Here is a 461,373-nt window from a genome sequence, read left to right on the forward strand (position 1 = left end):
TATCTCAAAATAACAAATCAATTAGCAATCTTCACAGAACCTAATGTATTTATTAAACTTATCTTTCTCATCTTTAAATTTATCGGCATCAGGCAAAGCAGGTTTTTTTTTGGTAATATTTTTCCATCCTTTATTTTCTATAAAATCTTTTGCACGTTCTACCCATTCTATTAACCCTGGTGATTCGGGTTTAATAGCACCTATAGGACAATCAGGAACACAAACGCCGCAATCTATACATTCATCGGGGTTAATGACTAACATAAAATCATCTTCCCTTTCACCTTCATAAAAACAATCTACAGGACATACTTCAACACAATCGGTATATTTACATTTTACGCATTCATCGGTTACAACATAAGTCATTTTATTATCTGTTTTTGATTTTGTCGATTAATATAGAAGTTCTTAAAAGTAATACTAATAGAAAATATAATATAAAACTAATAAACATGATAATTAAAGGCTTTAGCATTGAAGAGTGAATAGTTGGACTCCCTAGCCTTAAAACACTAGCAGGCTGATGCAGGCTATACCAAATATTTACCGAGAATTTTACTATCGGTATGTTAATCAGTCCGATAAGAGCAATAATAGAAGAAGGATTTTGTGCCTTTCTTATATTATCCGCACTATTCACTATAATAATATAGCTTAAATATAATAAAAATAATATGAGCATGGAGGTAAGTCTTGCATCCCAAACCCACCATGTCCCCCATATAGGTTTTCCCCATAAAGAACCTGTTACTAAACTAATCAAAGTAAAAGTAGCTCCAACGTAACTAGAAGCTACGGCTAACAAATAGCTAATAGTAGTTTTCCATACTAAACAGCTAAAGCTGCATGCTGCCATGAAAACATAAACACCAAGAGCCATCCAAGAAGCAGGGACATGAACATACATAATGCGTACAAACTCACCTTGCTGATAATCTACCGGCGAAACTATGAGGGCTAAATAAAGACCTATAATCATCATTACGCAAGTAGATATAGCTAATATAGGTATTATAACCTTTGATAATTTATTAAAATAATAGGGGGTTAATAGTTTTAGCATGTTTTTCTTAGTTCTTTATGTCATTCTTGCAATCCTCTATGTCATCACTGTAGCTAGAAATAACAGTTCTTATCCTCTTAAAAAACTCTTTCATTAATAGCCCCGAATCTTCGGCAAGAATTCCGCTATATATTTCCGGTCTATGAAAACAAGCACTACTGTTAAAATATCGCAAATTACTTTCGACTGCTCCGTGCTTGAAATCAGAAGCCCCGTAAAATAAACGTTTTAACCTGCTATGAGCTATAGCTGCCGCACACATAGCACAAGGTTCTAAAGTAACGTAAACATCATAATCATTTAAATTTTTAGAAGATATAAGATTACATGCTTCATTAATAGCAATAATTTCAGCATGATAAAGAGCGTTATTTTTTGCTTCCGTATTATTATGGGTACTAGCAATAATTTTCTGATTTAACCTATCTACAATTACCGCTCCGACCGGGACTTCATTTTTATCAAAAGCAATCTTGGCTTGTTTTAAAGCTTGCTCCATGAAAAAATTATTAAAATTAGCTTCTTTATCTAACAATATATTCACGGTAATTTACGTATTCTTCGATTCCAAAAGGATCTTGGTGGATAATTATTTCAGCCTCCGGAAATTCCTGCAATATTTCAAAAGCAATCTCATCGCTAATTTTATGAGCATTATAAAGCGACATATTGCCGTCCATTTCCAGATGGCACTGGATAAAAGCTTTTTGACCAGCATATCTAGTTTTCATTTCGTGCATACCTTTTACCCCTAAATGGTTATTAACTATCGAGATAATTTTTTGTCTATCTTGTTCGGGTAATTCATGATCTACTAAATTTTTAAATGCCTTTTTAAATAAAGAATAAGAAGAGTGCAATATATATAACGAAATAACTACACCAAATAATGGGTCAACACACCAAAAATAATCACTTAAATTTATAGAGATAATTACTATAACATTAGTTAGTAAGTCCGTGAAATAATGAAGCTTATCGGCTTTTACTATTTCCGATCTTGTTTTTTTAATTACATAAGTTTGGTAAAGCACTAAAATAATTGTTAAGAATATACATACATACATTACAGTAGTACCGTCGCTAACATTCTCCGGTTTTGTTTTTGCAAATAAAGATTTAGCCGAAGAAAAGCATACAAAAAAAGCTGAAGCAAAGAAAAATATCGATTGAGAAAAAATTGTTAAATCCTGCATTTTTTCATGCCCGAATCGATGATGATGATCCGGCGGTTGCAGGGCAAATCTTAAAGCTATTAGATTAATAAAGGAGGAAGTTATATCAAGCATTGAATCAATTAAAGAAGCAAGGATTGATTGCGAATCGGTAACAACCCAAGCATATAATTTTATACTTAAAATAATTAATGCCGTAGTAACCGATAAATAAGATGCCGATTTTATTAACCGATTACGGCTATTAGTATCCATGACAAATCTTTCCAATTTATTTTTTGTAGTTTAACAAAGAAAATATAAAATTCAATTATAATGAGGTTCCGTGAACAAAATTAAAAATAATATTTTAAAATACAAATAATTTAAATTTTGTTTACAGAATCTAGTTTTAGCTTTACAAAATTCTAAAAACCATATACTTATTAAATTATATATTAATTTAGAGAGAATTATATGAAACTATTATCTAAAATTATGATTATAGCTCTTGCAGCTTCTATGTTACAAGCCTGTAACGGTCCGGGCGGTATGAATAAACAAGGTACAGGAACACTTCTTGGCGGTGCTGGAGGTGCATTACTTGGTTCTCAATTCGGTAAGGGCAAAGGACAGCTTGTTGGAGTAGGTGTAGGTGCATTACTTGGAGCAGTTCTTGGTGGACAAATCGGTGCAGGTATGGATGAGCAGGATAGAAGACTTGCAGAGCTTACCTCACAGAGAGCTTTAGAAACAGCTCCTAGCGGTAGTAACGTAGAATGGCGTAATCCGGATAACGGCAATTACGGTTACATAACACCTAATAAAACTTATAGAAATAGCACCGGTCAATATTGCCGTGAGTACACTCAAACAGTTGTAATAGGCGGAAAACAACAAAAAGCATACGGTAATGCATGCCGCCAACCTGACGGACAATGGCAAGTTGTGAATTGATAGACAAAACGTCATTGCGAGGAAAATTACAAAGTAATTGCCGAAGCAATCTCAGAAATTTTATTATTTCATGAGATCGCCACGTAGCTCTTATGGCTGCTCGTAATGATGTTATAACAAAAGAAGCAACCTATAACTTTCAAGTACAGCATTTAAACATAATGATCGCATTCCTGATAAATTTACTTGTAAAGGACAAAATGTTTCACCGCATCTAGAATGGAGTAATGCTCCTTCAGATACTAAATCTTTTGCACTTACAATGGATGATCCGGACGCACTGGTAGCAATAACACCGCCACACGGTATATGGCATCATTGGGTAATATATAATATTTCTGCTTCTATTACTAAGCTTTCGGAAGGACAAATAGATAGTAGTATTAAAATTTTAAATAATAGCTGGCAAGAAAAAAAATACGGCGGTCCTTATCCACCTGCCGGCAAACCTTATCGCTATTTTTTTTAACTATATGCTCTAAATAATTATCTTGAGCTTGATGAGAATGCTAGCAAACAAGATTTAGTATTAGACCTGCAAAAACATTTACTTGCCAAGGCAGAACTAATCGGCATTTATTCTATTTAATGAATGCTATTTATTGTCCACTGTGTCATCCCGTGGCTTAACCACGGGATGACACAGAAGTGAACTGACACATGCAAAAACCTATAATCGAGTTTCGTAACGTATCTAAAAAATTCGGTAATAAATTGCCGATAAATAACGTTAGTTTCACTGTCAAAAAAAATAATATCACTACTTTAATCGGACCTAACGGTGCAGGTAAAACTACCATAGTACGATTAATGCTTGGTCTTGAAAAACCTACAAGCGGCGAGATTATAATTGATCCCAAACTAAAAATTGGATATGTACCGCAGAAGTTCGGATTACCCCCTGATTTACCTATTACAGTAAAAAAATTTTTAGATTTGTTAGCACCAAGTAATTTTAATAACAATATTAAAGAGATTAACTCATTTATTGATTTGGAACATACAAAAGATCAAGAAATTTCTAAGCTCTCAGGAGGGCAGTTTCAAAAGGTAGTTCTTGCATGTTCAATAGTTAATAATCCCGACTTAATTATTTTAGATGAACCGTTACAGTCTTTAGACGTAACAAGCCAACAAGAATTTTATCAGCTTATTAATTTGATTCGTAAAAAGCTAAATATTACGGTTTTTATGATTTCTCATGATTTATTTACCGTAATAAAAAACTCCGATCAAGTGATATGCTTAAACGGTCACATATGTTGCAGCGGAATACCAAATGAAATAACTCCTAACTCTGAATTCTCAAATGCACTTTCTGCTCTAGGCTTCTATACCCACCACCATGACCATAAGCATTAGAATTCTTGCATCACTTATTTGTCTCCAAAAGGATCTCTCCTTATTAGCTATGTTATGCAAGAATTCTATTATACTTGAATTGTATTCCACGCTCACCTAAGCTTGTTCTGTAGCATCATCACCTATCACCTCTACTTTTAATCCGTATTATCGAACTGCGTTAAATCATTTTCATTTGTATTACCTGATTCTTGTTGGCCTGTTATCACATTAAACAATTCTTTCGTAGTGAGCCTGGCCTTAGATAAGCTTTTTACCTTATAACTATTTTCAATAAAGAGTTTCTGCTGACCTACCATAGCAAGTAATTTTTTTATACTAAGACCGTCGTCAATTAAGATTTTTACCCGTAAACTATTTTTAATAACTAAGTCTTGCTGACTTGGTTCCATTGCAAGTAATTCTTTCACACTAACACCGGCGTCAGTCAAACTTTTTATATTATAGTCATTTTCAACAAAGAATTCTTGTTTATCGTTTTTTCTATATTCGAAATTTGTGCAAAAGTAAAACCTATGTTAAGCAATGATATTTCCTCTTCTGTTAAATCTCGGTTAATTTGCTTACTTATTATAATTTGTTGTAGTAATTTACTATCAGTTTTTAGCTCTTCAATAGTAGAATATTGATTAACCTGGTTATTAGCATTTTTTCCTAAGTTTAATTCTATTGTTGGTACTTCTCTTGTAATAGGATAAACATTTGTTGCATCGCCCCATATATAAATCTTGCTCCATTGGTTTTGGATGAAGTATAGTGTTTATATCAAGTTTAGGAGTTTCCACATCCTACATATAAATTTAATGCTTGTTTTTGTAATGCTTCTCTCAATTTATTTATTATAGGTACAAATAATAATTTATCTTCTTTCCCTAAATGCTCAAATGAATCTAGTACCATAGAAGTGGCTTTTTCATTCTTTTTTCCCTCTCCAGCAAACCAAGCATATGACTGAGCTCTTATATTTCCTTTATAATCCGTAATTATATAAAAACCGGCATTTGCTTTACTCATACCGTCTAAAACACATCTTTCGGAATCATGTCCTATAGATTGGCAAGAATTACTAAATTTACCAAGCATAAAACCTCTCATATCATCAGCAGGTAATTTAGAAAAATTATACTTTTTGCCTTTTACCTCTATATCAAAATTAATATCAGGCATATAATCTTCTTTTTTTAACTTATCTTCTTTTATAAGGTTCAATGCTTTTTGAAAACTATTATTATCTAGTTTTCCTTTTAAAGAAAAATGAGCTAAATTTTTTGCATGTAATTTATTTTCTTCTGATAATTCTTCTTCGTTGTACTTATAAGATTCTTTAATTACTATTTCAGTTACTTGATTTACTAATTCTTTTAAATCATTTTTAGTTATCTGCTGAAAATCATTTAATTTATTTTCTTTAAGAATTTTTTGAAATTTTTCAGTTTTTTCCAATAAGTGTGCATTACTGAAAATATATAATGAGTCTCTTCCCAGATTTATTTAAAATTTGAAAAAATTCTAATGTTTTGGAAGACAATTTTTGTGGTAAATTAAATTGAAAACTCAATTCTATTGTTTCTTTTGTATCATAATTAACAGTTTTTAAGTAACTTTTTATATCTCCTAAATTTCCAAAGTCAGTAGATAATTTTTTAGCCATTTTTAAAGAATTTAACCGCCATTCCCCGTATATAAGTCAGCGATTATTTGACAATATGGCAATACTTCCTTACATAGTTCTTTACTAATAAGATTTTTTTAAGGCGTGTATTTGTAATTAAATATTGCTTATGTATTTTTTCAAAAACATCATTAATATTTAATTGATCAAAATTATTTTCTAATAATTCTTTTAATGTATCACTAGACTTTTTATTAAAGCCCTCTTTATATAATAAATGAATATTTGCCAATAATATTTCAGCATCGTCTTGGTTTATTCCAGCTTTTTTAAAGTCATGGGATTACTTTTAGCATTTTCTTCTAAGTTTGTTATGGCCTTTTCTAAATTAATTTTTTCTTTTGGATCACTAGCTTTCGCTAGTTTTTTGTTTAATTGTTCTAAGCGTTTCTTCGGATCTTTTTTATCTATCCATTCTTCGGTAGTTAATAAACTATAAATTTTTTCAATACTATTAAATGTAACTTTCATTAATTGCTTCTTTTATAATTATTCTACAGAAAACCATAAAACATGGTAATTTTAGAAAATAGCAAGGATTAGATTAATTTTTCTTAACGAAATCAAGGGATGAGTGTTAAGGATAATTTAGAAATACATCAAATAGCAAATTATATAGAGTAACTTGCTATTTATATTAGATCACACCAAATATTGCTTTAAATATCTACCAGTATGGCTTTCCTCACATGCAACGATGTCGGCAGGGGTGCCACATACAACTATCTTACCGCCTTTGTCGCCACCTTCAGGACCGACGTCAATAATATAATCTGCAGTTTTTATAACATCTAAATTATGCTCGATAACTAAAACGGTATTGCCCATATCAACAAGCTTATGTAACACTTTTAACAATTTATTAATATCGTCGATATGTAATCCCGTAGTCGGTTCATCAAGTATATAAAGCGTTTTACCGGTTGAACGTCTTGATAATTCTTTAGCAAGCTTAACGCGTTGTGCTTCACCACCTGAGAGAGTAGTAGCAGACTGACCGATTTTAATATAGCCTAGACCCACTTCATTTAAGGTAATTAATTTTTCATAGATTAACGGTATTTTTTCAAAAAACTGCATCGCATCTTCTACAGTCATCATCAAAATATCGGCAATAGATTTACCTTTATATTTTATTTCAAGCGTTTCTCTATTATATCTGTGACCGTTACAAATATCACACTTTACATATACGTCAGGTAGGAAATGCATCTCTATTTTTATTAGCCCGTCACCTTGGCATGCTTCACATCTACCGCCTTTAACGTTAAACGAAAATCTGCCTACTTTATACCCTCTAGCTTTTGATTCAGGTAATTCCACAAACCAATCCCTAATATGGGTAAAGGCACCTGTATAAGTCGCAGGGTTTGAACGAGGAGTTCTACCTATCGGAGATTGATTAATATCGATAATTTTATCAATATATTCAAGTCCTTTTAACTCTCTATATTTGCCGGGGAATACTTTGCTAGTTGGCTCTAAATGCTTTAGAGCCGCTTTATATAGAGTATGAATCATCAAGCTTGATTTACCGCTTCCCGATACTCCCGTTATAGCGGTAAAAGTACCAAGCGGAATTTTGATATCAACATTATCTAAATTGTTGGAAACCGCCCCAAGTAATTCAATTGCCCTATTATCATGCCCTACTCTTGTTTCAGACGGCACTTTGATTGTTTGACGACCGCTTAGATACCTACCTGTGATACTTTCTTCAAAATTCTTTATTTCTTCAGCATTTCCTTCCGCAATAACACGACCGCCGTGAATACCGGCTCCCGGTCCTATATCAATAATATGGTCTGCTTCATATATTGTTTCTTCGTCATGCTCGACTACCAAAACGGTATTACCCAGATCTCTAAGCCTTTTTAGTGTCTCAATTAATCTTGTATTATCTCGTTGATGAAGACCGATAGACGGCTCATCAAGTACATATAAAACACCGCTCAGTCCTGAACCTATTTGAGATGCAAGACGAATACGCTGACTTTCCCCCCCCGATAAATTACCCGCTTCTCGTGATAACGTTAGATAATCAAGCCCAACATTCATAAGAAATTTTAATCTCTCGGTAATTTCTTTGAGTATACGCTCAGCAATAAATAATTGCTTTTTATTTAATTTTTCCTCTAAGTGACTAAACCATTTTTGCAAGGCTGCAATACTCATACCTGCTACTTCGCCTATATGAAAATTTGCTATTTTAACGCATAATGCTTCATCTTTTAATCTAAACCCTGAACAAGCAGTACATTTATGCTCTGACTTAAATTTAGCTAGTGTTTCTTTAATTAAAACCGATTCTATAGTACGGTCCTTTTCTTGCAAACTTGGTATTATACCGGCAAAAGGTTGTTTTATTATTTGCGTTTTAGAACCATCGTGAAATTCAAACTTTATTGCCTCTTCTCCTGAACCTTCAAATAAAATATCCTTAACATTTTGTGATAAACTTACAAAAGGTACTTCAATAGAAAATTTATAATGATCGGCAAGAGCCTTTAATGTCTCTAGGATAAATTTAGAAGATGTACTACCCCAAGGCACTATTGCACCGTCTTTAATAGAAATTCTTTGATCCGGAACTATTAAATCTCTATCAAAGAAAAACTCCTTACCTATCCCTTCACATTTAGGACATGCTCCAAAAGGGCTATTAAAAGAAAAGATTCGAGGCTCTATTTCAGTAAGCTGAAAACCCGATACCGGACAAGAATATTGCTCAGAAAAAGTAATACGCTGATTTTTTTCAAACTCGCTCTTAACTGCCGGCGGTAATTCTACAATTTCCAAATAAGTAATACCCTCGGCAAGATTTAACGAACTCTCTAAGCTATCTGCAAGTCTATTACCTAAACTTTCGTCTAGAACTATTCTATCAACGATCACTTCTATATTATGCTTCTTATTTTTATCAAGTTTCGGTAAATCATCAATTTCGCAAACTTCCCCGTTAACTATTAATTTCTGAAAGCCTTGCTTTTTCAGATTCATAATTTCACGCTTGAACTCACCCTTATGTCCTCTAACAATAGGAGCGAGTAAATATATTTTCGTACCCTTAGGTAGTTCGTTAATTATATCTACCATCTCGGAAACTGTTTGGCTATGTATCGGAAGACCGGTTGCCGGAGAGTAAGGAATACCCACCCTTGCATATAATAACCTAAGATAATCGTAAATTTCCGTTATAGTTCCAACCGTAGAACGTGGATTTTTGGAAGTAGTTTTTTGGTCAATTGCAATAGCAGGCGATAATCCGGAAATAGATTCTACATTAGGTTTATTTTGTAAATGTAAGAATTGCCTTGCATATGAAGATAAACTTTCAACATATCGCCTTTGACCTTCTGCATAAATAGTATCAAACGCTAAAGAAGACTTGCCTGAACCGCTAAGACCGGTGATAACAACAAATTTATTCCTTGGAATATTAACATTTATATTTTTTAGATTATGCTCTTTAGCACCGCGTACCTTAATATATTCTTGGTTCATAATCACTTCACTACAAAATTTTTGAGATATTTTTTAAAAAACCTGTAGTATTATAGGCCCTTTTATTTTATTATTGCAATAATAATATTTTAAAGTAGGTAGTAATCTATGGCAGGTAGTTTAAATAAAGTAATATTAATAGGTAATGTAGGGCGTGATCCGGAAATGAGAACTACGGGCGAAGGGAAAAAAATCATTAATCTTTCCTTAGCAACAACCGAAACTTGGAAAGATCGCATTACCAGCGAACGAAAAGAACGAACTGAATGGCATAGAGTAGTGATATTTAGTGACGGGTTAGTATCTGTTGTAGAACGCTATGTCACAAAAGGTAGCAAATTATATATTGAAGGTTCATTGCAAACCCGTAAGTGGAATGATAATTCAGGTCAAGAAAAATATACCACGGAAGTTGTGTTACAAAACTTTAATTCACAATTAATATTATTAGATAGTAAAAACTCTAATAATCATACTCAAGATTCAGGACATAGCGAATATAAACATCCTGAAACTAAAAATCATTCCTTTGATCATAGCGACTTAGACGACGAAATACCGTTTTAATCAAAATTGTTATGAAAAATTTTATTTGGGCAATAATATTTCCAATATTTCTTTCAGGGTGTTCTACTACTCATGATGTAGCTAGCAGGGTAAAGCATTCACAAGATATAGCAACTCAAAATAACTTTCAGATGAGGCTAGTAAACGGTGGTGATTTTACTCTTACGACTTATCAGCGTATTACCAACCGTAACCTACCTTTTGTATTCTATATTGAGGGAGATGGACATCTTGCGGATGGATCTGCTAATTCTGACAACCCTACTCCCGTTAATCCGATGCTCTTAAAGCTTGCTACAATGGATAAAAGACCGAATATTGTTTATATAGCAAGACCTTGCCAATATACTCCTTTAGAAATGAACTCAAAATGCATTAGCGATTATTGGTTAGATAAAAGAATGGGACAGGAAGTCGTAGATTCAATTAACAATGTCATAAATATTATCAATAACGGACAAAAATTTAGCTTAGTCGGCTTCTCCGGTGGCGGCGGGCTTACAATATTAATTGCCGCTCAAAATAGTAATGTTAAAGATATTATAACGATTGCCGGTAATTTAGATACTAAAAAGTTTGATAAATATCATAATTATCGTGGTTACTTAGTTAAATCCTTAAACCCGATAAATTATGCAAAACAGGTTAATAATATCCCTCAATTACATCTCTCCGGCATGGATGACAAAAGAGTCCCGCCTTTCATAGCAGCACTTTACGTAAAAACAAGTAACTCACCGTGTGTAAAAAAGCAAACTTTTCCTAATATTGCTCATGCAAAAGGTTGGGATAAAGTTTGGTCTAATATATTAGATATGCCTCTGATTTGTAATTAGACATTAGGAAATATTATTAATCTATAATTCAAGCACTTATCATGGCTTTTGCCCTTAATGTTATGCCGACTGTACCAAATTGTTTTAGACATTTTCCAATCTTTAAACGCTTTACTTCCGTAACATTTACATATGCTGTATCAGCTGCTTGTATGTATGTTATTAGCTCTTTTGGTTTTCCTCATTGAATAAAAACCTTTGGAAACTGGGGAGTATTAATTATTATGATTCCAACAAGTATTGGATTTGGTATATTTCATTTTGAAAAATTGGAGAAAGAAAGTGGAAATTATCCGACAAAATCTTTTGCTCCTCCTCCGGTGATGTCTGCTTAATTGATAAATATTTATAGCAGGTTTCCTGTAATATCTCTTAGTTTAAGACACTCAGCAAAAATTATAAAATGCGTATTATTAGAGAATCAAAGGGAATAATCAGAAGTTTTAATAGTTAGTAATAATTATAATCTATAATATTGCCGACGTTTCACTAAACCTTGCAGCTTAAGACCGCCTTTAGCACGCATCCATCGCAGTAACTCGTTAGCAGCGTTTGCATATTCACCTTGGTTTAGCTTTTGCCGCAATGTTGATGCTTGAAATGCCCCAGCCCCGCAGTTGAAAATAAACGAGATTAAGGCGGCTTGTTGATTTTCGGTTAATGGCACACCCTAGTGGACGATTATCGACACATTTAACAGCTTCGAGTAATTATTATTTATCTTTCTACAGATCCTCGCTTGCTTTTTTGCGATATATTCTTGGGAGTAGTAATAGAATGAGGAAGGGAGATTTATGTTTGTTAATAGTAGCCCTTATGCGTTCTAGTGTTTGTTTAGTATTTTTATTAGCATGTTATAGCATCCATATAAATACCTACTTCTTTCTGTTCTTTTTTGAAAGCTTCTTTATTTCCTATGTTAGCCAAAGCTTTAAAACTATGTTTTATAACTTGTCCAATATTTTTAAAAACATGCGAATTATCTTTTTTAGCTGTTTCTTTGCACCATATATCTAGATTCTCTAATTCTTTTTTGATTTCAGGATTTTCCTTCCCTTTTTCATAAGTATGAATAATCTTTTCTAATTTTTCTTTAAACTCTTTTTCGTTATTACTAGGTTTTAAATTAAGCATTACACCAGAATGGTCTGATGATAGTTCTTTGAGGGTATTAATAATCATTTCTGCTTTTAATCCATTATTAGCTCCATTAAGCAAATTTTCATATTTATGTCTACATATGGAGCTATACTTGTGATATCATGATTATTAAATATTAGTTAACACAAAAGAAATTAAAGCTTTAATTAATAAACTTGAGAAATATTTTTAATTAAATTATTAATATTTCGTTTTATAAGGTGATAAATTTACTATTTAGAAGAAAGAGCAAAGCTGCTTAGTTTAGAGACTTGGTAAAAGACAATTAATATTCAGTTAAATGGTCAAAAGCTTGATTTTATGCTGCATCTGCGGTTTGTGATACGTTTGTAGAAATACCGAAAAATAAAGAATGGCGCACCCTAAAGGATTCGAACCTCTGACCCACAGATTAGAAGTCTGTTGCTCTATCCAGCTGAGCTAAGGGTGCTAAACATTTATGGTAAACGTTATATCAGTTTAAGCAAAGTTTTTCAAGGATTCTTTTTTTATTAAAAATAATAAGCAAATATGATAAAAAATATTCATGGATAAATTCTACAATTACAATTCTTCTTCACATCAGGCTTTACTTAGTTTTAAAGTAAAGCCTAATTCTAAACAAAATCTAATTAGCAATTTTGTAATTATTAATAATATCCCATATCTAAAATTATCTATAAAAGCAATACCGGCACAAGGTAAAGCGAATGAAGAAATCATAAATTATTTAGCAAAAGAATGGAAATTATCACGTAGTAATATCGAAATTATTAAAGGTCATACTCATAGCTTAAAAACGATATTGATAAAAAATATTAATGAAGACTATTTAAATTTGATTATTAATTCCTATATTAAATAAGGTACAGTTGTTGCTATACTTCCAATGTCATTCCCGCATAGGCGGGAATCTAGTTTATATTTATTATTTTCTAGATTCCTGCTTCCGCAGGAATGACATAAGCAGTCATATGACGAAAAAATAATTTATTAACTGGAATAATTATGACACAAGAAAAAAAGAAATTTGACGCCGAGGTTGGCAAGATTTTAAATTTAATGATTCACTCTCTTTATAGTAATAAAGAGATTTTTATGAGGGAGTTAATTTCCAACGCTTCGGATGCTTGTGATAAATTACGTTATTTATCTCAAAGTAATAGTGAATTAGTAGCTGGCGATAGCAATTTTAAAATTACAGTTAAAGTCGATAAAGATAACAGACAAATCATTATCCGTGATAACGGCATCGGCATGAATAAAGACGATTTAATTGAAAATCTCGGTACTATTGCAAGATCGGGTACGGCAAATTTTCTTAAAAGCCTATCCGGTGATTCTAAAAAAGACAATATGCTAATCGGTCAATTTGGTGTTGGATTTTATTCAAGCTTTATGGTAGCCGATAAAGTGACTGTAACCTCAAGAAAAGCTGGGGAAGATAAAGTCCATATTTGGGAATCAGACGGGCTTGGTGAATATACTGTCTCAGATTCAGATAAAGAGTTGACAAGAGGCACGGAAATCGTTTTACATATCAAAAAGGAAGAAGATACATTCCTTGATCATTTTAGATTAAAACACATCGTTAAAAGCTATTCCGATCACATAGCAGTACCGATATATTTCTTTGATGAAGCTGGTAATAATGAAATCCAGCTTAATTCAGCTTCTGCATTATGGACAAGACCGAAATCGGGAATTACGGAAGAACAATATAAAGAATTCTACAAAAGCCTATCTTACGCCGTTGATGACCCTTGGATAACTATGCATAATAAAAACGAGGGAGCTATAGAATTTACTAACCTACTTTTCATTCCATCAAGCAAAACATTTGATTTATTCCACCCTGATCGCAAAAGGCGAGTAAAATTATATATAAAAAGAGTATTTATATCTGATGAGAATATAGATTTAATCCCGTCATATTTAAGATTTTTACGAGGCGTGGTTGATTCAGAAGATTTACCACTAAATATTAGCCGTGAATCACTGCAGCATAATAGCGTGCTTGAGAAAATCAAAAATGCTATTACAAAAAGAGTGCTTGGCGAGCTTAGAAAAAAGAAAGAGGAATCACCTGAAGAATATAATAAGTTTTGGGCTAATTTCGGCGGTGCTTTAAAAGAGGGTTTATGCGAGGCTACTACCGATCATGAAAAATTATTAGAGGTATGCATATTCAGAAGTGCCTTGCATAATAAAATGATCAGCCTTGACGAATATATAGCGAATTTTAAAGAAGGGCAGAGTACTATATATTATTTAAGCGGTGATAACCCCGATAAATTACTTTCAAGCCCACAAATCGAAGGGTTGTTAAGTAAAAAAATCGATGTATTACTTTTTACCGATACAGTGGATGATTTTTGGGTAAATGTTAATAGCAAGTATAAAGAACATGCTATTAAATCAGCAACAAGAAGTGATATCGATGTAGAGCAAACTACTTCACAATCTGAGGAGAAAAATACAGATAGTAAAAAATCCGATGATGAATATAAATTGCTAACAGATTATTTTAAAGAGACACTAGGGGAGTTGGTAAAAGAAGTTAAGATCTCTAAAAAACTTACTTCAAGTCCTGCTTGTCTTGCCGTTAGCGACACTGCTATGGATATTCGTATGGAGAGATTTTTGATTGAGCAGAAACAAATAGCTAATGCCTCAGCTAAAAATCTAGAGTTAAACCCTAAAAATAAAATCATAGAGAAAATCTTTAACGACTTAAAAGCAAATAATAAAAATAATAAAGAATTGGTTAATCTAATATTTGATCAAGCCTGTATTTTAGAGGGTGAACCGGTTGCTGATACAGGTGCATTTTCAAAGAGATTAAACGATATTGTACAAAAAGCCATATTATAACTTTAAACTTTTTTAATTTTAATGTAGAATAGTTGCAAACGTGATTTTGGAAGTATTGTTCTGTTCGATCTCATTCCCGCGTAGGCGGGAATCCAGAAAGAATATTCAAAATATCTGATTATAGAATTTTATAATTAATAAAATGAATTCCCGCCTACGCGGGAATGACATCGAGAAAATGTCTTATTACGATACTATATTTAGCAAACATATAGATAAGATCAAAAGCGAAGGAAGATATCGAGAATTTAAGGCCTTAAAAAGACAAGCCGATAATTTTCCTTTTGCAGAACACGCTAATAAACAAATAGTTATGTGGTGCATTAATGACTATTTGGGTATGAGTAAACATGCAAAAGTAATGCAAGCTTCTATAGATGCCTTGCTAAAATACGGTGTTGGATCAGGCGGAACTCGCAATATCGGCGGTAATAATATCGCCATTCTTGAGCTTGAAAAAGAACTTGCAAATTTACACAAAAAGCAAGCAGCTTTAGTTTTTACATCCGGTTTTGTTGCAAATGATACAACGCTTGCAAGTCTTGCTAAAATCATGCCGGATATAGTATTTTTCTCCGATGAGCTAAATCATGCATCAATAATTGCAGGGATTACAAGTTCAAGAGCCGAGAAATATATATATAGACATTTAGACGTTAAGCATCTAGAAGAGCTTTTACAATCAGTCGATATTAATAGACCTAATAGACCGAAAATTATTGTTTTTGAATCAGCTTACTCTATGGACGGTTTTTTCTCACCTATCAAAGATATAATCAATTTAGCCAAAAAATATAATGCTTTAACCTTTATCGATGAAGTTCATACGGTCGGTTTATACGGTAAACAGGGTAGCGGTATTGCCGAGCTTCTTAATTGTAGTGATCAAATCGATATTATTCAAGGGACGCTTGCCAAAGCATATGGTACTATCGGCGGTTATATCACTAGCAACCATAATTTAGTCGACGCTATAAGACTAACCGCTCCAGGGTTTATTTTCACTACTTCATTGCCGCCGGTAATTTCTACCGCTGCAACGCATAGTATTAGACATCTTAAAGAATCAAATGAAGAACGAATAAAACATCAAGAAGTAGTTACAAAACTTAAAAATTCTTTTGAACGTTTTAATATACCTTATTTGAAAAATGAAAGTCATATAGTGCCGATAATTATTGGTGATCCGATTAAAGCGGCGAAAGCCTCAAATATGCTCCTTAATGAATACGGTATTTACGTTCAACATATCAATTTTCCAACTGTACCGAGAGGTACGGAACGCCTTCGAATCATCCCAACCCCTGCCCATACCGACAAAATGATCAATGATTTATCTGTAGCTTTAGTGCAGATATTTGCCGAACTTGATATAGAATTATCTTCTGCTAAAGAACTTAACGAAGAAGTACGCTTAAATCTTATTGCTTAACGCCATTGTGAGAAAAATTACACAGTAATTGACGAAGCAGTCTAATAAAAAATGCTCTTAATGTCATTCCTGCGTGGCATTGTTGCGTGGGATCGGTCTTCCGTCATTGCGAGAAGAATTACGTAGTAATTCGACGAAGCAATCCAGTAAAAAATTCTGTAAATCAGAATTTTTTTAATTATTTTGTTGGATTGCCACGTCGCTTCGCGCCTCGCAATGACGATTTGGCCTCCACACAACAATGCTTTTAGTTATTTAGCTCATGACGATATCTATCTTTGGTTAACAATGCCACAAATCTTATACCCAATTTATTTACTTGCTTTTGCTCCTAAATCATCTAGTTTATTGAAATATACTCTAAAAAAAGTAAGATATAACCCTTTAAATTCTTTTTAAAAAATAAAGGGTTACCCCATAAATCCCTTATCTTTATATAATTTAAAAAAAGTTGTATTTTTATACCACTATAATATTAATTTTTTATTTCTATAATAATTAATTTGTTTACTTTGAAGAATTTATAATTTATTTTTTCTATAAAATTTCAACACAAGGCTGTAATTATTGAGCTTTTAAAGTTAACTCAGATAAAGAACAAACGAGCAATAACAAAAAAGAAAAAAGTACTTCTACAAAATCGACTACGGCTAGTCGCTTAGCTTATGACAATATCCATCTTTAATTTAGCAATGTCTAAAAAATAAAGTAATATGAATTTTAACTTAATATAATTACCGAATATGTCTTTTTTTGACCGCAAAACTGCAATTATTAAGTTTCTTAAGATTAATGCCGGAAAAGAATTTACTGCTTCCCAAATAGCCGTATGGATAGTTGAAACGTACTCTCAAGAGGCTGCTCGAAAAGTGCAAACAAGTAACGATAAGCTATTAATGAGCGTTAACAAGATGAGTAACACAAAAGAAATAGCGATACTTTTGTATAAAAATGAAATGAAGACGCTATTACCTACAACCCATACCAAAAATAGAACCGAACATTAAGATAATAAAAAAAGGGAAATCGAGCTAAATATTGTTATATTAATAATACCGATAAGACATTTGATATATCCAAAATTATTAAAGCCCTTGAAAATTATAAGAAGCAGGAGCTTACTGCTATGGAAATGGCTCAATTGCTGTTAAGTGCTAACGCGAAATAGTTAGTGATTGCAAAAATAGACGACTATATGCCAGCAAAGGTGAGTTCTGCGAAACTCACAGTTAGCAATGCCTAATCCTAATGGGATTTTACAAAAACTATTGCATATTTCAGCTCTTTAGTTTATTTTGATTAGCAAACTATATACAGAATTAATGGATTATTAAAATGGGAATTACCGTATTAAAAAATGAAGGATTGGATTTTCATGCAAGAATTTCTACTCCTTTAAGTGAGATAGATGACGATATTCAAAAAGAATTACTTGATTTAACCAAAAAGGTTAAAATAGCAGGTTTTAGAGCCGGTAAAGTACCGGTTTCAATTGTTAAGAAAAAATATGGTACTTCCGTCAGGAATGATATAATAGAAAGAAAAATTAACCATTCAGTAAATCACGTTATTAAAGAGCATAATCTCAATATAATCGGTAGACCCAAAATTGAAGAATTACAAAACGAATCCGATAAAGCTTTAGAATTTACCGTAAAAATAGAGCTATTACCTAAAATTACTATTCCGGATTTAAAAAAAATCTCACTAGATCGTCCAAAATTAGAAGTAAACTCTAAAGATGTTGAAGAACAACTAGAAAAACTTGCCGCATTAACAAAAAACTATACTAAAGAAAGTAAAGCAAAAATAAAAGCCGGAGATCAGGTTACTATTGATGCAATCGGGTACATCAAGGAGAAAGCTTTTAAGGACGGTAAATTAAATGATTTTAAGGTAATAATAGGTAGTAATGCACTTATTCCCGGTTTTGAGAAACAATTAATAGGTTCTAAAACAGGTAGTGAAGTAGATGTTAATGTTACTTTTCCTGAAAATTACCATGCTAAAGATTTAGCAGGTAAGGATGCTCGTTTTGTAGTACAAATTAAAGCAGTACATACTGCAGAACCTACCGTTATCGATGACGAATTTGCTAAAAAATTCCAAAGTAATAGCCTTGAAGAATTGCGTACACATTTTACTAAACAAATAGAAAATGAGTCGGAAGAAGCTATTAATACTATAATGAAAATGAACTTATTTGATAAGTTAGAAAAATTGTTAGATTTTGATGTACCGGAATCTTTATTAGAGCAAGAAAAAAATATTCTAAAGTCCGGAACCGATAAAAATGAACAAGATGAATCATTATTGAAAGATAAATCCTCTAAAGAAATAACAGCATATTATAATAAATTAGCCCTACGCCGTGTACGAATAGGCTTATTACTTGCTGAATATGCAAAATCTAAAAATTTGCAATTAGAGCCTGATGATTTAAGAAAAGTTATTATGCAACAAGCACGTAATTTTCCTGGGCAGGAAAATATGATATTTGATTTTTATAAAAATAATCCTAGAGCAATTGAAGGACTTAAAGGTCCTGCCTTAGAAGATAAAGCTGTACAATATATATTTAATCACGAAATAAAGCTTAAAGAAAAAAAATATACTAAGGAAGAGCTAGAGAAATATCTAGAAGCAGAAGAGCAACGTATTACTTTAATTTAAAGTTTATTAATTGTCATTGCGAGGGGATATTATTGCGTGGATATCAAGTCGCCGTTGCGAGTGAACGTTAGTGAGCGTGGCAATCTCAGGAATCCTCGCAATGACAATCCTCAGTATCCACGCAGGCAATACCTAGAGTATTACTCCTGATTTTTTATAGTCTCTAAAGCAAGTTTAACTATTTTATTTACTCCAGCATTAGTGTAGGTAGAGATAGGAAAAACTTCTTTATTAGTAACTTTCTGCAACTTATTTATTTTTTCCTGTATTTCCTCATCTGTGAGAACATCGCATTTATTAAGACATATGATTTCGATTTTATTTTTTAGATAATCGGAATATGATTCAAGCTCAAGACGTACCGTATTATAATCTGCAACTACATCATTACTAGAGCCGTCTATTAAATGTATTAACAGATTACATCTTTCTATATGCTTTAAGAATTTATCGCCAAGTCCGTGACCTTGATGAGCCCCCTCAATTAAGCCAGGAATATCGGCTATGATAAACTCTTCGTCATCAACATATACCACTCCAAGATTCGGCACTAAAGTAGTAAAGGGATAATCGGCAATTTTAGGCTTGGCTGCCGTTACAAAGGATAAAAAAGTAGATTTACCGGCATTTGGAAACCCCACAAGCCCAACATCAGAGAGAAGTTTTAAACTTAAATGAATCCACATTTCTTCGGCAATTTCTCCTTCCGTACGCTTTCTTGGAGCTTGATTAACCGACGATTTGAAATGGCTGTTACCAAGACCGCCACTTCCTCCTTTAATTATTTCAAAGCTTTGATCATCCACAGTGAAATCATGCAATAATATATTGCCGTCCTCGGAAAAGATTTGAGTACCGATCGGAACATCAAGAACTAATGATTTTCCTGATTTACCGCTTCTATTTGAATCTTTACCGTTTTCGCCGTTTTCTGCGGTAAAATGCTGTTTATATCGATAATTTACTAGCGTATTAAGATGGTGATTACTCCTGAAAATAACACTACCGCCACGTCCACCATCACCACCGTCCGGTCCGCCTCTGTCAATAAATTTCTCACGATGGAAACTAACACAACCATTGCCGCCGTTCCCACCTTTTATATATATTTTAACTTCATCAATAAAATGCATATGATTTATATTTTCAACGTCATTGCGAGCGACTGCAAGGAGCGTAGCAATCTCAAGAGGTTTGATGAGATTGCTACGCTCCTTGCAGTCGCTCGCAATGACGACAATGTTTACCGCTCCCGAATACCCTTATACTCTCTATGTACATAACCGGTGTAAAGCTGTCTAGGTCTGCTGATTTTTTGTTCAGGGTCTTCGTGCATTTCTTTCCATTGTGCCATCCAGCCTACGGTTCTTGCTATTGCAAAAAGTACCGTGAACATTTGCGACGGTATACCCATAGCTTTATAGATAATACCCGAATAAAAATCAACATTTGGATATAATTTTCTCTCAATAAAATATTCATCTTTAAGAGCGATAGCTTCAAGTTCTATTGCTATTTGTAAGAGCGGATTGTTGTCTAGCTGCCCGAGTTCCTTTAATACTTCTTTGCACGTTTCTTTAAGTACTGCGGCACGCGGGTCATAGTTTTTATATATACGATGACCAAAACCCATTAACCTAAATGGATCATTTTTATCCTTAGCTTTAGCTATATATTTAGGAATATACTCTGAACTACCGATTTCTTTAAGCATATTTATTACCACTTCATTAGCCCCGCCGTGAGCAGGTCCCCAAAGTGAGGCAATACCTGTGCTAATACAAGCAAAAGGGTTAGCTCCGGATGAGCCGGCAATTCGGACTGTTGAAGTAGAAGCATTCTGCTCATGATCGGCATGTAGGATAAATATCTTATTAAGAGCATTTTTTATTATTGGATTTACTTTATATTTCGTACAAGGCGTTGCAAACATCATATGCAGAAAATTTTCGGTAAAATCTAACGAATTATCAGGATAAATAAACGGTTGTCCTATAGAATATTTATAAGACATTGCGGCGATGGTAGGTATCTTAGCAATCATTCTAATAGCGGTAAGTTCGTAATCTGCTTCCTTAAAATTCAATAAATCAGGATAAAATGCCGAAAGAGAACCGACAGCCGCAAGCATAATAGCCATAGGATGAGAAGAGCTGCAAAAGGTTTGAAATAAATAGTGTAATCTTTCATTCACTAATGAATGATGCGCAACCTGTTTAGTGAAATTATTATACTGCTCGCCACTTGGTAGTTCCCCATAAATCAGCAAATATGCCACTTCTAAAAAATCACTTTTCTCAGCTAAGTCTTTAATATCATATCCTCGATGCCGCAAGATTCCTTTATCACCGTCTATATAGGTGATAGTAGACTGACAAGAAGCAGTAGACATAAAACCCGGGTCGTAAGTAAAGCAATCGGCTTCCGCAGATACCCTACTTATATCGATTACATCCTCACCGATACTTGCTTTAAGTATAGGTAATTTAAATATTTTTCCTCTGATTTTTAATTCAGCAAATTCTGAATCATTATTATTTTCATTGGTCATATATATACCTTATTTTTATACATCAGTAAGTATAACCCTAATTTAATGCAATTAGAAACGAATTATGATTTATTAGGATTTAAAAATTTTCTTTGATATCTTGCTCAACTTGCAAGGTTAATGAAAATTAAAAACGCACATGCTTCTACTTTCAACTGTAAGCCTAAAGCGTTTAATAAAGATCCTATATTGTCGACACTTGGATTACCTTTGCTAGATAACATTCTATATATATGTTATCTATTTATATGAACTTCTTTAGAGATTTTTCTATACCTCCTCTTGCTATAATGGTTTCTTTTAAAGTAGCCATTATAGCTCATTATTATGAGCTACAAAATATTGCTCTAACGCTTCATTAATATACCCTACTAATATTTCCTCATTTTGTAATTTTTCTTTTAAATAATCTGTAAACTTTACATATAACACCCTCAATTTCGTTTATAAACTTCTTCTATCATTTCTAAGGCTTTTTCAATATCTTTGCCTTGAGTATCTTTATTACCTGCATTTAATAGCAGAATATCTGTTATAAAAATTGTAACTAGAGATGATTACACTGTCGCATATATACGACTAATTGTCCAGTAGAAAATTATTTTGAAAAGTACGTGAAGCTGTGAGTACTAGATTAATGTACAAGTTATGCAAGAAGTCTATTATTGACTAAATACTCCTTAATCTTGAGTAAATCATACCAAGAGGTGCGTTTTTGCATAGGTTGGCGGAGTAAATAGGCAGGGTGGAAGATTGCCGTAGTTTGAATAGGAGCGGATAGATATTTATTGGTATAAAAATAATATTCTTGTCTAATTTTAGTAATACCCGAATTTTTTCCAAGTAAGCTAGTTGCAGCCGTGCTACCGACTAGAATAATTAACTTCGGGTTAATAAGAGCAATATGCTTCTCGACAAAAGGTCTACAAATATCGACCTCTTCGAACGTCGGCTGTCTATTAGCAGGAGGACGCCAAAATACCGTATTAGTAATATAAGCGTTATTTTTTCGTGAAATTCCGATAGCGTGTAACATATTATCAAGTAAATTGCCACTTTCGCCGTAAAAAGGTATTCCTTTCAAATCTTCGGTACTTCCCGGGGCTTCGCCTATTAACATAATTTTAGCTTCCAAATTACCGTCACCGAAAACCGTGTTAGTAGAAAATTTCTTAAGTTCACAACCATTAAAATTTAGTAGAGATTCTTTTAGTTCTTCGATATTATTAGCTCTATCGGCAAGAGATCTTGATAGGGTTATATTATCATGAACTTTATCATTCATATTGAATGCAGTTTCTTTTGTAGACTTAAGTTTTACTTGTGGCTTTTCAGTTAGTTCAGTATTATTACGTACCTTTAATTGCGTTGGATGTTCATGGCAATAATATTCAACACCGATTGCACTTAACCATTTAAGCGTATCATTCATTATCTTAAAATTAAAATATGTTAAAATATTCCGTACCACACGAACTAAATGACATAAGGCTTGATAAAGCTCTATCATCACTTCTTGAAAATGTTTCAAGGAATCAAATCCAAAAAGCTATTAAAGATTCGCAAGTACTAGTTAATGATGTAATTATTTCTGATCCTGATGTTTTGGTCAAGGAGAATGATATTATATTATTTTCTTTTAAAGAACCTGAAGAGCTAAAAATTGCAGCAGCAAATGTAGCACTTGATATAATATATGAAGACGATAATTTGATAGTAATTAACAAAGCTGCAGGTATGACGGTACACCCGGGAGCAGGGCATCATGACGATACGCTTGTTAATGCTTTATTACATCATACAAAAAACTTATCGGATATCGGCTCATCAGAAAGACCCGGGATAGTACATCGTTTAGATAAAGACACTACGGGCTTGATGGTAGTGGCTAAAAATAATAAAGCACATATGCTACTTGCAAATCAGATAGAACAAAGGCAGGTAATACGGAAATATAAAGTGTTAGTGTGGGGAGTAATAAATCCGCTAGAAGGAGTCATTAAGAATAATATAGGTCGCAGCCGAAGCGATCGCCAAAAAATGACCATATTAAAATATGGCGGCAAAGAAGCCGTTACACATTATAAGACTCTAGAATTATTTTATAAAGGTAGTATTAGTATGGTGGAGTGCAAGCTTAGTACGGGTAGAACTCACCAAATTAGAGTACAGCTAAGCCATTTAAAACATTCGGTAGTCGGCGACCAAACTTACGGCAATAACGACCGAAAAATTGCTCATTCTCCCCCTGAACTAAAAGCAAAATTAATTGATTTTAAACGTCAAGCCCTGCATTCTTGGTATTTAAGTTTTACTCATCCGACTAGTAATGAGATTATGGAATTTTCTTGTAAGTTGCCAAGGGATATAGAAGAGATAATTAGTTTATAATTAACAAAATATTAATTTTTTTAAAATAATATTAAGGATTAAATATTTAAAAGATTTATAAAATGAAAAAATCTAATGCTAAATTAGAAGAAGCCTTATATTCTATGGAAGAGGGTATTTTAAACCTTAGAAAACAAAAAGCGAGCTTAGAAGAGATTTTTACTTTTCTGCAAGATTTAAGTACCGCCACAGACAAAATTATTTCCTTAGATATATCAAATTATAGAGATTGGTCAGAAGTAAAAGATTTTATTCTAAAATTAGGTAATAATTTATCTTTTAAACCGCAATCTATAAAAATTGCTAGCTCTTCCCAATATTAGTACAGAACATGAAATTAAAATTTCTGAATTCGTCAATGAAATTCTTTCTCTAAGATTAAAAACAGGCATAGATATTAATAATAGTACGTATATTGATGATGCAAATTATAGGAAAAAAATTTTTAGAAGAATTTAAAAAAATGATTTTAATGAGCAAGAAGAACAATTAAATAAATTAATAAAAGTTGCATGCAAAGAAGCAAAAGCACCTGATAATATAGACATGCAATATATGCAAACTCTGCGAATTTTCTCTGAATTTGATTTCAGTAAAATAGATGAAAAATATTCTAATTTACAACATCTTTTTACAAAGCTATATAAAGCACAAGAAGTAAAATCAGAAATTTATCATTATGTAAGTAGAAGATGATTTACATTTTTATATGGTAAAAGTTAATGGAGTAAATGTAACTACTTGGCAAAATTTCTTAAAGAAACAGGGGGAGTTTATAAACCAGTCCGGGAAAAAAGAATATAGAAAAGCTTTTATAGGACTTAGAGATGCTTTTGACTCTAGTATAGAATATCATGACCAAGATTTAACAGATGTATATGTACCTATAATAAAGTATGGGAACAGAAAAGTAGTATTGATATATCATCGGTAGAAATGATTACAACTATGACAACTTCTCAAAACGCAAATTTCACATATAGGAATAACAAAAGCTCCAATATATGACTATAATAATACTAAAAAACATTCAAGTCTTTCGCTTAAACTTCATATTTTTATTGCTAAATGTGCAGAGATTATTTATCCTAACAAAAAAGAATATATGATTACTGTTCCAACAAAAAATATAACTCATATTATTATTAAAGAATATGAGAAAAAACAAATTTTAGATAAAATATATATAGGACATCAAGACACAAAAATACCGCAAGAATCTTTAGAGGAATTAAAATCTAAATATCAAAATACTAAGTGTATACAATATGAGGGACAAGAGTATAATAAGCATTATTTTAAAGCTTATTTAGAATAATATTTTAAAAAATCAACAAGAAATTTTAGGTGAGAAGAAAGCTCCCATAAAATTTACCGAAGCAGGATATGGTGCTTTTTCTGACTTTATTTTGTATGGGAAAAATGGTGAAGTACTAAATAAACTAACTGCTGACCAGATAAAAAGAGAGTTCGCTTGGTTTTGTACACTAGTCCTTATTTATTAAAAAATCAACACGAACAAGAACCTTTAATCACTTGTGATTTAGAAACATTAGCAAATCTTAGCTTTAAAAATAGCTATATAGAACATGAATATTATTCAGAAATAATTGGTGATATAATAACATAAAATGGTTTATGAAAATAATTAAAATACCTAAAACCAAAAATTATCTTAAAATAGATATTATAACTCTAGAACCCTAATATTATAAGAATAAATTTGGTAATAATCTATTTCGTGCATTTACTGAACTTAAAAAACGAGCACCGCTAGGTAGTGTAGATGAGATTTTAGAAATGAAAAATTTTGGCAAAAAATAAAACATGCAATGTTCTATAAAGCAAATTCTTAGTGACGCTACAGATAAATTAAATAAAATAGGTATTAGTTCGCCGCAATTAGAAGCACGAATTTTACTACAGCATGTTATAAATAAACCTATTGAGTATTTACTTATTAATCTTGATGAGCAGTTAAATGAAGCCGAGATAGAAGCTTTTGAAAAACTGTTAGAGAGAAGATTAAAGCATGAACCGATAGCATATATTACAGGTGTTAAAGAATTTTACTCACGTGAATTTATTGTTAATAAACATGTATTAATTCCAAGAAGCGATACTGAAGTTTTAGTGGATGTTGTATTTCAATGTCATCCCCGCGAAAGCGGGGATGACATAAGCGAAAACTGCAATGACAAATTCTTAAATATCCTAGAACTTGGCACAGGTAGCGGCTGCATTGCTATCAGTCTATTATGTGAGTTACCGAATGCTAATGTAATTGCGACCGATATAAGTCTTGATGCTATAGAAATTATCAAAAGTAATGCGGCAAAATATGCGGTAACGGATCGCATTCAGATTATTCACAGTAATTGGTTTGAGAATATTGAAACTCAGAAATTTGATTTTATCGTTAGCAACCCGCCATATATAGCTCACAGCGAAAAATCAGAGATGGCAATTGAAACAATCAATTATGAACCGTCTATTGCTTTATTTGCTGAAAAAGACGGACTGCAAGCGTACTTTCTCATCGCCGAAAATGCCAAACAATTCTTAAAACCAAACGGTAAGATTATATTAGAAATAGGGTTTAAACAGGAAGAAGCGGTAACCCAAATTTTCTTAGATCATGGTTATAATATTGAAAGCGTTTATAAGGATCTACAAGGTCACAGTAGGGTAATATTATTTACTCCTATTAATCTCAATCGGTCATATGCAAGACGTATCGGTAAAAGCTTATCAGGAGTGCAACAGAATTTATTAGATAACGAACTACCAAAATATTTATTTTCTAAAGAAAAGCTTGTAAATGAAAAACGTAAAGTATTTCTTGAGATAGGCTTTGGTATGGGTGAGCATTTCATTAATCAAGCTAAAATGAATCCTAATGCACTTTTTATTGGGGTAGAGGTATATTTAAACGGAGTTGCAAATGTTTTAAAGCTTGCAGGTGAACAAAATATCACGAATTTTTTATTATTCCCTAATAATTTGGATTTAATATTAAATGAGATACCAAGTAATAGCTTTGATGGAATTTATATTTTATTTCCCGATCCATGGATAAAAAATAAGCAAAAGAAGAAACGTATTTTCAATAAAGAACGACTTAAGATTTTACAAGATAAGCTAAAAGACAATGGTAATTTAGTATTTGCTTCCGATATCGAAAATTATTTTTATGAAGCAATAGAGTTAATACAGCAGAACGGTAATTTTGAAATTATAAATAAAAATGATTATTTAAAACCGCACGATAACTATGTAATTACCAAATATCATCAAAAAGCTATTAAGGCGAATAGAACGCCGAAATTTATGATTTTGCGGCACGTTTTAGGCGATCATTAATTGCAGCTCCTATATTCACTTGAGGTATAGGGCTAACTGCTATACCTCTTACATCATGAGATGCAGCATAATCGTCAAGTATTCTTAAATAAGCATAAAGATTTGCAGCGGCTTCTATAAAGTTACCTTTTACACTTAAGTTTAATGAGAATCTTCCTGTAAGATTGCTATTGCCAAAATTTAATCCGATTTCTTTATCCTCTAAATTTATAGCATTTAGCCTAACCGGTACTTTTGGTGAATAGTGTTTTGCAAGCATTCCCGGAGCTTTTATAGTACTTGTCTCTGATGCTTTTAAAACTTCTATCCCTAGTATTTCTCCTAAAATTTCAGCAGTTATAAACCCTTCTCTAAGAATAGTAGGAGTAACAGTCGTTGTATCGATTATCGTTGACTCTAGCCCATATTTAGATTGATAGATTTCAGGTGCTAAAATAAAAATTTCCTGATTATCCTTAAAATGTTTTGTGACATGCTCAGCGTTAGTAGGACTAATATAGTTTGCAGGGTTAGCACTTGGGGCAGCTATAGGTATGCCTGATTGTCTGATAAGCTCTAACGCTACAGGATAAGACGGTATCCGAAGCGCTATGGTATTTAGTCCTGCTGTTACGCTAGGGGCAATATTTGCATTCTCTTTTAAAGGGACAACTATAGATAATGGTCCAGACCAAAATTTTTCTGCTATTTTTGTAGCTAAATCGTTAAACTCCCCTATTTCCTTTGCTTGCTCTATGGAGGAGACATGCACGATAAGCGGATTGATAGCAGGGCGCTCTTTGAACTGAAAAATCTTTAAACACGCCTCATTATTTGTGGCATCCGCACCAATCCCATAGACTGTTTCAGTTGGAAAAACAACCACTTTACCTGATTTTATAAATTGAACTGCTTTGTTTATCATAAGCGGTTAAACTTAGCTACTTTATCAAATAATTCGCAAATATTCTGTAATAACGACAAACGATTTTGAGCGATCTTTGGATCAGAGTCATTAACGAGTACATTATCAAAAAAGCTAGTAATGGGAGTTAATAGAGACGATAATAAATTTAAGGCTTTCTTATAATCTTTATCAGCTATACTATCTATAATTTGCGGAGAAATTTTTTGGATTACTTCAAATAATTCTTTTTCAGGTTGTGTACTAAAGAGACTCGCATCAACTAAGCCGGTAATTTTCTGATCACCAATTATATTGCTAGCTCGTTTGTAAGCATTTAATAATTGCTTGCCTGCGTCTTCTATTAAAAATTCTTTTAACGCATCAAGCTTAAAGTTTGTATCTACTAAATTTAAGTCAAGAACTGCATTAATTAACGCAATATCATAGTCATTTTTAAAGTAAAATTTTGCTCTTTCTTCAAAAAAAGATATTATTAAATTCTTATTTTCGTCAGATGAATCTTTATATAAGTTTATAGAAAAATTAATTAAATCATTAAAATTTAGCTCTAATTTATTTTCAAGTATTATTCTTATTATACCAAGAACTTGACGTCTTAAGGCATATGGATCACCTGAGCCTGTTGGTGCTTCCCCTGCTATCATCAAACCTACTAAACTATCTAGCTTATCGGCTAAAGCAAGTAAAGCCGCATTTCCGCTTGGTACATTGTCGCTCAAACCTTGCGGTTTATAATGGTCTCTAATTACAGCGGCTATTTCTGCATTTAGCCCTTCATGTTTTGCATAATAATAACCCATAATCCCCTGTAAATCAGGAAATTCCCCGACCATCTCAGAAACAAGATCACTTTTGCAAAGCCTAGCTGCTGTAATCAAATCCTTATTATTTGGAGCTATATAATTACAAATATCGGTTATGCGTTCAATTTTTTCTCTTAAATTACCAAGCTTTGCATGAAATGTTACAGCTTCTAATTGGCCTAATCTTGATTCTAAAGTTTTAGCTATATCCTGCTTACAAAAATATAAAGCATCCGAAAGACGTGCCGATAGAACTTTCTCGTTACCTTGAATAACTAGTTCAGCATTTGTAAATCTGCCATTACTGACAAAGAGAAAATACGGTGTGAAATTTCCTGTTTTATCAAATAAACAAAAATATTTCTGATGAGTACGCATCGAAGAAATAAGTACTTCTTTAGGTAACTCTAAAAATTTTTGCGGGATTTTTCCAAGCAATACAACAGGAAATTCGCTAAGCCCTGCTACTTCTTCTACTAAACAATTATCTTCTTTTATAATTAAATCATGAGAACTTGCTAGTTCCAGTAAACCGGTTTTAATTATTGTCTCTCTCTTTGTTCTTTCTAAAATAACATGATTTTCTAAAAGCTTATTTCTATAATCTTCAAAATCTGTTACTTCTAATTTTTTATTATCAGTAAGACGATGCCCATACGTAATATTATTAGCGGTTAAATGCCCAAATTGCACCGGTAATATTTCGCCGTCAAATATGCATAAAATATTTCGCAGAGGTCTAATCCATTTTATTTTGTAATCACCCCAAAACATCGATTTTGCCCAGCTATATTTATTAATAGCCTCTATAATAATCTCCGGCAAAATCTCTTTTATTTCTCTTTCTTCTGTTTTTTTGACAAAGAAATAATATAGCTGATTACTAATTAATTTAGTAGAAAGCTCTAATTTACTAACATTATGAGCTTTACAAAAACCATTAATAGCGGCTTCCGGAGCTTCTATGCTTGGTCCTTTAATTTCTTCCTCTTTTGGCAAAGTTATCTTTGGCAAATGGGTAGCATGTAGCGTTATCCTGCGAGGTCCCACGAATACTTGCACTTTTGCAAATATTTCGTTTTCTTCAAAAATTTTCGTGAATATATTTAAATAACCCTCTTCAGCATTTTTTTGCATAAAAGCCGGAATTTCTTCGCTAAATAGCTCTAATAATAACTCGCTCACTTGTTCATCTCCAACCATTTTGTACAACAAATTCTAGCTAAATGACGCACTCTTAAAACATAAGAAGCACGCTCAGTGACGCTAATTACTCCAAGTGCATTTAGTTGATTAAATGCATGACTTGCCTTAAGGCATTCATTATAAGCCGGCATAGGTAAATTAGCTTTGATTAATCTCTCACACTGGTCTTCGCTATCCTTGAAATGTCGCAGTAACATTTCACTATCGGCAAGCTCTAAATTATATTTTGAAAATTGCCGTTCAGCTTCGAAATCCACTTCACCGTATTTTAAAGCTTTTTCGTCTACTTGTCCGTTCCAATCAAGCTCTCTTACTTCATCAACACCTTGAATATATAAAGCAAGCCTATCGAGTCCATAAGTGATTTCACCGGCAACGGGACGGCATTCAATACCGCCGATTTGCTGCATATAAGTAAATTGCGATACTTCCATACCATTACACCATACTTCCCAGCCAAGCCCGGCAGCACCTAAGGTTGGCGACTCCCAATCATCTTCAACAAATCTGATATCATGAATTTTTAAATCTATGCCTAAACATTCTAAGCTTTTAAGATATAACTCTTGAATATTATCCGGCGACGGCTTTAAGATAACTTGAAACTGATAATAATGCTGCATTCTATTAGGATGCATGCCATACCTGCTATCCCCTGGTCTTCTTGATGGCTGAACATATGCAACAGACCAAGGTTTAGTACCAAGGCAGCGAAGCACAGTTGCAGGGTGAAACGTACCAGCCCCGACATGGGCATCGTAAGGCTGCAATATTGCACAGCCATAATCCTGCCAATAATTTTGTAATGTCAGAATAATTTGCTGAAATGATAGTTTTTTCATAGGATATTATTATTGGGAAAGAAAATTTTGATCAGTTAAAAGGATCGAATATTTTTATATTAAACATATTATATATTATAATGTTTGATATTTCTAGTAACTAGTATCATATTGCTTTGTTTTGCCTGTGCAGCTATTAAAGCATCGATTGCATTCGTACTATCAATACTCATTAATTCACCCCACTCCTCACATATTTCTTTGTCAATATTAAGAATTCTTTCATTATAATCTATTATTATTCTTTCTAACCATTTTTCTAATTTCAAACTTGCTATTTTATCTTTCTTTGCTAATTTTGATATTTCCTTTCTTATTTCGCCGATAGTAATACAACTTAAGTGTAACTGGCTAGAATGAACAATTGAAAACCATACTGCTATTTGAGAATTGGATTTTTTCTTTTGAATTTCAGATACAACATTAGTATCTAATAAATATTTCATAATTCAAAATCTCTAGCATACCCTTTTGCTCTCTGAATATCCAAATTATCTATCTTAGGTATGCTCAATAAATATTCTTTAAAATCAGGTTTTTGTTTAGTAAGTTGTTTATAGTCTTTTATACTAATAATTACAACTGCTTCTTCACCCCTTTTTGTAATACATTGAGGGGTACCATGCATTGCAATATCAATAATATTACTTAACTTATTCTTTGCTTCGTGTAACTGCCATTTATTCATATAAAATCCTCATATAGCTAGATTGTCTAGATTATTATAATATTAAAGATTCAAAAAAATAAAATATTTTTTAATTTGAGGTCTTAATAATACTCCTTGCCGATCTCGATTTTAGGGCGATTGTTTGCTACTCGCCAATCGTTAGTATCACGGAAAGAATAAACACAGCCGCAAAATTCTTGTTTATAAAAGTTCTCTTCTTTGGCAATTTCGTACATTCTGCTAGCACCGCCGTCTTTACGCCAATTATAAGTCCAATAGGTCACCCCTTCATAATGAGATGCCGCCCTAGTTCCTGATTCATTAATTTGGTTCATATCTTTCCATCTAGAAATACCAAGCGAGCTAGTTATAACTTTAAAGCCGTTCTCATAAGCATATAAAGCCGTACGCTCGAAACGCATATCAAAACACATTGTACAGCGTATACCTCTCTCAGGCTCAAACTCCATCCCTTTAGCACGCCTAAACCAATTTTGCGGATCATAATCTGCATCGATAAATTCTATATTATGTTTCTCGGCAAATTTAATATTTTCGTTTTTACGAAGCTCATATTCTTTTTTAGGATGAATATTAGGATTATAGAAAAAAAGCATAAACTTAATGCCGGTATTGATCATTTTTTCCATTAAAGGACCAACACAAGGAGCACAACAACAATGGAGTAAAACCTTGCTTTCACCGTTTGGTATTTCAAAAACTTCGCTCATTCGCTCATATTAATTTACTAGATTCTTTTTATAGGTTTCTTTATAGAATTTTAGAATTATAGAAGATAACAAGGCAAGTGCAATTAAATAATATGCAATAGCATAATTGTCTCCGGTAACTTTCGTTAACATCATTGCTAACATTGGAGCAGTACCGCCAAAATATAGCAGCTGCAAGGTTGTATGAAAGTGCAACACCGGTAAATCTTATGCTAGTCGGAAATATCTCTACTAAAACCGTTGGAATAGGCCTCATATAAATGCTAATAACTCCAGCAAATATTACTTGAGATATTATAGCTAATATAGCTAAAGTAAAATTCATCGACCCTAAGGCTACAAAAATAGGATAGACTGATAAAATTAACAAGATAATCCCCCCATATATTAGTACAGGACGTCGCCCCACCTTATCCAAAACATACGCAGATATAGGAAATACTATCATCATTACGATTAATATTATACTACTAACAATTGTGCTTTGCTGATTAGCATAACCGAGTTGTGTGCATAAAATTACCAATAAAAACCGTAGAAGTATAAAAAGGAGCAGTTACGGTAATATACAGACCAAGTGCGATAATTTTAGTTCTTTTGGGTATTTTGTTAATGTTTCTCGTAAAGGAAAACGTGCTAAACGCCCTGTTCCTTAGCTTTTTTATAAATAGGACTTTCTGCTAGGTTTTTTCTAATATATAAACCTACGGAGCTAATAAATAAACCGGCAATAAAAGGTATCCTCCAACCCCATTCAAATAGCATATCGGCAGGCATAAAATAAGAAAAACCAGCTGCTGTACCAAGTCCAAGCAGCATACCGCCGCACATACTAACAACTGAGCTACTTCCCCGCAAGTCCTCGCTGCTCGAACGAAGCATGTTCTACAATATACGAAATACAACCGCTAAATTCCCCTCCTAAAGAAAAACCTTGTATGAGTCTGATAATAATAGGAGCAACAATTCCAATAGTTTTATAACTTGGTAAGAGCCCTATCCCGGCAGTCGTTATTGCCATAGATTCAGTTGGGAAAATACGATTTAGCTTTAGAAGCTTATAATAAGGCAATCGAAGTAGATCCAAGTCATCCTTATGCCTTAATATAACAATAAAGCAGAAATATTAAGAAAGCTTGAAAAATACGAACTAGCATTTGAAGCATACAATAAAGCATTAGAATTAGAGCCAAATGACTTTGAGACACAAGCTCAAATACAAGCTATATTAGACATGCAAAAAGGCTAAATAATAGTCATAATTTATTATGACTATTATAACGTACACACTAATTTGGTCATAACTATTATAATATACACGTTATAATGGTCAAGCACTTATAACTTAGTTATCCTCTAGTGGGAACTACCGGAATTCCTACTTTTGTAAGTTTAGCTCCTTTTGGCTTTTTAATTCCTGCAAATTTCTGTTCTTCTTGTTGTTTTCGTAGTTTTTCTCCTATTTTTGCAGCTTCTCTGCTACCTTTAAGAGCACTTTTTACGGGCTTTGTGTTAAGATTCGTAACACCTTTTGAAGTCTTAATACTTTCAATCTTTATCAAAATATTTTACGTCTGTAGCAGTACTTAAATGGTAAACTCCGCTACCTTTTTGTATACACTGATTTTGATTTTGTAAAGCTTTACCTTCTAAATCTAAGAATTTACCATTTTTTTTGAAGAATAGTTTCATCAAGCTTAATATTCTCATCTAATACTACTTTTCTAAAATCACCTACTTCTCCAACTTTTGTACCACTAAGATCATATGCGTAAAGTTTTTCTTCATGGAAATCTAATTCGTATTTTTAATAATTCCAAGATAGATTAGAGCTTTGTATCCAAATTACGCTTTACCTCAACTTCTACGGGTCTAGAAAATTCTTTTTCTTTTACTTCTTCAACTTCTCCTATAACTAATTGCCCATCTATGGGGCTGCCCAGTTCATCTTTAAAATGAATTAATTTGGTATTTTTACCCTATTTAATTCAGTTTCTTCAGTTTGAAAATGTAGATGTTTTTTTTCTGGCATAAATTCCTCCTTGAATAAATTGTGGTTTATTTCAAGTGTAAAGGAGTAAATTAAATTTTTGCAAGAAGTTTTTATTGTTAGTTATTTCTCAATAACTAACCAATATTAAGAATTAAAAACTACTGTGCCGTCCAGCCGCCATCTATCAAGAGTCCACTACCTGTTATTGATGAAGCTTTTTCGTCACATAAGAATATTACTAAGTTTGCTATTCCATCAGCTTCTACAAATTTTTTCGTAGCTTGAGATTTAAGGATTACATCCCTTAACGCTGATTCTTCACTGATATGTCTAGCTTTAGCAGTATCTGCTATTTGATTCCTTACTAAGGGTGTGTTGACGTAACCGGGACAGATAGCATTAACTGTAATATTATTCTCAGCCACTTCTAAAGCAACGGTTTTGGTAAGTCCAAGGATACCGTGCTTTGCTGCTACATATGCCGACTTGAAGGGTGATGCGACATATGCATGAGCGGAAGCGATATTAATAATTCGCCCGAAGCCGTTTTTTTTCATAATCTGTATTGCGTATTTTGTAGTATAGAAAGATGCTATTAAATCTATACGCAAAATTTGCTCCCATTTATCTTCAGAAAATTCACCGATAGGAGCAACATGCTGAATACCTGCATTATTTACTAATATGTCTATTTTACCGAATTCTTTCATTTTTATCTCCTTATATAAATACCTTATAAAATATGCACTGTCATACCGTTAAATCGTCATTGCGAGCAGCCATAGGCTGCGTGACAATCTCAGAACTTTGGCACTAAATTGCTGCGTCAATTACTTACGTAATTTCCTCGCAATGACGAGAAAATTAGAACCATGCAACAAAGCTGATTAAGTCACGGGATGACATAGTTAATCAAGTAATATTTGTCTTTTATTTAAAAGTAACTTATATTAGATTTCACTTAAAGAAATAATGTATAAATCTATGGAAATTGTTAATAGCGTTGATGCATCTGTATCTTGCCAGGGCAAAGAACCTCCATATGACCATCCGAAAGTTTATTTAGAGATAGATAAAGAAAAAAAGGAAGTTATCTGCCCATATTGTAGTAAGAAATTTAAATTAGTAACAAAATGACTATAAAATTTCTGTCAGAAAGTACTATCAACCGAATTGCTGCTGGTGAGGTTATAGAAAGGCCCGCATCGGTAGTAAAGGAATTAGTTGAAAATGCTGTTGATGCAAGTAGTACTAAAATAGATATTATTTTAGAACGTGCCGGTAAAAATCTAATCATTATTTCCGATGACGGTATCGGTATGACTGATAAGGAATTAGAAATTGCCGTTGAACGTCATACAACTTCTAAGTTTGATGAAAGCGATTTTCTAAATATTCATACTTTCGGTTTTAGGGGTGAAGCACTGCCGTCTATTGCTGCTATTAGCAAAATGCTAATTACTTCTAAAAAACGAGATGCCGACAAAGCATTTCAGATTAAGTTAATTGGCGGCAATGAAAAACAAGTTACTATTTCTGTTCATAATGAAGGTACTAAAATAGAGATACGTGATTTATTTTTCGCAACACCTGCACGTTTAAAATTTCTTAGAGCCGATAAAACAGAGCTTGCAGCAACTGTAGATGTGGTTAAGAAAATCGCTCTAGCACATCCTGAAATTTCTTTTAGTTTAACACATGACGGCAAGAATTTATTAAAACTAAAGGGACAAAATAAAGATGCTAAAACTAACCTAAAACAGCGTATAATTGATGTAATAGGTGATGATTTTATAAAAAACGCCGTTTATATAGACTTCAAAACACCTGATTTCTCTATTTGCGGCTATACTAGTAGCCCGACATATAATAGAGCTTCAAGTGAAGATCAGTTTTTATTTATTAATAATAGACCGGTAAAAGATAAATTATTACAGGTAGCTTTAAGGGTAGCATATCAAGATTATTTAGCTCGTGATCGTTATCCGCTATGTGCTATATTCTTACAAATCGATCCGCAACTTGTTGACGTTAACGTACATCCGGCAAAAGCAGAGGTTAGGTTTCATGACCCGAATTATGTGCGAAACTTATTAATAGAAGCAATTAAAAATGCTTTAACAAATAAAAGCCATGTTATTTCTTCTACTACTATCGCCTCTGATGCTCTTGAGTTATTTAAAAATCCTTTAGTTAACAAACAATCGCCAGTAAGTAAAGTTATAAAGGTTAATAGTAAATCGGCAGATTATAGACCTACTACTCATTCTACACTTAATACAGTTCCTCAAAATCATGTTTGTCAAAAATTAATCGATACATTATCACATGCTAAAATAGAACAAGAAGTAGAAAACCGTATAGAATATGAACAGCAAACCCGTAAACAATATAAACTTGGGGCAGCTAAAGCACAACTTCATACGACTTATATTATTTCACAAACCGAAGATAGTATAGTGATTACCGACCAGCATGCAGCACACGAACGTTTAGGGTATGAAAAAATAAAAGATTACCTTAAAACGGAAGAGTTAATCAAACAGCGTTTGCTTATCCCTGAGATAGTAGAACTGCCAAATGAAAAAAAAGCAGATTGTTTATATGACCATAGAGAAAAACTATATAAACTCGGTTTAACTCTAGAAAAATTCGGCGAAAAATCTATTATAGTAACTGAAATTCCAAATATTCTTGGAGATGTAAACGTACAAAAGTTAATTCAAGATCTCGCCGATCATTTATCGGATTTTGGCAAGAATATAGCTTTGACAGAGTTAATCGAGCATGTAACGGAAACTTATGCCTGTCATTACTCTATTAGAGCAGGACGAAAATTATCGGCAGATGAAATGAATGCCTTACTGCGTCAAATGGAAAATACGCTGCTTTCAGGTCAATGTAATCACGGCAGACCTACTTATATTGAGTTGAAGATTAAGGATATCGAACGCTTATTTGGACGGTAACTCGTTTAATTTGAAAAATTGGCGTCATTGTGAACGACTAAAAGGAGCGTGGCAATCTAGTTTTAATTTCCCGAGATTGCCACACTCCTTTTAGTCGTTCGCAATGACGTATCTCTCTTTATTTTGCAATGCCTAGTTTTTACTTGACTATTTTTCAATTTCGTTTTATTCTGCTTTTTTTAGAGTAATAAAATAATATCTTGATTTAAGGTGTCAGCTAATGGCAAAGAAAAATAAAAATGTTTTGGTAAGGCTAGTAAGTACTGCCGGCACAGGTGTTTTTTGGGTAAAGAAACGCAATCCGAAGACCCAAACTGAGAAGCTTTCTTTTCGTAAGTATGATAAAGTAGTTAGAAAACATGTTCTTTTTAAAGAAGAAAAAATAAAATAATTGTAAGTAATATATGGCAGTAAAAATTCGTTTAGCTAGAGGCGGTGCTAAAAAGCGTCCTTTTTACCGTGTAGTAGTAGCTAACGCAACAGCACCTCGTGACGGTGACTTTTTAGAAAAAGTCGGAACTTATGATCCAATGCTTGCTTTAGATAATAGTGAGCGTGTTGTTTTAAAAAAAGATCGTATAGAATATTGGCTGGGCACCGGTGCTAAACCAACTGAGCGAGTCGCAAAATTTATTGAGCAAGCGGGTGTTACTCTTCCTGAGAAAGTTAAAAAGGAAATGGAAGTGAAAGCAAAAAACCGTAAAGCTAGACCAAGTAAAAAGGAAGCTAAAGAAGCTTAGTTTATAGTGTATTTTTCGTCATTGCGAGCAGGCATTGATTGTGTGGATCAATTCAGCCCCTGTCATCCCGCTATTTGATTGCGGGATTTAGTAAATTTGACTATTAAAAGTTGTTTGTCTAGATATCGTGGTCAAGCCACGGTATGACAGCACATATCTCTTCTCTATAATCATATTAATATGCCGGATTAGCTCAGTGGTAGAGCAACCGCCTTGTAAGCGGTAGGTCATCAGTTCAAATCCGATATCCGGCACCATCAAAATTTTTCTTGTCATACTGGGGCTATCTTTATATAGATACCAAATCGTCATTGCGAGCAGCAGTAGGCTGCGTGGCAATCTCATGAAATAATAACAAACTTCTGAGATTGCTTCGTCGAATTACTGCGTAATTTTTCTCGCAATGACGATTTACCGATCCATGCAAGCAAGCTTTCACAAGAATTATTATGATAGTAATCGATAAAACATCTTATAGAGCTGTGGGATTTGATAAACGTATTAAATTCCTAGTGCTACATTATACACAGTGTGATTTTAAGCAGTCTTTAGATTTTTTAACCGGTGAAAAGTTAAGTAGCCATTATTTAATAAACAATGAAAACCCTGAACATATATTTCAATTAGTAGAAGAGCATGATAGAGCATGGCATGCTGGAGTAAGTTACTGGCAAGGTCAAGAGCGTATTAATGATACATCAATCGGTATTGAAATCGTAAATCCTGCTTTTGAAGTAAATGCAAAAAATAATGATATAGTTTGGCTACCCTATTCGGAAAGGCAAATTAATAGTGTTATAAGTTTGTGTAAACAGATTATTGCTAGATATGATATTAAACCTACTAGAGTGGTTGGGCATTCTGATATTGCTCCAGGTAGAAAACAGGACCCTGGCCCGCTATTTCCTTGGAAACTATTATATGATAACGATATTGGAGCTTGGTATGATGAACAGGTGTTTAACGATCTATTGCCGCAAGTCGACATAACCGATATTGCAGCAATTCAGCAAAAATTTATTACATACGGTTATAAACTTGAAGTTACCGGAATTTTAGACTCTAAAATGAAAGATATTATAATTTCGTTTCAAATGCATTTTCGTCCTAGTAATTTTTCCGGCGATTTGGATGCTGAAACCATAGCAATTTTAGATGCATTAATATTGAAATATACACCTGAATTAATATGATAAGATTTATAACTATACCGGATTTTGCGAATTATCAAGTTACTTTGAAATTAATGGAAGATTACGTTAACAAAGTAATTAGTGATCATGAGCCGGAAATTATTTATTTAGTTGAACATTCGGAAGTATATACAGCCGGTACTAATTATAAACAAGAAGAATTATTAAATTACGGTGATATTCCGGTCATTTACACAGGACGTGGCGGTAAATTTACTTTTCATGGACCGGGTCAGCGTGTTATTTATCCAATTCTTAATTTAGCTTCACCAAATCGACACAAAGATTTAAAACTATATATAGAAATGCTTGAAGAATGGATTATCAATAGCTTAAATTATTTTGGAATTAAAGCATATATTATTAAAGATAAAGTAGGAATTTGGGTAAAAGTAAGGAAAGATGAATTTGCTAAAATTGCTGCAATAGGTGTTAGAGTAAGAAAATGGGTTACATATCACGGTGTAGCTATAAATATTTCAACAGATTTAAGTAAGTTTAGTGGGATTATTCCTTGTGGACTTGAAAATTCTTTAGTAACATCTTTAAATCAGTTAGGGATTCATGTTGAAATGTCTGAATTTGATAAAATTATTCAAACTGAATTTAATAAAATATTTAAATGATCAGAAAATTTTTACTCACAATTTTTGCTCTTTGGGTCGGTGGTTTTGGTTATTATTTATATTTAATAAATTCTTATAAGCTTAATAGTAATACCACTAATGCAATAATAGTATTTGCAGGAGGAGGACATAAAATTGAAACCGGTAGTGCTTTGCTTAAGGCAGGCTATGCACCTATATTATTTATTACTGGTATAGAATCTACAGAGCAATTAAAAAATTTGTTAAAGGAACGTAATGTTATAGAACAGCAGGTAATACTTGCTCCGAATAAAATAATGTCTGAAGAAGATAATATTAAGAAAGCGGTTGATTTTATTGTAACTTACAATCTTACTTCAATAATTTTAGTAGAGCATAATTATAATATGCCTTTTATGCTAAATAAGCTTGAAAAAGTGATTCATTCTTCTCATACTATCTATATAGTACCATATCCTGTTTTTTCCAAACAAAAATATGATGTGTTATTAAAATCCTATCATCGTTATTTAATGAGTATACTCGTTTAATTTGCTCCTTTACTCTTTTCCAGTACAATATTTTAGAACGGCTATGCCAAATAATGCAGAAATTAAAGAGCCTATTATTACTGAAGCTCTCATAGAGTTTGAAGGGCAGCTGCTCTCAAACGTAATACTACCTATAAATAAACTTAGGGTAAATCCAATCCCTCCAAGTATAGCTATAGAATAAAATTTTAACCATGAAGTATCACTTGGTAAATTACAGAGTTTAAATTTTACAAATGGATATGAAAATAGCATAATACCTAATTGCTTACCTACAAATAAACCAAATATTATCCCATAAATTAAAGCAAGTATTGAGTTGGAACAAGTGCCTTTAAATGCAAAATATTCTAAAAGGATACCGGAATTCATAAATACAAAAAGCGGTAAAATAAAGTAATTTACAAAAGGACGAGTTAAGTTTTCAAGTTTTTTAAAAGAAGTGTTAAATGCTCCTTTTATATTAACAGGTATAAAAAGTGCTATAATGGCTCCGCATAAAGTACCGTGAATACCTGACTCCACCATACTAATCCATAATAATAAACCTACAATTATATAATAAAATAATTGTTTAACTTGTCGATAATTCAATATAAACAAGATGAATATAATTACAGAGGAAATTAATAATGCCGGAGTATTGATTGTTTTAGTATAAAACAAGGCTAGTATAATTAACGCAAAAGCATCGTCAATTAATGAGAAACCTATAATAAAAGCTCGTAATTCTAAAGATATATGTCGGCTGAAAAAAGATAAAATACCAAGGACAAAAGCAGTATCAGTTGCGATAGGAATAGCCCATCCTTTTATTAATCTCGGTTTATCGTAATTAAAAAACATGTATATTAAGACAGGAACTACCACACCTCCAAGGGCTGCCGCAGCAGGTAATATTAGTTTTTTTTTATTTTTATGTTCACCTTCTACTAGGTGAAATTTCATCTCTAAACCTATTAATAAAAAGAAGAAAGTCATGAGGCCGTCATTAACTAAATCTATAAAAGTTGTTTGTAAACGTACATTTCCTATTGTTAAAGAAAATTTACTGTAAATAAAAGAAGAATAATATTTTGTTAGGAAAATGTTATTGCTGACAATTATTGCTAAGGTAAAAGCAATAATTAATAATATACCGGCAAAAGTACCTGATTTAATTAATTCTCTTAACTGGTTATTTATACTCATGATTTTAATATTAGTTATAACAAGCTCATAATAATACGTTATTTAAATTTATTAAGAAAGTCAAAAATCTATATAAATCCATAGCAATAATTTATTTTTTAGTGAGATAAAAAGTTGTTTTTTGTACTTTTATAAGCTTGTATAATAATAAGTGTAAGAAGATATAATTATTAATTACAAAAAAAATATCTAAGCAATTCTTATGTTAACAGAACAGCAAACCGAATGGATTATCAGCAATAACCTTGTAAATAAGGGATGGCATATAGGATAATGATACTAAAAAGAATGTTTATTTTCAAAAACCAAAATCAAAAACAGAACAGACAAGATTAAACGGAAAAAGACCGGATTATATCTTATATGAAAGTAATAATAATAAACCTATTGCAATAATAGAAGCAAAAAACAGGAGTGGATTTAAGGCAAGCTTTAGATCAAGCAACGGAATATGCAAAATTGTTTGATGTACCTATAGTGTTCGCAATGAATGGAGCTTACTGCGAAGCTCGTTTTGTTGCTAATAATAAAGAGCTTATTAAACGGTGATGAAGTAAGGGAATTACTACATGAAAAAGAATTATTAGCTTTTTTAGAAGCAAGCAGTAATGAAGCTTGGACTAATACCGAAAGAAATTAAAGTATCACGTGAAGAATTAATATCGATATTTAAAAACTTGAGTAATCTTTTAAGAAGTGAAGGGCTCCGAGCAGAAATAGAAAGATTTAGCGAATTTGCAAATATATTATTCTTAAAATTATTAAGCGAAAACAACGAAAAATCTTGGTGGAATAATATCAAAGCACAATCAAACGATGATATTATCGGTTACATTAATAGCTATGTTATAGAACAAATTAAGAACAAATACGGTGGTGATGTTTTTACGCCTATTTCTCTAGGCAATTCCATTACTCTCCGCCACATTATCGATGCAATTGATCCTCTTGCGATACCGGTGGGTTCTTAACTGAAGCTTTTAATTATATCAAAGAAAATAATATAATTAATACCGATGAAGATTTAATATGGGCGAGAGTTAACCAAAACCGCTAGAATCGCTAAGATGAATATGATTTTGCATGGTGACAGACATAGCGGAATTCAGCAAATAAATAGTCTTGAGAACCCTAATGATGTTAAACCCTTAACTGATCAGCAGTTAAAGTTTGATGTAATTGTTACTAATTGCCATTTTCTCAAACTATCACTAAAAAAACTAGCAAAAACGGCAAAACTATAACAGAAAATCATATAACTCCTCTTTATTATAACGGCATTGGTAGTACCTGAAGGGTTCTTATTCAGAAAAGACACCGCTGCTGTTCGTCAATTTTTACTGTCAAAAGCAAAGCTGCAACTCATTATCTCTCTACCGCAAAGTACTTTTTTACCTTATACAGGAGTAAAAACGTCAATACTTTATTTTATCGATGTACATAAACCGAATAATCAAAAAGAATATTGGGGTTAAGAATATCGGCGTTACTCTAGACAATAAAAAAAGAAAGATTGTCGGTATAAATGATTTAAACAGGCGAGGATGAAAAATTAAATTTATCTAAAATTCCTTTTATAGATCTCGATTTTTATCAAATAGCTAAAAAAGGATTGGTGAAAAACAATGATATTTTAATGTGTAAAGACGGAGCATTAACGGGTAAAGTGTGTTTTGTAGATGATAAAATTTTACCACAAATAGAAGTAATGATTAATGAACATGTTTATATTTTTAGAGGGAAAACGAATATTTATACATCAATCTTATTTATTTTATTGTTTAAATAGCGATATAATTCAAAATCAAATTAAGAACTTAGCTTATAATAAAAGTGCTCAGCCTGGTTTAAATAGAGAACATATAAACTCAATTTATATTCCTCTTCCGTCTCTAGAACAACAACAGGAAATTATTGAAGAATTGAATAGCTATCAAAAGATAATAGAGGGGGCAAAACAGATAATAGATAATTGAGGCATCCTTTTATTTGGAAATAAATAAACAATGAGAAATTGTTAAATTTGGCGATATCGTTATCAATAAATTAAAAAGTAATATTTTATCTCTTGAGCATAAGGAGTATACAACGTTAATAGTAGGTAAAAAAGGTAAAATGATTAACATTAATATTGCAATTAAGGGGGATATTCCAGTAATAGCAGCTGGTCGGGTTAGTCCTTATTCACATAATCAATATAATTTTAACGATAACATAATCACTATTTCTTCATCGGGAGCATATGCTGGATATATTTGGTATCATAATTCGCCAATGTGGGCTTCAGATTGTAACGTAATCTATTCAATTAATGAAAAACTATTGTTAACTAAATATCTATATTATATTTTAAAATCTCAGCAAAATATAATATACCAAAAGCAAGCTGGATCATCAGGTCAACCTCACGTTTATTTGAAAGATTTAGAGGATTTACAAATTCCTATCCCGCCTCTTGAAGAACAGCAAAAAATAGTAACAGAGTTTGATAATAATCAAAGTGAGATTGACAACCTTAAAAACTATATAAAACAATTTGAAAACAAACTAAAAACCACATTAAATTCTCTTTGGCAATAATTGATGTACATTAACTACTTAAAAGATTTGATTGGTTTTAAGTCTGTAACTCCTAAGAGCGATGGGGCTATTGAGTATATTGATGATTTGCTTAAACAGCACGGCTTTAAGACCGAAATAAAAATATTCGGTGATTCTAAAAGCGAGCAAGTCACTAATCTTTATGCTGTTTTCGGTAGCAATGAGCCTAATATTTGCTTTGTTGGTCATGTAGATGTAGTGCTGGCAGGCAATCATGAGCTTTGGCATAATGCGAGTCCATTTAAAGCTAGCCAGCAAGACGGTAAGATATATGGCAGAGGTGCGGTGGATATGAAAGGGGCTATAGCGTGCTTTCTAGCTGCCAGTTTAGATTTTATAAAAAATAATACCGATTTTAAAGGTTCCATTAGTTTCTTACTTACTAGTGATGAAGAGGGAAAAGCAAAGCATGGTACTAAAGAAATGCTGCAATATATTTATGATCAAGGATATAAGATAAATTTTGCTATTGTCGGTGAACCTACTTGTGAAAAAGAAATAGGCGATGCAATTAAGATTGGCAGAAGAGGAAGTGTTAACTTTAAATTAAATATAGAAGGCTTAAGCGGGCATGTAGCCTATCCTCATAAAGCAAATAACCCATTGCCTTGCTTAATAATAATATTGAATGAGTTAACAAATATAAAACTTGATGAAGGTATTGAATTTTTTCAACGTTCAAATCTTGAAGTAACGAATATCGAGGTCAGTAATAATACTTCAAACGTAATTCCGGCAAGTACGGAAGCATCTTTCAATATACGTTTTAATAATTTACATAGTGCAGAAACTTTAGCAAAACAGGTAGAAGAAATTATTAAACAGCATTGTAAAGAATATAAAGTAGATTATAAGTTAGAATATAGTAGTTCTGCTGAAAGTTTTATTCAGAACCCTAGCGATAAAATAAAAGAATTTGCTAAAGTAGTAGAGCATACGCTTAAAATAAAGCCTGAATTCTCTACAAGCGGCGGTACGTCGGATGCAAGATTCGTCAAAAATTATTGTCCGTTAGTAGAGTTTGGTTTATTATCCGAAACGGCACATAAAATAAACGAATACACAAAAATTAGCGATTTACAAAAATTATACGATGTGTATTATAACTTTTTGATGGAAATACTTTAATGTCATTCCCGCAGAGGCAGGAATGGCATTACCATACGCGGATGTGATGGAACTGGTAGACATGCAAGATTTAGGTTCTTGTGCCGCGAGGCGTGGGGGTTCAAGTCCCTTCATCCGTACCACTTAAATTTTCTCATAAAAAATAACATAAAATTTTTATGCAGCAATTTAGTATTTATCAAACAAGCGATGAATTGCTTCTAAAATCAATATTGCTTCTGATAGAAAAATGCTATTACTCTGATCTTAAAAGCGTGATATTAACTGCAGATGCAGATCAACAAGAAATGCTCAATAAAAATCTTTGGACTTATTCACGTAAGCAATTTATACCTCACGGTAGTAAACTTGATCCGCAGCCTGAAAAACAGCCGATTTATATTACCGATGAGTTACAAAATCCTAATAATGCTAGTGTGCTTGTTATTATTTCGCCTACAGATATAGGAAAAATTTTACAAGCAAAAGAGTATATAAGAGTTTTCAAAAGGATAATTATAATAACCGATTTACCGGAAGATTTAAAAGAATTAACAGTTAAAATAAATAAATTTACCGGACAGGAAAACAAAATAGATTGTTTTACTCAAAATCCTCGTGGAGCTTGGAGTAAAGTAGTCTAATAAATTTATATTCTTTTACGTACAAATAAATATAATCCGATCGTTAAAGCAATAACCAAATTGAAATAACAAGCAAAAATAAAATCTAGACTTTTTGAAGCAAAATTTTGTAATATAAAATGAATTGAAGTAACTAGCAATACTGTTAAGGCAGAAAATAATACCGGCATAAAAGTTGTTTTTTTGCTATAAGGATATCTCAAAAAAACTGCAAGTGTTACAAAAGGTAATACAAAACTGTATAAAGGCCAAATTATTCTTTGATGTGCTTCAGCAATTAATTTAATTTTTTTAGTAATAGCTAAATCATGAGGAGGGGCAAGTAATTCGCTTATATAATATTCGTTTGCTTCTTTATTATGTTTAGTTCTTTGCGATATTAAAGGATTATCATTTTGCAGTTTTATCATTAAAGAATCGAAAGTTAACTGAGTTAAATTACCATTTACGTCATATTCTTGTCTTATGCCTTTATTAAGTTCAAAAATCGGGCTATTATCATATATATTAAGAGTACCTGAACCCGCAAATACTACTGATGGGTTATCAGCGTTGCGATTATCAAATATTATTACGCCATTCATAATATTTCCTGCTGATTTTTTATCTATAAAAACAGTGATATCTTTCGTTACTTTATTAAAAGTTTTCTCTTCAATCATACTTGAGATATAATTATTCTTTATAAAGTTTAAACGTGATTTTAAGTTTATATGAGATAACGGCAGGATGGTAGAAGATATATAATAAGCAAGTAGCATAACTATTAATGCGACATATAAAGCAGGCAGTGCTAGCTGTACATTATTAACTCCTGAAGCTTGTAATATAATTAATTGTCGCTCGACTTTTAAATTATTATATATATAAATCACGGTAATAACCGTTATTACCGGTAACAGAATAAATAATAAAGTAGGAAGTACTAAAACTATTAAACTGAAGAAGTCCATAACTTTTATACCTTTATCAAATAAATATAAAAGTTTTAATATTTGCGTTATCCATACTATACTAGTCACTGAAAAAGTAACGACTATAAGCAGCGGTAAGATATTTTTTATAAAGTATTTTCGGTATAGTAGCATCATAATGTTTGTTTGGTTTTTTGATGTCATTCTCGTTTTTAGCTAGGAGCGACATCAAACGCTTTTCAAAAACTGTCCAGTACTATGGATGGTTAGATGGGTTTTGTAGGAACTCGTTCCCGGTTCATTTCAAAATAATTAAAAACCAAGTGCACTGTGTGAACCTAATCGTATTAACTCCAATGTGTCAGCATCGGGTTTTCTATAAATTAATACTAAATCCGGTTTAATATGACAATCTCTACAATCTTTCCAATTACCTATAAGGGCATGGTCTCTCATATGTATAGGTCATATTATATCAGCAACCAAGTACCTAACTGCTTTCAGTAAAATATCATCCAAATTTATTCCATGTTTTCTACGTTTTTCACGTTTAAACTGTGCAGTACGTTTAATCGTTCTCATTTAAATCAGATAACAAATTATTGATATTACCAACATGAACTAATTTGCCGCTTCTTGCAGCTTTCATAGCTTTAATTGTTTCATCATTTGGGATAAGTGGCTCAAACGGCAATGCTTTTTCACGAGCAACACGAAATAACAGCATACGAACAGCATCAGATAAAGTAAGTCCCATAGCAGCAAGCACTAAAGCTGCTTCTTCTTTCACGTCTTCATTAATACGGGCTCGCACAATAGAATCAGCAGACATAAAAATCTTCTTTCAATAATGTAGCCACATTGTAGCGCGCATATTAAAAACTTTCAAGATTAAAAAACAAGTTTTTTATATGTTTTTTCTTAATTACTGCCTCATTAATAGAAAATCCCCGATCTTTCTTATTATATGATTTGCAAAGATGCGATAAATTAACTTACCTATCAGTATTGTTATAAATGCAATAATAATGCCGTAGATTATATCACTTGGGTAATGCATAGCAAGGCTTATGCGAGATAAAGACACGAGCATAATAACACAAATCATTAAGATTTTTAATGGTAATTTTATATAATTCCAAGCAAAATACGTTACTAACACACTAAGAGCTGCGTGGCTGCTTGGAAAGCTTGAAAAGCATCTTTCGTTTGCAGTATTTATTATGGTCATGAAACTATCTACAGGAAGACTGCAATAAGGGCGAGGGAAATTAACTGAAAATTTAAGAGCGGTAAAAATTAAACCGAATACCCCGTATATTATACCGATTTCAACTAACTTATTATAATCGTGCCAGAATTTATTTTGCCGCTTCTTATCATTTTTGGTTTTCTTTAATTGAATATAAAAATATATACGGTATAAAATATATATTAAGGCGAAATTAGCGATATTAAAACAAAACGAAATTATTTTAAAAAAATAAGGTATAAAGCCGATATTAGTAATTTTATTCAAAAATAAGAATATTTCTTGATTTAAGCCGCAAAAATTATAAAAAACTTCAAACATTATTTTAAATATTTATGTTACAAGTAACAATACTTGGGTGTGGAGCATCTATAGGCGTACCGGTGATCAGGTGCGATTGTAGTACTTGCACATCTCCTTCAAAGTACAATAAAAGGACTAGATCAGCAATATATATTAACGATGAAAATAGTCAAATATTAGTTGATTTCGGTTTTGATATTAGAAATCAACTATTACGAGAAAAGATAAATAAGCTCGATTGTGCTATATTAACACATTATCATTCCGATCACGTTAACGGTATCGATGATTTACGAGTATTTACTTTTATGCAAGGCAAGCCATTTGAAATCTATACAGATCACGATAGTACGGCAAAGCTCCATACAAAATTTGATTATCTATTTAACAATAAGTTATTTAAGCTTGGGCGACTGTTCACAACTCAATCTGTTAGTTTTTTTGATAAAATTAAGATTAATACTATAGAAATACAATTTTTTAGACAGCATCACGGTCCTATAGATAGCTTGGGCTTACGTATAGGTGATTTCGTTTATTCGCCCGATGTAATCGATTTTCCTCCTGAATCAGATAAATTTTTAAAAGATATAAAAATATGGATATTAGATTGTATGGATTATAAATCAAATCCGAATCATGCAGGACTTGATAAAGTTCTAGAATGGCGTGAAAAATATAAACCTGAGCAGATATTATTAACCAATATGAGACACACGATAGATTATCATGAGATTACGAAAATGCTTCCAAATAACGTTAAGCCGCTTTATGACGGTTATAAATTTACGGTCTAGTTTATGATTATTTTAGAAAAAGTTTGTAAGCGTTATGGCAAGAATTACGCAATTAAGAATATTGATTTAAGTTTTACTACCAAGGAAACTACTGTAATAATCGGTCCTTCGGGAAGCGGTAAAACTACTCTGCTTAGAATTTTAAATAATTTAGAAGAACCAAGTAGCGGTACTTTTTTGGTAGACAGGAAGAAGCTACTGCTTAAAGATAGAAGAAAGCTTTGTTTAAAAGTTGGTATGGTTTTTCAAAATTTTAATCTATTCCCGCATTTAACGGTAGGAGAAAACCTAATCTATACGCCGGTAAATGTTTTAATTTTGCCAAAAGAACAAGCAATTTCTATGGCAAAGGAATTGCTTGCAAAATTTAAGCTAACACAAAAATTTGACTCATATCCGGCAAGCCTATCAGGAGGGCAAAAGCAACGTACCGCAATAGCAAGGGCTTTAATGATGAAGCCGGAAATTTTGTTATTCGACGAACCGACTTCGGCACTCGATCCTGAAAATATTAAAGATGTTATAGAGAATATAAATTTATTAAAAGATCAAATGAGCATGGTAGTGGTCACGCACCATTTGAAGTTTGCAAAATTAATAGCGGATCGTGTTATTTTTATGGATCAAGGACAGATTTTAGCAAATCAACCTGCCGAGGATTTTTTTAATAAACCGGCATCGCATCGAGCTAGGTTGTTTTTAGAGAATATCGGCGATTTAATGTGATTTTCTTGATAAAGATAAAATTATAGCCTATAATTAGTATTTAATTTAGTATTAATTATAGGTATACTCGATGAACTTGAAAAATTGGCTACGTCGTCTAAATAAGTTCGCAGGTAGCCACGTATTAAGTATACGCTCCGCTCCTAGTCTTGCAGACTCCTTGCTCTTTTCCAAGTTGATCTTCGTATAACTTTCTTCGTTTACTTGGAGTCAATAATGGAACATATTTATGCAAATCTAGCAGTTAGTATATCAGAATTAAAAAAAGCACTACTGCATTATTGGATAAGACAAGTGGTGAGCCTGTTGCCTTATTAAATCATAATAAACCGACTGCTTATCTAAATTCCGGCTGAATTATATGAGCAAATTATTGAAGCTTTAGGATGACAAATATTTATTAGAGCTTGCTACTTATTAGATTAAAAGATAAAGAAAAGGCAATAGCGGTTAAAAGTAGCTTTTGTCATTCCTGCGAGAGCGGGAATCCAGTAAAAAATGGTAAAAATAAAAAAAATCATATAAAAATTTAGTATATAATTTGTTTAGAAAGATGGATTCCTGCTTTCGTAGGAATGACATATAGAATCAATAAATAATATCGCCATATGAATAAAAAGCTTATCCTATTTTTTAGTATAATGTTACTATTATCACATCGTACAGTTTTGGTACAGACACGAGTAGAATTACCGTAAAAACTAAAAAGCTTGAATTGCAAAAAGACGAATTACAAGGAGGAGCAATTACAATTCTATACAAAGGTGAAGTTATTTATAAAACAACGTTTGGAAATCAGAAAGGTAATAGTGGAGTTATTACGGATAAAACTTTATTTCCTTTAGCATCGGTTTCAAAAGCTGTTTCAGCAACGGCAATTGCATTAATGGTAGATCAAGAAAGTTTAGATTTTGACGAAAAGTTCAAATTACCATACCTAAAAAATGCTATTAGTCTTAATAATATTTTAAGCCATACAACAGGTTATCAATTCTCAGGAAATATTGAAATTGAGCAAGTAATGAATCGCTCAAAGCTTTTAACGTTGCTAAAAAAACAACAAGCTAGTTGTAAACCCGGGCAATGCTATATAAGTATAGTAACATCGTTTTTAGTTTACTTGAAGAAGCTTTAAATTGTAAAAAATCAAGTTTAAATGCTGCAATAGATAATTTGCGTACAACGCTTAAAACGCAAGATATACAAATATTACCGCTGTATAAAATAGTAAAATCAAACAAAGATGTTTTTGGATTTAAATGGCAACCGATTTGGTCTATTGATCAAAAAATGATTGAGTCATATTATGCTCTTGGATGGCGTATTCTTAAAGTAAAAGGACGCTCAAGGATTTAATTTTTCACTCAGGCTATATTAACGGTATTAATTCTTTTATTGGCTTTATACCGTCAGAAGAACTTGGAATTATTATTCTAGTGAACCAAAAAGGTAGTTTTCCACTTAAAAATGGGCTGGGACTTTGGTTTGATTATATAGATTAAAATTATATACTCAGATAGAACTTCGTATACCTATTTTTTATTTACTTGTAGTATATTATATGAATAAAAAACTCATAAAACTTATTTTTATCATTTGCAGCACCGTAATTGTAACCGGTTTATTATACAAATATATCAATCAACATTATCCAAAATTTTTTAAAGCACCACAAAATATAGGGAGTTTTTGTGCGTCATTATTAATATTATTTAGTATAATTTACAGTACTATTAGCCAAAATGAAATACGCAGATTTTGTTTGCAATTAGCAATGTGGGCAGCAATTTTCTTAGTTATAATAACCGGTTATGCTTTTAGGTTTGAGCTGAACTACGCTTATCATAGAGTAATGTCTGCTTTAATTCCATCATATAAATGGTCTACTGAAGTCGGAGAAATTATTATAGCCCGTAGCAGAGACGGGCATTTTTATATCAATGCTTTTGTAAATAACGTTAAAATAAAATTTATGGTAGATACAGGGGCAAGTGATATAGCTTTAACTAAAGAAGATGCTCAAAAATTAGGCTTTGACTTAACTAAATTAAAATATACTAGAACTTATCTAACAGCTAACGGCGAAAATAAAGCCGCTCCTATAACCTTAAATAGTGTAGTAATCGGTACGGCATTTAAGAACATCAAAGGACATGTAGGTCTTGGTGACCTTGATATTTCGCTTCTTGGTATGTCGCTACTTGAGCGTTTCAAAGGTTTCAGGATTGATAAGGATTTATTGATCTTGAATTATTAGACTTCCTGCATAACTTGCTTCTAAAGGCAATTTGTACGTCGATCCTAATCCCTAATCTTCACGTATGTCTATATATGCTGCAGCGGCAAGTGCTTCCGTGTATCCTTTAAATTCCTCTCTATAAACTGCTTTGGAAAGATGTCTATTTTTTACAAATTTCCTTTTTATTAAGAAATAGTTAAATTATTAATTATTTCTTGACCTTTATATCAAAAAGTGCTAACATGCCTTTTTTAAATAAAAGGGGTTTTATGTATAAATCTAAATATGACGAAAACGATTTCAAAATCAATTTGTTTAATGCTATTTTGTGAATAAATATGGATACCAAATCGTCATGAGCTAAGCGACTAAAGATGTTGTTGCGTGGAGCAGTTTTTCCGTCATTGCGAGGAAATTTACAATAGTAAATTGACGAAGCAATCTTGGGAAGAATTCCTGAGATTGCCACTCTCACTAACGTTCGCGTGCAATGACGACTTGTATCCACTCAACACGACCTTTGCAAGAATGACATAAGAGCCGTGTTAAAAAGGCATTTTAAAGCCTGGTGGTAAGCTCATACCGTTTAAGGCTCCTGATAAAGAATTTTGAGAATCTTCATCACATTTTTGTTTAGCATCATTAAAGGCAACTTTAATTAAGTCCTCAAGCATTTCTTTTTCTTCTGCTTTTAATAAAGATTCATCAATTGAAATCTTTTCAACTTCGCCTTTACCGGTTGCAATAACCTCAACAAGTCTGCCGCCGGCTTTACCGGTATATCTTGCATTTGCCATTTGCTCTTGAGCTTCTTGCATTTTCTTTTGCATTGATTGGGCTTGCTTTAAAAACTGATTAAAATTTACCATAATTCTATCCTATATATTTTTAGCTTTTAAGTAAAATATCCGAAATTGTTATATTTGGGAAATGTTTTTTAATTAAACCAAAATCGTTACTTGCTTCAATCTTACCAATTAACTGATTCTTTAAGGTTTGCTTGTTCTGCTCTTTTATTATTACTATCTCAAACTTTTCATTAGTAAAAACAGCTAACAAATCTTCTATTTGTTTTTTTATTTTGCTTGTAACTTCAAGACTTACGAACTCTAATCTATTATTACTGAGATTTTTAAGTTCCGTATGATTGAGCAGGAAATAATATATATCTATCTCATTATTTTTATATAAATATTCAAGAAAATCTACAATTTCAAATTTTTTTTTTATTTCCGGATTAATTGATTGATTTAAATTTTGATTATTACCGTCAAAATCTGTAAGCAAGGGTAGCGACGTCGAATATATAGATTTTATAACTAACATTTCCGTTTCTGTTAGTTGGTTATAGGAAATTTTTATTTCCCCTACTCCCTTATTATATATTTGCCATAAAATTGATAAGTGCGGCAAGCTGGTTTTATCTAATATGCTTTTAGTTCTATCATTAAATGATTCATATATAGGCAAACTATAATTAGGTAACATTTTTACTTTATTAAGATAAGCAATAAAATCTGATGCCGATTCTATAAAAATCTCAAGATTAACCGAAGAACCGTAAAGTTTATTTATTAAATTTATAGCTTTTTCCGTCTCTCTGTGGATAATACATTCGACAAATTCTATTATAACCGAACTATCGACAAGCCCAAGCATTTGATTAATTACTTGAGGACTAATTATATTGTCAGATTTCGCCAACATACTAGCTGCTTGATCTAAAATAGAGACTGCATCACGTGCCGACCCTTCCGATTTGTAAGCTATAATTCTTAATGCTTCTATATCGGTTTTTAAATTTTCTTGCTTAGTTATATATTCAAGTAGCTTAAAAATCTCTTCAAAACTCAACCGCCTTAAATCATAACGTTGACATCTTGAGATAATAGTTGCAGGTATCTTTTGTACTTCCGTCGTTGCAAGGATAAATATTATATGAGGTGGTGGTTCTTCCAGTGTCTTAAGAAGTGCATTAAATGCCCCTTTAGAGAGCATATGCACCTCATCAATAATGAAGATTTTATGCTTACCTTGTAGGGGCTTATACTCGGCGGATTCTATAATTCTACGTATGTCATCTACGCTAGTTTTACTTGCCGCATCAATTTCGATTATATCAGGGTGATTATAATTATTAAAGCTGATGCAATTCGTACATTCCTCGCATGTTTTAATAGTCGTATTTTCGGTAATTAAAGCAGAACAGTTTACGGCTTTAGCAATAATTCGGGCGGAAGTAGTTTTACCGACTCCTCTAATACCTGTTAAAAGATAGCCTCCGGCTAGCCTATCGTTTAAAATAGTATAGCTTAAAACTTTGACTAATACCTCTTGCCCCTGAAGCTCGGCAAAGTTACTAGGACGATATTTCCTTGCAAAAGGAATATATTGATTTGATGAATTTATATCTAGCACGATAGTTATAAGACTTTTTATGTCATTTTAGCAAAAAACTGGCTTTATTGCATGGTTCTCTATGTCATTCCCGCTTTCGCGGGAATGACATAAAACGAGCCGCCTTGCTGTAGAAATGACATCAAAATTAGAATAATGCTAGTAATGACCCATCGAATCCCTCTCTGGCTGCTTCCTTTCAGACCTGACCGACTAAACAGGTACAATGCCCACTACTAGCATAATTAACATAACCTGTTTATTTTCAAGAAACAATATATTTTTTTTCTATTTCCGATTTTGTTAATCTTTCAGGAGGACCGAATATTTCAGGGGTTTTTAATTTAAACAAATCATCGGAAAATTTTTGTACTTTAGCTATTTTATCAAAAGTAATAGTGACTATATTATTATCTTCAAATATTTTTAATGCTTCAATTTGTTGAGTAGCTTTATTAAAAGTAATTTCGCTACGTTTTTCCGTTAGAGTATGATAGATAGTAATTTTAGAAATATTTCTTTCGTTAATTACCGATTCAAAAATAAAATCCTTGTCAAAATGCTCATTATCTTCTAATAAAAAATTAAATGTATTTTCGCTTCTATTAATACGGCTTACTTGCTCCATATCATAATCATACATCGATACGAAATTTTTAGTACCTATTATAACTAAAGGGAAAGGAGGATAATAATTATATCTAAAATTATAAGGTTTATGGATCAGTAATTTTCCTTTAACTATTTTACTGTACGAATCTTCTTGAGTAAAATCTATCGCAACCGATTTTATCGTACGTAGATAAGTTTTTAGCTCCGAAATAGCTGTTTTATCATCTGCCCCAAATGCCAAGCTTGAATTCACAAAAAGATAAATAATGATTAGAAAAAATATTTTTTTCATTTTTGTTGTTTTATATTTTAAATTATGTTTAAAATACCTTATGTATTCAGTTAATGCAAAATATAATTAGTATTTATGAAAATCGTTGCTTTAAAAGAAAAAGCCAAGCATGAAACACGAGCCGTTATAACGCCTGAAGTAGCAGGATTGCTAGTCAAAAAAGGCTATGCGGTTACGGTAGAAAAAGATATAGGGTTTCATGCCGGTTTTCTTGATGAAGAATATGTTGCTCTAGGTGCTAAAATATCTTCGGTACCACTCGAAATTATTTCTGATGCTGATATTATATTAAAGGTGCAACCTTCATCCGTTACGGATAAATATAGTGAGCTTGAATTTGCAAAAAAAGGAGCAATTATTGTAGGATTATTATCGCCTTATTTAAATCATGAATATATAAAAGCGGCAGCTAAAAAAAACCTTACGACTTTTGCTATGGAGTTTGTGCCGAGAATTACTAAAGCTCAAAATATGGACGCTTTATCTTCTCAAAGTAACTTAGTAGGCTATAGAGCGGTAATTGAAGCAAGCTATCATTACACAAGGGCTTTTCCTATGATGATGACGGCAGCAGGGACGATTTCACCGTGTAAAACTTTAGTGCTTGGTATCGGTGTTGCCGGTCTTCAAGCTATTGCAACGGCAAAAAGGCTTGGTAGCATTGTTGCAGGATATGATGTAAGAGCTGCTACCAAAGAGCAGGTAGAAAGCTTAGGAGCTAAGTTTGTTTCACCGGAATTACAGGAGGATTTACAAGATAAATCAGGCTATGCTCACGAGAGTTCGGAAGATTATAAAGCTAAACAAGAAGAGTTTTTAGCAAAAATTATTAAAGGATATGATATAGTTATTACTACTGCACAAATTCCGGGAAAAAAAGCACCTCTGCTTGTTACGGAAAAAATGCTAGAATCTATGAAGCGCGGCTCAGTGATTGTTGATATAGCGACTAGTACAGGCGGGAACGTGGAAGGTTCAGAACCGGATAAGATCGTTACTAAGCACGGAGTTACCATAATAGGTGTATCAAACCTTGCTACTAAAATTGCTACCGACAGCTCAAAATTATATGCTAAGAATTTGTATAATTTTCTAACCTATGCATTGCAAGACGGTAAGTTTAATATGAATGATGCGTTAGTACGTGAGATGTTGATTACTAAAGACGGAAAAATTGTGAGTGAGAAATTAAATATATGAATCAATTACCGACGATGGCTAAACAGGCTGCTGAAATTGCCCATAACACCCAAGAATTATCAGATAAATTAAAAGATTTGGTAATAGATACTAGTTGGCAAACAAACACAAGTACTATAGATCCGCTAGTATTTGCTATAACTATTTTTGTATTAGCTTCTTTTGTGGGCTATTATGTTGTGTGGAAAGTAACTCCTGCACTCCATACTCCGCTTATGTCTATTACTAACGCTATTTCAGGTATTATAGTTCTTAGTTCTATGATTGCTGCAAGTAGTTCTGCTTTTGGGTTTCCCAGTCTACTAGGGTATTTTGCAACGTTGCTTGCTTCTATAAATATCTTCGGCGGGTTTATAGTAACAAAAAGAATGCTCGAGATGTTTAAGAAGAAGTAATTAATAATGTCATACCTGCGTTGTTGATACCCAAATCGTCATTGCGAGGAGCAGGGGTTGTTGCATGGGTCGAAAAACCTACTCGATGTCGTTCCCGCGTAGGCGGGAATGACATAACAAGTCATACGGTTAACGTTTACAGTGACAAAAAAATCAAATTAAAGTTCTAGTTCTTTATATTCAACGGTAACTACTTCGTATGATTTAGATCCTTTCGGTGTTGTAACTTCTACAAAATCACCTACCGATTTTCCAATCAAAGCTTTTGCTATAGGAGAAGCGATTGAAACTCTTTTTCTAGTTATATCGGCTTCATATTCTCCTACAATAATATATGTTACTTTTTCTTCAGTATCGTCGTCGATCAAAGTAACCGTAGCCCCGAATTTTATGTTATCTCCCGATAATTTACCAATGTCAATAATTTCCGCTCTTGCCGTCATATCTTCAAGCTCTTTAATACGCCCTTCTATAAATGCTTGTTTCTCACGTGCCGCTTCATATTCCGCATTCTCGGATAAATCGCCGTGTTCTCGTGCTTCGGCTATATCTTCACTAATTTTTTTACGTTCTACATGTTTTAAATGTTTAAGCTCGTGTTCTAATTTTTCAAAACCTTTAGCGGTGATAGGAAATTTTATATTCATAATTATATTGTATAGATTTAGTAATTTTAGTATACTATTTTCAATAATATAGATTTCAGCAAGTATATTTGTAATAGTGAAATTTGTCAAATAAGCCTTTTTAATTATTTGGCATTCTCATATAACAATAGCAACAAATTAGTAATCTTATGGCAATTAAAGATTTTGACTTTGAGAAAAAGCGTAAAATTTTCCACCTATCGGCTATAATATTTCCGCTGCTTTATTTATTTATTCCAAGAACCGCTATTACGTTATTATTATTATTTATAATAACGGCTATTACATTATATTTAGATGTATCACGTCATAATAATGCAAAAATTAGCGAATTTGTAACTAGATTTTTTTCAAAAGTTATAAGGCTTGAAGAAAATAACGGTTCTTTTGCTTTAAGCGGCGTTAGCTTTATGATGCTCGGTTTTTTCTTAACTGCTCTTCTTTTTCCTAAAAATTTAGTGATTTGTTCGTGGTTGATTTTAATTATTTCAGATTGTTTAGCGGCTCTTGTCGGCGTTAAAATAGGAAATAGCTTAGGTAACGGTAAATCTATAGCCGGTTCTATTACCTTTTTAGCTTCTGCAATTTTTATAAGTATATTAGTGTATTTCTATTTAGGATATAATACAAGTTTTATTATTATAATTATAAGTTGCATAGGGGCTACAGTAGCTGAATTTTATTCAAAAGATTTAAGAATTAACGATAATTTGTCTATACCGCTTTCTTATTGTCTTTCTACAGCTATTCTTTCCTACATATTGTAATATAATGAGAGTTGCACCGGAATTTTATGAGTTCTTAAAAAACCGTATTAACATATCGGATGTAGTACGGCAAAAAGTAGCTTTAACTAGAAAATCCGGTAACTATGTAGGTTTATGTCCTTTCCATCAAGAAAAGACCCCATCTTTTACGGTTAGTGATAGTAAGAGATTTTTCTATTGTTTTGGTTGTAAAGCAGCTGGTGACGTTATAAAATTTACTTCTAATATTAGCGGTTTATCTTATAATGAGTCTGCTATAAAGCTTGCAACCGATTACGGTATAGAGATACCGAAATTAACTGCGAAACAGAAAGAATTTTATGAAGAATCCGATGAAATTCTAAATATTTTAGAACTCGCCAATAAGTTTTTCAGGACACAATTAACACCTGAAATATTACATTATCTACACGAAAGGGGTATTACCGAAGAAACAGTAAAAGAGTTTTCAATAGGCTTTGCCCCGAAGAATAATAAATTTGAAAAATTTTTTCACGATAAAAATATAGATATTATAAAGCTTGGTAAAGCAGGGCTAATCGGCAAGCGAGAAAACGGTGAAATATATAATTTATTTTCTAACCGTATTACTATTCCAATTAGAAATATTTACAATAAAATTGTAGGCTTTGGCGGTAGAGTACTAGGGGAGGGGCTGCCTAAATACTTAAATTCACCTGAAACTACAGTATTTCAAAAAAGTGAAACTCTATACGGTGAGCATAAAGCGATAAGCAGTAGCTATAAAAAAAATCATTCGATTTTAGTAGAAGGTTATTTTGATGTTATAGCACTACATCAAGCAGGTTTTAGTGAAACGGTTGCGAGTCTCGGTACTAGCGTTACCGAGAATCACTTACATAAATTATGGCGTGCTGGCGATGAAATTATATTATGTCTTGACGGAGATAATGCAGGCATAAAAGCTAGCATAAGAACTATTAACTTAGCATTACCGCTTATTAATAGTGAAAAGAAAATTTCTTTTATTAGGTTACCAAGCGGACTTGATCCCGACGATGCAGTAAATAAAAATGGTGCTGATTTTTTTGCAAAGCTTATAGATAAAAGAATAAGCTTATCAGAAATGATTTGGCATATTGAGTATAGCGGCAAGAGTTTTAAAACTGCGGAAAAAAAAGCTAATTTAGAAAAAAATTTAAAAAATTATTGCAGCAAAATATCGGATAGTGATTTAAAAGCAAGTTATTACAGGTTTTTTAAAGATCAAATATGGCAAAATTTAGTCACAACGCAGAAGAAAGCTACAACTAAAAACTCAAAGTTGGCTCCTATAATTTCAAGTCACGGCTATTCGGAGCTTGAAATGTTAGAACACGCTTTTTGTACTTTGTTGGTTAAATTTCCTATAATACTTGAAGCAAAAGATATTAGAGATTTCATCTTAAATTTAAATTTTAATAATAAATCGCTTGAAGAATTCCGTAATTGGTATTTAAACGAGATTATAGATAATAACGTAGAAGCAAGTGAAATTACTGCAATTGTGGAAAAAACTAGCTTTTTTGATATTTTTTTATTATTATCAAAAACGGATAATTTGTTTTTAGATATCTCATTTAATAAAAATAATATCAGACTGGATTTATTATGGCAGTGGCTACATAAGAAATATTATCTAATAAATTTACAACAAGAATACGCTATTACCATAAACAGTACTGACAATCACGACTTTGAAAAAGTTTTACTATATAAAAAAGAAATTCTGAAGATTGCAAATGAACTTCAAGTTTTAAACGAATCTTTTATTAATCACACGATAACTTAATTATTTCAAACTTCTTTTAAAAGAAAAAAGCATATAGGTATTTAATGAGCAATAGCAATATAGACAATGATCTAGATAAAATAGATAGTTTACTTAAAAAAGCTAAATCTAAAAAGATACCGGTCACTTATGATGATATAAACAACGCTCTTCCTCTTAATAAAAATCCTTCAATAAGACAATTAGAGGAAGCTATATTAAAATTTTCCGATGCGGGAGTAGATATTTTAGAATCTAATGAAGATGATGAAATTAAGCTTGATATCGGAATGGATGAAGAATTTAAGCTATCTACCAATGTTGATAATGAACCTGAGGATGAGGTAGAAGAAAATATAGGTACTACCGATGATCCTGTAAGATTATATCTTAAGGATATGGGGGGAGTCGATCTTTTAACTCGTGAAAATGAAGTAGAAATAGCAAAAAGGATTGAGGAAGGACATAAAACAATGACTGCTTCCTTATGCAGAAGCCCTATTGCTATGCGTTGTTTTATAGTATGGTATGAAGATTTAGTTAATGAAAAAATGTTACTACGTGATCTGATAGATTTAGAAGCTAACATATTACATGACGAAACACCCGAAAATGATGAAGAACATAGTAGTGAGACCGAAGGAGAAGAGCATGAGGATAACCACTTATCTATATCTAGAGTAGAAACGCAGATATTACCTAATATTATAGAGCGTATGAAAAAGATTTCGTTTATCTGCGAAGAGCTACTCATTGAAGCTAAAAAATGTTATGAGAAATCTTTTGAGCCGAAGGTTTTACAAAATAGCAAAAAATATAATAATTTGGAATTATTAATAAATGAAGTTTCGGAAATACATTTTAATTCTAAAAGAACGGAAGAAATTTTAGGTAAGATGTATGGAATAAATCGTGATTTAATTAATAAAGAAACAGCCTTTTTAAAACTTGCTGAAAAATATGGAGTAACTCGCCAAAATTTCCTTGATGAATATATAGGATCGGTTATCAATGCAGCATGGAAAGAAAAAATGCTGAAAAATAAAAAAGGCGCTTGGAAAGAGTTAATGACTAAAGAATCGGATTATATAGATCAAATGATTGCCGAATTATCGGTTATAGAATCTAAAACCGGTCTTTTAGTTAATGATTTTAAAAAACTAGTGAATACTATACAAAAAAGTGAGAGACAAACGCTACAAGCAAAAAAAGATATGATAGAAGCGAATTTACGTTTAGTTATATCTATCGCTAAAAAATACGCTAATAGAGGATTGCAGTTTTTAGATTTAATTCAAGAAGGTAATATAGGACTTATGAAAGCGGTGGATAAATTTGAATATCGCCGTGGTTATAAATTCTCTACCTATGCTACGTGGTGGATTAGACAAGCTATAACAAGAGCTATTGCCGATCAAGCAAGGACTATACGTATTCCTGTGCATATGATTGAAACAATTAATAAGATACTACGTACTTCAAGACAAATGCTTAATGAACTCGGATACGAACCAACAGCAATGGAAATCGCTAACCGTCTTTCAATGCCGCTTGATAAAGTGCGTAAAGTCATGAAAATAGCTAAAGAACCTATAAGTCTTGAGAATCCCGTAGGTGATGATAGTGACGGCGGTCAATTAGGCGATTTTATCGAAGATAAGAATGCAGTAGCACCGATTGATGCGGCAATTCAGTCAAATTTACGAGAAGTTACCACTAGAGTACTTGCAACCCTTACGCCTCGTGAAGAAAGAGTGCTTAGAATGCGTTTCGGTATAGGTATGAATACTGACCATACATTAGAAGAAGTAGGGCAGCAATTTAAAGTAACTAGAGAACGTATAAGACAAATCGAGTCAAAAGCTTTAAGAAAGTTACAACATCCTATTAGATCCAAAAAACTTAATAGCTTTAGAAGCGGAGGAAAGCGTGGTGACGGTAATCCATCGGATTTACTAGAAGCATGATAATACTTATACTGTCATCCCGTGATTCGGGATCTCAGGACACGGGCTGTGATACAAGATCCCGTAGTCAAGCCACGGGATGACAGTGGGCTATTATGTATCGATATAAAATTACCATTGAATATTTAGGCACAGATCTTGCAGGTTGGCAAAGACAAGCAGGAGTAATATCGGTACAGCAGATATTAGAAGAAGCGATTTATAAGTTTTCCGGTGAACAGGTGATATTGTTTGGGTCAGGAAGGACAGATGCCGGTGTTCATGCTATAGGTCAAGTAGCACATTTTGATCTTTCAAAATATTTAGAACCTCACAAAATTATTACGGCTATCAACTATTTTGCAAGACCGTATGCCGTAGGAGTATGGAATTGTGAATTAGCCCCCAATAATTTTCATGCTAGGTTTTCAGCTACCTCTCGTTATTATATATATAGAATTATTAATAGACCTTATCCATCGGTAATTGATTTAAATAGAGCATGGTGGATTAGTTCACCTTTAGATGTTCCTGCTATGCAACAAGCTACCGCTTATCTATTAGGCAAACATGATTTTACTTCATTTAGGGCTAGCTCATGTCAATCAAAATCACCGATTAAAACTTTAACTGAACTTAATATTATTAAAGAAGACGAAGAAATAAAATTATATCTTTCAGCCCCATCATTTTTGCATCATATGGTACGTAATATTGTCGGCAGTTTAGTACTTGTTGGTAAAAATATTTGGCAGGCAGAACAAATTAAAGATGTTCTAGAGGCCAAAGATAGAAAAGCCGCCGGTCCTACTGCTCCCGCCTCCGGTCTTTATTTTGTGAAAGCAGCGTATTAACAACCATAAATTTTGTCATTACAATGCCTCCCTGCATAGGCAAGGCCATTACTAAATTGTGGTTGACCGTATAGAGAAATAATATCGCTTTCTGCCGATAATTTGTCACCAGTGCTTGAACCTTTAAACTTAAAGTCAGAGTTCATACGGCTATATGCGATACCGCCAAGACTATTTTCCCCGATGTAAAGCTCACTGCCGATCGTGCCGCCGGATACCGCGTACCTTTATAGCTAGGATTACCTTTATATACATCTTGATTACTTGAACCGAAAGCACCGGCAAACCCATAATCCTTTTTTAGTAATTATAGGGTTTGCTTCATCACCTGCTGCAACGGCTATCATAGTACCGCCTGATAAGTGATTATTAATATTAGTAGTTACTGCTTCAGCTGTAACATTTGCTACACTAACCGATCTTGTTCCTTGCTCGGTTAAATGCTCTACTACTTTTTTTGTATTATCAGGTGCAACTTGAGCTAAGTTTGCTACGAATAATAAGGATTGTTCTTGTTTTGTTTTACTCACTACAACAGTATCATCATTAGCTACTTTAGCTACTTCTTTAAGCTCAGCTTTATTATTTACTAATTCCTTAGCAAGCTCTACAGCGTGTTTTTCAGGATTTTGCATAACAAGTGCAGATTTTTCTCTAATCACTTCTTTTTGTGCTTCCGCTACAAAAGTATTTTCCGTATGGACAACGATAGTATTATTGATTGCCTCAGCCAATTTTTGCGACTCAGTTTTTTAACATATTCCTCTGCTACTCTTATTTCGTTAGCTTGACGTTGCTAACTCCGCTTGCAGTATTTGCACTCCTATTCTGCTATTATTTTTTTTCAACCACTGCTCTTTCGTTAGCCTCTTGTTGTGCTAATCTTTCATTTTCATCTCTTCTTTCTTCTTGCTGTTGCTGAGCTTGCAGTCTTTGCTGTTCAGCTCTTTCGTTAACGCTGAGTTTGTGCTTGTTGCTGTGCTTGTGCATCTACCGGTACTACTAAACCGGCTAGGTTAGCTTGTGTCTCTGCATCACAACTTGATCTTGTCTAGCTTGAACCAATTCTAGATCTATATTATCAATTGGTTATTGTATCTCTCTTTGTCTAGCTTGTCCATCTCGCTGCAGTACTGCAATTTGTGCCGGTACTTCTCTTTGTGCATTTGTTAAGTCCAGCTGTGCTACAAACGGAGCGTTACGAATATCAAATAAAGCTTGCCGTACTCGGATTTTGTTCCCCCATACGGCTCCTGCACGTGCAGCATTTAATCGTTGCTGTGCATCTGCTAATTGTTGCGGATTCTTGATTCTTGGCTTGTATTCGTGCTAGTGCATTCTGTGCTTGCCTTAACCTTAAGTTTTCTCTGTCTACTTGTTGCTGAACCCTCACCGGAGCCGCTACCATATCTTGCTGTAGTCGTGCTTGTCTCTGTCCTAACGTATCTACTGTTTCTCTTGCTACTATTACGTTTCCTACTATCGCTGCTTCTGCTCTTGCTTGAGCATGTGCCGGTTGTGCCGCTGCTTGCACTCCTACTTGTTGTACTTGTAATCCTTGCAGTAAAGCAACGGTTCCGGTAGCTGCAGTATAAGTATATCCATATTACTCATCCTCAAAATTGATAGGGCGGCTACATCATTCGCCGTGTGAGCCCTATTAATATTAATCACAATATTTGTACCGAATGCCGTAGGGAGATTTTGAAAAACTATACCGCTTTCTCCTAAAGCATTTATAGTAATATTGCCTTCAAGTACTACATCGCCGGTAAGAATTACGTTACGTCTAAGATCGAATGTCGAACCGTTAATGTTAGCATTACCGTTAATTGTAATGTCCTGCGTGCGAATATTATAAGTCCCCGAATCAAAATTAGTTTGTCTGGAATGAATATCATTATGCAATTTGTGTTCATGATTACCTTCAAACGTCACTTTAGAAACTTGTTTGGTTTGTGAACCGATTTCATAAATATCAGGAGTCTTTACGAAAGTTACCTCTCCTCTCATAGTTTTAGTAGTAGTAATATTACCGGTAAAATCTTTATTAACCCTTACCTTCCCAAAACTTATAAACTCTAAATTCCCTGTATCTATTACACCGCCGTTGCGATGTTTCATATCAACTTTTTCTTTAAATACAAGCTCAATAGATTCAACGGCACTAATATCATTACCGGTAATGGTTAGCTCAGAACCTGTTCCATTACCGCTTGTAAGCTTTAACTTTGCTTTTGCATTATTATTGGCTCCATATGCAAGAGGTGCTCCTAAAGCATTTTGAACTACCCTTTGAGTTTGCGGATTGTCAACGTTAGTTATATTGTTAATACTAACTCTTGTAGTTGGATTGCCTTCAATAACAGTAAATACCCCATTAAAACCATAAATATTAATATCATTAATATTAATCTTTTGGGCAAAATTAATCCTATGGTTATTTTCTGTGATAATAATATTGTCATTATGTTGCGGAGGATAATGGTTGTGATTATATCTCCAATCATTCATCGTACCTATATTAGAAGATGGATTGCCCGCCGGAATAATATCCGCTGCGAAGCCTCCTATGCTTGCAAGTAGCCCGATACTACTTACTGGTTGCTAGTAAAAGTTTATTAAAAAAAGTTTTTTTCTTATTAGTCATAATTTCCCCTATAACTTATTGCTTTTAATGATTTTACCACTTAACTTATCGGTCATTATACACTATTTGTTTACGACGCACAATAATTAATTAATAAGTTTACTATTAGTTAGTATTTATTAATTATTTACGATGGCGTGATTTATGAAATTTAAGGGCAATAGGCTGGTTTAATGAAAGGTAGGGGTTATGGTGTTTGTTTGGTAGGTAATCGTCATTGCAAGCAGGCATCATTGCCCGCGTGGATCAGTTTTCCGTTGTCATCCCGTGGTCAAGCCACGGGATGACACCGAGTGCGTTTTTCGATCCGCACAACAATGTCGTAATTTCCTCGCAATGACGTCAAAATAACATCCTATTCATCATCTATATTAGAAAGCTCATCTTGTAACTCTTGAGAAAATACATCCTCATCATCGTTAGAATCATTCGATTTCTTAAGAGAGTGTTTGAAATTATTTAGGTCTTTATTTTCAAATATTTCAATAGATTTTAAAGTCTCATTTGGAATTATAACTATAATATTTTTACTTAATTCATCTAAATAATCAGTGGTAACGGAAACTTTCAGTACTCCTCCATATTTGCTCTGTTTGCTACTTACTACAAAATCTTTTAAAGATTTACTTTTAAAATAGTTTTCAGAAGTAAAGATCATTGTTATAAAAAATAGTACTAACGAGATAGTAGTACCTACGGCAAATCCTGCTAATAGCCCTAAGAATCTGTCAATAAAACCGTTTCTCATAAATGAAATTATAGCAAGAAATTTATAAACTATAAAAACACATAAAATTAAAGCAATAACATAAGATATAACACCGACAATAATTATTCTTATAACCTCATTATCCATATATTTCCCGATTAGGTCAGAAATATATGGATATAAAAAATATCCTAACATTATAGAAGTAATAAAACCGAGTATTCTAGTTGCAAACCCGATTATGCCTTGATATAAGCCGAAAAATGAGAAAAGAGTAATAATAGCAAAAATAGTAATATCAAAAAATGTGATCATTATTGTTAACTTCTATTGAATAATTGGATTTAAAGCTTATATATTATATAATTAAAAAGTTTTATTTATGGGCGATAAAATTTTTCATAACTTATCCGGTAAAACACTAGTTGCTACACCGCATGTAATTACAAAAGGCATTTACCATAAATCCTTAATTTATATGTTATCACACACGGAAGAAGGAGCAATAGGATTAATATTTAACCGCTTAGTAAATCATATAGATTTAAAATCGTTTTTTAAAATAAAAAATGACGAAATAACAACCCCGGTTATGGTTCCTATATATCTTGGCGGACCCGTAGAACATGAAAAAGGGTTTTTTCTTCATTCTAGCGATTATAATAAAAATTTATTATTGGATTTCCATAATGATTTAGCAGTAAGCTCTAATTTAGAAATTTCAGAAGATATAGCTTTCGGTAAAGGACCTAAAAATAGCTTATTCATTGTCGGTTATACAGCATGGAAACCAGGGCAGCTTGAAGAAGAATTAGAGAAAAACCTATGGCTGGTTATGGATTGTAATAAAGAATTTATTTTTGCCGATAATCCTGAAAGTAAATGGCATAATGCATTAAAACACTTAGGCATTGATGAAATACATTTCTCATCACACATAGGAAATGCTTAGAGATTATCTGTTAACCATTTTTCGGTAAGCCTAAGCAATAATGCTTTAAAAATTTTCCCTGACTGCTAATTAAATACACAAAATTAGAATGTTGTAATTCATATTTGTTTGTTTTTACATCAAATATTTTGGATGTATAGAAGAAGACCTTAAATTGATCTGCTAATTGTTCAATATCTTGGACTCTCCCCGTTAAACCTATAAAATTATCATCTATTTTTTCTAAATATTTTTTTAATACCTCACTTGTATCATGCTCAGAATCTAGAGTAATAAAAACTACTTGTACTAAAATATTCTCTTTCTTCAAAATCTTAATAATATCTTCTACTCTTTTTAGTACTTGATTGTCATATAAGGAATAGGTAGTACCAAAATAAATCAAACTTAAATGACCTTGCAAATGGGTAATATCAAATTTCTTTCCTTCTTGATCTATAAGAGTAAACTTAATTTTAGGCGAATCGTCCATATTACTAGTTTTCACACCAATCTTAAGCTTAGATGGAGTTAATGAAGAATACAATAAAAATATTATGCTCGTAATCATAGCTAGAGCTATAAAAATTTTTATAATATACATTTGGTTTTTATTATTTTTCATAACCTAAGTAATTATCAATATTTATTTATAATAAAACTTATTCTTATAATATATGCAATAAAATTCATCTTTCACTATATATAAATATCGTAATATCTAAATTGTGATATTTTTAGTTAAAATTAATTTATTTATTAACTAAATTGAAATTTTTTGAGTTAATCTTAAAGTTAAGATTATTAAATAAAACAACAACTAAGAAACACAACTAAGAAACGGATTAATTATGTACAATTATACCGCTTATGTAAAACGTTTAAATGATAAATTTAAAAAACAAGAACATACGAAAATTACGAAAATATAGATAGTACTATTTCTGAAGACCATTTATTTCAAATACTAAATGACAACAACAATGCAACTCAACCGATACAAACACTCCTAAATCAAAATTCGTTTGAAATAACAAATAATATTGAACACAATAAAGCAGAAAATATGAGGGATATAATGATGTTGAAAAAAGAAGAAATAAAGGAAGCAGAAATGGAAAATTTTATCGACTTAATTAATAAAGATAGTGAGAAATATGAATCTATTATTGATAGGAGTAATAAAGCTATAATTATATTAGGGCAAGAGAAAGAAGATTTAAATCTCATAGCTAATTTTCTTAAAGACGGTGAATTAATATTAGAAAGTAATAAGTATGGAGATTGGGACTTCTCAAAAAAAAGTCTAACAGCAAGTTCAAATATTTTAGATAGTTTTTATATAAAAAACGAAAAATATTTAACATATAACAATAACAGTTCTTATTTGGATGCTGCTAATTCATCCTCTGAATCTACTATTGACAAATTTTTCCTACAAAAAATTCTAAGTACGACTCCTACTAAATTTATATTAGCAATAAAAAATATTGAAACCAAAAACTCTAACTCTTCCCTTGTCAAAGCCAATCTAGAAAAACTTATCGGTATATTTGAACAATTTACTAAATTATTGAGATATATTGATATAAATGAAGGTAATTTTAGTAGTGACCGATAGCCCAAGCAAGCAATAATCATACTCGTATATCTAAAATTATTGATGACACTATAAAACTCGGTAATTTTAGCGATGAACACAAGAGTATCATTAATAAAATAAAAGATTCTATTTATTACCTCAAGCTAGCGAGCAAGCAAAAGACTATACAAATCTATTAAATATTAGAGATGATAATTATATCATTCTAGATGAATATAATAAAATAACAATCGACGGCGAAAATTTAACATATATTTTAAATTCTATAAATGTAATTAATAAAGAAGTACCAATTAGTATCAATGAGCTTAAAACATATATAGAAAAAAAATTGGAACAAAATATAGAAAATAATTTAAGTTTTGAAGATGTTTTGCCTAAAACAGACAAATTGAAACAATTAATAGATATAGTAAATTATTATAAACAGTTAGAAGACAATGCCAAAACTATAGGAAATTTCTTAGAAATCGTTAAAAAATTAAATCAGCTTTTAGAAACACCGAAATCAAAAAATAAATTAGAGAATCTTCTAAATTACCTTAAATATTTATCTAACATCAAATTTTCCGAAAAAGAAAAATTGGTTACACTTAATTCTGCAAAATGGTTTAACGATTTATTTAGTAACCTTGGGGCATATAATATAAAAGAAAAGTTATTAGAATTATTTAAGCATACAATATGCAAAGATAAAGATTCATTTTATAAAAAATTAAATGAAACTATTGAAAAATTTTATGAAGATATCAAAAATAACGATGTTTTAGACTTAAAAGCAATCAATAATATATATATACTTAAAAAACTTTTTACAGCATATTAACAATTCTAGCACTGATGTTGAAAATTTAGATAATATTAAATTATTCTTAACAAAGAGCTTTAAGAATTTTAATAATATATTAGGTATAACTATAAATAATAGCATTAGTAATTTAGAAAAACTAATAGACTCAGTCAGCAAGCAAGAAGCTAAATCTCTTTGGAGGTATATTACCGCCTCTAAATCTATTACAGAAATATCTCAAAATCTCGATAAAGTAATATATGATAAGCTTTTACATCAGCCTGTGTTACCTGATCAAGCGCTACCTATTTATAATTTATTAGAAAAATTACTAAAAGAAACTCATAAATCTATTAATGATTGTTATAAAAACGAAAACTTATATAAACATCAATTAGCAGAAATTTATTGTCAACAAGCACAAATCTGTACACCTAATGGCTCAACAAAACTATTCTAAAGACTCAATAGGATTGTATGAAAACGTTGCTAACCTTGGTTCTGAAGAGGCAAATATAAAACTTGGGAAGATTGAATTTAAGAGCGGAAATTATATAAAAGCTTTAGAATATTTTAAAAAAACTACTCATATATCTTATGCAAAAGAAGCTTTTAATAAATTATTACATCTCAAAGAATCAGAACTAAAAAAGAAAATACAGCAAAAGAATCCGCAAGATATAGCTAAATTAGCATCAGAAATAATTGAATTATATTCAAGCCAAGGTGATTTTTATAACCAATATAATCTAGATATATCAGAAAAAAGTCTGCAAGATTCACTAAAAGTATTTTGTCTTAATACGAAAGCTCTAATAGAAGCACAAGGAAGACCTCTAAACCTTATGGAATATTATATGATTTGTCTAAAGAGTTAACATCAATAATTTCTTCACCGTGTAGTCAACTTAAACTTATACAAAAAACTGAAAAATATAAAAATTTAGCAGAAAAATTTAAAGAAGAAAAACTAGAAACTGATTATACGAATATTACGACAAGCTGGTCACATGATTCATACTTTAAAGAACCTTTACTTAAGTTTGATGATGTAAAAACCTTAATTTGTAAAACTCTACACTTGATCTGACAGGTAGAGATTGATTAAGCAGCAAAAGTGCTGTCAGATAAGTAAGAATTAATAGACTTATCTTGAGCAATTTTAATGCTATCCTTGAAAGTTTGCATAGGAGTTTTTCCATAACAGAACTTTCCAGAATGCGGTCTAGTATTGTTATATTTGTTTAAATATTGATCTAAGTCAATCTGTAAATCCTCTAATGAGCTATAAATCTTTTTACGGAAAGCTGTATCATAAAATTCATCTTTTAAAGTTCTATGTAATCTTTCGCATATTCCATTAGTTTGAGGAGAACGTGCCTTAGTTTTAGTATGATCAATATTTTCTATAGCCAAATATAACTCAAGAGCATGATGTTCTACCTTACCACAATATTCCGTTCCTCTATCTGTAAGGATTCTCAGTAGTGGTACATCATGATTATTAAAGAAAGGTATTACCTTATCATTTAAAATATCAGCGGATGTTATTGCAGATTTATCAGTATAGAGTTTGCAAATAGCCACTCTAGAATAAGTGTCAATAAAGGTTTGTTGGTATATTCTACCTACTCCTTTCATATTACCAACATAATAGGTGTCTTGTGCACCAAGATAACCGGGATGCTGAGTATCAATTTCTCCATGAGCCTATTTCTCCATGAGCCTCTTTAATTTGTTTTGCTTTTTCTAAAGCAGATATCTGCTCTTCTGTCAGTAAGATACCATCCTGTGCAGATTTAGCTTCTAAAGCTTTGAGTCGTTTCTTTAGAGTTTCAAGATCGTTGCGTAGCCAGATAGAACGTACACCACTGGATGACACTATAATACCTTGCTTTATTAGTGCTTGGCTCGCACGAAGCTGACCAAGAGCAGGATTCTCTATAGCAAGATTTATTACTGCTTGTTCTATATGTTCTGATACACGATTCTTTACTATAGGTTTCTTACGACTCATATCCACAAGAGCCGCTTCTCCGCCCATCTCATATAGTTCCTTGAAACGGTAAAAGCTATCTCTTGAATAGCCCATTACTTTACACGCAGTACTAACACTACCTAGTTGTTTTGCAAGTTCTAATAATCCTAATTTAGGTTTGATTATTTTTTGATCATAATTTGACATATTGTTCCTATTAATTGAGTTTTATATTTAGTTCGTGGATATGATAGATAACTCCTTAGTTATCTACATACCCACAAACTCTTCTAATTTCAATCTTAATATGTCAGATCAAATCTGAAGGTTTACACTTAATTCTTCATTTGACCATATTATTATGATAATAATGAAGATTCTAGCAATATGTTAGGTGCTTGTTATAATTCCTCAGAGTATCCCTCAATGAGAAAAATTTAATATCTCTTAATACTATTTTTATAGACAAGCAGAAATGTGGTGCTAGTATAAAAATAGCTATATTTAACGATGAATTAGATTATGATAAATAATCAATTTTCCAAAGATACCAAAAAAATTGCTGATCAAATAAAAGATGCATTAATGGGTATTAGTGACAATCTTGTACTTGAAAGTAAAGAGGTAGAGGAAATTTTTGAAGAATTAAGCCAAAATGAAGAATTTGAGTATGAGATGGAACGAATGCTTGCTATCTTAAATGAACAAACTATGGATTTAACTCAACTGCAAAGTCGGATTATCTTATTAATCCATAAGTATTTAGGTAAAACTAAAAACTTAAAGCTTAAAATGCTTAAAATGGATGAGAAGCTCATTAACAAGAATGTTGCCGAAGTCAGTAATTATTTAATGCATCAGCATTCTAAAATAGTTAGAGATGCTAATAAAAACCTTGCAAACCCAAAAGACAAATTACAAGGTTTAACCAAACAAGCTAAAATAGACTTAAAACGTTTATTAAAAAGCTTTGCCGTTTACCAAATTTATATGTTCATGAACCCAAAAAGAATAGCAGGCGAAACGAAGCTAATGAACTTCGCCTATAATATGATCAGAGGGGGCATGAAACTCGCTCAAAAATATGAAGGCGGCAAGGAAAAAGACATTAAATCATATTCACCTAGACTTATTAAAAAACTTGAAAAAGCTCATGCCGGCTTTAAAAAAAGTGGCGGTATATCAATTTAACTACTGTATCTTTTTATAAAGAGCTTATACTAAACTAACATTAATATTATGAATAGGTATTCAAGCTTTCAACTTAAATTATGCATGTAAACTTAATATTTCGGAACTAATAACTTGGGTACATCTTGGCTGCATGCTGCAGTACTCAAGAAAAACACCACGCTCAATCCGTACAAATTAACATAAAACTCTTTCTCTCAATTCCTCCCCTTGCTACTGTAACGGATAATATAAACGATACTGTTTGTTATGCAGAAATCGTACGGCTAGTACAAAAACTTTCTCAAGAAAATCACTTTAATCTTATCGAGTATTTAGCCGTACAAATATATAATATTATTTATCAAAATTTTATCGAATCTAAATTAGAAAAGATTTTTCTAAACGTAACCGTTACTAAATTAAAATCACCGGTTTCAGGAGTGCATGGCGGAGTTTCTTTTTCTTATTCAGGAAAGGAGACACTATGATTTATATTTCTATAGGCAGTAATTTAGGTAATAGACTTGTAAATATTAAAAAAGCTCTAAATTTACTAAAAAGTTGTAATTTTACCACCTAATGCAGATAAAGCTTGGGATAAATCATATTTAAATATGGTGGTGCAGGGCAAAAGTACTTTAACGCCTAGTAAACTTCTAATTGAGTTTAAAAAGATTGAAAACAACTAGGTCGAGCAAGCTCTTACGATAAATGGTTTCCAAGAGTTATTGACTTAGATATCCTACTTTGGAATAATTGCCATATAGATTTACCTGATTTAAAGATACCGCATCCTAAATTATTAAACAGACCGTTTCTTATTCATCTAATTGCAGGTTTAAGCTTGGAATGTCGTTATTCATGTCCGATCAATAATTTTACAACAATAAAACCTTTGCAGAAATAGCACATTTAATTGAAAATCAAGGAGTTATACGCTCTCTTGTTTTAAATCCTCAATTTGTGATGATTATACATTACGATTAATTGCCGATTATAATTGTAAAATTATTACTATGCATTCATTAACCGTTCCACCGCAAAAACAAAAATGTCTTGATTTCGATAAATCTCCGCTTGCTAACTTAAATATATAGACAGAGCAAAAAATAACAAAATTAGAAAAATGTGAATTTGATAAAAAAATATCATTTCTGATTCTGGAATTGGTTTTGGAAAATCCGTTTATCAAAATTTATATATATTACAACATATTAAAGAATTTAAAAAAATATATTGTAATATATATAAATTCTAGGATGTGAGATATTGTTAGGACACTCACGAAAATCTTATATTTCTGCTTTTTATAATTCCAAAGCACCGGAAAGAGACTTAGAAACAATAGCAATATCAAAATATTTAATGGAAAACGTAGTTGATTATTTACGAGTGCATAATGTTTATAGAGCATCAAAGATTTTTTGTAGCAGACCATATGATTAAATATGTATAGTTAAATGCATTGATCTTATATACTAAGGAGTTTGAATATTTTTATCAGACGGTAAAAAATAATATTATATAGTCATGAGACGAAAAACCTTTTACTCTATACCTGCAAAGATTTTAAAAAATTATATTTGTATTGTTTTTTCAAGAAATACACCATTACAATCTTATAATAATATATTTTTTATTAAATCTTTAGATGATTTTAGGTAATAAAACCTTTTACTGATAAGAAAATTTTTATGGTTAGAGGGGCAGAAATAGCGACTCTTTTCCTAGAGTAAAATCTTATTGATGAATTTTTACTTACAAAAATAAATAAAAATTATGATGGAGATACTTTTTTGCCTCTTAATCTTTTAGCAGAATGGCATTCTGTAATAATAGATAAAACAAACAATTATCAGATTTATAAAATTACTAAGAGGTTATCAGTAAATAAATTTTAATTAGTAATTAAAATTTATTTACTGATAACCTCTAAAAGGAGGTAAGATGCAATTTTTAGAACAGCTTAATATAAAAATCTTGAGCAATATTAACCTTTTAAATCATCCATTTTATCAATTATGTGGAATATGGGAAAACTTACTCATTCTACTTTACAAATTTACGCAAAAGAATATTATCATCACGTTACAGCTTTCCCACGTTATATAAGTGCAATACATTCCAAATGTAGTAATATACAAGCTAGACAAATATTACTTGGTAATCTTATAGAAGAAGAACAAGGTGAAGAAAATCACCCGGAACTATGGAAACGTTTTGCTGAAGGACTTGGATGTTTAAGAAACCAACTCACTTCAGAACCTAAATTAGATTCAACTCAAAAACTTGTTCAAGGTTATTTTAAATTAACAGAGAAATCTTTTTCTATAGGTCTTGGAGCATTTTATGCTTATGAGCGTCAGACTCCTAAAGTATCTAACTCTAAAATTCAAGGGTTACAAAAATTTTATGGAATTTCAGATTACAGAACTTTACAATATTGTTCATAGTAAAGTTGATCAATGGTGTATACACAAGAATGTGCAAATTTGATTAATAATTTAAGCTCAAAAGAACAAAAATAGCATATCAAGGAGCAATAAAAGGAGCAAAACTACTATGGCAATTTCTAGACGGTATAAATGCAACGTATCAATAATTTAACTATTATTCTCTCATAAAATGAAAAATATCTTCCTACATTCCTTAAGTCTTGAGAATTATCGTAATTTTAAAAATCTTGAACTAAAAACAGATAATACACCAATAATTTTAATAGGTGAAAACGGTAGCGGTAAAACTAATATTTTAGAAGCTATATCGCTATTTTATCCAGGAAGAGGGCTGAGATCAGCAAAACTTGCCGATATATGCAAAACTTCAGAAGATCATTGTCTAGTTAAAGCTCTATTGCAAAGTAAGCTAGGACTTGCAGAATTTACCACCCAATTTAAACGTAGTTCTAATAGAAGGATAACTGAGTATAACGAAAGTAAAATAGCCAATAATGAGTTAAGTAAATTCACTAGCATGGTATGGCTGACTCCGCACATGGAAGGAATCTTTACAAGCAGTAGCAGTGATAGAAGAAAATTTCTTGATAGAATAGTTTATAATTTTAATCCAAAGCATACAGAGCTAGTTAGTAAATACGAATATTACATGCATGAGAGAAATAAAATTCTAGTAGAAGATATAAGAGATGATAATTGGCTTAAAATTATTGAAGAAAAGATGGCTGATATTTCTAACCATATTGCTAATAATCGCTTAAAAACCTTAGAATTTATGCAGCAAGCAATAGATGACCTTGAAAATGAATTTCCAAAAGCCGATTTATCGATTGACGGCATTGTTGAACAAAAAATATTAAACGGCGAAGAAAATATTGTTAGTTTTATTACTACAGAACTTTATCAAACAAGAAGCAACGATAAACTACTTGGTCGCACTAGTTTTGGAGTTCATAAAAGTGACTTTTTAGTAAAGCATCAAAAGAAAAATATCTTAGCCAAATTCTGTTCTACCGGTGAACAAAAAGCTATATTAATTGCAATAATCCTTGCTGAAATGAATTATGCTATAAAGCTAACTAAAATAGCACCGATTTTACTTTTAGATGAGGTCTTTGTGCATTTAGACGACAAAAGACGTCAATATTTAATCGAATTTTTTACCGACTTAAACATGCAACTATGGGTTACCACTACCAATCTCGAGGGAATAGAAAATTTTGCAACTAAAGCACAATTGATTAAGTTATAGTTTGTGTAATAATGTCATTCCTGCGAAAGCAGGAATCCAGCATAAAGCGAAATAAATCGAGCTTTTAATTCCAAAAATTTGCTGTATTTAATACTTTTTTTCTGGATTCCTGCTTTCGCAGGAATAACATTGAACACTTTTCTCGCACCATGTAACAACGCCCGCTAAAAGCGGGAATGACATCAAGAGTATTTTCTGATCCATACAATAAAGCACTATCCCAATCAGATTCACAAGAAAAATTTACAACATCCTTCTTGATTTTTATCGCACCTCTTAAAAAACCAAAATAACTATTATTATTTTTCATAAAATAACACTTCACTTACATATTATATGAGCATTAGTTAAATTTAAAGTTTTTTGTATATAAATATATTGCTTAATCTTTTGAAACTGCTTAAAATTAATTTTTAATTTATGTAAATACTATGAAAAAACAAGCTAATAAAATATCCTATGATGAAGTACCTTATTCTCCATTTACTTTCAGTTATACCTCCCCACCTTATTTAAGAACTATCGGCAAGCTATTCGGGCTAAATCCTCCACCTCTTGAAACTGCTAAAATACTTGAACTCGGTTGTGGAATTGGTGTTAATCTGCTTAACTTTGCTGAAACATATCCTAAATCACAATCTTTAGGTGTTGACTTATCCAAAACACAAATAGAATTAGGTAAAAAAATTATCAGTGATTTGAAAATAAAAAATGCCGAACTAAAGGCATTATCTATATTGGACCTTGATGAGTCATACGGTAAGTTTGATTACATAGTTTGTCACGGCGTATATTCATGGGTACCTGAAGAAGTACAAGATAAAATACTCGCAGTCTGTAATAAACTGCTAAATCCGAACGGCATAGCTTTTGTAAGCTATAATACGCTCCCGGGCTGGAATATGCAGGGAACAATACGTGAAATGATTATGTTCCATTCAGAGCTATTTAATACTAGCCATGATAAATTACAGCAAGCTAGATTACTTTTAAAGTTCATCAATGACTCATTAGAAAGTTCCACAACGCCTTATTCTAATTTCTTACGAGATGAAACAAAATTATTATCTGCATATACGGACTCATATGTATTACATGAATATTTAGGCGAAATTAATACAGGTACATATTTTCACCAATTCATAGAAAAAGCTCAAAAAAATCATCTAAATTACTTAGGTGATACATCGCTTACTGCAATGTTTATCGGTAATTTACCTACTCAGGCAGCAGAAAAGCTACAAGCCATTAATGATATTGTTCGTACTGAGCAATATATGGATTTTATCACTAATAGAAAGTTCCGCTCGACATTATTATGTCATCAAAACATACCTATAAACAGAAAAATTGAATTTAATAATTTAAAAGAGTTTTTTACTAGCCTTAATATTAGACCGGTAATTCTAGAAAAAGCTGTTGATTTAACTAACGAACAGGAAAATGTCAGCTTCTATTACGAAAATTTACCTGAGCCTTTTATTTCAACCACTTCGCCGATCATGAAAGCTATTTTATATGTATATGCTGAAAATATTAGCAATCCGATAAGCTTAGAACAAGTAGCAAAAGAAGCTTTTAAAAAGCTTGGTAAATATCAATTACAAGATTTCTTAGCAGCATTAGAACAGCATTTTATCATATTCATTTTTCAAGGTTATCTCAAAATATTTGAGACCAAACCTCATGCTATAGCAACTATCACCGAAAAACCTAAAACTAGCAAATTTGCAAGATACCAAGCAAAACAAGCACATTTTAATAATGTAACTAGCGTGTTTAGCGTCACTAATAGACTTAACGATATGGTAGGTATACCGATACATGAAAAATATATTTTAGAAATGTTAGACGGTACGCATAATATTGATGATATTAAGAAAGGCGTTCTTGAAAAAATTAATTCAAAACTTTTAACTGCTCGTGACGATAAAGGACAGGAAGTAACAGATCCAAAATTATTAAAAGAATTTGTTGACTATGTAGTTAATACATCCCTTGAGAAATTCCGGATGAATTATCTGTTAGTAGAGTAATTAAAATGTTCGTGGTCAAGTCTGCTTTGTTGCATGGATCAGCTTTTCGGTTATTGCGAGTAGTCCGTAGACTACAGCCAATCCATAAAAATATAATCCAAGTAAATGAAGAGTAGCTATACGAAGCTCAACTTGGAAAAGAGCAAGGAGCCTGTAAGCCGAGGAGCGGAGCGTATACTTAATACGTGAGCATCCGAGGACTTACAAAGACGACACAGCCAATTTTTCAAGTTGAACTAGTATAACTATGCTACTAATTTTTCACGCAATACTTCAACTAACTTATTAATTGCTTCGGTTGGGTGGATGTTTTCAAGGATAGCAAGCTCGCCTGCAAGTCTATTTAAAGCTGATTCGTAGAGTGTTCTTTCACTGTAAGAACGATCATTATCAACATTTTTATGTAAGTCCCGTAATACTTCGGCTATGGCTACAATATTACCTGAGTTAATTTTGCCTTCATATTCTTGGGCTCTTCTACTCCACATTCTATTTCCTTGTTTTGGTTTACCTTGAAGAGTTGAATATATGACATCTAAATCTTTTCTGCTTGCAACCGCTCTAAGACCAACAACCGCAGCTCTACTAACAGGCACTTTTAATGTCATTTTATCCTGCGAAAAGGAAATTACATATACTTTAATTTCAGTACCTGCAATAGTATGATATTCTATATTTGTTATTTCACCAACTCCATGTGCAGGATAGACAATTCTCTGCCCTATTTTAAACTCGGATTTTTGTTCGGTTTTATGTTCGGATTGTGTTGTATTTGCCATTATTAATTCCTCCGTAGTGGTTTTAATGCCTAAGAACTTAATGTTAGACTATTATTTTCTATAGTATAGCACACTTTGCTTTTATTATAAAGTAGAGATTTTTATTGAAATAAAATTGATACGATCTTATTGTAGATAATATTAATAAGTTAAAGGAATAAATATGCGAAGTATTTTTATTGTACTAATATTTTTATTATTTTTGAGTAGCTGTTCAGAAGAAAAAGCACAAGATAAGAAGCATGAGGAAAAACAAATAATAGAGCACGAAACTCTACAAAATAACGAAACTTCTAAAGAAACGAATCAGGAAGCCGTAAATTCTGAAAATACGGCTGAATCAATAGTTCCTGCTAATGATAATAATCAGACTGATGAAGTATCAACGCCGGCTTCACAAGAACCAAAAAATCCTGCAATAAAACCTGTTAAAGTCACTTTTAAAGTTGATGATAATGATATGGTTCTCGGTAACAAAAAATCAAATGTTATAGTAGTCGAGTATTTTTCTCCTACCTGTCCGCATTGTGCTTATTATCATCAAACAATTTTTCCGGAACTTAAGAAAAAATATATTGATACTAACAAAATTGCATATGTGGTTCGTGAATTTATTGCTACTAAACAAGATTTAGATGCTGCAATTTTAGCCCGCTGCAAGGGGGATACAAATAGTTTTACACAACTTCATAATATTATATTAATACAACAAGATAAGTGGGCATATAGCAATAAATACAGAGAATTATTAACTGATATAGGACAACTTGGCGGTATTTCTCCGGAAGAATATAAACAATGTTTAAATAATGATAAAATTACTGAAATACTAATTGCTAATACCAATTTTGTAGCAAAAGCACCCCAATTTATAGGTACTCCTTCTTTCTTCGTTAATGGAGTACAAACAGGAAGTTATAGCATAGATACTATTTCCACAGCAGTTGATAAAGCTTTAGAGGAGCAGAAAGAAAAAGCAAAAAATGAAATGAGCTTGTAATTTAGATCGTCATTGCGAGCAGTCGTAGACTGTGCGACAATCTCGTTAAATATCCTGAGATGGCGTCTTCTCGCAATGACGGAGATAAACTAATGAATACGGAAAAACTAAAAGATATCAAAGCAAGAATTAAAGACTTAAAAACTCCTAAGTTTTCTAATCCTAAAATTCGGCAAGAAATTAGCCCGTTCACTATCGCTGTAGATTTAGTTTCAGGTACAATGGTAGGTGTCGTAATTGGGATATTTACGGATAAATTTTTTAATTCTAAACCTTTATTTCTTATTATATTTACAATAATAGGAATGATTGCCGGCTTTAACATTATAAGGCAAAAAGTAAATAATAAAAAGTAAGGAAATGACGCATAGCCCTTTAGCACAATTTGATATCAAAAAATTAATAGACATCAAAATGTTCGGTTTTGACGTCAGCTTTACTAATTCGAGTATCTATATGTTACTTGCTAGCATCTTAGCTCTAACTTATTTTTACTTAGCTTTTTATAACCGGAAATTAGTACCTTCTAGATTACAAGTGAGTGCTGAAATAGTTTATAATCTTGTAGCTGATATGTTAAATCAGAACATAGGAGTAAAAGGACGTAAATTTATTCCGTTAGTTTTTAGTTTATTTATTTTCATTTTATTCTGTAATTTACTTGGTATGACACCTTATAGCTTTACTACTACTAGTCATATTATTGTTACTTTTACCTTGGCAATTCTAGTATTTTTAACGGTAACTATAGTCGGTTTTGTAAAACACGGCTTACGTTTTTTAACCCTTTTTTTACCGCACGGTACTCCTTTATGGTTAGCACCGTTGATGATAGTAATTGAACTATTTACATATTTAGCAAGACCGGTTAGTTTATCATTGCGACTTGCCGCTAATATGATGGCGGGACATGTTTTATTAAAAGTAATAGCCGGTTTTACCGTTTCATTAATGATTTACTTGAAATTTCTGCCAATCCCTCTTATGATGATACTAATTGGGTTTGAAATTTTTGTTGCAATACTTCAAGCTTATATTTTTACTATTTTATCTTGTATGTATCTTAATGATGCTATTAATTTACACTAGGCTTTTTGCACAACTTGCTTCTAAAGATAATTAGATAAAATTTTTTGATTAATTAAAAGTGAGGTTTTTTATGGATATGGTTTCTTTAAAATTTATTGGTACAGGATTTATGGCTATCGGCATGTACGGTGCAGCTTTAGGCGTTAGTAATATATTTAGCTCTCTACTTAGTTCAATAGCACGAAACCCTTCGGCTACAGAAAACTTACAAAGAATGGCTCTGATCGGTGCAGGTCTTGCTGAAGCAATGGGACTTTTTTCCTTTGTAATTGCTATGTTACTTATTTTTTCTTAAAATTCATTTTTAAATAAGATGCCTCAATTTGATATTGCTACCTATCATTCACAAATTTTTTGGCTTATCGTAACTTTCGGCTTATTGTATATATTTGTTTATAAATTTATAACTCCAAAAGCTGAAGAAATTTTTAATAATAGACAGACAAATATTCAAGATAATATTACGCAAGCCGATACATTGACCATAGAAGTAGAAAAGCTAAATAAATATTATAACGAGGAAATAGACAAAACAAATACTGAAATAGATAGGCTAAAAAAAGAAAAAATAGACTCTTTAGAATCAGAATTTTTAATTAAAAAAAAGAATCTAGAGCAAGATTTAAAAAACTCTATAAATCAAAACATTGAAGATATAAATTTAGCTGCTAAGCAATTTAGAACTAATAAAAGCGCAGCAATCATAAAGCTTGCCGTTAATATTATTGAAAAAATAACCGGCACTAAAGCAGATATGAATTTACTACAAAATATAAAAGTAAAATAATGAATTTCCTAGATGAGAGCTTCTGGCTTGCCGTTAGTTTTGTAATTTTTGTATATTTAGTTTATAGACCGGCAAAAAAAGCCATTTTAAATTCTTTAGATGCTAAGATTTTAGAAGTCCAAGAAAAAGTTCTAAAAGCTGAAAAGTTAAAAGAAGATGCTGCTTTGCTCTTTAAACATACCAACGCACAAATAAAGAAATTAGAAACTTTACGCTCTCAAATGATAGAAGAAAGTAATGAAGTTACCAAGAAAATCATTCAAGAAAAAACTAAAGAAATTGAAGAATTTTTAGAGCATAAAAAATCTGATGCTATACAGTTAATGCAAAACCAAAAATCAACCGCAAGTAAAGAGCTACAAGATGAATTTTGTGATGAAGTGATAAAACTTGTATCCGAATATTTTCAATCAGTTAAGCTTTCAGAAAGTAACATTGCTAAAAATTTAATGAATAAATCTGATTTTCCTCAGGATAAGGGTCTACATAGCCACACTAACCACTAGCTAGCAATTTATTTAAAATTGCTTCATCATTAACACATACCCGTAATATCGAGCCATCAATAAAATATTCAGGATGTTCGTTTGTTATCTTATTTGTTAATTCAGGATAGGCTCTAACAAATTCTTTTACACAAGTGAAGTTTTTACTAGAGCTGTTATTAATCGCTCCTAAGCAAATCGCTTCAAAACATAACATTTTAGCTATTTCTATATTTTTAAGGTCAGATAAAACTCCTAGTTGTTTTGCTAAATATCTATCGCCTAAATAGCCTTTCACCCCCCAATTTCCTAAGATTGAGAACTTACTATTCCACTTATCTTTAGCAGCATTAATATATATTTTATTTAAAACATTCTTTTGTATTTTTTGTTTAATTTCTAATGTAACTTCCTCAAAATCGCCTCTTTGTAATATAAACTCCCTAGTTTCATTATTTTTTATAAATTCTGGTCCAATTTTTTTGAGATAAGTTTTTAGCCTTGTAGTGACCTAAACCTAAAGTTTGTACGTACATTAAATAAGATTGTTTATAGAACTCTATATAGCTTCGTATGTATTATCTAATTTTCATAAATCACTCCGATATTATTAAGAGAGCTAGCAATAAAAGAAGGATGAACACTAATTCATGATCGATTTTTAAAGCTTTCTTATAATATTTTAACTATTCTTCAAATTTACATATAATAACCCATTTTTTGACATAAATTTGCCTTTCTACATTTATCAATTTCAATATCATCATTTAATATTTTTACTACATGGGGATAAAATATTTTAGAATTTCCCAGTCTTCACTTGGAACATCTGTTAATATTGGAAATAAATCATCTAAGATTTCTGCTAGTCTTGTATAAATCTCTTTTTCATCTATCGCATGTTCTTTATATTTATTTATATATTGCTTTGTTATAAATTGCATTAATCTATGTAATTGTAAGCCGGCTTGTCTATTTTGGTATTTTAGATTCATTATCGATAATGCTTCTAACCTTTTTATAGGTTCTTGTAGCTTTTCTTTATCTATTAAAAATAATTCTTTGAAAATCTCTATACTGATAAAATCAGGGTCTACATCTGCAGAATATTGTAATATCTGCCGAGCTAAAGGTGATTTTTCTAATAATTGTAGTAATAAAACGGTTTCTATATGATCATCTTTGCTATTGTTAAAGTAATTAATGTAATCATTTACTTTAAGTAATTTATTTGCTTTTTTAAATATGCTACTGCTTTATATAGCCTATAAGGTGATGCAGCATCGTGTTACTACCAAAGTCTTCTACTAATTTATCATCAATATCTTTCTTGTTTAATCTATTTTTTAGAGATTTCTTTAAATATAATATCGTTTCTTTTTTACTAAAAGACTCTAATATAATATTTTCTATATCATCACTTAAATTATTATTTTTAGTAGTAATTATCACTTGTGCCTTATCATTAAGTATATTAATTATACTGTTAAGATAAGGCTATATATCTTTATGATCTTCAACATTATCAAAAATAAATAATATAGCTGAATTTAAATTAGCAATCCTCTCATGGACTAATCTTATTATGTTTTCTTCCTTTTCATCTATTACATAAATAGTAAATTCTTTAGCAAGTTGTCTATATGCTTCAAGGACTTTGTCTGCAGAATCTGCGTTAATAAAACGTACTATTTTCTTTTGCGCTTGTGTTTGTCTATCTCCATATTTTATAGCTAGAGTGGTTTTACCGGCTCCAGCGAAAGCACTAGCTGTTACAAATCGTTTTTCGTTTAAAGTTTCTTCTATTTGTATTTCATTACGGACAATCAGATTATAAGTTAATAAAGGGGGTAAATTGCTAATTATATTTTCTGTAACTTTAATTGATTCATTAGGAGTATAAGCATTGCAGTCTTTTAATACTTTCTTTGCTTCCCTACTTACTTCAATTAACCTTAAAATTTGCTCTCTTAAGTCATCTACTTTAACTTTAGGTAAATTTGTAAATATATAATATATGCCATATTGAGGTTTTATTTCATATAGTTCTTTTATTACTTTTAACTGTTGTTTTATTAAATTTGGTATTTCTTTTTTATCTATACTCAATTTGCTCAACTGTGTGCTAGATACCAATCGCTACTGCCTTTATTATTTGTATTTGCTATATCTACAGACAAATTTACTTCTTTTATACGATAATGACCTTTGTAAGAAAGTTTAAATTTTCCCTCAGGGGTTATGATCTCTTTTGATGGGCAACCTTGTGCGGCATTATTTTCTAAATGCTTATAAACCTCTAAAAATTGTCCGGTTGCAATATTACCGCTTATAAGCTGATCGATTACCTCTAAGAAGCTTCCAAATGTCGTTGCAGTAGCATTTTTATATATTAGATTGCTTGCTAAAGGTATAAAAAGTGCCTTATTTATTAGCGTATTATCTTTAGGATTATATTCTATGCGAGGCCAATCTAGTACTTCCTCATACTTTATAGGTTTACCGGTTTTTGGATCAAAAGTATCTAGCATTGGATCAAGTAAATAACCGGATAATGATAATACGCCTTCTATAACAAGGGAGCACATAGTTTTTAATTAGCGGTGTTTTATTTAATATATTTATTATCTTACCTGTATGCTTTGGAGTAATTTTAGGAAATAATCTATATACTTTATTAATATGCGGATTACAGACATTTACAAAATTCGGAGCTGATAAATAAGTCGTTATATTTAAATTTTTTATGTCAAAGGTAGTTTCATGGCTATACTCTGCGGCTGAAGATTTTCTGTAGCTAAACCCTGGCTATCGAATGTGATTGCCTTTGCTTTTGGATAATGAAAATCTCTATGAGCACAATATAAACTAAGCTCTGCGAGCCATACACACCTAAAGAATGACCTGTGAAAGATAAATTATAATTATTCTCTTCAGCATATTTGGTAATCTCCTTTGTAGCTTCATATGCGGCCGCTTGCTGTGCCCACACTATCTGCCCATCTAAAATACTTTTAAAATGAGCTTTAAACGGTGAATTAGTTTTGAGCAAATCTAATTTTTCAAATGTAGTGTACCTCGATAGGTAAGTACCATTTGTTTTACTTTTTCATTTACATATGCTACTGCGTAATATCTACCTATTTCAGGCTTGTTAAATATTTTAAATACTTTCCAGTCTTTTAATTGTTCATTTCGGGTTTTGACCTTTTCATTATTTTCTTTTTCTACAGCAAACTCTACAATATCATTGTCCGTAGAATCCATATAAGCATGTAAACTAAATAAACCATGGACAAAGTCAGTAAGGTGGTGCTTATAGTTTTGATTATTTAAGATAATTTTACTTTCAATCTTTTGTACAAGCTCACTAGAAGCATTAGGCATCTTGCCCCAGCTTATACATTACCGATAAAATTATTATTTTGGATTTTAGCGGCTATTTTCTCTAGTTGCGGAAGCGTTAAATGTAGATTGCTAAAATCTAAATGAACAAATGAAGGGGCATGCTTTTCTAGACACACTATAATTGTTTGATAGTCACTTATAGTTTGAGAATAGTTAACTAGATTTTTTGAAGAAAACACATCTGCTTTCATAAATATACTTCATAAAAATTGAACTGAACTTTGCGTTTTCAACCGAATTTTTTGAAACATTATAAATTAAAAGTTATTATTTCAACTATTATTTTTATTCTGAACTTAAAATTAGATTATTTAAGATCTTATATTATAGGAAAATATAGAATGGTGACCCCTACGGGATTCGAACCCGTGTTCCCACCGTGAAAGGGTGGTGTCCTAACCGCTAGACGAAGGGGCCTTAATTTGGCAATATAGATATATTAGTCATACCGTGGCTATGACCACGGCATGACAGTAAGTTAGAAGTTTTATACAACACCTTTGCAAATATTGCAAGTATAAAAATTATAGGTTTACCTTAAGCTTAACACTACCTTGATGACTTCTATAATGTTTATTTAGATAATAATTATAATCCAACGAAATAGTAGTATTTTTGATACTGCCTATAATACCCGTTCCTAAATTATAGGATGTTTTCGGTTGCTTCGGTATTAGATAATCATGTTTGAATGTATCATCAAATATTTTAACAACTCTATTTATTCTTTGGGTTTTCTCTTTAAAATTATGTTCTACCGCTCCTTGGAATGTTAGACCTAAATTATTAAATTTTAGAGCATCTTTTAAAGGTAGTGTGACTTTAGTGCCGACAATTCCGGACAATATATTATTCTCTTTCATTGTAAGAGCTATTTCTTGTACGTTAATACCGGTTTCATGATATACCCCGTCTCGTGACTTCCCGTATCTTAAGCCGATATTCGGGGTAATAATGAGCTTGCTCTGCAAAAGATAATTATAATGCAGTAATGCTTCCGCATTATAACTATGATTACGATGTTTTACATTACTTCTAATTTTAGTATCACCATATGAATAAGTTGTTTTATCTTTAATAAAGTTTTTAGAAGCAGATACTAAAGCTTGTAGTGCAAAATTCTTCGGTAATTCTTTTTGTCCGTAAATAGAAACCACATGACTATTAATAAGTTCTTTATCATTATTTTTACTATTTTTAAATTTAAATACTGAATGAACATTACTATAAGCTATACCTACGATATTATTGTCGATTTCAGCATCGAACCCGATAGTAGCACCTTTGTTAGTACCTCTATAACCGGTCATATTGTCAACGCGTCCATGATTATTAGTGCCGTACATACCACGCATCCACAAACCTCTTTTTATATGAGACTCTTCTTCATCACCGGCTCCTACTGCTACCATATTATTAGACATATTCATAGATGCATCTAATCTGTTACGAATCATATTATTTACAATAGTATTAACAACTTTCACTTGATTTAAAGTAGGAGCGTTTTCTGAAATTTGCGTTTGCATTTCTTTTTTTGCTTCCTGTTCAAGAGGAATAGCCGTATCAACTTCCGTTATTTTAAGATTACCCCCATCGGAATCGGATAATTGCCCTATTGTTTCTTCTTCCTCTTCAACCCCTGAATCATAACTTTCTTCATCTTCGCTACCATCGCCTAATGCTAAACATTCCTTTTCTCTATCGTCACTTAATGCTAATGCACACTCATTACTTGATGCAAGTGCAGGTAATGAAGATAATTGTCTACTTACTTCTGTTACTTCTGTGTCTTCTTGTTCTTCATCTCCTGCAGGTAAGGTAGATTCTGATTTACCATCCGACACTAACATGTCTTGTAACAATAACTGAGCAAGAATATCTGCAGCTTCTTCGCCTGTATACTTCTCTAGAAGTAACGAAGAAATTTTTTCATCATGTTCTTGTAATCGTGCATTTATTGCTAAAAGCATTTTTTCATCTAATTCCTCTACATCCTGTATACGATTACTTATATAAGCCATTGCTTCTTTAATATGATTAAGTTCCTCACTTCTAGAACTTGAGCCAGGCAATTCTTCTATTTTTTGTATTTTATTGCTTAATACTCTTATATAGGTATCTACATAATCTTTATCAATTTCTATAGTTAGAGTATCTACCGGAGTTACAACATCACGACTACTCAAATCATCACCATTAGATAAGCTGTTTATGCTACCAACTGAAGATGAACATGAAAATACCGGCTTACTCTCAGTTACCTTAGCTTTACAATCATTGGCTATTTTTTCATCATGTTTAGATTCTAATTCCCCTAATTTCATAACATTAGAATTGTTTAAATCCTCTAAGCCACTAACCGAAGGTGAACGGGATAGATTTGATTCTGCATCACTAAGTAAACTGCTTATGTCACCAATTGAATAGGAACGTGATATTGATACATCTGTGCTTGAATACTCTTCATTTAAAGAAAATGCTGCTTCTATGGCTTTCCTTTTTTCTTTTAATTGTGATTCTTTTGAAGATAAGTCTCGTGTTTCTACAGCTAACCGCTTAAATTCTAGGTTTTCTGGATCTTGATATTGATTCAATTTGGCAATAGCTTGCTTTTCCTTAACTATTCTAGCTTCCTCTACTTTTAATAGTTTATCTTCTAAATCCAAATAATCTAATTTCTTGTCAAGCTCGGCACTTCTGAATAATGGTATAGGTAATTTTCGTTTACTAGTATTCTTGTAACTTACAGATGGCTTAGGTTGCTCTGTCTTAGGTTGCTCTGTCTTATATATTGTTTCTGATGCTAAATTCTCATAACTAACCGACTCATATATAGTAGATAATGGCTGTGTACCTTTTTTAATAGTACTATCAACTAAATTTGGTAAGCTATTCATATTAGCAGTCGGTATAGAATGGCTATTTCCCCAATTTGGATTAAATCCAACATCTGCATCTGTTTTTATATTATTAAAGTGTTTATCTGCTCTGCTTTTAATAGCATCCAATTTTTTTTCTGCTTTTGCATTATATGCTTTTATATCTTCCGGTTTGCGTATTAATACCTGCTGTAATTCTTGAGAGATTTTAATTGCTTCTTGGTAATCATTTTCTATTTCCTGTAAAACTAAATTAAGTGATTTTTTTTGTGAAGGACTGGTTGTTTGCAGTATTGCGGTTCTCTTTGCATCTAAAAGGCTTATAAGCTGAGTTGCCTTTTTTGTGAATCCACTAACTACACTTAAACTAGACTCCTTATGATTCTCATTTCCCCAAGCGTGGCCAAATCCTCCCTCTTGATCTACTGTTCTTTGCTTTGAGGTTTCTCCATCTCCTTTCTTTTTTCTGTTCTCTGCATCATTTGTTTGCAAAATTGACCCTACTTTTGATACAGCTCTCTTTATTATATTACCTTGTTTTTTCTTACTAGAACCTGAATAGGTACTTTCTTCAGTTAAAGTTTCTTGAGGTGCATTTGTATTCATTCTTTGGTTATACGCTGCATCCCAACTCGCTGATAGTTGATCGAAATCATAGGCTGACGACAAATTTTGACTTTCCAAACTCCTAAAGCCTGAATCAAAACGTTCTTCTTGTGAATGTAAATCTAACCCTAGATCATTCTGCACACCTAAAGTTTCGGTACGCATTTTTTCTGATTGCAATTGTTGTATCTCCGGAATACTTCCACTTACATTATTTTTCCTCGATGAGTCACTTTTAGCTGAAGACGAGCGTGATAATATTGGAGTAGCGCTTTTTCTTGACTTCTCTTCATACTCTGCATAAGACTGAAATATTTCCGCTTGCTCATATACTTTTTGAGTTTCCGGAACTCTAGCTTGCTGAACGTCATATAATTTCAAGAACAAACCTTCATATGCCTTTATACTGGCAAGATGTGCAATCTCACCTAATTTTTGATTAAATTGATCCGCACTTAACTTTCTCATTTCTGTCACTAAACTATCTATTACACCATCTATTTGAGCTTGATTTGACTGATTTGGCTGTATGCTATTCAAATAATTAATGTATTGTGAAGCCTTAGCCTCGTAAATATCTTTTGAATGACTTGAAAGCTGTAATGAACTATTCACATTAGCAGCTTGCGTATACGGCATATTTCCCCAACCTGAATAAAATCCAACATCTTCACCTGTTTCTTTACCTAAAGTGCCGCTTGATAAGCTCCCCAATCCTGAATCCATACTTCTAGGGTCCTCTATTTCTTGACTTGGCAATGTTACTATATAAGGTTGCTGCTGAACTTTTATTGGTACTAAGTACCCCTCTTCATCCTCTAGTTGTTCACCTAAAATTCTCTGAACCCCATGACTTAATGGTATGGTTGGCTTTGCTTTTGGCGGCTGCTTATAAGTAGAACCGGTAGAACTATTATAAACAGCAGGAGTTAATAACTTTAGATTTGCCTCTATCTCATTTAATTGTTCAGAATAACCATTCGTTTTATCTTGCATGGTTCGTAATGCCGTTCTACTTGTTTCTTTTTTCACACTAGCAGCTACTTCTTTAGCTTTATCTGCTGCCGTTTTTATAGCTTTTTCTTGTTTCTTTATTTCTGATAACTGCTTTTGTTTCTTTTCTCTTTCTGTTCTTTCCTTATCCTCTGCTTGTTGCTGTTTTTTTGTTTTTTTTGCAGCAATATGTTGTTGATTTTTTTGTACTAATATACCTTGCTGAGCCTCATTAATTCTTGCTTGCTGTGCTTGAAACGCACTAACTTGGGTTGACACCGTTGTAACCGGAACTGTTTCCTGCGATTCTATCGAAATTTTATTTGCTGGAATATCTATTTTTTCTATTTTCTGAAATAATCTATCTGCTTTATTGTTTTTACTTGTTAACTCTTTTTCAAGTTTCTTTATTTTATTTTTATTTTCACCTACTTTGATTTGTGTTTCTATCTTTTCAGCTTTTGACTTGAGTGCTTCTATTGTTTTTTGTGCTGAAGTTAGCTGCGTATACAACTTCTGCAATGGTTTTGTATTTTTTGTATCTGTGGTATTTTTTTGAATAGCCTGTGTTACTTCAGCTAACTTGATTCCTATCATCTCATTAACTCGTGATATATTACTTACCATTCCTGCTGCAATTTCAGTACTGCTTTTTTTTATAGGCAACGGTACAAATGTCGACTTCGGAGGAACTTCTGGTTTAACCTGTGAGCTAGATTGCACTGTCTGTTGTTGCGGGTCGCTATTGCTAAACGATAATCTGCGTACTGCCTTTGAGTTTGTGTTTATGTTTGGTAGTGTATTAGCTCCTAAACTATCATTTGGTTTAGAATCTGAAGTAGGCTGATACGGAGTCGCCGGTGTTGATGATGGAGTACCAGGTGCCGTAGTATAATGTTCAGGTGATATCAGGGTAGTATTTGGTGTATTAGGTGCAGTGACAAAACTATTTGAAGCTGGACTAACAGTAGGCGAAGACGTTGTTATTATAATCTCTGGTTTTTGAGGCATTTGTTCTGTCGGTTCAGGAGTATAAGTATTTTGACTTTGTTCTGTTTTTTCAGTGCCTACAAATGTTTTGCGTCTAGTAATTGGTCGTACTTTTCTTGCTTTCCCGACATCAGACTTACTACGTGCTACCACTTTATAATGATCCTCTACAGGAACATCTTTTAATGGATTAGATGCCTTAGGTTTGTTAGATATTTTCATTTCTCTTATTTCAGATGGAGTATATGTGTTTATTTCCGGTTCCGGTACAATTACTGTTCCTATCTGCTGCGGGGTATTTGTCGTATCTTTGTTTCCATTTAATTGTGACAAATTATTCAACAATTTATTACTGAGGTCTATACGAAATGCTTCTTTACTCATCGCCATACCCTCAAAAGGTATTGCAATTATTGCTCCTACTGAAATAGAGGCAAGCAAAGAATATTTTAAAAATCTTGATTTTTTTAGTAAATGTTGTTCTGTTAACTTATTCATTACAAATACTCAATTTAAATTAAAATTTTATATACATAAACGGTTGGGTATTCTAATAAATAAGTTAATAAAAAGCAATATTAAAATTAATTTATCTTAACTTATAATTACAAGAGAATTTTGTTCTAATTATTGAAAATATAACAGATATGACGTATAATGTATTTTTAACTTTTGATAGAAAATACTACAATATTTTAAAATAACTTTGGAAACGGAGTATAATAATTTAAATATTTGGTATTTTGTTAGTTTTATTTTTACGGTATTATTGTTTGTTTTCGCTTGATTTTGAACTTTCATTTACAACAATTTTTTTCATTTTTTGTGTTTGTTTAATATTAACTTTTACTAGAAATTCTAATATATTTTTACAGTTTATTTACTGAGTGATTATTGCTTTTATTTTTGGCATATTCATCTCTAAATATCGTGTGACAAATTTACACATAGCGAAATGCTTTATAAAGCTATCATCACTAAAATTAGCGGTAAAATAGAATCGATAAAACCGACTATTATATAGGAGGATAAGTAGTATTAAGTCGTATAAAGATAGAAAAAATTAATCGTAACTTACAAAAAGTTAAAATTAGTATACCGAAAAAATATATACAAGAAATTAGGGTAAATAACCGAATTACTTTGCTTGCTAAGCTCTATAAGCCGCAAAATAGTATACTTACCCGGGGATTATGATTTTGGTTTTTACGCTTATCTATCGGATATTGGAGCAAACGGCTATGCGATGCCTGAGCCGCAAATTATAGAACGTAATGAAACAAATTTTGATAGTTTTATTTATAGAGTGCGTTCCTATATTTATAATAATTTAATAGAAAAGCTAGGAAAAGATAAAGGGAATTTTGCAGCTGCAATATTACTTGGCGAGACGAAACAGGCAAATAATGCAGGATATGAGGCAAAGCGGTATTATTACACGTGCTTTGTGTTTCAGGATTGCATCTATCTTTAGTCGTGATGATTATTTTCCTTACTACAAGGTTTTTATTAAATCTTTCAAATTATTTGGCATATAATTTCAATATAAAATTAATCTCTGCTTATTGTTCGCTAATAGGCAGCTTTAGTTATTTAGAACTAAGCGGTATGCAAATAGCAGCGACTAGAGCTTTTATTACTGCTGCAATTTTTATTTACGGTATTATTATCAGACACTCTTGCTTTCCCCTTCGTTCACTTGCAATTGCGGCTTTTATAATATTATCGTTAAATCCCGAATATATTTTTCATCCAAGTTTCCAATTATCTTTTATCGCCGTATTATCGCTTGTTGCCGGTTATAAATTTTACTTAAAGAATTCATGGTTACTTGGAGAAAAGAAAGGCATTTTTGGAGCAGTAAAACTTTATATAGCCTCAAATATTTATTCAAACTTCTTAGCAAGCATCATAACGGCACCTGTAGTAATTAATCAATTCTTTATATTTGCTACTTACTCAGTACCAGCTAACCTCATTGTCGTTCCGATAACGTCATTTTTTCTTATGCCAATTGCTTTGTTATCTCTGCCTTTTACCATGATCGGGTTTGATAACGATATTCTAAAGCTTATGGGATTCTTTATTGATATAATAATAAAATCAGCCGCCTATTTTAATAGTTCACCAGCTGCTGTATGGTATTTCGGTTATATTACCAATTTCAGCATATTACTCTTTTTATTCGGCTTTTTTGGATTTGTATATGGAAAACCGCTTGGCGTTTGCTTGGTCTTGCAATCATGGCAATATCACTCCCCAAAGCCGGAATTAATATTTGATGCAAATGCATATGGCCATATGGCGGTAGGCGTTAAAGATAGAGAAAATAAACTAGTAATACATGCTGATAAAATACCTGCTTTCAATAGAACTTACTGGGCTAATTGGTTTGGACAAAAAGATAGTATGGTGTTACCTTTAGAGAATAATATTTTTTAACCAACTACAGACAAAAAATTGTCATTAATAAAGATAATCATTGTGAGAAAGCCGAAATTCATATTAATCTCAATTATAAATCTAAATGCCACGGGAGCTTAATATCGAATAATGCAAGTTACACACAAAATACTAAAAATCCCCTCAAAAGGATATAGAAAAATCTTGAGTCTCTTAAATGAAAAAGGACAAGCAAGACTTATAGGCGGCTGCGTACGTGATGCGTTACTAGATCTCTTGCATAACAAAGCTAATAAAGAGGAATTTGCCGAATCGACGTACAAATTACCTTTAGAAGCAAGTTATCCAAGAGATCGACTTGAGAAAGGTAGCTACGATATAGATATAGCTACTAATTTGACACCTAGTGAAGTAACAAATATTTTATCTGGAGCTAAAATAAAAACTATTCCGACCGGTTTAAAATTCGGCACGATTACGGCTACTTTAAATAATGAAAAATTTGAGATCACGACTCTTAGGAAAGATATTGAATGTAACGGCAGACATGCCAAAGTAATATTCACCAACGATTTTGCCGAAGATGCCGCAAGACGAGATTTTACTATTAATGCTTTAAGCTATTGTCCCTTTAAGAACGAGATATATGATTATTTTGAAGGGTTTAAGGATTTGCAGCAGGAAAAGGTTGTATTTATAGGGGAAGCTCTAGATAGAATTAAAGAAGATTATTTGCGAATTCTACGCTTTTTTCGGTTTTCTAGCTATTATGCGAATCAGCTTGATGATGGCAACTTTAAAGCATGTAAAGCTTTAAAAGACGGCTTAAAAACTTTATCACGAGAGCGAATTAAAAGCGAAATGGATAAAATTATTGTTTCAAAAAGAGCAGCACAAATTTTAAAAGCTATGTTTGAAATAGGAATATTAGAACTAATATTCTCTATCCAAAATTATGAAATAAAATTTTTTGAGCAGGCAAATGATTTTAAATTAGAATTAGTGACTCGATATGCACTCTTATTATATTGTCAAAAAGATTTTAATTTAAAGGTCTTTCTAGATTGGAAATTCTTAAAACATGAAGCAATGCAAATATTATCAATAACGAACTTTCTGAATGACGCTAAATTTAACATGAAAAAAATTTGGTTTGAAAAAAAGAATTATAAGGAATATTTATTAGCAGCTAGCATAATCGGTAAATTAAATCATTCACAAGTAAAAGAATTTATCCTTAAATATGATGCGTTATTACGTCCTAAATTCCAAGTAAACGGTAATGATTTGTTAAATATGAATATAGAAAAAAAAGAGATAGGAACAAAACTAGAATATCTAAAAAATTTTTGGATAGAGCAGGATTTTAAACCTAGTAAATTAGAGTTATTGGAGAAATTATGAGAGCTAGTACATCAAACTGTCATTGCGAGGAAAAATTGAAAATTTTGACGAAGCAATCTCGTGCCAAAATCCTAAGATTGCCACGCTCCTTTCAGTCGCTAGCAATGACGATTTGGTATCAACGCAAGCAAGTCTTCGCAGGGATGATGATATACCTAGCATTACTATTCCTTACATTCCTCAGCCTTACTAGCTATGCTAAGCCTAAGATAGTTGTAAGTATTACGCCAATCGGTAGTATTGTTTCGATGATTGTTAAGGATAAAGCGGATATCGAGAGCTTAGCTATTAGTAGTGACTGCCCACATCATTATAATTTAAAACCTAGTGATTTAGTAAAAGTCAAAAATTCCGATATAGCAATTTATATTAATGAACAATTTGACGGTTTTGCCGAGAAATTAATTGATAATTATAGCAAAAACATTATAAAAATCAGTGATATTAAATCTTTAACCACTATAAAAGATAATTGGCATATTTGGCTTGATCTTAATAATGCTGTGATTTTACTACAGGAATTTGCACGAATATTTAGTAAAAATTTTCCTGAGCTACAAGAAGATATTAATAATAACCTTTCAACAGCACTTAAAGAATTAAATAAGCTACAAGAGATTAAAAATAATGAGCTTGCAACGATAAAAGACGTAATTTTATTAAGTGACAGTAGCGAGTATTTTTTTCTTAATACTAATATTAAAACTGCAAAATTATATAGCGAAAGTCAAAAAAGCCTCCGATATATAAGCAAGCTAGAAGATTTAATTAAAGAGTCTAATAACAAATGTCTTGTTTTCAGTAATGAACAAAATTCACGATTATACGACAAATTAAACGCTAAAATAATAATATTAAATAGCGAAAACTGGAATGTGCAGAATATAGATTCCAACACTTTTCAGAATCAATATTTACAAATGATTTATCAAGTTAAAAAATGCATACACTAAATAGCGAAGAAGAGACAAAGAAGCTTGCAAAGCTTTTAGCACAAAGCTTAAAACCAAATGATATAGTTTTACTTAACGGTGACCTTGGAGCAGGTAAAACATTTTTTTGTCGTGAAATTATTAAATATTTTTGCGGTGAAAATACAAGCATTATAAGCCCGACTTTTAATTTACTGCAAACGTATAAAGCATCTAACTTCACTATATATCACTATGACCTGTATCGTCTTAAATCACCTGAAGAAATTTATGAACTTGGATTTGAAGAGGCATTATTAAACGGCAATTTAATTTTAATAGAATGGTCTGAAATTATTAAGCATTTACTTACTCCACCTTTAATCGAAGTAAATCTAGAAGTATTAGATAATAATAAACGTTTATGTAGTATAATAACAAATCATAAAGAAAATTCACAAGAATCTTCCCTTATTGATTTTTTACAAGATTCTCCGCTATTCGATACAAAACTTGATATTCAAAGAGATAAAAGCCCTACTAGAAAAGTTAAGTTATAATTATGAACTATTTAATTTTTCTTTTAAATAATTTATAAACTTCTCCATCATTTCTTTTTCCTACAAGAAAGATATTTAATATCTTATTTAAAAAAAATCCTTACTCTCTTCCTCTGATAAAAAACCGCTTTTACTCGCATTTTTTGCTTGCATTGCCTACCAATACATATCTTCAAGCTAATTAAATTTCTCATATTCTTCATGTGATATAAGAACAACTATGGGCTTACCGTATTTATAATTACCGGTGATTTTACTGCTTGATTCATCAACTCCCCAAAATGATTTTGAGCTTCTTTACTACTAATACTTTTCATATTGTTACTTTATTTAGTTTGTATAATTATTATATTAGCTATGATAAGCTATTATCAATATGATAATTACTAATCATTAATATCTAACTAATCAATTGTCATGTAATAAAAACGCCTTTTCAATAGGAAGTAATTTTAATTCCAGTAACATCAGCATAATTAAATCTATTCCGGCTTTTTCGTTACTATTACCGTGTACCAATATAAAAGAACCATTTTGAACTTTTTCGCCTTTTAGCAAGCCATGCATTACTCCCAAGCGGAATAAATCCCAAATCTTTTAGTTTTTCTATTAATGTTTGATCGGAAACTAATCCAGGAAAACGAAAGAAAGGTGACGGAGCAATATTATAACTTACTAATATTTTCCCTGCTTCTAATACTTCATTTTCAAAATCATCTTTATTGGAAAGAAGGAAATTATCTTCAAGAGGTTTATCTTTAAAATAAGGATGACTAAATGAATGATTAACCCATGTTATTTGTAAATAACCGTTTTCTTGTTGTTTTAATAACCATAAGAATTCTTCTGTATGCTTTTATTAATCCATAATCCTGAAACACATATAGCAATCGGAATAGGTTTATTTAGTTTGATCGATAATTCTACGAACTTTTTAAAAAAATCTTCTTCAAAGCTTTTGGAAGAAGGACACATGTCAATTGTCAAGAACTGTCCTTTTACTTTATACATGCTACTCGTAGCACCGTAATTTTGTTGTATATAAGGTGCAGAGCTATATTTATTTAAAACTTAATATACGGAGTTTTACTTAATTTTTTTAGAAGATTTTCTTTTTCTATTTTATTCGTAGGTAAAATTACCAGCTCTTGTAGGGCTATTTCAGTTTTAAAAGAATTCGGATCTACTAAAACGAAATATGATTTTTCATTATTTAAATAAGAACGAATAGCAATTCTTATTTTTTTATTTTCAGCAATTACATGCAAAAATACCGGTTTATAATCAGTTATAATTACTGCTTTTTCACTTGCATAGCTTAACTAAAAAACAATATTACAAAAATAAAACTTAAAATTCTTTTAATTTATTTGTCTCCATAACGCTCGTATAAAATTCCGCAATTTTCTCTTTTACAGCTAGAGGATCGTTCATTAAATTAACAGCACCTCTAAACTCTGCTGAATTCGGTAAACCGCTACTATCATATACCAGCCAATATGCTTACGTGCAACAGGTACGCGCCCACAGATTCACCATAATAATCAAGTATTACCTCATAATGCTCGGTTACGATATCTAGCTGCTCTGCTATAGAGGGAGCAGATTTTTCTTCACCTGTTTTAAGATAATGATCAATTTGTGAAATAAGCCAAGGTTTGCCATATGCTCCTCTACCGACCATAATACCGTCTGCACCGGATTTTTGTAGGGCTTCTTTTGCCTTAGCAAAATTAGTAATATCATCGTTAGCAATAACCAGAATCTTTACCGATTCTTTAACTGATCGTATAAAATCCCAATCGGTATTACCGGAATAAAACTAGCATCTAGTTCTACCGTGAACGGTAACCATCTGAACACCTGAGCTTTCAGCAATTTTGGCTAAAGTCGGAGCGTTTTTCATATTATCATCCCAACCCATACGCATTTTAACGGTTACCGGCAACTTAACCGCTTCAACGGTAGCTTCAAAAATTTTACAGCTGCTCATCCCTCATTAGAGCCGAACCTGAATAACCACCTACTACTTTTTTCACCGGACAGCCAAAATTAAGATCGATAATTTTTGCCCCCATACCCTCTCATTTTAGCAGCTTCTGCTATCGCATTCGGCTCACAGCCTGCTAGCTGTTAGCTGTACGCAAGCACTTGTTGCATCATCACGCATAATGGCACTTTTTTTAGTGACTGCATAGATTCCACAATCATTGCTCTACTTGCTACCATTTCAGAAACTACAAGCCCTGCACCAAATCTTTTCACCAATCTTCTAAATTCTAAATCCGTAATACCCGACATTGGAGCTAGTATAATATTTGAAGAAAGCTCAATATTGCCGATTTTGATCATAAAAACCGTTATAAAAATAAACACTCATAATATCATAATTAAGTATTTTTGTCTAATATTACTAATTAAGAATAGACAAAAGCCGATTAATCTATTATAAGCTTAAGTTATATTTCTTTTTCTTACACCCTAATAAATGAAAGAATAGTATAGACGAAGATCAACTTGGAAAAGAGCAAGGAGTCTGCAAGCCGAGGACTTACAAAGACGACGAAGCCAATTTTTCAAGTTCATCGAGTATATACGGCCATGTAGCTCAGTCGGTAGAGCAAAGGACTGAAAATCCTTGTGTCGTTGGTTCAATTCCAACCGTGGCCACCACCATTCCTTAACTTTAAATCCCGTTATTTTATATCTTCAATTAAATTTCTATTGCATCTGTAAACTTATTTGATGAAATATTATATAATCAACTAATATCTTTACTAGAAAAATTAACGCGTGTAATAATACACGCAAAAGATGAAGATAAAAAATACTAATTTATTTAATCAATCCGATGAGGATGGTAATACAGCCTTAATTTTAGCTGCTGATGCAGGTTTAGAAGAAGCTTGTTTAAAACTTATTCCCAAGATATCTGACGAGGGGCTATTAATACGATCGAGAATATACGTGGTCAACCTGCATTAACAAAGGCTATATGGCGTGATTTAGATAATGTTTGTATAGAGCTTATTCCAAGAATGTTTGAGGAAAATATTAACGCTATTGATAAATTCAGAAGGATATTGTTAATGCTTGCAGCCAAAAAAGGCATGATAGCAGTTTCTCTAGAATTTATTAAGCTGCTGCCACCTTGAGATGATTATTCGTGCTGATAATAATGGGAATATGGCTGCAAGCTACGCAGATACGGACAAAGCATTTGCCAAGGTAAAAGGGAATTATTGCAAGAAAAACAACAAAACTTATTAAAAAATTTAGCTTCATTTCTAAATAAAACTTTTTTAAATAACAATGGTTTAGATAATTTTTTTATAAAATTGCATATGCTACAAAATTCTATAAAAAAGTGAAAGTAAATAAGGAACTATTAGCATCTTATTTACAAGAACAAAATAATAATCCTGAATCTATTATAATAACGATGAATAATTTTATGAAATTATTCCCATTTGCCATTGCAGGAGTATGTAAAAAATTCAATCGGATTCTAAAACCCCTTTTTTACATTTATCATGCTTACAAAATGAAGCAATATGTTGTATTATCTCCCACTTAGAAAACGAAAATGGGGGATAGATGTTGAGTTGTCTGGAAAAAGTAGCACTACATAGAATTAATAAAAAGGGACAATTTTGTCTTCATCTTTAATTTTTATGATGCTTATAAATTTTGTTATACAAAAAAGTATTACTTAATATACTGTCGCTTGGTGAAGCAAATCGTCTATACTCTTCTGATTTCAAAAATTGCTCTTTCATTTTATCAAGGATTCGCATCCTCACCTCTCAAAATAAAATTCAATTCTTGAAAGCATTTGAGTATACTTGCCTCCACCAAAATTCTGCTTATTTAATTACTCCCAGTTAATCAGTTTTTTAAAGTAATTAATTTTATATAACAAAAAGTAAATTTTGTTGCATAATAAAACTATCACTTATATACTGTCGCTAATGATTAATTTGCTTAAAGTTATATGGTAAGTAGTAATTTTTATAAAAATCTAGGGCCACGAAAACTAACGGCAATTATAGATTTTTTACACGATATTATAGAGCCTCCTAAGATTCATGAAGATATAGCTATTCATGATATTAAAATTCTGCAGGAAGCATCACCAAATGATATTAGCTTTTTAAGCAATCCTAAATACTCCGAATTTTTAAAAACTACTAAAGCTGCTGCTTGTATAGTGCCGAAAAATTTTACGGGAAAAGCAAATCCAAAGACTGTTTTATTACACGCCCAGAACTCATATTTTGCTTACGGCAAATTAATAGATTTTTTTTATGCTCCTATTAAATCATACCCTGCTAAAATAATGAAATCCTCTATTGTTGCAGATTCAGCGACTATCGGAAAAAATTGTTATATAGGTCACAATGTAGTTATTGAAGATGATGTTATTATAGGTGATAATAGTATTATAGAAGCCGGAAGTTTTATAGGTAGAGGCGTAAATATCGGCAGAAACGCTAGAATAGAACAACATGTTTCAATAAATTACGCAATTATAGGCGACGACGTCGTAATACTTGCAGGTGCAAAAATTGGACAGGACGGGTTTGGATTTTCTACCGAAAAAGGCATACATCACAAAATATTTCATATAGGAATAGTTAAAATCGGCAATAATGTTGAAATCGGTGCAAACACTACTATTGATAGAGGATCACTTCAAGATACAATTATAAAAGATTTATGCCGCATAGATAATTTAGTACAAATAGGGCATGGCGTCAAAATAGGTAAAGGCTCTATTATCGTAGCACAGACAGGTATAGCAGGAAGTAGCACGATCGGTAAATATTGTGCTCTTGGAGGGCAAGTAGGAATCGCCGGACATCTAAATATAGGCGACGGGGCACAGGTAGCGGCACAAGGCGGTGTAGCACAAAATATAGAAGCAGGTAAAATTGTCGGCGGCAGCCCTGCAGTTCCTATCATGGATTGGCATAGACAATCTATTATTATGAAACAATTACTAACCTCTAATAGCAAATTAAAAAAGTAGCTTGCTATTGAAAAGAGCTTTGTTGTTGCATGAATACTTGAGTCGTCATTGTGAGCAAGCCATAGGCATAGGCTACGTGGCAATCTCATAAAATAATAACAAACTCCTGAGATTGCTTCGTCAATTGCTATGCAAATTCCTCACAATGACAGAAAATTTACATTAAAGAAGAGACCTAAATAAATGATCATAGATATTACCGAAATCATGGATTGGATACCTCATCGCTATCCATTTTTATTAGTAGATAGAGTACTTAAAATCGATCCTAACAAATCAATAACAGGTATTAAAAACGTTACTGTTAATGAACCGCAATTTACAGGACATTTTCCGGCAAGGCCTGTTATGCCCGGTGTTCTAATGGTTGAGGCTATGGCACAATTAGCTGCTATATTAGTTGCTAAATCTTTAGGTTTTACTAAGAATAAAGAAGTGTTTTTAATGGCTATCGAAAATGCAAAATTTCGTAGAATTGTTCAGCCGGGGGATACTATGCATATCCACGTTGTTATTGATCAGCAAAGAGCTAACGTATGGAAATTTTCAAGTACGGTTACGGTCGAAGGTGAAATAGCTGTAGAAAGTAAGTTTACCGCAATGATTAAAGATAAAGCATAGGAACATAGTGTCAAATTCTAATATCCATACTACAGCTGTAATTGCAGAAGGTGCAAAGCTCGGTAAAAACGTAAAAATCGGACCGTATTGTGTTATAGGTCCTGAAGTTGTGCTTCATAACAATGTCGAGCTAAAATCCCATGTAGTAATTGAAGGGATTACCGAAATCGGCGAAAATACCGTAATCTATCCTTTTTCATCAATAGGTCAACCTCCACAAATCTTAAAATATGCTAATGAGCGATCAAGCACGATAATCGGCTCTAATAATACTATTAGAGAATATGTTACGGTACAAGCAGGAAGCCAAGGCGGCGGAATGGTGACAAGAGTAGGAAATAATAATTTATTTATGGTCGGCGTTCATATAGGTCATGATTGTAAAATCGGCAATAATGTAGTATTTGCTAATTATGTAAGCCTAGCAGGTCATATTGGGGTAGGTGATTATGCAATAATCGGCGGGCTGTCTGCCGTACATCAATATGCTAGAATCGGTGAATATTCGATGATCGGCGGGCTATCGCCGGTCGGAGCAGATGTAATACCGTTTGGGCTTATAAGTAGCAAACGTGCGGTGCTTGAGGGCTTAAATCTAATCGGTATGAATAGAAAAGGGTTTGATAAAGTAAAGTCTTTAAGTGCTTTAAAAGCTGTCCAAGAAATCTTCTCAGGTGAAGGTAATTTTGCTGAGCGTATAAAACAAGTTGCCGAGAAATATAACAATAATTCTATAGTAATACAAATTATCGATTTTCTTAATCAAGATAGTAGTAGAGCATTTTGTCGTTTTGAGAAGTAAATTTATTTAACTAGCGATATGTAACACTTTGTGTTACAATTAAATATTATAAGAAAGTGTTACGACTAGTATACGCTTAGAAATAAATTTAAGTAAAAAACTTGAAAAAGCAACTCATGATTTACACAGTGGAAAAAGCTAGATAATTAGTGAAGCAATACGTATATATCTTAAACAACTAGAGAACATTCAGACCTAGCCAAAGAAGCTAAACATCAATCCTTATTAGCTAGTAAAGAAAACAATCCTGATGCCGACTTATGGTTAAAACACAATGAAGAAAGTTGGTTAGATGAATGGAAATAATATTAAAAAAAGATATATTGTTGCTTGGTGTAATATCTGGAGATTATGAAACCTCGCCCCGCTGTTGTTGTTCAATCTAATTTATATAAAAATCATCCCAGTATAACAGGATTTTAATATATGCCCCAACTTTTCGCCTGTTATTGACTCCTACAGAGCTAAATGGTCTTAATTTAGGATCTCAATATTATGGTTGATAAAATTAGTGCTATAAGAAGTGATAAAATTCAAAAAAAATTGGTGAATTATCACCTGAACAACTAGAAGAGTTAATTGAAGCTATTAAATCATGGATGAATTAGCCGCTAATTTTCTCATTTTTTCTTGCAAAGAGTTTTGGCGTAAACGAGTTTTCAAGCTCTTAAAATCAACTATTTCTGCATTTTGATTTTGCTGGCTACATGCAAAAATATATTTCTGCTCTCCTTTAACTTTTTGAATACATTGTCCGCAAATTCCTTTCATCATACATTGCATCGATGAATTAACGCTAACTATTATTTTTGTATTTTCACTGAATATTTCATTTTTTAGACTTTGCAATTCTTCTATTATTTCAGGAGAAGCATTAATTATTACTATATCCACTGAAACTAATTTACGGATTTTTATATCAGGATAGGTAACAAATATAACTTCATTATTATTTTCTTTTAGAACTTTTAATAAGCCTATATTACCGGCTTCGAAATCAACAATAACTATTTTTTTATTTTGAGGTATTTCTAGCGGCGAACCTGTCGGTCCCATTAAAACTACTTTCTCATTTTCGGATAATGTTTTACATAAGCTAGTAGATTTACCGACTTCAAAAACTATAAAGCTAATTAAGCCTTTTTCTACATCAATATCGATAGGGCTTAAGGCTACAGGCTCTATTAACTTAGCAGCATCTTCAGAATAATTTTGTAAGCGAAAAAACTGTCCGAACTTAAAATTTTTAGCAGCAAGCGGCGAATGAATTATCAACTCAAAAGTTTTATCATCTAAAATATTTATTTTATTAACCCTAGAAGTCAGCAAATAATCAAGCTGCGTACAAAAATCTTTATAACTACCTTTAAATCTAGGATTATTATTTATAAGCCTTTTGTTAATAGCGTCGTACCCTTCTTTGGTACTAGCAAGAGCCTTCACCACACTACCCGAATATTTAGGATTACAATCACCGAAATAACTATATTTATCCTCATCGAATTGAGTGTTATTTTCTATACCGATTGCCATAATCACGGTTTTGGTTTTGATGTCATTGCGAGGAAATGCGTAGCATTGACGGTTTCGATTCTCAAATTCCACAGATTCCACATGACCGTATTTATCAACATTAATCCTTAAAGGTTGCATATTTTCCTTAAAATCAACACCGAGTGCTAATGCATATATTAGCTCCTCGTGATTTAATTTATATGCCGGCGAATCTTGCAATCTTCCACGATAGTAGACAGTAGCACCCCCAAGCTTATTAAAAACCTTTCTTAATTCTTCATTATTCTTAGCTTCTTTAAACAATTCTGCATGAGCAATAAATTCTTCAGCTATTTCTTTATCTTCCTCCGTTAAATCTTTTTCTATATAATCTTCGGCAAATTCCTCTACTTGTTTTTTATAGTAATATAAACTTTCCGTTGCTACGTCTAAGGAAGTAAGACCGCCGCCTATTACCGCAATCGGCATCCTAATTACCATATTAGTATTAGAATTTTTCAAAAATGCCCCTCCACTTTGTAAAGTCATTAAGAAATCAGAAGCCGTTTTTACGCCCTTAGCTTTAAAATTTTCTATATCTAAAACTTTCGGCTGACCTGCTCCAATGCAAAAAGCTATATAGTCAAAACCCAAATCGAAAGCTTGTTCTTTCGTTATATTAAAATCTAAAGCTACTCCGTCATAATATTTAAAATTATTATTTCTCTCTAATATTAGCCGCAATATATCGAGATTGTTTTTATCCCACCGAATGGTAATCCCATATTCCGCTACTCCTCCAAATCCTCTTGGCATTCTTTCCGATAACAAATTTTTATATTCATGCCAAAATTTTATAGGCTTATGAACGTCAAAAGGCAGTAGAGTAATTTTTAAACCGTCAATAGCCACAACATTATGACCTGACCGTAATAAATAATAGCTAAGACTAAAACCTGCAGGACCAAGACCGGTAACTAAAATATTATAATTAGTAGGTTCTTTCGGAAGCGGTGCATAAATATTAAGCGGATTCCAACGAGTAAGTAGTAAATATATCTCTAAGCCGTAAGGTAATTTAAGCGTTTCTTCTAAAATATTTGATTCTATTAATGGGATATTTACCGGATCTTGCTTTTGGTAAATACAAGCTTTTGAGCAATCATTACAAATCCTATGACCTGTTGCTGCAACCATCGGATTATCAATAACTATAATAGCAAGAGCACCTAGGTTAAAACCTTGTGCCTTAACATAGTTCATTTCAGAAATTTTTTGTTTTAACGGGCAGCCTTGTTTTAAATCCGTCATTGCGAGCGACTGCAAGGAGCGTGGCAATTTCATCAAATCTCCTGAGATTGCCACGTCGCTTCGCTCCTCACAATGACGATTCTGAGGTTGCAGTAATCCCTTAGAACAGCTATCCTTATCCTGCTTATGGCAATAAATACAATAATGAGAATGGTTTAAAGCTTCATCTAGATTTAAAAAAGAATCTGTATAGTCAAAATATACTCTCTCATTTTTTTGATATTTTAATATTTTTTTATCGTCTATTAGATTTTCTTTATCTAGTTTTTGTGGAAGGTTGAATAGGATGTCATCCTGTGGCTTGATACCCTCACACGAATAAACCCTATACGCAGCATACCTAGCTGCTATGTCTAATTCTTCTGCAAAATTTTCTTCTGCCTGTTGCCATATAATTATTTGTTTGGCAAATTTTCTAGAAGTAAAATTTGCACCTATTAAATCAGTTAGCTTTAAATACACATCTTCAAAATCAATATCTTTTATTTTTTCCGGTGGATATTTTTTTACGGCAACACGTTGAACAAATTTTCTTTTACATTCATAAATAATATCAAAATCTTTATGTTTTAACCTTGATATCGTTATTTCTTTTGAAATACAAAATAACTCTGCTAAAAAATCGTCTAAATGAGGGGAAATTTTTAGCAAAAATTCGGAATAATCTTTTGGAATAATGGAAAGAGGAGTCGATCTAAATAACATTAAATCTTTATGCAAAGATTTATCGGCTTTAAAGAGATAATCTAAAAATATTTGATCTAATTTTTTAAGTCCGGTTAAATCTAATTCATTAAAATCTAGATTAAAACCAAGTTTCATAAATAATAAATAACTCTTTTAGAAAATTGTCTATAAATTAAATAACTGATACAAACAGTAATAAATGCAACTATAATAGACTTAACTATCAGCATCATATCCGGTAATGTTCCGTCAATCACCAACGCTTGTACGGGTCTTATAACTAAAAAGAACGGATTAAATTCAAAATATATCTTTTTAGACTCCGGAATTAGCGAATATGGATAAACTATCGGTATACTCCAATAAATAACTCCAAGAATAACACTCAACATTTGCGGAATATCTCGAATATACGGCGTTAAAAATGCTACAGCGACAGAACCGCTAATCACACATATTATTAAGGGCAAAATTAATATCGGCATAAATATTATTTGCCAAGAAAATTTTTCTGGAAATAATAAAATAAAAGCAAAATACATTGCCGAAAATGAGCAAATTAAAGTATATAATTGCCCTAAACTATCCGCAACAGGAAAAAAAGTCTTAGAAATTCTAACTTTTTTTATTATTTGATCACGTGTAACTAAAGAACTTGAACAAATCGTTAAGCTGCTTACTATAAAACTCCACAAAGGAATACCGCCGACTAAGTTCATTACCATAAATTCTCTCGGTTGTCTTAATAAAAAACCGAAAAAATATGAAATTACCATTATGTGAATAAAAGGCTGAATTAAACTCCATAAAGAACCTAAAAAAGAATCTTTATTTTGCCTAATTATAGAAGTTTTAACTAGTAATGCTATTGCCCGCCAGTATTTTTTAGAAAAAAAATACTTTATCATTTATGAATTTCCTTGTTGTTGGTTATAGATTTTAAACATTTCCGATGGTGTACCATCACCTATAATATTGCCGTCTTTTAATAAAATACATCTATTGCAATTATCTTTTATAATTTCTTCTTGATGGCTTACTATTATTGAAATAGGAGTTTTTTTAAACTTATTCTTCATTAAACTAAGAGATTTTTCTATAAAATAGCTATCGCCTGCCGCAAAAACTTCATCAAGTAATAGAATCTGCGGATTTTGAAATATCGATACAGAAAAAGCAAGGCGCGATAACATACCAGAGCTATAAATTTTTATCGGTAAATCAATTTTACTACCAAGTTCCGAAAAATCTATAATTTCTTTTTCAATTTTTTTGCTATATTTATCCAGCATATTATTATATAGCATTAACATTTTTATATTTTCACGACCAGTTTGCTCAGGCTCAAAACCAACTCCCATATCTATAATTGCCGCAATATCTCCATGAACTTTGACTGTACCGGATTTTAACGGATATATTCCGGCGATTAGCTTTAGAAGCGAACTTTTTCCCGAACCGTTACTCCCTATAAAAGCTATTTTTTCTCCTTCATAACAAGAAAAATTAATATTGTTTAATATAGGTATATTTGGAGAAAGAGAGACTCCTTTTTTTAAGAAGAAATGCTTTAAACCTTGAGCTCTTTTATGAGTATCAATACCTTCAACATAACCATTAGTTATCTCTATAAATACTTTTGGATGGCTAAGTGACATAAAATAAATATTAAATAGATTTATTAATCCAATCTAAAAGAGACTTTTTTTGTTGCAAACCTATTTTAGTATCTTTTTGTTCACCGTTTTTAAATAACATTATCGTTGGAATACTACGAATACCGTATTCTGAAGGAGTGTTAGGATTTTCATCAATATTCATTTTAAGTACTTTTACTTTGCCTTGTAATTCTTTACTGATTTCATCTATTATCGGTGTTAACATTTTACACGGTCCGCACCATTCTGCCCAAAAATCAACCAGTACAGGTAAATCCGATTCTAATACTTCCTTTTTAAAAGAGCTATCCATTACGTTATTTGCCATAATTCCTCTATGTTTTTATAACATTGTCCATATGGCTTTTATGTCATTCCCACGTAGGCGGGAATCCAGTAAAACCTATAAAAAACTTGTTTTTTTAGGTTTATTTTATTAAATGTGTAACTTCTATATAAATATTTGAAGTTATTTTTCTGGATCCCCGCCTACGCGGGGATGACATCGAGTAGGTTTTTCAATCCATGCAACAAAGTCGCTTTTAGCTAGGAATGACATAGTGTTGTTTTCGGATTCATATGGACAACATCTATATTTATAAACAAAATTATAAAGTACAGGCTTCTACTTGTAAATAATGAAAATCTTTTTATTTATTATATTTATTTTTTCTATTATAATATATTCTCATTATTAAAGCTGCTGTTTCCTCTATTGATCTAGTCGACACGTCAATTACCGGCCAATTTCTTTGATCACAAATTTTTCTGACTTCTAGGCACTCTTTTTGTACTATATTAAAATCCGTATAGCTTTTATTTTCGTTAATTTGTAATAGATTTAATCTGGCTTCTCTTATCTCAATTAACCTATTTGGATTAATAACGAGTCCTACTACCAATTGATCTATATTTTTTTCTATAAAATCAGGAAAGGGGCAATTATAAACATAAGGAATATTGGCAGCTTTTAAACCGTTATATGCTAGAAATACGGAAGTCGGTGTCTTAGAAGTTCTAGAAGGACCTATTAATATTATATCAGCCTCTGATAACTCATTAAGCATTTGTCCGTCATCATGTCTTATAGCATAATCTATGGCATTAAGTGTATCAAAATAAGTTTTATCAAATTTATAATTGTAATTCTGTTCTTTTTCTATTTCAATACCTGAAAAAACAGACATTTCTTTAATAATTTTACCTATTACAGAAATACATGGAATTTTTAATTCATAGCAAAATTTCGTTAAAGCTTTTCGGAGTTCTTGATCGGCAATCGTGTATAATACTATCCCATTTTTATATTCTATTTTACTTAATACTTCATTTAGCAATTCCAAATTTCTAATCATTGGCCAATGATATAATTTTGGTTTTACGGAAGTAAATTGTGCAAGGGCAGAATTTGCTGCATATTTTGCAGTTTGCACGGAAGAGTCTGAAACCAAGTGAATAATTAGCTTTGTCATACTTTCACATGTAATTGTGGATAAATTTTTTAATAACTTATTATTTTTCCTATTAAAATCTATTAAAAATTTCCTCAAATCCTTATTAAATCAAGTAAATCTAGTGTATTTTTTTTAAAACAAATAGTTTGTGGATAAAATTGTGAATAAATATCATTTTTCTTTGAAAAAATAGTCTTTTCTAAGCTAGAAATGAATTTTACACTTAATTATCCACTTGTATAAATTCATTACAAACTTATGTGAATAATAATTAAAAATACCGATATTTTTAACAAAATTTTAATGAAAATTTTGTTGATAACTCTGTTTAAAACATTTAATCTACATAATTCTATTTATATAAACAATAAATATATTTATTATTTTAATATTTTTAGTAATTGCATGAAGCAAATTATAAATCCATTAAAAGGAAATGGTAATAAAATACCTATTTGGTTTATGCGTCAAGCAGGTAGATATTTGCCGGAATATAAAAAAGTAAGAGAAACAACAAAAAATTTTCTAGATTTTTGTTACGATGTTAACAAAGCAACGGAAGTAACCTTACAACCGATAAAACGTTATGGATTTGATGCAGCTATTATTTTTTCCGATATATTAGTTTTACCTCATGCTCTTGGATGGGAAGTGGATTTTAAAGAAAATATAGGGCCTATATTAAAGCAATTCAAATCACAAGAAGATTTTAAATATCTGCAAATCAATCCGAATGATAAATTAGAAAAGGTTTATGAAATAATAAAAAAAGTAAAAAAAGAATTACCATCCCCCACTTCTTTAATAGGATTTACAGGTAGTCCTTGGACAGTGATGAGTTACATGCTAGAAGGAAAAGGAAAACAGGATTTTAAAACGAGCAAAAAATTCATATATGAAAATAAAATACTTGCTGAAGAATTATTAAATTTTATTACGGAAAAAACAGCTGATCATCTTATAAATCAAGCAAAATCTGGAGCAGATGTTTTAAAGCTTTTTGATTCATGGTCAGGAGTACTTGCAGAAGAGGAATTTACTGAATTTGTAATAGAGCCGACAAAAAAGATTGTACTAAAAGTAAAAGAAGTTTTTCCAAAAATTCCTATAATTGCTTTTCCTAAAGGAGCGGGATTATTGTACGGAAAATTTATAAAAGAAGTACCGATAGATATTTTAGCTGTAGATCAAACGGTCCCTCTTGAAAAAATGAAAGAATGGAGTGATAAAGTAATAGTACAAGGTAATTTAGATCCGGTTGTATTATTAACTAATAAAGAAATTATTAAAGAAAAGACTTATAAAATTCTTCAGGCAATGAAAGGAAAGAATTTTATCTTTAATTTAGGACATGGTATTTTGCCTGAAACACCTACGGAAAATGTAGAATTTTTGACAGAATATGTTAGGTTATATGAAGAAAAGAATAGCAATAGTACTTTTTAATTTAGGCGGTCCAAAAGACCTTAAATCAGTGAAGCCTTTTCTATTTAATCTATTCTATGACAAAGCTATAATTAATCTACCAAATCCTTTGCGTTATATTATCGCTAAAATAATTTCTATTACTAGAGAGAAAAAATCTCAAAAAATTTATTCTTTAATCGGTGGTAAATCTTCTTTACTTCAGGAAACAGAGGAGCAGAAATTAGCACTAACCGAAAAGCTAAAGCAACTTATAAAAGAAGATTTCGCTATTTTTATAAATATGAGATATTCAGCACCGTTTGCTAAAGAAGTAATAGGTCAAATAAAAAAATATAATCCAAGCGAAATAATATTATTGCCTCTATATTCTCAATTTTCAAGTACTACGACAGGATCATCGGTTAAAAATTTTTTACAAAACCTTGATATTGATATTCCAATTAAAACAATTTGCTGTTATCCTCTAGAAAAAGATTTTATAAAAGCCCATGTTTCATTAATTAAAGAAAAACTATACGATAAAAATTTTCGTATATTATTTTCTGCTCACGGGTTACCCGAAAAAATAATAAAAGCAGGCGATCCTTATAGTTTTCAAATAAAAGAAACAGTACAAGCAATAGTTAAAGAATTAAATATAAAAGATCTAGATTATAAGATAACTTATCAAAGTAGAGTAGGACCTATAGAGTGGTTAAAACCGAATACGGAAGACGAAATAGAGCTAGCAGGAAAGTTAAAAAAAGACATAATTATCGTACCTATATCCTTTGTGTCCGAGCATGTTGAAACACTAGTAGAGCTTGATATTGAATATAAATTAATCGCAGATAAATATGAAATTCAATATACCCGAATTCCGACACTTGGAACAAATAAAATTTTTATTAATAGTTTGACAAATATATTGCTACGATTTATTAGTAAGGTTGATACTAATTTAGTTATAAGTAGCTCTAGTACAAGAATATGTCCAAACGAATTTACTAAATGTTTGTGTAAATTAACAAATTAATAAGGAAAAGAATGGCAAGTTACTATCTATGGTTTAAGTCAGCCCATCTGATATCTGCTATATGTTGGATGGCAGGACTTCTTTATTTACCTAGAATATATGTTTATCATACTAAAGCTAAAATAGGTAGTGAGATAGATAGTACTTTACAAGTAATGGAGCTAAAATTACTCAGATTCATTATGAATCCGGCAATGATTAGCACATTTATTTTTGGTTTAATAAATGCTCATATTTACGGGTTTGTTGCTCTTGATACTTGGTTTCACGTTAAAATGTTTGCAGTATTAATTTTAGTGATATTTCACGGTTTACTTGCAAGATGGCGAAAAAATTTTGCAAATGGTAAGAATGTCCATTCAGAAAAATTTTATCGCATAGTTAATGAGATTCCGGCTATTTGTATGATTGTTGCAGTGATTATGGTTATAGTGAAACCATTTGACTAGTACTCTCTTTATTTGAAAAGGGATTATTAAAGATATATCGTCATTGCGAGCAGCGGTAAGCTGCATGGCAATCTCATGAGATAATAACAAACTCCTAAGATTGCTTCGTCAATTACTCACGTAATTTCCTCGCAATGACGTTAAAACCGATCCATGCGGGCAATGTTTTTCCGTGAAAGGAAAGCAGGAATGACATAAATAAAGCAATGTTTGTTTATCTATACTTTAGCAATACCAAATATTGCTTCTAATTCTGCTAAGCGTTTTCTCTATTGCGTTGATATCTCTCTTTTTCAAAGGTCTTTCTAGCAACTCTACTATCTCAACTTTTAGGATTTCTAAATTTTCTTTTGAAGTAAACTCTGCTACGGGTTCAGGTAGGCTCTTGTTAGTTTGGTTGGGCATGTAGTTACTCCCGATTAATTAAACTTAAATTGCTTAAGTTTCAACCACCGAAGAGAAATAACCCCTTGGTGGTCAGGGGGAGTTAGCAAAACTGAAAAGTCAGCTATAATAGGTTTTGCTTAAAGCAATGCTTTAAGCTCTGGACATACCTATATCTCCCCGACCATAAGGTCGAGGATTACATCAGTTATGTGAGAGATTTTCTCACTTTTGGTTACACCCCGAAATAGTGTTTTACTATTTTCAGTTAAAGCTTATACCTAACTTCCTTTAAAAGTCAATCTATAACTTATTTTAAACTAATAGTTTATTTATCTAAAAGATTTTTTTATTTCTAATATAAGTTGTAAAATTTATTTAGAGTATCTATAATTCATAAAAAATAATATGGAACATTATGAATAATAGCGATGAACTTAATAAGTTAGTAATCTCTAAAGATAAAACCATTAGAAGAATTTTGCATAATAACAAATGATGGTTTTCAGTAGTTGACGTAGTAGGAACATTGACTGATAGATAGTAGTGACCCTGGAGCTTATTGAAGAAAACTAAAACAAAGGTTAAACGAAGAAAAAAGTGAGGTCGTGACAAATTGTCACGGACTGAAATTAACTGCCACAGATGGAAAAAATATATAACATACAGAGTCATTACTTCGTATTATACAATCTATTCCGTCTCCAAAGGCAGAACCGTTTAAACAATGGCTTGCTAAAGTCGGTTATGAGAGGATTCAAGAAATTTCTGATCCGGAAAAGTCAATTGATAGAGCAAGGGATAATTGGAAACGACACGGTCGTAGCAAGAAATGGATTCAACAATGTATGATGTGGATGGGGCAGGAAACACGAAATAAAGAAATAAATTAACTGATTACTGGAAAATCATGAAGTAACAAAAGAGAATGAATTTGCTATATTAACTAATATTCTTCATCAAGAATGGGCTGGTATAACTGTTAAAGAACACAAAAATATAAAGGGCTTAACAAATCAAAATTTACGTGATCACATGAATGAAGCAGAATTAATTTTTACTGCTCTTGCTGAATTATCTACTCGTCAGGTAGTAGAAACTAATAATGCAACAGGAATGGAAGAAAATAAGGTTGCAGGTAAAATAGGAGGAAGTATAGCTAAAAACGCTAAAAACGGCCTTGGAAAATAAAACTGGTAAAAAAGTAATCTCAACACACCGAAATAGCATTTTGTCATTCCGGTTATGATTTTAAAAAAGTCAATTAAACTTTACTTCAGGTGGCAATGACATTAATATTGCTTCGACATTTCCATCGGTCATTAAGCCGAATTTAGTACCGCGGTCATATAACAAATTAAATTCTACATATCTACCTCGCCTTATAAGTTGGTATTCTTTCTGCTCAGCTGTCCAAGGTAAAAATAACTTACTTCTAACGATTTCAGGATACACCGACAACAAAGCCTTACCTACGTCCTGTGTAAAGGCAAAATCCTGTTCAAAATTATCGTTATTTAAGTAATCATAGAATATTCCGCCTACTCCTCTCGGCTCTTTTCGATGCTTTAGATAAAAATATTCATCACATTGCTTTTTGAATTTAGGATAATAGCTAGAATCATACTTATCGCACGCTTCTTTAAAAACTGCATGAAACTTTACAGTTTCGTTTTCTTCCGGATAAAAAGGTGTTAAATCGCCACCGCCACCAAACCAACTTTTAGAAGTTTCTATATAACGAGTATTAAAATGCATAGCGGGAATTAGCGGCGATTTAAGATGTGCGACTAATGAAATGCCTGTTGCAAAGAATTTCCCGTCTAGCTCTGCTCCTGGAATTTCGCTGCGGAATTCGGGAGAAAATTCACCGAATACGGTAGATATATTAACCCCGACTTTTTCAAATACTTCTCCTTTCATGAGAGACATGACACCGCCACCGCCGCCGTTACGTTGCCAGCTTGAGCGTACGAACTTAGCCGGTTTTAAACCTTTGGTTTGTGCATATTCTTCTTCGATTTTTTCAAATTCTTTGCACAATAAATCACGTAAATTAGTAAACCAACTACTTGTTATTTCTTTATTTTCTATGTTCATAATTATTAAGCAACGATTTAATTATTTTCCTCATCATATACATAATCACTAAAAATACGGCAGCAATGATCATAATATAAAAAGCCGGAGCATAGAATAAGCCTGTGCGCTCTACAAGCCAACGAGAAATAATAGGTGAAGTTCCGCCGAATATCGCTATTGCAAAATTGTAGCTGAAAGCAACACCGGTAAATCTTTGTTCTGCCGTAAACAAGGATATAACGAATATATAAGCTGTACCTGCTATGCTTCCTGCGAGCATACCAAGCATTGTAAGAGCTATAATTTGTTGCCACATCTCTTCTGTCGACATAAGTAACATGGTCGGTAAAATCAATATCAAGATAGCAACACCAACAAGCATTGCCATTTTAAATTTTCCGATAATATCGGCAGTACCGCCAGCAAGCGGCATCGCTATCATCGCAATAAACGAACTATACGCTAAATATGATAAAGCAATAGTATTACTAAGATGCATTACATTATAATAGAAAACATTTATATATGTTTTTACTAAATACATAACGCTGCTAGCGATAGCACCTATACACATAGTTAAAAACATCGATCTCCAAGCAGTTCTAATTACATTGGAAAAAGGTGCTTTAAGAACTTGTTTCTTTTTCTCAAGCATTTTAAAAATCGGTGTTTCCGATACACGCAATCGCAAGTAAAATCCTGCAAGACCCATAAATCCGCCAAGCAGAAAAGCAAAACGCCAAGCAAAATCTATATGAGAGAAATAACGTTCTATTATAATACCGATAAATGTTGCAATTAAGGTACCGGCGATATTTGAACCATGTACTAAACCTGCTGTAAAACCCGGTCTTAAATTTTGACGATGTTCAAGGATAAAAATTGCCGCTCCCGTTCCTTCACCGCTAATACATAAACCTTGAATAAGCCGCATTATAACTAGAGTTATAGGGGCATAAATCCCAATACTTGCATATGAGGGTATGAGACCCATAATAAAGGTCGGAATAGTCATACCTAGCATCGAAATTATTAAAGCGATACGTCTACCGTATCTATCACCGATATAACCGAATAATATGCCTCCTATCGGTCTTGTCAGAAAGCCAACCGCAAATACTCCAAGGCTTAGAAGAATTCTAATGAATTCTGATTCGCCTGGAAAAAAAACTTGTCCAATAATCAGCGAAAAAACTGAATATACCGTAAAATCATAATATTCGAGTACATTACCTGAAATAGCAGATAAAAAAATGAACTTAGACCTATTCATTGAGCTTTAAATAACTTAATTACTAATTAGTTATTATAGACAAGTTACATCATTTATAAAGTGTAATTTATAATATTATTAATTACAATAAAATCATAAGCACATATGCAGTATAAATATTTAATTGTCGGCATTTTAATTCTTGTGGTGATAGTAATATGTTTTTATGGTTATAAGTTCTTGTTTAATAAACAACCTGAATCAGTTGCAAATGATTTTGAAAAAGAATTAGTAGAATGTGATAAAGCTATAAAACAAAATCCGAATGATGCAGATGCATATATTGGATATGGATTTAGACTAAGAATACTGGGACTTAGGTTTCCTGAAAAATATGAGTTGGCCCTTGAAGCTTATAACAAAGCAATTGCACTAAACCCTAATCATTTTCAGGCTTATCTTAATAAAGGAGCGGTATAGCTATAATACCCATCACCAAAGCAGTACGTCTACCGAATCTATCACCTATATTACCGAAAATAATACCGCCAAGAGGTCGTACTACCAAAGCCTGTAGCAAATACCACAAAAGTTAAAGTCTCTCGCATTTCTGGATCCAGAAAAAATGCTGCCCTATAATATAAGCAAATTGCGCATATAATGCATAATCATACCATTCTAAAGCGTTGCCGATCATGCCGGATATTACTACTTTTCTCATTAAGTTATTTTATTGATTTTAAAAAAGATAATAAGAGTAATATTTTATATTCTCAAGTAAAAATAGCTTTATTTTATGCGAATAGCTTTGCTTGCGTTGATACCGTAGTCGTCATTGCGAGAAGCGTAGCGGTGTGGCAATCTAGAACAATAATTAAAAAAATTCTGATTTACAGAATTTTTACTGGATTGCTTCATCGAATTACTGCGTAATTCTTCTCGCAATGACTATACCCTATCTATGTTTTTCATTAACCACTTTCTTAGTTAATTTAGCATTGATTTGAGAAGGAGAAACTTTAATATTTTGTTTGATGTTTTTTGTTTTTTCTTGAGATAGAAGACTTTCTTTATCATTTTGTAATGTTTTCATAAACTTATCTATATTGCTTTGTTCTAGTTTTATTGCATTATCATTATTCAAAATTAATCCTCCAATTTTTTCACCAAGTTCAGGTGCATATCTGATGGCAAAAATTGATGCCGGTACAACTATGATAGAAAAAGCCGCTCCCGCAGTCGCAACACTGATTGCTCCGACTAATAAAGCACAAACAGCACCGGCGATTTTTCCGGTTGCTTGTTTAAACATATTACTTTTTTGTGTAAATACTAAAGACCTCTCTAATATTTTATTAAATTCTTTCTTTATATAGATGGTTGCTTCATCAACATTATTATATTTCTTCATTGCATACATTACAGAAGCCTTAAATAATTTTTTGTGAGACTCCGCATAATTTATTATTTTGTCAAAATTCTTCTCTTTTAAAAGAGTTTTAAATATATTTTTAATTTTTTCTTTTTCGGTACTATTTATTTCATCTCCAAAATAAACTTCTACAAGATTTTCTGCTATTATATCTTGTGATTGTTCCAAAATATTATTCTTATTTTGCTCATTTTCGTCTTCAGAAGTAATCATTATTGCAAATAACTCTAATGCTACGGAAAAATTATCATCGTTAACAACCCGCATACCTAAATAATTTTTGAGTCTAGAAATACATTTATTAATATATTTTTCAGCTTCTGGTTTAGAATTAAGCCTTAGCGTATAATCTATAGCAAGCATATTTGCAATAGTAGAGCAAGTAGATTTCATAAGATTATTGGCAAAATTATTAACAATATCTTTTTTAAATAAACTAGTATTTACGTTATTAAGTACTATTGCATTATTCATTTTGGTAATTTATTTTGAGGCTAATTCTCTGATATATAATATCAATTTAGCATAAACAAGATTAGGAGCATGATTTACTGAAAGTTTATATATATTCTTAGGTGTTAACACTTCTTCATTACGTACTCGTACAAAAGATATAAGAGTATTAGCAGGCATATAAGAATAAATTTCAGAGAATATTTTTAGAAAAGTCAAAAAATCTGCACATGCATATTTTATATTTATGCTATAATTATTTACATAAATCGATTCACCTTCTCCTTCAATCGCCTGAACATTATTTTTAAAAAATACTGAATTTATAAATACATCTATAGGTTCTACTAAATCATATTTATTGCTTAAGCTTTTTATTTTAGGAATTAGTTCTTGATAATTTAAGCAACTCACACTACTTGGCACGCTTAAATCTACATATTTTTTGTACGATTCTAATATTTCTTCTTTAGAGTTAATGACAGAATAAAGCTTTAAAACTTCCTCTGTTAAATTTTCTTGTAAAACTTGTTTATCAAGAATAGATTTACTGTATTCTTGCTGGAAAATTTTTATTATCCAAATAGTTAAGGAAATAAAGAAGAAATATATAATAAATTGAAAAAATATAAGATTCTTTAAGTACATAATATATTTTTCAAACATTATTTTTACCTTGGGTTATTAGTGCCGTTGCATGGTTTATGTCATTCCCGCCTACGCGGGAATGACATGGAATATTACGTTTTATTATCAACTATATTAACCGATAAAGGAATTACTACCTGACCGAATATATCAAGTATTTTATCCTTATAAATAACATAATCTATCTGCAAATTAGATAATTTATTTTTTACGTTTGTCATATAATCATCTAGCATCTTTAGAGATTCATCTACCGATAGATTATTAGTATGATATTTAAGTATTAATTTGATTATTAATTGTCTCTTAGAAACTAACAAACTATTATCTATATTTGTTAATTCCCATTTAATTTCTTCTAATTTAAAAGCCGGATTTAAAGTAATTATTAGCCTTTTAAGTAAATCAAACGGCAGTGGTACCGGTGCTTCTAGTAATTTTTCTATTACATATAAATCAGCTAGGCTAGTAGTATTTTTAATATAAGGATATTTATATTTGAGACCATCATATTCTTGATTTGTTGCATAATATTTTTCATTAATAGAGTTTATGTCTTTGTAATTTTGTTTTGTATTATATTTGATAATACCGACCACTAATATTAATATTATAAGTAATGCACTATATAATTTAAATGTCAGATCCTTTATAGTAACTAGTTTTTTTATTGATTTTAAATTATTATTATAAGCGGGAAAACTCTTATATTCTAGAAACAGTCTACTAATATTCGTATCTATAAATCTTTCTTTTTCTAGAGTTTGCTTATTTAGTATATTATCAACCGGTATAAAGATTACAGGACGTTCTTCAAAATTTGTTGATTCTAATAAAGATTTTAACTCTTCATCTACTATAAGAATTATACAGGCTCTTTGGTCAAGAGTACTTATATAATTTTTAAATAATATCAAACAATCATTAATTTCTTGTTCTATAATACCTTGAACATAGCCGGTTGTTTTATCAAATGGATACTCAAGATTTCTAATTGTTATTATATTATTTTTATGTTTGATAATAAATTTTATACCGCTAGCTTGTGATACATATACACAAATTTGAAAATAATCATTATATTTATCATTTTCTATATTCTGCACTATTTTATTTATAATAACTTTTAGCTCTAACGTTAAAAAGTAAATTCCTTTTAAATCAAGAGATCTTTTATCTATAATGCATGAAATTATATCACTTAAAGGTGTTTCAAATGGATACGACATAATTAAAGTCGACCAAATTTCACTTGGGGTAGTAGTAATTTCGTAAACACAATGTGCTATAATGTCTTCTTTATTAAAATAACCTTCAATAAATTGTTCAATAGGATCAAGTTTAACTATTGACTGTAATATAGGTATTTGATCGTGCCGTGTTTTACATTCCCTGCCGTCAAGTAAAAAATAAATATCGCTTTTTGGAAATTTACTAAAAAAGTTTTTATAAGGATTTAAGTCTATCTGTTCCCGAGTAGGGATAAATAATTTATCTAATAATTTATTATCGAGAAAAGTACTAAGAAATACACCTTTATTACCTAGTAACACCACAATCTTTTTTCTTTTGAAAGAAAATATTTTTAATTTTGTAGCAAATTGAACAAAATGTAATTTGATCGAATCAAAAATATTTTTCATAAATAAATTTATTTTAATCATAATTCAGTGTATTTTACTATACTGGACGTCATTTCTGCGTGGATACCCGAACCGTCATTGCGAACGACTGATAAGGAGCGTGGCAACCTCAGGACTTTGGCACGAGATTGCGTACGTACAATTACTACGTAATTTTCCTCGCAATGACGAAAAATGATCCTCTCCGGAATGACATAACATTAAATAATATATCTTACCATGACTAAATTTACCACCGAAGAAGTTAGAAGTAAATTTATAACTTACTTTAAAGCAAATAATCATACACATGTACCGACCAGCTCGTTAATTCCACACAATGATCCTAGCTTAATGTTTGTTAATTCCGGAATGGTACAATTTAAAAATGTTTTTACCGGACAAGAAAAAAGACCTTATAACAAAGCGGTAACTAGTCAAAAGTCTCTTAGAGCCGGCGGCAAGCATAACGACCTTGAGAATGTCGGTTATACTGCAAGACATCATACCTTTTTTGAAATGCTAGGTAATTTTTCATTCGGTGACTATTTTAAAGAACAAGCCATATATTCCGCTTGGAATTTATTGACTAAAGAATTTGAACTCCCAAAAGACAAGCTTTATGCAACAATTTATCATACCGATGACGAAGCAGCTTCTTATTGGAAAAAAATAGCAGGTTTTGGGGATGATCGCATCATAAAGATCAGAACAAACGATAATTTTTGGTCAATGGGTGATACTGGCCCTTGCGGTCCTTGTTCCGAAATTTTTTACGATCACGGTGAACAAATATATGGCGGACTTCCCGGTACTAAAGATGAAGACGGTGATAGATTTATCGAGATTTGGAATATGGTATTTATGCAATATGAACAAATCGATAAAGATACTAGCATAGAATTATCGCAAAAATCTATCGATACCGGTATGGGTCTTGAGCGTATGACGGCAGTATTACAGCATGTTAACAACAATTATAATATAGATTTATTTCAGGAAATAATTAATTTTACTGAAAATATAGTAAAAGTGAAAGTAGAGGGAGAAGCTAAATTTTCTTACCGAGTTATTGCCGACCACTTACGAGCAAGTAGCTTTTTAATAGCTGACGGCGTTATTCCTTCAAATGAGGGGCGTGGTTACGTACTTCGCCGCATTATGCGAAGATCCATGAGGCATGCTCATATGCTTGGGGCAAAAGAGCCGTTAATGTATAAATTACTGCCAAAACTTGTTGATTTAATGGGGAATGTTTATCCTGAACTTAAAAGAGCAGAACGCTTTATAAGTAGTATCTTAGAACAAGAAGAAATTAGATTTAAAGCCACATTAGAACGTGGTCTCAAACTTCTTACCGAAGAAACAGAAACGCTAACAAAAGGTAATGAATTATCAGGAGAAGTAGCATTTAAACTATACGATACTTACGGATTTCCGCTTGATTTAACCGAAGATATTCTAAAAAACCGCGATATTTCCGTTGATCACAAAGGGTTTGAAGAGCAAATGCTTATGCAAAAAGAACGTGCTAGAAAATCTTGGCTTGGCTCCGGTGAATCAAAAACCGATCAGTTGTGGTTTGATATCAAAGAACAACATGGTAGCACGGAGTTTTTAGGATATACACTTAATGAAGCAAAATGTCAAATAATTGCATTAATCAAAAATAATAATTTAGTTAATGATATAAAAGAGATAGATACACAATTCCTGCTAATCAGCAACCAAACTCCTTTCTACGGTGAATCAGGCGGTCAAATAGGTGACATCGGAACGATATTTGCAAAAGATTCTGAAGTAGAAGTAATAGATACTTTAAAATATTTAGGCTCTATTATAGTCCACAAATGTATTTTGAAAAAGGGGCAAATTAACGTAGGCGAGAATGCTAATTTTAGTATAGACATAAGATATAGGCAAAATTTAAGAATTCATCACTCGGCAACGCATATATTACATGCAGTACTGCATGAGGTACTTGGTAAACATGTTACTCAAAAAGGTTCGTTAGTCGCTCCGACTTATTTACGCTTTGATATTAGCCATTCTAAAGCTGTGACTAATGAAGAAATCACTTTAATAGAAGATAAGGTAAATGAGATTATTAGAGATAATCATGAAGTAAATACTACATTCATGGCAACTGAAGATGCAGTTAAACAAGGAGCTATGGCACTATTTGGCGAGAAATACGACTCTGAAGTAAGAGTAGTTAAGATGGGTGAGACTTCTTTAGAATTATGCGGCGGTACGCATGTCAGACGTACCGGTGACATCGGTTGCTTTAAAATCACAAGCGAAAGTGCTATAGCAGCAGGTGTTCGTAGAATTGAAGCAGTTTGCGGTGAATTCGTAATTAAATTAATGAGAGAAAAGGATAGTTTACTTAAGTCGATAGAAAGCAGTTTAAAAACTAATAAAAATGAACTTATTACTAAGGTTAATAATATCTTAGAGCGTAACAAGGAAGTTGAGAAAGAGTTAGAAAAAACTCATTTAGCTAGTTTAGATTTAAGTATAGAGCAAATTGAAAAGCAAGCTGCACAAATAACAGGAATAAAACTATTATACAAAAAAGTAGGAAATATAGACAATAAAATATTACGTCAAGCTGCCGAGAATTTAACAAGAAAAGTAGAAGATTTGATAATGGTATATATTGCCGAGGGAATTGGTAAATTATCTATTACGGTTGCGGTGAGTAAAGCTATAACAGACAAATACAATGCAGATATAATTGCAAAAAAACTTTCTTTATTCTTAGGTGGCAGCGGCGGAGGTGGACAAGCAAGCCTTGCTCAAGCCGGTGGAAATGATATAGGTAAGCTAACTAACATCCATGAAAAATTATACAGTTTATTGACAGTGTCGTAGTGTACTAATTTTTTAGGACGTCATTACGAGTGTGCTTTGTGCAGATGGATACCCGGTTGTCATTGTGAGCAGCCGTAGTACTTGCGTGGCAATCTCGTCAAATGTCCTGAGATTGCTTCGTCAATTACTTCGTAATTTCCTCGCAATGACAAGATGGTATCCACGTAACAATATATTACAAGAAATATTTTCAGCAAGTAACAGTAAAATCAACAAAAAGGACTTAAGACCGGTCGGACTTAATAGCTATAAAACGGCTAGCGGTAAATATACAAGCAAAGCTTATGGTTTTGAGGGTAATGTCGGTTATCAATTCTCTGCCATGGACGGTATAAATTTAATGCCTAATATCGGTATCATATAAAGATAAGGCTTATACCGAAACCGGTACAGGTGTGAATAATATGTATGTCACTGGTAAGTCCGGTAACTTAACTACAGGGATTGCAGGCATAAAATTAACCGCTCCTAAGAGATTATCAAACGATACTCAAATAGTACCGGGACTACATTCTTCCGTAGAAAATAGCTTTAGCAATAAGCAACCTAAGGTGAAAGCTAGATTTATTTGGGCAGATAATTACTTTGAAAACACTACAAGTAGCAGCACACCGAAAGTTGGCTATAATGTAGGTGCAAGTTTACTTACCGCTCATAAGAATATTGAGCTACTTGCAACGTATAACTGTAATTTACGCAGCAAATATACTAGCCACCAAGGTTCATTAAAGTTAAAGATATTGTTCTAAAAATATCATTCCTATGTGGGATACCAAATCGTCATTGTGAGCAGCCGTATAGGCTGCGTGGCAATCTCATGAAATAATAACAAACTCCTGAGATTGCTTCGTCAAATTACTTTGTAATTTTCCTCGCAATGACGAAAAAACAATATCCGCGCAGCAAATGCCTCATCGCCTTGTGAATTCCTTGCTCTTTTTGAAGTTAATCTTCGTCTACCATTCTTCATTTCACATCAGTATACTCATAATTCCCTAACCGGTTTTAGTACTAACTTTTTGTTACTAAAGATATTGATTTTAGAAAAGAAATTACTTTTTGGCTTTTTAAAATCACGTTGATAATTTTCACCGGTGACAGCATTATAGCTAGTAATTAAAGAAGGTATAACCTCGTTATAATATATTTTATAAAGGTCATGCATAGTTTCTTTGGTAGTTAAATATCCCCATTTTACGGCTTGTTGCGGTACTCTCGCTAAGGCTTCAATGCAGGCTGTCGCTTCTTCAATTTCAGGGTTTTTATTTTTATACACGTCAGCTGCTGGTGATAAATTAGCTTGCATATCTTTAAACATAGCATAAATCATTAATGCCATATATTCATCGGTTTTAAATTTTCTTACAAATATTAGATTATTCCTACTGCTATAATTTAAAAGCCGAAATTTATATATAAAAATCATGAATTTTATAGCATAAACTTTTAAGCTGCTAACTTTATTTGCATTATAAAATTTAAGTTTCGTTTCATAATCTAATTGCTTTTGCATACCTGCTTTAAGGAGCTTACTCAGCAAATTATGACAATGTATTATGTCATTTTTTCTAGCAATTCGTACTTTATCGGTAGCTTTAGTACCGGAAAAATTAGCCGAATGGCGAGTTATTTGCCTGCCTTTATTATCTCTTTTTATATCGGCAAAATGCCCAAGCTCTTGGGCTGCGATAATCTGAAGTCTTGCTGCCGCAGCAAAGCCGTTGCCGTAAGTCGGATGATCTTTATTGTTTTCAGCAAAAGGATTACCGCCGCATGAAACAAAAATAGCTACGTCCTTGCCGTTAGTGCTTTGCATACCGCTATTACTGCCTACTCGTTGCCAGCTAACCATATCCATCATATCGCCGATATTATGTGAGTAGGTAAGAAATACTTCCGTCTTATTAAGAAGAAGCCACCTTATTACGATCGGATGAGCCGACTGAACAAAAATACGTGCTAGCATTTCGGTTACTTCTTTCTTAACCGGCTGTAGCTTTCGTATTTGCTTTTTTAAATTATCGAAAATTGATTTTATTTTTTGATCTGAAGCGGAATTTCTGTATAAATTTTGAAAAAGCTTGGTAGTTTCAGGGATTAAATGCGGGCTTGTTAGCTCTTCTTGACTAACCATTAAGCTTATATTAAGAGCAGGTTCGGTAAACCTTGCAAAATTGCAGCAATCATCGGTATCTATCCGTAATTTACCGGACTTAATTAATTGCATAGCCAAATGCTCATACTCTATTTCCATGTCCTGCTTATAAATAGCAGGAACACGGTCAAGAATGTGATATATGCTAGTCATTTTAAAAATTTAGTGGTTATTTTCTACATTACCTGTTGGTAGTACATCATCATTTTCGTCTATATTTAAAGGTATGAGCTCTAAGTTAAATACAAGCTCAGGCTCATTAGGTATGTGCTTCGGTTTAGGTTCTTCTTCAAATATGAGGTTTACAACAACATCTACCTTAGGGAATACTGTATCAAAGCAATCTTTAAAAAATTTATCTGACGATTTTAACTTTATTGCATCTAATGCTTTTTGTCTACCATCTTCATTTTTAATACATAATGTTAATTGCCTCTCTCCTAAAAAATAAATGAGGATAATCATCGAAAATTTTTGTAATTAGCTCCGGCTGTTGCTCGCTAAAATATTCGAGACATACCTTATTACCATATCTAAATATTTTATATGCTAAGAATAAGACAAAACAACCTTGTTTTTCTTCAGTAAATTTATCAGCAAAATATTTTTGATTAAGAAAATCTTCAACTCTTCTTCTGATGCCGGTTGAAGAAATCGCTATTTTTTTCAAAAATGGCTTTGAGCAATCAACCGAAAAGCAAGATATCTTTATACTTCGCAGCTGTCCGCTTTTTGCTTTCTCAGTGATTATTTCAGATTCAGGTACTTGCTTTTCCATTTGCCATAAATCGTATTCTACATTGCCGGGAGTAGTTTTCATTATATCATCCCATGATGATGTGCTTAATCCTTCTTTTGTAGTAGTTAAAATTTGATTTAACAACGATTTAGAACTCTTTAAATATATCCTTTGCATGATGGATACATATAACTAATCAAAGAAATAGCATATTGAAACGCTAATTTTTCCATAGGATTACTATTCATTTCTTTGGTATTATTGGTATCATAACGAAAAAATTTATTTTGCATTGGCAATTTAGTCGTAAAGAAATTACTGAAATCTGTCTCATTATTTTTTTTGATTTCTACACTCCTTAAATTAGCAAAAAGTAAAGCTAATCTCTGTAGATCTTGTCCTACAGGTACGGTTATATCAGATTGTTTATTAATCATTTTACAAAATTTAGTAAGTACATCTACTAGCTTTTTTTCTTCCTTAGAGTTAAACATATTATCACCGGCATCATGTGCGGAACTGCTATTAGAGCAGTGGCAATAGAATTTAAAAAACCGGACGCTGCTATGTCGCCAAGATAACAAACCCATTTTATAAGAGAAGAGGCACTCACACGTTCCAAATGCTATGCATCAGGAACTACTAGGCCGCTACTTACAGCACTAGCAGCAATACATACATTGTGTAAAGCCATACTAAAACATTTATAATATTCTTCTAATTTAGGGTTAATGACTTTCAATTCTTTAATTTGGTTGTTTATATCTGCAGTATACCCAACATTTGCAGATTGTAACATTTTTTTATGTCTGCAATTGCTTGCGCATGTCGAGCTATATCGTGGTCATGTTTAGCTATTATGCTTATTAATGCATTTAATGTTTGACTCACTTCTATTATATCATGCGAATCTTTATTATTAAAGTTAATTGACTACTATCTCTCGATAACATCGGTGAATTAGTAGTTTTATTAAGTTCTAGAGTTATTTGACTGAGAATTTCCTGAAATTCTTCTTCATTCTCTGGACAAGATATTATATATTTGTTAAGTACAGTACCAGCTTCGCTTAATTTGCCTGCTTTATAAAAAGCTTTTCCTAATAAAAAATCAGTATCTTTAGGTTTAGATGTATATAGAGCTGCTTGTCGTAATGAAGCTACTGCCTTAAGGTAAAGGTCTGTTTGTTCAACATTATTATAATACTCTCCCCAACACAAGTAAGTGATGCCTTCATAATAATAGATATGTAGAAAACCTTTATATTGTTTAATTAAGGTAAAAATATATTAAGTGCTTCTTTATATTCATTTTTACTTAAAAGTTCTCTTCCTTTAGAGATTAATTGGTTTACGATCTCTTTCATATTCTAATCTATTATTAGTTAATTGTTTAAATCATATTATGGCCGCCGTTGATAGAAATAGTCTCACCTGTTATTATAAATCCGGCATTTTTATCAACTAAAAATGCCACAGCTCTAGCTATTTCTTCCGGCTGTCCTAGTCTTTTTTTGGGGATACTATTAACGATTTTAACAAGCACGTCTTCGGGTACTGCTCCTACCATTTCGGTTGCAATATACCCTGGAGCTATACAGTTAATGGTGATATTTTTAGAAGCAGTTTCACGAGCAAGGGCCTTAGTAAAGCCGATAATTCCAGCTTTAGCAGCAGAGTAATTTAGTCTGCCCAACCTTGCCCTGCTTGAGCATTAATTGAACTGATATTTACTATACGACCGTAATCTTGGTTTCGCATCTGCTCCATTACGCTACTAGACATATTAAAGCAAGAATTGAGATTAACGTTAATCTCATTCCAATCTTGATGACTCATGCTATGTAGCATTTTATCTTTGGTAATACCGGCATTATTTACAAGAATACTTACCGGTTTTTTAAACTCCTCTTCAATTTCCTTTACTGCTTTTCTACATTCTTCAAAATCCGCAACATTCCAGCATTTGGTTTTTATACCGTATTTTTCTTCCATTCCTTTAGCAGCGTCGTAATTGCTGAAAAAATTAGCAACTACCGTAAGACCCTTATTTTTTAATTCTAAAGCGGTAGCTTTACCTATTCCTCTAGTACCGCCTGTTACAATTGCAAGTTCTGACATTATTTCTCCATACCTATATTTTGACTTTTATTAAATTTAACCGGTGGGGTTATACTTGGTTTAAGCTGTGACACCGATTTAGTTAACGGTTTAACAACTTTCCTATCACTGCGTATTGCGATAGATTCTCTAGGGTGATTTTTTCATATTCTGCATCTATCTTTTTATCCATCTTTTTTTGTCTTCAGTTTTATTAGTTTTAGCAGTTAATACCATTATAGCAGCAAGTGTTTCTTTTCTACTTTTTGGAATGACTCTTTTATTTTCTTTTTTAGTGCCGTAACAACCTATTGTTGCACCGCCTGCATAAATACTACCTGCTTGCTGAGCAATATGACAGTTTTTAAGTGATTGTTTATCGATGTCTGTTTCTTTTTATACCGGTATATTTTGATACTGCTTGAGATATTTTATTATGTTCATTAAGCCCTTCTCTATCTTTACCGCTAGCACACATTGTTAATATTTCTTCCTGAGGTAAATTTATTAAACTAGTGGTTTTAGTTTCTTGTTTATTTTGTCTTATTTTCGCTGTTAAATTACTTAAGACATCTGATAATATTTAGATTAATATTTTCTTTATCAAAAGATATAAAAGGAAGTTTTGTCTCGAAGGATACTCTAAAAGGAATATCTGCTTGCTCAATATTTTTTCTTAATGTTACAGTTTTTTTTAATATTTCTTTTTCTTGATCCGTTAAATTTGCATTGTTAATTATTTCTGCTGCATTTCCTTTAGGTTTATTTATCCTAAAAAAACGTTCAAATTTGCTTCTAGGTTTAATATGTGCTTTTAATTCATCAATTCCTTTTTCAGTCGGTAAATTTTCTGCTATTTTGTTTAAAGTATCACTCACTCCTGCAAAGTTATTTGTTACTCCTATAAGCCTAAATAAATTAAAAGGAGTATTAGTATTTTTCCCACCGACATTTTCTATAGATTTTTTTGTCTGATCAACAATTGTGGGATCATTGTCAGCTCCTATAGGACCTGAGTTTAATGTATTAGTATGAAGAGTAACGCCGTCTTCAAGTCATTCTTGGGCTTGGCGTGCATTTAAGTCGGTAATTTTTTGTCTAGAATCTATATCATTTGAAATCGAAGCTAATGTACCTGCATGTTTAGATGTAAGCAATGTTTCAAAAATTTTACCGTCTTTGTCGGTTATTGCATCAATTTTCTCAAAGGCGTTTTTCATGCCAACAATTTGTCGTAACTGGGTTGGGATAACATGCCTACCGTATTGAAATTTTAAACATCTTTAGCAACATTTAATTTTTTATGAGCATTTTTAATACCATTTTTTCCTAGCAATTCAGCAACACTGTCAATTTCAGGTTGCATATTTTTTGAGATATTTTCTTGTGATTTTTCCATATTCAAAGCATTAAAACTATTAATAAATTTTACTGCTTCTTTATTTAATTTCAGCACAAGCTCAGGTTTATTTTCGCCCTTTGCTATGTCTATCGCTCTTCTGATAGCATTTAAATATTACATTTCAAAAGCTTTAGTGCCTAAAACAATTTTTTCATTGGGATTGTTACGATCGTCACGTATTAATATTGGAGTTTCACCGTTTTCCCTTCAATTTTAGCTCTATGTGTTTCTAAAGGAACGCCTACTCCGGGTGTGGTTAAAAATTCTTTTGTATGATTTAATAAAAACCCCTTATCGTTATCAAATTGTTTTTTTAATGATGAAAGCATTATAAAATTCTATATGTAGTTGTGCATCTCTTGTTATTTTAATTAAAAATTATTATATAAAAATAGTCTAGTTAAAAATATTTAACTTTATTAATTAAAATATGTTATTTATATGAATATTGATAAATTTACTGCACATGCTAAATCAGTGATAGCTAGTAGCCAATCACTTGCTGCTAAAAGTGATCATCAGCAAATATTACCTTTGCATTTATTATCTAGTCTTTTAAGTGAAGAAACAGGTATAATTCAAACCCTTATTAATAATACCGGCGGTAATATAAACTTATTAAGAGATCAAGTTCAGCTAGAACTAAATAAAATCCCAAAAATTCAGGTTGAGGGAGGGGGGCAAGTTTATTCTTCTGCTGAAGCTCTTAAAGTTTTAGAAAAAGCTAGTAGCATTGCTAAAGACAGTGGGGATAACTTTGTAACCATAGAGCGTATATTTGAAGCATTAACTTATGATAATACTATAGCCGGTAAAATTTTAACGAATAATGGAATTAATAATAAAAAAATAGCAGCAGCTATTTTACAGCTTCGTAAAGGCAAAAAAGCAGATACCGAATCGGCAGAAAATAGTTACGATGCTCTAAAGAAATACGGCAGAGACGTAACAGAGTTTGCCGAAAACGGTAAGCTTGACCCGATAATCGGGCGTGATGAAGAAATAAGAAGAACGGTGCAGGTACTATCACGACGTATGAAAAATAATCCTGTATTGATCGGCGAACCTGGAGTCGGTAAAACTGCTATAATAGAGGGGCTTGCACAACGAATATTTAGTAAGGACGTACCTGAATCGCTTATTAATTGCCGTATTATTGAGCTGGATATGGGAGCTTTAATAGCGGGAGCTAAATATCGAGGCGAATTTGAAGAGCGTCTTAAAGCAGTGCTTAGCGAAATCAAAGAATCAAGCGGTGAAATTATTTTATTTATCGATGAATTGCATCTATTAGTCGGTACGGGAAAAACCGATGGTGCTATGGATGCCTCGAATTTACTAAAGCCGATGCTTGCTCGTGGTGAGCTGCATTGTATCGGTGCTACTACTCTAGAGGAATATCGTAAATATATCGAGAAAGATGCGGCACTTGCTCGTCGTTTTCAGCCTGTTTACGTGAGTGAGCCGACGGTTGAGGATACTATATCAATACTTAGAGGAATTAAAGAAAAATATGAGCTGCATCATGCAGTGCGAATTTCCGATAGTGCAATAGTTGCAGCAGCGATGTTATCAAACCGTTATATTACCGATCGTTATTTACCTGATAAAGCTATTGATTTGATTGATGAAGCTTGTAGCCGTATGAAAATAGAGCTATCAAGTAAACCAGAAGAGCTTGATGAGCTGGACCGTCGTATTATTCAGATAAAAATAGAGCTTGCAGCACTTAAAAAAGAAAATGACGAGCATTCTAAAAAGAAAATAGAGCATTTAACTACAGAATTAGAAAAATTAGAGTCTAAATCCTATGATATGGGAGCTAAATGGCAAGCTGAAAAGTCTAAACTACAGCAAACACAAAAGCTCAAAGAAGAACTAGACCGTAGCCGAAACGAGCTTGAACGTGCTGAACGTGATGCTAATCTCGCTAAAGCTAGTGAGCTAAAATACGGAATTATACCTGAGATTATGAAAAAGATTCAGGAAGCCGAAAGTATGGATAATAAAGGGCTGTTAAAAGAAATTGTATCGGAAAGCGATATAGCAAGTATTATCTCACGTATTACTGGTATTCCAATTGATACGATGCTATCAAGTGAACGTGAGCGTCTGCTTGTGATGGAGCAGAAATTACGAGAATCGGTAATAGGGCAGGATGAGGCAATTAAAGGTGTTAGTGATGCGGTAAGAAGATCACGTGCAGGGATTCAAGATATTAACCGCCCGCTTGGTTCGTTCTTATTCTTAGGACCGACCGGAGTCGGTAAAACCGAGCTTACCAAAGCCTTAGCTGGTTTTCTTTTTGATGACCGTAATGCAATACTTCGTATAGATATGTCGGAATATATGGAGAAGCACGCTATTTCTCGCCTGATAGGAGCTCCTCCCGGCTATATCGGATATGATCAAGGTGGGGTGTTGACGGAGGCAGTAAGACGCCGTCCTTATCAGGTAATATTATTTGATGAGGTTGAAAAAGCCCATCCCGACATATTTAATATTATGCTGCAAATACTTGATGAGGGAAGATTAACAGATAGTCAAGGTATAACGGTTGATTTTAAGAATACTATAATAGTTTTAACGTCTAATTTAGGTGCTGAGATACTCGTTAATCAGAAAGAGGACGAAGATACATATAAAGTAAAGGATGAGGTTATGGAATATGTAAAAGCAGTATTTAAACCTGAGTTTTTAAACAGACTAGACGAGATTATATTATTCCATCGCCTAAATCGTAATAATATTCATGATATAGTTAAGATACAGCTTGAAAGCTTAAGGAAAATTTTACTAGCACAAAATATTATTCTTGAATTTGATGAATCGGCCTTAAATTATTTAGCCGAAAAAGGTTATGATCCAAGCTTTGGAGCAAGACCCTTAAAACGCCTTATCCAGCGGGAAATACAAAATAATTTAGCCAAAATGATTTTAGCAGGCGAAATAAGTAGCGGTAAAACGGTTAAAATAAATGTAAAGGATAAAGAATTGAAGGTAACAATGAGTTGATTAATTTTTTCCGAATAACGCATTATCGCATAATCCACTATTCTTGTTAAAGGCACTGTCTAATAATTATTGATTTTGTCATTGCGGGCTATTAAAAGATTTGTTGCATGGCTCAAAAAACGCGTTTGATATCATTCCCGCGGAAGCGGGAATGACACAAAACGAGCAATGCAACAAGACCACAACTAAAAGGAGTATGGTCATCTAGAAAAAGCAATAAAAAATTCTATTAATTAGTATTAATAACATTCAATTTCAGCTAATGTTATACTTTCAGTACCTGATAATTTATAATAATCACTACTAGTAGAGTTAGGAATTTGTAAGTCAAATAATAGTGCTTTTTCTTCTTTATACGGATCAACTAAGTAAGAATTTGTAATATCTGTAACTATTGGCGATAAATAGGTTGTTGTTTCAATAAGCTTATCAATAGCATTCTGTCCGTCTTTTAATATTTTATCGACTAGTTGTTTATCTTTATAAAAAGTATTTACGGCCCCTATTAAGGTTGTTGATATCTCATATATAATAACACCGTTTTTAATTATATTGGTTATATTAGAGTCTAATTTTGCTGTTTTAGAAAAAATTAAAGAAATAACAGTAGGATATTTATTAAATACATTAGGTAGTTCTAAAAAAGTATTTGCGGCTGAATAGGCAGAATTGGCTGCTTCTGAAAAACAATTAAATGCTTTGTATATGTTTTCATAATTGCTATTACTCATAAACTTACCTCTTTTTTATATATGTAATTACCATGTTTCATGGTAATTACATATCATACTACTAAATTAAGAAGTGTCAATATTAAAAAATTATATTTCTTCTTAGAGGATATCAGTAAATAAATTTTAATTACTAATATCCTCTAAACTCCACCTAGCTTTTGGACAGAAATTCAAAGGAGTAAATAACTTATTATTGTAACGCTCAAGTCCTGCATATGCAATCATTGCAGCATTATCGGTGCACAAGTGGATAGGTGGATAAATAAGCCGATAACCATATATTTTAGCACAACTACTTAATATTTCTTGTAAATATTTATTAGCAGCGACACCGCCGGCAATAACTATATTCTTCTTATCAAAATTATTTGTTATTTGTTCATATGCTCTAATAGCATCTTGTACCTTACTACTTAGAATTTCTCCTATAGTAAATTGAAAACTTGCTGCTATATCATTGATTGCAGTGTCATTAATTTCCTTTAAATTCATTATTAAAGTACGCACGGCAGTTTTAAGCCCTGAAAAGGACATATTGCAATTACCGCTGTTAATTATAGGTTTTGGAAATTTATATTTATGAGGATCGCCAAGTGTTGCTCTTTTCTCAATTTCAGGTCCTCCGGGAAAAGCTAAGTTTAGCATTTTGGCTACCTTGTCAAAGGCTTCGCCTACGGCATCATCTATAGTAGATCCTAGTATTTTATATTTTCCGAGACCTAAAACTGCTACAAATTGGCAATGCCCGCCCGAAGCTAACAAGAGTAAATAAGGATAAGGAATATTATCGGTTAGTCTTGCGGTTAAGGCATGACCTTCTAAATGATTAATTGCAATAAAGGGTTTTTTTAAAGCACTGCTTAGCGATCTTGCAAACATTGAGCCAACTATAACACTGCCGATTAAACCTGGACCGGAAGTTGCGGCAATTGTACTAATGTCCGTTAATTTAGTGTTGCTTTCTTTTAAAACATTTTTTAATGCTTTATCTAGATGTGATAAGTGAGAACGTGCAGCAATTTCAGGTACTACCCCTCCAAAAACTGCATGTTCTGTATTTTGTGAAATGATTATATTAGATAAGATTTCTCGATTTTCGGTGATTATAGAAACAGCTGTATCATCACAGCTTGATTCTATACCTAAAATTTTTATCATTCAAATTGAAACTAATTAGAGGCGTTGTTAAGTAAAAAATGATAGTTTGCATCATTGTGAGAAGGTGTTGCCCACGTGGATACCGATGTCATTCCCGCGTAGGCGGGAATGACATAACAGGATCCATGCGACAACACCAACACCCGCTTGCAATCACAATATCTATCTTTATTTAATAATGCCTAATTAGATACCTTTAAGGTATTTAATTGATTATACAGCTTATAAATAGATTGTTCGGCATCAATAATTTTGTTATTAACTATTTTTAATAGTTTTTCCGAAGGTTTTTCTGTTATTTGCGTTGTAGAACTTACTTGCTCCGCTAAATTTTTAAGTGATTCTTGTATTTCTACAAAAGATTTTTTAAATTGTTCTTTAATAGTAATAGATGATTCTTCAAGCTCTTTAATTTTTAAGCATAGATTTTCTAATAAATGATCTATTTTAGTTTGCATTAAAGTCAATTTTTGCTTTTGTTTTTCACTAAGATAGCTTAAAGTTTCTTGCATTTTTGCCTGTATACGTACTTTTGCAGTACGTTCAAGTTCTGAAGCTAAACCGATTTTACTCATTAAAAATATTATCCATTTGTGAACGTCAAAATGATACCATTTTGCACCGTTACGATAATCTGAAGGAAAAGCATGATGGTAATTATGCCAATTTTCACCGAGTAAGAATAATGCCATCCACCAAATATCTCCGGCAGTGCCTTTGTAATATTTTTTACTACCGGCAAAGTGGCATAAAGAATTAACGCAGAAGGTTGCTTGCTGCTGTAGGAATCTACCGAGCCCCATAAATAAAAATCCTGCATATGCCGATTGTATAGTACCGCCGACTAAATAACCGATAAATAAAGGCACGACAATATTCATAAAAGCTGCTATTTGCCAATAATATTTTAGCTGCCATTTTAATAAATTGTTTTTCCCGTGCTTAGCCCAAGTAATGCGATCAATAGACTTATAGCTACCGCTTCCGACTAGCATCCATCCTATATGAGACCACATAAAGCCTAAAAATTTATTATCAAATTTTAAAGGAGTATGCGGATCTTGGTCTTGATCCGTATATCTATGATGTTTATAATGATTCGATGCCCAAGATAAAGCTGGTCCTTGTAATGTTCCTGCAGACAGCATAATTAAGACAAACTCGGCATATTTATTTATTTTATAGGCATTATGAGACCATAACCTATGCAAACCGATCCCAACGGTAATATTATTAATATAATAACTAGCAATTATAAAAATAACTTCAGTTAGCCCTATTCCATAATCAAACGAATATTTAACTACAAGAGATATAATAAAAATAGGATAAAATATTAAAGCAAATAAAGCGGGCTTATTTAGTTTACTTAACATAAAATTTACAGTTTTTAGTTATAAAATATATAAATCGGCAACGAATAAAATCTTAATTATATTTATTATACATAAATATTAATGGGTATTAATAACATACTTAATGCATAAATACAAAGAAAATTTTGACAATAAAATTCTAGTTATCCTTATTTAGACAATAACCGATAAAACGAACGGTTGTAATAATTAAATTGTCTTTCCCTAAGGCCTCTCTAATCCTATTTATATGAACATCTATGAGACGTTCATTAAAGGTCTCTTCACTTTCCCATAAATATTTTATTATTTCTTGACGCGAAAATACTTCATTTGGAACCTGAAAAAAAGTCGTAAAATTTTAAACTCAGTAGGACCTAGACGAATATTCAGTCCGTATTTGTATACTTTTTCAGTATTTAAATCAATATTTAGATTCTTAAATTTAATAATATTATCTTGTACAACTGACTTGGAACGTCTCAATAAGCTCTTTAAAGTACCTATATTATAGGCGTTTTAGAAAATTTATTAATTTTTCTAACGTTATTTATTGTTATTAAAGGATTTTCTTGTAATTCTGCACTAATAATCATGATAACAAGCGGCTGACTAAAAAAATAGGTTAATGCTTTTTCTAGAGTTGAAGCCCTCATTATATTAAATTTTTTATTTTTTTCTTCTATAATTAAAACTTCAGGTAATAGCTTATCAAACACTGAATTAATCTTCATCAATATTTAGTAAATAATTAAAAATTTTTGTAATAATTTTCTAATTTATTAGGGTTTATAGCAAACTTTTTATAAAAAGAAACAAAGAAATAATAATTTTGTAAAGATAATACTTGAATTTAATAGTTTTAGTTGCTATAAATAGCTTTATTTTAAAGTTTGTTTGTTGGAGATTCTTATATATCATGAGCTTTTATGAATCAGTTTTTATTATACGCCAAGACGTATCATTAAACGATATAGATAAAATCGTTGATGATTTTGCTAAAATTATTAAAGATAATAATGGCACTATCATCAAAAAAGAATATTGGGGGGTAAGAACTTTAGCTTACAAAATCGGTAATAACAAAAAAGGACATTATTATTTTTTAGGTCTAGATATTACTGGTAATGTAAAAGAAGAGCTAGAAAGAAAAATGAAGCTTAATGAAAATATCATTAGATTTCTTACAATTCAAACAGATTCAATTAGTAGTGAACCTTCACCGATATTAAAAAATCAGAGTACAGAGAATACTCCGGTAATTGACGTAACGGTTAATAATTAAATTTGTAAGAATTAAGGTTAAAGAATGTTAAAAAGTAATAATGCTAGTGAAACAGCTGCTCGCAAGGTAGGAGATAAAACTGCTAAAAAAGTATTTTTTAGAAGACGTAAAGGATGCCCTCTTTCTGTGCCTTATGCACCTGTTATTGATTATAAAAATCCTGAGCTTTTAATAAAATTTGTCTCTGAAGGCGGTAGAATGTTACCAAGCAGGATCACAAATGTTTGTGCAAAGAAACAAAGAAAGCTAAATAATGCTGTTAAAATTGCAAGAATTTTAGCGTTATTACCTTTTGTATTTCAAGCTAAATAAAGGCATAATACATGGAAATTATATTAATAAAACCCGTAAGAAAATTAGGTAAAATTGGCGACATACTCAAAGTAGCAGACGGGTTTGGTCGTAATTATCTTTTACCGCAAAAATTAGCTATTAGAGCTACTGAGCATAATAAAGAGCTAATAGTTAAACAAAAACACGAATTTGAAGCAAAAGATAAGCAAATAAGAGAAGAAGTAGAAAAAATTAATGCTCTTATTAAAGATCAAAAATTAGTTTTTATCCGTCAAACATCAGATGACGGTAAACTTTTCGGTTCGGTTACTAATAAAGAAATAGCCGATAAATTATCTGAAAATGTATCTTATAATATTTCTCATTCAAATATTGTTCTTGATAAACAAATTAAATCTACCGGAATTTATACAGTTGAAATAAGACTCCATGCAGAGCTTAATGCTATAGTTACGGTTATTGTTGCAAGATCAGAATCAGAAGCACAAGATTATTTACGAGAACAAAAGACTGAAACTTCAGAAGATTTAGCTGAGTCAGCATAAATTTTCTTTATCATCTAATTGTGTGGTTTTTTGTTACCATTGCAAAAGCAGAGTATTGTTGTATGGATTGAGAAACTTGCTCGATGTCATTCCCGCGTAGGCGGGCATCCAGCATAAAGCGAGATAAATCGAGCTTTTAATTTCAAAAGTTTGTTGTATTTATACTTTTTTTCTGGATTCCTGCTTTCGCAGGAATGACATAAGAGCCATGCAACAATGTCCCGCCTACACGGAAATGATATACTACTACGTTTGACCACAATATCTAAACACTTTACAATACTAACATTTTTCAACCATGCTATATGAAAAATTTGAGTATAATATCAATAATCTAATAGGTAATTTTGGCTTATCTAAAATATCGATTGCAGTATCTGGTGGGAGCGATTCGGTAGCACTTCTTTATCTTGCTAATATTTGGGCAGAAAAAAATAATATAGAATTATTTGTTATATCGGTTGATCATAACTTACGGGAACAGTCGAAGCAAGAGACCCATTATATCCAAAATATCAGTAATAGTCTAAATCGCAAGCATTATAGTTTATCTTTTGACCATCAAAATAATTTTTCCAATTTACAAGAAAGAGCAAGAGAAGGACGCTATGATTTGATGACAAATCTATGTCTAGAACTCGATATATTAGTACTTTTAACTGCTCACCATGAAGATGATTACGTAGAAAATTTTTGTTTAAGATTAGAGCGTAATAGCGGTATATTTGGACTTAGTAGCAGTAATATCAATTGGTATAATAATATACAAATAATTAGACCGCTATATAATATTCCAAAAAGTGAATTAGTAGAATATTTAGTCAGTCATAATATAAAATGGTTTGAAGATGAGTCAAATTCATCTGATAAATATAGACGAAATGTTATTAGGCAAAAATTAGCTAAAGGTGCAGATTATATTAGACATCTTTCCAAACCAGCTTATAGAGAGGAATTTAAAGGAGACACGGAACGCAGCACCGCAGCGTACACAAGCGTAGGTGAGGATGCATTGTTGCGTGGATCAATTTTATCTCTAGAAGCGAAGTTTGGAACGATGTCTAAAGCCGCAATAATCTCACAACAACTTAAAACCAACAAACTTATAGAAAACGAGTTGAAGCCTGAATTAATATCGGCGATAGCTGAAGCGGTCAAGATTTTTGAATATGGCTTTGCTTTTCTTGATTTAGTTAAATTTGATAAGTTTTCAAATGAGGTGAAAATACAAATAATTAATTTTTTACTGATAATAATTAGTGGACAATCTAGAGCAGCTCGTTTTTATTCGGTAGAACCTATTTTGAAATTAATTACTCAAGACGTAAACTTTAAGAATACACTTCATGGCTGTATAATTAAGCGTATACAAAATGAGTTACTTATATACAGGGAATTCGGCAAAAAATTACCTGAGAGTAAAATATTACTAGATAAATCCGTTATTTGGGATAATAGATTTTGTATCACAAAAAATCAAGAAACTCCAAATTGTTTTGTAACTCATCTATCGTTAGAAGATTATAAAATAATAAAGAAACAATTGGATTTAGAACCTTTGAAAAATCTATCCTGCAAAAATCACAATGCAGTTTTATTGACCTTACCTATCATTAAAATACTTGAAAAAGTTATAGCAATACCACATATATCATATTATGATAACGACATGTGGAACTTTGAAGTATCTTTTGCTCCAAATTTTGTATCTCGTTTCACCCATTTTTGCTAACACCGGTATTTAAGAGGTTATCTGTAAATAAATTTTAACTACTAATTAAAATTTATTTACAGACCTCTTATACCAATAAAAATTTTTATTAGGTTTTATATCGATGAATAATCAAGGTAGAAGTATTTTAGCTTGGGCAGTACTTTTTGTTTTTGTAATATTACTTTTTAATGTGTTCCAATCTGACGGTTTACTTGGTGGAAGAAATAATATAACTTTCTCGGATTTTTTAACACGAGTTGATGAAAAGACCGTTAATTCGGTAAAAATTCAGGGTAGAGTAATTGAAGGCACTTCAAATGACGGCTCTACTTTTAACACTTATGCTCCTGATTATCCTGATTTAGTAAATCGTCTTACTAGCAATGACGTTAATATTGAAGTAGTGCCTCTTGAAACAAGAATGAATACCTTTTTAGGCTTTTTAATTTCTTGGTTTCCTATGCTTTTATTGATAGGTGTTTGGTTTTTTTTCATGCGTCAAATGCATGGAGGCGGGAAAGCCATGGGGTTTGGAAAATCTAAAGCTAGGTTGCTATCAGATAAAGGACCAAAAATTACCTTTAAAGATGTAGCAGGTATCGATGAAGCAAAAGAAGAATTAACTGAAATAGTAGATTTTTTAAGAGATCCAAGCAAGTTCCAAAAGCTTGGTGGTAAAATACCGAAAGGCTGCTTACTTATAGGTCCTCCCGGAACCGGTAAGACACTTCTTGCTAAAGCAATTGCAGGTGAGGCTAATGTTCCGTTTTTTAGCATATCCGGCTCTGATTTTGTTGAAATGTTTGTAGGTGTCGGTGCAAGCCGTGTGCGTGACATGTTTGAACAGGGTAAACGTAATGCTCCTTGTATTATCTTTATCGATGAAATTGATGCGGTAGGTCGCCATAGAGGTATCGGTATGGGTGGCGGTAATGATGAACGTGAGCAAACCTTAAACCAAATGTTAGTCGAAATGGATGGATTTGAAGCAAACGAGGGAGTTGTGATCATTGCAGCTACAAACCGTCCTGATGTTCTTGATCGTGCATTACTGCGTCCCGGTAGGTTTGATCGTCAAATTGCCGTTGCAAACCCTGATATAAACGGTCGTGAGCAAATTCTAAAAGTACATTTAAAGAAAATTAAATATAATAGTACGGTACTAGCACGAATTATTGCTCGCGGTACCCCGGGTTTTTCCGGTGCTGAACTTGCTAACTTAGTTAATGAAGCTGCTCTTATTGCTGCAAGGCTTGGTAAGAAAGAAGTAGATATGCACGACATGGAAGAGGCAAAAGATAAGGTGCTGATGGGAGTGGCACGTCGCTCTATTGCAATTTCGGAGAAAGAAAAAAGGTTGACTGCATATCATGAAGGCGGACATGCATTAGTAGGACTTTATTGTCCTGCAGCATCACCTATTCATAAGGCCACGATTATACCGCGTGGTAATGCTCTTGGGATGGTGCAAAGACTTCCTGAAACTGATGAATATTCTCAGAATCGTGAACAGATGGAATCATCTATAGCAGTTTATATGGCAGGAAGAGTAGCGGAAGAAATTATTTTCGGTAGAAATAAGGTTACCTCAGGAGCTTCGTCGGATATAAAAGGTGCAACTAATATTGCAAGAGCGATGGTTACAAAAGCAGGTTTAAGTGATTTAATAGGACCGATATTTCACGGTTCAAGTGGTGACGATATGTATGGTAGACAACCTAATAATGAAACCTCGGAAGCTACTGCAGAGTTAATTGATGCTGAAGTTAAAAGAATTATTACGCAAGGATATGAATTTGCAAAAGATATTTTAACAAAACATATAGATCAACTTCATACCTTAGCAAATGCTTTAATTGAATATGAGACATTGTCCGGTCAGCAAATTAAAAATTTACTTAGTGGTAGAGCTTTAGATTCAGAAGAGGAGAATAAATTTCCTTTTAATGATTCATCTACTATAAAAATAGATAAAGAAAAAGTACCTGAGAAAACAAAAACAACTAAAGCTAAAAAAGAAAATTCCGCTTCCTAAGTTTAGTAGTATAATTTATAGATTTATTTTGTGGTATCGGTGGTTTTAGAAAAGCCTTGGAAATAAAGGGTCTTGAATGTGTGTTTTCTTCTGATATAGACAAAGACGTATAAGAAGCATATAAAAGAAATTTCGGTGATAAGCCATACGGTGATATTACGAAAATATCAGAAACCAAAATCCCTAAACATGATATTTTATGTGCCGGTTTTCCTTGCCAATCTTTTAGTATTTCAGGTAAGAGGCTTGGTATAGGAGATGTAGACTCTTGTATGAAATAATAAGAACAGCACAATATCACAAACCCTATATATTATTACTTGAGAATGTTAAAAATATTCTGAATATTATAATAATGGCAGCGTAATTGAAACTATAGACCAAAATTAGATGAGATTGGCTATAAAGTATATAGAAATGTGTTAAATGCTGCATTATTTGGAGTACTGCAAACAAAGAGAAAGAGTTTATTTTGTTTGTTTACGAAAAGATTTTAGCAGTGAATATACACTCAAATATGTAAAACCGGAAGAGTCTTATGAAAGGATTTACAACCCTTTCGGTCATTCACTTTATCAGCTTTTGGTGGTGGTGTCGGTGCTAGAACCGATCTTTATTATATAAATGATAAGATAAGAAGACTAACAATCAATGAATGTAAATATTTAATGGGTTTCCCTCAAGATCATTATGTTGCAGATGGATTAAAGGGTTATAGGCAATTCAGTAATTCCACAAATAATAGCAAATATATATATGACTCAATAAGAGCAGTTTAATGGATAATGGAATATACGAAGATCAACTTCAAAAAGAGCCAGGAGTTCACAAGACGAGGAACGCAGCGTATACTTAATACGTGAGTACCGCAGTACTTGTAAAACGACGTAGCCAATTTTGAAGTTGATCTTCGTATATGGATTGCTAACTATAAATATCGTCATTGTGAGTAGGCATTGTTGCGTGGACCAGTAAATGCTCTTGATGTCATTCCCGCAGAAGCGGGAATCCAGTAAAACCTACAAAAAACTTGTTTTTTTAGGTTTATTTTGTTAATACTAAGACTATTTTTTCTGGATTCCTACTTCTGCGGGAATGACATCGGTATCCACGCTGGCAATACCTTGTGAGTAACTGTAAGTAGCATGGCAACCTAGAGACATTAATGTCATCCACGTAACAGGTATGAAAGATTGTGAATTAGCTAATTATTTTGTATAGTTCTAAAAACAAATTTTAAGAGAGTACTTAAATGGCAGAGTTAAGGTTACCGCCAAATTCAGTAGTAAAAAAAGGTAGAGAGCATAAAGAACAAGAGGAAATGCTTAAACCTAGAAAGATAAAAATTTATAGGTATGATCCTGATCTTGATGAGAATCCTACTATCGATAGTTTTGAGATAGATTTAAGCAAAACCGGACCGATGGTTTTAGATGCTTTAATTAAAATCAAAAACGAAATCGATTCTACTTTAACTTTTAGGCGTTCTTGTCGGGAAGGAATTTGCGGTAGTTGTGCAATGAATATTGACGGTACAAATACTTTAGCATGCATAAAACCAATAGAAGATATATCAGGCGATATCAAAATCTATCCGCTTCCTCATATGAAAGTAGTGAAAGATTTAGTACCTGATATGTCGCATTTTTATGCACAATACGAATCTATAGAACCTTGGCTCAAAACCGACAGCCCTACCCCTTCAAACTCTGAAAGGTTACAGTCGATTAAAGACCGAGAAAAGCTTGACGGTTTATATGAGTGTATATTATGTGCTTGCTGTTCTACTTCTTGTCCTAGCTATTGGTGGAACGGTGATAAATATTTGGGTCCTGCGATTTTACTACAAGCATATAGATGGATTGCCGATTCAAGGGATGATAATACCGGTGAACGTCTTGAAGCTTTAGAAGACCCATTTAAGCTTTACCGTTGTCATACGATTATGAACTGTACTAAGACCTGCCCGAAAGGCTTAAATCCTGCTAAAGCTATCGGTAAAATAAAAAGTTTAATTGCAGAACGTCACGGTGTGTGATTCTTAATTAATTATTTTTAAAAATGATAAAATTTGTAATAATACCATGACACAAGGTGACATGAATTATTGTGTCGCTGCAGAATATAAGAAAGTTGATAAGAAACTAAATCAAATATACCAAGAAATATTAAAACATATTTCAGACAAACAAGAACAAGTTAATTTACTTAAAAAATCCCAAAATTTATAGATTAAGTACCGAGATACTGATTGTGAATTTCGAAGTTTTGGGGTTTATGGCGGTTCCGTATATCCAATGATACTGCTTATGTGTCTTACAGGAAAAACCGAAGAGCCTATAAAAGAATTTGAAGCCATGCTGAAATGTCCACAAAACCTAAATTAATTCATAATTTGTAATACTTTAAATAATTCTCCCATTTGTTTCGGTGATATTAGTCTTTCTACCTGTCTTTCTATTATTTGTGCCTGCTCAGACATCTTTCCAAACTCTACTTCTAGAGGTAATTTATACGTCGATCCGATGCTCGCATCCTCACGTACTAAAGTGTACGCTGCGGTGCTGCGTTTTGTGTCTCCTTTAAATTCCTCTCTATAAGCGAATTTGGAAAGATGTCTATCATTAAGCTTGTCTTGCAATGTTTGTTTGCGTAATAAGATTCCGTTTTCTATTAAAAAATCTCGTTGCGATATTGTATCTATTACGTTTATTTTGCTGTTTTTAGCTACCGTCTTTAATGCATAAAAATCCACATGTGCCGATAAATCAGCTTCTCCAAGATTTTCAAGGATGGGGCAATATTTATGGTTTTTAACCGCTTGTAATGTTTGATTATATTGATATCTAGTTCTACCATTCGGAGCTATATCATAGCCGTAATCTATTATTAAGCCACTGCCGCTTAGTCTTTTTAGATGCTGCGCTATAAATTTTATAATTTCTATCGATTTATAAGATTCTTCAAGTACTGCCCCGTCTTTTGCTTCAATATGAGTACGTAGCAGATATTCTTGTAATTGCTTATTAATGCTTATTTTATCGTATTTAATTCTTTCGTCTACCGGCTGCACTACAAATATTCTTTCATACCATAATTCCTTGACTTTAATATATTGCTTTATCGGTATAGCATCAAAGAATTCGTTAGCTATTATTATAGTAGGTTTTTTTGGTATATCTTCTACAAATGATTGATGACTAATCGGTAAATTAATATCTTGTAAATTAGCCTTTTGATGAGCAATAAAATTTTTATTAATTTCTATTAGTGCAATTGATAAAGCTTTATAAAATTCCGGTACTAATTTTGCAGTACGTAGTAAATCACGCATTAATAGACCTCGACCAGGACCAAGCTCTACTAAACTAAGACTTTTTGGGCAGCCAATTCTTTGCCACTCTCTGATACACCATAAGCCGATAATTTCACCGAATAGCTGTGAAATTTCAGGAGCCGTAACAAAGTCACCTTCGCTAGCCAATGATTTTACTTGCTTATAATAGGAAGTAGGATTTAAGTTTAATACCTCCTGCATGAGGACATCGCAAGTAATATAACCGTTTTGATCAATTAATTGTCTTATTTTGGATTCGATTGACATATTAAATAACTTCCTAAAAGTAACATAGGTACAGATAAAATTTGTCCCATAGTTAAGCTATCTAAAATAAACCCGATTTGTATGTCGGGTTCTCTAAATATTTCGATAGTGATTCGGAAAAGACCGTAAAATGTTAAAAATATTCCTGAGTTTAAACCGCACTTTTTAAGAGTTTTGTGCTTAAATGTTGCATATGCTAAGATACTAAATAATACTAAACCTTCAAAAAAAGCTTCATATAATTGACTAGGATGTCTTGGCATCAAATCGCTATTCGGAAAAATCATACCAAAAGAAGAATTTGTAATACGTCCGTATAGTTCGCCGTTAATAAAATTAGCGATTCTACCTAAAAATAATCCGATAGGTACTACAGGGGCTATTATATCCGTGAGACTTAAAAAATTAATTTTATATTTTCGGCAAAACAAATAAGCAGCAATAATCACCCCTAAAGCTCCGCCATGGAAAGACATCCCGCCTTCATAAGTTTTTAAGATATCTATTGGATTTGAAAAATATCTAGAAGGGTTATATAATAAAACGAACCCTAGTCTGCCTCCGACTATTATGCCTATAACGGCATAAGTAATGAAATCTTCTAGATTTTTTTTGGTAATTTGAGGCTTAAATTTTTCTATAATTTTATTTGCATAGAACCAGCCTAGCAAAATTCCTATTACATATGAAAGAGAATACCAAGAGATAGCAAGTGGACCTATAGAGAAAATAATTGGATTGATATTAGGAAATGTCATAGATAAATAAGTTATTTAATTCATTTAACATCTGAGTTACGGAAAATTACGTAAGTAATTGACGAGGTAATTCAGTTTTTTATTATTTTTATGGGTTGCCGTAGCTGCTTCGTGGCTTCGCAATGACAGTATCTATATTTGCTTAGCAATACCAAATTCTTTTGAGTTAAAATTATTGATAAAAATAAAATTCTTAGTAATAATAAAAAAGATTTATATTTATAATAGTAATGATAGGTAAAATATGCAATATTTAATGGATCTATATCATACCTCAAGTACTGAGTTAGTATTATTGTTTGTTATGTTAGTATCTCTTATACCGGTGATATTTCTAATTAAAAGATTAATTTTTATTCCTGTAAAAAATTATTTAACTAGACATCATTATGATGATTATGAAAGGATAAAAAAATATCCTATATTTCGTTATTTATTACATACTTTATTAGCGCTTTACTTTATATGTTGGGGAAATATTTTTCATCATACTTCTTTTAAAACACATGTATTACTGGGAATCGAAGATACTATAGTAATCTTATATACTGGTATATCTGTGACGATGTTATTATTAACGCTTATAGATGCTTTTGCAGATCTGTATCACAATAGAATCAAAGCCGTTACAAAAAATGCACCGCTTAGCTTATATTTTCAAATATTAAAAATTATTGTCATAGTTATTGCAGCAATGGTAACTATTTCATATATATTAAATATTTCGCTTAGTACATTCTTAACAAGCTTAGGTGCAGCCGCAGCTCTTTTAACATTTGTTTTCAAAGATACCGTTTTAGGATTACTTGCAAGCTTGCAACTAACTACTCAAGAAATTATTAATATTGGAGACTGGGTACGTATAGGCGAAATTGAAGGAACAGTTGAAAAAATTACTATTTCCGTAGTAACAATTAGGAATTTTGACCAATCTATTACCACAGTTCCTACTTACAGCATTTTAAATTCTAACATAACTAATTATAGAGGAATTAGTGAATCAGGAGCAAGAAGGGTAAAGAGAGTATTTAATATTAATATGGCAACTATTAACTTCTGTGATGCTACTATTTTAAAAGCACTAAAAAAATCTCCTTATATATCAAAGGATGTAATAGATAAAATCACTCTTGATAAAGAAGAGAAAGATTTAACCAATATTAAACTATTCAAATTATATATTCAGGAATATCTAAAAAATAATCCGGCAGTTTATACCGAAGGGTTTACTTTTCTAGTAAGACAGCTTGAACCTACGATTAATGGGTTGCCTATAGAAATATATATCTTTGTTAAAGAAGTAAATTTAGTAGGTTATGAAAATATACAGGACAATATTTCTGAACATTTCATTTCTATACTTCCTGAATTTAAATTAAAAATATTTCAGAATGTAGGAGTGGTATAATATATCCGAAGTAAAATGAAGAGTAGTAAAAAAATAAATTAAATTTGTATCCAAGATGGAAGTCGTCTTTCATCTTGGATATTCGCTACTTTTGAAAGCAAAGAAGTATATATACTACTTGATTATTTTCTTTAAATGCTTTAAAACTTAAAGCTTTAAAAATATTAAAATTTAAGACCTAGGAATGAATAATAATATAATTAATTTAGTAGCCGCTATTATACTGTCTTTAAGTATAATTTTCGGTTGGCAGTATTTTGTTGTAAAACCTGAACAAAAAAAACAGCAACAGCAAATAGCAGTGCAGAAAGCAGAAAATTTAAAGAAACAACAGTTAAAAGCTTTAGTCGAACCTGCAACTGGTATTGTTGTTCAAGAAGAAAGTCAAATACAGCGTATTAAAATAGAATCTGAATCACTCACCGGTTCTATTTCATTAAAAGGACTTAGATTTGATGATTTAATATTAAAGAAATATAAACAAGATTTATCTAAAAATAGTCCTGAAGTGAGATTATTTTCACCGGCTAATACAGAAAATGCATATTTTGCTGAAATTGGTTTAGTTAGTAATTTATCTAGTGTAAAACTCCCTAACAACGATACTATATGGAATAGTGATAGTGAAATATTAAGCCCTGAAAAACCTGTTCATTTATTTTGGGTTAATGAAGACGGAGTTAAATTTTTAGTTACTATTACTGTCGATGAAAACTATTTATTTACTATAGAGCAAACCATCGTTAATAATAGTGATAAAGAACTTCCTGTGCAATCTTACGGTTTAATAAATCGTAAATATATTGCCGTAGAGAAAGCGGTGAATATATTACATCAAGGACCTATCGGGTGTATAGACGAGAATCTTAAAGAATATTCTTATGATGATATTAAAGATAAGAAAAGTGAAAAATTTGCAGCAAGTAAGGTTGACTGGATAGGAATTACCGATAAATATTGGTTATCTTCCTTGATTCCGGATAAATCAAGTAATTACAGCTCGAATTTTAATTATGCTCTTAAGCAAGGGACTGAAAGATATCAGGTAGATTTTATTTCACCGGTACAAATAATAAAGCCCGGCGAAAATTTTTCAATTAAAAGCAGAATTTTTGCCGGAGCAAAAAAAGTAGACTTGCTTGATAAATATGAAAAGCAATATAATATTAAATTATTTGATAGAGCTATTGATTTCGGCTGGTTCTATATAATTACCAAACCGGTTTTCTACGCCATGAATTTTTTCTATGGCTATGTCGGTAATTTCGGTGTTAGTATATTAATTGTTACGGTTATAATTAAGCTATTAATGTTTACTTTAGCCAATAAGTCTTATCGTTCGATGAAAAAAATGAAAAATTTACAGCCGGAAATCGATAGGATAAAAAATTTATACAGTGATGATAAAGCACGTTTAAATCAAGAAATTATGGCTTTATATAAAAAAGAAAAAGTAAATCCGGTAGCTGGTTGTTTACCTATACTTGTTCAAATTCCGGTATTTTTCTCCATCTATAAAGTATTGTATGTAACTATTGAAATGCGGCAAGCACCGTTTTACGGCTGGATTAAAGACTTATCTGCACCTGACCCTACTACTATTTTTAATTTATTCGGCTTATTACCGTTCTCTCCACCATCATTTTTAATGATTGGAGCATGGCCTATTTTAATGGCTATTACTATGTTCTTACAGCAAAAAATGAGTCCTGAACCTGCGGATCCGATGCAAGCTCAAGTAATGAAATTTATGCCGCTAATTTTTTTATTTATGTTTAGTAGTTTTCCTGTGGGACTTTTAATATATTGGTCTTGGAATAATATTCTATCCATCATTCAACAATATTATATTAATAAATTTAATTAATGAGAAAAAATTTACCTAATTATCTAACTATTGCTCGAATAATGGTAATTCCGGTTATTATACTGGTATTTTATATAAATAATTCACTTGCACGTAAACTTGGGGCATTATTATTTGCTTTAGCTAGTATTACGGATTTTTTTGACGGTTATATTGCAAGAAAATATAATTTAGTTACAAGTTTCGGCAAGATGTTTGACCCTATAGCAGATAAGCTACTTGTAGGTTGCGTTATTATCATGCTACTAAAAAAAGATAATGTAGATGAGATACCTTGCTTATTAATTTTAGCACGAGAATTTTTAGTTAGCGGTCTTCGGGAATTTTTAGCTCTAGTAAAGGTTAGTATGCCTGTATCGAGACTCGCTAAGGTAAAAACGTTTTTACAAATGTTTGCTTTATCGATATTGATACTAGGCTCAAAAGGTTCAGGAATTATTTATTTAGATATAGTAGGGGAAATAATTTTATGGATTGCCGCTTTTTTAACAATCATTACAGGTTATTCTTATTTTAAAGCCTGTAAGAAATATTTTTAAATAGGAGAATTTTATGATACATGTAAAATATATAATTTTAGGGTTTATTATGGTGTCTAGTTTAAATCTTTACGCTGCTAACAATGATATAATTGCCAATAAGAAAGTTGTAAAGGTAGAAGTAAGTAATGAACATTTAAACACATTAAATGAAGCTTCTACTCTTTTAATTAGTTGTGTAGATTTTAGATTAATAGACGAAACAGATAAATTAATGAAGCAATTAGGATTAGAAGATAATTTTGATAAAGTATCACTGCCCGGTGCATCGCTTGCCCTCGTTAACGACAAATATACTTATTGGGGAAAAACAATAGAAGATACTATTGAGATTTTGCAAGAATTACATAACATAAAACAAATTGTTTTTCTTGATCATAGAGAATGTGGAGCTTATAAAATACTTATAGGTCAGGAACAGCTAAATACCAAGGAAAAAGAAACGGTAGCACATGCAGCAATTTTAAACAAGGCCCGTGATATAATAAAAGAAAAATTCCCCCAATTAAAAGTTTATACTTTTTTAATGGGTTTTGATGGTGTAGTAGAGCAGATTTATGAAATACCTAGCTAAAAGCGGAGTTGTTGTATGGATAGGTTTACCCGTCATTGCAAGGAAATTGCGTAGCAATCTCAGGAGTTTGTTATTATTTCATGAGATTGCCGCACAGCCTACGGCTGCTCGCAATGACGATTTTTGATCCGCACAATAACGGCTAAGAAAAGTAATTTATTTTGTATCTTTGCTCTTATTATCATTAGAATCAGCAGTATTATTCTTTTGGTCATTTTCTACCGATAGTTTAGAGATAGATAGTTTTTGTTTATATTTTTGTTGCTCTGCTAAAAAATTTTGAGCCTCTTTGGAAAGGCTGTTATATAGTTCACGTTTCTTCTTATTAATCTTGACTATTGCTACTCTATATTTTTGTATTTCCTCCCGTACTTCCGGTTTTATAGTACCGGCGTAAGCAGAAAAATCATCTATAATTTTTTGTGTTGTAACATCGTTAGTTTTTGCTGCATCTTTTTTTGAGCCGTCAGAAGTTGTACTATTGGCAAAGCAGCTTGTACTAAGGAAAATAGTTATTCCAAATATTATTTTTTTTATCATATAAACCTTAAGCCTTATTCTTGATAATTAGACCATTTTTAAGTCTAATAGTCAATAGACTTCTTTTGGAACTCTACTTCTAGGGGGAATTTGTACGTCAATCTGGTACTTGTATCCTCACGTACTTTTTTATACGCTGCGGTGCTGCGTTCCGTGTTTCCTCCAAATTCCTCCCTATAAGCGAGTTCGAAAAGAAGTCTAATATATAATAGAAATTATATGTATTTTCTATTTGTATTTTATTGTTTGGTGAGTATAAATATACTAATAGTTGGGAAAAATATAAAATTATGAAAAATATACAGTATTATAATAATAACGCTCAAGAGTTTTATATCAGAACAATCAATGCAGATTTGTCTGATAACTATAAAGCATTTACTAGCTATTTACCTGAACAAGCTCATATTTTAGATGCAGGTTGTGGAGTTGGTCGTGATACAAAATATTTTTTAAGTCAAAGATATCAAGTTACTGCTTTTGATGGTTCAACCGAAATGGTTAAATTAGCTACAAAAGAAACCGGAATAGATGTACTGCACTTCACTTTTCAAGATATCGATTTTAAGGAATCGTTTGATGGTGTTTGGGCTCAAGCAACTCTCCTTCATGTACCTTATAATGAAACAATCAATGTGTATAAAAAATTCATGCTGCATTAAAGCCGGAAGGCATTTTTTATGCTTCTTACGGATACGGTTCAGATATTATACAACGTGATGATCGTGATTTTTACAATATGTATGAAGATACAATAAAACCTTATTTTAACAGGCTTTTTGAAATAGTTAAAATATGGACGGAAAAGAGTAAGAGATTCTCTACAAGTAAAGAGGCATTATGGTTAAATTTTATTGTTAAAAAAAGTAAAACAATATGATTAGGTTAGTTTACTTATTTCTTGCTTTAATAATCAGTTTTAAAATATATGCAAAGGAATATAAAGGCTTAACATATAACGTTATGAAAAAGATAAGCATGTGATTCATGTGTTAACTATTGATCCTAAGAATTTTGGGTTAAAACTAGTTAAAGCTCATAATCAGGTTATAGGCAGAGAAACAGTAAACGTTATGGCACACCGCACTAATACAGCTGCTGCTATTAATGCCGGATTCTTTGAAATCGCCGGTAGTGATGACGGCAGACCAAGCCTTACTTTAATGATTGACGGCAAGCTATTTAGTCTTAGAAAACAACTACAAAGTTTGTTAATTATAGATCAGGGCAATATTCAAATTACCAAGGCTAGTGCAAAAATTTTAGTAGAAATAGACGATAAATCTGTTATTCCCAATAAAGACGGTAAGCTTATAAATTTAAGTAACACTGCTTCAATAGTAACCGGTATTCCCTTATTGGTTCAAAACGGTAAAAATGTTGTAGATAATCCAAAGCAAGATGATCCGGCTCATGCTCGTACTGCCTTAGGAGTGCGTAATGACGGTACTATAGTTATAGTTGAGCATATTTATAAGCAACATGTAAAAGACCTTAAGCTTGTGCAAGTAAGATCAATATTACGGAAAGAGAAATAAATAAATGTTGATAAATTAACAATCCCTGAAGCTTTAAAAATTTTAGAAAAACACCTTGTTAATGATACTGTGATAGGATTAACTAAAACAGAACTTGCAGATTATATGTTAAGCCTTGGATATGAATCGGCAATCAATTTAGACGGTGGCGGTTCTTCTACATTATTCATGGGCGGAAAAATTATAAATAATGTAACAGGTGATGAAGATGAAGCTTTAGGCGAACATCTCGTGCGTTCCGTATCCGATGCAATAGTATTATACCTATAAAGTAAATTTACGTTGCCCTAACATGGAACAATGTCATTCCTGCGAAGGCAGGAATTCAGTAACTAAAAGATATAAATATATTTAATTTTTTATATTAAAAGCTCGGATAATTTCGCTTTTTTCTAGATTCCCGCTTTCGCGGGAATGACATACTCAAATTTTAGCTAGAATGACATTTGAGATTTAGAGAACCCTAAGATTTTATATTTTCCTGCTCCATTGCTTTTTTACGCATTTCTAAATATTCTTCTTTATTCATTATTTTTTTGGGAGCTACATAATCTAAAAATACTTTTCCGTTTAGATGATCGATTTCATGCTGGATAACTCTTGCTAAAAATCCTTCTGCGATACCTTGAATTTGATTTCCATTTATATCATATGCGTGATAATGAATTTTCTTGAATCTTGCTACCGGTCCTATAGCATTTTCAACAGAAAAGCATCCCTCGTAATCTTCATGTTTATCAATACCTATCGGTTTATATGAGGGGTTAATCCAAATAGTTTTAGGCATTGTATCCTTAAGGTCAGGACGCCATTTTTTTAACTCTGCATCTTCATGTACTGCAAATATTATTATACATTTTGATATGCCTATTTGCGGTGCAGCAAGTCCTGCACAATTTTCTTCTTGATCATATTTCTTTTCTAAAATAGATATATCACGTAAATCTTCTGAAGATAACGGAAAGTTTAAAGTTTTTGCCTTTATTCTAATAGTTTTATCCTCTGAACTATTTAAGGTTTGAATGTTCAAAGTTACATATTGCGGTAATGAAATATTGTTTTCATTTTTCATATTACTTTTACAACCTGTTATAAAAATTATAGCAGTTAATAATAGAGCTGTTTTTAATTTGGACATATATTTTATTATAATAATTTATAAATAGAAAATTATAGATAGAAACTAAAATCAAGTAAATAAATTGTCATATTTCTTTTACGCATCCTATAGTTAATAATTTTATTTAATATCTTTTGAGAAAAAATCAATAGGTTTGACTTTTCTAACATATTCTAGTACAATGTTTATCTTCAAAATAAGAAAAATTTAATTTATGAGTACTTCCAAAAGTGACAATTATCTCTCGGAATTAAGAAAGGTAATTTGGCCTATAGAAAGATATGAAAATAAGAAGTTTCTTCCTATGGCGTTTATGATGTTCTGTATTTTATTAAACTACTCGACGCTTCGTTCAATTAAAGACGGGTTTGTAGTAACGGATATAGGGGCAGAAGCAATAAGTTTCTTAAAAACATATATAGTACTACCTTCTGCCGTAATCGCTATGGTAATTTATGTTAAGCTCTGCGATATTTTAAAGCAAGAAAACGTGTTTTATGTTATTACTTCATTTTTCTTAGGGTATTTTGTATTATTTGCGTTTGTTCTTTACCCCTACCCTGATTTAGTTCATCCTGATCCTGAAACCATAGAATCTTGGAGTTTAGCTTATCCTAATTTCAAATGGTTTATAAGAATAGTTGGGAAATGGAGTTTTGCATCTTTTTATACTATGGCAGAGCTTTGGGGAACATTGATGCTTAGTTTATTATTTTGGCAATTTGCTAACCAAATTACTAAAACCGATGAAGCTAAACGTTTTTACTCAATGTTTGGTTTACTTGCTAATTTAGCATTGCCTGTAACATCCGTAATTATTGGATATTGCTTGCATGAAAAAACTCAAATAGTTGCAGAACATCTAAAATTTGTGCCTTTATTTGTTATAATGATAACAAGTAGCTTTTTGGTAATATTAACATATAGATGGATGAATAAAAACGTTCTAACCGATCCTAGACTTTATGATCCGGCATTAGTAAAAGAAAAGAAAGCTAAATCTAAAATGTCATTAATAGACAGTTTTAAAATGATCTTTACTTCTAAGTATGTAGGTTATATTGCATTGTTACTTATTGCTTACGGTGTTTCAGTAAATTTAGTTGAAGGTGTTTGGAAATCCAAAGTAAAAGAATTATATACGACAAAAGAGGCTTATACTATATATATGGGTAAGTTCCAATTTTATCAGGGTTGGGTTGCAATTGCTTTCATGCTTATAGGTAGTAATCTTTTAAGAAAAGTATCATGGCTAACTGCAGCTATGATAACTCCATTAATGATGTTAATTACCGGTGCAGCGTTTTTTGCATTTATCTTTTTTGATAGTGTTATTGCTATGCATTTAACAGGTATTCTTGCTTCAGGTCCTTTAGCACTTGCTGTTATGATCGGTATGATTCAAAATGTTTTAAGTAAAGGTGTAAAATATTCTTTATTTGATGCCACTAAAAACATGGCGTATATTCCGCTTGATAAGGATTTACGAGTAAAAGGGCAAGCTGCTGTTGAAGTTATCGGAGGAAGATTTGGTAAATCAGGCGGTGCTATTATTCAATCTACATTCTTTATTTTATTTCCTGCATTTGGTTTTGTAGAGGCAACTCCTTATTTTGCTTCTATATTCTTTGTAATAGTAATATTATGGATATATGCCGTTAAAGGTTTAAATAAAGAGTATAAAGTTTTGGTAAATAAAACCGAAAAATAGAATTTGTTAAAATTTAATATTATAAAAAAAGCAAGTTTCTAAGACTCTGAAACTTGTTTTTTTATAGTCGGAGAGTTTACAATATGACAAATACAAGATCCAAAATTAGAACTCCAAGATCGCCATATGTAAAAAAATATAATAGTTGGCGAGTAAGGATTTTGTATTCTATTATTATAGGTTACGCAACTTTTTATTTTTGTCGTCAGAATTTTAATATAGCAACTCCTGCTATAAGAGCATATTTTGGGGTTACTAAAACACAAATTGGCTGGATATTAACTGCTTCATCTATTATGTATGGAGTTAGTAAAGCTTGTAACGGGTTTATTAGCGATAAAGTTAATGTTCGGATATTTATGGTTTTGGGGCTTTTATTTGTCGGGATCATTACTATGCTAATAGGTTTTTCAGATTCTTTATGGCTTATAGGAATTTTATGGATAGCCAGTAACTGGTTTCAATCTATGGGCTGGCCTCCTGCAACAAAGATGCTTACTCACTGGTTCGCTTCAAAAGAACTTGGAACTAAATGGGCTATGGGTGCAACTTCTAATCAAATAGGTGGTGCCCTTGCTATGATAAGCTGCGGTTATTTAATCGATAAATTTGATTGGAGAGCTGCTTTTTTTGTTCCAGGTGTAGTTGCTTGTGTAGTATCGCTTTTTTTATATAATAGGCTTCGTAATTCTCCAAAAGAAGTAGGTTTATCTACCGTAGAGGCATATAAAGAATATCCGCCTGAAGCTATAGGAGATTATGAGAAGCTATTAACTCCACAATTACTTAAAATGGTCTTTTGTAATAAGCTAATATGGTATGTTTGTTTAGCAAACATGTTTGTTTATATAATACGTTCCGGAGTAATTTATTGGGCTCCAACATTTTTAAAAGATTTACGTAATATAAGTCTTGCAAATGCAGGCTTACAAATCGGTTTATATGAAATGATAGGTATCCCAGGGGCATTAATAGCAGGTGTTTTATCTGATAAACTATTTCAAGGTCGTCGAGGTCCTGTTGCATCCATATGTATGGTATTGCTTAGCTTATTGTTAGTCTTGTTTTGGAAATTTCCTATTCATAGTGAATTATTAAGTATAGTAATTCTTTCTTTAATAGGCTTTTTTGTTTCAGGACCTCAGCTCCTTGTAGGTATAGCAGCTGCTGATTTTAGTACCCGTCAGGCTGTCGGTACGGCTAATGGATTATCAGGGTTATTTGGTTATTTAGGAGCGGCTATTGCGGGAGTCGGCGTAGGATGGATTAGCGATAATTATGGTTGGAATGGGGTATTTATATTTTTCAGTATTTCTGCTCTTTTAGGAGGAGGATTATTTGCTTTAATATGGAATCGTTCAGCTAAAAAATAAATTTAATAATTATGATAAATAGGTTACAAAATGACAATACAATATACTTTTTCAATGATTAAGCCTGATGCTATCAAAAGGAATAAAATAGGGCAAGTTAATACTTACTTAGAAAATGCCGGTTTAAAAATAGTAGCCCAGAAAATGAAATTTTTAACTAAATATGAAGCTGAATGTTTTTATGATGAGCATAGAGCAAGACCGTTTTTTAATAGCTTAGTTGAATATATTACTTCAGGAGCGGTAGTACTTCAAGTGCTTAAGGGGGAGGATGCTATAACTTTAAACCGCACAGTTATGGGTGCAACTAATCCTGCTGAAGCTGAAGCAGGCACTATTAGAAAAGATTTAGGCGAATCAATTGAGGCTAATAGTATTCATGGTTCAGATAGTGAAAATAGTGCGAAAAGAGAAATCGAATTTTTCTTTAATAAATCTGAAATTATAGAATAATTAATGCTAAAATATGACGTAATAGTTATAGGCGGTGGACATGCAGGCGTAGAAGCAGCCGCCGCTTCTGCACGTCTTGGAGTTCCTACTCTCTTGATTACGTTAAAACCGGAAAATTTAGGCGAAATGTCTTGCAATCCAGCAATCGGTGGGATTGCAAAAGGCACATTAGTTAAAGAAATCGATGCACTTGATGGGTTAATGGGTTATGTTATAGACCAAGCCGGTATACATTATAAAATGCTGAATGAGACTAGAGGACCAGCCGTTTGGGGACCTAGAGCTCAAGCTGATAGAAAGCTTTATAAAAAAGCGATGTATCAAGTATTAACAAATTATCCTAATCTAGATATATTATATGGAAAAGTGGAAGATATAGAAATTAAATCTTCTAAAATTGAAGCGGTTATTTTAAATAACGGTAGCAAAATTCTTTGTCAAAAAATTATATTAACTACAGGTACTTTCCTATCAGGGCTTATTCATATTGGACAAAAAAAAATTCCTGCTGGTAGAGTAGATGAAGAGCCTTCGTATGGATTATCAAATACATTAAAACAAATAGGTTTTAAACTGGCTCGTTTAAAAACAGGTACACCGCCTCGAATTGATGGACGTACTATTGATTATAGTAAAACAATTTTACAACCCGGCGATAAAATTCCTCGTCCTTTTTCTGAATTAACAAATATTGTTAATGTTTCTCAGATAAATTGTTTTATCACAAAAACAACCTCAGAAACTCATGATATTATACGTGAGAATCTTGATAAATCCGCAATGTATTCAGGGCAAATAGAAGGAATAGGACCGCGATATTGTCCTTCTATTGAAGATAAAATAGTCAGATTTAGTACAAAATCAGAACATCGTATATTTTTAGAACCTGAAGGGTTAGATGATTATACGATTTATCCAAACGGTATTTCTACTTCTTTGCCTGAAGATGTGCAACATAAATTAATCAAAACAATACCAGGATTAGAAAATGTAAAGGTTTTACGTCCAGGTTATGCTATAGAATATGATTATGTTGATCCACGTGAAATAAGTGTTACGCTAGAGACAAAAAAAATAGCTGGATTGTATTTTGCCGGGCAAATTAACGGTACTACAGGATATGAGGAAGCCGCAGGGCAAGGTATAATAGCCGGTATAAATGCTGCTTTAGCAGTAAAAGATCAAGCACCGTTTATGTTAACAAGAGCAAACAGTTATATTGGAGTAATGATTGACGATTTAACAACATTTGGTACTATAGAACCTTATCGTATGTTTACTTCTCGCTCAGAATATAGATTATCTTTAAGAGCAGATAACTCTGATTTACGTTTAACGGAATTAGGGATGAACATTGGAGTCGTATCAGAAAAACGTAAAAAAATATTCACAAAAAAATGTGAAGATATAGAAAAAATAAAATCATTATTAAATACCTTGTCTTTAACTACTAGTAAACTTGCTAAAATGGGTATACAGGTTGCACAGGATGGTACATATAAAACAGTATTAGACTTATTTAAAATACCTAATTTTAATGTTGAACAAGCTATTAAAATTTTTCCTATGCTTAAAGAAACACAAAATAATAACATTTTGCAATTACTCTATATTGAAGCAAAATATGCTTCATATTTAACTAGACAACACGCAGATATTAATTTATTTCAAAGTGAAGAGGCGCAGTTAATACCTAAAAATATTGACTATTTTAAAATACCAAGTATATCATTAGAGATACAGGAAAAACTTTCTTCCCATAAACCTACTACTATTGGTGTAGCACGTCGAATTCCAGGGATTACACCTGCAGCAATTACGGCTATTATAATTTATTTAAAAACTAAATATAGTGATGGAAGTTCCACGTGAAATAATTGAAAAGTTAGAAATTTTTCAAAAGTTAGTTAAAAAATGGAATAAATCAATCAATCTTGTATCGGATAATACTATACATAATTTTTGGCAACGTCATATATTAGACTCATTACAATTAATACAATATATTGATAATAAAGAAATACATTTGGTTGATATAGGAAGCGGTTCCGGTTTGCCTGGTTATAGTATTATCTATAGCGGGGGTAGCGCAAGTAAGTTTAATAGAAGCTGATTTACGTAAATGTATATTTTTAGAAAAAGCATCAAAGATATCAAATAATAACATACAAATAATCAATCAAAGAATAGAAAAAATAGAAATAGATTGTAGTATATTAACTTGTAGAGCTTTCTCTAACTTAAATACAATATTTAATTGCATAAAAAATATTTCAGTACGAGAAAAATTTTTGTTATTAAAAGGAAAAAATTATTTAACTGAAATAGTAGAAGCTAAAGAGAGATGGTTATTTGGTTATTTAATACATCAAAGTATTACTTGTGAAGAAGGGAAATTTCTAGAAGTTAGTAATTTAACAAAAATGATATGAAAGTAATTGCTATTGTTAATCAAAAAGGAGGGGTAGCAAAAACTACAACTACTGTAAATTTAGCTACAGCTTTTGCTGCTGTAAATAAAAAAATTTTAGTTATAGATCTTGATCCTCAAGGGAATAGTAGTACCGGTTTTGGAATTAGTCAGCAACAACGCAAAAATACTATATACCAAGTATTAACAAATTTAATAGAATTGAAAGATGCAATAATTTCTACAGATATACCAAATTTAGAAATAATTACTTCAAACACTAATCTATCTGCGGCTGAATTAGACTTAACAAAATTAAATGACCGAGAATATATTTTAATGAAGCTATTGGAAGAAATAAAAATATTATATAATTATATAATTATTGATTGCCCTCCTTCATTAAATTTATTAACGGTGAACGCTTTAGTTGCAAGCGATGAAGTACTGATTCCAATGCAATGTGATTTTTATTCTTTAGAAGGATTAAGTCATTTGTTAAAAACAATTGAAATTGTAGAGAAAAAATTAAATCCTAAGATAAAGATTGCAGGTATATTATTTACAATGTATGATAAACGTAATCGTTTAACTGAACAAGTAGAAGATGATGTTAGAAAATGCTTAGGAGAATTAGTATTTAAAACCGTTATTCCAAGAAATATTAAACTATCTGAAGCTCCTTCATATGGAAAACCGGCTATTATATATGATTATAAATGTTCGGGAGCAGTTGCATATATAGAACTTACAAAAGAAATCTTAGAAAGATATGGCGAAAAATAAAGGACTAGGAAGAGGATTATCTTCATTACTTGGAGAAGAAGTTATTTCTATAGAATCAGAAATAGTACAAATAATAAATATTGATAAAATAAGACCAAATGAGAATCAGCCTAGAAAAAACTTTGAATATGATAAAATAAAAGAATTAGCAGATTCTATATTGAATAATGGTTTATTACAGCCTATTATTGTTGATAATAATTTCCAAATTATAGCAGGAGAGCGACGCTGGCGTGCATGTAAATTAGCAAAAGTTTTAGAAATACCGGTAATTATAAAAAATTTAGATGCTAGAGAGAGTATGGAAATAGCATTAATTGAGAACATACAAAGAACTGATTTAACAGTGATGGAAGAAGCTCGTGGCTTTAAATATTTAATAGAAAATTTTAATTATACGGCAGAAAAATTAGCTGAAAGGCTTGGTAAAAGTCGTAGTCATATAGCTAATTTATTAAGGCTTAATAATTTGCCGCAGTCTATTCAAGATAAAGTAAATGAAAATATACTAAGTATGGGGCAAGCTCGGTGTTTAATAAATCATGAACATGCAGAAGTAATAGCCGATCATATTATAAATAATGATTTAAATGTACGTCAAACAGAAGAACTAGTAAGACAATGGTATAAAAAAAATGAGTATACAAAATCCCCTAACAATAATAACAAAATAGGAAAGCGTTTTTTAAAGGACAACGCTACGGATAATGATCTAGAATTATTAGTAAAAGCTTTATCAGAAAAGTTTGGTATAAAAATAACAATAGAAAATTATCCATTAGGCGGAAAATTAATGTTTCATTATAAAGATTTGGAAGAATTAGACTTGATATTATTAAAATTAAATTAAAATGCATATGGAAAAATTATCAATAAGCTTGAACGAAAAATTATAAATATAAAAGTATACACAATCCTCAAGCTGCTAAAATTAAAGTATATATACAGCATTTTATTTCTTAAGATAAATATCTAAACGAGAAAAACAATGATAGAAATTACAATGTCTGATTTTGAATTATATGATCATAGAGCAATAAATTCATACAATACAGTAGTAAATATATATATCGGTGTAAAATAATAATATAAGGAAATAATTTATGTCATATCAATATGTTTATGAAATGGTTGGTTTAAGCAAAATTATAAATGGTAAACGAATTTTAAAAGAAACAAATTTATCATTTTTACCAAAAGCTAAAATCGGTATAATAGGTCCAAATGGAGCAGGCAAATCGACTTTATTAAAAATAATGGCAGGTATTGATAAAGAGTTTGAAGGTAAAGCAACAGCTAAAATTGGTATAAAAGTAGGATATTTACCTCAAGAACCGTATCTTGATGCTAGTAAAAATGTTTTTAATAATATCATAGAAGGTCTTCATGAAAAGAAAAAACTTATTGATGAATTTAATTATATAAGTAACAAATTTGCTGCTGAAATCACTGATAAAGAAATGCAAAAGCTTTTTGATAAACAAGCAGAATTGCAAGAAAAAATAGACAATTGTGATGGATGGAATCTAGAACGTGAAATAGAGATCGCAATGCTTGCTTTACGTTGCCCACCAAAAGAAGCAGATATTACAAAAATTTCCGGTGGAGAAAAAAGAAGAGTGGCTTTATGTAAATTGCTTTTAGAGAAACCTGATATGTTGTTACTTGATGAACCTACAAATCATTTGGATGCAGAATCAGTTTCTTGGCTTGAGGATTATTTAAAGCATTATGAAGGTACTGTAATATTAATTACCCATGATCGTTATTTTTTAGATAATGTTACAGAATGGATATTAGAAATAGATCGTGGAAATTGTATACCGTGGGAATCAAATTATAGTTCTTGGCTTGAGCAGAAGCAAAAAAAAATAGCTTTAGAAAGTAAAGAAGACGATGATAGAAAAAAACAATTGAATCGTGAACTTGAATGGATTCGTCAAACTCCAAAAGCTAGGCAATCAAAAAATAAAGCACGTATTACAGCATATCAAGAGTTATTAAATAAACAACAAGAACAAAAAACCGATCCTACTCAAATAATTATACCTAACGGACCTCGTTTAGGTGATCTTGTTATTGAAGCAGAACATATAGCTAAAAAATTTAATAATAAAATATTATTATCAGATTTTAGTTTTAAAGTTCCACGTGGAGCTATTGTAGGAATTATTGGACCGAATGGAGCAGGTAAGTCTACTTTGTTTAATATTATTACAGGTAAAATAATGCCAGATAGTGGTTCTATTAAAATTGGTCAAACGGTAAAATTAGGTTATGTCGATCAATCACGGGATCATTTAGATGATAATAAGACTATATGGGAAGAAATTTCAGAAGGTCTAGATGAATTACAACTTGGTAATAGAATAATTAAAAGTAGAGCTTATTGTGCAGCTTTTAATTTTAAAGGCGGTGATCAACAAAAAAAAGTTGGACACCTTTCAGGTGGAGAACGTAACAGAGTACATTTGGCAAAATTATTAAAAGAAGGAGCAAATGTTATATTATTAGATGAGCCGTCTAATGATTTAGATATTGATACATTAAGAGCACTTGAGGATGCTATTTTAGATTTTGCAGGTTGTGTATTAGTGATTAGTCATGATAGGTGGTTTTTAGATAGAATAACCACTCATATTATATCATATGATAAAGAAAATAATGCTACATGGTTTGAAGGAAATTATCAAGATTATCATGAATATATGCTAAGTACTAACGGGGAAAGTATTTTAAATCCAAAATATAAACATAAGAAATTAATATAAATATGTCTTTAACGCAAATATTATTAATTTTGTTTGTAGGAATATTGGTAACAAAACCGCATGATATTTTTATAATTATTAAAGAATTAAAAAAAATAAAAGCGTATTTAATTAATATTAAGTCGTCTATTGTACAAAATATAGATGAACCGTTAGAAACAGAGCAGGTAAATTTTTATTTAAAAAAAATTATTAACCTAGAAGGTTATTATCATGGTAGTTATGATTTAACGACAATAAAAGAAAAATATTATACACTAATAATTAATAATGACTTAATAGAAAATGAATCAGTACCTGATATAACAGAGAAACACTAATCCGTGCCTCGCTCAATTAATTAAATCTAAGAATTATGCAGAAAGTAGTAAAACTTAACAATATCAAAATAGGAAATGATTTACCGTTTGTTCTAATTACAGGGCCTTGTCAGATTGAAGGAAAAGATCATGCGTTGTTTATGGCAGAAAAACTTGTTAAATTAACTAGCAAGCTTGAGATTCCATTTATTTATAAATCTTCTTTTGATAAAGCTAATAGAACTTCCGTACATGGGATTAGAGGACTTGGTATTGAGAAAGGTTTAGAAATTTTATCAAAAGTAAAATCTGAATTCGATTGCCCTATTGTTACTGATGTTCATTCAGAGAGTCAATGTACCGAAACAGCCGAAGTAGCAGATATTTTACAAATTCCGGCATTTTTATGTAGACAAACCGACTTGCTTCAAGCTGCAGCAAAAACAGGTAAAATAGTAAAAGTAAAAAAAGGACAGTTTCTAGCTCCGTGGGATATGAAAAATGTACAAACAAAACTAGAAGCTTTTGGAGTAAAGGATATATTATTTACAGAGCGAGGAGCATGTTTTGGCTATAATAACTTGGTATCTGATATGCGTAGTCTTGCAATAATGGCAGAGTTAAATGTACCTGTAGTTTTTGATGCCACACATTCCGTTCAGCAGCCGGGTGGGCTAGGAATTAGTACCGGCGGAGAAAGAAAATATGTAGAGTTACTTGCAAAGGCAGCAACTTCTGTAGGTATTGCCGGTATGTATATGGAAGTACATCAAGACCCCGATAACGCTCCAAGCGACGGTCCATGTATGATGAAGTTGGATAATCTAGAGTCCATTCTTATCAAACTAAAAAAATATGATAAAATTACAAAAGAAAAATAACTTCAAATTTTACCTTTCAAAATATATATAAAAATATCCCCTATTAATTCAATTTTAAAATAGAAGTAATAATTTTTTACAATGTAAAAAATAGAACTTTCTTATCATTAGAATTTCACCAATTTGCCTTTAAATCTTTGTTGTAAATTTACTTATTTAGAAATTTTTAAATAGTATTAATATTTATTTATTCAACTTATAGATCATAAATGTTTTTATTTGTATAAATGCAAATAATTTATAGGTATAATTATTATGTGGAATCAAATAAAAGCAGTTGGCAGTACACTGCTTGGTAGTCCTAAACAGGAATGAGGTTTAAAAAATATAAATGATTTTTTGACGGAGTATTTTAATAATATTTTGGAATAAAAAAACACTCCAAACTTAATTGTTCTTGAAGAATGTAATATATTAATGAAATTACGTAATATTAAGGATATATTAACTCCAAACACAAGCTTTATATCTAAGTATGAATATAAAGCTATTATAGCTTGGCTCTCTAATAACACTCGTTCTATATTTAATGAAACATTAGTAAAACCAAATAGCGGGTTTGCGGAGTTTATCAATGTAACCGCTTTGGATTTTAGTAACTACCCCCCTTTATAACAGAAGATATACCATATATAGCAAATTATTTAAGGAATAATAAGACTATTGAGCAAGTCTTTTTGGACAATTGCAGTATAAATGATAAGCAAATAAAAATTTTAGCTGAGGTGTTTAGACTTAATAAAACAATAACTAAACTTTCTTTAGTAAATAATAAAGCTATATTAGATATAAAATTAAAACCTTATCAAGTAACCGATAATGTAGAATCTAATAAAGAACAAAAAAAATCTTATAAAGAAGCATTAGAATGGCTTGATAAACTTACGGGATCGCAAGCTGAGCATATTGTTATATCTATAAATGAAATAAAAGCCAATGCTCATTATTATTTAGGTATGATCTATGAAAATAGTAAATCGGAATTAGATTGGTTTAGAGCAATAAGAGAATATATTAATGCTCTGGAAATTGATAGAGATTTTAACTTTCTCTATGGCCATGATATTTTTGTAAAAAAATAGGTGGATTATTTTTAAATTTAGGGAGGATTCTATAAGGACGAAAATAAAAGCGAAATAGTAATTAAATTGCTTCTTGAAGCAATAAAATATTTCAAGGTAAGTTAAAGTATAGACCCGATAGAAGAGTGTAGTTTTATTCTTAGAGAAATTTTTAACATACCTAAGAATAAAAAAGAAGTAGAAAATTATCTATCTTTAAAAAAAAGATCTTTATATCTTTAGGGGAATTTTTATTTAAATTTAATACCGCTAGCTGCTTTTGAATATTTAAAGGCTGCAAGTATAGCTAGCTCTCAGGAAGAACAAAAATTATTGTTAAAGTGATACACAGACTATAATAAATGATTTTGTTTCACTGCCGGAGCCGCAAGCCAAGGAGTAGCCAGAAGTACAACAAAATCAAAATGAGTAATTGACTAATGATCAACAAGAAGTAAACAAACAAAATGATACGCAGCCTCAAAAACAAGAAGAAGCTTTAATTCAGCCGCAGCAAAAGCGTCCACAACAACCGCCGCCAACGAAAAGTACCCCGCTTTACACTATAGAAAATATACAAGAATCGGATTACTGGTATAGTGAAGATGATATAAAAAATATATTAGAAGAAATATAGACAAAAATAAATTCTCTATAGTTACCCTATGTTGATTTAACAAGCCCTGAACAAGTAAGAGATGCACTTAGAGAGAGTGCATGAGGATTTGAAGAACAAAGGTAAAGTTGTACTTATGCCGATTAATACAGGACATGGGCATTGGGTAATTATGATGATTAGTAAAGATAATAACGTTAATAGTAATGAAGTAGAGCGTCCTCCTTATGATAATAATGACGAAGTTGAGGTAGGTGGAGCAACTATGCAACTTAATGATTAACATTAAAAGTTTGACGTTGCGATGTCATTGCTGCTGTTGCAGGAATGACATCGGCATTCTAATAACAATGCCCACTCGCAATACTTGCATTTACACCGAGAAAGAATTACCGCAGCCGCATTTTGCTTTAGCTTGCGGATTACTAACATTGAAATATGAACTGCCTAGCTCTTCTATAAAATCAAGAGTGCAATCTAGCATAAATTTTTGAGAGATAGGATCAATAATAATTGTAGCATTATGTTTAGTAATGACATAATCATCTTGCTCTATATTATCTTTTGAGACTAGTTCGTAATTATACATAAGTCCTGAGCAACCGCCGCTATCAACCGAAACTCGTAGTACTAAATTCTTATCTTTTTCTAGCTTTACTAACTCGCAAACCCGTTCAAAAGCTCTATCCGTAATTGTTATCGTCACTTAAAATTACCTTGTAAAAGTCTCATAAATTATATAGTATATCTTGATATTTTTCAAGTTGGCTTTGTTGTGTGGATACCAAATCGGCATTGCGAGCAGCCGTAAGCTGCGTGGCAATATCATGAAATAATAACAAACTCCTAAGATTGCTTCGTCAATTGCTATGCAATTTCCTCGCAATGACGAAAAGTTAGAACCACACAACAACGTCTTTCAAAATAAAGGATAACGATGCTTGCTTCATATGCTTCTGATCCTCTTAAAAGTAGGGGAAGATTATATAAGGAAATCCCGACCTCTTATAGAAACGAGTTTGAACGTGATCGTGATCGCATTATACATACTAATGCATTTAGGCGTTTGCAATATAAAACTCAAGTTTTTATTAATCACGAGGGAGATCATTACAGAAATAGGCTAACTCATTCTCTAGAGGTTTCGACTGTTGCACGTTCGGTCGCTAATACTTTAAATTTATCAAATGATTTAGCTGAGACAATAGCACTTGCTCATGATCTTGGGCATACGCCTTTCGGTCATGCGGGAGAGCGGGCTTTAAATGAATGTATGAGAGAATATAACGGCTTTTCTCATAATGCTCAATCTTTAAAGATACTAACATTACTTGAAAAAAGATATGCGGCTTATAATGGAGTAAATTTAACATGGGAAGTTTTAGAAGGAATAGTAAAACATAACGGTCCTATACTAGGAGAGATAAATGAATATATAGCAGAGTATAATAAGCAAAATGATTTAGAACTTAGTACCTATGCATCAGCAGAGGCTCAAATAGCAGCTCTTGCCGATGATATTAGCTATATTTCGCATGATTTGGAAGATAGTATCGGTGCTAAAATTATCGATTTTGATAGTCTTGCTGAACTTAAATATATTGATCAACATGTTTTTGAACTCAAGTCAAAATTTAAAAATATTAGTTCCTCATGTCTGATTTATGAGGTAGTACGTAAGCTAATACATGAGTTAATTACCGATTTATTATGGCAAACAAAAGAAAATTTAAATAAAGAAAAAATTACTAACATAGATGAGATACGTAACTTGAATTATCAGATAGTGGATTTTACGGAAAAAACTAATGAAAATATTAAGGAAACTAAGAAGTTTCTTCATGAGCGAGTTTATAAAAGTAATAAAATTACGGCCATCAGCCTTAAATGTACTAAAATCGTACAAGGTCTGTTTAAGGTTTATATGGATGATATTAATTTATTGCCGGTTAATTGGAAAATGCTAATAGACTCTAATGAAACATATAGTAAAGCTAGAGTTGTTGCTGATTATATAGCAGGGATGACTGACCGTTTTGCCATTCAGGAATATAATCAGCTCTGCTCGACTTCCTACATAACTTGCTTCTAAGGGTAATTTGTGTGTCGCTCCGGTACTCGCATCCTCACGTACTAAAGTGTACGCTGCGGTGCTGCATTCTGTGTCTCCTACAAATTCCTCCTTATTAACGAGCGTTTGTAAGAATTCTATTCGCTGAATTTTAATAACATTTAATAATTATGAATATATTTAATCAATTGAAACAAGATATAATTGTGGCAAGCAGGCAATTATATAATAATCAAGAAATAGCAAATACTGCTACTATTGAAACACCGAAAGATAGTTTTAACGGTGATTTATCAAGTAATATTGCAATGATTATTGCAGCTAAAGAAAGTATTTCTCCTCGGGAAGTGGCTTTAAAATTTAAAGAAGTCCTTATAACATTACCTTATATTGCAAGTATAGAAATAGCAGGACCGGGCTTTATTAATTTTACTATAAAAGCTGATAGTTGGCAGGCATCAATAAAGGATATTTTACAGCATGAAGAAAAGTTTTTTGAAATTGATATAGATAAAAACAGAAATATTAACATCGAGTATGTTTCTGCAAATCCCACCGGTCCAATGCATATAGGGCATGCTAGGGGTGCGGTATATGGTGATGTGCTAGCAAGGATTTTGCAAAAGGTAGGTTACTCCGTTACAAAAGAATATTATGTTAATGATGCAGGCTCACAAATAAATGATTTAGTTAGTACGGTATTATTACGTTATAAAGAGGCTTTAGGTGAGCAAATTACTATCCCTGCCGGGTTATATCCGGGAGAGTATTTAATTCCGCTTGGGCAAATTTTAGCGAAAGAATACGGCAATAAATTATTAACGATGAACGATGCTGAAAGGTTCAAAATAATCAAAAGTTTTGCCGTAGAAAAAATGCTTGATTTAAATAGAAAAGATTTAGCAGATTTAGGGATTAAACATGATATATTTTTCTCTGAGCAATCATTGCATGATAAAGGTGAGATAGAGGCAACAGTTAAACTACTGGAGCGTATGGGGCTCATTTATGAAGGTACGTTACCTGCCCCTAAAGGTAAAATTCACGAAGAGTGGGATAATAGAGTTCAAAAATTATTTAAATCTACTAAGTACGGTGATAGTCAAGATCGTCCTATAGAAAAAGCTGATGGAAGTTGGTCTTATTTTGCTTCTGATCTTGCATATGCTAAGGATAAAATAGAGCGGGGAGCGAATCACTTAATTTATGTACTTGGTGCCGATCATAGTGGATATCTTAAAAGAATTGAGGCAATAGGTAAAGCTTTAGGTAAGGAGCAGGTTAAAGTGGACGTTAAAATCTGTCAATTGGTCAATTTCGTTGAAAACGGTGTGCCGGTTAAAATGTCAAAACGTCTTGGGAGCTTTGTTAGTGTGCAAGACGTAAATCATGAGGTGGGAAAAGATATCATAAGATTTATGATGTTGACTAGACAAAATGATAAGCCACTTGATTTTGATTTGGTAAAAGTGAAAGAACAATCAAGAGAAAATCCTATCTTTTATGTACAATATGCACATGTGAGAACGATATCTATTTTATCAAAAGCTAGAGAATTAATGCCTGAATCTTATAATCACTTTGAAGCAGGTAAGTATGATTTATCTTTATTATCCTCTGAAGAAGAAATTGAGATTATAAAACTTTTGGCTAGCTGGACAAAAACATTAGAAGCAGCTGCAAAATATTTTGAACCGCATCGCATCGCATTTTATTTAATAAATTTAGCCTCAAAATTTCATTCTATGTGGAATTTCGGTAAAGAAAATAGCGATTATAGATTTGTAATTGAGAGCAATAAAGAATTAACTCTAGCACGCCTTGCTCTTGCAAGTGCCATACAGAAAGTTATAGCTAGCGGTCTCGAAGTGATAGGTGTAGAACCAATGAACAAAATGTAGTGAGGTTTTCATCATCATTGCAAGGAGGTGTTGCTCGTGTGGATACCGAGTTGTCATTGCAAGCAGCCTTAGGCTGCGGGCAATCTCATGAAATAATACTCCTGAGATTGCTTCGTCAAAATTTTCAATTTTTCCTCGCAATGACGTTTTTCTATTATCAAATTACTAAATATGATCAATAATATTTTTATTAAAATATTTCTAGTATTTTTAGTATGTATATCCGCTATTTATTTTGGTTATCAATATTATCAGAATAGCAAGCCGGTAATTACTATTTATCCTGATGAGCTACCTACAAAAATAAAACCGTCTATAATAGAAAATAACCAAATAGCAGCAGTACATAGTACGATATATGAAAATCTTATTGCTAAAGATACAAATATTAAAACCGTAAAATTGCTTCCTGACCCTGAGAAACCTATGCGTATAGATTCTCGTAACCAAAGTCAAAGCGATGAATCTTTTGATGAAATATCTAACCTTATTGCATTAATAGAGCCAAATAATAACTCCAAAAATGAAACGGATTTAAATATAATAAAGCTTGAAAAAGGAAGTAAAGATAAGGTTAGTAATGCTAAAAATTGTAAAAATAATGAAAGTTATAAAGTACAACTAGGTTCGGTAAAATCTGAAGCAGAAGCAATGAAAGAAGGGGAAAGAATAAAAAAGAAATTCCCGAAAATTCTTAAAAATGTTGTTATCACAACCAAAAAAGTTAAATATGATGACGGCAAATTTTTCTATTTAATCTTAGCTGGTGATTATGGTAGTCTTAGTCAAGCTAAAGCGGTTTGTAAGAAATTAGCTTATAATAAGCAGAGTTGTGTGTTGAAGTGATATTTGTATACTCTTATGTCATTCCTGCGAAAGCAGAAATCCATCATAAAGCGAGATAAATCGAGCTTTTAATTTTAAGAATTTGCTGTGTTTATACTTTTTTTCTGGATTTCTGCTTTCGCAGGAATGATATAGAGAACCACGCAACAACGACTGCTCGCAATGACGATAAATAAAAACTAAATAACTTATGAAAGAAGCTAAAATAGAAAATATTGACTTTGGTAATGCATTATCAGAGCGTTATCTTGCTTATGCGTTATCAACAATTATGTCACGTTCGCTTCCTGACGTACGTGACGGACTCAAGCCTGTACATCGTAGGTTATTATACGCAATGCTACAGTTAAGACTTGAGCCGAATTCCGGCTATAAGAAATGTGCAAGGGTGGTCGGTGATGTAATAGGTAAATACCACCCGCACGGTGATGTGGCAGTGTATGATACCTTGGTACGCCTTGCTCAGCATTTTTTGTTGCGTTATCCTTTAATTGATGGGCAGGGTAATTTCGGCTCTATCGACGGTGATAATGCGGCAGCTATGCGTTATACCGAATCACGTATAACGGACATATGTACGTTATTAATGGAGGACATCGATAAAGATACGGTAGATTTTCGCCCTACTTATGATGATTCCGATTTAGAACCGGTAATAATGCCGGCAGGTTTTCCGAATTTACTAGCTAATGGTTCTGAAGGGATAGCAGTCGGTATGGCAACCAATATACCGCCGCATAATTTACATGAGCTTTGTGATGCTCTAATACATTTAATCGACCATCCGAAAGCTGAAATTAACGATATAATGAACTTTATCAAAGGTCCTGATTTTCCGACCGGCGGCATAATTATTGATAAAGCTGAAGTTATTAATGCTGCATATACTACTGGACGCGGTAGTCTTAGAGTGAGAAGCAGATGGGAAAAAGAGGAGCTAAGTTACGGTACATATCAGATCGTCGTAACCGAGATACCTTATCAGGTTCAGAAATCAAAACTTATAGAACAAATAGCAATATTACTAAAGGATAAAAAAATTCCCCTTGTTAGCAATATTAGAGATGAATCAACAGACATTATAAGGTTGGTTATAGAGCCGAGAGATCGGGGATGTGATCCGCAAATAGTTATGGAATCTCTATTCAAGCTAACGAATTTAGAAAGCCGCATTCAGTTAAATATGAATGTGATCGGCAGTAATAACGTGCCGAGAGTAATGAATATTTTGGAGATTTTACAAGAGTTTCTAGATCATAGACAAAATATTGTTACTCGCAGATCAACTTATCTTTTAAACAAAATCAAGCATCGTTTAGAAATTCTAAAAGGGCTTAGGATAGCTTATCTAAATCTTGATGAGATAATTAAAATTATTCGTGAAGAAGATGAGCCAAAAGCGATAATGATGGAGCAGTTTAAACTAACCGAAATACAAGTAGAAGCGATATTCAATACCCGTCTTCGCTCGCTTCGCAAGCTTGAAGAGCAGGAAATTATTAATGAGCATAGTAATTTGCAGAAGCAACAAGCTATATTAGAAGAAATTCTAAATAACCCTAAAGAACTATGGAAAATAGTTAAAAAAGAAATCAAAACAGTACAAACGAAATTTGGATTAAATACGGTAATAGGAGCAAGGCGTACAAGCTTTGAGGAAGTAACGCTTACGAATCAAGTAGTTGATATAACGGCTTTCATTACTAAAGAGCCGATTACTATTATCTGCTCAAAAATGGGGTGGGTGCGTTCGTTAAAAGGTCATAACACCGATTTATCGACTATCAAATATAAAAAAGGTGATGCAGAAAAATTTATTTTAGAAGCTTACACGACTGATAAAATATTAATAGTTAGTTCAGAAGGCAGATTTTTTACTTTGCTTGCCGATAATATTTCCAAAGGTAAAGGAACAGGGGAATCTATAAAGCTACTTGTGGATATAGGCAATAACGATATTATGAATATTTTAGTCTATAAACCTGATCAGCTTTTATTACTTGCAAGTAGTGTAGGTAAGGGGTTTTTAGTTAATTCAAATGAAGTAATGGCTCAAACAAAAACAGGAAAGCAAATTATGAATGTACCGGATGGTCATGTATGTATAGCTTGTTTACCTGTAAACGGGGATAGTATTGCTTGTATCGGTGAAAGTCGTAAATTACTGGTATTTAATATAGATGAAATACCAGTAATGAAAAAAGGGCAAGGTGTAACGCTGCAAAAATTTAAGAATGCTAAGCTTCTAGATATTAAAATATTCAATAAAGAAGACGGCTTAGGTTGGAATAACAATGGAAAAGTAAAACTTGAGAAAAACATTGTTGCATTTTTAGGCAAAAGAGGTAGTACCGGTAAATTACCTCCTATGGGCTTCCCAAAAAATAATAGATTTTCATCATAATTATAATAAAGATTGAGTATATACAAAAAAATAGCATATTTTATATGGTTTGATACAAGCGAATTATTTATAAATTCACTTGTACCGTTCTATTATTAAAAGTTTTTATAGGCTTTTAAACTCATCTCACCTATTTAAATTAATAGATGTTACTTATCTCCTACTCCTATAACATCAACCTGATCATCCTGATAACCTTCCTCTAATTGATAATATGTAAAATCTTTATTATTATTACCGAAAAGGTTATAAACACCACGTTAATAGCGTTACTATCTTTGAAAAATTGAATTATAGTAGAACAATCCTCTCTAATTGTATCTATTAAAGGTTTTTCAATAGTGGCAGCCATAAGTGCTGGTACCTTTATTGCATCAAATTTGCTTATAACGTGGTTGGGCTTGAAATTTTTTTTTAAGGTAAAATCTATACTCATTAAATGAGGGATTGCAGTAATATATTTATCTATAATGTTACTTGTTTCCATCATGTTTTTAAATACATTTAATATAGGAGAGAAAAGATTTTCATTTTCCTCTGATGCTGGTTTTCGATGTTCTGAGTACATCTATCTTTATCTTTAGAGAATTATCCTGTTTCATATTAAAAAACTTCAATGCTGCCTCAAAATCCTCGTCTTTTGTATAGACTTTCTGAATATTTAAAGCATGTAATATTGTAAATATTTTTTTAAGTTGGAACTAGAAACAAAATTATATGCATCTTTAAATAATAATTTAGAAGCGGTTGGCATATCTTGTAACTGCTTTTAATCCATTTACGAAGAAATATCCTGAGCTTGTAAATTGAGCATGATTCATAGTGTTACTCCTGTTTTAAAATAATAAAAATCATATATCACTTGACCATATATTATGGTTGCATCACAATATATGGTAATCAGAGAAAATCAATATCTAAAAATAAAAAAAGTAAAATATATAATTTTATTTAATCAAAAGGCAGTATAGCATAAATTTTTCAAGGTTCGCCGGTACTTGAAGTACAAAAGCTAAGCATAATTTGACAAGAATTAGAGAGCTGTAAGCTAATAGAATGGTTTAAAGATTGAACAGAAGAGAAAACAAGATTATTACAACGACGGAACTATAAAGTTTATTGATAGTTCAATTTAAAAAATGGAATAATCAAGGCATAAGCTTGCTCTAAGCCTTGATTATAATAGTGATGGCAATTTATTTGTAAATAATTAAAACTTAAGTTTTGTACCTATAAGACCAACAGTACCTCGTATTGTTTTACTAGGTGCTTCAGGGTAATATACAGGTTTACCTTTAGCTTGGAAATGAGAAATTTCAGCATATGGTAATAAACCAGGCATGATCTTATATTCAGTAGCGAGGCTTACAGCATCAACGGTGTTTTTATATCTTGAAGTTTTAAGATATTCAAGACTTGTTTTTATAGGTCCTTGTCCATAAGCAACTGCTCCATTGTAATAATAGGTATCACGACCGACTTTATAATATTCCTTAGCGGTTAAGCTTTTACCTAAATTACCGTAAGAAGCACCACAAGAGAAATTACCGTAAGTAAATATAGCTCCAAGATTATATGCTTTTAAATTAGAAAGCTTATAGGTATTAAGTACTTGAATTGTAGTTCTGTCCATTTTAGCATGAATAAGACGACGAGCAGGTTTACCGTATTCTCCGGTGACAGATAATTTTAAGTCTGCATCTTCGCTAATTTCATGTTCATAAGTTAAGCCGGCAGAAAAAGCATCCTTAATATTCTGATTAATAGTCATGGTTTCGTTATTCTCTAATTTGACCGTCTTTATTCCGGTTTTAGAAACACTAACTCCGTTTCTGCCTGAGCTTTCAAGCGTTAAATTATTTATATCTCTATTACCTCCTGTATTAGCAGTATCGGGAGTATAAGAAACTCCGGCTTGGAAGCCTTTCATTTTAGGCGTGAAAAAATTCAATCTTCTAGCTTTCTCAGCTTTATCATTGATTTGATCAAAAGAATTAGAGTATGACTCAAGATAAAAGCTAGCACTAGTATCAAAATCCGATTTTAAACCTTTATATCGCATATATTGACCGTCAAGTAGAGCATATCTATACCATCCTCCGGTACCTGCAGTTACTTGACTACCGGTAATACGCAACTTAGTGCTTGCATCAGCAGGAGAGCCGAGTTCTACTTTACCGTAACTAGTTTCAATAAAGATATGTGATCCATTATAACTTGTAGAGGTTTTTGCTCTTGTAGTAGGCTGAAGCACTATTTTAGCACCTGCTATTACATCATTGATAGTTTTAGCAATAGTGGCCGCAAACGCTGCTTCCGTGTAAAACCCTAGCTTTTTCCTGTTATCAGTTACATTTTTATCAAATAAAATTAAATGATTCTGTTTAATATAACCGCTTTCAAATAAATAGAATCCTTCTAATTTTATTTCAGTATCAGAATTAGAAATAATAGGTGTTGGATTTTCTTCGGCAAGACCAGCCGATGCAAGGCAAATAATACTTGCAGTTAATAATAATTTTTTCACTTTAATAAAGCTCCTATATAAATAATAAAATTTACTATAAATTTTTAGTATTAATAAATATAAATCAACTACGCTAGAATATGATAATACTTTTCAGAATTAACAATAAAAAACTATTTTAATTTGTAATAATTTTAAGTATATAATGTTGTATTATTATCACTATCATTATTCAAGTAGTCTCAGACTTATAGTTTTAAAGAAAAATTTTGTATTGTAAATAATTATGAGTTATAATCATTAGTTTATTAATTAAATCAAGTTTTGATTATGGCTATAATGTCAGATAAGTGGATAAAAGAAGCTGTTATAAATCAAAGTATGATAAGGCCCTTTGCGGAAAAGCAGGTAAGAGTGCATAATAAAGAAAAGATTATTTCTTACGGCTTATCTTCTTACGGCTATGATGCTAGAGTATCTAATGAATTTAAAATATTCACCAATATAAATTTTACTACGGTTGATCCAAAAAATTTCAGTGAATATAATTTAGTTGATAGAGAAGTAGATGTGTGTATTATCCCACCTAATAGCTTTGCCCTTGGCAGAACTATAGAATATTTTAAAATACCGCGTGATGTATTAGTTATTTGTGTCGGCAAGTCCACTTATGCAAGATGCGGTATAATAGTAAATGTAACTCCGTTAGAACCGGAGTGGGAAGGACATGTAACTTTAGAGTTTTCTAATACTACTCCATTACCTGCTAAAATATATGCAAATGAAGGAGCTTGTCAGTTTTTATTTTTAAAGAGTGATCAAATTTGTGATACTTCATATGCCGATCGCCAAGGAAAATATATGAAACAAGTAGGCGTAACTTTACCGCTGACATAACTTTTTTATGTAGAAAATTATATTTAATTTTTAATAAGGATTTTTATGAGTACAATAAACACCGATACTAATGATACAATGCCGCATATTTCTGTTAATGCACAATATATAAAAGATTTATCTCTTGAGAACCCTTCTGCCCCGTCTTCTCTTGCGGCTTTGGATCAACGCCCTCAAATTGATTTATCTCTAGATATAAATGTTACTAATTTATCGGAAGAAAATTTCTATGAAGTGGAGTTAAATATCGAGGCAATTGCAAGAAATGAGAAATATAAATTATTTCAGATAGAATTAAAATATGCTGGAGTATTTAATTTAATTAATATTGATTCTGAACAACATCCGATTTTATTATCCGTTCATTGTCCGGCAATGATATTTCCATTTGCCAGAAAAATTATAGCTAGCTGTACTCAAGATGCAGGATTCCAGCCTTTAATGATTGATCCTATAGATTTTGGTGCCTTATATCATAAGAAAATGTCAGAGCATCAAAACTAAGAAAGTCATTTAATTATTTAATAAATTTTGTTTTAAACGCCATGGTTTTTAAATCACAGATAGAGCTTAATAGTAAAAATTTTATCAATTTGATTAAATATTCTTTACTTATGTTATTAATGAATGTATAAAGCACTAGATAAAAAATTATAATTTAGTTAACAATAATTAACTGTAATTAAATTATAGCACAATATAAAAATTGAATTTTATGGAGAAAAATAATGAAAGTTTTGTTAATTGAAGGCGAGCCGGAAATGGCTAACTTAATTGAGCTAACTTTAGCTTCAGAAGGGATAGTTTGCGATAAAGCTTCAGTTGGTGTGGAAGGGTTAAGACTTGGTAAAGTTGGTGGTTATGATCTAGTAATCTTAGACCTTATGTTACCGGATATTAATGGTTTTGAGATATTACTAAGATTGCGTGCTGCAAAAATAAAAACCCCAATCTTAATTTTATCTAGCTTAACGGATACGGATCAAAAGATTACTGGTTTCTCTTCCGGAGCCGATGATTATCTAACCAAGCCGTTTGTAAGAGAGGAATTAATTGCTAGAATTAAAGCTATAGTTAGACGTTCTAAAGGTCATGCAGCATCAGTATTTAGGTTTGATAAGGTTAGCATAAACCTAGATACTAGAAGTGTAGAAGTTGACGGCAAAAAAGTACATTTGACGAACAAAGAATATGCTATTTTAGAGCTATTAATACTCCGAAGAGGAACTATCTTAACTAAAGAAATGTTCTTAAATCACTTATATAGTAGTGTTGATGAACCGGAAATGAAAATTATTGACGTATTTATTTGTAAACTTCGTAAAAAGTTAAGTGATGCTGCTGGCGGTAGAGATTATATCGACACAGTGTGGGGACGTGGTTATATGCTAAAAGAATATGATGAGTTACAACAAAAAGAAACTTTAGCACAAGGAGCATAATTAATGCCTTTATCTACTTCTTTACTTGGTAAAAAAAGCACTTATAAAGATAGTTATGATGTGACTTTATTATTTAAAATTCCACGTATAAATAATCGAAACGAACTTGGAATAAATAGTAATAATCTTCCGTTTTACGGTGTAGATGTTTGGAATACATATGAACTATCTTGTCTTAATAAGAACGGTAAGCCATGGGTTGGAGTAGGCACTTTTTATATACCGACGGATTCTGAAAATATAGTAGAATCAAAATCATTTAAATTATATCTAAATTCTTTTAATAACTTTGTTGTTGAATCAGTAAAAGAACTAGAAAGAATTATCTTGCAGGATCTAAGTAATGTTACACACGCTAAAGTAACAGGACGTATATTTCCTATAAATACAAAAGTAGAATTTGGTGTTCCAAGCGGTAAAAATATCGATGATTTAGATATAGTATGCAATAATTACGGTGCACCCGATAATAGTTTAATTGAGTATGAAGATGTTTTGGTAGAAGAAGAGATTAATTCTAATTTACTCAAATCAAATTGCCTAGTAACCGGTCAACCGGATTGGGGTACAATCGTTATAAAATATAAAGGAAAAAAGTTAAAACATGATTCTTTTCTGAAATATTTAATATCTTTTAGAAATTATAATGAGTTTGCAGAGCAGTGTGCTGAGCGTATTTTTACAGATATTAAAAACGCTATAAGTCCTGATTTTCTTTCTATTTCTATAGTATATACTAGGCGTGGAGGAATTGACATTTGTCCCTATCGTTCTACCGATAAAAGTTATACTTTACCTAGCGATAAACGATTTATTAGGCAATAACCACTTTTCTAATCCATAAAAAATCCGTTTGTGAGAAAAGTATTGTCAGTGTGGATTGAAAAATGCATCCGTTGTCATTCCATGGCTTGACCACGGAATCTAGCTTAAAATACTAATATTATTAGTATTTTAGATTTTTTTTATGGACCCCGTGGGTCAAGCCACGGGGTGACACAGTGGATTTTACCGGTCCATCCAGCAATGTTCCGACTATACAGGAATGACATAAACGAGCCACGCAATAACGCTGATCAAGGGGCGGGGTAACAATCACAAAATAATTCACGTAAGCAAGCTTTTCGCAGGATAGCAGTTAGTATAATTTTATGATTCTTTTGTAGGATTTTGTGGAGGCTTTAGGCTTTCTACTATTTTATTCAGGTCTATTTGACTACAGATCCCCAGTAATACGGGATCACGAGGATGAATAGAATTCATATTCCAATGGCTACGGGTTCTAATAGCATCTATAGTAATTTTAGTAGTACCTATTAATTTAATTATTTGATGGTCTTGGATGTTCGGATAATTAGACAACAACCAATATATAGCATCCGGTTTATCTTGACGTCTTGCTATAGGAGTGTATTTAGCACGCTGTTTTTTCTGATTTTTCATCAATTCATCAGCAGGGCTATATGAAATTTGTAAATTAGCATTAGGATCTTTACTGCAACGCTCAATTTCCTCTAAAGTTAACTGACCGTTTGCAATTGGATTTAAACCTTTTATAGATTGTGCTACTTCACCGTCAGCCATACCTTTTATTTCAAATTCATGAATACCGCAAAAATCGGCAATTTGTTTAAAAGTTAAAGAAGTATTTTCAATTAACCACATAGCCGTAGCTTTTGGCAGAAGCGGTAATGTTTTTTGCGAATTCATGATAATTGTTTTTTGGCTTAATTTAAGAAGTTATAACAAATAGAGTTATTTAAGTCAATCTTCATTTAGAAACTTAACTATCTCCTCAACTACTTTCTTAGCATCGCCGAATAACATAAAAGTATTATCGCGATAAAATAGCGCATTTTTTATACCTGCATATCCTGATGCCATAGAGCGTTTAATAAACAAAATCGTACGTGCTTTTTCGACATCGAGTACCGGCATACCGTAAATTGGACTGTTCGGATCATTTTTAGCAGCAGGATTAGTTACGTCATTTGCCCCAATCACAAGCACTACGTCAGTGGTAGCGAAATCTCGATTAATTTCTTCAAGCTCAAGTACTTTCTCATAATCTATATTAGCTTCTGCAAGTAAAACATTCATATGCCCCGGCATTCTACCTGCTACCGGATGTACGGCAAAACGTACATTAATATCTGAACGTTCTAATATATCAACCATCTCTTTTATGATATGTTGAGACTGGGCTACTGCCATACCGTAACCGGGAACAATTATTACAGATGATGTATTAAGTAGTAAATGTGCCGCATCTTCAGGGCAGCTTGTTTTTGCTATTTTATCGTCGTCTATATCCTTGTTAATTCCAGTAGGTGCAGGCAAAAACGCCCCAAAAATAACCTTAATTAATGAGCGATTCATCGCTTTGCACATTATGTAGCTAAGTATAGCTCCGCTACTACCGACTAATGCTCCAGTAATAATAAGTAGGCTATTGCTAAGCGTAAAGCCTATACCTGCTGCCGCAAAACCTGAATAAGAATTTAGCATTGAGACTATAACAGGCATATCTGCACCGCCTACCGGTATTATTAGTAATACTCCGATTAACAGTGATAAAAAGACTATTAGATTAAATAAAAATATATTCTCTGAACGAATAAACGATATTACTAGAATAACCAATATTATTGCCGTTAATAAGCATATATATTGCTGACCGTAGAATTTTAACGGGCTACTTTTCATTAAGCCTTGTAGTTTTAGAAAAGCTATAATCGAACCGCTAAAAGTTAAAGCACCGATAGAGACGCCTACTGATATTTCTATTAATGCATTAATCGGTAAACTTCCTGCTATTCCTATAGAAAAATTTTCAGGAGCAAGTACTGTAGCATAAGCTACAAATACCGCAGCAAGACCGACAAAAGAGTGAAATCCCGCTACTAATTGAGGCATTGCCGTCATGGAGATTTTAAGTGCGATAATCCCGCCGATTACAGCACCTAATAATATGGTTGCTATAATGGGTAATTTATGAGTAAAATCTGGTAGGAAAAAAGTAACGACGATTGCTATCGCCATCCCCAAAATACCTATGGTACTGCCTAAACGTGCTTGTTTCTGTGAGGATAAGAATTTGAGTGATAGAATAAAGCAAACAGCCGCAACTAAGTATAATAACTGGATAATCTGTAGGGACATAGGTGAATGTATGTTTATATTATTAGCTATTTAGTGTCATCCCGCGGCTTGACCGCGGTATCCAAAAAAATAAAAAAAACTGGATCCCGCGATCAAGTCGCGGGATGACAAATACGCTTCAAGAACCATGCAACAAGGCTAAAAAGTAAATCCTATACCTATAGAAACTATTAAAGGATTAAGTTTAACTTTAGAGGTCACGGTTTTATTACCTACTAAATTCGGTTTATACTCAAGTTTAGGATTTAAGAAAAATTGTCTTACGTCAATATTGATTAAAGTATCATCTTTAGCATAAAAATCTACACCTATTTGTCCTACGGCACCGTGTCCGTTTCTAATTTTAAGACCGGTAGCTTGCGTAAGCATATAAGAACCATGATAACCTATACCTATATATGGTCTTATTCCACCGTAAGGAGCTATATGAAATTGTCCGGTAACTGTTGCAGGAATCATATAAATAGGTTTGTTTTTTCCTAGTTTGACATTATCAACGCCATAATTATGAGCAACGGCTGCAAGGGATGTATATTTAGTGCGTAAAACATTAAAGCCAAGTGATAATTCAGTAGCTAAATAATTATTAAAGAATATAGTAGTGGACGCATCACCTCCATAACCGTTTTTTGCAACTTCTCCTACTGAAACAGGTTGAGGAGAGGTAGAAGTAGGTAATCCTTTTTGCTTAGCACTTAAAACAACACCTCCTAGACGCATCTTGAAAACTAAACTGCCTTCGTTTTCGTAATACGGTGTACTATCATAGTCAGGAGCAGAGTCTACATCATCATACATGCTTTTAGCAAAACTATTAATACTTATGCTGGATATAAACAAAATTATCCCTAATTTTTTCACTATTCTTAACATATAATTATAACCTTTACTTGCTTAAAATTGATTACCGTATTATTATATAAAATTTTTGTTTATATATTTATACCATTGTCATAAAAGATAGAATTCTTTTATGCTAAAAGTCAAGACATTTAAGTAAAATTATAGAAATTATTGGAGCATATTAATGAATGATGCATTAAAAACATATTTAACCGGTATAGGTTGGTTTTTACTTAGTTTAGTAAGTAGTAGTGCCAATGATGTAATGTCTAAATATCTTGGGACTCGTTTACATAGCTTTGAAGTAGCTTTTTTCCGCTTCTTTTTCAGTAGCATAGTTTTACTACCTTTTGTTGTTTATTATGGTAAAAATACTTTAAAAACAAGTCGTCCTTTTGTACATATATTAAGAGGGTTATTATTATTTTTCGGTATGACTTCTTGGACTTACGGTCTTACCATAGCTCCTGTTACTACTGCAACAGTCGTAAGTTTTTCTATTCCTTTATTTACTTTAATACTTGCCGTATTTTTTCTGAACGAAAATATTATTTGGCCAAGATGGGTAGTTACCGTAGTAGGATTTATAGGACTTGTTGTTACGCTTAAACCGCATACCGAGGATTTTAACCCAGAAATTTTGTATTTTGTATTAGCGGCTATTTCATTTGCTATGCTTGATATTATTAATAAAAAATTCGTAATAAAAGAATCGATGATTAGCATGTTATTTTATTCGGCAATAGTAACTGCTATAGTGTCGTTACCTGTAGCATCGCAGTATTGGCTAACTCCTAGTAGTTTTGAATTAGCTTTATTGTTTGTACTCGGTAGTAGCGGAAGCTTAATATTATTCTTCCTGCTTAAAGCTTTTTCCATGGTAGATGCAACCGCTACCGCTCCTTATAGATATTTAGAGCTGGTGATTTCGGCAATAGCAGCATATTTCATATTTAACGAATTTCCCGATAAAAGCACACTTCATGGAGCAGTAATAATAATTCCTACCACCTTATTTATAATATATTCCGAAAAAAAAGCTATGAATAGAAAACATGAATCGCAGTAAACTAGTATTTTCAAGCGGTATCGCTAACACTTTTGAATGGTATGATTATGTATTATTCGGTTATTTTGCACCCATAATAGGAACAAAATTTTTTCCAAATGAGGATGCTAATACTTCTTTACTGCAAGCTTTTTTAGTATTTGCTATAGGTTATTTGGCAAGACCGTTGGGTGGCATATTTTTTGGTGTTATCGGTGATAGATTTGGACGCAAAGTAGCCTTAACTAGTGCGTTATTTTGCATGTCTGTCCCAACCGTGTTAATAGGAATATTACCAACTTACCATACTATCGGTATAACTGCGACTATATTAATGATTTGTGTACGAATTCTACAAGGATTATCAATGGGAGGAGCTTTGACCGGCTCTATTTCCTTTGTTATTGAGCATACTAGCCATAAACACCAAGGCTTCACCGGTAGTATTTCAATGTCTAGTATATGCTCCGGTTTATTGCTTGGTTCTTTTGTTTCTTATATCGTTAAGAATATCCTAACAGCTTCACAATTTGATAGTTTTGGCTGGAGAATACCTTTTTTACTTGGTTTTTTTATTCTTTTTGCAGCATTTTATATTAAAAAAAATACACACGAAACACCGAATTTTAAAAATCTAAGAGAACAGAAAAAGATTTTACAATCACCGTTAAAAAAAGTCATTACCAATTATTGGTTTGATATATTAATCTCGATTTTTATCAATGCTCCCGGTTCGATAATATTCTATCTAACTACAATTTACTTGGTATCGTTTTTAAAAATCAGCCGCAACTTTACTGAAAATGAGGTAAATAGCCTTGCTAGTGTGTGTTACGTGATTATGATAGTCGTAACTTTATTAAGCGGTTATCTATCCGATATTATAGGTCGCAGGAAAATTTTTGTAATTAATCTGATAATAATTATTGTAACAACATCGTTTTTACTTAATAATTTTGAGAATGGGGCTTTCACAAGTGTAATTATCTCACAATTGATACTTGCTATACTTGCTGCTAGCTATATCGGTCCTGAACCGGCATTACAAGCAGAATTGTATCCTACAAATATACGTAACACTGCTCTCTCTATTTCATATAACACTGCTACAAGTATTTTTGGTGGTACTACGCCTCTTGTCTTTGAATATTTAGTACACAAAACAGGGCATGTAACCTCAGCAGTTTATTATGTCATATTAAGCTGTATTTTTGCATTGATTGCCTTATCTTTCTACAAAAATAGAAGTTTAGATAAAATATGAAAAAAATTACAAAACCTGCAAACCTAGTTGAATTTAATAACAAAATTGTAGTCTTTAAACCTAAGAGTTATTACTATGGCGATGCTTGTGAACATAAAATAACTGAAAAGGGATTAGTCTTTGCCAGTATCTCTGAGGATAACATCAATCATTCCAGAACTTTTAAAGAAGTAACTAGTGACTAAGCAATTTCAAGGATAGATCTAGACTTATTCGGTACATGTCATAGAGTTACTACGAGTGTAACGGCTGACCTTCTACAACAAGAAGAAAACGGTTGTTTGGACATGAGGCTTGTTACTGCAGAAGAGATACCCAAATTACACAAGTTAGTACAAGATAATAAAATGATATTACCATGCCAAACCAAAGAAAAAACACTAAAGATTTTAAGTGATTATTTACAGAAAGAATTTGGGATGCATGCTAATGAAACTACAGTAGCATTTTATGATGGGGTACATATAAGTGGCGCGAATGAAGAGCTAGCATAAGAGCTTTTTTGTAAATAGTAAACGAATTTCCAAAATTTTTCTTGATTTAATAACAAATATGTGGCAAAAAGGGTTTGAAATAATCTTGCTACTATAGCTCAGGGGTAGAGCACTTCATTGGTAATGAAGAGGTCGGGGGTTCAATTCCCCCTAGTAGCACCACCACACATCCTAAGCTTTGTGAGTTTTTAACCTTTCTTGAAAAACTCATATGCTGATTTTAGTCTAGTGTCTGTCAGATACTATTATAGTATTATGTTTATTTTATAAAGCTAAGTTGCAAATAATATAAAACTAATGTATGATTTACATTTAAAATACGGGGTAACGATTATTTTATTATATGATAGACATTCTTCTCTTTGTACATATTACTATTGCAATATTGCTAATTATAGTTATTCTGATGCAGCGTAGCGGATCGGATGGAATTAGTAGTATAAGCGGCGGTAATAATATGGGAGTAGTCAGTGCTAAAACAGTCGGTAATTTTCTTACTAAAAGCACTATAATACTTACAACATTATTTTTAATAAATGCAATAGTACTTGCTAACCTTTCCTCAAAAAAGAAATCTGATTTAGTTTCTAAGATTAATGAAATTGAAGAAAATCAAACAGAAAATAGTTTACCTATAGCTAAGTAGTTACAGCTTTATCTTAGTAATATCTCTCATACTTGTCATTGTCTACCTTTGTTGGTATTGTCGCGTGGATCGGTAAAATCCACTGTGTCACCCCGTGGTCAAGCCACGGGGTGACAGATAAAAGTACTGGATTCCTGCTTTTGTGGGAGTGACATAACAGGATTCATGTAACAACACCTATAGATCAATGGTATGACATCAGAGAATTTAGTATAGTTTTCAGAACTCCCAATATATATTATTAGAGTACAGTAATATTTTTGCACCTAAAATAATTTTAGAAATGTCTATAGAATTTAATATAAAAGAAAAAATTTATATCATTTTATGTACGTTTTTTACAGTCCTTATTATAAGTAGGAAACTTAATATATCAAAAATTTGTTTACCTTAATATTTTTAATTTTTATATTCTTGAATTATCTATAGGAGCAATTTTTTACCCGTTAACTTTTTTATTAACGGATTTAATAGCTGAGTTTTACGGTAAAGAAAGAGCCAATTTTTGTGTAAAGCTTGCTATTATTTTTAATATAATAGTAATTTTAATAATAAGTCTCATGGATAAATTGGAAGCTAGTAATTGGTCTAATGTTGACAACATAACTTTTCATAAAGTCTTTGGTTCATACCATATATCTTTTTTAGCATCAACTTTTGCCTGTTATATAGCTCAACTTGTTGATATTAATATCTATTTATGGATAAGAAATAATTTTAGTACGGCAATTTCTTTATTTATCGATACTTTTATTGTAATTGGGATTATGAGTTTATTTAATATTTTTCCTTTTGACCAATTAGGTCATCTTGTACTTAATAGCTATTCATTTAAACTATTTTTTACTATATTTAGTACTCCAGTATTCTAATGCAGGAGTTTGGTTAATAAGCTTATTCATTAAGAAAGGATAAGCTCTTAGGAAACGCTTATCCTGATTTAAATTTTCTATTGGTGATTTACAAATTGACTTTTAGTTTAATAAGTCCTTGATGGCTTTGATACTTTTTATGCGTATAATAATTATACTCAAGTAGAACATTTATATTTTTTCTACTCATAAGTATATTACTACCGATATTATATCCAAGCTTAGGTTGTTTTGGTATAATAATTTTTTCTTGTAATGTTTGTCCTTTAAAAGTCGCTTTTGCATTAACTTTTGTATTTTTATTATTGAAGTGATGCTCAATATTACCATACAAACTTGGTGTTAATACTATATTGTTTGTGGTCACTATAGGCTTAAACACTATTTTACCGCCAAGGCTACTTTCAAATGATTGATTTGATTTCTTTTGAATCATGAGATTTTCTATATCTACATTATACTCTTTATAATTGCTAGCTCTTGAATAATCATATTTAAAACCGATATTAGGAATAAAATATAAATCGTATTTTGTACGATATTTATAATTTAATAAAGTTTGAAAACTTAAATTATTGTTTTGATATTTTCCAATTATATTATTAATGCTTTTAGATCTATTCTTAATATAATTATGACCGTAAGATGTTATAGCCTGCAATGAGAAACCTTTAATTAGTTCTTTTAGACCGTAAATGCTTAAAAGATGACCGTTAACTGTTGTTTTCCCTAGTTTTTTATTATATTTAATTAGGGATTCCAAACGGCTATAAGCTATTCCTATAACATCATGACTATTGATGAATTCAGCATCAGTCCCGATAGTTATGCCGGTTGTACAACTTTGATATTTTGGAATGTTCTTCCAAGTTTCTTGTGTGTTGATGCCGTATAAGCCGCTAATCCATACCCCTCTGTTTATACTAGCTTCTTCATCACCGGCCCCTATTGCAGCAACCTTTAATCTATCACTTAAAATATTATAGTGAACAGGTTTGTGAAGAGTTGAAGTCGCCTTAACTAATATTGCTACTTTCCTACTAGTGTCATCAGATACCTGTTGTCTCTGTGTCGCCTCATCTTGTTCTGTAATTGCTTCAGTTTTGAATGACACATCGATAGCTTCATCTTTGCTTTCTAAAACTATATCTTTTTTTAATTCTTCGTCAGTGATGCTATTGCTTTCTTCTAATTCTTCTTCATCAGTTTCATACCCTTTATCGTCTTCATCACTAGATCTTAATGCTAGAAGTGATTTTTTGTCATCTGATTCATCAGTTTCATACCCTTTATCGTCTTCATCACTAGATCTTAATACTAGAAGTGATTTTTTGTCATCTGATTCATCAGTTTCATACCCTTTATCGTTTTCATCACTAGATCTTAATGCTAGAAGTGATTTTTTGTCATCTGATGATTTATCATTTTTGCTATCGTTAGAACAGAATAATCTCGGTGATAAAACGGTTTTGGAATCAGATTGCTCTGACTTTTTATTACTATCTTCAGGTTGTGTATCATCCTTTGTTGAGGATTCGTCATTTGTGGTTTCGTTTTTTTGTTGGAATAATCGTAATGTTTTCAGATCTAAACGTCCTATTGTCTCTTCATTGTTACTATTTTCTGATTGAATATCACTACCATATTTTTGTTCTAATTCAGTAGACTCTACTAGTAATTGTGCAACAAATAGAAACAATTCTTTATCTTTTGCTAATTCCAAAAGTTGAGAAGTATAAATATTACGTACTTCTTGTCCTATTTCAGTTCTAGGACCTATAAAATCAGAGTTAGCAGTATTAAATGCCTCTTTTACCGCTTCTTCTGGATATTTTGTCAATTGCTGTGTATAAATATTATGTATTTTTTGTTCTAGTTTAGTTCTAGGATCTATAAAATCAGAGTCAACGGAAGTAAACGCCTCCGTTAATTTTTTGCTAAGTATAATATCATCTTTAACATATTTAATAAATTCTTTATCTTTTGCTAATTCCAAAAGTTTAGAAGTATAAATATTATGTACTTCTTGCCCTATTTCAGTTCTAGGACCTATAAAGCTAGAGTGCATAGTGTCGGCTGCTTCTTGGATTTTTGCAAAATACTTATTATTTTGATGAGCTTTAGGTAATTTTTTTGAATGCTCAAATGCTACTGATTCCACTATAGCTTTTTTTAATAAATTGGCATCAGAGTATTTTGCTTTATGTCCTGCTGCTTTTTGTCCTGATAAAGCAAATTCTTTATATCTTACAGCTATATCAGAGCTAAAGTTATAAATTTTTGGAGTTGTTTTAAAAGTAGATGTATTTGCATTGGATTTAGTAATCCCTAAACTTTTTAGATAAGCTAATTCCAAATCTTGTGAATCAGACGGCAGTGGCGGTGGCGGTGGTGGCATGTTTCCGGTATGGATGTGTTTTTTAGCTTTTTCTTGCGAGCACTCGTGAAGAGCTTTTAATATTATAGGCATATTTAATTTTCTAGTAAGAATTCTTATTTGTTCATTACTCATGCCTGTAAATGAAGGCAAAGCTAATCTTAATTGATCTAAATTATTATTACCTGTTAGTTTGATAGTAGTAGCGTTTAAAAACTCTTGTAATAATTCGGGTTTTTTTTCCTTTACTATAGCAATAAACGCATGTTGAGGTAAATTTGCTGTAATTAATTCTTCAAATTTTATTGTGCTTAAAATAGCTGTTCTTAAATCATCAAGTTTAGCCTGTGCTTGATCAGAATTAATTGTTTTTCTTAAGTGTGTATCTTCTGTTATTAAAAAAGTAGCTTGTTGTGCTGTAGTTAATATATGAGGGTTGTTAATTAACTCTTCGACTCTATTACCAAATATATCTTGATCGAAGTATTGTGCATTAGTATAGGCAAATTCTAATTGTTCAAACGGATTTTGTTTGCTCTGTAACTCTCTAATCAATTCTGATTTATTGAATTCAAGTTTAATAGGTCTCTTTAATTCTCCAGATATTTTACATGACGATAATAAAATACGTTTTACTGCATCATCAGTGTCTTCATTGAAAAGATTTTTAATTATCTCTTCGCTTGTTGTTGTTTTCTTACCATTTACGGTTATATCTTGTATATATGGGTCTTGAACAAGAGTGTTAAAAGCTTCTTTAGCTTTTTCTGCGATTTCAGGGGTTGAAATGCTAAATAAATTTACAAGAGTTTTCGCGTCAGCTCCTTGGTTGGCGTATGATTCTGTTAATATTTGACGTATAACATTTGTAAGATCAGCTTGTCTTTTTATAAGCTGATCTTGTAAATCATAAGCTTTTTTACCTCCTGTCTCAGTTCTATATGCTGCATATAATTTGGCATAAGCTGTCTCTGGCGTGCTTCTGTCTGTGCTGGTGGTTGCACTAGGAGTTGTAGGTTGAAGTGGTACTTTTGGTTGAACAGTAGTATTGCGAGTAAACTGAATATATAATGAATGTATGTGAGGATATTCTGCTTGTAACTTATTTAAATCAAAATTGTTAGAGTTGCTACTAAAGTCTTGAGAATTTAAGGGAGGTGGTGGGGGTGGCATGCTTCCATTTAGTGGTAGAGGAGGCGGATTTGGAATACCCCCGTTTAGTGGTAGAGGAGGCGGATTTGGAATACCCCCGTTTAGCGGTAGAGGTGGTGGATTCGGAATGCCGCTTTGTGTTTGTTCTAAATTATTTGCATTATTACCTACTGCTAACCCTAAAATTTTATTGGTTTCATTGCTGAGTATGTTACTATCAGATAATATTACTTTAATTGCTGAATTTAATGTTTGTTTATTTAATGCTTTGGCTAGTTTAATCATATCGTCTTTAGTTAAACTATCTATTATTAGCCCTTTATTTTTTAGTTCTATATTTATTTCTTTTACTATTTCTGGTGTTAAAATATAGGTGCTTTTTACAATATGCGGCTGCATTTTGTTTTTTAACTCTAATTGCAGAGCTAAAAAGTTTTCTACTGAACTCTTATCTTTACTTGCTGCTAGTTTGATAAGATCTAATCGTGCCTTTTCTTCAAATTGACTATTAGATATATTTCGTGTTGCATAGTCTTGAATTCTTTCAGTAAATTTAGTTTTTTCTTCAGAAGAACTATTTTCTAATAATTTTTTTAAAATAGGTCTATTTTTAACGTCAATATTGGTATTGAAATCTAATTGTCCCGTATTATTGCTAAATAATACCCTTTGAATAGTATCATCATTAAAATCACTTAAGATAGTCGTTACTGCTTCTTGTTTATAACTACTATCTACTTCAAGATTTAATGCTGCTATAGGATTTGTTTTAATAAGATTTTTAAATTCTTCAATATTTTCTTCTTGTTGTATTATTCTATTTATATTGTGTTGAGACTGCGTTAAATTACCCTTATTTTTTTTATGATTAAAGTGAGTTTTAAAAGTACTTATAGGATCAAAAAAATATGGTTGTTTCTCTTTTCTACCCGTGAAAATCCCTGAAGATGTTCTTGAAACCCCTGAAGATGTTTCTGTATTATGTGTACCTTGATTTGACATATACCAATTGTGTTTGCTTCCGCTCTTTTTTTGAGAGTGTCCGGCAGACTGTTTAGTAGTAGTATCATTGTTGTTTAGCAACTGCTTTGCGTCTATTCCGGCTCTTATTTGGTGTATATAAGAATTTGCTTTTATGTCCTCTATCTTAAATTCATTCATTAATTCGTCAGCGTTAGGGATAATATTATTATCTATATAGTACGATTTTTTACCAAGCATCATCTGAGTTGCTATTGATGCGATATAGTTTGTTGCCTCATCTTTATCAGCACCAAATTTCTTCTCTAGCTCTTTTTCTGTAGGAATACTATTATCAGCTATATATTGTGGCTTTTCTTTGTCCATAACTTTAAGTCTTATTGACTTAATATAGTCGTCTCTATTATCACCACGAGATATACCAAACCTATTTTTTAACTCTTTTTTTGTAGGAATATGGCTATCGGCTATATATTGTCCCTTTGCGTTTTCCATAATTTCAGTTCTTATTGAAGCAACAAAAGATTCTGCATCATCTTTATTCATGTTAAGAGCAGTCCTTACTTCTTTCATTTCAGGGATAATATCATTATCAACATAATGTTTGTATTTAATATCTCTGTTTATTAAGCTGATATATAGCTCGATTACCGCTTTTTTGTCTTTTTCTGTACGACGTACCTTTTGATCGTTTTCTACATTATTGTCTATTTTGCTAGGGTCATAACTTATTCCAAGATTTGTTGCTGCTTCTATATATGTAGGAACTACACCTTGATTAATATATTCTTGTTTTTTTGTATCAAAATCCTGTTGTTTTATTCTTTCGATGTATAATAAAATTTTAGCTCTTGCTTGTCTTGCTTTATGTCTAGTTTTATCTACAAAACTTGATAAATCTGTTTCCTTATAATTTATTCCTAGATCATCTTGTGCTTGAGTAAAACTAGGAACTAAATCTGCTTCTTGCCATTTTTTGATTTTTTCATTTGGAGTCAAATTGTCCCAAATGTTTTGTTGTTGTTTTAAATTGTACTTTTCCCATGTCGGGGTTTTACTAACTAAATCTTTAAAGTTTGCCGCTCTAGCACTTGTACTTAAAAAGCTACTAGTCAACAAACATATTGACATGAAAAAAGTTAAAACATATTTTTTTGAGTAGGAATTTTGTAAATTCATTCAAACCTCGATTAGTTATTATTTTTTTAATATAAACGAGGCGAGTTATATAATATTTGTTAACTTATGTAAACTATTAATTACTAATATTTATTAACCAATGAATTTTTTAGCCAAAATATGTTTAATATATCACATACTAATGTATACTCCGAATTTTAAACTTTTTTCAAAAGGAGTATGTTAATAATACTTTTGAAAGAAATGTACTTCAGTTTTTGGTAAATAAAATATGCAAATTCAATTTCACTTATATAACACTTTGAGCCGTACTAAAGAGGTTTTTAATCCTCAAGATCAAGCTAACGTAAAAATGTATGTATGTGGACCGACTGTTTATGATAATCCTCATATAGGTAATGGTAGGTCGGGAGTAGTATATGATTTACTTTATCGTATAGTTATAAAAATATTCGGTGAGAAGACAGTAAAATATGTACGTAACATTACGAATGTTGACGATAAAATTATCGATAGAGCTGAACTACTTGGTGTTACTATTGATGAGTTGACTGATAAAGTTACGAAAGAGTTTCATAAAAATATGGCATATTTAGGTTGTATGCTACCTAGTATTGAGCCGAAAGCTACAAAGCATACTGATGTAATGATCGCAATAATAGAACGCTTAATAGCAAAAGAGTACGCATATGTTGCTGATAATCATGTTTATTTTGATGTTTTATCAGCTCCAAATTATACGGAATTATCTAACCGAAATTTAGAAGAAATGTTTGAGGGAGTACATGTAGAAAATAGTAAAGCCAAAAAAAATCCACAAGATTTTGTATTATGGAAACCGGCAAAGCAAAATGAACCGGCAAATATGAATTTTGAAAGCCCCTGGGGACTTGGTCGCCCTGGATGGCATATTGAATGTTCAGCCATGAGCTACAAATATTTAGGTGAGAATTTTGATATTCACGGCGGCGGAGTAGATTTAATCTTTCCGCATCATACCAATGAGATTGCTCAAAGTAGATGTGCTTTTCCAAGTTCTACCTATGCTAAATATTGGGTACATAATGGGTTTCTAACGGTTAACGGTGAGAAAATGAGTAAATCTCTTGGTAATTTTATTACCATAAGGGATTTAATGGATAAACAAATTCAAGGAGAAGTAGTAAGGTTATTTTTATTAAGTAGTCACTATAGGCGTCCTCTTGATTATAATGATAAAGCTATAGAAGATGCTAAGAAAACTTTAGATTATTGGTATAGAGCTATAGAAAATATTAATGTGCAGAAAATAGATTTACCTCATGATTTCATGCAAAGCTTACTTGATGATATGAATACGCCGCTTGCCGTTAAAATAATTAATGACTACGCTAAAGGTGTTTTTATTTCTAAAACTGAAGAAGAAAGGCAGCTTAACGCCTCTGCTATTATTACTTGTGCTAATTTTATTGGTTTAATGAATAAGACCCCACACGAGTGGTTTAATAGCGGTGTGGATGAACTCTATATAAATGAGTTTGTAAATAAGCGTTTGGAAGCAAAAAAACAAAAAAATTGGTTATTAGCCGATCAAATTCGTAACCAGTTATTAGAGGAAAAAGTAATTCTAGAAGATCAACCTGACGGTACTACTATTTGGCGCAAAGAATAAAAGCTTGTAAATTACGCAATATGCGTATATAATTTATAGGCTTATAAGTCGTCATTGTGAGGAAATATATGTAATAATTGACGAAGCAATCTCAGGGTATTTGATGAGATTGCCACGCAGCCTACGGCTGCTCGCAATGACGATTATCCAAAACTTAAGCAAAAAATTCACACGTAAGATATATGTTAGTTCATTAGAATGGGCATCTTACGGAGGTATAAACTAACAATGGAGAATTTAAAAATGTCAAAAATACCATCTGTTAACATTAAAGAATTATTAGATGCGGGCGTGCATTTCGGTCACAAGACCTCACGCTGGAATCCTAAAATGGCATCTTATATATATGGTGAACGTGATGATGTTCATATAATCGATTTAAGACAGAGTGTCGCTTTAATGAGTGTTGCTTTGAATGCAATATATGAAACCGTAAAAAAAGACGGTAAAATATTATTTGTAAGTACTAAAATACAGGCAAGCGATATTATAGCGGAATATGCCGAAAAATGCGGACAGTATTACGTAAATCATAGATGGCTTGGTGGTATGCTAACTAACTGGAAAACTATTGCGGGTTCAATAGAAAAGCTAAATAAGTTAGACAAAACCTTAGAAAACGAAGAAGCACTTATGGGTTATACTAAGAAAGAGATACTCGATATGAGCCGTAAGAAAGATAAATTACTTCTATCTCTTGCCGGTATTAGAAATCTTAATTCTAAACCTGATCTTCTAGTAGTTATTGACACTAATAAAGAGCATATCGCAATTAATGAAGCGGTAAAGCTTAATGTTCCTATAGTTGCAGTAGTTGATACTAATTCTAATCCTGATAATGTAGATTATCCGATTCCGGGTAATGATGATTCTATAAGATCAATAAGACTTTATTGTAGTTTATTTGCAGATGCGGCATTACAAGGACTTGAAGAATCAATGAAAGTTTCAGGAGTTGATATGGGTGCTATGCAAGAGCATACAGATAAGGCGTTAACTTCTAAAAATGTTTCTAAATTAAAACAAGCTAAAAAATTCTCTAAAACGAAAAATATTGATGAAGAGACAAATACAGAATTTGAGCAAGCATTAAATGATGAAAAATTCTGATAATGCATAAGTGTTGTTGCATGGATCGGCTTTCCCATTGTCATCCCGCGACTTGATCGCGGGATCCAGCTTAAAATACTAATATTAGTATTTTAAATTGTTTTTATGGACCCCAGGAGCAAGCCACGGGGTGACACCGAGGTCGTTCTTCGAGCCACAACCCAAGCCAAATATAATAATTAAGGAGAAAGTAAGGTATGAGTGAAATAAATATAAGTGTTGTAGCGGTTAAAGAATTAAGAGAAAAAACCGGTGCAGGTATGATGGACTGCAAAAAAGCATTAATAGAAACCAGCGGTAATTTTGAAGAAGCTATTGATTTTCTTCGTAAGAAAGGTTTAGCTGTTGCTGCAAAGAAAGCCCGACGCATTGCTTCTGAAGGTTTAACGGCTGCAAAAGTTGATGGGCTTACCGGAGTGGTAATTGAAGTAAATTCCGAAACGGATTTTGTTGCTAGAAATGAGCAGTTTCAGGATCTAGTTAAGGATATTGCAAATCTTGCAGTAATTGCAAAAACTATAGACACGCTAAAAACATTTAAAATGCAAAGCGGTAAATCAGTTGAAGAAGAAATTATAGAAAATATCGCTACAATCGGTGAAAATTTAACATTACGTCGTATGGATATATTAGAGATATCTGAAGGAGCAATCGGTTCGTACGTGCATAATGAAGTTGTACCGAATTTAGGAAAAATTTCCGTATTAGTAGGTCTTGCGTCTAACGCAAAAGATAAAGCAAAACTAGAAGCGTTAGCTAAACAAATTGCTGTTCATGTAGCAGGAAATAACCCGCAAAGTATAGATGATTCAGGCTTGGATCAAGCACTTGTAGAGCGTGAGAGAAAAGTATTTTTTGAGAAATCTAAAGAAGAAGGAAAGCCTGATAATATTATAGAAAAAATGGTAGAAGGTAGAATACGTAAATTCTTCTCGGAAGTTGTATTGCTTCAGCAAAATTTCTTATTTGAGCCTAAACTTACCGTTGCGGAAGTAATTAAAAATGCCGAAAAAGAACTCGGTGCAGAAATTAAAATCGCCAAATTTATTAGATACGAACTTGGTGAAGGTATAGAACACGAAGAAAAAAACTTTGCCGATGAAGTAGCTGCCATTACGCAAGGTTAATGGGCTTGTTTCATAGCTTCAATGTCATTCCCGCGTAGATACCAAATCGTCATTGCGAGCATGCGTTGTTGTGCAGACACAATTCCATCCTGTCATCCCGCGACTTGATCGCGGGATCCAGTAAAAATATAAAAACAACTAATACTAGTTATTTTTATGAATACCGTGGTCAAACCACGGTATGACACCGAATGCGTTTTTCTATCTGCAACAATACCTACTCCTGTGGTCAATTGAACTAGGTGACAGTAAAACACTCGTGAATGCTCACTCACACCTTTTCAAAGCAAACAAAGGCGAATTTAGGATAAGTGCTTATTCTAAACTCGTATTTATAATATCTCTCTAACTACAATCAACTATCTATTAATAAATAATTTTCGGTTTTTTACTTTATAATATTATAATAAAAGATTTATATTGACTTAATAATAGAAAATCTTACAATAATAATTATTATTAGTTTAAATGAAGAGCATTTTATGTCAAGGACAAAAGAGGAATATGCTGCACAAATTTATGCTGCCGAAGAGCATCGTAGGAGACAAGCTAATTATAGTGATAATGATGCCGAACTGCTTAGGGTTATTATAGTATGTGCCGGTTATGCATGTTATAAAGCAGTAGAAGGGGCAGTAAAAGTTACCGTAACAGGAAGTAAAATTATAGAAAACGCCTATAAGATAGGAAGTGGACAAATAGCAGTACTCGGTACTGATGCCGAAAGTAAAATAACTTATATAACAAAGCATCCTTCGTCTCGAGGTAATACAAGTACTCCCACTCAGTCGATGCCAACTAATCCTGTAGATCCTTTAGAGCAAACTCCCCCTAATACTCCTCTACCTCTAAAAGAGAAAAGACTAAAATATACGGAAAAAACTGGTAGGTAGTGCAAAGATTGGAGCTAAAACCCTTTCAAACGCTTATAAAGTGATAACCGGTACAATAGAAGTCGTCGGTCCAGGAAGTGATTTTAACAGCAACGGTAAGGAAAAATTTATATTTTCTGAACCTACTAAGCATAAAGTTGTTCAAAAAGAATTTAAAACCGAAAACGGTTATAAGTGCAGTATTGCGTTGGAAGAGACAATTGAAGCTTCCTTAACATTAAGATTAAATAACAAGCGGATAGTTAAGATTAAAGAATTTAGAAGCATGATTGTCCCTGATACTACAGCAGATACGGGAGAAACTTTTGATATTTTGCTAATTTTAAAATATTCTGATGGGGCAAACATGCCTAAAGCAGATCCTGCTTTTTTAAAGATACATTATGGTAGAGACGGAAAATTAAATAAGTTATCGTTGCCAAACCCACCTATAATTTTTCATAACCAATGGTATCCGGCCTTAACCGTTTATAAAGGTGAATTATGTTCTTTGCCTATAAGTAGTGGGTATTTTATAGGTATTTGAATAAGAAAATACTAGAAAATAACGGAAGTATAGAAATCAGTCACGTAGATCCTGAATTTATTATAGAGCTTTTAGGAGAATAAGAGTTTTTAGTTAAATTCTATCAAAGAAACTTCGTAATTACTTTTAAATATTCATCTAGGACTGTTTGGTTGTCCTTAACAAATTTTAAAGCATTTCCGCGGTAAGCTTTAAGTTCTAGAGAATTATTAGACCTGAGTAGATATGTTAGTTTGGTTAGTAAATCTTCACCGTTTTTGATGTGGATAGCTGCTTCATTTTGCAATACGCCTTTAGCGATAGCGGTGTTTTTGCTCATATCGGGACCGAATATAATACAATTAGAGAAATATGCCGCTTCTAAAATATTATGCCCGCCTTGTTTAAAAGAACCGCCGATAAAAGAAATTGTAGCTACAGAAAAAAATAGTCCCATTTCGCCGAACCTATCAACTATATAAAGATCATCGCTTAAAACAGGTAAATCATTTTGCGACTTAGCGGTAGCGGATAAATTATGTGACTTACAATTATCGATAATTGATTTAACTCGCTCAGGATGTCTTGGAATTAAGATAATATAGCAGTCTAAAAACTGCTCTTTTAGGTTTTTGATTATAGGCAAAATCACCTCTTCATCTTCGGGGTGAGTGCTGGCAAATAGCACGACTCGCCTATTGTCTAAATGTAAGCTTAATTTTGATAACTCTTCTTGATTGACCGGAAGTTTTTCGTTGGCAAATTTAATATTGCCTAAATTCACTGCATCTGATACGCCAAGTTCATTGAATTTTTGTAAGTCACGCTCGCTTTGCACGATAATTTTACTGAAATTTTTGAGAATAAGCTGAAAAAAGCTTTTTCTTTTTAGCCAAGCTTTAAACGATTTATCGGAAATACGAGCATTAACTAGTAGTAATTTACACTGCTTTGCTCCCTCATTAATAGTACACGGCCATAATTCCGATTCTATAAAAATGCCTAAGTCAGGTTGCCAATTTCTTAAAAATTTTCGAGTAAAAATAATATTATCTATCGGTAAAAATTGGTGAACTGCTATTTTAGGTAATTTGGCAGTTAATATTTTAGCGGAGCTGTTAGTCCAAGAAGTTACTAGAAAACGAACGTCAGGGTAGCGTTTACTTATATTATATATTAATGTTAAAGCTGCCATAGACTCGCCAACGCTTGCTGCATGAATCCATATCAGCCTTCGTGCATAACTTGCTTCTAAAGGTAATTTATACGTCGATCCTAACCCTTCATCCTCACGTACTAGTGTGTACGCTGTGGTTCGCAGTGAAGTATCTCCTTTAAATTCCTCTTTATTAGCGGACGTTTGCACGAAGTCTAATGAATCGTCTTGTCTGTGTTTGCCAATAGCAAAACGCTCTTGGATGCGTCTTATATCTTCTTTACCTATTAATAAACGTATAAGAATTATGATAAAATAAACAGGTAATAATATAAAGCTTAAAGCATAATATAATAACATCATTTCTTTAAACTCTCTGTTAAGCTTGCTAATTGTTTTTCAAGGCTTATATGGTTTTGTATTTTATCATTTGTGAGTTCTAAAGGCGAGCCAACTATGATTTTAATGGTACCAAACGGTAGAGGTATTATTAATTTATCCCAACTTTTTAATCTGAAACATCTAGAAGTGGAGCTGACTATAGGAATAAGTTTTGTGTTATATCTATAGGCTATTTCGGTAATGCTGCTATTTACTTTATATACCGGTCCTTTAGGACCGTCCGGCGTGACTATTATATTTGCACCTTGAGATAACTTACCTATAATATTACGTAAAGCTCCAATTGAATTTTTATTAGTAGAACCTACTATCACTCTGCAACCGAATTTTCCTACTAGATCGTTTAAAATTTTTCCGTCTAAATGCGGTGATATTAAAGCATAGATATTTCTATGTCCTATAAACATAGCCGGACTTAAGGCAAGCATATTATGCCAAAATGCAAAGATTACCCCTTGTTCGTTTAGGAATTTTTCCTTATTGCCGTTATCGTAAAATATAAATTTCTGCTTTGAAGTAAAGTAAACAAAACGCAAATACCAATATAGTAAAATAGTAATTATACTAAGTACGTATTTATTATTTTTTAAAAATTTTTTAAAAACTTTCCGCATTATTTTTTTGTTGGTTTAGGTGGCTTTTTAACTTTTCCGTCATTGCGAGGAAATTACGAAGTAAGTGACGAAGCAATCTCAGGATATTTGACGAGATTGTCACGCAGCCTATGGCTGCTTCGCAATGACGATTTGGTATCCATGCAAAGCCTTAAGAAGGAAGGACATCGATTGTTCGCTCAATTCTAATACAAGCTTCTTCTAGCTCTTTCATAGAAGTAGCATAAGAGATTCTAAAATATCCCTCTAAGCCGAAAGCGATACCGGGTACTACGGCAACTTTTGCTTCTTCAAGTAAATATTCGGCAAAATCATTACTATTTGCAATAATTTTTCCTGACTTAGTTTTATGCCCAAATATTTTATCGCATTTAACAAATAAGTAAAACGCCCCTTCCGGCTTATAGCACTCAAAATATTTTACTCTTTTCAAAATTGATAAAGCAAGATCACGCTTTTTTTGACAATTTAAAGCATTAGGCTTTATATAATCTTGAGGACCGTTTAATGCTTCAATAACAGCCATTTGACTTATTGAACAAGGGTTTGAAGTACTTTGCGACTGAATAATAGTCATTGCTTTAATCAAAGCTTTAGAGCCTGCACCGTAGCCTATACGCCAACCCGTCATAGAATAAGCTTTAGATACTCCGTTTATGGTAAATATTCTCTTTTTTAAATCAGGTGCTATTTGGGCTAATGTATAAAATTTAAAATCATCAAAAGTAATATGCTCGTAAATATCATCAGACATTACGTTTACATGTGAATATTTTCTTAAAACTTTAGCAATATTTTCTAGTTCTTCAAAATTATAGCTTGCACCTGTTGGATTACTAGGTGAGTTAATAATAAGCCACTTAGTTTTATCCGTAATTGAACGTTCTAAAGCTTCTGCACTTAATTTAAAGTTATTTTCAATTCCGCAATTTACAAAAACAGGTGTTCCTGTGCTAAGTGCAACCATATCAGGATATGAAACCCAATAGGGTGCTGGAATAATTACCTCATCCCCTTGGTCTAAAGATGCCATAAACAAATTATATATAACTTGCTTACCGCCGGTGCTTACTATTATTTCATCAAGTTCGTAATCTATATTATTTTCACGTTTGAATTTGTCTTTTATTGCTTGCTTTAAAAGAGGCATACCCTCAACGTTAGTATATTTAGTAAAGCCGTCTTTAATCGCTTTAATCGCCGCTTCCTTAATATTGTCAGGCGTATCAAAATCAGGCTCACCGGCACCGAGTGTGATAATATCAACTCCCGCTTTTTTAAGTTCAAGAGTTTTTTTAACGATTGCAAGGGTCGGCGACGGTTTTATAGAACTTAGCCTCGTAGAAATAATTGACATAATTTGAGTCCGTATTAAATGAAAGCTACAGTAAAATCGGTAATTTCAAGAAATAAATATTAATTTTTATAATGAAATCTACAATTATATATTATAATTTGTTTAGTATTGACAGAATATATTAGTCTATGTTCGTGGTTAATTCTACGTGACCATAAACCTGATAATATATCTTTTAAAGATTCGGGCTTACCTATACCTGTAAACGGTGCTTCTTGGATATTTTTTATTAGGAGTTTAATACGTTCATATTTTTTAATATCGTATTTTTTCCAATACGCTAAATCCTCCGCTGCTTCTAGTGTCCACTCAATCTCAATCATCTAAATTAACTTTAGCAAACTCTCCTCTTTTTGCTTGTTCGATAGATTTTTTTATTCGATTCGCATTAGCCGGATTAGATAATAAATATAATGTTTCTTTTGTAGATTCATATTCTTCTTCGGTTAAAAGAATAATATTCTTATGATTCTTTCTTTTAATAAGATAGGGGACATGATCGTTTTCTACGGTATTTAGTACAGAGCTTAAGTTTTTTCTAAATGAAGTGCCGCTAATTGAGTGCATGAGCTACCTACTGATGTACATATAACATGTACATCCTAGCTTCAATTCCATTAATTTACAAGTAAAATTATTATTTTATTTAAAAATTTATCAAGATATGCTTTATTATATAGTAAGTAATATTAATTTAGTAATTAAACTATGCTCGGTAAAATAAAAGACAAAATCAAACATTATTGCTTAACTATAATAAATATACCAAATTTTATTAAGAATAAAATTTTAGAATTTAAAAATTATATAAGTGATTGTAAATATAAATTCTCTCATTTAGCCGAAACTAATTATCAACTTGGACTCGATCATTTATATAGAGGTAATTTAAATGATGCATTACTTAGGTTTAAACTAGTCGATAAATTTTTTAATCCTAATGATTCTAAAGTATATTATCAACTCGGATGGGTTTATTTTTTAAAAAATAATTACAGGCAAGCTATAGAATATTTAGAAAAATCTAATGAAAAATATAAACCTATATTTATAAATTTTTTGAAAAATTATAAGGATATTACTGAAATACCTCAAGAAATTTGTGGAAAATATCGTGATTTAACTGCACAATATTATCCTACTATTTTTAATAACGATAAAAATATCCATCTTCCGTATAGGTTTGTTAATGAAGCACTTAAGCAGATATCTGATTTACCGGATAATTACTCTATTTTGGAACTTGGAAGTAATATAGGACTTGTAGGTTATGAAATACAAAAACGTTTTCCGGAAAGTTTTACTTTAACCGGTGTAGAAGTTTCTGCTTTAATGAATGAGTTACAAGAAACATATTACCCGAACACTAAAATTTACGATCAAATATATAATATTGCTATCGATGAATTTTTAAAACAAAACTCTAATAAATTTGATATTATTTTTAGTTTTTGCGGATTATCGTTTACTAACAATTTAATAGAATATTTTAATTTAATATACTCATCTCTTAATAAACAAGGGTATTTTGCCCTTTATTTACCAAATGCGACGAAGACACAATTTTCATTAACACGCAAAGAATTTATTTTTAACTTGAATGAAATAAATAATTTTTTACAAAAAAATAATTTTACTATATTAACTTCGGAAGAAATAATACTAGCGGAAAACAATAAATATAGTATTATTGTTTGTAAGAAAACAGCATAAATCAATGAGAATATTAATTATATTATCCATTATTTTATGTTCATTATCGATAAGAGCTGATCTTGAATATGTTGATAATGACATATATAACTATAATGGTGGAAGAAATGAAAACGGTTGCTTGGAGGTTTATGATCCATACGAAAAGTTTAACCGTAAAGTGTTTGTATTTAATTCTGTGTTAGATTATATAATATTGCGTCCTTTAGCGATAGGTTATAAGAACATCACGAATGATTACGTAAAAGCGCGCGTTAATAGTTTCGTCAGTAATGTCGATACACCGCTTACGGCGGTAAATTACGGGCTTCAGTTAAATTACGATAAAACTATGAAAAGCGTTTGGCGGTTTCTCATTAACACGACGCTTGGCATAGGCGGTTTATTTGACGTGGCAGGTAAAGTAGGTTTGCCGTCTGATCGTCAAACTTTCGGTAGTACCCTCGCACATTATGGAGTTGCCCCAGGTCCTTATTTAGTATTGCCGATAATCGGTAGTACTAACGCAAGAGATATGACGGATTTGGTAATTACTAATTATGCTCTTAATCCATTAATGTACTACACTCATAATGATTTTGACTTAGGAGTACTAGCAGTTAGTACAATAAACGATCGATATGTTGTATTACCGTTTAGTGATTATGTGATGAAGAATTCTACCGATCCTTATGTGGCTATTAGATCAGCATTACATCGTGCACGTGAAGCATCGGTTCAATATCCTGAAAATTTTAAATGTCCTAAACCCAAGAATTAATGAAATTAAAGAGGATTATATGCAAAAAATTATTACAGGTTTATTTTTATTAGTTATGACGTTTTCCGCTTATTCTAATGAAAAAGTGCCTGCCGGTTTGAACAGTTATGTTACTAATTTAGTAAATGAAGCTTCTAGTATATTAAACGATAGTAAGTTATCTGAGCGAGTAAAAATTGTTCAAGTACGTGAGTTAATGTCTCAGAACCTAGATTTTGATTGGATGGCTAAATATACATTAGGCAGAAATGGGATAAAAACTTTATCAGGTGGGCAGGTTCAGGAATTCATCAAAGTTTACTCTAAATATGTTACTAAATCTTATACTGATTTAATAAAAGATTATAAAGGCGAACAGCCTAAAATAGTAGGAGTTCGTCCTTTAAGCCCGACCGATTTTATGGTTGCTATGAATATCATTAGTAATAAAGAGCAAGACCCTATTAAAGTAGAATATCTTGTACGTGAAATGAAAGGAAACGGAAAAGACGTTTTTAAAGTTTCTGATATAATTACGGAAGGTGTAAGTCTTATTGGAGCTCAACAAGACGAGTTTACCGATACTTTAAAAAATCAAGGCTTTGAGGCACTAATACAAAAATTAGACAGTCGTTCTTAAGCTTATTTCACTGTCATCTTAAATCGTCATTGCGAGGAAATTGCATAGCAATTGACGAAGCAATCTCAGGAGTTTGTTATTATTGCATGAGATTGCCACGCAGTCTACGACTGTTCGCAATGACGATTAGATATCCACGCAACAAAGCCCGCTCGCTAATAGCGTTAAACAACATAAATCACTCCACATGAAAATCTTAGCAGGCAGTAGTAATAAGTTACTCGCAACGCGTTTAGCTATAGCATTAAATATTAAATATATTGAGCCGAAAATTACCTATTTCAATGATTCCGAAATAAAAGTAGAAATTCAAAAATCGTTTCATAATGAAGATATAATCATAGTACACAATCCACATCAAAACCCGTTAATGAGCGCTTAATTGAGCTGTTTTTGCTAGTAGATGCAGCAAAAAAAGCGGGAGCAAATCGAATAATTTTAGTAATGCCTTATTTTGGTTATGCAAGGCAAGATAATATAAATGCTCAAAATATAATTCCTGCTAAGTTAATAGCAGATTTTTTAGAGAAGCTCGGAGTAAACCATGTAATTACTATTGATTTACACTCCGATAAGATAGAGAAATTTTTTAATATTCCTGTTTCTAATCTTGAACCTATAAATTTATATATCCCGTTTTTAAGAACTTATAGTAATTTCGTTATAGTTGCACCTGATAAAGGAAGTATCAATCGAGTTCAAAAAATTAGTAATTTACTAAATATAGATTCAGCTTATATAAACAAAGAAAGGGATATAAATAATAATTGTGAGATGATATCAATAACAGGTAGTGTAGAGGGCAAAAATTGCATATTAATTGATGATATTATAGATAGTGGAGAAACAATCGTAAAAGCAGCGAGATTTTTAAAAGAACATTCGGCTTTATCGGTAGTGCTTTTATAACTCATGCAGTGCTTTCTGCCGGTTCTAAAAATTCGATAATAGACCTCTTGGAGAACGAAGCTAATAAAGAGGAATTTGTAGGAAACACGGAACGCAGCACCGCAGCGTACACTTTAGTACGTGAGGATGCAAGTACTGGATTGACGTACAAATTACCTTTAGAAGCAAGTTATGCAAGAGGTCTATTAGACAAATATTTTTATCACGGATACTATAGAAACAAGTGACTTATCTACAAAATTTTATATAATACTACCCGTATTGCCTATCATCGTAAAAGAGTTAATAAATATACTATGAGCTTGTGTACTGTAGAAATAAATCTATCTACAATAAAAAATAATTACCTTTTATTACAAGATATTTGCAAAACCTCATTAGTCGGTGCTGCCGTTAAAGCTAACGGTTACGGTCTTGGAGCAGTACAAATTTCTAAAGCTTTAATAGAAGAAAATTGTAGGCATTTTTTTGTGGCCTCAAGTGAAGAAGGAGTGAATTTACGCAACGCTTTAGGATTAGATGTTAATATTTTAGTTCTTAACGGCGTTTTTGAACATGATGCTTTAGAGCTGATAGAATATAATTTAACACCTGTCCTAAATAACTTAAAACAAATAGAAATTTGGCAAAAATTTAGTAATTTGAAAAACCGATTATTGCCTTGTTATTTACATTTCAATACGGGGATTAATCGTCTTGGCTTAAGCTCTGATGAGATAGAGCAGCTAATTAATGATCGTGATTTGTTAAAAGGGCTAGATTTACAATATATTATAAGCCATCTAGCTATATCCGAGGAAATAGATAATCCTTATAATCTAGAACAATTAAACAGATTTAAAGCTTATTTACAATATTTCCCAAACGTCAAAGCAAGCCTTGCTAATTCCGGCGGCATATTTTTAGGACAGGATTACCATTTTGATTTAGCAAGATCGGGGGCAGCCTTATACGGTCTTAATCCTTTAACAAAGAATCCCGTAACCTTAAAAGCTCCTATAATTCACTTACAGAATTTGACACTAGATAGCCATATTGGTTATAATATGACTTTTACAACTAAGCGTGATAGTGTCATTGCAACGTTACCGCTTGGTTATGCCGATGGGTTTAGTCGTAATTTTAGCAATCAAGGCGAAGTATTTATTAACAGTCGCGGCGTTCCTATAGTAGGGCGAGTATCGATGGATTTAATAAATATCGATGTTACCGATCTACCACCGTCCGAGATTTTTCTAGGGCAGGAAGCGGAAATTATCGGAAATTATTGCACGCCCGATAAAATAGCGAGTATTATAGGTACTATCGGGTATGAGGTATTAACTAACCTTGGTAGTAGATATAAAAGAAAGTATATCGGGTAGATATCTGTGTCATACCGTGGCTTGACCACGGTATCCAGAAAAAAATTAAAAAAGACTGGATCCCGCGATCAAGTCGCGGGATGACATTAGAGGTTACTGGATTCCTGCTTTCGCAGAAATGACATAGCGTACTTAAATTAAATAGAAAAAATACAAATGTTATTAAATATAGCTAATTCGGTCGGTAAACGTACTATAAAGTTTGCACAAAGTGTAGGTAGTTTTTCTCTATTTAGCTTTGCTGCCGTTAGCAGTATCATAAGACCGCCTTTATATTTGAGTTTAATCATCAGACAATTATTATTGATCGGGTTTCACTCGCTTCCGGTTGTTGCGATGACGACTTTTTTCTCAGGGGCGGTACTTGCATTACAGAGCTATACCGGTTTTTCCCGTTTCTCAGCTGAAAGCTCTATTGCAACGGTAGTAGTATTGTCGCTGACTAGAGAGCTTGGACCTGTCTTAGCCGGACTAATGGTAGCGGGAAGAGTTGGGGCATCAATCGCCGCCGAAATAGCCACAATGAGAGTAACGGAGCAGGTAGATGCTTTATATACTTTATCTACCGATCCTATTAAATATTTAGTTTTTCCAAGAGTAATAACAGCTATTATTACAATGCCTTGTCTTGTTTTAATCGGGGATATAATTGGTGTTATGGGCGGTTATTTGGTAGGGGTATATAAACTTGATTTTAATAGTGCAGCTTATTTAACCAGTACTTTTCAGTATTTAGAACCGATTGACGTAATTTCCGGTCTTGTTAAAGCGGGAGTTTTTGGGTTTATTATTTCTATAATAAGTTGCTATAGCGGCTATTATTCAGGTAAAGGGGCTAAGGGAGTTGGCAGAGCAACTACCTCGGCAGTAGTGAATTCTTCTATCCTTATCTTAATCAGTAATTATTTAATAACCGAATTATTTTTTAAAGTATAGGTATACTCGTTTAATTTGGAAAAGAGCTAGGCGTTTTATATTTTTTAACCGCAGCGTACATAAACGTACGTGAGGATCAAAAAATATAAAACAACAAAACCAATTTTTCAAATTAAACGAGTATACAGTTTTTTTTGTTTATTTGGAGTATGCATGAGTGTAGAAGAATTTAAAATTAAAATTCGGTCATTATATAAATCATTTGCTAATCATAAGGTGTTAAACGGAATAGATTTGGATGTAAAAAAGGGCAGTTCATTAGTTATTTTAGGTGGTTCCGGTAGCGGCAAATCGGTTCTAATTAAAAATATAGTAGGATTGATTAAACCTGATAAAGGTAAAATTTTTATTGATAATGTAGAAATCCAAGATATCTCAAGTAAACAAAAATTTGAGATTATGGACGGTATAGGTTTTTTATTCCAAGGCGGAGCATTATTTGACTCCTTAAATATACGTGATAATATTACTTTCGAGACTAAAAAATTATCTAAGAAAGAAAAAAACGACCTTGCCGGTGCAAAGCTTAATTCCGTTGGTTTATCCCCTAGAATACTCGAGCTTTACCCTGCCGAATTATCGGGAGGAATGCAAAAAAGAGTAGCCCTTGCTAGGGCTATTTGTAGTACACCGTCGATTTTATTTCTTGATGAACCGACCACAGGGCTTGATCCTATCATGGCAAATGTTATCAACGAATTAATTATAAAAATCCAAGAAGAGTTAGGGGCAACTACGATTACTATAACTCATGATATGATTAGTGCCGCAAAAATAGCTAAAGAAGTAGCTATGATTTATCAAGGAAAAATTAAATGGTACGGTAGTAAAGATGAAATGCGTAATAGTGATAATCCTTATTTAAAACAATTTATAAATGGATTAACTACTGGGCCTATAGAGGTATAAAATGTTTAAGAACTTATTATGTATAATAATATTTCTAGGTATAAATCTAAATGTTTATGCTATAAATTCTAGCTCTTATACGACAGATGATATAATAAAAATAGTAATTATTCTTGGAATAGTTATTTTAATTTTTAGTCCTGCACAATTCCGTATAATCGTTATCGGTACTATGTTAGGCTTGGCTTGTGCCTATTTCACGTATAAATACATCGTACCTATCTTTATTTCTTCACTAAATGGACCATAAAGATAAATATTGCTATTAGTTACGCCCCACATCTCAGATATTTTCTCTTCTAATAGTATCAATTTAATATTCTACAATTAATCTAAAGCTCTCACTCTCCCGTGATAGCCATCTAATTCAAAAGAATTGGGATGTATATTTTTACATGCATCTAAACCTATTATATTAATCATATTAGTATTATTATTATCAATACCATTTTAAAGTAGTACGAATATCTTCCAAGTATTTAGATGATTCAGGCAAATCATTACCTCCAATTATTCGTACTTTTATTAAATCTTGTTCTATCAATTAATTCTGATTAAAGTCAGTAATTAATTGCTCTAACTGTTGTGAATTAATATTTCTAGCTAATGCTATTTTATTTAATTTTACGGAAAACGCGAGTTTCGAATTAACAGAGCATAGAATTTAGACTAGCAAGAGAGATGTAATAGAAGGTTTATTATCAGACATTTGATAATTTATCAGTGCTGCAACCATATGAACAAAGGCATTTGTAACTGATCTATGCTTTGAATGCTCAAACTTACTCAATAGTTTAATTTTGCTAAAAACAGATTCTATCAATGATCTTTTAAGCAATAATATTTTATCCAACATAGACATAAGCTTATTTTTCATATTTTTCTTTACTCTAGTTACTATAAAAACTCCTTGCTCTAAAAGTTGTTGAAATAATTTTTGTGAAATATAATCACGATCTCCAAATATTTTACCAAAAAGATTTTTTATCATCAATTCTAGCTGTTTTCTATCATCCTTATTACCAGGACTAAAAGATGCTTTAACTTATACCACCAGCTCTATTAATTATTAAATGTAGTTTGAGTCCATAGAACCAACCTTTTGTTGTTGCACCACGTGCTGCTATACTAGCAAACACTTTATGCATTGAAATACGATATTTCTTGCATACCTCTATACTACTTGAATCTACAAATAGATAGTCCGTCACACTGATCCAAAATAGAATTTAATATTAATACTAATAGTGGTAAATGTGGACCTATTATTTTTATAAATTGGCTATAAGCTTACTAACTGAAAATCTCTTTGATGATGAATCCATATCTGTTTCAGATAATAGTTTTTAAAACAATCATAAGATGACTGTCAGTAACCTATTATAATCGTTATTACCTCACTTCTATGCAGTCTACTTTTTGGACCAGATTTGTTGTTATTTTGAGTAATTGAATTTGTATGCTTATCTAATTCTTGCAAATCGACGTAGCAAAATATTTCTATAAAATCTATGCTCATATCATAGGTTATTGCTCTTTATATTATTTTTCAATAACCTATAAACTTTTTTCTAATACTGTAAAGACACTACCTTAATTCAAACCTTAATTCAAAACGTGTGTTTTCTCACTAATTTTATAACAAAAACAGTATTATTAATACACTCGTAACCTAGTGATTATCAGCTATACAACGCCTTTATTAATACGAAACTCGCGTTACGGAAAAGAAATTACAGGCAATCTCTTCATTTAAATCTTTAGTAGAAATTACTAAATCATCATTTATATCATAAATTTTATATTCTTGTGTGTTAATTTCAATTTGCATAGTTTATTTACTTTGTTGATTATTTTGGTGTAAAGCAATATTTTGATTGGGAAGCGTATAGCTAGGTGCAGCTATTTTTGTCTTAGTACTTATATTTTTTTAATATCTTATCACTTGTTAAGTTTAATTTTGGTTCATTTTTTGTTTTATTACTACTAAAAATACGGATTTAAATTGTTAGATAATAAATAATCAGTTTGAGCTATTAAATTATTTACAATTTTTGTTTGTTCTTGATCATTTAGATTCAATTCGTGAACTCGATTACTAATATTTTTAGTTACTACATTTTTTACTAATTTTGGATTAGTTTTTTGAATTTCCTCTGCTACTTTAGTAAGTGGTCTTGATATTTGATTAGATTGCCATGTGTCCATAGAATTAGGATTTTGATTAGATCCTAATAAATATTGCTGAATAATATATTTTTGTTGGATTTCATTTAAAGAGCGATTAGGTATATTTTTATTTTTAGTTAAATCAAAAGCTTTATAAAGTGCAGGAGTATTACTTCCTATACTTAAATGTACTTGTCTAGCAGCGGTTGTTTTATCCTCTCTACCCGGAACAGTTACCTGTTATTGGATCAAATATAATTCCTGATGGAGCTCTCTTGTCTTCTATATCTGCAGATTTTATATTTACGTTAGAGTGGTTATTTAATTCTTGTGTTACTTTACGAATATTACCCATCTGATACCGCAATTGATACTGCAGATCTGTCACGCCCTCCTACTAAATAAGCTTCTAATTTGGTATTAGGAGGAAAGTTGCTTATTACATTCATGTGTTAAAGAACTAGCATCAGTAAATCTGTCAACATGTGCTAATGCAGTTTTTTTAGTTAATGGATCATGTAAAATTACAGCAACGCATTGTTGAATGTTATCAGTGCCTATCTTTTCTTTATCAGAAAAACCAAAGTTGTTTAAGAGCAACAAGATGATTGCCTTTGTTATATAATTTTAATCCTTCATTATACAAACAAGCTGCTTGATTATGATCAATTTGCTCCTTTGTACTTAATGGTTTTGGAGTAAGATTACTAATATATTCAGGAAAACTTGAAGGCAACTCTCCTAATTTTTTAATTAGTCCGGTGATATTACCTTGAACTGGCTTCCCATTAATAAGCATAGATTTATAATAGTTTAATTAATTTATATTTTTATATAAAACTCTGTTATTTAATCAAAATCAAGCATTAGCTAATACTTAGCTACAAAATAATTATCCCTTGACACTAGGGGAGTATTGCTTTATATTTTGTATCTATTGTATATACTCGATGAACTTCAAAATTGGCTACGTCGTTCTACAAGATCTGCGGTGCTCACGTATTAAGTATACGCTCCGTTCCTCGGCTTGTGAACTCTTAGCTCTTTCTGAAGTTGATCTTTGTATATGACTCTTCATTTACTTGAAGTATATTTTATAAGTTTTAAGGTATTTAGCTTATGTCTCGTAAGTGCGAACTCACAGGTGTGGGTGTTTTATATGGTAACAATGTATCACATTCTCAGCGTAAAACTAGAAGACGTTTTGAACCTAATCTAAGATCGGTTAAGTTTACAAGTGATATAACAGCCGGGGAATATAGATTATCGGTTAATGCTAGATGTATTAGTTCAGTGGAAAAAGCCGGGGGTTTTGATGCATATATTCTAAAAGCCGATGATAATGTTTTATCAAGTAACGCTAGAGCTATTAAGAAAAAAATAATTCAGACTAAAACAGCAAAATCATTATGAAAAGCGGTATACATCCAGAATATAAAAAGTTTTTGATTAAAGTAGGAAGCGATGTTTTTGAAACAATGTCTACTCATCCTACAGGTGAAATTTTAATGGATGTTGATTTTAGAAAGCATCCGGCATGGAATAAAGAGTCCGGAAATGTAGTAAATCAATCGAACAAAAGTGTTAGTGATTTCAATAAAAGATTCTCAGGTCTTTTTTGCGGTAGTAAGAAAGAAGCTAGCTAGGCTTTGTTTGTGGATAACAAATCGTCATTGCGAGCAGGCATTGTTGCGTGGACTGGTTTTATCGTCATTGCGAGGAAATTGCATAGCAATTGACGAAGCACTCCAGTAAAAAATTCTGATTTATAGAATTTTTTTATTATTTTTTCTGGATTGCCGTGCAGTCTACGACTACTCGGTATCTACGCAAGAATGACACTAACAATATTCACGTAGTATTGGACTAAGTCAAAATATAACACAGATAAATCGTTAATTCTCAATTATTGCGGGGTGGAGCAGCTCGGTAGCTCGTCAGGCTCATAACCTGAAGGTCGTTGGTTCAAATCCAGCCCCCGCTACCATATTTTTTAATGTCATGCTAGCTCACTTATAGTGTTATTGAAGTCTGCTGATGCCATTCCTAACTCAGTGTTGTTGCATGGTTACGAAAGCAAATTATGACTACTCAGAAAATAGTGCCTACAAAATCAACTGATGGCAGTAAGCTTTTTCGTCATCAAGCTAAATTTGTAGCCGGTGCTATGAATATAAATCAAATCCCCAATTTTTCATTACCGGAAATTGCTTTTGTTGGTAAGTCAAATGTCGGCAAATCAAGCCTAATAAACACGATATGTAATAATAAAAATCTTGCTAAAGTTTCTAATACTCCAGGGTGTACTAGGCAAATCAATTTCTTTAACCTTGCAGATAAACTTATTATAGTTGACCTTCCCGGTTATGGTTTTGCTAATGTTCCTATATCAGTCAAAGAGCAGTGGGGAGTGTTAATTAGTTATTATTTACGAAATAGTTATAATTTAAGGTTAGTTAACTTATTGATTGATTCAAGAAGGGGTATAAAAGAAAATGATAAGAAAGTAGCTGATCTATTACTGGCAAATAAAAGAGAATTTCAAATTATTTTCACAAAATCCGATAAAGTTACGGATCATAAAAACCTTAACGATGAAGCACAGAATTTTCTTGCAACTTTAAACTACTCATGTAATGTTATGTATGTAAGTAGTAGGAGTAAAGAAGGTGCAAGAGAACTTAAAGCTAGTTTGGCAAAATGGATCAAACCTCAAAAATAAAGAGGTAGATAGTATTTCTTCATTAAATAACATTGCTATAATTAAGAATATAATAAAGTGTAGTAGTGAGTTGAAGAATCAAGCAATAGTTCTAAAATTATCTGCTACTATTATTATTGACGATAAATTATTTACGGCTTTTATTGAATCTGTTAGATTGCTTGAGATGTGCGGTGCTAAAATATATATAGTACATGATCATATTGATTTACGAAGTTCGTCTTTAATATCACAAATAGATAAAAATTTTAGTCAAAAAATTAGTAAAATAAGCGACTATAGTTCTCTAAATAATCCTATTATTATGGAAATTTTATCCAGTTACGTTAACAAGCTTATAGTAACAAAGTTAAGTAGTATAGGTTGTTATGCAGTTGGTATTTCAGGTAAGGATGCTAATTTACTGCAAGCAAAAAAATCAAAGCTATTTCACCGAAAAATTGTAAATCATGATGTTATAAATATTGGTTTTTTAAGCGAGCCTATTATGATTAATCCAGAAATTTTATTAAATTTTGCAGATAATAATATTATACCCGTGATAGCACCGTTTGCGAGCGACGATCAGGAGAAAACGCATTTATTAAATGTTAACTTAACGGTAGCAACAATTGCTTCTGCATTAAGTGCAGAACATTTAATATTGCCATATGAGATATTACAGGTATCCGAGACGTTTCCGTATAATATAAAAATACGAGATATTAACTTGTTGAAATCAATGTTAGATGATAGTAATAATTTCATTGAAGAAGCATTAATTAAGATAGCAGTTAATGCCCTTGAAAATAATAACGGTTACGTACATTTTGTGAATAGTGAAGCACCGAATTCAATATTGTCAACTATGTTTGATATTAATATAAATTAATAGAGGTTTTGTATGGTAGGAACATTAGCATCCGATCTTTTATTTGTAGGGTTAACTAGACCGCCTATGATATTTGGAGTAAGTATTAAGTTTGCTGCATTAAATATGATAATGACGATGATAGTATTTATTTGGAATAACGGCATTATGATTTTATTCATTGCAGCTGCTTTGCATTTGGTAGCTTATATTATATGTTTTAAAGAACCGAGATTCATAGAGCTATATTTAAATAAAATGTCAAGAACTAACCAATGTCCTAATAAATTTTACTACGGAGCAAATTCGTATAATATTTGAGTTTTATGTCATTCCCGTGTAGGCGGAAATCCAGATTTTTTGTTGTCATCCCGTGGCTACGACCACGGGATCTTGTATCACAGACTGTGTGTCCTAAGATACCGCGATCAAGTCGCGGTATGACATTAAATGTTACTACTGGATTCCCGCCTACGCGGGAATGACATAAAAAGAGGTATAACTGACAAAATAAATCAAAATAGTTAAATCAGGTGAGGTAATGAAGTTATTTAGAACTAGAGCAGCTAAAGAATTAAGGTCTCAACAAGAAAGACCCACTTCACATTTTATTCCTTATAAATGTCATTGGGATAGTAATACTATTTTAACAAAAGATAATTCTTTATTACAAGTTATTAAAATAAATGGATTTTCTTTTGAAACTGCTGATGATGAAGATCTAGACATTAAAAAGAATATCAGAAATGCCTTACTTAAAAATATGGCTTCGGGAAATATCATTATGTATTTCCATACTATTAGAAGACGTAAAGCAGTAATATTTGACGATACGGAATTTACTTATGATCCTACCGTAAAAGTCCCTAATGATTTTATTACTTATTTAGGTGTAGAATGGCGTAAGAAACATGCTGGGGCTAGGTCGTTTTTTAACGAATTATATGTTAGTATTTTATATAAGCCTGATACTGGCGGTATTGCCATAGTTGAGTATTTTCTAAAGAAGCTTAGACAGAAATCTAATAAAACCGCTTGGGAAAACGATATGAAAGAGATGAAAGAAAATCTTCAAGAAATGTCAACTAGAGTGGTTAATACATTCAGAAGTTACGGAGCAAGATTACTTGGAGTTCGTCAAACGCAGTCAGGTAGTTATTGTGAAATTTTAGAATTCCTTTCATCTTTAATCAATTGCGGCGATTCACCGGGTCCTATAGCATTACCGCGTGGTACTATTGACGAATATTTACCGACTCATCGCTTATTTTTTGATTCTCGTACTATTGAAGCAAGAAGTCCGCTTGGTAAGAAATATGCCGGAATGATCAGTATACTTGAATACGGTCCTAATACTTCGGCAGGAATTTTTGACGGATTTCTGCAAATGCCTTTTGAATTTGTTATGACGCAAAGCTTTGTCTTTGTTAATAGGACAGTAGCGATCGGTAGAATGCAATTACAGCAAAATAGAATGATACAATCCGGTGATAAAGCTACTTCACAAATTGCTGAAATTAATACGGCCCTTGATATGGCCACTAGCGGTGATATCGCTTTCGGTGAGCATCATTTATCGCTTTTATGTTCCGCAAATAATATTAAAGCTTTGGAAGATATATTGTCAATGGCAGCAGTTGAGCTTTCTAATTCAGGAATTCAGCCGGTTAGAGAAAAAGTTAACATGGAACCTAGCTATTGGGGACAGTTGCCGGGAAATATGGATTATATAGTGCGTAAATCCACTATAAATACTCTTAATATGGCTAGTTTTGCCTCACAACATAATTATCCGCTCGGTAAAATTAGAGATAACCATTGGGGAGAATATGTCACAGTACTTGATACTACTTCAGGTACACCGTTTTATTTTAATTTCCATGTAAGGGATGTTGGACATACTCTCATTATCGGTCCAACCGGTGCCGGTAAAACAGTTCTTATGAATTTCTTATGTGCTGAAGCACAAAAATTCAAACCTCGTATGTTCTTTTTTGATAAAGATCGAGGAGCAGAAATATTTATACGTGCTTTAAACGGAGTTTATACAGTAATTGATCCGGGTTTAAAATGCAACTTTAACCCTTTACAGCTTGAAGATACTAGTGAGAATAGAACGTTTATTTTAGAGTGGTTTCGCGTGCTTGTAACTTCTAACGGTGAAAGTTTAACTGCACAAGATAATAAAATCTTATCTCAAGCGGTAAGCGGTAATTTTAGATTAGAAAAAAAAGACAGAAGGCTTAGTAATGTTATAGCGTTTCTTGGTATTGATACACCAAATAGTTTGGCAAGTAGGATTGCAATGTGGGTCGGTAAAGGTTCACACGCTAAGATATTTGACAATGAAATAGATGATATTGATTTACAAAAAGCAAGAGTATTCGGTTTTGATATGACTGAATTACTTAAAGATCCTGTAAGCCTTGCACCGGTATTACTATATATTTTCCATCGTATTAATATCTCTTTAGATGGGCAGAAAACTATGATAGTACTTGATGAAGCATGGGCTTTAATCGATAATCCGGTATTTGCACCTAAGATCAAAGATTGGTTAAAAGTGTTGAGAAAATTAAATACTTTTGTTATATTTGCTACGCAGAGTGTTGAAGATGCCGCAAAAAGTAGAATTAGTGATACGTTGATTCAACAAACAGCCACGCAGATTTTTTTACCTAATTTGAAAGCTACGGATATTTATCGTAGTGCATTTATGTTAAGTCAGCGAGAATATATTTTAATTAAAACTACCGACCCTACTACACGTTATTTTTTAATAAAACAAGGAATAGATGCCGTAGTTGCAAAAGTTAGTTTAGATGGTATGGATAACATAATCAGTGTTTTATCCGGTAGAGTTGAGACTGTAGTATTGCTCGATCAAATTAGAGAGAAACACGGCAATGATCCGGATAAATGGTTACCTATATTTTATGAAGCAGTTAAAACATTATAGATTCCTGTCTGTCATCCCACGGCTTGACCGTGGGATCTTGTCTCATAGACTGTATTCTGAGATCCCGTGGACAAGTCACGGGATGACATTTTTACAATGCGAGGCAAGTAACTAGTTATGAAATTATTTCCTCGTAGTATACTTATAATATTAGTATTAAGCTTTGCCCTAAATTTAGGGCTAGTTACTAAAACGCATGCTAAAGATACTCTTGATAGCATTGTAGATATTTTGAGTGGCTTAACTTGCGAAACCCAAGGCGTAGGCGATTTGCTGCGTACTGAATTTTCTCATACATGTATTGTTGCTCCGTTCTTTACTTTTGCGGTAATGAATCTTGTCTCTCCCATTTTATACATGAATACGTTTTTAAAGCTTAAAATAAACGACAGTGATTTATTTAACGATAGTAATTTTGGGAATTTCCCCGGAGGTCAATGTACTCGTGAAAACAGAATTGATCCTAAAAATCCAGAATTACGCTTTGCTTTATGTAATAATGCTAAATTAATTGTATCTCGGGCAAAATCTGTTGCAGAATCGGCACTTGCTATTGCTAAAGCCGTCTTAACAGGGAGCGACCCTTGGGATGATATAAGGAAAGCGTGGGTAAATAAAAAAAAGGAATATCATGTTCCATATAGTGGTAAGCCCGGTGATGACGGTTTTGCATTTGATGTAGGCTTTCCTGTAATATATTGGAAAGTTATTCAAGATAAAGATAGAATATGCGTATCGACAAAAGGATTTACAGGAGACGTTCCCGTCGGCTGTAAATATATGAAAGAGCCGTTTCCAAAATCCATGTATAATAGCTTTATGGATGTAGCAGATAAGGATTTTATTGAGGATCCAAATGAAACTCCTACCGATCCTTTAGCTTTAGTTTCCTGTAGTGCAGCGGGTGATGGATGTTATCAAAAAGCTTATAATGCTTCAAAAACTGCAGTAGTCATGACTTCTCCTCTTATAGAATGTATGAGGCAAATGATTGCTAGATTAATAATTAGTAAAGATGTTTGTAGTTTTGATAATGTAAGCCAAGTGGTTAATTTAGCTTCAAGGCAAGATAGTACATTCTTTCAGTTTCAAGTAGGAATGTATAAAATAGTTACGGCTTTTCTAACTTTATATGTTATGTTTTTTGGCTTTAAACTATTACTTGCAGGTGAAGTACCGCCAAAAAGTGAGTATATAAATTTTATATTGAAAATGATATTCGTAACTTATTTTTCAATAGGAATTAATATAACCCCTGGTAATGGTTCTCCGTATGACCGGTTAGACGGCATGATTCAGTGGGCGTTTCCTTTCTTACTTGACGGTATAAACGGTTTAGCAAGTTGGGTTATGAATGCTGCTCCGTCCGGTTTATGTAAATTTAACAATCTTTCTTATGACGGTACCGTTTCTTATATTGCATTATGGGATGCATTAGATTGTAGGGTAGCTCATTATTTAGGGCTTGATATATTATCTACGTTACTTGTCGAAAATGCTTATCGCAGTCATGATTTTTTAAATTTTGATTTCTTTAGTTTTAGTGCTCCACCATATATTTATTTGCTAATTCCGGCGATAATCTCCGGTAATATGATGTTGGTGTCACTCGCTCTTTCTTATCCGTTACTTGTGATTTCGGTTGCTGCCTTTATGGTTAATGCAACGATTATGTGTATGATATCTATAGTAATACTCGGTATTTTGGCTCCTCTTTTTGTACCTATGTTTTTATTCGCATATACAAGAAATTATTTTGATAGCTGGGTTAAACTAATGATCTCGTTCTTGCTACAACCTATGGTGGTAGTTACTTTTATGATCACGATGTTTTCGGTATATGATTATGGTTTCTACGGTAAATGTCAATATAAGAGCAAGTTAATTCACAATAGTATAGAAGACAAAATTCAAGGTGGCATTACTTCTAATAGGGATGTTTTAATATTTTACATTAATAATGATTGGGATGATACGTCACAATATCCTGATAAAGATGCCGTAGAAAGCTGTCAAAATAGTTTAGGTTATATGTTAAATAACCCTATTACCACGGCATTTAACTTTGCAAAAGATAGTGTAAGTGAAATTGTCGATAGTAAACCGGGTAATACCACTACCGATAAATTTCTTGCTAAATTCCAGTTTTTATCGGGAGTAGTTTTGGGTCCCGGAATGTTTTTTATGTCTCCAAAAGTGCTTTTTGAGAAAATTAAAAATATATTGCTTGCGTTAGTTACGGCATGTTTTACATTGTATTTGATGTATAATTTTAGTAGTCAGCTAGCTGAATTTGCTGCAGATATGACGGAAGGAGTAGCTCTTAATAATGTTGCTATAAAGCCGCAAGCAATATTTAAGGCAGCTATGGCAGTACTTGCTACTGCGGGTGCTGCAACTAAGGGGGGCGATCAGATAGCAAGTAGAGGAGGAGTTGGTGATTTAAACGCTGGTCAAGGTGGAGGAGCAAGTGATTTAGAGGTAGGGAAAGGCGGACTACCAAATGATAATATTGCTGCAAGCGGAGGTACGTCGGCACCTGCGGTAACAACGCCGATAGCTTCGTCTTCTGTAGCAACTTCTAGCCCAAAAACTGTAAGTAGTGAAGCAAGATCAGATGTTGTTACTTCTCCTGCTCCTACAGAAGCTGTTTCACCACCGCCTGCTAGTATTAGAACTTCTATTTCTACACCTGCACCACAAAGTAATATTGAAGCTGAAAGTGTTGGAAAAATCATAAGAGTTAATAATCAAGAAAGTAAAAAAGAGATTGATAATACTCCGCCTTCACAGGAAAAAGTTGATAATGCAGCTCCACAAGAAAAAGTTGACAGCACAAGTAAAGGTACAGGAGTAATTGATTATAGTTTTAACTTACAGAAACATGATAATCCGACAGGAGTAAAGCAAATACGGGAAAATGCAGAGATTCGTGATAAACGTGCAGAAGTAGAGAAAGCGTGGAACGAATTAGTAGCAAGCGGGGGAGGAAGAATAAGAGACCAGCAAGGCGAAGAAACATCGGAGCGACGTGCGAATGCAGAAAAGAAATGGAATGAATTAGTCGATAGCGGTGTAGTAACTGAGATAAGAGAAAGGGATAATAGTGTCACTCATAAATTTGATAAATTAGCTGATGAACTTAATAAGTCAGAAAAAGCAAAGGTAGAAGAAAATAAAAATATAGAAAACGACAGAAAAGAAGATAATACTACTACGTCACCGCAAGAAAAAGTTGACAGTACAAGTAAGGGGTCAGGAATAATTGATTATAGTTTTAACTTAAAGGAACATGATAATCCGACAGGCGTAAAACAGATACGGGAAAATGCAGAGATTCGAGATAAACGTGTAAAAGTAGAAAAAGCATGGAATGAACTAGTAGCAAGCGGAGGAGGAAGAGTAAGAGAACAAGAAGGAGGAGAAATATCAGAACGACGTGCAAATGCTGAAAAGGCATGGGATGAGTTAGTAAAAAGCGGCGTAGTAACAGAAAAAAAAGATAATAGTTTTAATGAAAACTCTTAAAACCTTAAAGATATTTATTATAGTTTTTATAGCGTCTGTAAGCTTAGCTAGCTTTGCTGGCTTTGGAGAATCATGTTCTAGTTTACCGACTACTTCAGATGGGTATTTAGAAACGGACACGGCATATGGCTATATAATTCGTAATATTGATATGAAAGATCCGAGAGGTAATTGTAACTCAGTTGCGTCTAGTATAACGTTTTGTTTTAAAAATGTAGAAGGTAGTAGTAGCCCTTGCACCATGTATACTTTAAATGAAGGTGACTCTAAAAAGATTAGTGATTTAAGTATCGATAATAATCCTGATCTTGGAGCAAATCCTGTATTAAAGAATATCGTTTTAACGGTTAAAAAATGGGATAATGATCTATGTTTAGTTATGCCTACGTCAAGGGGACCGATGCCGGTAGCATGTAAATCTTTGAGTGCTACACCGACTCCACCTCCTCCTGAGGATGAGAATTGTAATATAGGAAAAAGTTGCTATACGGGAGCAAATTATAGTCAATCGTTAATTAATTTTTCCGGTCTTGCAGTTCAGTGTTTGAGCGAAACGCTTAATAAAATATTTTTTGCTGGAAAGAGTTGTAGTGTTCAAGATCACAATTCTAGAATAACTAATCTTGCTGCTTTTTCTACGTTTCAAGGTTATTTAAAGAGAATTATAGGTGCGGCATTAATTCTTTATACTATGTTTTTTGCCTTTAATATGGCTCTAAATACAGAATATGCAAGTACTGAAAAAATAGCTCTTTTTGTAATAAAATTCTTATTTGTTACTTATTTTTCTATCGGTCTTGGACCTTTAGATTTTAGCGGCGGTCAGCCGACAAAAGAAAACGGTATGTTAAAATATGGATTACCTCTTTTGACAGGAGCAGCACCGGACTTTGCGCAGATGATCTTTAATGCAGCAGGTTCTAGAGGATTATGTCAATTTGATAATTCAAAATATAAGGACGGTTATAAATTTTACGGTTTATGGGACGCGATTGATTGCCGTATAGGTTATTATCTTGGTTTGGATTTACTTTATAATATAGATAAAAATGGAGTGTTAGGGAATGTGGTCGGCAATGGTCCCCGTGGTAATAATACACCTATACCTAATTTTGAGCCTGACGGCAAAAATGACAGACCGAAGGATTTAAGTAAAGCAGGAGCACTTAGATTTTTTACCGTTATGTTTGGATTCTTTATGGCCGGAAACGTTATTATACTTGCAGCAGGTTTAGTATTTTCTGTAATATTTTTATCTATACTTTTATATTTTATTACGCATTATTTAGTCTGCATGATTACTATTTACGTTATGACATATATTTCTCCTATATTCATTCCTATGGCTCTATTTACTCGTACAAAAGCTTATTTTGACGGGTGGCTAAAAGTATGTATTTCATGTGCATTGCAGCCGGCAGTAATAGCAGGTTTTATAGCTTTATTAATAACTATGTATGATTCCGCAATATTTAAAAATTGTGAATTCCTTAGATATGATTATGAAAAAGGGGATATTAGATTTAGTACTTTTGAGTTAAGGCTTCCTGTCGGCGGGGCAGATAAATGTCAGGAAAGTTTTGGATATAAAATGTTAGAATATTATGCAGGTGAAGGTTGGGAAGAGCATTTATTGATACTTTTTCCAATAAAATCAATTGTTAGAGATGTTGTATCTATTTTAGCGGAACTTTTATGCGTATTAGTATTTTCGGTTATTTTTTATTACTTCTCTAAATCTATAGGGCGATTTGCTTCTGATTTAACTAATGGTCCTAATATGGATGCAGTAACGGCAAGTCCAACTAAAATCGTTGATTTAGTAAAGAAAGGAGCAGCTTTCCTTAAGGATGTTGCTATGGTTTCGCAAGGTAAGCCGCCGGTAAGAGATAAGCCGGATGTTAGAGGTAAGCGTAAAGCGGGAGAGCAGCAAGGCGGGGATTTAGCAAGCGGTTCGGGTGGAGGTAAATGATAGAATATGCAGAGTAACTTATTAAAAGTTTTAGGAGTACTTGCTATAGTAGCAACGTTAGTTTGCTTTATTTTTGCAGCACTTGGTATGATAGGAGCAGTAAAAGTCGGTGATGGCTGCTACATGAGATATGCGTCGGACGGTAAAGTAGGGGCGGATTCAATAACCGGTACTATAACCCTTAATGCTAATGCTAATTATGTAAACACTTCTAAGATGTTGCCCGACGGCACGACTCGGCTTATTCCTGATCCTACTCGTTACGGTGAATGGCTAAATACTCAGGTGCTAGTAGAAAACGGCCAACCGGTGAATTTACAAGTGGTCGGTCAGATTAGTTTGTGTTTAGCTTATATACCGAAAGATAATTTACAACGTACAGGGGCTGGATCTAATTTAGACGATAACGGTCAAATGATCTCGATTCCTCGTATTAACGATGCAAATAATCCACCTGTCTCTCTAATAATGGATGCAAAAAATAATGAATGGCGTAATATTGCCGAATTATACGCCAATGATAGAGTTTTAGTTTCCGTATCTCCTAATTTTGCCAATACGGATGCAACAGTTAAGGATACTTTTAAAGGTGCTGAAGTTACGCAAGATTGTTCAGAGAATAAAACTACTTATAATCCAATTTGTGGAAAATATTCTGTTTATTCAGGTGAGTATGTCAATGCTTGCGAGTTAAAAGAGAAGTATTGGAATTGTAAAGTCACATGGAGGTGCCTTAACTGGTTTGAGCAAGTAGGTTGCGACTGGGGAGCATTCGGCTGTAATTCTAATTGTGATAAGAAACCAGAATGTAAAGAGAAATGTATGGCTTGGGTTAATATAACTAGACCAGCACCAGAAAACTACCTAGATGATGGGAGTTTTACATTTTCGTGGTCTGACGACACAGGTAAATTATTTACCGACTATTCAGCCCTTCAATGTTCTAATAATGCTAATATTCCTCCAAATGATCAATGTCCTGATAGTGTTAGCGATCGTAATCCAAAAGATAAAGATTATATTGGAGGTGTAAATTGTACTTCGGGAATATGTAGCGATGGAGATTTTCAAAAGAATCGGAGATTTTGGTATACGGCAGACGGTAAAGGAGGCAAAGGACCAACTGGATTAATATATCAAATGAATGATGCGGGTTCTGTAAGTCAAGCTCTGCCTTCTAAGCTAGAATTTGCTAAATTTGTTGTAGATACAGATCAACCGTCTGACTATAAAGATAAAGACGGTAAATATTTATATAAAGTTATATATAATATACCTTTTAACAGTAATATTGAAAAAAGTTATTTACAATATAGGCTGTGGTCTCCTACCTCACAAGATAGTAGTAAGAATACGGGAGGATACGTTTTAAATATTAAACAGACTAAATGCTATAGAGAAAACGGTAATAGTTTTAACGATACTTTTGCTGATCGAGGACGAGTGCAATACATAATAGTAAAGCCTTCGGAAAACCCGAATACTAGCGGTAAAACCTATTCACCTCAAGGAATTAGCGTTGATAGTGAAGGTAAATATAGCTTTAACGCAAATGAGGCGGGTTATATATGGATGAAAATTCTAAATGATCCTGGTAATAATTTAAGGGACTATAAAGATAGTGAAGGTAGCTATAAAGTACATTTCTCAACATCCTTAAAAGTAGGAAGTTTTACTATTAAAGTAATGAATCCGTTACTTCAGTTATTCAAAACTAAAGTGCAAGGGGCTGCTACTTCTATTTTTAAAAATATGGTATGTTATAAAGCTAATGATAGCTCGTCCTGTACTAACTTTTTTACCTATATTAAAGCAATTTTAATTCTGTATGTGATGACTTACGGAGCAATGTTTTTGCTTGGTTTTGCTAAGATAAACCAAAAAGAGCTAGTAATTAGAATAGCAAAAATCGGGGTAGTTAGCGGACTTATGAACGGTAATACCTTTGAATTTTTTAATAACTATCTTTTTGATGCAATTACCAATTTTTCAGACTCAATTATTGCTAATATGAGTGGATATAGTTTGTTTACTTCTACTAATACTATTTCTAATCCTTTCATGTTTTTAGATGCAGTAATGAGTAAAATATTTTTTAGTCAAACCTTTATCGCTCAATTACTTGCACTTCTTGCTCTTGGGCTTAGCGGTATTATATATTTTATAATTACTTTTATTGCGGTTGGTATAGTAATTATTACTGCACTTAGAGCTGTTGCCGTTTATATTATGGCATTTATGGCAACTTGTATATTAATCGGTATAGCCCCTTTATTTATTAGTTTCTTATTATTTGATTTTACTAGGTATTTATTTGATAATTGGGTGAGGTTTACGATCCGCTATATGATAGAACCGGTAGTTATGATGGCAGGTATTATAGTGCTAACACAGCTATTTACCATTTATCTAGATTTTGTTTTAGGTTATAGCGTGTGTTGGAAATGTGCTTTACCGATAAAAATTCCGTTTATCGGTACTATTTTACCTGTTGCATTGCTGAATGTACCTATCTTCTGTATTAATTGGTTTGCCCCTTGGGGAATGGATTATATGTCGGGTATGATGGGAGTAAATATGCAAAATATCGTAGCTCTAGTTATTATTGCTTACGGTATGTACGGTTATGTCGAATTTTCAGGACGTATGGTAGTAAAATTAACTAGTGCTGTTGGGCCTTCGGCTACTGAAATTGGTGGTAAAATGTCTCATGATGCAGGACAAAAAGCATTAAGTCCAATAGGAATGGATGATAAAACAAGACAAGGTATTGCCGACAGGGCAGAAGCACGATTAAAACAACGCAATAAGACATTAGATCAGGCCGAGAAAAATAGGAAAAATACGCCAAAAGAAGGGGGCGAGAAGACAAATGAAGAACCACCTAAACCTGAAACACCGAAATAGAGGGTGAATCGAAAATCGTCATTGCGAGGAAATTATGAAATAATTGACGAAGCAATCTCAGGAGTTATTTCATGAGATTGCCGCGCAGCCCCATACGGCTGCTCGCAATGACGGGTTTACTATTTAATACTATGTGGACAAGCCACGGTATGACGTGTTGGATAACAATTTAAAATTATGAAAATTCTTAAGAGTTTAGTTTTATTAGTTTTGTTTATAGCGATGCCAGCTAAAGCCGATGATGCTTTTTCATGGATGTCAACCAGTTTTAGTGTGTTAAAAAGCTTATTCGGTTGCTTAGAAGTGCCTGAATTTACAAGTTTTCAAGAGGGTAATATAGGAATTAGTTTATCTACAGCCGGAATTTGGCAATCAACAGGTAATACTGTTGCGAAAGGTAAATTGTTAAAAATAAATTGGTCTACTTCAGGTATTACTCCTGAACCTAGAAAATATCTAGTATTATATAGAATTGATCCAAGGTTTAGTACGCCGCAAGTTTTCATTAAAACTTATAATTATTCTAAATTACAATTTGAAGCTTTAGGATTTCCTCGTTTTGTTACGGACAATAACAGTGAAACACCGGGGGCTATACCGCCTGATAAAGACCTTGATGCACTTTCATTTACTAAAATGTCTGATTCTGTTAAATATTTTAACTATTCTAACGGTAATTCGAGAATTGAAGTTAAGGCCGGCGATGTAGTAAATATTAGTTTAGTTGGTAAAGATAATTTTTTTAGCCCTAATACTCCAAAACTTCCTAATACCGTAGATAATATTTTAACACAGGAACTTGATAACTCGATATTCGCTGCTTCTGCACTTTATACTCAAAGTAACCTTGGAAATTTTGATAATAGAATAATTTACTCTTCTGCAGAGCAGGTGTGTAATATGATAGATAAGGAAAGAAAAATTGTATGTAGCGGCACGGGTACTGCTACAAAGTATAAAAATACCGATAATGGAGTAATAGTCGGTAAGCCTATGATAACGGGAGCGGTAAAGTATTTCATGGGTTTAATTAATGCTTGTCCTGCTAATGCCAGTATAAATACTAGCCCTGCTTGCTATTACGATCAAGGTAGAGGGATGATAATTAAAGTAGGCGGGCAGGTTATTAAGGGACGAGATCAGAGTTTTGTAAATTCAGGCAACACTCAAAGTAGCTTTATATATTATCAAGCCACTAGCGGCGGTACTATGGATTTTACTAGCGATTGGCAAGTTAGTAACATGTTCAGTAATTCAGTTTTAATGAGTGATTGGAGCCGAAATTTTTCAAATTATGCTAGTTTTGTAGATTATATAAATAAGAATGATTGGTCAGCTAATTTTTTATATTTTGGTCGTTATTCGATGATTGTTGAAATAGGTAATGGGGCAAATTCAATTAATCCTGGTGATCAACAAAATATAAAGTTAGAATATTTAATAACATCTGATGGTACGTTACCTGATCCATCTGTTCGTGGTACGCCGGTAGATTATAACTTTGCGGCTGATGCACCGCAAGATGGATATTTATGGTTAAGGGTGGTAAATCCTAATAGTAATATACAAGGGGTAGTTAGTGTAAATTATGCTAATTATACCGGTACAACTTGGTTTTCTGATATAATATATAACGGTGCTATTAAGCCTATTACCGATCAGTTTAGAACTTTTAGTCAAAACTTTTATATTAAGTTAGTTAAAAATTCTGCAGTGCAGAATTTAGCTAAAGCTGCATTAACCCTTTATATTACTATATTTGGGCTAATGTTTGTTGCAGGAGCATTAAAATTAACTGCCGTAGAAGTAATAACACGTATATGCAAAATAGCTATAGTAGCTTTTTTAATTAGAGAAGAAAGTTGGAGCTTCTTTAATACATACTTCTTTAGTGCATTTACTGACGGTATTGATTTCTTTGTAACTAATGTAGTAGGTGCTACAAGTTCTAGATCTAATATTTTTGGTTTTATTGATCCTATATTTGATAAATATACTAATGGTAGGATTTGGGGATTACTATTTATTGAATTATTACAAATACATAATGGTTTAGCATTTATCGCTATTATAACCATTTATTCACTTATTACTTATTTTAGAGCTATTTTAGAAGTTATAATAGGTTATGTTATTGCATTCATAGGGGTAACTGTTATGATTTCATTGGCACCGTTTTTTATAATATTAATGTTATTTGAAAAAACTAAAAGTTTATTTGATAATTGGATATCGACATTGCTTAGCTATGTAGTGCAACCGACAATATTATTGATTTTCTTTTTATTGATAGATCAGGTTTTATCTGAGCAGCTTTTAAAAGTGGTAGTTAGAGCCTGTTGGGATACTCTTATACCAATAAAAATAGGGCTTGATTTAACAAATCTTGGTATTCCGATTCATTTCTCTTTTACATTACCGTTCTTACCCGGAATACCTTTCTATGTACCGGATGTTCCGGAAATTAGTAGCTCGAATATTCTAACGAACAATGCTAATACTTTCTTAGTATTATTTACTACGGCTTTATTATTTTATTCATATTGCTTGATGTCATATGGTTTAGTAACTTTTGTAAATATAGTAGTTGGAATGCTTACAAATGTTACACCGGCACGAATATCAGGAAATTATCAAGAACGTTCTGATCCTGTGGGAGCCGTTATGCAGGATATAGATTCGGTAACAAAACCGGTGAAAAAGGCTGCAATGGCTCCGGCTAGAGTTTTCAAAGACAAGATAATTGATCAAAATTATAAAGCTAGAAAACCGGAAGGAGGTGGTGAATTTACAAATAAATTTCTTGCTGAGCGTAATGATATGAAGAAAGAGGAAGGAGAGAAGAAAGAATAATTGTAAATATTTTCACCGTCATTGCGAGGAAATTGCATAGCAAGTGACGAAGCAATCTCAGGAATTTAGTACTGCTTCATGAGATTGCCATGCTCCCTATTATGGTCGCTCGCAATGACGTTGAAATTGAGACATATGGAAATAACACATAATAAATGAACAAAAATATTTTTATTACATTATTAATATCGCTATTGCTGCTTTCCGGTTGTACCGGCGATACTTGTATTGACCCTGATGATTTCGGTTTTATCAAATTCAATGTCTCTTCTAGATATGATCCAGAAGAAATTACTTCAAGACAGGAAGGTGATCAGGTAGCACCATGGCGTGATAGTGCTTATAAAGTAAACGGCTATCCTTTAACCGTTATGGTAAAACCGTGGAGTTATATACTTGGCGATAAAAATACTTCAGGTCAGTTATCTGCATGGTGTCCATGGTATGGTCAAAAAAATAACACAACTACTTTGGCTGCTTTTTGCGTTAAGCTACAACCTTGTACTTTTTGGGATAATGCTAGACTTGATATGTGTACTCCTAATCCCGCAAATCAAAATGATGCAATGATTAGTAATGCTCCATGTATAATGACAGACGGTGTCGGGCTTTATTTTCTTATTGCCGCTAAAAATACCGATCCCAATATTTCACCGGACTCACAGCGTAAACCGCAAGGTATAACTCAGCATTTAGGAGAGCTTACTTCGAGTGTAGGTTATGAATTTTATAGTATTAGTAGTACAGGACAATTCTTGAAAGCCGGTGGTATAAATTATCAATATAAAGGTGAAGATAAGTCAAAATATGCTCAATCTCCTCTTTATTTTAAGATTATAGATAAATTTTATGATGATAATAGCGGGCAATATAGATTAGTAATAAAGTCCGGAGTTACTGATACTAGACCCGATCCGCTACAATTTTTAACGGATTTAATAAAAGGAGTATTATTTGGTAAGGATGGGATTATAAAGAAAACTTATCAACAAATAATTGATACGTCAGGTTATAGGATGAGTGTCTCGGCTATTTTAACTCTATATATAATGTTTACGGGCTTTTCCTTTTTAATAGGTAATATAAACCTTACTCATGTCGAACTTATAGTTAGAATATTAAAAGTTAGTATAGTCTCAATATTATTAAGTACGGATAAAGCTTGGACATTTTTTCATGATTATTTATTCGTATTTTTTATTGATGGGGTTCAGCAAATACTGCAAATAATTAATGAAGCTTCGGCTACCGGTCCCGGTTCTCAAAGTTTGCTTGGGTTACTTATTTCTCCTCAAACTTTATCTAAATTATTTTCTTTACTATTTGTTGATTGGCTTGGTTTTATATATATCATTCTATATTTAATAGCCTTATATTTTATTTTCTTTCTTATATTTAAAGCCACTATTATCTATCTAACCGCTCTTATAACTATCGGTATGATTATAATTATGGGACCGATATTTATTTGTTTCATGTTGTTTAATATAACTCGTTCGTTATTTGAGAATTGGTTAAGACAATTAATATCATATGCATTACAGCCTATAATTTTATTTGCCGGTATCGCTTTTATTTCAATGATCATCAGAACCGAAATATATTCAACGCTTGGTTTTGCGGTATGTAAACATGATTTTCCTAATTTAGGTCCGATAAATGAAATATTCGGTAGTTTCCTTGAGGATATAGATCCAAGCCTGGGTCATTCAATATTTTATTGGTGGTTCCCAGTACCGATGAAAGGCGGTATAAATAATTTCCACAAAGCAAATATATTAGTTCCTGAAGATCATATAATAGTAGATGATTCTTGTAAGAATGACCCTGATAAATGTAAGCATTGTGCTGCGTATGAGTGTATAGATGAACGCTATATTGAATTACCGTTTTTAGATTTAGTTAAAGATGCAAAAAGAATTAGTAATTTTATAAATGGGAAATTTGTCCAACTTGACGGGATATTACTAATTTTTGTGTCTATTTATTTGCTAAGTAAATTTAACGATACTGCTATATCGACGGCACAATTTATTGCCGGTACTTCAGGTAATTTAACAGACATACAAAAAGTTAATCAGCAATCTTATGAATCTGCAGCAAAACAAATGAATAGACCGCTAAATTATGTGGCTAAGACGGTAAGTGCACCTGTAACTAGCCATGTAAGTGCAGGGAAAGAGCAAGCTCGTATGTTCTTTGCCGAGAAATTTGAAAATATGATGATGAGAAGGCTTGAAAAGCAAGCTCTCGGTTCTTCAGCAAATAAAACCGTACAAAATGAGGTTAAGAGAAAATACGGTATAGATTCTAAAGATGTAAAAATGAATGCTATTACGGATTATGAAAACGGTATTGCAGGATTATTAAAGAATTTACCTAAGGGGAATGAATTAAAAGCAAAAGAACTATCGCAAATGAAGTTTACTCAGCTTCGAGATAAAATTGCTGCAAATAAATATGGAGTGAAAGATTACGCCGCTTTAAGTAAAGAACAAAAAGCTGAGCTTGATAAGTCATTAAAAGATGCTAACTTACGTGAACTCGCTAGCGATGCAAACTTTACTAGAGATTATCAAAATGCTTATAAAAATGCTCACCAAGAAATGTCAGGGCGAGGTGTTGGTCTGTTTGGTAAGAATATAGGAGTGCTTAGAAATTGGCAAGAGATAGAGCATCGTGTTGATACAAAACGTAAATTAAAAGAAGAAAAGCGTGTAGGTATAGGCGAAAAAATATATGCAGGTTATACAGGAATAAAAAGAGGAGCTTTAACTGCAATAGTCGGTAAAGATTTACGTGATGCTTATGAGGGTAATCTAACCAGTGCCGAATGGCATGATTTTGAATATAACGATCCAAGGCTTAGAACTTATAGCGAAAAATTAAAAGATGATGAAAAAGCACGAGAACACGAAGAGCTCCAAATGCATATTAATAAGGAAGCGCTAGCTGCTCAAGCAGATATCTTATCACCGGAATATCTAGCAAGACTAGAACAAGCAGGTAGACATAGTGATGTGGAATATTATCAAGAATTAGCTCACAGAAAGCTTATTCATGAGGTGCATGGTAGGTTATGTGAGGAAGATGAACCGGTAATGATGGGCGACAGATTTATGCGTGAGAAAGCTACTGATTCTCAGATGCGAGATATGATAGATAACGCTCATAGAAAACATGCAGAATTTATAGATGGAGATCGATATACTCGTCGCCAAGAGCATTATGATATTATGCACGAGAAAGCCCAGGAAAATTTAGAGCAAACTTATAAAGAGCTTAAAGATCATTTTAAAAGAGATGATATCAAGATCGAAGAAATGCCGGCATTAATAGCACAAAAAGTTAAAGATACCGCCGAGGGAGCTGAAATAGACCAAAAGATTATGGAAGAGCTTAATAACTTTAATGCTAATGTTAAAAATTATGAATATAGTACTGAAGTATTAAATAAAATAGAGGATAGAAAGCAAGTCATTACCGATGAAATCAATGCTCAGATCGATCAGATTAATAAATATAGAGAAAATGCCAAAATGCAAACCTATGTAAAGCCTATAGTAAACGAGGGTAGAAAGCTAAGAAAATTAGAAGATCATTTAAGAAATATGAAGTAGAATAACTAATAGTTGTTTTTTTAAACAATTATAGTATATAGAATATGTAAAAACAAAAATATTTATGAACGATCAAACTAAAAATGGTCCTGAAGAACTCAAGTATTTATCATCAGATAAAAGCTTAAAACCGCAAAAAAAGTTGGGAAGAAATATTTACAGAACTAAGCTCAAATCCTACTAATGATTTTTTTTCTGAAGGAAGAGAAGATTCTCCACCGCAAGAATGTTAATATATAGCTCTTATGTCATTCCTGCGAAAGCAGGAATCCAGAAAAATAACTTCAATATTGATACAGAAGTTACATATTTGATAAAATAAGCATATAAAAAACAAGTTTTTTTTATGCTTTACTGGATTCTCGTTTCCGCGGGAATGACATTAAGGGTATTTTCCGAACTACGCAACAATGCCTACACGGAATTCGAATATACACTGTTGCGTTAATAGCACTTAAGCAATGCCCGCTAAAAACAATAATTAGTTTTCCCTTTATTAATTAACTTATATACTATCTAATTAAGTTAGTGATTAATTTATTAAGGGGTTTATGAAAAAGCAACATATAATAAATGAGACTTTTTTAGATGCCATTCTAGCTAAGAAATTAGGTACTACTTATACTCCTCCAAAAGAAATCAACGATCCTGACTTTGATGAAGCAGCAAAGCATTTCATCGATCTATTACTTAGAGCCGATGGCTTTAAGCATGTTAAAACTGCAGTAGTTCATCCGATCGATAAAGAATCATTACTCGGTGCAGTTAGAGCGGCACAATTTAATGTAATAAAACCGGTCTTGATTGGTCCGCAACATAAAATTGAATCAGTAGCAAAAGTTAATAATGTCGATCTTGAGGATTATCAAGTAATTAATGTTGAGTATAGCCACGAAGCAGCAAAAAAAGCTGTAGAGCTTGCTAAGAAAAGAGAAGTTGCAGCTATTATGAAAGGGTCGCTTCATACTGATGAGCTTATGTCTGCGGTAGTTCATAAGGAGAATAGACTACGTACCGAACGTCGTATAAGCCATGCTTTCTTAATGGCAGTTGCTACCTTTCCAAAACCGTTCATTATTACCGATGCTGCTATTACTATTCGTCCTACTCTAGAAGATAAGCGTGATATAGTGCAGAATGCTATTGATTTAATGCATATGATCAAAGAAGACAAGCATGTTAGAGTTGCGGTATTATCGGCAGTTGAGACGGTAACTTCTGCAATCCCTACAACCCTTGATACTGCTGCTTTATCGAAAATGGCAGATAGAGGGCAAATTACGAATGCTATAGTTGATGGACCGCTTGCGTTTGATAATGCTATCTCTTTATTTGCTGCAGAAGCAAAAGGCATTAGCTCTTCAGTTTCATGAAATGCTGATATATTAGTAGTACCTGATCTTGAATCAGGCAATATGCTTACAAAGCAGCTAAAATATTTGGGTCAAGCGGTTATGGCGGGTATCGTTCTTGGAGCCCGTGTGCCTATTATTTTAACAAGTAGAGCCGATCCTATGGATATGCGTGTTATTTCCTGTGTACTTGCTTCATTTTACCAATCCTCCTATTACAAAAGCTTTCGGTTTACCGAAAAAATATTATAATAAAGGGATAATTCGTTACGGTTTTCATGGGTTATCATATAAATATGTTAGCAGCCATTTTAAAGAAATGACAAAGGAAGATTTACCTACAAAGACTATTATAGCTCATTTAGGAAGTGGTAGTAGTCTATGTGCTATTAAAAACAGTCTTAGTCTAACAAGTTCCATGGGTTTTAGCGTACTTGACGGTGTTATGATGGGTACAAGGACAGGTAACCTTGATCCTGGAGTAGTGTTATATCTTATCGATCATGAGCAAATGACTACGAAAGAAGTAACCGAGTTATTATATAAGAAAAATCAGGATTACTCGGTATGTCCGGTGAAAGCTCCGATATGCGTACTTTGCTTGCCAGTAACTCACCTGATGCTAAATTTGCTATAGATTTATTTGTGTATTGCATTGTACTTGAAATAGGTAAGCTCACTGCTGCACTTGAGGGAGTGGATTGTCTAATTTTTACTGCTGGTGTTGGACAAAATTCCGCTGTAATACAAGAAATGATTACTGAAAAACTTTTTTATGGCTAGGCAATTAAAATAGATGATGCAAAAAACCAAAAAAATGAGCATCTAATAAGCGCTGAAAGCAGTAAGGTTAAAGTTTTCGCTGTGCCGACAAACGAAGAGCTAATCATCACTGAGGAAGTGATGAAGTTTTTATAACACAAATTGGTTAATTTTTAATTACTTATACCTCTATTTTTCTTTATTAACTTTTTTTGAAATAAAATATATACAACTATAGATATATTTTTAACTTAAATTTTGGGGGAAGTTATGCCGGAAGATTTTGATAAAAAGAAAGCAGAAAAACAAATAAAGGATATTAAAAATAATAAGATAAATCCATATAATGATGCAATGAAGAAAGATTCTAGAGTGGGTTTATGCAGAGGCAAGTTATAGCTAAAAACGCAGCAGCAGGTTATAAGACAGCATTAAAAATAGAGGAGCAAGCAAAAGAAGCAGGTATTAGTTTAGATAAAGATGCTATGAGACGCTTAGAGAAAATAACAAGTCGTTATATAGAAGCTGCTAAGAAAGCAGAATTTCAAAAATTTCAAAGTGATCAAGCTCATAAAACGCGTCAACAAAAAGCTGAAGCATTTAGGAGTGGTACAACAGCTGTTGCTAAAAAACAAAGAAAAGAAGATTATAGGACAGGTGGGTGGGGTAAATAATTAAATTATAATTTTATTGCGTTAATTGGTACTGTCTACTATTTTAAACGTATGTCGTCTATACTTCATGCCACAATCTTAACCGTTTTTCCTGAAATGTTTCCTGGGACTCTAGGACATTCTTTAGCAGGACAAGCACTAAATAAAAATATTTGGTCATATGACGTTATTAATATTCGAGATTTCGGTTTAACTAAGCATAAAAATATTGATGATGAGGCTTATGGCGGTGGTAACGGGCTTATAATGCGTCCTGATGTTCTAGGCAGTAGCATAGATCATGCTCTTGCTTTAAATCCTAATGCTGAAATGTACTATCCTTCACCTCGCGGTAGAGTCTTTACCCAAAGCTTTGCTAAAGAGATGTTGAAAAATAAAAACCTCATATTCTTATGTGGACGTTACGAAGGGATTGACGAACGTGTAATTGAAGAGTATAATGTTAAAGAAATTAGTGTAGGCGACTACATTTTATCCGGCGGAGAAATACCTACCCTCACCATTCTCGATTGCTTAATTAGACTACTGCCAGGTGTTTTAATGAACCAAAATACCTTATCTTCCGAGTCTTTTGAAGAAGACGGAGAATTTAAGGGCGGGCTTGAATGCGGACTATATACAAGACCTGAAATTTGGCGTGATCGAGCTGTACCGAGTGTTTTGTTATCCGGTAACCACAGGCTAATTAATGAATGGAAAAAAGAGCAATCACATATGATTACTAAATTACGCCGTCCGGAGTTACTTAAAGATTTATAGAGTTAAGGAGTTAAAAAAATGAATATTATTGACCGCTTTGAACAGGAAAATATTTCAAAGCGTACTGCAAATACAAAAATTCCTGAGTTTGAAGCCGGCGATACAGTTAAGGTGATTGTTAAAATTATTGATAGATCGATTGAGAAAGACGGTAAGGAAAAATTAACGGAAAGATTTCAAGCTTATGAAGGTGTAGTTATCGCAAAAAGAAATCGTGGTATTACTTCATCTTTCTTAGTACGTAAAATTAGCCACGGTGAAGGAGTCGAAAGACGCTTTATGACTTACTCGCCGATAGTACACTCTATTGATGTAGTAAAATACGGAGTAGTTCGTCGTGCTAAACTTTATTATTTAAGAAATAGAAGTGGTAAGTCGGCTAGAATTAAAGAGAGACATATTCCTATTGCTAAAACTAAGGCAGCAAAAGCTTAAATATATTTGTATCTCTTATGTCATCCCTGTGAAAGAGTGCGTTGCTACGTGAATACTAAATACGTCATTGCGAGCAGCCGTAGGCTGCGTGGCAATCTCATGAAATAATAACAAACTCCTGAGATTGCTTCGTCAATTACTTCGTAATTTCCTCACAATGACGTATGCCTCAAATCCCTAAAGTATCTCTATAAAGCTCAAGCATAGCGTCCTGCTCGGCAAGCTTATCTTTATCCAATTTCTTTAGTTTCAATATAGATTTCATAGCTTTAACATCAAATCCATGTGAAGAAGCATCTTGGAAGATATCTTTTACTTCTTGAGATAAATCAGCTTTTTCTTGTTCTAATCTTTCTATTTTGCTTATATATTGCTCTAATTGTTCTTTTACTACTACTTCTGACATAAAAAATCATTTAACCTTTTTGAATTTACTATATAATACAAATATAATCCTTATTCAACAAAATATATAATAATGCAAATTTATCCTTTAAGACTTTTACCTAATAAAATCGATTTTGATTTTATGAATTTTAAAAAAGTTAGCTACACTTTCTCAATTATTTTATCACTCATTAGCTTTATTTGGATCGGTATATATAAATTTAATTTCGGTATTGATTTTGCCGGCGGTATAGTTATTGAAGTAAGGCTTGATCAAGCTCCTGATTTGCCAAAAATGCGTGGGGTTCTAGGCAAGCTTGGAATAGGTGAGGTGGTCTTACAGAATTTCGGTAGTGAGCGTGATTTATCGATTAGATTCGGTAGTAGTAGCGAAGAAAATTTCATGAAAAATATTGAGTTAATTAAAGCATCTTTGCAAAGTAATTTTCCGTATAAGTTTGAATATCGTAAGGTAGATTTTGTCGGTCCGCAAGTCGGTAAGCAGCTAATAGAAGCGGGAGCTATGGCGATGCTATTCTCTTTCTTAGCGATTATGGTTTATATTTGGGTGCGTTTTGAGTGGTATTTCGGTCTTGGTATACTTATTGCCTTAGTGCATGACGTAATACTCGCTCTTGGGTTTATGAGTATGACAAAGCTTGATTTTAACTTAAGTACTATTGCTGCAGTGTTAACTATTATAGGTTATTCCGTTAATGATTCGGTAGTAATATATGATAGGATTAGAGAAAATTTACGTAAATATCATAAAAAAAATATCACGGAAATTATAAATTTAAGTATTAATGAGACTTTATCAAGAACTATTTTAACTGTCATTACCACGCTACTTGCCAATTTAGCCCTTATTCTTTTTGGCGGTGAGGCAATCCGTAGTTTTAGCGTACTTGTATTTTTTGGGATAATAGCCGGTACTTATTCCTCAATTTTTATCTCTGCTCCGATACTTACAATGTTTGTTAATAGGAAGTTTAATAAAAAAGTAATAGAAAGGTAAAGAATCGTCATTGCGAACAGGCATTGTTGCATGGACCGGCTTCATCGTCATTGCGAGTGGCCGTATGCTGCGTGACAATCTCAGGATTTTGGCATGAGATTGCTTCGTCAAAATTTTCAATTTTTCCTCGCAATGACGTTTTTAAGCCATAACGAGAATAGTTTATGCTAAAAGAAGAAGACAAAATTTTTACTAACCTGCATGGGCAGCAAAGCCATGATTTGAAATCTAGCAAAAAGCGAGGTGATTGGGAGAATACCAAAGCTTTGCTTGATAAAGGTAGAGATTTCATCGTTGAAGAGGTTAAGAAATCAGGGCTTAGAGGGCGAGGAGGTGCCGGATTTTCTACCGGTATGAAATGGTCATTTATGCCTAAAAATTCAGAGAAGCCTTGCTATTTAGTAGTAAATGCCGACGAGTCTGAGCCTGGCACTTGTAAGGATCGTGATATATTAAGGTTTGAGCCGCACAAATTAATAGAAGGTTGCTTGCTTGCAAGCTTTGCTATAGGAGCGAATAATTGTTATATCTATATTAGAGGTGAGTTTTATAATGAAGCCTCTAATATTCAGCGTGCCTTAGATGAAGCCTATAAAGAAGGGTTAATAGGAAAGAATGCTTGCGGTTCGGGCTTTGATTGTAATATTTATTTACATCGTGGGGCGGGTGCTTATATTTGTGGCGAAGAAACGGCATTGCTTGAAAGCTTAGAGGGCAAAAAAGGTATGCCTCGTTTAAAGCCGCCTTTTCCTGCCGGCTTTGGGTTATATGGCTGCCCGACTACTATAAATAATGTTGAGTCTATCGCAGTAGTGCCAACCATTTTAAGACGAGGAGCTAGCTGGTTTGCCGGTATAGGTAAACCTAACAATACGGGAACTAAGATTTTCTGCATATCAGGGCATGTTAACAAGCCTTGTAATGTTGAAGAAGCAATGGGAATTTCGTTAAAAGAATTGATTGAGAAATATGCGGGCGGTGTTCGTGGTGGATGGGATAATCTTAAAGCCATAATCCCAGGCGGTTCTTCCGTGCCTTTACTTCCTAAGTTATTATGTGAAGTGGAGATGGATTTTGATAGTTTAAGAACCGCAGGTTCCGGACTTGGTACAGGCGGTATTATAGTTATGGATAAATCTACCGATATTATTTATGCAATAGCAAGGCTTAGTAAATTTTACATGCATGAATCTTGCGGGCAATGTACTCCTTGCCGTGAGGGTACGGGCTGGATGTGGCGAGTTATGATGCGGCTAGTTAAAGGTAATGCCAAAAAATCTGAGATAGACGAACTCCTTAACGTTACGAAAGAAATAGAGGGGCATACTATCTGTGCTTTAGGTGATGCGGCAGCTTGGCCGATTCAAGGGCTGATACGCCATTTTAGAAGCGAGATCGAGGCGAGGATAAAGAGTTATAGCGTGGTTTGACTTTATCGTCATTGCGAGGAGATATTGCCCGCGTGGATACTAAGCCGTCATTGCGAGCGACTGAAAGGAGCAAGGAGCGTGGCAATCTCATGCAATAATAACAAACTCCTGAGATTGCTTCGTCAATTACTTTGTAATTTCCTCGCAATGACGATTCCAATTTATAAATAATTAAGAGATTATGCAAACAGATAATACAAAATCAAACACTAATAAAACAGCTAAGCAAGAGTGGGAGTCTTTTGCTTTTGTAATATGTATCGCTTTACTTATTAGAATACTTATTATGGAGCCGTTTACCGTTCCGACCGGGTCTATGAAAGCAACCATACTTGAGAATGACTATATATTTTCTACGAAATATAGTTATGGTTATAGTAATTATTCTTTATCTTTTTTTGATTTTATTTCTCTTTTTAAAGGGCGAATATTTGCTCGTGAACCGGAGCGTGGCGATATTGTAGTTTTTCGTCCGCCTCACGATATGAGTGTTAGATATATAAAGCGTTTAATAGGGTTACCCGGCGATAAAATTCAATTGATTGATGACGTAATATATATTAACGACAAAAAAATAGAACGCACAGAAGTTGGAACTTATATAAGCGAAGAGGGAATAAAATATTTAAAGTTTAAAGAAACACTGCCAAACGGTAGAACATATTTTTCTTATAAGCTTGCTCCTATTTATGGCGTTATATATAATGATAGATACGGTAATACGGATGTTTTTTATGTACCTGAAGGGAAATATTTCTTTTTAGGGGATAATAGAGATCAGTCAAATGATAGTAGAGTAAATCTTGGATTTGTACCGTTTGAAAATTTTATTGCTAAAGCACAATTTATTTGGTTCTCAACAAAAATAACTTGGTGGGATAATGATATAGGAGTTATTAATCTAGTACTAAAGTTAAAGCCATGGATTGAATCTGTTAGGTTAAATCGAATTTTCAGAAATCTTTATAACACGGATGCGTAATGGAATCATTTGAGCAGTTAGAAAAGCTACTTAGCTATAGTTTCAAAAATAAAGAGCTTTTAATAGAGGCGTTGAGTCACCCGTCTTTAAGGCAACATCACGAGTACAAGGATGATAAAGATTATGAACGATTAGAATTTCTAGGTGATGCCGTATTAAATTTAGTAATCACAGAAATTTTATTTAGAAATTTTGCAAATTATAATGAGGGGCATTTAGCTAAAATTAGATCATATTTGGTTTGCAAAGAAACAATATGCATGGTTGGAGCTAAACTTACTTTAAAAAATTATATAATTATGACTCATGGCGAAGAAGTAGCAGGTGGGCGTGATAATCTTAATAATATAGAAAATGCCACGGAAGCTTTAATTGCAGCTATATATCTTGATAGTAATATTGAAACAACCTATAATATTATCGAGAAGTTATGGGCAGAATTTATAAAAGTTCAGAATTTAACGGATTATGACCCAAAAACTGCTTTACAAGAATGGGCTCAAGCTAGTGATCATCACCTACCTATATATCGTCTGATAAAAAGAGAAGGAGCCTCCCATTCATCGACTTTTACGGTTCTTGTAAAAGTAAAAGATTATGAACAAACAGGCACTGGTCACGCAATAAAAGAAGCAGAGAAAAACGCAGCACGAAGCTTATTGCATAGACTTAAAAATGACTAATAGACATCTTGCCAAACCAGCTTATAGAGAGGAATTTAAAGGAGACACGGAAGCACTTGCCGCCGCAGCGTACACACTAGTACGCGAGGATGCGAGTACTGGATCGACGTCTAAATTACCTCTAGAAGTGAAGTTTGGGAAGATGTCTAATCAGAAAACGGTATCGGTTTGTATAATCGGGCGACCTAATAGCGGAAAATCAACTTTATTAAACAGAATAATCGGTGAGAAGCTTTCAATCGTTACCCCAAAAGTTCAAACTACTAGGTCAATTATTACCGGTATTATTACCTTAAAAGATACGCAGGTAATTTTATACGATACGCCTGGTATATTTGAGCCGAAAGGGAGCTTAGAGAAAGCAATGGTAAGATGTGCGTGGTCTAGTTTGCATAGTGCGGATTTAGTTCTGTTAATTATTGATAGTCTAAAGTCGTTTGATGATATAACGCATAATATTTTAGATAAGCTTCGCTCACTTAATATTGTTCCGATATTTTTATTGAACAAAATAGACATCGAATCAAAATATCTAAATGACATTAAAGCTTTTTTAACAGAAAATCATCCTGATAGCTTGCTTTTTCCTATATCTGCTTTATCAGGCAAAAATATTGATGGATTACTTGAATATATAACAAGTAAGGCCAAAATTTCTCCTTGGCTTTATGCGGAAGACGACATAACGGATTTACCTATGCGTTTTATTGCAGCAGAAATTACACGAGAGCAGTTATTTTTAAATTTGCAGAAAGAACTCCCTTATAAATTAACCGTACAAACCGAAAAATGGGAAGAGCTTAAAGACAAATCCGTAAAGATTAATCAAGTTATAGTAGTTTCAAGAGAGAGCTATAAAACTATAATACTCGGTAAAAACGGCTCTAAAATCAAAGAAATAGGAGCAAAATCCCGAATGCAAATGGAGAGGTTTTTTGGATTTCCTGTTCATTTATTTTTATTCGTTAAGGTGCGTGAGCTGTGGGAGAATAATCAAGAATTTTATCAGTATATGAAGATATAAAGCTGTTACCCTGTGGCTTGACAGGCTTTGTTGGATGGTTTTTGATGTCATTCCCGCGAAAGCAGGAATGACACAAAAGCCATATAATAATGCCAATAAAAATAACATTAAATAATCATGATAATACTTGGGATTGATCCGGCACTTGGGAGTCTTGGATGGGCAGTAGTGGCAAAGGAGACCGCACAGTTGAAATATTTAGCTAGTGGTATTATTAAAACAAATAGTAAGGATGCAATTCATCATAGACTTGCTTTTATTAATAGTACATTAGAAAAAGTAATATTAGAATATCAACCAAATATGGCAGCGATTGAAGAAACATTTGTTAATACTAATAGCGTGACTTCTTTAAAGCTTGGATATGCTAGAGGGGCGATAATGTCGCTGATCGGTAGATATAATTTGGACATGCGAGAGTTTAAGCCAAATACGGTAAAAAAAACCGTAACAGGATATGGGCATGCAGAGAAAGACCAAATTTTGCATATGATAAAGCTTTTGCTGCCTGGCACTTCCTTAATTACCAATTCCGATGAAGCTGATGCCGTAGCGATTGCCTATACATGCTTAGTTACAAAAAATTATTAAAATGAATCCAATAATAATATTAGTTGCCCCGCAAATGGGTGCGAATATCGGTGCTACTGCAAGAGCAATGAAGAATTTTGGCTTAAATGAGCTTAGAATCGTAGCTCCAAGAGACGGTTGGCCTAATGAGCAAGCACGTAGTAATGCAGTCGGAGCGGTTAATATTATAGATCATGCAAAAATTTTTGATAGCCTAGAGGATAGCATTAAAGACCTCGAATATTTATATGCTACTACTTGCATTAAAAGGGCTATGAATAAAGATTATGTATTTTCACAAAATTTACCTTTAGATTATCCAAATTCTGAAAAAATCGGGATAATGTTCGGGCGGGAAAATAATGGGCTTAGCAACGAAGAAATCGCATTTGCTAATAAGATTATCACTATTAATACAACCAAATTTAGCTCATTAAACATTGCTCAAGCGGTTATTATTATATGCTATGAGTTGTTTCGTAATTCTACGCCCAGAGAGGATATACATAACATTCAAAAATTAGCTACTAAAGAAGAAATAGAGCATTTTTTAGTAAATTTATTCGGCAAACTCGATAAAGCTGGATTCTTCAAGGCTCCCGACAAAAAGCCTGCTATGCAACAAAATATCACTAATATATTTACACGTATAAATAGTCTCTCTTCCCCTGAAGTCCAAGCTCTGCAAGGTATTATTAAATCTTTAAATCAATGATATTTAGTAATTTCTTAAGTTCAGGAACATAATTTCTTATTCAGTTATATATTTCATCGGCAAGCTTTTTATTGTAAGTATGAGATGTCATATTACGATCAGTAAGCATATAAATCCATAAACTCTCATCATTTATAATACCGGCAACAAAAACTTCCTTTATCACTTCTTTAGGATAGTGAAGAACTGTGCCTTTTTGAGAAAAATATTCTTTTAAAAACTTCCAAGCGAGTTCAAAGGTAAATTCAAATCTTTGTATAGTGGCATCAATATAAGCCCTATCTGCTGTTGTCGGTTTTAAATAAATATCTTCAAGCGTCATAACAGCTTTACGAAATTTTTCAAGTTTAAGGTTTATTTTTGACATATATAATTTTTTTCTCTTTTAATATATTTTTATAAAGTTCAGAGCTTATTTTAGTACTTTCAAACCTTACACAATCTATTTTTAAAAGCGTGTCGGCATTCTCTATAATAGACATAACTTCTAGCCATTCTTGATCTGTAATATTAGGGCAGATAATTGCAATATCAATATCGGAACGCTCATCGTTATCCCCTCTAGCACGAGAACCAAAAAGCCATATTTCGTTGACAAACGGTAAAGATTTTAGCTTATTAATGAATATATATGATTGTATATCTTTATCCATATAATTACTAGCTTTTGATTAAAGATTTAATAATTTCGGCTACTCTTTCTGCTTCATTTAAGGGTTTGTAGCTATATTCCTCTAGAGCAATAGCCGACTTATCAAAAATTCTTGCTATCTTCTGTTCTACTAACTGCTTTATAAAAATCTTATGCTTTGAAGAATTAAAGTTTGGTGGGCAGAATATATAAAGAGGCTTGCCGCTTGAAGCTGCTTCACTGCACATTGAGATTGAGTCTGCCGTAGAGATTATATATTTTGCCTTGGAGAGCATAGCTATATAAGGATTATAGCCTGCGTCTTCGTTCGGGTCATAAATAATTTTGGAAGATAGCGTATTATTTTTAATAATTGATTTTACAGTGTGTGGTGTACGTCTACTAAAACTAATGAAAAAAGGTATTTTTTGATTAGTATATATTTTATTTAATAATGAAGCAAATAAAACTGCTTCATCTTCATGGAAATTAAATTTTTTATTATTCCCACCGATTATCACTGCAATAAACTGTTTAAGATTAGGATAATGTTTTTGGAGTTCCAAGTTCGCCGCGGCGAACTTTTCGGTTACGTTGTTGATAGCTCCGTTGATGGGGATAATGTTTTTAAAGTCGTCATTGCGAGGAAATACGAAGTATTGACGAAGCAATCTAGTAAAAAAGCCCTGAGATTGCTTCAGCCACTTTGTGGCTTCGCAATGACGTTGGTCATGATAAGACAGAATAACAGCATCAAATGCATTGTAAGGAAGATTAGGCTGCATTATTTGTATTAACTTGATATCTTTAAATTTCTTTTTTAAATAAAATGCTAGTACTGCCGTTCTTCTTCCAGCGGTAATTATCATATCAGGCGGGGACTTATCCAAAAGATACTGCAATAGCTCACTTTTTATATGAATAGGATAATATTTTAGTAAAAAGTTTGGTAGCTTAGCTAAGCAATTATATTCAAGCTTAATTGTTGTATATTCTTCCGTTAATTTTTCAGCAAGTGCAATAGCCTGATGGGTGTTGCCTGTTCTATCATCTGCCAATACGTGTATTTTCATTGTAAATACTTTTCTAAAGGTAATGTTAATGAGTTTGTTAGAGGTAGTGATTTATCGCAAGCCTCGGCTATTTGCGGTGTGATCGGAATTTGAGCGATTAGTGGTATATTATATTTTTGCGATAAGTGTCCGCCGCTATTATTTTTAAGCATATAGCTCATATTCTCAATTATTCCCAAAATAGGTAAATTTAGTTTTTGATATAAATCTATAGAACGTATTACGTCTATTTCTGATATTTTTTGTGGTATAGTTACGATTATTACGCCGTCTAAATGATAATTTTCTAGTATACTTAAATGAATATCACCTGTCCCCGGCGGCATATCGATAATTAAATAATCTAAATTATCCCATTTTGTTACCGATAATAAATGATAAATAGTCTTACTCGCCATAGGACCACGCCAAATAATTGCCGAGTGGTCTTTAACGAAGAAGCCTATAGACATAATTTCGATGCTTTGAGCAAGTACCGGTATTATTCGCCCATCTTTCGTTTTCGGTACTTCGTTAATGCCGAATATATGCGGAATTGACGGACCATAAATATCCGCATCTACTATCCCGACTCGGTAATTTTCTAGACTTAACTGCTGAGCAATAAGAGCCGATATGGTAGATTTTCCGACTCCGCCTTTACCTGACGCTACTAAGATAATTTTTTTTACATTTTCTACAAAATATTTTGGTTTTTGAACTTTTTTCTCCATCGGTTTACTTTCGGTAAAAACAATTGTTATTTTATTTACTTCCGAAATCTCGTTAAGTTTATTAATTGCCTTAAGTCTAATTTCTTCGGCTTCTAACTTGTTTTTACCTGATATATCTATTGAGAAACCGATATTATTACCTTTAATTATAATATCCGATATAACTTCATTTAAAAAAGTACCGTCTTTAAAGGTAATATGCTGAATTTTATCTATAATTTGTCGTTGGTGTAAATTCGTCATAATTAAATTTCCTTTTTAAAGCTGTTGAAGCTCGTAACTTGACGTTATATACTATAATATATATAATTATCTCATCTTTAAAATAATATAAAACAACAAAGCAAATGCTTAATAAAAAATATATCTCAATTTTAAAAAAATCTCCATGGAAAGATTTTGATTCTGATAAAGAAGATAACATATTCACAAGACCGCGTAAAAATCAATTTAATTTTGATCAATTTCAATGCCCGTTTAATTTCAATGCTAAAACGATAATTTTAGCTGTTGTCGCAGTGGTTGCTTTATGGCTCGCTTCGGGTATTTATGAAATAAAAGAAGGCGAAGAAGCAGCGGTAATAAGATTTGGGCGTCTTGTGCGTAAGGGCTCCCCCGGGCTTAATTATCATTTACCGGCGCCTTTTGAAAAGATAATAGTTGAGAAAGTTAAACAATCACGCCGGATTGAGATTGGTTATCGTACAAATAACTTTCTGCGTAGCGGTGGCGATAATACTAAAAATATTGCCGGTGAAAGTATAATGCTCACCGGTGATGAAAATATCGTTGCTTTAAATTGTGACGTAATGTGGCATATTAATAATCTTGAAGATTTTATTTTTAACGTACAAAGGCCTGAAGAAACAGTAAAAGCAACAGTCGAGAGTGCCGTTAGGGAAGTCATAGGTAATACTCCTATTTCTTGGGTATTATCCGATCAAAAGCAGGAGATTACTTATAAAATAGAGAAATTAGCACAGAAGATATTGGATAGTTATAATGCCGGCGTTATGATTGAGAAAGTACAATTATTAAAAGCCGAGCCGCCTGCCGAAGTAATAGACGCTTATAGAGACGTGCAAACTTCAAAAGCAGATAAAGAAAAAGAAATAAATCAAGCTCAAGCCTATAATAATAAGATTTTGCCGGAAGCTAGAGGAGCGGCTGCAAAGATTATACAAGAAGCAGAAGGTTATAGAGAAGAAGTTATATCGAAAGCAGAAGGTGATAGTCAAAGATTTAATGCTATTTATAAACAATATGCTACAGGTAGGCAAGTAACTAGAGATAGATTATATTTAGAAGTAGTCGAAGAGATATTAGGCGGTTCAAATAAAACGATTATTAATAATGCACTACTGCCGCATATGGCTATTAAACCATAGGGATGCGATGTCATTCCCGCTTTCGCGGGAATGACATCGAGCGTGTTTTTCACGCTATACACGAATGACATCTAAATAACAAGGAATATTAAATGCAACAAAAGATTTATTATATAATTTTTACAATTGTTTTTGGGCTGATGCTGATTTCTAGCTCCTTATTCTCAGTTGACCAACGCCAATCTGCAGTAGTATTCCAGTTTGGTGAGGCAGTTAGAACTATAGAAAATCCAGGACTGAATATTAAAATCCCGTTTATTCAAAATGTTGAATTTTTTGATAAGCGTCTTTTAGATGTTGAGGTTGAGGCAAAAGAATTAACGGCTGCTGACGGTAAACGAGTTATTGTTGATGCCTACGCCAAATTCCAAATTAATAATCCCGTAATGTTTTATAAAACGGTACATGATTATCAAGGTGTGAAAATTAGGCTGACTCGTAATCTTGAATCGTCAATGCGTAAGGTGATAGGTAAAATCTCGCTAAGTAGCCTTTTAAGTCAGGAACGTAGTAACGTAATGTTAAATATCTTAAATCAAGTGGACGGTGAAGCTAAAAGCTTCGGTATTGATGTTGTAGATGTTAGAATTTTAAGAGCAGACTTACCAAAAGAAAATAGTGCGGCTATTTATCGTCGTATGCAAACGGCACGTGAAAAAGAAGCAACCCAAATTAGAGCGGAAGGACAAGAAGAAAGCGTGCGTATTCGTTCAAAAGCAGATAAAGAAAGTAAAATAATACTTGCTAAAGCTTATCGAGATGCACAAATTATTAAAGGTGACGGCGATGAGAAAGCGGCAACAATATATAATTCTGCTTATTCAGTCGACCCAGAATTTTATAAATTTTATAGGTCACTTTTAGTATATAAAAATTCTTTAAAGAAAGAGAATACTAATTTTGTAATTTCACCGGATGCTGAAGTTTTAAAATATCTAAATCTAACTAAGTAGTATACTAGTCTATCTACTTTTTATTTACTTGGAATATATGGTTAATCTGAAAATAGTTATTGTTATAATAGTTTTAATATCAAGTAACGTTGTTCTAGCACAAGAAAATAGTAAGTCTTTAAAAGTAGCAGATCAAGAAGAGAATGAATTTACGGAAATAAATTCTGCTCCTTTAAAAGTAAGTGAAGCCGCCCATTATAGCTTTGCCGATATAGTTGAACCGTTAATTCCTGCAGTCGTTAATATTTCAACAATAGAATATGTTAATAGTAAATCGGAAAATGCCGAGAAAGATCCTCTGCAAGAAAAAGTTAATGATTTTTTAGAAAAGCTTAATATACCGTTGAATTTGGAAGAGGTCAATCAAACTCCGAAAAGTGTTCCGCTTGGTTCAGGATTTATTATTGAACCTAACGGCTTAATAGTGACAAACTATCATGTAATTGCAAATGTTGATAAAATTAATATAAAACTTGCAGATAATACCGAATTATCGGCTAAATTAATAGGTAACGATACTAAAACCGATTTAGCTCTCTTAAAAATAGATAGCGAGGAACCTCTACCTTTTGTTGAGTTTGGAGATTCAAATGATGCAAGAGTAGGAGATTGGGTTATTGCGATCGGTAATCCGTTCGGTAATCTAGGTGGTACGGTGACAAGCGGTATTATTTCTTCTAAAGGGCGGGATATCGATATAGATACGGACAATATAGTCGATAATTTTATTCAAACGGATGCTGCAATTAATAACGGGAACTCCGGTGGCCCTATGTTTAATTTGGATCAGAAAGTAATCGGCGTAAATACGGCAATTTTTTCACCGCTCGGTACTAATATAGGTATCGGTTTTGCAATACCGTCAAATACTGCAAAGCCTATAATCGAACGTCTTAAGAAAGATGGAAAAGTAAGTAGAGGACGCCTTGGAGTAACAATACAAGATTTAACCGAGGAAATGTCTGAAGGGCTAGGACTTAAAGATACTAGGGGGGTGTTAGTAGCTAAAGTACAAGAAGACGGTCCAGGTGATAAAGCGGGAATTAAAACAGGTGATATAATAATAGAGTTTGCAGATATACCGGTTAAAAATACTAAAAAATTACGTGTAATTATTGCAGATGCTCCTATTGATCAGGCAGTAAAAGTAAAAATACTTCGCGATAAAAAGGAGCTTGAATTACCTATTAAAATTACTTCGGATAATGAAGAGGTTACCAAAGATTCTACAGAAGAGACCAATAAGAAAGACATAACAAATAAAGAAGAAAATAATTTATCTATTACTAAAAATAATATTACTTTTGGTAATTTGACTGAAGAACTAAGACAAAAATATATTATTCCTCAAGACAAAATGGGAATAGTTATAACCAATATTGATGAAGAAGAAAGTAGCTTCAAAATTGGCGATCTGATAACCAATATTAATCAGGAAAGCATAGACGATATAAGTAAGCTAGAAGAATTATATGAAAATGCTAAAAAATCAGATAAGCAAAATATTTTGCTCCTGATTGAAAGGGGTAGTAGTAATATGTTTGTACCATTGCAGGTTATGTAAGATATAGTTTTCTATATCATTCCCGCGAAGGCGGGAATGACATAGAATGTAAAAATAATACCTAAATAATTTATGAATGAAAAAATAGCAATTTTAAGTGCATATAGTTTTGTTAATATAGAAGAACCGGCGAATTTGATACCGAAACTTTTGCTTATCGGTAAAAGAAAATATGTTAGAGGTACTATTTTATTAGCTAATGAAGGCTTTAACGGTTCTTTTTCAGGTTCATATGAAAATGTAAATCTTGTACTTGAAGAATTGATAAAGCTGACCGGTCCCAAAGATGTTAACGTTAAAATAAATTATAGTGATGTTCATCCTTTTCAGAAATTGAAAGTCAGACTTAAGAAAGAGATCGTAGCAATGAACGTTGATGATTTAAATGTTGATTTGTTTAAAGGCGAATATATAGAGCCGAAAGATTGGGATGAATTTATCACAAAACAAGATGTTATAGTAATAGATACTCGAAATGATTATGAAGTAGAGGTCGGTACATTTAAATCAGCAATTAATCCTAATACCAAAACATTTAAACAATTTCCTGCTTGGGTTCAGCAGAATCAAGAATTGCTCAAAGGTAAGAAAATTGCTATGGTTTGTACAGGTGGTATCAGGTGTGAAAAATCCACCAGCTTACTTAAAAGCATAGGTTATGATGAGGTATATCATTTAAAGGGTGGAATACTGCAATATCTAGAAGATACACAAAACAAGAACAATTTATGGCAAGGTGAATGTTTTGTCTTCGATGATAGGAGAGCAGTGACAGATGATTTATCGCCCGTAGAAAGACATTGGTTGCAGAGATAGATGTCGTTGACCGATTGAAACGTGTAGTATGTCATTCCCGCGAAAGCGGGAATCCAGCAAAAAGAGAGCTTTTAATTTTAAAAATTCAGTATATGTGTATTTTTTAATTACTGGATTCCCGCTTCCGCGGGAATGACATAACCCTTTTTTATTTATTAGAAATATATGACTAAAACCAAACAAGAAATTTATAATAAGCGTCCAACTTCGCCGCATTTAACTATATATAAGCCGCAAATAAGTTCTACATTATCAATTTTGCATCGTATGACCGGCGTAGCTTTGTTTTTTGCGGTGTCAATCTTTGTGTGGTGGTTGATTCTTAGTAAATATGACAATAATTATTTACAGCTTGCTGAATGCTGTATTATAAAAATATGCTTAGTAGCTGTTAGCTATGCTTGGTTTTATCATTTATGTAACGGCATTCGGCATTTATTTTGGGATATCGGTTACGGTTTTTCTATAAAATTGGTTAATATCACCGGTTGGTGTGTAGTGGTAGGATCTGTATTATTAACGGTATTGTTATGGGTGTAGTAATGAAAAACGTCATTGCGAGGAGATGCGTAGCATCGACGTGGCAATCTCAGAAATAATAACAAATACCTGAGATTGCGGACGTACAAATTACTTTGTAATTTTCCTCGCAATGACGAAAAGCTAAAACAAATAATAGAGAAAATTAATGGTATATGATTTTAAAGCAGCAATTGTAAAAGCAAAAAATAGCGGTTCTGCTAAAAGTGGTTCTCATCATTGGTTATTGCAAAGAGTAACGGGGATTATATTAGCTTTATGTTCTGTGTGGCTAATATATTTTACGTTAACCAACAAAAATAATGATATAAATATTATTATGTGGGAGCTTAAAAAGCCTTTTAATGTAGTAGTTTTGTTAATTACGGTGGTTATTTCGTTGTATCATGCGATGCTTGGTATGCGTGTAGTAATTGAGGATTATATAAGTTGTCACAAATTACGTAATACATTGATTATAATAGTGCAATTATTTTGCATTGTGACTATTGTAGCTTTTGTAACGATGTTTTATAAAGGATAAAAATTGTCATACCGCGGCTTGACCGCGGTATCCAGAAAACAATTTATAGCATTATTGTGTATTGAATTACTGGACCCCATGGCTTGACCATGGGGTGTGACAGAGGTAGACAATTCACGTATCAAAATAGTAAAAAATTAATTTAATGACCAAAGCGTATAATATCATTCATCATCAATTTGACGTAGTAGTTGTAGGTGCAGGTGGAGCAGGTCTTCGTTCTGCATTCGGTATGGCTAAAGAAGGGCTAAATACCGCTTGTATAACTAAGCTGTTCCCAACCCGTAGTCATACTGTGGCTGCTCAGGGCGGAATTAGTGCGGCTCTTGGGAATATGGGCGAAGATGATTGGCGTTGGCATATGTATGATACGGTAAAAGGTTCTGATTGGTTAGGCGATCAGGATGCCATTGAGTATATGTGCAAAAAAGCTCCAGATGCGATTTTAGAGCTAGAGCATTACGGCGTACCTTTCTCAAGAACTGAAGAGGGAAAAATTTATCAGCGTCCTTTTGGAGGAATGACAACAGAGTACGGCAAAGGAAAAGCAGCTCAGCGTACATGTGCTGCGGCAGATCGTACGGGGCATGCCATACTTCATACTTTATATCAACAATCACTAAAACATAAAGTACAGTTTTTCGTTGAGTATTTTGCTATTGATTTATTGATGGAAGATGGTGAATGTAAAGGCGTAGTTGCGTGGAATTTAGATGACGGTAGTCTGCATTGTTTTAGAGCTCATAATGTAGTGCTTGCAACGGGCGGATACGGGCGTGCTTATTTTTCGGCAACGTCTGCTCATACTTGTACGGGTGATGGGGGTGGCATGGCGATTAGAGCCGGTCTTCCAATGCAAGATATGGAATTTGTACAGTTCCATCCGACAGGTATATATTTGGCGGGCTGTCTTATTACCGAGGGGGCAAGAGGCGAGGGGGGATATCTCGTTAATGCAAACGGTGAGCGTTTTATGGAGCGTTATGCTCCTGCTGCAAAGGATTTAGCTTCAAGAGATGTAGTTTCAAGAGCAATGACTATAGAAATCAGAGAGGGGCGAGGAGTCGGCGAGCATAAAGATCATGTATTTTTACATTTAAATCATTTATCGCCTGAGATTTTACATAGTCGTTTGCCCGGTATCTCTGAGACGGCTAAAATTTTTGCCGGTGTTGACGTGACTAAAGAGCCGATACCGGTACTTCCTACGGTACATTATAATATGGGCGGGATACCGACGAATTATCACGGTCAAGTCATAATCAAAGACGGTAAAAATCATAATAGCGTAGTAAAAGGGCTTATGGCAATCGGTGAAGCGGCTTGCGTATCGGTACACGGTGCTAACCGATTAGGATCAAATTCTTTGCTTGATTTAGTAGTATTTGGTAGAAGTTCTGCATTAAAAGCAGCCGAGCTTATTAAGCCTGCGAGTCCCCACAAGTCTATAAACGAAGAAAGCCTTGAAAAAATTATAAATAGATTTGATAAAGTCCGTCACGCTAACGGTAATATTTTAGTTGCAGAGTTAAGGCTTAAAATGCAAAGAACTATGCAAAGCCATGCTGCGGTATTTAGAACTCAAGAGGTACTAGATGAAGGAGCAGGAATGATTAGCGAAATAAGAAGCGGCTATAAAGATATAAAAATTAACGATAAATCTTTAATTTGGAATAGCGATTTAGTGGAAGCCTTAGAGCTAGATAATCTACTTGATCAAGCTTTAGTAACGGTATATTCGGCAGCTGCAAGAAAAGAAAGCAGAGGAGCTCATGCACGTGAAGATTATCCTGATCGTAATGATGGGGATTGGATGAAGCATACTCTTAGCTCTATCGATGAAGCAGGTAAAGTAGTTCTTGATTATAAACCTGTGACTTTAACTACTTTAACCGATGAAGTAACAGCAGTCCCGCCGGCGAAGAGAGTGTACTGATTAATGTTCTGATGTCATTCCTGCGAAAGCAGGAATCTAGAAACCTTTAGTGTCATCCCGCGATTTAATCGCGGGATGACAAGAAAAAAATATATATAAAAAAATATGTTTGAGTATTTAATAAAATTCTATCCAAAAATCTTTTTTATTGTAGAGGGAACTTTGGTAACTTTAAAATATAGTGTTATTGCCGTTATATTCGGTTTAGTAATAGGGATGCTGCTCGCTATTTGTAAGGTAAATAAAAATCGTGCTTTAAGGCTTTTTGCAAATTTCTATACTTCTATTTTCAGAGGAACACCTTTATTAATTCAATTAAGTATTATTTATTTTGCTTCACCTTATATCATAGGCGTTAAATTTAGTGTGTTTATGGCGGGAGCTATTTCTTTTTCTCTTAATTCGGGAGCATATGTTTCCGAAGTAATCAGGGCAGGGATTAATACAGTTGATAAAGGGCAGTTTGAAGCGGCTGAAGCTCTTGCTATTCCAAAGTTTTTAATAACGAAAGATATAATTCTGCCGCAAGCAGTTAAAAATATTTTTCCGTCATTAGTAAATGAGCTTGTAAATTTGATTAAAGAATCAGCCATTATTTCTATGCTTGGAGAAATGGATTTAATGCGTAGAGCACAAATTGTATCAATTGAAACATATAATTATTTTTTTCCAATGCTTATTGCTGCGTGCTGTTACTATATTTTAGTGATGTTAATCAGCTTTATAGCAAAAATAATTGAGAAAAAAATGATTGTTAATTAAAACATACTTGCTTTTATGGAAAAAGTAATTATAATTTAAATTTAGTGTAATTTACAAATTCTTATAATTTGTATTTAGAAATGATTGAAAATAAAGGGTGGAAGTACTTTCCACCCTTTAAATTATCGTATATATAAGTTTTTTTGGAGTATTTTTTTTAATGCCGACATATAATCAATTAGTACGTTTTGGGAGAAAGTCAAAAACTCGTAAGACCAAATCTCCTGCCTTAGAATCTAATCCTTTTAAAAGTGGTGTTTGCATAGTTGTAAAAACCGTTACCCCTAAAAAGCCTAACTCTGCACTTCGTAAGATTGCAACGGTGCGTTTAAGTAATAAAAGAACCGTAAATGCATATATTCCTGGTGAAAAGCATAGTGTAAAGGAACATGATAGGGTGTTAGTAAGAGGCGGTCAAGTTCCTGATCTGCCGGGGGTGAAATATCATATCGTACTCGGTGCTTATGATATTGCCGGAGTTAAAGGACGTAAGCAAGGTCGGTCACGTTACGGTGCGCCTCGTAAACAAGTTGCAGTTACAAAAAAATAAATTATTAGTTAGAGAGAAAAAATAAAATGTCACGTCGTCATGCCGCGGAAAAGCGAGTAATTTTACCTGATATGAAATATAACAGTATTTTATTGTCAAGATTTATCAATAATATTATGAAAGAAGGGAAGAAAGCCCTTGCAGAGAAAATTGTTTATTCAGCCTTTAATAAAATTGAAAAGAAGCATAGAGTTGATCCGTATCAAACCTTTAATAATGCTATGCATAACGTGAAGCCGCATTTAGAAGTAACTTCGGTTAGGGTTGGAGGAGCTAATTATCAAGTTCCGACGCATGTTGATGAAAGAAGAGGATATGCCCTTGCTAGCCGTTGGATTATTAATGCTGCGTCAAAACGTTCTGAAAAAATGATGATTGATAAACTTGCCGAAGAGCTGTTTGAAGCTTCTAATAATAGAGGCGTTGCCATTAAGAAGAAAGAAGATACTCATAAAATGGCCGAAGCTAATAAAGCTTTCTCTCATTTTAGCCCTAAAAAAATGAAATAAGGTAGGGTAATAATGAGTAAAATAAATAAACTTGAGCATATTCGTAATATCGGTATATGTGCTCACATTGATGCCGGTAAAACCACAACTACCGAACGTATTTTATATTATACCGGTAAATCGCATAAAATAGGTGAAGTGCATGAGGGTGGTGCTACCATGGATTGGATGGAACAAGAACAAGAACGCGGTATAACCATTACCTCAGCTGCTACTACTTGTAGATGGCAAGATAAAATAATTAATATTATCGATACTCCTGGACACGTTGACTTTACTATCGAAGTAGAGCGTTCGCTTCGTGTTCTTGACGGTGCGGTTGCAGTATTTGACGGTGTAGCAGGTGTTGAACCGCAGTCAGAAACGGTTTGGAGGCAAGCAGATAAATATAATGTTCCTAGAATGTGTTTTGTCAATAAAATGGACAGAATGGGAGCAGATTTTTATAGATGCGTTGAAATGCTCAAAGATCGTTTAGGAGCAAAACCGCTTGTTATTCAGTTGCCTGTAGGGATTGAAGAAAATTTTAAAGGTATAATTGATCTTGTTAAAATGAAAGTAGTGATTTGGAAAGATGAAGCACTTGGAGCTGAGTATTTTGAAGAAGATATACCTGCTGATATGAAAGATAAAGCTGAAGAATATCATGCTAAATTACTTGATATGGTTGTTGAGTTAGATGATCATGTGATGGAAAAATATTTATCAGGTGAAGAAGTAACAGCAGAAGAGATTAAAAGATTAATCAGAAAAGGTACTATTTCAGCAGCATTTTATCCGGTTTTATGCGGTAGTGCTTTTAAAAATAAAGGGGTACAGCCTTTACTTGATGCTGTAGTAGATTTCCTACCTTCGCCTACTGATATAGGTATAGTAAAAGGTATGGAAGTAAGTACCGGTGAAGAAAAAGATTTCCCTATTTCGGTAACTGAGCCTTTTGCAGCTTTAGCATTTAAAATTATGAATGACCCGTTTGTCGGTTCATTAACTTTTATTAGAATATATTCAGGTAAAATTACTTCAGGAACAACTGTTATTAATACCGTAAAGAATAAAAGAGAAAAAATCGGTAGAATGCTATTAATGCATTCTAATAATCGTGAAGACGTAAAAGAAGCATCAGCAGGTGATATAGTAGCTTTAGCAGGTCTTAAAGATACTACCACAGGTGATACGTTATCCGATATTGATCAGCAAGTAATCTTAGAAAAAATGGAATTTCCAGAGCCGGTAATTGAGCTGGCGGTAGAACCTAAATCAACAGCCGATCAAGAAAAAATGGGCCTCGCACTTTCTCGTTTAGCAGCTGAAGATCCATCATTTAGAGTGTCCACTGATCATGAAACAGGACAAACAGTGATAAAAGGAATGGGAGAACTCCATTTAGAAATTATCATTGATCGTATGAGAAGAGAGTTTAAGGTCGAAGCAAATATTGGAGCTCCTCAAGTAGCATATCGTGAAACTATAACAAAAGCTTGTGAAATTGATTATACCCATAAGAAACAATCCGGCGGTGCAGGACAATTTGCTCGTGTAAAAATTATTTTTGAGCCTCTAAAAGATGTAAAAGATCTAAAAGATGAAGATAAAATTTTTGTCTTTGAAAGTAAAATCATCGGCGGTGCCGTGCCTAAAGAATATATACCAGGTGTTGAAAAAGGATTAAATAATATTAGAGAAACCGGTGTTATTGCCGGTTATCCTATGATTGATTTTAAAGCAACTTTAGTTGACGGTGCGTTTCATGATGTAGATTCTAGTGTACTTGCATTTGAAATTGCTGCAAAGGCAGCATTTAGAGAAGGGATGCCGAAAGGTAATCCTAAATTACTTGAGCCGATTATGCAAGTTGAAGTTATCACTCCTGATGAATATATGGGTGATATTATAGGCGATTTAAATAGTCGTAGAGGGCAAATTCAAAGCATGGATCCAAGAGGGAATGCTCAAGTAGTTACTGCGAATGTTCCTTTAGCGGAAATGTTTGGTTATGTTAATACGCTTAGGTCTTTATCTCAAGGTAGAGCTCAGTTTAGTATGATATTCTCTCATTATGATCAAGTGCCGAGTCAAGTAGCTGATATTATTAAAGCTAAAAAATAATTTAGGGGTGAGATGTCACATCTTACAGAAATAAATGTTGTTTTGCCGTGGCAGCTTATAAATTAGAAGTACTGTTTATTATAGTAATTTTTTAATAATAACAAATATTTTTAATAAATTTTTATTGATTTTTTATTAAAAATATGATAGGAGTGTAGCTCAATTGGTAGAGCGCCGGTCTCCAAAACCGGAGGTTGCGGGTTCGATGCCTGTCGCTCCTGCCATTATAGGCTTAGAGCTTTTTTGCTATAAAATATAGAATTTTTACAAAATTTGCTTATAGAGAGAAATTTGAAAGAGGTACTTCACCTTGAATCGCAGCGTACATACTAGTATATGAAAATTCCAGTGCTGGATCATCATCTCAATTGCCTCTAGAAGTAGAATTTTGTAAGAAGTCTAATAAATTACTTAACAAAAATATGTTTAAAGAATATAAAATTTATAAGTTTTTTGAACAAGTTAAACAAGAAACTTATAAGGTAGTTTGGCCAACTAGAAAAGAGCTTGTTGCTTCAACATTAGTAGTGGTAGTAGCAGTTTTTATTTTTAGCCTAATTTGTTTGGTACTTGATTATAGTATACATAACATAATGCAGCTTTTGCTTAATATCGGCAAATAGTATAAGGAATAAATTGTGACAGAACAGAGTATAGATAATATATTGCCTTCTTCTGAAAAAAATGTAAAGCAGTGGTATGTAGTACATACGGCATCAGGAGCAGAGAAACGCATTAAAGAAGATATGCTTAGCAAAATCGCTAAACAGAAAATGACGGATTTTTTTGAAGATATATTAATACCTGTTTTTGGAGTTTCTGAAGTTAAACGCGGTAAAAATGTCAAGGTAGAAAAAAAACTAATGCCGAGTTATATCTTGATAAAGATGAATATGACTGATAAATCTTGGCATTTAGTAAAAAATATATCTGGAGTAACCGGCTTTTTAGGAAGCAAAACCACGCCAAAAGCTCTTACAGAAAGTGAAATACAAAATATTTTTAATAATTTGGAAGCAGAAGCTAAAGAAGCAAAGAATTCTAAATTGTATGAAGTTGGTGAAATAGTGACTGTTACAGACGGTCCTTTTGAAACTTTCATGGGTACAGTAGAAGAAATAGATCAAGAAAAAAATAGGTTAAAAGTTTCAGTTGCAATATTTGGTAAAGCAACTCCAATAGAACTAAATTTTAATCAAGTAAAGAAAAATGATTAAAGGTTGGACTAAATACGGTTTATAAATTAACTTAAGCTGTATTGTACGAATGTTCAGGATGTCATTGTTGCGGGATAATGCGTCGTCATTGCAAGCAGACGTAGGCTGTGTGGCAATCTAGAAGAAATAATAAAAAACTTCTGATTTACAGAATTTTTTTCTTCCTTGTTTTGTCAAAACTTACAGCTTTTCCTCGCAATGATGGGAAACAAGATCCATGCAATTGTTACAAAGTAATATTAATTTAAGAGAAAAATAAGGATATTTATAAATGTCTCAGAAAGCAATAAAAGGTTATATTAACTTGATAATTCCGGCTGCCGGAGCCACTCCTGCACCTCCTATAGGACCGGCCCTAGGACAAAGAAAAGTTAATATTGCAGCATTTTGTAAAGATTTTAATGATGCTACGCAAGGTATGGAAAAAGGAATACCTCTACCAACCGTAATTACCGTTTATGAAGATAGTAGTTTTTCTTTTAAATTAAAAACTCCTCCTGCTTCTTACTTTTTAAAGAAGTATGCTAAAATTACTAAAGGTTCTAGTGCTACTAAAAAAGAAGCCGTAGTAGGTAAAGTTACTATGGATGATTGTTGTGAAATTGCAAAGTTAAAAATGCCTGATTTAAATACAAAAAATATTGAAGCAGCAACAAAAATTATTTGTGGTAGTGCTGCATCTATGGGACTTGAAGTAGTAGGGAATTAATTATTATGTCAAATAAGGAAGATGTTGCTGTAAAAATTAGCGGCGGTAAAAAAATAAGAGAAGCTAGAGAAAAAGTAAAATCAGATACTTTATATAATTTAACAAATGCAGTTGCACGATTAAAATCAGCATCATATGTTAAATTTGATCCAACCTTAGAAATAGTTATGAAGCTTGGAATTGATCCTAGGCATTCCGATCAAATGGTACGTGGTGTAGTTAATTTACCTGCCGGTACAGGCAAAAACGTAAGAGTTGCCGTTATTTGTAAAGAAGAAAGAGAAGAAGAAGCTAAAAGTGTCGGAGCAGATTTAGTAGGTTCAACAAATATTATTGATGAAATTAAAGCAGGGAAAATTAATTTCGATGTATGTATAGCTACTCCCGATATGATGGCAGCTATAGGTTCAGTTGCAAGAATTTTAGGACCAAAAGGTTTAATGCCTAACCCTAAACTTGGTACCGTAACTTTAGATATTAAAAATGCTATTAAAAATGCTAAAAGCGGTCAGGTAGAATATAGAGCAGAGAAAGCAGGTATAATTCATGCAGGGCTTGGAAAATTATCTTTTTCAGACCAAGATTTATTAAAAAATTTAAATGCGTTTATTGAGGCAGTAATTAAAGCAAAACCTGCCGGATTAAAAGGAAGTTATTTAAAAGCAATGTATTTATCTTCTACTATGGGAGCATCGATACAAATAGATTTAACTAGTATAGCATAATTTTTATAGCCGTTTAACGGTAGTATAGTAATAATAAAAAAATTTTGTTATTTTAAGCATTTGTATCAGTTTAAATATATTAAACTGTATTATAAAAGGAGAATTAAAAGGTGTTAAGATCAGAAAAACCGGTAGCAGTAGAGGATATTGTAAATATTTATAAAGAATCGCCCTCTATAATTATTACTCATTATCACGGGTTAACCGTTAGTCAAGTGAGTTCGCTTAGAGAATCACTTAAATCTAAAGAAGCAGGTTTTAAAGTAGTTAAAAATACTTTAGCAAAAATAGCTGTAAATCAAACAGGGCTTGATAGTATTGCTAATTTATTTGCGGGTCCTACTGCTATTGTTTATTCTAAAGAACCGGTTGAGATGGCAAAATTAGTAGTTAATTTTGCTAAGGCTAATGATAATCTTAAGATTATCGGTGGAATAGTCGATAATCACGTATTAGATGAAAATTCAATAAAAGAACTTTCTAAGCTACCTGCACTTAATGAGCTTAGGGGTAAAATTGTTGGGTTATTACAAGCACCGGCTACTAAGATTGTAGGTGTTTTACAAGCCCCGTCTTCGAGTATGGCGAGAGTAATACAAGCACATGCTAGTAAAAATTAACTTAAAGGTTACTGCATCAGGTATTTTAATTGATAATTAAAGAGCTTTTATAGTGAAAATTAATAAGGTTTGTTATAGAATATTATTCTTATTTTAAAAAAGTCTTATAATTTGAAGCAAAAAAGAATTTAATTAACTTAAAATACCTGATGCAGTAATCTCTCAATATAAAAAAAAGTAAAAAGGAAAAAATTATGGCAGATTTAGCTAAAATTGAAGAACAATTATCATCATTAACATTAATGCAAGCAGCTGAGCTTGTGAAAATGCTAGAAGAAAAATGGGGTGTATCTGCAGTAGCTCCTGTAGCTGTAGCAGCTGCCGGTGCTGCAGCTCCTGCGGCTGAAACAGTAGCTGAAAAAACTGAGTTTGAAGTAGTTTTAACAGCTGCCGGTGACAAGAAAGTTGAAGTAATTAAAGTTGTGAAAGATATCACAGGTCTTGGTTTAATTGAAGCTAAGAAATTAGTTGATGAAGCTCCAAAGCCGATTAAAAGCAATATGAAAAAAGCAGAAGCAGACGAAATCAAAGGTAAGTTAGAAGCCGCCGGAGCAAAAGTTGAATTAAAATAATTTGTTTTTATTCCAAGAAAAATCTTATAATTTTCAATCAAAAACAACTAAGTATAGATTAATTTTTTTACAGGGCCTAATGTTTTGCAGAAATATTTTATAGCTTTAAATTAACTTCTTAAAATCAAAAAAGCCTTATTTTAGTAATTAAATTTGAATAAGGCTTTTTTGTTTAAAAATTATTTTAAAGCTAATTTAAATTATTGAAATTTTCTAGGTTCTGTGAACATTTATAATTGATTTTTAGTGAAAATTAATGAGATTTTTGAAGGAATAGCTACCTATTTTAAAAAAAATAATATTATTATAATTTGTTGCAACAAACAAATAACCAAAATCAAATCTTTTTGGAAATGTTCGTAGAGCCTACACAAGATCTAAATAAGAAACTTACTAGGTTTCTTTAATTTAAGTTCTATGTAAAAAAATTTAAAACAGTATATTTTATTTTACTGCAAATTATAAGCATTTTATTGAAATAGGTATCTATTTCAATAAAAACTTTACTGTTTAAAATATAAATAATTTAAATTTTATATACAGAACCTAGGTTCTGAACACTTTTGATTAATGATTATAATTAGGAGATATTTTTAAGCAAAAATTAATAAGATTTTTGAGAGGAGAGTTTATTACTATTTCAAAAAAAATCTTATGATTTACAGCTAAAAAGAGCCATAATTATAATCATTCTATTAAAAGTGCATAGGACTTAATCACTGCAATACGGGCAGTAATTTTATCAGTCAGGAGATTATATGGTTTCATTAAGGGATAATATAGAAGCACAACCCTTGTCACACAATAGAAGAATAAGAAAAAATTTCGGTCACATAAATTTAGTAGCAGATATACCGAATTTGATTGAAATTCAAAAAAATTCATATGAGAAAAACTTTCTACAGTTAAATATTAAAGATTCTGAAAGAAAAAACAAAGGTTTACAATCTATATTAAACTCAATTTTTCCTATTTCAGATTCCTCCAATATTGCTAATTTAGAATTTGTAAAATATGAATTCGATACTCCAAAATATGATGTAGAAGAGTGCAGTCAAAGAAGTTTAAGTTATGCTGCTCCTCTTAAAGTGACTTTAAGATTAAGTATTTGGGATATAGATGAGGATACCGGTACTAGAGAAATTAAAGGGATTAAAGAGCAAGAAGTATATATGGGTGATATCCCATTAATGACTAAAAACGGTACTTTTATTATCAACGGTACGGAAAGAGTAGTTGTATCACAAATGCATCGCTCACCTGGTGTATTCTTTTATCATGATGAAGGAAAAGTCCACTCTTCCGGCAAGCTTTTATATTCTGCTCGTGTTATTCCATATAGAGGGTCTTGGCTTGATTTAGAATTCGACGCTAAGGATGTTATTTATTTCAGGATTGATAGAAAAAGAAAGCTTTATATTACTACTTTGCTTAGAGCTATAGGTATGAGTACTGAAGAAATTATAAAATTTTATTATAATTCAGTAACTTATAAGCTTGTTAAAAATAAAGGTTGGGCGGTTAAATTTATACCTCAGCATATTACTGCTCATCGTTTAACAAGTGATTTAGTAGATGCAGATACCGGAAATATTCTACTGAAAGCAGGACAAAAAATTACTCCGCGTTTGGCTAAAAAATATTTTGGGGAAGGGCTTAATAATATTTTAGTAGCTCATGAAACTTTAATCGGCAAATATCTATCTGAAGATTTAAGAGATCCTGCAAGCGATGAAGTATTAGCAAAAATCGGTGAAATGATTACTGCTGATATGCTAAATGTTATTAATGATCTTAAAATTAAAAATGTTAACGTATTAGTAATCAATCCTCAATCTGGTCCATATATAAGGAACACCTTATTTGCTGATAAAAATCAGGATCGTGAGGCAGCATTATGTGATATTTTTAGAGTGCTAAGACCAGGCGAACCTGCTAATATCGAAGCGGCTGAAAGCCTGTTTTATAATTTATTCTTTGATGCGGAAAGATATGATCTTTCAGAAGTCGGGCGAATAAAAATGAATTCTAGGTTAGAGCTGAATATTTCTGAAGAAGTTACGGTTTTAACAATTGATGATATTAAAAATATCGTAAGAATTTTAGTAGAGCTTAAAGACGGTAAAGGTATCATAGACGATATTGATCATTTAGGTAATAGAAGGGTTAGATCGGTAGGTGAATTGATAGAAAATCAATTTAGAATAGGTTTAGTCCGAATGGAAAAATCTGTAATTGAAAGGATGTCGGCAGGTGATGTTGATACCGTAATGCCTCATGATTTAGTAAATTCTAAAATTTTAGTTTCAGTAGTAAAAGAATTTTTTAATACCTCCCAATTATCCCAATTTATGGATCAAACAAATCCATTATCGGAAATAACTCATAAAAGAAGGCTGTCGGCACTCGGTCCCGGAGGTCTTAGTCGAGATCGAGCAGGTTTTGAGGTGCGTGACGTACATCCGACTCATTACGGTCGCATTTGTCCTATTGAAACACCTGAAGGTCAGAATATCGGGTTAATTAACTCTATGGCTACTTATGCTAGAATAAATAAACACGGTTTTATAGAGAGTCCGTATAGAAGAGTTAAAGATGGATATGTAACCGATGAAGTGGTATATCTTTCTGCTATTGAAGAAGGTAAATACAAAATCGGACAAGCAAATTCTAAAGTTAATAAAGACGGAAAGCTGCAAGGAGAGTTTATTAATTGCCGTGTTGAAGGCGGTAATTTTGTAATGGTAGAACCGTATGAGGTAGACTTCATTGATGTAACTCCTATGCAGGTAGTATCGGTTGCGGCTTCTCTTATACCGTTCTTAGAAAACGATGATGCTAACCGTGCTTTGATGGGTTCAAACATGCAAAGACAAGCCGTTCCTTTAATTAAAACGGATGCACCTTTTGTAGGTACCGGAGTTGAAGGGGTAGTAGCTAAAGATTCCGGAGCGTCAGTGCTTGCATTACATGACGGTATTGTTGAGCAGGTAGATTCAAATAGAATCGTGATTAGAACTCTAGAACAAAAAGTTGACGGTTCTCCTTCGGTTGATATTTATAACTTACTAAAATTCCAAAAATCCAATCATAATACTTGTATAAATCAAAAGCCTTTAGTTAAGGTCGGTCATTACGTTAAGAAAAACGATATTATAGCTGACGGTCCTAGTACGGATAACGGTGAAATTGCTTTAGGTAGGAACGTGCTTGTGGCTTTCTTACCTTGGAACGGTTATAATTTTGAAGATTCAATTTTAATATCCGAACGTATAGTAAAAGAGGATGTATTTACATCTATTCATATTGAAGAGTTTGAAGTAATAGCTAGAGATACACGCCTTGGTCCTGAAGAAATTACCCGTGATATACCGAATGTAAGTGAAGAAGCGTTGCGTCATCTTGATGAGGTCGGAATAATTTATATAGGTGCAGAAGTAAAAGCCGGTGATATTTTAGTCGGAAAAGTAACACCGAAAAGTGAATCGCCTATTACTCCTGAAGAGAAGCTACTACGTGCTATTTTCGGGGAAAAAGCTTTTGACGTAAAAGATTCATCGCTGCATGTACCTTCCGGAGTTAGCGGAACTGTAGTAGAAGTAAGGGTATTTTCTCGTAGAGGTGTAGAAAAAGACCAGCGAGCTATTGCTATTGAAAAACAACAAATTGAAAAATTAGCAAAAGACAGAGACGATGAATTAGAAATTATTGAGCATTTTGTGTTTAGTTGGCTTGAAAAGCTTTTAGTAGGGCAGGTGATTATTAACGGTCCTAAGCAAGTAAAAGTAGGACAAACTATTACTACTGAAATGCTAAAAGGCTTATCTAAAGGACAATTTTGGCAGATTACCGTGGAAGATGCAAATGTAATGAATGAAATAGAGCAGATAAAGACTCATTATGATGAGAAAAAAGAGGCTCTTGATAAAAGGTTTGCTACTAAGGTAGAGAAATTGCAAAGTGGTGATGATTTACCTCAGGGAGCTTTAAAAGTAGTAAAAGTATTTATTGCAACTAAGCATAAATTACAACCCGGGGATAAGATGGCAGGAAGACACGGAAATAAAGGTGTTATTTCACGTATCGTACCTGAAGAGGATATGCCGTTTTTAGAAGATGGAACTGTGGTAGATATCGTTCTTAATCCTCTAGGTCTTCCGTCCCGTATGAATATAGGACAGATTTTAGAAACGCATCTTGGGTGGGCATCAATAAATTTAGCAAAAAAAATATCTACCTTAGTAAAGGAATATAAAAATAAACATATAGGTATTGAGCAGATTAAGAAATTCTTAATTGAACTGTATGGAGAAAATATTAATTCTATACTTGAAAGACCGGAAGAAGAGATTATCTCTTTTTGTAAGAAAGTAAGTAAAGGCGTACATTTTGCAACTCCTGTATTTGACGGAGCAAAAGTTCAGGACGTTAAAGATATGCTAAAGCTTGCCGGTCAAGACCCTTCAGGACAAGTGAAATTAATTGACGGTAGAACCGGTGAATATTTTGACCGTCTAGTAACTGTTGGACAGAAATATTTGCTGAAATTGCATCATTTAGTCGATAATAAAATTCATTCCCGTTCTATAGGACCTTATAGCTTAGTAACGCAGCAACCGCTTGGAGGTAAGTCTCATTTCGGCGGACAGCGTTTCGGGGAAATGGAATGTTGGGCATTACAAGCTTACGGTGCAGCGTATACGTTACAGGAAATGTTAACGGTTAAGTCGGATGACGTAAACGGTAGGATCAAAACTTATGATTCTATAGTACGCGGTGAAAATAATTTTGAATCAGGCATTCCTGAATCATTTAATGTTATGATAAAAGAATTTAGATCTTTATGTCTTAACGTAAAGCTTGAAGTAACTTCAAGTTAAGAAAGATAGGTCATTTAAACAGATAAAAAACAAGTTTTTTATCTGTTTTACTGGATTCCCGCTTTTGCGGGAATGACATATAGGGTGCAATAAGAACTCTTGGTAGACGAAGGTCAATTTCAAAAAGAGCTAGGAGTTCACAAGGCGAGGAGCGGAGCGTATACTTAATACGTGAGCACCGCAGAACTTGTAGAACGACAACGCCAATTTTTGAAATTCACCGAGTATATACGAGTAATTTTTAAGGAAAAGTATTTTTATGAGCGTAGTAAATTTTTGCGGACAATTAAGTAATACTCAACAATTTGATCAGATAAGGATTAATATAGCAAGTCCCGATCAGGTACGTTCGTGGTCTTTCGGTGAAGTAACAAAACCTGAAACAATTAACTATCGAACTTTTAAACCTGAGAAAGATGGGTTATTTTGTGCAAGAATTTTTGGTCCGGTCAAAGATTATGAATGTCTCTGCGGTAAATATAAGCGGATGAAAAACCGTGGAATTACGTGTGAGAAATGCGGCGTTGAAGTTACGGTTTCTAGAGTAAGACGTGAAAGAATGGGGCATATTGAACTTGCAGCTCCCGTTGCTCATATTTGGTTTTTAAAATCGCTACCTTCAAGAATTAGTACACTTCTTGATATGACAATGCGAGATATAGAAAAGATTCTTTATTTTGAAAATTATGTAGTAGTTGACCCAGGGCTATCGATTTTACAAAAAGGCGAACTCTTAACAGAGGAAGAATTACAGAAAGCAAAAGATAAGTACGGTGAAGATGCATTTACTGCCTCTATAGGTGCAGAAGTAATACAACAAATGCTTAAAGATCTTGATTTTTCAAAGTTAAAGCAAGAATTATACGAGGAATTACAAACCACTTCTTCAGAAGTCAAAAAGAAAAAATTAGTAAAGCGTTTAAAATTAGTAGAGGATTTTTTAGAGTCGGAAAACAAGCCGGAATGGATGATTATGGATGTTTTACCGGTTATTCCTCCTGAAATTAGACCGCTTGTTATGCTTGACGGCGGAAGATTTGCTACTTCAGACTTAAATGAACTTTATAGAAGAGTAATTAATAGAAATAATCGTTTAAAGAAATTAATAGAGTCAAAAGCTCCTGATATAATAGTCAGAAACGAAAAAAGAATGTTACAAGAAGCGGTGGATGCGTTATTTGATAACGGTCGTCGCGGTAGAGCAGCGAAAAATGCTAATAAGCGTCCATTTAAGTCATTAAGTGATATGCTTAAAGGTAAGCAGGGGCGTTTCCGTCAGAACTTGCTAGGTAAGAGGGTTGATTACTCAGGACGTTCAGTTATCGTGGTAGGACCTGAGCTTAAACTTCACCAGTGCGGTTTACCTAAAAAAATGGCTCTGGAGTTATTTAAGCCGTTTATTTATTCTAAGCTTGAGTTGTACGGCATCGCTACAACTATTAAAGCCGCTAAAAGAATGGTGGAAGCTGAAAAATCCGAAGTGTGGGATGTGCTTGAAGAGGTAATTAGAGAGCATCCGGTTTTACTTAATAGGGCTCCGACGTTACATAGGCTTGGTATTCAAGCATTTGAACCGCTATTAATTGAAGGTAAAGCGATCCAGCTTCATCCGCTTGTGTGTACTGCGTTCAATGCGGATTTTGATGGTGATCAGATGGCAGTACATATCCCGTTATCGATTGAAGCACAGCTTGAAGCTAGGGTATTTATGATGTCTACAAATAATATCTTAAGCCCCGCAAACGGTCGTCCTATCATTGTACCGGATAAAGATATAGTGCTTGGTTTATATTATCTAACCCTTGCATTTGATAATGAAGTAGGCGCAGGGATGATGTTCTCAGATTTAGCTGAGATGGAACATGCTTTATATAATAAATTTATAACTATTCATACAAAGATAAAATATCGCAGAAATCAGTTAAATGCCGAAGGTAAAATGGTCCCTGTTATCATTGATACTACTTACGGTAGGTTAATGGTTGGTGAGTTATTGCCTTCTAACCCTAATATAGAATTCAAGTTTATTAATAAACAACTAACTAAAAAAGACATATCATTAGTTATAGATTTAGTTTATCGTCACTGCGGTCAAAAAGCTACGGTAATTTTTGCCGATCAGCTAATGAAACTAGGTTTTAAATATGCTTGTTCTTCAGGTATTTCTTTTGGAATGGACGATATGGTAGTACCGGAATCTAAGAGTACTCATATCAACGAAACTCAGCTTGAAATAAAAGAATTTGAACAACAATATTCAAACGGTTTAATTACTTACGGAGAGAAATATAATAAAGTAGTCGATGCTTGGTCCAGATGTACCGATAGAGTGGCAAACGACATGATGAAAGAGATTGCTATGCCGCCGGTTAATGATGATCCAAATCATCAGAGAATAAATGCTATATATATGATGGCTATTTCCGGAGCAAGAGGTTCTTTCCAGCAAATTAAGCAGCTAGGCGGTATGCGAGGTTTAATGACCAAATCAAACGGTCAAATTATACAAACTCCTATTATCTCTAACTTTAAGGAAGGATTAACTGAATTTGAGTGTTTTAATTCTGCTAACGGAATGCGTAAAGGGCAAATAGATACGGCTTTAAAAACGGCAAGCTCAGGTTACTTAACAAGAAAATTAGTAGATGTTGCACAAGATTGTATTATTACTGAAAAAGATTGTGGAACTGATAAAGGAATTGAAGTTAAGAGTGTTATTGAAGGCGGAGAAGTTATAGTACCTTTAGCTGAAAAGATTTTAGGTCGTACTGCTGCTATTGATATATTTCATCCGGTAACTAATGATCTAATTCTCAATAAAGGCGAGCTTATTAATGAAGCAAAGTTAGAGCAGATTGAGTCGGCGGGACTCGACAGAATTATGATAAAATCCGTATTAACCTGTGAAAGTACTACCGGTATATGTAGCATATGTTACGGTAGGGATCTTGCTACCGGTACATTAGTATCGGAGGGTGAAGCAATCGGGGTTATTGCTGCTCAATCTATCGGTGAACCGGGTACGCAGCTTACAATGAGAACTTTCCATATCGGAGGAGCGGCAACAAAAGGTGCTGAGGTTTCTTCCGTAGACGCTTCCTATGACGCAAAAGTGAAAATTATAAGCCGTAACGTTGTTATTAATTCCGAAGAACGCAAAATTGTTATGAGCCGAAATTGTGAATTATTATTGCTTGATAATAACGGTAATGAAAAGGCTCGTCATAAAATTCCATACGGTGCTAGATTACTTGTTGATGACGGTGATATGGTGATTAAAACTCAAAAACTAGCAGAGTGGGATCCTTATACTATACCGATTATCACGGAGAAGTCAGGTAAAGTTTTATTCAAAGATATGGTTGAGGGTATTGCTATTCGTGACGTAACTGACGAAGCTACTGGAATACCGAGTAAAGTTATTATTGAATCAAAGCAATATTCACGCGGTGCAGAATTACGTCCGCGTATACAGCTTTTAGATGCTAAAGGTGAAGTTATCACCTTATCAAACGGTTTAGAAGCTAGATATTACTTGCCGGTTGGAGCAGTTTTAAGCGTAGAAGATGGAGTACAAATATCGGTAGGTGATATCATTGCACGTATACCGAAAGAATCAACCACTACTAAAGATATTACCGGTGGTTTACCAAGAGTTGCCGAGCTTGTAGAAGCAAGACGCCCTAAAGATCATGCAGTTATTGCCGAAATTGACGGTAGAGTAGAATTCGGTAAAGACTATAAATCTAAAAGACGTATTATTATACATCCGATTGATGAAACAATGTCTATTGAGTATATGGTACCAAAAGGCAAGCATGTTGTAGTTAACGAAGGTGACTTTGTTAAAAAAGGTGATTTATTGATTGACGGTAATCCGGTACTTCAAGATATTTTAAAAGTAATGGGTGTAGAGGTTCTTGCAAATTATATTGTTAAGGAGGTTCAAGCCGTTTATCGTCTACAAGGTGTAAAGATTGATGATAAGCACATAGAAGTTATTATCCGTCAGATGTTACAAAAAGTAGAGGTTACGGATTCAGGTGGAACTACGTTATTAGTAGGTGAAAAAATAGATAGATATGAATTTGATGAGATAAATGAAAAAGCTATGAAAAACGGTTTAAAACCTGCTGAAGCACAATTAATATTACAAGGTATTACTAAAGCTTCTCTGCAAACTAGATCGTTTATCTCTGCGGCATCATTCCAAGAGACTACTAGAGTTTTAACTGAAGCAGCTATTGCCGGTAAAGTTGATAAGTTGCGAGGACTAAAAGAAAACGTGATAGTTGGACGATTAGTACCTGCCGGAACCGGTTACTTTATGGATAAAATGCGTAAAGCAGCCATAAAGCTTGATGAAGAGAATGTATAAATATACTGAGATAGAACTTGAAAAATTGGCTGTGTCGTCTTTGTAAGTCCTAGGATGCTGAACGTTTAATATACGCTCCGCTCCTCGCCTTACAGACTCTTTGCTCTTTTCCAAGTTGATCTTCGTATGTACCGGATAGTTTATAAAAAACCCGTCATTGCGAGCCAGCATTTATGCTGGCGTGGCAATCTCATGAAATAATAACAAACTCCTGAGCTAGCTTCGTCAATTACTTTGTAATTTTCTCGCAATGACGGGGTGGTATCCACACAACAATGCCTTCCTAGCTAGAAGCGGGAATCCAGAAAAATAACCTTACTACGCATTATTGACAAAAAAAGCCTATAAAAACCAAGTTTTTTATAGGCTTTTTCTTATTTCCCGCTTGCAGAAATGACGCTTTAATAACAAGCAATCGGTGCTGTTAAATGCTCGTAGGCTTGACCTAAATAAGATACTGGTTGTTCAAAGATATGCGTATTATTGTTATCATAATTATAATTACCGTATAATTGTAATCTTGCTAAAGAATCTTCATATGGAAAGTTTTTAAGTGTTTCTTGATTTTTAGATATCTGAATTTCTGCTAAACAATGTTCAACATAAGTTTTCAGTACTTCTTGACGAATTGCATCATGTAAAGCTTTTAACATGAGTAAGTTTACTAATAGGTTAATATCATTATGTGCATTAGTAGTAATCGTAGCTTCTTCGTGTTTTTGATCAATAGACATCTTTCCAAACTTCGCTTCTAGAGGTAATTTAGACGTCGATCCGGTACTCGCATCCTCACGTATGTCTATATATGCTGCGGTGCTGCGTTCCGTATCTCTTTGAAATTCCTCTCTATAAGCTGGTTTAGAAAAGTGTCTAACAGGCAATTCAGAAATTAAAGACTCTTCATTGCTTACTTCTACCTTCTCTATTTCAAGATTTTCTGATTCAGCATTGACTTTTTCTTCAAAATTTATCTCTGGGAAAAGTGCTGTCACATCCGTTATTTCAAGTTTTTCTCCTTTTTTACCTACTTCATAAGCTTTAGCAATAATTTGTTTATAAATAACGTCAATTAATGCTCGTTTTGTTTGTATTTCATCAGAATAGTTAATTCCTCCTTCATTCCAAAACTTGACTATTTTAGACAAAGCAGGAATATATTTACCGGCCTTTGCTAAAAATTTTTGTATAAATGTAGGTTCAATAAGAGGGGTTAATGTGGGATTTGCTTCATATTTTCTAAATACATACTCGACAATTTTAGGTATATTTTGATCTGATTCTACTTCGTCAGGTAAGCCGTGTAATATTTTTTTTGCTGTTGCTTGACCCATCTTCTCATGCAAAATATTAACCCCGATCCATGTCCATGCAGGATTAGCCGTAAAACAAAGCTTTGTTACATAAAATGCTAGCGATATAGGTAGAGATAATAACTTTAAATAGTTAAGGCAAGTATATCGTATTGGATGAGGCGTGAGACTATAAACCTTAGCCATATCTTGGTTTAACTCACATGATGTTTTAATCATTTTATACTTCTGCTTAATTAAATGAGAAGTGATGTCATGTACTGGCATATTATTACTTAAATTTAACTAATTTATCAGTTAAGATATAAAAAACGTTAACATTTGTCAAATGCTATTTAATGAGATTTTGTTTCAATTATAATACTTGCAAAGTTTTATCAAGATAAATAGAATGATCCAAAATCAAAAATAATATAAGGAGTAAGTATGCTTAACATAAACTTTGTGAATGAAGAATCATCTACTAATCAAGGTCTAGTAGTTTTTATTGATGAACAGTTAAAGCTTGATAGTAATTTAATAGGACTTGATCAACAACATCATGGATTAATTTCTAAAACTATTCAGAATAAACTGCAATTTACCGGTAAATATGGAGAGATCAAGGTTATTCCGTCCGTCATTAAATCAGGCGAGGTTAGATATTTGATAATAGCAGGTCTTGGGAATGAAGAAAAATTAACTGAAGCAAAAATTGAAGAGTTAGGCGGCAAAATCTTACAGCATGCAACCGTTTGTAAAATTTCTACTATCGGCCTAAAACTTACAAATAGAATTAGCAGGTTTACATCTCAAACATTTGCCTCTTTAGTTGCTAGCGGTGCGTTTCTTGCTTCTTACAGATTTGATAAATATAGAACTACCTTAAAAGAAGCAGAGAAGTTCGCAGTAGAGTCAATTGAAATTTTTACCGATAATAGCACTGAAACGGCAAAATTATTTGAAATCAAAAAATTAATTGCTGAAGCAGTATTTTTTACAAGAGATATAAGTAATGAACCGTCAAATATTAAAACCCCCCAAGTTTATGCCGAAAGAATAGTTGATATACTTGAACCGCTAGGGGTAGATGTTGATGTTATCGGTGAACGTGAGATGAAAAACCTTGGTATGGGAGCATTACTTGGTGTAGGGCAAGGTTCACAAAATGAGTCAAAGTTAGTGGTGATGGAATATAAAGGCGGCAGTAAAGACGCTCCGACTATTGCTTTGGTCGGTAAAGGAGTGATTTTTGATACAGGCGGTATTTCATTAAAACCGTCAAGTAATATGCACTTAATGAGATACGATATGGGAGGTTCTGCAGCAGTTGTGGGTACCATCATTGCGGTTGCCGGTCAAAAATTACCTATAAATATAGTCGGTGTTGTAGGGCTTGTCGAAAATATGCCGTCCGGTAATGCACAGCGTCCAGGGGATGTAGTAACTACCATGTCAGGGCAAACTGCCGAAGTTTTAAATACCGATGCAGAAGGGCGTTTAGTGCTTGCTGATGCTGTTTGGTATGCACAAGAAAAATTTAAGCCTAAATGCGTGATTGACGTTGCAACTCTAACAGGAGCAATAACCGTAGCACTTGGTAATACATATGCTGGTTGTTTTTCCAATAATGATGAGTTAGCTGATAAGTTAATAAAAGTAGGGGAAGAAGTTAATGAAAAACTTTGGAGAATGCCGCTGCATGATGAGTATGATGCAATGATTAACTCCGACATAGCCGATATGGCAAATATCGGGAACGTACCGGGAGCTGCCGGAAGCTGCATAGCTGCACATTTCATTAAACGTTTCATTAAAGATGGAGTAGATTGGGCTCATTTAGATATAGCAGGCGTTGCAAATAGTAATAAAGCTTCAGCACTCGGTCCTAAGGGGGCAGTAGGATACGGCGTGAGATTACTAGAGAAATTTATCAAAGAATATACTTAAATGCTATTCTTGCGTTGCATTGCCCGCATGGATACCGAGTCGTTATTGCGAGCAGCCTTAGGCTGCGTGGAATCTCGTCAAATACCTGAGATTGCTTCGTCAATTACTTGCGTAATTTTCTCGCAATGACGGAAAAAACTATCCATATGGGCAATACTGAGCTAAGAATGTGAACTTCGTCTATTTACTATTCGTTTATTCTGAATATAATTATGAACACAATAAATAAACCTTATATATTTGTTATAGGTAATGAGAAAGGCGGAGCAGGTAAAACTACCTGTTCTATGCATCTAATAATCGCTCTGCTTTATCAAAATTATTCGGTAGTAAGTATAGATACCGATTCACGTCAAAGTTCGTTAACGAATTATTTAAAAAATCGAGATTTATATAATAAACAAAATCCTGATAAACCTGTATTAGTACCGAAACATTTTCATATATCGGAAAGCGAAGTAGAAGAGCAAGCAAAAAGTTTTGAGCAGATACTCAAAAATAATCAGGATGTCGATTATATAGTGATTGATACCCCAGGCAGTCATACTCCTTTATCAAGGGTTGCTCATTCTTACGCCGATACAATTATTACACCGATTAATGATAGCTTTCTAGATTTAGACGTAATAGCAAAAGTCGATAGCAAAGATGAAATTATTAGCCCATCAATATATAGTCAAATGATTTGGGAGCAGAAAATGGAACGTGCTAGTCGTGATAGAATTAGTATAGATTGGGTAATACTTCGTAATCGTTTAAGTAATCTTGATGCATTAAATAAAAGACGCGTAGGAAATGTATTAGCTAAACTTGCTAAAAGAATTAATTTTAAACTCGCAGAAGGATTTAGTGAACGTGTAATATATAGGGAGTTATTTTTACAAGGTCTAACATTACTTGATCTAAAAACTGCAAAATATGATAGAGCATTTAATAGCTCACACGTGCTTGCACGTCAAGAATTACGAAATTTTTTAGACTTTCTAGATATTAATTAAGGCTGCGTTCAAAGGTTAATTTCTATTAATGTTTTTCTTGTACAAAGTTAAAATATATATATAATGTGCAAAATTAATATGTTTTAACTTTATAAGAGAAACAAATGCCAAATATTGCTGAAAATATTTCAAAACTACCGGAAGAACAAGAAAAAGTTAATAAGCTTGTTGATCAATATAAAAATTTAACTCCGGAAGAACAAAAAATTGTTGATAGAAAACTTAAGTCACATTTTACAAAAGAAGAGCTAGAACAAGATGAGCTTAAATCAAGAATGAATAGGATACGTAGTAATTTGTCTAAGCAAGACCAAGAAAAACTACAAGCAGGTAATAATTCTATAGGTGAAATAGCAAAAGATGTATTATCGTTAGTTAAAGGAATAATAAATCTAGTCGAAAATGTTGCAGAGATAATTAAAAATCCTAAGAAAGCAATATATGAATGGATTAAAGGTGAGTTAAATCAAGTAAAACCTCAACAACAAAATTATCAGCAACGCCCATCAAAGCCAAAAGCTGCTGCAATATCAAGATAAAACTTTGGCAAGATAAATTTTTAGTTTTTGTTTGCGAAAATTTGCGATTTTATGTATATAATATAGGGGAAATCGTATAATAAAAATAAAAATGCATAAATACAGAACTCATAATTGTAACGAATTACAAATATCCGATGTAGAAAAAGAAGTTAAGCTATCCGGTTGGGTACATAGAAGAAGAGATCACGGGAATCTAGTTTTTATAGATTTACGTGATCATTACGGTATAACTCAAATCGTGTTTACCGATCAAAACCCTCAGCTTATGGAGGATGCAAGTCGTTTGCGTTATGAGTCGGTAATTACGGTAAGGGGTACAGTTGTAGCAAGATCAGAGGACACGATTAATAATACGCTTCCGACAGGTCATGTTGAAGTGCTAGCTGTGGAATTTAGTGTTGAGTCAGCTGCGGACACTCTACCTTTTGTTATTAATACCGAAAAAGACGTTCCCGAAGAGTCTAGGCTTAAACATCGCTTTTTAGATCTTAGACGTGAGAAATTACATAATAATATAATACTCCGCTCACAAATTATTTCTCATATTCGTCATTTGATGACGGCAAGCGGTTTTACCGAATTTCAAACTCCGATTTTAACAGCAAGCTCACCTGAGGGGGCTAGGGATTTTTTAGTACCGAGTAGAATGCATCCGGGTAAGTTCTATGCATTACCGCAAGCACCTCAGCAATTCAAACAGTTATTGATGGTATCAGGCTTTGATCGTTATTTTCAAATTGCTCCTTGTTTTCGGGATGAAGATGCAAGAGCCGATAGATCACCCGGCGAGTTTTATCAGCTAGATGTAGAAATGTCGTTTGTTACACAGGAAGATGTATTTAGTACTCTTGAGCCTGTGATGTATGATTTATTCACTAAATTCACGGATAAGAAAGTATCAGAGACTCCTTTCGTTTGTATTCCATATAATGAATCTATGCTAAAATACGGCTCTGATAAGCCTGATTTGCGTAACCCTATTATAATTGCCGATGTAACTGAGATATTTAGAGATTCCGATTTTACAATCTTTAGAGAGAATATTAAAAAAGGTAGCATAGTTCGTGCAATTCCTGCACCTAAGGCAGCTGCACTGCCTCGTAGTTTCTTCGATAAAATGATAGAGTTTGCGATATCAGAAGGAGCAGGTGGACTTGGCTATATTCAGTTTAGTGAAACCGGTGAAGCAAAAGGACCGGTAGTAAAATTCTTAAGCCCGCAGCAATTAGAGAGTCTAAAAGCTACAGCTAGTATTAGTAACGGTGATGCTGTATTTTTCGCTAGCGATAAGAAAGAGAAAGCTGCTAAACTTGCCGGTAAGGTTAGAATAAGACTTGGTGAAGAGCTTGATTTACTTGAAAAAGATTGTTTTAAATTCTGCTGGATTACCGATTTTCCATTCTATGAGTTAAATGAAGAAACAGGAAAAATTGATTTTAGCCATAATCCGTTTTCTATGCCGCAGGGCGGAATAGATGCTTTAGAGCAAGCTAAAACCACTGAAGAGTTATTAGAACTTACCGCATACCAATATGATATTGTTTGTAACGGTATTGAACTTTCCAGCGGTGCTATTAGAAACCATAAGCCGGAAATTATGTATAAAGCATTTTCCATAGCAGGTTATAGTGAAGAGGAAGTTGATAAGAGATTTGGAGGGATGATTAGAGCATTTAAGTTTGGAGCTCCACCACATGGTGGAATAGCCCCCGGTATTGACCGAATCGTTATGCTGCTTGCGGAAGCAACAAATATAAGGGAAATAATTGCGTTTCCTTTAAACCAGCAAGCTGAAGATTTACTAATGAACGCCCCAAGCTATGTAGAGGATAAAGCTCTAAAAGAGCTAAGCATTATGCTCTCACCGTCTGCTAGAAAAAATGCAGGAAAAGAATAAGAATGTATATAGTTGTTGTATGTTAATTATGTCATACCGCAACTTGGCCTATAGTATGTCATTTCTAGCTAAAAGCGGAAAGCCAGTAACTATTAATCTCATCCTGTGCCTTGATCGCAGGATTTAGTCTTTTTTAAATTTTTTTTCTAGATACCGTGGTCAAGCCACGGTATGACAGCGAAAAGTACTGGCTTTCCGCCTTTAGCTAGAAATGACATTAGGACTATGCAACGACGCAATGACGTTTAAGGCATACACTCAACAGTGCTTACCTTTGTTGATGTCTTTCCTTCCTAGCTTGTAATTTAGAGAATGCGATTCCTTTTACCGTTTCTACTCTTTTTGTTTGGAGTCCTTCTTGCTTCTTCTGTTGTAGTACATTACCAATTTTTATACTTTCCGCTATAAGTTTTTCTGTATTATGAATTTTATTTAAATTCTCAGGAGAAATTTGTTTCATAAAATAATTTGCGATACTAGGTAAACCTCTCTTTTCACAAAAATTTCCTACCTTGTAATATATAGTATCTTTAGCAGTTAACTTGAAAGATTTAGCATTTAATAAGTTGGTCGTGTTTTCGATATTATCCTGATATTTTAAATTTTTCTTTATACCCTCAATATCTTGGTCGGTAAGATAATTTTCTTTTTTTAGCGCTTTCATTATATTGTCGTAGAATTTTGCTACTGCTTTATCGGTTACATTTTTAGTTGTTGCCTGCTTTGTAAAATCAACAATTAGTGATGCCAATTTTTTGCCTGTAGATTTGTCTTGTATACGCATTGATTTTGCAGGATCAGAAATTTGTACTTCTACTTTACCTGTCTTAACCTCAACTTCTGTTTCTTTCCATTTTCCGTCCAAATCTTTGCTCCATTGCTGTTCCTTGATTATTTCTTTTTTCAAGCCTATAGGAATTTTAATTTGGTAATTATTTTCATACGCCCACTCTTTAGCATCTTTACCTTCAATTGTAATGTTATTATCTATTGCATAGAGTACTGGGTCTTTTACAGGTGAATTAGCAAAAGCCTCTAACCAACCACCATTGTGAAATTCAGGTAAAACATTACTGAATTTTGTTATTATCTCAGCGCCTTTGGCCACTTCTTGCATATTAACAAGATTTTCTTTTATACTGTCTTTATAGTGTTTTCGCAAATCATCAAAATTTTTAATATTAGTGGATAACGCAATATTTTTTGGATCAAACCCAGCTTTTTTTAATTCATCAATTTTTTGATCAACTATTGCTTCCATCTGTTTCTCATCAAATTGACTTATCATTTGATTTAACGATTCGCTATATTTATCGATACTGAATGAGAAATTACCTGCTTTAATAGCAGCACTGTAGCCAACACCAGGATGTGCAAACATTGCAGCTGTTGATTGAATCATACTGCCAAAATTCTTATGAAATGCTAAAAAAGAGCGACCATGATCAATTTTGGTTATTGTTTTACCATCCTGCACCATTAAATTACCAGCATGATAATCTACTTCCCCCAGCATATGACAAGCAGCTATGGCTTTTTCAAATCCTTCCAATTTTTTTAAATTTTGATCATTAGCTCTGACTCTAGTTTGACCTGATAAACCAGAAAATTCTGTTAGTGTGACAGCATTATCAAAAAATTTAGAACGTACATAAAGTGAATCAGGGTATTTTTCATCCGCTGTTACCAGCCCTTCTTTTGGTGCGCGATCATGTAATAAAAATTGATACATGGTAGAGCCTATTAATTCTTGTACTCCGTCTCTTCGGTCAGCAATAGCCTGTTTTTGTGCCTTATTATCTTGTATTTTTTGGCATGCAGCATGAGTTTTATAAAAATGTTTTAAAATAAAAGTATTACCGGCGTTATCTTTAGCAACATAACCGGCCGAGACTCCTGCTGCCTTTTTTCCTTTCCCCTCAAACTCAGCTTGCTGTGCCACCCTCTTATCACGTAGCATAGCATCAATTGCTTTTTTAGGGTCATTAGGATTTCTTATTCCTTCAAGTTTGCTGTAATCTGCGTTATATCGGCTATCATCTAATCCAACCTGTCGTTCAATTGCCTCTGCCATAACTAAATGCTGTAAAAGAGGTGCATCGATTATTTCCCTTAATTCCTTGTTTTTATCTCCTGGAAACGAGTTTTTTATTATTGTTGTAACTTTAGCTAAATCCTTAGTGTTTAAATCGGCTAGGGCCATATAGCTAATATATAGGCTTTCAGTAGTAGGAGATTGGTCATTAGAAAGGTCAATAACAGATTCGGCAATGTTTTCGCAGGTTCTAGATATTTTGGCATTCAATTCTGTATCGTTAGTTTTCAGGGCTTTAAAAAGTTGCTCTTGTAATAATAACTCCTGTTGAGTTTTCTCTTTAGACATAAAAATAACCTGATTTAATATTAACTAATAGTGAAAAAGTGTTGTTGCGTGGGTCAAAATCCTCATCATTGTGAGGAAACCACGCAACAATTGACGAAGCAATCCAGTAAACATTCTGATTTACAGAATTTTTTTATTATTTTTTCTGGATTGCCGAGTTCGCTGCGACCGCTTGCAATGACGATTCGGTATCCACGCAACAATGCCACGTGGGAATGACATTGAATAAGTTTTCCAAGCCGTGCAACAATGCCCCCGCTTTTGCGGGGATATGACATCGAGGTCTTTTTAAAAACTATTCAGTACTATAGATTTGAGTGTGATATAACAATGAACAAACCGAAACAATGAAATAAAATCATGACTTTGCAAGAATGATACCAATTAATCTCTTCTATTGCCTAAAAATCTCATTAAATATAGGAAAAGATTTATAAAATCTAAATATAAAGTAAAGGCTGCCATAATAGAAAGCTTTTGTCCTACTTCATCGTTTCCTGCCGTGTAATACATAGACTTAATCTTTTGAGTATCCCAAGCAATTAATCCCATAAATATTACTATTCCAATAAGAGAAGTAGCAAAAGAAAGAGCCGAGCTTTTTAAAAACAAGTTGACTAATGAAGCAATGATAAGACCTATAAGACCCATTGCAAAAAATGAACCCATAGATGTTAAATCTCTACTTGTACTATAACCGTATAAACTCATTGCTCCAAAAACGGAAGAGCAAATAAAGAAAGTACGAGCTATTGATGCACCGGTATAAATAAGAGCTAAATATGCAAGCGACATACCGGTTAAACCGGCATAAACCCAAAATAATATTTGTGTCGTTTGCAGGTTCATTCGTCCGAAGCCCATAAAGAAATATAAAGCAATACCGAGCGGAGCAAACATTATAATAGTACCGAAACCTGTTTGAAACATTAAATTATAAATAGGTTCAACTGATATAGTCGTTACGGCTGCTACACCGGTTAGTAAAAGTGCTAAAGCCATATAATTATATACTTTAAGCATGTATTTTCTTAAGCCTTCATCAAAAGTTTTATTTTTTGAGGCAGTAGTTAAAGTTTTTGTATAATCGATCATAAGTAACCTTAGGATTATGTTGTTTACATAATAAAATATAGCCTCTTAAAGGTATTTTTTCAAGCTATATTAATTATATTTTATAAATATCTTGCATTGAATATAAAGCAGAAGGTTTATCTTGTAGCCAAATAGCGGCTTTAATTGCACCAATAGAAAAAGAATTTTTATTCAGAGCTTCGTGTTTTAAGGTGATTATTTCATCGTCACCTAGGAAAGATATTTCATGTATACCGTGAACATTTCCACCACGAAGCGAGGAAATACCTATTTCTTTTTCGCTTCTTAGTCTATTACCACGATTAAATGTTATATTTAATCCTTTTTTGCTTGCAATTGTTTTAGCAAGCATAACAGCAGTTCCTGAGGGTGAATCTTTTTTATTACGGTGATGCGTTTCTAGAATTTCAACATCGTAATCATCTAGTATTTTTGTTACTTCTTTAGCTAGATAGCTAAGCAAATTAGCTCCTATACTCATATTTGCAGAATATAAAACAGGTAAAGTTTGAGCTGCTTTTTCTAAAAGCTTAAAATGTTGAGGTTGGAGACCTGTGGTTCCGATTACTAATTTTGTATTATGTTTTAATGCATAATTAATTAATTTTTCTAATATTTCAGGGGTAGAAAAATCGATGATCACATCAGAATTTTTACAAAAATTATCTAAATCATCTAAATTATTAGTACTATTAAATTTTGCTGAAATTTTGCAATCTTTAAATTTATCTATTCTCTCTAGAATGGTTTCTCCCATTTTACCGGTAGAACCACTAAGACCGATATTTAACATATTGGCAATGTATACTCCTAATAAATGAACAGTAAGTAGACGAAGTTTAATTTGGACAAGAGCAAGGAGTCTAAAGTCCTTGGATCGCAGTGTATACTTAATATAGTTCGAACCGCAGATCTTATTAGACGACGCCAATTTTTCAAATTAAACTAGGTTCTGTGAATATTTCTAATTGATTGGCTATTTTGAGGTATTTTTTAGCGAAAATTAATAAGATTTTTGCTGGAATAGTTTATATTTCAAAAAATCTTATAATTTGCAGCAAAAAATAACCAAAATTAAATCTTTGTATAAGATTTATGAAAATATAATAGAGGCTTTAAATCATTTTTAATAGCGGTATTTATTACTTCACCGATAAATATAACATGATCACCGGCATCGTAAGAAGCATACTTATTACACTCTATATGATAAGTTGCACCGTTTATTAAAGGGCAATCAGTTTTATTGCCAAGCTCATAATCAATTTTTGTAAATTTATTAGATTGTGATTTAGCAAAATGTTTTGAGATATCAATTTGATTCTCTGCTAAAATACTAATTGCAAACTTATCACTTTTTTGAAAACTGTTTATACTAAAAGAGTTTTTATTAAGGCAAAATAATATTAACGGCGGTTTTAAAGATACGGAAGTAAGAGAACTAGCAGTAAAGCCAAAAAGTTCGTTGTTGCAATTTGTTGTTATAATAGTTACTCCCTGAGGGAATCGGCTCATAGCATCTTTAAATTGACTTTCTGTTACTGTCCCAGCCATTTTTTCATAATTTTGTTAATGGTTCCGTCTTTTTTTAATGAATCGATTGCCTCATTAATTTCATTAATTAGTCCTGAGTTTTTAGACATGCCTATAGCAAAATCGGATGAAAATTCTTCTAAAGTACTGCTTTCTAAATTTGAATTATTTTCTTTTAATTTTTTGCCTTGAAATTCCTCAGAAATAATAGCATCTATGACTCTGGCTTTTAATTCTTCAACCAACATTAAATGATTTGCTAAAGAATGAACTTTAATATTTATCGTCTGTGATAGATCGTGTGCTTTTTTTTCTAAAACACTACCGAGCTGTACCCCTACTATTTTATTTTCTAGATCTTTGCTATTTTGTATATTATCGCCTGTTCTATATATTATGGCAAATCTTGCAGTAGCATAATTATCGGAAAAGCTGATATATTCGGCACGCTCCGGTGTTACGGAAAGCTCCGCCACCGCAACATCAATATTTTCACTAACCAAAGCTGCAAGTAAACCGTTAAAGTCGAAGTTTTTTATGATAACTTTTTTATTTAGACGTTCGCTTATTGCTTTGATAATATCAATATCAATCCCAACAATCTCTCCGTCTTGGATAAATTCATAAGGAGGATTATCTGCGGCAGTACCGACTATTAAAGTTTTTTCTGTTTCTTTTTTTTCACAAGAAACTAGTAAGCAAGATAGTAAAAATATTTTCAGAAATTTCATAAAAATAATGTTTTAAGTTTGAGTATGTTCTGTGTCATCCTACGAGGCATTGCCCTTGTTGTACGGATATCAAATCATCATTGCGAGGAAAATTATGTAGTAATTGACAAAGCAATCTCAGGATATTTGGCGAGATTGCCACACAGCCTAAGGCTGTTCGCAATGACAGGAGAATCTATCCACGCGGGATACCTTCAAAGGAATAGCATCAAGAACTCAATTTCTCCTTTAAAAGCTGATTCACAAGCGTCGGATTAGCCTTACCACCGGTTTTTTTCATTACCTGCCCTACAAAGAAACCGAATAATTTATCCTTACCATTGCTATAACCCTCTACTGATTCAGGATTTTCAGCTATTACCTCGTCAATTACCGTGTTTAGCACGTTATTATCCGAAACTTGTACAAGTCCTTTTTCTTCTACTATTTTATCAGGTGCTTTACCGGTTTCAAACATAATTTCAAAAACGGTTTTTGCAATTTTACCGGAAATAGTATCATTTTCTATTAATTTTACCAGTTTTGCAAAGTTACTAGGGGTAATTTTGCATTCATTTATTCCTATCGATGTTTTATTTAATTGGCCGAACAATTCACTAGTTAGCCAATTAGCAAGCATTTTAGGGTTACATTCATTTGCTGCTTTCTCAAAATACTCAGCAACCGATTCATCGGCTACTATTACTTCGGCATCATATTTACTTAAGCTAAATTCCTTCGTATATTTTTCAATCTTTTGATCAGGTAGCTCAGGTAAATTTGCTTTTAGCTCATTTATTAACTCATCAGAAATAACAAGCGGTAATAAATCGGGATCAGGAAAATATCTATAATCAAGTGCTTCTTCTTTTAAACGCATAGTTCTTGTTTCGCCGCTATCGGCATTAAATAGGCGTGTTTCTTGAATTATTTCTTCACCGCTTTCAAGCAAGTCTACTTGTCTTTTAGCTTCAAATTCTATTGCTTTAATGATGTTACGAATTGAATTAATATTTTTAATTTCGCATCTTGTGCCGAGTGGTTCGCCGCTACGTCTTACTGAAATATTAGCATCGCAACGCATCGAGCCTTTTTCCATATCACCGTCACAGCTGCCAATATAACGTAACAAATTTCTTAGCTTTTTTACAAATTCAGCTGCTTCTTCCGGTGATGATATATCAGGTTCGGTCACAATTTCCATAAGCCCAATACCGGCACGATTCAAATCGATAAAGCTGTAATGTGGTGATTGATCATGCATAGATTTACCTGCATCTTGCTCTAAATGCAAACGGTTAATACGAATAGTTTTAAGATTGCCGGTACTAGTCGGTATTTCCATAGTGCCGTTTTGTACTATAGGATAGTAAAATTGCGAAATTTGGTAACCTTGCGGCAGATCGGCATAAAAATAATTTTTACGATCAAATACCGAATATTTATTTATTTTAGCTTTAAGCCCAAGCCCTGTTTTAATTGCTTGGTGTACACAATGCTTATTTAATACCGGTAACATCCCGGGCATTGCTGCATCAATATAGGAAACCTGCGAATTTGGACTTGCTGCAAAAATAGTACTACTGCCTGAAAAAAGCTTAGATTTTGAGGAAATTTGAGCATGGATTTCAAGCCCTATTACATATTCCCATTTCCCCGTATTACCTTCAATATATGTCATAATTAAAAACCCTTTGGCTCAAATTTAATATGTTTTACACCTGACTCAATTGTCGATGCTACTTTCAAAACATTATATTCGTCTAATTGTTTACCTATAATCTGCATCCCAAGAGGTAAACCGCGTGCCGATAATCCGGCCGGAACCGATGCACAAGGTAAACCGGCTAAACTTGCAGGAATAGTAAATAAATCGTTTAAATACATAATAGTCGGATCATTTTGTTTTTCACCAATCTTAAAAGCTGCGGTCGGGGCAGCCGGTAATAAAATGGCATCAACTTTTGCAAAAGCATTATTAAAATCGTTTGCAACTAAACGACGTACTTTTTGAGCTTTTAGATAATATTCATCCATACCACTAGATGATAGCACATATGTTCCAATCATAATACGACGTTTTACTTCCTCCCCAAATCCGGCTGATCTAGTCATTTCATACATTTCGTCAAGCGTCATATTTTCACGTTCTACTCGAAGACCGTATCTAACGCCATCATATCTAGATAAATTTGAAGAAGCTTCAGCTGGTGCTATTACGTAATAAACAGCAACACCGTATTTAGCATGCGGCAAAGTAATATCAACTATTTCAGCACCGGCGTTTTTAAGTAGTTCTATGGTGTCCTGCCACATTTTCATAATATCAGGTTCAATAATACTGCCCTCACCAAGGCTAAGAGGTACGCCTATCTTCATATTTTTCATAGAACTTCCGATAGCGGATTGTAGCTCTGGAACTTCTGCTTTAATCGAAGTAGAATCTTTTTCGTCAAACCCCATCATCACTTCAAGCATAATGCTACTGTCTAAAACGCTTCTAGTAAATATTCCTGCTTGATCAAGGGAGCTAGCAAACGATATCATTCCGTACCTTGAGCAACGACCATATGTCGGTTTAAAACCGACTAAACCCGTAAAGCTTGCAGGTTGACGTACCGAGCCGCCCGTATCGCTACCAAGAGCAGCAGATGCCATAAATCCGCTAACTGCCGCAGCTGAACCGCCTGAAGAACCGCCTGGAACTAAATCAGCATTATCATCATTTGCTTTCCAAGGGCTAATTACATTTCCAAAACAACTAGTGATATTTGCTGAACCCATAGCAAACTCATCCATATTGGTTTTGCCGAGCATCACACCGCCCTTATCAAAAATATTTTGTGTAACACTTGATTCATAATTAGGTATAAAATTTTTCAGTATATTAGAACATGCCGTAGTTCTAATTCCTTTCGTGCAGAAAAGATCTTTAGCGGTAAACGGGATACCCTCAAGGGTTCTTGCGTTATTTTGAGCATAATTTTGATCGGCTGCTTCAGCCTGTTTTAAAGCTAAGTCAAAAGTTTCGGTAACATAAGCATTTAGGTTTCTATGCTTCTCTATTTGTTTAATATGTGCACCTATTAATTCCGTACTTGTAAAATCTTTATTTTTTAGACCTTTTATACTGTCTGCTACTGTTAATTTGTTTAGTTCCGTCATAATTATTCAACAACCTTTGGAGTGATAAAATATTTTACTTCTTTAGCCAGCTGAGCACTATTTCCACTTACATTATCAAATAACTCACTTGATAAATCAGAACTTGTAACGGCGTCCTCTCGCATTCTAGCATTCATATTAGAAACCGAAGTTAAAGGCTCTATATCTTTGCAATCTATTTCATTTAAAATATTGATCATATCCATAATAGTACTAAGCTGAGTAGAAAATTTTTCTACAGTATCTTCTTCAAATTTTAATCTAGCTAATTTTGCTATTTTCTGTGCTTCTTCTTTTGTTATCATAGTTTTATTATTTTGAGTGATATAGTCTGATGTTATTCCCGTGAAGGCTTGCCTGTTTGCCTGTGTGTAACGGCATTTCTGTCATCCTGCGACTTGTGAGCTAGATCCTGGATACAGCCTGTGATACAAGGTTCTATAGCCGATTTTATTGCATGACTCCTTTATTTTATTAAGGCAAAAAAGCTAATTAGTTATTCTTTCTAAAATTATCTTATTATCAAAACCACCATTAACTTTCTTTTTTTGTTTTTTAATTTTTAATATATCTTTTAGTTTATAGCCATTAATATTACAGATTGTTTCAAGTACTTCTAATATATCGGCAACTTCTCCATATACTCATCTTGTAAAAATTCCTCTACTTCTTCCAGTAATTTATTTTTTAATAATTCTTTATACTCATATGATTCAGCAATATGAGTAACTGGTATCCTGCCTGATTTTAAGATAATTTCTGGAATTAAATCTCTAACTAATTTTGTCATTTTATTTGGTCAGTATAGATTCAATTTATGTCATTCTCGCTTGGCATTGTTGTATGGATCGATTTTTCTGGATTGTTACGTCGCTTCGCTCCTCGCAAGGCATTGTTGCGTGGATCAATTCCACCGCTGTCATCCCGCGACTTGATTGAAGGATCCAGTTAAAAATACTAAAATTATTAGTATTTTTTATTGTTTTTATGGACCCTGTGGTCAAGCCACGGGGTGACACAGTGAATTTTACCGGTCCACGCAACAATGCCTCCTCGCAATGACGATTTAGTATCCACGCAACAAATCTAAAGCAGAAATGACATAGAAAATCAAACAGTCATTATTTCTTGTTCTTTTTGTTTTATTACCGAGTCAACTTTACTACTATAATCATCGGTTAGCTTTTGTACTTGTTCAGATAAGCTATGATGCTCATCTTTTGCGATAACGTTATCCTTTTCTAGCTTTTTAAGTTCTTCATTGCCGTCTCTTCTAATATTACGTAATGAAATTTTAGTATCTTCACCGTATTTATGAGCAAGCTTTACCAGTTCTTTACGTCTTTCTTCAGTTAAAGTCGGTATTGGCAGTCTGATTAATTGACCGTCCGTTGCAGGAGTTAAGCCGAGATTTGCTATCGTAATTCCTTTCTCTACCGATGATACCATAGATTTATCCCAAACCTGCACGTTAATTGTTCGTGCATCAGGGGTGGATAGAGAAGCAACTTGTGAAAGCGGCATTTTACTCCCGTAAGCTTCCACGGTTACGCTATCAAGTAAATTAATTGAAGCTCTACCGGTACGTAGCCCTTTAAGCTCATGATCTAAAACTTTTAGAGCTTTTTCCATTTTTCCTTGTAAGTTTTTCTTTAAATTCTCTTTATCCATCTTTATTTATCCATATATTATTATTAGTACACGCATTGAGACATTGTTATGTGTATTAGGAAATGCTCCCGATGTCATTCCCGCGTAGATTGGTTTTCCTGTCATTGCAAGGAAAAACTATAAGTTTTGACGAAGCAATCTAGTAAAAATTTCTGATTTACAGCATTTTTTATTATTTTTGTTAGATTGGCCACGCAGCAGCCTAAGGCTGCTCGCAATGACGACTTGGTCTCTACGCAGCAACACCTATGCGGGAATGACATAAAAATCATACAACAATTCACACTACAACATATTATTCCTCAATTGTCGTATATTCCCCTTTATCTTGTATTACTCTAGCAAAACTTCCCTGTTCTTTTATCGAAAATACCCTTATAGGTAATTTATTTTCTCTTGCAACTGCAATAGCTGCCGTATCCATGACTTGCAGGCTATTAGTTATAACATCTTTATAGCTAATAGTGAAATATTTTTTAGCATCCGGATTTTTTTTAGGGTCGGAATCATATACACCGTCAACCTGAGTTGCTTTTAATAAAATATCGCAATTCATTTCGATTGCACGAAGTACTGCGGCGCTATCGGTTGTACAAAACGGGTTACCCGTACCGCCGGCAAAAATTACTACACGCTTTTTTTCCATATGTCTTTTAGCTTTGCGGCGAATATAAGGCTCGCACACGCTCATCATAGGAATAGCCGATAGAACTCTTGTATAGATATTGAGGCTTTCCATAACGTTTTGTAAAGTTAAAGCATTAATCATCGTTGCAAGCATACCTATATAATCCGCTGAAGCTCGGTCCATACCGACAAGTGATGCATTAATCCCGCGGTAAATATTTCCACCGCCGACTACAATAGCGACTTCTACTCCTAAATCGATAACTTCTTTAATATCGCCGGCAATCTTTTTTATTATGTCATATTCATGCCCAAATTGCTTATCTCCCATTAAAGCTTCCCCGGACACTTTAAGTAAAACTTTTTTATACTTTAGAGCGTTTATATCTGATATCATTTTCTACTTCAAGTTGTTTTTAATATCTGCTTAATTTTTTTAATCATTATACCTCTTTGTAGGTCGGTAATCGATGATTTATTGAGTGCATGCACTAATAACATATTATTATTTATATCAAGTGTTACTGTACCTGGAGTTAGAGTAATCGAATTACCATACATTATTGCGCCTATTTCTTCTAGCCCTTCTGCGTCCACCCATTCAAAAACCGGCTCTATTCCTATCTTTCTTTGCCAAATTATTTTAATAACCGCGAAAGCCGATTTCCATATTTCTAATAATAACCAAGGAAAATATAATATAAATTTAATTTTAGTGAGCATTAACATTTTCAGTTAATTTGATATTTGAAGTAAAAGGTATTAGTAGCATTATAAATACAAATAACAGCCCTATCATATTAAATATATTATTTATTGCAATTACAAAAGCATCATGATTTAATTTGTTTGCTAATAACAAATATGATGCTTTTTCGGGATTCAAAACTTTCCCGCTTAATAATTCAGTATAAGAATCTAGTTGTTCTAATGCCATTATAGAAGTAGACGAGATATTTTCCGATAAATATTGCATAAAGGTTTTAGTATCATTAGTAAGTATAGTACTGATTATTGCAAGCCCTACCGCTCCTCTTAAATTACGAGTAAGATTATAAAGTCCGCTAGCGTTGCCTACTCTTTCTTTCGGCATATTGCCAAGAGCTATATTATTAGTCGGTATAAAACAAAACATTAATGAAAGCCCTCTAACAAATTGAGGAAGTACAAATGCAGCAAATTTAGAATCAGGCGTTAGAAAACTATTCAAATGACATCCAAGAGCAAACCCTCCAAGCCCTATAATTAAGCATCAGGCGTAAATCTACCCCTAGCCCTAACATCCTACCGGCGAGTGGTGCAGATAAAAATTGTGCTCCGCCCGTCACCATCATAGTAGCCCCGATTTGTAATGTATCATATCCAGCAATAGTAAAGAGAAATAGCGGTAATATATATACTGCCCCGTATAATCCGATACCCATAACGAACGAATAAAGGCAACCAAAAGTAAAGTCTTTATAAAGAAATGTTTTTAAGTCTAAAATTGGATTAATAAAGGTTAGTTCTCTAATGATTAATAAAATAAAACCTAAAATTACTGCAATACTTAAGAATAATATTAAATTATCCTCAAGCCAACCTTTTTTGTTTCCTTCTTCTAACACATACTGTAATAAGCCGAGCGTTAAAGCCATTAATAATATACCGAGAAAATCAAAATTTTTCAGTAATTTATAATTTGGTTTATCAAAATCCCCATATAAAAAAACTACCGTGCATACGAAAATACCCGGGTATGACGTTTAATAAAAACATAAAATGCCATGATAAAATCTCCGTAATATATCCACCGAGTGTAGGTCCTAAAGTAGGGGCAACAGTTACGACAAGTCCAATTAAGATAGTAACAATAGGACGTTGCGATGCAGGAAAAAGTATAAAAACGCTACTAAAGACCGTCGGTATCATAGCACCGCCAAAAAAGCCTTGTAATGCTCTAAAGATAATCATGGATTCAATATTAGTTGCAAGCGAACATAATACGCTCATAACCGTAAAACCCTAAAGCTGCAATAAAATAAGCAATTCTAGTAGCAAGTAACCTTGCTAAAAAGCCGGTAATAGGAATAATGATAACTTCAGCTATTAAGTACGATGTTTGAACCCAAGAAAGTTCATCGTTTGAAGCGCGGCAAGACCGGCAGCTATTACGGATAATGAGCTAGCGACAATTTGAATATCAAGTACCGACATAAACATGCAGACAACCATACCAAAAAAAGCAAATAATTGCTTTTTAGAAAGAGCAAGCGGTTGTAAATTATCATTTGACATAATTAAATTATACAGTTTAAATTAAATGAAGTTAATAAGTGACGTATATGTTTAAAATAAAAAATTATTGTACAACTTTTAATTTTTAATTAAACTATTTATTAGGATATAAGTAGACAAGACATAATATATGGTAAGCATGTTATTTATATTTAGCAAATAATAAATAGTTGATTGATTTACTCAAAATATTTACTATAATATTGATTAACTATAATTGATTTATCAATATGCAAAACCCAACACAAAAAGTTATATCTTTTTCAGAGCATAAATCTGATATAGAACGCATAAAGAAATCAATAGAAGAGGGGTGGGCGATAGTAAAGCTAGTACCTAATAAAGACCGTTTTATCGGACTTTTAGAAAAGATTTCGCATGCTGAAGATGAAACAATCTATATTCCTCCAAGAAAAAAGATAATAGTTAATTAACACGAATAGCGAATTATTACATAATCTGCTATTCGGCTTAAGAAGTTGAATATAAAAGGTGACAATTGGCTTTCACTTTTTATATAAAGCTAAGTATATATTATTTTTTAGCAAAAACTTATAATTCTTTACAAAATATAATGGAATTACCTAAAAAAGGTAGTTTTGTTTTTACACCACTCTTAAAAAGACCTTATTGTCATTTCCGTGTAGCATTGGTGTTGTTGCATTGATTAATTCCACCCTGTCATCCTAGCTCATTTGTAGCGAGATCCAGTTTAGAATACTAAGGTGACCTTGTGGTTAATAAAGTGCATTACCGCAGTTGCTGCAATCTTGCCTATAGTTATGGCTCAGGGAATCACGAATGGCGTCATGTTCTCTTGTTACCGTCCTGCTCTAAACGACTGTAAGCACTTAGCAATATCCCGTTATTAGAATTTAAAGCTGGAGTAACGCTCCCCGCTATTTTATTCTCTATCTTTTTCCCTAAACCAGATAGATAGTGTGTTGTTATTTACAGCATTTACTGCAAGTTCCGTTACTTTCTCTATCGCTATCATCTTTGCCAGCTGTACCCCCGATGTTTTCGCTAGCTCTATGATGGTCTTAAAAAAGTTTCCAACTTCAATCTTGCAAGCATTTTGATAGTTCAATACTCATAGGTCTTATTGGTAAAGGTTTATTTTCTGCTATAGCTATGCTGAAGTTCTTTCATGATTGCTTTCCAGCATCTGTAATCTTCATCTTGTCTTTTCATTAAATCAAATTGGGCAAGGTTGGTATTTAGCTTTTCTTGAGCCTTTATCACTTCTCCATCTTTAGCGTGTAAAAATTCTATTAAATGCGGGACATCTTCTGGAAATAGTCTTGGATTACACATTTGTATATAATTTACTATCAATAACCAACCTAAATTACGTCTATCCTCTTTAGAATATTTAGGATAATTTATATATTTTTCATCATCCATAAAAACATAATCGAAATATTCTTCTAATATTTCTCCAGTATCATAACTTCTAAAAATTCACCTAAATTTTCTAAGGTTATATCTTCTACTGCTTTAAATTCTACAGAATCAAAGAAATATAAATTTATATATTCTTGAAGTGTTTTTCTGATATATGCATCTTCTTCATTTATTTTTTCATACCATAATTTATCTGTCATTGTTTATTTCAGTTTTTTATATTTGGATCAGAAATATTGTTTATTTCATTTTGTTATTCCAATAATTTATACCGCTTCGAGGTTTCATTAAAGTTTTTATTACCTTATTTGCATGTTTTTGTTGTGATTAGGTTATTTTTTAAAACAGCGAAACAGCGTCTCTCTCTATTTCTTTATATGTCCTTACATGCGCTACATTACCACCTGTATTATCAAATATTACAAACTGGTCATTTTTTATATCAACAGCAATAGGTCTTTCAGTATCATTACTTATTTTATAAGCATTTTTTAAAACCGCTTTAGGTTCTTTAGATGCTGGACTTTTTGACCACTTGGATTGATGGTGATAATAAATGATTAGTATTTTAAGTTATTATTTTTATCGTGGTCAAGCCACGGTATGACACGAATGCGTTTTTCTACACATTATTAGTATATCAGGTTCTACCACGCCTATCACAAAATAGGACTATAGTTTTATTTAGAAAATGGTGCCAATGTGGGGATTTGAACCCCAGACCTACGCATTACGAATGCGCCGCTCTACCAGCTGAGCTACATCGGCTGAAATATGATTATATTATGCTGAGATATGGATTCCTACGAGACATGTTTCGTCATTGCTAGCGACTGATAAGGAGCGTGGCAATCCAATAAAAAAATTTTAAAATGCTCAAGACTAGCATCCTTAATTGGACCCCGTGGTCAAGCCATGGGGTGACAATGAAACATCTTTATAAATGCGTTGAAAATCTTAAATGAAAATGCTGCGTATCGTCATATTTCTTCTTCTTAACCGGGAAACCCCAATCCATTCTGATCGGTGCAAAACGTGTTACCCAAATAAAGCCGAAACCAACGGAAGCTCTAAGAGATTTATCGTTATAAAAACCGTTTGGAGTTTGATATTGTTTCTTATTTAGGCCTACTCCCCAAACGCTTCCTAAATCCATAAAGACTGCACCGGTTAAATTAAATTCCTCAGGTACAGGTGTTGGAAAATTAAGCTCTGTTGAGAATGTGTAATATCGCTCACCGCCAAGTCCTTCGTTAGTGATCTTTTCACGAGGTCCTACACCACCGCTTGCAAAGCCTCTTAAACTATAATCACCTAAATTAAAGCGATCGGAAATTCTAATAATTTTTCCTCCAAGCCCTGCAATATTGCCTCCGGAAGCAGATAATTTTAAAGTAAGCTTGTTATGTATGAAAGATTTATAATATTTACCGTCAACTTCATGCTTTATATATTTGTTATCACCTCCAATGCCGGCAAATTCTTGTGTGCCGCTTAATAAATAACCGTTCTTTGGAACAATTTTATTATCGGTTTGATCATAAGTAATAGTATGTCCTATAGCAGAAGTAATGAATCTTCCCATTTGCTCCTTTAAGAATATTGAGTTTGATGGAGTTGGAGCACTTAAAATATCACGTTTGATTAAATAATCTATTTCGTGACCTAAATCCTCTTTAATTTCATAACCAAGAGAAGTTTTTACTCCTATAGAGTGTAACTTATAGCTTTGATCAGTTGTATTTAATACACTAGCACCGCGTCCGGTATAGTTTCTAAATGCGTTTACGCCAAGTGATAAATCACGATCTAAAAAGTGCGGTGCGGTAATACCACCGTAATAGCTTGTAGTGTTTTTACTTACTTGTACACCGGCATTAAGCAGTTTCCCGGTACCGACTAAATTACGCTCTAAGAAAGAGAAACGTCCGAATAAACCGCCGGCAGTATTATATCCTAAATCAAAACCTATAGAGGAAGTAGATTTTTCATCAACTTCAACGTTAACATCATATTTATCTTTAGCTTTAGTCGGAGCTAAGCTAATTGCTACTTTCTCAAAATAATCTAAATTTCTAAGATTACGCTCACCTTTTTCAATATATGAACGATTAATTATATCACCTTCTTCTATTTTAAATTCTCTTCTTATAACATGGTCTTCGGTTTTAAGGTTATTAATAATATTAATTTTATTAATATAAACCTTATCGGCTTTTTCAATAATAAATTTAATATCTGCAGTATGATTAGCATTTTTCATTATATCCGGATAAACATTTACCGCAGGGTAACCGTTCGCTGTAAAATATTCTCCGATTTTTTCAGCTATATCATCAACCTTTTTCATATTGAAAACCTTGCCTTGCTTAATATTAACAATTTTATTAAGCGGTGTTATATCTATATTAGTTAATTTATTGTCTATTGTAATATTACCGAAGCTATATTTTTCTCCCTCTTCAATGGAATAGGTAAGAGTGAAATATTCTTTAGTATTATTGAGTTCTGCTGATGCCGAAATTACTCTAAAATCTGCAAAACCTACAGATTGATAAAACTCTCTCAGTAATTCTTTATCATACTCCATTCTATCAGGATCGTAAGTATCGTTACTTTCTAAAAAACGAAACCAACGAGATTCTTTAGTTAAAACAATAGATTTAAGTTCTGCAGCACTATAATTTTCATTACCGCTAAAATAAATATATTTAATACCGGTTTTTGGTCCTTCTGCTATATCAAAAATAACCTTAACTCTGTTGTTTTCTAAATTTTCGATTTTAGGTGTTACTGTAGTAGCAAAACGTCCGCTACGTTTATAAATTTCTAATATTTTCTTTACATCTAATTCAATTTTAGCTTGTCTAAGAGACTCGCCCGACATTGTATAAATTTCTTTAGCGAGCATATTAGTTTTGATTTTAGAATTACCGTTAAATACTACACTACTTATAAAAGGCGTTTCAGTAACGTTAACTATTAAATGACCATCATTTGTTATATGCATATTTATATTTCTAAAAAGTGAGGTGGTATATAAACGTTTTATTGCCTCATCTTCTTTAGAATTATTATAGGTTTCTCCTACCTTAAGCTTTAAATAGCTCTCAATAGTAGAACGCTCAACCCTATGGTTACCTTCGATAGTTATTTTACGAATTACAGAGTCAGCTAATGAAATATGATAATAAAAAATCGTTAATAATAAAATTGTTAACTTACTAATTGATCTGATTGTCACCTAAAACCTTCTTTAAGATTTAATTTAAATTTCTGTGTTTAAACCCGATATCATCCCGTGGCTTGACCACGGTAAAAATAATAACTTAGATACCGTGTGCAAGTCGCGGCATGACAAAGAACTGGATTTCCGCTTTTAGCTAAGAATAATACAAAGTTCTCCTAACTAATGCATTCAAACATAATTAATGTACTCCACTATAGTAGATAATATAAGCGAGAGCAAGCAAATCTATAATTTAGGAAAACAAATTTTGTATATCGTTGGAAACAGAAATTATAATAAGAAAAATTATGATTATTGCTCCTAATTGTAACAAAATATTTTTAATCTTAGGATTCGGTAATTTACCTGTAATTGCTTCATATAATATAAATACTAAATGTCCGCCGTCAAGCACCGGTATAGGTAGTAAGTTAAGTAACCCTAAATTAACGGAAAGCATTGCTATAAATAACAGATACATTTGGGTTCCACCAGCTATAGATTTGCCTGACTCTTTAGCAATAGCTACCGGCCCTCCTATCTCATCGAATGAACGTTTTCCTACAATCATTTGCGATATTGCGTTTAGAGTTAAAGCAGACATATCTATAGTAGTATTAATAGCTTCCCAGAATCCTCCTAAAATTCCTATTTTAGTATGAATAGGTTCATTTTTAGCTATAATACCGATGCGAAGAGTTTTCTTAACTTGCTTTTCTTCGGGAGGTGATATAATTATTTCTTGAGGCATTATATTAACGATAAATTCCTCACTTTTTCTTTCTATAGTTAAAGTAGAAGAGCTAAAACCGTTAATTAATATCTCTCTCTGCACGTCCCCGAAATCTTTAACAGATTTATCGTTAACCTTAACAATTTTATCTCCTGCTCTTAAGTCTGCTCTCTCTGCCGGTGATGAAGCTACTACATCACCTATTATAGGAGGAATCTCTGTTTTTCCAAAGTAACAATAAAAACCTGCAAATATTATTACGGCAAGTAAATAATTAATTAACGGACCTGCTGCAACTATTAAAAAACGTTCTAAACAAGATTTAGCATCAAAAGCTACTTTTTCGTTAACGTCTTTAGTCTTATCCATAAGGCTGCGATCATAGCCGTAAATCTTGACATAACCGCCAAGCGGTATAAGGCAAATCTTCCACCTAACTCCTTTTTTATCGGTAATGCCTATTAGTGCTTTACCGAAACCTATTGAGAACTCCTCAACTTTTACATTAAAATATCTAGCAATACAATAATGCCCAAATTCATGGATAAATACCAAGATACTAATTGTTATAATAAATCCTATTATAGAGAACATAAAAATTTTATAAGTTTACTAATAAATTATTTTAAGGTATACCTTGCAAGGGTATAGATATCATTTCGTCATTGTGAGTGGACGTTGCTCCTTGGTTCCCGATGTCATTCCCGCAAAAGCGGGAATCCACAAAAAATGAAGTAACAAATGTATTAGTTTTAAAAACTAATAATATTTATGTTTTTTAATTACTGGATTCCCGCCTTCGCGGGAATGACATCACGCCATATCACACTCGCAATGACGAAAATTAAATTTTAAATTTCTTTTCTCTATGAGTTCAAATAAAATTAATAAAAAGTCGATTGCACGTATTGCAGCAGTGCAAGCTATTTATCAAAACATATTGCAAAATAACGACGATATGGATGATATCATGCAAAATGTACTTTCTTTTTATCAAAATAATAATTCTATAACAGATTTACCTGAGAATTTAAAAATATCATTAAGTATAAGTCATTTTAAAATGCTGGTAAAGTCAGTATTTGAAAATTTTAATAAACTAGACGAAATTATCGACAATCATTTAACAAATGATAAAGATCCTGCACATATGCCGATCTTACTCCGAGCTTTATTGCGTGTTAGTATATGTGAGCTATTATTTTGCCCTACTACGCCTGCTAAAGTAGTAATCAACGAATATACGGACATAGCAAATGATATGTTAAATGAGCATGAAATTGGTTTTGTTAATTCTGTATTAGATAAAATAGCAAAAGAGCATACTCGTTTAATTTGAAAATTTGGCTACAAGTACTGTGGTACTCAAGTATTATTAACGGCTTTCGTTCCTCGTCTTGTGGATTTCCTTGCTCTTTTCCAGATTAAACTTCGTCTACTTATTCTTCATTTATTTATAAGTATAAAAGATTTTATGACAAATAATTTAAGCGGTTATAGAAATAAATTCATTAGAGTTAAGACTTCTAAAAAACGCACCGTCTCTTCTAGTAATTGGCTTAGACGCCAATTAAACGATCCGTATGTTGCAAAAGCACGTATAGACGGTTTTAGGTCGAGAGCTGCATATAAACTACTTGAAATTCATGAAAAATTTAAACTTTTTACTCCTAACATGAAAATTGTTGATCTAGGGGCAGCTCCTGGGGGATGGAGTCAAGTAGCTTCCAAGCTTATTAAAGCTTCGGATAATAACCTAAATAATAAAATAATCTCTATCGATGTGTTAGAAATCGAGCCTGTTGCTGGAGTTGAATTTTTTCAAAAGGACTTTTTTGAAGCAGATACGGAAGAATTAATTATTCAGGCTTTAGATGGTAGAGCTGATATAGTAATGAGTGATATGGCATCAAATACCATAGGTCATAAAGCTACAGACCATATAAGAACCTTACTTTTATGTGAGCAAGCTTTTGAATTTGCTTTAAAAGTACTAAAACCCTCCGGTCATTTTATTGCTAAAATTTTTCGTGGCGGTGCAGAAAATGAATTATTAAATAAAGTAAAGCGTGAATTTAAAACAGTGAAACATTTTAAACCTTCATCCAGCCGCAGTGAATCTACGGAAATCTATTTAGTGGCTCTAAATAAGAAATAATGAATATGAAAGGCGAAAGGTGATTTCTGCCTATAAATTTATTATATATGTTATTTTTTTATTTATCATATTAGAGGATATAGATGATAATTACTTATATCTCCTGTTGTTTTGACTTCCTGAGCATATTCTTGACTGCAGATTTGAAAATTATTATACATCCAAACTAAATTAGCTCCGGTTTCAGTTTCAACTATTTGATTATATAAATTATTTTTTAAATTTAGAGTATTTTTAGCATATTTTTGTGTTGCTGCTTCCCAATCATCTACGGTTAAAGTAATATTCTGTTTTAAATCAGAAAAATTAACAAGTCCATGTTTACTGATTCCGGCTATGATTTCTTCAAAGCCTTCGACTATTCCATTAATTCCTAGATATTTTATAACTTTTTGTTTGGCAAAATTATATAAATATGATACCCATTCTTCTGATTGTGATAGTTCTGTTTTTTTACCAGGAAGTACCATTGTTGTTTTTCCCAAATGCTTATTAGTAATATTAATAAGATTATGTTTTGCATTATATATCTTAGAATGGGTAGCTAGCTCTTTTATTGGAGTTGTTACTTTTCCGGTAAATAAATTTTTTTCTATGCCTCTTTCAATTATCGGTTTTGAACCAGGGCTATCAAAAGTTGTAGATTTATTAAAATGTAGGTTGCGAGAATGTATTTCTACTAAGGTTAAATCTGCAATTATTGCTCCAAGTGAATGACCGCTAGTATTAAAACTATATTCTGTGGCTTTACTTAAGCCGCCTAATTTGTTAATTATTTCACTAACAAAATCCTGAAGTGGAGTTAGTTTAGTAGGTAAATAGTGCAGAGCGATAAGTAAGTCGTCTAATAAATCATATATATTGAATTTTGTGCCGGCACTAGCAATATGAACTTCTTTAGTTTCTTTATTTATAAATGCGACGGCTTTATAAGCATATTTAGCAGTGCTGATATTATCACATGAAGCAGTCAGTATTTCCCATCCGGTATCTGTTAATTGTTCATTGACCTTTGATGCTTTTAGCTTATAAATATTTAAATCATCTGTTTTATATGCGAGGTCTAACCCTATATAAGCAAGCTTTTTAGTGCTAATATGTTTAGAATTTTTGTACGTAGACATATCTACCTCTTTTTGATCAATTTTACCATAAAATATGGTTTTTTCTAAAAAATGTCAAGTCAAATATTAATACGTAATTAATCTATTATTAAATAAAGATTGACATTTGATTACTTTTGTTATATAGTACATTTGCATTAATATTTAACAACCATGAAATATGGTGATTCAAACAAGGAGATAGACTATGTTTACATTATTGGCACATAATTTATTCGGAAGTAATAAACCGATTACTTACTTATCTTTAATAGAAAAAGCAAAAGCAGAGTGTAGTTTTTATACAAAATTAGCATCAGGAAGCTTTTTTACAGGAATAAGTAGTTTTTTTTCATCTAGTAGTTGGTTAAGCAAAATACCTTTAATAATAGGGGCTGTTTTTGGTACTAGTTATGGGGCAAAAGGCATTATGGATAGTAATGAACAAATAAAGCTTTTTACTAAAGCTCATGAAGCAACTAAAGTTGAAGAGTATTTGGCTACTTCGGGGTTAGGAAGTTTTGTATACGGTACTGCTATAGATAAAAACGGTATAGATAAATTTACCGGTAAATATATTGAAGGAATGAACGGTAAGATAATATCTAATGTAATAACTCGTGTACCAACCTTAAGTTTAACGGAAGACGGCGTTGGTTACAAACATAATGGTGGCTATGAAATATTAGAATCAACAGATCGTGCGTTATATCAGGAAATACCTGGCGTGAAAGGACAATATACAAATAAATTAGTTCTAGATACTAGTATTCTTTCTTTACATGCTTGTATTATTCAGCAGCTAATACAAAATGGCTATTCAAGTGAAGATGTTGAAAAAGCTTTAAGTTTAGGAACTGTTGCAAAGAGAGAAAGTTACAAAAATGAGCAATTAGCAGAATACAAGCCAAATTTGATAAGTACGTTATGGCATGGTACAGAAAAAGCTATGCAAAATAAAGAAGTAGAACTTTCAAAAGAAACACAGAAATATGCTGAAATAAATGAAGCTTATGAAGTATTATTTAATGATCATACTTCCAGTACTAGTGAAGAACAAGAAGAGCAGTTTTATAGCCTTGATTATAATAATCTTAATGATGATCAAACTCAAATCTTAGGAGATGAGGGAGATGAAGGATATATATCTGATATTGCCTAGTAACTAAATACAAAACTTTCTAGAGAGTAAGGTTATAGATCTATAACCTTACTCTTTTTTATTTAATAACCTCTTTAGCTCTCCTTTCAAAAGCTATAATCATTTTTTCGGTTGCTTTGGTAAAATAAGTGCCGATTAATTTATCCAGTATTACGGATTTCATTTTAAAATCAATAAAGAATTTTAATTCAGTTCCTGCCGTGTATGGAATAAATTGCCAAGTACTTTTTAAATATTCAAAAGGTCCTGAAATAGCTACCGTATTAATCAAATATATTCCATCATCTGTTATTTCGCTTGTAACTCGTGAGTTATATTTTTCTGAAAAGCCTTTTAACTGAATTACTAATTCAGCAATAACCTCTTGATTATTTTCTGAAATAATTCTAGAAGCAGAACACCAAGGCAAGAATTTAGGATAAGATTTTACATCCCAGACCAAATCAAACAATTCTTGCGGTTTATAGGGTAAAATTTTAGTGTGTTGAAGGCAAGGCATTAGAAATCTGTGACTTTACCTTTATACTGCCAGTCCCCGTATCTTGTCGGTTCTAGACCTTTAACACCGCCAATTTCTTTTTCTTTTGGTAAATTTTCTTCTTCTGATATATTAATAGACATCTTTACAAACTTCGCTTCTAGAGGTAATTTAGACGTCGATCCGGTACTCGCATCCTCACGTATGTCCATATACGCTGTGGTGCTGCGTTCCGTGTCTCCTGTAAATTCCTCTCTATAAGCTGGTTTGGAAAGATGTCTATTATCTTTTTTATCGTTCATAGTACTAAATATATGAAATATAACCGTATTTATATTAATAGTCGTTTAGCTGAAAATAGCAAGATAGAATTAGCAAGTGATCATGTTCATTATGTTAAAACGGTGCTACGTCTTAAAGTAAATGATGGCTTGCGTCTCTTTAACGGTACGGATGGAGAATTTCTAGCACAAATTAACGATATAGGTAAAAATAACCTATCGGTTAGACTTAAAGCACAGTTAAAAAAGCCTTATACAGAATCTACGTTAACTCTTGCTGTTGCTATAATAAAGCAAGATAAATTAATGCTTGCAATAAATATGGCTACGCAACTCGGTATAACTAAAATTATTCCGTTAATTACTAGGCGGTGTCAATTTAGATCGGTAAATATCGAACGTTTAACGAAATGTGTTATTGAGGCAACAGAGCAATCAGAACGTCTTACTCCCCCGATAATTGAAAAAGCTATCACAATACAAGATTATCTAAAAAAGAATAATAATTTGATGTTATATGCTAATGAACATGAAAAAGAAGAAAATTCTATATTACGAATTTCATCATCACTTAGTAATAGTGATATAACTATTATTGTAGGACCGGAGGGAGGCTTTACTAATGATGAGCTGGAACTTCTTGCCTCATATAAGAATACAAAATCTATAAGTTTAGGAAGTAATATATTACGTGCTGAAACAGCAGCAATAACTGCTATAGTACAAGTGAGGTTGTTAGGTCGTAATTGCGAGGAAATTGCATAGCAATTGACGAAGCAATCTCAGGAGTTTGTTATGATTTCATGAGATTGCCACGCAGCCTACGGCTGCTCGTAATGACGAAAAGGTAGAGTTACTTCACCTTTTCTATTCCGGGTTTACAAAATAGCTTACCTAAACAAAGGAAAGAATATACACCACAAAAGCCTATAATTATATAAAGTATTGTAACAATAATTGGAAATGAGCCAAATAAAAGTGTGACAAAATTAAAATTAAATAAGCCGACTAAGCCCCAATTTATAGCACCTATAGAAGATAATAAATGTACAGTAGTAATAAGCGGATTATTAGAAGTATTTATTAACATATTTAAGCTCCTTTTAGTTAAACGTAGAAGACCTTGTTGCGTGGCTCATACCTCTGTCATCCCACAACTTGATAGCGGGGTCCAGTTAAAATACTAAAATTACTAGTATTATGGGTTACATTTTTGGATCCCGTGGCGAGGCCTCGGGATGACACTGTGTGCGTTTTCCGAGCCATGCAACAAAACTAACGTAAAATAATCATTTCTCATTTTGAGCTATATGTCTACTAAATTTTATAATTCTATAATTTATTAATCCTTCTTAAAAGTTTGATATATTACAGGTATAACAAAAATTGTAAATATAGTACCGATGCTTAATCCTCCAACTATTACAAAGCCTATAGAATTACGAGCAGCAGCACCGGCCCCGTCTGCAAAAACTAGAGGTAAAGCTCCGACTACGGCAGCAAGAGTAGTCATAAGAATTGGACGCAAGCGAAGTTTTGAGGATTCTATTATAGCTTCTTGAACCTTTACTCCTTTTTCTCTTAGCTGATTAGCAAATTCTACTATCATAATAGAATTCTTAGTAATTAATCCAATTAAAGTAATAAGTCCGATATTACTATACATATTAAGGCTATTACCGGCAAGCCAGAGAGCAAGTACACCGCCGGTTATTGAGAAAGGTACGGCGAGTAATATTAATAAAGGGTCAGTAAAGCTTTCAAATTGAGCTGCAAGCACTAAATAGATAAATATAAGAGCAAACACAAATGTTATAAGCATATTACTGTCTGCCTCTCTCATTTGTTTAATTTCTCCGATATATTCAATTATAGTATTACTAGGATCAAGTAACTTAGCGGCTATTTTATTGATTTCATTAATTGCATCATCAATTTTTCCGTCAGGAGCAAGATCGGAAGAAATAGTAACGGATTTTGAATTATTATAATGACTATATGATTTTACTGATATTTTTTCCGTAATATTGGCTATCGATTCAAGCGGTAACATATTATTATTTTTTGTTCTGATTAAAATTTTACTAAAATCGCTAATATCTTTTCGATCTTTTTGATTAAATTGTAATATAACGTCATATAAATCATTACTCATTCTAAAATCCCCGATTTGTTGACCTGCAAGTAAATATTGTACCGTTTTGCCTATATTTGCCAAATCCATTCCGTATAAATAAGCCTTATCACGGTTGACTTCTATACTTATAGTCGGCATTGCCGATTGTAAATTTCTATTGACGTTTAAGAAAATAGGATTTGTTTTCATTATATCAATAAATTGTTGTGATATTTTATCTAGATCATCATATTCAAGGTTCGTTTGAATAGTAAACTCGATAGGGCTACTTGCATTCCCGCTAACCATTGAACGTGGATCCATAGCGCAAATCGACATGCCCGGTATTTCAGAAAACTGCTTATTTAACATATTCTTAATAGTTTCTTGAGAACGAGAACGCTCACCCCAATTTTTTAGAGGAATGAATCCAAAAACATTATCGCTACCGCCTGCACCTATTACCATCAGATAACCTAATATATCTTTATAATTAGCAAGGATTTTTTCGGCTTCTTTCACTACTTTAGTAGAAGATTCTAAACTAGAACCTTCAGGACCTTTAAGAGAAACTTGTAAAAATCCATCATCTTCTTGGGGTACGAAAATTTTTTGAGTAAATTTAAAACTAATAATCAGCACTATAAATGATGATGCAATAATGATGACAAATTTCTTTTTATTGTCAAAAGTTAGCTCTAGATAGTAAATATATTTATTTTGAATAAATTGTAGAATGTCGTTAAACTTTACTAAGAATTGCGGTAAGTCCGTATTATGTTTTGTAACCATACGACTTGACATCATAGGAGTTAAAGTTAAAGCAACAAATCCTGAGAACAAAACACAAAATGCTAAAGTCCAAGCAAATTCAATAAATAATTTCCCGATAAAACCCTCTATAAAACCCACGGGTAAAAATACGGCAGCAAGCGTAATAGTCATAGCAATGATTGCAAAGCCGATTTCTTTAGAAGCAAGCATAGCCGCTTCCATGGGTTTATGCCCCATTTCATTATATCTAAAAATGTTTTCAAGCATAACTATCGCATCATCGACCACTAAACCTATAGCAAGTATCATAGCAAGGAGCGTAAATATATTAATAGAAAATCCAAAAGCATACATTGCGCTAAAAGTACCGATCAACGATACCGGAATCGTCACAAACGGAATTAAGCTAATTTTAGCAGAAGCAAGAAATAAATAAGTGACTAAAACTACTAATATTAAAGCTTCAAAAATTGTTTGAAATACTGCATAAATTGACGCTTTTACAGGCGTTGCTCCATCATATGCGATACCCATGTTTATTCCTTTGGGCATGGATTCTTTAATTCTTTCTAGTGCTTTCGTTACTTCATGTGATAAATCTATGACGTTAGCTTTTGATTCTTTTATAAGACCAAGGGCAATAGAGCTTTTGCCGTTATATCTAAAAATTATGTCCTCATCGGGAGAAGTTAAAGATATTGTTGCTATATCTCGTAATTTTATGATACCTCCGTTTTGTACTTTTAGAATAATATTACCGAATTCTTCCGGTGTAGATAAAGAACCTTCAAGAGTTACTATAAAATTATTACTTTTTGTTTTAATCGTACCTGCGGGATAATCTTTATTTTGCGCTTTTATTGCGGATTCAAGCTCCAATAAAGAAATTTTATGTTGATATAATTTTTTAGAATCGGGTTCTATTCTCATTATATATTCCCGACCGCCGTAAATTTGTGACTGTCCTACGCTTTCAAGTTTATCTAACGGTGTTTGTAGATTATCTTCGACGATCTTTGTTAATTCTAAATCGCTATATTGATCACTTTCAACGCTTATGAAGAGGCTTGGGAAACTATCGGCGTCAAGTTTTGCAACTGACGGGGCTTTCATATCTTGCGGGAACATATAAGTGATATCCGATATTTTGGCGCGGACATCGTTTAGTGCTACTTCAATATCGGTAGATAATAGAAACGATAAAGTAATACTACTTTCGCCGGTAGAACTTTGAGAAGTTATATAATCTAAATTTTCAACCGTCTTTAAAGCTTTTTCTATACGTGTCGTTATTTCTTGCTCCATATATAAGGCATCGGCACCTGCATAATGAGCTTTGACATTTATAATGGGAACTGAAATATCCGGAGTGCCTCTAATTTGTAGTTTGGTAAAAAAAATTGCTCCAAGAGCTACGATAACCAAATTCAAAACTGTAGCAAAGACAGGGCGTTTAATACAAATTTCAGACAATAACATTGTATTTAATATATTTTTCTTTAAAAATTTTATTCTAAATTAATGTGAATAGCGAATTATTACATCATCTGCTATTCGGTTAGAAATATTCTATATAAAAGGTGAAAGACGGTTTCCACTTTTTATGTAAATTAAGTATATATTGTTTTTTATTAAAAAACTTATAATTTTTTATAGAGTAGAAAATTAGTTTTTGTAATTTACTACTGACAATAAATTAGAGTTTTAATTATAAATTTTCACTTTAATTACTTGATTAAGATAGTTTTAACAGTATAACTGATGTAAAATGGCTACATTTTTCTATAAATTAATATAATAACGTATATATTTTAAACTTTGTAAATAACTGGCATTTGCAGTATGTGGGTAGTTTGTTATAATTAACTCACATAAAAAATATATTGATGTATATTATTGCCAGTTGTATATATTGTTTTATAAAAAAACATCAATACATATTAACCTATCAAAGGAGAGTTGATTTTATTATGAGTACACATAACAAAAAAGAACTAAAAAAAATGAATAAAACCGAATTTATAGCATTTATGACCGACCATGGTCATACTTCATATAAAACATTAACAAAAGCTGAGGCCGAGAAAGCACTTAATTTAGTTCTTGATAGTGTGATTAGTGCTATAAAGAGCCACCATAATATTAATATAACAGGTTTTGGTTCATTTGAAATACATCATAGAAAAGCACGTGAGGGGCGTAACCCAAAAACCGGAGCAAAAATGAAAATAGATGCTTACAATCAACCTACTTTTAGAGCCGGAAGAAAAATGAAAGAAGCTTGTAATTAAAAGAAGTAACGTATTTACAGTACTAATAATTTCCGAACCCCGTTACAAGCTTGCGGGGTGACACTAGAAAAATCGGCTCATGCAACAATGCTCTGCAAAAGCCGGAATGATATAGCATACTTCTTAAGTACAATTCATAACGATATTACAACCATTGATAATTGAACGCCTAGAGTTTAACTTAAAACATAATAAGCTATACAATAGTTGGCTTATCGAAGCCGAAAATATAGAGCAAGCTTTAAAAGATTTAGAAGAGTTTATATATATTAAACTTTTTAAGAATAGCATTCCTCTTGAAAACAATCCTGATTATCATTTCATCGCTAGGGAAACTTCAGCTACATCTAATGCTAAAAATATTTCTATTGAACAAATAAGAAAATTACAAGACTTCTTAAGTAAAACTTCTGCAATTTCAGGTTATAAAGTTGCAATAATTTATTCGGCGGATCTTATGAATTTGAATGCAGCGAATTCATGCTTAAAAATTCTTGAAGATGCACCAAAGAATAGTTACATTTTTTTAATTACTTCAAGAGCTGCAAGTATTATTTCTACAATTAGATCAAGATGTTTTAAAATTAATGTTAGATCATCTATCCATCATACTAAAAACGAATTATATTCCGAGTTTATTCAGTCGATAGCAGATAACAAAACGTTAGATTTTATTAATCGCTTTACTACTAAAGACCGAGAATTATGGCTAGATTTTATTGATAATTTATTATTATTAATGAATAGAATCCTTAAAAAATCTGCCCACGTTAATATTGAACTTCTAGATTTGGAAAATAAGATTTTTAATAAACTATCAAATAGACACCCTTCATATTTACTGCAAAAATTTACCGACATAAAAAAGTTAATATATAATACCATTGATTATGATTTGGACTTAAAAACAAGTTATATATTAGTGGTGAATGAGTTTTCTAGTAATTAACACGATATCACTATGTTCCTTTCTATGTTATCCATAAAACAACAAAATATATTGAGAGAAATATACTCCTTTTTTTTAAAATAGTTAATAGCTATTCAAGATAGCAAGCGGTTTCCCTCTAGAATATAAATTTAACTTATGTTTTATTTTGACTATTGTTCATTTATTCGTAGTATATTAGGTTTTAGGAACTTTATAAATTAAATTATTTGCATGTTTAAAACTTTAACACAAAATTTAACGAAGATTTTTGATAAGCTAGTTAGCTCAGGCATTTTGACAGAAGCCCAAATAGATGCTGCTATGCGGGATATAAGAGTGGCTCTTTTAGAGTCAGATGTTGCATTACCGGTGATAAAAGATTTTATAGCGGAAGTTAAACAGAAAGCTTTAGGGCAGGAGGTTATTAAGTCTGTTTCACCTGGGCAGATGATAATTAAAATTCTCCATGAAGAGATGATAAATCTCTTAGCTTCAAGTGAAAGTGAGACAAAGCTAAATTTAAATTCAAAGCCGCCCGTAAATTTCCTAATGGTAGGGCTGCAAGGGAGCGGTAAAACTACGGCGAGTAGTAAGCTTGCTTTACGGCTTAGAAATCAAAATAAGAAAGTTTTACTTGTTTCTTTGGATACTTACAGACCGGCCGCACAAGAGCAACTCGCTATACTTGCAAACTCAGTACAGATTAATTCATTACCTATTGTGCAAGGTGAGGAACTCCTCGATATTGTCAAAAGAGCTATTGCCGAGGCTAAAATTTCTGCTTATGATGTCGTAATTTATGATACGGCAGGTCGTACACACATTGATAAAGCGATGATGGAGGAAGCGCTTGCAATAAAAAAGATAGTGGAGCCTACAGAAACTTTGTTAGTAATCGACAGTATGACAGGGCAGGATGCAGTAGTTACGGCAAGTAGTTTTAATGAAAAATTAGAAATTTCAGGATTAATTTTATCTAGAATTGACGGTGATTCCAAGGGTGGTGCAGCACTCAGTGTAAAATATATTACTAAAAAGCCGATTAAATTTTTAAGTAGCGGTGAAAACCTAACTGATTTAGAAGAATTCGATGCTAAACGTTTAGCTTCTCGAATACTGGATATGGGTGATATTATCTCTTTTGTTGAAAAAGCAGCTAGTGTCGTTGATAGAGAAGAAGCCGAAAAAACGGCAGCTAAATTAAAAAAGGGTAAGTTTGATTTAAATGATTATCTTCAGCAAATGAGAAGTATAAAAAAAATGGGAGGTTTTGGAAGTATACTTAGTATGTTACCGGGTAGTGGTAAAATTATGGATCAAATAGATCAATCAAAATTAAATAGTAAAATAATTGAACATCAAGAAGCAATTATTTTATCTATGACGCCAAAAGAACGTAAAAATCCCGATATAATTAATGCTTCTCGTAGGAAACGTATAGCTGCTGGAGCAGGAACTACGGTACAAAAGGTAAATATTTTGCTAAAGCAATATAAACAAATAAGCGAGATGATGAAAAAAACCAGTAAAATGAATCCTAAAGATCTATTACGTAGCGGAATTGGAAAATTGTTTTCTTGAATTTATATTATATCTACATTATGTCATGCCTGCGAAGGCAGAAATCCAGTCAAGCATATAAAAACAAGTTTTTATATGGTTATTTTATCAAGTATGTAACTTCTGTAGCAATATTGAAGTTATTTTTCTGGGTTCCCGCATACGCGGGAATGACATCGAGTAGGTTTTCCGATCCATGCAACAATGCCGACTTGATCGCGGGATCTAGTTAAAAATACTAAAATTATATGGACCCTGTGGTCAAGCCACGGGGTGACCTTTTCCTTAAGTTGACACCCATGTGTCTTCGCAGGAATGACATCGACGTTTTTTTTAACTATCCGGTAGTATAATAAGTAACACATATTGACCTAGTATTAAATTTAATTAATTTTTAATTTCAAAGCAATGTATAAATATTGATCAAGTAATTAGCACTATCTTTTAAATCACTACCACTACCATGCCCACTATCTACGCTTTCTAGAAAGTAAGGTTTAGTATTTGGTTTTTTTTCTCAAGCACATACTCAAAAATTCTTCCATGCCATGGGCGTACACGCTGCTCTAATACTGAATCTGTAATTAACACAGCTGGGTATTTTTGCGTTAAAGATAAATTCTCTAGCGGTGCATATTTTTTGATATGTACTAAATCTTCTACTTTTGCTGGATCACCATATTCTGTAACCCATGAATGTCCTGCTCCGAATTCTTTATATCGTATCAAGTATCGGCACTTCACATGCTATAGCTCCAAATAAATCAGGACTCTGCGTCATTGCAACACTTACTAGCAATCCACCGTTACTTCCTCCTTTAATTCCTAAATACTCAGGACTAGTAATATTTTGCTTTATTAAATCCTCTGCTACTGCAATAAAATCATTCAAGCTGGTTTGACGTTTTATTCCTTGAGCCGCCTTATGCCACTCAGGACCCAACTCTCCGCCACCTCTAATATTAGCAAGAACACTAACCCCGCCATGTTTAACCCATACTTCATTTTCCATGCGAGAGAAATATGGAAAGTTGATTACTTGAAAACCGCCGTATGCTTCAAGTAATGTTTGATTCTTACCATCAAATTTTGTACCTTTTTTATAGACAATAAAATATGGTATTTTAACTCCATCCGAGCTTGTAGCTTCCTTTTGATCTACAACATAATTTTTGATATCAAACGGATATAAAGGCTTTCTAATAACTTTTAATTCATGAGTTTTATCCCATAAATAGATAGTTGGAGGAACTATAGAATTTTCTATAGTAATTAATGCATCTTCTTCCTCATCATCAGACAACATACCAAAAATTGTATTTTCATAACGCAGTTTTAAAGTTACCGGTTTTGTCCATTAATTATTTTCTAATGTAAATGTTACTACTTTTGAAATAACATTCTCATAGCTAGTTAAAAATACCGTATCTTTAGTCATTCCTACAAAATACAATACTTCCCTCTCTGTTGGGGTAAATAATATTTTTAAGCTAGCTTTATCGCTATCTTCTTTTAGAAGATCAGCGTAGTGTATGGCAACAAGTGAACCTGCTTTATAGTACTATCTTTAAATTGCCAATCGGAACGCAGTAGCCAAAATACATATTCTTTAAAAGAACCTTCAGGTGTTGCATCTGATGGCATATTTATTTTTTGTAATTTTAAGCTCTCATCTTTAGTATCTAAAATATAATTATCGTAATTATAAAAATCCTTATCTGCAGATATAAATATTTAAAGATGAAGAAATATTATCGGATAAAAGCTTACTGGCTGATACACGTATATAATTCTTTTGTATTTCAAATAGTTTTTTGGCTTTCTCTATAGGTGCTCCTCGTTTCCATATGTAGAGCGAGCTAGGATATAAAGAGTCAGTCACTTCCTCTTGATACAAAACTGGATTAAATATAATAGTATCTTGATCAACCCAAGTAGGGACAGTAAATTTACCTTCTAGTAATTTTCCGCTACTTGTTTTTGGCTCAAAACCATTTTTTACAAAATCTTTTTTCTCTAAATCCCATTCTCTAAAAAACATCTCATCCTTACCGCCAAATGACATGGTAATTAAGAAACGATTAGGGTTTTGAAAACAATTACTCCCACCTCGATACATTACTTTTTTACCGAGTTTTTTGGATAATTTATCAAAAGCGATTAGAACTTCCCAATTTGGTTTATCTTTCGAGTAATTCTCAACCAATGTCCTACGCCATAACCCTTGCGGATTTTTATAATCCATCCAAAAATTATACACGTAACCTTTACGTATAGCACCAAAAGGAGTTTTTCTTTGATCATAGCAAACAGATTCTATTTCTTTCTTAACTACCTTATAAGTAGGCATAGATTGGCAAGTCTTTTCTATTTTATCAGTACGCTCTTTTGCCCATTTTAGAGCTTCAGCTTCTTCTAGAAATTTAGTGTCTTTTGGGTTATATATTTGTTCATTATTACTTTCCCATAGCTTGAACACAAAAAGTTAATAAAAAAATTATAAAATAGTGGGTAATTTTTTTTCATAATTTTAATAATATCTATTAAATTAAAAGCTTTATTTAAAGTTTTCTTTGAATTAGAATAGTGTTTTATCATACACCTTGAATAAAATCAAAGAAAATGCAATGTCCACAAAACCTAAAAGCTAGCACTAGCAAAAATACAAAATATGAGAGTTATGGCTAATGATTTAAGTATTTATATTCATTGGCCTTTTTGTTTGTCAAAATGTCCGTATTGTGATTTTAATTCTCATGTGGCAAGTACTATAGATCATAATCAGTGGCTTAAATCTTATGAAACTGAAATTGAATATTTTAAGGATATTATTCAAAATAAATATATAAAATCTATTTTTTTTGGGGGTGGTACTCCCTCTTTAATGAATCCTGTAATAGTTGAAGGAATAATAAATAAAATCAGTAATCTAGCAATTATTGATAATCAAACCGAGATAACTCTAGAAACTAATCCCACATCCTTTGAAACTGAAAAATTTAAAGCATTCAAAGCCGCCGGAATTAATCGTGTTTCAATAGGAGTGCAATCCTTAAAAGAAGACGATTTAAAAAAATTAGGTAGAACTCATGATTATGTGCAGGCCATTAAAACAATTGAGGCGGCAAATATGATTTTTCTACGAGTGTCATTTGATTTAATATATGCACGTAGCGGTCAGACATTAAAAGACTGGCAAGAAGAATTAAAACAAGCTATGCAGCTCGCTACCTCGCATATTTCTCTTTATCAATTGACTATCGAAAAAGGCACGCCGTTTTATAAATTATTTAAGGAGGGTAATCTGATTTTGCCGCATTCAGATGCGGCAGCTGAAATGTATGAATGGACGAATCATTATCTAGAATCTAAAAAGTATTTTAGATATGAAATATCCAATTATGCTATGATAGGGTATGAATGTTTGCATAATTTAACTTATTGGAATTATAATAGCTATTTAGGTATAGGCCCCGGAGCTCATAGTAGAATCATTGAATCCTCAAGTGCGGTATCGGCAATTATGATGTGGCATAAACCTGCAAAATGGTTAGATTCGGTTAAAACAAAAAATGTTGGTATTCAAACTAATACTAAGTTAACTCATCAAGAGATTATTGAAGAAATGCTAATGATGGGTTTACGCCTTAGCAAAGGTATAAATATTTCTACATTAGAGCAGAAATTAAACACGAAATTAGAGAATATTTTAGACATGAATAATCTTAAGCATTATCAAGCGTTAGACTTAATTAGACTAGATAAAAATATTTATCTTACCGACAAAGGTTTAATGCTGCATAGCTACATAATACCTAGATTGATTATATGAAAATTATTCAAGTAATTTTAAAGTTTATAATTACTTCTTCTATTCATGTTATGGAATGTACACTTTAGTTTAAGACCGAAAAGATATATGTGAATGGTGTTGAGTATGATCAAAAAGTCGGAAATCCCATTACACCGATAGCAGATGCTATTAAAGCAGATAATATTGATGAAGTAAAAAAATATTAGATGAGGGATATGGAGTAAATCAACCATACTTGGGCTGGACTCCTTGAGATTATGCTATATCGAATAATAATATAAAAATTGCCGATTTTTTATTAAAGTGTGGTGCATCCATGAATTTAATCCATATAAATATAGGATTTATGAAGCCGGAAATTGCCGAACTTTTAATTAATCAGGGAATGAGTCCTAATTTAAGATATGAAGACGGTATTACCGGAATGATGCTAGCCGCAGAAAGAAATAATCTTGATTTAATAAAACTTTTGCTTAAGTTAGGTGTTAATCCTAATGTTCAAAATTCTAAAACTAGAATGATTTCCCTTATTATGCATCATCATGTCTTAATGTTGAACCTACTCGTATTTTATTAGAATATGGAGCAGATCAAAAAATTAAAGATTTCAAAGGGAAAAGAGCTTTAGATTGGATAGCGGTGGACGCTAATAGAACCTTACATGCTTCTGATGCAGAATACTATACTGCTTTATTTGTTGCTCCATTTAAAAATAAACTGAAAATTATAAAAGAAAGAAATAGCATAAAGACTCAAAACAAAGAAAAGAAAAAAGAAATAAAAAAGCTTCTCAATTCTCACCGTTAAATTTTTGTAGCGTTTCTATTTATACTTCACAAGTTAGGATAAAAACCTATCTTAATTTTCTACCTTATGTTCTGTCTCTGTCATTGCAAGAAAATTGCATAGCAATTTACGAAGTAAGGAAGAGAAAAAATTCTGATTTACAGAATTTTTTTATTATTTTTTGGAGAGTGCCATGCAGTCTACGACTGCGATGTTGTTGCATGTATCAGACAAACACATGCGATGTCATGCTGTGGTTTGACTATTATATCTATAAAACAACTTTTGATGCTAATAATTTTAGTATTTTAAGCTGGATACCGCGATCAAGTCGCGTTATGACAACTGAAAAATCGATCCATGCAACAAGATCCTATCTACTGGACAATTACCACTATTCTATGAATGTTCACAATGACGTTTTTACGTGATTTACATAAAGCCGTCTGGTATAATGGTTATTATACCCATATCCAAGGTTGAACAGCATTTGCTAATATACCGTGGTTTCTATATCTTTCACTGAATATATTCTAATAAAATAACGGTCTTTCCCATCCCATTTAGGACTATAGCTATCTCTTTTATGTAAAACCGTTTTATTGCTTAATACAACAATATCACCGGACGTAACATATATATAGTTTTGAATAGATTTTTGATCTACGATTTCTCTAATTTGATTTAAAAACCCTGCTGCTCTTTGTATTTCAGGAATAGCATCCATTTTTATTCTGCTATAATAACCGGTAGCATGTTCTACTAATAAAGGGAGGTTCTTGCTCACTATTTTACATGAAAAAGAATCTGCACTTATTACTGTAAATTCATTACTAAGCCCGATTAAGATATCTTGGTAGCTCAATTGATTTAATATATCTTTAAGGCTAATATATACTATAGGTAGATTCTCATGTCCTTTATGTACAATCCCAAAAATTAAATAGTCAACTATAGGAGATAAGTTATCACTCTTCTTGGTCATTAGACGGTATGCAGCATCTACATGCCAATCTCAATCATTATACGGCGATTGAGAGCTACGTTCATTATGAGAATTACGTCTTGGTGCTACTGCTCTAATAATATTCTTATCTTCCTCTTTATATAATATAGGTACACTACCAATTATCCCTATTACTCCATACATATGACAAATTAATTCTTCTATTCCGCTAATCCGTACCTCACCGTCATAGGGAGTCATTATATTATAATTTTTTTGATCGATATTTTTTATATGTATAATTTCTGCATTATTATTTACGGTATCTTTAATTTCTTTTGTATAATTTACATATTTTGTTTCTAAAAAATTTTTAAAAAATACAGTAGATTTATATGGATTTTTAGTAAAATTGTTTAAAATCTCATCACTATTAATATTAAAATTTTTTAGATCAATTTCCTTTCTCATAATTTATCTAAATCTTTTTTATAACTGAGTTCCAATTTTTAGAAGCACTAATAATACCGAAAGGATCTACGTATTTTGTATCTACTAAATATAAATCGTTGTTTTCTTTTAACCAGCTAGTTAATCTAACAATTTTATTGTTTAAATTTTCTAATTTTGCTGTACAAGTTTTTTCATCTAAAATTTTCCTCCAAACATCATAGCACGCATTATTATAGTCAATATTAGTATCTTCAATGATGAGATAATCCCCTTCTTCAAAAATATTATTATGAAAATATTCTAAAATACCTATAGTATTAATATGAGTATCTTCTATTCAAAGTATAGGATGTACTATTTCAGATATTTTTTCTTTTGGGAATATTGCCGCTACTTTATTAGAATCATTAAGATAAATATACTTCCTTATTTAAAGTATCTTCGCTGTTATCTATAATCATAGTAATTGTTGCATCGCCGGTAATATTGATAGTAGTACGTAGCATATCAAGTATTCGGTCAATACCAGCAATAATTGCTACTCCCTCTATAGGTAAGTGAACCGAAGAAAGAACCATAGGAAGCATTATCAAAGAGGCACCGGGAATACCGGCACCACCGATAGATCCAAGTGTTGAGGTGAGAATAATTACTAAATAGTCGTGAGGAGCAAGCGTTACTCCCATCATCTGAGCAAAAAATATTGTGGTAAGAGATAAATTTATAGCAAAGCCGTCCATATTAATTGACGCACCTATCGGAAGTACGAACGAAGTACTAGACTCTGAAATGCCAAGCTTTTCACGACAAACTTGCATAGTAGTTGCAAGAGTCGCCTTGCTACTTGAAGTAGAAAAAGCAAGTATCTGATACTCAAAACTTTTCTTATAAAAAGGTATAGGTGAAACACGACAGAATACACATATAAGTAAGCCAAAAACTAAATATTGGAATGTCATCGCCACAACTACCGCTACAACAAGTTTCGATAAACTAATCATTACCTCAACTCCCTGCATACCTACAATCCAGCCTGTTAAAGCAAAAGCACCGTAAGGGGATAATTGAATAACAAACGATATCATTTTTAATATTAATTTTGACATTACATGAATTAAATCAGTAATAGGTTCACCGATAGATTTCATTTTGTTTAAGGTAATTCCAACAAAAATAGCAAAAAATACAACTTGTAAGACATCACCGTTTGCAAAAGCCCCAACAGCATTATCAGGGACGATATTTACAAAAAAATCAATTATATTAAATGAAGTTCTGCTTGTCGTTCCTGAAGAGGTGAAATCTATATGTATGCCTACTCCTGGCTTTAATACTAAGGCAACAGTGAGTCCAAAAACCGTGGCAAAAAAAGTAGTACCTAAAAAAGCGGCTACCGCTTTCATGCCTACTCTACCAAGGGCAGAATTATCATTCATACTAGTGATACCGGAAACCAAACTGAAGAAAATTACAGGGGTAATGATCATTTTTATCAAACGTAAGAAAATGTCACCGATAGGTTTAATATAATTAACATATTGTGGTAAGTATATACCAAATATAATACCTAAGATTAACCCTAAGGTAACTTTTTGCCATAATTTCATAATTTACTTACTTAATTTTTAAATTTGCTCAACTATAAATTTATTTATTATTTTGGTCAATCCATTCTAAGTACTTTTGAAAGCCATAGTCAATATTTATTTTTATTATTTGCGGTAATTCATAATTATGAATTTCAAGGAGTTTATTTTCAATTTCGTTATAATTAGAAGATTTTGTTTTAATTACAAGTCTATATTCAGTTTCTAAAGTTACTCTACCATCCCATCTAAAGTAACTTTTGACATCGTCAATTTGAATGCAGGCAGTAAGATTTAATTCTAACAAAACAGATGCTATTTTCTCGGCAATTTGCAAATCATTAGTAGTAGTTAAAATTAAACAGCAATCTTGCATGCCTAAACCTCAACAAAACAATTCGGTGTTTCATATAGTTTGAGGCTCGTTACGAAGAAGTTTTGACTTACGAAAAGTTTAGGAAAAATTTCATTCTTTAAATGCGTCGCTATATTTTCTGCAGTCGGGTTATTTTGCATGTAATATATTTTTTGACCGGTACAATTTTCTATTTGCTGCCCCATTGCCTTATCGTCTTGATGTAGGATTAAGCTATGATCAAAATTTTCATCAATCCATTTTTTAGCTAAATCCTTAATTAAACCAAAATCGATTACCATACCAAGTTTATCGGTTTGGTTTGCGGCTATAGCGATCTCAAGAACATAGCGATGACCGTGCAGGAATTGACATTTATTTTGATGTTCTATAATTCTATGTCCTGCATCGAACTCAATACGACGAGTACATTTTATCATTATTATATATTTCCTTTCTTTGAATGATTTTACTTTTTTTTCAAAGAGTAAAAACGGGACCACGTCATTGCGAGGAAATTGCATAGCAATTGACGAAGCAATCTCAGGAGTTTGGTTATTATTTCATGAGATTGCCACGCAGCCTACGGCTGCTCGCAATGACAATTTTTTACAAATCTAACAATAACTTTTCAGGATTCTCAATAAGCTGCTTAATTTTTACCAAGAACGATACTCCTTCTTTCCCGTCAATTATACGATGATCGTAAGATAAAGCTATATACATCATCGGACGTATTTCAATTTTACCGTCTATAACTACAGCTCTTTCCTCGGTTTTATGTAAGCCTAGAATACCTGATTGAGGAGGATTAATAATAGGTGTAGAGAATAATGAGCCATATACGCCTCCGTTAGAAATCGAGAATGTCCCACCTGACAAATCAGCCATAAAAAGCTTACCCTCACGAGCTTTTTTAGCCAAAATTCCTATAGCTTTCTCCACTTCGGCAAATCCCATTTTATCGGCATCCCTAACAACCGGTACAACAAGCCCTTGCTCTGTTCCGACAGCTACACCTATATCATAGTAATTTTTATATACTAAATCATCGCCGTCTATTTCAGCATTTACCGACGGAATAAGCTTTAAAGCTTCAATTGTTGCTTTAACAAAGAAAGACATAAACCCAAGTTTCACAGCGTGCTTTTTCTCAAACTCTTCTTTATATTGATTACGCAAAGCAATTACTTTTGACATATCGATTTCATTAAAAGTAGTCAAAATAGCTGCTGTATTTTGTGAATCTTTTAAACGTTGTGCAATAGTTTTACGCAAGCGTGACATACGAACACGCTGCACTCTTTCTTCATTAGATTTACTTATTGCAGGAGCAGAAGTAGCCGTAGTGTTTATTGTTTCAAGCACGTCACCTTTGGTAATTCTACCGTCTCTACCTGTTCCTTTGATGTTATTGGGGTCAAGCTTATTTTCGGTAACTAATTTTTGTACAGAAGGAGCAAGAGTATTATTAGCCACGGCAGGTTTTTCTACAGGCTTTTCTGAAGTAGGTTGCGTCGCTGCTTGAGCTTTAGCAGATTCATTATGAGTACCGGCAGTATTTGCAGCTGCCCCTTCATTTATTTCGCCTATTTCTTCGCCAACTGCTACATTTGCACCGTCAGTTTTCGATATTTTACCTATAGTACCGTTGCAAGGAACATTCACTTCTAAAGTCACTTTTTCGGTTTCGATTTCTAACAGTAATTCATCGGTTTTAACCGAATCGCCTTCTTTCTTATACCATTTGGCAATAGTTGCTTCCGTTACGGACTCCCCAAGTGATGGTACTATAATTTTAACGCTCATAATTTATTTTACTCCTATATTTGTATAGCATCGCCCTGTATAGTTTTATCGTCATTGCGAGAAGACGCTATAAGCGTCGACGAAGCAATCTCAGGCAAATTTCTGAGATTGCCACGCTCCTTTTAGTCGTTCGCAATGACGATTATTAGGCAATACCCTAAGAATCATATTCCCAATGCTGCCCTTAATAGCTTCTCTTGCTGTTTATTATGTGCTTGCAGCGAACCTACTGCCGGAGAGGCGGATTCCTCTCTACCTACATATTTAAATTCATTATTAATTCCTGCTTCTTTTAAAGTATCGTTTAAGTGAGAAACTATATAACACCAAGTTCCCATATTCTTTGGTTCTTCCTGACACCAAATAAATTCCTGCGTCCTATTATATTTTTTTAATAGCGATGCTACAAGTTTTTTTTCAAAAGGGTATAATTGCTCAAGCCTAATAATCGCTATATTACTATTATTGCCACGCATTTCAAATAGATCGTAATATACCTTACCGCTGCATAAAATTACTTTAGTAATATTGTTTGTATCTACTTTAGTTACTTCATCTAAAACCGGTAAGAAAGTAGTATTTTCACCTAGCTCGTCAAGTTTAGATACGGCATATTTATGACGTAATAATGATTTCGGCGACATTACGATTAACGGTTTACGGGTATCATCAAGTATTTGGCGACGTAGCAGATGGAAAATCGAAGCAGGGGTAGTAGGGTATGTAACATACATATTATTCTCAGCTGCTAGTTGTAAGAACCTCTCAAGTCTTGCCGAACTATGCTCCGGTCCTTGTCCCTCAAATGCGTGAGGTAACAAAACCACAAGCCCGCTCATACGAAGCCATTTAGTTTCGCTGCTTGAAATAAACTGGTCAAAAATAATCTGAGCTCCATTAGCAAAATCACCGAATTGTGCTTCCCATAAAACTAAATTTTTTGGGTTTGCGAGTGAATAACCATACTCAAAACCAAGCACCGCATATTCAGATAAATTACTATCGGCTACCTCGTATTTTGCTTGTTCTTTAGATAAATTATTTAGAGGTATATAGGTAGTATCATCAATTTGGTTGTGCAACACTGAATGACGATGCGAGAAAGTACCGCGTCCCGAATCTTGTCCGGTTAGCCTTATATTTGTGCCTGAAGCAAGCAAGCTTGCAAAAGCTAGTTGCTCTGCCGTCGCCCAATCAATAGGTTGATCAGCTGTTAGAGTGGCTTTTCGAGCTTCAAATAGTTTTACAAGTTTTGGATTAACGGCAAAATCTTTCGGTATTTCGCATAGTTTAGTTCCTAAATCGTGTAATGTTTTTTTACTGATACCCGTTATTGTAGCTTGTGTACGAGTACGAGAAATACCTTGCCATAATCCGCCTAAGAAATGTGCTTCTTGCTTATAACTTTTTGCCTGCTCATATTCCTTATCTAGTTTTGCTTTAAATTCTTCTTTTAACTTAGCAAAATAATTATTGTCGATTACACCGCTTTTTACTAACTCATTTGCGTAAATATTTCCAGGGGTCAGTTTGTTTTTAATAATGTTATACATCTTGCCTTGAGTATACATCGGCTCATCGCCCTCATTATGCCCGTATTTACGGTAACAAATAATTTCTACTACAACATCCTTACCGAATTTCTGCCTGTATTCTACCGCAATATTGGTGGCTTTTAACACTGCTTCTATATCGTCACCGTTAACGTGTAAAATCGGGGCAGCTATGATTTTAGCAAACTCCGTAGAATATCTACTAGCTCTAGTATCTGCAGCATTAGCCGTAAAACCTAACTGATTATTAATGACAAAATGCAATATCCCGCCGATATCATAAGCAGCTAAAGGTGACATTGATAGACTCTCGGCAACCACGCCCTGACCGCAAAAAGCAGCATCGCCATGCACTAAAATAGCTTTGACTTTGCTGCGTTTAGTATCTCCAAGAATATCTTGCTTTGCTCTTACTTTTCCTGCAACTATAGGATTGACCGCTTCTAAATGTGAAGGGTTATAGGCTAGCGACAAGTGTATTTTCTTATCCTCTAGAGTTCTATCGGACGAATAGCCTAAATGGTATTTTACATCGCCTGAAACATTTAGCTCATCAGGAAATACGCTGCCGCTTATGAAGCCCGCAATAACGGCTTTATATGGCTTACCTACTACTTTAGTTAGAGTGTTTAATCTCCCTCGATGTGCCATACCGATAACGATTTCTGAGACGCCATGATGCATGGATAAATCTATAGCTTTACTCATAGCAACTATAGAAGCATCACCACCCTCAACGGAAAAACGCTTAGCTCCGGGAAATTTTGTATGTAAATACTGCTCAAACCCTTCTACTTCTACTAAATCATTTAAGATAGTTTTTTTGTCTTCAGAAGAAAACGTAACTTCGCTTTCTAGCTTATTATATAACCAGTTTTTTCCTTCTACATTTTCTATTTGCTCAAACTCTACACCTATAGAACCTGTATAAACTTTATCGAACTTGGTCACTAATTCAGATAATTTACAGTTCCAAGTACCGACAAATTCATCCGTAATATTGATATTTTCTTCTAGCTGACCGCTATCAAAACCAAAAGTTTCTATATTAAGCTTTAAATCATTTTTTGTTTTACGTAGCTCAAGACCAAGCGGATCAAGATTCGCTAAATAGTGAGCATGCTTGCGATAAGCATTGATCATTTCCTTAGCTTTTAAACTATTTAAGTCTTCAGAAGATAAATTATTATTTAACGATTCTTTTTTTATTTCATCAGGGATAATTATTTTTGCCGTACTTTTATTGAGTAAAGTATTATTATCCTTAATGCCGGCAAAAAATTCTTGCCAAGTTTGATCAACCGAGGCAGGGTTGGCTAGATATTGCTTATATAGCTCTTCAACAAAAACAGCATTCCCGCCAAATAAATAACCTGTTTTTTTTAAGTCTTCTTCCATATTATTGTTTGTATTGTTTAGTTTTTGTCATAAGCCGTCATTGCGAGCAACTGCAAGGAACATGGCAATCTCAGCAATTCTCCCGAGATTGCTTCATCAATTGCTATGCAATTTCCTCGCAATAACGATTTTATTACTATAAATACTTCCCTTCTAAATATCTTATATACACCTCAGGGCTAATTTTTTCCTCACCGCTAGCATTTTTTAATAAATTGGCTGAATTTTTTAACGAACCGAGATTTCTAAAATTCTTATTTAGATAATTATTTAGATTACTAAAATCACCCTTTAATATATCATCTTTTATATTTGAATGCATCTCTTTTACTTTTTTCACCACCATTGATGCGATAATTGTACCGTTTGTATAGGCGAGAAAGTAACCGAAATTTCTGTGTGACCAATGAATATCTTGAAGCCAGCCGTTACTAAAACTTATCGGTTTAACGCCTAAATATTTCTGCATCTTACTATCCCAACAGCTTGGTAACTCATCGAGATTCAAGTCGCCATTGATAAGCATTTCCTCTATCTCAAAACGTAATATTACATGCATCGGATAAGTTACTTCATCTGCATCTACTCTTATAAAATCAGGCGTAACTCTTGTAATTTTTCTATATAAACTGGCCGCTGAATATTCTTCGCTTTTAAAAGCAAATTCGTCTCTAAGTAATTTAGCTAAAAATTCGGTAAATTCTCTTGATCTACCTACTTGCATTTCCATAAATAAAGATTGGCTTTCATGGAAGGCCATACCTTTAGCAAGCCCAACCGGCTGCCCTTTATACATTTCCGGTAGATTCTGCTCATAATAAAGCATGTCCTGTTTCGTGAATAACTCCCATTAAATCGCTTATGAAATTATCTTTATAATACCTAGTAGTTAAACGTATATCGTTTGGTGTTCCACCGCAAAAAGGATGAGTCGATTCGTCTAATTGTCCTTTTGTTAGATCAAACTGCATAATTTCCATAATGCGTTTTCCGATACGCTTTTGCATTTCAGGAGCTAGTTCGCTGTTCTTTACTAGTTCTTTCTCGGGTTTCTGTTTTTCTAAAACTTTATTTATGAGCTGCGGGAGTTCGTTTTTAAGTACTGAAAAAACTTGTTTGATCTCGCTACTTTTTCTGCTTGGATCAAACATATCTATTAATGAGTCGTATAATCCGCAATTAAAAGCATCTGCTCGTACTTTAGCAACTTCTTTCGTATAATCTAAGACTTCTTGTAAGTGTGATTTGAATAAATTATAGTCGTTATGTTTTCTTACTTCTCGCCAAACAAGTGCAGCTTTAGTAGTAGCTGCTACCAATTTCTTTTGTAGCTGCTCGTCAATACAATTTGCATCTGTTACTTTTCTCTCAATCTCTCTAATATTACCATTCTGCCATTCATCAAGGTTCTTTGATTCTTCTTTTGCCTTGCTAAGTAGCTCCTTTAGAATAGGAGATTTGAGCATAGAATGAACTAGCGACGTTAAAGTTACTATTTCGTTTGTCCTACTCTCACCTGAACCCATAGGCATATTTACGGCAACATCCCAGTATAATATGCTCAAGATATTATTAAAATGTGAGATGGTTGCAAATTCGTTTTCTAATTTTGTGTAGTTGTTGTTCATATGTTCCCTATTATGTCATTCCCGCTTGCGCAGGAATGACATAAAAACCGTACCGCTAGTGCCTATTACAAATGCAACAACTCCTTTGCTGCTTTTAAACTTGCTTTGGTGATTGTTTTACCTGAAATCATGCGGGCGAGTTCCTCCTGTCTTTCAGCTAAATTTAAAGCTTTTACCGTTACTTTCGTTTCTTTCTCTAGCTGTGTTTTCTCGATTTTTATATGCAAATCCGCTTTACCTGCTACTTGCGGCTGGTGCGTAATAACTATTACTTGAGTAACGCTACTAAGTTTTTTTAATCGCTCACCTACTTTATCTGCGACCTCTCCGCCAATCCCGACATCTATTTCATCAAATATAATAGATGGTTTTACCATTTTATCAAACAAAGAAGTTTTTAAAGCTAACATGAATCTTGATAATTCACCGCCGGAAGCGATTTTATTAATTGCTGCAGCTGCTGTTCCCGGGTTAGTAGACGCTTTAAACACAATATCGTCATTACCGTCGGCTGTTGGTTCTTTAGCATTTATCTCAATCTCAAAAATTGCTTTCGCCATTTTAAGCTGCTTTAGCTCCTGATGCAACGATTCTTCTAGATGTTTTGCAACAATAAGACGCTTTGCAGATAAATTACTCGCTAGTTCATAATATTTTTTCTGCAGTAGTACTTCTTGAGCTTTTAACTCATTACTATTTGCTATTGTGTTTTTTAATATACTGAGCTGCTCTAAAGATTTATCTAAAAATACACCTAACTCATCAGCAGGAACATTATATTTACGGCTAATAGCTTTTATTAAAAATAATCTTTCTTCTGTTTCTTCAAGATTATATTCCTCATAATTAAAACTATCTAACAGATTTGATAATTCTTGGCGTGCTTCTTCTAGATTATTATAGGCTTCCTCTAAACTTGTAACGATAGCTTCAAAACGCTCATTGTTGCCTTGCTTTGCTAATAATTTCTCTGCTCTATTAATCGATGTATTTATTTCAGGGTTATTAATCTGTTCTAGAATATCTTTTATTAGCTGTAAATCCTTATCTTTATTTTGCAAATCTTTTCGTAGATTTGCTAATTTTTCTTCTTCACCTGTTTGAATGTTCAGTTTAGTTAATTCTTCCGTTGCAAAGCTCAAATAATCAATTTCTTCTTCTATAGAATTTTGCTTAAGTGTTATTTCGGCCATTTCTTTCCGAGTATTTTGCCAAGTCTGATAGCATTTGGAAAGCTCCGCTCGAAAGTCCAAAAGATTTCCATAACTATCTAAAATATCACGCTGCGTATTTGCTTCTAGAAGAGAAATATTATTATTTTGTCCATGAAGCTCGAATAAATAAGTAGCTAATTGCTGCATAAGAGCTTTAGTAACCACTTGATTATTAATGAAAAAATTTTTTCGTCCTTCGGCTTTTTGCAGACACTTTACAAATAATAACTCTTCAGGTTCAATCAAATTTTGAATCAGAAAATTTTTTATTTCTTCATTTAAAGAGAATATTATATTAACAACAGCGTAATCTTTTCCACGCTTTATTATATTATTTGAAGTTTTATAACCTAAGCAAAATAAAATAGCATCAAGTAAAATAGATTTACCGGCCCCCGTTTCACCGGTAATAACACATAAACCTTTATTAAACTCAATTTCCAGTTCGTCTATTAGAATGAAGTTTTTAACTGAGAGACTGCAGAACATATGCTGCTTAATTTTGGTGGTTCTGAACTAGCCTGTACGCATAACTATACCATTGACTATCAGGATAGTTGTAACCTAGCACTGAGGCATATTTTTTTGCTTCATCCGGAAGTCCGAGCATCATATAACTCTCGGCTAAACGGTAAAGAGCTTCTACCGAATGAGAAGTAGTTTGATAATTATCAATTACCTCTTCAAATCTATTTATAGCTGCCATCGGATTCTTTTTCTTTAAGTAAAACCGACCTACCATCATCTCTTTACCTGCTAAATGATCGTTTACTAGGTCAATTTTTAAAGATGAATCAATAGCATATTTAGTATTTGGGAATTTTGCTATTACGTCTTCAAAACTATCTTTAGCTAGGAAAGTTCTAGATTGATCATGATTTACGTCTGAAATTAACATATAATATGATAATGCTTTAAGGTAATATGCATAAGCAATGTCAACATTTGCAGGGTGCAAATTAATGAACATATCAAGCACATCAACCGCTTCTTCATATTGAGCGGCGAGAAATAAAGAATAAGCCTGCATCAATTCGGCTTGCGGCGTCATTTCATTACCTGGATGCTGGTAAAATACTCTTCCGAATTCTTTTGCAGCTTTCTTATATTTTTTCTTTTCCAATAAGGTAATACCTTCATTATAAAGGGTAGGCATAGGGACTACTATGTCATCACTGGTTTTTTTGTTTTTGCACCCGCCTAAAACTAACCCTATAACTAAAAGGGTACTCAATAATTTTGTTAATTTCATAAGAACTTAAATTCAGTTAATAACTAAATATACATATAGGCTTACAGAATTTCAAGGATTCAATTTAAAATCTCACAAACTTATAAATTAGACCTATTCAGAAACTCGTTTATAGGGAGGAATTTGAAGGAGACACAGAACGCAGAACCGCAGCGTACAACTTGTACGTGAGGATTCAAGTACCGGATCGACGTACAAATTACCTACCCCTAGAAGTGAATACGTCTATATTCTTGGACTTATTTCGCTACCCAATGTCCTTTATCATTTTTATGGTATTTGTTTTCTACGGCCGACCCATGACCCATGCTACTTTATGTGCAACTGTCTCTCTAGAGTCATTTCCACGTCTTTTATCGGGCATCCTTATATTGTTCAAATGCATGATTAAAAGCTTCGCGATAAATATCCTTAGCATGGCTCGGAAGATGATTTTTAACTGAATCAGGTAAATTGTTATTATTTTTATAAGGCATAAAAACCTCCGGTAATATTATGCAAATAATATTTTATAATATTGGAGTGGAGGTTTCATTTCTATAGGAAAGGTAAATAAAATTTACGACCACAGACTTTTCATTTTATTAAAAAAGCTGCCGTCATTTTCTTTTTCATTTATGGATTCTTTTTTGAATTCTTCTAGTAATTCACGTTGTCTTTTAGATAAAATTTTAGGTACTTCGACATGAATATGCGTGAGCATATCACCCCTAATAGTTGATCTCATTTTAGACATACCTTTGTTGCGTAGCCTTAATTGATCACCGTTTTGTGTGCCTGCAGGAATTGTTAATTTTACTTTTCCGCCTTCAATTACCGGTACTTCTATCTCTCCTCCAAGAGCAGCATTCACAAAACTAATAGGTAGTTTACAATGTAGATGTGCTCCGTCTACTTTATAAATATCATGTGGTTTTATTGCTATATCAACGTATAAATCACCGCTATTACCGCCTCGAATACCTGCTTCCCCTTCTCCGGTATGTCTTATTCTAGTACCGTTTTCAACACCGGCAGGAATATTTACCGATAAATTTCGTTGTTTATGGTAACGTCCCATGCCATGACATTTCTTGCAAGGATTTTTTATAATGTGTCCGTTACCTTGGCATTTATGACAAGCTTGTTCGATCGTAAAGAATCCTTGCTGCATTCTAGTCACTCCAACACCGCTGCAAGCATCGCAAGTAGTTACGGTTTCACCTTTTTCAGAACCGCTACCGTGACAAGTATCGCATTTTACTGCGCTAGAAAAGCTAATATTTTTTTCTATACCGTGAAATGCTTCCTCTAGGTTAATTGTCAGATTATATTTTAAATCTGAGCCTCTAACTTTAGCTGAAGTTGGGCGTGATGATCTTCTGCTGCCTCCCATAAAGTCGCTAAAGAAGTCACCGAATATGTCGTTAATATCGGGGTGAAAACCGCCATGATTTCCTCCTCCCCCTCGTGATTGTTGATTTTGAAAAGCATCGTGTCCCAAACGGTCATAAGCAGCTCTTTTTTGCTCATCTTTTAGAACATCATAAGCGGCATTGATTTCTTTAAATTTCTTTTCAGCATCTTTAGCATCAGTAGTATCAGGGTGATATTGCTTGGCTAGCTTGAGGTAGGCTTTTTTAAGGTCAGCTTGGCTAGCTGTTTTACTAACCCCTAGTATTTGGTAATAATTTTGTGACATAATTTAATTTATAAAATGAGATTGTAACATCATTACGAGGAACATTACATAGTAATTTGACGAAGCAATCTCAGGATATTTACGAGATTGCCACGCAGCCTATAGCTGATCGCAATGACGAAATTACTTCTACTTCTTCTCTACATCTTGAAAGTCGGCATCTACTATTTTTTCATCATTAGCGGCACTTTCTTCAGCAGGTTGGCTCTCGCTTTGTGCTTTATACATCGCTTCACCGATTTTCATGCTAGCTGCAGTTAAACTTTCGGTCTTTTCTTTAATCAAAGCAGCATCTTCCGACTCAAGTACGGCTTTTAAAGCGGCTAGTGCTGCTTCAACAGCTCCTTTATCGTCTGATGATAATTTATTGCCATATTCTGTAAGAGTTTTTTCAGTAGAATAAACTAAACTATCGGCAGCATTTTTTGCTTCAATAAGTTCCTTACGCTTTTTGTCTTCATCAGCATTTTGTTCGGCATCTTTAACCATTTGTTCAATTTCCGCATCGCTAAGACCACCGGAAGCTTGAATAGTTACTTTCTGCTCTTTACCGCTTGCTTTATCTTTAGCTGAAACATGCACTATTCCGTTAGCATCAATGTCAAACGTTACTTCTATTTGCGGCAAACCTCTTGGTGCAGGAGGTATACCTTCGAGATTAAACTGACCAAGTAATTTATTATCTTTTGCCATTTCACGTTCACCTTGGAATACTCTAATAGTTACGGCATGCTGGTTATCATCAGCAGTTGAGAATACCTGACTCTTCTTAGTAGGTATAGTAGTATTACGATCGATTAATCTTGTAAATACGCCGCCAAGAGTTTCAATGCCAAGGGATAGAGGTGTAACGTCTAATAATAATATATCCGTTACTTCTTTATTAAGTACTCCGCCTTGAATAGCAGCACCGAGAGCTACAACCTCATCGGGATTTACGCCTTTATGCGGCTCACGTCCGAAGATTTTTTTTACGGCTTCTTGTACTTTCGGCATTCTAGTCATACCGCCTACTAATACTACTTCTTGAATATCAGAAGCTTTAAAACCTGCATCCTGTAATGCTTTACGGCAAGGCTCAATTGTTTTTTCAATTAAATCATCTACTAATTTTTCTAGTTCAGCTCTAGTAAATTTAATATTTAAGTGTTTTGGACCGCTACTATCAGCCGTAATATAAGGTAAATTAATATCGGTAGTTACTGCAGAAGATAGCTCTTTCTTAGCTTTTTCTGCGGCTTCTTTCAAACGTTGAAGTGCTAAAGGATCTTTACTTAAATCTATACCGTTTTCTTTTTTGAATACATCTATTAAATGGTTTAATATTCTTGTATCGAAATCTTCACCGCCAAGGAATGTATCGCCGTTTGTTGATTTCACTTCAAAAACACCGTCAGCGATCTCAAGAATTGAAACATCGAATGTTCCGCCGCCAAGATCGTATACTGCAATAGTTTTACTTGCCGATTTCTCGAAACCGTAAGCAAGAGCTGCAGCAGTCGGCTCGTTGATTATTCTAAGGACCTCAAGACCTGCTATTTTACCGGCATCCTTCGTTGCTTGACGCTGTGCATCATTAAAATAAGCAGGTACGGTAATTACTGCTTGTGTTACTTTGTCCCCTAAATAATTCTCAGCAGTTTCTTTCATTTTTTGTAAAATGAATGCACTAATTTGACTTGGTGAATATTTATTATTATCCGCTTCGACCCATGCATCCCCATTATCGGCTTTAACTATATTATACGGTACAATACCTTGGTCTTTCCTAACCATAGGATCGATAAAATTTCTACCGATTAATCGCTTTACCGCATATATAGTATTGCGAGGGTTAGTTACTGCTTGCCTCTTAGCAGATTGCCCGACTAATTTTTCGCCGTTTGCAAAAGCTATTATTGACGGCGTAGTTCTTTCACCTTCTGCATTTTCTATTACCTTTGGTTCTTTACCTTCCATGACCGCAACACAAGAGTTGGTAGTCCCAAGGTCGATACCTATTACTTTTCCCATAAGATTCCTCGTTTTCTTTTTTTTATTTTATTATAACTTTTGATTTGATATAGTGTGGCTTAAATGATTTTACAAGAGGTGACAATGAAAAAACTACCGATTTTACTAAAACTTTTATTTATTATTAATTTAGTGTTCCTAAATAATATAGTTTTAGCATCTAGCGAAACAAGCACTATTATATTTGAAAAAGCAAAGAAAGCAATCGTAACGATCGATACTAGAATTGCCGTATCGGCATATGACGATACAAGTAGTTGGACTGGAACGGGATTTATCAACGATAAGAACAACGGTTATATAATTACTAATACTCATGTTGTCGGCGGTGCGTCTATCGGAACTTATTTTGTTACTTTTTATAACGGTGAGCAGGCAGAAGCAAAACTTATCTATTACGATATTTGGCAAGATTATGCCGTTTTAAAAGTAGAGAGTAAAGATATACCGGCATCAGCAACGCAAATATCTTTTGCAAGCGAACTTCCAAAATTAAATCAAAAGGTTTTTGTAGTCGGTAACACAGAAGCAAAAGGTTTTTCTTTCCATACCGGTTATTTGTCCGATCTTTATAATATTGAAGGTTTAATGCCGCAATGTACTTATGTTATTAATTTAAATACTACAGGAGGTGCTAGCGGTTCACCGGTATTAAACGATAAGATTGAGGCTATAGGAGTATTATATGGTGGCGGTAAAACTCATTCTCTAGCGCTGCACGGTGATTATGTAGTTCGCACTTTAGAAAGTTTAAAGAATAATAAACAACCAGGCAGAAAACATATAGGAATAATAAGTGAGTTATATTCTTTAAATAAAGCAGTTAGACATCACAATTTCCCTAAAGAAGAAATGGATAAATATATAAAGAAATTTCCTGACAGTAGAAATAGAGTGATAAGCGTTCAGGCAGTTCTAGCCGGATCACCTGCCGCAAAATCTTTAAAAGCCGGTGATATTATTTGGGCAGTTAATGATAAGGAACTCGGCGGCAATCTAGCATTATTTGATAGAGAAATGGATAATTTCAAAGGAATAGCTATTAAACTTACTATATTTCGTGACGGAAAAAAGCTAGAACAAGCAGTAGATTTATATGATGTGAACAATAATAAAATCGCTAAAATGATAAATTTCGGCGGTGCAGTATTTTTTGAAGCCGATGATTATTTTAGTAATAAATCAGGTATTCCGCTTAAAGCTCTAAGTATAGCTTCCGTTCAATCCGGTAGTAGCTTTAGCTCTATACCAACGTTTTTTACTAAAGATTATAAAAATGTTTATAGATTGCAAATTTTTGAGATGAAAGATTTAGCTTTAAGTAATCTTGATGATTTGGTGAAATTCCTACCGGCTATTACTAAAGAGAAGTTTATAACGGTTAGATTTAGAAATTATCAACCTTATTATGCTAATTTCGGTTATAATGAACTTATCTCGTCGCATGATGATATGATTGCTGATGTAACTCTAGATTCTATAGATACTAAGCCTTATATATTAAAGTATAATACTATTTCTCATGATTGGGATATGGAAAATATAAAACTTCAGTAACTAATGACATTGTGATAAATTAACAATTCCTCCTAAAATAATTAATAAATTTAGGAGAATTAATGACTAAAGAACAAATACCTACAGTAGATAAAACAAAAAACATCTTTTTTTTTAGTTTTTTACAAAAAATCTAATACTCAGGATTCACTATCAATCACCACGTTCAGGTGATGATATAGAGAGGGATGTTTCTAAAAAAGAAGCTTATTAAGAAAATTCAAAGTATTAATAGACAAGAATGATGAAGATGAACTAAAAGCATTTCTATTTGATAAAAATAATAAGTATATCTTACATGATGCGGTTTAGGATAAAGAACAAACATTAGTTGCAAAAATATTAGAATTAGCTAAATACGTGAGTTAACCTATAACGCTTCAACAGTGTTACATTCAGCAGTTACAGGAATTGCTAACAAAGAGATTATCAAAGCTTTATTAGCAAAAAATCCTTATTTAGTAATGATCAAAGATGCTTCAGGTCTTACTCTATGATATTATAATACTAATAAAGAAATATTAGAAATATTGCAAAATTGTGAACGAGATATATTATTATAGACCGGCTTAATATAGAACCATGGGACGGTTGGGCAGAGAAGATATGCACAAATATTTAGAAGATAATATGTCTATAATCGGAAAAAATAAGCATACAATAATGGAGCTTGTATAAAAAATTTGTAAATTATCGGACAAGCATCTTCCTTGTAAATTTAACATAGAGTATTAGATTTGCAAGGAAGATATAGAGAGTTCTTTAATAAAAAACGGTAAGTATGTAAAACTTACCGATTAAATTTAAAGCTTAAAAAATTATAATTCAGTAGTAGGGATATACTGGATATTTCCATCTTCTCCTATCAATAGGTAATACTTTGTTTGAGGGTTATAAGCATCATAACTAATTGATGTTTGTGATGATAGTTTTTGTGCTAATATTATCAATTTTTCTTCATATAACTCAAAAGATTTTTCTAAATCCTCTTTTGTAATCTTTACAGTTTTAGCTTCATCTGTCTTTGCTTTGAGTGTTTCAATATTTGCTGTTAAGCTATATTTTGTTAAAGTTACTTTTTCTTTTTGTAGGAGTGGAAAATATGTTCTTATTTTTACCAATACTATTTGTATTAGAATACTTAGAGCAAGTTTATTGAATAACATCTATCTAATAATACCTTAAAATTTTTGAAACGGAGGTATACAAGCCTCACTTATTAATGTCAACATAAATTAATATATTGTTACTATAAATATTAATAAATGCTAATTATTATAATTTTCTTGCACAAAATCGAAATAAACTGTTATTAATATAAAAAACCAATCTTAAATCTAATATATGCGTTCTTTATTTGTAATAATTATATTCTTTCTAATGAGCAGTTGTAATTGTTGTAATTTAAAACCGGTATATAGTGAAAAATACAGTAGAAATAATGATTTAGAAGCTATTAAAGTTGAACCGATTCGAACAATTGAAGGAGCTGAGTTTTATCATCGTTTAACTAGTATTTTACCTCAGAAAGCACAAGCAAAATACCTGCTTAAAGTAAAGCTTATCGCAATAACTATGCCTGCTACTATTGAAAAAAACTCCAATGTTTTAAGGGAATATATTAATCAATTAGTTAGATATAAATTAATTGATATAGAAAGCCAAAAGGTTTTAATTGAAGAGCAGTTTTACCAAAACACGTCATATAATGCTATTTTTACACCATATGCAACAAATGTTGAAAGAGATGCAACAGGAATAGACTTGGTATATCAAGCAGCAGAAGAAATTCGTAGCAGATTAATTTTATATTTTACACGGAAATAGTTAAGCTATGAAATTTTATTTTTCACAAATAGGTAGATTATTTGAACTAATAACATCCGGAAAGATTAGAGCTCTTTTACTATATGGTCCTGATAAAGGTTATATAGAAAAAATTTGTAAGCATTTAGTAAAAAGCTTAAATATGCTACAAACTTCTATAGAATACGCAGATCTTAATATGTCATCTTTAGAAATATTACTTAATTCGTCTAATTTTTTTGGTCAAAAAGAATTAATTAAAATTAGATCGGTTGGGAATTCAATCGATAAGAATTTAAAAACAATTCTAAGCAGTGATTATATAAATTTTCCTGTATTTATAGGTGAAGAAATGACTTCTAGTGAGAGCATTAGAAAGTTTTTTGAAACCGAAGAATATTTAGCGGCAGTTGCTTGTTATCATGACGATGAAGCAAAAATTGAACGAATTATTTTAGGTAAAGTAGAAAAAACTAATAAAGTTATAAGTAAAGAAGCTATCACTTATTTAAAAGCTCATTTAAAGGGTGATCATGATTTAATTTGTAGCGAAATAAATAAATTAATATATTTTGTTCACGACGCACGCGAAATTACTTTAAACGACGTTCTAGAAGTTATAAGTAGCGAAATTACGGCAAACGGCAGTGATTTAGCAATGTATTTTTCAAAAAAAGATTATAGTAATTTTCTGCAAGAGCTTAATATATTAAAAAAACAAAATATCAATGAAGTTTTAATTATTAGAGCATTAATAAGGCATTATTTAAATTTATATATAGTTTTGTCGAAAGTAAAAAATGGTGAGCGTTTGGAACTTGCAATAAAATCATTATCACCACCGATTTTCTATCAGTATATTAATGATTTTACGAAGATAGCAAACGGTCTTAGCCTCACTGAATGTCTAAAGACTTTAAAAGTGCTACAACAGGCAGAAGTGGATTATAAGTTAAATCCTGCTAGTTTCGATTTATTCCAAAGTATACTCCAAAGTAAATGAAGAGTAGACGAAGTTTAATTTGGAAAAGAGCAAGGAGACTATAAGGCGAGGAGCGGAGCGTATACTTAATACGTGAGTACCGTAGCTCTTAAGATGACGTAGCCAATTTTTCAAATTAAACGAGTATACATTATGCCTAGACCTGATTTTTCTGACCCTGACAAACAAATTCACGAGATAATTAGAGTTAATCATGCCGGGGAATATGGTGCAAAAAGAATTTATCAAGGACAGCTAAAATATATTAAATCTCAAAATGATCATATATTGATTAAAGAAATGCTTGACCATGAAGAAGTGCATTTAAATTATTTTGAAAAAAAATTACTGGAAAAAGAAGTAAGACCCACATTTTTATTATTTTTTTGGCATCATTACGGATTTTTACTTGGTGCTTTATCTTCCTTAATGGGAATAAAAACGGCGATGCTTATTACCGAGAGTGTAGAAGAAGTAATAGAAAAACATTATGAACAGCAAATAAATTATTTAGAAAATAAAAATGTTGAGCCAGAATTATTAAATAATATTATTAAATTTCGACTTGATGAAATTGAACATAAAAATATTGCTATAATGAATGATAGTACTGAGGCAATATTTACAGCAATAACTAGTAAAATAGTGAAGATAATTTGTCGTATCTCTATAATTTTAAGTAAGAAAATTTAGAGTTAACAGCTTAATTAGTTGAAAAATCTAGAAATATTTTACTTCTAAGGCATTAAGAAGATAATAAAAAAACATTAATAATATTATTAGAAATGGTGATGAAAAGAAAAACTTTTTTTTATTTTTTGCATTTGTATTTTTTAGAATTAATAAATCTTTATTTTTATCAAACATAGCTAATACTACTCGCAATTCCTTTATTTAATTTATGCCTAAACCTAATCTAGAATTAATAAATAAAGGTGCCAGGGGTTAAGCTCCGTTGCTGTAAGACAACAACAACCTCCATTATACTTTATGATTTTACTCACTTATAATAATAGACCCCTGGCATAACTTAATATTAAGTTATGCCAGATTGGTCTTGCAACTTATTAGCGGTCTTATATATTAGTTGAATAATATAAAGAGTCAAGAGATTTTAGTTGTCATTAATAATAAATAATGTAATTCTAAGTTATGGGGTATATTTTCTATATAATCTGCTTCTAGAATTTGCTTTTACATCAATAATAATTTATATTTATTTTCACTCATGCGAATAGCATGATTACTTTTGTAGTTTGTTATTGGTGATAATTAGGAAATATAAAATAACAATATGAGTAGCAATATGAGTCAAAAGATAATTTTAAATAATTCATATTCTATTACTAAATCGCACTTATTCCATATAGTAGACCCAAGCCCTTGGCCCGTCCTAACATCTTTTGCTTTACTTCTTTTGGTTATAGGCGGCGTCTCGTGTATGCATGGCTACAAATTTAATATATATATTTTATCTGCAGGGATTATTTCAGTAGGTTACTGTTTATATTCTTGGTGGAGAGATGTAGTGAAAGAAGGAATAGTCGAACATCAGCATACTAGTCCTGTTAGAAAAGGTTTACAAATAGGTATGGCGTTATTTATCTTAACGGAAATAGTATTTTTTGGTGTATTTTTTGCTTCTTTTTTTAAATCAAGTCTATCACCCGTAGGTCTTTTAGACGGTGTATGGGTTGTAAAGCAGGGCATTTGGCCTCCACCTACAATTAAAACTTTTGAGCCGTTTGATATTCCTTTTATCAATACTTTAATACTACTCTTATCAGGCACTACCATTACTTGGGCTCACTACGCCTTAGAAGAAAAAAATCAAAAAGATTGTGTAACTGCACTTGCTCTTACCATATTGCTTGGAATATTTTTTACAACTATGCAGGCATATGAATATTACCATGCGGCGTTTAAATTTACAGATGGTATATATGCTTCTAATTTTTATTTAGCCACGGGTTTGCATGGAGTTCATGTAATTATAGGTACTATATTTCTAATAATTTGCTACTTTAGAGCAAAAAGAGGAGATTTTACTACAGAAGGTAATGGACATTTAGGGTTTGAATGTGCTGCATGGTACTGGCATTTTGTGGATGTGGTTTGGTTATTTTTATTTACATTTGTTTATATATTTGGAAGTTAAATTATACTATATGTGATTATAATGTTACTTAAAATAGGTGTTTTTAAAATATTTTTGCATATTAATTAAAATTGCATATATTTAGGAGTTGATTTATATATAAATAAATTATACATTATTTTTTAAATGCTAATTATTTTATTGAGGTAAAACATATGAACTTTCCTATTCGTAAATTAAACGAAGAGTTAATCGATTATAATCTATCGTTACGCATATTATTTACTATTCTAAGCGTGGCTATTATTATGGTAGCTTTTGATAGCTTGGGTAGTAGTAGTGGTACTAATGTCGACGATCCTGTAGGTGATGCATTATGTAAGTTAATTAAAGTATTCAGAGGCAATACTGCAAAAGGTATAGCTGTTGTCGGTATAATTGTTCTGGGAATTCAAACATTAAGAGGAAAATTGCAGTGGGAAGTAGCTTTAGTGGTAGTTACTGCAATCATTATATTATTTAAAGCTCCAGACATTGTTAATATGGTATCAAGTGATACCAATAGCTCAAATTGTGGTGTTTCCTAATACACGAAAAAATTATTATATCTTTAGTAATACCCATAAGATTCGGCTTATGGGTATTTTTATTTTTAAGTGATGTTGTGGCATAGCTTCTATGTCATTCCCACATGGCATCGTTGCGTGGGGCGAAAAATGCGTTAGGTGTTATAGTGTGGTTTGACTCTCTATTGTATGAACGTTTAGTATGTCATTCCTGCAAAGGCAGGGATAAGACAACCTGAATATATGTTACATATTTAATAAAAATAAACCTATAAAAACAAGTTTTTATATGTTTTACTGGATTCCCGCCTACGTGGGAATAACATCAATTGCCTTTATACTCAGGTCAACGGCAACATTCGTACAATACTCAATAGTGTTTTAATTGTTTTGATGGACCACGTGGTTAAACCACGGGGTGACAGTGGATTTTGTCGGTCTATGCAACAACGTCCTCACTTAAATAAAAGTCCTAATCTATTACCTATAGCAATATCAATATATTTTGCTGTAATAGGGATCCCTTCAATATTCATTTCTAGATATATTGCTTGTTTTGCAGGGATTTTTGTTTGTAGTTTTGTAATTGATACATATTCATCTAAAGCTTGATTATTAGTATCCATTACTCTCACTTTGATTATAGGATCGGAAATTAAATAATCAGACTCATTAGATAATTTATAGAATATCTTCATACTGCCTATATGACGAGATTTGCCTAAATTAATTTCTTCTATCTTTAATTGATCATATTTACCTAAGAATTTAAAGCTATCTATTAGTAATATCACTAAACAAAAAATTATAAAGCTAGTCCATAATATTGGAAATATATTATATTTTTTCTTAGGAGGCATATACGGTAAAATAACCGGCACATTAGCATTGTAATGATTTTTAATAGGAGTTTTAATAGTTCCCGTGTTTACTTTATCTTTAAAGTCATTTAATGTACTAGTATTATAGTCTAATTTCTGATACCACAAATGGCTACATTTGGAACATTTTACTCGTCGTCCGTTAATACCTATTTGATTGCTTGTAACAATAAATCTTGTTTGGCAATTTGGGCAATTAATATACATAGTTAATTATAATTATTATGTTTGACTTCATGATAATCTCATTTATTATTTTTGGCAATAAAACAGTTAAAAGATATGTCCTCTCTTATTAAAGAAATTGAAGAAGCTTGGCAAATTAAGGACAAACTTCTTCAAGATTCTTCAAAGCTTATAACACTAAAGCAAACTCTTAATGATATTATAGAAAGCTTAAATCAAGGTATGATTCGTGTTTGTGAAAAGAAAGAAAATAGTTGGCAAGTTAATGAATGGGTAAAGAAAGCTATATTGCTATATTTTATCACTACGGAATCACAACTTTATAATAACAATTATAATAGTTGGTATGACAAAGTTGCTCCTAAATTTTCTGCAGATACTGATAAAAATACATTCAAAGAAGCAGCTATACGCAAAGTGCCCGGAGCTGTTGTTAGAACCGGTACTTATATAGCTAAAAATGTTGTAATTATGCCTTCTTTCATTAATATAGGTGCTTATATAGATGAGGGAACAATGATTGATACATGGGCTACTATTGGCTCATGTGCTCAAATCGGCAAGAATTGCCATATTTCAGGCGGTACGGGAATAGGTGGGGTGCTTGAGCCGTTGCAAGCAAAGCCTGTTATCATTGAAGATAATTGTTTTATCGGTGCAAGATCGGAAATAGCAGAAGGTGTAATAGTAGAGGAAGGAGCAGTAATTAGTATGGGGGTGTTTATCGGTAGTTCTACAAAAATAGTATACAGAGATACAGGTGAAATTATTTACGGCAGAATTCCGGCTTATTCCGTTGTAGTTCCAGGAGTATTACCTGCTAAGGAAGTCGGTAAGTCTGGACTTTATTGCGTAGTTATCGTAAAACAAGTCGATAAAACTACTAGAGCTAAAGTAAGCATAAATGATTTACTGAGATAGATAGATCAATGTGAGCGTTCATGGGTTTTTCACTGTCACCCCGTGGCCTGACCACGGGATCCAGAAAAAATAACTTCAATATTGTACCTACACTACATGTTTAACAAAATAAACATATAAAAATAAATTTTTATATGTTTTACTGGATTCCGTGAATAAATCACGGGATGATAGAGAGGAATAATAAGCCGCTTAACACCAGTGAACGATCACAGATCAATAATATCGCCGATTATACCATTAAGATATCCCTCTCTTTGTTGTTGTTCTGAAATATCTGTTTGTTGAATTGCGTTATTATTTGGGTTTCCTAAGAAAGTATTGTATGCCATAAGCATTGCATCTCGTTCTTTTTGAGGATCACGTACAACACCCGCTGCTTTAAAATATGATTCTGCAGCATTTGTTGCCTGTTGTTTTTGAAAGCAAAGTTCGTTTCCTTGTGCCATATATAAATCATATTTTATAGGCTTTTCAGCCTTATTTATAAGACTGTCATAACATTTTAATATAGAGTCTAATTTATTATTCTTTCTATAAAATATAATAGCTGGGTCTTCACGTCCTAAGTTAAATAGCATATCGCCAATTTTATTGTACATTTCTTTAAGTTCTTCATTACATGTTAGAGCTGCATTATAATTAGCTAAAGCTCCATTATAATCTTCTTCTTCGCTCAATGTATTGCCTATTTTAGAGTGGCAGCTAGCTATAGTTTGAGTCACTTCTGCTCTTTGTCCGAGTACTTATTTAACCACTCTATGGCTTCTTTATAATATTGCACTGGTTGATCGTGTTTAGGTTCTATATTTTTTATAGAAGATAGATAATTATTTTGTATGAATAAATCACATATTTCAATTAAGGAACTATAGCAATCATTGGATTGAGACCATGTTGTAGATAACATTTCTTCAAATAATGATAATTCTTTAATTTGTAGGTTTAATACATATCGGTAAGCTTGAATAACCGGTTTATTGTCTGTGAATTGCTCAATAGAATCTAAAATTTGAAATATTACCCCTATAAGGTTATTAGCTTGTTTGTTTAATATGATAGCTTGAAATTCTGATAATTGTGCTAATCCTTCAAAACAAGAAAGAGTTTTTTCTGTAGCCGGATATTGTATTGGAGAACTTGGTAAATATGGTTTAATATAATCCTTATAGTTATTATCTAAAAATTTTGAGTAGTTAAGAGGTGTATATACATTAAAGTCTTCAAAAATTGATTGGATAGTATTAATTATACATTCTACATTTATCTGTATTTGTGTATGTAAATTTTCTATCAGACTGTCTTGTTCCTTTAGCAATGAACTTAGCTTCTTTATCTCTAAATTTTGTACTCCTTTTCTCTCTTCTAGGCGTTTTAGTTCTAGCAAGAGGTTTATTTCCCCATTTTGAGAAGTAGGTTTATAGAAAAATTTTATATCAGAGAATTCTAATATATCCTTGTTAATAGCAATGCTATTTTGTAACATCGGTATAATATTTTCATGATTATTTTCATTATGTTGTGTTATTACGCATATAACATTTCCTTTTAATTTTTTGTGATTTGCCTTTAATGAATAAGGTTTCTGCTTTAACCGGACACATATCGTTATCGATATCTCCCGTATCTGCACAAACTTTTACTTTAGTAATATTTAGTGCATTAATTTTTGAAAGGATTAAATCCTCATCTTTATTTGGTCTAGCTATGGATTCAATAATATTAAAGAATAAAGGGGCTGCAGAAATATTACCCGTAAATGTCCCGTGAGTTTGCCCTTTGAAATCCCCAACCCAAACAGCAAGTACGTATTTTCCGAATATGCCGACGCTAAGTGCATCTCTAAATGAACGGGAAGTACCTGTTTTCCAATAAATCGGTAAGTTATGCCTTGTATTATTATAGGTAATAGGACGAGTCGTATCTTTTATAATATCAAGTGTTAAATAGCTTGCCTCGGGGGATAGTAGTACGGTGTCTGTGTCATCCTTGTCCTCTCCTATGTCATTCCCGCGAAAGCGGGAATCCAGTAAATCATATGAAATTTTTGTTCCAATATTTAGGTCATTTTTTATAGATTCCTGCTCTCGCAGGAATGACATAGGAGAATCCAATACTTTTCTAAGCGGTTTATAAGTACCGAAATTAGCAAGCATAGCATAAAGAGTAGTTAACTCCTCAAGAGTAATTTCTGCTGTGCCGAGTACTATAGATAAACCATAATTTTCAGGTTTTCGTAAGCCGCTAATTTTTGCTTGTTGTAAGAACTCATAAAAATTCGGTTTTTTTAACTTAGACGCCAGAAAGATTACAGGTACGTTACGGCTCTTTATTAACGATTCTCTAGCACTTAAACCGCCTGCAAACCTACTATCAAAATTTTCCGGTTTATAATGATCGTAGTAAGTAGGTGTATCCTTTAGTAAAGTTAATGGATGTATTAGTGATTGATCAAAACTAAGTGCATAGACAAACGCTTTTAAAGCTGAGCCTGGAGATCTATGGCTTTTAGTGCCGTTAATCTGTCCACAAATATCGTTATTAAAAAACTCTCCGGAGCCAATACTTGCAAGCACTTCCATAGTAGTAAAATCAATAAGAATTACGGAGGCATTATTAATGCCATATTTTTTCCGATCATTAATATATAGCCGTACTTGTTTTTCTATAGTAGCTTGCAGATTTTTATCTATAGTAGTGCGTATAATAGGGCTATCATTATTTGCTAGTATGTCTAAAGTAAAATGCGGTGCAATAAAAGGAAGCTTTTTATTGTGATTAAATTTAATCGGCAAACTAATTAACTGATTATAAATAATATCTTGTGGGTGAATCGTGAGCCACTCGGTAAATAGATATTTACGTGCTTTAAAAATATTAATATCATTCCCGCCTCTTTTAAGCGGATTTTGTGGGATTACTGCAAGGCTTAGAATATCGATCAAATTTAAATCTTTTAGGTCACGATTGAGGTAAATATAACTGCCGGCTGCTATCCCTTCAATATTACTACCGTAAGGCACTAGATTTAGATAACCTTCTAGGATTTCATCTTTTGAATTAATGTAGCTCTATATGAATAGCTTTAATGATTTGATGGATTTTACCAAGAATAGTAGAAGAGTGTATTCCATATCTTAAACGTGCTACTTGCATTATTATAGTAGAGCCGCCTATTTTACGATTATTCTGTAAATAAATAGAATAAAAAGCTTTGGCTAAAGAAACGGGGTTACAAAATGCTCATAAAAATGCTTGTCTTCATATAATTAGTACTGCTTCTATAAAACTTGCCGGTATTTCACGTATAGGAGTGAATATCCTATATTTATCGTCTTTAGAAAGCAAAATACGCATTAACTCGCCGTTTCGGTCAAATACTCTTTGTGAGAAACTTACGTCTTTAAGTAAAGGCGCAGGAGGAATAGCAAAATATAATATTATAATGCCGCTGATTGTAATAAAAAGTAATTTGGTTTTGAGAGACAAAGTATATACCTTATAGTTTAATGTCATTCCCGCGTAGGCAAGAAAGCGCGGTTGCATGGAACGATTTTTTCGTCATTGCGAGGAAAAACTGTAAGTTTTGACGAAGCAATATTGGAAAAATTCCTGAGATTGCCACGCTCACTAACGTTCGCTCGCAATGACGACTTGGGTATTCATGCTGGAATGACATCATGTTATATAACAATCATTATAAAGCATTTTAAAAATAATGAAAATTTTGATAATATAGCTTGCATGTATAGAAGTAATATCGTATAATGCTCTACGAGATATTAATAAATTAACCAAATGTTAATAAAATTAAGCTTTACGCTTCCTATAAATACTAAAATATCATATAAAATCCACGTTACTATCCTATTTTATAGCCCATCAATATAAATTTTTGACATAATATTTCTTCATGTATCATTATCTTTAATAACAAAAAAGTATTAATATTTTAAGTAATTGTTAAGATTTAAGGAGAAATTAGATATTATGGAAAAAATATTAAATCTATAAATTCTAAACTTACAAAATTATTCTTACTTAGCTGTGCTAATGCTGCAATCCTTACCGCTGTGACCGGGGAAGCAAAAGCAGATATAGAAATCTATGATATATTAAACCATACTGCTGACTACCAAATATTAACTCCTGCTCAAAAGCTTAATGTTATAAAAGGAATTCAGGACCGTACGGATTTTGGTGACCTTGTTGACGATTTTATGCCGGGGGAAAGAAGATTATTCAATAATGAAATAATAGAAGTCACTAGACTTCAAGCAGTTGCTCTTGTACTTAACGGTGCTAGAGAAAGAAGAGAAGCACGTGCAGCCGGTGTTGAAGTTGTTGATTTTAACAGGTAATACAGCAGTAGAAACAGGACGTAACGAGTAAGAGATGGCTCTAGAAAATAGACTTCAAGTATTGGAAATCCTTGCTAAAGCTGAAGGGGCAAATGCTGTCAGTATTAACGATAAAATTAAAAAGGCTATACATTTTAATAACATAGAAAATTTAAATACACCTTTGGAGCAGTTAAAATATATAGCTATGACAGGCGGTGTAGATGCTAATGACGATTTAAAAGTTGTAAATAATTATGTTGAAGCTCCTTTAACAACAGAAGCTTTTGAACATGTATTTTTTGGTACTAATATTACTGATCCTACTGTAAGAAGCATCGATATTAATGCTAAATACTCTGAATCAGGAAACAGTCCTTTATTAAATAAGTTTAAAAGCGTAGCTACTCCGGAAGCAAAACATAAATTATTAGATCAATTTAAAAACTATGTTAATCAAAACTTAGTTGAGCTTGAGTCTAAACAATCTAGTATTCCCATAAGACAATCCGTAATGAAGTTTTAGCTGATCCTGCAATAGTAGTTAATTATTTAGAGCAGATGGCTAAATTAAAAGAAGCATATATTGATAACGGTAAAATTAAGATAGTGAATGAAAACGATAAGGTAGTTGATGAGCAAGGTCTAAAAAGTTATAACAAGATTTTAAAAGATGTCGGTTTAATAACTAAAGATTTGGATGGTAAGAAAATGCTTTAACAATGAGTGATCTGGCACTTGTCCTAAAAAAGACTGTAGGTGAAATAAGAATAGATAATGAGGGTCTAGTAGGTCTTGTAATATAGCACCTCCAGCAATGGCAGGAGTAGTACCGTCTCCTCCGTCTCTACCGGGTGGAGTAGCAGCTCCTCCTCCGGCAGGTGTAGGTATAAGACTTGCAATAGCTAGGGATATAGCAAATCTAGATGCCATAGGTGATGATGAACTAAAATTAGCAGGTTATAAATCTGAAGGCAAAAGAAGATGCTGCATTAAGGGGAAGAATAGCTGCACTGGCACCGGTTGTAGGCAGAGCAGTTGCAGAAGTTCTTGTAGCTCCGAATACTTTAGACAGAATATTTCATAATGAGATGTATTTAGCTAAAAATAATGGAAATCCCGGAAAGCTAGAAGTAAGAACATTAGGTGCAGAAACAGATTTAAGGATTACTATCAAAACACTTTTAACTTTAGAAGAAAGGAAAAGTCCACTTGAGTCTTTAGCATTATTTTCAGAAGCAAAGCCTGATAAAGCACAATTAATGATAAAAGCTGAGAATATTTGGAATAGACTAAAAGATGATGATGTAATAAAGCAAATTTCAAGGCAAGCTTTAACTTGAAATAATAAAATAGCCAACCAGGAATTTTTTAAAGAGCTATTTAATGAAGAAGAACATAATGCAATAAACCGTTTAAACTATACTTTTGATAAATTACCGCTGGACTTACAAAATCATATTACGGCAAGAAGTACTGAAATAAAAATAAAAGATGAACTACAAGATAAGAAAACAATTATATAAAGAATAGATTATATTGCTAAAAATGAAAGCTTTAATACCTAATACTAAAGATTTCTCCAAAGAGGCAATTGTAAAATTTCTTAATATAATAAGTGATGAGAAAATAGAAGCGGTATTAAAAGGAGTAAAAGCAGCGAAAGCTGCTAATCCTCCTGTTGTGGCACCGGTAATAGTGGTAGCAGGTGGACCGCCACTATCTACGAGGGTAGGATATAATGGGCTTGGTATGGACGGTTTAGTCAGAAAGAGGAACAGTCTAAAGCCTATCGAAAATCTTTTTCCTAAAAAAATGCTGCGGTTGCAGTGGCAGTAGCTTATATTGCTCCTACTTCTAAAATAGGGGAAAAAATATGAAACCGCTGTTCAAGCTATAGCAGCTTCAGTTGACACGGATTTAAAAAGAGAGTTAGCAATAAAGACTCAAGGAAAGGAAAAACTAAAAGCATTAATTGTAGAAGAAGTTTTTGAGAAATATACAACTAAAAATGCAGATGCACTTGATGTTAATATAAATCAATTAACTCAAGCTATAAAAGAGGGAACCAATATTGAGTTCATAGGTCCTAAAAGAGAAGTAGCAAGTTATATATAGATCAGGCAACAAGAAATCTATGTGTTAGAATGAATCAAGATGCAGGATTAATGCAGTAACTTGAATAATTCTAGGTTAGCAGCAATTATAGAAGCGGCAGCTGTAAATGAAGCAGAAGTGGATACAAGACATCCTGAGTCAGGCAGCAGCACAAGCAGTAGCAAATGGAGACGTAAGCTATGGTGGAGTAGTTGTAGTAGCTCCTGCTGTTGCTTCTGTGGCTCCTGTTGCACTATTGGTTTTACCGGCAGATCCTGAAGAGGACGCAGAAGAGGTAATAGCTGTTCCTGCAGTTGCAGCTCCATTAGCACCGGCACCGGTAGTTATTAATATGAAAGATGTAGGGGTAGTTCCCTGCCTCCGGTGGAAGAAGCTCCATATACTGGTGCAGAAATTATGATTGTTCAACGTATAGAGAGGATTGTTCCTGTAGAGGGCAATATTGAAGGTTTTGATGATGATGAAGACGATGATTTTAACATTGAAGAAGATTATGAAAATGATGATTATAATATAATACAGGAGCGAACAAAAGTAGAAGTATCTAGTAGTACAAATAAATCAGCATCTAAGGATTCTGAAGTTCGCCTTGAAAACTCGAAGCAAGAGGAAGCTAGACAAGAAGAGGAGGCAAAAGTAGTTGCTTTTATAAAGGAAGCTGTAGAAGCAAGCATTGCTGAAGCTGTAAGAGTTGAAGCTGCTGAAGTTGTAGAAATGCAAAATGCAGTAAAACAAGACGAAGAAATGATTGGAGCAATATATAATTCGGTTCATGATATCACTCAAATGAGCTGTAATATTATATCGCATAGAATGTTCTCTAGTGCTGCGGTTGCTGCGGGGATGAAGATGCAAAAGTGTTAGATAAAAGTCTTTGGATTGCAGGTACTTACGGTACTAATATGCAAAAAGGTTTTGCCGGTTATAAAGGTCATGCTTCGGGCGGGTACTATAGGTTTTGATATTGGTTCTGATAACTACAAAGATTTAGTCGGTATTGCTTATACTAAATTGGATTCAAAGTTTAAATCTAACGGTAGCAGGTCAAATACTAATATTGATAGCCATATCGTAACTTTATACGGACAAAAAGAATTACCGAAAAACTTTATGATACACAAGCTATGTTTGCTTACAATCATAATATAGTAAAGAGTAAAATCAACCGTTTAGGTACTATTGCAACCGGTAAATATAAGAATAATAATTATAACTTTGAAACTTTATTAAGTTATAATCATCTTATGAATGGTAATATTACTCTTACTACAAATCTTGGTATAAGATACGGTCACTCTAAAGACGATACATATCAAGAAAGTGATGTAGGTATTCAGCATTTGAGTATTGCTTCTAAAAAGCAGCATTTATGGAGCGGTATTTTAGGCGGTAAGGTAGCTTTAGCACCGCAGAAAATAGCTGAAGGTTTCAGTGTCACGCCTGCACTTCAAGCATCTGTAGAACATTACTTTAATGACAATAGTAAAAAACTTAATGCTAAAGTAAAATGGAAAGATAGAGAAGTTAATGACACTATCGCATTACCGAAGCAACCTAAAGTCGCTTATAATATCGGTGCTAGCGTTTTAACTGAAAAAGATAATGTAAGCGTATTACTTGAATATAACTGTCATTTACAAGAGAAATATCAAAGCCATCAAGGCTTTATGAAGTTGAAAGTGAAGTTATAACAGCCAAAATCGTCATTGCGAGCAAAAACTGTAAGTTTTGACGAAGCAATCCAGTAAAAAAATGCTAATTTATAGCATTTTTTTATTTTTTGTGGATTGCCACGCAGCCTATGGCTGCTCGCAATGACGATTATGGACCCACGCTAGCAATTGCACTCCCAAGAGTCAATAATACTTATTACTCGTCTCTTACTACTAACACTGATATATCTGAATGACGGACGATTTTAGAAGCATTAGGTCCAAGCATATAATCTTTTAATTGTAGTCTGACTGCAGAGATTATTATTAAATCGGCTTTAATTTCATTAGAGTGCTTAATTATTTCATCATAAACGGCACCGCTACCTATATAATAATCTGTTTCAATTGCATTGGGAATATATTGTTTGATAAGCTCTTTAATTTGAGCTTTATACTTTTCTTTTTTCTCCGTTCTCCAATTTTTAGGTAAGTAATCTTCAAACATTTTCGTACCGAATTCAGGAATTACATACATAAAATGTAATTTTGCTTGAAAGTGCGTCGCAAGCATTAAAGCCTTAGAAAGAATACCTTTTATAGATTTTTTATCATTTAAATCTATAGGTATAAGTATATTTTTAAATATAGTATTTTCAGACATAAGATATTGTTAGTTTTTGTTTCTTACTGAATCATGTTTTGGTAGAACAAAATTTTGAGTATCGGCGAAATAGTTAATGTCCAGGTTATTTAATAAGTAATTAGAAAATTTAAAATTTGCTACGTTTCTATGAAAAGCTCCGATAAATTTATCTAAAATATCACGATTCGCCTCATCTCTAGTTACTAGGATTGCTGATACTTTTACTGTAGTTTGATCATCGGTAATCCCTGGATATAAGCCCTTATGAAGTATGGCTTTATGAAAAGCTCTATTTTGTTTTATTACTTCCGTTATTTTATCATTGTCAATTGAAACGAAATCAATTTCACACTTATTAGCTATTAAATTTACTAAGGGGTTAGAATGTCCAACCATCATTATTATAGCATCTATTTCCTTATTACAGAATTTATCACTAGAATCTTCATAATTAATGTGTAGCTCTTCAGGTTCCTTAGCAAATTTATATAAAGAACGTACGGCATCATAAGTAATATTACTACTGGAAAATGCCGGACCGTTAGTTATTTTTTTTCCGTCAATATCAGCAAAAACTTTTATTTTATCCTCATCTTTTACAATAACCGTAAAAAACTCATCATGTAGATTAAGCACCTGACGTAAATTTTGCATTTTTTCTTGATCGTGATAATAACCTATGCCCTCATATGCTTCTACTGCAATATTAGCTTGCACTAGGGCTAAATCAATTTTGCCTTGTTGTAATAATTTTAAATTTTCTATACTACCGTTTGTTGCAACAACTTCGCATTTAATATGTTCATTATTTTTATCGTCATTTGTAATAGTCTTGCATAAATCAAGTCCAATAGCATAATATCCTTTTAAAATAGAGCCGGTACCGATTTTAATGACTTTTGGAGCAGCATAAATATTACTGCAAATAAGAAATATGCTAATAATAGTCGCTAGTTTAAAATTGTTCATAAAACTAATTTGCATTATTTGCGGTATTTTGGTCTTCTTTATGTTCACCAAGTTTTAGTTCTAATAAATTAATAGAACCGATATTTATTCCTTTGTCTGAAAACTCAATATCAAACTTAGCTTTTTCTATATTGTTGTAAGCCGAATTTAAATCATTTTGCTCTGTATTTAATTGCGCGTCGGAAGCTTTATTAATTGTTTTAATTATTTTCTTAGAAAAAATAATATTATTCGGTAATAATTTATCAACTATGGAATTATAATTTTCCAGCTCAAAATATAGTTTTCCTTTTGGTAATTTATTGGCAAAAAGTTGTAAAGCACCGTTTAAATTAATTTTAGAATCATTATCACAAGTAAAAATAAATCTTTCTATATTAAGATTTTGTAAAATAGCTGAATCTTCTCCGTCTTCAGCAAATTTTAAAGAAGCAGCAATATCTAAATTAGCATTTTTAAAATTCAAAATATCTTTTTCTGAATAATAATTCATATTTAAAAATAAGGATATATTTTCCTCACTTGCTAAATTCTGTTTTCTTATAAGAAATGCTAAATCATTAATTTTAAAGATTTCTTGATTATCTTTAAATATCAATAATGCTTTATTATTTAACTGAATTGATTTTAATATTTCTTTTAAATTATCATCTTTTGATATTTTATATAAAGGTTTATTAAATTTTCCTATACCCTTTATGTCATCATCGCTGCGTACATCATAGGTAAATGTTTTGTCGCCGTAATTATCGACTTCTCTAATAAAAGGACCGAAATTAAGAGCGGCTCTTTTAGTACTAAAAGCTATATTTAGGACAATATTTTTGCATGTAAATTCTTTAGAATTTACATGATCAATTAATTTTACTTTAGGATCCGTTACGGTAATTTTCCAATTAAAAGGATAGCCTGAAAACTTAACTGCATTATAAGATATTTTAAGATTATCAGATTCAGAATTCTTAATTAAACTTACAACGTTATTTTTTATAGTATATGCAGTTGCAAACCATATTATAGTAAAGGCTAAAAACACAAAAAGAAGTATTTTACGTATCACTTTTTTAATCCATTATAATTTTATATTACGAGTAGCAGAAGGAAGGCGCACTTTTATGCCGTCTAATTCTTCGGTTAAAATAATTTGACATCCCAATCTAGAAGTGTCGGTAAGACCAAAGGCTAAGTCAAGCATATCTTCCTCTGCTTCCGTAGGTTTTTTTAATTTGTTGTAAAATTCTTCTTCTAAAATAACGTGACAAGTAGCACAAGCAAGCGATCCTTCACAAGCGCCCTCAAGGTCTAGATCGTTACTATGGGCAATTTCTAAAATAGAAAGCCCTATCGGTGCTTCTACTGTTTTTTCTTCTCCATCATTTATAATAAATGTTACTTTTATTTTTCCTGACATTCTTCTTATTTTTTCTTATCTAAATTAGTTCGATTATATATAATATTTTATATATAACTGAGGCTATTTAATTTGATTGATATTTTTGCCTTTTAGCAAATCATTAATTATTATATTAAATTTTGTATCCATAGATTTTTTTATTTTGGATTTAAACTCTTTAATAGAATTATTAATTAAGATCCGATCTCTAGCGTGTGCGGCTTCTTTTATATTATCTAATAAAGAATTAATTATAGATATCTCACTTTCCGATAATAAAGTTGTTAATTCCGCTATAGCACGTTCTATGCTAAAGATTAAAGCCTCTGCTTTAATTACTGCTTCTTGTAATAATCTTGTAGTATAATCTATTTTAGCATTTTTATACGCGTTTTCTAACATAATATCAATCTCTGTTTTATTAATACCGTGATTTGGCTTTACTTCTATAGCATGTGATGTATTGCTGATTTTCTCATAAGCAGAAACGGATAATATACCGTCTGCGTCAATAGCAAAAGTAACTTCGGCTCTAATATATCCTGCTTTCATAGGAGGAAGTCCCTTTAACTCAAATCGAGCTAAACTGCGGCAATCGGCAGCCATTTCACGTTCACCTTGCAATATATGAAATTGTATACCGGTTTGATTATCGACATAAGTCGTAAATTCTTTTACTACCGAAATAGGAATCGGAGTATTATGCATGATGATTTTTTCAACTATACCGCCATATAATTCCATACCCAGCGATAAAGGTGCTACATCAATCAATAATGAATTTGTATGGGGTGCTATTAAATTTTCTGCTTGTAATGCAGCCCCCCATACAACTGCTTTATCAGGATCGATATCTGATAGAATATCTATTTTAAATGCTTTATATAATTCGTCTTTTATTAAAGGAATGCGGGTTGCACCCCCTACTAAAATAACTCCGTCTATATTTGGATTTCCTGCTTGTTCTAAACACTCTTGAGCTATATTGATAGTACGTTCTACTAAAGGCAAAATTAATTGCTCTAATGTTTGCTTATTAATTGATATATTATCATTATTAAAACTATCTTTATATGTTAAAGTTTCTTTTGCTTTTTTTGCAAGTTGTAAAGTATCTATAGAATTAGGTAAATCAAATTTATTGCAAAGATATTGTGTAATTACTACATCTATATCGTTGCCACCAAGCATATTATCGCCGTTTGTTGCGATAACTTGAAAAATACCTTCTTGTATATTAAGAATAGATACGTCAAAAGTGCCGCCGCCTAGGTCATATACTAAATAACAGCCTTTTTGATTTTTGTTTAAGCCGTAAGCATAGGCAGCTGCAGTAGGTTCGGCAATTAGCCTTAATACTTCAAAACCTGCTATTTTAGCCGCAAGCATTACTTCGCCTCTTGCTGCATCGTTAAAATGTGCAGGTACTGTTATTACTGCTTTAGTTAGATTAGTCTTTAATTGTTCTTCTGCTTGATTTTTTAGGTAAATAAAAACTTCTGCTGCAATTTCGGGGACTTTCAGTTGTTTATTTGCAAAATTTAGCTTAAGCTCACTACTATTTACATCTAGATAATCTTTAACTAACGAAAAAAGTGCCGGAGTATTTAGAATTTCTTTTAATGTTTTACCGAAGAGTCTTTTAATAGAACGCAGTCCTTTATTATTACCTATAGTAAAATTGTTACTTGTAAAATCTATAGTAGTTGGGATTAATTCTTTATCATCTATAGATTTAATAACTTTAACTTTTCTATTAGCTGCAATAGCTATTAATGAGTTAGTAGTGCCAAAATCGATACCGACTGCTATTTGCCGTTCTTGCTTAAAATCAGCTTGCTCCGGTTCCCTAATTTCTATTATTTGCATGATTTTATTTTTTCTTGCAGTTTATGCAGCAATGTCCTAATATATTTAAGCTTGCTAGTTTTTATAGTTGCGTCTGATAGATTTTGTTCTTCAAAAGCTTGTTTTAAAGAATCAATTTCAAGCTTTTTCATTAATTCATATTTGTCTTTTATTTTTTCTAAATCACTAAATAAGATAGTATTTTCGATTATTTCCATTTCATCCCAGAATATGCTTAATTCTAGCGGCGAAAGTAAACTACGTGTTTTTTCGTCATTCAAATTTATCTTTTGCAAAAGCAGCATATATTCAGCACGCTTTAAGGCATCTTTAAGAGTAGAGTAAGCGTTATTTAATTCAGCCGCAGTAATTAGATTTTGTTCCTTTTCCTGCAAAGTTTTTGCTTTATCAGGATGATATTTTGCCTGCATAGCAAAATATTGCTTTTCTAATATCTTTAAATTAATATTATACTCTTGCGGAAGTCCTAATAATTGAAAATAATTTTGCACTTTTCCTTTTTTGTAATTCTAAACTACTCTATCATATATCAAAAATTAAAAAAATACAATTATGGAAGTAGATCTATTACATTTTGAAAAAAAATATCATAACTGTATTGTAGCAGGTATAGATGAAGCAGGTAGAGGACCGCTCGCAGGTCCGGTAGTAGCAAGTGCCGTTATAATAGATAACGCCAATATTATAACGGGCATTAAAGATTCTAAAAAGCTTTCCAAAAAGACAAGAGAATTACTATATGAACAAATCACTAGTAATTATGTTTGGGCAACTGCTATTATTTCTCATACCGAAATTGATGATATTAATATATTAGAGGCAACTAAAAAAGCTTGTTCTATTGCTGTGGCAAATCTTAGCCTTGAGCCAGAAATAGTGTTAGTGGACGGTAATATGCAGTTTAAGGATGAAAGATTTGTCAGTATAATTAACGGTGATAATTTATCATTATCGATTGCTGCGGCTTCTATTGTTGCAAAAGTTACTAGGGATCGTTTAATGCTAGACTTAAGTGCTGAATTGCCTCAATATTTATGGCACAAAAATTCCGGCTACGGTACCAAAGAACATATCGAAGCTATTAATATACACGGCTTATCACCGTATCATCGTAGGAGTTTTAGGTGTTGTTAATGGTATTGCCTGTGTGGACACTGAATCGTCATTGCGAGCAGCCATAGGCTGCGTGGCAATCTCATAAAATAATAACAAACTCCTGAGATTGCTGCGTCAAAATTTACAGTTTTTCCTCGCAATGACGATGACGATTTTGGTACCCACAACGCACACCATTAACTCAACTCGAGTGCCGCCTCTTCTAGAGTTTTTAGCTGATCACGAAGTTTTGCGGCTTGTTCAAATTCAAGATTACTTGCGGCTTTAAGCATTTCTTTCTTTAATTTATCAATATGGGTTTTTAGCTTAGCAGGATTATCAAATAAAGTATGAGCTTGTTTTTTATCAAGCTTACTATCGATTTTCTCAAATTCTGCTAAAGCGTGAATAGTACGGTTGATGGTTTTTGGAATTATGCCGTGTTTTGCATTATATTCCTGCTGAATTTGCCTTCTACGCAACGTTTCACTAACGGCTTTATCAATAGATTTAGTCATTTGATCGGCATAAAGTATAACTCTACCCTCGCTATTTCTTGCAGCTCTTCCTATTGTTTGTATTAACGATACTTCCGACCGCAAAAACCCCTCTTTGTCTGCATCAAGTATAGCAACTAAGCCGCATTCAGGGATGTCAAGCCCCTCCCTTAATAGATTAATACCGACTAAAATATCAATAGTACCTTGTCTTAAATCTCGTAAAATCTCTATACGCTCTAGAGTATGAACGTGAGAATGTAAATAAGAAGTTTTATATTTTAGCTCCTGCAAATAGGCGGTTAAATCTTCTGCCATTTTTTTAGTTAAGGTTGTGACTAGAACACGAAAACCTTTAGCGATAGTGGCTTGAATTTCGCTAATTAAATCCTCAATTTGGTTAGTAGCGGGTTTGATAATACATTCAGGATCAAGCAGCCCCGTAGGTCTGATAATCAATTCTACAACCGTGCCGCCGGTTTCTTCTAACTCGAACGGTCCTGGAGTTGCAGATACAAACACAGTTTGTGGTCTAAATTTTTCCCATTCTTCAAATTTTAAAGGTCTGTTATCAAGTGCAGAGGGTAGACGAAACCCATGCTCTACCAAAACTTCTTTCCTTGCTCGATCGCCGTTATACATCGCTCTAATTTGCGGTACGGATACATGGCTTTCATCAACAAATAATAATGCATCTTCTGGTAGGTATTCGAATAATGTAGGAGGCGGCTCACCGGCATTACGTCCTGTGAAAAAGCGAGAGTAGTTTTCAACGCCTTTACAGCTGCCGGTTTCCGTTAACATTTCAAGATCATATTGAGTACGTTGATTTAGTCTTTGAGTTTCAAGTGGTTTGTTTTGTGACTTTAAAAACTCTAAGCGTTTTTGTAATTCTTCTTCAATACCTGATATGGCATTATTGACCGTTTCTTGAGGCATCACAAAATGTGAATTACCAAAAACCATAGCTTTATCGAGCTTAGCAAGTTTTGCACCTGTTAGGGGATCAAATTCATGGATATATTCGAGTTCATTACCGAAAAACGATAAACGCCAAGCTTTATTGCTGTAATGTGAGGGGAAAATATCGATGTTGTCGCCTTTAACTCTAAAACAGCCACGCTCAAATCCGATATCGTTACGCTCATATTGTAGATTTATCAAATTGTTTAGTAGCTGATCACGAGGGTAGCTTTGACCAGGCTCTAGATTAACCATCATTTGGTAATATAAATCGGGAGAGCCAAGCCCGTAAATACAGGAGACGGAAGAAACTACTATAACGTCACGACGCTCTAATAGCGATCTTGTAGCGGCATGACGCATTAAATCAATCTGTTCGTTAATTGATGAGTCTTTTTCTATAAAAGTATCGGTGCGTGCTATATAAGCTTCGGGCTGGTAATAATCATAATATGAGACAAAGTATTCAACGGCATTATTTGGAAAAATCGATTTCATCTCTGAATAGATTTGGGCAGCTAAAGTTTTATTATGAGCCATAATAAGAGTAGGACGATTAGTTCTCTCTATAATATTTGCCATAGTAAAGGTTTTGCCTGATCCCGTAATACCAAGCAATATTTGTGAGCGTTTTTTGCTACTTAACCCTGCTATAATTTCATCTATTGCTTTTGGTTGATCGCCTGCTGGTTTATATTCTGAGATAATAGAAAAATTATTCATGCATTTTTACTTGCTTTAAAAACTATAGTTTAAGATAATATATTATAAAATCTAACAAAAAAATATAACATTATGAATAAAGCTATATTACACACAATTATTATTTATACTCTCGCTAGTTGTCCTTATTGTATAAAAGCTAAAGCATTGCTTGATGAGAAAAATGTTGCTTATGAGGAAATTGAAGTAAGTAATTTTACTCAGGAAGAGAAAGAAAAATTTATTAAGAAATCCGGTGGAAAAAAGACCGTCCCGCAGATATTTATAGATAATATGCATGTTGGCGGTTGTGATGCTCTGTTTGATCTTGAAAAAGAGGGAAGGCTAGATAAGCTGTTAGAAAATCAGCCAAAGAAGACTTCACCTGTTGCCGGAGCGTAATTAATAAAAACGTCATTGCGAGGAAATTACGAAGTAATGGACGAAGCAATCTCAGGAGTTTGTTATTATTTCATGAGATTGCCACGCTCCATACGGTCGCTCTCAATGATGATTTAGTATTCACGCGAGCAATGCCCGCTCGTAATGATGCTGAAAACTACAATCAAAATGTCCAAAAACAAAACTCGCAAAAATTCATTCTATCTACTTCTGCCGTATTTATGGTTGAAGGATTTTGATATACGTCTGCGTATTGTTACCTCTCTTATTTGTCTAGTCATAGCTAAAGTAATAAATATTTTCGTTCCTATTGTTTATAAATATATAATAGATGGGCTAAATAAAAACTTTGCTCTTTCGGTTATTATCGGGATTATTGTTGCATATGGCGGAACAAAAATACTTGTTCAAATTTTCAGTGAATTATGAAATATCATTTTTTCAAAAGTAGGGCATCAAGCAACTCGCTTAGTTGCTCTAAATGTCTTTAAGTACATGCATAATTTAAGTATGCGTTTCACATTACTAGAAAAACAGGGGGCTTAAGTAGGTCAATAGAGCGTGGTACTAAAGGTATTGAAGCGGTACTGCGGTATTCGTTATTTAATATTTTTCCGACAAGCGTAGAAATGATATTAGTCAGCGGGATGTTATGGTATGTTTACGGTATTTGGTTTGCCGTAACTATTTTAATAACAATGATAGTTTATGTTGATTATACTTGCCTAATCAGTACTTGGCGTATTTCTTTTGCAAGGGAAATGAACCAAAGCGATAACACCGCCAATAATAGAGCAATCGATAGTTTACTGAATTTTGAGACCGTTAAATATTTCGGTAATGAAGAATATGAGGCGATAAAGTTTAATGAGGCTTTACAAACTTATGAAAAATCAGCTACTAAAACTACTAACAGCCTATCGATTTTAAATATCGGGCAGGATGTTATAATATCCTTAGGGCTTGTTACCCTTATGATACTTTCAGCAAATGCTATTAACCAAAATAAAATGACCGTCGGCGATTTAATAATGGTTAATACTTATCTATTTCAGCTATCAATTCCGCTTTCAATACTTGGCTTTGCTTATAGAGAAATTAAAAACGCTCTAGTGAGTATGGAAGATATGTTTAAGCTGCTTGATATACCGGCAGAAGTATAGGATGCTTTGAACGCTAAGGAGTTAATTATCTTAAAAGGTGAGGTTAGTTTCGATAATGTTAGCTTTGCTTATAATCAGGAACGTCCGATTTTACATAATATAAGTTTTACGATCAAGAGTGGTAAAACTTTAGCAGTAGTCGGTAGTAGTGGGGCAGGGAAATCGACGATATCACGCTTGCTTTTTAGGTTTTACAATATTAATAGCGGCAATATTACTATTGATGGTAAGAGAAGTCACGCAACAATCGTTGCGTAAATCTATTGGAATTGTCCCACAAGATACGGTACTGTTTAACGATACTATATATTACAACATCGCATACGGTAATAATGCAGCAAGCTACGATGAAGTTATAGCAGCCTCGAAAAATGCTCATATTCATGAGTTTATTAGCACGTTACCCGAAGGGTATGAGACGTAGGTAGGCGAGAGAGGCTTAAAGCTTTCGGGCGGTGAGAAACAGCGTATTGCAATTGCAAGAACCATCTTAAAAAATCCAGCAATATATGTTTTTGATGAGGCAACAAGTTCGCTTGATACTAAAACCGAAAAGCTAATTCAAGCAAGCCTTAAAGAGATCTCGGCTCACCATACTACCCTTATCATTGCCCATAGACTCTCAACTATTATCGATGCAGATGAGATTATCGTTTTAGATAACGGTTATATAGTTGAGCGGGGCAACCATAAAACCTTGCTACAGCACCAAGGCTATTATGCCGAACTTTGGTATAAACAGCAAGAAGAGGAACATTCTTAAAAGTTATCATTATATCAACTACAAGCTTTATTAAGTGGTTTGGTAAAACCAGCTCGATGTCATTGCTGCGGGGCATTGTTGCGCGGATGCCGATGTCATTTCCACGAAAGCGGGAATCCAGTAAAAAATGATAAAACAAAGAAAATTACATAAAAATTTAGTATATAATTTGCTTAAAAAACTAGATTCCCGCTTTCGTGGAAATGACATCGGCATCCGCGCAACAATGCCCCGCAGCAATGACATCGGTAACTTAGAAACAATGCCACGATTATAAATACAAGCAATCCTTGAAAGAAATTTATTATGTCTCTATTATTAAATATAATTCATTAAATTTAAGGCTAAGTAATCGTGACTGATAAATCTTCTTCTAATTTAGTACCGGTAAATATCGAAGATGAGATGAAAGTATCTTATCTTGATTATGCTATGAGCGTTATAGTAAGTAGAGCTATACCGGATGTTCGGGACGGCTTAAAGCCGGTACATCGCCGAATTATCTATTCCATGCATGAAGCTGGTAATCATGCTAGTAAACCTTATAGAAAATCCGCTAGAATAGTCGGTGATGTGATGGGTAAATACCATCCGCACGGCGATAGTGCTATTTACGACTCGTTAGTACGTATGGCACAAGATTTTTCCTTGCGTTTACCGCTTGTAGACGGGCAAGGTAATTTTGGCTCGATGGACGGTGATGCGGCGGCAGCAATGAGATATACCGAATCTCGAATGGCCAAAGTTTCGCATAAGCTCGTAGAGGATATCGATAAAGAGACTGTCAGCTTTAACCCTAATTATGATGGTTCTGAAGAAGAGCCTTCCGTACTTCCTGCAATGTTTCCCAATTTATTGGTGAACGGTAGCGGAGGTATTGCGGTCGGTATGGCAACTAATATCCCGCCTCATAATCTTGGTGAGGTTATCGATGCGTGCTGTTTATATATAGATAATAACGATATAGAAATATTAGATTTACTTGAAGTCGTTAAAGGACCAGATTTTCCTACAGGTTCAATGATTTTAGGCATTAGCGGTATTAGATCGGCATATCTTACCGGTAGAGGTAGTATCATTATGCGAGGTCGAGCCGAGATTGAGAATATCGGTAATAGCCGTCAAGCAATTATTATTACCGAAATACCGTATATGGTAAATAAGGCAAGGCTCGTTGAGAAAATCGCTGAAATGGTTAAGGAAAAGCGTATAGAAGGTATAAGTGATTTACGTGATGAATCGAATAAAAACGGTGTAAGGATTTTTATTGAGTTAAAGAAAGACGTAGTTGCTGAAGTAGTCTTAAATCAAATATACGCATGTACGCAGCTACAAACTAGCTTCGGTGTTATTATGCTTGCTCTTAAAGACGGGCTACCGAAAGTGATGAATTTGAAAGAAGTAATTGCAGCTTTCGTTAGTTTTAGAGAAGTAGTAATTACTAACCGTACTATATATTTACTCAATAAAGCAAGAGATAGAGCTCATATTTTACTAGGACTCACTATTGCCGTTAGTAATATCGATGAAATAATACGTATTATTAAAGCTTCAAATGACCCGAATGCAGCTAAACAAGAATTAATGGCTTGTCAGTGGGAAGCATTAAATATCCTACCTCTTGTAAAGTTGGTTGATGATAAAGCAATGTTAAACGAACAGGGTAAATGTAACTTTACCGAAGTGCAAGCTAAGGCAATCTTAGAAATGAGATTGCAACGCCTGACCGCTATGGAGAAAAACAAGCTTGAAGAGGATTTAAAGAACCTCGCTACGGAAATCACCGAATATCTTAATATACTCGGCTCTCGTACAAGGTTACTTGAAATTTTAAAGGCAGAACTCATTAAAGTTAAAGAAGAATTTGCGACTCCTCGTCTTACTTCAATTGAATTCGGCGAATTTGATCAAGATATAGAAGATTTAATTCAGCGTGAAGAAATGGTGGTAACCGTAACGCTTGGCGGGTATATCAAGCGTGTACCTCTCAGTAGCTATCGTGCGCAAAAACGTGGCGGTAAAGGAAGATCAGGGCTTTCAATGCGTGATGAAGATATTACCACGCAAGTTTTTGTTGGTAGTACTCATACTCCTATGTTGTTCTTCTCAAATATCGGTCAGGTTTATAGTTTAAAACTGTATAAACTGCCTTTAAGTAATCCGCAGGGCAAGGGTAGACCGATGGTTAATATATTACCGTTAAAAGCAAATGAGTATATTACGAATATTATGCCGTTACCTGAAAATCAGGATGAGAGGGATAATTTAAACATTATGTTCGCAACTGCCAAGGGTAATATCAGAAGAAGCGGTTTATTAGCTTTCAAAAAGCTTCCGTCGAACGGTAAAATTGCTATTAGGCTTGATGAGGACGATAAATTAATAGACGTAAAACCATGTAAAGAAGACGAGCATATTTTGCTTGCTACCAAAGCCGGTAAAGCTTTAAGATTTCCTGTTGAATCACTGCGTATTATTAAGAGCCGTACTTCCGATGGGGTACGAGGTATGAAGCTTGCCAAAGAGGATTCCGTAATTTCTATGACTGTGCTTAAAGGTATTAGTAGTACAAAAGAGGATAGAGATGCTTATTTATCCGTGCCGTGGGAGCAGAGATTAAAGATTGCTAAAGGTGAGGCGTTTAATCCTGAAGAACTTGGCGTAAGCTTAACTGCTCCGGCTATTTTGGAAATGGCAAAGTCTGAAGAATTCATTTTAACCGTAACTGAGAACGGTTTTGGTAAGAGAAGCTCAGCTTATGGCTATAGAATTACTGACCGTGGCGGCAGCGGTATAATCAATATGGATATTAACGACAAAACTGGTTTAGTCGTTGGTGTTATGCCGGTTAAAATGGATGATGAGCTAATGCTGATTACCAATAGCGGTAAGTTAATTCGCTGTAAACTTGAGTCAGTACGTATTACGGGACGTAACACTAGAGGCGTAATCCTATTTAAGCTAGATGATGGTGAAAAAGTCGTGTCTGTCTCTTTAATTGCTGAAACTTCTGAAAGTGAAGAAGATAGTGAGTTAGAGGAAGAGGGATTAGAGCAATCTGAAGAGGTGTAAGGGCTGAGGCGTTGTTATTCCCGCATAGCTCTTAAAAAGCTCTCGATGTCATTCTTGCGAAAGCATTTTGCGTAGATACCTAAGTCATCATTGCGAGGAGGTATTGTTGTGTGGACCGGTAAAACCCACTGTGTCACCCCGTGGTCACACCACGGGATGACACAGAGGTGAAATGGATTCACGCAACAATGCCTTGCGAGCAGCTATAGGCTACGTGGCAATCTCATGAAATAATAAAACTCCTGAGATTGCGGACGTACAAATTACTTTGTAATTTTCCTCGCAATGACGTTAATTTATTAATTGATCTGCTTTTAGTTAACAATACCCCCCAAAGAACTTCTAGAAAAGTATATTTAAATTAACTAATTATTATTAGGTAAGTTTTATGTTGCGTAAAATGCCACTTATTTTAATGGCTATTATCCATAGCTATCATATTGTTAAACCCACTAATGAGTTTAGAAGTACAAAGGTTATTGTATTCAATAAGTCTATCTATTAAATCTATATAATTGGATTATTTCTGCCTTTAATTATTTTTGGTTTACTTTTTAAATCTGTTGTAATGCTAGCCAAAGATGCAACACGTATAGTTTTCTTAATATTATTATATGTGGGTCTAATTTTTGTTCTACCTGCATAAGTCATTAGTAGGTATATACATATATCAATTCGATTTATCAATGATCTCTCCTATAGAAAATGATAGCTTAAAGCCTTTATGGTTGCTTAATTTTCCTAATATTGTTTCTAATGATCAAATCGTATTGAGTAGTATTATCTTAGGCTTTATTTCTTCAAAATTGTGTGCTGAAGTTGCAATTGGATTGGCTTGCAAGCTAGAATCAGTTGTTGCAAAAATATTGCGATTGTTTATCTATATAATTCCCTTATTTATAATGGGCTTTATCGTAAAACTACAGTTTGATGAAGTATTAGATATAATTATTAAAGATTATATGTTCATTATAATCTTTAATAATTATATCTAATTTGTGACGATCGCATTTGCTCAGTTTGGTTATATCTTTCTTGCTTATTTTAAGTAACTGTCGAGTTAAGGGATTCATAGCTAGCCTCAGTAATATGATGCCAGTGTCTATGAGTGGATTTAGTGCAATGTCTAGTGTTATAAGTATGCCACTTAGTATAATAGGAGCGGAAAATAATACAAATAATAAAACACTCGCTCGTACCGTTGTCCAATAATAGTAAATATTTATCTTGTTGGCGATTGTTTTGTCATACCGATTTTGGCTTATGCTATACTAAAAAGTTATGGATTAGCTGAACCTACTTTATTTAATTATTTTATTTTTACTTTTTATTTTGTATTGGCAAAATTTTCAGTAGCACCTATACCAGGTGGCGGAATTATTGTAATGCTTCCTATACTCGAACAATATCTAGGTTTTAATACTAATATGATGTCTCTGATTACAGCTCTTTTTATATCTTATTTGATCCTGTGATCACTTGTGCTAATGTTTTAGGAAATGGTGCTTTTGTTAAACTGATAGATAATATTAGTGTAACTCAGAAAGCTTAATTTAAACAAATTTGCATGGAGCAAGTCATGTTCCACCGTGAGCATTAATAAATATTTTAGCAATAGGACTAGGTTTCTCAAAATACTCTAGGTTCTTGCGTGCAGAAAATTAAATTATTTGTATTTTTAGATATTTTGGGGCAAAAATTAATAAGAACGCAAGAGCCTAATATCTCTTTTTCTTTTAAAGTAATTGTTGAATTATCTATATTTGATAAATTTGTGTTCCTTGAATTATTATTTTTTACGAAGAATTAGTGAATTTTTTAACCAAATCTCAAATATTAATTAGATAATTGATTTAAAAGAGAAAAAGCATATAATCTTTGTGTGGAAAGTGATATATTGGTAATAAATTATGATGTGGTTATTAATTGCGATTGGTTTAACCGTTGCGGTTCTTATTATAGGGGTAGTGTCGATGGTTATCGGAGGAAAGTTTGATAAGAAATTTAGTTCAAAGTTAATGACTTTAAGAGTTTTTTTGCAGGCAGTTGCTATATTTTTATTGATTATAATGTATTTTTATAAAGTTAATTTATAAATGTCTGAAAATAACTCAAAAGCTACTTAATCGATTTCTCTAATTTCTTCACGTAATTCTTCCCATTTGTCTAAAATTTCTTCTAATGTAACTTCTTCGACTTTTTTCTCTCCATCTTCAAAGTCCTTTAAGTCTCTAATCAGTTTCTCTAGCTTTAATAATGAATTTTTTTTTTCATTATACTGATCGCTACAATGTTCTTCGAGTTGTTCGGCAATTTCTTCAATATCACCCCAATGCATTATTATTCCTCCTTAATTTTATGTAAGCCTTATTTATTAACATGTTATCTGATATTTGCTATTATTTTTTACTAAATATTATTAATTCAACAAATTATTGCAAATAGGTGAGTTTATTATGCAACTATTGCTGGAATTAGGCAGGTTTGCTTTCTTTACATTTTGGTGATTTTATGGTATTTTAAAATAAAATATTAAGATTTAATTATGTCAATATTACCGATAGTAACGGCACCTGATGAAAGATTAAAGCAGAAATCTCAGCCGGTTTTAGAGTTTACCGACCAAACACGAAAATTTATGGATGATATGCTTAAAACTATGTACCATGAAGACGGTGCAGGGCTTGCAGCAGTACAAGTAGGGGTATTGAAACGTATTTTAGTAATTGATATAAAAGATCATGATTCGGTAGCAAGACCAAAAGATTTTTATCCGCTTTTTATAGTGAATCCTGAAATAATAGAAAAATCAGAAGAGCTAGTTACGGCTAACGAAGGTTGTATCTCATTACCAGAGCAACGTATTGAGGTGGCAAGACCGGAATCTATAAAGATTAGGTGTTTAGACTATCATGGTAAATCGCAAGAGCTTCAAGCAAATGATTGGCTTGCAAGAGTTATCCAGCATGAGTATGATCATTTAGAAGGTAAGCTTATGATTGATTATTTAAGTAATTTAAAACGAGATGTAGTACTTCGTAAGCTTAAGAAACTCAAAAATAATATAGTGTGAAAGTAATCTTTATGGGAACGCCTGAATTCGCTGTTCCCGCTCTTAAAAAACTTATAACTCATCACGAAGTTAAAGCTGTTTTTACACAGCAACCTAAAGCTAAGGGCAGAGGACTTAACTTAGCTAAATCTCCAATACATCAATTAGCATTTGAGCATCAAATTCCTGTTTATACTCCTTCTACTCTTCGTAATGATGAAATAATAAATCTAATTAATAAAGTTAATGCTGATATTATAGTTGTTATTGCATATGGTTTTATTGTGCCGCAAGCTATATTAGAAGCTAAGAAATACGGTTGTCTTAATATCCATCCATCCGATTTGCCTCGTCACAGAGGAGCGGCTCCTCTGCAGCGTACTATTATAGAGGGTGACCGGAAAAGTAGTGTATGTATTATGCGTATGGATACAGGGCTTGATACAGGTGATATATTGATGAAAGAAGATTTTGATTTAGAAGAAAGAACAACATTGGAAGAACTGCATAACAAATGTGCAAATCTCGGAGCGGAGTTATTAATTAAAACACTTGCAAATATCGATAATATAGTACCAATAAAACAGTCAAGTGATGGCGTTACGTATGCTCATAAATTAACTAAAGAAGAAGGAAAAATTAATTGGCATGAATCCGCATATAAAATAGATTGTAAAATAAGGGGCATGAATCCTTGGCCCGGAGCATATTTTAGTTATAATGATAAAATAATTAAAATCCTTGAAGCAGAATATTTAAATGCGGATCATCACTTTACTTCCGGTACCGTTATTAGCGATAAGCTGGAAATAGCTTGTGGAAGCGGTATATTACGAGTGAAAAAACTGCAGCAAGAGAGTAAAAAAGCTTTGAATATAGAAGAATTTTTATGTGGTACAAATATTTTAAAAGATACAGTATTAAAATAACAGTATTATTATGGATAAAGATAAAAAAGAAGTTAGGTTTAATGATAATTGAGACGTTAAGGAGTGTACCTCAAAGCTTGAAAAGAATAGTGATATTTATTCTGTAAAAAGGAAAGTAATTAATATAGTAGATGATGAAGTAGAGGATTAAACTAAGCTATTTACGGAAACTCAATTTCTTGTGAAAAAAACTCCACATGGTAAAACATCTCAATATGAAATTAGCGGCTTTATTAACAAAGCCGGCGAACATATAAACGATCCAAAGCAAATAAAAGAAATTTCAAAATTATACGCTCATGCCGCATTTGCTGATTTACAGAAAAATATTTTAGGTAAATTTGATAAGAACGGTAATTATAAGTATAACTAAAGATTTTGCAATTGATGAAAATCTAGTCTTTAGAAAAGACGGTAATTTATTGTTTGTTAAAACGCAAAGCGGTTTGATAAACAGAGAAGGAGCAATGACAGCAGTAAATCATGTTTTACAAAAAGGCAGATTTTTGTTTGAAGATTTAGGAGGTAAGGTAGATACAAAATTAGGGACCGCAAATCTAAACAAAAAGCCGACAAAGCCTACTTTAAAAAGAGGTTTAAATAACTTTAAGCCCTCTCATAAGAAATAAAATTAAAATTATTTGAAATTAGTGTTTGACAAGCTTTAAAAATATAGATATAAAATCATCACACAAAGTTTGAAACGTAAAACTTTGTAGCTGTTTAAAAAGTTGATAAAGCTAAAAACTAAATACACTGCGATAATAAAAATTTATATCGTGAGTAGATGCTGAAAATAATTGTGAAATTAATTCTGTATGCATCGTGTAATCTCAAGTTAAAAGCATAAGTAAATATAATAAGAGCATTTGGTGGATGCCTTGGCACTAGAAGGCGATGAAGGACGTAATACGCTGCGATAAGCTTCGGGGAGTTGCGAATAAACTTTGATCCGAAGATTTCCGAATAGGGAAACCCACCTAATTTATTAGGTATTGTATAGTGAATACATAGCTATATGAGGCAAACCCAGCGAACTGAAATATCTAAGTAGCTGGAGGAAAGGACATCAACCGAGACTCCGTTAGTAGTGACGAGCGAATGCGGACCAGGCCAGTGGCTTCAAAAAAATAACTAAAACAACATGGAAAGGTTGACCATAGAGGGTGATAGTCCCGTATAGGTAAAAAGTTTGAAGTCCTTGAGTAAGGCGGGACACGTGAAATCCTGTTTGAACATAGGGGGACCACCCTCTAAGCCTAAGTACTCTCTAGTGACCGATAGTGAACAAGTACCGTGAGGGAAAGGTGAAAAGTACCCCGACAAGGGGAGTGAAATAGTATCTGAAACCAAATGCTTACAAGCAGTCGGAGCAAGCGTATTTATATGTCTTGTGACGGCGTACCTTTTGTATAATGGGTCAGCGACTTAGTTTATCTAGCAAGCTTAAGCCGTTAGGTGTAGGCGTAGCGAAAGCGAGTCTGAATAGGGCGTTTAGTTAGATGAATTAGACCCGAAACCGGGTGATCTAGCCATGGCCAGGTTGAAAGCGGAGTAAAATCCACTGAAGGACCGAACCCACTACTGTTGAAAAAGTAGGGGATGAGTTGTGGTTAGGGGTGAAAGGCCAATCAAACTCGGATATAGCTGGTTCTCCGCGAAATCTATTTAGGTAGAGCGTTATAGCGATTACCATCGAAGGTAGAGCACTGAATGAGCTAGGGGGTCCCACAGACTTACCAAACTCAATCAAACTCCGAATGTCGATGAGTACAGCATAGCAGACAGACTATGGGTGCTAAGGTCCATAGTCGAGAGGGAAAAAGCCCAGACCGCCATCTAAGGTCCCTAAATCATGACTAAGTGTTAAAGGATGTGAGAAGACCAAAACAACTAGGATGTTGGCTTAGAAGCAGCCATCATTTAAAGAAAGCGTAATAGCTCACTAGTCTAAATAAGTTTTCTTGCGCCAACAATGTAACGGGGCTCAAGTCATGTACCGAAGATGCGGGTTTATGCATTTGGCATAAATGGTAGCGGAGCGTTCCGTAAGCCTGCGAAGGTGAACCGTAAGGTTTGCTGGAGGTATCGGAAGTGAGAATGCTGACATAAGTAGCGATAAAGAATGTGAGAAACATTCTCGCCGAAAGTCCAAGGGTTCTTGCGTAAAGTTAATCTGCGCAAGGTTAGTCGGCCCCTAAGATGAGGCTGAAAGGCGTAATTGATGGGAATCAGGTTAATATTCCTGAACCTGAAGGGATGTGACGAAAATAGTAAATTGTACAGTCTTATTGGATTGATTGTGCGGTGAATATTTTCCAGGAAATAACACCTTCATTATAGACCGTACCCGAAACCGACACAGGTGGACAGGTAGAGTATACCAAGGCGCTTGAGAGAACGATGCTGAAGGAACTAGGCAAATTGCATCTGTAACTTCGGAAGAAAGATGACCTGTGTATGGGCAACCATGTGCAGGTGGCACAAGCTAGGGGGTAGCGACTGTTTATTAAAAACACAGGGCTCTGCAAAGTCAATAGACGACGTATAGGGTCTGACGCCTGCCCAGTGCTGGAAGATTAAAAGGAGGGGTGCAAGCTCTGAATTGAAGTCCCAGTGAACGGCGGCCGTAACTATGACGGTCCTAAGGTAGCGAAATTCCTTGTCGGGTAAGTTCCGACCCGCACGAATGGCGTAACGATTTCCCCACTGTCTCCAGTATCGACTCAGCGAAATTGAATTCTCCGTGAAGATGCGGAGTTCCCGCGGTCAGACGGAAAGACCCCGTGAACCTTTACTATAGCTTTGCACTGGTGTTAGGAATCAGATGTGCAGGATAGGTGGGAGACTACGAAGCGAAGGCGTCAGCCTTTGTGGAGTCACCCTTGAGATACCACCCTTTTGGTTCTTGACATCTAACCGAGATCCTTGAATCAGGATCCGAGACAATGCATGGTGGGTAGTTTGACTGGGGCGGTCGCCTCCCAAAGAGTAACGGAGGCGCGCGATGGTTAGCTCAGGTTGGTCGGAAATCAACTTTTAGAGTGCAATGGCATAAGCTAGCCTGACTGCGAGTCTGACAAGACGAGCAGAGACGAAAGTCGGTCATAGTGATCCGGTGGTCCCGAGTGGAAGGGCCATCGCTCAACGAATAAAAGGTACTCCGGGGATAACAGGCTGATGATTTCCAAGCGTCCATAGCGACGAAATCGTTTGGCACCTCGATGTCGGCTCATCACATCCTGGGGCTGAAGAAGGTCCCAAGGGTTCGGCTGTTCGCCGATTAAAGTGGTACGTGAGCTGGGTTTAGAACGTCGTGAGACAGTTCGGTCCCTATCTGCCGTGGGTGTAGGAAGTTTGAGAGGATCTGCCTTTAGTACGAGAGGACCGAGGTGGACGTACCCCTGGTGGACCAGTTGTCGTGCCAACGGCACAGCTGGGTAGCTAAGTACGGAAGGGATAACCGCTGAATGCATCTAAGCAGGAAACCCACCTCAAAACTAGACTTCCCCATTAGAGCCGTGGAAGACCACCACGTTGATAGGTCGGGTGTGGAAGCACAGTAATGTGTGTAGCTAACCGATACTAATAGCTCGATTGATTTACTTTGCTGTGAGATTACATATGCATATAGTGTTAATGTTATAAGAGTGTAGTATCAACTCACAAAGTTATCAGGTTAAATAGCTTTATCAACTAATAAAAATGTTATTGCATCACTAATGTTATACTGTAGCCCCGCCACGATATCCAGCAAAAATTATTTTGCTGAGTATCGTAGTAAAAGTTAAGATATAATGTTAAGAATTTTTTTGAGTCGTGCAACAACATTAACAGCAAACTATAATACAAATCTATCTTTTTAAAAGTTTGTATTGCTAGCTTGGTGGTTATAGCATGAGTGAAACACACGATCCCATCCCGAACTCGAACGTGAAACCTCATAGCGCTAATGGTACTATGTCATAAGGCATGGGAGAGTAAGTCGCTGCCAAGCTTGCAATGCAAATTTTTAATTATCTTTCTTTCTCTTTATGAGATATTTTATATTCATAATTTTTACCTTTCTCTATATTAGTAATGCTTACGCATTAAAGAATAAACATCAATTTATTTCCATAGAATCGCTAAAATCTAACATAGAAATTAAAAAGCTATTTAAAGAAAAAAATACTGGTCAATTTATTTGAGAGTGACCAAATGGCACAGTAATTAATGAAGGTGGAATTTTAACTCAAGAAGGTTATCTTCTACAAGATACTCAAACAAGCTTAGGTGATCAACATCGTTTATTAAAAAAACGAGATATTAATACTAAAAATCCTTTATATTTTAATGGAAAATTAGCAGTAATTTCATCTTTTGGTTCTGAAAATTGGTATCATTGGCTACTACAAATTTTGCCTAGATTAATTATATTAAAAGAATCAGCTCTTGAATATGATCGTATCTATATTAATAATTTAAAATATTCATGGCAAATTAAGTCATTAGAAATAGTATTAAATTATTAAAATATACCGGAAGATAAGCTTTTTGTAGTAAAAAATAGTGACTGTATAATTCAAGCTACTAGACTAATTGTTCCATCTGTACCGCTTATTCCAGTACAAGGTACGCCTTTGCCTTTATGGTTAAAAAAAGATTTAAGAAATATTTTTATTAAAGCTAATAGTAAAGCATACGATAAAATATATATTTCTCGTAAATACGCTTCTACCCGAAAAATAGTTAATGAAGAGGAATTAATAGAAAAAATTGAGAGATTTGGTTTTAAAGTAATATATCTAGAGCTATCCTCCCCGTATAAACAGGCCCAGCTTTTTAATAAAGCAAAAATAATAGTTGGGCTGCACGGATCAGGATTTGCTAACTTTCATTTTTGCGGCTCCAAAATGCAAAGTAGTAGAGATTGATCATGGTATAACTCCCTATAGAAGTTGTTATAAAAGAATGGCAAATTATATGTCATGCGATTATTATCCTTTTTATGTAGATCAGACAACAGACGAGCATTTAGAAGACGATATAAAGATCAATATTGATGAATTTATTAAGTTTCTTAGAGGTCCTGTAAATAAATTTTAATTAGTAATTAAAGAGCTTTTTTAGCGAAAATTGATAAGATTTTTGAAAGAATATAGTAAATCACCTTAACTTAGGTGAGATTTATAAGAAATTAAAAGATAAAATAGAAATCGTACTTAATTTAAGGTGATTTACTATAATATTCATTTCAACCTCTTAAGGAAGTTAATTCTTAAAATCATTATTGAATAAATAAGATTCGCTATTCATTTCATTTAGTCTTGAAATAGTGCGTTTAAATTCTGCGGCTCGTGCTGAACCTTGATATATTTTATTTGGGTTATCTTCTAGGCTCATAAATAAGAGTATTTTATAGAAATAGGCATTATCGATAAAGTTGATAAATCTAACGGCTGTATTTGTATCGTTAGCATCGATAGTATGAACGTTCCCCACTATAATAACGTTGAAATTTTGGCAAATATTAACATAATCGATATAGCTTAAGTCTCTTGTACATAATTCATTATAATCTGTTACTAATATTCTTTTATGCACTTTTTGAAAGGATATTTCTCTACCTAGAACCTGTATATTTTGAGGAGCAAGATTATTATCACTAATATCCGTGATAATTTTTTCAAGTTTGTTGTGGTTTTCTAAAGTTAAAGGATAAATTATCCTTGCCTCTTTAACTCCTAACGCTTTATCAAATCGATAATCATGGTGATTATCTAGATATTTAACATAAAATGTATTATTGATTATCTTTATAAAAGGTAAGAAAGATTCTCGTTGTAATCCGTCTTTGTACAAATTATTGGGACTCGTGTTAGAAGTTATAAAAATAAAAATATTTTGCTTTATTAATGCATTAAATAATCTACCGATTATCATTGCATTAGTAATATCTTTAATTTCAAACTCATCTATACATAACACTTTAGTTTGTTTAGCATAGTTTTTAGCAATTTTAGGGATGACATCTTTCTGATTTGCTGTTTGTAATTTATGCATAGATTTATGAATTTCCTGCATAAAGTTCTGATAATGTATTATTATTTTAGGTGTGGTTAATGCTTCAAAAAAAGAATTCATGAGCATAGTTTTACCGCTGCCCACCGGACCGTATAAATAAATTCCGCTTTTTAAGTTGTTTTGATTAAAGAATTTGAATAAACTTTTAGGCTTATTAAGTGCTGCTGCCAGCTGTTTTAATTCTTCTCGTAAAGCAGTTTGTTTTGAATCTAGTATTAATGAAGTAGAGGATTTAATCATCCAAAATATTTTTTATCTAGTTTGTTATAGGTTTTTTCTAAAATGTCGTTCCTAGCTAAAAGCAGGAAGGCTTTGTTGCGCGGATCAATTTCACCTCCGTCATCCCGTGGTTTGACCACAGGATCCAGTGAAAAATGCTAACCTTTAGCGTTTTTTTTGTTATTTTTGCTAGATTGCCACGCTCCTTTTAGTCGCTCGCAATGACGGTTGTGATTATCATTTCCTACATAAAAGCGTTGCATCGCCGTAGCTAAAAAAACGCATTGCTTCTTTTATAGCATATTTATATAATTCATGCATCTCTTTAAATCCGGCAAAAGCACATATAAGCATAAATAAAGTAGATTTAGGAAAATGGAAATTAGTAAGTAGCATATCGGCTGTTTGAAATTTAAAACCTGGGGTTATGAAAATATCGGTTTCAAAGCTACCTGCTTTTACGATGCCGTTATTGCAAGAACTCTCAAGTGTTCTAAGTGTTGTAGTGCCGACTGCGATAATACGTTTCCCTTCTTGCTTTGCTTTATTGATGATTTCAGCAGTGTCAGGAGTAATAGAGCAATATTCGGTATGCATTTTATGTTCATGAATATTTTCGGTTTTTACAGGTAAAAAAGTTCCAGCTCCCACATGTAATGTTAAAAATGTAGCTTGTATGCCTTCTGCCTTAAGCTTATTAAGTATATCCTTTGTAAAATGCAAGCCTGCCGTCGGTGCTGCAACTGAACCTTCTATTTGGCTATAGACAGTTTGATAGCGGTCGTTGTCGTTTTGAGTGTTTGTCATCCCGTGGTTTGACCACGGTATCCAGTCATTATTTAAATATTTTTTGGATCCCGTGGTCGTAGCCACGGGATGACATAATGAGTGTGAACGCCTAATATAAACCGGTAGCGGCATCTCACCGTATTTATTTAAGAACTCGAATACAGAAATATCATTAAGCTCAAATTTTACTTTAATCTCACCCATTGCAAGTTTTTCGGTAATAATTACCTTATGATTATCAAAATAAAATTCATCATTTACATGAAGCTTTCGAGCTGGTTTAGCAAAAGCCGACCAACTATCATCTGATAATTTTTGATTCAAATTTATTGTAATATTTTTCCCCAAATTTAACTTTGCTTTTATTACCTTACTATTATTAAAGACTAATAAGTCCCCTTCTTTTAAGTAATCTATTATGTTGTAGAATTTGGTTTTAATAGGCGGCGTAACAGCAATTAGTAAATCTGAGTTATCACGTTCACTAGATGGATATTGCGCGATCAGTTCGCTTGGTAAATCAAAGTCAAAATCAGATAGTTTCATTGTTTAAATATTAGTGACTAAAAAAGTGATTATAACAGCATATGACAATATTTAATATAATATTTTAGTTTATTGATTGCTTACTAATAAATAAACTATTTGTTGATAAAATAATTTTTTTCTGTACGATACAAAATACTATCAATTGAATCATTAAGGGGGAAATACTATGATAACCGATGATATCATTAGAAATAAATTTCATGAGATATTAAGCAGTAAAGATATAGAAGAACAGCAAAATATGGGATTTAATAATATATATAAAATAAAAAGATATGAATTTTTTAGAGAAAGTTTTGTCAAAGAATTCAAAGCTTTGATTGAAGATCCAAATACAAATATTTCTAGTATGTACAATATGGCATACTGCACTGTAGATAAAATAGCAAGATCTCCTGACACTGCTATAGTTAAAGCAATTTGTCAAGGTGATTATGATTTAGTTGATAGTATGTTAACCGCTTTAAATATTGATCCAAATACAGAAGTATATACATTGGAAGGTGAGGCTAAATCTTTTTTATATTTTGCGTGTCATAATAATCAGAAAGGGATAGTAAGGCTTCTACTTGCACAAGGTGCAAATATAATCCTTGACCACAACAGAGCGGTATGACCGTTTTTCACACTGCCCTAACAGCTCAACATTTTGATATGGCAGCATTTCTAATTGAAAATGGTGCGGATCCTAATTACGTAACAGGTGACAATATGACTTATTTAGAAATATGTATGTTCCTATACCTAAATATAGCCATGGTAACTAAATTGCTCGTGTATGGTGCTAATATGGAATTTATCCGTTGTGAAAAAACCGCATTTAAAAATTTAGTAGATCTAACTAGAGATCTTAATGATAGGAAGCAGAGTACAGATATGGTAAAAGTATTTTTACAATATGGTGCTAATCCGGATATACTCGATCCTGACGGTCAAATGGTCCGGACAAGGAAGGAAGCAATTTATGAACCTCTGAAAGCTCTTTTAACGCTTAAATCCGCGTTTCGTAAGAATGATTACAAGAAAATTAAGGCTATTGACAAGAAAGATTTAGCTGCATTTGTTCAATGGAAAGCAGCAATATTACCGGTTGGATGTTTCTGAGGATGAGTATATTAAAAGCCTATTAGAACTATATAAATTTTCAAATGAGTTTGGATTCGGATGATTCTATAAAACAGCCATTAATAGAATTAGGAGAAAAGATAGCTAAATTGATACCGCCTTTAGAGTTTTTATGTATTTTAAAAATTGAAGATATTATTGATAGTAACGCTACAGATAAGATAGCATTACTTGAGAGTGTAATAAAAGCGATGACAGAGTACAGACCACTTAAAGTTGAAGCAACAGGAGAAACAGTGGCTCATAATGATTTAGTTTAAAGGTTGAGGCTGGTATTATGTCATTCCTGTGAAAGCAGGAATGACATAATACATACCTCCTCACACTATTAACCCTTTAACTTGAGAGTTCCATAATTTTTGATATAGCTTACTATTTTTTAGTAATTCTACATGGCTACCGTCATCGATTATACTTCCCTTTTCAAAAACTAAAATTCTATCCATATTGAGTAAAGTAGATAATCTGTGGGCAATGACTATCACGGTTTTATTTTGCATTAAATAATCTATTGACTCTTGAATCAGACTTTCCGTCTTGCTATCTAAGCTACTTGTTGCTTCATCGAGAATTAAAATAGGAGCATTTTTTAAGATGGCTCTTGCTATGATAATTTTTTGACGCTGACCGCCTGATAAGTTATTCCCCCGTTCACCGCACATAGTATCGTAACCGTCCGGTAGATTATCGATAACATCATGAATATGTGCAGCTTTTGCTGCTTCTATAACCTCCTCAAGAGTAGCTTCTTTTTTTCCGTATCTGATATTGTCCAAAATGGTACGATGAAAAAGCACCGGTTCTTGAGGTATAAGGCTAATGGCTTTTCTTAAAGAATCTTGAGTTACGTTTTTAATATTTTGATTATCTATTAAAATCATTCCTTCTTCTATATCATGTAACCTAGTGAGTAAACTAATAAAAGTGGTTTTCCCTGAACCTGAAAATCCAACTAGTCCTACTTTTTGTTTACTCGGTATTAATACCGATTTATTATAAAATAGATTGTTATTATGATGATAATTAAATGTAACATTTCTAAATTCAATAACCCCTTCTTTGATATCTAATGGAGTAGCGTTTTCAATATCAGTTATAATATGCGGTGCCATTAAAGATAAGCCTTGATTAAATGCCCCGACCTGCTCGAACATATCACCGATTTCTTGCGTTAAATCCCAAATATCGTCTGCTACATTTATACATAATGTTAGCACTAATACGCAATCACCTATGCTTATAGATAATTCGCTACGAATTTTAGATAAATAATAAATCATTATAAAAATCATTATTGAACAAGAAGTCCCAAGAGCATAACGCAATTTGAACATAAAGAATTGCATAGTCTGCTCATCGGCTACGGCATTTTCTACTCTTGTTTCTAGATATTGACGTTCAAATTTATGGGCTGTAAACATTCTAACCGCATTAATGTTGCTAATTGCATCTACAATACTACCGGCAACAAAAGATTGGCTTCTAGCATAATTTAATGAGTATTTATTGATTTTATCCGAGAAAAGAACACTAAGTCCTAAAAAAAACGTAATCCATAAAATAAATATCGTAGCAAAAACGTAATGTACCGAATATAAAGCAATTAATGCAAATACAATAATAGCGAGTTTACGAAGAATTTTTTCACCGAATATTGAAATAATCATCTCAAACGATCTTGCAGTTTCGGTAATACGATTGCTAATATGTCCTACTAGATTATCCTGAAAGAATTTATGGCTATGATATTGGGTATAATTATAAAGTTCATTTAGTATTTTCCCTTTTATTACAGGCATAGTCTTGATATACAAATAATCATATGAACGGTATGCTATATTAATACTCTCCCACCAAAGAGCATAAAATACTGCCCAGTAAATCATGGAAGATAAAAGATTATTAGCGTTCTCATCGCTGAAAGATTCTATTAAATCAATGATTTTCTGAAGTAATATACTATCAATCGCCGGAATCATACCAAGTAAAATACAAATTACAGTCAATAAAGTCATTTTAACTTTATCGAATTTTAAAAAATAAATACCTAAGCTAAATGTTGATTTAGATAAAGTAGGGTATTTTATCACGATAATGTACCTCGATTTTAAAATAATATATTAATTCGTGTTATTTTGGAGCATATTTTAATTTAATTATTTTGCAAAAATATACCTAAAAATATTAAATCTGTGGAAAATAATAAACAAGCCTTGCTTCTTACCTTAAATAATGCTACAAAGTTCAGAAAATAACTTCAACATCATTAGAAATGCAAGAAAAAGAATTATCTAATAATTTTTTAGAAGAACAAGAAAAGTCTACGGAAGACGATTCTCCGTTCTTTGATGTAAAATATATTTGTCAAGCAAGTTTATTAATTACGGATTCTATCCGAAAAGGGTATGATGTAACGCAATTGCCCAATGGTGATATTAATGTTACAGAAGTAAGAATAGTAAATGTTCATTATAATTGGAACTCCGAAAAAGGGAAATTTGTTAAAACTAATCAGATAGAATTTAATAATAGCAAAGGTGGATGATTAAATCAAATACTGTATACTTGTTTAATTTGAAAAATTGGCTACGTCGTCCTATAAGTACTGTGGTACTCACGTATTAAGTATACGTTATTACATTGGGAGTATATTGTTATTGTCACAAAGCTTATTATCTTAAAACAGCAGCTTAAATATGGAATTTGATCAAGTATTATTATCAAGGATTCAATTTGCTTTTACCATAAGTTTTCATATAATATTCCCTGCTTTTACTATAGGGCTTGCAAGCTTTTTAGCGGTAATTGAAGGGTTATGGTTAAAAACAAAAAAGCCGGTTTATCAAGAAATATACAAATTTTGGGTGAAGATTTTTGCCGTTACTTTCGGTATGGGAGTAGTTTCGGGCGTTGTAATGTCTTATCAATTCGGTACTAACTGGTCGAATTTTTCAGATAAGGTTGGGAATGTCCTCGGTCCGCTTCTCGGTTTTGAAGTATTTACTGCCTTTTTCCTCGAATCTTCTTTTTTAGGTATAATGTTATTCGGCTTTAATAAAGTCAGTAAAAAAGTACATTTTATTTCTACGTTAATAGTTGCCGTTGGTACTGTGATCTCAGCTTTTTGGATACTTGCAGCTAGTAGCTGGATGCATACGCCTGCTGGTTTTGAACTGCGAGGCGAAGGATTCTTTTATCCTTTAAATTGGCTAGAAATTATCTTTAACTCTTCTTTCCCATATCGCTTTTTCCATATGATTACGGCGGCTTATTTAACTACTTCTTTTGTTATCGGTGGTGTAGCTAGCTTTTATTTACTAAATAATCGTTATAAAGAGCATGCTAAAATTATGCTTTTTATGGCGGTGTTAATGGCGTTAATCGTTGCACCTATTCAAATAGTTATTGGTGATCTGCATGGTTTAAATACTCTTAAATATCAGCCGGTCAAGGTCTCGGCTATGGAAGGTATTTGGAATACAGCAAAAGGAGCAGCTTTTAATCTTATCGGCTTTCCTGACGGGGAAGAAGAAAAAACAAAATATGCTGTAGAAATACCTTATGCTAGTAGTTTAATCTTAACGCATAGCTTAGACGGTGAAGTGAAAGGATTAAAAGAATGGACAAAAGAAGAGCGTCCGCCGGTTGCAGTAGTATTTTTTAGCTTTCGTATTATGGTAGGAATCGGTTGCTTAATGGTATTTACAGGTATTGCGGGGTTATATCTTTACTTGAAGAAAAGATTATATACTACGCATTGGTTTCAATATTGGTATATATTAATGTCACCTTCAGGTTTTATTGCAGTACTTGCCGGTTGGTTCGTAACCGAGGTAGGTAGACAACCTTATATAGTATATAATATTTTAAAAACCGTGGATATGGTATCACCGGTACTCGGCAAATATGTATTTATTTCTCTAATTGCTTTTATAGTAGTGTATGTGCTCATTTTCGGAGCGGGTATATATTATATAATGCATTTGATAAAGAAAGGTATAGAAGCGATAGATAATAAAGAAATGTACGGAGAGAGTGGTTTGAATAACCCATTATTAGAAAAGTAATAAGCTTATGTTAAATTTTGCACCTTATATAGATTTACCGCTTGTTTGGGGTGTTCTTATAGCTACCGCTATTTGTTTATATGTTTTATTAGACGGTTTTGATTTAGGAGTAGGAATCTTATTTCCGTTTGCACCTACCGATGATTGCCGTCATAAAATGATCAATTCTATTGCTCCTTTTTGGGACGGTAACGAAACTTGGTTAGTACTTGGCGGCGGTGGTTTATTTGCGGCTTTCCCGTTGGCATATTCGCTATTAATGCCGGCTTTATATATTCCTATTATATTGATGTTACTCGGTCTAATATTTCGTGGTGTGGCTTTTGAATTCCGTTTTAAGGCTCATATAGGTCATCGTTATATTTGGGACTACGCTTTTCATTTCGGTTCTATGCTTGCTGTTTTTTGTCAAGGTTTAATGCTTGGTACGTTTGTCCAAGGAATAGAGATAGAAGGACGAGAATTTGCAGGAGGAAGCTTTGATTTTCTTACTCCCTTTTCCGTTATGACGGGGATAGCATTAATATTTGGTTATGCACTCCTGGGTGCTACTTGGCTTATTCTGAAAACAGAAAAGACAACACAAGATTGGGCTTATAAATCTGCTTTATATATTTTATTTTACGTTGCACTTTTTATGGGGCTTGTAAGCTTATGGGTTCCTTTCTTAAATAACCACATACATCATCGTTGGTTTAGTGTACCTAATATTTGCTATTTATCTATTGTACCTATTGTAACTGCTTTAATATTTAGCAAGTTAATTAAAGCTGTTAAGCAGAAAAAAGAAGTAAAGCCGTTTATTTATGCGATCTTGTTATTTTTATTAGGATATTTAGGGCTCGCGATAAGCATATGGCCATATATCGTTCCTTATAAAGTTACGTTTGAAACTGCAGCAGCAGCACCGGAGTCACAGTCTTTACTGTTGATAGGGGCTGGGATATTCCTACCTGTCATACTTGGCTACACATTCTATTGTTATTATATATTCCGTGGCAAATCATCTCATCATCCAATATATTAAAAAATTTAAAAAAATAACCTCTTGTCTCAAAGGGTGGCAATGGTTTATTATCTTATGGCTTAGCGGATTATTATCCACATTACTTTTAACTTATGTAGTTAAGCTGGTGTTTAGGGTGATAGTAGGAATATAACATTGACAAAACGTACTGTTTATAGTACGTTGTTAATATTAAGTCTCACTAACTATAAGGAAAAAATAATGGAAATATATAATACAAGCGAAGCAAGAAGTAAGCTTTATAAACTTATAGATTATGTTTCTGATGTACACAAACCTGTTTATATTAAAGGTAAAAGAAATAATGTAGTTATAATTTCAGAAGAAGATTATCGTAATATGGAAGAAACTTTATATTTATTATCTATTCCAAATATGCATAAGTCTATAATTGAAGGACGAGCAGAGCCTATAGAAAAGTGTAGCGATAAATTAAATTGGTAATTTTTTATAAATGTATATAATTCGTTATACTACACAAGCACAAAAAGATGCTAAGAAAATAGTGCAAGCCGGTTTAAAGAATAAAGTAGAAGTTTTATTAAACATAGTTAGTACTGATCCTTGGAAAATGTACCCTCCATATGAAAAGCTCGTTGGTGACTTTAGCGGTTGCTATTCAAGAAGAATTAATATTCAACATAGGTTGGTTTATGAAGTTTATAAACAAGAAAAAGTTGTAAAAATTCTTAGAATGTATACGCATTATGAATAAGTCGTTAACTGAAAAAATCTCAGCATTTATTATTACCAAAAATGAATCCGCAAGGGTAGCACGAGCTATAAATAGCGTAAAAAATATTACTGATGAGGTGATAGTGGTCGATAGCGAAAGTACTGATGATACGGTAGCAATAGCTGAAAAATTAGGAGCAAAGGTAGTAATAAAACCGTGGCTTGGTTATGTAGGACAGAAATCTTTTGCCGAAAGCCTTTGCGTAAATGATTGGGTTCTTAATATTGATGCTGATGAGGAGTTGTCTAAAGAGTTACAAGACGAAATAGAGTATATTTTTGCCTCTCATAATCAAGATCGTTATTTAGCTTATCAAATAAAGCTGTTAATAATGCATCGTAATGACCAAAAGCCACGAATGTTTGCTCCATTTAATAAATGTACTCGGTTGTATAATAAAAAATTTGCAAGCTTTGCAAATACCGTAAATAGTACTACTCATGATTCGGTAATATTTAATAAAGATGTTGATTTTGCAGGTAAAATTTATCTATTAAATGAAGCTGCTTATCATTATTCGGGTACTTCAATTGAGCAGTTGGTCACTAAAGCAAATTTTTATTCTAGCGAGCAAGTAAAAGATTTAGTTAAGCAAGGAAAAAAGCTTTCAAATTTTCGTTTAACAACTGAAATGATATGGTGGTTTTTTAAAGCGTTTTTTATCAGACGCTATTTTGTATTTGGTTTTGACGGTTTTGTAGATTCAATAATTTTTGCTGTTGCAAGATTTCTAAGGCTTGCGAAGTTAAGAGAGTCATCGCTTAAATCAAAAAACGTCATTGCGAGCGACTATAAGAAGCGTGGCAATCTCATGAAGTAATATAAAATTCCTGAGATTGCCGCGTCGATGCTATGCATCTCCGCGCAATGACGATTTAGAAAATAAAAGATACATTATGAAAGAAAATTTTAATGTTAGTAAATTAAAAAACGGTTTGACAATTTTAACATATAATATGCCTTATGTTAACTCGGTAGCAATAAATTTAATTGCTAAAGTTGGAGCACGTTATGAGAATGCAGAAGAGGAAGGCATATCTCACTTTCTTGAGCATATGGCTTTTAAAGGTACAAAAACTAGAACGGCAAAACAGATAGCGGAAGAGTTTGACTCTATAGGCGGACATTTTAATGCCTATACCGGTCATGAGAATACGGTATATTATGCACGAGTCTTGTCTGAAAATTGTGATAAAGCACTTAATATACTTGCCGATATAATTCAAAATTCTATTTTTGCTGATGAGGAAATAGCTAAGGAATATCAGGTGATCATGCAGGAAATTGCTCATCATCAGGATAATCCAGATGACCTAGTATATGAGAAATTTTATAATAAAGTTTATAGAGAACAACCATTGGGTAAGTCAATCTTAGGTACTGCTAAAACCCTTGCAACTTTTACGAAAGAACATTTTTTTAATTTTATAGATAAACATTATAATGCTGAAAATCTCTATTTATCAATTGCCGGTAATATTGATCATGATAAAATAGTAATTATAGCGGAACAGTTATTTTCTTCTTTGAAGCAAGGAGTCAAAAGTAGCTTTATTCCGGCAAAATATATAGGCGGAAACGGCTTTATTAATAAGGAGTTAGAGCAAACTAGTTTAGTGCTAGGGTTTGAAGGTACATCATATATTAATTTAGAAAAGCTTTACCAAACCCATCTACTTTCTATAATATTCGGTGGCGGTATGTCATCGCGTTTATTTCAAAGTATTCGTGAGAAATTAGGTTTAGCATATGCAGTAGGTAGTTATAATAGTGCTTATTTTGATAGTGGAGTGTTTATAATTTATGCATCCACTGCACATGATAAATTAGAATTATTATATAGAGAGATTAAAAACGCAATAATAAAAATGACTGAACAAGTAAGCACAGAAGAGATTCTTAGAGCTAAAACACAACTGCGTAGTAATGTACAAATGGCTCAAGAGAAAAATACCTATAAGTCAGAAGAAATAGGTAAAAATTATTCTGTTTTCGGTAAATATATTTCTCCTGAAGAGATTATGGAAATTATCATGAGCATAAAAGCTGATGATATTATTAATACGGCAAATAAAATATTTAGTGGTACTACTACGTTGGCAATTATCGGTCCGAATGATCTTCAAGGATTTTAATGATATGCTTGTGTGGATACCAGAGTCGTCATTGCGAGCGGCCGTAGGCTGCGTGGCAATCTCATGAAATAATAACACGCTCCTGAGATTGCTTAGTCAATTACTTCGTAATTTTCTCGCAATGACGAGGAAAATGAATTTTGAGACAAATAAATGAAAAAAAAATTATATGAAGGTTCAAGTAAAATTTTATATTCTGCCGAAGAAGATTTTTTACTTATAATGGCTTTTTCCGATAAGGCTATTTTAGAAACCGGTGAGACTGTTGATATATCAGGTAAAGGAGTACTTAATAATAATATTTCTTCCTTTCTAATGGATAAACTGGAAATGATCGGCATTGAAAATCATTTTATCGAAAAAATAAATATGAGGGAGCAATTAATTCAATATGTCGAAGTTTTCCCGATACAAGTAATAATATCATCAGTAGCGTGCAGTAGATTTGTAAAAGAATTCGGAATGGATGAAGGGTATGTATTTGATAAACCTATCATTGATTTTAAGGTCCGAAGTCGTGAATTTAAATATCCGATAGTTAATGAGTATCAAATATTAAATTTCGGTTGGTTAACTAGGGATGAAATTAAAGCGGTAAAAGAGCAGGCTTTGCGTATATATGATTTTCTAAGCGGCTTATTTATTGGTGTCGGGATTCGGCTTGTTGAGTGTAAATTAGAATTTGGGCGTGTGTTTAACGGTGAAGAATCTATCATTATGTTAACTGATGAAATTAGTCCGGATAATTGTAGATTATGGCATATTAACAGTAATGAAAAATTGGGATTTGAATTGCTCGAAAAAGAACCAAATAAGGTTTTTGAATCATATCAGCTAATAGCTGATCGTTTAAAAGAAAAATAAATATATTTTTTAAGCGATATATGCTATTTTGGACTGTTTAAGGTTTTATTACAAAGTTCGGTTTTTCGTCATTGCGAGGAAAATTACAAAGTAATTGACGAAGCAATCTCAGGATATTTGACAAGATTGCCACGCAGCCTACGGCTGCTCGCAATGACGATTAGGTGTCTACTCAGGAACAACATTTCTGATTTTTAATAATTTTTTACAGTCAAAAAGATGAAAATACAATTTATTATAATAAGCTTTATAGTTCTAATCCTATTAGGGTGGGGATATGCTGCCTATAAATTTGAACATCAAAGTAAAGAAAATATTATCTCTATTCTTGATAAATATGAAGAATATATAACTTATGATGCAATAAAAGTTAATCAATATGGATTTAGTATTACTTTAAATAAAGTAATGTTAAAACCTATAGATTTTTATTTTGATGAAATAGTTATTAGACATATACCGTTTTTGAATATTACAAAAATTGATTCTTACGGAAATAATGTAAAAATTACTACCGCTCAAGATGAAAAAAATATTTTTTACTCACCTGATCATCATACAACAATTTGGTTTAGAAAATCTTTGTTTAATAGAGAGCCTGATTATTGGAAATTAAGCTTGAGTGACAATAAATCAACTCTTTATAGTTCTCTAGATGCAGAAAAATTAGCAGAGAGTGATATTAGTAATTCTGTAATTACTAATACTAAGACATCGGATAACCTTAATTTGTTAATTTTGGATGGAAAAAATACTGTTTCTTTTATTTCTGAAAATTACAGAAGAAATTTATATGATAAAATTTTTGAATTTTTGAGAGATAAAATAGCTAATAACTCTGATACTGCTTTCTTTGAGTATGGTTTGACAAAGTTAGATATATTGAATTTACCTATTTCTTACAATTCTAAATTAAAACTAAAATATAGTGATGAGTTAGTAGCTCTTGGGAAATTATTAATTCAAAATTTTTCTCTAGATCAAAAGCAAGATGAGAATATGCATGCTGTTATTTTTATGCAGATGTTAGGAGAATTAGTAAAAGGTAAGCCGTTTTTATTTGCTTGTGATATTGAAAGAAAAGGAAAAGTAGAAAGTAATTTATATAAATTAAATATAGAAAAAGATAAAATTTTTGCTTTTGCTTTAAATATTAAATCTACTATAGAACCTTCTGAAACATACCAAAAAACGGCAGCTGAAGCTTTAGGAAGCTACTTTAGTAATGGTTTAAACAAAAGAGCTGAGTTAGATAAAATTTTTAAACTAACTAGTCCTATTACTCAAGAAGATGGGGAAAGAGTAATGGGTGTTTTTGCAAAAATAAATAATTCCGAATTTAATTTAAAAGGTGAGTTTGATACTGAAGCAAAAAAATTATCCGGTAAAACTAATCTTGTAATGGATGATTTTAATTTTGCTATTGATATTGATATGCCTACTATAGATAATCCTCTGAATCTAGAAAGCGTAATAAAATTATCGGATCCGAGTGCGGTTATAAATAATTTTGTGCATTATACTAATAATGCTATTGTACCGGTGCTTAATAAAATAGAAGATTCTAAGGAATTTGCTTTAAATCTAGGAAAACAATCTTCAGTAATAAAGCAATACGGTTTTAGGGCAATAGAAGTTTTTAGTAAAAATTCTGAATTAAAAGACGGTGAATCTTTAGTAGTTGATGTAAAAAATAAAGACGCCGGACTAACCTTTAACGATAAAGCTATTGATCAGATCCTTAGTGATGCAAGAGTATTAGAATTTATGAATGCCATGGCTATGATAGATCAAGAAAGAAAGTAGTCTTCTAAGTGTCATTCCTGCTTTTGCAGGAATGACATAAGAGCTACGAGATAAGGTCTACAAGTAAAAAATTTGAAGAAAAAATAAGTTATAAAAGAATGATTAATATTTCCTTTCCCGATGGGAGTATAAAACAATTTGCAAAAAACATTACCGCCTATGAAGTAGCAAATGCAATTTCAATGTCACTTGCTAAAGCAGCAATGGTTGCTGAAATAAACGGTGAGCTTCAAGACTTAAGTATCGTAATTGAAAATGATTGCAAGCTTCGTATTTTAACTGCGAAAGATCCTGAATGTCTCGAGATAATAAGGCACGATGCGGCACATTTAACAGCAGAAGCAGTAAAGGAACTATTCCCTGAAACTCAGGTAACAATTGGTCCTGCAATTGAAAACGGTTATTATTACGATTTTGCTCGTGATAAACCTTGGACCACTGATGATTTAGCCGTTATAGAAGCTAAAATGCAAGAACTTTCACAAAAGAACGAGAAAGTAACAAGAGAGCTATGGGATAGGGATAAAGCCGTAGAGTTTTTTAAATCGATAGGAGAGCATTATAAAGCCGAAATTATTGCTTCAATTCCGGCAGGTGAGCCAATTACTTTATACAGGCAAGGTAATTTTATTGATCTATGCCGAGGTCCGCATGCTCCTTCTACAGGGGTTGTTAAGCATTTTAAGTTGATGAAAGTTGCAGGAGCGTATTGGCGAGGTGATAGTCGTAATGAGATGTTACAGCGTATATACGGTACTGCTTGGGCCACGAAGGAGCAGCTAGATAGTTACCTCTTGATGCTTGAAGAAGCCGAAAAGCGTGATCATAGAAAGCTTGGGCGTGAGCTTGATTTATTCCACTTCCAAGAAGAAGCTCAAGGAATGGTATTTTGGCATGATAAAGGCTGGAGTATATATAATACCATTGAGCAGTATATTAGGAAAAAGATTCGTAAAAACGGTTATACCGAAGTTAAGACTCCTGTTTTGGTCGATAAAAGCCTTTGGGAGGTTTCAGGACATTGGGCAAAGTTTCGTGATGATATGTTTGTGTTAGAAACAGACGACAAGACATTAGCTTTGAAGCCGATGAACTGCCCTTGCCACGTGCAGATTTTCAAACAAGGTATCAAGAGTTATCGTGATTTACCTCTTCGTATGTCGGAGTTTGGTTTGTGCCATCGTAATGAGGCGTCCGGTGCGTTGCACGGTTTAATGAGAGTGCGGAGTTTAGTGCAAGACGATGCACATATATTTTGTGCTGAGGAACAAATTACCGATGAAACGGTTAGTTTTTGTAAATTACTGACTGAAGTTTATAAGGATTTTGGCTTTACTGATATAAAGGTAAAATTCTCTGATCGTCCTGAAATCAGAGCAGGGAGCGATGAAGTTTGGGATAAGGCTGAGAATGCTTTAAAAGAAGCAGTAGAACAAGCAGGGTTTACTTATACACTAAACCCAGGCGAGGGGGCATTTTACGGTCCGAAGCTTGAGTTTGTATTAACCGATGCGATAGGGCGGCAATGGCAATGCGGTACGCTTCAGATGGATTTTGTTTTGCCGGAGCGGTTAGACGCTAGCTATGTTGCAGCAAGCGGAGAGAAAAAAAGACCCGTAATGCTACATAGAGCGATCCTTGGCTCACTTGAGCGTTTTATTGGTATATTGATCGAAGAATATGCAGGTAGGTTTCCGCTTTGGCTTGCACCAGTGCAGGTTGCTATTGCAACTATTACCAGCGATTTGAACGATTACGCTTTGGAAGTGCAGAAAGCTTTAATTGATAACGGGGTAAGAACGGGTTTTAATATCTCACCTGATAAAATTAACTATAAGATTCGTGAGTTTTCTAATCAAAAAATACCGATGATTGCAGTAATCGGTAAACAAGAGCAAGAAAATAAACAAGTAGCGATTAGAAGGCTCGGAACTACTGACCAAGAAGTATTATCGGTTGAGCAGTTAATAGCTGTGGTTAAAGAAGAGAATGAGAAATATTTGTAGATTTTAAATCTAAAGGATGATATAAGATAATAATACGTATCATAGGGATATGATATCCCAATTAGGAAAAATCCTAAGGAGATTATGTGAGAACTATTACTATTATTAATATAGCTATACTATATAGCTGATTCGCAAATTAAAATTCTAGATAAACTATCCAAGAAAAAAATATCAAGAGATAAAATTATTGGGCAAGCTTTAACTAGTTACATTGCTAGTAATGACCACAATAATAAGGCATTTTGCTTTTGGACTCTGGAAAGATAAAAATCTAGATAGTTTAGAATATCAGGCCAAATTACGTAATGAGTGGAACGAATGAAAGCTACCTTTGATATTAATATATTAATAGATTATCTACAATAATGTCATTCCGTTGATCGCACATGGGTGACAACTTAAGGATCAATGTCATTCCCGCGAAGGCGGGAATCCAGGGTAAAGCGAGATAAATCGAGCTTTCCAAAAAAATCTTTTAGACCAAGATTTTTTTATAAATTTTACTTTTCAAATAAAGCTTTAAGGTACTGGACTCCCGCTTTTGCGGGAATGACATAAGAGTCATGCAACAAGGGCACGCAGGTATGATATAAAACGGGCCTATGTAATAAGGCCGCTTTTATCTAAGAATAACATACATTTCTCAACTTATGAAAATCAAAACTTATCCTGTTTCTTTTTTATGGTCTTTTATAAAGCCGTATAAATATTGGTATTTTGTTATGATGCTTGGGCCTATTGCAAGCGGCTTTCATCCTATTATATTATAATTATGCCGTAGAACTTTTGCTTGATTTATTTACCCAAAATGAAAAGATTATATTTGCTCAAAGTTATAAACCGATAATATGGTTTGTAGCAGCACAAGCTATACTTGATGGTGCTTGGCGTGCTCATAACTTTGCACAACTTAAAGCAATGCCTCATATCTTTCAAGGCATGATGAATAAAATATGTAATCACTTTTTTAATTTGCCGTATACTTATTTTCAAAATAACCTTTCCGGTTCTATCGTCGGAAGAGTACGGGGCATAGGTGATAATTATTATAAAATGCACCAAGCAATCGAGTATCAATTAAGCAAACCGTTATTAATTACCCTGCTTTCCGGTATTGCACTGGGTCTTACTAATATTAAAGTATTTGTTGTCATTATTAGTACCTTTATGGCTATTGACTTACCGCTTGCTTTACAGTTTTTTACTAAACTTGCTAAAGTGGAACACGATAAAAGATAAGCAAGATTTTTGGTATAGTAGCTGATTGTATTACAAACATCTTTACTATTTTTTCGTTTGCAGCAAAGCAGTGAGAATTAAATAAAGTAAATGATTATTACCATAATGTACATAATCCTCTAACAATAAAATATTACAAATATGATTTAATTATTTACGCGAGTTTCGTATTAATAAAGGCGTTGTATAGCTGATAATCACTAGGTTACGAGTGTATTAATAATACTGTTTTTGTTATAAAATTAGTGAGAAAACACACGTTTTGAATTAAGGTTTGAATTAAGGTAGTGTCTTTACAGTATTAGAAAAAAGTTTATAGGTTATTGAAAAATAATATAAAGAGCAATAACCTATGATATGAGCATAGATTTTATAGAAATATTTTGCTACGTCGATTTGCAAGAATTAGATAAGCATACAAATTCAATTACTCAAAATAACAACAAATCTGGTCCAAAAAGTAGACTGCATAGAAGTGAGGTAATAACGATTATAATAGGTTACTGACAGTCATCTTATGATTGTTTTAAAAACTATTATCTGAAACAGATATGGATTCATCATCAAAGAGATTTTCAGTTAGTAAGCTTATAGCCAATTTATAAAAATAATAGGTCCACATTTACCACTATTAGTATTAATATTAAATTCTATTTTGGATCAGTGTGACGGACTATCTATTTGTAGATTCAAGTAGTATAGAGGTATGCAAGAAATATCGTATTTCAATGCATAAAGTGTTTGCTAGTATAGCAGCACGTGGTGCAACAACAAAAGGTTGGTTCTATGGACTCAAACTACATTTAATAATTAATAGAGCTGGTGGTATAAGTTAAAGCATCTTTTAGTCCTGGTAATAAGGATGATAGAAAACAGCTAGAATTGATGATAAAAAATCTTTTTGGTAAAATATTTGGAGATCGTGATTATATTTCACAAAAATTATTTCAACAACTTTTAGAGCAAGGAGTTTTTATAGTAACTAGAGTAAAGAAAAATATGAAAAATAAGCTTATGTCTATGTTGGATAAAATATTATTGCTTAAAAGATCATTGATAGAATCTGTTTTTAGCAAAATTAAACTATTGAGTAAGTTTGAGCATTCAAAGCATAGATCAGTTACAAATGCCTTTGTTCATATGGTTGCAGCACTGATAAATTATCAAATGTCTGATAATAAACCTTCTATTACATCTCTCTTGCTAGTCTAAATTCTATGCTCTGTTAATTCGAAACTCGCGTTAATTGTATAATATTCAGTTTAGTATATTGGGTATATTTAACAGGTGTATTTTTGTATGTAATTCATTTACGTAATCTTGGTGAAATTAGTATCGGCGATATTGCTTTTATTATGTCCCTTACTTTTTTAGTTACTGAAAATTCGTGGCATGCCACTATGGAACTTAAAGACTTTTTAGAAGATATAGTAGCGTTTCGCTCCGCCTTTACAATCATGCAAATCCCACATATAGATAAAGAAAATGCTGCTGAATTAAAAATCTTCAAAGGGGAGATTATATTTAAGGATATATCGTTTGCTTATAAAGAGGGGAGTAGTGTATTCCAGTCTCTTAATTTGCATATTAAAGCCGGTGAGAAAGTGGGTATTGTCGGGCATTCAGGTAGCGGTAAATCCACTTTAACTGCATTATTATTGAAAAATTTTAAAGCCGGAATTGGCGATATTATAATTGATAACCAAAGCCTTTACGATACTTCCTCTGACAGCCTGTGGGAGCAGATATCATTAATTCCTCAAGGTATTATGCTTTTTCATCGCTCAGTAGGTAAGAATATCGGATATGCAAAAGAGAATGCTTTGCCTTGGGAAATAGAAAATGCCGCCAAAGCTGCAAATATCCATGAATTTATCGAAAGTTTACCGGAAAAATATAACACCATTATCGGTGAGAGAGGAGTAAAGCTAAGTGGCGGACAGAGGCAACGTATAGCATGCCCGTGCTATTCTTAACAACGCTCCGATTTTGGTTTTAGATGAAGCAACTTCACGCCTTGATAGCCATACAGAGCAAAAAAATCTATTAATACCATGCTTGATATTGAGAATGTAACGCTAATTGCTATAGCCTACAGATTATCTACTATCAAGCATATGGATAGAATTATTGTTATGAATAAAGGCAAGATCGTAGAAGACGGCACTTTTAAGGAACTCTGGGAGCATCAAGTTAACGGATTTGTTTAAACCGGCGTTATTAAGAATATGTAAGGTATCTCTAGGCAACAAAAAGCTAACTATGAAGTTTCATAACCTAATAAAAGGCATTTATTACATTTATAATCAAATATTTCATGAAATGTTGTTTTGAATTGCCAATCTTTTTTACAAGATGGACAATTTGAATAATTAGAACGTGCATAGGAGTTTCCTGATACCGGTTCTGCTATAGGATAAAAAACTTTCTGTTTTAAACATTTTTGTATTCGCTTACTAATTTTTCTTCCTTTTATAGAAATATCACTATCTAATTCTGCTAATTGTTTTTCCATTAAAGGTTCTAATGTTTATAGCTTGAAAGCCATAAGCTGTAAGCCGCCACATAATCATTTTGCCAAGAAGTAATTGTGCCTCCGAGATATCGGTCTTTATCATTTATTATATATAAAGGTAGATATCTCCCCTCATCTGTACGTAATACAAGCTGCTTTTCATAAGCTTTTGACCATGAAATAGGATATAAATAGAGAAATTTTGCATTTTCAATATTTTTTTCGATATCAATAGGTGTTTCACTAACATAGTCTTAGTCTGCTGTTATTTTATAACTAATTATTACGCCCAATTGCTCTTCTAATTCATCTTTATCTTTCAATGCATGATAGCTTAAATGTGAAGCATGCAAAGCATCTTTATTAGGAATTACTGTATAAAAAACCAATTTATTTTTGTAGGACTAAAAAATTCTCCATTATTTAATATATTACCGTTTTGGTATAAAGAACCGATAAAACTACAAAGTAAATGCCAAGCCTTTCCGTAATCCTTTTAATAAGAATTGCTTACTTTTATTAAACGATATAGTAACAAGATATATATATTAGACATAGTTTAAATAAAATTTACCTATTTAGCTAAGAATGCTGCCTTTTATAATCTAACTTAATTGGAGTTTATTCCTAAAAAAGCTTACTATTTAGGAATAAACTCCTAAATAGTTATATTAGTATATAAGTAAAGGATAAAAAACATAATTGATTTTAAACATGCTTTAAAGAAAAGTATAAAATACTACTTTTCAAAGAAAAGAGTTATACCCCTAAGGCTTTTTTTTCTTTAGATTGTTCTTGTTCAACTGCTTGAGTATGAGACTTAACTTGAGGGATTGCAAGATCGACTACATGTTCATATCTAACGCCATTTTCAAATAAAACTTGACCGCATTTATTCACTTGAATAACATCTTCTTTAGAGAATTTATTTAAAATAACTTCCGTGATGTTATAAAGGAATTTCCAAGATAGTTCTATTCTTTCTTGTAATGTCAGCTTTTTATTTTCTGGTTTTTGACTATTAAGGGCAACATTTGGCGAATCATCAATATTACCTCCTTCAGCAGGTAATATATTTTTTTTACGTGCTGCTATTTTCTTATACATTAAAAATATTAATAATAATGCTAAGCAACCTATGGCAATTAAAATATGAGTATTAGAATTAGACACTATTTTGCTCTTCCTTGTTGTTGAGTTAAGTTGTGTGTTTTAGCAAGTATAGTAACCACTGCTTTACCTATATTAACTAAGTTAGATATATCAGGAGTTAGCTTTGCAATTGCTAAGATCGGAGGTGGTAATAAGTTAGTTTTTATTGTTAGACTTATAACATTTCCGAGTTCTTTACTTCCTGGTATTACTCTATTATTTTTTTTATGTCGCTTGCAATTTCCGTAGCTTTTTCTGCTGCTTTACATAAGGATTCTATCTTTTCGCCACAAGAAGCTTCCGAATTTAATACTTTTAATAATTCTGTTTTAGCTTCATTTAGATTACCAGAAATAGTATTGTTTACAGAGTTTAATTTGTCAATATTTATATCTTGTGGAATTGCACTTTCAATATTACTTTTTAGTTCTGTTATTTTTTCTTCTACTTCATCTTTGCTTTTTGGTATAGCTTTAGCAGCTTTTACAACATTCTCTAGTGAAGCTTGGTTATTAGGGTTTTTATTTGCTATTTCAATAATTTTTCGAGGCGGTTCTTTTGATATTTCTGAAATTGTGGCAACTTTTTTGGCTTTTTCATAGATGTTTTCAAGCTTCTCATGAGATTTAGCCTCTTCCCTTATTTCTTTTATATTATTATGCAATTTTGTTATTTTTGGCAATAATTTTTCAGATTCAATAAGATTATTTACTTTTTCAAGTATTCCGCTTGTTTGTATAAATATTCCAAGCATCGGTATTTGAGTCGATATAACCCCGACTAATATATTGTCTAATGATTCTATAATTTTTTTAGAAGCTCCAGGATAGAGTTTATCTAATTCTTGCTGAAATTTTAAAATTTGTTCTAAAACATTTAAACATTTTTCTACAATAACCGTCAAATAAAAAGATATCTTTTGTTTTTAACTGTTCTTGATATGCTGTCTCAAGCGCTTCAGATAAAGTAGTTATTTATAGATTCTTGGATGTCCTATTAAAAAGTTTTTCTATTTTCGCTACATCGATATTTTCAGTGTGAGATAATTCATTTAAAGAATTTTGTAAAATATAAAATAAATGATCTTCTAAATCTTTTACATTCATTTTCAAAGCTTTTGTAAAACCTTTTAATTTTATTAAAAGTCTTTGTAGTTCTTCTTGTTGTTCTTTATTTAATCCGCTGAAACTAGAAGAATCAATTATAGACATAAAATTTATTATTTTGTTATCAAATATTAATTAATCTTAAAGCTTTATAACCGTAAAATAAAATGTAAAATAGTTATCATTGCCCTTGAGATTAATTTTTGTTATATTACGTGCTAACATTGCTACAATAGATTTATATTGTTTTATTAGGATATAGGTATATTCTTGAAAGATTAAACTAATCTAACTAACATAATTATCAATTATTCAAGAAATTTATGTGTAAATTAACTACATTTATTGTTACATTATTACTAACTAGTTCGGTTGCAGCAGTTGATTTGCAGGAAGCTTTAACTGAAGGATATAAGAATAATGAGGAGCTGAAAGCTGCTAGAATTAAGTTTTTAGACTCGATTGAGCAGTTTCCGCGAGCTTTTTCGGGGTTTATGCCTAGTGCCGGATTACAGATTAATAGACAAAATAATAAGACTAAATATAATAAAAAATATGCTGATAGGCTTGGTCTTACTCCAAGGAAAACAGATAGTGATCAAGGTGCATTAACAATTCAACAGTCTCTATTTAATGGTGGTTCTAGCGTTGCGGCTCTTAAAGCTGCTCAAGCAGGATTTAGAGCCGCACGGGGTGCATATTATGCCGGTGAACAAAAAATATTATTAAATTTAATAACTGCGTATCTTGATTGTTTTGAGAGCAAAGCAAAATATGATATTTCCGAAAGTAGAGTTCGCACTAACATACAACAAGTTAACACCGTTGAGGAAAAATTAAGACTTGGAGAAGCAACGGAAGTAGATATAGCAACCGCAAGAGCGGGGCTTGCGGTAGCAGAAACGAATAAACTAGCTGCTTATGCCGATTTTCAAGGAAAAAAAGCAAATTTTATTAGAGTATTTGGAATAGAGCCGACTAATATAACTATGCCTGAGTTACCTAAAATGTTACCTGCTTCATTAGATGAGTTAACCAGAAGAGCTGCTAAGCTCAATCCTGATATTGATTCAGCAAGGCATAATGTAACTTCGGCTAAAGCTTTAGAAATGGCAGAAAAAGGGAAATTATTACCGCAAGTAAGTGTGCAACTGCAATCCGGTAGAACACACTACAATCCACAAGATGATATAAATGCTATAAATAATAGAAGCTATACTACTACTCTTTCGGTAAATATCCCTATTTATCCTGAGGGAGGAGCTCAATATTCAAGAATCAGATCGGCTAAAAATCAAACAAGAAATAGTGCAGTTCAACTTGATAGTGCGATAAAGCAGACCCAAGCAGGGGTTGTAAGCGTGTGGGAGGGATTTGAAGCAGCAAAATCTCGTATTGTTGCCGCTAATCAAGGAGTGGATGCTGCTCAAATATCATATGACGGTACTGTGCAAGAGGAAATAGTCGGATCTAAAACAATATTAGATGTTTTAACTGCCGAAGAAAAATTATACGAAGCCAAAATAACTCGTGTGGATGCGTATAAATCTTCAGTACTTGCGGCATATCAAATGAAATTGTTAACCGGCGAGCTAACGGCTCAAAGTTTAAAACTTAAAGTAAAATATTTTAGTCCTGAAGAAGAGTTTAAGACTATTAAAAAGAAAATGTTTATAGGTTTCTAACGTGAGTAAGGAAAATAAAAAGAACCAAGACATGTCGATAGAAGACATATTAAAATCGATTAAAGGAGTAATAAACGAGCGTAAAAATCCTATTAATGAAAATGATAGCGAAGATGAAGATGTATTAGAGCTAACGGAAATAGTAAATCAAGATGAAGAAGAAAAGTTAATATCAACTAAATCTGCTAAAGAGGTAGGTGATATTTTTAAAAATTTTACTGATACTATTAAAGATAAAAAGCTGGATAATAATATCTCATCTAAAAATGCACTTGAAGAATTAGTCGTTGAGATGTTAAAACCAGAACTTAAAGCTTGGCTTGATAAAAATCTACCTGTACTTGTTAAAGAGTTAGTAGAGATTGAGATAAAGAAATTGGTGCAGAATAGTAAGAGGTAGGGGAGTGAATGTCATTGCTAGCTAAAAGCGGGGGGAGGTGTATGACTCGTTTATGTCATTCCCGCGGAAGCGGGAATTCAGCAATTAAAAGGTATATACACAGTAAGTTTTTAATATTAAAAGCTCGATTTATCTCGCTTTATCCTGGATTCCTGCTTTCGCAGGAATGACATCGAACAACCTCCTGCTATCAAATAAATTATTTAATAAGGAATTATATGTTAAATAAATTATGTAAGATATTATTTTTTATAAATTTGTTATTAGTGACAGTTCAAAGTTATGCTTCACCTCCGCCCTTGCCGCCATCATTACCGGTTGTCGTAGTAGATACTAAAGATAAGGATGTTCGCTCTAGTGCCGATATTTCTTTTTTTGATAAATTTAAGCAATTTTTTAGTAAACCAAAAAAGAAAGATATACCTCCTAAACAAGCAAATGAACAAACTAAAGCAGCCCATCAAGAAGAACCAAAGCTAGCTTCCCAAGAGCCTAATGACAATGAACAAGCTGCGCCGTTTATAGATGTCGGTAATACAGCATTGCCTAGTGCTACAAGTGATAACGTTCATACAAATCCCAGTCATGAAAGTAGTGTAAATTTAGCTTCTCATGAAATGCAGGAATCTAATGAAGCCGAGGCATCTGAACCTTTTATAGATATTGGTAGTGCAGCGTTACCTAGTGTTACAAGTAATGAAATGCATGAAGAACAAGTTGCTTCTAATGAGCATAGTGATACAAATTTAGCTTCTAATATTATAACTCCTAATCCTCCGGCTCAAGCAGGAAGTTATGTAGTGCCTCCACAGCGACCGGTGCAAATATATAAACCAACCAATTTGCCGCCTGTGCATAAGCTTATTCCGCTTAATCCCCCTCCTGATGCTAATAAAGAGGAAGAAAGCGTAGCACCGATAGCACCGCCCTCTATACCTAATATGCCTGCTGTTTCTCCGCCTGTGGTTAGCCCGCCGGTAACCCAAGATACTACATCAAGTACTATGCCGACAACAGTACCTCCTGCAGTACCTAGTAATAATGTACCTGCACCTCCGGTAATGCCTACAAATCAGCCTTCTACACAGCCTATAACACCGACTAGCCCAAATACACCCGTTACTGCTCCGTCTAAAGTAGTTCCTACAACCGATTCTTCGGCGGAACTCAATAACTCGCAAGAGACATTTGTGGCTGTTTCAAAAAACCAAGATTGGAATACGCCGCTTATACCCGTTGTTGTAGTGAAGCCAAATCAACTTCAGCCTTTAGAGAAGCAAATTAATAATAATCAAACTACAAATAATCAAGAGAAATCACCTCCGGTAAGCTCTCCAAATGTCACGATTCAAAAACAAGATAATAACGTAAATAATGAAACATCGGAGTTGGTAACAAAATTTGTTAAAGATGAAACACAAATGTTACTTTTACCTGATGATGATATAGTTCTTGGTACACTAACAGAGCAGGCGACTTTAGAGCAGATGGATATGTATGCATATATAGAACTGTTCCAAAAGCAAGAAGAATGGATAGCAAGTGCCGAAAGAAGAAAAGTTGTAGAGAGTTTTATTAAATATGATAATGATATAAATAAAAAGAAAGATATTTATGCCAATCTATCTTATTGTAGTGCAGTAGAGAATGCGTTTAGAGCAGTGGATAGCAACAATCTTTTTGGGTTGCGTGCGTTACTTGACGTTTATCCTATATTGCAAGAAAAAGGTAGAAGCGGTGAGGCATTACTAACTGCCGCTATTTATAACGATAATTACTATTTAGCAAAATTTTTGGTCATACGAGGTATTAAAATTTCTACTCTAAATAATGAGTGCCAATATCCATTAGATATTGCATTAGCTCAAGGAAACGCTAACATAGCTTGTATGTTAATCAAAGCTAAGGGATATAATTGATAAGATTATTTTTATCGTCATTGCGAGCGACTGTAAGGAGCGTGGCAATCTCATGAAATAGTATAAAATCCTGAGATTGCTTCGTCAAAACTTACAGTTTTTCCTCGCAATGACGTAGAATTTTCAAACAATTTCTTTAAAGCTTAATTGCTTTTCTATGTTAAATAGTTTAATTTAGGAGAGAAAATAATTAATTAAATCTCTAATATATGAGCGATTTATTCAGCTTTAACAAAGAAAAGAAAAATAAGCTAGTCGATAATAACTATAGTGCAAAAGATATTGAAGTATTAGAGGGGCTTGAGCCTGTTCGTAAAAGACCGGGGATGTATATCGGGGGTACTGATTCAAATGCTATGCATCATTTAGTATCTGAGGTGCTGGATAATGCTATGGATGAAGCAGTCGCCGGCTTTGCAAGTATCATCACGATAAAAATGCATCATGATCATAGTATTACTATATTTGATAACGGTCGCGGTATCCCTATTGATCATCATCCTAAATTTCCTGACAAATCAGCTTTAGAGGTAATTTTAACTACTCTTCATTCAGGAGGTAAATTCTCAAATAATGTTTATCATACTGCAGGCGGATTGCATGGTGTTGGAATATCGGTAGTAAATGCTTTATCTAAACATTTAGAAATAAAGGTTTATAAACAAGGTAAATTATATAGCCAAAGTTATTCTAAAGGAGAAAAATTAACTGATTTAATATGTGAAGAAGCATCTAAAAGGCTAAGAGGTACATCAATAAATTTCACTCCCGATCCGGAAATTTTTAGTGAAAAATTATATTTTAATCCTAAAAAGATTTATGAGCTTGCAAGGTCAAAAGCTTATTTATATCGCGGTGTTGCTATAGAATGGACATGCGAAGTAGAAGTACCATCAGATATACCTAAAAAGGCATTAATAAGTTTCCCGAACGGTTTAAAAGATTATTTAAGTTCAAAAATAACTTTAGATAATTTAGTTATTCCGGGAATTTTTGCAGGTAATATAGAGTCTACGCCGGACAGGATAAAACTTGAATGGGCGATTTGTTGGCAAAATAACGATAGCTCGGCATTTATTCAATCATATTGTAATACTGTTCCGACTCCTCAAGGAGGAACACATGAGCAAGGACTTAAGTCGGCTATTTTACGTGGTCTTAAAGCATATGGTGAAATGATAGGGAATAAAAAAGCTGCTAATCTAACTATTGAGGATATTTTAGAAACCGCAAGTGTCGTACTTTCTATTTTTATAGCTGAGCCGTCTTTTCAAGGACAAACTAAGGAAAAATTAGTATCAAACGGTGTAAGTAAACCGGTCGAGAATATAATAAAAGATCATTTTGACCATTTTCTTAGTAGCGATAAAGCTTTAGCTACTAATTTACTTGAGCATGTAATTAGCATTGCTGAGTTTAGAATCAGTAAGAAAAACGAAAAAAATATTTCCCGTAAAAATGCCACTCAAAAATTACGTTTACCCGGTAAACTTGCCGATTGCACACGCACTTCACCTGAAGGGACGGAATTATTTATTGTAGAAGGTGATTCGGCCGGAGGCTCTGCAAAACAAGCACGTAATAGAGAAACGCAAGCAGTATTACCGCTATGGGGTAAAGTTCTAAATGTTGCGAGTTCTACGCTTGAGAAAATTGTTAATAATCAAGCAATACAAGATTTAGAAATAGCTCTTGCCTGCGGTAGTTTAAAGAATTATAAAAAAGAAAATCTGCGTTACGAAAAAATAATTATTATGACTGATGCAGATGTTGATGGTGCTCATATAGCTTCGTTATTAATGACTTTCTTTTTTTTACGAATGCCGAAATTGGTAGAAGAGGGGCATTTATATCTAGCTAAGCCTCCGCTTTATCGTTTAACGCAGTCTAATAAAACTTATTATGCAGGCGATGAAGAGGAAAAAGCTAAGTTAACGGATAAATTATTAAAAGCTAGTAAAGCTAAAATTGAAGTAGGTAGGTTTAAAGGTCTCGGTGAAATGATGCCTGCACAATTAAAGGAAACTACTATGCATCCGGAGAAAAGATCGCTTTTAAAGGTAACTTTAGAAGATTTTCAAAATGTCGATAAAATAGTAGATGATTTAATGGGTAAAAAGCCGGAAAAAAGATTTCAATTTATTTATGAACAGGCTTTAGTTAAAATGGATAAAATTATTAGTGAGCTGGATATTTAATCGTTATTGCGAGGAGCCGTAGGCGACGCGGCAATCTTGTCAAATATCCTGAGATTGCTTAGTCAAATTACTTCGTAATTTTCCTCGCAATGACGTTTTGCTTAAAAAACACACATATTTGGAGTATTATGTTATTACGTTTAATTATAACACTATTTTTTATTATAAATTCTATTTGTGCATTTGCAGAAGGAGAAAAAGAAACTGAAAATAAAATATCAAATCAGGAAGCTTATAAGCAATTTCAAGACGTATTTGAACGTATCGAAAAGGATTATGTACAGGTACCCGATAGGCAAAAAATGATAGATGAAGCAATTAACGGTATGTTAAACTCACTTGATCCTCATTCAAGCTATTATACCGATGAGGATTTAGAAGATATTTTTACTTTTACAAAAGGTGAATTCGGCGGAATCGGTGTTGAAATAATGTATGATAGCGGAGCAATTAAGATAATATCGCCTATCGACGATTTATCGGCTTTCAAAGCAGGGCTTAAAGGCGGGGATTATATAGTAGGAGTGAATGACGAGTTAGTCTCTACGCTTGGTCCTAATAAAGCTATAAAAGAGATGCGTGGTACGCCTGGTACTAAGGTTAAATTGTTGATAATTAAGGAAGAAGAGGCAAAACCGCAAGAGCTAGAGCTTACTCGCGAAATAGTAAAAATCAAGCCGATAAAAGCACATTTAGAAAAAAATAATATTGCATATATACGTATAACTACTTTTAATGAGTCAACAATTTCTGAGCTGAAGGCAGCAGTAAAGAAGTTAAAAACTGAGAGTAAAGATGACCTTAAAGGTATAATTCTAGATTTACGTAATAATGCTGGAGGTATACTCGATCAAGCTATTGCCGTTAGTGATTATTTTATTGATTCCGGTGTAATTGTAACAACAAAAGGTAGAACTACATCAAGTAATAGCGAAACTAAAGCAAATGAGTTTTCGTTAAAAGCTCCCAAAGTACCTATGATAGTTTTAATAAACGGTAATTCTGCCTCTGCCTCGGAAATAGTTGCCGGAGCTTTGCAAGATCATAAAAGAGCAATAATACTTGGAACTAAGTCTTTCGGTAAAGGATCAGTTCAGGCTTTAACGCAAATCAATTCTAGGGCTGCCGTAAAACTGACTATATCTAAATATTACACCCCAAGCGGTCGTTCTATTCAAGCAGAAGGAATAGAGCCTGATATTTTAATTGAGCCGGCGAAAGTTGAGTATCCAGAAGTGAAAAAAATAGATAAGCGTTTTTCTGAGAGTTCTTTAAAAAATTATTTGAAGAATGATAATGAAAAAAACAAAGATAGCAAAAAAGAAACAAAAGCCAAAAATAATAAACAAGAAGAGAATGAATTATCGGAATTATACAAAAAAGATTATCAATTTGCTCGTGCTTATGATGTAATTACAGGGTTGATTATTAATAAGAAGCTGGAAACAAAAGAGAAAGTTAAACAAGAAGATAAGTAGGGAGGATAATATCATTCTCGGTTTTGCTGCATGGATAGATTCTTCTTCATAAGCTACGGAAAAACTGTAAGTTTTGTACGTACGCAATCTCAGGAATCCTGGTTTATGAGATTGCCACGCTCCTTTTAGTCACTCGCAATGACGATTTGGTATGCAAGCAAGCCTTCCGCAGGGATGACATCAGTTGAGCTAAAAATAACTACTAGGTCTTATAATGAACCATAATAAGTATATAGTAAGATTGTCATTCATTATATTGTTTCTTAATATTGTCATAAATATGATGTTTTATCGTTATTTTATGATAAAAGAAATGATAGTAAAACAAGTGGCTTTGGAACATACTAAAATTGTAGAACTTTACACTGATAATATTTGGAATACTCATCAGAACGTAATCAGTAAATTACATAAATTCGGTTATTTAAAACTATTACAAGATCAAGATTTTATTAATTTTGCAAAGATTACCGCTCAATGGTTCACCAGTCTTAATATTAATATTTCTCTCTACGATCTCAAAGGTAATAAATTCATCACTAGTAATATGTTACATATGTATAGTGTAGACAATTATAAAGATGATAGTTTGGTTGAGATAGTTACCGCAAAAATCGATAAATTTTTTTTTAAATCCTTTACTTCAAAAGCTCCGCTTCGAGATGCTTTTGAAGGTATTACAAGTCATATATTATTACCAAGGGTAGTAATAGAAAATGAAAGTGATTTAACAGTGGAAGAGGCTTCTTTTGTTACTAGCTATATCCCTGTTATAGATAATAATTTAGATTTTCCCGTAGCTGCAGTATTTGAGATTAACACTAATATTACCAGCCAGTGGCAAAATATAACCTCTCTTGAGCAAAAGGTTTTTATAACTTTTATCATTATTTTTATAATATTCTGCACTATAATTATTAGTAATACTAACTATGCTAGACAAATTATTGAGGAGCAGCTTGAAACAAATAGAAATTTAAAAGCTCGAATAGTAAAAGTAGAAAAAACCAGCTCTTCAAATACAAAGTTTTTTGCTAATATTAGTCATGAATTGCGTACACCGCTTAATGCTATAATAGGCTTTTCGGAAATTCTTATGTCGGAAAGAGATGCAGAAAAAAGTAAAAATTATATTAAAGATATAAATGATGCCGGTAAGCATTTGCTTAGTATGATTAATGATATTTTAGATCTTTCTAAAGCTTCTGCCGATAAATTAAAAGTAGATAGTATAGATCTTGATTTAAATAAATTAATTAGTTCTTCGCTGATACTTGTTAAGCCTCGTGCCGATCAAGCCGAAGTGGCTTTAATTAGTAGATTACCGAAAGAGCATGTGGTTATAAAGGCTGATCCAAAAAGGCTAAAACAAGTATTCTTAAATCTTTTATCAAATGCCGTGAAATTTACAAATTCCGGAGGAAGTGTTACTATTACACTTGAAAAAGATGAGTTAGCAAAATTAGTATATATAAAAGTTATAGATACCGGTATCGGTATTGAGGAAAAAGATATCCCAAAAACTTTATCGGTGTTCGGTCAAATTGATAGTGAGCTTAGTAGAAAATATGAAGGCACTGGTCTTGGGTTGCCGCTTACTAAAAAGCTGGTTGAACTTATGAACGGTAAATTTGATTTGCAAAGTAAGATAAATGAAGGTACCACCATAACAATAACTTTTACATATGACGGTAGTATTGAAATATAAAAAATTGTGTGGAATATTAAAAAATTTTCGGTATTATAAAAAAATTATAAATTTTTAAAAAATATATGAAACTAATTGTCTTATTATTTACTTTTTTATTTTCTATGTTTTCTTTCGGAGAAAGCGAAACTATTAAAGGAAAGCCTTTAAAATATGCAGCAAATAATGATTTTGACAATAGACTAGATGAACAGGAACAAGAAATCAGAAGGCTAATTGGTAAAGTTGAGGTTTTACAGCATAAAATTGATATGCTAACGCAGAACTCAAATATTGCAAATCAAGAAGAAAATACTGAAGTTTTAGAAGCCGGTGATTCAAAAAAACAAGATGTTTTTGATATAGCTTTGCTTAAAGATATGCCGGATAATGCTCCTAAAAAACCTATTGCGGTTAATAAGGATATAGCTCCTGATAAGCAAGCTTATGATTTGTCTCTTGCTGCTTATAAAGATAATAAACTGACTGAAGCAAAAGATAAGTTTAAAAATTTTATCCAAAAATATCCTAACAGTTCGCTAATTAGTAATGCTTATTTCTGGTATGGGGAATGCTTTTTTAAACAAAAAGACTATAACGGGGCAGCAGTTAACTATTTAAAAGGCTATAAAGAGTCACCGAAAGGGGCAAAATCTTCCGATGGGTTATTGAAGTTAGCGCTTTCCTTAGGCGAACTAAAAAAAACTCAGGAAGCATGTAATATGCTTGCTAAGCTTGATAACGAATTTCCAACTAATAGAACTGCCGCATCCAAGAAAATGGCAGAAGATGCTAAGATTAAATTTGGCTGTAAAAATAAATAAAAATAATAAAATATGACTGATATTTTAGATGAAGTACTGAGTGATCAAAATGAAGAAAAAAGGTTAATTTTTTTCAAAAAGCTTTTACCTATAATAATAATCATTTCTATAATAGCTATTACTATAATGGTTGTTATTAATAATAATAAAGATAAAAGAATTAAAAATAACCAAAAAAACGGAGATATTCTTGTTAAGACTGTTGGTTTGGAAACAACAAAAGATAATGAAGAATTAGTTTTTAATACTTTAGAGAATTTAGTTACTACTAGTAATACTAAAATTAAAGAAATAGCTGCATTAGCACAAGTAGCCATAAAGATTTCAGAAAAAAAATATTCAGAAGCGAAAGACCTGCTTAATAAAATTATTGAAAATAAAGAATATTCTGAAATTTCTACTTCTTATGCACGTATTTCATGGTGTGGTCTTGTTATTGATGATCAAAATCTAGATATTCAAGATAAAGAGAAATTGACCAAATATTTAAACTATTTTGATGACGAGAAAAAACCTTTTTGGGCTACAGCAACTATTATAAAAGCTATGTGGGATATTAAGAATAATATGAAACCGCAAGCAGAAAAAAATCTAAAAAATTTATTAATTTCAAATAATGTATCTGATCTAATAAAAGATCAGGCTAAAGCATTGCTTGTAAATTTAAATAAATAATAATTCGTATTTAAGGAAAAATATGACAAAAAAAATAGCACTTCTGTTATTACCGTTTATTTTAATTTCATGTAACGGGCTTGGACCAAAAAGGGTAAAAAATATTGTTGAGTTGACTCCTAAATTAGCAATTCAGACTCATGAGCCTATATATTTAGATTCTAATGCAAATATATATGCATTTAATGCAAATATGTTTAAGAATAAACAGTATAGTTTCGCTAGAAGCAAAACGATTACCGAGCCGGTTTTTATAGGCGATATGATTTATGCATTGGATATTAGATCGAATATTTCTGCATTTTCTATAGAGAAAAATAAGATTATTTGGTCTTATAATTTAAGTAGACATAAAAAAGATAATTATATAGGCGGCGGAATTTTACACCATAACGGAAAATTATACGTAACATACGGTTCAAGGTTGTTAGTAGTGCTAGATGCAAAATCAGGTTATGAAATAATTAGAAAAGAACTTCCGGATATTATTAGAATTAAGCCTATTGTGCTCAATGATAATACTGTCTTAGTGCAAACTATCAGTAATCAAACTATTGCTTTAAATGCGGAAACTTTAAAAACCGTATGGGAACATGAAAGTCTAGCGGAAGTTTTGTCGGCTAGTTATTTTATGACGCCGATCGTACAGTATGATAATGTAATAGTAACTTATAATTCCGGGCAAATACTTGCCTTAAATATAACAAACGGTGAAGTAAAATGGAATTTTGAGTTTGCAAATCTTAATGATCGTACAGCTATACCGAATTTTGACGAATCAAGTATTTTATGTACTCCCGTTCATGATAATATGAATCTGTATATAGCAACCGGTCTTGGTAAACTTATTAAGCTTAATGTAGCAACCGGCAGTGTGATTTGGCAGGTAAATGCCGAGGATATTCAATCAATGTCTTTAATCGGTAATAGCCTATTTGTAACAAATAATGCTAGACAAATAGCAGCATTTAATCCTGAAACAGGGAAAGTAAAGTTTGTAGCTGATTTAAATGATGGAACAGATCCTAAGAAACTAAAATCTGCTGCTTTTTTAGTACCTTTTGTTGGAGTTGATAATAACAATGAGCGAAGTTTAAATGTTATTTCCGTTAACGGTGTTTTATATAGTTTTGATGTTGATAATAATGGATTAAACATGATACCTCATATTGTCAAAATTATAAAAAATATTCGTTATTATGGGCTAAGAGCAAATAATAATTTATATTTTTCTACCGATAGAAAAATAATATTCGGAAGTAAATAAATTATATTTAGCTTGACAGATAGCGGGTATTAATGCTATTAAACATGTAGTTTGATTCTTTAATTTTAAATTCTAATTAAAAAGATACTATTGTGAAAACTTACTCGGCAAAGCCATCGGAAATTGAAAAGAAATGGTGGGTCATAGACGCAAAAAATATTGTGCTAGGACGACTCGCTAGCAGAGTTGCTAATATGCTACGCGGTAAGCATAAGCCTAGCTTTACACCTCATTTAGATTGTGGTGATAATATAATCATAATAAATGCGGAGCATGTAAAATTAACAGGTAAAAAAGCGAATCCCAAAGACGGAAAAATATATTACAGATATACAGGATTTCCAGGTGGGATAAAAGATACTACGGCAGGTAAAATCTTAAGTGGTAAATACCCTGAGAGAGTTATTAAAATGGCCGTAAAAAGAATGATTACAAGAAATGCTTTAGGTGCGAAGCAAATGAGTAATTTGTATGTTTATGCAAATGGTGATCATCCTCATATGGCACAGCAACCTACTGTTTATGATTTTGCAAGCCAAAATCCAAAAAATAAAAAGTAATAGAATATGCCCGAGTTAAAAATTAAAACAGAAAAAGTAGAAAAGCAGTTAACTAAAGAACCTTTAGTATTAAAAACTCCTAAAGAAAAAATAGATAATTCAGGCAAGTTTTATGCTACAGGTAAAAGAAAAAATGCTATAGCACGAGTATGGCTTAAAGTAGGAAAAGGAAAAATAGTTGTTAATAAAAAAACAATAGCCCAGTATTTTCCTTCTGAAACTTATGTGAAAACTATCTTACAGCCGTTTGTCTTAACAAAAACTATTGATCAGTATGATGTAATTTGTACTGTTAGAGGTGGAGGAATTTCAGGACAGAAAGGTGCTATTTTACATGGAATTTCTAAAGCTTTAGATAAATCTGCTCCGGATTTTCATGCTATTTTGCGTAAAGGCGGTCTTTTAACACGTGATTCTAGGGTAGTAGAGCGTAAGAAATACGGACAACGTAAAGCACGTAAGAAAACACAATTCTCTAAACGTTAAGATAAAATTTGAGAAGTTGCTAGTCAATTGTTGCATGGATCAATTTTTTTATTGTTATCCCGCGACTTGATCGTGGGCGTGGGATCCAACTTAAATTATTAGTATTTTAAGTTATTTTTTTGGGGGATACCGTGGTCAAGCCACGGTATGACACTAAGTACATTTTCCAAGCCATGCAACCGCTTTTATCTAGAATGACACTTCTTAACAAATTATATAAACACTTTTCTCCTGGCGGGGTAGCTCAGCTGGTTAGAGCGACGGAATCATAATCCGTGTGTCGGGGGTTCAAATCCCTCCCTCGCTACCATTCATTCGTCTTTTTGACAGTTCTATAGTAAACTCTGATTTGAACTGTGTGCTTCGTTGTTCATCCTCTCGTCTATTATATATATAGATATAGGCTCTACCTTCGTGCCTGTCACAAAATGGGGTTGAGTTTACTATAGTACTGTTAACAATCCCATAGTGTTTAATAAAATTTTGTATAAGATAAATATTAGACTTCTTGTATAACCTATTTTATAAAGAGGAATTTGAAGGAGGCACGGAACATAGAACCGGAGCGTAGCCAAATCTATGTAAGGATTCGAGTACCGGGTCGACATACAAATTACCTTTAGCAAGAGATTATGCAAGAAGTCTATTTTTATAAAATATCTCAAAATAACAAATCAATTAGAAATCTTTACAAAGCCTAGCATTTTATGAAATTGATTTTAACAAGTTTAATTTTTATATTTATGAGCTTTCTTCCAATATATGCTAAATCCTTACCTAAAGGGTTCGTGTATCTGCAAGATATCAATCCTACAATTATTCAAAATATGCATTATTATTCAGATGAAAATTTTGTTGGTAAAAAGGTAGATGGTTATAAAGTATCGGAAGTAACCATAGAAGCTGTTAAGGCTCTTAAAGCAGTACAAGCTGAGATACAAAAAAAGATGGTTATTCGCTGATTATATATGATGCATATAGACCACAAAAAGCTGTACAACATTTTTTAAGATGGAGCAAAGATAATATTGATCAAAAAATAAGGAAAGCTTTTACCCATATATATAATAGATACGTCTAAATGTTTTATATTAGGTTATATAGCTGAAAGCTCTAGTCATAGTAGGGGTAGTACTGTAGATTGATCAATAATAAAGCTTCAGAAGTAATAATAATCCTGAAGTCATTAAGAGAAAGCTGAAAGACGAGCGTGTTATAATCCTATTTAGGTGATAATACGGTAGACATGTATACTTCTTTTGACTTATTTGATGAAGCTTTACCTCATGACAGTTAATTGATAAACAATATTTAGCAAAACGTAATTATTTACGTTCTAAGATGCAAGAACATAATTTTAAAGCATGTAAAATTGAGTGGTGGCATTATACACTTGCAGATGAGCCTTATAAAGATCAATATTTTAACTTTGATATAGAAAAAAACTATGACAGTATTAAGTGAGAAAAGATGCGTACCATGTGAGGGTGGAGTTCCGCCACTTGAGAAAAAAGAAATTGATAAGTTATTAGTTCAATTACAAAGTGAGTGGAAATATAAATTTTCTAATTTTATAAAAGCTATGGAATTTGCAAATAAGATAACTGAAATTGCAGAGCAGGAAGCACATCATCCCGATTTAACTATATCTTGGGGAGCATGTAGTGTAGAAATATGGACTCATAAAATCGACGGTCTTACGGAAAACGACTTTATATTGGCTGCAAAGATAGAAAGTAAAATCTAATTATTTTCAGGTTGTAATAATTAATTACTTAAGTGAAAAGAATAATAGCAAAAATTACACAAGTATCAACAGCTAAACGATGGTTTCTTATTAAATTAATTGAATTATAACAATAATCTTAATTATATTTAATAATAAGACATGTTATAATAAACATAAAGTAACGTTATGCCAAATTATCATATTAAATTTTTACCAAATATAGTTAATTTAATCGGTTATTTTTGTATACTTATTTTATTACCAAATTTAATACCAGCTGATTCTAGTGAAAATAGTTATGACCAAAGCCTTGATAGAAATAAGGTATATTCTGTACATTTAAAACCTTTTTCTAATACCTCTACATATTTTTTAGATGAGCATCCTGATCATACCTTTGTACATATTGCTGATAAAAAATATATTTTATGTGGATTGGTTAGAAAGCTAAAATTTGCGTTTGAAGATATAAATTCATGATTTTTAATGCCGGAAGCTCAAATTGATACGGTTAATTGGGAAACTGAAACAACAACAAATCACTGTGTAAGTAATTTTATTATAAACTTATTTCATATTAGAGAAGTAAAAGATTTTATTGCTAATATAACTATAGCTAATCTAGCAAATGTATTTACTGCACATATAATTGGTGATAATAATTATAACCTAATAAAGAATGATAGTACATATTATATGATTGACTCTAGTTGCGATAAAGATATTAGTTTATTGTCTAGAGGAAATGAGTGTGTTGTATTTACTTTAGGCAATGTGATAAGGATACTTCATTATTTAGTGCTATAAATGAATGAATTGAAGGTGATAAAGAGGTAAATAGTGTTGCTACAAGTTACTATATCATATAAAATTTTTACTGAATTAATGATTCAAATTCTTTTACGACGGCTTGATAAAGTTTACGTTTAAACGGTATTATAATAGATAAGAGTTCATCAAGTGATGCCCAACGCCATTGGTCAAATTCCGGATTAGAGGTCTTTATATTAATATCTTCGTTATTTCCGGTAAACCTAATTAAAAACCAGCGTTGTTTTTGTCCACGAAAATTACCGTTCCACAGTTTAGGTATTAAAAAGCTTGGTACATCATAACTATACCAGCATTTGCTTTCGGCAATAATATATCCTTTATCGCTGCCTATTTCTTCTAACATCTCACGCATTGCTGCAATACTTGGTGTTTCGCCGGGAACTATCCCACCTTGCGGCATTTGCCATGCAGATATTTTTGTATCTATTCTTTTACCGACGAATATATGGTTATCGGCATTTAATATCATCATGCCGACCCCTGGTCTATATGGTAAATCAAGATGTTTTTTGGAAGAATTGCTCATTATTTTTTTACTTTAAAAAATCAATTATAATTTTACTACTTTATTTTTACCCGTTGTTTTAGCTTCATACATAGCTTTGTCAGCACGTTCAATGAAAGATTCTATTGATTCTTCTTTTTTATATTTCGTAACTCCGATTGAAATAGTGTTTTTTAAAGGTTCAATTTGATCTTCAATGTGAAAATCCATATATTCTATTTTAACTCTAACTCTCTCCGCAGTTTCAATTGCTTTAGAAATATCTATATCCGTTAAGAGTATAGTAAATTCTTCACCGCCGAATCTTGCTATTAAGTCTGTTACTCTGAGAGTATTCTTCAAAATACGGGATACAATTGTTAAAACCTTATCGCCTGCTTGATGACCGTAAGTATCGTTTACATGTTTAAAATTGTCGATATCGCACATAAGTAAATATAATTTAATACTTTCTTTATTAGCTTTCTCAATCATTTGTTTGAGATGTATATCGAAATAGCGACGATTAAATAAGCCGGTTAGACCGTCTTTAGCTGCTAAATTGACACTTTGTTCAAGATCATTACGTAAATTATCTTGATATTGCTTACGTTTTAATTGTGTTCTAATTCTAGCAAGCAATTCGCTTTCCTCTATAGGATAAATGAAATAATCATTAATACCGAGTTCAATACCTTTCACAACCAAAGGCATACCGTCTTCATCAATTTGTAAAATTATTACCACGCCGCTTATTTCTGCTTTACCTCTTAAAATAACACTGATCCTCAAAGGATCGTCATTTTCGAGCGTACTACTGATAATTACTAAATCGGGGGTATATTCATTTATAATATCTAATTCATCGGAATTACTTATTACCTTTACGTTTTGGGTAATCTTAAGTAACATTTGTTTTATATTTTTAGCTTGTACCACATCATCATTAATTAGTAATATTTTTTTATCTGCAAAAGTGTCATGCATTTCGATATTTGTTACGCCTAATAATGCATTAGTGCTATTACGAAGCTTTAACTCATCAATTAAGCTTTTCATTCTAGATAGCGATTTAAGTCTTACAAATAGAGCAGTATCGTTAATCGGCTTTGTTAAAAACTCATCAGCTCCTGCCTCAAGACCTTTAACTCGATCATCAATATCGGAAAGTGCAGTTACCATTACAACCGGTATATGAGTAGTTGTCGGATCAGTTTTTATCGTTTTACATACCTCAAATCCATCTATTTCCGGCATCATAACATCAAGTAGTATAATATCAATTTTTTCCTTTTTCAGAATTGCTAGTGCTTCTTTGCCGCTATTTGCAGTAAGCACCGTATAATACTCTTGTAAAAGTTTGGCTGTTAGTAACTTAATATTGGGTTCTATATCATCTACTACTAATATTGTGGTCATAAGATTAAATTCTTGTGTTTAAAGGAAATAATTTGTATATTTATACTTTAATTTTAAGTCTTAAATGTATGATATATGAAAATTTCAGCAAATTCAATTAGAACAGGTAACATATTAGTTTATAATAATGATTTATGGGTTGTAAGCAAAACACCGGAACATACTCAGCCCGGGAAAGGTGGAGCTTATGTACAAGTTGAGATGAAAAATTTAAAAACAGGGACAAAGCGTAACGAAAGATTTAGTTCTTCCGATTATTTAGAAAAAGCCGAGCTTGAACAAAAAGATTATCAATTTTTATATTTTGAAGGTGATGATTTGGTATTAATGGATACCAAACATTTTGATCAAATAAATATTCCCAAAGAAATGTTAGAAGAAAAATTATCTTTCTTAACTGAAAATATGATTGTTAAAGTCGAATTTTATAATGACAAGCCTTTAAATATTGAGCTTCTTCCAACTGTTATACTTGAAATTAGTGAAACTGATCCAGTAATAAAAGGAGCAACCGCTACCGCTTCTTATAAACCAGCAATTTTAGAAAACGGTATTAAAGTTAAGGTCCCGCAATATTTAGAAATAGGAGAAAAAATTGTTGTTAAAACTGATGATATGACATATGTCGAGCGAGCGAAGTAAGCTGTTTTATTGAACTATGGATGTCATCCCAGCGAAGGCATTGCCCGTGTGGATACCACCCCGTCATTGCGAGCAGCCGTAGGCTGCGTGGCAATCTCGTCAAATATCCTGAGATTGCTTCGTCAAAACTTACAGTTTTTCCTCGCAATGACGACTTTCAGCATTCACTCAGGCAATGCTTTTAGCTAGGAATGGTATCGATTTTTTAAAGCCATACGACATAATTGCTAAAACTAATATCTTAAATTAAAAATATCAAATGCAACCTATAACTAATTTATTAATTAATGCCCTGCGTAAAGCTGTTAAGTTTTTGCATAGAGATTTTTTAGAACTCGAAATGCTACAAAAAAATTCTGTAAGAAATGAAGAATTTTGTAAGCGATCTTATTTAAAATTAAAAACTTTATTATGTGAAGAATTACAAAAACATACACAATATTTATTTTTTCCGGAGGATAAATTCGATTTAAATAATAATTATGAGAGTGTTTTTTTAATTAATTCTATAGATAGTCCAAATAATTTCGCCAGAAGCATACCTTTTTTTGCGATATCCGTAACTTATTTAAAAAGGAATCAAGAAGTTTTAACTCCTACTTCTACAGTAATATATTTTCCTGCTCTTAATGAAATTTATTATGCTGAAAAAGGTAAGGGAGCTTGGATAGAAAAAAATAATTTAAACTCTAATTATCAAGGATTAAGACTTAGAGTTTCCGATAATGCCGATTTAAAAAACTGTTTAGCAATTATTGAAGATGTAAATCATAATGATTTGGAGGAGATAGAGGTAGATAATATTAGATCTTTTGGTTCTCCTTGCTACGGGACTACACTTGTAGCGTCAGGTAAAGCGGATTTAATATGTTTATCATTATTAAATTTTACATTATATTATGCATTTGAGCTTTTTATTAAGGAAGCAGGCGGGATAATTATAGATTCTAGCGATAAATTTCTATATTCAAATCGTTATATTGCTAAAAAACTTAAAAAATATTAGACAAGAAATTATTTTAGATTTGCATTTTTATTGTTATAATAATATTAATATAATTATTAATTCATAAAGTTATGGCACATTATAAAGAGTTTGAATTTGACTGCGATTTTGGTGGACAAAGAGCCAAGTTTAAGTTTTATATAGGTACGCCTCAAGAAGGGCATCATCCGCTACAATTTCAAGCAAAATGGTTATCTGACGAAAGAGGCGGTACTATTCCTGATGATGTTATGAAAGCAATATCACAGCTAAATGATCTTGCCAAAAAAAACGGTGTTCCACTCCCGGATTTATGCGTATATGCTCTTGGTTTTGCGCACGAAGCCCAAGCTACCCCTCAAGACGAAGATGCAGACGAGAGTGAGAACCAAGAGGATAAAGCAGAGCAGGCATAGTTAAAAATAATAAGGAGATTCATAGAGATTAAAATGAAACAATATAATGATTTATTTAAAATTATTCACCGCGAAGGATATATATTTATTGCTAGCTTTGCATTAGTAAGTTTTTTATTAGCATCATTTAATGAAAAACTTGGCTGTATTGGATGTATTGCTACTGCTTGGTGTATTTATTTTTTCCGTAATCCTGATCGCTTTGTGCCTATAAGTGATGATCTGGTAATAAGTCCTGCAGATGGAATAATTCAAGAAATTAAGGAAGCATTGCCGCCCCCGGAATTAGGTCTTGGTGATGTGGAAATGATTAGAGTTAGTATTTTTCTAAATCTTTTAAATGTCCATGTTAATAGAATCCCGGCAAACGGAAAAATTTTAGCACTTCATTATAATCCGGGAAAATTTTTTAATGCTTCACTCGATAAAGCTAGTATTTATAATGAGCGTCAATCAGTACTAATGGAAACTGCTCAAGGGCAGAAAATTGTTTTTGTTCAAATAGCCGGACTTATAGCAAGGCGTATAGTTTGTGATTTAGAAGAGGGTAATGAAGTTAAAACGGGCGAGCGATACGGTATAATTCGTTTTGGTAGCAGAGTAGATGTTTATCTACCGTTGAAAACAGCTTTATTAGTGAGTAAAGGGCAGACTGCTATAGGCGGTGAAACTATCATTGCTGATTTTGGACGTAAAAAGACAACAGAATTTAAGTTTGAGAGGAAGTAGCCTCATAACTTTAAAACCGTCATTGCGAGCAGCCGTAGGCATGGTTTGTTTATGTCATTCCCGCGTAGGCGGGAATCCTCTGTTTATTTTATCAAATATATAATTTTTGTACCAATATTAAGATTATTTTTTTCTGGATTCCTGCTTTCGCAGGAATGAGACATTGACAGCCATGCAACCACACTGTTTTTTCCTTGCAATGACGTTATAAATAAATACATTTTGAGTATAAAAATTGTTAAAAATTCGTAAATCTATAATAACTAAGCCTGTACCTCTAATAAAATTAATTCCCAACTCTATTACGTTGCTTGGTTTAGTAACCGGTATGAGTTCTATAAAATTTGCTTTGGATAGCAGATGGGAACTTGCGGTATATTGCATTATAGTAGCGGCAATTATTGACGGTATCGACGGTAGAATAGCAAGGATGCTAAATGCAGCTAGCCCATTTGGTGCAGAGCTTGATTCATTATGCGATTTTGCTAATTTCGGTATAGCTCCTGCCTATCTGATATATTTATGGTCTTTTCAACAATATGAGTATAAGGTATTTTCATCAGCGGTAATGTTATTATTTATAGTGTGTATGGCACTACGTTTAGCTCGCTTTAACGTTGGTATTTATCAACCGAAACAAGATAAAAAAACTGACTATTTTTTTACTGGTGTACCTGCCCCATGCGGTGCTTTACTTGCTTTAATGCCTGTAATGATAGATTTTGAAATCGGTACGTTATTAAATATCAATATCCGTACTCACACTATAACAATTAATATATATTTGGCTATTATAGCTTTTCTACTTGCTAGTAGGCTTCCTACAATCTCAACAAAAAATTTGAGTATTAAACCTGAATATTTATCGCTTGCAATGATTTTAGTTGCTATTGTTATTATAAATCTTATCATATATCCATGGTACTCACTGCCGTTAATTGCAGTTATATATATTCTTTCTATACCAATTTGTTATTTTTTTAAACATAGAGGGTATTGGTAAAGTTAATTATGCCGAGTGTATTACAACAAAGCTATCGACAAATATAAACATCATCCATTTACTAAATATGTAATTATTATAGCCTTAATCATATTTATTTGGGATATAGAATTTATGTTTGGGCAAATACACAATCCACGGATAATGCTTACATAGATGCAGATATTTCAAATGTTAGTGCTGAAGTTAGCGGTGTTTTAACAAAGTTATTTGTTACCGATAATACTAAAGTTAATAAAGGTGATCTGATAGGTGAAATTGACGATAGAGATTATAAGGCAAAACTTGCAGCACTTGAAGCATCTATTGAAGCTTGCATAAAAAATATAGAAATTATAGAGCAAAAAATCTCAATAGGGCAGATTAGCCTAGAGCAAGCAGCTGAAAAATTAAAGCTTAATAAAATAAGCTTTGATATTGTGGCAACAGATTTTATTAGAGTGCAGGAATTAAATAAGGCAAAATGTGCTAGCTCTAAAACGTTAGATGATTCTAAAAACGCATATCAAAAAGCCAAAACGGATTATAAACAAGCACAGTTAGATTTCGATATATCTAAGCAACATTTACAGCTTCTTGAGCTTGAAAAAGCAGCAGAACAGGAAAAACTTAAAGAGCTAACAGAAAATAAAAAAGTAACCTTAAGGAGCTTACAAAATACTAAACTTATTGCTATGGTACCCGGTATATTAGGTAATAGTAGTTTAGAAGTCGGAAATTACATAGTACCGGGTAGGGCGTTGTTTTCTATAGTTCAAGATAATACTATGTATATTCAGGCTAATTTTAAAGAAACACAAATTCAGAAATTTAAGTCCGGCATGAAAGTCAAAATTGAATTTGATGCTTTGCCTAAAAAGGTAATTTACGGGAAGATTCGTAATATTGCTCCTGCTACCGGCTCTAAATTTAGCTTAATCCCACCAGATCATGCTACCGGTAATTTTACTAAAAGCGTACAACGTGTACCTGTTTTAATAGATTTTGAATCCCCAAATGCTAATCTAGTTCCCGGCATGTCAGCAATCGTATCCATTAGAACGGATCAAAGCACGTAATTTTTGTTAAAAAATAGCAATAATTATTCTATTAAAAGTACATATTCTAGTATTATTTACTGATTACTTAAAAAGCTATAATAATATGAGTAATACCAAAAGTAATAATTAATATGCAAAGATATTTAGATCCCACTAATGATAGTGTATTTAAAAAAATCTTTCGTGATTTAAAGAGGTTCAAGGAATTTATCAATGCAGTTCTTGAACCACCTGAGGGGCTTAGAATTAAAGCAATAGAATTTATATCTGTAGAGCAAGTACCTATGCTCGATAAAGGGAACAAAAAGCATATTTGATTTAAAGGTTAAAGATGAAGCCAGTCGCTGGTATATAATCGAGATGCAAAAAAGAAATGAAAGCGATTACTTAAAAAGAGTGCAATATTATTCTGCTCATTCTTACGTACAGCAACTTACACAAGGAATAAAGCATAAAGATTTATTACCGGTAATAGTTATTTCACTTATTAAGACTAAAATGTTTGATGATGAAGTACCTGTATAAGTCTTCATAAAATGCTTGAAACTAAAACAAATAAGCAATATTTATTTGATTTTTCCTATGTATTTATAGAGCTTAAAAAATTTGATAAAGATAAGCTTGAAACTACTATAGATGAGTGGCTACATTTATTTAAGTGTGTAGAAACAGAAAACAGCCTACCTGCAAATATAAAGAGCGAGCTAAGTATTAGATGTATACAATATAATAGAAATGCATAACCTCACTGCCAAAGAATATGATGCCTATATAAGAGCGAAATTAATGGAAGATGCCGAGGAAATAGCTTTAGCAGCAAGGTGTGAAAAGGGAAAGCTGAAAGAAGCATAGAAATAGCAAAGAACTTGTTACTTAAAGATATAGATGTCAATATAATAGCAGATTCAACAGGGCTAACTATAGAAGAAATAGAAGAACTAAAAGCAAAAATAGAAAATTTTGAAACTAGTTGATTAAAATTATTTGCTCTTTAACTCTGCTAATTCTTTCTTGAGTTTTATTACTAAAGTTTGTAATTTTTCAAATTCTTCGCGAGTGACGTAATTACCTTTAAGTATTTTATCCTCAATTATGCCACAGCTTTTATCCGTTATACTATTTAAGGCTTTTTGTGCTACGCTGCTAGCTCCAACGGCTACTTTTAAAATATTATTTGTTTTCATAGTACCTCTATCGATAAAGCATGCAAGCCGCTATTAAATTCATCGGCAAGTAAGTTATTAATAGTGCGATGATTGGCAATTAGGCTTTTTCCCTGTAATGTTTCTGCAGAAATTCTTATTTTTATATGGCTGTGAATTCCGTTATAATGACTAGCATGTTTATAGCTTTCATCTATTATTTCTTGAAAATGTGGTTTTAACACACTTAATTTTTCTTGTATCCTTTCTATGCGGCTCATATTTTTATTTTATTTACAGTAAAAATATCCTAATATTCTTAAGTATATAATTTTATGATACACATGGCAATGTCGGAATTAATAACGGATTATAAAGATTTACAAGATGCGATAGATAAATTGGAAAAAGGCGTATGTTTTGCTTGTAGATTAGTTAATTATTATGAAATAGAATTTATAGAGCAGGGTAAGCATTTTATAATTGAAGATTTAGATCAAATCATTGAAGATGTAAGCAAAGAACTTAAGATTTTTTCAAAGTTTAAGAAAATAAAGAAAGATAGAATATTATTTATCCTAAATACTACTGATTCTGACTTAATTAAAAATTTTGCTAGAAAATTATATTTATTTTTGCAGCTTTATATTAATGAACAGAAGCCGGCAATTTATATGAATTGTTATATTGCTAGTATTAAATTTCCAAAAGTAAGTAATAATGCTAAAGAAATTGAAAAAACGTTAAATATGTTACTTTCACAAAATAATAATTATTATTACCGTGAATATAGCAGTACAGAACATGATTTGGAAAATATAAGAAAATCTAATCTTCAGCTTAACTTACTACGACAAGCCTTAGCAAAAAAGACTATGCGATTTGCTTATCAGCCTATAATAGATCGTAATACTATGAAGATTCATTATTATGAATGTCTGCTTCGTATACCTGACGAGAACGGTGTTTATATTTCCGTAGGTCCTATAATCCCTATTGCTGAAAATAAAGGATTAATTTTTATAATTGATCAAATTGTTTTAGAAATGACTGTTAATGAACTTGCCCGCAACCCAAACTTAATGTTAGCCGTTAATATTTCAAATATAGGAACAGGCGATGAAGCTTTATGGGAAATAGCAGAAAACTTATTAAAAGCTCATAATGTTCGGGATCGTTTAATTATTGAAATTACGGAAACTTCTTTCAATGAGAATTACGATAAAATAACTTTATTTATTAATAAACTACGTAAGTACGGATGTAAATTTGCATTAGACGATTTTGGTGCGGGTTTTACTTCTTTTAAACAACTTCAAAGCTTACCAATTGATATTATCAAAATTGACGGTAAATATGTGCGTAGTATTACAAGTGATGTACAAAGTAGGTATTTCGTAGAAAGATTAATTAAAATTTCAGAAGATTTAGGTATTAAAACAGTAGCTGAATTCGTAGAAAACGGAGAAATAGCCAAATTTTTAATTGATCTAAAAGTCGGTGGGCTACAAGGAAACTTCTATTCCGAAGCAAAATTTGATAGGGTGGATGAGGTTTAATGATTGTCATACTGAACCGGTTTTGTTGTATGGCTCTTGAAAAAGACTCCGATGTTATGCCGTGACTTGACCACGGTATCCATAAAAATAACTTTTGATATCAATGATTTTAATATTTTAAACTGGATACCGCGATCAAGTCGCGGTATGACACAGTGAGTGCTTGACAATGTTACTTAAAACCTATATGCAGAACTCAATTTTAAATGATTAAACTTAGATGCTGTTACTTGAATTAAAAAAAACTAATCAAACCTTAGAAACTATACATTTTATAGGTATCGGTGGCGTTGGCATGAGCGGTATTGCCGAGATATTACATAATCTAGGTTATAAAGTACAAGGTTCCGATTTAGTGGAAAATTATAATACTAAAAGGCTTGAGTCATACGGCATTAAAATATTTTTAGGACACGCCGAGCAGAACATTACCAATGTGTCGTATGTTGTTATTTCATCGGCAATTAATCCAAAGAATCCTGAAATAAAAGAAGCTTTGGAGCGTAAAATTCCAATTATTAGACGTGCGGACATGCTTGCTGAACTTATGAGATTAAAATGTTCAGTAGCAGTTTCGGGATCGCACGGTAAAACCACTACTACTTCTTTAGTTGCTTGTTTATTTGAGGCAGCCGGTTTATGTCCTACGGTTATTAACGGTGGGATCATAAATAATAAATCGACTAATGCATATCTTGGTTCAAGTAATTATTTAATTGCGGAGGCTGATGAATCGGATGCAACGTTTATTCATATTCCATCAACTATTGCGATAATAACTAACATTGATCCTGAACATTTAGATTATTATAAAGATTTTGAAACATTAATTGGTGCTTTTAGAAGCTTTATTACTAATTTGCCATTTTACGGTTTTGCCGTTTGTTGTATCGATCATAAAATAGTTCGTAAGTTAGTAGACGATATTACTGAAAGGAAGATTGTTACTTATGGCATCGATTCGGAAGATGCTCATATTATAGCATTTAATATTAACACTGATATTGCCTCCTCTACTTTTGACGTAAAAATTAGTCTACCAAATGTACTAGGTACAACGATTATTGAAAAAATTACTATTCCAACGCCCGGAAGACATAATATTTTAAATAGTCTTGCTGCAATTGCCGTTGGGATCGAATTAGATTTCGGTATTAAAGCTATTAAAAACGGTTTTAATAATTTTAAAGGAGTGAAGAGGAGATTTACTAAAGTAGCTGAATATAATAAGGCTTCAATTATCGATGATTACGCTCATCACCCTGAGGAAATCAAAGCAACGCTTGCGACGGCTAAAAATATAGCAAATAAACAAAACGGTAAAGTTATTGCTATTTTTCAGCCTCACAGATATTCAAGAATGCAGTATCTATTTGATGATTTTATGCTTTGCTTTGCTGATGCCGATATACTCTATATTACCGATATATATGCTGCAGGTGAAAACCCTATAGAAGGAATTACAGGACAAAGTTTAGTTGATAAGATTACTAAGAATAAACATCACGATAAAGCAAATTTTCTAGCAGAGCTAGATGATGCGGTTGGAGTTATTATAGATAATGCAGCTTCCGGTGATATGATAATTATGATGGGAGCAGGTAATATTTCAAGTTTTGCTAATGAATTAGATAGGAGATTGTTATCCCGTGGCTTCAGCTGTCATACCGTGGTTTGACCGGTCTTATTGCATGACATCTGTTCGTATAGCATAGGGTCAAGCGAACTAGGGGACAAAAGAGTGAAGATAACAGTAAAGCGAATAGCAGGACTAAATATGTTAATTTTACCGATAGTAAAAGGTGAGTATAAAAAAGATTATAATTTAAAACACTTAACATGGTTTAAAGTAGGCGGTAATGCTGAAATTTTCTTTAAACCTTTAGATAGAGAAGATTTAAAAAGTTTCTTAATACAAAATAAGCAAAAATTACCTATAAAGACTTTTGGAGCAGGCTCAAATATTATTATAAGAGACGGCGGCATAGAAGGGGTCGTTATAAAACTTGGTCAGAATTTTAGCAATATTGAGTTTATAGATAATCATTTAATAGTAGGTAGCAGCTGCCTTAATTATAATTTAGCAAAATTTTGTCAAGCAAATGCTATTTCCGGTTTTGAGTTTTTAGTAGGTATTCCAGGGACTATCGGCGGCGGTGTTGCTATGAATGCCGGTGCTTATGGTTCTGAATTTAAAGATATTATAGTGCAGATTGAAGCGATTGACTTTGCGGGAAACTTTTTAACATTCACAAATGAAGAAATCGGTTTTAAATATCGCAGTAATAATTTACCAAAGAATTTAATTATTCTCAAAGCTGTTTTTAAAATAAATAAAGGCGATAGTGAAAATATATTATTACGGATGAATGAAATAAATAACGCAAGATCATCTACACAGCCTATTAAAGAGCGTACGGGTGGTAGTACTTTTGCAAATCCTGAAGGGCGTAAATCTTGGGAACTTATTGACAAAGCGGGACTTAGAGGCTATAGAATAGGCGGTGCTTCGATGTCAGAACTTCATTGTAATTTTATGATAAATAACGGTGATGCTACCGCTAAGGATTTAGAAGATTTAGGTGATTTCGTCCGGCAGAAAGTATTTGAAGATAGCGGGGTTAAGTTAGAGTGGGAGATTAAGAGAATCGGACGTCATCCCTAATTAACAATGGCGTTGTTGCAGTTAGTTTTATGTTTATTTTATAATATGTAACTTCTATAGCAATATTGAAGTTATTTTTCTGGATCCCCGCCTACGCGGGGATGACATCGAGTAAGTTTTTCGAGCTATGCAACAAGGCCGCTTTTAGTTAGGAATTACAATGGATTTAATAAGAAAGGAAAAAACATGCATAAATATCAAACACATTGGGTGGAACACTCTATAGTCAAAATATTAAGTAGTACCGGTAAAAAGTATATAGCATTAATGGCGGGCGGTATGTCTGCTGAGCGTGAAGTATCGTTAGTGTCAAGCGAAGGAGTTAGTAAAGCTTTAATTGAATTAGGATATAGAGTTACCTTTATTGATATGGGAGCGGATATTACAGTTAGATTACAAGAAATAAAACCTGATATCGTTTTTAATTGTCTGCACGGTACATACGGTGAAGACGGTTGTTTACCAGGATTACTTAATATAATGCGGATTCCTTATACTCATAGCGGCATGTTATCTTCAGCTTTAGCATTCAATAAAATACATTCTAGGAGCTGGTTTTTAACGAATAATATTAATATGGCAGAAAGCATTGTTGTAAATAAAAGCGATAATATAAAAAATGATCCTATGAAACGACCGTACGTTATTAAGCCTCTTACGCAAGGCTCAAGTATTGGTGTTGAGGTGATATTTGCAGAAGATGATTTTAACTTTGCCGATTATGATTTTCCTTACGGTGATCAGGTAATAATAGAACAATATATAAAAGGGCGAGAATTGCAAGTAGCGGTATTAAACGGCAAAGCTCTTGGAGTTTTAGAGATTAAATTACTAAAGAATCGTTTCTATGATTATGAAACTAAATATACCGAAGGATTTGCTGATCATCTTTGTCCTGCTCCGCTACCTGCTAATTTATATGAGAAATTACTTATAGAATCAGAAAAAATTTATAAAACAATGAATTGTAAAGGTCCTGCTAGAGCAGAGTTTATTTTAGAAGAGCAGACAAACAAGTTATATGTTTTGGAGCTAAATACTCACCCAGGTATGACACCTTTATCAATAGTGCCGGAAATTGCAGCTTATGCAGGGATAAATTTTACTAACTTAATTGAAGAAATTATAAAGACGGCAAGCTTTGAATCATGAGAAAACAAACAAGCTCTAATAAAAAAAAACAAACAAAAAAAACTAATAATATCTCATTACGCCGAAAATTAGGACTAATTTACAAAAAAGCAATATTAGGGCTTAAGATTGCTTTAATTATCTTTGTATGTCTATTTGTTTTTACAAAATATTTTGCCGGCATAAAAACCTACTTAACAACAAATATATACCAAACAACAACAAAACTTGGGTTTAAACTTGAGAATGTTATCATTGAAGGACAGCAAAATGTCGATGAGCCTACAATATTAAATGTTTTAAATGCGAATAAGGGCAGTCCTATTTTTGCTCTTAAATTAGACGAAATTAGAAATAATTTAAAGAAAAATAAATGGATCAAGGAAGTATATGTTAGTAGAAGATTACCAAATACGGTATATATAAAATTATTTGAAAGAGAACCTATTGCTATTTGGCAAATTAATAATCAGCTTTTCTTAGTCGATGAAGAAGGTTACGAAATTAGTAAAAATATTCAACCTTTTCCTCATTTATTACATGTTGTAGGGGAAGGGGCGAATATCTATGCAGGCACATTAGTATTAGAGCTGCAGAAATATCCGGCATTAATGAATAAAACTTCAGCTGCTGTAAGACTCGGAGATAGAAGGTGGGATTTAAATCTTAAAGGTAATATAAGTATTAAGTTGCCTGAAAAAGAGTTTGAAGAAGCATTAAAATATGTCGATGCACTAAATAAAGCTAACAAGCTATTTAACCAAAATTATAAGGCTTTGGATTTAAGGGATAAGAATAAGTATTATATAGAGAAGTACTGAGAATCGTCATTGCGAAGAGAAAAGTAGTTTCGACATGGCACTCTTGTCTAAGCATCCTGAGATTGCTTCGTCGTATTACTTTGTAATTCTTCGCGCAATGACGTTTTTGGAATAACAAGCATAAAAAAATGAAAGAGAAAATATCAAATTTTGTTACACTTGATTTCGGTAGTAGTAAGATTGCCGTAATTGCTGCCTATATTAGTAAAAAAGGTGAAATTAAAGTAGCTAGCCAAAATTTGCATCATTCTAAAGGTATTAAATCAGGGGTTATATCAGATTTAAAAAATGCTGAAACTAGCATTGTTTCGGCAATTTACGCACTTGAAAAAGATTGCGGTAAAAATATAAAAAAAATTATATTATCGTTATCAGGTGCCGACACTAAATCTTATTATATTAATTATACCATTAAAGTTAACGGGCAAACCGTAACGCAGCAGGATATTAAAAAGTTACTACAGAAAGCATTACTTGAATTTAAAGTTAAAAACCAAGAAATTATTCATTATTTTCCTCTTGAATTTACCCTTGATAATAATTCAGTCGAGAATCCTATAGGTATGTACGGTAGAGAACTTAGTTGTGAATTACATATTATTGCTGCTAGTTCAAATATGTTATCAAATATTGTACAATGCTTCGCTAAATGTCATGTTGAAGTCACAAATATTACTCTAGCAATTTATGCTTCTGCTATTAGCTGTCTTACGAATGATGAAAAAAATCTAGGTTCGCTTATCATCGACATGGGGGATAAAACTACCTCTTTCGGCATTTTTTTTGCCGGTAAATTAATATATACGGGACATGTAAATATAGGTAGTTTTCATATTAGCTCGGATATTGCTAAAGTCTTTGGTATTGATCTTGTTACGGCAGAGAAATTAAAAATTTTATACGGTAATGCAATGATATCTTTATTTGAGAAAGATAGTATTATAAATATGGAGGATTTTCAGGTTGATACTCATCATACTTTAAATACTTCCGTAACAATTTATAAATTAGCTGAGGTAATAAGAGCAAGAGCCGAAGAAATATTATCAATGGTAAAAGCCGAATATGATAAAGCAACAAAAGGGCAGGTTGAAGTTTTTAGAGTTGTAATTACCGGCGGCGGGTCTCAGCTTAGAGGACTTAAAGAGCTTTCAAATAAAATTTTTGAAAAACAGAGTAGAATCGGTAAACCGGAGATTATTGCCGGTTTTATAGAAGACTATAATCCGGCCATGTATTCAGCAACTATAGGAATGCTAAAAATTCATGCTCTAAAACAGCAAAAAGAATTTGCTCATATTAGACTTGATGCAAATAGTAGCTTCTTTAAAAAAGCTTTTGATTGGTTTAAAGAGAATATTTAGAGAGGCTGCCCGCCGTTGGACCGGAAAATGCATTTAGTGTCATTCCCGCTTTCGTGGGAATGACATAAAATGATCCACGCAACAATACCTACTTGCAATGAGGACTTGTATTTACGCGGGCAATGTCATTTAGAAATATTTTGCTAAGAATTATTATTAGGTTTTTCTCTAGAACAAATTAGTACATTTCCTTTAACTTCGATAATAAAAAGTCGGTCGCCTGTTTTTGCATCGATTTCATTTGGAACAAGGTAAGCATTCATAATAGCACCGGACCATCTTACTTGTCCTATAGTATCAGAAGAAACTGTAGAACTATAAACCTCTACCGTTTTGCCTATCATATCCGAGTAATTTTTTGTTTTATCAGTTTTATTATAAACATATTTTTTAAGAGGATAATATAATATGCAAAACCAAATAAGCGATAATATACCAAAAAATGTTATTTGATTTGTTAAGCTAACTAGAGGGTAGTTATATACCACAAGAGTGTTTGATAACGCTCCAAGCCCAAAGAATAAGAATCCAATACTTGGAACTGCAAAGAATTCAACAACTATGCAAATTATGCCGATTATTAACCATATTTCGGTGAGATAATTATTTATCATGAACATAAGTTTTTAAAAATAATATTACGTCAGCTATGTCTTGTGGTTTTGAGATACCGGCAAAGGACATTTTAGTTCCTAGTGCATAGCTACTTGGTTTATGTAAGAAAACAAATAAACTATCATCATCCCATACGCCGCCAAGTTTTGATAGAGCAGGGGAATATTTATAGTCTGCTATGCTTGCTTTTGGTCTGCCTGCTACATCCCAAAGATGCGGTCCTAGTTTATTTGGACCGTCTTTATCAAGAGAATGACACATTAAACATTTCTTGGCTATTTCACGACCGTTATCGGCGTTAGCAGTCTTCATTAATTCTGGTATATTTACCGGTGCTTGCTCTAGTGCGGTAGTATTTTGATTTTCTGATGATTCTTGAACCGCAACGCTGTAGCCGCGATGTTGTAACTCTAGAGTGGGCTTGTATAATATATTTGCAACAAATCCAACCATCATAGCAATTAAACTAGCAAATAAGATGGCTGCAACAATTTTATTTAATTCTTTTCCAGACATTTATTTTGTTTTTTTATTAGAATTTATACTATAATTTAAGTTGTAAGAGAAGTTAATTAAATAAAAGAAAAATTTATAAAAATATTTGTTCTTTGGAGAGAAAAATAAATGTCTGATTCAAAAAAATCAAGGGTTAGAAAAATATTTAATAAGTCCAAATCTTATTGGACTAGTTTTAGACAAAGTAAAATCGGTAAAATATTATTTAGCAATAGTTTAAGTTATGCAGTTTCCATAGCTTCTATAGCAATTGCAGTTTCTGGACTTTTTACTCCTATATCACCGATAATTATAGTTGTAGGTGTTGTTTCAGGAGTTAGCGTAGGAATTCAAGCTGTAAATGAGACTTTGAAAGTGCATGATTTGCGTAAACTTCATAAAGAGAATAATTTATTAGTACATAACAGAAATGCTAAAAGTCAGCAAGATTATATATTATCATTAGAACCGAGCTTAAAAGATATTTTGAAAAATGAATTATATACGCCGCAAACGGCAGGTAAGGATGCTACTCAAGATAAGTATGAGTTAAATGTAAATAAATTGAAAAGTACAGGACGAATATTTGGAAATAATTTAGGTGGAGCCGCAAATTTGGCCGCCTCTATTATTAAAGGTGCTAGCGGTAATGTGCTTGATATATTAAAAGCTACGGGTTACGGTGTAATTACAACCGCATCATTAATTATCGACGGTCTTACTGAAAAGGAAAAAATAGAAATAAAAGCAATATTTAAATTAAATATAAATGAAGAATATAAAAAACAAGATACTCCTATATATGAAAATTTAGAACAATTAGAGAATTATACTAAGAATCAAGTATTGCAAACATTAGCTTTAAAAAAATTAATAACGGATAAGAATTATTGGAGTATGAATAAAGACCAAAAAATACAAAAATTTCGAGAAATAAGAGGCAGTTTTAATTCTGAAATAAAAAGAAACGGTTTAGAAGAATTTTTTAGAGAAAATAAAATAACAATGGATAATAGAAAAGAGAGCTATGTTAAAGATATTAAAAATGTAATAAATCCATTTTATGAAAATCCTAGTAAAGCCGAAGGATATAGTCCTTTAACTAAAGCTATGGATAAAGATAAAGTTAATAATGCTGAAATCAAAAGGACAAAAAGTGAAAATTTAAAAAGGATGCAAAAAAGAAAGCGAAGTTTAACAATATGAAATGATTATTATAACTCACTGCTAGTTACAAATTTGTAAGAGGTAGTATCGCTAAATATTCTATGCAATAGTTCATTATTAAGAGCATGGCTGCTTTTGTAGCCTTTAATTGCACTTACAATGCTAGTGCCGCTGGTATATAAATCACCGAATAAATCTAATAGTTTATGGCGAACAAATTCATCTTCATAACGTAAGCCGTTTGGGTTTAAGATTTTATCCTGCTCATCTATTCCTATAGCATTCTCAAATGAGGCACCTTGGGCAAGTCCTTTGCTTTTCAAATAATCAACATCTCTTATAAAGCCAAAAGTTCTAGCATCCGCAATATTTTTAGTAAAAGATTCTTGATTCCTAAAACTTAGATTTTGTCTACCTATAGCTTTACTACTAAAATCAATGGTTAAATCTACAGTCATGTGATCGGAAGGAGTACAATATAATTCACAATTTTTATGAACTACTTTTATATCTTTTAAAATTTTTAGATATTTTTTAGGAGCATTTTGTAATTTTTTTCCTGCACACTCAATCATAAACACAAAAGGTTTACTACTGCCGTCCATAATTGGTACTTCAGGACCGTCAATTTTAATAAGTGCATTATCAATGCTGCATCCCCAAAGTGCTGCCATTAAATGTTCAATTGTTGAAATTTGAACTTTATGATCATTACTGATAGTGGTAGATAACAAGGTATCGGAAACATTGAAATAGCTAGCTTCAATATAATTATTTTCAGAAGATATATCGGTTCTAATGAATATAATTCCGGTATTTTCTTTAGCGGGTTCTATAGTTAACTGGGTACGTTTTCCTGAGTGAACCCCGATCCCGTAACAACTAACCGGTTTTAATAATGTACTTTGCTGCATTTTAGACATTGTAAAAATATATTTAAACATTAATATTTAATACCAAATTATACAAGTTATATTATGTTACAGAATATTACACATATACTCGATGCACTTCAAAAATTGGCTGCGTCATCCTACAAGAGTTGTGATACTCACGTATTAAGTATACGCGCCGCTCCTCACCTTGTGGATTCCTTGCTCTTTTTGAAGTTGATCTTCGTCTATGTTAGTATAAGATTTCTTGCATAACTTGTTAATAAGGAGAAATTTGAAGGAGACACGGAACGCAGAACCGCAGCGTACACGCAAGTAACGTGAGGATTCGAGTACCAGATCGACGTACAAATTACCCTTAGAAGTATGCAAGAAGTCTTATTAAAATCTATATAATGTATACTTAATAAAATACCAAAAATGATAAGCTACAAAACTACCGACTACGGCAAAAACGGAAAATAAGAAATCACTGCCGTTAATAGTGCCGTAAGGTACATGAGATGATAAAGCTCCGGCATATATACCGATGCTGCACATTGAAAAATACGAAAATAAAGCTGTTCTAAGTTCGTAATCCCTAAATTTATCAATTAGTATTAAAATATTGCAAATATAAATGGATCCTAAACAACTACCGATTAGTATTATATATAATATATTAAGGTTTTTATTAGTTCCATGAAGCGGTAGTAAAATAAAGCAGACGAGCAGAATTATAGTTAGTGATAAATTAGCCAAATATTTATTTACTTTGCTTAATATATAGCATATAGGAATTATAGAAAAACATATTGCTAGAAAAATATATTTTAGTATAAGTCTTAAATTAATTAATGCTAATTCTTTCTTTAATGCAAAAGCTTCATAATACCATAATATATCCAAGGTGACATAAGCAACTACGAAGCCTGTCAATAATTGTAATTCGACATTTTTTATTAAGGATGAAAATTTGGAATTTAAATTTAATTTATGAGATGTAGGATTATAATGCAGAAATTCGGTTAGTATATTGATACAATATAACAATGCACAAATTACTATAGTATTATTTGTCGGTTTTATAAATGGATTTAATAAATCTACCATTAAGTTTCCACCCGCCCATAACAACATTATACAAGCTAAAAAAAAATATTTCTTTTCTTTGCTACTTTCAATAATGTCTAATGTTATAGAAGTGAAATATGAAAATGTTCCAAAATTAATTACAATAAAATTAATTTTAATTAGAGTATAATTATTTAATAAAATTAGGTTTATTGTACAAATAATTAATAAAGATAAGCTAATTAAAATAATTTTTTGATTACTTAACTTATTAATTAACTGTGTTAAGGCAAAGCCTGCGATTATCGAACCTATAAATTTAGTTTGACTTATATGATTTATTTGTTCTCCGCCTAGATTTTTATTTATCAGTAAAAAGATTTTAAAATTATAAAAATTTATAGCATTGATACAGGAAAAAATAAATATTCCCAAAAGTGAGAAAAAAATAGTTTTGTAATCGTTTTTTAAAGTCATAAATTAAGTGTTTGCTAAACATAAATACATGGTATATAACTCATAATTATAATGATTAAGATTATTATCTTAAAAATTAAAGAGATTCGTAATTCCATGATTTAAGTATATATGGATAGTTATTAGATTATCAGCTTTTAATCAAGTATGGTAGCCTTATTTATAATTTGTATATAATTATTGTTGAATTTTAAAAAAATTAATGGATTAAATAATATGAAAATATTTTAATGTAAGAAAAATAATAATATATTTTTTAGTATTTTAAAGAGGTATTATTTGAAGTTTATCTAGAATTTCATTTTTGCTCTTTACTCATAGATAAATTATTTATTTAAATAAATTAATACAAGATAAACAATGATTTTTCTTAAGATACAAGCATTATATTAATTATTTGTTCTTCAAGTTAGTGAGAAGATAAATGAATAAAAAGATTATAATTGATGCTAATTTTCCAAGTGAAACAAGAGTAGTTTTATTAGGACAAAGCAACAATATAGAAGATATTGAATTTCAAACAACCGTAAGACAACAAAATAAAGGTAACATTTATTTAGCAAAAGTTACAAGAATAGAACCGTCGCTACAAGCTGTTTTTATAGAGTACGGAATGGATAAAAGCGGTTTTTTACCGTTTAGTGAAATCCATCCTAACTATTACAATTTGCCTACCTTGGAGAGAAATTTTCCGGTTAATGCTTTTCCTGAAATAGCTCTTGCAAATATTACGGTTGAGGATGATAAAGAGAAACCGGCTGCTATATATGATTCTTTGGTTGATAGTGAAGAAATTGACCTAAAAACCATAGAAGATTTAGTAGAGAGTAAATTCCAGTCAGAACTTAATTTAGAAGCGGCTGATGATATTGAAATTATTCAAAGCGGTACCCCTGAGTCAAATATTCCGCAATATAAACAATATAAAGTTCAAGAAGTAATAAGAAAAAACCAAATATTATTAGCGCAGGTTACTAAGGAAGAACGAGGCAATAAGTGTGCCGCTTTTACTACTTATATATCCTTGGCTGGTAAATATTGTGTTTTAATGCCTAATAAAGGTTCGCAAAACGGTATATCGCGTAAAATATCCAACGGGGAAGAAAGGAAAAGACTGAAAGATATTTTAAATAAAATAGTAAGCGGTGACAAAAATGCTTATAGCGTCATTGTTAGAACCGCAGGTAGAGGAAGTAGCACCTTAGATTTAAAGAAAGACTATAATTATTTAGCAAGGTTATGGAATAAAATTCGTAAAAGTACTATTAAATTTCCGGCTCCATGTTTTATTCATGAGGAAGATAGTATAATACGTAAAACCATACGTGATATGTGCGATCACAATGTTAAAGAGGTGGTAATTCAAGGACAAGAGGGTTATGAAGATGCTTCAAAATTTATGCAGGATTTATTACCTTCAGAGCTTGCGAAGCTGAAAGAGCATAAAAGTAAAACTCCTATATTTACTAAGTTTCAAGTAGAAGAGCAATTAGTTAAATTATATCAGCCTGTAGTGACGTTACCTTCAGGAGGATATATCGTTATTAATCCTACGGAAGCTCTTATTTCAATTGATGTAAATTCCGGTAAATCAACTTCTGAACAAAATATTGAAGAAACGGCACTAAAAACTAATTTAGAAGCAGCCAAAGAAGTAGCAAAGCAAGTAAAGCTTAGAGATCTATCAGGTTTGATAGTGGTTGATTTTATAGACATGAGCGAAGCTAAGAATCGTAAAATTATTGAACGATCCTTTAAAGAGTTTTTAAGTCGTGATCGTGCTCGTATACAAACCGGTAATATTAGTCAGTTTGGACTACTTGAATTCTCAAGGCAGAGATTACGTTCTTCTTTCTTAGAAACTAATTCGGCAATTTGTTCTCATTGTAACGGTAAAGGAGTCATTAGAGCGAGTGACGCTAATGCTATGTTAATTTTACGTACTATAGAGAATGAAATTTTTGAAGAAAGAATTGATGTAATAAATGTTTTTACCAATATCGTTTCAGTGATTTATCTACTTAATAATAAACGTGCTGAGATAAAATTTATTGAAGAAAAATATAATATAAAGCTTAATTTTTATTCCGATCCTAATGCTACATCAGATAGTTATTCGATTGAAAAAGTGAAGCTGTTGAAGAAAAATAACAATAATGTTAATTCTGTTAAGCCGGTAATTCAGAATCATAGTGCCGATTATACTGAAGAAGAGCTGAAAAAAGAACAGTTACGCAAAAATAAACATAAATGGAAAACAGATAATAATAGTAATAATATTGCTAATGAAGTAAAAGATAAGAGTTTAGAGGCAAAAGAATCGGTAGAGCAAACCGTAAGCGTTGTGGAAGAGGTGAAAGTTGTAGAAAGTAATGCTGTCTTAGAAGAAGCACAAGCTGCTCCAAAAAAGACAAAACGTAGATATCGTAATAAAACATCAAATAAGAAACGTCCTTCTAATACCGTCGAAGATATGGAAAAGAATGCAGAGTTTTGATTTGAGGGCTATAATATGTCATTCCTGCGAAAGCAGGAATCCAGTAATCCTTAATGTCACCCCGTGGCTTGACCACGGGGTCCATAAAAATAATAAAAATACTAATATTATTAGTATTTTTAGCTGGATCCCGCGATCAAGTCGCGGGATGATAAATGATACATCTATCCACGCAACAAGGCCTACGCGGGGATGACATAGCAATGCTGTAATGACGCGATAAAAAACATAGACTTAAAATAAAAGTGCAGAAAAGTTTAATTACAAAATGGTTGTGTATAAGTTGTATAATGATCATAGCGACGATTGTTATAGGGGGGATAACAAGGCTTACCGGTTCTGGTTTATCTATAGTTGAGTGGCGTCCGGTCACCGGTATTTTGCCGCCTTTTAGTTTTGAAAGCTGGCAAGTGGAATTTGCTAAATATAAAGCTTTTCCTGAATATAACTCCGTTAATTACGGAATTACTTTATCACAGTTTAAGTTTATTTATTTGTTAGAGTTTATACATCGATTACTCGGTAGAATTACAGCTTTAATATATATTGTACCTTTAATATATTTTTATTTTAAAGATGTTATAAAAAATCGTGACATGCTACCTTATATAATTGCTTTGTGGTTATTTTGCGTACAAGGCTTTATGGGGTGGTATATGGTTAAAAGCGGCTTGTTGAATAGTCCGTATGTTAGTCATTTTCGACTTGCTTTTCATTTACTTATCGCCGTAATTATTTATCACATACTTTTTTATCAACTAATAAAAAATCGTTGTGATCTTTTGTTAATCCCGTCACAAACAGATTTAAAATTACCATTAATATTTTCCGGTATTGCTATTACTGTAGTATATGCGCAAATTTTTTTAGGTGCTTTAGTTGCAGGGCTTGATGCAGGGCTGATATATAATAGTTTTCCGCTAATGGATGATAGCTTTATCCCGATGGAGATAAAAGATAATTTCTTTGATCTTAAAAATTGGTATGATCCGGTTTTTATACAATTCATACATCGTTTAGGCGGCTATAGCGTATTTTTGGTTGTTGTAGTTTTGATAATCTGCTTGTTAAAAATAGAACATTCGAAATTAAATAAGATAGCGTATTTTCTAATGATTGCATTATTGATGCAGGTATCTACCGGAATAATTACTCTTTTATGCTCTGTACCTATAATAATTGCCTCTATACATCAGCTTTTTGCTGTAATCCTTTTATCTATAATAATTTGGTGCTGTTTTTTAATAAAAAGTTCCTAATTTATTAAAAATATGATCATCGATGTCAATACTCCTATTTCTTCTAGATTAGATAAATATTTAAAACGTCTATATCCCTTATTGACTCAAGGAGTAATAGAGAAAGCATTACGTCAAAAACAAATTACCGTTAATTCTCAGAAAACAGAAGCGAGTTTAAGAGTAAAGGGCGGCGATAAAATTTTTATTAACGATAAGTTTAATTTACCTGTTAAGCAACCTGAAAAATTAGTTTTTACCGACGCTGAAATTAAGCTAGCGAAGAAAATTACTACCGATTATTTGATATATGCAGATGATAATTTAATAGCTATAAATAAACTTGCAGGTCTTGCTACTCAAGGCGGCAGTAAAATAAATTTATCTATTGACTCTGCATTAAAATATTTGAATTATAAAGGTGCTGATTTTAAGCTAGTACATAGATTAGATAAAGAAACAAGTGGTTTGCTCTTAATAGCCAAAAATTATTTAAGTAGTGTAAAACTTCATGATGCTTTTAAAGAAAAATTGGTTGTAAAAACATATTTTGCTGTAACCTATGGGAAGCCAATTAAAAATGTAGGCGAAGTTAGAAGTAATATAGACAAGAGTAAAGGAAGTACACCTAAAATTACTGATATTGATAGTGAAAATGGTAAACTTGCCATTACTTATTATAAAGTACTTAAATCACTTGATAATAACTTATTTTTAATTGAATTTACGCCAGTTACAGGTAGAATGCATCAATTAAGGTTGCATGCTAGATTATTAGGTTGTCCGATACTTGGAGATGATAAATATGGTAATAAAGAAATAATGCCGTATAGTAAATATATGTTCTTGCATGCTAATAATATATGTTTATCTGAAAAAATTTTTGGTAAAGAGATTAAGTTAGAAGCAAAATTACCGTTTTATTTTACTAGACGTCTTACATAACTTGCTTCTAAAGGTAATTTGTACGTCGATCCGGTACTCAAATCCTCATGTCAAATGTACGCTGTGGTTCTGCATTCCGTGTCTCCTTCAAATTTCTCTTTATTAGCTACGTTATGTAAGACGTCTATTGATAAGTTTGTGGAGTGTTGAAGTTATGATTCGTAGATATTTTTTATTGTTGCTTTTTTTTATTAATAATTGTATTGATTGTTTTGCAGATATACAGCAAAGAATCAATGAAGCAGAAAAAGAATATATAAGTAATAGATTTTTAAATGCCGTTTTTATGTTTGCCGATGATTATAAACCTTTATTAACCGGTGCTAAAGGAATTTTTGCTTTAAACGGTGAGCAATTAAAAGCAAATGAAATGATGCCTATTGTTTCTGCTACAAAGCCTTTTACAGCAGCGGGAATCTTAAAATTACAAGAACAGGCATTATTAAATATTAACGATAAAATTTATAAATATCTTGATCCGGAAATGTGGGGTAGAAAAGTGCCGGATTGGGCATATAAAATATCTATCCATAATTTATTAACGCATAGTAGCGGTATTGCTGAATATTTTAGTTTTGTTAAACTTGATTTAAATATGCCTAAGAAAGAGATTTACAAGAAAATATTACAATTTGTTTCTTCTAAGCCTTTAGAAATATCTATAGGGAAAAAATTTAAATATAGTAATACTAATTTTGTTATACTCGGTATGATTATAGAAAAGGTGGCTAAAAAAGATTTAGCTAACTTTTTTTATGATGAATTTTTTAAACCGCTTAATATGAAATCTACTAGTTTTGCTTCATATAGTGAAGCCGCTAGAATCCAAAAAAACGTTATTAGTTCTAATTATCCGGTAAGATATTTTTTAACGCCTAATAATAGTAATAAACCTATATTTACTCCTGTAACTGCTGATTTTTTAGCAGTTCCTTGTGCTGACGGTGGTATAATATCAACACCGGTTGATCTTATTAGATGGTATAGGGCATTAAATGAGGAGAAAATTCTTTCTAAGAAGTCGTATAAACTTATGACTACTAAATATTTTTTAGCAAAAAATATAGAAGGGCGTAAGTCTTATATGGGTTACGGTATTTTTCTTACTGATCTTGATTCTAAGCGTTTAATGATTCATTATACGGGAAAAGCCCTTGGAATACAAAGTGAAGCAGGATATGTTTTGCCTGATAATCTTTATTTTGCTATACTCAGTAATACTATGATGAAAATTCCTGAAGAAGAAAAAGATAAAATTGACATGAAAAATCCTTTAAATCAACTTGGAATAATTTATTTTAGAGATGCAATAATAGGGGCAGCTATAAAAAATTAAATAGACTTGTTGTATAACCTATCTTATAAAGAGGAATTTGAAAGAAACACGGAACGCAGCACCGCAGCGTACACTTAGTACGTGAGGATGCGAGTACCGGATTGACATACAAATTACCTTTAGAAGGAGGTTATACAACAAGTCTAATGAAGATAGTTACTTGGAATATTAATTCATTGCGTCTACGGATCGATTTATTAAGAAAATTAGCATATGAACATCAGCCGGATATTATTTTACTTCAAGAAACAAAGGTAGCTGACTCATTATTTCCTCTTGAAGTTATTAAAAATATAGGCTATGAACATGTAATATATTCAGGGCAGAAATCATATAACGGTGTTGCTATTATTTCAAAATTTCCTTTGAATAATGTTTTTTCATTGGAGTTATATAATAGTGATAAAAGGCATATAGCAGCTATAGTTAATGATATAGAAATACATAATTTTTATGTTCCTGCCGGTGGTGATATACCTGATATCGAGGTAAATACAAAATTTAAGCATAAGCTCGAATATGTAAGGTTAATGCAGGAATGGTTAACGACTAACCGTACTAAAAACGATAAAATGATTATTGTCGGGGACTTGAACATTGCTCCGCATGAACATGATGTATGGTCTAGTAAGCAGTTGCGAAATGTTATCAGCCATACCGATATTGAACGCTCGTTATTGGTAGAGCTACAAAATACGTTAGGTTTTATTGATAGTAGCAGACATTTCGTATCGCTTGACACAAAATTTTATACTTGGTGGAGTTATAGAAATATAGATTGGAAAAAATCTAACAGAGGTAGAAGGCTTGATCATATTTGGGTTAGCGATAATTTAAAAGATGCATTATTTTCTATGCATTTACTACCAGAAGCACGTGATTGGCCTCCACCTTCGGATCATGTACCATATTTTGTGACTTTTAATTTACAGATGTCACCCCGTGGCTTGACCACGGGGTGACAATAGTCTTAAGGAGTAATTAGTGGATATTAAGTTAGGAAAATATAAGCCGACAAAGGAAGAATATATAAAAAGCTTTAAAAATATGCTCCTACTGCGTCGTTTTGAAGAAAAATGCGGTCAGTTATACGGAATGGGAGAAATCGGTGGTTTTTGTCATTTATATATAGGGCAAGAAGCAGTAATTTCTGCAGTAGATATGGTTAAACAAAAAGGTGATAGCACTATTACTAGTTATCGTGACCATGCTCATATTATTTTAGCAGGAACTGAGCCTAAGTATGTTCTTGCCGAGCTTATGGGGCGTGTTACAGGTTGCTCGAAAGGTAAGGGTGGCTCGATGCATTTATTTGATGTACCAAACAAATTTTACGGTGGACACGGTATAGTAGGGGCTCAAGTACCGATAGGCACAGGGCTTGCGTTTGCTGAAAAATATAACGATACGCATAATATCTGTTTTACTTTTTTAGGTGACGGTGCCGTTAATCAAGGTCAGGTATATGAAGCTTTTAATATGGCTGCTTTATGGGGTTTGCCGGTAGTTTATATTATTGAAAATAACGAATATTCGATGGGGACGTCTGTAGCACGTTCTACCTTTATGCGTGATTTATATAAGAAAGGGGCATCGTTTGGGATTAAAGGATTTCAGCTAGACGGTATGGATTTTGAAGAAATGTATGACGGCTCTAAGCAAGCAGCCGAGTATGTTAGAGAAAATAGCTTTCCGCTGATATTAGAGGTAAAAACTTATCGTTATCGTGGGCATTCGATGTCCGACCCGGCAAAATATCGCAGTAAAGAAGAAGTTGAGCAATATAAAGAGCGTGATCCGTTGGTAATAATAAGAAAAACGATACTCGACAATAAATATGTAACCGAAGCGGATTTAAAAGAAATAGAACAGTCGGTAAAAGAAATTGTGAAAGAAGCAGTAGAATTCTCAGAAAATTCACTGCTACCTGATGAAGGGGAGTTGTATACACAGGTGTACTGTTAAGGCGTCATTGCGAGAAAAAACTGTAAGTTTTGACGAAGCAATCTCAGGAATTTGTTATTATTTCATGAGATTGCCACGCAGCCTACGGTTGCTTGCAATGATGTTCACGCAGGCAAGCCTCCTTGCAATGACGTTTAATTTAATCAAATAAAAAAGAAAAATGCAAATAACGGTACGTGAAGCGTTGCGTGATGCAATGCAAGAAGAGATGATAAGAGACGACAAGGTTTTCGTCATAGGCGAGGAAGTTGCAGAATATCAAGGAGCTTACAAGGTAACTCAAGGATTACTAGAGCGATTTGGTCCTAAGAGGGTAATTGATACACCGATAACGGAATATGGTTTTGCAGGGCTTGCAGTCGGAGCAGCTTTTGCAGGACTTCGCCCGATCGTGGAGTTTATGACCTTTAACTTTGCTATGCAAGCATTCGATCACATAGTTAATTCAGCTGCAAAAACGCATTACATGTCAGGCGGGCAGGTCAAATGTCCGATAGTATTTAGAGGACCAAACGGAGCAGCAAGTAGAGTAGCTGCACAACATAGCCAAAATTATACAGCTTGCTATTCCCACATTCCGGGATTAAAAGTAGTAGCTCCTTATAGTGCAGAAGATCATAAAGGACTGATGCTTACAGCTATTAGGGACGATAATCCCGTTGTTTTTTTAGAAAATGAAATTTTATACGGTCATAGTTTTGATGTACCGGAAACAATCGAGCCTATACCCTTTGGTCAGGCAAAAATTTTAAGAGAGGGTAGTAGTGTCACTATAGTCACTTTCTCGATTCAAGTAAAACTTGCCTTAGATGCTGTAAATGTTTTGCAGAATGATAATATTGATTGCGAGGTTATTGATCTTCGCACTATTAAACCGCTTGATACTGAGATAATAATAGAATCAGTGAAAAAAACTAATCGTTTAGTTGTGGTGGAAGAAGGGTGGTTTTTTGCAGGTGTTGGTGCAAGTATAGCTTCTATTGTTATGAAAGAAGCATTTGATTATTTAGATGCTCCGATAGAGATTGTAAGCGGCAAGGCTCTTCCCCTGCCTTATGCTGTTAATTTAGAAACACTAGCTCTGCCGAGTGAGGGTGATGTAATAGAAGCCGTTAAAAAGGTTTGTTATTATAGTATTTAATGTATTAGCTTAGTTTTTTTATCATTGCGAGCAACTGAAAGGAGCGTGGCAATCTCATAAAGCAAGATTCCAGAGATTGCTTCGTCAAAACTTATAGTTTTTCCTAGCAATGACGATGTCAACTTTTTTAGGCATACCTACTTTGCAGCTCTTTTACGGTCGTTAGGGTCAAGTAGAGCTTTACGTAAACGAATAGATTTCGGTGTTACTTCAACTCGCTCGTCATCTTGTATATAGCTGATTGCCTGCTCTAACGTTAAAAGCATTGGCGGAGTTAGTCTTATGGCTTCGTCTTTACCTGCTGCTCTAACGTTGCTCAGTTGTTTCGCTTTTAGTGGGTTTACCTCTAAATCATTATCACGATTATGTTCGCCGATAATCATGCCTCTATATACTTTGTCACTAGGGTTTATAAACATTTTCCCCCTTTCTTCTAGATTCCATAGAGCATATGCGACCGCTGCCCCGTCACCGTTAGAGATAAGCACGCCGTTACGTCTTCCCTCGATATTTCCTTTATAATCAGCGTATCCGTGGAAAATACGATTCATAATCCCTGTGCCTCGTGTTTCGGTTAAAAATTGGCTGTGATAGCCGATTAACCCTCTAGACGGTCCGATAAACGTAACACGGCTTTTACCACCGCCTGACGGCCTCATATCAGTCATTTCGGCTTTTCTCAGTGCTAAAGATTTTACGACTACTCCGACATAATCATCATCAACGTCAACTTGGATTTCTTCCATCGGTTCTTGCTTATTACCTTTCTCATCAGTTTGGAATAATACTTCGGGTCTGCTAATAGATAGCTCAAACCCTTCACGACGCATAGTTTCAATTAAGATACCAAGTTGTAACTCACCACGCCCTGCAACTTGGAAAGCATTTTTCTCGGCAGCTTCAGTAACTTTTAATGCAACGTTGCTTTCAAGCTCACGCATTAACCTAGCTCCAATTAAGCTCGACGTAACTTTTGTCCCTTCGCTTCCTGCAAGCGGTGAGTCATTAACGCTAAAAGTCATGGATAAAGTCGGCGGATCGATAGGTAGAGACGGTACGGCCTCGGTTACCTCAGGGGAGCAGATAGTATCGGCAACGTTGGCGTTTTCAACGCCTGCTACGGCAATAATATCGCCGGCTGTAGCATCATTTATAGCGATTCGCTCTAAGCCTCTAAAGGCTAATATTTTAGTGATACGTCCGGTTTCAAGTACTTTATTCTCACGATTTAATACTTTTACGTTTTGGTTAATTTTAACAGTGCCGCTTTGTACACGACCTGTTAAAACCCTACCGAAGAAAGAATTATATTCTCTAGTAGTAACAAGCATAGAAAACGGTGCTTTGTCATCGGCTAAGGGTTTTGGTACATGCTGTACTATAAGGTCGAAAAGCGGTGCTAAATCATCTGCTAAATTGTCTAAAGGATTAATTTTATCATCAAAGGTTAAAGATGCTCTACCTGTTCTACCTGATGCATAAACTATAGGGAAGTCAAGCTGATCGTTGTTTGCTTCAAGTGCCACAAATAGCTCAAATACTTCATTGATAACTTCTTTAATTCTTTGGTCATCTCTATCGATTTTATTAATAACGACAATAGGTTTTAAGCCCAGATTTAACGCTTTAGAAAGCACGAATTTTGTTTGCGGCATTGGTCCTTCTGATGCATCGACAAGTAGCACTACACCGTCAACCATGCTAAGGATGCGTTCTACTTCACCGCCAAAATCAGCGTGTCCTGGCGTATCAACTATATTGATACGGATATCGTTCCACATAAGAGCAGTGCATTTGGCAAGTATCGTGATTCCACGCTCACGCTCAAGATCGTTAGAGTCCATAGCACGCTCAGCAACTGCTTGGTTAGCCCTAAATGTTCCGCTTTGTTTAAGCATGTTATCAACAAGCGTAGTTTTCCCATGATCAACGTGGGCAATAATTGCTATATTACGAATAGATGTCATCTTTAAAAATTCTCACAAGTTTACAATAGTTTTTCGTATTATACACTGAAATACCAAAAATTGGAATATAAGTTCTTGAAAAAGAAATTGATTTAACTGCAGAATAAAAATTACTAAGAATTTTTAAACTTTAAAATAAGAGAAATTAATGAACGATAATACAGCTTTATTTATATTTGATTGTGACAATATTTTAGTTGGACATTCGCATAATTATATCGGAGAGAGGTTAGGAGGTTTAATAGCACGTAATATACAAAATCGCTTTTTTAGCTCCTATGAGAACGAGAGCAAGAAAAAGTTAGGCTTGAGCAAAAATTTTCTATAGAGCTGATGGAGAAATTCCTAGATAATGAAAATTTAGGTTGGAAAAATGAAGAGCAAATAGCACGCCTTTTTAAGAATATTATATTATCCGGTCATAAAATAGCTATAGCATCATTTAATGATTATCCTCATGCTGTAAAATATGCATTAGAAAGGTTACTGGGAAAGGAAGATGCAGCAAAAATTTATATAAAATCAGCTTTACCTTCTAATAATTTTGAAGAAATACAAAATTGTACTAAAAAAGAATATATAAGAGAAATAATGAATAATACCGAAATAACTAATAAAAAACGTATTTTTCATGGATGATGATATTAAACATGTCAATGCTGCAAAAGACTTATGGTATTACAGCAGTTTTGGTTAAGAACAAAGGAACAGAGCATATTCATAAAGCTTTTAATTTTTTATATGAATTTAATGAACAGCATGAAATTTATGTTGAGCTAGAAGAACTGGCTACTGAAAACCTTTGCGTAGTGATAAAGAGAGTACTTATTTAAGTCCTGAAGCAATAAAAGCTATTTCGTTTGAACCTATTTCTAGTCCTTATTATTCGGATGGCGAATATACACCATGGGGAGGTAGGAATGTGCCAATATTAGGTAAAGGTTAAGTTTTTAATTATAGACAAATTGCTTGATGTTATTTATTCTTAGATTAATAAGGGTGTTGCTCCAGTGTCATTCCCGCGTAGGCGGGAATCCAGTCATCTTGAATGGTCATCCCGCGACTTGATCGCGGGATCTCAGGATCACGGGATGACAATCCTAGTCGACACCGTTTAATCTAAAAGGATCAAGGATGATATACCGAATATTATGTTTATGCATCTTCATAATAAATTTCTCAACGATTACGGAGGCACAAAATGTGCCAATTAAAGAAGATAATTTTAAAGTTAGAGTAGCTGTTGCTGATGTACAATCTATATTGGAAGGTTCGATCGCTATAAAAGATTTGCGTAAAAAAATCGAAAAGCTTAATCATAAAATTCAAGAGGATATTGCTGCAAAAGAAGCAGAATTTAAACCGCTGGAAGAGAAGCTGCTAAATGAGCGTTCTCATTTAAGTGAAACCGAATTTGAGCATAAAGTAAACGAATTTAATGCAAAAGTTAGCCACGTTAGAAAAGAAATTCAGATTAAGAAAACAAAGCTTGAACAAGCCCACGCTGAGGCTATGAGTAGAGTCCATGAAACAACTATTACAATAATTAGTGAACTTGCCGAGAAATATAACCTTAATTTGGTAATTCCAAGTGCTCAAGTCTTATATGCTAAAAATAATTTGAATATAACTTCCGAAGTGACTTTTATGTTGAATGAGAGATTAAAAGAAGTAACAATAAACTATTGATAGTGTTGTATGGATTTTTGTGTGTCATTCCCGCCTACGCGGGAATGACATAAACAAGAGAGTATTTAATATGGCAGAATTTACACCGATTACAATTGCATACGGGGACGGTATAGGTCCTGAAATAATGGAGGCAGTGCTTTATATATTACGTAAAGCCGAGGCTCGTATTCGTTTAGAAACCATTGAAGTAGGTGCAAAGCTTTACAAGAAGCATTATACTTCAGGCATAAGCGAGGAAAGTTGGGAATCAATACAACGCACCGGTATTATACTTAAAGCCCCGATTACTACTCCGCAAGGTGGAGGATATAAAAGTTTAAATGTCACGATTCGTAAAACATTACAGCTTTTTGCTAATATTCGTCCTTCCGTTTCGTTTCATCCTTTTACTAGAACATTATATCCAAATTTAAACCTAACTATTATACGTGAGAATGAGGAAGATTTATACGCAGGTATAGAATACCGCCAAACGCATAATATGTATGAGTCAATGAAGTTGATAAGTCATACAGGATGTGAGAAGATTATTAGATATGCTTTTGAATATGCAGTAAAAAATAACCGTAAAAAAGTCACGTGTTTAAGCAAAGATAATATTATGAAATTTTCCGATGGGGTTTTGCATAAAGTATTTAATGAGATTGCAAAAGAATACCCGCAAATTAATAACGCGCATTATATTATCGATATCGGGACGGCAAGGCTTGCTACCAAACCGGAAATATTTGACGTTATCGTAACTTCTAATTTATACGGTGATATCATATCTGACGTAGCTGCTGAAATTTCAGGCTCGGTAGGTCTTGCAGGTTCTGCAAATATTGGGCAGCATTATGCGATGTTTGAAGCGGTACATGGAAGTGCTCCCGATATTGCCGGTAAAGATATTGCAAATCCGTCAGGGCTTTTAAATGCTGCAATAATGATGCTAGTACATATAGGGCAGGGTGATATCGCTACATTAATCGAAAATGCTTGGAAAAAAACTATAGAGGATGGCGTTCATACAGCCGATATATATAATGAGCAGAGTTCTAGTAAAAAAGTCGGTACAAAAGAATTTGCCGAAGAAGTAACGAAAAGATTAGGACAGTTACCGACAAAGCTACCTAAAGCAGCTTATCCCTTAATTGCTGAGAAGCAAGAAAGCAATATAGATTATAAAATTGATACTAAAGAAGTTAAACAATTGGTCGGTACGGATATATTTGTGAATATGAATGTATCTTCCGCTCACGATATAGCAGATAAAATTAATAAACTTGATCTTGGTAATTTTGAGTTAAAAACAATCTCGTCAAAAGGATTAAAGCTGTGGCCTCGTGATACAAGGTTTGAAACTGTTTCCGATCATTGGTGTTGTCGTTTTATGAATAAAGACGGCACAGAAATAAAGCATTTAGATATCACAAGATTGCTTGAAGCTTTAAGCACAGCAAATATCGATTTTATCAAAGTAGAGAATCTGTTTGAATTTGACGGGGTTGCAGGTTATAGCTTGGCTCAAGGTGAGTAAAAACGTTATTGCGAGTGAACTTTAGTTCGTGCGGCAATCTCAGGACTTTTGCATGAGATTACCTCGTTAATTATTTCATAATTTTCTCGCAATGATGAAAAAAGGATAAACACAATGACACTGTACTATATAGGAATTTTATTAGTAATTATTGGATTATTTGCTATATTTTCAGGAATAATCGGTTTTTTTAGATTTCCTGATTTTTATACTAAATTACATGCAGCAAGTGTTATTGAGAGTTTCGGCGTGCCTATTTGCTTAATAGGTTTTGCGTGCATTGAAGCAGATATGGTGAACTCTGTTAAATTAATTTTAGCGGCTTTATTGATTTTTATACTAAATCCGGTAGCAACTCATGCACTTGGTAAAGCATCTTTATTTACGAAAATTAGAGCTTATAGTACCGTCATTGTGAGGAAAATTACGAAGTAATTGACGAAGCAATCTCAGGATGCTTGATAAGATTGCCACGTCGAAATTACGTTTCTCCTTGCAATGACGTTAAATTTTAACAACCATATGATAGTAAAGACAGCTTTAAATTTTGATCTCGGCAATTACCTACTTAACTTAATTGTTTTTTTATTGATCTTAATCTCGATAAAAATAGTTTTTGCTAAAGATTTACTAAATGCAGTGATTGCTGCTTCTGTATTTAGCTTATTAATTGGTGTATCCTATCTTATTATGGATGCTCCTGATGTCGCAATGACTGAGGCAGCACTGGGAGCTTGTTTATCAACATGCGTATATTTGAATTTGTTGCGTAAATTACCTTCGGATTTAAAGAATATTGAGAGAACTAATATTATTCCAGCAAGTTTAATATGTTTATTGTTTGTAGTAACTCTTGCTTATATGGGGCTAGAATTACCGAATTACGGTGATGATAATGCTCCTATTCATATGCATTCAAGTAAATATTATATCGAAAATACCTCTAGAGATATAGGTGTACCTTCTTTTGTTGCTGCTATTCTTGCAAGTTATCGTGGATATGATACTTTAGGTGAAACTAGCGTAATTTTAATTGCAGGAATTGCCGTGCTGTTGATATTTTCCAGAAAGTCTGATGATGTCATACCGCGACTTGATCGCGGGATCTCAGGACACAGCAGGCGATACAAGATCCCGTGGTCAAGCCACGGGATGACAAATCCAATAATAAAATATATTACTAGTTTTATAATACCTTATATAATTTTATATAGTATATATATTCAGCTTAACGGTGAGTCTTCGCCGGGTGGTGGGTTTCAAGCAGGTGTTATATTTGCATCTAGCCTTATTGCTTATGATTTAGTTTACGGTAATCGAAAATTAAGCCGATATTTTCCTTCTAACGTGCTAGTTTGTATTGCGGTTTTAGGGGTAGCAATATATGCAATTGTAGGAACAATATCACTCTTTTTTAACGATAATTATTTAAATTATTATTCACTAACAAATTTTATCAATGATAAGCTACTTGCTCAGCATATTGCGATAGTTATTGTTGAAATTGGTATAGGTTTAACTGTTGCAGCTATTATGTACTTAATTTACAACGTATTTAATAATTATGAATAGTCTACTGGTACTAATTAAGCGTGAATTTATAGTGCAGAATCGCATTAATAATATAATTAAATATCTAGTTATATTTTTTTTATTTTGCATAATTAGTGCTGTTTTAATTAACAGTGAAAGGGATATTAACAAATTCGGTTTAATTTTTTCGGTAATTTGTTTATTAATTTCATTAATCGGTTTTTCTTCGGTTATATTTAAATCTGATTTGGAAGACGGAAGCTTAGAGTTATTATTATCAATTGTTAGTCATGAAGAAATTATATTGGCTAAATTTTGTGCTATATTTATCAGTAGTACGATAGGGCTGGTTTTTGTTTTACCCATTATTTATGTTTTTTTTGATCAAACTTTGCTTGAGATAATATTTTTCTTTATTAGTGTATGGATGATATTAGTGTTATCAAGTAGTTTAGTAGTGTTATCCGGTAGCGTGCAATGTTATTTTAAGAAGAATGCTAACTTTGTCGGTACATTTATCATGCCGTTATTAATTCCGAATATTATAATGACAGGTTTAATATTACAAGATAATAACTTACAATTAATTTTTATTATGATAGGAATTAATTTAGTATTTTTACCGATTGCACTCTTCTTGAGTTCCTGTTTAATTAAAAATATTTATAATATTACGTGATTTTGCTTTATTTTTACTAATGTAGTGATATAAAATAAAATGAATATTATTAATAAATTTTTTTTGAGTAAAATATATGTATATGTGGCAGGCTTTACGAAGGTTAATGGCAGCAAATCCTATGGGATTTTTTCTGTGGTCTATTATCACTAAATGGTATTTAATTATAGCGGTTGCTTCCTTAATTACTGTATATTATACAGTATTGGGCTTAAAAAAAATTGGGTTTATAGATTATTTTACTGAAACTACAGTCGAGATATTAGATACAACTAAAGCAGTTGCTCAAAATTGTACTACAAAACTCGGTCCTAATTGGAATCATTTAGTTAGTTTTTGGAATTGCTTAAGTGATCCTGGCGAATATAAGCATGAAAAAGGGACAGGAGCAAAAGTGTTAGAAGATGAAATAAATAAGCTTACGCCAAAACAAACAGATAGTGCTGCAGACGCTGAACGTCCTATAATAAATCCTTATGAAGAACTAGCAAATCCAAATAATCTTAATAATACCCCAAGCGGTAGTAATAATAATCGTTAATTTATGTCATTTTAATATTATATGTCGGATACTGAAGATAATAAAAACAAACAAACAACACGTCGTGATTTTATGGTTCTAACGGCTAGTAGTGTTGCAGCAGTTGGGGCAGCATGTACTCTTTGGCCTCTCGTTGATTCTTTAAACCCTTCTGCAGACGTGCTAGCTTTATCATCAATTGAGGTTGATTTATCAAATATTGCGGTAGGTCAAACAGTTACGGTTAAATGGCAAGGTAAACCGATTTTTATCACTAACCGTACGCCTGACAAAATAGCTGAAGCAAGAGCCGTTAAAATGTCAGAGCTGATTGATCCTGAAGCAGATGCAGCACGTGTGAAAGCAGGGCATGATAATTGGCTGGTGACGATCGGGATCTGCACGCATTTAGGTTGTGTGCCGCTTGCTAATCAAGGTGAATATGATGGATGGTTCTGTCCGTGCCATGGGTCACAATATGATTCTTCAGGTAGAGTTAGAAGAGGTCCTGCTCCTTTAAATTTAGCTGTGCCGCCTTACACTTTTATTAGCGACAAAAAAATTAGAATCGGGTAATTTATTTATGAATGAAGATATTACCCCTAAAAAGCCTAATGCTATTATAGAATGGATAGATTATCGTCTTCCTATTTTTGCGTTCCTAAAGCATTTTAGTCATTATCAAACTCCGAAAAATCTTAGCTATTTGTGGAATTTAGGCTCTATTACCGGTATTGCGTTAGTGATTCAGATAATCACCGGCGTCATACTTGCTATGCACTATACTCCGCATGTTGATCATGCTTTCGATAGTGTTGAGCGAATCATGCGTAACGTGAATTACGGTTGGTTACTGCGTTATACTCATGCGGTAGGTGCATCGATGTTTTTTGCCGCCGTATACTTACACATAGCAAGAGGTTTGTATTACGGCTCTTATAAGGCACCTAGAGAACTGCTTTGGCATATCGGTATCATCATTTTTCTAACCATGATGGCTACGGCTTTCATGGGTTACGTGCTTCCTTGGGGGCAGATGAGTTACTGGGGAGCAACGGTTATTACTAATTTATTTTCCGCTATTCCGTTCATAGGGGAGTTCATAGTTACGTGGTTATGGGGTGGTTTTTCTGTTGATAACCCGACATTAAATAGGTTCTTCTCACTGCATTATTTATTGCCGTTTATTATTGTTGCTTTAGTGATGCTGCATTTAGTGGCCTTGCATAAGCATGGTTCAAATAACCCAAAAGGGATAGATGTTAAAAGCCCTAAAGATACTATTCCGTTCCATCCTTATTATACCGTAAAGGATTTTGTCGGTTTCGGAGTTTATTTCATAATATTTGCCTATTTTATTTTTTACGAACCTAATTATTTAGGACATCCCGATAATTACATTCCAGCAAATCCGTTAGTTACGCCTGCCCACATTGTCCCTGAATGGTATTTTCTGCCGTTTTATGCAATACTTAGAGCCGTGCCGTCTAAGCTTGGTGGGGTGCTATTAATGTTCGGAAGTATATTTGTGTTATTCTTACTACCTTGGCTTGATACTTCAAAAGTTAGAAGTAGCAATTATAGACCGATATACCGCATTGCTTTTTGGATATTTATGGCAGATTGTTTATTGCTTGGTTATTTAGGCGGGCAGCCGGTAGAAGAGCCGTATATTACCATTAGCCGTTTTGCTGCTTATTATTACTTTTTTCATTTCTTAGTAGTTCTGCCGCTGATAGGTAAATATGAAAAACCGCTGCCATTGCCGGAGGAGTTGTAAGAGTTAAGTCATTGCGAAGCAATCTCAGGAGTTTGTTATTATTTCATGAGATTGCCGTGCAGCCTATGGCTGCTCGCAATGACGTTTTTTGTATTATACAAATTTATGAAGTAACCAATAGTATATATTATAGTAACTAACAAGAAAAATGGTATACTCTATACTGGTGTTACTTCTAATTTAATAAAAAGAATATATCAACACAAAAATGATACAATTAAGGGGTTTAGCAAAAAGTATAATTGCAAAATTTTAGTATTTTATGAGATTCATCAAACTATGAATTCAGCAATAAATAGAGCAAAACAAATTAAAGCCGGTTTAATAGAACAAACAAATATAAATTGGGATGATTTGTATAATGAAATTATACTGTAATAAAAACATCATTGCAAGGAAAGACCAAATCTCAACACGACAATCTTATAAAATAATAATAAACTCCTGAGATTGCTTCGTCAAAATTTTCAATTTTTCCTTGCAATGACGACTCAAAAAAATTTATGAAAACTAAACTATTTATCTCTATCATCATACTAATAACTTCGTGCTTAAGTTTAGCCAACGAAGAAGTATTACATCCAAAAAAGATGAAATGGTCGTTTGACGGTGTATTTGGTACAGTTAATCGTGAAGCAGCACAAAGAGGTTTTCAGGTCTATAAAGAAGTTTGTAGTGTCTGCCACGGTTTAAACAATTTATATTACCGTAATCTTAAAGATATCGGCTTTTCGGATGACGAGATAAAAGAGATTGCCAAAGGCTATACGATAAAAGACGGACCTAATGATGACGGTGAGATGTTTGACCGCCCCGCTCTTCCCTCTGATCGTTTTGTACCTCCTTACCCTAATGAGCAAGCAGCAAGAGCAGCTAATAACGGTGCCCATCCTCCTGATTTATCGTTGATAATAAAAGCACGTCATGACGGAGCTAATTATATATATTCGCTACTTACCGGCTATACCGAACCGCCGGCAGATTTTAAGCTGATGCAGGGAACTCATTATAATCCCTATTTCCCTGGCGAGCAAATAGCAATGCCGCCGCCGCTTACAGATGGTCAGGTAACCTATATGGACGGTACTAACACAAGTGTAGAGCAGATGTCGCAAGACATTACGGTATTTCTGCAATGGGCAGCTGAGCCGGAAATGGAACATCGTAAATCTATGGGTCTTAAAGTTATGATGTTTTTAGTGGTATTTACTATCTTTTTCTATATTGCAAAAAACCGCATTTGGTCTAATTTAAAGTAATTGTTGAGTGGATCAGTTTTCCTATTATTGGTGTTGTTGCATGGATCATTAAACATGTTCGATGTCATTTCTACGAAAGCAGGAATCCAGTAAAAAATGATAAAAAAACACAGCAAACTATATAAAAATTTAGTTTAGTATATAATTAGATTAAAAAACTGGATTCCTGCTTTCGTAGAAATGACATAAATAATCAGTCCATGCTGCCCCTTTTTGCCTCTTTCTTAGTATAATGACTTATCTTTGCTATACTTATCCTAAAATTTATATAGATAGGTATTTATGATTACTTATAACAGGATTTATTAGTTCAATAATTCCTGAAATTTTGAAAATATATAAAGATATTAACGACAAAAAACACGAGATAAATATTTTAGACCGTAAAATTGCTAATAACAAACTTAATCAGTCTAAAACTTTTACAGAGCTTACCATATCACAAGAAATGGCAGAGCAATATTCTCTTTACTCCACTTATAAATCAGGTGTTAGTTGGGTTGATGCTTTAATGGTTCGGTAAGATCCGTGCTTTCCTATAGCTTTTTTGCAATGTATGGAGGAGTTAAAGATGTTCAATATAAATCGTTAAAAAGTTCTGCTCTGCTAGTTGAATATCTAGATATATTATGGAGCATAGAAGATCAAACTATTTTTGCGGAGATTATTAGTTTCTATTTTGGGCAGTGTACTTTCAGCAAATTATGGAAATGTAAGACTTGAATTTAAATAGATAATTTTATATATTTAAATATATAACTAACAAAATTAATGGTGGTTTTATGTTAAAGAGCGTAAGATTATATATTCCGTCTATAGCAGCTATGATTTTATCTAGTAATATTGCAATAGCTAATAAGAATTATGATTCCGGTAATGCAACGCCACTGCGTCAGGTAGCAGATTTAATAGATAATCAAATTACAAATATTGATAATTTATTTAAAAATAGATTGCCGCTTTATGAATCTAATAGCATAAAAAGCAATTTTATTACTAAAGATAAGCAGTATATTATTGTTATGGAAGTACCTGGCTTTGATAAAAGTCAAATTAAGGTTAAAGTAAACGGTAATAAATTATTTATTACAGGGAATATAGAAGAAAAAAATAAAGCTGATGATTCAGATAATTATATGAATAAAAATTTTAATTATGTAATATCATTATATGAAGATGTAGATCAGGCAAATATCTCTTCAAACCTTAAGAATGGAATACTTACTATCATTCTACCTCGTATTGAGATTAAAGAACAAGAAGCAAGAGAGATAGTAATTGATTAATCAAGCATTGCTAAATATTAGCATTTAATTTTTCTGAAATAAAACCACTATTTCTCTATATAGTTAGGTAATTTTATTAGCTCCTGCTTTAGTTCATTATCTACTCCCATGGTTTCAAATTTTCGATCGACTAACAATATCGATTAACACGAACATGAGTAACAATAGCAATTTCGGCGTTACTTAAGTCAATATTACCGTTCTCATACTCTTTATATAAAGTTTTAAATTGTCCGCCGGTATTGGTTTGGTTTTCCGGCAGCGTAAAAATATAAAAATTTTCTTTTGGATAATCGGTAATAATATTTTTATCAAGCGCTTCTTGTTCTTTAATCTCAATACGAGGTAGAATGATAGTAAGTATTCCATTCTTAAGGTTTGAAGAGATATTTGCTTATCAAGTTTTTTAGCGGCTACTTCTCTTGCAATCTCTATGCCAAGCCTCATCCTATTATATCCGTCCTCTTTATCTGCAGCCCTTATATTTTGAGTATCGGAATTGATAGGTATTTTGGTATAAGAATGTCTTGCGGATAAAACCCATACATATTTTATATTCTTATCTATCTCAGGATTTTCGGTTACATAAATATTTTGTATTTCTGAGATAAAATTCTTGCGGATTTGTTCATTAGCAGGATCAAACTCTAGATTATTTAGATCGCTTATTACCTGCTCAAAATGTTTATCTTGAGTAAATTTTTGATAACTCTGAAATCCTAGAACCGAAGCTATAGCTATAATAAATATAGAAATAGCAGTAGTAAAGTTTTTATAGTTTTTCATGTTGCGATAAAAATAATAAGGTTGAAATATGAAAAGGTCATGCCAAAGCTTGACCATGATATCAAGAAAAATAACTTTTAGTAATTTATGCGCTTTTTAGCTTTGCTAGATCTTGAGGGGTAGGCAGGAATTTTTTAACCTTTTTAGGTAATGTTGCTGTAAGCTTAAATTGTGGTACTCCTATTGGTTTTTGGATGTCTTCTATAGCGTATTCTACAGTAATACCTTATTTTTCTTCGCACAAAATTAACCCAATTGTAGGATTATCCAAATTATCTTTAATTGTGCGATCCATTAAATTAAGATAAAAATTTAGTTTACCGGCATATTCCGGCTTAAACTTGCCGGTTTTTAATTCAATAACAACATAGCATTTGAGTTTTATGTGATAAAAAAAACTAAATCCAAATAATAATCTTCTCCCTCAAGTTCTATATGATACTGATTGCCAACAAATGCAAAACCTTGTCCTAACTCTAATAAAAAGTTTTTAATATTATCTATCAATTTATTTTCTAAATCTCGTTCTATTATTTTACCTTGAATATCTAAAAATTCTAAGTTATACGGGTCTTTTATAATCGACCTTGCTAAATCAGAGTGTAGCTCAGGTAAAGTATTGGAAAAGTTATTTATACCTTCCGCTGACCTTTCATGTAAATTACTTTTAATTTGCAAAGATAATACATTTCTTGACCAACCATTTTCGATGGTTTGTTGTGTATACCAAATTCTTTGATTTATATTTTTTAGTTTTGAAAAAATAATATAAAAAATATATTATGACTCCATGGGATTTCTCCAACCGTCTGTTGGAGAATTTGGTCATTATTATATTCTGCAAAAAACTGACGCATATAAGAAAGGTTTTGATATGATAATCCTTTCATTTCAGGAAATTCTTTACGCAAATCATCAGAACTATTTTGAATAACTTTTGATCCCCATTGTTCTTTATTCTGACGTTCTAAAATTAATTGTCCTATATTCTTCCAATAAAGAACTATCAGTTCTTTATTCACTGCTAAATGGGCTCTAATACGAGCTTTGCTAATTTCTTGTTTTAAATTTTTAATTAAATCAGTATATGATTCATTACTTAAAGTATTGCTCATTGATTTTCACTACTTCTTACCACCCGCATTCATAGCAAGGTTTGCGGAAACAAATTCTTTAAGGTCACCGTCAAGCACTCCTTTAGTATCGGAAGTTTCATAATCGGTACGTAAATCTTTTACCATTTGATAAGGTTGCAAAACATATGATCTAATTTGATGTCCCCAGCTATTATCGGTTTTAGCGGCATTCTGCTCGTTAACGCTATCGGTACGTTTTTGCATTTCAAGCTCATAGAGTTTGGCTTGAAGCATTTTCATAGCTTGAGCTTTATTTTTATGCTGCGATCTATCGCTTTGGCATTGTGTTACCGTACCGGTCGGTATATGAGTGATACGTACAGCTGAATCGGTAGTATTAACGTGTTGCCCGCCGGCTCCCGATGCTCTAAAAGTATCGATTCTTAAATCTTTATCCTCAATAGTAATTGCTATATTATCATCAATTTCGGGATATACCCAGCTACTTGCAAAGCTAGTCATTCTTTTACCGGCTGCATTAAACGGAGAAATACGCACTAATCTGTGAACGCCAGCTTCGGTCTTAAACCAGCCGTAAGCACGCTTTCCTATTATCCTAATCGTGCATGATTTAATGCCTGCCTCTTCGCCGTTAATCATATTGATTATTTCGGTTTTAAAGCCGAGTCTTTCGGCAAAACGCAGATACATACGCATCATAATAGACGCCCAGTCATGGCTTTCAGTTCCCCCGGCTCCAGCATTAATCTCTAAAAAGCAATTATTACCGTCTGCTTCACCTGAAAACAAACATTCCGTTTCAAATTTGGCAGCAATGATGCTTAAATTTTTTAAGTCCTGTTCAATTTGTGAAAGTGTTTCTAAATCGTTTTCGGCTTCAGCCATTTCTTCAAGTTCTAAAGCATCTTTTAAATTGGATTTGAGTTTATTAAAAGCGTTTAGTTTTTCTTCTAGATTACTTTTTTCTCGCAGTAATTTTTGAGCATTAGCCTGATCATTCCATAAACTAGGATCGGCTGTTAACTCTTCTAACGTGTTCAGTCTTGCAGTTGATGCTTCAACGTCAAAGTGACCTCCAAAGTAGTTCTAAAGACTGCTCAATTTTTTTTACATAATTTTCTATTTCAGCTCGCATTATTTTTTCCTGTTATAAATTTCGATTTTGTTATATATTATCGTGGTTTATTGTCATCCTGCAACTTGATCGTGGGATAACAGACAATAAACAAATGCAAATTATATCACAATAATTATGAATAATCAAAAATATATAAGGAACTTCTCAATAATCGCCCATATTGATCACGGTAAATCTACGTTAGCCGATAGGTTAATTGAACATTGCGGCGGCTTGCAGGCTAGGGAAATGAGCCAGCAAGTGCTAGATTCGATGGATATTGAAAAAGAGAGAGGTATAACTATTAAGGCACAAACCGTGCGGCTTGTATATAAAGCTAAAGACGGTAACACCTACTATTTGAATCTAATGGACACTCCCGGGCATGTCGATTTTGCTTATGAAGTTAGTAGGTCACTTGCTGCTTGTGAAGGTTCGTTATTGGTGGTTGATAGTACGCAAGGAGTAGAAGCACAAACGCTTGCCAATGTTTACCAAGCAATCGAGAATGATCATGAGATTGTACTGGTGCTTAACAAGCTTGACCTACCGGCGTCAGAACCTGAACAGGTTAAGCAGCAAATAGAGGATATAATCGGAATCGATGCAAGTGAGGCTGTGCTAATCTCTGCTAAAAGCGGTATAGGGATTGATTTAGTTTTAGAGGCTATAGTAAATAAATTACCTCCGCCAAAAGAAAGTAGTTCTGATATTTTGAAAGCTTTGCTTGTTGATAGTTGGTATGATCCATATCTTGGCGTGGTTATTTTAGTACGTGTTATTGATGGCTACTTACGTAAGAATATGCGTATTAAAATGATGGCTACTAACTCGGTTTATACCGTTGAGAATGTTGGCTATTTTACTCCGAAAAAACATATTTCTGATGTTCTGCATGCAGGCGAAATCGGCTTCTTTACTGCGGCTATAAAGCAAGTAGCGGATTGTAAAGTTGGGGATACTATCACTGATGAAAAAAAGCCTTGTGAGCAAGTTCTACCGGGTTTTAAACCAAACTTACCCGTAGTGTTTTGTGGTCTTTATCCAACGGATAGCTCGGAATTTGAGCATCTAAAGGATTCACTAGCTAAATTACGTCTTAATGATGCTAGTTTTGAGTATGAAATGGAAAGCTCTTCGGCACTCGGAGTAGGTTTTAGATGCGGCTTTTTAGGGCTGTTACATTTAGAGATAATCCAAGAACGTTTAAGTAGGGAATTCGATTTAGATTTAATCACTACCGCTCCAAGCGTGGTGTATAAAATTCATATGCGGGACGGTGAGAGCTTAGAGATACATAACCCGGCAGATTTGCCTGATTTACAAAAAATCGAATCAATGGAAGAGCCTTGGATTAAGGCAACTATAATGGTACCTGATGAGTTTTTAGGTGCGGTACTATCGCTTTGTACGGAAAAGAGAGGGGGGCAGCTCGATCATAGCTATATAGCAAATAGGGCTAAAATAATTTATAAATTACCGCTAAATGAGATAGTTTACGATTTCTACGATCGTTTAAAAAGCTGTTCTAAAGGTTATGCAAGTTTTGAATGGCAAATGGATGTTTATGAACCTTCCGAACTTGTTAAGCTTGGGATTTTGGTTAACGCAGAGGCGGTTGATGCACTATCCACAATCGTACACCGCTCACGTGCCGAGCAAAGGGGGAGGGCATTATGCGTAAGGTTAAAGGATTTAATACCGAGACAGCAGATTGATATAGCAATTCAAGCAACCATAGGTAGCCGTATTATCGCTCGTGAGACTATTAAAGCCCTACGTAAAGATGTTTTATCTAAATGTTACGGCGGTGATATAAGTCGTAAACGTAAATTACTTGAGAAACAAAAAGCAGGTAAAAAGAGAATGAGACAGTACGGTAATATCGAAATTCCGCAATCTGCGTTTATTGCAGCTTTAAAAATAGGTGATGAATAAAACTTTTTTATTTTATATAAAGAAAACGCTAGACGTTATAATAAAGATTTGTTATAAGGAAGTATCTGAATCTTCCAGATGCTTCTAATGTTCCTCGGTAGCTCAGTGGTAGAGCAAACGGCTGTTAACCGTTTAGTCGCTGGTTCGAGTCCGGCCCGGGGAGCCATTCCTCGATTTTTGACAAATTTACTAATGAATCAAACGGCGAATGCAGTATAAAGTCAAGCTTTTTGCCTGTTAATTTAATTGTCGAAAACACAGTTTTTATTAGGCGTCTTGTTCCCTCAGCATTTGACAAAACAAAATATTGATGTGCATTGGCAACTCAATTTACCGTAAAACAATCATTACCTTTATTATGCTCTGCTATCTCTAACATTACTTTATCATGACGTGTTGTTAATTTATATTTATCTTCCTTCGTACTCTTCATTTGTAAATATACCTTCTAAAAGTTTACTTCTAAGCTTATCAAGGCTATTTTTTCACTGATAAGCTCTTTATTTAATTCTGTTATTCTTGTGTTATAATAATCTTTTTCATATTTTGCCGATTCTTTAACACTTTTAATTATTTTGCTCAATAAATCAGGCTCAATATACATTGATGCAAAAACTTTTTCTATTTGTTCTATAATTCTTTAGTAACAATAGGCTCGTGACTATGAAAGGTCAAAATATTTAATTATTTTTTATTTAATAAGCTTTAATAAGCGTTTTTGGTTATTTTGTATCTCAGAATTTATTGAATCAAGTTCAAGTGCCTTATTATAAGCGTCAAGTACTAACCTATATTGACCTAGCTTTCCTAAAGTTAGACCTTTATTATTATATATTTTTGAAAATTTAGGATTTAACTCAATAGCTAAATTAGTACCTTTATTATGATAATATACTGAAGAGTCTCTCTTATCCTCTAATGCCAAAGCTGGATTAATTTGAATAAAGATTAATATAAGACTTAAAATTAAATATTGTCGGTAGTTTTGCATATTTTTCTTGTGAATTAAATTTTAGTGTAAAAATACACTGAAAATAAACTATTAGAAAGAATAAAAATTATTGTAAGTAAATAAGACTACTAAGGAAGTTAGAGTAACTTTTCGAGGGATTGATAAAACTAGGGGGAGGTGGATGTTGTGCCTTTGATGTTGCAACCAAAGGCAACACCTGCCGTGGTAACCTAGTTGCTCCGGCTTGGCAATTCAGTCGGGCTATCGGTATCCACAAAAATTTTGTTCACCTAGACCGCAGAATTACACTGATTTAAAGCAAATCAATTAGCACTCTTACGCAAGAACCTAGAAATTTACCTGCACTTTTAAGCTACCTTGTTAAGCGAAATATTTACTCGCTACATTCGCAGCATAATTAACGCCGTATTCCATCATTTGGTGTTTGGCAGTCACACCGACACCAAAGTTAAAGCTAGTTTTAGCAGGCTTAAAGCTATTAGTCGTAAGTGGGCTGTCCATCCCTTGTACCCTAGCATCGATAGCAGGAGTTTTATCTTTAAAGTTATAGTCTAGAATGCCGTAAATTGCAGGGATTAAAACTATATTTTCTACGTTAATATCTTTTGACATCCTAACACCTGCAAGCCCTTCAATCATATTATACTTCTTCCCTTTAACGATTAAATTTTGGAAAGTTGTACCGGTCTCAGTATATCCTGAATCTCTAATATCGGAATATCTAATCCCCACGGTCGGTGTTAAATTAATCGCTTTCGGAGCTAAATAACTGTAACCGGCTAAAATCTGTCCGGTATATGAACGTGATTTATATTTGCCGATTGCCGTTTCATAACTGATCAAATTCCTACCCAAAGCAATATTACGCTGTGAATAATTCTTAACTTTACTATCACCGTAAGAAGCTATACCTTCAAAAAACCAATTTTTATTTGGTACATTATATAAGTCGTATAAAGAGTAAATATTGCTCTGTACTTTACTTTTATCGCAGACATTATTATTTTTCTGCTTTACCTTAGTATCAGCTCTAGTATAAGCAACGCCAAGTAAGAAATCATCGCCTACTCAACTATCAAAACCGACAGTACCGTCGGTTGAGTTAGATTTATAACCGCTTAGATTATTTTGTGCCTTTTGAGTACTATTTGCCGACAAAAGGACTAGCTAGCCCACGTACCGAAATCTACTTCTGTCTCATCACCGGTAGAAATAGCAACTTTATTTTGACTTGTCTGAACTTTATTTATTCGAGAATCTAAAGAAGATAAATTACCGACTATACTATGAGATACAACTTGCATATTTACTGCAGTTATTACCGCTCCCGGTCTTACCATATCTGGTGTAACACGATCTAGTGTTTCTTTTTGTTGCTCAATAGTAAAAAAACAAACTCGTCTTGAAACGTATCCGCCTCAGTATCTTCAGATGCACGGATCAGTGTTGCAATATCTTATGCCTCCTCCGGTGTAAAACTGCCTTCATCTATTTCTTTTTGCAATATTTCATTGGCTATATTAGTAACCGATAAAGTTAATGATGAAGTATTTATCGACCATTTAATGAAACTCTTGTCATTACCGTCAATGAAAAATTTAATTTTATCGGCAGACAACGGAATTAGGCCATTTCCGTCCTCTGAAGATATTAGTGAATATTTAGTATTTTCATTTATTTCTCCTATATGTACGTCAGTACCGTTAAACTGAATCTCTAATTTATCTAGTGAAGATAAATCCATTTTACTACCGGGTGTAATCATTACCACCGGAATTTTTTGCTTGATCATAGTTTGTAGCCACAATTAGCTTACCTAAAAAACTGCTTTGACCGGTATATAATACTAGTACTGCATTTAAATTAATCGTAGTACCGTTACCGGTTAAATTACTATTAAAGGCAAGTTTGTTGGTAAATACTAAAGTTGCTCCGCTTGCAACTACACTATTAGCCGTTATATTGTTAGCAAATATATTTACCGAGCCGGGTGATAAGGTAATAATACCGTTACTATTAACGCTACTTGCAAAACTTGTCTTATTATTTGTCGTAATGTTACCAACCGGATTTGCTACCGTACCTTATACAACCTATAGCCAAATTATGTTTTTGTCTGATTGGTAAAAATAAAATAAACTTTACTACTATAGGCTACAATACTTATTACGATGTAATATAGCCTTTGGAAAGAATTCTAATAATTTACAAAAAGTTTTTAAAAATTACTATTAATAAGGATGTTTATATAAATCAGTTAAAACCAATTGTGAAAGCAGCAATGCTTATTCGTAAAGTAAACCAATTGATCAAGTATTTGAAGCTTTTATAAATCCTAATATTACCTCAAAATTTTGGTTTACTAAAAGTAGCGATAAGCTAGAAGTTAAGAAACAAATCACTTGGACATGGGAAATGTATGGCTTCTCAGCTCAAATTAACGTGCAGGAAATTGAAAAAAATAAAAAAATACTTATTGAATGGGATGCGTATAAAAACCCTAACATTGGTAGAATGGCAGGTTACTTCGATTAGTTCAGAAGAAACTTTTGTTACCATTACAAATACCGGTTTTATAGGTGATAAAGTAGTAAAATAGATTATTTTTCAACTAAAAGATTTATCTTGGTGCTTGCCGGAGCTAAGGCATTTCTAGAGCATAATATTATTTTAAATCTTGTAATTGATCGCTTTACTAAAACAATAGATTAATAAAAGAATTAAAACTTTAAATTTTCCTTTAATAGTTTAATATGAGAAACAAATTAAACTTTAAAGATATGTTTCCTATAGTAGCAGCTAAGAATATGCAAAATTCAATTCTAAATCCATTAATAACAAGACTAAAAACCTTATATAGCTCTCATGATACTTTACCAAAGCTAATAGAAGATACGAAAATCAAAGCTCAGTCTTTAGAGGAATATTATGTAAAATTACAGATATTACTAAGTGAAGACGATGAAGCAGCTAAAGCAGCATTACGCGATAAAGTTGTCGGAGAAAAGAAGTCGGTAGAAATAGAGAATATTTTTAAAGCCATAGATACGGAAGAAAAGATAAGGGAGTTGTTTGATAAAAATTATCAAGTTCAAGAAGAAAAAATTGATAATATAGTTAAGTCACTAAATGAAGAAAATAAGTTTGTGATACTTCGCAGAAATCTAACTAATAAAAGTACCTCAGAAATAAAAAATATAGTTGAGAAAATAAACAGAATGCAAGTTGATATAGGTAAAGTATTGTTACTCGGTAGTGCAGGAATAGGTAAAACCACGTTAATGTATTATCTATCTTATAAATGGGGAAAAGAAAAACTGTGGCACGACAAATTTGATTATGTATTTAGAATCAGGTTAAAGGAATTGTTAAGCAATTGGACAGTACGTTACGGTACTAATATAGATGATGATATACTAAGTTGTTTTGTCCATTATTGTTTAGATTCTAAAGATATAAAACTTGAAGATATAAAAAGCATGCAAGATAAAGATAGGATATTATTACTACTGGATGGTTATGATGAGGTAGCGTTTTTATCACAGAGTAATCTTGATTACCGAGATATTATGGATTCGGTATTTCAGTATAAAAATATCGTAATGAATTCTAGGCCTAATGCGGTTATAGAAGAAATGAGCAACAGGTTTGAGCGGAAAGTAGACAATACAGGCTGGGATAGTGAGGGAATAGAGCAGCAATATGTACATAAAAATTTTGAGTATGATAAAGAGCTTGGAACACCATTAAAAATCTTTTTGGATACTCATAGCCAAATAAAAGCAATATGTGAAGTTCCTATCAATACTGAATTAATATGTTTGGTTTGGAGCGATCAAACAATAAGGGATAAATTTCAAAAAAAACAGTAATAAAGATTTTAATATAAGTCGTTTATATAGTGAAATAATAAACTGGCTTAATAATAGGCATCTAGAAAAAAACCAAAATAAATATAAAAATAAAACATAAAAAACAAAATGAGTGTTTTAGAGCAAATAGCCTATGAGTCGTTTGTTGCAACAGGGAAGTGAGTAGAGAACAAAGTAGTAGAAAGCAAGAAAGATATATTAGATATAGACGAAGTTATAAGAACAAGGGCTATTAAGAAGAGAAGGGCAAAATTTTCAATTTATTAATTTAACATTTCAAGAATATCTAGCTGCATGTTATTTAAAAAATCAGTTAGCAGATAACAACACAAAATACACAGCAGCAAATTTTATAGGTGCGCATCGAAACGATCCGAAATATCTAATGACTCTGAAGTTTCTAGCAGGGATGGTAAGTAAACAATAATCAAGAGTTAATAGAAATATTTTGGGAAGCTGTAACATGTAATGTTGATGGAATATTAGAGCTAGGAATTGAAAGAAAGACTATACTCTTAATGCATTTATTAGCTCAAAGCAAAATTAACGGAAATTTTAATAGTAGAATACCGTATTTAAAACAAATACAAGAGTTGATAGATGAGATCGTACTAAAAGATATTACAGATTGGGAACAACATATAATAGACAGCGGATATTTATCGGAAAAGATTGCTAAGCTAATAAATGAGAAATTACGAAACAAAGAAACTATATTTCAAGCATTTAAAACAGCTATAGAAATAATCACAAGCTTAATAAATAAAAATACGTCGGGTAATAAAACAAAAATTTATGAAAGATTAATCGGTTTATTAAAAGTTGATGATACGCAATTAAAGAAGCTAGTATTACAAAAATTGGCACATATATTAGATGAGACGATAGACGAGATGGTAATACGCGAAAGTGTAAACACAATAACATCATTATTAAATATTTGGGAATTAAATAGATGTGTAAATATAATATTGATTAAAATAATTAATACTATATCTGATTTAGATGAAGAATTATTAAAACAAGTACAAAAATTACAAAATAAATCTTTAGTGACTACTAGCATGATTGAGATAGTACAGGCAAAACCTAGTTTGGCAAAAGAAGCATTTAAAGCATTGACAGAACTAGTTGAAGATCCTAATAAAAGTTTTAATTATGCAGCTATTTGGAATTTAGTCGAGATAATAGAAAGAAAGCCTAATATAGCGATAGAAGTATTTATAGGGGTAAAAGAATTGATTATAAATTCTAACATTGATAAATTATATTAGGTGTGAAGCGATTATGAATTTAGCGGGAATAGTGGAAGTAATACCTCATCTAGCAGAAAGAGCATATAGTGTTTTAAAAGGGCTACTACTTAATAAGCCTTACTACAACGAAGATGTCAAATATGCAGCTGCTGTAAGTTTAATTAATATAATAAGTGTAAGATCATTTGATAAAGCTAGTTATAAACAAGTTAATAGGTTAATAAAAATAATTGATCTACATAGAACTCAAAATTTTGATAAGGATTTATATTTAGAAATAGACGCCAAAACCGCCTAATATACAAAAACTATCTAAAGTTGCTACAGTTGGATATTGTACAGGTGGTTTAATAAATTCAGTTAAATATACATCTGCTCCTATTACTTTTCCCATTGAGGACATGCCTTGTATCATACGGCATGCTATCATAACCCATGTAGCTACAATTCCTATTTCATCATAAGTTGAAGATTTGTCATAATAAAACAAGCTATAGCCATAAGCAAAGTAGTTATTCTCATAGTTGATTTTCTTCCTATATTATATAACCAAGCCAACCGAAGATTAATGCTCCTATTGGTCTAAATACATATGTTGAACATAATGCAGCTGCGTCATAGATTAGAGCAGTCTGAGGATCAGCTTGAGGAAAAAATAGCTCGTTGAGAAGCACTGCCATATGTACATATAAATATAAATCAAAATATTCAAGAAAAGTTCCAATAGACAATACCTCATGCTTGTTTTTGTTCTCTATTTAAACTTGTTTGTTTGTGCTTTCTCATAGCCGAGCATAAATTCTTTATAAAAAATTAAATTGTAAAGAAATCTATACTGTTTTATATAAAAGTCAATAGGAAATTTTGCTTTACACGAAAATCAGAAAGTGAAGTGCAACTTATTATTAATTTATGTTATCCATTTTGTAAGTATAATTGCACTAGTTTAAAGCGGTATGTCCGTGTACCTGAGCATTCATCACAAGACCAAAGCCGATTAGCATGGATGCGATCATTGTTCCGCCGTAAGAAATAAACGGCAGCGGTACGCCTACTACGGGAAGCAAGCCCATAACCATAGCTATATTAATAAATACGTGACTAAATAAGATTGAAGTAATACCTATTACCATTAATTTACTAAAAATCTCTCGGCAATTTGCGGCAATTAATAAAGAAATAGTTATAAGTGCAAAATATAATATTAGTAAGAACATTCCTCCTATAAAGCCGAACTCTTCAGCGAAGGTAGCAAAGATAAAGTCAGTTTGATGTTCGGGAAGAAAATCCAAATGGCTTTGGCTACCTTGATTTAAACCGCGTCCAAATAGGCTACCTGAACCTATAGCGATTTTAGACTGAATAATATTATAACTAGCACCGAGCGGATCATGTTCGGGATCTAAAAAAACCATTACCCGTTTTTTTTGATAATCATACATCATATTCCAAGCAATAGGTAGGCTAATAAGAGCAGCAAGACCTAGTATTATAAAATATTTTATTCTAAAACCTGCCGCAAAAAATATAATTGCCGAAACAATTAAAACAATCATTCCCGTACCTAAATCCGGTTCTCTAATTATTAGAAAAGCCGGTATTAAAACTCCTATAATCGGTATAATAACTTTATGAAATTTTGTAAGATCATCAATTGTTAGTGAATGGAAACATCTAGCAAGCATTAGTACAACGGCGATTTTTATCGGTTCGGAAGGTTGAAGCTTAACTATACCGATATCAATCCATCTTTTACCGCCCATGGCAGTTGAGCCGAAAAGCTCCACGGCTACTAGTAAAGCGAGTACGCACAAATAAAAGATATACGATAACCTAAATATTATGCGTAAATCAATTAATGCAATAATAATAGCTAAAGGCAAGAATATACAAAAATTTATAATTTGTTTATAAGCCCAGGGCTGCAA

At 32.7% G+C, this 461,373-nt stretch carries 437 protein-coding genes, 11 tRNA genes, 2 rRNA genes, 1 other RNA gene and 66 pseudogenes (1 of these 517 only partly in view); 325 read left to right on the forward strand and 192 right to left on the reverse strand.

Annotation, left to right across the window (positions count from 1 at the left end):
* Window positions 1-21 precede the first annotated feature (21 nt).
* The 4 genes from MCC_RS00005 to MCC_RS00020 are packed head-to-tail and all read right to left on the reverse strand — an operon-like array spanning window position 22 to window position 2,496.
* Complete coding sequence (locus tag MCC_RS00005) at window positions 22-369, reverse strand: ferredoxin family protein (RefSeq protein ID WP_014408010.1); 348 nt, start codon at window positions 367-369, stop codon at window positions 22-24.
* A gap of 4 nt (window positions 370-373) precedes the next feature.
* Entirely contained in the window at window positions 374-1,066 is a 693-nt protein-coding gene (locus MCC_RS00010) for a heme ABC transporter permease (protein ID WP_014408011.1), read from the reverse strand.
* Between the two features lie 7 nt (window positions 1,067-1,073).
* Window positions 1,074-1,610, reverse strand: a complete 537-nt coding sequence (locus MCC_RS00015; protein ID WP_014408012.1) for a nucleoside deaminase — start codon at window positions 1,608-1,610, stop codon at window positions 1,074-1,076.
* The gene (locus MCC_RS00020; RefSeq protein ID WP_014408013.1) at window positions 1,591-2,496 is read right to left on the reverse strand and encodes a cation diffusion facilitator family transporter; all 906 of its coding nucleotides are present in this window, start codon (window positions 2,494-2,496) and stop codon (window positions 1,591-1,593) included. Before MCC_RS00020 ends, MCC_RS00015 begins: the two co-directional genes overlap by 20 nt.
* Before the next feature lie 201 nt (window positions 2,497-2,697).
* Between MCC_RS00020 and MCC_RS00025 the strand changes: the two genes are divergently transcribed.
* The 3 genes and pseudogenes from MCC_RS00025 (at window position 2,698) to MCC_RS00035 (ending at window position 4,539) form a co-directional block, all read left to right on the forward strand.
* Window positions 2,698-3,177 carry an RT0821/Lpp0805 family surface protein gene (locus MCC_RS00025; RefSeq protein ID WP_014408014.1) on the forward strand — a complete coding sequence of 160 codons (480 nt, stop codon included), beginning with the start codon at window positions 2,698-2,700 and terminating at the stop codon, window positions 3,175-3,177.
* Between the two features lie 169 nt (window positions 3,178-3,346).
* Window positions 3,347-3,766: pseudogene (locus tag MCC_RS00030) on the forward strand (YbhB/YbcL family Raf kinase inhibitor-like protein).
* A gap of 71 nt (window positions 3,767-3,837) precedes the next feature.
* Window positions 3,838-4,539 carry an ATP-binding cassette domain-containing protein gene (locus MCC_RS00035; RefSeq protein WP_014408016.1) on the forward strand — a complete coding sequence of 234 codons (702 nt, stop codon included), beginning with the start codon at window positions 3,838-3,840 and terminating at the stop codon, window positions 4,537-4,539.
* Window positions 4,540-4,676: 137 nt separating this feature from the next.
* Here MCC_RS00035 and MCC_RS00040 read toward each other — a convergent pair whose 3' ends face one another.
* The 6 genes and pseudogenes from MCC_RS00040 to uvrA all read right to left on the reverse strand — a co-directional run bounded on the left by MCC_RS00040 (window position 4,677) and on the right by uvrA (window position 9,715).
* The gene (locus MCC_RS00040) at window positions 4,677-4,970 is read right to left on the reverse strand and encodes a hypothetical protein (protein ID WP_231288708.1); all 294 of its coding nucleotides are present in this window, start codon (window positions 4,968-4,970) and stop codon (window positions 4,677-4,679) included.
* 466 nt (window positions 4,971-5,436) lie between these two features.
* Window positions 5,437-5,706 (reverse strand): annotated as a pseudogene (locus tag MCC_RS10980) (hypothetical protein); the annotation flags it as partial.
* Window positions 5,707-5,898: 192 nt separating this feature from the next.
* Window positions 5,899-6,237 (reverse strand): annotated as a pseudogene (locus MCC_RS10985) (hypothetical protein); the annotation flags it as partial.
* The gene (locus MCC_RS09745; protein WP_014408018.1) at window positions 6,234-6,443 is read right to left on the reverse strand and encodes a hypothetical protein; all 210 of its coding nucleotides are present in this window, start codon (window positions 6,441-6,443) and stop codon (window positions 6,234-6,236) included. The gene MCC_RS09745 and the pseudogene MCC_RS10985, both read right to left, overlap by 4 nt.
* Before the next feature lie 23 nt (window positions 6,444-6,466).
* Entirely contained in the window at window positions 6,467-6,682 is a 216-nt protein-coding gene (locus MCC_RS00065; protein ID WP_014408019.1) for a hypothetical protein, read from the reverse strand.
* Window positions 6,683-6,853: 171 nt separating this feature from the next.
* Window positions 6,854-9,715: an excinuclease ABC subunit UvrA gene (gene uvrA / locus MCC_RS00070; protein WP_014408020.1), complete on the reverse strand. Its 2,862-nt coding sequence runs from the start codon at window positions 9,713-9,715 to the stop codon at window positions 6,854-6,856.
* A 108-nt stretch (window positions 9,716-9,823) separates the two neighbouring features.
* Here uvrA and MCC_RS00075 point away from each other — a divergent pair, with 108 nt between their 5' ends.
* The 3 genes and pseudogenes from MCC_RS00075 (at window position 9,824) to MCC_RS09750 (ending at window position 11,453) form a co-directional block, all read left to right on the forward strand.
* The gene (locus MCC_RS00075) at window positions 9,824-10,282 is read left to right on the forward strand and encodes a single-stranded DNA-binding protein (protein WP_014366144.1); all 459 of its coding nucleotides are present in this window, start codon (window positions 9,824-9,826) and stop codon (window positions 10,280-10,282) included.
* 11 nt (window positions 10,283-10,293) lie between these two features.
* Window positions 10,294-11,118 carry an alpha/beta hydrolase family protein gene (locus MCC_RS00080; protein ID WP_014408021.1) on the forward strand — a complete coding sequence of 275 codons (825 nt, stop codon included), beginning with the start codon at window positions 10,294-10,296 and terminating at the stop codon, window positions 11,116-11,118.
* Window positions 11,119-11,159: 41 nt separating this feature from the next.
* Window positions 11,160-11,453: pseudogene (locus tag MCC_RS09750) on the forward strand (hypothetical protein).
* A gap of 125 nt (window positions 11,454-11,578) precedes the next feature.
* Here MCC_RS09750 and MCC_RS00090 read toward each other — a convergent pair.
* The 3 genes from MCC_RS00090 to MCC_RS00100 form a co-directional block, all read right to left on the reverse strand.
* Window positions 11,579-11,785 carry a lysozyme gene (locus MCC_RS00090; protein ID WP_014408022.1) on the reverse strand — a complete coding sequence of 69 codons (207 nt, stop codon included), beginning with the start codon at window positions 11,783-11,785 and terminating at the stop codon, window positions 11,579-11,581.
* 179 nt (window positions 11,786-11,964) lie between these two features.
* On the reverse strand, window positions 11,965-12,336 hold the full coding sequence (locus MCC_RS07135; RefSeq protein WP_014408023.1) for a hypothetical protein: 372 nt from the start codon (window positions 12,334-12,336) through the stop codon (window positions 11,965-11,967).
* A gap of 296 nt (window positions 12,337-12,632) precedes the next feature.
* Window positions 12,633-12,709, reverse strand: a tRNA-Arg gene (locus tag MCC_RS00100).
* A gap of 96 nt (window positions 12,710-12,805) precedes the next feature.
* Between MCC_RS00100 and MCC_RS00105 the strand changes: the two genes are divergently transcribed.
* The 5 genes from MCC_RS00105 (at window position 12,806) to tig (ending at window position 19,237) form a co-directional block, all read left to right on the forward strand.
* Window positions 12,806-13,123, forward strand: coding sequence for an A1G_07140 family DUF167 domain protein (locus MCC_RS00105; RefSeq protein WP_014408024.1), 318 nt, complete (start codon window positions 12,806-12,808; stop codon window positions 13,121-13,123).
* Between the two features lie 143 nt (window positions 13,124-13,266).
* Window positions 13,267-15,132 (forward strand): molecular chaperone HtpG, encoded by a 1,866-nt coding sequence (htpG, locus tag MCC_RS00110; RefSeq protein ID WP_014408025.1) that lies wholly within the window; start codon window positions 13,267-13,269, stop codon window positions 15,130-15,132.
* A 178-nt stretch (window positions 15,133-15,310) separates the two neighbouring features.
* A complete protein-coding gene (gene hemA, locus MCC_RS00115) occupies window positions 15,311-16,564 on the forward strand; it encodes a 5-aminolevulinate synthase (RefSeq protein WP_014408026.1) in 1,254 nt (417 codons plus the stop codon).
* A gap of 743 nt (window positions 16,565-17,307) precedes the next feature.
* The gene (locus tag MCC_RS00125) at window positions 17,308-17,571 is read left to right on the forward strand and encodes a hypothetical protein (protein WP_014408027.1); all 264 of its coding nucleotides are present in this window, start codon (window positions 17,308-17,310) and stop codon (window positions 17,569-17,571) included.
* Window positions 17,572-17,899: 328 nt separating this feature from the next.
* Window positions 17,900-19,237 carry a trigger factor gene (gene tig / locus MCC_RS00130; protein WP_014408028.1) on the forward strand — a complete coding sequence of 446 codons (1,338 nt, stop codon included), beginning with the start codon at window positions 17,900-17,902 and terminating at the stop codon, window positions 19,235-19,237.
* A gap of 140 nt (window positions 19,238-19,377) precedes the next feature.
* Here tig and obgE read toward each other — a convergent pair whose 3' ends face one another.
* The 3 genes from obgE to MCC_RS00150 all read right to left on the reverse strand — a co-directional run bounded on the left by obgE (window position 19,378) and on the right by MCC_RS00150 (window position 23,220).
* A complete protein-coding gene (gene obgE / locus MCC_RS00135; protein WP_014408029.1) occupies window positions 19,378-20,370 on the reverse strand; it encodes a GTPase ObgE in 993 nt (330 codons plus the stop codon).
* 110 nt (window positions 20,371-20,480) lie between these two features.
* Window positions 20,481-21,788 (reverse strand): citrate synthase, encoded by a 1,308-nt coding sequence (locus tag MCC_RS00140; RefSeq protein ID WP_014366155.1) that lies wholly within the window; start codon window positions 21,786-21,788, stop codon window positions 20,481-20,483.
* A 646-nt stretch (window positions 21,789-22,434) separates the two neighbouring features.
* A complete protein-coding gene (locus MCC_RS00150) occupies window positions 22,435-23,220 on the reverse strand; it encodes a uracil-DNA glycosylase (RefSeq protein ID WP_014408031.1) in 786 nt (261 codons plus the stop codon).
* Window positions 23,221-23,237: 17 nt separating this feature from the next.
* Between MCC_RS00150 and MCC_RS00155 the strand changes: the two genes are divergently transcribed.
* The 8 genes and pseudogenes from MCC_RS00155 to trmB all read left to right on the forward strand — a co-directional run bounded on the left by MCC_RS00155 (window position 23,238) and on the right by trmB (window position 27,542).
* A complete protein-coding gene (locus MCC_RS00155) occupies window positions 23,238-24,179 on the forward strand; it encodes an RluA family pseudouridine synthase (RefSeq protein WP_014408032.1) in 942 nt (313 codons plus the stop codon).
* 62 nt (window positions 24,180-24,241) lie between these two features.
* Entirely contained in the window at window positions 24,242-24,502 is a 261-nt protein-coding gene (locus MCC_RS09755; protein WP_050987074.1) for a hypothetical protein, read from the forward strand.
* Window positions 24,503-24,725: 223 nt separating this feature from the next.
* Window positions 24,726-24,875 carry a hypothetical protein gene (locus MCC_RS09280; protein ID WP_196792965.1) on the forward strand — a complete coding sequence of 50 codons (150 nt, stop codon included), beginning with the start codon at window positions 24,726-24,728 and terminating at the stop codon, window positions 24,873-24,875.
* 13 nt (window positions 24,876-24,888) lie between these two features.
* On the forward strand, window positions 24,889-25,113 hold the full coding sequence (locus MCC_RS11310) for a hypothetical protein (protein ID WP_196792967.1): 225 nt from the start codon (window positions 24,889-24,891) through the stop codon (window positions 25,111-25,113).
* A gap of 171 nt (window positions 25,114-25,284) precedes the next feature.
* Complete coding sequence (locus tag MCC_RS11315; protein ID WP_014408033.1) at window positions 25,285-25,497, forward strand: hypothetical protein; 213 nt, start codon at window positions 25,285-25,287, stop codon at window positions 25,495-25,497.
* A gap of 162 nt (window positions 25,498-25,659) precedes the next feature.
* Entirely contained in the window at window positions 25,660-25,809 is a 150-nt protein-coding gene (locus MCC_RS09290) for a hypothetical protein (protein WP_014366163.1), read from the forward strand.
* Between the two features lie 8 nt (window positions 25,810-25,817).
* Window positions 25,818-26,003 (forward strand): annotated as a pseudogene (locus MCC_RS09760) (hypothetical protein).
* 3 nt (window positions 26,004-26,006) lie between these two features.
* A complete protein-coding gene (trmB, locus tag MCC_RS00180; RefSeq protein ID WP_014408034.1) occupies window positions 26,007-27,542 on the forward strand; it encodes a bifunctional peptide chain release factor N(5)-glutamine methyltransferase PrmC/tRNA (guanosine(46)-N7)-methyltransferase TrmB in 1,536 nt (511 codons plus the stop codon).
* Here the strand turns inward: trmB and MCC_RS00185 are convergent.
* The 7 genes and pseudogenes from MCC_RS00185 to MCC_RS08700 all read right to left on the reverse strand — a co-directional run.
* Entirely contained in the window at window positions 27,508-28,446 is a 939-nt protein-coding gene (locus MCC_RS00185) for an L-threonylcarbamoyladenylate synthase (protein WP_014408035.1), read from the reverse strand. The genes trmB and MCC_RS00185 overlap by 35 nt on opposite strands.
* The gene (glyS, locus tag MCC_RS00190; protein WP_041405462.1) at window positions 28,443-30,437 is read right to left on the reverse strand and encodes a glycine--tRNA ligase subunit beta; all 1,995 of its coding nucleotides are present in this window, start codon (window positions 30,435-30,437) and stop codon (window positions 28,443-28,445) included. Before glyS ends, MCC_RS00185 begins: the two co-directional genes overlap by 4 nt.
* A complete protein-coding gene (locus MCC_RS00195) occupies window positions 30,434-31,300 on the reverse strand; it encodes a glycine--tRNA ligase subunit alpha (RefSeq protein ID WP_014408037.1) in 867 nt (288 codons plus the stop codon). The genes glyS and MCC_RS00195 overlap by 4 nt, the downstream gene beginning before the upstream one ends.
* Window positions 31,301-31,331: 31 nt before the next feature.
* Window positions 31,332-31,746 (reverse strand): annotated as a pseudogene (locus tag MCC_RS00200) (PIN domain-containing protein).
* Window positions 31,743-31,988: a type II toxin-antitoxin system Phd/YefM family antitoxin gene (locus tag MCC_RS00205; RefSeq protein WP_014408039.1), complete on the reverse strand. Its 246-nt coding sequence runs from the start codon at window positions 31,986-31,988 to the stop codon at window positions 31,743-31,745. The pseudogene MCC_RS00200 and the gene MCC_RS00205 overlap by 4 nt, the downstream one beginning before the upstream one ends.
* 83 nt (window positions 31,989-32,071) lie before the next feature.
* Entirely contained in the window at window positions 32,072-32,701 is a 630-nt protein-coding gene (locus MCC_RS00210) for an epoxyqueuosine reductase QueH (RefSeq protein ID WP_014408040.1), read from the reverse strand.
* Between the two features lie 9 nt (window positions 32,702-32,710).
* A pseudogene (locus MCC_RS08700) lies at window positions 32,711-33,725 on the reverse strand (MFS transporter); the annotation flags it as partial.
* On the opposite strand from MCC_RS08700, the pseudogene MCC_RS10995 reads away from it, so the two are divergent.
* Window positions 33,725-33,950: pseudogene (locus MCC_RS10995) on the forward strand (tetratricopeptide repeat protein); the annotation flags it as partial. The pseudogenes MCC_RS08700 and MCC_RS10995 overlap by 1 nt on opposite strands.
* Window positions 33,951-34,050: 100 nt before the next feature.
* Here MCC_RS10995 and MCC_RS07145 read toward each other — a convergent pair.
* The 3 genes from MCC_RS07145 to MCC_RS00225 all read right to left on the reverse strand — a co-directional run bounded on the left by MCC_RS07145 (window position 34,051) and on the right by MCC_RS00225 (window position 35,404).
* A complete protein-coding gene (locus MCC_RS07145; protein ID WP_049749381.1) occupies window positions 34,051-34,263 on the reverse strand; it encodes a hypothetical protein in 213 nt (70 codons plus the stop codon).
* Entirely contained in the window at window positions 34,250-34,411 is a 162-nt protein-coding gene (locus MCC_RS09765; protein WP_231288710.1) for a hypothetical protein, read from the reverse strand. Before MCC_RS09765 ends, MCC_RS07145 begins: the two co-directional genes overlap by 14 nt.
* A gap of 441 nt (window positions 34,412-34,852) precedes the next feature.
* On the reverse strand, window positions 34,853-35,404 hold the full coding sequence (locus MCC_RS00225) for a 3-hydroxybutyrate dehydrogenase (protein ID WP_014408041.1): 552 nt from the start codon (window positions 35,402-35,404) through the stop codon (window positions 34,853-34,855).
* Between the two features lie 262 nt (window positions 35,405-35,666).
* Here MCC_RS00225 and MCC_RS07360 point away from each other — a divergent pair, with 262 nt between their 5' ends.
* The 8 genes from MCC_RS07360 (at window position 35,667) to MCC_RS00260 (ending at window position 40,734) form a co-directional block, all read left to right on the forward strand.
* Window positions 35,667-35,831, forward strand: coding sequence for a zinc-finger domain-containing protein (locus tag MCC_RS07360; RefSeq protein WP_008579257.1), 165 nt, complete (start codon window positions 35,667-35,669; stop codon window positions 35,829-35,831).
* A complete protein-coding gene (gene mutL / locus MCC_RS00230) occupies window positions 35,828-37,663 on the forward strand; it encodes a DNA mismatch repair endonuclease MutL (RefSeq protein ID WP_014408042.1) in 1,836 nt (611 codons plus the stop codon). Before MCC_RS07360 ends, mutL begins: the two co-directional genes overlap by 4 nt.
* Before the next feature lie 220 nt (window positions 37,664-37,883).
* Complete coding sequence (rpmG, locus tag MCC_RS00235; protein WP_004997072.1) at window positions 37,884-38,054, forward strand: 50S ribosomal protein L33; 171 nt, start codon at window positions 37,884-37,886, stop codon at window positions 38,052-38,054.
* Between the two features lie 13 nt (window positions 38,055-38,067).
* Window positions 38,068-38,403, forward strand: coding sequence for a 30S ribosomal protein S16 (rpsP, locus tag MCC_RS00240; protein ID WP_014408043.1), 336 nt, complete (start codon window positions 38,068-38,070; stop codon window positions 38,401-38,403).
* Between the two features lie 182 nt (window positions 38,404-38,585).
* Window positions 38,586-38,660, forward strand: a tRNA-Thr gene (locus MCC_RS00245).
* Window positions 38,661-38,852: 192 nt separating this feature from the next.
* Entirely contained in the window at window positions 38,853-39,596 is a 744-nt protein-coding gene (locus MCC_RS00250) for an N-acetylmuramoyl-L-alanine amidase (RefSeq protein WP_014408044.1), read from the forward strand.
* Entirely contained in the window at window positions 39,593-40,222 is a 630-nt protein-coding gene (gene lipB / locus MCC_RS00255) for a lipoyl(octanoyl) transferase LipB (protein ID WP_014408045.1), read from the forward strand. Before MCC_RS00250 ends, lipB begins: the two co-directional genes overlap by 4 nt.
* Entirely contained in the window at window positions 40,219-40,734 is a 516-nt protein-coding gene (locus MCC_RS00260) for a YdcF family protein (protein ID WP_014408046.1), read from the forward strand. Before lipB ends, MCC_RS00260 begins: the two co-directional genes overlap by 4 nt.
* A 9-nt stretch (window positions 40,735-40,743) precedes the next feature.
* On the opposite strand, the gene nhaA is transcribed toward MCC_RS00260, so the two are convergent.
* The gene (gene nhaA, locus MCC_RS00265; protein ID WP_014408047.1) at window positions 40,744-41,925 is read right to left on the reverse strand and encodes a Na+/H+ antiporter NhaA; all 1,182 of its coding nucleotides are present in this window, start codon (window positions 41,923-41,925) and stop codon (window positions 40,744-40,746) included.
* 517 nt (window positions 41,926-42,442) lie between these two features.
* Between nhaA and MCC_RS10785 the strand changes: the two genes are divergently transcribed.
* The 8 genes and pseudogenes from MCC_RS10785 to MCC_RS00305 all read left to right on the forward strand — a co-directional run bounded on the left by MCC_RS10785 (window position 42,443) and on the right by MCC_RS00305 (window position 46,277).
* Window positions 42,443-42,565 (forward strand): hypothetical protein, encoded by a 123-nt coding sequence (locus MCC_RS10785; RefSeq protein ID WP_269208678.1) that lies wholly within the window; start codon window positions 42,443-42,445, stop codon window positions 42,563-42,565.
* Complete coding sequence (locus tag MCC_RS00275; protein ID WP_231288711.1) at window positions 42,534-42,896, forward strand: SAM-dependent DNA methyltransferase; 363 nt, start codon at window positions 42,534-42,536, stop codon at window positions 42,894-42,896. Before MCC_RS10785 ends, MCC_RS00275 begins: the two co-directional genes overlap by 32 nt.
* 102 nt (window positions 42,897-42,998) lie before the next feature.
* Window positions 42,999-43,400: pseudogene (locus tag MCC_RS00280) on the forward strand (N-6 DNA methylase).
* Window positions 43,401-43,540: 140 nt separating this feature from the next.
* Window positions 43,541-43,901 (forward strand): annotated as a pseudogene (locus tag MCC_RS11000) (restriction endonuclease subunit S).
* A 139-nt stretch (window positions 43,902-44,040) separates the two neighbouring features.
* A complete protein-coding gene (locus MCC_RS07380; RefSeq protein WP_081498395.1) occupies window positions 44,041-44,505 on the forward strand; it encodes a restriction endonuclease subunit S in 465 nt (154 codons plus the stop codon).
* Window positions 44,506-44,508: 3 nt separating this feature from the next.
* Window positions 44,509-45,654, forward strand: a complete 1,146-nt coding sequence (gene dapE / locus MCC_RS00295; RefSeq protein ID WP_014408048.1) for a succinyl-diaminopimelate desuccinylase — start codon at window positions 44,509-44,511, stop codon at window positions 45,652-45,654.
* A gap of 37 nt (window positions 45,655-45,691) precedes the next feature.
* Window positions 45,692-45,776 (forward strand) — tRNA-Leu (locus MCC_RS00300).
* Window positions 45,777-45,812: 36 nt separating this feature from the next.
* Window positions 45,813-46,277: a DNA polymerase III subunit chi gene (locus tag MCC_RS00305; RefSeq protein ID WP_014408049.1), complete on the forward strand. Its 465-nt coding sequence runs from the start codon at window positions 45,813-45,815 to the stop codon at window positions 46,275-46,277.
* A gap of 5 nt (window positions 46,278-46,282) precedes the next feature.
* On the opposite strand, the gene MCC_RS00310 is transcribed toward MCC_RS00305, so the two are convergent.
* From MCC_RS00310 to MCC_RS00330, 4 genes are all read right to left on the reverse strand, one after another.
* Window positions 46,283-47,365, reverse strand: a complete 1,083-nt coding sequence (locus tag MCC_RS00310; protein ID WP_014408050.1) for an LptF/LptG family permease — start codon at window positions 47,363-47,365, stop codon at window positions 46,283-46,285.
* Between the two features lie 138 nt (window positions 47,366-47,503).
* Window positions 47,504-47,647 (reverse strand): type II toxin-antitoxin system YafQ family toxin, encoded by a 144-nt coding sequence (locus MCC_RS11625; RefSeq protein ID WP_014408051.1) that lies wholly within the window; start codon window positions 47,645-47,647, stop codon window positions 47,504-47,506.
* A gap of 112 nt (window positions 47,648-47,759) precedes the next feature.
* Complete coding sequence (locus MCC_RS00325; protein ID WP_012151450.1) at window positions 47,760-48,023, reverse strand: type II toxin-antitoxin system RelB/DinJ family antitoxin; 264 nt, start codon at window positions 48,021-48,023, stop codon at window positions 47,760-47,762.
* Window positions 48,024-48,116: 93 nt separating this feature from the next.
* Window positions 48,117-48,764 carry a phosphatase PAP2 family protein gene (locus tag MCC_RS00330; protein ID WP_014408052.1) on the reverse strand — a complete coding sequence of 216 codons (648 nt, stop codon included), beginning with the start codon at window positions 48,762-48,764 and terminating at the stop codon, window positions 48,117-48,119.
* A 14-nt stretch (window positions 48,765-48,778) separates the two neighbouring features.
* Between MCC_RS00330 and MCC_RS00335 the strand changes: the two genes are divergently transcribed.
* The 6 genes and pseudogenes from MCC_RS00335 (at window position 48,779) to MCC_RS00355 (ending at window position 52,526) form a co-directional block, all read left to right on the forward strand.
* Window positions 48,779-49,543, forward strand: a complete 765-nt coding sequence (locus MCC_RS00335) for an MBL fold metallo-hydrolase (RefSeq protein ID WP_014408053.1) — start codon at window positions 48,779-48,781, stop codon at window positions 49,541-49,543.
* A gap of 3 nt (window positions 49,544-49,546) precedes the next feature.
* On the forward strand, window positions 49,547-50,269 hold the full coding sequence (locus MCC_RS00340) for an amino acid ABC transporter ATP-binding protein (RefSeq protein ID WP_014408054.1): 723 nt from the start codon (window positions 49,547-49,549) through the stop codon (window positions 50,267-50,269).
* 216 nt (window positions 50,270-50,485) lie between these two features.
* A pseudogene (locus MCC_RS11010) lies at window positions 50,486-50,721 on the forward strand (type II toxin-antitoxin system Phd/YefM family antitoxin); the annotation flags it as partial.
* A 263-nt stretch (window positions 50,722-50,984) separates the two neighbouring features.
* Window positions 50,985-51,404: a serine hydrolase gene (locus MCC_RS00345; protein WP_014408056.1), complete on the forward strand. Its 420-nt coding sequence runs from the start codon at window positions 50,985-50,987 to the stop codon at window positions 51,402-51,404.
* Window positions 51,353-51,625, forward strand: coding sequence for a hypothetical protein (locus MCC_RS09785; protein WP_014408057.1), 273 nt, complete (start codon window positions 51,353-51,355; stop codon window positions 51,623-51,625). Before MCC_RS00345 ends, MCC_RS09785 begins: the two co-directional genes overlap by 52 nt.
* A gap of 205 nt (window positions 51,626-51,830) precedes the next feature.
* Window positions 51,831-52,526, forward strand: a complete 696-nt coding sequence (locus tag MCC_RS00355; protein ID WP_014408058.1) for a TIGR02281 family clan AA aspartic protease — start codon at window positions 51,831-51,833, stop codon at window positions 52,524-52,526.
* 527 nt (window positions 52,527-53,053) lie between these two features.
* On the opposite strand, the gene MCC_RS00360 is transcribed toward MCC_RS00355, so the two are convergent.
* The 4 genes from MCC_RS00360 to MCC_RS00370 form a co-directional block, all read right to left on the reverse strand.
* Window positions 53,054-53,377, reverse strand: coding sequence for a YbaB/EbfC family nucleoid-associated protein (locus tag MCC_RS00360; protein WP_014366189.1), 324 nt, complete (start codon window positions 53,375-53,377; stop codon window positions 53,054-53,056).
* A 19-nt stretch (window positions 53,378-53,396) separates the two neighbouring features.
* On the reverse strand, window positions 53,397-54,926 hold the full coding sequence (dnaX, locus tag MCC_RS00365) for a DNA polymerase III subunit gamma/tau (protein ID WP_014408059.1): 1,530 nt from the start codon (window positions 54,924-54,926) through the stop codon (window positions 53,397-53,399).
* 130 nt (window positions 54,927-55,056) lie between these two features.
* An RNA gene (gene ffs / locus MCC_RS07395) (signal recognition particle sRNA small type) lies at window positions 55,057-55,150 on the reverse strand.
* A 20-nt stretch (window positions 55,151-55,170) separates the two neighbouring features.
* Window positions 55,171-55,809 (reverse strand): outer-membrane lipoprotein carrier protein LolA, encoded by a 639-nt coding sequence (locus tag MCC_RS00370; RefSeq protein ID WP_014408060.1) that lies wholly within the window; start codon window positions 55,807-55,809, stop codon window positions 55,171-55,173.
* A 75-nt stretch (window positions 55,810-55,884) separates the two neighbouring features.
* Here MCC_RS00370 and MCC_RS00375 point away from each other — a divergent pair, with 75 nt between their 5' ends.
* Window positions 55,885-57,009, forward strand: coding sequence for an NAD(P) transhydrogenase subunit alpha (locus MCC_RS00375; RefSeq protein WP_014408061.1), 1,125 nt, complete (start codon window positions 55,885-55,887; stop codon window positions 57,007-57,009).
* Complete coding sequence (locus tag MCC_RS00380) at window positions 57,006-57,404, forward strand: NAD(P) transhydrogenase subunit alpha part 2 (RefSeq protein ID WP_014408062.1); 399 nt, start codon at window positions 57,006-57,008, stop codon at window positions 57,402-57,404. The genes MCC_RS00375 and MCC_RS00380 overlap by 4 nt, the downstream gene beginning before the upstream one ends.
* A 158-nt stretch (window positions 57,405-57,562) precedes the next feature.
* Here the strand turns inward: MCC_RS00380 and greA are convergent, their stop codons facing one another.
* Complete coding sequence (gene greA, locus MCC_RS00385; protein WP_041405466.1) at window positions 57,563-58,051, reverse strand: transcription elongation factor GreA; 489 nt, start codon at window positions 58,049-58,051, stop codon at window positions 57,563-57,565.
* A gap of 149 nt (window positions 58,052-58,200) precedes the next feature.
* Between greA and MCC_RS00390 the strand changes: the two genes are divergently transcribed.
* The 4 genes from MCC_RS00390 (at window position 58,201) to truA (ending at window position 63,389) form a co-directional block, all read left to right on the forward strand.
* Window positions 58,201-58,818 carry a diacylglycerol/polyprenol kinase family protein gene (locus tag MCC_RS00390; protein WP_014408064.1) on the forward strand — a complete coding sequence of 206 codons (618 nt, stop codon included), beginning with the start codon at window positions 58,201-58,203 and terminating at the stop codon, window positions 58,816-58,818.
* Window positions 58,819-58,822: 4 nt separating this feature from the next.
* Entirely contained in the window at window positions 58,823-60,610 is a 1,788-nt protein-coding gene (gene dnaG / locus MCC_RS00395) for a DNA primase (protein WP_014408065.1), read from the forward strand.
* Window positions 60,611-60,654: 44 nt separating this feature from the next.
* Complete coding sequence (gene rpoD, locus MCC_RS00400) at window positions 60,655-62,556, forward strand: RNA polymerase sigma factor RpoD (RefSeq protein WP_014408066.1); 1,902 nt, start codon at window positions 60,655-60,657, stop codon at window positions 62,554-62,556.
* 95 nt (window positions 62,557-62,651) lie between these two features.
* Window positions 62,652-63,389, forward strand: coding sequence for a tRNA pseudouridine(38-40) synthase TruA (gene truA, locus MCC_RS00405; RefSeq protein ID WP_014408067.1), 738 nt, complete (start codon window positions 62,652-62,654; stop codon window positions 63,387-63,389).
* A gap of 260 nt (window positions 63,390-63,649) precedes the next feature.
* Here truA and MCC_RS09790 read toward each other — a convergent pair whose 3' ends face one another.
* From MCC_RS09790 to MCC_RS00425, 5 genes are all read right to left on the reverse strand, one after another.
* Window positions 63,650-64,123, reverse strand: coding sequence for a hypothetical protein (locus tag MCC_RS09790; RefSeq protein WP_041405387.1), 474 nt, complete (start codon window positions 64,121-64,123; stop codon window positions 63,650-63,652).
* Window positions 64,124-64,223: 100 nt separating this feature from the next.
* Window positions 64,224-64,379, reverse strand: coding sequence for a hypothetical protein (locus MCC_RS09795; RefSeq protein WP_014408068.1), 156 nt, complete (start codon window positions 64,377-64,379; stop codon window positions 64,224-64,226).
* Window positions 64,380-64,596: 217 nt separating this feature from the next.
* Window positions 64,597-64,923 carry a hypothetical protein gene (locus MCC_RS09295; RefSeq protein ID WP_014408069.1) on the reverse strand — a complete coding sequence of 109 codons (327 nt, stop codon included), beginning with the start codon at window positions 64,921-64,923 and terminating at the stop codon, window positions 64,597-64,599.
* A 2-nt stretch (window positions 64,924-64,925) separates the two neighbouring features.
* Entirely contained in the window at window positions 64,926-65,903 is a 978-nt protein-coding gene (locus MCC_RS00420) for a hypothetical protein (protein WP_014408070.1), read from the reverse strand.
* Between the two features lie 491 nt (window positions 65,904-66,394).
* Window positions 66,395-67,063: a CvpA family protein gene (locus MCC_RS00425; protein ID WP_014408071.1), complete on the reverse strand. Its 669-nt coding sequence runs from the start codon at window positions 67,061-67,063 to the stop codon at window positions 66,395-66,397.
* Window positions 67,064-67,130: 67 nt separating this feature from the next.
* On the opposite strand from MCC_RS00425, the gene MCC_RS00430 reads away from it, so the two are divergent.
* Complete coding sequence (locus MCC_RS00430) at window positions 67,131-67,700, forward strand: YqgE/AlgH family protein (protein ID WP_014408072.1); 570 nt, start codon at window positions 67,131-67,133, stop codon at window positions 67,698-67,700.
* Between the two features lie 10 nt (window positions 67,701-67,710).
* On the opposite strand, the gene MCC_RS00435 is transcribed toward MCC_RS00430, so the two are convergent.
* Window positions 67,711-68,304, reverse strand: a complete 594-nt coding sequence (locus tag MCC_RS00435; protein ID WP_014408073.1) for an SCO family protein — start codon at window positions 68,302-68,304, stop codon at window positions 67,711-67,713.
* Window positions 68,305-68,745: 441 nt separating this feature from the next.
* On the opposite strand from MCC_RS00435, the gene MCC_RS09800 reads away from it, so the two are divergent.
* The 4 genes and pseudogenes from MCC_RS09800 to MCC_RS00460 all read left to right on the forward strand — a co-directional run bounded on the left by MCC_RS09800 (window position 68,746) and on the right by MCC_RS00460 (window position 71,162).
* Entirely contained in the window at window positions 68,746-69,300 is a 555-nt protein-coding gene (locus MCC_RS09800; protein WP_231288712.1) for a hypothetical protein, read from the forward strand.
* A gap of 355 nt (window positions 69,301-69,655) precedes the next feature.
* Window positions 69,656-69,913 (forward strand): annotated as a pseudogene (locus MCC_RS11015) (hypothetical protein); the annotation flags it as partial.
* Window positions 69,914-70,509: 596 nt separating this feature from the next.
* Window positions 70,510-70,950: a hypothetical protein gene (locus MCC_RS09810; protein WP_231288714.1), complete on the forward strand. Its 441-nt coding sequence runs from the start codon at window positions 70,510-70,512 to the stop codon at window positions 70,948-70,950.
* Window positions 70,935-71,162, forward strand: coding sequence for a hypothetical protein (locus tag MCC_RS00460; protein ID WP_014408074.1), 228 nt, complete (start codon window positions 70,935-70,937; stop codon window positions 71,160-71,162). Before MCC_RS09810 ends, MCC_RS00460 begins: the two co-directional genes overlap by 16 nt.
* Before the next feature lie 14 nt (window positions 71,163-71,176).
* Here MCC_RS00460 and MCC_RS07410 read toward each other — a convergent pair.
* A pseudogene (locus tag MCC_RS07410) lies at window positions 71,177-72,257 on the reverse strand (IS481 family transposase).
* A gap of 315 nt (window positions 72,258-72,572) precedes the next feature.
* Between MCC_RS07410 and MCC_RS00470 the strand changes: the two are divergent.
* The 7 genes and pseudogenes from MCC_RS00470 to recF all read left to right on the forward strand — a co-directional run bounded on the left by MCC_RS00470 (window position 72,573) and on the right by recF (window position 76,931).
* Window positions 72,573-73,241: a DUF5394 family protein gene (locus MCC_RS00470; RefSeq protein WP_014408077.1), complete on the forward strand. Its 669-nt coding sequence runs from the start codon at window positions 72,573-72,575 to the stop codon at window positions 73,239-73,241.
* Between the two features lie 125 nt (window positions 73,242-73,366).
* Complete coding sequence (locus tag MCC_RS00475; protein ID WP_014408078.1) at window positions 73,367-73,711, forward strand: dihydroneopterin aldolase; 345 nt, start codon at window positions 73,367-73,369, stop codon at window positions 73,709-73,711.
* A gap of 251 nt (window positions 73,712-73,962) precedes the next feature.
* Window positions 73,963-74,130 carry a 2-amino-4-hydroxy-6-hydroxymethyldihydropteridine diphosphokinase gene (locus tag MCC_RS09815; RefSeq protein ID WP_231288760.1) on the forward strand — a complete coding sequence of 56 codons (168 nt, stop codon included), beginning with the start codon at window positions 73,963-73,965 and terminating at the stop codon, window positions 74,128-74,130.
* A gap of 362 nt (window positions 74,131-74,492) precedes the next feature.
* Window positions 74,493-74,669 (forward strand): hypothetical protein, encoded by a 177-nt coding sequence (locus tag MCC_RS09820; protein WP_231288715.1) that lies wholly within the window; start codon window positions 74,493-74,495, stop codon window positions 74,667-74,669.
* Between the two features lie 28 nt (window positions 74,670-74,697).
* Window positions 74,698-75,124 (forward strand): annotated as a pseudogene (locus MCC_RS09825) (dihydrofolate reductase); the annotation flags it as partial.
* A gap of 129 nt (window positions 75,125-75,253) precedes the next feature.
* Window positions 75,254-75,676: a CADD family putative folate metabolism protein gene (locus MCC_RS00485; protein WP_014408080.1), complete on the forward strand. Its 423-nt coding sequence runs from the start codon at window positions 75,254-75,256 to the stop codon at window positions 75,674-75,676.
* A 172-nt stretch (window positions 75,677-75,848) separates the two neighbouring features.
* A complete protein-coding gene (gene recF / locus MCC_RS00490) occupies window positions 75,849-76,931 on the forward strand; it encodes a DNA replication/repair protein RecF (protein ID WP_014408081.1) in 1,083 nt (360 codons plus the stop codon).
* Between the two features lie 64 nt (window positions 76,932-76,995).
* On the opposite strand, the gene MCC_RS00495 is transcribed toward recF, so the two are convergent.
* Window positions 76,996-77,241 (reverse strand): hypothetical protein, encoded by a 246-nt coding sequence (locus tag MCC_RS00495; RefSeq protein WP_014408082.1) that lies wholly within the window; start codon window positions 77,239-77,241, stop codon window positions 76,996-76,998.
* A 121-nt stretch (window positions 77,242-77,362) separates the two neighbouring features.
* Between MCC_RS00495 and MCC_RS00500 the strand changes: the two genes are divergently transcribed.
* Window positions 77,363-78,967, forward strand: a complete 1,605-nt coding sequence (locus MCC_RS00500) for a methyltransferase regulatory domain-containing protein (protein ID WP_014408083.1) — start codon at window positions 77,363-77,365, stop codon at window positions 78,965-78,967.
* Window positions 78,968-79,099: 132 nt separating this feature from the next.
* Window positions 79,100-79,202, forward strand: a pseudogene (locus MCC_RS11020) (palindromic element RPE5 domain-containing protein).
* Window positions 79,203-79,212: 10 nt separating this feature from the next.
* On the opposite strand, the gene MCC_RS00505 reads toward MCC_RS11020, so the two are convergent.
* Window positions 79,213-79,746: a CarD family transcriptional regulator gene (locus MCC_RS00505; RefSeq protein WP_008581156.1), complete on the reverse strand. Its 534-nt coding sequence runs from the start codon at window positions 79,744-79,746 to the stop codon at window positions 79,213-79,215.
* A gap of 163 nt (window positions 79,747-79,909) precedes the next feature.
* Here MCC_RS00505 and MCC_RS00510 point away from each other — a divergent pair, with 163 nt between their 5' ends.
* From MCC_RS00510 to MCC_RS00535, 6 genes are all read left to right on the forward strand, one after another.
* Window positions 79,910-80,746, forward strand: coding sequence for a DsbA family protein (locus MCC_RS00510; protein ID WP_014408084.1), 837 nt, complete (start codon window positions 79,910-79,912; stop codon window positions 80,744-80,746).
* A gap of 92 nt (window positions 80,747-80,838) precedes the next feature.
* Window positions 80,839-81,102: an AtpZ/AtpI family protein gene (locus tag MCC_RS00515; protein ID WP_014365153.1), complete on the forward strand. Its 264-nt coding sequence runs from the start codon at window positions 80,839-80,841 to the stop codon at window positions 81,100-81,102.
* A 4-nt stretch (window positions 81,103-81,106) separates the two neighbouring features.
* Entirely contained in the window at window positions 81,107-81,835 is a 729-nt protein-coding gene (locus MCC_RS00520) for a F0F1 ATP synthase subunit A (RefSeq protein WP_014365152.1), read from the forward strand.
* A gap of 70 nt (window positions 81,836-81,905) precedes the next feature.
* Window positions 81,906-82,130: a F0F1 ATP synthase subunit C gene (locus MCC_RS00525; protein ID WP_014365151.1), complete on the forward strand. Its 225-nt coding sequence runs from the start codon at window positions 81,906-81,908 to the stop codon at window positions 82,128-82,130.
* A gap of 18 nt (window positions 82,131-82,148) precedes the next feature.
* A complete protein-coding gene (locus MCC_RS00530; RefSeq protein ID WP_014365150.1) occupies window positions 82,149-82,622 on the forward strand; it encodes a F0F1 ATP synthase subunit B family protein in 474 nt (157 codons plus the stop codon).
* A complete protein-coding gene (locus MCC_RS00535) occupies window positions 82,622-83,128 on the forward strand; it encodes a F0F1 ATP synthase subunit B (protein ID WP_014408085.1) in 507 nt (168 codons plus the stop codon). The genes MCC_RS00530 and MCC_RS00535 overlap by 1 nt, the downstream gene beginning before the upstream one ends.
* Here the strand turns inward: MCC_RS00535 and MCC_RS00540 are convergent.
* From MCC_RS00540 to MCC_RS00585, 10 genes and pseudogenes are all read right to left on the reverse strand, one after another.
* Window positions 83,118-83,324 (reverse strand): hypothetical protein, encoded by a 207-nt coding sequence (locus MCC_RS00540; RefSeq protein WP_041405469.1) that lies wholly within the window; start codon window positions 83,322-83,324, stop codon window positions 83,118-83,120. The genes MCC_RS00535 and MCC_RS00540 overlap by 11 nt on opposite strands.
* Window positions 83,325-83,689: 365 nt before the next feature.
* Window positions 83,690-83,860: pseudogene (locus MCC_RS09830) on the reverse strand (tetratricopeptide repeat protein).
* A gap of 26 nt (window positions 83,861-83,886) precedes the next feature.
* On the reverse strand, window positions 83,887-84,102 hold the full coding sequence (locus MCC_RS09835) for a hypothetical protein (RefSeq protein ID WP_231288546.1): 216 nt from the start codon (window positions 84,100-84,102) through the stop codon (window positions 83,887-83,889).
* Window positions 84,103-84,355: 253 nt separating this feature from the next.
* On the reverse strand, window positions 84,356-84,559 hold the full coding sequence (locus tag MCC_RS00550; RefSeq protein WP_231288717.1) for an NTPase: 204 nt from the start codon (window positions 84,557-84,559) through the stop codon (window positions 84,356-84,358).
* Between the two features lie 45 nt (window positions 84,560-84,604).
* A complete protein-coding gene (locus tag MCC_RS09840) occupies window positions 84,605-85,216 on the reverse strand; it encodes an ATP-binding protein (protein WP_231288718.1) in 612 nt (203 codons plus the stop codon).
* Window positions 85,217-85,221: 5 nt separating this feature from the next.
* On the reverse strand, window positions 85,222-85,695 hold the full coding sequence (locus tag MCC_RS00560; RefSeq protein WP_041405388.1) for a hypothetical protein: 474 nt from the start codon (window positions 85,693-85,695) through the stop codon (window positions 85,222-85,224).
* 466 nt (window positions 85,696-86,161) lie between these two features.
* The gene (locus MCC_RS09845; RefSeq protein ID WP_014408086.1) at window positions 86,162-86,494 is read right to left on the reverse strand and encodes a hypothetical protein; all 333 of its coding nucleotides are present in this window, start codon (window positions 86,492-86,494) and stop codon (window positions 86,162-86,164) included.
* Between the two features lie 11 nt (window positions 86,495-86,505).
* The gene (locus MCC_RS00575) at window positions 86,506-86,706 is read right to left on the reverse strand and encodes a hypothetical protein (protein WP_014408087.1); all 201 of its coding nucleotides are present in this window, start codon (window positions 86,704-86,706) and stop codon (window positions 86,506-86,508) included.
* A 151-nt stretch (window positions 86,707-86,857) separates the two neighbouring features.
* Window positions 86,858-86,932, reverse strand: a tRNA-Glu gene (locus MCC_RS00580).
* Window positions 86,933-87,039: 107 nt separating this feature from the next.
* Entirely contained in the window at window positions 87,040-92,484 is a 5,445-nt protein-coding gene (locus MCC_RS00585) for an autotransporter domain-containing protein (protein WP_014408088.1), read from the reverse strand.
* Window positions 92,485-93,401: 917 nt separating this feature from the next.
* On the opposite strand from MCC_RS00585, the pseudogene MCC_RS08735 reads away from it, so the two are divergent.
* The 4 genes and pseudogenes from MCC_RS08735 to tsaE all read left to right on the forward strand — a co-directional run bounded on the left by MCC_RS08735 (window position 93,402) and on the right by tsaE (window position 97,264).
* A pseudogene (locus MCC_RS08735) lies at window positions 93,402-94,428 on the forward strand (ComEC/Rec2 family competence protein).
* A 111-nt stretch (window positions 94,429-94,539) separates the two neighbouring features.
* Window positions 94,540-95,793 (forward strand): CCA tRNA nucleotidyltransferase, encoded by a 1,254-nt coding sequence (locus tag MCC_RS00595; protein ID WP_014408091.1) that lies wholly within the window; start codon window positions 94,540-94,542, stop codon window positions 95,791-95,793.
* Window positions 95,790-96,746, forward strand: coding sequence for a metal ABC transporter solute-binding protein, Zn/Mn family (locus MCC_RS00600; protein WP_041405389.1), 957 nt, complete (start codon window positions 95,790-95,792; stop codon window positions 96,744-96,746). The genes MCC_RS00595 and MCC_RS00600 overlap by 4 nt, the downstream gene beginning before the upstream one ends.
* A complete protein-coding gene (gene tsaE / locus MCC_RS00605; RefSeq protein WP_014408093.1) occupies window positions 96,734-97,264 on the forward strand; it encodes a tRNA (adenosine(37)-N6)-threonylcarbamoyltransferase complex ATPase subunit type 1 TsaE in 531 nt (176 codons plus the stop codon). Before MCC_RS00600 ends, tsaE begins: the two co-directional genes overlap by 13 nt.
* A 408-nt stretch (window positions 97,265-97,672) precedes the next feature.
* Here the strand turns inward: tsaE and MCC_RS08740 are convergent.
* Together MCC_RS08740 and dusB are read right to left on the reverse strand one after the other, a co-directional pair.
* A pseudogene (locus MCC_RS08740) lies at window positions 97,673-98,630 on the reverse strand (polysaccharide deacetylase family protein).
* Window positions 98,615-99,616: pseudogene (dusB, locus tag MCC_RS00620) on the reverse strand (tRNA dihydrouridine synthase DusB). Before dusB ends, MCC_RS08740 begins: the two co-directional pseudogenes overlap by 16 nt.
* 245 nt (window positions 99,617-99,861) lie before the next feature.
* On the opposite strand from dusB, the gene MCC_RS00625 reads away from it, so the two are divergent.
* From MCC_RS00625 to MCC_RS09860, 5 genes and pseudogenes are all read left to right on the forward strand, one after another.
* A tRNA-Phe gene (locus MCC_RS00625) sits at window positions 99,862-99,937 on the forward strand.
* A 1,321-nt stretch (window positions 99,938-101,258) separates the two neighbouring features.
* Window positions 101,259-102,296, forward strand: coding sequence for a UDP-3-O-(3-hydroxymyristoyl)glucosamine N-acyltransferase (gene lpxD / locus MCC_RS00640; RefSeq protein WP_014408098.1), 1,038 nt, complete (start codon window positions 101,259-101,261; stop codon window positions 102,294-102,296).
* Between the two features lie 183 nt (window positions 102,297-102,479).
* Window positions 102,480-102,917, forward strand: a complete 438-nt coding sequence (gene fabZ, locus MCC_RS00645) for a 3-hydroxyacyl-ACP dehydratase FabZ (protein WP_014408099.1) — start codon at window positions 102,480-102,482, stop codon at window positions 102,915-102,917.
* Between the two features lie 7 nt (window positions 102,918-102,924).
* On the forward strand, window positions 102,925-103,719 hold the full coding sequence (gene lpxA / locus MCC_RS00650) for an acyl-ACP--UDP-N-acetylglucosamine O-acyltransferase (protein ID WP_014408100.1): 795 nt from the start codon (window positions 102,925-102,927) through the stop codon (window positions 103,717-103,719).
* A 326-nt stretch (window positions 103,720-104,045) separates the two neighbouring features.
* A pseudogene (locus MCC_RS09860) lies at window positions 104,046-104,289 on the forward strand (type II toxin-antitoxin system PemK/MazF family toxin).
* Window positions 104,290-104,307: 18 nt separating this feature from the next.
* On the opposite strand, the gene MCC_RS00655 reads toward MCC_RS09860, so the two are convergent.
* The 5 genes from MCC_RS00655 to MCC_RS00675 form a co-directional block, all read right to left on the reverse strand.
* The gene (locus tag MCC_RS00655; RefSeq protein ID WP_014408101.1) at window positions 104,308-107,346 is read right to left on the reverse strand and encodes an FAD-dependent oxidoreductase; all 3,039 of its coding nucleotides are present in this window, start codon (window positions 107,344-107,346) and stop codon (window positions 104,308-104,310) included.
* Window positions 107,343-108,119 carry an ABC transporter permease gene (locus MCC_RS00660; protein WP_014365115.1) on the reverse strand — a complete coding sequence of 259 codons (777 nt, stop codon included), beginning with the start codon at window positions 108,117-108,119 and terminating at the stop codon, window positions 107,343-107,345. The genes MCC_RS00655 and MCC_RS00660 overlap by 4 nt, the downstream gene beginning before the upstream one ends.
* Complete coding sequence (locus MCC_RS00665; RefSeq protein WP_014408102.1) at window positions 108,120-108,869, reverse strand: ABC transporter ATP-binding protein; 750 nt, start codon at window positions 108,867-108,869, stop codon at window positions 108,120-108,122. It abuts the gene before it with no gap.
* 10 nt (window positions 108,870-108,879) lie between these two features.
* On the reverse strand, window positions 108,880-109,197 hold the full coding sequence (gene trxA / locus MCC_RS00670; protein ID WP_014408103.1) for a thioredoxin: 318 nt from the start codon (window positions 109,195-109,197) through the stop codon (window positions 108,880-108,882).
* Window positions 109,198-109,519: 322 nt separating this feature from the next.
* On the reverse strand, window positions 109,520-110,341 hold the full coding sequence (locus MCC_RS00675) for a pyruvate, water dikinase regulatory protein (RefSeq protein ID WP_014408104.1): 822 nt from the start codon (window positions 110,339-110,341) through the stop codon (window positions 109,520-109,522).
* Window positions 110,342-110,728: 387 nt separating this feature from the next.
* Here MCC_RS00675 and hemE point away from each other — a divergent pair, with 387 nt between their 5' ends.
* From hemE to MCC_RS08745, 4 genes are all read left to right on the forward strand, one after another.
* Entirely contained in the window at window positions 110,729-111,769 is a 1,041-nt protein-coding gene (gene hemE / locus MCC_RS00680; RefSeq protein WP_014408105.1) for a uroporphyrinogen decarboxylase, read from the forward strand.
* The gene (gene hemH, locus MCC_RS00685) at window positions 111,726-112,766 is read left to right on the forward strand and encodes a ferrochelatase (RefSeq protein ID WP_014408106.1); all 1,041 of its coding nucleotides are present in this window, start codon (window positions 111,726-111,728) and stop codon (window positions 112,764-112,766) included. Before hemE ends, hemH begins: the two co-directional genes overlap by 44 nt.
* Before the next feature lie 11 nt (window positions 112,767-112,777).
* Window positions 112,778-113,215, forward strand: coding sequence for a protoporphyrinogen oxidase HemJ (gene hemJ, locus MCC_RS00690; protein ID WP_014408107.1), 438 nt, complete (start codon window positions 112,778-112,780; stop codon window positions 113,213-113,215).
* 1,419 nt (window positions 113,216-114,634) lie between these two features.
* Complete coding sequence (locus MCC_RS08745) at window positions 114,635-114,790, forward strand: hypothetical protein (protein WP_014408109.1); 156 nt, start codon at window positions 114,635-114,637, stop codon at window positions 114,788-114,790.
* Between the two features lie 69 nt (window positions 114,791-114,859).
* Here MCC_RS08745 and hemF read toward each other — a convergent pair whose 3' ends face one another.
* Window positions 114,860-115,699 carry an oxygen-dependent coproporphyrinogen oxidase gene (hemF, locus tag MCC_RS00705; RefSeq protein WP_014408110.1) on the reverse strand — a complete coding sequence of 280 codons (840 nt, stop codon included), beginning with the start codon at window positions 115,697-115,699 and terminating at the stop codon, window positions 114,860-114,862.
* Window positions 115,683-116,954 carry an MFS transporter gene (locus tag MCC_RS00710; RefSeq protein WP_014408111.1) on the reverse strand — a complete coding sequence of 424 codons (1,272 nt, stop codon included), beginning with the start codon at window positions 116,952-116,954 and terminating at the stop codon, window positions 115,683-115,685. The genes hemF and MCC_RS00710 overlap by 17 nt, the downstream gene beginning before the upstream one ends.
* 180 nt (window positions 116,955-117,134) lie before the next feature.
* On the opposite strand from MCC_RS00710, the pseudogene MCC_RS00715 reads away from it, so the two are divergent.
* Window positions 117,135-117,371: pseudogene (locus tag MCC_RS00715) on the forward strand (tetratricopeptide repeat protein); the annotation flags it as partial.
* On the opposite strand, the pseudogene MCC_RS09865 reads toward MCC_RS00715, so the two are convergent.
* The 4 genes and pseudogenes from MCC_RS09865 to MCC_RS00735 form a co-directional block, all read right to left on the reverse strand.
* A pseudogene (locus tag MCC_RS09865) lies at window positions 117,364-117,615 on the reverse strand (MFS transporter); the annotation flags it as partial. The pseudogenes MCC_RS00715 and MCC_RS09865 overlap by 8 nt on opposite strands.
* Window positions 117,616-117,849: 234 nt before the next feature.
* Window positions 117,850-118,800: an RP853 family protein gene (locus MCC_RS00725; protein WP_014408113.1), complete on the reverse strand. Its 951-nt coding sequence runs from the start codon at window positions 118,798-118,800 to the stop codon at window positions 117,850-117,852.
* A 9-nt stretch (window positions 118,801-118,809) separates the two neighbouring features.
* Window positions 118,810-119,445: a hypothetical protein gene (locus MCC_RS00730; protein ID WP_014408114.1), complete on the reverse strand. Its 636-nt coding sequence runs from the start codon at window positions 119,443-119,445 to the stop codon at window positions 118,810-118,812.
* Between the two features lie 74 nt (window positions 119,446-119,519).
* Window positions 119,520-121,091: a hypothetical protein gene (locus MCC_RS00735; protein WP_014408115.1), complete on the reverse strand. Its 1,572-nt coding sequence runs from the start codon at window positions 121,089-121,091 to the stop codon at window positions 119,520-119,522.
* A 198-nt stretch (window positions 121,092-121,289) separates the two neighbouring features.
* On the opposite strand from MCC_RS00735, the gene alaS reads away from it, so the two are divergent.
* The 3 genes from alaS (at window position 121,290) to MCC_RS00750 (ending at window position 124,675) form a co-directional block, all read left to right on the forward strand.
* The gene (alaS, locus tag MCC_RS00740; protein ID WP_014408116.1) at window positions 121,290-123,926 is read left to right on the forward strand and encodes an alanine--tRNA ligase; all 2,637 of its coding nucleotides are present in this window, start codon (window positions 121,290-121,292) and stop codon (window positions 123,924-123,926) included.
* A 145-nt stretch (window positions 123,927-124,071) separates the two neighbouring features.
* On the forward strand, window positions 124,072-124,290 hold the full coding sequence (locus tag MCC_RS00745) for an autotransporter outer membrane beta-barrel domain-containing protein (RefSeq protein ID WP_014408117.1): 219 nt from the start codon (window positions 124,072-124,074) through the stop codon (window positions 124,288-124,290).
* A gap of 40 nt (window positions 124,291-124,330) precedes the next feature.
* Window positions 124,331-124,675, forward strand: a complete 345-nt coding sequence (locus MCC_RS00750; RefSeq protein WP_014408118.1) for an autotransporter outer membrane beta-barrel domain-containing protein — start codon at window positions 124,331-124,333, stop codon at window positions 124,673-124,675.
* Between the two features lie 236 nt (window positions 124,676-124,911).
* Here the strand turns inward: MCC_RS00750 and MCC_RS00755 are convergent, their stop codons facing one another.
* The 10 genes and pseudogenes from MCC_RS00755 to MCC_RS09885 all read right to left on the reverse strand — a co-directional run bounded on the left by MCC_RS00755 (window position 124,912) and on the right by MCC_RS09885 (window position 130,650).
* On the reverse strand, window positions 124,912-126,234 hold the full coding sequence (locus MCC_RS00755) for a DUF2748 family protein (RefSeq protein WP_014408119.1): 1,323 nt from the start codon (window positions 126,232-126,234) through the stop codon (window positions 124,912-124,914).
* Between the two features lie 9 nt (window positions 126,235-126,243).
* Window positions 126,244-126,771 (reverse strand): annotated as a pseudogene (locus MCC_RS00760) (hypothetical protein).
* Window positions 126,772-126,978: 207 nt separating this feature from the next.
* Window positions 126,979-127,314 (reverse strand): hypothetical protein, encoded by a 336-nt coding sequence (locus tag MCC_RS00770; RefSeq protein ID WP_014408120.1) that lies wholly within the window; start codon window positions 127,312-127,314, stop codon window positions 126,979-126,981.
* 131 nt (window positions 127,315-127,445) lie between these two features.
* A complete protein-coding gene (locus MCC_RS09315) occupies window positions 127,446-127,619 on the reverse strand; it encodes a hypothetical protein (protein ID WP_014408121.1) in 174 nt (57 codons plus the stop codon).
* Window positions 127,580-127,773 (reverse strand): annotated as a pseudogene (locus tag MCC_RS07455) (hypothetical protein). The gene MCC_RS09315 and the pseudogene MCC_RS07455 overlap by 40 nt, the downstream one beginning before the upstream one ends.
* Before the next feature lie 439 nt (window positions 127,774-128,212).
* Window positions 128,213-128,940, reverse strand: a pseudogene (locus tag MCC_RS00780) (SDR family oxidoreductase).
* Between the two features lie 539 nt (window positions 128,941-129,479).
* Entirely contained in the window at window positions 129,480-129,797 is a 318-nt protein-coding gene (locus MCC_RS09870) for a hypothetical protein (protein WP_041405390.1), read from the reverse strand.
* A 177-nt stretch (window positions 129,798-129,974) separates the two neighbouring features.
* Entirely contained in the window at window positions 129,975-130,139 is a 165-nt protein-coding gene (locus MCC_RS09875; RefSeq protein WP_231288719.1) for a hypothetical protein, read from the reverse strand.
* Between the two features lie 53 nt (window positions 130,140-130,192).
* Complete coding sequence (locus MCC_RS09880) at window positions 130,193-130,375, reverse strand: hypothetical protein (RefSeq protein ID WP_155813834.1); 183 nt, start codon at window positions 130,373-130,375, stop codon at window positions 130,193-130,195.
* Window positions 130,376-130,500: 125 nt separating this feature from the next.
* On the reverse strand, window positions 130,501-130,650 hold the full coding sequence (locus MCC_RS09885) for a hypothetical protein (protein WP_231288720.1): 150 nt from the start codon (window positions 130,648-130,650) through the stop codon (window positions 130,501-130,503).
* Between the two features lie 112 nt (window positions 130,651-130,762).
* Here MCC_RS09885 and clpB point away from each other — a divergent pair, with 112 nt between their 5' ends.
* Window positions 130,763-133,336 (forward strand): ATP-dependent chaperone ClpB, encoded by a 2,574-nt coding sequence (gene clpB, locus MCC_RS00800; protein WP_014408123.1) that lies wholly within the window; start codon window positions 130,763-130,765, stop codon window positions 133,334-133,336.
* Window positions 133,337-133,575: 239 nt separating this feature from the next.
* On the opposite strand, the gene MCC_RS00805 is transcribed toward clpB, so the two are convergent.
* The 5 genes from MCC_RS00805 to MCC_RS00820 all read right to left on the reverse strand — a co-directional run bounded on the left by MCC_RS00805 (window position 133,576) and on the right by MCC_RS00820 (window position 137,317).
* A complete protein-coding gene (locus tag MCC_RS00805) occupies window positions 133,576-134,067 on the reverse strand; it encodes a DUF5424 family protein (protein WP_014408124.1) in 492 nt (163 codons plus the stop codon).
* A 126-nt stretch (window positions 134,068-134,193) separates the two neighbouring features.
* Window positions 134,194-135,228, reverse strand: coding sequence for a tRNA (adenosine(37)-N6)-threonylcarbamoyltransferase complex transferase subunit TsaD (gene tsaD / locus MCC_RS00810; protein ID WP_014408125.1), 1,035 nt, complete (start codon window positions 135,226-135,228; stop codon window positions 134,194-134,196).
* Window positions 135,229-135,410: 182 nt separating this feature from the next.
* Window positions 135,411-136,604, reverse strand: a complete 1,194-nt coding sequence (locus MCC_RS00815; protein ID WP_014408126.1) for an acyl-CoA desaturase — start codon at window positions 136,602-136,604, stop codon at window positions 135,411-135,413.
* Window positions 136,605-136,743: 139 nt separating this feature from the next.
* Window positions 136,744-136,893: a helix-turn-helix domain-containing protein gene (locus MCC_RS09890; RefSeq protein WP_331270631.1), complete on the reverse strand. Its 150-nt coding sequence runs from the start codon at window positions 136,891-136,893 to the stop codon at window positions 136,744-136,746.
* A gap of 193 nt (window positions 136,894-137,086) precedes the next feature.
* Window positions 137,087-137,317 carry a hypothetical protein gene (locus tag MCC_RS00820; RefSeq protein ID WP_014408128.1) on the reverse strand — a complete coding sequence of 77 codons (231 nt, stop codon included), beginning with the start codon at window positions 137,315-137,317 and terminating at the stop codon, window positions 137,087-137,089.
* A 185-nt stretch (window positions 137,318-137,502) separates the two neighbouring features.
* Here MCC_RS00820 and rpsF point away from each other — a divergent pair, with 185 nt between their 5' ends.
* From rpsF to MCC_RS11030, 9 genes and pseudogenes are all read left to right on the forward strand, one after another.
* Window positions 137,503-137,868 carry a 30S ribosomal protein S6 gene (gene rpsF / locus MCC_RS00825; protein WP_014408129.1) on the forward strand — a complete coding sequence of 122 codons (366 nt, stop codon included), beginning with the start codon at window positions 137,503-137,505 and terminating at the stop codon, window positions 137,866-137,868.
* A 24-nt stretch (window positions 137,869-137,892) separates the two neighbouring features.
* Entirely contained in the window at window positions 137,893-138,180 is a 288-nt protein-coding gene (gene rpsR, locus MCC_RS00830) for a 30S ribosomal protein S18 (RefSeq protein ID WP_014408130.1), read from the forward strand.
* 11 nt (window positions 138,181-138,191) lie between these two features.
* Window positions 138,192-138,707, forward strand: a complete 516-nt coding sequence (gene rplI / locus MCC_RS00835) for a 50S ribosomal protein L9 (protein WP_014408131.1) — start codon at window positions 138,192-138,194, stop codon at window positions 138,705-138,707.
* A gap of 298 nt (window positions 138,708-139,005) precedes the next feature.
* On the forward strand, window positions 139,006-140,439 hold the full coding sequence (gene tilS / locus MCC_RS00840; RefSeq protein ID WP_014408132.1) for a tRNA lysidine(34) synthetase TilS: 1,434 nt from the start codon (window positions 139,006-139,008) through the stop codon (window positions 140,437-140,439).
* A 103-nt stretch (window positions 140,440-140,542) separates the two neighbouring features.
* On the forward strand, window positions 140,543-142,456 hold the full coding sequence (gene ftsH, locus MCC_RS00845; protein ID WP_014408133.1) for an ATP-dependent zinc metalloprotease FtsH: 1,914 nt from the start codon (window positions 140,543-140,545) through the stop codon (window positions 142,454-142,456).
* A gap of 56 nt (window positions 142,457-142,512) precedes the next feature.
* A pseudogene (gene dcm / locus MCC_RS09895) lies at window positions 142,513-142,823 on the forward strand (DNA (cytosine-5-)-methyltransferase).
* Window positions 142,824-143,124: 301 nt separating this feature from the next.
* Window positions 143,125-143,235, forward strand: coding sequence for a hypothetical protein (locus MCC_RS11025; RefSeq protein ID WP_331270630.1), 111 nt, complete (start codon window positions 143,125-143,127; stop codon window positions 143,233-143,235).
* 473 nt (window positions 143,236-143,708) lie between these two features.
* Complete coding sequence (locus MCC_RS00850; RefSeq protein ID WP_014120462.1) at window positions 143,709-144,494, forward strand: succinate dehydrogenase iron-sulfur subunit; 786 nt, start codon at window positions 143,709-143,711, stop codon at window positions 144,492-144,494.
* Window positions 144,495-144,555: 61 nt separating this feature from the next.
* Window positions 144,556-144,843: pseudogene (locus MCC_RS11030) on the forward strand (lysozyme inhibitor LprI family protein).
* Here the strand turns inward: MCC_RS11030 and MCC_RS00860 are convergent.
* Both MCC_RS00860 and lgt read right to left on the reverse strand, forming a co-directional pair.
* Window positions 144,840-146,060 carry a class I SAM-dependent methyltransferase gene (locus MCC_RS00860; protein WP_014408135.1) on the reverse strand — a complete coding sequence of 407 codons (1,221 nt, stop codon included), beginning with the start codon at window positions 146,058-146,060 and terminating at the stop codon, window positions 144,840-144,842. The pseudogene MCC_RS11030 and the gene MCC_RS00860 sit on opposite strands and share 4 nt — an antisense overlap.
* Window positions 146,039-146,818 carry a prolipoprotein diacylglyceryl transferase gene (gene lgt, locus MCC_RS00865; protein WP_014408136.1) on the reverse strand — a complete coding sequence of 260 codons (780 nt, stop codon included), beginning with the start codon at window positions 146,816-146,818 and terminating at the stop codon, window positions 146,039-146,041. Before lgt ends, MCC_RS00860 begins: the two co-directional genes overlap by 22 nt.
* Window positions 146,819-147,062: 244 nt before the next feature.
* On the opposite strand from lgt, the gene MCC_RS00870 reads away from it, so the two are divergent.
* The 4 genes from MCC_RS00870 to MCC_RS00885 all read left to right on the forward strand — a co-directional run bounded on the left by MCC_RS00870 (window position 147,063) and on the right by MCC_RS00885 (window position 151,206).
* The gene (locus tag MCC_RS00870) at window positions 147,063-148,226 is read left to right on the forward strand and encodes a mechanosensitive ion channel family protein (RefSeq protein WP_014408137.1); all 1,164 of its coding nucleotides are present in this window, start codon (window positions 147,063-147,065) and stop codon (window positions 148,224-148,226) included.
* A 184-nt stretch (window positions 148,227-148,410) separates the two neighbouring features.
* Window positions 148,411-150,093: a membrane protein insertase YidC gene (gene yidC / locus MCC_RS00875; RefSeq protein ID WP_014408138.1), complete on the forward strand. Its 1,683-nt coding sequence runs from the start codon at window positions 148,411-148,413 to the stop codon at window positions 150,091-150,093.
* A complete protein-coding gene (gene pgsA, locus MCC_RS00880; protein ID WP_014408139.1) occupies window positions 150,093-150,632 on the forward strand; it encodes a CDP-diacylglycerol--glycerol-3-phosphate 3-phosphatidyltransferase in 540 nt (179 codons plus the stop codon). The genes yidC and pgsA overlap by 1 nt, the downstream gene beginning before the upstream one ends.
* Window positions 150,633-150,645: 13 nt before the next feature.
* Entirely contained in the window at window positions 150,646-151,206 is a 561-nt protein-coding gene (locus MCC_RS00885; RefSeq protein ID WP_041405082.1) for a carbonic anhydrase, read from the forward strand.
* A 156-nt stretch (window positions 151,207-151,362) separates the two neighbouring features.
* Here MCC_RS00885 and MCC_RS00890 read toward each other — a convergent pair whose 3' ends face one another.
* Together MCC_RS00890 and MCC_RS07505 are read right to left on the reverse strand one after the other, a co-directional pair.
* The gene (locus MCC_RS00890; RefSeq protein WP_014408141.1) at window positions 151,363-151,746 is read right to left on the reverse strand and encodes a hypothetical protein; all 384 of its coding nucleotides are present in this window, start codon (window positions 151,744-151,746) and stop codon (window positions 151,363-151,365) included.
* A 50-nt stretch (window positions 151,747-151,796) separates the two neighbouring features.
* Window positions 151,797-151,946: pseudogene (locus tag MCC_RS07505) on the reverse strand (palindromic element RPE1 domain-containing protein); the annotation flags it as partial.
* 90 nt (window positions 151,947-152,036) lie between these two features.
* Between MCC_RS07505 and MCC_RS09905 the strand changes: the two are divergent.
* Both MCC_RS09905 and MCC_RS09910 read left to right on the forward strand, forming a co-directional pair.
* A complete protein-coding gene (locus MCC_RS09905; protein ID WP_231288721.1) occupies window positions 152,037-152,408 on the forward strand; it encodes a class I SAM-dependent methyltransferase in 372 nt (123 codons plus the stop codon).
* A gap of 411 nt (window positions 152,409-152,819) precedes the next feature.
* A pseudogene (locus MCC_RS09910) lies at window positions 152,820-153,554 on the forward strand (phosphodiester glycosidase family protein).
* 193 nt (window positions 153,555-153,747) lie between these two features.
* Here the strand turns inward: MCC_RS09910 and MCC_RS00910 are convergent.
* A complete protein-coding gene (locus MCC_RS00910; protein WP_014408142.1) occupies window positions 153,748-154,422 on the reverse strand; it encodes a peptide deformylase in 675 nt (224 codons plus the stop codon).
* A gap of 196 nt (window positions 154,423-154,618) precedes the next feature.
* Here MCC_RS00910 and tlc1 point away from each other — a divergent pair, with 196 nt between their 5' ends.
* From tlc1 to MCC_RS08770, 15 genes and pseudogenes are all read left to right on the forward strand, one after another.
* Window positions 154,619-156,115 carry an ATP/ADP exchange transporter Tlc1 gene (gene tlc1, locus MCC_RS00915; RefSeq protein ID WP_014408143.1) on the forward strand — a complete coding sequence of 499 codons (1,497 nt, stop codon included), beginning with the start codon at window positions 154,619-154,621 and terminating at the stop codon, window positions 156,113-156,115.
* An 83-nt stretch (window positions 156,116-156,198) separates the two neighbouring features.
* Complete coding sequence (locus MCC_RS00920) at window positions 156,199-157,488, forward strand: MFS transporter (protein ID WP_014408144.1); 1,290 nt, start codon at window positions 156,199-156,201, stop codon at window positions 157,486-157,488.
* 30 nt (window positions 157,489-157,518) lie between these two features.
* Window positions 157,519-157,941: a nucleoside-diphosphate kinase gene (ndk, locus tag MCC_RS00925; protein WP_010420526.1), complete on the forward strand. Its 423-nt coding sequence runs from the start codon at window positions 157,519-157,521 to the stop codon at window positions 157,939-157,941.
* A 3-nt stretch (window positions 157,942-157,944) separates the two neighbouring features.
* Window positions 157,945-159,813, forward strand: a complete 1,869-nt coding sequence (gene mnmG, locus MCC_RS00930) for a tRNA uridine-5-carboxymethylaminomethyl(34) synthesis enzyme MnmG (RefSeq protein WP_014408145.1) — start codon at window positions 157,945-157,947, stop codon at window positions 159,811-159,813.
* Window positions 159,797-160,373 (forward strand): annotated as a pseudogene (rsmG, locus tag MCC_RS00935) (16S rRNA (guanine(527)-N(7))-methyltransferase RsmG). The gene mnmG and the pseudogene rsmG overlap by 17 nt, the downstream one beginning before the upstream one ends.
* On the forward strand, window positions 160,370-161,137 hold the full coding sequence (locus MCC_RS00940) for a ParA family protein (protein ID WP_014408146.1): 768 nt from the start codon (window positions 160,370-160,372) through the stop codon (window positions 161,135-161,137). Before rsmG ends, MCC_RS00940 begins: the two are co-directional and overlap by 4 nt.
* A complete protein-coding gene (locus MCC_RS00945) occupies window positions 161,124-161,987 on the forward strand; it encodes a ParB/RepB/Spo0J family partition protein (RefSeq protein ID WP_014408147.1) in 864 nt (287 codons plus the stop codon). Before MCC_RS00940 ends, MCC_RS00945 begins: the two co-directional genes overlap by 14 nt.
* 253 nt (window positions 161,988-162,240) lie before the next feature.
* Complete coding sequence (gene ettA / locus MCC_RS00950; protein WP_014408148.1) at window positions 162,241-163,908, forward strand: energy-dependent translational throttle protein EttA; 1,668 nt, start codon at window positions 162,241-162,243, stop codon at window positions 163,906-163,908.
* Between the two features lie 2 nt (window positions 163,909-163,910).
* Window positions 163,911-164,228: a DUF2672 domain-containing protein gene (locus MCC_RS00955; protein WP_014365213.1), complete on the forward strand. Its 318-nt coding sequence runs from the start codon at window positions 163,911-163,913 to the stop codon at window positions 164,226-164,228.
* Window positions 164,229-164,263: 35 nt separating this feature from the next.
* Entirely contained in the window at window positions 164,264-165,088 is an 825-nt protein-coding gene (gene kdsA, locus MCC_RS00960; protein ID WP_014408149.1) for a 3-deoxy-8-phosphooctulonate synthase, read from the forward strand.
* 417 nt (window positions 165,089-165,505) lie between these two features.
* A complete protein-coding gene (locus MCC_RS09915) occupies window positions 165,506-165,703 on the forward strand; it encodes a hypothetical protein (RefSeq protein ID WP_014408150.1) in 198 nt (65 codons plus the stop codon).
* A gap of 62 nt (window positions 165,704-165,765) precedes the next feature.
* The gene (locus tag MCC_RS00970; RefSeq protein ID WP_014408151.1) at window positions 165,766-166,170 is read left to right on the forward strand and encodes a hypothetical protein; all 405 of its coding nucleotides are present in this window, start codon (window positions 165,766-165,768) and stop codon (window positions 166,168-166,170) included.
* A gap of 108 nt (window positions 166,171-166,278) precedes the next feature.
* Window positions 166,279-166,582, forward strand: a pseudogene (locus tag MCC_RS09920) (hypothetical protein).
* A complete protein-coding gene (locus MCC_RS00975; protein WP_014408152.1) occupies window positions 166,583-166,786 on the forward strand; it encodes a hypothetical protein in 204 nt (67 codons plus the stop codon).
* Window positions 166,787-166,847: 61 nt separating this feature from the next.
* The gene (locus tag MCC_RS08770; RefSeq protein ID WP_014408153.1) at window positions 166,848-167,048 is read left to right on the forward strand and encodes a hypothetical protein; all 201 of its coding nucleotides are present in this window, start codon (window positions 166,848-166,850) and stop codon (window positions 167,046-167,048) included.
* Between the two features lie 90 nt (window positions 167,049-167,138).
* On the opposite strand, the gene MCC_RS00985 is transcribed toward MCC_RS08770, so the two are convergent.
* Entirely contained in the window at window positions 167,139-167,471 is a 333-nt protein-coding gene (locus MCC_RS00985; RefSeq protein ID WP_012150318.1) for an iron-sulfur cluster assembly accessory protein, read from the reverse strand.
* 231 nt (window positions 167,472-167,702) lie between these two features.
* On the opposite strand from MCC_RS00985, the gene MCC_RS00990 reads away from it, so the two are divergent.
* The gene (locus MCC_RS00990) at window positions 167,703-168,857 is read left to right on the forward strand and encodes a deoxyguanosinetriphosphate triphosphohydrolase (RefSeq protein WP_014408154.1); all 1,155 of its coding nucleotides are present in this window, start codon (window positions 167,703-167,705) and stop codon (window positions 168,855-168,857) included.
* On the opposite strand, the pseudogene MCC_RS11035 reads toward MCC_RS00990, so the two are convergent.
* Window positions 168,771-168,977 (reverse strand): annotated as a pseudogene (locus MCC_RS11035) (palindromic element RPE1 domain-containing protein); the annotation flags it as partial. The gene MCC_RS00990 and the pseudogene MCC_RS11035 sit on opposite strands and share 87 nt — an antisense overlap.
* Before the next feature lie 29 nt (window positions 168,978-169,006).
* Between MCC_RS11035 and argS the strand changes: the two are divergent.
* The 3 genes from argS (at window position 169,007) to parC (ending at window position 173,987) form a co-directional block, all read left to right on the forward strand.
* Entirely contained in the window at window positions 169,007-170,737 is a 1,731-nt protein-coding gene (gene argS, locus MCC_RS00995) for an arginine--tRNA ligase (RefSeq protein WP_014408155.1), read from the forward strand.
* A gap of 171 nt (window positions 170,738-170,908) precedes the next feature.
* Complete coding sequence (locus MCC_RS01000; protein WP_014408156.1) at window positions 170,909-171,583, forward strand: SPOR domain-containing protein; 675 nt, start codon at window positions 170,909-170,911, stop codon at window positions 171,581-171,583.
* Between the two features lie 190 nt (window positions 171,584-171,773).
* Complete coding sequence (parC, locus tag MCC_RS01005) at window positions 171,774-173,987, forward strand: DNA topoisomerase IV subunit A (RefSeq protein WP_014408157.1); 2,214 nt, start codon at window positions 171,774-171,776, stop codon at window positions 173,985-173,987.
* Between the two features lie 202 nt (window positions 173,988-174,189).
* Here the strand turns inward: parC and MCC_RS01010 are convergent, their stop codons facing one another.
* Both MCC_RS01010 and MCC_RS01015 read right to left on the reverse strand, forming a co-directional pair.
* On the reverse strand, window positions 174,190-174,555 hold the full coding sequence (locus MCC_RS01010; protein ID WP_014408158.1) for a hypothetical protein: 366 nt from the start codon (window positions 174,553-174,555) through the stop codon (window positions 174,190-174,192).
* Window positions 174,556-175,197: 642 nt separating this feature from the next.
* Window positions 175,198-176,514: a porin gene (locus MCC_RS01015; protein WP_014408159.1), complete on the reverse strand. Its 1,317-nt coding sequence runs from the start codon at window positions 176,512-176,514 to the stop codon at window positions 175,198-175,200.
* Window positions 176,515-176,784: 270 nt separating this feature from the next.
* On the opposite strand from MCC_RS01015, the gene dcd reads away from it, so the two are divergent.
* The 4 genes from dcd (at window position 176,785) to queF (ending at window position 179,618) form a co-directional block, all read left to right on the forward strand.
* Window positions 176,785-177,351 carry a dCTP deaminase gene (gene dcd, locus MCC_RS01020; RefSeq protein WP_014408160.1) on the forward strand — a complete coding sequence of 189 codons (567 nt, stop codon included), beginning with the start codon at window positions 176,785-176,787 and terminating at the stop codon, window positions 177,349-177,351.
* A 45-nt stretch (window positions 177,352-177,396) separates the two neighbouring features.
* Entirely contained in the window at window positions 177,397-177,855 is a 459-nt protein-coding gene (gene secB, locus MCC_RS01025) for a protein-export chaperone SecB (RefSeq protein WP_014408161.1), read from the forward strand.
* Window positions 177,856-178,079: 224 nt separating this feature from the next.
* Window positions 178,080-178,793 (forward strand): response regulator transcription factor CtrA, encoded by a 714-nt coding sequence (gene ctrA, locus MCC_RS01030; RefSeq protein ID WP_014408162.1) that lies wholly within the window; start codon window positions 178,080-178,082, stop codon window positions 178,791-178,793.
* Between the two features lie 3 nt (window positions 178,794-178,796).
* Complete coding sequence (gene queF / locus MCC_RS01035; RefSeq protein WP_014408163.1) at window positions 178,797-179,618, forward strand: NADPH-dependent 7-cyano-7-deazaguanine reductase QueF; 822 nt, start codon at window positions 178,797-178,799, stop codon at window positions 179,616-179,618.
* Between the two features lie 324 nt (window positions 179,619-179,942).
* On the opposite strand, the gene MCC_RS01040 is transcribed toward queF, so the two are convergent.
* The 3 genes from MCC_RS01040 to MCC_RS01050 form a co-directional block, all read right to left on the reverse strand.
* The gene (locus MCC_RS01040) at window positions 179,943-180,503 is read right to left on the reverse strand and encodes a cell cycle transcriptional regulator TrcR (RefSeq protein WP_014408164.1); all 561 of its coding nucleotides are present in this window, start codon (window positions 180,501-180,503) and stop codon (window positions 179,943-179,945) included.
* Window positions 180,504-180,557: 54 nt separating this feature from the next.
* A complete protein-coding gene (locus MCC_RS01045; protein ID WP_014408165.1) occupies window positions 180,558-181,955 on the reverse strand; it encodes an NAD(P)(+) transhydrogenase (Re/Si-specific) subunit beta in 1,398 nt (465 codons plus the stop codon).
* A 138-nt stretch (window positions 181,956-182,093) separates the two neighbouring features.
* The gene (locus MCC_RS01050) at window positions 182,094-182,828 is read right to left on the reverse strand and encodes an OmpW family outer membrane protein (protein WP_014408166.1); all 735 of its coding nucleotides are present in this window, start codon (window positions 182,826-182,828) and stop codon (window positions 182,094-182,096) included.
* 154 nt (window positions 182,829-182,982) lie between these two features.
* On the opposite strand from MCC_RS01050, the gene MCC_RS01055 reads away from it, so the two are divergent.
* From MCC_RS01055 to MCC_RS01080, 6 genes and pseudogenes are all read left to right on the forward strand, one after another.
* Window positions 182,983-183,867, forward strand: a complete 885-nt coding sequence (locus MCC_RS01055) for a DMT family transporter (RefSeq protein ID WP_014408167.1) — start codon at window positions 182,983-182,985, stop codon at window positions 183,865-183,867.
* On the forward strand, window positions 183,854-185,110 hold the full coding sequence (locus tag MCC_RS01060; protein ID WP_014408168.1) for an MFS transporter: 1,257 nt from the start codon (window positions 183,854-183,856) through the stop codon (window positions 185,108-185,110). Before MCC_RS01055 ends, MCC_RS01060 begins: the two co-directional genes overlap by 14 nt.
* Before the next feature lie 281 nt (window positions 185,111-185,391).
* Complete coding sequence (locus MCC_RS01065) at window positions 185,392-185,604, forward strand: hypothetical protein (RefSeq protein WP_041405392.1); 213 nt, start codon at window positions 185,392-185,394, stop codon at window positions 185,602-185,604.
* Between the two features lie 87 nt (window positions 185,605-185,691).
* Window positions 185,692-185,766 (forward strand) — tRNA-Thr (locus MCC_RS01070).
* A 181-nt stretch (window positions 185,767-185,947) separates the two neighbouring features.
* Complete coding sequence (gene secG / locus MCC_RS01075; RefSeq protein WP_014364381.1) at window positions 185,948-186,250, forward strand: preprotein translocase subunit SecG; 303 nt, start codon at window positions 185,948-185,950, stop codon at window positions 186,248-186,250.
* 283 nt (window positions 186,251-186,533) lie between these two features.
* Window positions 186,534-187,165 (forward strand): annotated as a pseudogene (locus MCC_RS01080) (queuosine precursor transporter).
* A gap of 45 nt (window positions 187,166-187,210) precedes the next feature.
* Here the strand turns inward: MCC_RS01080 and MCC_RS01085 are convergent.
* Window positions 187,211-192,811, reverse strand: a complete 5,601-nt coding sequence (locus MCC_RS01085) for an autotransporter outer membrane beta-barrel domain-containing protein (protein WP_081498398.1) — start codon at window positions 192,809-192,811, stop codon at window positions 187,211-187,213.
* A gap of 232 nt (window positions 192,812-193,043) precedes the next feature.
* On the opposite strand from MCC_RS01085, the gene cysS reads away from it, so the two are divergent.
* From cysS to MCC_RS07170, 5 genes are all read left to right on the forward strand, one after another.
* Entirely contained in the window at window positions 193,044-194,423 is a 1,380-nt protein-coding gene (gene cysS, locus MCC_RS01090; RefSeq protein ID WP_014408173.1) for a cysteine--tRNA ligase, read from the forward strand.
* A 243-nt stretch (window positions 194,424-194,666) separates the two neighbouring features.
* A complete protein-coding gene (gene rpsB / locus MCC_RS01095; RefSeq protein WP_041405471.1) occupies window positions 194,667-195,533 on the forward strand; it encodes a 30S ribosomal protein S2 in 867 nt (288 codons plus the stop codon).
* Between the two features lie 197 nt (window positions 195,534-195,730).
* Window positions 195,731-196,660: a translation elongation factor Ts gene (gene tsf / locus MCC_RS01100; protein ID WP_014408175.1), complete on the forward strand. Its 930-nt coding sequence runs from the start codon at window positions 195,731-195,733 to the stop codon at window positions 196,658-196,660.
* Window positions 196,661-197,142: 482 nt separating this feature from the next.
* The gene (locus MCC_RS01105) at window positions 197,143-197,553 is read left to right on the forward strand and encodes a hypothetical protein (protein WP_014408176.1); all 411 of its coding nucleotides are present in this window, start codon (window positions 197,143-197,145) and stop codon (window positions 197,551-197,553) included.
* Window positions 197,554-197,593: 40 nt separating this feature from the next.
* Window positions 197,594-198,079 carry a Sca4 family protein gene (locus tag MCC_RS07170; protein ID WP_014408177.1) on the forward strand — a complete coding sequence of 162 codons (486 nt, stop codon included), beginning with the start codon at window positions 197,594-197,596 and terminating at the stop codon, window positions 198,077-198,079.
* A gap of 103 nt (window positions 198,080-198,182) precedes the next feature.
* Here MCC_RS07170 and waaA read toward each other — a convergent pair whose 3' ends face one another.
* The 5 genes from waaA to MCC_RS01140 all read right to left on the reverse strand — a co-directional run bounded on the left by waaA (window position 198,183) and on the right by MCC_RS01140 (window position 202,154).
* Window positions 198,183-199,577 (reverse strand): lipid IV(A) 3-deoxy-D-manno-octulosonic acid transferase, encoded by a 1,395-nt coding sequence (waaA, locus tag MCC_RS01120; protein WP_014408178.1) that lies wholly within the window; start codon window positions 199,575-199,577, stop codon window positions 198,183-198,185.
* On the reverse strand, window positions 199,574-200,230 hold the full coding sequence (locus tag MCC_RS01125) for a lysophospholipid acyltransferase family protein (protein WP_014408179.1): 657 nt from the start codon (window positions 200,228-200,230) through the stop codon (window positions 199,574-199,576). Before MCC_RS01125 ends, waaA begins: the two co-directional genes overlap by 4 nt.
* A gap of 151 nt (window positions 200,231-200,381) precedes the next feature.
* Window positions 200,382-201,587, reverse strand: a complete 1,206-nt coding sequence (locus MCC_RS01130) for a pyridoxal phosphate-dependent aminotransferase (protein ID WP_014408180.1) — start codon at window positions 201,585-201,587, stop codon at window positions 200,382-200,384.
* 59 nt (window positions 201,588-201,646) lie between these two features.
* The gene (locus MCC_RS01135; protein ID WP_014408181.1) at window positions 201,647-201,910 is read right to left on the reverse strand and encodes a Txe/YoeB family addiction module toxin; all 264 of its coding nucleotides are present in this window, start codon (window positions 201,908-201,910) and stop codon (window positions 201,647-201,649) included.
* On the reverse strand, window positions 201,903-202,154 hold the full coding sequence (locus MCC_RS01140) for a type II toxin-antitoxin system Phd/YefM family antitoxin (RefSeq protein WP_012152411.1): 252 nt from the start codon (window positions 202,152-202,154) through the stop codon (window positions 201,903-201,905). The genes MCC_RS01135 and MCC_RS01140 overlap by 8 nt, the downstream gene beginning before the upstream one ends.
* Before the next feature lie 141 nt (window positions 202,155-202,295).
* Here MCC_RS01140 and MCC_RS01145 point away from each other — a divergent pair, with 141 nt between their 5' ends.
* The 10 genes and pseudogenes from MCC_RS01145 (at window position 202,296) to MCC_RS01190 (ending at window position 209,047) form a co-directional block, all read left to right on the forward strand.
* On the forward strand, window positions 202,296-203,300 hold the full coding sequence (locus MCC_RS01145) for a methyltransferase domain-containing protein (protein WP_014408182.1): 1,005 nt from the start codon (window positions 202,296-202,298) through the stop codon (window positions 203,298-203,300).
* A 4-nt stretch (window positions 203,301-203,304) separates the two neighbouring features.
* Window positions 203,305-204,060, forward strand: coding sequence for an MlaA family lipoprotein (locus MCC_RS01150; protein ID WP_041405474.1), 756 nt, complete (start codon window positions 203,305-203,307; stop codon window positions 204,058-204,060).
* A 19-nt stretch (window positions 204,061-204,079) separates the two neighbouring features.
* Window positions 204,080-204,679 carry a Tgt2/MlaC family protein gene (locus tag MCC_RS01155; RefSeq protein ID WP_014408184.1) on the forward strand — a complete coding sequence of 200 codons (600 nt, stop codon included), beginning with the start codon at window positions 204,080-204,082 and terminating at the stop codon, window positions 204,677-204,679.
* A 187-nt stretch (window positions 204,680-204,866) separates the two neighbouring features.
* Entirely contained in the window at window positions 204,867-205,061 is a 195-nt protein-coding gene (locus MCC_RS10795; protein WP_041405394.1) for a ribose-phosphate pyrophosphokinase-like domain-containing protein, read from the forward strand.
* Window positions 205,062-205,072: 11 nt separating this feature from the next.
* Window positions 205,073-205,588, forward strand: coding sequence for a ribose-phosphate diphosphokinase (locus MCC_RS01165; RefSeq protein WP_081498399.1), 516 nt, complete (start codon window positions 205,073-205,075; stop codon window positions 205,586-205,588).
* Window positions 205,589-205,596: 8 nt separating this feature from the next.
* Window positions 205,597-205,801: pseudogene (locus tag MCC_RS01170) on the forward strand (palindromic element RPE1 domain-containing protein); the annotation flags it as partial.
* Window positions 205,802-205,884: 83 nt separating this feature from the next.
* Entirely contained in the window at window positions 205,885-206,952 is a 1,068-nt protein-coding gene (locus MCC_RS01175; protein ID WP_014408186.1) for an alanine racemase, read from the forward strand.
* 156 nt (window positions 206,953-207,108) lie between these two features.
* Window positions 207,109-207,888, forward strand: a complete 780-nt coding sequence (locus MCC_RS01180) for an MlaE family ABC transporter permease (protein ID WP_014408187.1) — start codon at window positions 207,109-207,111, stop codon at window positions 207,886-207,888.
* A gap of 153 nt (window positions 207,889-208,041) precedes the next feature.
* Window positions 208,042-208,797: an ABC transporter ATP-binding protein gene (locus MCC_RS01185; RefSeq protein WP_014365174.1), complete on the forward strand. Its 756-nt coding sequence runs from the start codon at window positions 208,042-208,044 to the stop codon at window positions 208,795-208,797.
* Window position 208,798: 1 nt separating this feature from the next.
* On the forward strand, window positions 208,799-209,047 hold the full coding sequence (locus MCC_RS01190) for a DUF5510 family protein (RefSeq protein ID WP_012152419.1): 249 nt from the start codon (window positions 208,799-208,801) through the stop codon (window positions 209,045-209,047).
* Window positions 209,048-209,124: 77 nt separating this feature from the next.
* Here MCC_RS01190 and MCC_RS07535 read toward each other — a convergent pair.
* The 6 genes and pseudogenes from MCC_RS07535 to MCC_RS01215 form a co-directional block, all read right to left on the reverse strand.
* A pseudogene (locus MCC_RS07535) lies at window positions 209,125-209,341 on the reverse strand (hypothetical protein).
* A 120-nt stretch (window positions 209,342-209,461) separates the two neighbouring features.
* Window positions 209,462-210,316, reverse strand: a pseudogene (locus tag MCC_RS11630) (IS982 family transposase).
* Window positions 210,317-210,499: 183 nt separating this feature from the next.
* A complete protein-coding gene (locus tag MCC_RS10805; RefSeq protein ID WP_014408190.1) occupies window positions 210,500-210,628 on the reverse strand; it encodes a hypothetical protein in 129 nt (42 codons plus the stop codon).
* 82 nt (window positions 210,629-210,710) lie between these two features.
* A pseudogene (locus MCC_RS01205) lies at window positions 210,711-211,005 on the reverse strand (hypothetical protein).
* Between the two features lie 181 nt (window positions 211,006-211,186).
* Window positions 211,187-211,548: pseudogene (locus tag MCC_RS01210) on the reverse strand (hypothetical protein); the annotation flags it as partial.
* Window positions 211,538-211,765: a hypothetical protein gene (locus tag MCC_RS01215; protein ID WP_014408192.1), complete on the reverse strand. Its 228-nt coding sequence runs from the start codon at window positions 211,763-211,765 to the stop codon at window positions 211,538-211,540. The pseudogene MCC_RS01210 and the gene MCC_RS01215, both read right to left, overlap by 11 nt.
* Window positions 211,766-212,085: 320 nt before the next feature.
* Between MCC_RS01215 and rpmB the strand changes: the two genes are divergently transcribed.
* The 19 genes and pseudogenes from rpmB to rplS all read left to right on the forward strand — a co-directional run bounded on the left by rpmB (window position 212,086) and on the right by rplS (window position 236,359).
* Window positions 212,086-212,379: a 50S ribosomal protein L28 gene (gene rpmB, locus MCC_RS01220; RefSeq protein ID WP_004996729.1), complete on the forward strand. Its 294-nt coding sequence runs from the start codon at window positions 212,086-212,088 to the stop codon at window positions 212,377-212,379.
* On the forward strand, window positions 212,376-212,612 hold the full coding sequence (rpmE, locus tag MCC_RS01225) for a 50S ribosomal protein L31 (protein ID WP_014408193.1): 237 nt from the start codon (window positions 212,376-212,378) through the stop codon (window positions 212,610-212,612). The genes rpmB and rpmE overlap by 4 nt, the downstream gene beginning before the upstream one ends.
* A 264-nt stretch (window positions 212,613-212,876) precedes the next feature.
* Window positions 212,877-212,953, forward strand: a tRNA-Met gene (locus MCC_RS01230).
* A 96-nt stretch (window positions 212,954-213,049) separates the two neighbouring features.
* The gene (yihA, locus tag MCC_RS01235) at window positions 213,050-213,688 is read left to right on the forward strand and encodes a ribosome biogenesis GTP-binding protein YihA/YsxC (protein WP_014408194.1); all 639 of its coding nucleotides are present in this window, start codon (window positions 213,050-213,052) and stop codon (window positions 213,686-213,688) included.
* The gene (locus MCC_RS01240; protein WP_014408195.1) at window positions 213,636-214,559 is read left to right on the forward strand and encodes an amino acid kinase family protein; all 924 of its coding nucleotides are present in this window, start codon (window positions 213,636-213,638) and stop codon (window positions 214,557-214,559) included. Before yihA ends, MCC_RS01240 begins: the two co-directional genes overlap by 53 nt.
* A 12-nt stretch (window positions 214,560-214,571) precedes the next feature.
* Entirely contained in the window at window positions 214,572-214,859 is a 288-nt protein-coding gene (locus MCC_RS01245) for a type IV secretion system protein VirB3 (RefSeq protein ID WP_012152425.1), read from the forward strand.
* Window positions 214,860-215,079: 220 nt separating this feature from the next.
* On the forward strand, window positions 215,080-217,497 hold the full coding sequence (locus MCC_RS01250; protein WP_014408196.1) for a VirB4 family type IV secretion/conjugal transfer ATPase: 2,418 nt from the start codon (window positions 215,080-215,082) through the stop codon (window positions 217,495-217,497).
* Window positions 217,498-217,614: 117 nt separating this feature from the next.
* Window positions 217,615-221,025 (forward strand): TrbL/VirB6 family protein, encoded by a 3,411-nt coding sequence (locus MCC_RS01255; protein ID WP_014408197.1) that lies wholly within the window; start codon window positions 217,615-217,617, stop codon window positions 221,023-221,025.
* Window positions 221,012-222,997 (forward strand): TrbL/VirB6 family protein, encoded by a 1,986-nt coding sequence (locus MCC_RS01260; protein WP_014408198.1) that lies wholly within the window; start codon window positions 221,012-221,014, stop codon window positions 222,995-222,997. Before MCC_RS01255 ends, MCC_RS01260 begins: the two co-directional genes overlap by 14 nt.
* 6 nt (window positions 222,998-223,003) lie before the next feature.
* A complete protein-coding gene (locus MCC_RS01265; RefSeq protein ID WP_014408199.1) occupies window positions 223,004-225,904 on the forward strand; it encodes a TrbL/VirB6 family protein in 2,901 nt (966 codons plus the stop codon).
* Between the two features lie 177 nt (window positions 225,905-226,081).
* On the forward strand, window positions 226,082-228,757 hold the full coding sequence (locus MCC_RS01270) for a TrbL/VirB6 family protein (protein WP_014408200.1): 2,676 nt from the start codon (window positions 226,082-226,084) through the stop codon (window positions 228,755-228,757).
* Between the two features lie 155 nt (window positions 228,758-228,912).
* Window positions 228,913-232,377 (forward strand): TrbL/VirB6 family protein, encoded by a 3,465-nt coding sequence (locus MCC_RS01275; RefSeq protein WP_014408201.1) that lies wholly within the window; start codon window positions 228,913-228,915, stop codon window positions 232,375-232,377.
* A 551-nt stretch (window positions 232,378-232,928) separates the two neighbouring features.
* Window positions 232,929-233,981, forward strand: a pseudogene (locus MCC_RS01280) (phosphate acetyltransferase).
* A complete protein-coding gene (locus MCC_RS11320) occupies window positions 233,902-234,366 on the forward strand; it encodes a hypothetical protein (RefSeq protein WP_408005702.1) in 465 nt (154 codons plus the stop codon). The pseudogene MCC_RS01280 and the gene MCC_RS11320 overlap by 80 nt, the downstream one beginning before the upstream one ends.
* Window positions 234,318-234,647 (forward strand): annotated as a pseudogene (locus tag MCC_RS11325) (hypothetical protein). Before MCC_RS11320 ends, MCC_RS11325 begins: the two are co-directional and overlap by 49 nt.
* A gap of 114 nt (window positions 234,648-234,761) precedes the next feature.
* Window positions 234,762-234,890, forward strand: a complete 129-nt coding sequence (locus MCC_RS10810) for a hypothetical protein (protein WP_014408202.1) — start codon at window positions 234,762-234,764, stop codon at window positions 234,888-234,890.
* Window positions 234,872-235,165, forward strand: a complete 294-nt coding sequence (locus tag MCC_RS01295; RefSeq protein ID WP_014408203.1) for a hypothetical protein — start codon at window positions 234,872-234,874, stop codon at window positions 235,163-235,165. Before MCC_RS10810 ends, MCC_RS01295 begins: the two co-directional genes overlap by 19 nt.
* A 51-nt stretch (window positions 235,166-235,216) precedes the next feature.
* Window positions 235,217-235,924: a tRNA (guanosine(37)-N1)-methyltransferase TrmD gene (gene trmD, locus MCC_RS01300; RefSeq protein WP_041405395.1), complete on the forward strand. Its 708-nt coding sequence runs from the start codon at window positions 235,217-235,219 to the stop codon at window positions 235,922-235,924.
* A gap of 18 nt (window positions 235,925-235,942) precedes the next feature.
* Complete coding sequence (gene rplS, locus MCC_RS01305; protein ID WP_014408205.1) at window positions 235,943-236,359, forward strand: 50S ribosomal protein L19; 417 nt, start codon at window positions 235,943-235,945, stop codon at window positions 236,357-236,359.
* 169 nt (window positions 236,360-236,528) lie between these two features.
* Here rplS and MCC_RS01310 read toward each other — a convergent pair whose 3' ends face one another.
* Entirely contained in the window at window positions 236,529-236,765 is a 237-nt protein-coding gene (locus tag MCC_RS01310) for a DUF2312 domain-containing protein (protein ID WP_004996682.1), read from the reverse strand.
* A 72-nt stretch (window positions 236,766-236,837) separates the two neighbouring features.
* Here MCC_RS01310 and secF point away from each other — a divergent pair, with 72 nt between their 5' ends.
* From secF to MCC_RS01345, 7 genes are all read left to right on the forward strand, one after another.
* A complete protein-coding gene (gene secF / locus MCC_RS01315; protein ID WP_014408206.1) occupies window positions 236,838-237,764 on the forward strand; it encodes a protein translocase subunit SecF in 927 nt (308 codons plus the stop codon).
* A 164-nt stretch (window positions 237,765-237,928) separates the two neighbouring features.
* Complete coding sequence (gene nuoF / locus MCC_RS01320; protein WP_014408207.1) at window positions 237,929-239,194, forward strand: NADH-quinone oxidoreductase subunit NuoF; 1,266 nt, start codon at window positions 237,929-237,931, stop codon at window positions 239,192-239,194.
* A 181-nt stretch (window positions 239,195-239,375) separates the two neighbouring features.
* Window positions 239,376-240,176, forward strand: coding sequence for a signal peptidase I (lepB, locus tag MCC_RS01325; RefSeq protein WP_014408208.1), 801 nt, complete (start codon window positions 239,376-239,378; stop codon window positions 240,174-240,176).
* On the forward strand, window positions 240,176-240,859 hold the full coding sequence (gene rnc / locus MCC_RS01330; RefSeq protein WP_014408209.1) for a ribonuclease III: 684 nt from the start codon (window positions 240,176-240,178) through the stop codon (window positions 240,857-240,859). The genes lepB and rnc overlap by 1 nt, the downstream gene beginning before the upstream one ends.
* Entirely contained in the window at window positions 240,852-241,883 is a 1,032-nt protein-coding gene (gene era / locus MCC_RS01335; RefSeq protein WP_014365244.1) for a GTPase Era, read from the forward strand. The genes rnc and era overlap by 8 nt, the downstream gene beginning before the upstream one ends.
* A 117-nt stretch (window positions 241,884-242,000) precedes the next feature.
* Complete coding sequence (gene ruvC, locus MCC_RS01340; protein ID WP_014365245.1) at window positions 242,001-242,474, forward strand: crossover junction endodeoxyribonuclease RuvC; 474 nt, start codon at window positions 242,001-242,003, stop codon at window positions 242,472-242,474.
* 1 nt (window position 242,475) lies between these two features.
* Window positions 242,476-243,168 carry an RNA methyltransferase gene (locus tag MCC_RS01345; RefSeq protein WP_014408210.1) on the forward strand — a complete coding sequence of 231 codons (693 nt, stop codon included), beginning with the start codon at window positions 242,476-242,478 and terminating at the stop codon, window positions 243,166-243,168.
* Between the two features lie 40 nt (window positions 243,169-243,208).
* On the opposite strand, the gene MCC_RS01350 is transcribed toward MCC_RS01345, so the two are convergent.
* Genes MCC_RS01350 through MCC_RS01365 form a run of 4 tightly spaced genes read right to left on the reverse strand, consistent with a single transcriptional unit; the run spans window position 243,209 to window position 245,828 of the window.
* Window positions 243,209-243,535, reverse strand: a complete 327-nt coding sequence (locus tag MCC_RS01350) for an HI0074 family nucleotidyltransferase substrate-binding subunit (RefSeq protein WP_014408211.1) — start codon at window positions 243,533-243,535, stop codon at window positions 243,209-243,211.
* Window positions 243,516-243,821, reverse strand: a complete 306-nt coding sequence (locus tag MCC_RS01355; protein WP_014408212.1) for a nucleotidyltransferase domain-containing protein — start codon at window positions 243,819-243,821, stop codon at window positions 243,516-243,518. The genes MCC_RS01350 and MCC_RS01355 overlap by 20 nt, the downstream gene beginning before the upstream one ends.
* A gap of 7 nt (window positions 243,822-243,828) precedes the next feature.
* Complete coding sequence (locus MCC_RS01360) at window positions 243,829-244,872, reverse strand: mitochondrial fission ELM1 family protein (RefSeq protein WP_014408213.1); 1,044 nt, start codon at window positions 244,870-244,872, stop codon at window positions 243,829-243,831.
* Window positions 244,869-245,828 (reverse strand): Mrp/NBP35 family ATP-binding protein, encoded by a 960-nt coding sequence (locus tag MCC_RS01365; protein ID WP_014408214.1) that lies wholly within the window; start codon window positions 245,826-245,828, stop codon window positions 244,869-244,871. Before MCC_RS01365 ends, MCC_RS01360 begins: the two co-directional genes overlap by 4 nt.
* Window positions 245,829-245,932: 104 nt before the next feature.
* Between MCC_RS01365 and hflK the strand changes: the two genes are divergently transcribed.
* The 20 genes from hflK (at window position 245,933) to rpoC (ending at window position 270,333) form a co-directional block, all read left to right on the forward strand.
* Entirely contained in the window at window positions 245,933-246,973 is a 1,041-nt protein-coding gene (hflK, locus tag MCC_RS01370; protein ID WP_014408215.1) for an FtsH protease activity modulator HflK, read from the forward strand.
* Between the two features lie 92 nt (window positions 246,974-247,065).
* On the forward strand, window positions 247,066-247,926 hold the full coding sequence (gene hflC, locus MCC_RS01375) for a protease modulator HflC (protein ID WP_014408216.1): 861 nt from the start codon (window positions 247,066-247,068) through the stop codon (window positions 247,924-247,926).
* A gap of 37 nt (window positions 247,927-247,963) precedes the next feature.
* Window positions 247,964-249,490: a Do family serine endopeptidase gene (locus MCC_RS01380; protein ID WP_014408217.1), complete on the forward strand. Its 1,527-nt coding sequence runs from the start codon at window positions 247,964-247,966 to the stop codon at window positions 249,488-249,490.
* A 72-nt stretch (window positions 249,491-249,562) separates the two neighbouring features.
* Window positions 249,563-250,306 carry an oxygen-dependent tRNA uridine(34) hydroxylase TrhO gene (gene trhO / locus MCC_RS01385; RefSeq protein WP_012152447.1) on the forward strand — a complete coding sequence of 248 codons (744 nt, stop codon included), beginning with the start codon at window positions 249,563-249,565 and terminating at the stop codon, window positions 250,304-250,306.
* 165 nt (window positions 250,307-250,471) lie between these two features.
* Window positions 250,472-250,846, forward strand: a complete 375-nt coding sequence (gene sdhC, locus MCC_RS01390; RefSeq protein WP_014408218.1) for a succinate dehydrogenase, cytochrome b556 subunit — start codon at window positions 250,472-250,474, stop codon at window positions 250,844-250,846.
* 148 nt (window positions 250,847-250,994) lie between these two features.
* Window positions 250,995-251,369 carry a succinate dehydrogenase, hydrophobic membrane anchor protein gene (sdhD, locus tag MCC_RS01395; protein WP_014408219.1) on the forward strand — a complete coding sequence of 125 codons (375 nt, stop codon included), beginning with the start codon at window positions 250,995-250,997 and terminating at the stop codon, window positions 251,367-251,369.
* A 145-nt stretch (window positions 251,370-251,514) separates the two neighbouring features.
* Window positions 251,515-253,305 carry a succinate dehydrogenase flavoprotein subunit gene (gene sdhA, locus MCC_RS01400; protein WP_014408220.1) on the forward strand — a complete coding sequence of 597 codons (1,791 nt, stop codon included), beginning with the start codon at window positions 251,515-251,517 and terminating at the stop codon, window positions 253,303-253,305.
* A 105-nt stretch (window positions 253,306-253,410) separates the two neighbouring features.
* On the forward strand, window positions 253,411-254,067 hold the full coding sequence (locus tag MCC_RS01405) for an amino acid ABC transporter permease (RefSeq protein WP_012152451.1): 657 nt from the start codon (window positions 253,411-253,413) through the stop codon (window positions 254,065-254,067).
* A 160-nt stretch (window positions 254,068-254,227) separates the two neighbouring features.
* Window positions 254,228-254,617 (forward strand): 30S ribosomal protein S12, encoded by a 390-nt coding sequence (rpsL, locus tag MCC_RS01410; RefSeq protein WP_014365257.1) that lies wholly within the window; start codon window positions 254,228-254,230, stop codon window positions 254,615-254,617.
* 26 nt (window positions 254,618-254,643) lie between these two features.
* Entirely contained in the window at window positions 254,644-255,126 is a 483-nt protein-coding gene (rpsG, locus tag MCC_RS01415) for a 30S ribosomal protein S7 (protein ID WP_004996646.1), read from the forward strand.
* A 12-nt stretch (window positions 255,127-255,138) separates the two neighbouring features.
* Entirely contained in the window at window positions 255,139-257,232 is a 2,094-nt protein-coding gene (gene fusA / locus MCC_RS01420; protein ID WP_014408221.1) for an elongation factor G, read from the forward strand.
* Window positions 257,233-257,380: 148 nt separating this feature from the next.
* Window positions 257,381-257,456 (forward strand) — tRNA-Trp (locus tag MCC_RS01425).
* 198 nt (window positions 257,457-257,654) lie between these two features.
* Window positions 257,655-257,855, forward strand: coding sequence for a preprotein translocase subunit SecE (secE, locus tag MCC_RS01430; RefSeq protein ID WP_004996644.1), 201 nt, complete (start codon window positions 257,655-257,657; stop codon window positions 257,853-257,855).
* A gap of 15 nt (window positions 257,856-257,870) precedes the next feature.
* Window positions 257,871-258,449: a transcription termination/antitermination protein NusG gene (gene nusG, locus MCC_RS01435; RefSeq protein WP_014408222.1), complete on the forward strand. Its 579-nt coding sequence runs from the start codon at window positions 257,871-257,873 to the stop codon at window positions 258,447-258,449.
* Between the two features lie 271 nt (window positions 258,450-258,720).
* The gene (rplK, locus tag MCC_RS01440; protein WP_014408223.1) at window positions 258,721-259,158 is read left to right on the forward strand and encodes a 50S ribosomal protein L11; all 438 of its coding nucleotides are present in this window, start codon (window positions 258,721-258,723) and stop codon (window positions 259,156-259,158) included.
* A gap of 5 nt (window positions 259,159-259,163) precedes the next feature.
* Window positions 259,164-259,883, forward strand: a complete 720-nt coding sequence (gene rplA / locus MCC_RS01445; protein ID WP_014408224.1) for a 50S ribosomal protein L1 — start codon at window positions 259,164-259,166, stop codon at window positions 259,881-259,883.
* 110 nt (window positions 259,884-259,993) lie between these two features.
* Entirely contained in the window at window positions 259,994-260,503 is a 510-nt protein-coding gene (gene rplJ, locus MCC_RS01450; protein ID WP_014408225.1) for a 50S ribosomal protein L10, read from the forward strand.
* 194 nt (window positions 260,504-260,697) lie between these two features.
* A complete protein-coding gene (rplL, locus tag MCC_RS01455; RefSeq protein ID WP_014408226.1) occupies window positions 260,698-261,075 on the forward strand; it encodes a 50S ribosomal protein L7/L12 in 378 nt (125 codons plus the stop codon).
* A gap of 758 nt (window positions 261,076-261,833) precedes the next feature.
* Window positions 261,834-265,955 (forward strand): DNA-directed RNA polymerase subunit beta, encoded by a 4,122-nt coding sequence (gene rpoB / locus MCC_RS01460; RefSeq protein ID WP_014408227.1) that lies wholly within the window; start codon window positions 261,834-261,836, stop codon window positions 265,953-265,955.
* Between the two features lie 259 nt (window positions 265,956-266,214).
* Complete coding sequence (gene rpoC / locus MCC_RS01465; RefSeq protein WP_014408228.1) at window positions 266,215-270,333, forward strand: DNA-directed RNA polymerase subunit beta'; 4,119 nt, start codon at window positions 266,215-266,217, stop codon at window positions 270,331-270,333.
* Between the two features lie 401 nt (window positions 270,334-270,734).
* Here rpoC and MCC_RS01470 read toward each other — a convergent pair whose 3' ends face one another.
* The gene (locus MCC_RS01470) at window positions 270,735-271,910 is read right to left on the reverse strand and encodes a palindromic element RPE1 domain-containing protein (protein ID WP_014408229.1); all 1,176 of its coding nucleotides are present in this window, start codon (window positions 271,908-271,910) and stop codon (window positions 270,735-270,737) included.
* A gap of 159 nt (window positions 271,911-272,069) precedes the next feature.
* On the opposite strand from MCC_RS01470, the gene MCC_RS01475 reads away from it, so the two are divergent.
* The 4 genes from MCC_RS01475 (at window position 272,070) to aspS (ending at window position 277,009) form a co-directional block, all read left to right on the forward strand.
* Window positions 272,070-273,572 carry a leucyl aminopeptidase gene (locus MCC_RS01475; protein WP_014408230.1) on the forward strand — a complete coding sequence of 501 codons (1,503 nt, stop codon included), beginning with the start codon at window positions 272,070-272,072 and terminating at the stop codon, window positions 273,570-273,572.
* A gap of 212 nt (window positions 273,573-273,784) precedes the next feature.
* Window positions 273,785-274,570 carry a division plane positioning ATPase MipZ gene (locus MCC_RS01480; protein ID WP_014408231.1) on the forward strand — a complete coding sequence of 262 codons (786 nt, stop codon included), beginning with the start codon at window positions 273,785-273,787 and terminating at the stop codon, window positions 274,568-274,570.
* 104 nt (window positions 274,571-274,674) lie between these two features.
* Complete coding sequence (locus MCC_RS01485) at window positions 274,675-275,109, forward strand: DUF3106 domain-containing protein (protein ID WP_014362761.1); 435 nt, start codon at window positions 274,675-274,677, stop codon at window positions 275,107-275,109.
* Between the two features lie 91 nt (window positions 275,110-275,200).
* On the forward strand, window positions 275,201-277,009 hold the full coding sequence (aspS, locus tag MCC_RS01490) for an aspartate--tRNA ligase (protein ID WP_014408232.1): 1,809 nt from the start codon (window positions 275,201-275,203) through the stop codon (window positions 277,007-277,009).
* A 268-nt stretch (window positions 277,010-277,277) separates the two neighbouring features.
* Here the strand turns inward: aspS and risK1 are convergent, their stop codons facing one another.
* The 13 genes and pseudogenes from risK1 to MCC_RS01550 all read right to left on the reverse strand — a co-directional run bounded on the left by risK1 (window position 277,278) and on the right by MCC_RS01550 (window position 290,470).
* Window positions 277,278-279,392, reverse strand: a complete 2,115-nt coding sequence (gene risK1 / locus MCC_RS01495) for a T4SS effector phosphatidylinositol 3-Kinase RisK1 (RefSeq protein ID WP_014408233.1) — start codon at window positions 279,390-279,392, stop codon at window positions 277,278-277,280.
* Between the two features lie 384 nt (window positions 279,393-279,776).
* Window positions 279,777-280,487, reverse strand: coding sequence for a Bax inhibitor-1/YccA family protein (locus MCC_RS01500; protein WP_014408234.1), 711 nt, complete (start codon window positions 280,485-280,487; stop codon window positions 279,777-279,779).
* A 73-nt stretch (window positions 280,488-280,560) separates the two neighbouring features.
* Complete coding sequence (gene dapB / locus MCC_RS01505) at window positions 280,561-281,280, reverse strand: 4-hydroxy-tetrahydrodipicolinate reductase (RefSeq protein WP_014408235.1); 720 nt, start codon at window positions 281,278-281,280, stop codon at window positions 280,561-280,563.
* A 281-nt stretch (window positions 281,281-281,561) separates the two neighbouring features.
* On the reverse strand, window positions 281,562-282,041 hold the full coding sequence (locus MCC_RS01510; RefSeq protein ID WP_010976860.1) for a flavin reductase family protein: 480 nt from the start codon (window positions 282,039-282,041) through the stop codon (window positions 281,562-281,564).
* Window positions 282,026-282,751, reverse strand: coding sequence for an ABC transporter substrate-binding protein (locus MCC_RS01515; RefSeq protein ID WP_010976861.1), 726 nt, complete (start codon window positions 282,749-282,751; stop codon window positions 282,026-282,028). Before MCC_RS01515 ends, MCC_RS01510 begins: the two co-directional genes overlap by 16 nt.
* Before the next feature lie 208 nt (window positions 282,752-282,959).
* Window positions 282,960-284,411, reverse strand: coding sequence for an Asp-tRNA(Asn)/Glu-tRNA(Gln) amidotransferase subunit GatB (gene gatB / locus MCC_RS01520; RefSeq protein WP_014408236.1), 1,452 nt, complete (start codon window positions 284,409-284,411; stop codon window positions 282,960-282,962).
* 2 nt (window positions 284,412-284,413) lie between these two features.
* On the reverse strand, window positions 284,414-285,895 hold the full coding sequence (gene gatA / locus MCC_RS01525) for an Asp-tRNA(Asn)/Glu-tRNA(Gln) amidotransferase subunit GatA (RefSeq protein ID WP_014408237.1): 1,482 nt from the start codon (window positions 285,893-285,895) through the stop codon (window positions 284,414-284,416).
* A 2-nt stretch (window positions 285,896-285,897) separates the two neighbouring features.
* Window positions 285,898-286,200: an Asp-tRNA(Asn)/Glu-tRNA(Gln) amidotransferase subunit GatC gene (gene gatC / locus MCC_RS01530; RefSeq protein ID WP_014408238.1), complete on the reverse strand. Its 303-nt coding sequence runs from the start codon at window positions 286,198-286,200 to the stop codon at window positions 285,898-285,900.
* Window positions 286,201-286,511: 311 nt separating this feature from the next.
* Window positions 286,512-286,685, reverse strand: coding sequence for a nucleoside triphosphate pyrophosphohydrolase family protein (locus MCC_RS09330; RefSeq protein ID WP_014365275.1), 174 nt, complete (start codon window positions 286,683-286,685; stop codon window positions 286,512-286,514).
* Window positions 286,686-287,005: 320 nt separating this feature from the next.
* The gene (frr, locus tag MCC_RS01535; RefSeq protein WP_014408239.1) at window positions 287,006-287,566 is read right to left on the reverse strand and encodes a ribosome recycling factor; all 561 of its coding nucleotides are present in this window, start codon (window positions 287,564-287,566) and stop codon (window positions 287,006-287,008) included.
* Between the two features lie 295 nt (window positions 287,567-287,861).
* Window positions 287,862-288,590 carry a UMP kinase gene (gene pyrH, locus MCC_RS01540; protein WP_014408240.1) on the reverse strand — a complete coding sequence of 243 codons (729 nt, stop codon included), beginning with the start codon at window positions 288,588-288,590 and terminating at the stop codon, window positions 287,862-287,864.
* An 8-nt stretch (window positions 288,591-288,598) separates the two neighbouring features.
* The gene (locus MCC_RS01545; RefSeq protein WP_014408241.1) at window positions 288,599-288,922 is read right to left on the reverse strand and encodes a monovalent cation/H+ antiporter subunit E; all 324 of its coding nucleotides are present in this window, start codon (window positions 288,920-288,922) and stop codon (window positions 288,599-288,601) included.
* Window positions 288,906-290,470: pseudogene (locus tag MCC_RS01550) on the reverse strand (DHA2 family efflux MFS transporter permease subunit). The gene MCC_RS01545 and the pseudogene MCC_RS01550 overlap by 17 nt, the downstream one beginning before the upstream one ends.
* A 230-nt stretch (window positions 290,471-290,700) precedes the next feature.
* On the opposite strand from MCC_RS01550, the gene MCC_RS01555 reads away from it, so the two are divergent.
* The gene (locus MCC_RS01555; protein WP_014408244.1) at window positions 290,701-290,904 is read left to right on the forward strand and encodes a DUF2674 domain-containing protein; all 204 of its coding nucleotides are present in this window, start codon (window positions 290,701-290,703) and stop codon (window positions 290,902-290,904) included.
* Between the two features lie 373 nt (window positions 290,905-291,277).
* Here MCC_RS01555 and MCC_RS07575 read toward each other — a convergent pair.
* The 5 genes and pseudogenes from MCC_RS07575 to rseP form a co-directional block, all read right to left on the reverse strand.
* A pseudogene (locus tag MCC_RS07575) lies at window positions 291,278-291,467 on the reverse strand (hypothetical protein).
* Between the two features lie 64 nt (window positions 291,468-291,531).
* A pseudogene (locus tag MCC_RS11040) lies at window positions 291,532-292,077 on the reverse strand (hypothetical protein).
* A 492-nt stretch (window positions 292,078-292,569) separates the two neighbouring features.
* Window positions 292,570-292,645 (reverse strand) — tRNA-Thr (locus tag MCC_RS01570).
* 169 nt (window positions 292,646-292,814) lie between these two features.
* The gene (gene bamA, locus MCC_RS01575) at window positions 292,815-295,121 is read right to left on the reverse strand and encodes an outer membrane protein assembly factor BamA (RefSeq protein ID WP_014408246.1); all 2,307 of its coding nucleotides are present in this window, start codon (window positions 295,119-295,121) and stop codon (window positions 292,815-292,817) included.
* A gap of 238 nt (window positions 295,122-295,359) precedes the next feature.
* Window positions 295,360-296,433 carry an RIP metalloprotease RseP gene (rseP, locus tag MCC_RS01580; protein WP_014408247.1) on the reverse strand — a complete coding sequence of 358 codons (1,074 nt, stop codon included), beginning with the start codon at window positions 296,431-296,433 and terminating at the stop codon, window positions 295,360-295,362.
* Window positions 296,434-296,707: 274 nt separating this feature from the next.
* Here rseP and nusB point away from each other — a divergent pair, with 274 nt between their 5' ends.
* Together nusB and MCC_RS01590 are read left to right on the forward strand one after the other, a co-directional pair.
* Complete coding sequence (gene nusB / locus MCC_RS01585) at window positions 296,708-297,178, forward strand: transcription antitermination factor NusB (RefSeq protein WP_014408248.1); 471 nt, start codon at window positions 296,708-296,710, stop codon at window positions 297,176-297,178.
* Between the two features lie 135 nt (window positions 297,179-297,313).
* The gene (locus tag MCC_RS01590) at window positions 297,314-297,997 is read left to right on the forward strand and encodes an RlmE family RNA methyltransferase (protein WP_014408249.1); all 684 of its coding nucleotides are present in this window, start codon (window positions 297,314-297,316) and stop codon (window positions 297,995-297,997) included.
* Between the two features lie 65 nt (window positions 297,998-298,062).
* On the opposite strand, the gene MCC_RS01595 is transcribed toward MCC_RS01590, so the two are convergent.
* On the reverse strand, window positions 298,063-299,121 hold the full coding sequence (locus MCC_RS01595) for a hypothetical protein (RefSeq protein ID WP_014408250.1): 1,059 nt from the start codon (window positions 299,119-299,121) through the stop codon (window positions 298,063-298,065).
* A 187-nt stretch (window positions 299,122-299,308) separates the two neighbouring features.
* Between MCC_RS01595 and MCC_RS01600 the strand changes: the two genes are divergently transcribed.
* Complete coding sequence (locus MCC_RS01600) at window positions 299,309-300,262, forward strand: hypothetical protein (RefSeq protein WP_014408251.1); 954 nt, start codon at window positions 299,309-299,311, stop codon at window positions 300,260-300,262.
* 58 nt (window positions 300,263-300,320) lie between these two features.
* On the opposite strand, the gene MCC_RS01605 is transcribed toward MCC_RS01600, so the two are convergent.
* Together MCC_RS01605 and MCC_RS01610 are read right to left on the reverse strand one after the other, a co-directional pair.
* Complete coding sequence (locus MCC_RS01605; protein ID WP_014408252.1) at window positions 300,321-300,761, reverse strand: type II toxin-antitoxin system RatA family toxin; 441 nt, start codon at window positions 300,759-300,761, stop codon at window positions 300,321-300,323.
* Entirely contained in the window at window positions 300,761-301,042 is a 282-nt protein-coding gene (locus MCC_RS01610) for a DUF1674 domain-containing protein (protein ID WP_014408253.1), read from the reverse strand. The genes MCC_RS01605 and MCC_RS01610 overlap by 1 nt, the downstream gene beginning before the upstream one ends.
* A gap of 12 nt (window positions 301,043-301,054) precedes the next feature.
* On the opposite strand from MCC_RS01610, the gene MCC_RS01615 reads away from it, so the two are divergent.
* The gene (locus MCC_RS01615) at window positions 301,055-301,786 is read left to right on the forward strand and encodes a 16S rRNA (uracil(1498)-N(3))-methyltransferase (RefSeq protein ID WP_014408254.1); all 732 of its coding nucleotides are present in this window, start codon (window positions 301,055-301,057) and stop codon (window positions 301,784-301,786) included.
* Between the two features lie 88 nt (window positions 301,787-301,874).
* On the opposite strand, the gene MCC_RS01620 is transcribed toward MCC_RS01615, so the two are convergent.
* Window positions 301,875-302,111, reverse strand: coding sequence for a DUF378 domain-containing protein (locus MCC_RS01620; protein ID WP_014408255.1), 237 nt, complete (start codon window positions 302,109-302,111; stop codon window positions 301,875-301,877).
* 252 nt (window positions 302,112-302,363) lie between these two features.
* Entirely contained in the window at window positions 302,364-305,390 is a 3,027-nt protein-coding gene (locus MCC_RS01625) for an efflux RND transporter permease subunit (protein ID WP_014408256.1), read from the reverse strand.
* Between the two features lie 491 nt (window positions 305,391-305,881).
* On the opposite strand from MCC_RS01625, the gene MCC_RS01630 reads away from it, so the two are divergent.
* From MCC_RS01630 to ffh, 3 genes are all read left to right on the forward strand, one after another.
* Window positions 305,882-306,202, forward strand: a complete 321-nt coding sequence (locus tag MCC_RS01630; protein ID WP_014408257.1) for an HU family DNA-binding protein — start codon at window positions 305,882-305,884, stop codon at window positions 306,200-306,202.
* 154 nt (window positions 306,203-306,356) lie between these two features.
* The gene (locus MCC_RS01635) at window positions 306,357-307,151 is read left to right on the forward strand and encodes a PRK06581 family protein (protein ID WP_014408258.1); all 795 of its coding nucleotides are present in this window, start codon (window positions 306,357-306,359) and stop codon (window positions 307,149-307,151) included.
* 213 nt (window positions 307,152-307,364) lie between these two features.
* Window positions 307,365-308,714 (forward strand): signal recognition particle protein, encoded by a 1,350-nt coding sequence (gene ffh, locus MCC_RS01640; RefSeq protein WP_014408259.1) that lies wholly within the window; start codon window positions 307,365-307,367, stop codon window positions 308,712-308,714.
* A 379-nt stretch (window positions 308,715-309,093) separates the two neighbouring features.
* On the opposite strand, the pseudogene MCC_RS07180 reads toward ffh, so the two are convergent.
* Window positions 309,094-311,161, reverse strand: a pseudogene (locus tag MCC_RS07180) (prolyl oligopeptidase family serine peptidase).
* Between the two features lie 203 nt (window positions 311,162-311,364).
* Here MCC_RS07180 and hemW point away from each other — a divergent pair.
* Window positions 311,365-312,525: a radical SAM family heme chaperone HemW gene (gene hemW, locus MCC_RS01660; protein WP_014408260.1), complete on the forward strand. Its 1,161-nt coding sequence runs from the start codon at window positions 311,365-311,367 to the stop codon at window positions 312,523-312,525.
* Window positions 312,526-312,769: 244 nt separating this feature from the next.
* A complete protein-coding gene (locus MCC_RS01665; protein WP_231288763.1) occupies window positions 312,770-313,084 on the forward strand; it encodes an ankyrin repeat domain-containing protein in 315 nt (104 codons plus the stop codon).
* 702 nt (window positions 313,085-313,786) lie between these two features.
* Here the strand turns inward: MCC_RS01665 and MCC_RS09955 are convergent.
* From MCC_RS09955 to MCC_RS01725, 10 genes and pseudogenes are all read right to left on the reverse strand, one after another.
* A complete protein-coding gene (locus MCC_RS09955; protein ID WP_231288724.1) occupies window positions 313,787-314,278 on the reverse strand; it encodes a Fe(II)-2OG oxygenase family protein in 492 nt (163 codons plus the stop codon).
* Between the two features lie 30 nt (window positions 314,279-314,308).
* Window positions 314,309-314,710, reverse strand: coding sequence for a cephalosporin hydroxylase (locus MCC_RS11340; RefSeq protein WP_231288725.1), 402 nt, complete (start codon window positions 314,708-314,710; stop codon window positions 314,309-314,311).
* A gap of 389 nt (window positions 314,711-315,099) precedes the next feature.
* Window positions 315,100-316,299 carry a dicarboxylate/amino acid:cation symporter gene (locus MCC_RS01690; RefSeq protein ID WP_014408263.1) on the reverse strand — a complete coding sequence of 400 codons (1,200 nt, stop codon included), beginning with the start codon at window positions 316,297-316,299 and terminating at the stop codon, window positions 315,100-315,102.
* Window positions 316,300-316,339: 40 nt separating this feature from the next.
* The gene (gene cutA, locus MCC_RS01695; protein ID WP_014408264.1) at window positions 316,340-316,654 is read right to left on the reverse strand and encodes a divalent-cation tolerance protein CutA; all 315 of its coding nucleotides are present in this window, start codon (window positions 316,652-316,654) and stop codon (window positions 316,340-316,342) included.
* Window positions 316,655-316,656: 2 nt separating this feature from the next.
* Window positions 316,657-317,073, reverse strand: a complete 417-nt coding sequence (locus MCC_RS01700; protein ID WP_014408265.1) for a 6-pyruvoyl trahydropterin synthase family protein — start codon at window positions 317,071-317,073, stop codon at window positions 316,657-316,659.
* 169 nt (window positions 317,074-317,242) lie between these two features.
* Entirely contained in the window at window positions 317,243-318,442 is a 1,200-nt protein-coding gene (odhB, locus tag MCC_RS01705) for a 2-oxoglutarate dehydrogenase complex dihydrolipoyllysine-residue succinyltransferase (RefSeq protein ID WP_014408266.1), read from the reverse strand.
* A 164-nt stretch (window positions 318,443-318,606) separates the two neighbouring features.
* On the reverse strand, window positions 318,607-321,393 hold the full coding sequence (locus MCC_RS01710) for a 2-oxoglutarate dehydrogenase E1 component (protein ID WP_014408267.1): 2,787 nt from the start codon (window positions 321,391-321,393) through the stop codon (window positions 318,607-318,609).
* A 136-nt stretch (window positions 321,394-321,529) separates the two neighbouring features.
* Window positions 321,530-323,021, reverse strand: a pseudogene (locus MCC_RS01715) (carboxypeptidase M32).
* A gap of 65 nt (window positions 323,022-323,086) precedes the next feature.
* The gene (gene recN / locus MCC_RS01720; RefSeq protein WP_014408268.1) at window positions 323,087-324,724 is read right to left on the reverse strand and encodes a DNA repair protein RecN; all 1,638 of its coding nucleotides are present in this window, start codon (window positions 324,722-324,724) and stop codon (window positions 323,087-323,089) included.
* Between the two features lie 7 nt (window positions 324,725-324,731).
* Window positions 324,732-325,487, reverse strand: a complete 756-nt coding sequence (locus tag MCC_RS01725) for an outer membrane protein assembly factor BamD (protein ID WP_014408269.1) — start codon at window positions 325,485-325,487, stop codon at window positions 324,732-324,734.
* Between the two features lie 101 nt (window positions 325,488-325,588).
* On the opposite strand from MCC_RS01725, the pseudogene MCC_RS11605 reads away from it, so the two are divergent.
* A pseudogene (locus MCC_RS11605) lies at window positions 325,589-325,692 on the forward strand (palindromic element RPE1 domain-containing protein); the annotation flags it as partial.
* A gap of 148 nt (window positions 325,693-325,840) precedes the next feature.
* On the opposite strand, the gene MCC_RS09965 reads toward MCC_RS11605, so the two are convergent.
* The 3 genes from MCC_RS09965 to dnaK all read right to left on the reverse strand — a co-directional run bounded on the left by MCC_RS09965 (window position 325,841) and on the right by dnaK (window position 329,181).
* Window positions 325,841-325,963 carry a ChaB family protein gene (locus MCC_RS09965; protein ID WP_014408271.1) on the reverse strand — a complete coding sequence of 41 codons (123 nt, stop codon included), beginning with the start codon at window positions 325,961-325,963 and terminating at the stop codon, window positions 325,841-325,843.
* 83 nt (window positions 325,964-326,046) lie between these two features.
* Complete coding sequence (dnaJ, locus tag MCC_RS01735) at window positions 326,047-327,168, reverse strand: molecular chaperone DnaJ (RefSeq protein ID WP_014408272.1); 1,122 nt, start codon at window positions 327,166-327,168, stop codon at window positions 326,047-326,049.
* 129 nt (window positions 327,169-327,297) lie between these two features.
* Complete coding sequence (gene dnaK, locus MCC_RS01740; RefSeq protein WP_014408273.1) at window positions 327,298-329,181, reverse strand: molecular chaperone DnaK; 1,884 nt, start codon at window positions 329,179-329,181, stop codon at window positions 327,298-327,300.
* A gap of 63 nt (window positions 329,182-329,244) precedes the next feature.
* Between dnaK and MCC_RS01745 the strand changes: the two genes are divergently transcribed.
* Both MCC_RS01745 and MCC_RS11050 read left to right on the forward strand, forming a co-directional pair.
* Window positions 329,245-330,738: a S1C family serine protease gene (locus MCC_RS01745; RefSeq protein WP_014408274.1), complete on the forward strand. Its 1,494-nt coding sequence runs from the start codon at window positions 329,245-329,247 to the stop codon at window positions 330,736-330,738.
* A 386-nt stretch (window positions 330,739-331,124) separates the two neighbouring features.
* Window positions 331,125-331,416, forward strand: a pseudogene (locus MCC_RS11050) (hypothetical protein).
* A gap of 140 nt (window positions 331,417-331,556) precedes the next feature.
* Here MCC_RS11050 and MCC_RS01755 read toward each other — a convergent pair.
* Window positions 331,557-331,904 carry a hypothetical protein gene (locus MCC_RS01755; RefSeq protein WP_014408275.1) on the reverse strand — a complete coding sequence of 116 codons (348 nt, stop codon included), beginning with the start codon at window positions 331,902-331,904 and terminating at the stop codon, window positions 331,557-331,559.
* Between the two features lie 178 nt (window positions 331,905-332,082).
* Between MCC_RS01755 and MCC_RS01760 the strand changes: the two genes are divergently transcribed.
* From MCC_RS01760 to MCC_RS01780, 5 genes are all read left to right on the forward strand, one after another.
* Entirely contained in the window at window positions 332,083-332,565 is a 483-nt protein-coding gene (locus MCC_RS01760) for a hypothetical protein (protein WP_041405398.1), read from the forward strand.
* A 7-nt stretch (window positions 332,566-332,572) separates the two neighbouring features.
* Window positions 332,573-333,547 (forward strand): DNA polymerase III subunit delta, encoded by a 975-nt coding sequence (gene holA, locus MCC_RS01765; RefSeq protein ID WP_014408277.1) that lies wholly within the window; start codon window positions 332,573-332,575, stop codon window positions 333,545-333,547.
* Between the two features lie 132 nt (window positions 333,548-333,679).
* Window positions 333,680-334,219: a demethoxyubiquinone hydroxylase family protein gene (locus tag MCC_RS01770; protein WP_014408278.1), complete on the forward strand. Its 540-nt coding sequence runs from the start codon at window positions 333,680-333,682 to the stop codon at window positions 334,217-334,219.
* Window positions 334,220-334,832: 613 nt separating this feature from the next.
* Complete coding sequence (locus MCC_RS01775; protein ID WP_041405399.1) at window positions 334,833-335,684, forward strand: cytochrome c oxidase subunit 3; 852 nt, start codon at window positions 334,833-334,835, stop codon at window positions 335,682-335,684.
* A gap of 155 nt (window positions 335,685-335,839) precedes the next feature.
* Window positions 335,840-336,211, forward strand: a complete 372-nt coding sequence (locus MCC_RS01780) for a TrbC/VirB2 family type IV secretion system protein (RefSeq protein WP_014408281.1) — start codon at window positions 335,840-335,842, stop codon at window positions 336,209-336,211.
* Between the two features lie 434 nt (window positions 336,212-336,645).
* On the opposite strand, the gene MCC_RS01785 is transcribed toward MCC_RS01780, so the two are convergent.
* The gene (locus tag MCC_RS01785) at window positions 336,646-337,278 is read right to left on the reverse strand and encodes an MJ0042-type zinc finger domain-containing protein (protein ID WP_014408282.1); all 633 of its coding nucleotides are present in this window, start codon (window positions 337,276-337,278) and stop codon (window positions 336,646-336,648) included.
* Window positions 337,279-337,353: 75 nt separating this feature from the next.
* On the opposite strand from MCC_RS01785, the gene dapD reads away from it, so the two are divergent.
* The gene (dapD, locus tag MCC_RS01790; RefSeq protein ID WP_014408283.1) at window positions 337,354-338,178 is read left to right on the forward strand and encodes a 2,3,4,5-tetrahydropyridine-2,6-dicarboxylate N-succinyltransferase; all 825 of its coding nucleotides are present in this window, start codon (window positions 337,354-337,356) and stop codon (window positions 338,176-338,178) included.
* A 209-nt stretch (window positions 338,179-338,387) separates the two neighbouring features.
* Here dapD and MCC_RS07185 read toward each other — a convergent pair whose 3' ends face one another.
* The 3 genes and pseudogenes from MCC_RS07185 to pbpC form a co-directional block, all read right to left on the reverse strand.
* Window positions 338,388-338,903: a tetratricopeptide repeat protein gene (locus tag MCC_RS07185; protein ID WP_014408284.1), complete on the reverse strand. Its 516-nt coding sequence runs from the start codon at window positions 338,901-338,903 to the stop codon at window positions 338,388-338,390.
* Window positions 338,900-339,664, reverse strand: coding sequence for a hypothetical protein (locus MCC_RS09970; RefSeq protein ID WP_014408285.1), 765 nt, complete (start codon window positions 339,662-339,664; stop codon window positions 338,900-338,902). The genes MCC_RS07185 and MCC_RS09970 overlap by 4 nt, the downstream gene beginning before the upstream one ends.
* Window positions 339,665-339,737: 73 nt before the next feature.
* Window positions 339,738-341,667 (reverse strand): annotated as a pseudogene (pbpC, locus tag MCC_RS01810) (penicillin-binding protein 1C); the annotation flags it as partial.
* Between the two features lie 584 nt (window positions 341,668-342,251).
* Between pbpC and MCC_RS01820 the strand changes: the two are divergent.
* The 9 genes and pseudogenes from MCC_RS01820 to MCC_RS09990 form a co-directional block, all read left to right on the forward strand.
* A pseudogene (locus MCC_RS01820) lies at window positions 342,252-342,675 on the forward strand (cell surface protein); the annotation flags it as partial.
* 404 nt (window positions 342,676-343,079) lie between these two features.
* A complete protein-coding gene (locus MCC_RS09345) occupies window positions 343,080-343,238 on the forward strand; it encodes a hypothetical protein (RefSeq protein WP_196792971.1) in 159 nt (52 codons plus the stop codon).
* A 97-nt stretch (window positions 343,239-343,335) separates the two neighbouring features.
* Window positions 343,336-343,605: a hypothetical protein gene (locus MCC_RS01830; RefSeq protein ID WP_014408286.1), complete on the forward strand. Its 270-nt coding sequence runs from the start codon at window positions 343,336-343,338 to the stop codon at window positions 343,603-343,605.
* 4 nt (window positions 343,606-343,609) lie between these two features.
* Window positions 343,610-343,861 (forward strand): hypothetical protein, encoded by a 252-nt coding sequence (locus MCC_RS07605; protein ID WP_014408287.1) that lies wholly within the window; start codon window positions 343,610-343,612, stop codon window positions 343,859-343,861.
* A 205-nt stretch (window positions 343,862-344,066) separates the two neighbouring features.
* A complete protein-coding gene (locus tag MCC_RS09350) occupies window positions 344,067-344,357 on the forward strand; it encodes a hypothetical protein (RefSeq protein WP_014408288.1) in 291 nt (96 codons plus the stop codon).
* A gap of 385 nt (window positions 344,358-344,742) precedes the next feature.
* Window positions 344,743-345,036 carry a hypothetical protein gene (locus MCC_RS09975; protein WP_231288727.1) on the forward strand — a complete coding sequence of 98 codons (294 nt, stop codon included), beginning with the start codon at window positions 344,743-344,745 and terminating at the stop codon, window positions 345,034-345,036.
* Complete coding sequence (locus MCC_RS09980) at window positions 345,033-345,500, forward strand: hypothetical protein (protein ID WP_231288728.1); 468 nt, start codon at window positions 345,033-345,035, stop codon at window positions 345,498-345,500. Before MCC_RS09975 ends, MCC_RS09980 begins: the two co-directional genes overlap by 4 nt.
* Before the next feature lie 69 nt (window positions 345,501-345,569).
* Window positions 345,570-345,785: an autotransporter outer membrane beta-barrel domain-containing protein gene (locus tag MCC_RS09985; RefSeq protein ID WP_231288729.1), complete on the forward strand. Its 216-nt coding sequence runs from the start codon at window positions 345,570-345,572 to the stop codon at window positions 345,783-345,785.
* Window positions 345,761-346,327, forward strand: coding sequence for an autotransporter outer membrane beta-barrel domain-containing protein (locus tag MCC_RS09990; RefSeq protein WP_231288730.1), 567 nt, complete (start codon window positions 345,761-345,763; stop codon window positions 346,325-346,327). Before MCC_RS09985 ends, MCC_RS09990 begins: the two co-directional genes overlap by 25 nt.
* Window positions 346,328-346,505: 178 nt before the next feature.
* On the opposite strand, the gene MCC_RS01860 is transcribed toward MCC_RS09990, so the two are convergent.
* The 6 genes from MCC_RS01860 to hscB all read right to left on the reverse strand — a co-directional run bounded on the left by MCC_RS01860 (window position 346,506) and on the right by hscB (window position 351,656).
* Window positions 346,506-346,952 (reverse strand): universal stress protein, encoded by a 447-nt coding sequence (locus MCC_RS01860; protein ID WP_014408289.1) that lies wholly within the window; start codon window positions 346,950-346,952, stop codon window positions 346,506-346,508.
* Between the two features lie 9 nt (window positions 346,953-346,961).
* A complete protein-coding gene (locus MCC_RS01865; protein WP_014408290.1) occupies window positions 346,962-347,903 on the reverse strand; it encodes a TAXI family TRAP transporter solute-binding subunit in 942 nt (313 codons plus the stop codon).
* Window positions 347,904-347,907: 4 nt separating this feature from the next.
* A complete protein-coding gene (locus MCC_RS01870; protein WP_014408291.1) occupies window positions 347,908-348,963 on the reverse strand; it encodes an RP198 family tick cell line-upregulated protein in 1,056 nt (351 codons plus the stop codon).
* 12 nt (window positions 348,964-348,975) lie between these two features.
* The gene (locus tag MCC_RS01875) at window positions 348,976-349,314 is read right to left on the reverse strand and encodes a ferredoxin family 2Fe-2S iron-sulfur cluster binding protein (RefSeq protein WP_010423662.1); all 339 of its coding nucleotides are present in this window, start codon (window positions 349,312-349,314) and stop codon (window positions 348,976-348,978) included.
* A gap of 63 nt (window positions 349,315-349,377) precedes the next feature.
* On the reverse strand, window positions 349,378-351,165 hold the full coding sequence (gene hscA, locus MCC_RS01880; protein WP_014408292.1) for a Fe-S protein assembly chaperone HscA: 1,788 nt from the start codon (window positions 351,163-351,165) through the stop codon (window positions 349,378-349,380).
* A complete protein-coding gene (hscB, locus tag MCC_RS01885; RefSeq protein ID WP_014408293.1) occupies window positions 351,156-351,656 on the reverse strand; it encodes a Fe-S protein assembly co-chaperone HscB in 501 nt (166 codons plus the stop codon). Before hscB ends, hscA begins: the two co-directional genes overlap by 10 nt.
* Window positions 351,657-351,717: 61 nt before the next feature.
* Here hscB and MCC_RS01890 point away from each other — a divergent pair, with 61 nt between their 5' ends.
* On the forward strand, window positions 351,718-352,299 hold the full coding sequence (locus tag MCC_RS01890) for a ribonuclease HII (RefSeq protein WP_014408294.1): 582 nt from the start codon (window positions 351,718-351,720) through the stop codon (window positions 352,297-352,299).
* Between the two features lie 158 nt (window positions 352,300-352,457).
* Here the strand turns inward: MCC_RS01890 and uvrB are convergent, their stop codons facing one another.
* Window positions 352,458-354,443 carry an excinuclease ABC subunit UvrB gene (gene uvrB, locus MCC_RS01895; RefSeq protein WP_014408295.1) on the reverse strand — a complete coding sequence of 662 codons (1,986 nt, stop codon included), beginning with the start codon at window positions 354,441-354,443 and terminating at the stop codon, window positions 352,458-352,460.
* A 72-nt stretch (window positions 354,444-354,515) separates the two neighbouring features.
* On the opposite strand from uvrB, the gene grxC reads away from it, so the two are divergent.
* The 5 genes from grxC to MCC_RS11365 all read left to right on the forward strand — a co-directional run bounded on the left by grxC (window position 354,516) and on the right by MCC_RS11365 (window position 356,411).
* Complete coding sequence (gene grxC, locus MCC_RS01900) at window positions 354,516-354,824, forward strand: glutaredoxin 3 (protein WP_014408296.1); 309 nt, start codon at window positions 354,516-354,518, stop codon at window positions 354,822-354,824.
* A gap of 168 nt (window positions 354,825-354,992) precedes the next feature.
* Window positions 354,993-355,253, forward strand: a complete 261-nt coding sequence (locus MCC_RS11350; protein ID WP_408005705.1) for a hypothetical protein — start codon at window positions 354,993-354,995, stop codon at window positions 355,251-355,253.
* 125 nt (window positions 355,254-355,378) lie between these two features.
* Window positions 355,379-355,987 (forward strand): ABC transporter transmembrane domain-containing protein, encoded by a 609-nt coding sequence (locus MCC_RS11355; RefSeq protein WP_408005713.1) that lies wholly within the window; start codon window positions 355,379-355,381, stop codon window positions 355,985-355,987.
* A 6-nt stretch (window positions 355,988-355,993) separates the two neighbouring features.
* Window positions 355,994-356,245 (forward strand): ATP-binding cassette domain-containing protein, encoded by a 252-nt coding sequence (locus MCC_RS11360; RefSeq protein WP_408005706.1) that lies wholly within the window; start codon window positions 355,994-355,996, stop codon window positions 356,243-356,245.
* The gene (locus MCC_RS11365; RefSeq protein WP_331458415.1) at window positions 356,238-356,411 is read left to right on the forward strand and encodes a hypothetical protein; all 174 of its coding nucleotides are present in this window, start codon (window positions 356,238-356,240) and stop codon (window positions 356,409-356,411) included. Before MCC_RS11360 ends, MCC_RS11365 begins: the two co-directional genes overlap by 8 nt.
* 223 nt (window positions 356,412-356,634) lie before the next feature.
* On the opposite strand, the gene MCC_RS11370 is transcribed toward MCC_RS11365, so the two are convergent.
* Window positions 356,635-356,826, reverse strand: coding sequence for a DNA gyrase subunit A (locus MCC_RS11370; RefSeq protein ID WP_408005707.1), 192 nt, complete (start codon window positions 356,824-356,826; stop codon window positions 356,635-356,637).
* Between the two features lie 278 nt (window positions 356,827-357,104).
* On the opposite strand from MCC_RS11370, the gene gyrA reads away from it, so the two are divergent.
* Window positions 357,105-359,822 (forward strand): DNA topoisomerase (ATP-hydrolyzing) subunit A, encoded by a 2,718-nt coding sequence (gyrA, locus tag MCC_RS01910; protein WP_014408299.1) that lies wholly within the window; start codon window positions 357,105-357,107, stop codon window positions 359,820-359,822.
* 375 nt (window positions 359,823-360,197) lie between these two features.
* Here the strand turns inward: gyrA and MCC_RS11055 are convergent.
* Window positions 360,198-360,466, reverse strand: a pseudogene (locus MCC_RS11055) (hypothetical protein).
* Window positions 360,467-360,508: 42 nt separating this feature from the next.
* Here MCC_RS11055 and MCC_RS09995 point away from each other — a divergent pair.
* From MCC_RS09995 to MCC_RS01935, 5 genes and pseudogenes are all read left to right on the forward strand, one after another.
* A complete protein-coding gene (locus MCC_RS09995; RefSeq protein WP_014408301.1) occupies window positions 360,509-360,817 on the forward strand; it encodes a hypothetical protein in 309 nt (102 codons plus the stop codon).
* Window positions 360,818-360,926: 109 nt separating this feature from the next.
* Window positions 360,927-361,034 (forward strand): transporter, encoded by a 108-nt coding sequence (locus tag MCC_RS10000; RefSeq protein ID WP_231288731.1) that lies wholly within the window; start codon window positions 360,927-360,929, stop codon window positions 361,032-361,034.
* A gap of 44 nt (window positions 361,035-361,078) precedes the next feature.
* Window positions 361,079-361,374, forward strand: a pseudogene (locus tag MCC_RS11060) (cation:dicarboxylate symporter family transporter).
* 99 nt (window positions 361,375-361,473) lie between these two features.
* A complete protein-coding gene (locus tag MCC_RS01930) occupies window positions 361,474-361,632 on the forward strand; it encodes a hypothetical protein (protein ID WP_014408304.1) in 159 nt (52 codons plus the stop codon).
* 100 nt (window positions 361,633-361,732) lie between these two features.
* Window positions 361,733-361,918, forward strand: a complete 186-nt coding sequence (locus tag MCC_RS01935; protein ID WP_014408305.1) for a twin transmembrane helix small protein — start codon at window positions 361,733-361,735, stop codon at window positions 361,916-361,918.
* 26 nt (window positions 361,919-361,944) lie between these two features.
* On the opposite strand, the gene MCC_RS01940 is transcribed toward MCC_RS01935, so the two are convergent.
* A complete protein-coding gene (locus MCC_RS01940; protein WP_014408306.1) occupies window positions 361,945-362,160 on the reverse strand; it encodes a Fe-S cluster assembly protein IscX in 216 nt (71 codons plus the stop codon).
* A 207-nt stretch (window positions 362,161-362,367) separates the two neighbouring features.
* On the opposite strand from MCC_RS01940, the gene def reads away from it, so the two are divergent.
* The 7 genes and pseudogenes from def to MCC_RS10820 all read left to right on the forward strand — a co-directional run bounded on the left by def (window position 362,368) and on the right by MCC_RS10820 (window position 368,891).
* Window positions 362,368-362,895 (forward strand): peptide deformylase, encoded by a 528-nt coding sequence (gene def, locus MCC_RS01945; RefSeq protein WP_014408307.1) that lies wholly within the window; start codon window positions 362,368-362,370, stop codon window positions 362,893-362,895.
* Window positions 362,892-363,803, forward strand: a complete 912-nt coding sequence (fmt, locus tag MCC_RS01950) for a methionyl-tRNA formyltransferase (RefSeq protein WP_014408308.1) — start codon at window positions 362,892-362,894, stop codon at window positions 363,801-363,803. The genes def and fmt overlap by 4 nt, the downstream gene beginning before the upstream one ends.
* Window positions 363,804-363,984: 181 nt before the next feature.
* A pseudogene (locus tag MCC_RS01955) lies at window positions 363,985-364,432 on the forward strand (hypothetical protein).
* Window positions 364,433-364,651: 219 nt separating this feature from the next.
* A 23S ribosomal RNA gene (locus MCC_RS01960) occupies window positions 364,652-367,413 on the forward strand.
* A gap of 272 nt (window positions 367,414-367,685) precedes the next feature.
* Window positions 367,686-367,800, forward strand: a 5S ribosomal RNA gene (gene rrf / locus MCC_RS01965).
* 604 nt (window positions 367,801-368,404) lie between these two features.
* Window positions 368,405-368,719 carry a glycosyltransferase 61 family protein gene (locus MCC_RS10005; RefSeq protein ID WP_408005714.1) on the forward strand — a complete coding sequence of 105 codons (315 nt, stop codon included), beginning with the start codon at window positions 368,405-368,407 and terminating at the stop codon, window positions 368,717-368,719.
* A gap of 37 nt (window positions 368,720-368,756) precedes the next feature.
* On the forward strand, window positions 368,757-368,891 hold the full coding sequence (locus MCC_RS10820) for a hypothetical protein (RefSeq protein ID WP_269208680.1): 135 nt from the start codon (window positions 368,757-368,759) through the stop codon (window positions 368,889-368,891).
* A gap of 165 nt (window positions 368,892-369,056) precedes the next feature.
* Here the strand turns inward: MCC_RS10820 and zapE are convergent, their stop codons facing one another.
* A complete protein-coding gene (zapE, locus tag MCC_RS01980; RefSeq protein WP_014408309.1) occupies window positions 369,057-370,109 on the reverse strand; it encodes a cell division protein ZapE in 1,053 nt (350 codons plus the stop codon).
* 216 nt (window positions 370,110-370,325) lie between these two features.
* On the reverse strand, window positions 370,326-371,423 hold the full coding sequence (queA, locus tag MCC_RS01990) for a tRNA preQ1(34) S-adenosylmethionine ribosyltransferase-isomerase QueA (RefSeq protein WP_014408310.1): 1,098 nt from the start codon (window positions 371,421-371,423) through the stop codon (window positions 370,326-370,328).
* Between the two features lie 169 nt (window positions 371,424-371,592).
* Between queA and MCC_RS10010 the strand changes: the two genes are divergently transcribed.
* Genes MCC_RS10010 through MCC_RS10020 form a run of 3 tightly spaced genes read left to right on the forward strand, consistent with a single transcriptional unit; the run spans window position 371,593 to window position 372,811 of the window.
* Complete coding sequence (locus MCC_RS10010; protein ID WP_231288733.1) at window positions 371,593-372,042, forward strand: ankyrin repeat domain-containing protein; 450 nt, start codon at window positions 371,593-371,595, stop codon at window positions 372,040-372,042.
* Window positions 372,039-372,530, forward strand: coding sequence for an ankyrin repeat domain-containing protein (locus MCC_RS10015; protein ID WP_231288734.1), 492 nt, complete (start codon window positions 372,039-372,041; stop codon window positions 372,528-372,530). Before MCC_RS10010 ends, MCC_RS10015 begins: the two co-directional genes overlap by 4 nt.
* A 44-nt stretch (window positions 372,531-372,574) precedes the next feature.
* A complete protein-coding gene (locus MCC_RS10020) occupies window positions 372,575-372,811 on the forward strand; it encodes a hypothetical protein (RefSeq protein ID WP_014408311.1) in 237 nt (78 codons plus the stop codon).
* Window positions 372,812-372,871: 60 nt separating this feature from the next.
* Here the strand turns inward: MCC_RS10020 and MCC_RS02015 are convergent, their stop codons facing one another.
* Window positions 372,872-374,641: an ABC transporter ATP-binding protein gene (locus tag MCC_RS02015; protein ID WP_014408312.1), complete on the reverse strand. Its 1,770-nt coding sequence runs from the start codon at window positions 374,639-374,641 to the stop codon at window positions 372,872-372,874.
* Between the two features lie 182 nt (window positions 374,642-374,823).
* Between MCC_RS02015 and MCC_RS02020 the strand changes: the two genes are divergently transcribed.
* The 15 genes and pseudogenes from MCC_RS02020 to MCC_RS10040 all read left to right on the forward strand — a co-directional run bounded on the left by MCC_RS02020 (window position 374,824) and on the right by MCC_RS10040 (window position 388,644).
* On the forward strand, window positions 374,824-375,096 hold the full coding sequence (locus tag MCC_RS02020) for a DUF2671 domain-containing protein (RefSeq protein ID WP_014365351.1): 273 nt from the start codon (window positions 374,824-374,826) through the stop codon (window positions 375,094-375,096).
* A 151-nt stretch (window positions 375,097-375,247) separates the two neighbouring features.
* Window positions 375,248-376,618: a cytochrome ubiquinol oxidase subunit I gene (locus MCC_RS02025; RefSeq protein WP_014408313.1), complete on the forward strand. Its 1,371-nt coding sequence runs from the start codon at window positions 375,248-375,250 to the stop codon at window positions 376,616-376,618.
* Between the two features lie 7 nt (window positions 376,619-376,625).
* Window positions 376,626-377,645, forward strand: a complete 1,020-nt coding sequence (gene cydB / locus MCC_RS02030; protein WP_014408314.1) for a cytochrome d ubiquinol oxidase subunit II — start codon at window positions 376,626-376,628, stop codon at window positions 377,643-377,645.
* Between the two features lie 201 nt (window positions 377,646-377,846).
* On the forward strand, window positions 377,847-378,089 hold the full coding sequence (locus MCC_RS02035; RefSeq protein WP_014365352.1) for a type II toxin-antitoxin system Phd/YefM family antitoxin: 243 nt from the start codon (window positions 377,847-377,849) through the stop codon (window positions 378,087-378,089).
* Between the two features lie 10 nt (window positions 378,090-378,099).
* The gene (locus MCC_RS02040) at window positions 378,100-378,360 is read left to right on the forward strand and encodes a Txe/YoeB family addiction module toxin (protein ID WP_014408315.1); all 261 of its coding nucleotides are present in this window, start codon (window positions 378,100-378,102) and stop codon (window positions 378,358-378,360) included.
* Window positions 378,353-379,201, forward strand: coding sequence for a glycosyltransferase family 2 protein (locus MCC_RS02045; RefSeq protein ID WP_014408316.1), 849 nt, complete (start codon window positions 378,353-378,355; stop codon window positions 379,199-379,201). Before MCC_RS02040 ends, MCC_RS02045 begins: the two co-directional genes overlap by 8 nt.
* 76 nt (window positions 379,202-379,277) lie before the next feature.
* The gene (locus MCC_RS02050) at window positions 379,278-380,516 is read left to right on the forward strand and encodes a M16 family metallopeptidase (protein WP_014408317.1); all 1,239 of its coding nucleotides are present in this window, start codon (window positions 379,278-379,280) and stop codon (window positions 380,514-380,516) included.
* Between the two features lie 153 nt (window positions 380,517-380,669).
* Window positions 380,670-381,380, forward strand: a complete 711-nt coding sequence (locus MCC_RS02055) for a phosphoribosylaminoimidazolesuccinocarboxamide synthase (RefSeq protein ID WP_014408318.1) — start codon at window positions 380,670-380,672, stop codon at window positions 381,378-381,380.
* 219 nt (window positions 381,381-381,599) lie between these two features.
* On the forward strand, window positions 381,600-383,186 hold the full coding sequence (locus tag MCC_RS02060) for a hypothetical protein (RefSeq protein ID WP_014408319.1): 1,587 nt from the start codon (window positions 381,600-381,602) through the stop codon (window positions 383,184-383,186).
* 98 nt (window positions 383,187-383,284) lie between these two features.
* Window positions 383,285-385,192: a threonine--tRNA ligase gene (gene thrS / locus MCC_RS02065; RefSeq protein ID WP_014408320.1), complete on the forward strand. Its 1,908-nt coding sequence runs from the start codon at window positions 383,285-383,287 to the stop codon at window positions 385,190-385,192.
* A 123-nt stretch (window positions 385,193-385,315) separates the two neighbouring features.
* A pseudogene (locus MCC_RS10025) lies at window positions 385,316-385,517 on the forward strand (hypothetical protein).
* 464 nt (window positions 385,518-385,981) lie between these two features.
* Window positions 385,982-386,434: a multidrug ABC transporter ATPase gene (locus tag MCC_RS09355; protein WP_231288735.1), complete on the forward strand. Its 453-nt coding sequence runs from the start codon at window positions 385,982-385,984 to the stop codon at window positions 386,432-386,434.
* Window positions 386,435-386,791: 357 nt separating this feature from the next.
* A pseudogene (locus tag MCC_RS11635) lies at window positions 386,792-387,646 on the forward strand (IS982 family transposase).
* A gap of 83 nt (window positions 387,647-387,729) precedes the next feature.
* Window positions 387,730-388,410, forward strand: coding sequence for an ATP-binding cassette domain-containing protein (locus MCC_RS10035; protein ID WP_014408322.1), 681 nt, complete (start codon window positions 387,730-387,732; stop codon window positions 388,408-388,410).
* A gap of 78 nt (window positions 388,411-388,488) precedes the next feature.
* Complete coding sequence (locus tag MCC_RS10040) at window positions 388,489-388,644, forward strand: multidrug ABC transporter permease (protein WP_014408323.1); 156 nt, start codon at window positions 388,489-388,491, stop codon at window positions 388,642-388,644.
* 50 nt (window positions 388,645-388,694) lie between these two features.
* Here MCC_RS10040 and MCC_RS10045 read toward each other — a convergent pair whose 3' ends face one another.
* The 3 genes and pseudogenes from MCC_RS10045 to MCC_RS11065 all read right to left on the reverse strand — a co-directional run bounded on the left by MCC_RS10045 (window position 388,695) and on the right by MCC_RS11065 (window position 391,312).
* The gene (locus MCC_RS10045) at window positions 388,695-388,949 is read right to left on the reverse strand and encodes a DUF2310 family Zn-ribbon-containing protein (protein ID WP_014408324.1); all 255 of its coding nucleotides are present in this window, start codon (window positions 388,947-388,949) and stop codon (window positions 388,695-388,697) included.
* A gap of 759 nt (window positions 388,950-389,708) precedes the next feature.
* On the reverse strand, window positions 389,709-390,122 hold the full coding sequence (locus MCC_RS02105) for a DUF2660 domain-containing protein (protein ID WP_014366108.1): 414 nt from the start codon (window positions 390,120-390,122) through the stop codon (window positions 389,709-389,711).
* A pseudogene (locus MCC_RS11065) lies at window positions 390,122-391,312 on the reverse strand (hypothetical protein). The gene MCC_RS02105 and the pseudogene MCC_RS11065 overlap by 1 nt, the downstream one beginning before the upstream one ends.
* Window positions 391,313-391,530: 218 nt before the next feature.
* On the opposite strand from MCC_RS11065, the gene MCC_RS02125 reads away from it, so the two are divergent.
* The 18 genes and pseudogenes from MCC_RS02125 to MCC_RS11380 all read left to right on the forward strand — a co-directional run bounded on the left by MCC_RS02125 (window position 391,531) and on the right by MCC_RS11380 (window position 406,922).
* Window positions 391,531-392,892, forward strand: coding sequence for a TolC family protein (locus MCC_RS02125; RefSeq protein ID WP_014408327.1), 1,362 nt, complete (start codon window positions 391,531-391,533; stop codon window positions 392,890-392,892).
* Between the two features lies 1 nt (window position 392,893).
* Entirely contained in the window at window positions 392,894-393,292 is a 399-nt protein-coding gene (locus MCC_RS02130; protein ID WP_014408328.1) for a DUF2497 domain-containing protein, read from the forward strand.
* Between the two features lie 8 nt (window positions 393,293-393,300).
* Window positions 393,301-393,521: pseudogene (locus MCC_RS10055) on the forward strand (hypothetical protein).
* Window positions 393,511-395,211, forward strand: a complete 1,701-nt coding sequence (locus MCC_RS02135; protein ID WP_014408329.1) for an ankyrin repeat domain-containing protein — start codon at window positions 393,511-393,513, stop codon at window positions 395,209-395,211. The pseudogene MCC_RS10055 and the gene MCC_RS02135 overlap by 11 nt, the downstream one beginning before the upstream one ends.
* A 209-nt stretch (window positions 395,212-395,420) precedes the next feature.
* A complete protein-coding gene (parE, locus tag MCC_RS02140; protein WP_014408330.1) occupies window positions 395,421-397,409 on the forward strand; it encodes a DNA topoisomerase IV subunit B in 1,989 nt (662 codons plus the stop codon).
* A gap of 128 nt (window positions 397,410-397,537) precedes the next feature.
* A complete protein-coding gene (locus MCC_RS02145; RefSeq protein WP_014408331.1) occupies window positions 397,538-398,887 on the forward strand; it encodes a S41 family peptidase in 1,350 nt (449 codons plus the stop codon).
* A gap of 214 nt (window positions 398,888-399,101) precedes the next feature.
* Window positions 399,102-400,595, forward strand: coding sequence for a sensor histidine kinase (locus MCC_RS02150; protein ID WP_014408332.1), 1,494 nt, complete (start codon window positions 399,102-399,104; stop codon window positions 400,593-400,595).
* A gap of 65 nt (window positions 400,596-400,660) precedes the next feature.
* Window positions 400,661-401,398: a tol-pal system protein YbgF gene (ybgF, locus tag MCC_RS02155; RefSeq protein WP_014408333.1), complete on the forward strand. Its 738-nt coding sequence runs from the start codon at window positions 400,661-400,663 to the stop codon at window positions 401,396-401,398.
* A gap of 12 nt (window positions 401,399-401,410) precedes the next feature.
* Complete coding sequence (locus MCC_RS02160) at window positions 401,411-402,073, forward strand: DUF2659 family protein (RefSeq protein ID WP_014408334.1); 663 nt, start codon at window positions 401,411-401,413, stop codon at window positions 402,071-402,073.
* 22 nt (window positions 402,074-402,095) lie between these two features.
* The gene (locus MCC_RS02165) at window positions 402,096-403,340 is read left to right on the forward strand and encodes an outer membrane protein assembly factor BamB (protein WP_014408335.1); all 1,245 of its coding nucleotides are present in this window, start codon (window positions 402,096-402,098) and stop codon (window positions 403,338-403,340) included.
* Between the two features lie 92 nt (window positions 403,341-403,432).
* A complete protein-coding gene (gene rplM, locus MCC_RS02170; protein WP_014408336.1) occupies window positions 403,433-403,900 on the forward strand; it encodes a 50S ribosomal protein L13 in 468 nt (155 codons plus the stop codon).
* Between the two features lie 6 nt (window positions 403,901-403,906).
* Entirely contained in the window at window positions 403,907-404,386 is a 480-nt protein-coding gene (gene rpsI, locus MCC_RS02175; protein ID WP_014408337.1) for a 30S ribosomal protein S9, read from the forward strand.
* Between the two features lie 233 nt (window positions 404,387-404,619).
* Window positions 404,620-404,696: transfer RNA gene (locus MCC_RS02180), tRNA-Met, on the forward strand.
* Window positions 404,697-405,129: 433 nt separating this feature from the next.
* Window positions 405,130-405,348, forward strand: coding sequence for a M15 family metallopeptidase domain-containing protein (locus tag MCC_RS11375; RefSeq protein ID WP_231288737.1), 219 nt, complete (start codon window positions 405,130-405,132; stop codon window positions 405,346-405,348).
* Between the two features lie 284 nt (window positions 405,349-405,632).
* Window positions 405,633-405,778: pseudogene (locus MCC_RS09370) on the forward strand (peptidase M15); the annotation flags it as partial.
* A 55-nt stretch (window positions 405,779-405,833) separates the two neighbouring features.
* A complete protein-coding gene (locus MCC_RS02195) occupies window positions 405,834-406,133 on the forward strand; it encodes a 4a-hydroxytetrahydrobiopterin dehydratase (RefSeq protein WP_014408340.1) in 300 nt (99 codons plus the stop codon).
* Between the two features lie 168 nt (window positions 406,134-406,301).
* A complete protein-coding gene (locus MCC_RS02200) occupies window positions 406,302-406,595 on the forward strand; it encodes a hypothetical protein (protein ID WP_014408341.1) in 294 nt (97 codons plus the stop codon).
* Window positions 406,596-406,601: 6 nt separating this feature from the next.
* On the forward strand, window positions 406,602-406,922 hold the full coding sequence (locus tag MCC_RS11380; RefSeq protein ID WP_014408342.1) for a hypothetical protein: 321 nt from the start codon (window positions 406,602-406,604) through the stop codon (window positions 406,920-406,922).
* A 67-nt stretch (window positions 406,923-406,989) separates the two neighbouring features.
* Here the strand turns inward: MCC_RS11380 and MCC_RS02210 are convergent, their stop codons facing one another.
* Together MCC_RS02210 and MCC_RS02215 are read right to left on the reverse strand one after the other, a co-directional pair.
* Entirely contained in the window at window positions 406,990-407,475 is a 486-nt protein-coding gene (locus tag MCC_RS02210; RefSeq protein ID WP_014366088.1) for an RNA pyrophosphohydrolase, read from the reverse strand.
* Between the two features lie 24 nt (window positions 407,476-407,499).
* Window positions 407,500-408,852: a PleD family two-component system response regulator gene (locus tag MCC_RS02215; protein WP_014408343.1), complete on the reverse strand. Its 1,353-nt coding sequence runs from the start codon at window positions 408,850-408,852 to the stop codon at window positions 407,500-407,502.
* A gap of 75 nt (window positions 408,853-408,927) precedes the next feature.
* Between MCC_RS02215 and efp the strand changes: the two genes are divergently transcribed.
* The 9 genes and pseudogenes from efp to MCC_RS09380 all read left to right on the forward strand — a co-directional run bounded on the left by efp (window position 408,928) and on the right by MCC_RS09380 (window position 414,410).
* Entirely contained in the window at window positions 408,928-409,494 is a 567-nt protein-coding gene (efp, locus tag MCC_RS02220; protein WP_014408344.1) for an elongation factor P, read from the forward strand.
* A gap of 259 nt (window positions 409,495-409,753) precedes the next feature.
* Window positions 409,754-410,500, forward strand: coding sequence for an inositol monophosphatase family protein (locus tag MCC_RS02225; protein WP_014408345.1), 747 nt, complete (start codon window positions 409,754-409,756; stop codon window positions 410,498-410,500).
* Between the two features lie 71 nt (window positions 410,501-410,571).
* Window positions 410,572-410,895: a DUF2610 domain-containing protein gene (locus tag MCC_RS02230; RefSeq protein WP_014408346.1), complete on the forward strand. Its 324-nt coding sequence runs from the start codon at window positions 410,572-410,574 to the stop codon at window positions 410,893-410,895.
* A 33-nt stretch (window positions 410,896-410,928) separates the two neighbouring features.
* Window positions 410,929-411,624, forward strand: a complete 696-nt coding sequence (locus tag MCC_RS02235) for a phosphatidylserine decarboxylase (RefSeq protein ID WP_014408347.1) — start codon at window positions 410,929-410,931, stop codon at window positions 411,622-411,624.
* Window positions 411,625-411,859: 235 nt separating this feature from the next.
* Window positions 411,860-412,627 carry a CDP-alcohol phosphatidyltransferase family protein gene (locus tag MCC_RS02240; RefSeq protein WP_012152565.1) on the forward strand — a complete coding sequence of 256 codons (768 nt, stop codon included), beginning with the start codon at window positions 411,860-411,862 and terminating at the stop codon, window positions 412,625-412,627.
* 8 nt (window positions 412,628-412,635) lie between these two features.
* Window positions 412,636-413,685, forward strand: a pseudogene (locus tag MCC_RS02245) (HlyD family secretion protein).
* A 113-nt stretch (window positions 413,686-413,798) separates the two neighbouring features.
* Entirely contained in the window at window positions 413,799-413,984 is a 186-nt protein-coding gene (locus MCC_RS02250; RefSeq protein WP_014408349.1) for a hypothetical protein, read from the forward strand.
* Window positions 413,985-414,021: 37 nt separating this feature from the next.
* Entirely contained in the window at window positions 414,022-414,192 is a 171-nt protein-coding gene (locus MCC_RS09375) for an Rpn family recombination-promoting nuclease/putative transposase (protein WP_231288764.1), read from the forward strand.
* 11 nt (window positions 414,193-414,203) lie between these two features.
* Window positions 414,204-414,410, forward strand: a complete 207-nt coding sequence (locus MCC_RS09380) for a hypothetical protein (protein WP_041405402.1) — start codon at window positions 414,204-414,206, stop codon at window positions 414,408-414,410.
* Between the two features lie 237 nt (window positions 414,411-414,647).
* Here the strand turns inward: MCC_RS09380 and MCC_RS02265 are convergent, their stop codons facing one another.
* Window positions 414,648-414,851 (reverse strand): hypothetical protein, encoded by a 204-nt coding sequence (locus MCC_RS02265; protein ID WP_004996338.1) that lies wholly within the window; start codon window positions 414,849-414,851, stop codon window positions 414,648-414,650.
* Entirely contained in the window at window positions 414,848-415,090 is a 243-nt protein-coding gene (locus tag MCC_RS02270; protein WP_014391976.1) for a BolA family protein, read from the reverse strand. The genes MCC_RS02265 and MCC_RS02270 overlap by 4 nt, the downstream gene beginning before the upstream one ends.
* 54 nt (window positions 415,091-415,144) lie before the next feature.
* Here MCC_RS02270 and MCC_RS02275 point away from each other — a divergent pair, with 54 nt between their 5' ends.
* The 6 genes from MCC_RS02275 (at window position 415,145) to ftsA (ending at window position 422,349) form a co-directional block, all read left to right on the forward strand.
* On the forward strand, window positions 415,145-416,368 hold the full coding sequence (locus MCC_RS02275) for an EAL domain-containing protein (protein ID WP_014408352.1): 1,224 nt from the start codon (window positions 415,145-415,147) through the stop codon (window positions 416,366-416,368).
* A gap of 220 nt (window positions 416,369-416,588) precedes the next feature.
* On the forward strand, window positions 416,589-418,046 hold the full coding sequence (gene murC / locus MCC_RS02280) for a UDP-N-acetylmuramate--L-alanine ligase (RefSeq protein ID WP_014408353.1): 1,458 nt from the start codon (window positions 416,589-416,591) through the stop codon (window positions 418,044-418,046).
* Window positions 418,047-418,145: 99 nt separating this feature from the next.
* Window positions 418,146-419,033, forward strand: a complete 888-nt coding sequence (gene murB, locus MCC_RS02285) for a UDP-N-acetylmuramate dehydrogenase (protein ID WP_014408354.1) — start codon at window positions 418,146-418,148, stop codon at window positions 419,031-419,033.
* A gap of 186 nt (window positions 419,034-419,219) precedes the next feature.
* Entirely contained in the window at window positions 419,220-420,185 is a 966-nt protein-coding gene (locus MCC_RS02290) for a D-alanine--D-alanine ligase (protein ID WP_014408355.1), read from the forward strand.
* Complete coding sequence (locus MCC_RS02295; protein ID WP_014408356.1) at window positions 420,182-420,985, forward strand: cell division protein FtsQ/DivIB; 804 nt, start codon at window positions 420,182-420,184, stop codon at window positions 420,983-420,985. Before MCC_RS02290 ends, MCC_RS02295 begins: the two co-directional genes overlap by 4 nt.
* Before the next feature lie 128 nt (window positions 420,986-421,113).
* Entirely contained in the window at window positions 421,114-422,349 is a 1,236-nt protein-coding gene (gene ftsA, locus MCC_RS02300; RefSeq protein WP_014408357.1) for a cell division protein FtsA, read from the forward strand.
* 143 nt (window positions 422,350-422,492) lie between these two features.
* Here the strand turns inward: ftsA and MCC_RS02305 are convergent, their stop codons facing one another.
* Window positions 422,493-422,969, reverse strand: coding sequence for an NfeD family protein (locus tag MCC_RS02305; protein ID WP_012152576.1), 477 nt, complete (start codon window positions 422,967-422,969; stop codon window positions 422,493-422,495).
* Window positions 422,953-423,480 (reverse strand): c-type cytochrome, encoded by a 528-nt coding sequence (locus MCC_RS02310; RefSeq protein ID WP_012152577.1) that lies wholly within the window; start codon window positions 423,478-423,480, stop codon window positions 422,953-422,955. The genes MCC_RS02305 and MCC_RS02310 overlap by 17 nt, the downstream gene beginning before the upstream one ends.
* A gap of 108 nt (window positions 423,481-423,588) precedes the next feature.
* Here MCC_RS02310 and MCC_RS02315 point away from each other — a divergent pair, with 108 nt between their 5' ends.
* A complete protein-coding gene (locus tag MCC_RS02315; protein WP_014408358.1) occupies window positions 423,589-424,665 on the forward strand; it encodes a hypothetical protein in 1,077 nt (358 codons plus the stop codon).
* An 8-nt stretch (window positions 424,666-424,673) separates the two neighbouring features.
* Here MCC_RS02315 and lpxC read toward each other — a convergent pair whose 3' ends face one another.
* On the reverse strand, window positions 424,674-425,540 hold the full coding sequence (lpxC, locus tag MCC_RS02320; protein ID WP_014408359.1) for a UDP-3-O-acyl-N-acetylglucosamine deacetylase: 867 nt from the start codon (window positions 425,538-425,540) through the stop codon (window positions 424,674-424,676).
* 360 nt (window positions 425,541-425,900) lie between these two features.
* Entirely contained in the window at window positions 425,901-427,049 is a 1,149-nt protein-coding gene (locus MCC_RS02325; protein WP_014408360.1) for a hypothetical protein, read from the reverse strand.
* Window positions 427,050-427,473: 424 nt separating this feature from the next.
* On the opposite strand from MCC_RS02325, the gene MCC_RS02330 reads away from it, so the two are divergent.
* The 3 genes from MCC_RS02330 (at window position 427,474) to MCC_RS02340 (ending at window position 431,729) form a co-directional block, all read left to right on the forward strand.
* Window positions 427,474-429,546 carry an Rne/Rng family ribonuclease gene (locus MCC_RS02330; RefSeq protein ID WP_014408361.1) on the forward strand — a complete coding sequence of 691 codons (2,073 nt, stop codon included), beginning with the start codon at window positions 427,474-427,476 and terminating at the stop codon, window positions 429,544-429,546.
* A gap of 245 nt (window positions 429,547-429,791) precedes the next feature.
* Window positions 429,792-430,805 (forward strand): COX15/CtaA family protein, encoded by a 1,014-nt coding sequence (locus MCC_RS02335; RefSeq protein ID WP_014408362.1) that lies wholly within the window; start codon window positions 429,792-429,794, stop codon window positions 430,803-430,805.
* A gap of 12 nt (window positions 430,806-430,817) precedes the next feature.
* Window positions 430,818-431,729 carry an RluA family pseudouridine synthase gene (locus tag MCC_RS02340; protein WP_014408363.1) on the forward strand — a complete coding sequence of 304 codons (912 nt, stop codon included), beginning with the start codon at window positions 430,818-430,820 and terminating at the stop codon, window positions 431,727-431,729.
* Here the strand turns inward: MCC_RS02340 and MCC_RS09385 are convergent.
* Window positions 431,711-431,857: pseudogene (locus tag MCC_RS09385) on the reverse strand (palindromic element RPE1 domain-containing protein); the annotation flags it as partial. The gene MCC_RS02340 and the pseudogene MCC_RS09385 sit on opposite strands and share 19 nt — an antisense overlap.
* Before the next feature lie 26 nt (window positions 431,858-431,883).
* Here MCC_RS09385 and MCC_RS02345 point away from each other — a divergent pair.
* From MCC_RS02345 to MCC_RS02360, 5 genes and pseudogenes are all read left to right on the forward strand, one after another.
* A complete protein-coding gene (locus MCC_RS02345; protein ID WP_014408364.1) occupies window positions 431,884-433,065 on the forward strand; it encodes a serine hydrolase domain-containing protein in 1,182 nt (393 codons plus the stop codon).
* Window positions 433,066-433,199, forward strand: a pseudogene (locus MCC_RS11610) (palindromic element RPE1 domain-containing protein); the annotation flags it as partial.
* A 12-nt stretch (window positions 433,200-433,211) separates the two neighbouring features.
* A complete protein-coding gene (xth, locus tag MCC_RS02350) occupies window positions 433,212-434,027 on the forward strand; it encodes an exodeoxyribonuclease III (RefSeq protein WP_014408365.1) in 816 nt (271 codons plus the stop codon).
* A gap of 22 nt (window positions 434,028-434,049) precedes the next feature.
* Window positions 434,050-435,030, forward strand: coding sequence for a pyruvate dehydrogenase (acetyl-transferring) E1 component subunit alpha (pdhA, locus tag MCC_RS02355; protein WP_014408366.1), 981 nt, complete (start codon window positions 434,050-434,052; stop codon window positions 435,028-435,030).
* A 160-nt stretch (window positions 435,031-435,190) separates the two neighbouring features.
* Complete coding sequence (locus MCC_RS02360) at window positions 435,191-436,171, forward strand: pyruvate dehydrogenase complex E1 component subunit beta (protein WP_014408367.1); 981 nt, start codon at window positions 435,191-435,193, stop codon at window positions 436,169-436,171.
* A gap of 137 nt (window positions 436,172-436,308) precedes the next feature.
* On the opposite strand, the gene typA is transcribed toward MCC_RS02360, so the two are convergent.
* A complete protein-coding gene (gene typA, locus MCC_RS02365) occupies window positions 436,309-438,138 on the reverse strand; it encodes a translational GTPase TypA (protein WP_014408368.1) in 1,830 nt (609 codons plus the stop codon).
* A gap of 148 nt (window positions 438,139-438,286) precedes the next feature.
* Here typA and MCC_RS09395 point away from each other — a divergent pair.
* The 15 genes and pseudogenes from MCC_RS09395 to MCC_RS02440 form a co-directional block, all read left to right on the forward strand.
* Window positions 438,287-438,522 (forward strand): annotated as a pseudogene (locus MCC_RS09395) (hypothetical protein); the annotation flags it as partial.
* Window positions 438,523-438,773: 251 nt separating this feature from the next.
* Window positions 438,774-438,971: a hypothetical protein gene (locus MCC_RS09400; protein ID WP_014408371.1), complete on the forward strand. Its 198-nt coding sequence runs from the start codon at window positions 438,774-438,776 to the stop codon at window positions 438,969-438,971.
* Window positions 438,972-439,272: 301 nt separating this feature from the next.
* Complete coding sequence (locus MCC_RS02385; protein WP_012152589.1) at window positions 439,273-439,827, forward strand: OmpH family outer membrane protein; 555 nt, start codon at window positions 439,273-439,275, stop codon at window positions 439,825-439,827.
* A 70-nt stretch (window positions 439,828-439,897) separates the two neighbouring features.
* The gene (locus MCC_RS02390; protein WP_014408373.1) at window positions 439,898-441,349 is read left to right on the forward strand and encodes an NADP-dependent isocitrate dehydrogenase; all 1,452 of its coding nucleotides are present in this window, start codon (window positions 439,898-439,900) and stop codon (window positions 441,347-441,349) included.
* A gap of 114 nt (window positions 441,350-441,463) precedes the next feature.
* A complete protein-coding gene (locus MCC_RS02395; protein WP_014408374.1) occupies window positions 441,464-441,784 on the forward strand; it encodes a Na+/H+ antiporter subunit G in 321 nt (106 codons plus the stop codon).
* 63 nt (window positions 441,785-441,847) lie between these two features.
* Window positions 441,848-442,921 carry a DUF4040 domain-containing protein gene (locus MCC_RS02400; protein WP_014408375.1) on the forward strand — a complete coding sequence of 358 codons (1,074 nt, stop codon included), beginning with the start codon at window positions 441,848-441,850 and terminating at the stop codon, window positions 442,919-442,921.
* Window positions 442,914-443,561: a heme exporter protein CcmB gene (locus MCC_RS02405; RefSeq protein ID WP_014408376.1), complete on the forward strand. Its 648-nt coding sequence runs from the start codon at window positions 442,914-442,916 to the stop codon at window positions 443,559-443,561. The genes MCC_RS02400 and MCC_RS02405 overlap by 8 nt, the downstream gene beginning before the upstream one ends.
* Before the next feature lie 82 nt (window positions 443,562-443,643).
* Entirely contained in the window at window positions 443,644-444,102 is a 459-nt protein-coding gene (locus tag MCC_RS02410) for a DUF2670 domain-containing protein (RefSeq protein WP_014408377.1), read from the forward strand.
* 21 nt (window positions 444,103-444,123) lie between these two features.
* Window positions 444,124-444,657 carry a ubiquinol-cytochrome c reductase iron-sulfur subunit gene (gene petA, locus MCC_RS02415; RefSeq protein ID WP_014408378.1) on the forward strand — a complete coding sequence of 178 codons (534 nt, stop codon included), beginning with the start codon at window positions 444,124-444,126 and terminating at the stop codon, window positions 444,655-444,657.
* Between the two features lie 7 nt (window positions 444,658-444,664).
* On the forward strand, window positions 444,665-445,861 hold the full coding sequence (locus MCC_RS02420; RefSeq protein WP_014408379.1) for a cytochrome b: 1,197 nt from the start codon (window positions 444,665-444,667) through the stop codon (window positions 445,859-445,861).
* Between the two features lie 153 nt (window positions 445,862-446,014).
* A pseudogene (locus tag MCC_RS10075) lies at window positions 446,015-446,116 on the forward strand (GIY-YIG nuclease family protein); the annotation flags it as partial.
* A gap of 248 nt (window positions 446,117-446,364) precedes the next feature.
* A complete protein-coding gene (locus MCC_RS02430) occupies window positions 446,365-447,120 on the forward strand; it encodes a cytochrome c1 (RefSeq protein WP_014408381.1) in 756 nt (251 codons plus the stop codon).
* A 328-nt stretch (window positions 447,121-447,448) separates the two neighbouring features.
* Window positions 447,449-447,643, forward strand: a complete 195-nt coding sequence (locus MCC_RS08850; RefSeq protein WP_155813844.1) for a hypothetical protein — start codon at window positions 447,449-447,451, stop codon at window positions 447,641-447,643.
* Window positions 447,644-447,648: 5 nt separating this feature from the next.
* Window positions 447,649-447,843, forward strand: a complete 195-nt coding sequence (locus tag MCC_RS08855; RefSeq protein WP_155813846.1) for a hypothetical protein — start codon at window positions 447,649-447,651, stop codon at window positions 447,841-447,843.
* Between the two features lie 59 nt (window positions 447,844-447,902).
* Window positions 447,903-448,406, forward strand: a complete 504-nt coding sequence (locus MCC_RS02440) for an Hsp20/alpha crystallin family protein (RefSeq protein WP_014408382.1) — start codon at window positions 447,903-447,905, stop codon at window positions 448,404-448,406.
* A 183-nt stretch (window positions 448,407-448,589) separates the two neighbouring features.
* Here the strand turns inward: MCC_RS02440 and MCC_RS11385 are convergent.
* From MCC_RS11385 to prfB, 5 genes and pseudogenes are all read right to left on the reverse strand, one after another.
* Window positions 448,590-448,770: pseudogene (locus tag MCC_RS11385) on the reverse strand (hypothetical protein).
* Between the two features lie 507 nt (window positions 448,771-449,277).
* Window positions 449,278-449,577: pseudogene (locus MCC_RS11080) on the reverse strand (PDDEXK nuclease domain-containing protein).
* A complete protein-coding gene (locus MCC_RS10085; RefSeq protein ID WP_050987077.1) occupies window positions 449,574-449,957 on the reverse strand; it encodes a PDDEXK nuclease domain-containing protein in 384 nt (127 codons plus the stop codon). Before MCC_RS10085 ends, MCC_RS11080 begins: the two are co-directional and overlap by 4 nt.
* Entirely contained in the window at window positions 449,942-450,307 is a 366-nt protein-coding gene (locus MCC_RS10095; protein WP_014408385.1) for a DUF1016 N-terminal domain-containing protein, read from the reverse strand. The genes MCC_RS10085 and MCC_RS10095 overlap by 16 nt, the downstream gene beginning before the upstream one ends.
* A gap of 9 nt (window positions 450,308-450,316) precedes the next feature.
* A protein-coding gene (gene prfB / locus MCC_RS02460) for a peptide chain release factor 2 (protein ID WP_155813850.1) occupies window positions 450,317-451,424 on the reverse strand; the annotation gives its coding sequence in 2 pieces (ribosomal slippage) (window positions 450,317-451,354 and window positions 451,356-451,424; 1,107 coding nt in all).
* A 117-nt stretch (window positions 451,425-451,541) separates the two neighbouring features.
* Here prfB and lepA point away from each other — a divergent pair.
* Complete coding sequence (gene lepA, locus MCC_RS02465) at window positions 451,542-453,344, forward strand: translation elongation factor 4 (RefSeq protein WP_014408387.1); 1,803 nt, start codon at window positions 451,542-451,544, stop codon at window positions 453,342-453,344.
* A 91-nt stretch (window positions 453,345-453,435) separates the two neighbouring features.
* Window positions 453,436-453,510: transfer RNA gene (locus MCC_RS02470), tRNA-Asn, on the forward strand.
* 282 nt (window positions 453,511-453,792) lie between these two features.
* Here MCC_RS02470 and MCC_RS09415 read toward each other — a convergent pair.
* The 5 genes and pseudogenes from MCC_RS09415 to MCC_RS02490 all read right to left on the reverse strand — a co-directional run bounded on the left by MCC_RS09415 (window position 453,793) and on the right by MCC_RS02490 (window position 456,109).
* The gene (locus MCC_RS09415) at window positions 453,793-453,948 is read right to left on the reverse strand and encodes a hypothetical protein (protein WP_014408388.1); all 156 of its coding nucleotides are present in this window, start codon (window positions 453,946-453,948) and stop codon (window positions 453,793-453,795) included.
* Window positions 453,949-454,035: 87 nt separating this feature from the next.
* Entirely contained in the window at window positions 454,036-454,335 is a 300-nt protein-coding gene (locus MCC_RS02475) for a tetratricopeptide repeat protein (RefSeq protein WP_014408389.1), read from the reverse strand.
* A gap of 342 nt (window positions 454,336-454,677) precedes the next feature.
* Window positions 454,678-455,370: pseudogene (locus MCC_RS02480) on the reverse strand (autotransporter outer membrane beta-barrel domain-containing protein); the annotation flags it as partial.
* A gap of 110 nt (window positions 455,371-455,480) precedes the next feature.
* Entirely contained in the window at window positions 455,481-455,657 is a 177-nt protein-coding gene (locus MCC_RS10100; RefSeq protein ID WP_231288738.1) for a hypothetical protein, read from the reverse strand.
* Between the two features lie 116 nt (window positions 455,658-455,773).
* Window positions 455,774-456,109 carry a hypothetical protein gene (locus MCC_RS02490; protein WP_041405406.1) on the reverse strand — a complete coding sequence of 112 codons (336 nt, stop codon included), beginning with the start codon at window positions 456,107-456,109 and terminating at the stop codon, window positions 455,774-455,776.
* Window positions 456,110-456,228: 119 nt separating this feature from the next.
* Between MCC_RS02490 and MCC_RS02495 the strand changes: the two genes are divergently transcribed.
* The 6 genes and pseudogenes from MCC_RS02495 to MCC_RS10115 all read left to right on the forward strand — a co-directional run bounded on the left by MCC_RS02495 (window position 456,229) and on the right by MCC_RS10115 (window position 459,743).
* Window positions 456,229-456,444 carry a hypothetical protein gene (locus tag MCC_RS02495; RefSeq protein WP_014408392.1) on the forward strand — a complete coding sequence of 72 codons (216 nt, stop codon included), beginning with the start codon at window positions 456,229-456,231 and terminating at the stop codon, window positions 456,442-456,444.
* 213 nt (window positions 456,445-456,657) lie between these two features.
* Window positions 456,658-456,762 (forward strand): annotated as a pseudogene (locus MCC_RS11390) (polyketide cyclase); the annotation flags it as partial.
* Window positions 456,763-456,769: 7 nt separating this feature from the next.
* Complete coding sequence (locus tag MCC_RS10105; RefSeq protein WP_014408393.1) at window positions 456,770-456,916, forward strand: SRPBCC family protein; 147 nt, start codon at window positions 456,770-456,772, stop codon at window positions 456,914-456,916.
* A gap of 154 nt (window positions 456,917-457,070) precedes the next feature.
* On the forward strand, window positions 457,071-458,189 hold the full coding sequence (locus MCC_RS02505) for an NACHT domain-containing protein (RefSeq protein WP_231288739.1): 1,119 nt from the start codon (window positions 457,071-457,073) through the stop codon (window positions 458,187-458,189).
* Between the two features lie 518 nt (window positions 458,190-458,707).
* Complete coding sequence (locus MCC_RS10110) at window positions 458,708-459,463, forward strand: hypothetical protein (RefSeq protein WP_231288740.1); 756 nt, start codon at window positions 458,708-458,710, stop codon at window positions 459,461-459,463.
* A gap of 13 nt (window positions 459,464-459,476) precedes the next feature.
* A complete protein-coding gene (locus MCC_RS10115; RefSeq protein ID WP_231288741.1) occupies window positions 459,477-459,743 on the forward strand; it encodes a hypothetical protein in 267 nt (88 codons plus the stop codon).
* Window positions 459,744-460,386: 643 nt separating this feature from the next.
* Here the strand turns inward: MCC_RS10115 and rodA are convergent.
* Window positions 460,387-461,373, reverse strand: partial view of a rod shape-determining protein RodA gene (rodA, locus tag MCC_RS02530; RefSeq protein WP_014408398.1) — the 3' portion only. Its footprint extends 114 nt past the window's final position; 987 of the gene's 1,101 nt are visible here — the last part of the coding sequence; its start codon lies beyond the right edge, outside the window; it ends in the stop codon at window positions 460,387-460,389.

Source organism: Rickettsia rhipicephali str. 3-7-female6-CWPP, assembly GCF_000284075.1.
Taxonomy (GTDB): domain Bacteria; phylum Pseudomonadota; class Alphaproteobacteria; order Rickettsiales; family Rickettsiaceae; genus Rickettsia; species Rickettsia rickettsii.

Bases quoted from the DNA above. Each gene is read 5' to 3' on its own strand.
- fabZ (WP_014408099.1), top strand. From the start codon at position 102,480: ATGATCATAGATATTACCGAAATCATGGATTGGATACCTCATCGCTAT.
- risK1 (WP_014408233.1), bottom strand. From the start codon at position 279,392: ATGTCTAAAGAGAAAACTCAACAGGAGTTATTATTACAAGAGCAACTT.
- MCC_RS01940 (WP_014408306.1), bottom strand. From the start codon at position 362,160: ATGCATTGGGGTGATATTGAAGAAATTGCCGAACAACTCGAAGAACAT.
- queF (WP_014408163.1), top strand. From the start codon at position 178,797: ATGCCTTTATCTACTTCTTTACTTGGTAAAAAAAGCACTTATAAAGAT.
- MCC_RS01480 (WP_014408231.1), top strand. From the start codon at position 273,785: ATGAACACAATAAATAAACCTTATATATTTGTTATAGGTAATGAGAAA.
- MCC_RS01085 (WP_081498398.1), bottom strand. From the start codon at position 192,811: ATGAATTTACAAAATTCCTACTCAAAAAAATATGTTTTAACTTTTTTC.
- hemF (WP_014408110.1), bottom strand. From the start codon at position 115,699: ATGAACATAGAAAATAAAGAAATAACAAGTAGTTGGTTTACTAATTTA.
- MCC_RS00945 (WP_014408147.1), top strand. From the start codon at position 161,124: ATGGCGAAAAATAAAGGACTAGGAAGAGGATTATCTTCATTACTTGGA.
- MCC_RS02145 (WP_014408331.1), top strand. From the start codon at position 397,538: ATGTTATTACGTTTAATTATAACACTATTTTTTATTATAAATTCTATT.
- MCC_RS09755 (WP_050987074.1), top strand. From the start codon at position 24,242: ATGAAAAAATCTAATGCTAAATTAGAAGAAGCCTTATATTCTATGGAA.
- MCC_RS01245 (WP_012152425.1), top strand. From the start codon at position 214,572: ATGGTAGGAACATTAGCATCCGATCTTTTATTTGTAGGGTTAACTAGA.
- MCC_RS01600 (WP_014408251.1), top strand. From the start codon at position 299,309: ATGTTTACATTATTGGCACATAATTTATTCGGAAGTAATAAACCGATT.
- MCC_RS11025 (WP_331270630.1), top strand. From the start codon at position 143,125: ATGGGTTTCCCTCAAGATCATTATGTTGCAGATGGATTAAAGGGTTAT.
- MCC_RS00990 (WP_014408154.1), top strand. From the start codon at position 167,703: ATGCTTGCTTCATATGCTTCTGATCCTCTTAAAAGTAGGGGAAGATTA.
- MCC_RS02200 (WP_014408341.1), top strand. From the start codon at position 406,302: ATGCCAAATTATCATATTAAATTTTTACCAAATATAGTTAATTTAATC.
- MCC_RS01875 (WP_010423662.1), bottom strand. From the start codon at position 349,314: ATGTCAGGAAAAATAAAAGTAACATTTATTATAAATGATGGAGAAGAA.
- MCC_RS02505 (WP_231288739.1), top strand. From the start codon at position 457,071: ATGAGAAACAAATTAAACTTTAAAGATATGTTTCCTATAGTAGCAGCT.
- MCC_RS09315 (WP_014408121.1), bottom strand. From the start codon at position 127,619: ATGTTACAATCTGCAAATGTTGGGTATACTGCAGATATAAACAACCAA.
- truA (WP_014408067.1), top strand. From the start codon at position 62,652: ATGTATCGATATAAAATTACCATTGAATATTTAGGCACAGATCTTGCA.
- MCC_RS01215 (WP_014408192.1), bottom strand. From the start codon at position 211,765: ATGCTTATTAATGGGAAGCCAGTTCAAGGTAATATCACCGGACTAATT.
- MCC_RS00325 (WP_012151450.1), bottom strand. From the start codon at position 48,023: ATGTCTGCTGATTCTATTGTGCGAGCCCGTATTAATGAAGACGTGAAA.
- MCC_RS09980 (WP_231288728.1), top strand. From the start codon at position 345,033: ATGATTGTTCAACGTATAGAGAGGATTGTTCCTGTAGAGGGCAATATT.
- clpB (WP_014408123.1), top strand. From the start codon at position 130,763: ATGAATATTGATAAATTTACTGCACATGCTAAATCAGTGATAGCTAGT.
- MCC_RS00025 (WP_014408014.1), top strand. From the start codon at position 2,698: ATGAAACTATTATCTAAAATTATGATTATAGCTCTTGCAGCTTCTATG.
- rpoD (WP_014408066.1), top strand. From the start codon at position 60,655: ATGAGCAATAGCAATATAGACAATGATCTAGATAAAATAGATAGTTTA.
- pgsA (WP_014408139.1), top strand. From the start codon at position 150,093: ATGAGAAAAAATTTACCTAATTATCTAACTATTGCTCGAATAATGGTA.
- MCC_RS00745 (WP_014408117.1), top strand. From the start codon at position 124,072: ATGACAAGATGGTATCCACGTAACAATATATTACAAGAAATATTTTCA.
- rpmE (WP_014408193.1), top strand. From the start codon at position 212,376: ATGAAAAGCGGTATACATCCAGAATATAAAAAGTTTTTGATTAAAGTA.
- tilS (WP_014408132.1), top strand. From the start codon at position 139,006: ATGCTATATGAAAAATTTGAGTATAATATCAATAATCTAATAGGTAAT.
- MCC_RS01510 (WP_010976860.1), bottom strand. From the start codon at position 282,041: ATGGCTGGGACAGTAACAGAAAGTCAATTTAAAGATGCTATGAGCCGA.
- MCC_RS10095 (WP_014408385.1), bottom strand. From the start codon at position 450,307: ATGAGCAATACTTTAAGTAATGAATCATATACTGATTTAATTAAAAAT.
- MCC_RS00225 (WP_014408041.1), bottom strand. From the start codon at position 35,404: ATGAAAGAATTCGGTAAAATAGACATATTAGTAAATAATGCAGGTATT.
- MCC_RS01135 (WP_014408181.1), bottom strand. From the start codon at position 201,910: ATGATTGAGATTGAGTGGACACTAGAAGCAGCGGAGGATTTAGCGTAT.
- MCC_RS02410 (WP_014408377.1), top strand. From the start codon at position 443,644: ATGTGGCAGGCTTTACGAAGGTTAATGGCAGCAAATCCTATGGGATTT.
- rpsP (WP_014408043.1), top strand. From the start codon at position 38,068: ATGGCAGTAAAAATTCGTTTAGCTAGAGGCGGTGCTAAAAAGCGTCCT.
- MCC_RS07360 (WP_008579257.1), top strand. From the start codon at position 35,667: ATGTATAAATCTATGGAAATTGTTAATAGCGTTGATGCATCTGTATCT.
- MCC_RS10810 (WP_014408202.1), top strand. From the start codon at position 234,762: ATGCCGGAAGATTTTGATAAAAAGAAAGCAGAAAAACAAATAAAGGAT.
- MCC_RS01405 (WP_012152451.1), top strand. From the start codon at position 253,411: ATGTTTGAGTATTTAATAAAATTCTATCCAAAAATCTTTTTTATTGTA.
- dnaG (WP_014408065.1), top strand. From the start codon at position 58,823: ATGAGAGTTGCACCGGAATTTTATGAGTTCTTAAAAAACCGTATTAAC.
- MCC_RS01255 (WP_014408197.1), top strand. From the start codon at position 217,615: ATGAAATTATTTCCTCGTAGTATACTTATAATATTAGTATTAAGCTTT.
- MCC_RS01700 (WP_014408265.1), bottom strand. From the start codon at position 317,073: ATGATAAAATGTACTCGTCGTATTGAGTTCGATGCAGGACATAGAATT.
- MCC_RS00750 (WP_014408118.1), top strand. From the start codon at position 124,331: ATGTATGTCACTGGTAAGTCCGGTAACTTAACTACAGGGATTGCAGGC.
- dnaK (WP_014408273.1), bottom strand. From the start codon at position 329,181: ATGGGAAAAGTAATAGGTATCGACCTTGGGACTACCAACTCTTGTGTT.
- gatB (WP_014408236.1), bottom strand. From the start codon at position 284,411: ATGACATATATTGAAGGTAATACGGGGAAATGGGAATATGTAATAGGG.
- MCC_RS01595 (WP_014408250.1), bottom strand. From the start codon at position 299,121: ATGTCTACGTACAAAAATTCTAAACATATTAGCACTAAAAAGCTTGCT.
- def (WP_014408307.1), top strand. From the start codon at position 362,368: ATGTCAATATTACCGATAGTAACGGCACCTGATGAAAGATTAAAGCAG.
- MCC_RS09985 (WP_231288729.1), top strand. From the start codon at position 345,570: ATGCTTCGGGCGGGTACTATAGGTTTTGATATTGGTTCTGATAACTAC.
- cydB (WP_014408314.1), top strand. From the start codon at position 376,626: ATGTTAAATTTTGCACCTTATATAGATTTACCGCTTGTTTGGGGTGTT.
- MCC_RS09765 (WP_231288710.1), bottom strand. From the start codon at position 34,411: ATGAGAATATTAAGCTTGATGAAACTATTCTTCAAAAAAAATGGTAAA.
- MCC_RS00560 (WP_041405388.1), bottom strand. From the start codon at position 85,695: ATGTGCTCCCTTGTTATAGAAGGCGTATTATCATTATCCGGTTATTTA.
- MCC_RS01190 (WP_012152419.1), top strand. From the start codon at position 208,799: ATGTTTAAGAACTTATTATGTATAATAATATTTCTAGGTATAAATCTA.
- MCC_RS02045 (WP_014408316.1), top strand. From the start codon at position 378,353: ATGAATAAGTCGTTAACTGAAAAAATCTCAGCATTTATTATTACCAAA.
- MCC_RS02390 (WP_014408373.1), top strand. From the start codon at position 439,898: ATGGCAGAATTTACACCGATTACAATTGCATACGGGGACGGTATAGGT.
- MCC_RS02055 (WP_014408318.1), top strand. From the start codon at position 380,670: ATGAAAAAAAAATTATATGAAGGTTCAAGTAAAATTTTATATTCTGCC.
- MCC_RS00310 (WP_014408050.1), bottom strand. From the start codon at position 47,365: ATGCTACTATACCGAAAATACTTTATAAAAAATATCTTACCGCTGCTT.
- MCC_RS00195 (WP_014408037.1), bottom strand. From the start codon at position 31,300: ATGAAAAAACTATCATTTCAGCAAATTATTCTGACATTACAAAATTAT.
- MCC_RS00185 (WP_014408035.1), bottom strand. From the start codon at position 28,446: ATGATAAACAAAGCAGTTCAATTTATAAAATCAGGTAAAGTGGTTGTT.
- MCC_RS01625 (WP_014408256.1), bottom strand. From the start codon at position 305,390: ATGTTATTGTCTGAAATTTGTATTAAACGCCCTGTCTTTGCTACAGTT.
- MCC_RS01770 (WP_014408278.1), top strand. From the start codon at position 333,680: ATGCCTAGACCTGATTTTTCTGACCCTGACAAACAAATTCACGAGATA.
- MCC_RS10100 (WP_231288738.1), bottom strand. From the start codon at position 455,657: ATGGTAAGACCGGGAGCGGTAATAACTGCAGTAAATATGCAAGTTGTA.
- ftsH (WP_014408133.1), top strand. From the start codon at position 140,543: ATGAATAATCAAGGTAGAAGTATTTTAGCTTGGGCAGTACTTTTTGTT.
- kdsA (WP_014408149.1), top strand. From the start codon at position 164,264: ATGCAGAAAGTAGTAAAACTTAACAATATCAAAATAGGAAATGATTTA.
- xth (WP_014408365.1), top strand. From the start codon at position 433,212: ATGAAGATAGTTACTTGGAATATTAATTCATTGCGTCTACGGATCGAT.
- queA (WP_014408310.1), bottom strand. From the start codon at position 371,423: ATGAAACTATCTGATTTTGACTTTGATTTACCAAGCGAACTGATCGCG.
- MCC_RS01710 (WP_014408267.1), bottom strand. From the start codon at position 321,393: ATGGAAGAAGACTTAAAAAAAACAGGTTATTTATTTGGCGGGAATGCT.
- MCC_RS10040 (WP_014408323.1), top strand. From the start codon at position 388,489: ATGCTTGATATTGAGAATGTAACGCTAATTGCTATAGCCTACAGATTA.
- MCC_RS09345 (WP_196792971.1), top strand. From the start codon at position 343,080: ATGGCTAAATTAAAAGAAGCATATATTGATAACGGTAAAATTAAGATA.
- hscA (WP_014408292.1), bottom strand. From the start codon at position 351,165: ATGCAAATAATAGAAATTAGGGAACCGGAGCAAGCTGATTTTAAGCAA.
- greA (WP_041405466.1), bottom strand. From the start codon at position 58,051: ATGAATATAAAATTTCCTATCACCGCTAAAGGTTTTGAAAAATTAGAA.
- MCC_RS02330 (WP_014408361.1), top strand. From the start codon at position 427,474: ATGAATAAAAAGATTATAATTGATGCTAATTTTCCAAGTGAAACAAGA.
- MCC_RS09915 (WP_014408150.1), top strand. From the start codon at position 165,506: ATGAAATTACGTAATATTAAGGATATATTAACTCCAAACACAAGCTTT.
- hemJ (WP_014408107.1), top strand. From the start codon at position 112,778: ATGGCAAGTTACTATCTATGGTTTAAGTCAGCCCATCTGATATCTGCT.
- MCC_RS00910 (WP_014408142.1), bottom strand. From the start codon at position 154,422: ATGTCCAAATTAAAAACAGCTCTATTATTAACTGCTATAATTTTTATA.
- MCC_RS10110 (WP_231288740.1), top strand. From the start codon at position 458,708: ATGCATTTATTAGCTCAAAGCAAAATTAACGGAAATTTTAATAGTAGA.
- sdhC (WP_014408218.1), top strand. From the start codon at position 250,472: ATGACTAAAACCAAACAAGAAATTTATAATAAGCGTCCAACTTCGCCG.
- MCC_RS10015 (WP_231288734.1), top strand. From the start codon at position 372,039: ATGACCGTTTTTCACACTGCCCTAACAGCTCAACATTTTGATATGGCA.
- nuoF (WP_014408207.1), top strand. From the start codon at position 237,929: ATGCTAAAAGAAGAAGACAAAATTTTTACTAACCTGCATGGGCAGCAA.
- rplI (WP_014408131.1), top strand. From the start codon at position 138,192: ATGGAAATTATATTAATAAAACCCGTAAGAAAATTAGGTAAAATTGGC.
- rpsR (WP_014408130.1), top strand. From the start codon at position 137,893: ATGTTAAAAAGTAATAATGCTAGTGAAACAGCTGCTCGCAAGGTAGGA.
- MCC_RS01380 (WP_014408217.1), top strand. From the start codon at position 247,964: ATGGTTAATCTGAAAATAGTTATTGTTATAATAGTTTTAATATCAAGT.
- MCC_RS01690 (WP_014408263.1), bottom strand. From the start codon at position 316,299: ATGAAATTATGGCAAAAAGTTACCTTAGGGTTAATCTTAGGTATTATA.
- MCC_RS00355 (WP_014408058.1), top strand. From the start codon at position 51,831: ATGAATAAAAAACTCATAAAACTTATTTTTATCATTTGCAGCACCGTA.
- rplL (WP_014408226.1), top strand. From the start codon at position 260,698: ATGGCAGATTTAGCTAAAATTGAAGAACAATTATCATCATTAACATTA.
- dapE (WP_014408048.1), top strand. From the start codon at position 44,509: ATGTACATTAACTACTTAAAAGATTTGATTGGTTTTAAGTCTGTAACT.
- MCC_RS01040 (WP_014408164.1), bottom strand. From the start codon at position 180,503: ATGAATTCGCAAAAAACATTACCGCTTCTGCCAAAAGCTACGGCTATG.
- MCC_RS02020 (WP_014365351.1), top strand. From the start codon at position 374,824: ATGCAAGAAAAAGAATTATCTAATAATTTTTTAGAAGAACAAGAAAAG.
- MCC_RS02225 (WP_014408345.1), top strand. From the start codon at position 409,754: ATGCAACCTATAACTAATTTATTAATTAATGCCCTGCGTAAAGCTGTT.
- obgE (WP_014408029.1), bottom strand. From the start codon at position 20,370: ATGCATTTTATTGATGAAGTTAAAATATATATAAAAGGTGGGAACGGC.
- MCC_RS00010 (WP_014408011.1), bottom strand. From the start codon at position 1,066: ATGCTAAAACTATTAACCCCCTATTATTTTAATAAATTATCAAAGGTT.
- MCC_RS01045 (WP_014408165.1), bottom strand. From the start codon at position 181,955: ATGTCCCTACAGATTATCCAGTTATTATACTTAGTTGCGGCTGTTTGC.
- MCC_RS02195 (WP_014408340.1), top strand. From the start codon at position 405,834: ATGACAGTATTAAGTGAGAAAAGATGCGTACCATGTGAGGGTGGAGTT.
- MCC_RS09835 (WP_231288546.1), bottom strand. From the start codon at position 84,102: ATGAATCTAAAATACCAAAATAGACAAGCCGGCTTACAATTACATAGA.
- MCC_RS00485 (WP_014408080.1), top strand. From the start codon at position 75,254: ATGGGAAAACTTACTCATTCTACTTTACAAATTTACGCAAAAGAATAT.
- MCC_RS00105 (WP_014408024.1), top strand. From the start codon at position 12,806: ATGGATAAATTCTACAATTACAATTCTTCTTCACATCAGGCTTTACTT.
- MCC_RS02490 (WP_041405406.1), bottom strand. From the start codon at position 456,109: ATGATCAAGCAAAAAATTCCGGTGGTAATGATTACACCCGGTAGTAAA.
- MCC_RS01265 (WP_014408199.1), top strand. From the start codon at position 223,004: ATGCAGAGTAACTTATTAAAAGTTTTAGGAGTACTTGCTATAGTAGCA.
- hflK (WP_014408215.1), top strand. From the start codon at position 245,933: ATGCTTAATAAAAAATATATCTCAATTTTAAAAAAATCTCCATGGAAA.
- MCC_RS00820 (WP_014408128.1), bottom strand. From the start codon at position 137,317: ATGAAGATTAATTCAGTGTTTGATAAGCTATTACCTGAAGTTTTAATT.
- MCC_RS11380 (WP_014408342.1), top strand. From the start codon at position 406,602: ATGCCGGAAGCTCAAATTGATACGGTTAATTGGGAAACTGAAACAACA.
- MCC_RS00425 (WP_014408071.1), bottom strand. From the start codon at position 67,063: ATGATCACATTTTTTGATATTACTATTTTTGCTATTATTACTCTTTTC.
- MCC_RS00005 (WP_014408010.1), bottom strand. From the start codon at position 369: ATGACTTATGTTGTAACCGATGAATGCGTAAAATGTAAATATACCGAT.
- MCC_RS02235 (WP_014408347.1), top strand. From the start codon at position 410,929: ATGAAACAATATAATGATTTATTTAAAATTATTCACCGCGAAGGATAT.
- MCC_RS01360 (WP_014408213.1), bottom strand. From the start codon at position 244,872: ATGAAAATACACGTATTGGCAGATGATAGAACAGGCAACACCCATCAG.
- MCC_RS01000 (WP_014408156.1), top strand. From the start codon at position 170,909: ATGATCAATAATATTTTTATTAAAATATTTCTAGTATTTTTAGTATGT.
- MCC_RS00955 (WP_014365213.1), top strand. From the start codon at position 163,911: ATGTCTTTAACGCAAATATTATTAATTTTGTTTGTAGGAATATTGGTA.
- MCC_RS01050 (WP_014408166.1), bottom strand. From the start codon at position 182,828: ATGTTAAGAATAGTGAAAAAATTAGGGATAATTTTGTTTATATCCAGC.
- MCC_RS00305 (WP_014408049.1), top strand. From the start codon at position 45,813: ATGCAGCAATTTAGTATTTATCAAACAAGCGATGAATTGCTTCTAAAA.
- MCC_RS09955 (WP_231288724.1), bottom strand. From the start codon at position 314,278: ATGACCAAGAAGAGTGATAACTTATCTCCTATAGTTGACTATTTAATT.
- lipB (WP_014408045.1), top strand. From the start codon at position 39,593: ATGATAAGATTTATAACTATACCGGATTTTGCGAATTATCAAGTTACT.
- MCC_RS00540 (WP_041405469.1), bottom strand. From the start codon at position 83,324: ATGTTATGTTTTGAAGCGATTTGCTTAGGAGCGATTAATAACAGCTCT.
- MCC_RS01890 (WP_014408294.1), top strand. From the start codon at position 351,718: ATGGAAGTAGATCTATTACATTTTGAAAAAAAATATCATAACTGTATT.
- MCC_RS02275 (WP_014408352.1), top strand. From the start codon at position 415,145: ATGATACACATGGCAATGTCGGAATTAATAACGGATTATAAAGATTTA.
- MCC_RS09965 (WP_014408271.1), bottom strand. From the start codon at position 325,963: ATGCCTTATAAAAATAATAACAATTTACCTGATTCAGTTAAAAATCAT.
- tsaD (WP_014408125.1), bottom strand. From the start codon at position 135,228: ATGATAAAAATTTTAGGTATAGAATCAAGCTGTGATGATACAGCTGTT.
- MCC_RS01275 (WP_014408201.1), top strand. From the start codon at position 228,913: ATGAACAAAAATATTTTTATTACATTATTAATATCGCTATTGCTGCTT.
- MCC_RS00250 (WP_014408044.1), top strand. From the start codon at position 38,853: ATGATAGTAATCGATAAAACATCTTATAGAGCTGTGGGATTTGATAAA.
- frr (WP_014408239.1), bottom strand. From the start codon at position 287,566: ATGGATAAAGAGAATTTAAAGAAAAACTTACAAGGAAAAATGGAAAAA.
- uvrA (WP_014408020.1), bottom strand. From the start codon at position 9,715: ATGAACCAAGAATATATTAAGGTACGCGGTGCTAAAGAGCATAATCTA.
- MCC_RS01555 (WP_014408244.1), top strand. From the start codon at position 290,701: ATGCAAAACCCAACACAAAAAGTTATATCTTTTTCAGAGCATAAATCT.
- htpG (WP_014408025.1), top strand. From the start codon at position 13,267: ATGACACAAGAAAAAAAGAAATTTGACGCCGAGGTTGGCAAGATTTTA.
- MCC_RS10010 (WP_231288733.1), top strand. From the start codon at position 371,593: ATGATAACCGATGATATCATTAGAAATAAATTTCATGAGATATTAAGC.
- MCC_RS01515 (WP_010976861.1), bottom strand. From the start codon at position 282,751: ATGAAATTTCTGAAAATATTTTTACTATCTTGCTTACTAGTTTCTTGT.
- MCC_RS01010 (WP_014408158.1), bottom strand. From the start codon at position 174,555: ATGTACTCAGAACATCGAAAACCAGCATCAGAGGAAAATGAAAATCTT.
- MCC_RS00770 (WP_014408120.1), bottom strand. From the start codon at position 127,314: ATGTTTAACTCTAAGGAAGAAAAAAAGCTAGTAGATGTACTTACTAAA.
- MCC_RS00470 (WP_014408077.1), top strand. From the start codon at position 72,573: ATGATAAATAATCAATTTTCCAAAGATACCAAAAAAATTGCTGATCAA.
- MCC_RS11370 (WP_408005707.1), bottom strand. From the start codon at position 356,826: ATGCCCCGCAGCAATGACATCGAGCTGGTTTTACCAAACCACTTAATA.
- rpsG (WP_004996646.1), top strand. From the start codon at position 254,644: ATGTCACGTCGTCATGCCGCGGAAAAGCGAGTAATTTTACCTGATATG.
- MCC_RS09280 (WP_196792965.1), top strand. From the start codon at position 24,726: ATGCAATATATGCAAACTCTGCGAATTTTCTCTGAATTTGATTTCAGT.
- MCC_RS00360 (WP_014366189.1), bottom strand. From the start codon at position 53,377: ATGGTAAATTTTAATCAGTTTTTAAAGCAAGCCCAATCAATGCAAAAG.
- grxC (WP_014408296.1), top strand. From the start codon at position 354,516: ATGAATAAAGCTATATTACACACAATTATTATTTATACTCTCGCTAGT.
- MCC_RS00500 (WP_014408083.1), top strand. From the start codon at position 77,363: ATGAAAAAACAAGCTAATAAAATATCCTATGATGAAGTACCTTATTCT.
- MCC_RS00535 (WP_014408085.1), top strand. From the start codon at position 82,622: ATGAATTTCCTAGATGAGAGCTTCTGGCTTGCCGTTAGTTTTGTAATT.
- MCC_RS02395 (WP_014408374.1), top strand. From the start codon at position 441,464: ATGACACTGTACTATATAGGAATTTTATTAGTAATTATTGGATTATTT.
- MCC_RS01055 (WP_014408167.1), top strand. From the start codon at position 182,983: ATGAATGATGCATTAAAAACATATTTAACCGGTATAGGTTGGTTTTTA.
- yihA (WP_014408194.1), top strand. From the start codon at position 213,050: ATGACTACTCAGAAAATAGTGCCTACAAAATCAACTGATGGCAGTAAG.
- MCC_RS02160 (WP_014408334.1), top strand. From the start codon at position 401,411: ATGACTGATATTTTAGATGAAGTACTGAGTGATCAAAATGAAGAAAAA.
- MCC_RS01865 (WP_014408290.1), bottom strand. From the start codon at position 347,903: ATGAACAATTTTAAACTAGCGACTATTATTAGCATATTTCTTATTTGC.
- MCC_RS02025 (WP_014408313.1), top strand. From the start codon at position 375,248: ATGGAATTTGATCAAGTATTATTATCAAGGATTCAATTTGCTTTTACC.
- era (WP_014365244.1), top strand. From the start codon at position 240,852: ATGACTAATAGACATCTTGCCAAACCAGCTTATAGAGAGGAATTTAAA.
- MCC_RS09885 (WP_231288720.1), bottom strand. From the start codon at position 130,650: ATGCTTTCATCATTAAAAAAACAATTTGATAACGATAAGGGGTTTTTA.
- MCC_RS00655 (WP_014408101.1), bottom strand. From the start codon at position 107,346: ATGAAACTTGGTTTTAATCTAGATTTTAATGAATTAGATTTAACCGGA.
- trmD (WP_041405395.1), top strand. From the start codon at position 235,217: ATGTCGTCTATACTTCATGCCACAATCTTAACCGTTTTTCCTGAAATG.
- MCC_RS01860 (WP_014408289.1), bottom strand. From the start codon at position 346,952: ATGTCTGAAAATACTATATTTAAAAATATACTTATACCTATAGATTTA.
- hemA (WP_014408026.1), top strand. From the start codon at position 15,311: ATGTCTTATTACGATACTATATTTAGCAAACATATAGATAAGATCAAA.
- MCC_RS02440 (WP_014408382.1), top strand. From the start codon at position 447,903: ATGTTAAAGAGCGTAAGATTATATATTCCGTCTATAGCAGCTATGATT.
- MCC_RS02270 (WP_014391976.1), bottom strand. From the start codon at position 415,090: ATGAGCCGCATAGAAAGGATACAAGAAAAATTAAGTGTGTTAAAACCA.
- ftsA (WP_014408357.1), top strand. From the start codon at position 421,114: ATGAAAGAGAAAATATCAAATTTTGTTACACTTGATTTCGGTAGTAGT.
- MCC_RS00675 (WP_014408104.1), bottom strand. From the start codon at position 110,341: ATGACAAAGCTAATTATTCACTTGGTTTCAGACTCTTCCGTGCAAACT.
- MCC_RS02405 (WP_014408376.1), top strand. From the start codon at position 442,914: ATGAATAGTCTACTGGTACTAATTAAGCGTGAATTTATAGTGCAGAAT.
- secB (WP_014408161.1), top strand. From the start codon at position 177,397: ATGAGTACAATAAACACCGATACTAATGATACAATGCCGCATATTTCT.
- MCC_RS11310 (WP_196792967.1), top strand. From the start codon at position 24,889: ATGGTAAAAGTTAATGGAGTAAATGTAACTACTTGGCAAAATTTCTTA.
- MCC_RS02315 (WP_014408358.1), top strand. From the start codon at position 423,589: ATGTCTGATTCAAAAAAATCAAGGGTTAGAAAAATATTTAATAAGTCC.
- cutA (WP_014408264.1), bottom strand. From the start codon at position 316,654: ATGCAAGATTGCTGTTTAATTTTAACTACTACTAATGATTTGCAAATT.
- rpsL (WP_014365257.1), top strand. From the start codon at position 254,228: ATGCCGACATATAATCAATTAGTACGTTTTGGGAGAAAGTCAAAAACT.
- MCC_RS01775 (WP_041405399.1), top strand. From the start codon at position 334,833: ATGAGTCAAAAGATAATTTTAAATAATTCATATTCTATTACTAAATCG.
- MCC_RS09350 (WP_014408288.1), top strand. From the start codon at position 344,067: ATGAAAGCTTTAATACCTAATACTAAAGATTTCTCCAAAGAGGCAATT.
- MCC_RS01830 (WP_014408286.1), top strand. From the start codon at position 343,336: ATGGCAGGAGTAGTACCGTCTCCTCCGTCTCTACCGGGTGGAGTAGCA.
- MCC_RS00940 (WP_014408146.1), top strand. From the start codon at position 160,370: ATGAAAGTAATTGCTATTGTTAATCAAAAAGGAGGGGTAGCAAAAACT.
- MCC_RS01355 (WP_014408212.1), bottom strand. From the start codon at position 243,821: ATGGATAAAGATATACAATCATATATATTCATTAATAAGCTAAAATCT.
- MCC_RS01485 (WP_014362761.1), top strand. From the start codon at position 274,675: ATGCCAAATATTGCTGAAAATATTTCAAAACTACCGGAAGAACAAGAA.
- MCC_RS10820 (WP_269208680.1), top strand. From the start codon at position 368,757: ATGGCAAATTATATGTCATGCGATTATTATCCTTTTTATGTAGATCAG.
- efp (WP_014408344.1), top strand. From the start codon at position 408,928: ATGAAAATTTCAGCAAATTCAATTAGAACAGGTAACATATTAGTTTAT.
- MCC_RS00150 (WP_014408031.1), bottom strand. From the start codon at position 23,220: ATGAATGATACGCTTAAATGGTTAAGTGCAATCGGTGTTGAATATTAT.
- MCC_RS00140 (WP_014366155.1), bottom strand. From the start codon at position 21,788: ATGACCAATGAAAATAATAATGATTCAGAATTTGCTGAATTAAAAATC.
- MCC_RS00735 (WP_014408115.1), bottom strand. From the start codon at position 121,091: ATGATTAAAATAAATTTATTTATGAAAAATATTTTTGATTCGATCAAA.
- ettA (WP_014408148.1), top strand. From the start codon at position 162,241: ATGTCATATCAATATGTTTATGAAATGGTTGGTTTAAGCAAAATTATA.
- MCC_RS00755 (WP_014408119.1), bottom strand. From the start codon at position 126,234: ATGACTAGCATATATCACATTCTTGACCGTGTTCCTGCTATTTATAAG.
- MCC_RS01130 (WP_014408180.1), bottom strand. From the start codon at position 201,587: ATGTCAATTATTTCTACGAGGCTAAGTTCTATAAAACCGTCGCCGACC.
- MCC_RS01345 (WP_014408210.1), top strand. From the start codon at position 242,476: ATGAATCCAATAATAATATTAGTTGCCCCGCAAATGGGTGCGAATATC.
- lgt (WP_014408136.1), bottom strand. From the start codon at position 146,818: ATGACATTTCCTAATATCAATCCAATTATTTTCTCTATAGGTCCACTT.
- MCC_RS00430 (WP_014408072.1), top strand. From the start codon at position 67,131: ATGGGCGATAAAATTTTTCATAACTTATCCGGTAAAACACTAGTTGCT.
- MCC_RS00435 (WP_014408073.1), bottom strand. From the start codon at position 68,304: ATGAAAAATAATAAAAACCAAATGTATATTATAAAAATTTTTATAGCT.
- MCC_RS02215 (WP_014408343.1), bottom strand. From the start codon at position 408,852: ATGACCACAATATTAGTAGTAGATGATATAGAACCCAATATTAAGTTA.
- ctrA (WP_014408162.1), top strand. From the start codon at position 178,080: ATGAAAGTTTTGTTAATTGAAGGCGAGCCGGAAATGGCTAACTTAATT.
- MCC_RS09875 (WP_231288719.1), bottom strand. From the start codon at position 130,139: ATGAAAAACGCCTTTGAGAAAATTGATGCAATAACCGACAAAGACGGT.
- hemH (WP_014408106.1), top strand. From the start codon at position 111,726: ATGTTAGGTTATATGAAGAAAAGAATAGCAATAGTACTTTTTAATTTA.
- murC (WP_014408353.1), top strand. From the start codon at position 416,589: ATGCTGTTACTTGAATTAAAAAAAACTAATCAAACCTTAGAAACTATA.
- MCC_RS01105 (WP_014408176.1), top strand. From the start codon at position 197,143: ATGTCAAGGACAAAAGAGGAATATGCTGCACAAATTTATGCTGCCGAA.
- MCC_RS00080 (WP_014408021.1), top strand. From the start codon at position 10,294: ATGAAAAATTTTATTTGGGCAATAATATTTCCAATATTTCTTTCAGGG.
- gatC (WP_014408238.1), bottom strand. From the start codon at position 286,200: ATGATAACAAAAGAAGAAGCACAGAAAATAGCAAAATTAGCTAGATTA.
- MCC_RS01475 (WP_014408230.1), top strand. From the start codon at position 272,070: ATGCTTAACATAAACTTTGTGAATGAAGAATCATCTACTAATCAAGGT.
- petA (WP_014408378.1), top strand. From the start codon at position 444,124: ATGTCGGATACTGAAGATAATAAAAACAAACAAACAACACGTCGTGAT.
- MCC_RS00205 (WP_014408039.1), bottom strand. From the start codon at position 31,988: ATGAATAAATGGCAGTTACACGAAGCAAAGAATAAGTTAAGTAATATT.
- odhB (WP_014408266.1), bottom strand. From the start codon at position 318,442: ATGAGCGTTAAAATTATAGTACCATCACTTGGGGAGTCCGTAACGGAA.
- MCC_RS01630 (WP_014408257.1), top strand. From the start codon at position 305,882: ATGAGTACACATAACAAAAAAGAACTAAAAAAAATGAATAAAACCGAA.
- recF (WP_014408081.1), top strand. From the start codon at position 75,849: ATGAAAAATATCTTCCTACATTCCTTAAGTCTTGAGAATTATCGTAAT.
- MCC_RS00505 (WP_008581156.1), bottom strand. From the start codon at position 79,746: ATGGCAAATACAACACAATCCGAACATAAAACCGAACAAAAATCCGAG.
- MCC_RS02040 (WP_014408315.1), top strand. From the start codon at position 378,100: ATGTATATAATTCGTTATACTACACAAGCACAAAAAGATGCTAAGAAA.
- sdhD (WP_014408219.1), top strand. From the start codon at position 250,995: ATGGTATATGATTTTAAAGCAGCAATTGTAAAAGCAAAAAATAGCGGT.
- tsf (WP_014408175.1), top strand. From the start codon at position 195,731: ATGAGTGAAATAAATATAAGTGTTGTAGCGGTTAAAGAATTAAGAGAA.
- MCC_RS00665 (WP_014408102.1), bottom strand. From the start codon at position 108,869: ATGTCACTTAGCCATCCAAAAGTATTTATAGAGATAACTAATGGTTAT.
- holA (WP_014408277.1), top strand. From the start codon at position 332,573: ATGAAATTTTATTTTTCACAAATAGGTAGATTATTTGAACTAATAACA.
- mutL (WP_014408042.1), top strand. From the start codon at position 35,828: ATGACTATAAAATTTCTGTCAGAAAGTACTATCAACCGAATTGCTGCT.
- MCC_RS00520 (WP_014365152.1), top strand. From the start codon at position 81,107: ATGACGCATAGCCCTTTAGCACAATTTGATATCAAAAAATTAATAGAC.
- rpoC (WP_014408228.1), top strand. From the start codon at position 266,215: ATGAGCGTAGTAAATTTTTGCGGACAATTAAGTAATACTCAACAATTT.
- MCC_RS00155 (WP_014408032.1), top strand. From the start codon at position 23,238: ATGTTAAAATATTCCGTACCACACGAACTAAATGACATAAGGCTTGAT.
- rpmB (WP_004996729.1), top strand. From the start codon at position 212,086: ATGTCTCGTAAGTGCGAACTCACAGGTGTGGGTGTTTTATATGGTAAC.
- dapD (WP_014408283.1), top strand. From the start codon at position 337,354: ATGTCCTCTCTTATTAAAGAAATTGAAGAAGCTTGGCAAATTAAGGAC.
- MCC_RS02325 (WP_014408360.1), bottom strand. From the start codon at position 427,049: ATGACTTTAAAAAACGATTACAAAACTATTTTTTTCTCACTTTTGGGA.
- MCC_RS01500 (WP_014408234.1), bottom strand. From the start codon at position 280,487: ATGATCGATTATACAAAAACTTTAACTACTGCCTCAAAAAATAAAACT.
- MCC_RS00920 (WP_014408144.1), top strand. From the start codon at position 156,199: ATGACAAATACAAGATCCAAAATTAGAACTCCAAGATCGCCATATGTA.
- MCC_RS09795 (WP_014408068.1), bottom strand. From the start codon at position 64,379: ATGCACAAGCACAGCAACAAGCACAAACTCAGCGTTAACGAAAGAGCT.
- MCC_RS00600 (WP_041405389.1), top strand. From the start codon at position 95,790: ATGAGAGCTAGTACATCAAACTGTCATTGCGAGGAAAAATTGAAAATT.
- MCC_RS09905 (WP_231288721.1), top strand. From the start codon at position 152,037: ATGAAAAATATACAGTATTATAATAATAACGCTCAAGAGTTTTATATC.
- nusB (WP_014408248.1), top strand. From the start codon at position 296,708: ATGAGTTCAAATAAAATTAATAAAAAGTCGATTGCACGTATTGCAGCA.
- MCC_RS01610 (WP_014408253.1), bottom strand. From the start codon at position 301,042: ATGAACGATAAAAAAGATAATAGACATCTTTCCAAACCAGCTTATAGA.
- ndk (WP_010420526.1), top strand. From the start codon at position 157,519: ATGACAATACAATATACTTTTTCAATGATTAAGCCTGATGCTATCAAA.
- MCC_RS02360 (WP_014408367.1), top strand. From the start codon at position 435,191: ATGCAAATAACGGTACGTGAAGCGTTGCGTGATGCAATGCAAGAAGAG.
- rpmG (WP_004997072.1), top strand. From the start codon at position 37,884: ATGGCAAAGAAAAATAAAAATGTTTTGGTAAGGCTAGTAAGTACTGCC.
- lpxC (WP_014408359.1), bottom strand. From the start codon at position 425,540: ATGCAGCAAAGTACATTATTAAAACCGGTTAGTTGTTACGGGATCGGG.
- MCC_RS02060 (WP_014408319.1), top strand. From the start codon at position 381,600: ATGAAAATACAATTTATTATAATAAGCTTTATAGTTCTAATCCTATTA.
- MCC_RS09800 (WP_231288712.1), top strand. From the start codon at position 68,746: ATGAGGGATATAATGATGTTGAAAAAAGAAGAAATAAAGGAAGCAGAA.
- murB (WP_014408354.1), top strand. From the start codon at position 418,146: ATGTTAATTTTACCGATAGTAAAAGGTGAGTATAAAAAAGATTATAAT.
- MCC_RS01470 (WP_014408229.1), bottom strand. From the start codon at position 271,910: ATGCCAGTACATGACATCACTTCTCATTTAATTAAGCAGAAGTATAAA.
- cysS (WP_014408173.1), top strand. From the start codon at position 193,044: ATGCAAATTCAATTTCACTTATATAACACTTTGAGCCGTACTAAAGAG.
- typA (WP_014408368.1), bottom strand. From the start codon at position 438,138: ATGACATCTATTCGTAATATAGCAATTATTGCCCACGTTGATCATGGG.
- MCC_RS11625 (WP_014408051.1), bottom strand. From the start codon at position 47,647: ATGAGAGACCATGCCCTTATAGGTAATTGGAAAGATTGTAGAGATTGT.
- hemW (WP_014408260.1), top strand. From the start codon at position 311,365: ATGAGAGTTATGGCTAATGATTTAAGTATTTATATTCATTGGCCTTTT.
- parC (WP_014408157.1), top strand. From the start codon at position 171,774: ATGAAAGAAGCTAAAATAGAAAATATTGACTTTGGTAATGCATTATCA.
- MCC_RS00370 (WP_014408060.1), bottom strand. From the start codon at position 55,809: ATGAAAAAAATATTTTTTCTAATCATTATTTATCTTTTTGTGAATTCA.
- recN (WP_014408268.1), bottom strand. From the start codon at position 324,724: ATGTTCTGCAGTCTCTCAGTTAAAAACTTCATTCTAATAGACGAACTG.
- MCC_RS01785 (WP_014408282.1), bottom strand. From the start codon at position 337,278: ATGTATATTAATTGCCCAAATTGCCAAACAAGATTTATTGTTACAAGC.
- MCC_RS00330 (WP_014408052.1), bottom strand. From the start codon at position 48,764: ATGTTTGAAGTTTTTTATAATTTTTGCGGCTTAAATCAAGAAATATTC.
- rplS (WP_014408205.1), top strand. From the start codon at position 235,943: ATGAATATTATTGACCGCTTTGAACAGGAAAATATTTCAAAGCGTACT.
- MCC_RS00725 (WP_014408113.1), bottom strand. From the start codon at position 118,800: ATGAATAATGCAATAGTACTTAATAACGTAAATACTAGTTTATTTAAA.
- MCC_RS02165 (WP_014408335.1), top strand. From the start codon at position 402,096: ATGACAAAAAAAATAGCACTTCTGTTATTACCGTTTATTTTAATTTCA.
- MCC_RS01310 (WP_004996682.1), bottom strand. From the start codon at position 236,765: ATGTCAGAAGTAGTAGTAAAAGAACAATTAGAGCAATATATAAGCAAA.
- lepB (WP_014408208.1), top strand. From the start codon at position 239,376: ATGCAAACAGATAATACAAAATCAAACACTAATAAAACAGCTAAGCAA.
- MCC_RS02035 (WP_014365352.1), top strand. From the start codon at position 377,847: ATGGAAATATATAATACAAGCGAAGCAAGAAGTAAGCTTTATAAACTT.
- MCC_RS09415 (WP_014408388.1), bottom strand. From the start codon at position 453,948: ATGTATATTGAGCCTGATTTATTGAGCAAAATAATTAAAAGTGTTAAA.
- MCC_RS02310 (WP_012152577.1), bottom strand. From the start codon at position 423,480: ATGTCTGGAAAAGAATTAAATAAAATTGTTGCAGCCATCTTATTTGCT.
- MCC_RS11350 (WP_408005705.1), top strand. From the start codon at position 354,993: ATGTCCAAAAACAAAACTCGCAAAAATTCATTCTATCTACTTCTGCCG.
- rpsB (WP_041405471.1), top strand. From the start codon at position 194,667: ATGTCAAAAATACCATCTGTTAACATTAAAGAATTATTAGATGCGGGC.
- MCC_RS02250 (WP_014408349.1), top strand. From the start codon at position 413,799: ATGCAAAGATATTTAGATCCCACTAATGATAGTGTATTTAAAAAAATC.
- MCC_RS00075 (WP_014366144.1), top strand. From the start codon at position 9,824: ATGGCAGGTAGTTTAAATAAAGTAATATTAATAGGTAATGTAGGGCGT.
- MCC_RS00390 (WP_014408064.1), top strand. From the start codon at position 58,201: ATGGCAATTAAAGATTTTGACTTTGAGAAAAAGCGTAAAATTTTCCAC.
- MCC_RS00515 (WP_014365153.1), top strand. From the start codon at position 80,839: ATGAATACGGAAAAACTAAAAGATATCAAAGCAAGAATTAAAGACTTA.
- MCC_RS01140 (WP_012152411.1), bottom strand. From the start codon at position 202,154: ATGCACTCAATTAGCGGCACTTCATTTAGAAAAAACTTAAGCTCTGTA.
- MCC_RS00870 (WP_014408137.1), top strand. From the start codon at position 147,063: ATGCAATATTTAATGGATCTATATCATACCTCAAGTACTGAGTTAGTA.
- MCC_RS02150 (WP_014408332.1), top strand. From the start codon at position 399,102: ATGAACCATAATAAGTATATAGTAAGATTGTCATTCATTATATTGTTT.
- MCC_RS09380 (WP_041405402.1), top strand. From the start codon at position 414,204: ATGCTTGAAACTAAAACAAATAAGCAATATTTATTTGATTTTTCCTAT.
- trhO (WP_012152447.1), top strand. From the start codon at position 249,563: ATGAATGAAAAAATAGCAATTTTAAGTGCATATAGTTTTGTTAATATA.
- secE (WP_004996644.1), top strand. From the start codon at position 257,655: ATGTTTAAAGAATATAAAATTTATAAGTTTTTTGAACAAGTTAAACAA.
- rpoB (WP_014408227.1), top strand. From the start codon at position 261,834: ATGGTTTCATTAAGGGATAATATAGAAGCACAACCCTTGTCACACAAT.
- rnc (WP_014408209.1), top strand. From the start codon at position 240,176: ATGGAATCATTTGAGCAGTTAGAAAAGCTACTTAGCTATAGTTTCAAA.
- MCC_RS00890 (WP_014408141.1), bottom strand. From the start codon at position 151,746: ATGATAAAAAAAATAATATTTGGAATAACTATTTTCCTTAGTACAAGC.
- yidC (WP_014408138.1), top strand. From the start codon at position 148,411: ATGAATAATAATATAATTAATTTAGTAGCCGCTATTATACTGTCTTTA.
- rpsI (WP_014408337.1), top strand. From the start codon at position 403,907: ATGCCCGAGTTAAAAATTAAAACAGAAAAAGTAGAAAAGCAGTTAACT.
- MCC_RS00885 (WP_041405082.1), top strand. From the start codon at position 150,646: ATGATACATGTAAAATATATAATTTTAGGGTTTATTATGGTGTCTAGT.
- MCC_RS02230 (WP_014408346.1), top strand. From the start codon at position 410,572: ATGGCACATTATAAAGAGTTTGAATTTGACTGCGATTTTGGTGGACAA.
- MCC_RS02340 (WP_014408363.1), top strand. From the start codon at position 430,818: ATGATCATCGATGTCAATACTCCTATTTCTTCTAGATTAGATAAATAT.
- MCC_RS02210 (WP_014366088.1), bottom strand. From the start codon at position 407,475: ATGAGCAATTCTTCCAAAAAACATCTTGATTTACCATATAGACCAGGG.
- MCC_RS00335 (WP_014408053.1), top strand. From the start codon at position 48,779: ATGTTACAAGTAACAATACTTGGGTGTGGAGCATCTATAGGCGTACCG.
- MCC_RS00710 (WP_014408111.1), bottom strand. From the start codon at position 116,954: ATGAATAGGTCTAAGTTCATTTTTTTATCTGCTATTTCAGGTAATGTA.
- MCC_RS00375 (WP_014408061.1), top strand. From the start codon at position 55,885: ATGAAAATCGTTGCTTTAAAAGAAAAAGCCAAGCATGAAACACGAGCC.
- MCC_RS01545 (WP_014408241.1), bottom strand. From the start codon at position 288,922: ATGTTAATGCTCACTAAAATTAAATTTATATTATATTTTCCTTGGTTA.
- waaA (WP_014408178.1), bottom strand. From the start codon at position 199,577: ATGATGTTATTATATTATGCTTTAAGCTTTATATTATTACCTGTTTAT.
- argS (WP_014408155.1), top strand. From the start codon at position 169,007: ATGAATATATTTAATCAATTGAAACAAGATATAATTGTGGCAAGCAGG.
- dnaJ (WP_014408272.1), bottom strand. From the start codon at position 327,168: ATGTCACAAAATTATTACCAAATACTAGGGGTTAGTAAAACAGCTAGC.
- MCC_RS01150 (WP_041405474.1), top strand. From the start codon at position 203,305: ATGAGAATATTAATTATATTATCCATTATTTTATGTTCATTATCGATA.
- MCC_RS02400 (WP_014408375.1), top strand. From the start codon at position 441,848: ATGACGTTAAATTTTAACAACCATATGATAGTAAAGACAGCTTTAAAT.
- MCC_RS02125 (WP_014408327.1), top strand. From the start codon at position 391,531: ATGTGTAAATTAACTACATTTATTGTTACATTATTACTAACTAGTTCG.
- trmB (WP_014408034.1), top strand. From the start codon at position 26,007: ATGCAATGTTCTATAAAGCAAATTCTTAGTGACGCTACAGATAAATTA.
- MCC_RS01605 (WP_014408252.1), bottom strand. From the start codon at position 300,761: ATGCCTTGCCTTCAACACACTAAAATTTTACCCTATAAACCGCAAGAA.
- MCC_RS02135 (WP_014408329.1), top strand. From the start codon at position 393,511: ATGTTAAATAAATTATGTAAGATATTATTTTTTATAAATTTGTTATTA.
- ybgF (WP_014408333.1), top strand. From the start codon at position 400,661: ATGAAACTAATTGTCTTATTATTTACTTTTTTATTTTCTATGTTTTCT.
- tlc1 (WP_014408143.1), top strand. From the start codon at position 154,619: ATGAGTACTTCCAAAAGTGACAATTATCTCTCGGAATTAAGAAAGGTA.
- MCC_RS00020 (WP_014408013.1), bottom strand. From the start codon at position 2,496: ATGGATACTAATAGCCGTAATCGGTTAATAAAATCGGCATCTTATTTA.
- MCC_RS01175 (WP_014408186.1), top strand. From the start codon at position 205,885: ATGAGCTTGTGTACTGTAGAAATAAATCTATCTACAATAAAAAATAAT.
- MCC_RS00595 (WP_014408091.1), top strand. From the start codon at position 94,540: ATGCAAGTTACACACAAAATACTAAAAATCCCCTCAAAAGGATATAGA.
- MCC_RS00125 (WP_014408027.1), top strand. From the start codon at position 17,308: ATGTCTTTTTTTGACCGCAAAACTGCAATTATTAAGTTTCTTAAGATT.
- hflC (WP_014408216.1), top strand. From the start codon at position 247,066: ATGCAACAAAAGATTTATTATATAATTTTTACAATTGTTTTTGGGCTG.
- MCC_RS00065 (WP_014408019.1), bottom strand. From the start codon at position 6,682: ATGAAAGTTACATTTAATAGTATTGAAAAAATTTATAGTTTATTAACT.
- MCC_RS01760 (WP_041405398.1), top strand. From the start codon at position 332,083: ATGCGTTCTTTATTTGTAATAATTATATTCTTTCTAATGAGCAGTTGT.
- fusA (WP_014408221.1), top strand. From the start codon at position 255,139: ATGAGTAAAATAAATAAACTTGAGCATATTCGTAATATCGGTATATGT.
- MCC_RS09330 (WP_014365275.1), bottom strand. From the start codon at position 286,685: ATGACAAAATTAGTTAGAGATTTAATTCCAGAAATTATCTTAAAATCA.
- thrS (WP_014408320.1), top strand. From the start codon at position 383,285: ATGATTAATATTTCCTTTCCCGATGGGAGTATAAAACAATTTGCAAAA.
- MCC_RS01125 (WP_014408179.1), bottom strand. From the start codon at position 200,230: ATGCGGAAAGTTTTTAAAAAATTTTTAAAAAATAATAAATACGTACTT.
- alaS (WP_014408116.1), top strand. From the start codon at position 121,290: ATGACTAAATTTACCACCGAAGAAGTTAGAAGTAAATTTATAACTTAC.
- MCC_RS02305 (WP_012152576.1), bottom strand. From the start codon at position 422,969: ATGTTCATGATAAATAATTATCTCACCGAAATATGGTTAATAATCGGC.
- MCC_RS01615 (WP_014408254.1), top strand. From the start codon at position 301,055: ATGAAATATAACCGTATTTATATTAATAGTCGTTTAGCTGAAAATAGC.
- MCC_RS09990 (WP_231288730.1), top strand. From the start codon at position 345,761: ATGTTTGCTTACAATCATAATATAGTAAAGAGTAAAATCAACCGTTTA.
- MCC_RS01350 (WP_014408211.1), bottom strand. From the start codon at position 243,535: ATGTCAAAAATAAACCTTAAACTTGAAAAATTTCGTAAAGCTGTTATG.
- tig (WP_014408028.1), top strand. From the start codon at position 17,900: ATGGGAATTACCGTATTAAAAAATGAAGGATTGGATTTTCATGCAAGA.
- MCC_RS01060 (WP_014408168.1), top strand. From the start codon at position 183,854: ATGAATCGCAGTAAACTAGTATTTTCAAGCGGTATCGCTAACACTTTT.
- mnmG (WP_014408145.1), top strand. From the start codon at position 157,945: ATGCTAAAATATGACGTAATAGTTATAGGCGGTGGACATGCAGGCGTA.
- MCC_RS10795 (WP_041405394.1), top strand. From the start codon at position 204,867: ATGAAAATCTTAGCAGGCAGTAGTAATAAGTTACTCGCAACGCGTTTA.
- MCC_RS00805 (WP_014408124.1), bottom strand. From the start codon at position 134,067: ATGAGTAATAGCAATTATGAAAACATATACAAAGCATTTAATTGTTTT.
- MCC_RS01250 (WP_014408196.1), top strand. From the start codon at position 215,080: ATGAAGTTATTTAGAACTAGAGCAGCTAAAGAATTAAGGTCTCAACAA.
- MCC_RS01365 (WP_014408214.1), bottom strand. From the start codon at position 245,828: ATGACGAATTTACACCAACGACAAATTATAGATAAAATTCAGCATATT.
- MCC_RS02295 (WP_014408356.1), top strand. From the start codon at position 420,182: ATGAGAAAACAAACAAGCTCTAATAAAAAAAAACAAACAAAAAAAACT.
- MCC_RS02430 (WP_014408381.1), top strand. From the start codon at position 446,365: ATGAAAACTAAACTATTTATCTCTATCATCATACTAATAACTTCGTGC.
- MCC_RS08770 (WP_014408153.1), top strand. From the start codon at position 166,848: ATGCACTTAGAGAGAGTGCATGAGGATTTGAAGAACAAAGGTAAAGTT.
- pyrH (WP_014408240.1), bottom strand. From the start codon at position 288,590: ATGATATCAGATATAAACGCTCTAAAGTATAAAAAAGTTTTACTTAAA.
- trxA (WP_014408103.1), bottom strand. From the start codon at position 109,197: ATGGCAAATAACGTAATGGATAGCTCTTTTAAAAAGGAAGTATTAGAA.
- MCC_RS00530 (WP_014365150.1), top strand. From the start codon at position 82,149: ATGCCTCAATTTGATATTGCTACCTATCATTCACAAATTTTTTGGCTT.
- MCC_RS07380 (WP_081498395.1), top strand. From the start codon at position 44,041: ATGATTAACATTAATATTGCAATTAAGGGGGATATTCCAGTAATAGCA.
- MCC_RS09810 (WP_231288714.1), top strand. From the start codon at position 70,510: ATGGCTCAACAAAACTATTCTAAAGACTCAATAGGATTGTATGAAAAC.
- MCC_RS09970 (WP_014408285.1), bottom strand. From the start codon at position 339,664: ATGTTACAAAATAGCATTGCTATTAACAAGGATATATTAGAATTCTCT.
- gatA (WP_014408237.1), bottom strand. From the start codon at position 285,895: ATGACGGAACTAAACAAATTAACAGTAGCAGACAGTATAAAAGGTCTA.
- MCC_RS00860 (WP_014408135.1), bottom strand. From the start codon at position 146,060: ATGTCAATCGAATCCAAAATAAGACAATTAATTGATCAAAACGGTTAT.
- secF (WP_014408206.1), top strand. From the start codon at position 236,838: ATGCAAATTTATCCTTTAAGACTTTTACCTAATAAAATCGATTTTGAT.
- MCC_RS02475 (WP_014408389.1), bottom strand. From the start codon at position 454,335: ATGCAAAACTACCGACAATATTTAATTTTAAGTCTTATATTAATCTTT.
- MCC_RS10000 (WP_231288731.1), top strand. From the start codon at position 360,927: ATGAGTGGATTTAGTGCAATGTCTAGTGTTATAAGTATGCCACTTAGT.
- MCC_RS01185 (WP_014365174.1), top strand. From the start codon at position 208,042: ATGAGTGTAGAAGAATTTAAAATTAAAATTCGGTCATTATATAAATCA.
- MCC_RS01590 (WP_014408249.1), top strand. From the start codon at position 297,314: ATGACAAATAATTTAAGCGGTTATAGAAATAAATTCATTAGAGTTAAG.
- MCC_RS01180 (WP_014408187.1), top strand. From the start codon at position 207,109: ATGTTATTAAATATAGCTAATTCGGTCGGTAAACGTACTATAAAGTTT.
- MCC_RS00660 (WP_014365115.1), bottom strand. From the start codon at position 108,119: ATGATAAAGTATTTTTTTTCTAAAAAATACTGGCGGGCAATAGCATTA.
- MCC_RS00585 (WP_014408088.1), bottom strand. From the start codon at position 92,484: ATGAATAAGTTAACAGAACAACATTTACTAAAAAAATCAAGATTTTTA.
- MCC_RS09400 (WP_014408371.1), top strand. From the start codon at position 438,774: ATGATGATATTAAACATGTCAATGCTGCAAAAGACTTATGGTATTACA.
- MCC_RS08745 (WP_014408109.1), top strand. From the start codon at position 114,635: ATGAATGAAGCAGAATTAATTTTTACTGCTCTTGCTGAATTATCTACT.
- MCC_RS01295 (WP_014408203.1), top strand. From the start codon at position 234,872: ATGCAGAGGCAAGTTATAGCTAAAAACGCAGCAGCAGGTTATAAGACA.
- MCC_RS01780 (WP_014408281.1), top strand. From the start codon at position 335,840: ATGAACTTTCCTATTCGTAAATTAAACGAAGAGTTAATCGATTATAAT.
- MCC_RS11340 (WP_231288725.1), bottom strand. From the start codon at position 314,710: ATGAGAAAGGAAATTGATCTAAAAAATTTTAATATTAATAGTGATGAG.
- MCC_RS00260 (WP_014408046.1), top strand. From the start codon at position 40,219: ATGATCAGAAAATTTTTACTCACAATTTTTGCTCTTTGGGTCGGTGGT.
- MCC_RS01935 (WP_014408305.1), top strand. From the start codon at position 361,733: ATGATGTGGTTATTAATTGCGATTGGTTTAACCGTTGCGGTTCTTATT.
- MCC_RS00730 (WP_014408114.1), bottom strand. From the start codon at position 119,445: ATGTTTGAAAAATATATTATGTACTTAAAGAATCTTATATTTTTTCAA.
- MCC_RS00275 (WP_231288711.1), top strand. From the start codon at position 42,534: ATGAAGCTTGGACTAATACCGAAAGAAATTAAAGTATCACGTGAAGAA.
- ruvC (WP_014365245.1), top strand. From the start codon at position 242,001: ATGATAATACTTGGGATTGATCCGGCACTTGGGAGTCTTGGATGGGCA.
- rpsF (WP_014408129.1), top strand. From the start codon at position 137,503: ATGAGCTTTTATGAATCAGTTTTTATTATACGCCAAGACGTATCATTA.
- dapB (WP_014408235.1), bottom strand. From the start codon at position 281,280: ATGTTAAATATCGGTCTTAGTGGTTCTACCGGTAAAATGGGAGAAACC.
- hemE (WP_014408105.1), top strand. From the start codon at position 110,729: ATGAAGCAAATTATAAATCCATTAAAAGGAAATGGTAATAAAATACCT.
- MCC_RS00340 (WP_014408054.1), top strand. From the start codon at position 49,547: ATGATTATTTTAGAAAAAGTTTGTAAGCGTTATGGCAAGAATTACGCA.
- MCC_RS02290 (WP_014408355.1), top strand. From the start codon at position 419,220: ATGCATAAATATCAAACACATTGGGTGGAACACTCTATAGTCAAAATA.
- MCC_RS00210 (WP_014408040.1), bottom strand. From the start codon at position 32,701: ATGAGCGAAGTTTTTGAAATACCAAACGGTGAAAGCAAGGTTTTACTC.
- aspS (WP_014408232.1), top strand. From the start codon at position 275,201: ATGCATAAATACAGAACTCATAATTGTAACGAATTACAAATATCCGAT.
- rseP (WP_014408247.1), bottom strand. From the start codon at position 296,433: ATGTTCTCTATAATAGGATTTATTATAACAATTAGTATCTTGGTATTT.
- secG (WP_014364381.1), top strand. From the start codon at position 185,948: ATGATAGACATTCTTCTCTTTGTACATATTACTATTGCAATATTGCTA.
- MCC_RS09975 (WP_231288727.1), top strand. From the start codon at position 344,743: ATGAAGCAGAAGTGGATACAAGACATCCTGAGTCAGGCAGCAGCACAA.
- lpxD (WP_014408098.1), top strand. From the start codon at position 101,259: ATGGTAAGTAGTAATTTTTATAAAAATCTAGGGCCACGAAAACTAACG.
- MCC_RS09995 (WP_014408301.1), top strand. From the start codon at position 360,509: ATGATCTCTCCTATAGAAAATGATAGCTTAAAGCCTTTATGGTTGCTT.
- MCC_RS09845 (WP_014408086.1), bottom strand. From the start codon at position 86,494: ATGCCTAATGCTTCTAGTGAGCTTGTACAAAAGATTGAAAGTAAAATT.
- MCC_RS02265 (WP_004996338.1), bottom strand. From the start codon at position 414,851: ATGAAAACAAATAATATTTTAAAAGTAGCCGTTGGAGCTAGCAGCGTA.
- MCC_RS00035 (WP_014408016.1), top strand. From the start codon at position 3,838: ATGCAAAAACCTATAATCGAGTTTCGTAACGTATCTAAAAAATTCGGT.
- MCC_RS01755 (WP_014408275.1), bottom strand. From the start codon at position 331,904: ATGTTATTCAATAAACTTGCTCTAAGTATTCTAATACAAATAGTATTG.
- MCC_RS00420 (WP_014408070.1), bottom strand. From the start codon at position 65,903: ATGAATGATTGGAGATATAATCACAACCATTATCCTCCGCAACATAAT.
- uvrB (WP_014408295.1), bottom strand. From the start codon at position 354,443: ATGAATAATTTTTCTATTATCTCAGAATATAAACCAGCAGGCGATCAA.
- MCC_RS00380 (WP_014408062.1), top strand. From the start codon at position 57,006: ATGAATCAATTACCGACGATGGCTAAACAGGCTGCTGAAATTGCCCAT.
- MCC_RS01620 (WP_014408255.1), bottom strand. From the start codon at position 302,111: ATGTTAATAAATACTTCTAATAATCCGCTTATTACTACTGTACATTTA.
- MCC_RS09785 (WP_014408057.1), top strand. From the start codon at position 51,353: ATGCTATATAAGTATAGTAACATCGTTTTTAGTTTACTTGAAGAAGCT.
- MCC_RS00575 (WP_014408087.1), bottom strand. From the start codon at position 86,706: ATGAAAGCAGATGTGTTTTCTTCAAAAAATCTAGTTAACTATTCTCAA.
- nhaA (WP_014408047.1), bottom strand. From the start codon at position 41,925: ATGAGTATAAATAACCAGTTAAGAGAATTAATTAAATCAGGTACTTTT.
- MCC_RS10045 (WP_014408324.1), bottom strand. From the start codon at position 388,949: ATGGAAAAACAATTAGCAGAATTAGATAGTGATATTTCTATAAAAGGA.
- parE (WP_014408330.1), top strand. From the start codon at position 395,421: ATGAGCGATTTATTCAGCTTTAACAAAGAAAAGAAAAATAAGCTAGTC.
- MCC_RS00525 (WP_014365151.1), top strand. From the start codon at position 81,906: ATGGATATGGTTTCTTTAAAATTTATTGGTACAGGATTTATGGCTATC.
- MCC_RS02420 (WP_014408379.1), top strand. From the start codon at position 444,665: ATGAATGAAGATATTACCCCTAAAAAGCCTAATGCTATTATAGAATGG.
- tsaE (WP_014408093.1), top strand. From the start codon at position 96,734: ATGCATACACTAAATAGCGAAGAAGAGACAAAGAAGCTTGCAAAGCTT.
- MCC_RS00495 (WP_014408082.1), bottom strand. From the start codon at position 77,241: ATGAAAAATAATAATAGTTATTTTGGTTTTTTAAGAGGTGCGATAAAA.
- MCC_RS01260 (WP_014408198.1), top strand. From the start codon at position 221,012: ATGAAAACTCTTAAAACCTTAAAGATATTTATTATAGTTTTTATAGCG.
- sdhA (WP_014408220.1), top strand. From the start codon at position 251,515: ATGACCAAAGCGTATAATATCATTCATCATCAATTTGACGTAGTAGTT.
- MCC_RS01145 (WP_014408182.1), top strand. From the start codon at position 202,296: ATGCTCGGTAAAATAAAAGACAAAATCAAACATTATTGCTTAACTATA.
- MCC_RS10020 (WP_014408311.1), top strand. From the start codon at position 372,575: ATGAGTTTGGATTCGGATGATTCTATAAAACAGCCATTAATAGAATTA.
- ffh (WP_014408259.1), top strand. From the start codon at position 307,365: ATGTTTAAAACTTTAACACAAAATTTAACGAAGATTTTTGATAAGCTA.
- zapE (WP_014408309.1), bottom strand. From the start codon at position 370,109: ATGATTAAATCCTCTACTTCATTAATACTAGATTCAAAACAAACTGCT.
- MCC_RS01270 (WP_014408200.1), top strand. From the start codon at position 226,082: ATGAAAATTCTTAAGAGTTTAGTTTTATTAGTTTTGTTTATAGCGATG.
- MCC_RS11375 (WP_231288737.1), top strand. From the start codon at position 405,130: ATGAGCTTTCTTCCAATATATGCTAAATCCTTACCTAAAGGGTTCGTG.
- MCC_RS02345 (WP_014408364.1), top strand. From the start codon at position 431,884: ATGATTCGTAGATATTTTTTATTGTTGCTTTTTTTTATTAATAATTGT.
- MCC_RS01745 (WP_014408274.1), top strand. From the start codon at position 329,245: ATGATTTTACAAGAGGTGACAATGAAAAAACTACCGATTTTACTAAAA.
- MCC_RS01725 (WP_014408269.1), bottom strand. From the start codon at position 325,487: ATGAAATTAACAAAATTATTGAGTACCCTTTTAGTTATAGGGTTAGTT.
- MCC_RS10805 (WP_014408190.1), bottom strand. From the start codon at position 210,628: ATGCAAATTGAAATTAACACACAAGAATATAAAATTTATGATATAAAT.
- MCC_RS07605 (WP_014408287.1), top strand. From the start codon at position 343,610: ATGTATTTAGCTAAAAATAATGGAAATCCCGGAAAGCTAGAAGTAAGA.
- lepA (WP_014408387.1), top strand. From the start codon at position 451,542: ATGAATAATCAAAAATATATAAGGAACTTCTCAATAATCGCCCATATT.
- dcd (WP_014408160.1), top strand. From the start codon at position 176,785: ATGGCTATAATGTCAGATAAGTGGATAAAAGAAGCTGTTATAAATCAA.
- MCC_RS11315 (WP_014408033.1), top strand. From the start codon at position 25,285: ATGATTACTGTTCCAACAAAAAATATAACTCATATTATTATTAAAGAA.
- rplK (WP_014408223.1), top strand. From the start codon at position 258,721: ATGTCTCAGAAAGCAATAAAAGGTTATATTAACTTGATAATTCCGGCT.
- MCC_RS01155 (WP_014408184.1), top strand. From the start codon at position 204,080: ATGCAAAAAATTATTACAGGTTTATTTTTATTAGTTATGACGTTTTCC.
- MCC_RS00815 (WP_014408126.1), bottom strand. From the start codon at position 136,604: ATGTTAAGTAAACTAAATAAGCCCGCTTTATTTGCTTTAATATTTTAT.
- MCC_RS00510 (WP_014408084.1), top strand. From the start codon at position 79,910: ATGCGAAGTATTTTTATTGTACTAATATTTTTATTATTTTTGAGTAGC.
- rplA (WP_014408224.1), top strand. From the start codon at position 259,164: ATGTCAAATAAGGAAGATGTTGCTGTAAAAATTAGCGGCGGTAAAAAA.
- MCC_RS02385 (WP_012152589.1), top strand. From the start codon at position 439,273: ATGATATACCGAATATTATGTTTATGCATCTTCATAATAAATTTCTCA.
- MCC_RS00850 (WP_014120462.1), top strand. From the start codon at position 143,709: ATGGCAGAGTTAAGGTTACCGCCAAATTCAGTAGTAAAAAAAGGTAGA.
- MCC_RS10115 (WP_231288741.1), top strand. From the start codon at position 459,477: ATGAATTTAGCGGGAATAGTGGAAGTAATACCTCATCTAGCAGAAAGA.
- MCC_RS02050 (WP_014408317.1), top strand. From the start codon at position 379,278: ATGAAAGAAAATTTTAATGTTAGTAAATTAAAAAACGGTTTGACAATT.